This is a genomic window from Aeromonas sp. SCS5 (assembly GCF_001887375.1).
In the GTDB taxonomy this organism is placed as follows: domain Bacteria; phylum Pseudomonadota; class Gammaproteobacteria; order Enterobacterales; family Aeromonadaceae; genus Aeromonas; species Aeromonas jandaei.
This window is the reverse complement of the sequence record NZ_LFCS01000003.1, coordinates 171718-542963: the sequence shown is the minus strand read 5'-3', so window position 1 is coordinate 542963 and position 371246 is coordinate 171718. Positions and strand designations below refer to the sequence as shown.

The window sequence follows — 371246 nt, the reverse complement described above, 5'->3', positions numbered from 1 at the left end:
GCCCCCAGACGCGGGGCTTCTTCTGCCAGCCCGGCTCGCGGGCCGTCATCATCAAAGCTGAATACCGAGCGTTCGCTATCTACTAAGCTGACGGTGGCGCTGTCTGTGACGCTATCTCCATCGCCATCCACCCGAGTTACGCTGTATTGCAAACCCAGAGAGTTCTGGCCGCTCAACAACAGTGAGAGCGACTCATCAAACAGGCCGGTGTTAGCGTGAGACAGTGCCTCAAACTGGGTGGTCTGCAGCTGCGCAACGCCATCCACGGTCACTATCTTGATGCTGAACACCACATCACCGTCACCGTCCACCCCTTGCAACTCGGTCGCGCTCACGGCATTGAGAGTAATCGCACCGCCATCGGTCGCCGACAGGTTGGTCTCGACACCCTCGCTGCCCACGCCCACAAAACTGAAGCTACCTGTCGTACTGCCTGCGCCATCGGCACCATAGCTGCCACTGCTGGTAAAGAGCGACAACAGACCGCCTGCGATCGCTGTGGTAGCCTGTGCCAGAGCCCCGCTCACATCGTCACTGACGTAACCATCATCCACATCGCTACTGTTGTAGGTGTCTCCCTTGCCAACAGTCTCGTCCAGGTTCACCGACAGGCTGCCAAAATCAGCCTCTTCCGCCACGCCCACACTCTGGCTTGGAACATCATCCAGCACTGTAATATCCAGAGTGGCGCTGGTCGTATCTCCATCATCGTCCGTCAGAGTCACTACGAGGTTTTCACCCAACTGAATGTCGTTGGCCGGTTGTTGATGAGCTTCGTTATCAAGAAGGGTATAGCTGTAAGTTACTGTGCCATTACCCGTAACCGGATCGTAGGTGATGGCCGTAATTTGCAATGTGTTACCCAAAGGGGTGTCAACCGACTGCGGCAAGGTCACGACTGCGCCATTACTGATCAGCTGAAGTCCCCCCACACTCAGTAGCTGAACCCCATCAGGAGCATTGAAGGTAAATGTGCCGCTTTGAGTCAATTTAGCGGCATCTGGTGCAGAGCCATCTGCCAGATTGGCATCACTCACCTGCACTTCCCCACCTTCAACAGCCAACCCTTGCAGATTTACCCCTTCATCAACCGGAGTAATAGTAATAACAAGAGTTGACGATACGGTGTCCTGCCCATCGGTTACTTGATAAGTGACAGCAGGTACCGCCCCGTCATAGTTGGTTGCCGGTGTAAATGTGTAACTGCCATCTGCATTGATGATCAGGGTTCCAACACCGGTAATTGTTGCAGCAACACCAGCTGGAACTCCGATATTGCCCCCCCAGTCATAAGAGACGATCGTGGCGGTAGCCGGTCCGTCAGGATTGGTACTGTTATCCAGAAGATTGCCACTGATAGGCGAATCCTCCTGGGTAGTCACTGTTTCATCCAGATCTGCCAGTACATTTACCAACAGCGGGTCTGCAGCCTGAGCTTGATCAAGCACAGGTGTCGTATCGTAGGTTGTATCAAAACCGGCAGCAGCTATTGTGGCATCTCCGACACGGTCGATAGTGACAAAGCCACCATTACCACTCGTTCCAGCGACCCCACCAATCCCACCACCGCCACCACCGGCTGCAGGAGCACCACCTGCGGCTGACGCTTCAAAGTTTTGAGTCGGGTCAACACCTTGCAAGATTGATTTTTGCAAAGCCGCTATATCGGAAGGCGCTCCATCACCATTGGCATTTGTACCACCCTGCGGCTGATCGGGTTGAGCCTCATCGGCACCGGTTGGCTGGTTCTTTGCAGGGGAATCATCGTAGGGCGAAAGGGCCAACTTGGCATCATCGGCGATGACCAATTTGGCACCGGGTTGTAAAATCTCGCCTTTTTGCAGAGGGCGCTGTGTTCCATCAGCCAGCACTATCTCTACATTGCCTTCAACACCCGATACAACGACGGTTTTATCGATGACTTGAGTACGCATATCAATTGCTCCAAGGTGGCGGATCTCGCTGGATACACCTTAGAAGCACTTGCCAACTCTAACCGTTGCAAAAAATATATATATCGGCGGGACAGGGATGTTCAAGAATGAACCAAATCGAACGAAGCTGTTTTTTCCTTTAATATCAAAACACTAGCAAAAGACCTTATTGAGGCCTTATTCACTTTTTCATTCACTAATGACAAATTGATTTTATGAACAATATAAAAAGCGGCCCTGAAGGCCGCTTTGATTCAGAAAACATCGTTTCAGGATAGGGGGAATGCCGGGTGGACAAATCCCTGATATCCATCGATATGAAGTTTGGAGAGTAGCTCCACTTGCTGCTGGTCTTCCACCCGCGTGGCAATGGTCAGAACACCGGCATTGTGGGCTGCACGACAAACAGCGGCAAGGAAGGAGGTATCGGCCCCCGGCTCCATCACCTGGCTGGTATAGCCATGATCCACCTTCACATAAGCAGGGGCCAACTCTTCCAGATAACCGAGAGACTGGAAGTGGCGACCATAATGATCAACACCCCATTCGAAACCAAGCTGACGCAATACCTGAACCAGTGCCGTCACTTGCTCCCGATGTTTCACAATCGCCGCCTCCGGAATTTCAAACAGCAGACGCCCCTGCAGATTTACATGCTCCGAGAGAAATTCTGGCAACCACGCCAGGAAATCATCAGAGCAAAGTGAACCAGCGGTAATATTGATAGCCAGCGTCAACTCGGCATCTTGTTGCAACAAGCCGGTACTGGACTCCAAGATAGCCTGGTCAAATTCACTCCCCAGTTTGAACTGTTCAATAGCAGGCAAGAATTGTCCTGCAAAGTAATCCGTTCCATCGCGCGAAATAGAGGCAAACAGCTCGGCATGCATGCGCGAGCCATTATCAAAGCGGCAGGCGGGTTGTGCCTTGAAGCGCCATAGATGACGGTTAATCGCATCTTGCACCAGATCTCGCCATGCCAGACGCCCCATCATGCCCTGGCTATCCCCACCTTCAATAACAACTGCTCCACGACGCTCATTACGGGCTTTACCCAGTGCATTATCTGCCTTGGTCAACAGCGCTGAGAGATCATCTTTACCATCACGACCCGCAATACCGATAACAGAGAGCGGGTTACCCTCCTCCATCGGATTAACCACCAAGTCAGCAATACGGGAGTTAATAATCTCGGCCAGTTCTTTGAGCTGCTCAAAATCATCAGTCGGGCATAACAATGCATACTCAGTTGCCGAAATTCGTGCAACAGCGGCGCCATCCCATCCCTTAAGCTGTTCCCGCAACACTTGGGCGATGGACTTGACCATATTGTCACGAGCCGCGAAACCTTCATCACGGTAGATATCTTCCAGCATATCCACCGCAACCAGCATAACCCCGCCTTGACCAGCTTCAGCAATCCAGGCATTTACTTGGCCAACAAAATAGGCTCGATTACCCAAACCGGACACCGCATCGACATAGACGCGCTCACGCAGTTTTTCTGCCTCTTCAGCCTGTTCTTTGAACTGCACAGCCAGCTTGCCGGAGAGAATATTGATGGCCTGAACAACTTGCTTCAGCTCATGAGTCCGAGGTTCGGGGATGGTATGACCAAAATGGTGCAACTCAATCTCGACGGCCTGGTCACAAATCTGTTTGAGCGGCTTTAACAGGAAATTCAGCGCTCGCATCAACAAAATAGTAGTAATGAGAAAGCCAATCACGAACCAGGTTGCCAATTCGCTCATGCCCACCCACAGCTCGTGATAAGCCTGGCCCGGATGACCGACCACCTTCAATTTGCCAAGCTGTAGCCAACCAGATGTCAGAATCGACTCGTTGGAGACTTCTGGAAATAATCCCAACTTAATAAACCAGTCCGGTACGCCCTGAATACGGCTGCTGTTCTCCTCTTCAATCACATCTTTCGAGGCAAGCAGATCAAGCCGCACAATACGATAATAACCACCGTCAAATATCGCCTTGATCACCGACTCGGCACCAACTTTGTCTCCGTTTTCCAGATAGGGAGTCAGAGCCAGCCCCAATGACGTCGCGGTGTTAATCACCGTTGTTTCCTGCTGCTGTGCAAGATAGGAGCGTGTCGAATTGAATTGCACCCAATAGGTGGCTGCAAACAACAATCCAAACAACAGCAACATGGTGGCCAATAACTGTCTGTAGAGCGTCATAGGTTAATCATCCAAATTCACCACAGGCCGAGCCAATCGCCCTGATGTCATGCGATTGCGTAAATCATTCCATAGCCCCAAGCGGGATGAATCGCCAGCCAGTTCCCCTTGGCCTCGCGCTTTCATCAACCACAAGTGACTACCGTTAAAACTGAAAACTGGCACAAGGTCATGCCGCTGGGTAGCGGGACGAATTGAGCCTATCAAATTGTCCAATATAACCGGAACTGACGATGGTGTTTCGTAATAGGCTACGACCATATGAAACTGGTTATAGTCGAGTGCCTTGACGTATACCATGCGCATTTTCTCATCCGGAATACCGAGTTCAAGCAAGGTAGAATACTTGGCAATACTGAAATCTTCGCAATCACCACCGGAAGCCCCCAGAAACTCCAATGGTGTCGCCCAATAATCTTTTTTACGCCACAACTTTATATCGTCAATAAAACGCATCTGATTAAAGAACTGATTCACCTTTTCCAGCTTCTGGCGTTCACTTAATCCAGCATCCTTGTTTTGCTGCACCAGTGTGCGCCAGGTAGTGACTCTCTTCCCGGCCCGAATGCCGTAGGTCTGCTCAGCGCGTTTGATCAACTGCATATCTTCCTGAGTCAACGGTTGGCTGGCGGAGAGCAATAAAGAGAGAGGGAGTAGGAATAACCACAGAGAAGCACGCACCATTCGCATCAAGCTGCGACTAGCGCCAAACCGGGCATGAGAAATACCAACAAATGACAACCAGAAAGCCACATCATTTTCCTGCCGCATCGTTGGTGAAACTCTCCTGCACAAATCAACCGGTTTGAGCCAGACAGGATGGCATTATCGGTACCGCCATCCTGCCTGCAGTTACCCTAACCAAGAAAGGGCAACTGAATACCAACTTACTTCTTGGCCTGCCACTCGGTAGGCTGTTTGAAGTTGAACGCATTAAGCAGGCTACCCGTCGCATTCAAAATGCGATAGTCGGCCAGCAATGAGTCGTACTCTGCTGTGATATAGCTGCGGCGCGCTTCAAACAGTTCGTTCTCGGTGTTCAATACGTCCAGCAAGGTTCGCTGTCCCAAACCAAATTGCTTCTTGTATGCCTGAACAGTGTCATAGCTGGCATCTACGTGCTCTTTCAAGAAGGTTTTCTGTTTGGCCAGTGACTCTTTGGCGTTCCACGCAAGACGAGTTCCCTCTTCAACTTGACGGAAAGCATTCATATGAATGTCTTTTGCCTGAGAGTAAAGCGCGGATGTCGCATTGCTTTGCGCCACATCGGAACCACCACGGAACAGGTTGTAGCGCATCCGCACCATGGCAGTCAGATCGTCGTTACGGCCTTTAACAGCATTGATATCCTCGTTCCAGTTCTGATCGACCTCAAAAGTCACATCAGGATAGAAACCGGACTTGGCACCTTCATGCTGGTACTTGGCGGCTTCAATATCTTGCAAAGAGGAGAGCAGAGTGGGGTGAACCTCGGTAGCAGTCTTCAAAGCACTCTCGAGTGACGGCGGAAGCAGCTCTGTATTCGGTGTCGGTTGAACCAGGTCTTTTGGCACCTCATTGACGACACGAATAAATTCACTTTCCGCATCACGATAATTGTTTTCTGCCGCAGCCTGGTTGGAATAGGCCCGAGCCACACGTCCATCGATCTGGGTCTGGTCAGCAGTTGAACCAAGGCCGGAGTCAGTACGCTTGCGGATATCGCTGCGGATCTGCTCGTGGGTCTCGAGGTTTTGCTTGGATAGCTCCAAAATTTCCTGCTGACGTAGCATATTGAGATAAACCTCAGCCACCCGCAGAGCCGTATTTTCAGCTTCGGAGATCATCGCCAGACGCTGGGCATTGGCCTCTGCCTCGGTTCTGGAGACATTGCTACTGACATTGAAACCGTCAAAAAGCATCTGACGCAGACTGATCCCCGCCTCTTTACGAGTCATGGAGTCATCAATCGTTGTCGAGTTGGAGCCAGCAGCTCGAGTTGTCGGGCTATCAACTTTTTCGTAGCCAACGCCACCGCGCAAATCGATGGTGGGATAGTAACCCCCTTTGGCGCCATCATGCTGATAAAGACGAGCCTGATAAAGATCAAACGCCTCTTTGATCTTGGGATGAGTCGCAAGTGCCTGCCCTACCGACTCTTCCAGAGTCTGGGCCTGCACCAATGCTGGCAACATAGTTACGCCACTGACCAGCATGGCAACAATCGTTTTTTTCATGTTATCTCCAGTCATGTCTTGTTTTTAGATTGTTGGCTTATCGTTCTCTCAGTGCCGACTGTTTTGCCCGTAATATCGGCTTAAGCAAATAGTCTAGGACACTTTTTTTACCAGTAATTATATCTGCACTGGCTAACATACCGGGGATGATGGGAAGTGCATTAAGCTCATCGCCCAAGTAACTTTTCTCGGTGCGCACCCGAACCAGATAGAAGGAGTTCCCCTCTTCATCCTGGATCGAGTCCGCACTTATCTGTTCAACCTTACCATGCAAGCCTCCATAGATGGTGAAGTCGTAGGCGGTGATCTTGACTACAGCATCAAGTCCTGGCCGCAAGAACGCTATATCTTTCGGAGATACTTTGGCTTCCACCAGCAGGGTATCTTCCAGCGGAACTATCTCCATCAAATCCATACCGGGTTGAACAACACCGCCCAGAGTGTTGACCTTGAGCTTCTTGATGGTGCCTTTGAGCGGAGCAATCACGCTGGTGCGATCAACCCGATCTCGCAATCCGACCTGCCCTTCCGACAACTGCCCCAGTCTGCCTTGTTTTTCATTCAACTCGGTCTGCGAATCAGCCCTGAACTTAAGTGCAATGTCGTTGCGCTTGGAGATGGTCTCACGCAATACCGCATTCAACTTGGGGATCAGCAGATGGTTACTCTCAAGCTCCCCCTGCATTTCGTTGACCTGCCGCTCCAATTTGATCAGCTCAACCTGTGGCACAATCCCCTCTTTCGCCAACGGACGGCTGATATTGAGCTCTTGTCTTGCAAGCTCAACGCTGCGATTGACAGTGCGGATTTTGGCGTTGAGCTCAATCAGTTCCTGCTCATTCTGCTCAATCTGCTGGCCTAGGATATAGAGCTGGTTCTTCAGGTTATTAAGACGATCCTTCTGGACCGACCGTTCACGGTTGGCATATTCGGCAAAGACAGTTTCATAACCATCCGGAAACTCAATGGGTGCTTCGCCCACTACAACCTGTTCACGCCATCCCAGATTCGGCTCGTTTTTCACCTCGACGCTAGCCATTTCTGCATGTAACCGAGCAATGTCCCCTTTAAGAGTCACCAGCTCCTGCTCACGCTCGCGAAAATCGGAACGAAAACGAGTGTCATCAATACGTAGCAGTGGTTGGCCTTTTTCGACGATGTCGCCTTCTTTGACGAAGATCTCCTTGACGATCCCCCCTTCCAGGTTCTGGATCACCTGCAACTGGCGAGAAGGGATGACTTTGCCTTGTCCTACAGTAACCTCATCCAGTTTTGCCCAGGCAGCCCACACAATCGCGCTCATAAAGAAGAAGAAGCAGCACCAAAGCAGAATGCGCGCCCGGGTCGGTGTCGTCAGCAAAACGGCTGCGGCACCATCATCGACAAAGGCAAGATGCTCGGGGGCTGGCAACACTTCATCGGAAGAGTGCTTTTTTAATCCCTTGAACCAGCCTAACAACCGCTTAGCCATGGGATACCTCCTGCAGCCGTACCTTGCCCTCTTTGAGCTGTTGCAACACCGCCTCTTTCGGGCCATCAGCCACTATTTGCCCCTGCTCGATCACTATCACTCGGGAGGCGACATCAAGCATGGAGGTTTTGTGGGTGATGAGAATCAAGGTCGTTTCCGGACCCAGTCTGGCCAACTCCTGTTTAACCAGCATTTCAGACTGGTTGTCCATATTGGAGGTCGGTTCATCCATCACCAGAATGGGCGGGTCATTAAGCAGAGCTCGTGCCAACAGGATGGCCTGACGCTGGCCACCCGAAAGCTGGCGCCCACCTTCACCTATCTGCCGATCCAGACCATTGGGATCCCGGTTGGTAAAGTTGGTCACACCAGCCCGTTTGGCGGCGCGCAATACCCGCACATCGTCCACCAGCGGATTACCCAGCATGATGTTATCGCGCACCGAACCAAAAAAGAGCACGACATCCTGCGGTACACAGCCAATATTGCGGCGAATCACCGAGGGTGGCAGCTGATCGAGTTCAAAACCATCGATTCTGACCGAGCCATCAGTCGGACGATAGAGGCCCATCAAGAGCTTCTCGAGGGTAGTTTTACCCGCACCTATCCGGCCGATAATTGCCACCTTCTCACCCGGCTGGATGCGCAGATTGATATTGTGCAGGGTACTGGTCTCCATTCCCGGATATTTGAAGGAGACATTCTCGAACTCAATCCGGCCAGAGATAACCGGATGATGGATATATTGTTTTCCCTCCTCCTGCTCACCCGGCGTTACCATGATCTTTTCCAGAATATCCAGCGCAGACTTGGCCTGGTTATAGCGGGTCGAGAGTACAGAGAGCTGCACCATGGGCGCGATAGCCCGGCTGGATAGCATCACGGCCGCGATCATCCCCCCCATGGTCACATTGCCCTCGGAGATCTGGTAAACCCCGACAATCACCAACCCGACAGTCACCACCTGCTGGATGTAGCTCGCCAGTGACGACATGGAGTTGGTGATGCGGCGGGTCTGAACGCCCCAGGTAGAGATATGGGATACCGCCTGCTCCCAGCGATGCTGGAACATGCTTTCGGCACCAAAAATCTTCACAGTCTCAAGGCCCGAAATACTTTCGATCAGGTTGGCATTTTTCTGGGAAGCCAGCCGCGATCCCTCTTCAATCGACTTCTTGAGCGGCTCCTGAATATAGAAGCTGTAAGCGATCAAAATCAGCATGGCAACAATCGGCACCACCACCATGGCACCGGCAAAGATCCAGATAATAAAGAGGAAGAAGATGGCGAAGGGAAGATCAATCAGCGTTGAAACAGTTGCCGAAGTAAAAAACTCCCGTACCGACTCAAACTCCTGCAAATGTTTGGCAAAAGCACCGGTTGAGGCAGGACGAGACTCCATCCGCATGCCCATCACCTTGGCAAAAATCTTCGCAGAGAGCAGTACATCCGACTTTTTGCCGGCGATATCAATGAAGTAACTGCGCAGCTGCCGCATCACATAGTCGAAGGTAAAAACAACCATGGCACCCACAGCCAGCACCCAGAGCGAGTCAAACGCCAGATTGGGTACAATCTTGTCGTAGACGTTCATGGTGAAGAGCGGGCTGGCTATTGCGAACAGGTTTATCAGAATGGATGCGATCAATACATCACGATAAATTCCGCGGGATTCAAACAAGGTACTCCAGAACCAGTGACCGTCACGGGTTTCCAGCACCTTGGGCGAACGTTCATCAAACTTGAACTGTTTCTTCACATAGAAGAGGCGCCCGATATATTCGTCCCCCAGCTGGGCGACCGCAACCCACTGGGTCGCATCCCCGGCCTGCGGAAAAATCACTTTTCCCTGGCTTCGATCTTCATTCCATTCCAGCAAAATACAGGCGCCGCCATTGCGCATCTGTAGCACGCAGGGCAGCAGCAGCGGAGAGATCTCATCAAGCGGCTGAATGACTTCACGGGCAGACAGACCTCCCCGCTCGGCAGCACGACCAAAAAGCGACGTGGTCAGACGCCCCGATACCAAGGGTAAACCGGTCGTCAGGGCATCCTGACTGTTTGGCACGCCGTAAAAGCGGGTCAGAAAGACCAGACACTCCAATAACTCATCAATACGACTTGTTTCTGCTTGCATAGCATCCTGTCACTGCATGAATGAGGTCGAGATAACCCCGCTGCCACCAGAACCTGTTCTTGCCAATCCAGATCAAGAACAACTGCCGCCACTGGCAATACCGCGGAGGGGAACGGCGCATCCGGGGTCGTTAACCCGGTTCGTTCTAAACAGCGGCATGGCTCATTATCGATAAAAGAGCGAGTGAAATACTCTGCTGACGTTTAGCTCATCATTAAATGTGGCTGAACGTAATTGATAGCGATATCTATTATGGTGCATCACTATATCAATCCGTACGCACCAAGACTATAGCTAAATCTATGAAGCTTTTTATATAAGCCTATGTTTTATGGGAAAATAGTAACTCTCCGCTCAACTACAGCTCAGAAAGCATAAAGGGTCTTCCCAGTGCGTACCCTTGTGGCCCCTGGCTTGCGAGGGCCTTGGCAATCTCACTCATGGCCGTCCAGCGATTTTCACACCAGACCGGAGCCAGCAGAGTCGGGCGACGAGCTGAGGCCGAAATGCGGTGATATACCACCTCGGGTGGTGTGTGCTGGATCATGGCGACAGCGGTTTCCACATACTGCTCCAGCGTCAATACCTCAAGCCGACCCGCCTGCCATGCCTTGCCAAGGGTACTGCCCTCGACCACATGAAGCGGATGGAGCTTGATCCCCTCAACTCCGGTTTCCACGATGCGATGCAGGGTATCGAGGCTATCCATCGGCACCTCGCCCGGCAGACCGACGATCAGATGGGCACACACCTTGATACCGCGCTGATGAGCCCGCGTCACTGCATCCACATAGGCAGCATAACCGTGACCCCGGTTGATCCGTTGCAAAGTCTTGTCGTTGGCGCTTTGCAGCCCGAGCTCCAGCCAAACCTCGTAGCCCCGGGCCTGATAGCCCGCCAGCAGATCCAATACGGCATCCGGTACACAATCAGGACGAGTGCCGACACAAAGTCCCACCATATCGCTCACCGACAGCGCCTCTTCATACATCCGCTGCAGATACTCGACCTCGGCATAGGTGCTGGTATAGGCCTGAAAGTAGGCAAGATAACGCTTGGCACGGGTCACCTCATCCCGACGGGCCAGCAGTTGCTGCACCACAGATAGCTGCTGGGCCGATTCATCGGCGAAGGAAGAGACATTGCAGAAGGTGCATCCGCCACGGCCCAGGGTACCGTCCCGGTTTGGGCAGGTGAAGGCGCCGTGAATGGAGAGCTTGTGGATCTTCTGGCCATGACGCTGCTTGAGATCCTGACCGAATGTATTGACGAGTTCGTGTAACTGCATGACACCTCCGCTAAAGGAGCGCCATTGTACGAGCTTGCGCAAATACGGCGCTGAGCTGGATCAAGGGAAGAAAGGGTCAGAATTCATATAAATATTCACCATTTTGCAGATAAATATATGATATCGGCCGATTATTGATGCTTTTGAGACCTTGCCTGCCACGGGGCTGCGCCAGCAACCATATCCGCAATGGGATATAAACTATTGTTGAACAAAGAAAAAATTTAAGAGTACGGCTTGCGGGCAAATGCAAGAGACAGGATTGTGAAATGTGATCACCTTCGTCCTTGGCATCCATGATTTGGTAAAATTACTACAGTTCTCGATACCCATGGAGTAAACCACCAAAACGAGTATATGCAGACTATTAATCCAAAAAAAACATTTTAATCAGAATAAAAATAAAACAAGACGTAATTCATCGCCGCAAATCCATATTTTGTTATGTGAATGTAACATTGCAAAGAGCCCGGAAGTCCAATTGACCTTGCTGAAAAATCCCATTAGTTTGGAGATTCGCCACGTCAGGCAGACGGAACCACAAGAGCCAGTCGCAATTTATGCAGTCAGACGATGACTGTGCGATGCAAGGCCGAGCAAGGGAGATATGCAATGTCACTATATGATCCAAAGCTGGAGAGGGATAACTGTGGCTTCGGCCTGTTGGCCCACATGGAAGGGGAAGCCAGCCACAAGCTTGTCCGTCTCGCGATGTCAGCATTGGCTCGCATGCAGCACCGCGGCGGGATCTCCGCCGATGGCAAGACCGGCGACGGTTGTGGCCTGTTGCTGCAAAAACCGGACAGCTTCTTCAGAGCTGTCGCAGAGGAGAAGGGATGGCACCTTGGCCGCAACTATGCGGTCGGCATGCTGTTTCTCAACCCTGACCCCGTATTGGCCCAGGCAACTCGCGACATCATCGACGAGGAGCTGGAAAAAGAGACCCTGAGTCTGGTCGGCTGGCGCAAGGTGCCCGTCGATACCAACGTACTCGGTACTATCGCCAAAGCCTCCCTGCCCAGTATTGAACAGGTCTTTGTCAACGCCCCGCCCGGCTGGGTCGACAAGGATCTCGAGCGCCGCCTCTATATCGTGCGTCGCCGCATCGAAAAGCGCGTCAACGACGACTACTTCTATGTGGTCAGCCTCTCCAATCTGGTCACCGTCTATAAAGGGCTGTGCATGCCGGTGGACTTGCCGCGCTTCTATCTGGATCTCGCCGACATCCGTATGCAGGCAGCCATCTGCGTCTTCCACCAGCGCTTCTCCACCAACACCAGCCCGCGCTGGCCGCTGGCCCAGCCGTTCCGCTATCTGGCCCACAACGGCGAGATCAACACTATCGCCGGCAACCGCCAGTGGGCCAAAGCGCGCAGCTACAAGTTCGCTACTCCGCTCATTCCCGATCTGCAGGAAGCCGCCCCCTTCGTCAATACCACGGGGTCGGACTCCTCCAGCCTCGACAACATGCTGGATCTCTTCCTCGCCGGTGGCATGGACCTGTTCCGCGCCATGCGTCTGTTGATCCCGCCTGCATGGCAAAAACATCCGAACATGGATGACGACCTGCGAGCCTTCTACGACTTCAACTCCATGCACATGGAGCCGTGGGATGGCCCGGCCGGTATCGTCATGACCGATGGCCGCTACGCCACCTGCGCGCTTGACAGAAACGGCCTGCGTCCGGCCCGCTACGTCATCACCAAGGACAAGTTCATCACGCTGGCCTCCGAAGTTGGCACCTGGGACTACACCCCGGACGAAGTGCTGGAGAAGGGCCGGGTCGGCCCGGGCGAGCTGTTCGTGGTGGATACCAGCAACGGCAAGGTGTGGACCAGCTTCGAGATCGATGACGATCTCAAGAGCCGCCACACCTACAAGCAGTGGATGGACAAACATTGCCGCCGGCTGGTCCCCTTCGAGCAGATGGACGACAGCCAGACCGGTAGCCGCGAGTTCTCCGATGAGCAGCTGAAAACCTATCAGAAGCTGTTTGGCTACTCCTTCGAGGAGCTGGACCAGATCATCCGGGTTCTCGGTGAAAATGGTCAGGAAGCGGTGGGATCCATGGGGGATGACACCCCGATGGCGGTACTCTCTTCCAGCGCACGCACCCTTTATGACTACTTCCGTCAGATGTTTGCGCAGGTGACCAACCCGCCCATCGATCCGCTGCGGGAGAACCACGTGATGTCGCTCGCCACCTGTATCGGTCGCGAGCAGAACGTCTTCAACGAGACCTTTGGCCACGCCCACCGGGTGCTGTTCCAGTCACCGATCCTGCTCTACTCCGATTTCCACCAGCTGCTGGCACTGGAGGGAGAGTACTACCGGCACAAGGTGATCAGCCTCAACTTCAAGCCCGAAGAGGGACTGGAGGCCGCCATCCTGCGCATCTGCGAGGAGGCCAAGGCTGCCGCCAGGAGCGGTACCGTGCTGCTGGTGCTGTCGGATCGCGACATCAGCATCGATACCCTGCCCATCCCGGCCGCCATGGCGGTGGGTGCGGTGCAGCGTACTCTGGTGGACAACAACCTGCGCTGTGACGCCAACATTCTGGTGGAGACCGCGAGCGTGCGCGATCCGCACCACTTCTCGGTGTTGCTGGGCTTTGGCGCAACAGCCATCTACCCCTATCTGGCCTACGAAACCTTGGCCAAACAGGTTGAAGAGGGGGTGCTCGCCATGCCCCTGCGCCAGGCGATGGTCAACTACCGCAACGGCATCAACAAGGGGCTCTACAAGGTGATGTCCAAGATGGGCATCAGCACGGTCGCCAGCTACCGCTGCTCCCAGCTGTTTGAAGCGGTGGGTCTGGCCAAAGCCGTGGTCGAGACCTGTTTCCGTGGCGTGTCGAGCCGTATTCAGGGCGCCGACTTTGCCGACATCCAGCAGGATCAGCTCAAGCTGGCCCGTCAGGCCTGGCTGGCCCGCAAGCCCCTCGCCCACGGCGGCCTGCTCAAGTTCGTTCACGGCGGTGAGTACCACACCTACAACCCGGATGTGGTGCAGACCCTGCAAACCGCGGTGCGCTCCGGCAACTATGCCGATTACAAGGAGTACGCCCGTCTGGTCAACGAACGCCCGGTCTCTACCTTGCGTGACCTGTTGGCCCTGAAGAAGGTCGACAATCCGGTCGCACTGGATCAGGTGGAGCCAGCCGACAAGCTGTTCCCCCGCTTCGACTCCGCCGCCATGTCCATCGGTGCCCTCGGCCCCGAGGCCCACGAGGCGCTGGCTGTTGCCATGAACCGCCTCGGCGGTCAGAGCAACTCCGGCGAAGGGGGCGAAGATCCCAAGCGCTTCGGTACCGAGAAGAACTCCCGCATCAAGCAGGTGGCTTCCGGTCGCTTTGGCGTCACCCCCCACTACCTGATGAACGCCGATGTGGTGCAGATCAAGGTGGCGCAGGGCGCCAAGCCCGGCGAGGGTGGCCAGCTGCCCGGTGACAAGGTGACTGCCCAGATCGCCCAGCTGCGTTATTCCGTGCCCGGCGTGACCCTGATTTCACCGCCGCCGCACCACGACATTTACTCTATCGAGGATCTGGCCCAGCTCATCTTCGACATCAAGCAGATCAACCCAAGCTGTCTGGTGTCGGTGAAACTGGTCTCCGAACCCGGCGTTGGCACCATTGCCTGCGGCGTGGCCAAGGCCTATGCCGACTTCATCACCATCTCCGGTTATGACGGCGGTACCGGTGCCAGCCCCCTCACCTCGGTCAAATATGCCGGCTCCCCGTGGGAGCTGGGTCTGGCCGAGACCCAACAGGCGCTGGTCGCCAACGGTCTGCGCCACAAGGTGCGGCTGCAGGTGGATGGTGGTCTCAAAACTGGTCTCGACATCATCAAGGCGGCCATCCTCGGCGCCGAGAGCTTCGGTTTTGGCACCGGCCCCATGGTTGCGCTCGGTTGCAAATACCTGCGGATCTGCCACCTGAACAACTGTGCCACCGGCGTTGCCACTCAGGATGAGAAGCTGCGTCGCGAGCACTTCACCGGCCTGCCGGAGATGGTGATGAACTACTTCAAGTTCATCGCCGAAGAGACCCGCGAGCTGATGGCCCAGCTCGGCGTCACCCAGCTGACCGACCTGATTGGCCGCACCGATCTGCTGGAGGCCCTGCCCGGCCTCACCGCCCGTCAGGCCAAGCTGGATCTCTCCGGCATTCTGGCCCGTCCGGTGGCACCGGCAGGATCCAGCCTGTTCAGCCAGCAGCACAACCCCACCTTCGACAAGGGGCCGCTCAACCTCAAGATGGTGGAAGACCTGCTGGAAGCGGTCGAGACCGCCAGCGGCGGCGAGTTCCGCTACGACATTCGCAACACCGACCGCTCGGTGGGTGCGCGTCTGTCCGGCGAGATCGTCAAACGTCACGGCAATCAGGGGATGGCGGCCGATCCGGTCAAGGTGCACTTCAACGGCACCGCTGGCCAGAGCTTCGGCGTCTGGAACGCGGGTGGCCTTGAGATGATCCTCACCGGTGACGCCAACGACTATGTGGGCAAGGGGATGACCGGCGGCAAGCTGGTGATCAAGCCCCATGTCGGCGTGGCGTTCAAATCCCATGAAGCGGCCATCATCGGCAACACCTGCCTCTACGGCGCCACCGGCGGCAAACTCTACGCAGCAGGCACTGCCGGCGAGCGTTTCGCGGTGCGCAACTCCGGCGCCCTGGCGGTGGTCGAGGGGATTGGCGACAACGGCTGTGAATACATGACCGGCGGCATCGTCACCGTGCTCGGTCAGACCGGCGTCAACTTTGCGGCGGGCATGACCGGGGGCTTTGCCTACGTGCTCGACGAGTGCGGCAACTTCGCCAAGCGCACCAACCCCGAGCTGGTGGAACTGCTGGACGTGGCGGATCTCGCCATCCATCAGGAGCACCTGCGCGGCATCATCACGGCGCACCTCAATGAGACCGGCAGCTCGCGCGCCGAGGAGATCCTGGCCAACTTCGACTCCTATGTGCCCAAGTTCAGGCTGATCAAACCCAAGTCCAGCGACGTGAAATCGCTGCTGGGTCACACCAGCCGTTCCAGTGCAGAACTCAGAATCCAGGCGCAATAAGGAGGGAACCCTATGAGCCAGAACGTATTTCAGTTTATCGATGTCCAGCGGGTCGACCCGCCCAAGAAGCCGCTCAAGATCCGCAAAATCCAGTTTGTGGAGATCTACGAGTCCTTCAATCAGCCGCAGGTACAGATGCAGGCGGATCGCTGCCTCGAGTGCGGCAACCCCTACTGCGAGTGGAAGTGTCCGGTCCACAACTACATCCCCAACTGGCTGAAACTGGCCAAAGAGGGGCGCATTCTGGAGGCGGTGGAGCTATCCCACCAGACCAACAGCCTGCCGGAAGTGTGCGGTCGGGTCTGCCCGCAGGATCGCCTCTGCGAGGGCTCCTGCACCCTCAACGATCGCTTCGGCGCGGTGACCATCGGCAACATCGAAAAGTACATCACCGACAAGGCGTTCGAGATGGGCTGGAAGCCCGATCTCTCGAACGTGGTCAAGACCGGCAAGCGGGTCGCCGTCATCGGCGCCGGCCCTGCTGGTCTTGCCTGTGCCGATGTGCTGGCACGCAATGGCGTCACCCCGGTGGTGTTTGACAAATATCCGGAGATCGGCGGCCTGCTCACCTTCGGCATCCCCTCCTTCAAGCTGGAAAAAGAGGTGATGCAGCGTCGCCGCGAGATATTCCAGGGGATGGGGGTGGAGTTTCGTCTCGAGACCGAAGTGGGCAAGGACATCACCTTCGCCGATCTGCTCGGCGAGTTCGATGCGGTCTTCCTCGGGGTCGGTACCTACAAGTACATGAAGGGTGGCTTTGCCAACGAAGAGGCGCCGGGCGTCTATGACGCCCTGCCCTACCTCATCGCCAACGCCAACCGCTTGCTGGGGTTCGAGAAGGCACAAGCCGACTACATCGACTTCGCCGGCAAGCAGGTGGTAGTGCTGGGCGGTGGTGATACCGCCATGGACTGCGTGCGTACCGCTATCCGTCAGGGAGCCGCCAAGGTGATCTGTGCCTATCGCCGCGACGAGGAGAACATGCCGGGCTCCAAGCGGGAGGTGAAAAACGCCCGCGAGGAGGGGGTTGAGTTCATGTTCAACCTGCAACCGGTAGCGGTCGAGCTGGATGCCAGCGGTCGCACCGTCGGCATCAAGGTGGTGAGCACCGAGCTGGGTGAACCCGATGCCAATGGCCGCCGCAATCCGGTGGTCATCGAAGGCTCAGAGCAGGTGCTTGCCGCCGATGCGGTGGTGATGGCGTTTGGCTTCCAGCCCAACCCCCAACCCTGGATGGCGGAGTTCGGCATCGAGCTCGATAACCGGGATCGCATCAAGGCCCGCGAGCAGGCGGAATATGCCTTCCAGACCAGCAACCCCAAGGTGTTCGCCGGTGGCGACGCGGTACGCGGATCCGATCTGGTGGTGACCGCCATCTACGAAGGGCGCAAGGCAGCCGAAGGGATCATGGACTATCTGGCGGTCTAACCTGCACTTCCGCAGTCAGCCCAAAACAGAGCCCCGCCAGTGCGGGGCTCTTCTTTTGAGGCTCGGAATTTAAGGCTAGGAGTTCTCGCTGGCAGCTTGCCACTTATCGCTCCACCCACATCGTCCGGGGTGCGGTTAGATGCTCCAGCTCTCCGGCAACCGCTCGGTGAGGGAGGAGATGTACTCGAAGGTACGTGCCCGCTTGGGGGTGGTGAACATCTGGCGTGCGCTGCCTGCTTCCACCACCTCACCCGCCTCCAGAAAGATCACCTGCTGCGCTATCTGGGCGGCCAGCCGCAGATCGTGGGTGGCAATCAGCATGGTGGTTCCCTCGCGGGCCAGCTGGCGCAGCACGGTCACCACCTCCTGGGCAAGCTCGGGATCCAGCGCCGAGGTGGGTTCATCACAGAGCAGTACCTTGGGCGATGGCGCCAGCGCCCTCGCAATGGCAACCCGCTGCTGCTGGCCACCGGAGAGGGTGGCAGGCACCGCCTCGGCCTTGTGCCTGAGCCCCACCTTGTCGAGCAGTTGCAAGCCGCGCACCTCCGCTTTCGCTCTTGGCCACTTCAACACGGTCACCAACCCCTCAATAACGTTTTCCAGCACCGTCATGTGCGGGAACAGCTGGAAATTCTGGAACACCATGCCGGTCTGCTGGCGCAATGCCTGCACGCTCTGGCGAGGCAGATGGTGAGAAAAATCGAGTTCGCTCCCCCCCAGCACCAGGTGCCCCGCATCCGGCCGCTCCAGCACATTGACACAGCGCAACAGGGTGCTCTTGCCACTGCCGGAGGGGCCAATCAGGGCGGTCACACTGCCCGCCACCATGGCCAGATCAATTCCCTTGAGCACCTGCTGTCCGCCAAACTGCTTCTCGATACCACGCAACCGGATCATAGGGCGACCTCCCGGGTCTCTTTGTGGGTCAACTTGCGCTCCAGCCGGTCTTGCAAGGTGGAGAGCACCGAGCTGAACATCAAATAGATGAGGGCTGTCTCGCTGTAGAGAATGAGCGGCTCATAGGTGACAGAGGCGAGCCGCTGGGCCGCCTGAAACAGCTCGGGCACGGTCACTGCCGCCGCCAGCGAGGTGTCCTTGACCAGTGAAATAAAGGTGTTGGAGAGCGGTGGCACCGCAATGCGCGCCGCCTGAGGCAGGATCACCCGCCACATCACCTGGGGCCAGTTCATGCCAATCGAATAGGCCGCCTCCCACTGCCCTTTCGGGATTGCCGCCAGAGTGGCGCGGATGATCTCAGAGCTGTAGGCGCCGATGTTGAGGGTGAAACCGATCACCGCGGCGGTGAAGGCGTCCAGCACAATGCCAGCACTCGGCAAGCCATAAAAAATCAGAAAGAGCTGTACCAGCAGCGGCGTACCACGAATAAGCCAGACATAAAAACGAACCAGTGCCACCAATGGTGTCGGGCCATATAATCTGGCCAGCGCCACCAGCAAACCGAGCAATATTCCCAAGACAAAAGTGATCAGGGTCAGTGGCACGGTAAAAATAAGCCCCGCGCTAAGCAGGGGCCAAAAAGAGTCGATCATTAACTGCAACCAGGCTGGCACGTTAATTTCCTCGCTAGTTATTATTTTCCGGCAATATTATTGCGAGACATCAGTACCAAAATATTTATGAGATATTTTCTGATAGTTGCCATCCTGTTTGGCAGTGCGCAGCGCCTGATTGATGGCGGCCAGCAATTCCGGCTGCCCCTTGGCGAGCAGCACAGCCGATTGATCCCCCTTCGCCTCGGTCGCCGCCACCCTCAATTTGGCATCCGGTTTCTGTTTCTTGAAGTCGAGGAACGAGAGACTGTCGTTGATGGTGGCATCCACTCGCTCGGTCAGTACCAGCGCCAGCGACTGGTTGAAGCCCTCGGTGGCGACCACCTCGGCCCCCGACTTTTTGGCCAGCTGGGCAAAGTTGCTGGTCAGGGACTGGGAGGATTTCTTGCCCTTCAGATCGGCAAAGCTGTTGATGCTGTGGTTGTCGCTGTGCACCACCACCACGGCCTTGGAGGTGATATAGGGATCTGAAAAATCATACTTTTTCTGCCGCTCCGGGGTGATGGCCACCTCGTTGAGCACCAGATCGTAGCGCTTGGCATCCACCCCGGCGATGAGGCCATCCCACTTGCCCTCGACAAACTCCGGCTTCACGCCGAGGCCGCTTGCAATCAGCTCGCCAATCTCCACATCAAAGCCGACCAGCTTGCCGCTCTTGTCGTGATAGGTGAACGGAGGATAAGCCCCTTCGGTACCAATCTTGATCACGCCACTATGCTGAATCGCCGCAAGGGAGGATTGTGCCTCGGCAGAAGTCACCAGGGTCAACGGAAGGGATGCCAGTAAAAAGAGAGTGTGCCACTTGTTCATATTATTTACCTCGTTATATTTTTATTTCCCATGAGTCGCCAACGACAACCGTATTAATGAAACCGTCTCTTGCATGGATGATGCAAATATCTAAAAACTCAGATGTATGCCTTGCAAATATCGAGCTGGCTTAGGCAAAACATATCGCGCCATATCCCATGGCCAAACCATGAAATATGATGATATTTAGCGAAATAATGGATAACGAGGGTGGGATAGCTTGAACATGGCAAACACCGCCAGCCATCAGGGTGACCGGCGGCGCTCTTTTTAGACGAGTTCTGGCGTGCGGGTTAGCTTGCTCACCCAGGGACGGCGCCAGGCGGGGGCCTCATACTGTTCCGGCCAATATTCGGTCTGCTGCACAATGCGATCGCCCTCGACCCGATGAAAGGTGATGGCCCGGGCATGCACGACCCCATCGGTGATCTGCACTTCGCTCACCACCTCGTCTCCTTGTGCCAGCAGGCGGACTATGGTGAAACTCCACGGCCCGGCGGCCGGATAACGGCGATTGATCTCGACAAAGTTGCAGCGCCCGAGGATCCGCTCTCCCGATTGCGGCCAGTCACAGACAAACTCATCCCCCAGCCATCGCGCCGCCCTGGCAAAATCATTGCTCTGCATCGCCTGCCAGTAAGCTTCCACCACTGCCACCGGTTTCATCACTGCCACCTCCCTCTTCATGTTCAGGTTGCTCACACTCTCACCACCAGCCACTCCCCCTTGCCCACCGGCACCAGCGAGGTGACAAAACGGGGATCCTGCGCCACTTCAGCCATCCATTCCGCCAGCTCCTCCCGATGAGAGATGGCATTATCGACCACCAGCAAGCCGCGCGGAGGCAAGAGACGCTGCAACTGCGGCCACCACGCCCGATATTGCCGGCGATCGGAATCAAGAAAGATGAGCGGGAAGCCCGCCGATGGCAGGGTGGGCAACAGCATCCCCGCATCCCCTGCCAGCTGGGTGATCCGCCCGGCAAGACCGGCTTGTTCGAAATTGGCTTGTGCCAGCGCCCGCTTGGCTTCATCCCGTTCGATGGTCGTGACATGACCTTCGAGCCGGGCCACCGCCTCGGCCAACCAGAGGGTGGAGTAGCCGTTGGAGGTGCCTATCTCCAGCACCGCCTGCGCCCCGCGGGTCTGCACCAATACCGCCAGCAACTCGCCGGTATCGCGGGTAATGTTGAGCATCTTGTCGGCGCGATCCGTCTGCGCCAGGTCGTGCTGCTCGCCAAACTGCTCCAGCGCCTGCTTCAGACGCTCAAGGGGGGTATTGGCCCTCGCCGCCTGCTGTGGCAAACCGCTCTCGCATCCGGTCATCACCCTCTCCTTTCATGACTATCAATAGCCACTATCCTTACGGCTGGCATTTTTGGAGTCAAATGGCGGCGACCAAAACCTTGCGCCGGTTAAAAAAACCGATAAAAAACTCTGGCCAATTGAGGCAGAATTTGCTGCGCCTATCTGTTACACTTCGCGCCCGCCATTTTCAGGCTGCGCTGATGCTGTATCAGGGGCGGCCACCAGTGGCAATCCGCGACCGTTCGCCCATGCCGGCTTGTCAAGCCGAACACAATCCAGCTGGATCACAGGAAACCGATATGAGATTTGAAGCATTCGATTTTGCCCCCGAGATTTTGCGCGCCGTCTCGGAGTGCGGTTATCAGGAGATGACCCCTGTGCAGCAGCAGGCGATCCCGGCCATTCGCCGTGGCCGCGACGTGCTGGCCAGCGCCCAGACCGGCACCGGCAAAACCGCCGCATTCGCCCTGCCCATCCTGCAGCGTCTGGTCGATACCCCTGCCGCAGCCGCGCCCTCCAGCACCCGGGTGCTGATCCTCACCCCGACCCGCGAGCTGGCAGCCCAGATTGCCGACAACATCAAGGCGTTTGCCCGCTATCTGGATCTTGGCGTCATCACTCTGGTGGGGGGCGGCAAGCAGGATGTGCAGGCCAAGAAGCTCAAAGCGGGCGCTCACATCATCGTGGCCACTCCGGGCCGTCTGGTGGAGCACCTCACCGCATGCAACCTCAGCCTCTCCACCGTGGAGTGTCTGGTGCTGGATGAAGCGGATCGCATGCTCGACATGGGCTTTAGCGCCGATGTGCAGCAGATCCTGCAAGCCGCCAACAAGGGCCGCCAGAACCTGCTCTTCTCCGCCACCTTCTCCGAAGGGGTGAAGAAGCTCGCCAATGTGATGCTCGACAAGCCGCAAGTGGTGAGCGTCAACAAGCAGAACACCACCGCCGACACAGTGAGCCAGGTGGTCTATCCGGTCGAGCAGAAGCGCAAGCGCGAGCTGCTCTCCGAGCTCATCGGCAAACAGAACTGGCAACAGGTGCTGGTCTTTGCCAGTACCCGCGAGAGCTGCGACGAGCTGGTCGAGGAGCTCAACCTCGACGGCATCAAATCGGCCGTGGTCCATGGTGACAAGGCTCAGGGCAGCCGCCGCCGCGCCCTGCGCGACTTTATGGAGGGCAAGGTTCGGGTGCTGGTCGCCACCGAAGTGGCCGCCCGCGGTCTGGATATCCCCGATCTGGAGTACGTGGTCAACTATGACCTCCCCTTCCTTGCCGAGGATTATGTCCACCGCATCGGCCGTACCGGTCGTGCCGGCAAGCGCGGTCAGGCCATCTCCTTCGTCAGCCGTGAGGAGGAGCGCACCCTGCTCGAGATCGAGAAGCTGATCGGCCAGAAACTGCGCCGCATCATGGTGCCGGGCTACGAGGTGAGCAGCCGCGAAATGCTGATCAAGCAGCTCGAAGAGCGTCGCCGCTTTGGCGGTCGTGCCCGTCGCGACGACAACGCTGCCGCCCAGTCGATGGCCGAAGCCAAGCTGCAGGGGCAACGCCTCAAGCGTCTGGCCGCCGCCAAGAAGCCGCGCCAGCCCAAGTAAGCAGCCACTCGCTGTACCGATAAGATGAAGGCGCCACCGGCGCCTTTCTCTTGCCCTGTGATGACGACTCGCCCCACCGGAGGAGGCACCATGACCCCATCAACCTACAATCAGGCCCTGTTCGAGATGGCCACCCAGAGCCTGGCCGAGCTGGCTCGCACTGGCGAACAAAAGGCTGGCAAGCGCACCCCGGCGCAGGAGAGCCACTTCCTCTGCACCTGGATGGCAGACTCCCTCAAGGAGAAGCGCTTCTCTCGTCTGGTGATGGAAGATTTGAAAGCTTGGGTGCAGCTTGGCCGCACCCTCGGGGCTGGCGCCGATCTCAAGGGGCTGCTGGAGCGCATCGTCAGCCAGTACCAGAGCGCCATGGCAAATCCGCTGCAACTGGGGAGCAAGCTGGCCAACATGCTGACTGAGCTGGAACAGGCGGGCTGGCTGGTACTGACCGAGAGCGAAGTGAACGCCAGGCTGCGCCTGCAATCGGCCGGTCAAGCCAGTCTGGTGGTAAGCCACAGCGAATATGCAGGGCATATCGAGGGCGGCGAGCTTATCAAACCTCTCACCCTCTATGTGCGTGGTGATGAGCAGCTGCTGGCCAGTGCGGCCTGCAAACAGGGGCTGCTGCTGAGTCAGGGCAACAAGAAAACCACCCTCATCAAGCACCACAAGGCCTACCGGCTGATGCCGGGCAACGAACAGCCAGCCCTTGCGCTGCTGAGCGAAGCTCGCCAGAGCGCCTGATCCCGCCTGTTTGTGCCCCAAAAAAACGGCAGACCCTGCTTGGATGCAAGGTCTGCCGTTTTTTATTGTTCAGTTTTTCCAGATGATATTCGATTGCTGTTTAACTTACCTTGATGCCAATCTGGCCCGGGGCACACCACTCGAACATCACCTCCTCGCTCTTGCCGCAGCAGCTGCCGCCACAGACCCGGCTCTCGCGCTTGATGACCCGCCCCTTGCGCATCCAGACGCCGAGCATCGCCTCCACCGCATCCTCCGAGGTGTGGAAGTGGCGAGCCAGCTCGCGCCGGCTCACCTTCTGCTGCGCGGCGAGGTAATCCCCCAGCTCGCGCAGGATCATAATGTCACCACCTTGCGAGCGACGATGTCACCGTGACGGCGACCGGCCCACCAGAGCAGCAGCAGGGAGAGGCCATAGCTCGCTACCCAGAACAGGCTCTGCTCGGGGTGAGCGGCGAAGGTGGCCAGCTGATAGAAGACGGTGGCGCACATAAAGGCCATGTAGTTGCACCAGGCGGCGGTAAAGAGCGCCCACTGGCGGCCAGTCTCGCGCACCAGGGCACCCATGGCGGCGGCGCAGGGCATGTAGAGCAGCACGAACAGGAGGTAGGCAAACGCACCGGCCGCACCGTCGAAGTGGGTCTGCATGTTGCCGTAGGTGGAGACATCCACCTCCTGCTCCTCGGCTGCCGCCTTCTGGTCGTCGAGATTGCCAACCGCAAGGCCCATGGGGTCGGTCGGGTTGATCTCGGCCAGATTGGTCGCCACGGCATCCACCGCTTCGTGGAAGCTGGCGACAAGGGAGAACTCGCCCTTCTCTTCCTCTGCGCCACCACCGGCGTAGAGGCTGTTGAGGGTACCGACTACCGCCTCTTTGGCGAAGATGCCAGTGACGATGCCGACCGTGGCCTGCCAGTTGTCATCGCGCACGCCGATGGGGTGCAGCACAGGGGTCACCGCCTGACTGATTTTGCTCAGTACCGAACTCTCCTGCTCCTGATGGCCGAAGCTGCCATCGGTACCCAGCGAATTGAGCACGCTCAGCACGGCGACCACCAGCACGATGGTTTTACCGGCGCCAAAGACAAAGGATTTGAGCTTCTGCCAGGTCTTGATGCCAACGTTGACCGGGCGCGGCCACTCGTAGTCCGGCATCTCCATCACCATGGAGTCGCTCTTGCCCGGCAGCAGGGTGCTGCGTAGCAGCAGACCGGTGAGCACCGCCACCAGAATGCCGATGAGGTAGAGACCGAACACCAGGTTCTGGCCGGACTCGGGGAAGAAGGCCACCGCAAACAGGGCGTAGACCGGCAGGCGGGCACCGCAGGACATGAAGGGGGCCATGGCCGAGGTCATCAGCCGCTCCCGCTCGGAGTTGAGGGTGCGGGTCGCCATCACCGAGGGCACGGTACAGCCAAAGCCCATCAGCATGGGGACGAACGCCTTGCCGGGCAGGCCGAGACGGCGCATCAGGGCATCCACCACGAAGGCGGCACGGGCCAGATAGCCGGAGCTCTCCAGCACCGCGAGGAACAGATAGAGGCAGCCAATCACCGGGATAAAGGTGGCGACGGTCTGCAAACCGACCCCGAAGCCATCGGCCAGAATGGCGCCCAGCCAGTCTGGCGCATTGACCAGCCCCAGCAGGTGGTGCACGCCTTCGACAAACAGGGCATTGCCCATGATGTCGAAGAAGTCGATAAAGGCGCTGCCCACCTTGATGGCGAACATGAACATCAGGTACATGACGAACAGGAAGAAGGGGATGCCGATCCAGCGGTTGAGCAGCACCCGGTCGAGCTTCTCGCTCTGGGCCACGCTGAGTTTGCCCTGCTGCTGGCACGCCTGACTGGCCCACAGATGGATGTGGCCATAGCGGATGTCCGCCAGCTGCAGATCGATATCCTGCCCCTGATGGGCACGGGTCACCACATTGGTCACGGCAGCCTGCTGACCGGGCAGCAGGGTCTCCTGCATCGCGGCATCCTCCTCCAGCAGACGCAGGGCGCGGCCACGGGTAGTGAGGTGGTGCGGGGCGAGCAGGGTCTCCAGCTCAGCCAGATCTTTTTCAAGATCAGTGCCGTAATCGAGCATCAGTGCCTGCTGGGACTTGCCGATAAAGCCGTGGATCTGGCTCTTGAAGGCGGCAACCTGCTGGCGATTGTGGGCCGAGAGGGCCACCACGGGGCAACCAAGCGCCTGACTAAGCAACCCTTCATTGATGGTGACGCGGCGTTTTTTCAGGATATCCATCTTGTTGAGCACGACGACCATCGGCAGCCCCAGCTCGCGCAGTTGCAGCGTGAGGTAGAGGGAGCGCTCCAGATTGGCGGCGTCGATGACGTTGAGCAGCAGGTCGGGCTGATGGCCCTGCACATAGCGGCTGGCGATCTGCTCATCAAGGCTCGCCTCCTGATTGGCAAGGCTATAGATGCCCGGCAAATCCATCAGCTTGTAATCGTGACCATCGGCAGAAAATTCGCCCATCTTCTTGTCGACGGTGACCCCGCTCCAGTTGCCGACCTGCTGGCGGGCGCCGGTCAGGGCATTGAACAGGGAGGTCTTGCCGCTATTGGGGTTGCCGACCGTAACCAGTGAATAATTCATACCAGCGCTACCTCTATTTTCTTCTGAACCGGGCTCTTGCGGGTGGACAAGCAACTCATACCGGTTCGACCTCAATTTGCTGGGCCAGACTCTTTTGCATGGAGAGACAGATCCCCTGACACTGGATCTGGAGCGGATCCCCCAGCGGGGCAGACCGCAGATAGATGACTTCAGTCTGTGGCAACAAGCCCATCACCATCAGCTTGCGACGCAACGGCCGGGACAACTGATTCATATTCTTGATGCGAGCACTCTGTCCCGGTGACAACTGCGTGAGTACCATGACTGACTCCTGAAGTTAAACAATAATAATTCGCTTTTACTTGGGGCATTATAATCTGTGTCTTCAACTTTTATTTGAGTAAAATCAAACTCCGCTTAGCTAACCCGTAAAGTAACCTCATGAGTCACGACAGCAACAGCCGCCTTGTTTACAGCACAGATGGCGGTCAAATCAAGGAGCAGAACGCTCCGCAATCCTCCTCCCCCTTCCCCACCGACGGCGTGGTGCGCATGCGCCGCGAGACCAAGGGGCGCAAGGGCGCCGGGGTCATCACCATTCACGGCGTCCCCGCCGAACAGCAAAAGGCAATCGCCACCTTGCTCAAGAAAAAGTGCGGCACCGGTGGCGGGCTCAAGGAGGGTGTTATCGAGATCCAGGGGGACAAACGGGAGCTGATCAAGGCCGAGCTGGAGAAGGCCGGCTTCAGCGTCAAGCTGGTGGGTGGCTGATCCCCTTGTCACCCATGCGGTTTTTCCCTAGAATGCCCGCTCCCATCGAGGGGGAGTAGTCTCGCATACCGGATCCGCACCGGTCTGCGACCCTGATCAACATACTTGGTGCCAACTCACCATGGTCAGGGTGATCCAGTTTATCCGTGGATTTGACAAGACCTTTGACGGGCCAGCGCCAATACCGGGGACGGATGGCGTCGGCTTGTCTTTGGTTTATAACAATTCCGTCCCCCGGTCATATCTATGGAAGCCTTGTTAACTTCAACCCTCAGCGTTGCGATTGCCGAGATCGGCGATAAAACCCAACTGCTGGCGCTGTTGCTCATCTGCCGTTTTCGCAAACCCTGGCCCATCATCGCCGGCATGCTGGCCGCGACCCTGCTCAACCATGCGGGCGCCGCCTGGATTGGCGAGTTTATCAGTCGCTGGCTCGACCCCAAGGTGATGACCTATCTGGTCGCTGCCGCCTTTATCGCCATGGCGATCTGGATCCTGGTGCCGGACAAGATGGATGACGAGGAGAGCTCCCTCGACAAGTACGGCCCCTTCATGGCTACTTTCGTGCTCTTCTTTATTGCCGAGATTGGCGACAAGACCCAGATTGCCACCGTGCTGCTGGCCGCCAAATATGACTCCCTCATTCAGGTGGTGACCGGTACCACCCTCGGCATGATGCTGGCCAACGTCCCTGTGGTGCTGATCGGCAAGCTGGGGGCGGACAAGCTGCCGCTCAAGGCGATCCGCATCGCCTGTGCCCTGCTCTTTGTCGGGCTCGGGGTCAGCACCCTTATCTTCGTCTAGCGGCACTCTGGCCACCGGTTCTACACAAGCCCTCTTCGGAGGGCTTTTTGCATTCTGGCTCCCGCCTCCATCACTCCGGCAACCGCCGTGGTCGCAGCCGCAAGCTGCCACTGCACGGGAGTGGGGCGGCCATGTCATAATGGGGCAAACCTCGTGGAGCACCCCATGCACAACGTATCAAGAGAGACGCTACTCGAATGGGTGAAACAGGGACGACTGGCGCCAGAGAAGCTGGCCGCCGCCCTCACCCTCGCCGATCTGCCCCCTGCCCATGCCCGCTGGCAGTGGCTGTTCGATCGCCTGCTGCTCTGGCTCGGCGCCCTCTGCATCGGGGCCGGCCTTATCTTCTTCGTCGCCTTCAACTGGCAGGCGCTGGGGCGGCTACCCCGCCTCGCCCTGCTGGAGGCGCCGCTGCTCGCCATGCTGCTTCTGCTGTGGCGCAAGCCCCTTGGCGATACGCCGCGTCAGGCGCTGCTCTTTGCCGTGGCCCTCAATATCGGCGCCCTGCTGGCGCTGGTCGGCCAGACCTACCAGACCGGCGCCGATCCCTGGCAGCTGTTCACCACCTGGGCGCTGATGCTGGTACCGCTGGCCGTCCTTGGCCAGAGCCCTCTCCTTTGGACTCTGGGCTGGCTGCTCGGTCAGCTGGCGCTGGTGCTCTACTGGCGGCTCGGTCTCTTCAGCTTCTTCTTCGCCTTTGACGAAGAGGGGCTGGGCTGGTGCCTGACCCTGCTCAACGCCGCCCTCTGGGGCTTGTTGCTGCTCGCCCCCGCCCGCTGGCGCCTGATGCCGGGCTGGCTGGCGGGTCTTGCCGCCGGGCTTGGCACCACCCTGCTCGCCCTGCTGGCGCTCTTCGATGCCGCCTCCCCGCTGGTGTGGCCGCTCTGGCTGGGCTGGCTCGCCGCGGCCTATGCCCTGTGGCACCATAAATTTATTGCCGGACTCGCTATGGGGTGCCTCAGCCTGATTGCCGTTATCCTCACCGCCCTTGGCAAGTGGATGAAGCCGGATGTGGACGGTTTCCTGCTGCTCAGCCTCATCGCCATCGGCCTCTCGGTCGCCGCCAGCCGCTGGCTGCAACAACAACGGAGGTCCCATGAGTGATCTGACGCTCTGGCAAACCCTGCAACAGGCCAATCTGGTGGAAGGGGAGATGCCACGCAACAACCAACCGCACTGGTCGAGCCGTTTTCTGCTCGGGCTGGTGGGATGGATCGCAGCCCTGTTCCTGCTCTTCTTTCTCTTTATGACCTTTGAGCAGCTGACCCGCGAGGCCAACAGCGCCCTGCTGCTTGGCGCCGTGCTGCTGGGGGTGGCTTACGCCATCAACCGCAGCCAGAGCGGCGATCTCTGGGATCAGTTCGTGCTGGCGCTCGCGCTGGCAGCCGATGCCTGGCTGCTCTACGGCCTGCTGGACCAGGCTGACAGCCACCAGAGCCTGCTCTGGTTCGGCCTCTGCCTGCTGTCGCTCGCCATCGCGGTGCTGTTCGATCACTGGCTGGTGCGGCTGTTTCACAGCGTGGCGGCGGCTCTGCTGCTGACCCTAGCCCTTGCCTGCCTCGGGTTGCAACTGCTGGCCCTGCCGCTGGTGATGGCAGCCATCACCTTCTGCTGGCTGCGCGCCGATCACGACCCCGCCCGTCACCAGCTCTACCACGCCATCACCCTGGGGCTCGCCCTCTCCCTGCTGGTACTGGGTCGCCTGCACCAACCGCTGTGGGAAGGTGGCAGCAGCGTGCTCGACGAGCTGGGGCTGTCACGCCTGCCACTCTGGCTCAATCCGCTGCTCTGCGCCGCCCTGCTGCTGGCGGTGATGGTGAAACTGAAGCTGCCGCTCTGGTACGGTCTGCCGCTGGTGCTGCTCAGCGCCGTCATTCCGGGGATGGGGGCTGGCGCACTGGTGCTGATCCTCGGCTTCTATGCCGGCAGCCTTGGCCTGATGACCCTCGCCGCCCTGCTGCTGGTGGGTTATGGCGCCCTCTATTACTACGATCTGGGGCTCACCCTGATGACCAAATCCTGGCTGCTGCTGGGCTCGGGGGCCCTGTTACTGGCCGCCCGCCAGCTGCTCAAGACCCTCTCGGCAAGGAGCGACTCATGAGACCCGCGACCCGACAACTCGGCCTGTTGCTCACTGGCCTTGCCATTCTGGCGGGCATCAACCTCACCGTCTGGCGTTTTGAGCGCGCCATGAGCAGTGGCGAGGTGGTGCTGCTGCGGCTCGCCCCGGTCGATCCCCGCTCCCTGATGCAAGGGGATTACATGCGCCTCAACTACGAGATCGCCCGCGAGCTGGCCAGCAGCGATGACCGCGACAAGCAGAGCGATACCCTGGTGATCCGCCTCGATGCCCATCAGGTGGCCAGCCGGGTTGCCGATGGCAAGCCGGATCAGCTGGCCAGCGATGAGCGGCTATTGCAGGTGCACCGCAGCGATCGCCAGTGGCTGATTGGCCCCGACGCCTTCTTTTTCGAAGAGGGGGATGGCGAGGCATTGAGCCGTGCCCGCTATGGCGAGTTTCGCCTGCATCCTGATGGCAAGACGTTGCTGGTGGGGCTGCGCGATGAGGCTTATCAACCGATTGGGAGAAGCCGGTCACGTTGGTAACGGGGCAAAGTGGCTATTTGAGCGGTTCATGGTCACACTCAAAGCACGGTTGACTGCTGAGGATGTTCCCCATGAGGATTTGGCTCACCTGCTTGCTGCTATTGCTCCCCTGGGCCTCGATGGCCCGGGCCGATCTGGGCAAACTCGAATACTTCACCGAAGAGTACCCCCCCTACAACTTCAGCGATGAGCAGGGCCAGCCCACCGGCCTTGCGGTGGAACTGCTGCAGATGGTGTGGAAGAACAGCGGGGTGGCCCCCCAACCGATCCGCATCCTGCCGTGGGCGCGCGGCTACTACCTGCTGACCCAGAAGCCCAACGTGGTGCTCTTCTCCACCGCCCGCACCCAGGCGCGGGAAGATCTCTTCAAGTGGGTCTGCCCCATCGGCTACTCGGAGTACATCCTGCTCGGGCGCAAGGCGCAAAACATCACCCTCACCTCCGTCGACGAGATGAGCAAGTACCGGATAAGCGCGGTACGCTCCGATGCCGCCGAGCAGCTGCTGCTCAACAACGGCATGGATGACAACAACATCATCCCCGCCAACCGCCTCAATCAGGCGGTCAAGATGCTCGCCTCCGGCCGCGCCGACCTGCTCGCCACCAGCAAGCTGGCCGGTTATGACGCCCTGCGCGAGATGAAGCTCAACAGCGACGACTTCAACGTCGCCATGGTGCTGAGCGCCGAGCAGCTCTGCTACGCCTTCAGCCGTCAGGTGGATGACAAGGAGATCAAGCTGTTCCAGAGCGGCCTCACCCGCGCCCTCGCCTCGCAGGAGTTTTTGAAGCTGCAGGCCAAATACCTGCCCATTCGCTGAGGGGCTGCTGAAGCAAGAAACAGACGAGGGATGCCAACGGCATCCCTCGCTATTATTGAAGAACCTGACCGCTCAACCTTGGCGAAACCGGTCGGCTTGGTCACAATTGAGCATAGATATTCCCTTGAGCTGGATGGAAAAAATGAAACCATGGATTGGATTGGCCGCACTGCTTGTTAGCTCCCTCACCCACGCCAGCCCCGAGCTGGCCAAGCTTCACTACCTGACCGAAGATTACAAACCCTATAACTATGCCGACGAAGCGGGCAAACCAACCGGCTTTGCGGTCGAGCTGCTCAAGCTGGTATGGCAGAAGACCAACACCCCGGAGCAGCCCGTCACCATCATGCCATGGGCCCGTGGCTACTACCTGCTGACCCAAAAACCCAATGCGGTGCTCTTCTCCACCGCCCGCACCCAGGCGCGCGACCCCCTGTTCAAGTGGGCCTGCCCCATCGGTTACGCCGAAATCGTGCTGGTCGGGTTGGCCGAGCACAAGATCAACATCACCAAGCTCGACGATGCCAAGGCGTTCAATATCGGGGCGGTGCGGGCCGATGTGGGCGAACAGCTGCTGCTCAACAACGGCTTTGACGAGACCAAAATCATCGCCGCCAACCGCCTCTCCCAGGCGCTCAAGATGCTCACCTCCGGCCGGGTGGATATGGTCTCCACCAACAAGACCACCATGGAGCAGCAAATTCAGGAGCAAAAACTCGACCCCGCCAAGTTCAAGGAGCAGTGGCAGCTGAGCTCGGAACAGTTCTGCTACGCCTTCAGCCATCCGGTGAGCGACGATCTGGTCAAGGAGTTCCAGAACGGCTTGACCCAGGTGCTGGCGGGCAGCGAATACCCGCTGCTGCACAACAAATACTTCCCCGCCCCCGCCACCAAATAGCGCCGCCGCGCCAAACACCAACAACAAGGGGCCCACCGCGGGCCCCTTCTCTTTTGCCGTTTGCTCTCCCCTAGCCGCGCACCAGCGCCGCGGCGGCCACCTTGTGACGGGCAATAAGCTGCTCGATATCCAGCCCCTCGATGGCGCCATCCACCACCCGCCACTTGCCGCCCACCATCACCCGATCGGCCCGCTCGGCACCGCACAAGATCAGGGCCGCGATGGGGTCGTGACTGCCGCTAAAGCGCAGATCGTCGAGCTTGAACAGCGCCAGATCCGCCTGCTTGCCGGGCAGCAGCTCACCGAGATCGCCGCGCCCGAGCAGCCGGGCTGAGCCAGCGGTCGCCCACTCCAGCACCTTGCGCGGGGTAATGCGCTCGGCGCCATAGCGCAGCCGCTGCAGATAGAGGGCCTGACGGGCCTCCTGCATCAGGTTCGAGGCATCGTTGGAGGCCGAACCGTCCACCCCGAGCCCCACCGGCGCACCGGCCGCCTCCAGATCCAGGGTCGGGCAGATACCGGAGGCGAGCCGCATATTGGAGACCGGACAGTGGCACACCCCGGTGCCCGCGGCCCCCAGCCGCGCAATCTCGTCCGGATTGAAGTGGATGCCGTGGGCCAGCCAGGTGCGATCGCCCAGCCAGCCCACCTTCTCCAGATAATCGACGGTGCGCAGGCCAAAGCGCGCAAGGCAGAACGCCTCCTCATCCAGCGTCTCCGCCAGATGGGTGTGCAGCCGCACATCGAGCTCGGCCGCGAGTCTGGCGCTCTCCACCATGATCTCCTCGGTCACCGAGAAGGGGGAGCATGGGGCCAGCGCAATCTGGATCTGCGCCCCGGCGCCGCGCTCGTGATACTGGCGCACCAGCCGCAAGCTGTCATCGAGGATCTGCTGCTGCCCCTGCACCGTGTGGCGCGGCGGCAGGCCCCCCTCATCCTCGCCAAGGCTCATGGAGCCGCGAGTCAGCATGGCGCGCATCCCCAGCTCACGCACCGCCGCCACCTGAATATCGATGGACTCCTCCATCCCGCGCGGGAAGAGGTAGTGGTGATCCGCAGCCGTGGTGCAACCCGAGAGCAGCAGCTCCGCCATCGCCACCTTGCTCGCCAGCGCCAGCGCGTCCGGCGTCAATCTGGCCCACACCGGATAGAGAGTCTTGAGCCAGGGGAAGAGCGGCTGATTGACCACCGGCCCCCAGGCGCGGGTCAGGGTCTGGTAGAAGTGGTGGTGGGTATTGATAAGGCCCGGCAGCACCACATGGTCGCGGGCATCAAACAGCTGATCGCACGGCCGGGCAGGCTGCTGGCCTGCCGCCAGCACTTCGCTTATCAGGCCGTTTTCAATCACCAGCCCGCCGCGGCCATCGACCGTTTCGGGGGTAAAGGTGGCAAGGGGGTTTTTAATCCAGATACGGGTAGCGGACATGGCCGACTCCTCCATCAGTGACACATAGGGGTGAGCCAGCTCAGTTATACCCTGTCTGCTGATCCAGAGGCGGCGGTCAGCGACCGCGGCCAACCCAGTCTAGACAAGCCGCGCGAAAAGTCTGTGATCGCCGTTTTGAATCAAGGTGATAGCGACGGATTGCCCAAGGCGACCAGCCGCACAAGGTTCATCCTGCAATTAATCAATCAGTAATTAACAAAAGCTTGTGCCAGCGCAAAAAAACCTCTGGTTTCTGATAGTTGCGTGATGGCCGCCATAGTTAAGTGCTCAATGAATCCGTAAGATATTTGGCGGCGCCTGTTGGCCCCTTTTCCCAAACCAAGGTCAACGGCGCAATGTGGCAGCGACAGTCAGGGGCGGTAGCGTCTTTCACGGAGACCAGCCGGTCTCCCGCCCCTGCGCCAAGGTGCGAGGGTTGCACCCTCGACTGGCGTTCCCGTCAGCCCCCGGGGCTTTGGCCATACCCCCATGTGGATGAGACGCTTGGGGCAGTTTGTAAGGTCGAATCGGGTCGAGTAGGGTCGATTAGCGAAGCGTAATCGTCCGCGGTAACTCTCTCCTTGCGGGAGAAGCGTAGGGTGCAATAAGCGCAGCGCATTGCACCAAGGTAACCGTCCCCTCTCCCCCTGCGGGAGAGGGCTAGGGTGAGGGGTCGCCAACCCCGTTGGCATGACTTCGCCATGCAGGACACGAGGGCGTTGCCCTCGACGGGGTTTCGCCGCCGCTGCGCGGCTTGGCGAGTGACTTTTCTTTGCGTGGCCAAAGAAAAGTCACCAAAAGAAAGGCCACCCCCCACTTGTTCGCCCTCCTGCGTCGGGTTCCCTCGGTTCAGGCAAAAGGTCTGGCGGAACGACGCAGACGGTACATCCCTGTACCGCCTGCGTCTGCGCCGTCGTCCATGACGGCGCTCCTGACCTTGTGCCCTCACCCCGGCGAACAACAGGGGGCAACAGCCAGCCCGCTGCACCGAGGCCGGTTAACAGGCGTAGGGTGCACCAAGCGCAGCGCATTGCACCGCGGTAACACGCCCCAGCCTATTCGGGGCAAAGATCGGGCGGGTTGTTAGCTCAGAGTCAGCCCCTCGCCCATCCCATGGCGAGAGCAGATTGTTGCATCTATGCAACAAGTGTCATCAACATGGTTTCACAGGTGAAAAAATCATGGCGGGTATAACGGCAAGCGGTGCCCATCCCTATCTGGAAACGGTTTTATATTGAAGGCCCGATAGTGAGTATTTCACCGTAATAACACCTTATTTCTCGAACGTCCGATTACGTTTTTCTAATCGAACCTACGGCCCTTCCATCCATTTACACTTTGTTAATCAAACTTAATTTTTTCATTAAAATCCAATTTAGAGGTAATTTATGAGCATAATAAATCACGAACAACCAGAATATTGGGTTAGGCGAAAAAGGGAAGATGATGAAGGATATCCGTCAAAAAGATTCAACTCTAACAACAGTGACTCTCAATACCAGAGAGATCGAGCCAGAATTATACACTCTGCAGCATTTAGAAGATTACAGGCAAAAACTCAGATCCTAGGTATCGGTGAGAGCGATTTTTACAGAACTAGACTAACGCACTCCCTTGAAGTTGCTCAAATAGGTTCTGGTATTAGTGAGTTTCTTCACGAAAAATACAACTATTGTGATGACATAAGCAAATGGTTACCATCACTTAGCTTAATCGAGACTATTGGATTGAGTCATGATTTAGGGCATCCACCTTTCGGCCATGGTGGGGAGGTGGCATTAAACTATGCGATGATAAATGAAGGCGGTTTTGAGGGGAATGGACAGACGCTAAGAATAATTACAAAACTAGGTGAATACTCACCATCCAACGGGATGGATCTAACAAGAAGAAGCATCTTGGGCATATTAAAATACCCTTGCCCATACAGCAAAACTCATAACTATAAAAAAGTCATATCCAGTACACAGCAGCCACCTATAAACCTAGATAACTATCATCCACCTAAATGTTATCTAGATGATGAAACCCATGATATAGATTGGATTTTTCAATCAATTCCATTGCATGACCGTCTAACCTTCACTGACATTAAAAAAAATGAAGACAAACATCACAAGACAAAATACAAAGCCTTTGACACCAGCATAATGGAATTAGCTGACGATATATCTTACGGCGTTCATGATCTTGAAGATGGTATAGCCATAGGCCTAATAACCAAAGATATGTGGATCAATGAAGTTGCATCAAAAATAGGAATGTACAAAGAAAATAAAGTGGCAATGGATATAGATTTTTATACAGGAAAATTATTTTCAGGCTCAAACAAAGATAGAAAACATGCAATAAGCAAGCTGATTGGTCATTTTATATCATCCATATCTATAAAAAAGAACAAATTATTTGAGACACAACTTCTTGATTTATGTGTGACACTCCCTGATGACAGCAAAATAATTCTAGACTTACTCAAGTCATTGGTTATGACTAGAGTAATAAAAACACCTGAGGTGCAAGTGCTAGAGTACAAAGGACAACAAATTGTTCTTAAACTATTTGAAGTGCTGAAGTCTAATCCAGAGAGACTTCTGCCTAGAAGTACGTTTGACAAATATGTTAATGCAGAGAACAAAGAGCGAGTCATTTGTGATTACATTTCTGGAATGACAGATAACTATGCAACAAAACTCTACCATAAATTATTTACACCGAGTAATGGTTCAATTTTCGATAAGCTTTAAATAGCCTATCAACATCCTATCTAGCTGCTGTTATAAGAGTAGTAGCTCTCCCATAACAGCCGCTTCCTCATATCAATTTCTATATCCCTTATACGTAAATGAAATCACTATAGAAAATAAAACACACAGAAAAATTCATGTTTAAACCATGTCCATGGAAAAAGATATGAACCAAATCCTTAAGATACTTACAGAAAATATTGATTGGGAAATAAAAGAACAATGCGAAAAAAGATATCAAATACTGTTAAGCCAATATAACTACTTGCATGACACAAAAAATGAACACCTAGTATACTCAATTAACAATGGGTGGTTCCATGACAAATACCAAACTTTATTTTCATTGAATGCATTTTTCCAAAGCGTAATCGGTCCATTAACTAGTGCCACCCAAGGTATTTCCAATTCTGGACTTGGAGGTAAAATTTCAATAGCATATGGTAAAACCATAAAATTCAACTCCAATAGAAATGCAATAATCAATGAAATGGCAACTGATTTTTATAAAACCGTAAGTAATTTAGGATTCAATCCGCTCTGGTTAAATCAAAATAAAGCAAGTGATATTGTGTATAGTATTGCACAGGACTTGAGAAATGAAGAACTTAACTAATGATTGGCTAACTACAGCTGAGAAAAGTATTACTGAGTTTTCTAAAAAACACTCTACAACATATAATAAAAAGAAAAGAGAAATTTCTGCATCCTTTGAAATAGGTTGTTTCCATGCGCTTTTACGCTTCTATGAGACACATGGTTTCTCCCTTCATCTAGAAAATTTGATTAACAATGAGTATAGATACCTTACAACTCCAAATGGGAATCCAAGTAATTTTTCTTTCATCTCAATCACAGGTCTAGATGGTGATTACGAAATACGCCAACAAGTAAGAATTAAATCTCACCTAGATAATGACATTGCATTTTCACCTGACATTGTAGTTCTCCATAAAAATGCATCAATATCTAACTTAAAAGATGTAGATTACGCTTCAGGGAAAAGACCTTTTTACTCTGTATTTAGCAAAGATGTTGTGGCAGCTCATGAATGTAAGTCCATGACACCATTCCCTGAACTGCTTGTTTCATTCATTGGTATGTTTATTACTGCCCATCTGTGGGCAAATAATTTGATTGATGAAAAATCACCACTACATAAAGATGGCACCCATTTAGCACCAACAATGTTCGTTGGTGGGGCAGCCAGTGCATTACACTTAAGAATGATCACATCCCTGCAGAAGGTCTATCCAATAAATATAATTGTTGGCTTACACCAAGGAACATGGGATTTAACCGGAAGTCATAAAAAAATAAACAAATTGAAGTTCAATAAAAGCCAGCAAAAAATGGATACACCTACGATAGAAGAAATAATAAATGTAGAGCTGGAAAACATTCCATTTTAGGATGCGCATTATACTTTACATGATAAAAATAAGATAAGAATCAATAAACAGACACTAAAGCTAGCTGCGAGATATCACATTTATCACCCTCAAAAATATAAAAACACCACAAGCTTATAGAATATAGATCAGGAAATACATCGAGGATTTATGACAAAAAAACAAGGCTTGATAGCAAAAATACTATTTATCATTTCCGCATTATGTGGATTGGTTGTTTCCGCTGCTCTTGGATACATTTTCTCTGATAGCTTTAGCGTAAATGGCATTACCATATCATTGATTGGTGCAGCATTAGTTATCGCATTTCACTACTGCGCCTATCTTGGCTTGATTCAACAATCTTTTGGAATGGCAATCATTTTTTGGATTTATATAGTACTAAATCTGTTTAGCATTCCTATTGGGACGATATTTTCTATAACGTTGATATATTTTTGGAATCAACAAAGAAAACCACATTCATCCCCTATCTAAATAAAAACCGCAGCCTTGAGCTGCGGTTTTTATTTCTATTCCCCAAACACTTTTTCTCTCAAGCCAAAACCCTATTTCCCCAACCCCTTGCACTGCTCTCCCCCTGTGGCGGGATAGGCGGTGAGCGTCTCATAGAGAGCGGCGCGCAGGCTGCCGGATTGGCAGAAATCACAGCTGCCGCCGGCGTCGATATCGGTGATGCGGGCGCCTTGCTGCCCGTCAAGTACCAGATAGGTGCTGACAAAACGGTAAGTGCCGCTGGGGGCGTCGAGCGGGGTGCCCGGCTCGCCAAAGGTGAAGCGCACCTTGACCTCGCTGCGATCCCGGCTGCCGGCGATGGCGCGCGAGGAGAGGATCTCCGAGCCCAGCAGGTTATCCCAGGCGTTGGGCAGGAAGGGGTTGCCCTCGACAAAGGGGGGCTTCTCGTCGGGGGCCTCGCGGGTGGCTATTTCGCGCGCCCTGGAGGCGGCATTGAGCAGGCAGAGCAGCTCGGGGGAGACGATAGTGGGCAGCGCGCCGCCGAGATCGCTCTGATAGAGGCCGCTCGGTTTGACTTGGCGCTCCCAGTCGAGAAACTGGGCCACCTTGGCCTTGGCGCGGGCACTGGCGGCCGGATCGAGTTTGCCACTGGTGGTGGTGCCCGCATGGGCCGGGGCGATCAGGGCCGCCGCAGAGAGGGCCAGTGCCAGCACGGGCCAGCTGGATATCTTCATGGTGCCATCTTCCTTATGTTCGCTTGCATGGGCCCTGCCTTGAACCAAGCGCCGGGCCCTGAAAAAAAGAGCGCAGCCCAAGGGCTGCGCTCTGCGTCAGATCGTCAACCGGCGGGCCTTAGGCACGGCGCCAGCTGGTCTTGCCGGCACTGTCTTCCAGCACGATGCCCATCTCGGTGAGACGGTTGCGGGCGGCATCGGCAGCGGCCCAGTTCTTGTCGGCACGGGCCTGATTGCGCTCGGCGATCAGGCGCTCGATCTCGGCAACCTCTTCGTCCGCTTCGTCACCCTTCAAGAAAGCCTCGGGGTCTTGCTGCAGGATGCCGAGCACGGCGCCCAGCTCGCGCAGACGGGCGCCCAGCGCGGCGGCAACGGCCATGTCTTCACCCTTCTGGCGGTTGATCTCGCGCACCAGATCGAACAGGGCGGAGTAGGCTTCCGGGGTGTTGAAGTCATCGTCCATCGCCTCTTTGAAGCGAGCCACCTGCTCGTCACCACCGGCAGCAACGGCAACCGGCAGATCGCGCAGGGCGGTGTACATCCGCTCCAGCGCGGCGCGGGCTTGCTTCAGGTTATCTTCCGAGTAGTTGAGCTGGCTGCGGTAGTGGCCAGACATCAGGAAGTAACGGACGGTTTCGGCGTCGTAGTGGGCCAGGACGTCGCGGATGGTGAAGAAGTTGCCAAGGGATTTGGACATCTTCTCTTTATCCACCATCACCATGCCGCTGTGCATCCAGGTATTGACGTAGTCGCCACCGTGGGCGCAGCAGGACTGGGCGATCTCGTTCTCGTGGTGCGGGAACTGCAGATCGGAGCCACCGCCGTGGATGTCGAAGTGGTTGCCAAGGTGCTTGGAGTTCATGGCGGAGCACTCGATGTGCCAGCCAGGACGGCCCGGGCCCCAGGGGCTTTCCCAGGTCGGTTCACCCGGCTTGGACATCTTCCACAGCACGAAGTCGAGCGGGTTGCGCTTGGCATCGACCACGTCGACGCGGGCACCGGCTTGCAGCTGCTCCAGATCCTGACCGGAGAGCTTGCCGTAGTCGGCGTAGGATTCGACGATAAACATCACATCGCCGTTATCCGCCACGTAGGCGTGCTCTTTTTCCAGCAGGGATTGCACCAGCTCGATGATCTCTTCGATATGCTGGGTGGCGCGCGGTTCGATATCCGGGCGCACCATGCCGAGGGCGTCGAAGTCGGCGTGCATGTCGCCGATCAGCCGCTCGGTCAGCTCGTCGCAGGTCACTTGGGTCTCGGCGGCACGCTTGATGATCTTGTCATCCACGTCGGTGATGTTGCGCACGTAGGTGAGGTCGTAACCGGCGTAACGCAGGTAGCGAGCCACCACATCAAAGGCGACGAAGGTGCGGCCGTGGCCGATATGACAGTGATCGTAGATGGTGACACCACACACATACATGCCCACCTTGCCCGGGTGGATAGGTTTGAATTCTTCTTTTTGACGAGTGAGTGTGTTGTATATCTTCAGCATCTTCTAACCACTGCCTGTGAGTAAAATGGTTGGTCATGATACCCCGTTCAGGGGCAGAAAACGAGGCAGAAAACGTGGCCAATCCCGCCTGCCAGCACGGTTACGGCGCCAGAGAGACTATGCCGCCAGCCCCTGATGGGCTAGAATTGCCACCACTTTATGCCATACACCTGCGGGCACTTCGTCGTCCGCATCAAATGAAAGGACATATCATGGTCACTCTGCACACCAATCACGGCGACATCACCCTCACCCTGAATGCTGAAAAAGCCCCGGAAACCGTGGCCAACTTCCTGCAATACTGCCGTGACGGTCACTACGACAACACCATCTTCCACCGCGTTATCGACGGCTTCATGATCCAGGGCGGCGGCTATGCCCCGGGCTTTGAAGAGAAAGACACCCGCGCCCCCATCAAGAACGAAGCGGCCAACGGCCTCTCCAACAAGATCGGCACCATCGCCATGGCTCGCACCATGGAGCCGCACTCTGCCAGCGCCCAGTTCTTCATCAACGTGAACAACAACGACTTCCTCGACTTCAAATCCGCCACCACTCAGGGCTTCGGCTACTGCGTATTCGGTGAAGTGACCGCCGGCATGGACGTGGTCAACAAGATCAAGGGCGTCAAGACCGGCAACTACGGCCGCATCCATCAGGACGTTCCGACCGAAGACGTGGTGATCACCAAGGTGACCCTTGCTGACTGATCTCTGCCGACTCGGCACTGACAAAACTGCGGCCCCGGCCGCAGTTTTTCCATCTGCCTCCCCCACTGCCTGCCCAAACTGGCGCCGCCTCGACTATCTGGCCCACGGCAACCCGCGCCAGCGCTCGGCCCATGCCCTGCTCACAGCGGGTGTGTGGGATGAGCTGGCAGCGCAGTGCGCCGACATGGCGCTGGTGAGCACGCTGGTCATCGGCCTTGATCGGCCGGGCAGCGATCTCGATATCCTCTGCCAGCATCCAGATCCCGCGGCGTTTGCCGCGACGCTCGAAGCTCAAGGTTGGCAGGCGAGCGCCAAAGACGACAATGTCTGGCTGCTGGAGCGCACCTTTCCCCGCCTCGAGCAGCACATTGCCGATAGCGATAGCGACAAGAGCGAGGCCAACTGGCCGCTGGAGCTTTATGTCACCACCGCCCCCATCGAGACGCTTAATGGCTGGCGCCACCTCACCCTGATGGCAGCCCTGCTCGAGCGCTTTGGCGATGACTTCTACCGCGAAGTGCTGCGCCTGCGCCTTGAAGAGGGACTGAAAGGGGAAGCGGCCATGTGCCGGTTGCTGGGGCTGGCGGGCGATCCTTATGAAGCGCTGCTGACGCTGGAGGGGCAGGATTTGGCCCATCTGGTGTGGCCCGCCGCTATCGCGGCTCCCGAATCGGATGCGACCAGCAGCAACGGCTCAGCCATGCGCACCCTCTTTATCAGCGACATTCACCTGTGCAGCGATCGGCCCGATATGACCGCCGCGCTGGTGCACTTTCTGGCCAAGGAGGCGGTGGGCGCCGATGCCCTCTATGTGCTCGGCGATCTCTTCGAGTTCTGGATTGGCGATGATGACCCCAACCCGCTCCATCAGGAGATGGCCGACGCTTTTCTGGCCCTGAGCCAGCAGAACGTGCCCATCTACTTTATCCACGGCAACCGCGACTTTCTGCTGGGCCAAGAGTTTGCCAAGCGCGCCGGCATCACCCTGCTGGGGGATCCGTGCGTGATCGAACTCTATGGCGAGCGGGTGGTGCTGAGCCACGGCGATCTGCTCTGCACCCTGGATGAGGGGTATCAGAAGTTTCGTCGCATCACCCAGCTCAAGTGGCTGCGCTGGCTGTTCCTGCGCCTGCCGCTCGCCCGCCGTCAGGCCATCGCCCGCAAGATGCGCGGCCAAAGCCAGATGGAGAACGCCCACAAGAGCCAGCGCATCATGGATGTGACGCCAGCTGCGGTTGACGAGATGCTGCGCCAGCACGGCTGCAAGGTGATGATCCACGGCCACACCCACAGACCCGCCATCCACCACTTCCAGCTCGATGGCGCGCCTGCCCGGCGCATCGTACTGGGTGACTGGTTCGAGCAGGGCTCGGTGCTGGTCTGCCTCCCCGGCGAGCAGCAGCTGGAGACAAGGCCGCTGGCAGCCGCACGCTGACAGCAGGTTCACAATGCATCCGTAAAGAGAGGGGCGCGTCAGCAGTGACGCGCCCCTTGTTGTTTTGTTGCGGCAGCTCTACCGGTGCCCCCCGAAGCGCTGCACGCCGAGGCGGTGTTAGCGGCTGAAGTTGGGCTCCAGCGCATAGTGCTTGAAGCAGGCCTCCAGATTGCTGCGAATGGCCGGTGTCACGTTGATGAACTCCAGCCCGTAGACCTCGCCCTCCGCCTCCTGTTTCGACCACATCACTCTGGCGGTCACGGCCAGCGGTGTCTGGTTGCGATAGAGGTCGATGGAGGGTTTGGGGGTGTAGATCTTGAGCTCGACTTGCGCCTTTTTGGGCAATTCGAGGGACTGTACGGTACGCAGGCGCAGACCGGTCACGCTGAAGTCCTCGGTGATCGATTCGTGGAAGCCGCCGCCAGCCTCGACCTTCACCATCATGTGCTGATACATGCGGGGGGCGCCGCGCAGCTCGTGTTCGGCGCGATCGACACTGCTGGCCGCCTCGAAGCGGAACTGCTCCATGATATCGCGCAGCTGGCTCGACTCTTCGTACAGGGTGCGGCTGATGATCCCGGTGGTCTGCACCTTCTCGGTATTCTCGGAGAGGGCGTGCAGCAGATCGTGCAGATGGGTATTGAGAGAGGCGAGCTTGTGCATCTGCTCGTCGCTGGTGGTGCGGATCTGGTCGGCGGCCCCGACGCTGCGCTCAATCTCGCCCATCAAGCCATTGATGGACTGGCTCGCCTCGTGGGCCTTGTCCATGGTGAGGTGGGTGCGGGCAATCACGCTCTTCACCGTGGTTTCGTTCTCGCCGATAAGCTGGCTCAGGGTGGTGACAATTCCGTTGATCTCTTTGGTCGCCTGTCCGGCATGGTTGGCCAGCTTGCGCACCTCGTCAGCCACCACCGCAAAACCGCGACCATGTTCACCGGCACGGGCCGCTTCGATAGCGGCGTTGAGGGCCAGCAGGTTGGTCTGCTCGGTGATGGCAGTGATGGACTGGGTGATCACCTGGATCTTCTGGCTTGCCTCGCTCAGCTGGCGAGTCTTCTGCTCGGCCTGCTGCGCTTCGGTCACGGCGCGGCGCATCTCCTCGATGTTCTCGCTCATCACCCGGGTGCTGTTGTTGGCACTCTGGTAGGCCAGTTCGGCCTGCTGCCCGACCTGAGCGGCCAGACCCGATACCGCCTCGGCCGCACAGGAGAGATCGTTGCTGGCACGGCTCACCTCACCGGAGTGGTGCTGCTCGGTCTGGGCCGCATCCGTGATGGTTCTGGAGATATCGGAGATCTGATAGGAGGATTGGGCCAGCTGGCGGGTACGCAGGTCAATCTGGCGCATATGACCGCTAAGCTGCTCGGCCATCATGCGCATGGTGCCCAGCACGCTGTTGCCACCAAAGCGGGTCTCGATCCTGACGGTCAGGTTGCCGGCTGCGATCTCGGCAGCGACCCGGGCGGCATAGTCCGGCTCGCCCCCCAGAGTGCGCATCAGATGGCGGTACTGGATCAGATAGGCCATTGCCACAAAGAGCAGGGAGACCAGCCCGGCCCCGAGGCTTATCCAGAGTGACAGGGCCTTGGCCTCGTCCCGACTGGCGATGGCGCTGGCTATACGACCGTCAAGCTCATGGGAGATGCGCTCGAGCTTCCCGGCGCCATTCTCGACCATGGCATCAAACCCGTCCGGGCTGGTCATGATGGCGTTGCCGGCCTCCCGCCCCTTCTGGACATAGGCGTTGACCATGACGATCCCTCTCTCCTGCAGCTGCCTGACCACGTCCTGCATTGGCAGGATCTCGTCGGTGAGATCCGGCAGGGTACGAGCCAATGTATCGAGATTTTTCAACGCATCATCACGGTAGGTAGACGCCTCGGCGATCCCCTCTTCGGTATCGCCGGTCACCGAGGCATCGGTCAGAAACTGCTGGATCTGCACCAGATCAAATCGGGTTGCCTGGAAGGTCGATTGAGCACGCTCCAGGAGGTCAACCTTCTCCTGGGCTCGCAGCTGGGTTTGACTACTCCAGATGGAGACCACAGAGGCCACCAGCAGCGGCACCGCCACCAGTATGCCGCCCTTGATCATCATCCACTTGACGGAGCTCCCTCTCACCGGTTTGTGCGAGGCGATAGCAGCCTCTTTCAGCTCGAAGGTGTTGTTGTGCAAGAGTCCTTGTGCAATGGCCATGGCGTCACCTCATGTGGTGGCAAATGGAAGAAGTCTTGTCAGCATGGCCCCCGTAGCAGAGTGCCAAGCTGCTGTTTTCCAACGAGCAAACACCATGCCAGCCATTTGTCGGGCTTGTTTCGGTTATTTATTGTCAAAACGCTAATTAAGCCCCGGCGGTCACTCCCGGGTTCACCATAATGCAATGCAATTTGCAAAAGCGGCGTCAGTGCTTTGCCAATTGAGAGCAAGCTCAGTGACATACCTCCTGCGTCATAACAAGTCCGACAGCTTGTGACCAGCCAAGGGGTTGGAGCCCTTCGCATCGCCAGCCGCATCCCTATAATGTGCCCCTCACATAAACAGAGAGGAGTAACTCATGGGTTTCATCACCTGGATTATTTTGGGATTGCTGGTTGGCATGCTGGCCAAGTGGATCATGCCGGGCCGCGACGGTGGTGGCTTCTTCATGACCGCCCTGCTGGGGATTGTCGGTGCCATGGTCGGCGGCTATGTGGGCACCTTGCTGGGTCTGGGCTCGGTGACCGGCTTCAATATTTCGAGCATCGCCATCGCCACCGTGGGTGCCCTTATCGTCCTGTTTGTCTTCAACAAGATCCGCAGCTGACAACCCAACGCCATCTTATGTGTAGATAAACAGGGCACCACACGGTGCCCTCTCTTTTTGTATCACCTTCACTATTTTGCCAGCGGCAAGATCAGCCTGACCAGCAAGCCACCCAGCTGAGTGGCGGGCAGCAGCACCACCTCGCCGTGATGGTAGTGGGCGATGTCGCGCACCAGCGCCAGACCAAGCCCAGCTCCCGGCTGTTCGCTGCCCTGCTCGAGGCGCTGGAACGGCTGCCAGACCCGCTCTGCCAGCTCGGGGGCAATGCCGGGGCCGCTATCCTCCACCTCCAGCCAGATCTGCCCTTTGCTTCGAACCACCCGCGCCGTCACAGTGCCGTGGGACGGGGTGTATTTGATGGCGTTGTCGAGCAGGTTGGCACACAGCTCCCCGAGCAGCAGCGGCTCCCCTGCCACCATGATGGCGGACTCCTCCCCCTCGTAACCAAGATCGATCCCCTTGCTGCGCGCCTGCGCCAGCCGTGACAGACAGGCCTGCTGCACCAGCGTCGTCAACTCAATGGGCTCCCGCAGGCGCAGCCCGGAGCACTCATCCGATTTGAGCCGGGCCAGCAGCAGGAGCCGCTCGGTCAGGGCGATGGTGTGATCGAGCCGCACGGCCATGGCATCGAGACTTTCGCTCATCAGGGCGGGATCGCCACTGCCGCGCGCTACCTCAACCTGGGTTTTCAGGATGGTAAGCGGGGTGCGCAGCTGATGGGCGGCATCGGCGCTGAAACGTTCCTGCCGGGCCACCAGCTGACGCAATCGGGCCAGCTGGCGGTTGAACGCCTGCACCAGCGGCCGGGTCTCCTGCCAGGGGAGCAGATCCGGCAAGGGGGCAAGCGTGGCGGCATCGCGGCGCAGGATCTCCCGCGACAAACGGCGCATCGGGGTGAGCAGCCGCTTGAGCAACAGATAGGCAAGTAGCAGGGTAAGCACCACCAGCGCCCCCTGGGTCAGCAGGGCCGACCAGAGCAGCTGCTGTGCCAGTTGCTGGCGGCCGAGCAGGGTTTCTGCCACCGTGATGCGGGCCATGCCGTTGACGCCCCCCTCGCCTACCGGTTGCAGCAGTATCACGGCGCGGATTGGCACCTCCTGATAGAGCCCGTCGTAGAAGTAGGCGAGCGCCGGATAGCGGTCGGTCAGGGGCGTGCCAACCGGCATGGGGGGCAGGTCATCAAAGCCGGAGATGACCCCATCGTCGATGCCGCGCACCTGATAGAAGAGGCGATCGCGCATGTTGCGCTCGAAGCTGTCGAGCACCACATAGGGCACATCCACCTTGAGGATGCCATCGCTTGCCGTCAGCCGCTCGGCGACGGTGCGGGCCGAAGCGAGCAGGGTGCGATCATAGGCCGAGGTGGCCGCCGCCAGCGCGCCGTAGTAACTGTACCAGGCCGAGGCAGCCCAGAGGCTCAGCAGGGGGCCACCCAGAAACAGCAGCAGTTGATGGAGCAGGGAGCGACTAATGGGAGGCCTCCGGCGCCGCTTCCAACAGATAGCCCAGCCCGCGCAAAGTGGTGATCACCACCCCGCTGCCCACCAGCTTTTTGCGCAGCCGGTGGATATAGAGATCAATGCTGTCGAGCCCCGCCTCGTCATCGAGATTGAACACCTGCTCGAACAGCTGCCCTTTGGCGACGGGGCGCCCGTGGCGGTACATCAGCGCGGTCAGCAGCGCCTGCTCGCGCGGAGTCAGGGCCAAGCGGGCATTGGCCAGCAGAAAATAGCCGTCGGGGTGCAGGGTCAGGCGTCCCAGTCGCAGCTCGGCGCCGCCACTTTCGCTGCGCCGCAGCAGGGCCCGCAGCCGGGCATCCAGCTCCCCCAGATCGAATGGCTTGGCCAGATAGTCATCGGCACCGGCATTGAGGCCGCAGATCCGCTCCTCCACCGCGCCGCGGGCGGTGAGAAGCAGCACCGGCAACCCCTGCCCTCGGCTGCGCAATCGGCCGAGAACCGCCAGCCCGTCGAGCTTGGGCATCTCGATATCGAGCACCGCCAGCGCGTATTTTTCGTGGCGCAGCAGATGATCGGCCCGGGCGCCATCAGCCACCCAATCCACCGCGAAACCGGCGCTGGTGAGTGCCCTCGACAGCCAGTGGGCCAGTTCGTGATTGTCTTCTGCCAACAGCAAGCGCATCCCTATCCCCTTGTTCTTAACGACGGCGTGCAACCACAGTGCTGCAACTGCATCCATTCACTCTGCCTGAGCGGAACAAGGTGCGATCACGGTCACACTCCCGCCAATTGGTCAGCGATTGAAAGGTGAATGAAAGGTTGTTGTTTTAACAATTTCGCATCACTTCGTCCATCGACGGAGTCACACCGAGAAAAAACAACGACAAGATGGAGCACACAACCATGAAGCAACGCACACATCATGCCCTCGCCCTGCTGACCCTGCTCGGCGCCCTGCCGCTGCAGGCGGCCGAGAGTGCCACCGCCCCGAGCCGTACCGAATGTATCGCACCGGCCAAACCGGGCGGTGGTTTCGATCTTACCTGCAAGCTGCTGCAGGTGAGCCTGCAGGAGACCGGCACCATCGACAAACCGATGCGGGTCACCTATATGCCGGGCGGGGTCGGTGCCGTGGCCTACAACGCCATCGTGGCGCAGCGCCCTGCCGAGGCGGGGACTGTGGTCGCCTTCTCCGGCGGCTCCCTGCTCAACCTCTCCCAGGGGAAATTTGGCCGTTACGGGGTGGATGATGTGCGCTGGCTGGCGGCGGTAGGAACCGATTACGGCATGATCGCGGTGCGCCACGATGCCCCCTATCAGAGCCTCAAGGATCTGGTGAACGCCATGGCAAACGACCCCAACAGTGTGGTCATCGGGGCGGGAGCCTCCATCGGCAGTCAGGACTGGATGAAGACGGCGCTGCTGGCCAAGCAGGCGGGCGTTGATCCGCACAAGATGCGCTACGTCGCCTTTGAAGGGGGCGGCGAGCCGGTCACTGCACTGCTGGGCAACCATGTGCAGGCGGTCTCTGGCGATCTGAGCGAGATGGTGCCCTATATCGGTGGCGACAAGCTGCGGGTGCTGGCGGTGTTCGCCAAAGAGCGGCTGCCCGGCAAGCTGGCCACCATTCCTACCGCGAGGGAGCAGGGTTATGACCTGGAGTGGCCGGTGATCCGCGGCTTCTATGTCGGCCCCAAGGTGAGTGACAGCGAATACCAGTGGTGGAAAGAGACCTTCGATCAGCTGGTGAAGACCGATACCTTCAAGGCGCAGCGGGATCTGCGCGGCCTGTTCGAGTTTGACCTGACCGGAGATGCGCTCGACAGCTACGTCAAGACCCAGGTGGCGCAATATCGCGAGCAGGCCAAGGCCTTCGGTCTGGCCAAATAGGAGTCGCAGCCATGAGCGATCGCATCTTTGCCGCCATCTGGCTGCTGCTCTGTCTGGCGGGGGCCTCCCTCGCCTGGCAGTACCAGAGCGAATACAGCTATGAGCCGCTGGGGCCACGCCCCTTTCCGCTCGGGATCCTCGGCCTGATGGCTCTCTGTGCCCTGTTGCTGCTGCGCCGCCAGCCGGACACCGTCAGCTGGCCGCCGCTGCGTACCCTGCGCCACCTCGCCATCATGGTGGCTGCGCTGGCCGGTTACGGCGCCAGCTTCGAGTGGCTGGGCTTTCCGCTGGCTACCGCCCTGCTCACCTTTGTGCTGGGGCGCCTGTTTGGCGCCTCGGCCAAAGCCGCCCTGCTCTCCGGCATCGTCGGCGGGCTGGTGCTCTATTTCGCCTTTGACAGGCTGCTGGATGTCACCCTGCCCCTCGGCGTCTGGTTCTCTTAAGGAGTCAATATGGATACCTGGATGTACCTCTCCCAGGGCTTTGCGGTGGCACTCACACCGGAGAATCTGGTGATTGCCCTGATCGGCTGCTTTGTCGGCACCGTGGTCGGCCTGCTGCCGGGCCTTGGCCCCATCAACGGCGTCGCCATCCTGTTGCCGCTGGCCTTTGCCCTGAAACTGCCCCCCGAATCGGCGCTCATTCTGCTCGCCACCGTCTATATCGGTTGCGAATATGGCGGGCGGATCTCCTCGATCCTGCTCAACGTACCGGGAGATGCCGCCGCCATCATGACCGCGCTGGATGGCTACCCCATGGCCCAGCAGGGCAAGGCAGGAGTGGCCCTCTCCATCTCGGCGGTCAGCTCCTTTGTCGGCTCCATGCTCGCCATCGGGGGGATCATTCTGTTCGCCCCGGCGCTGGCGCGCTGGTCGCTCGCCTTCGGCCCGGCTGAGTATTTCGCCCTGATGGTGTTCGCCATTGCTTGCCTTGGCAGCATGATGAGCCAGAACCCGCTCAAGTCCTTTATGGCGGCGCTGATCGGGCTCGGGCTCGCCACCGTCGGGGTGGATGCCAATACCGGCATCTATCGCTTCACCTTCGACAGCGTGCACCTCTCGGACGGGGTGCAGTTTATCGTGGTGGTGATCGGCCTCTTCTCGGTGAGCGAGATCCTGCTGATGCTGGAGCACACCAGCGGCGGCGGCAAGCTGGTGCGCACCACCGGGCGGATGCTGTTCAACTTCAAGGAGCTGGTCTATTGCACCGGCACCATGCTGCGCTCCTCCACCATCGGCTTCTTCGTCGGCATTCTGCCAGGGGCTGGCGCCACCATCGCCAGCGCCATCACCTATATGAGCGAGAAGCGGCTGGCCGGCCCGAATGCCAAATTCGGCGAAGGTGACATTCGCGGCGTGGCGGCGCCAGAGGCGGCCAACAATGCCTCCGCCTGTGGCTCCTTTATCCCCATGCTGACCCTGGGGGTGCCGGGGTCGGGCACCACGGCGGTGATGATGGGGGCGCTGACCCTCTACAACATCACCCCGGGCCCCACCATGTTCACCGAACAACCCGATGTGGTGTGGGGATTGATCGCCGCCCTCTTGCTGGCCAACGTCATGCTGCTGGTGATGAACATCCCCATGGTGGGTATTTTCACCCGTATGCTCTCCATCCCGCTCTGGTTTCTGGTGCCCGCCATCGCCAGCGTCTCGGCGGTGGGAGTCTATGCGGTGCACAGCACCACCTTCGATCTGCTGCTGATGGTGGGCCTCGGGGTCTTTGGCTACCTGCTGCGCAAAATGCACTTCCCCATGTCACCGCTCATTCTGGGCTTCGTGCTGGGTGAAATGCTGGAGCAGAACCTGCGCCGCGCCCTCTCCATCAGCAATGGCGACACCGCCATCCTGTGGAGCAGCAGCATCAGCCAGACTCTGTTGGTGCTAGCCATCGTGGTGATCGCCCTACCCCCGCTGGTACGCCTGCTGCGCCGCCGCAACCCAGTCGTGGCCGCCACAGATACCAGCGCAGAGCAAAGCTCCTGACAACCGGGGTGTTCTGCACACACAAGCAAGAAGGGCCCCACATGGTGGGGCCCTTCTTATTTCATCGAACAGCACAAAGTTGTGCCAGAGGTCATGACCAAAGAAAGCTGTCAGATAAAGCCCGTCAACAGGCTGGACGATGCCACGCAAAAGGATGTGCAGATTGCTGATCGCAAAAATAGAGCAGCCGAACCGAAAAGTGCAGTGGACACATTGGCGACATTCGGACAAAACAAAAAGGCCGCTATTTTTAGCGGCCTTTGTAAGTCATTGATTTTAATGGTACCCGAGGCCGGAATCGAACCGGCACGACGCGAACGTCGAGGGATTTTAAATCTGATTCAGCCCCATGAGAAAACAAGTACTTACATAAAAATCAAAGAGTTAGTTAACCAATAACAGCCAAAAATGACCACCCATTTAAAATTTTGTCGCCACTTTGTCGCCACTCTAACGCAATCCGACTGTCGATTTCCGAAGGCTATGGTTGGAGGACCTACAGCGAACAACTATAGGCCCCTCAACTTCCAAACACCACCAAAGTGATCAGCTACCTACCCCATACAATTCACACAACCTCTCAAAGTTAACGCCCATTTGTTGAAGAACGTTCTCTCTCTTATTGAAGAGAATCGACAACAACTGTCTCCTTACACTTGAGTCTCCCAAGTGAATAGCTCTGTGACAGCACGGACACAACGAAACAATGTTACCTAGTTGATCCAGGCTAAATTGGAAAGCTGTTTGCTCTGACATCGGTATCAGGTGATGGGCCTCCATGAAATTTCGTCCCGTTACAGGAGAGAGAAACGTTTGATGTAGTGGTTCTACTTCACAAGTGAAGTTACTCTGCTCGATAGCAGCTTTCGCTATTAGCGGGTCTCGCGTATAAACAGTACGAACCTGCTCAACAGGGACTCCAGCTTGTGAAGACATGATATTTTGCTGATATGAAAGATCCTCATTATCTTGTGCAGCAAGAACCGACATCAATCCCGATACTTGCGATGCTTGGTTTAGACCGTCCCAAAATTGAGCCCAAAATGCAGGCGAGATAAAACCCACGGTTGGGTATTGGTCACGTGGCCTACTGAAAATAATGAAATAATCTCCTGTATTTCCCGCATACCCTCTGGTCGTTTGCATATACAAACGCAACTCATTTCCAGCACTTTTTGGATACACTATTGGTATATCAAGTACAAACGACTCCATCAAATTCTGAGGATTAAGGACAGAAAACCAATGGCGGTCAGACAAGCCATCATCTATCGCTCCACCACGCCGTTTGATACTTGTCAGTGCAAGTTTTTGCGACAAAACAAATCTCTCATCCGAGTCCAAAGTCACACTACGGTCACCATTAGCTTCCCGTTCAGTAACAATTGAATAAGCCCCGAAAGTAGCCCCCAAAAGCTGAAGCTGCTCGTCAGTCATCATCGTCATAAATCATCTCCTATCACATTGGGCAAGAAGCAGGCCCAAGCCTGTTTCACACAGAGCACCAATACCCTGTATTACAGGGAGACAGATTACCCTGTAACACAGGGAAGTCAACACCCTGTAATACAGGGTGAAACAAGGTGCTGATATAAAAGAACTTATTTAAGAGGCGACATCATTTTGAGCTGAGCATAGCCAATGGGTTCAACCTTACAGCATCTTCCAAGTGATCAGGGGCAAAGTGTGCATACCGCATGGTCATAGCGATGGTGGAGTGACCGAGGATCTTCTGCAGCACCAAGATGTTGCCGCCGTTCATCATGAAGTGGCTGGCGAAGGTATGGCGCAGAACGTGGGTATTTTGCCCGGGTGGCAGTTCCAACCCTGCCCGTTCGACCACCATCTCGAAAGCACGATAGCAGTCACTGAACAGGCGGCCACGCTTTCTGGGCAACTGGGCATAGAGCTCGGGGCTGATGGGCACGCTGCGACTCTTCTTACTCTTGGTACGAGTGAAGGTGATGCGGTTGGGGGATACCTGAGACTGGGTCAGCTCTTCCACCTCAGACCAGCGTGCGCCGGTGGCCAAGCAGAGTTTCACGACCAGCAGCAGATCGGGGTTTGGACTCTCGGCGCAGGCAGCCAGCAGGCGCTTGAGTTCGTCAGGGTACAGGAAGGCAAGTTCGGCCTCGGCCACCTTGTAGGCTCGCAGTCCATCGAGGGGGTTTTCCCCCTGCCACTCCCCTAGCCTTTTCAGTTCGTTGAACACTGCACGCAAGTAGGCATGTTCGCGGTTAACCGTGTTGGGAGTGACGCCCTGTTTCTCTTGATTGATGGCGCGTCGATCGGTGATATCGCCCGAGAGTCGAGCTTCACGGTAGGCGGCAAAATCGCGAGCGGTGAAGTTAACCGCCAGCGGGTCACCGAGAGCGTGGCACACCGTCAGCAGCTTGGATTTACGAGCCTCACCATCGCGCAGACTCTGGCCATGGCGACCGAACCAGAGTTCCACCAGATCGGAAAGACGCCGACCATCGGTTGGCTCCCCCTGCCCTTCCAGCCAAGGTTTGCCCTTGTCCGGATCCAGCACAAAACGCTCGAACGCCAGTGCTTCACCCTTCGTGGCGAACTGCTTGCGGATCCGGGGGGAGTTGGGGTTTTCCTTGCTTGGCCGACCTTTCGGATAGATCTCGACCAGCCACTTTCCCGATGTTTGTTTTCTTACTGCCATAGTTCCCTCTCACAGATAACTGTGATTTTATACAGCACATAAGCAACTGTTAGCAGGGTTTGATCGAAGCTGCAATAAACATGAAGGAATGAACATAGGCCAAACTCTGCATTCAATTCGACTGATCTGTCCAGTCCAGCCGCTGCTCGGCAACGCTGCAGAAGACATAGGCATGAAAATGAGGACATTTCCCCTGATACCAGCCCAATTATTGTTGGCCACTAGTACATCCCCTAGAAACTCAGACTCCCACCCAACTGGGGATAGTGCGAGTAATAGAGAAGATAGCAATAATTAATTTATAAAACATTTGAGAGGTATCAGTTATTAACCGATACCATCTCATTTATCAACTGACATAAAATATAGTGTCAATATAAAAACATCTAATACTACTCAGACTTACCAAGCATTGGATTCGAAGAACTACTTGGTAGTTCTTCCGCCCTAGCCTGAGTTTTCCATGCTATTTCAGCAATTTCTTTAATTCTATCTACTATTGGTTTTGCATCAGTACCTAGCTTACCAAGCACAACCCCAGCATCTCCAACCAGTCCCCAGAAACGATCAAGGTCAGATATCCGTTTATGCAGCTCTGATTGTAAATGCTCTAGCCTTTTTAAAAGGCGCTGACGATGCTTTTGCTCTAGGCTGTTACTTTCAGATATATGTGCTCTCAACTCATTTATTAACAGCTGCACTCTTTCCAAGTCACCTTGAGAGAACTCATATGCGAATACTTTCTTAAAAACATCACTATAACGCTGGGTGTATTCACTTATTTTATCTTTCAGTAAGTACTGGTTATATTTACTTTGTACCTCACCGAGGTAAGATTTTAGCTTTACACAATTCTCGTTAATGCTAGATGTAGCTTCAGGGAAAGTAAGCCCTTCATCATCATGCCCTTTCTCTTGCATCACCAAGTTAATAAATGATGCCCCCTCCCATAAGACCTCATGTTCTTCCTCAGTCCAACTTTCAGGGTTATTTATTATTTCAAGATGAATTTCAATTTTCCTACAAGCTTCAGGAATGCCCACATATGGATTATCTAAAACATGCTCAATGAATTTTCCATCAAATAACATACTATCCTCTCAATAATATAAATATTAATCTACTAGCGATCCCCTAATACGTAACCAGTCTTCTTCATTAATGATTTGAATATCACATCCTTTTTCATTTGCCTTGATGGCGGCTTCAATCTTGCGTCCATGGCTGGTGAACATCCAATCACGGCTGGCGAGACTTCCGACGATCAGTACATTAAGATGCGTAGTAACCCCCTTCACTGGGGAAGCGCCAAGCATCTTTGCTTGCTGCTCAAGATTGTGACGGGTATCGGAGAGGAACTTTCCGGTGAAGCAGACTGTTTTACCTTGGAGACTTTTAACATCTCCATCTGCAAAAAACTCGGTCGCCATTCCTGCAGCTAGACCTGATTCAGTGAAGCGCTGGCCAGAGATCTGTTTTACAAGCTCCAACAGGTCTTCTCGTTCTTCTTCAGTGATCATGCCATCGGCCAGAATATCGTTTAGGCGGTTGAACAGCAGACTACCAGGCCATGAGGCCAAGAGGTCACGATGTTTAAGCAACAGTGAACTGAGGGCGAGTACTTCTTGCTCAACAATGTTGCTATCAGCACTAATACCCTGTAGGAAACCAAGCAGCATGTTAACCAACGCATCCATGTTGTCATGCTCAATTTCGTTGTACTGCAATACATCGTTGAGTAGGTTCAGCAAGTCTTCTTTTTCATCTGCAGTGATAACACCGTCTTCGAGAACGTCATGGATGAGGTCTTGAATATCGAGGAAATCGCCATCCCTTTTGAACTCGGAATCCGATTTCAACCAAGTAGCCATGAAGAGAATTTCAGTATCATTGAGACGCTGATCCGCTGTGATTCCGCTCAAAATACCGTGGAGGCTGATCAGGGCTTTTTGCTTATTGCGCTTGTAACCAAATGACATTGGCACATCATTAAACTCCGACATGTTTTCTCCCTAAAACGTCTTGTCAGCCCAAGCATGTCGACCAATGTTCTTGTCATCTTGGTTTGGCTATAAGCTGGCAATGGATGCAAAAACAGGGCGCATTAGCGCCCTGCTTGTCTTTTTCTAAATATTCTGTGTTCTACCATCACGCCGATGATCTGGATGTGCTGCCGATCGGAGTGCATGGTGGGGTAATCATCGTTGAGGGGGACCAGTTCAAACACCTCTTGCCCGTTCTCATCGATGCCGCGGGGCCGGTACTTTTTGAAAGTAGCCTCGTTACTACCGTTCTTGGCCACGACGTAATCCCCGGGTTGCGGCGCTTCGTCGGGGTCAACGATGATCAAATCTCCCTCTTTGAACTGCGGCAACATAGAATCGCCACGCAACCAAAGGCCGAAGCCAAACGGGCCGATCTCGCCGCTTGCAGATACGAACTCAACGTTGCCATCGAAGGTTGTGGCCTGCTCGCACATCTCCCGCCAGTTGCCCGCTTGGACATAACTCAGAATCGGGATCCGCTTGCCCGGCAGCATCACTGCCGGTTCGACGTTGTGATATCCAGGGATCGGCTCACTTGTAAGCAACTCCGAGCCATCACTTCCACCACCCAAAAGCCAGTCAACGGTAACCCCCAGCGCTGCCGCTAAGTCATTGAGATAGCGGCCTTTCGGCTGGTTCAAACCGGACTCCCACTTTCCGACAGAAACGTCACTCACACCAATGGCTTTGGCAAGCGCCGTCTTCGACAGATTAAGAGCCGTTCGTCTACTGAAAATGCGATCACTAATTGTCATCGCTCTAGCTTAACCTCGGCAATCCGAACAAAAGGTTGATCCTTTACCGAAGTTAAGTTAGCCTCACGTTCATCCTAACTTAAGGTCGAAAAGGAAGGTTATGAAAAAAGAGGACGCAATCAGCTACTTCGGAAGCGCAGCAGAGTTAGCCAGATCTTTAAACATCTCAGAGCCGGCTGTATCTCGCTGGGGAGACACCATCCCCAAAGGCCGAGCCTACCAAATAGAGGTGTTGACCGGTGGCAAGTTGAAAGCCGATCAGCACAACACCGCGCAAGATCGCGCGTAACTGAACTCGCAGGAGGCAACCATCCATGATCATAGCCCCTATCCACATAGACACCCCGGTTTGCACGGTCGAGAGCTTCTCCGAGCGTACCGGCCTGACCCAGCGCACGGTGGAGAACTACGTGCGAGCCGGGCGCATTCCCATCATGCCCAAGCAGGGCCGTGCTGAAAAAGTGCTGATCAACCTAGTGCTCTACACCCAGCAGGCCATGAATCAGCCGGGTCTGGAACCCATCTCGAAACCTGTGCGCACACCAAGAGTGTCGCGCAAGCAGCGGGATGAAGACCATGTTTGAACAAACTTGCAGCAAACATCCGCACTGGGTCAGTGCCTGCCAGCGCTTTGCGGCGAACCACAACGTGGCCGAACTCGCCAACCAGGCAGGCATTAACCCGCAGACCCTGCGCAACAAGTTAAACCCCGACCAGCCCCACGAGCTGACCGTAGTCGAGCTGATTGCCATCACCCAGGCAAGTGAGGGTGATGAAACCCTCTTCGATGGCGCCCTGTTCTGCTGTGGCCTGACTGCCATTGCCATCCCCGAATCGGAGAAGAGACCGAGCCTGGCCCATCAGGTGATTGACACCACGGCCAAGGTGGCAGGACTCGGCGCGCAGGCGCTGACAGTGGTGGAGAGCGGCCGCGTCACCAAAGGGCAGCGCAATGCTCTGGTCGGTGCGGCGACAGCGGCCATGGGCAACCTCGCCCTGCTGATCACCGAGATCGAGCACAAATACCAAGCCATTCCCTCTCTGTCTTGTGCGCTGGATATGGCGCGCATGGCGGCCGGGGCTTAGGAGAAGCCATGAGACTGATTTGCCCCCACTGTGGTGCCCGCGCCAGCACTCGCACATCCATTCGGATGAGCCCGCTTTGCGGCATCGCCACTTATCAATGCAGCAATGTGGATTGCGGCCACACCTTCAAGGCGGGGTTCGAAATCATTGCAACCATCAGCCCCAGTGCCATGCCCAATCCGGCCATTGTGCTGCCCATTGTCCCGCGCAGGGTGAAAGAGGTGGCCCAGTGATCCCCTCACTGGCCGCCAGATTCTGCGCCCAGGTGAAGGAGAAACCAACATGCAACACACCCAACACGAACCCCGCAACATCGCCGGTCTGACCGCCGAGGAGCAGGTGCTGATGAATACCGCAGGCATTGCGCTGTTGCGGGAGCACCTCAATCGGGCGGGTTCAAACCTCGACGGTGATTGGCTTAATGCGCCCAAGACCAAGCGCGTCGCCATTTGCACCATCGCCCGCCAGCCGTGGGATTCGCTGATGATGGCGACCCTCTCAGCCCTGCCCTATCAGCAGCGTGAGGCGATCCGCCTTGCGGTGATTGCGCTGGATTATCAGTCGCTGTTTCACAGCGGGTGCGACCCCAAGGTGTGGCACCCGTCGGTGAAGGTGATGCCAGCAGAACTGGCCGAGCGGAAGAAGAGAGAACAGGCCAAGCGCCAGCAACTGGATCATGCAGTGCATGTCGCTGGCCAGATTGGCCAAGCAGGCCCGAGATCCATCGGGCACTAAAAAGCCCGCTTAACGGAGGTGCAACTCCAAGCGGGCCTTTATCAACAACGTATGAGGAAGTCGACATGGCAACTTTAGCGATCCCCTGCGCACTGCGCAACCTTCGCATCCAGCAACGCAAGCTGACGGGCCGATATGGCGCCCGTCTGAGCCAACACCCCGACGGTGTGGCGCTGCTCGAGCGTTCCACCGCACTGGCTTGGGCTTCTCTGTTCAGCCGCATCAACCCCTGCACACCTCAACAAGGAGCCTGACCATGACCGCACAACCGACCCAAATCAATCTGCTCAACCACCATGCCGCCAAGCGCCTGCGCCAGTTGCGGGAGCAGTTGAAGCTGAGCCGCCCGAAGTTTGCCGACCTGCTGGGTATTCCACCCACCACGCTCAAGAACTACGAGCTGGGATACCGCGAGATTGGCGGCGGTTTGTTCCTGCTGATTGCCAACCACCCGGAGCTGAAACGGCACATCGACTGGCTGCTGACCGGCATCGCTACGCCAGAGGTGCAGGCATGAACAAGCTATTCCATCCCGTATCAGAGCAAGAGGCGCTGGCAGAGTTGCCGCTCCTCCAGCAACGGCTGACCGCCAAAGCTCGCCCTGCCTCTTTTACCTATCGGGGGTCAGAGGGCAAATCCCTGTTAGTCCAGGCGCAACAGTCATTGCGCTGGCACCAGTTGTTTCACCACCTCAACCGGAGGGCCCGCCCATGAGTGACGCCATCAAGATTGCCAGCCAGGCGCCCAAGGTGATCGAGGGTCTACTGGCCGAGATGTTTGCCGCACGCGCCGAGGATAACCGCATCGCCTTGGGCGCACTCTACTCGGGGGATGAATACATCCAGGTGCAACTGGTGGTGACCAGCAAGCCTGCGGATCTGCTCGATGACGATTTGGTGATGGGGGACGAGGCATGAGCACCACGCTGTTCACCCTGGCCAGCCTGAAAGAGTGGCTGGCCCAGAACGAATCGAAACTGCTGCCGACAGCCCCGCTCTGCTGTGGTGGTGAACTCGGTATCTCGATCCGCATCGAGGCGGGCCATATCGCCATCGATGAGCCGGACTTTCAGGCAATAGATGAGGCATACGATGAGCAACTTCGAACTGTTTGAGCTGGACGCCCAACAAGAGCAGAGCGAAGCCGGCCCTGCTCATATACAGCCCACCACACCGGTCAGCCAGCTGACCACCCACTGGTTTGCCGCCCGTGCCGAGTTTATCGCTGCGGGCAGCGATGCCAGAGGCAACCGGGATCCGGTGGCCGAGCTGCTGGCGCTCGGCGCAATGCGCACCGTCTACTGGTTGGCCGTTGCCAATGTGGAGTTGGCGCTGGCCCGGGAAATTGCCGAGTGGTGGGCCGAGTGCGCACCACTGCATGGACAGGGGGAGATCATCAAATGAGCCATGGACTGCAATGGGAGCTCACGCTCCTGCAAGATCGCTGGCAAGCCACCTACCGGGAAGACGCGGCTCGGCTGCGCCTTTATCAGCGGGAGCTGGCCCATGCGCGCCGACTACCTGCCCGCCCCCACGCCAGTATCAGGCAGTTGCTGCGCCAGTGTGCGGCCGCTCGCCGATTGAAAGAGCACGCCCAAATGAGCGTTCGCGGCTGCCAATCCCACATTAAACAGCTATCCGGTTATCTCTCTGCATGACCAGCAAGACCAAACGCCTGCCGCTGTCGAAAAGAACGCTGCGGCAGCGCATCGATACCCTTTGCAACTCTCTGCTCGGCGTCAACTTTGACGCCGCTTTTGCTGGTGACCGCGGCCAGTACGATCTGATCTGGGCCATGCAGTTGCTCGATGGGCTCTCCCCCGAGTTGACCAAGAACCTGTTCAAGCAATACATCCGCCGCCGCAAAGAAGGCAGCTTTAGTCATTGCCGCTCTGCCAACATCTGGTTGAGGGAGCGAACCAAGTGGGTGCGGATGCAGCTCCAGGCTATCCCGGTCGATCCGAAACAGATGCGCGATGACACCGGCCGCAAACAGATTGCCCACCAGTTCGCCAACCAGACCGCAGCCATTTACAAGCACATCGAGCAGGGCATCAAAGAGGGCGCCGAGCCGGATCTGCTGCAGACCTGGGAGCTGATGCGCCAGCCTGCAGACCAGTGGGGGTTTATCGGCGAGCTGCCAAAGTTCAAATCCGACGAGGTGCGGGATAACTGGATCCTGAGCGTGATGGTGCGCCTGCTCTCTGCCAAGTGGTGGGAGAAACGCGTCAACCGCTGCTGGGACAGGCTACAAGAGCACATCAATATCCTGCTCGGCAAAGTGCGCAAGGGCGTGTCGGCTTATGTATCGAACGCCACCATGAAGGTGGTGCGCGAACGCAAGCGGGCCATGATGCGCTGGCTGGGCGAGTCGGAAGTGGTGAACGAGCGTTATGGCCTGGTCGTGTCGATGAAGGATTGCTGGGAGGCCAGCGTTTCCAACCCGATCAACCGCCGCAAAGAGATGATGACCAGGATGCGCGGCTTTGAGGACTACGCCGAGGAACAGGGTCATGTGGGGGTGTTCTTTACCTGGACGGCCCCGAGCAGCTTCCATGCCTGGAAGACCGGCCGTAACGGCAAGACCATCGAGAACGACAAGTACCAGGGCGCAACACCGCGCGAAACCTGTTCCTATCTGGCCAAGCTGTGGAGCCTGACCCGCGCCTCACTCAAGCGAAATGATTTACCTGTTTACGGCTTTCGGGTCTGCGAACCGCACCATGACGGAACCCCGCACTGGCACATGCTGCTATTTATGCGCCCGAGCGATCGCAACAAAGTGATCGGCACCTTGCAGCACTACGCACTGACCGACGACAAGAGCGAGCTGGTTCGCTCCACGCCAGAGGCGGCCTCCTTTACCGACATAACCCCCCGCTTTGACTGGAAAATCGTTGACCCTGACAAGGGCGATGCTACCGGTTATCTCGCCGCCTATATCGCCAAGAACATAGATGGCGAACACGTTGATGGGGATGACGAATCGGGTACCCCGGCAGACGTGGGCGCCCAACATGCTTGCGCGTGGGCCAGTTGGTGGGGGATCCGTACCTTCCAGCAGATCGGCGGTGCCCCGGTCGGGGTATGGCGCGAGCTGCGCCGTATCAGCAACGCCAAGAAGAATGGCGATCTTGTGGGACCGCCCAAGCCTGTGTTGCAAGACCCGCGCTTTGAGGCAGCCCGCTTTGCCGCTGATAACGGCATCTTTCGCTGTTACCTGCAAGCCATGGGCGGCGCACTGGCGACCCGTGCCGAACACCCGATCAAGTTGGCCCACCTTATCGAGGAGCAGGCCAACAGCTACGGAGAAGACATCAAGCGACTGATGGGCATTACCTCCGCTCGCCTTGGCATCAAGACCCGCCTGCAAGGGTGGGAAGTGATGCCTGCAGGTACCTATGTTGCCAATAGAACAGACGAGATTGCAGCGAGGGGGGTTGGGGTTAAGACGGGCGACAGCCCGGCACCTTGGAGCTCTGACAATAACTGTACGCGACCAGATCCTGATGCCTTCTCAGACCAGATCATGAGGGAACAATGGGGTTTATCACCCTTCTCTATCGACCGATTGCGGGCTGGAGCCTGTGTCAGCTCGGACGGTTTCACCCTTTGGCAGGAGAACGGCCAGCTGCAGTCGTGCCGATCGTTACCAAGCGAACCAGATTGGCAGCCGGAGGGGCTACAGCCTGCCGAACAGGACCTGCCTGATGAATACGCGGTACCAGAGGGGGATGAGGACTGGCCGATGCTGATTGAGCTATGCGGCAAGGTCTATGAGGCACAAGGCCATACTGGGACACACCGCTGGATCGAGATGCTGCCGCAGCCCTATCAGTCACACATGTGGGCAGAACTGGAGAAGCTGGACATCCCGGAGTGGCTGCAAGAACAGAACGACGACAGCGAGGAGTGGGTATGAACAACAAACATACTGTCAGCCGCAAAGAGTACCGCCGCCTGGATAATCGGGTGACCTGCATTCTCGAACAGCGCTGGCCCTGCCGGCCATCACCGACGAGGTGCCAAACCCGTTTCATACCAGAGCCAACCACCCTACCGTGCCGGTGTACTCAACAGATGGCAGCCCTGTTGGCCGCCGCCATATCGTGGAGGAGCTCACGCCCGTGGACATCGGCGGCACCATCCGCTGCGCCGTCACCGGCCGCACCCTCTGGATAGCGCCGAGTAGCCCAACCGATCGCGCCAACCGGGATGCCACGGCACAGCTAAATCCCATGTACAAGTCAGCACTGCACCACGTAGTAGATAACCACCGTCAAACTGAAGCAGTAGAGTAACCATGAAAAACATCGACAAGGAACAGGCCCGTGTGATTGCTGGTAAGTTGCTTCTCGACTGCCACATTCTGGATACCCAAACCACCAAGCTGGATAGCCAAGCCGAGATAGTGGAGATCAGCATCAAGGGATAGGCCACCTGCAGGTCTACCTAGTCCGCCGCCCTGTGACTGAGCGTGTTTTCAGTCGCAGCCCTCTATTCTCCGTACACTTCACATTTTATTTGTTATAACAAGTTAAGCGCTACATTGCGTGACACCAACGAGAGGCTCTGCCTCTCTTTTTTATTATTCAAATATAAGGAGAATTTTATGGTGAATACTCTAATTCGAGTAATTTTGCAGCCAGGTGTGTATCCGAGAAGCTCGAGTTGCGCACGTTTGGTTTGTTACACTGACAAAGTCGCGTACTTTGTGCTGCGATAATACTTCGAAAGGGGGCGCTATTGTGCCCCCAATCCCTTAAGAACCAGTTGCCGCCCCTCTGGCCTCTGCGACCCCACCAAACTCAGCACCAGCTGGTTCGCAGTCTTGGCTGACGAATTCAGGGTGTGGGCGAACAACAAGATGGCTACATTTTGCATTTATGCACCAGCAAAAATGGATCACTTCACCACTGGCAGCTCGTCGAGCGCAGTGGTATAGCGGGGGCTTAACTGCTCCCGCTTCATCATCCACTCCCGGGTGTCGCGGCCACGAGCCGCGAAGTAGACCTTCCCCAGCCGCCCCTGGTTGATCTTGTCGATGACCTGCATCAGCGCCTCGCTGCGTTGGGATGGATACTGGTCGGCGAACAGGTCACCCTGCTGCATGTTAGCAGGGGTGAAATCGGCCAACATCACTCCCCCTTTCTGGTAGCGCTGCTCATCGCGCCAGATGCGTGGGAGCAGTTCGGGGATCAGGGCCAGCAGCGCCCGGGTGTCATGGGTGGGCATCGCCAACTTGGTACTTACCTGGTTGCCGTAATAGGGCTCCCGGTCGCTGAACGGGCTGGTGCGAATGAACAGGGTGACATGGCGGCAACACATCCCCTCCCCCCGCAACTTCTCGGCGGCCCGCTCCATGTAGCCGGCCAGCGCCTGGTGCATGGGGCCTATCAGGGTGATGCGCTCGCCGAAGGAGCGCGAGCAGATGATCTGCTGCTTGGCCTGTGCCTCTTGTTCCAGCTCGGCGCAGGGGATCCCCCGCAGCTCCTGCACCGTGCGCTCGACCACCACGCCATAGCGGCGACGCAGTGCCTTGGGCTCGGCGGCGACCAGATCGGCCACCGTCTTGATGCCCTGAGCCTCCAGCTTGGCCGACAGCCGCCGACCAATGCCCCATATCTCGTCAACCGGGGTGATCGCCATCAGCCGAGCGCGCCGCGCTTCATCCCGCAGATCCACCACGCCGCCGGTGGCCGGCCACTTCTTGGCGGCGTAGTTGGCAAGCTTGGCGAGCGTCTTGGTGGGGCCGATGCCGACCCCCACGGTCAACCCGGTCCATTGCTGCACCCGCTCGCGGACTTGGCGGCCATAAGCCACCAGGTCGCCCGCCCACGACTCGCTCAGCTCGATAAAGGCCTCGTCGATGCTGTAGACCTCCACCGCCGGGGCCATCCCCTCCAGAATGGTCATCACCCGGTTCGACATGTCGCCATAGAGGGCGTAGTTGCTGGAGAACCAGACCCCGCCCATGGCCTCGAAGAATTGACGGATCTGGAAATAGGGAATCCCCATCTTGATGCCCAGCGCCTTGGCCTCCGCCGAACGGGCCACCACGCAGCCATCGTTGTTGGAGAGCACCACGATGGGCCTCCCCTTGAGGTCGGGCCGAAACAGCCGCTCGCAACTGGCGTAGAAGTTGTTCACGTCGACCAGGGCGACGGCGTTGAGCTTGTTCATGGGGTATCCACCTGGTGCACGATAAAGGAGACCACCCCGAAGATTTCCAGCTCCTGCCCCTCACTGAAATGGATGGGCCGATAGGCAGGGTTGCCAGGGAGCAAGGCCACCGTGGGATCAAGCTGCAGCTCCTTGACCGTGAACTCGCCATCGACCGCGGCAACCACCACGCTACCGTGGCGCGCATTGCGGCTGCGGTCGACGACCAGCAAGTCGCCATCGCGGATCCCGTGGTCGACCATGCTGTCACCGGCCGCCCGCACGAAGTAGGTGGCCGCCGGGTGGGCAACGCATAGCTGATTAAGGTCGATGGTCTGCTCGGTGTAGTCCTGTGCCGGCGACGGAAAGCCGCAGGCCACCGGGGAGAGGAACAGGGGCAGCTCCAACAAGGGAGCATCTGGAGCGGGTTGAGCAAACATGCTGGCAATCTCTGCATTACTGTATGAATACACAGTATAGCAAGCCACCAAAAGCGGATCACCGTTCGGCGTTTGGCTCCGGCTTCACCTAAGGTTCAATCATTGTGAAAGGGATCAATAAGTAGGCTAAATTCAAACGCTATGATTCAAATGCTTATCTGTCACACCTAATAATCAGGAGGATATGTGGAAAATCGAGTAAAGCTGCAGCCAGGCGAGACCCTGAAGAGGGAAAGCTCTCGTACAAAAGGTTCGATGGGAGAAACCGATATTGTGACCTATTCAGTGCTTAACGCAGATGGAGCCGTTGTCGGCAAGGTTGTTCATACTGACGAAGTCACCCTTAACGGCCTCAACAACAGGCAGAGCATTCGCCAAACTGATCTCGCTGGCAACGTAGTGGTTGAAGAATATTGGAGTGAGTGAAGACATCAAGCCTGTAGGGATAGCTCAACACCTATAGGCTTGTCTGCTGTTGTGTATGTTACCTGCCGAAATTAACGTCCCCTTCCTTGTGTAGAACCGTTACCCTGCCGGCGGTGTTGTGCTGCTGGGTGGGGTGGTTGTGGCGTATCCCGTATTATTGTGGGTTGCTTAGTGTCGCGCTGTTGTGCGCTGTCGATGACATAATGGGGCAGTTGCATCTATCCCCTGCTCGAGGTGGCCAAACACCGCGAGGCCAGCACCTACTACTCCATCATCCACAAATACCCGCTGGCCCTAGCCGCCGCCCCCAGCGCATCTTAGTCGACAAGGCCCGCCATGTGCAGCCCTCCACACACAGCAACCGTGACTGGAACAGGTTGATCCCCCACCTGCACCACCTGCCGATGCCAACGAGTTGGTAAATGTGACCGGGCTAGTTCAAACGGGTACCTTAGTTGTGTAAAATATTCGTTGTCACCAATTAATTACTCTTACCAAGAGTAGAAAAGAGCGATGAATGAACCAACTAGTCGAAAATTTTAAAAAAGTAAGTTCGTATATACCTAAAGCATTGTCATACTCATTGCCGCTTAAAATTGCAATTGGTTTTCTGCTGACAGCTCTCGGGAGCTCAAGCGTATTAGGGTTCCTAAGTGAGCTGGCCGTATATAAATATGCTTTGGTTAATGGTTTCAGAGTTCCCGTTGAAGGCATTCCGTACTTACGACCAACAGTAACGATCATCAGCTTGCTTATATTGTTAGTGGCATCATTGACCTTTCTGCTCACCTATTCACTTGCAAAATATTTTTCAGCTTCATTGGCATTTCCTGATCAAGTCATTTCATTGCTATTGTCTTTATTAAAAATTAAAGATTCCACATATCAGATTAAATATATAATGGAAGAGTTAGAATATGTCAGCACTCTCAAAGCTATATTGTTGTCAGCAATAACATCAGTCATTATTTGCATCATCATCACTTTAATCATTAAATACCAAGAATTCGTAGTTTTAAACATAATAAACGAAACATTACGGGTGCATTTAGATTACAAGCCAACCATGGTTATCAATAATATAAAAGCCATCGCTGCTATATTCTTAATGACATTCGCAATAAATTTAACCGTATTTAAACCTACGCTAACAAGAGGTGTTTCGCTGTGTATGGCAGGAGCATCTGTACTAATGATTTCTCTTTTCATGTTTAACAATACTTTATACTCTGGCTTTTTGAAAACAGCCGGTTTTGGTGGCGAGCGCGAAATCACAATATATTCAAACGTAAATCAGCAATCCATCTCAGGAAAGCTACTAATCCAAAGTAATGAACGCTACGTCATATTATTACCCAACAATAACATTGTTGAATTCCCTGCAAATAACGTTAGTCGAATCAAATATTTAAAACATAAATGGAATGAATAATGCTGATATCTAAAGAATACCTAACAGTATTGGGACCCATAGTTGCAGCAATAATTGCAGGCAGTATTTCTTTCATTGCCACCGTTTTGTCTAAAGACCAAAAAACATCCGAATTTAGGCAGGTATGGATAGATTCACTCCGGGATGAAATATCTGACCTATTAGCCATATCAAATACTCTCCTTGCCGTAATATCCAGAAAAGAACACGAAGGTGAGAGCCAAGAAAATATTTTAGAGTATATGTACGAAAGGCAAGATGACATAATGAAAATGAGCGCCCTTATTACAAAAATAGAATTAAGATTGAATCCTAAAGAACACTCTAAGTTTATATACATGCTAAACACACTTAGGGATTTTGCTCATGAGCAATCGATTGAAGAAAATGAGATAGATGCAAAAAAAATAGTAATTGAAAGTCAAAAAATCTTAAAGAAAGAATGGACAAGAGTAAAGTCAGGCGAACTCTCCTTCAGATTAATAAAATGGGGTTCGCTGACTGTATTTTTAATTTCATCTTTTGGTGCTGCATTATATGTCAGCGAACACATAGTTATCACATATGTCCCTTAATGCGCTGACTTAGGGGGTACGGCGCAACTTGTTGATTACGCATATTCTGACAACCTCTGGGTAGGATGAAAGGATCTGAAAGATTGTGAAGGATCGCAACAAGGATCCCGCGCCTCGCACGCGGCCAGTGCTGGTGCGGGGAGCTGCTACCCGCCCCCAGTCGTTCACCTGCATGATTTTCCACACATAAAGCGCGCAGGCGAGGCGGGGTCCCGATTGCGCGCGCTGGGTGTTGAGGGGCCTTTCGAGGCTCCGCTCAATGCTCGCAGGTGCGCGTGAAGGATCTCGGGAGTGTGATGGGCGAAGGGTTGGCCGACGCTGGCCTGTAGCGTGACTGGTGAGCCCTGGCTGGATGGGAGCTCAGCCAAAACAAAGCCCCCTAGATAGGAGGCTTTGAATTAAATCATGGAGGAATTTGGAGGAATTCCAATTTGAAGATAGCCAAGGTTTTCAGCTTTGCACTGTCAGATCTGACAGTCGATAAGAAGTGAATCGGATTATCTCCTCCCCTGCCCATTCGTTGAACTGCGCAAAGTTTGCTTTCATGCTGTCGATCTCGTTGACGTCAAACACCTGGGCCGCCTTGGTCACATCCCCAAACCCGCCCGTGTTGTTCGGAACAACCCCCATTAGTTGTGGCGGTACCCGATGGGCCGCCAGCTGGTCATCCCGGCTCACCCCCTTGATGGACAGGAAATCATCCTTGGCCGCAATCTCGGCCACCGGGATCAGCTTCACCGAATCCGCCTTGCCACCCGGGGTGTATAGCAGCAGGTTGCGGAAGTTGCCGGGTCCCTTGCTGTTTTTCAGCGCCGTCTTGAGCGCGGTGATGTCGCCCTCGTTCTGCAGGGCATCGCTGATGTGCAGGATGAACCCCGCATGGCTGCCGTTCTCGTAGTAGCGACGGCGAAACAGGGTGGCCGACTCGTTGAGCAGTGCCGAGTTCAGGCTGGCCACGTAATCGGGTATGCCATAAATCTCCTGATTCACATCCGCCTCCATCACATGCCCCACATCACCGGCGGGCAACTCCACCTCATCCCCAGGCCTTGGCACCCACCAGTAGCGGTTAAGGTCGAGAGAGCGGCGGGTGTACTTGGCCGGCATCTGGTCATAGCGCAGCGTGCCACCCAGCCGGTTGCGCACCCGCTGCAGGTGAGCATTGCCGAAGATCTCATAATCCATTACCAAGCCGGTAAAGGCGGCCAGGCTCAGTTTGGGATGAGGGATAAAACAGCCGCGCAAGATATTGCGCTTTACCTGGATGGCCGAGGCGTGATGCACCGCCGCCCGATAGACCCGCGCCAACCCGTGCAGGCTCAGGGGATGCTCATACCAGCGGCCGTTATGCATAGACTCCAGGTAATCGAACACCTCCCGCTGGGACAACACCGGGATAGCCTCCCCAAACGTAAACGCCTGCACACCGGCAGGCGAGTTGATCTGCTCACTCATCAGTAAATCTCCATAAAGCCGGAATTGGTGCCGGTCTGCCCCTCAAGGGGCTCGTGTAACAGAGCTTGCATGGTTGCCCAGGCAATATCGGCGTGGCTGGTCTCATCAGATCGGCTGGCCTCGAAGGTGGGCAGCTTGCCGCTTTGGGTCACGGCGCGGCGGATGCTCATAAACGCCTGGGCCAAGTCGGTCCAGCCGCTGTCGAACTCCAGCCGCCCCTTGTTCATCACATCCTGTGCCTTCATCACCATCCGCATCTTCACGTTGGGGTTGTACTGGATGGCGGTCACCGCCGGGTAAAACTGCTTCACCAGCTGATAGACCCCCTCCCCGATCCCGGTGGTATCGATGCCGATATAGGCGACGTTGTAGCGATCGCAGATGGCGCGAATGGATTTGGCCTGGGCGTCAAAGTCCATCCCCTGCCAGCGGTGGCGCTCCAACACCCGAAACTTGCCGCCCGGCACCAGTGGCGGGGCCAGCACCGCGCAGCCGGCGCTGTCACCTTTGCCCCCCTTGGCCGGGTCATAGCCGATCCACACTGCCCGGTTGGCCAGCGGCCGCAAGGTGTGAGGCTTGTAGTCCTCCCACACCAGCCAGCTGTCGACCATGCAGCGCTGCAGCGTTGCCAACGGAAACAGACTCTCGGTGTCATCCATGAATTCGCACATCAGCAGGTTGCGGTATTCATCCTCGGAATACTCACTGCGCAGCTGATCCAGGTCGAACAGGTTGCAACCGCCGCGCACCGCGTCCTCCACCGTGACGATCTGCCGCCATTGCCCATCGGCGCACAACTTGCCGGCAGACAGGTTGGCGTGGCTCAGGTCAATCTCGACCCGGTCGGCCTTGGCCTTGCCGCGGTTAAAGTTGGCGCCAGACCAGAATCCATAAGCGGGATGGGAAAGGCTGGAAGGGGTGGAAATGTAGGTCTGGCGCCACTTCTTGTGCATCGCCATGCCAGACGCCACCTTGCGGAACTCCAGAAAGCCGTGGATCCAGAAATACTCATCCATATAGATGTTGCCGTGGTAGCTCTGGGCGGTGCGGGCGTTGGTACCAAGGAAGTAAAGGTGTGCCCCGTTTGGCAGCACCATGGGGTCACCTTTGAGCTCAACCCCCTCCTCCTTAGCGAACTGGATGATGTACTGCTTGAACATGTGGGCCTGCGCCTTGCTGGCTGACAGGAAAATCTGATTGCGCCCGGTCACCAGGGCATCAATGAACGCCTCGAAGGCAAAGAAGTAAGTCGCCCCGATCTGGCGCGATTTGAGCAGGTCGCGGATCCGGTACTCCTGTCCGGCCTGATACCAGACCCGCTGGTAATCGAACATGGTCGACTCAAACCGCTCGATGAGCCGTTCTTGCTGCTCGGGCTCCACCACGTTGCGCTCGGGCGCCTTCTTCGGCCCCTTGTTGCGGTTGGCCACCTTCGGGTTGAGGTCGGCCTCGTTGCCGCCGTTGCTGTACTTGTTGACCCGGGCGATGCGCTCAAGCTGGCGACCCAGCAGGTCAATCTCCTTGAAGTCACCGCCGCTCTTGGTCTCCTTCATCACCAGCTGGATCATGCGCGCCTCGATGGCGCTATCCACCCGGTCTATCGGTTTGATGTCCTCCCAGCCGTCGCGTTTCTTCCAGGTCGAGACGGTACCCTCCGGCGTTTGCAGCAACTCGGCAATGGCGCGCAGCGGGTACCCCTGAAAGAACAGGTACATGGCCTGCCGTCTGGGGTCGAGATGGGGAAAGATGATGGGTGCTGTTGTCATGGCGCCAGTCTACCCAGCCGCTACTACCCCAAACGCCCCACTGCCAGTGTGTAGCACCACCACACACTGGCCCCGGATTGCACGATCCCGCCGCTCACCCAGACCATAACCGCGACATTACTACCCAATTACCAAAGGGATCCCAGCACATGCCTAAGTCCAAATTCTTCCGTGTTGCGGTTGAGGGGGGCACCACCGACGGTCGCGCCATCACCCGCGAATGGATTGAGCAGATGGCCCAGCGCTACAACCAGGCCACCTATGGCGCACGGGTCAATATGGAGCATATCCGGGGCCTCGACCCCAACGGCTTGTTCAAGATGTACGGCGACATCACTGCCGCCAAGACCGAAGAGGTCACTATCGAAGGGGAACAGCGGCTGGCCCTGTTCGTCCAGATTGACCCGACGCCGGAGCTGATCGCGCTGAACAAGAAGCGCCAGAAGGTCTACACCTCCATCGAGATCCACCCCAACCTGAACGAAAAAGGGGCCTACATGATGGGGCTGGCCGTCACCGACAGCCCGGCAAGCCTTGGCACCGAAATGCTGCAGTTCTGCAGCAAGGCCGCGGTCAACCCGCTGGCCGACCGCAAATACCATCCGGAGTGCCTGTTTACCGAAGCCCTCGAAACCGTCATCGAGTTTGAAGATGAGCAAGAGAAAGGCCCGGGCCTGCTGGAACGGATCAGCGCCATTTTCACCAGTCACAAGCAGCAATCGACCGCCGATTTCAGCGAGGTGCATCAGGCCGTCGAAGCCGTGGCCAAAGAGGTGACCAGCCTCGATACCGACCTGCAAACCAAGTTCAACGAACTGACAGCCCGGCAAACGGAGACCGCCAACGCCCTGGCCGACCTGACCACCCAGCTCGAGCGCCAGGAAGATTTCAGCCACAAGCGCCAGCCTGCCACCGGTGACGATGGCACCAAGCCAACCAACACCGATTTTTAAGGGACCCCGATAATGCGCAACGATACCCGTCAGCAATTCGAGCAGTACACCAGCCAACTGGCGAGCCTGAATGCCGTCAGCTCGGCCATGGTGCAATTCAGTGTCGAGCCCAGCATCCAGCAAAAGCTGGAAACCAAAATGCAGGAGTCCGTCGACTTCCTCGGCATGATCAACATCGTGCCGGTGGATGAACTCAAAGGGGAAAAGGTCGGCATCGGCATCAATGGCACCATCGCCTCTCGCACCGATACCAGTGGCGGCAAGGCCCGCGTCCCGTTCGACCCGACCGGACTGCAAAACACCAAATACGAGTGCGAAAAGACCAACTACGACACCAGCATCGGTTACGCCAAGCTTGATGCCTGGGCCAAGTTCAAAGACTTCCAGATCCGCATTCGCGATGCCATCGTCAAGCGCCAGGGCCTGGACCGCATCATGATCGGCTGGAACGGCAAACTTGCCGCGAAAGACACCGATCGCGTCCAGTTCCCTATGCTGCAAGACGTCAACATCGGCTGGATTGAGCACACCCGCAATGATGCTCCCGCCCAGGTGATGAGCGAAGGGGATGCGGGTACCGGCCATATCTACATCTACCAGCCCAACAGTGAAGCCGACACCAAAGAGGGGGATTACGGCAACCTCGACGCCCTAGTGTTCGATCTGGTCAACAGCAAGATCAAACCCTGGTACCAGGACGATACCGATCTGGTGGTGATCTGCGGTCGCAAGCTGCTGGCCGACAAATACTTCCCCATCCTCAACGAGACCCGGGACAACCAGAACAAGCTGGCCGGTCAGGTACTGGTGAGCCAGAAGCAGATTGGCGGTCTGTTGGCGATCCGCGTCCCCTTCGTCCCGGAAGACACCCTGATCGTCACCCGCCTCGACAACCTCTCCATCTACTGGCAGATCGGCGGCCGCCGTCGCCATCTGGAAGAGCAGCCGAGCCTCGACCGCATCGTCAACTGGGAATCCTCCAACGATGCCTACGTGGTCGAGGATTACGACTGCATCGCCGTCGCAGAAAACATCACGCTGGGCGCCAAACCTGCGCCTGCAGGCGGTTAAGGAGCCACGATGACACCTGCACAACGACACACCGCCCGCATCATGGCCGCCCAGCAAGGGGCGGCCAATCCCGAGCAGGATCGCGCCGCCGCCAACCAGTACGAACTCCAGCTGATGCAGTTGGCCGAGCACCGTCGCACCCTCAAGGGCATTCAGAGCCTCGAGCGCAAGATTGACGCCAAACGCACCATGCTGGCCACCTACACACCGTGGATTGATGGCCTGCTGGCCGCCGATCGCGGCGGTCAGGATGACGTCATGGTGACCGTGATGCTTTGGCACCTCGACACCGGCGATCTGGCAGGTGCCCTGCCGATGGCTGATTACGTGATCCGCCACGGCCTCAATACCCCGGACCAGTACGAACGCACCGCCCCCACCCTCATCGCCGAAGAGGTGGCCGATACCGCCATCAAGCTGCAAGAGGCGGGTAATGGCCCGTCCCTGCCATTGCTCAGCAGCTACATGAGCATGCTGGCTGACTGCGACATCTTCGACCAGGTACGCGCCAAGTTGCACAAGGCGGTGGGTCGTGCCTGTTATGCCGAAGGGCTCAAGGAGCAAGCGGCCGACCACTACCGCCGCGCCATCGAACTGCACGACAAGGTGGGCATCAAGCGAGAGCTGGAAGATCTGCTGCGCGAGATCAAAAAGGATAAAGCCGCCGCCGGCCAGCCCGCCAATGAACCGGCACCGCAGCCAGGCGCTGAGCCCCAATCCGAATCACCGCCACCCGAACAGCCTGACCCCGCCCCCGGCGAGGCCAGCTAACCGAGCGAACCCCGCACCCTGGGCGGCTCGGGCCTGACGAATGCCAGCGGCATACCAGACGGCCCGACCACCGCCCAACATGCGGCGCCACCTCACATCAGGAGCACCATGAGCACCGGATTTTTAGCCACCAACCCGACCCCGGCCGCCACAGAAGAGGGCGACATCACCAGCGCCCCCTTCTGGCCGGCGATCTCGCTTTGCGCGCTGCGCGACACCGTCCGGCTCGATGGCACCGTCACCACCGCCCGCCTCACCCATGCGGTGATTGACGCCATCACCAGCGTCAACCGGGATCTGGCCCAGTGGCGCAGCGCCCGAGAAAGTGAAGGCCACGCCACCCTGGCCGCCGTCCCCGCCGAGCCCATCAATGGCGAATCGATATACCTGCACAGCTACCGGCGCGCCGTCTACGCCATGACCCGCGCCAACCTGCTGGAGCGCTACACCGACTACAGCGCCACCGGTGACGGCATCAAAGGGGCCGATGCCAAAGAGATAAGTTCGGATGACCTCTACCGCGACGCCCGCTTTGCCATCCGCGACATCATCGGCACCACCCACACCACGGTGGAGCTCATCTGATGCAACTGCGCAGCCTGCAGGGCGACACCCTCGATCTCATCCTGTTTCGTCACTACGGCTACACCGCAGGCATCACCGAGCAGGTGCTCAACCTTAACCCTGGGCTGGCCGCGCTCGGCCCCATCCTGCCAACCGGCACCCTCATCAACATGCCAGCGGCCCCCACGCAGGCCGAAGCGCCGCTGATCCAGCTATGGGACTGACTGTCATGCGACAAAAGAGAACACCGACATGAGCCGCCTCGACGACGAACTCGAACGACTGGCCAACATCAGCGAGCAACAACTGGCTGCCCGCATCCATGCCGCCCGCATTGCGGGCACTGGCCCCCACTACTGCATCGACTGCGACGACCCGATCCCGCAAGAGCGCCGAGAGGCGATCCGGGGCTGCGAACGCTGCGCCGACTGCCAGACCATCCACGAATTTCAACTCGCCCGCCACTGCGGCAGCAAACGATAGGAGAGCACGATGCCAGAACCGATTTCCTCCAGCGCCGCAACCAGCACCCTCACCGGTCTGGCCTTGCTGTTCACCCTGCCCGGGGTGGATCCGTCAGTCGTGCTCGGCGCGCTCACCGGCGCGGTGCTGTTTATCTCGGCCGCCGAAGAGCAGGGACGCCTGCGCCGGATTGCCCTGTTTGTCGCCTCGTTTATCAGCGGCCTGCTGCTGGCCGGCTTTACCTGCCAACTGCTGGAGGTACTGCTGCCCGCCAGCGTCCAGGTCAGCAATGCGATCGGCTCGCTGATCGCCTCCGCCATGATGGTGCGCCTGCTGCAACTCATCATGCGCAATCAGGATCGGCTACTTGAAGCCTTGTTTAACAAAAGGGGGCAACCATGATCCCGACCACTCCAACCGGTGTGTTTATCTACACCGCCCTTTACGCCCTGATCTGCGCCGCCATCTTCCTGCGGGTCATGCTGTTTGACCGCAAAGGTGGCGAATATCGCGCCCTGCCCGCCTGGTTGGCGTGGCTGCTCTGCGTGCTGTCAGGCTCCATTCCGCTGCGCTTTCTGTTCGGCGGCATTCCAGTGCCAGATCCGGCCGCCTTCGGGCTCGCCCTCTTCCTGCTGTGCGCCGTGCTCAACACCCGCGGCTCGGTGCACCACCTGCTGCCCCGGGGCAAACCGTCCAGCACCGACCATGCCCGGGATATTTACCGGAGGTACCAACCATGAGCCTGAAAAAAGGCGATACCGGCACCGCTGTGGCCGACCTGCAACGCCGCCTCACCGCCGCCGGTTATCCGGTGGCAGTCGATGGCTGGTTTGGTGAGGCCACCGAGCAGGCGCTGATAGCCTTCCAGCGGGATTACATGATTGCCGCCATCGGTCAGGCGGGCCCGCGAACCCTGGCCGCCCTGCTCGGCAGTGAACGCGGCAACCAGCTGACCATCAACCACATGCAGGCCGGCGCCGATCTTCTGGCGGTGCCGCTGGCCACCATGGCTACCGTTGCCCAGGTCGAGAGCATCGGCGAAGGCTTCACCCAAGCCATGCGCCCGGTGGTGCTGTTCGAGCGGCATGTGTTCTACAAGCAGCTCACCAAACATCAGGGCAAGGCGGCCACCGACCAGTTGGCCGCCCATTACCCCAACCTGGTCAACCCAAAGCGCGGCGGCTATGCGGGCGGCGCAGCCGAGTGGGAGCGTCTGCAACTGGCCATCAGCCTGCATCGGGATGCGGCCATCGAGTCGGCTAGCTGGGGCATGTTCCAGATCATGGGCTACCACTGGCAGCCGCTGGGCTTTGCCTCTGCCAGCGACTGGCAGGCGGCCATGCAGCGCAGCGAGGTCGAACACCTCACCGCCCTGTGCCGCTTTATCCAGCAAGACCCCGCCATGCACAAAGCGCTGCAGGGGCGAAAGTGGGCGGACTTCGCCCGCCGATACAACGGCCCGGCGTTTAAGGAGAACGACTACGACACCAAGCTGGCCAAGTGGTTTGCACACTTTTCCAAGGTCTATCAGCTGCAGGAGGTGGCTAATGTGGCGTGAGCTGCTGGGCTCGCCCCTCAGCTGGTTGCTACTGGCGTTGGCTGTCGCTCTTGGTGGCTGGGGCTGGTCAGCCCGCTCGGCGGCCAAGGCCAAAGGGGACGTCACCACCCTGCAAACCAGTCTCAAGGCAGCCGAAGAGAAAACCAAAGAGGCCGAGCGGCGCGAACAGCTTAAAGAGACCGCCATCGCCACCCTCACCCGAGAACTGACCACCCAGGCACAAGCGGCGCAGCAGTTGCAGGGCCAGCTCGACCAGCTGGCGCAGGCTGCTGCTACCCGCGCCGACACCATCAAAAGGCTCAAACGTGAAAATGCCGAACTCAAGGCTTGGGCTGATCGCCCTCTGCCTGATCCTGTTATCAGGCTGCTCCAGCGCCCCGCCCTCACCGGCGCCGCAGATTATCAGGCTCACCTGTCCAGCCCCGAGCCCCTGCCAGCTGCCGCCGGCGGCGCCACTCAATAACGGCGACTTGCTCGACCAACTGAGCCAGACCGAGGCCGCCTGGGCCAGTTGCGCCGCCAAGGTCGATAGCCTCATCACCTGTCAGACACGACAACAACGGAGTGAAGATGGAAAAGCCAAAACAGATCCGTGAGGTGCTGACCCGCTGCGTGCCGCATCTCAAAATCAACCCGGACAAGCTGCACATCTTTATCGCCCCGGGCAATATCGAAAGCACCGGTGCCCGCTCCCTCTCGTTCGAGTGGCAATACCCCCTCACCATCGGTATTGAAGACTTTGCTGGTCACCCGGATCAGATCATGGTGCCGCTGCTGGCCTGGCTGCGCCAACACCAACCCGAGCTGATGACCAACGACGAGCTGCGCAAGGATGGCATCACTTTCGAGGCCGAATACCTCACCAACGACCTGATGGATCTCATCATCACCGTCAAGCTGACCGAGCGGGTCAAGGTATGGCAGAACGAACAGGGGATAGGCTGGGAACATCTGCCAGAGCCACCGGAAGACCCTTATGACGGCATCACCTGGGAGCTCTTTATCAACGGGGAACCGCAGCCATGGCCACCGACGACCTGAACCGGCTGGTCAGCTGGGCCGATGCTCTGCTGGCCGGCATGACACCGGCCGCCCGCCGGCAACTGATGGGGGAACTGGCCCGAAACCTGCGCGCCAGCCAGAGCAAACGGATCAGGGCCAACATCCAGCCGGATGACAGCCCTATGACCCCGCGCAAGCCGCTCAAGAAGCTGGCGAAAAAGCGCGGTGCCACCCGCCGCAAGATGTTTCAGCATCTGGTCAGCCCCCGCTGGCTCAAGGCAACCAGCACCGAACATCAAGCCATGGTCGAGTTTGTCGGCTCGGCCAACCGCCTTGCTACCATCCACCAATATGGTTTAAAAGATCGAATCAAAGGTTTCGAGATCAATTATCCCACTAGAACACTATTAGGCTTTGGTACCAAGGATATCCAAAAAATTGAAAACATGGTGTTGATATCTTTAGCCAAATAGAAAATAGTCAGATGAAAATCTGAAATGTGAACTTGATCAATGTTCATGTTTTACCTGTAGGGAATACATAGACAAAGTAAATTTTATGCGATATTTATATAACTTTTGAACTGTGGGTAACCTCAGTATCAACAGATAATGGTTCATAGTTTCTACAATAACAGGAGACAATCATGTCTGAAGGAACGCCAATAGACCTAGGAACAATTGGAATGGGCATACCTATTATTTATCGTGATGTTGTATCCAAAATTCTCTCTTATCACATTGCGATAGAATCAGCACTAGAAATGTACATTGAGAAAAATAACATTTCTTCTGAAAAACAATTCTTCGCTCGCTTAAGATCTGTTGAAGAAAATTCCGGCAATAATGACTGGAGCATTGAAGCATGTAAAAAACTAAATAAAATTAGAAACAGTTGCGTGCATATTGACTCTAAAGAATACAAGAACCTTCAAAAACGCATAGACATACCAACGCAAGAATTCATTGATTTTGTAAGCAAATACAATGTCAGGCATTCAGCACATAAAATGTCTAATTTTGATTGGGCTTGTACTTTAACATACCAAAGAATTTATGAGATTTTAAATTTAGAATATGATGACTTAATACTTGGAGAGTTTGCAAGACTACCTAATTCATTAGCTAGAAACTTCCAACCTATATAATATGGGTTAATACTCACAACCATTGTGTAATACAACTACACACTAACCTCCCCTCGCCTTCCCGGCCATTGCCCAAAACAATGGCCCCATGCAACCGACCCCAACCGAACTCAAACGCCTGATCGACAACCTGATCCGCATTGGCACCGTCACCGCCGTGCGCTCTGGGGAGTGTCGCGTCAAAACCGGCGAGATCACCACCAACTGGCGGCCCTACACCACAGAACGGGCCGGGGCTAACCGCACCCGCCACCGCCTGAGCCTGGGCGAGCAGGTGATCCTGCTCTCCGTCAGCGGCGATCTGCGCAATGCCTATATCGTCGGCCGCCTCAATGCTGACCAGTACCCCGAACCGTTGGCCGAAAATGACAACCCAGATCTCGACCGCACCGAATACGCCGATGGCGCAGTCATCGAGTACAACCCAAAAACTGGGGAACTGAACGCCACCGGCATCAAGTCAGCCACTATCTCGGCCTCCGTCACCATCAAGCTGATCGCCCCGCTGGTCGAATGCACCAAGGAGCTCAAGGTTGGCACCACCATCAGCGCAGGCGGCAAGATTACCGCCCCCAGCGCAACCATCGGCGGTATAGAAGTCACGACCCACAAACACAAAGACACCATGCCGGGCAGCGGCACATCAGGGGGCCCAGTATGAACTGGCTCGGCATGAATGCCGCCAATGGTCGCGCCATCAGCGCCACCGACCACATCATTCAGTCGGTGCGCGACATCCTGATCACCCCGGTGGGCTCGCGGGTGATGCGCCGTGACTACGGTAGCGAGCTCTTTTACCTCATCGACATGCCCCAGCATCAGGCCACCCGCCTGCGCCTGATGGCCGCCACCGTGCAAGCCCTTATCAACTGGGAACCGCGCATCACAGTCACCCGTGTCGATGTGCTGGGCGGCGGCATGGATGGCGCCCTCACCATCGAGCTCACCTGGCAGCGCAAGGATGGCGGCACGCCCGACTCCAAAACAGAAAGTGCCTCCATAACCATCCCCACAGGAGCCGCCAGTTGAGCACCATTACCCTCTCCCAACTGCCACAACCCGACGTGATCGAACTACTCGATTACGAGACCATCCTCGCCGAGCGCAAAGCCTATTTAGTCAGCCTCTACCCGGCAGACCAGCAAGCCAGCGTCACCGCCACCTTGGCGCTCGAATCCGAGCCCATCACAAAGCTGCTGCAGGAGAATGCTTATCGGGAGCTGATCTTGCGCCAGCGCATCAACGATGCCGCCGTGGCCAATATGCTGGCGTGGGCCAAGGGGAGCGACCTCGATAATCTGGTGGCCAACTGGAATGTGCAACGCCTCACCATCCGGCAAAGTGACCCGAGTGCCACTCCGCCGGTACCAGAAATCATGGAGGATGATGAAGCGCTGATCCTGCGTGCCCTGATGGCGTGGGATGGTCTCAGCGTAGCCGGCCCGACCGGGGCCTATGAGTATTTCGCCCTCTCGGCTGATGGCAAGGTGGCAGACGCCAAAGGCTCCAGCCCATCGGGCGCCGTGGCCATCGTCACCATCCTCAGCACTGAGGGGGACGGCACCGCCGACGCAGCGCTGATTGCCAAGGTCGACAAAGCCCTGAGCCACGAAGACAAGCGCCCGGTGGGCGACCGCCTTACCGTGCAAAGCGCGGGCATTCTTCACTACACCATCACCGCTCGGTTGCACGTCAGCAGCCAGGGCGCCGAAGCAGAGGTGATCTTGCAGACCGCCCGCGACCGGCTCGCCGCCTTTATCAACCCACGCCGACGCATCGGGGTCGAAGTCCCCCGTTCTGCCATCGATGCAGCCCTACATGTGCAGGGGGTCAGCAAGGTCGACCTGATCGACTGGGCCGATATCACCCCCAGCCCAACCCAGGCCGCCTACTGCACCGCCTTCACCGTGGAGCTGGCCGCATGAATACCCTGTTGCCGCCCAGCACCAGCCGCTCCGAGCGCAATCTGGCCGCCACCGGTGATCAAGCGATGCAGTTACCGATCCCGTTTCGCTCGCTCTGGTCACCATGGACCTGCCCCGCCCACCTGCTGCCCTATCTGGCAGCCAGCTGGAGCGTCGATCGCTGGGATGACAAGTGGCCAGAGTCCACCAAGCGCCAGGTGATCGCCAACAGCTACTTCGTCCACAGCCGCAAGGGCACCATCGGAGCCATCCGCCGGGTGGTGGAACCGCTCGGCTATCTGATCCGGGTGCTGGAGTGGTGGCAAGAGATCCCGTACGCCACCCCGGGCACCTTCAAGCTAGATATCGGAGTGCTCGACACGGGCATCACCGAAGCCATGTATCAGGAGCTTGAACGGCTTATCGCCGACGCCAAACCCATGACCCGCCATCTGACGGGGCTGGCCATCAGCATGGAAACCCGTGGCCCGCTATATCTGGGGGCCGCCTGCTACCTGGGCGACGAGCTGACCATCTACCCCTACAGCCCCGAGGCCATCGAGATCCATGGCCAGCAGTGGCACGGCGGCGCGCTGCACACCCTCGACACCCTGACCATTCACCCGCAACAGACAGGAGGTGCCAGTTAATGAGCGCCATCTATTTCGCCATCCCCACCCATGCGGGACAGGCCAAAATCGCCAACGCCATCGCGCTGGGCGTACCGCTCAAAATCACCCAGATGGCGGTGGGCGACGGCAACGGCCAGCCGGTCACCCCGAACCCGGCACAGACCGCCCTGGTGCGGGAACAACGCCGCGCGCCTCTCAATACCTTGTTTCAAGACCCACTCAACCCGGCTCAGCTGGTAGCAGAGCAGCTCATTCCCGAGAACGTCGGCGGATGGTGGATCCGCGAGGTGGGCCTGTTCGATGACTCTGGCGCTCTGATCGCCATTGCCAACAGCCCGGACACCTACAAGCCCCAACTGTCGGAAGGTTCTGGCCGCACCCAGACCATCCGCATGGTGCTGATCGTCAGCGATACCAGCGCCGTCGAGCTCAAGATTGATCCGTCCGTGGTGCTGGCAACCCGCAAATATGTCGATGACGTGATGAAGGCGCACAAGGAGAGCCGCGATCACCCTGACGCCACCGAACTGGAAAAAGGATTTACCCAGTACGCCAACCTGCAAAAAGCGCTGGCAGGTGAAGACAATCTCGCTGTAACACCAAAAGTGATGAAGGCCGTGCTGGCGGCACTTGGCCTGACCAAATACGGCGCACCGATGATTGGTGTGCCTATCGACTGGCCGCTGGCACAGATGCCACAGGACATCTGGCCAGATTGCGGCATGGTGTTTTTGTCGTGTGCAGGGCAGGGGTTTAATAAAACAACGTACCCGTTCGCGGCTCAGCTTTACCCCAGCGGCGTGATGCCTGAACTTCGCGCCGAGTTTATCCGTGGGTGGGATAACGGAAGAGGTGTGGATCCTGGCCGCCAACTGTTGAGTTACCAGGCGGCAACGCAACTGCCATCCATTTACACTTATGCGGCCAGTGCCACATCTGGTGTTTTAGTTACGCCCCCTATTAACTCCTATCAGGGGGCGTATCCGATAGACAAACAAGCCACTGACTACGAAACCACGACAGTAGGCTCAGGGCAATACTTCACAACCTCTCAGCAATTGACGCCGAATGGCAGTTCTGGACTTGCAACATTCCGCGTCCGCTCTCGCAGCGCGGCGTTTCACAAAATTATGAGGGTCGGGTAATGACTGAGCATAACAACGAGCAGAGAGCCACATGGGGTGATGATGGGTGGGCAGAGACAAGCGGCTATACCATGGCCTATATCGCAGCCCCTGAAACTGCGGAGTATCTTGGGCAGTCTGATGTGTGGGTATCGGAGGGAACTGGCCTGCCAGCAGGCGCCTATCACGATGCACCACCTGCCAGCGCAGAAGGTAAAGCCATTGTGCGGCTGGACACGGGATGGCAGCTCGTAACAGACTTGCGCGGCGTCGTAGTGTATGACAAATCGACAGGTCAACCTGTCACTGTCAACGCAATCGGGGAGCTGCTGGAGCAGTACACGCTGCTAGAACCGTCCTCCCCCTATGACAAGTGGACCAATGATGGCTGGGTCAAAGATGAAACTGCTGAACAGCAAGCCAAGCTGCAAGCAGCCCAGACCGAGCAATCAGCCAGAATAGCCAATGCCAACCAACAAATTGCCATCATCAAGCCAGCTGTCGATGGCGGCTACGCCAAGCCGGAGCACACCCAGCTGCTGGCCGACTGGCAACGCTACCGCTACGAGCTGACGCTGGTGCCAGAACAACCAGGCTGGCCTGAGAAGCCACAATGGCCAACCGAACCGGAAAAGGTCATCTGACCAACCACCACCCCGCCATGTGCGGGGTGTTTCGTTACTGCCGCCCATAACCCCATTGTCACCGCCCATCCAGTGTATCCAAGCCAGATACACTGGCCGCCGCTCGCCTGCGATCCCCTGCCCCTGCATCCTGACCCTGTTCACATCACCTGCATTACCTACGCAAAGAATGCTCCGTCCGGACAACAGGAGAACCTATGGCACTGGACCAATTCCACCACGGCGTGCGCGTCGTCGAAGCGACCGAGGGTACCCGTACCATCCGCACCGTCGCCACGGCGGTGATCGGCATGGTCTGCACCAGCGAAGACGCCGACGCCACCTACTTCCCCCTCGACAAGCCTGTGCTGATCGCCAACCTGCCAGCGGCCATCGCCAAGGCAGGCAGCGAGGGGAACCTGAAACGCTCGCTGCAAACCATCTATGACACCGTCAACACCATCGTTATCGCCGTGCGCGTGGCTAAAGGCGCGGATGCAGCAGCCCTCACCAGCAACATCATCGGCACCATCAAGCCCGATGGTAGCTACACCGGCCTCAAAGCACTGGAGCGGGCCACCCCGGCTACCGGCGTCAAGCCGCGCATCCTCTGCGTGCCGGACAACTGTACCCTGCCGGTGTCCACTGCGCTGGCGGGCATGGCCAAGAAGCTGCGCGCCTTTGCTTATGTACCGACCATCGCCGAGACCGTCGAGGCTGCGCTGGCCTACCGTGAAAATGTCTCCAGCCGTGAGCTGATGCTGGTGCATGCCGACTGGACGGCGTGGGACATTGCCACCAATGCCAGCATCAAGCTCGATGCCTGCCTCAAGGCCGCAGCCATGAGGGCGCTCATCGACAAAGAGATTGGCTGGCACAAGACCCTGTCGAACGTCGGTGTGACCGGGGTCGATGGCATCACCAAAAACCTGTTCTGGGATCTGCAAGACCCCGACACCGAGGTCGGCCTGCTCAACGCCAACGAAGTCACCGCCCTGATCCGCTCTGACGGCTTTCGCTACTGGGGCAACCGCACCTGCTCAGACGATCCCCTGTTCGCCTTCGAGAACTACACCCGCACCGCCCAGATCCTGGCTGACACCATGGCAGAGGCCCACATGTGGGCCAACGACAAGCCGCTGCACCCTTCCCTGGTCAAAGACATCGTCGAAGGGATCAAGGCCAAGGGGCGCGAGCTGGTGAACGGCGGTTATCTGCTCGGGTTTGACTGCTGGTACAACGAGGAGCTCAACGACAAGGACACCCTCAAGGCGGGCAAGCTGCGCATTGATTACAACTACACCCCGGTGCCGCCACTCGAAGACCTCGGTTTCATCCAGCGCATCACCGACCACTACCTGATCGACTTCGGCGCCCGCGTCGCGGCCGCAGCATAAGGAGCCACCATGGCACTGCCACGCAAACTCAAACGCCTGAACGTCTTTCTCAACGGCGAGAACTGGGTGGGTGAAGCGGAAGATTTCACCCCGGCCAAATTGACTCGCAAGTTTGAAGCCTATCGCGGCGGCGGCATGGGCGGCGCCGTCAACATCGATATGGGCCTCGATGACAGCGCCCTCGATGTCTCGTTCACCTTCGGCGGCTATGGCGAGCCCCTGCTGCGCTGCATGGGGGAACCCAAGGCCGACGGCACCATGGTGCGCTTTGCCGGCTCGGTGCAGGGCGACGACACCGCCGAGGTGGTACCCGTCGAGATCATCTGCCGTGGCCGCTTCAAAGAGCTCGACCGCGGCACCCTCAAGGCCGGTGACAACTCCCAGGCCAAGGTCGGCATGGTCAACACCTACTACAAGGAGACCATCAACGGTCAGGTGATCCATGAAATCGACCTCATCAACATGATTGAGATCGGCCCCGATGGCGTCGACCGCATGGCCGAACACCGTAAAGCCCTCGGCCTATAACCCCTTCCCTCATCCAATGGGCGGTCCTTATCCAACCAATAAGTGCCGCCCTCACCACATCACCAGGAACCGACACCATGGAAAACAAAACCGTTACCCTCGACCAAGCCATCCAGCGCGGCGACACTACCCTCACCGAGATCCAGCTGCGCAAGCCCAAGGCGGGCGAAATGCGCGGCCTCAATATGACCGATGTGGTGCAGATGGACGTCAACGCCCTCACCAAACTGCTGCCCCGCATCACCACCCCCATGTTGACCGAAGCCGAGATTGGCAACATGGATCCGGCTGACCTGATGCAACTGGGCAGCGAGGTAAGCGCTTTTTTGGTACCGAAGAGAATGGCCTACCTCATTGCGTAGACGAGGTGATGGCCGATCTGGCCATCATCGCCCACTGGCCGCCGTCCGAGATGGCGGTCATGGAGATCAGCGAGCTGATGGGCTGGCACCAACGCCTCGTTGAGACTCACAACCGCATCAACGGGGCAGAACAACAATGAACCCTCTCAAACTTCAAATCCTGCTTAACGGGATCGACAAGCTCACCGCCCCCCTCAAGGCAGCCAGCGGCCAGAGCCGCATCACCGCCAAAGACCTGGTCGACACGAAAAAGCGCATCAAGGAGCTGGAAGCCCAGAGCGGCCAGATTGATGGCTATCGCACCCTCGGCCAGCAGATTGGCGCAACCCGCGCCCAGCTGACCCAAGCCCAGCGCGACGCCCAGCAGATGGCCCAGCAATTCGCCAAGGTCGAGCAACCGACCAAGGCCATGACCCGGGCTATGGAGCAAGCCAAGCAGAAGGTGCGCAACCTCTCCCAGCAAGAGCGGGAAATGGTCGCCCGTCACGGCAGCCTGAAACGGGCCATGAGCGAGGCAGGCATCAACACCAAACAGCTGGGCCAGCACCAGCGCCAGCTCAAGAGCGATCTCGCCGCCGCCAACAGCCAGCTCGACCAGCAGCGGGCCAAGCTGGGGCAACTGGCCGACCAGCAAAAGCGCATTAACCAGATCAAAGCCAACTACGACAAAACCATGTCAATGCGCGGCACTCTAGCGGGCTATGGCGCTGCGGGCATGGCCACCGGGGCCGCCGCCATCTACAAGGGCACCAATATCGCGAGCAAGGCGATGGGCTTTGATGTCGATATGTCCAAGGTGCAGGCGATCACCCGGCTGAGCAAAGAGAGCAGCGAACTGGCCGCCCTGCGGGCCCAAGCGCGGGAGCTCGGCGCCAATACCGCCTTCACGGCGGGCGAAGCGGCGCAAGGCCAAGGCTTTTTGGCCATGGCCGGTTTCACCCCCAAGGCAATCCGTGACGCCATGCCCGGGGTGCTCGATATCGCCAAGGCGGGCGGCGTCGAGATTGCTGCCGCCGCTGACATCGGGTCCAACATCCTGACCGGCTTCAAGCTGCCGGCCAACCAGATGACCCGCTTGGGGGATGTGATGGTCGGCACCTTCACCCGCGCCAACGTCGACTTGCAGATGCTGGGCGAAACCATGAAATACGTGGGGCCGGTGGCGGCAGGGCTCGGGGTCGACCTTGAAACCGCCTCCGCCATGGCGGGCAAGCTGGGGGATGCAGGTATTCAGGGCAGCATGGGCGGGACTGCCATCCGCGCCATTCTCGGCCGGTTGGCTTCTCCGCCCAAGGCGGCGAACGATGCGTTGGCTGCCCTCAACGTCAAGACCGCCGATGCGGCGGGCAACCTGCGCTCGCTGCCAGATATCCTGGACGAGCTCTACCAGAAAACCAGTAAGATGGGGGACGCCACCCGCTCGGGCTACTTCAAGGCCATCGCCGGCGAAGAGGCATTTGCCGCCCTGACCGTGCTGACCGAGCAGGCCGGTTCCGGCAAGCTGCAGGAGCTGATCGCCACCTTGAAGCAAACCCGGGGGGAAGCGGGCAAGGTCGCCAAGGTGATGGCCGATAACGCCATCGGCGACCTGGACAACCTCACCTCCGCCTGGGATGACGTAGGGATCCAGATGATGGAGACCGAAAACGGCCCACTGCGCGGCATTATCCAGCGCGTCACCGAGATCATTCAGGTCACTGGCGACTGGATGCGGGCCAACCCAGAGCTCACCTCGACCCTGACCCGTATTGCGGCAGTCACCGCCGTAGCGGCTGCCGCTGGCGGGTCGCTGCTGCTGATTGTGGCCGGTCTGCTGGGGCCACTGGCTGCCATCAAGATGGGGATTTCAACCCTGCTGGTTTATGGCGGCCCGCTGCTGACCTTCATCAAGGCGCTGACCATGGGCATGGTCAGGCTCGGGATTGCCATGCTCACCACCCCGATCGGCTGGTTCATCATGGGGATTGTGGCAATCGCGGCCGGGGCCTACCTGCTCTACAAACATTGGGATGGGGTCACCAAGTGGTTCAGCGACCTATGGGCCCAGTGCAAGGCCCCTGCTCTTGCCTTCTGGGAACTCCTGAAAGAGCTCTTCTCATGGAGCCCCATCGGCATGCTGATCATGCACTGGAACGAGATCTGGGCCTTCTTCGATACCCTGCCTGCGGGCGCCGCCAACAAGGGCAAGGCCATCATCGACGGCCTGATTGGCGGCATCAGTGCCAAGTGGGAGAGCTTGAAGAACAAGATCAAAGCCCTCACCGACCTGCTGCCGGACTGGATGAAGGGGGGCGGCTCGGTCACCACCAACGTCAATCCGTCCGGATACCTCACAGGAAACTACAACACCCCTGCCATGGCGGGCGGTTCGGGCTATGGCCCGCGCATTGTCACCCCGGTGCGGCCATTGGCCAGAAGCAACAGCACCACCCAGATCAACGCTCCCATCAGCATCGTGCAACAGCCGGGACAATCAGCCACTGATGTGGCGCAAGAGGTGCGCCGCGAGCTGGACCGACGCGAACGGCAGGCAGCAGCCAGTGGCCGCGCCTCCCTGACCGACCGCAACTAAGGAGCAAGCACCATGATGATGACCCTGGGCTGGTTCGTGTTTATGCGCTCGACCGTGGCCCCCCAATCCCAACAAGACGAAAAATCATGGCGCCACCCGGGCAATAACCGGGTCGGCGCCCGCCCCTCATATCAGTACCTCGGCCCTGATGACGAACTCAGTAACTTAAGCGGGGTGCTCTATCCAGAGCTCACCGGTGGCCCAGTCTCCCTCGATATGCTCAATAGCATGGGCGACAGCGGCCAAGCCTTCCCCCTGATCCAGGGGGATGGCGTGATGCGCGGCTTGTTCGTGATCGAGGGGATCAGCACCACCCGCAGCGAGTTCTTCCAGGATGGCAGCACCCGAAAAATCGAGTTCAGCATCAAGCTCAAGCGGGTCGATGACAACGACAGCTCCCTCGGCAATACCTTGCTCGGACGCACCGCGGGCAACCTGCTCGGTCGATTGGGCGTTGGCAAGCTGCTGAACACCGTGGGCGGCAAACTCGGGGGGCTGCTCTGATGGGGGCATTCGACCAGTTCGGTACCCGCTTGGCTGAAAACCTTGGTATCACCAGCCAGCTGGATGCCATGCGCCAACAGCATCCGGCCCCCGCCTATCAGGTGCAGGTCGATGGCAGCGATGTCTCGGGCACCCTGCGCCCGCGCCTGATGCACATGACCATCACCGATAACCGGGGCTTTTCTGCCGACACCATCGAAATCGCCCTCGATGACAGCGACGGCAAGCTGGCCATGCCGCGCCGTGGGGCCACCCTACAAGCCAGCATAGGCTGGCAAGGCGGCCCCCTGGTCGATAAAGGCACCTTCAAAATTGACGAGGTGGAACACGGTGGCGCGCCGGATGTGCTCACCATCAGGGGTAAGTCGGCTGACCTTCGCGGCGGCATGAACAAACTGCGCGAACGCAGCTGGCACTTCGAGACCATCGGCGCCATCGTGGAGCAGCTGGCCGCCCGCTATGGCTTGACCCCGAGCGTAGGCGACGCCTTCAAGGGGATGGTGATCGACCACATCGACCAGACCAACGAGAGCGATCTGGCCTTTCTCACCCGCTTGGCCACCGAGCAGGATGCCATCGCCACCGTCAAATCAGGCCGTCTGATGTTCATCAAGGCGGGCAACGGCACCACCGCCAGCGGCAAGCCACTCCCTGCCATCACCATCACCCGCCAGGACGGCGATCAGCACCAGTTCTCGGTGGCCGACCGCGACGCCTACACCGGTGTCATCGCCTACTGGCAAGACAACAAAGCTGCCGAGAAGAAGAAAATAGAGGTGAAGCGCAAGCGAAAGACCAAACCGAAGGAGGAACGGCCGCTGCCGCCGGGCGTAGTGGTCAACAAGAAGGAGAACGAGCTGCTGGTTGGCGACAGTGAGAACGTCAAAGAGTTGCGCCACGTTTACGCCAGCCAGAGCAACGCCATGCGTGCCGCTCGGGCTGAATGGGAAAAGCTGCAACGCGGCGTGGCCGAGTTTCAGATCACCCTGGCCAGAGGCCGCCCCGAACTCTACCCAGAACAACCCACCACGGTCAGGGGCTTCAAACCACAAATCGACGAGGCCGACTGGCTACTCACCCAAGTGGTGCACGACCTCACCGATCAGGGCTACACCAACCGCCTGCAACTCGAAGTGAAGCTTGCAGAGCTGCCGGAGTGATGTCTGGATGCGAGAAGTGCCCCACAATGTGGGGCACTTCTCATTCTGCCTGACAACGCACCGAGACATGGCCAGGGAAAGGCGCCGCATGAAGTGCGCCGTCAGGCAGAGCGGCATCATACAAGAAGATCCTGTTGCTCAACATTACAGGAAGGGTGAACCGCTTAAAAAAGCGCTGTCGCCACTTTGTCGCCATTTAGGCAAAAGAAAAAGGCCACTATTTCTAGTGGCCTTTCATAACTCTTTGATTTTAATGGTGCCCGAGGCCGGAATCGAACCGGCACGACGCGAACGTCGAGGGATTTTAAATCCCTTGTGTCTACCGATTTCACCACTCGGGCACCGTAATCGGTATCAAGCTCGCGCCGCGGGCTTGTCAATATGGAGGCACGTTCCGGAGTCGAACCGGACTAAACGGATTTGCAATCCGCTGCATAACCGCTTTGCTAACGCGCCATGCAAAAGAGAGTTGGCTCTCTATTGTCTGAATTTGGAGCGGGAAACGAGACTCGAACTCGCGACCCCGACCTTGGCAAGGTCGTGCTCTACCAACTGAGCTATTCCCGCATTGGTCTGGCTGACTGCCTGACTACGAGGACGCATTCTAGCGATGTTCCCCGCCCAGTCAACCAGAAATATTTAATTAACTGATCGTTCGGGCGTTTTTTGCCCTTTTTGCACACTTTTAGCGCCTTTGGCCGTTTCTTGTCTGAAATTGCGAGAAACGGCCTGTTACTGCCTGATAACTCAGAAGCTGGAGTGATGGGTCAGATCGCTCCAGGCTGCCTTCATGTACTGGAACATCGACCAGAAGGTGAGCACGGTAGCGACATAGAGCAGCACGTAGGCCAGCCACACCATCCAGACGTTGTATTGCCAGATAAGACCGGTCAGCGACACCATCTGGATCATGGTCTTCCACTTGCCAATCCAGCTCACGGCCACCGAAGAGCGCTTGCCGAGCTCAGCCATCCACTCGCGCAGTGCGGAGATGATGATCTCGCGACCAATCATGGTCATGGCGGGAATGGTGACCCAGATGGTGTTGTAGTGTTCGACGATGATGACCAGTGCTGTGGCCACCATGATCTTGTCGGCGACCGGGTCGAGGAAGGCACCGAAGGCGGTGGATTGATTGAGCTTGCGGGCAAGATAGCCATCAAACCAGTCGGTGGCAGCGGCCAGAATAAAGACGATGGCAGCGGCCAGATAGGACCACTGGTAAGGCAGATAGAACAGGATGACGAAGACGGGAATGAGCAAAATCCGGAAAAACGTCAGCATGTTAGGTATGTTTGTCATTATTTTCAGCCACTTCTTGTACGTCGCTACATAGTGCGCCAAAGCCGATTTGCGATGCAACCGCACTGACGCCCGTCTTGGTCTTTTTTAATCCATCAACCCTTTCGCAATACCGCGCCATTATGGCATTTACGGCCCCCCTGCGTCACGGCTCTTGTGCATCAAGGAGTTAGCGAATGTTCCCAGTTAATCATCTCATGAAAAAAACAGTGTCATTCAACACTCAGGCCGAATGCAGACCATCGTGGATGGCTTGGGCCAGCTCCTGACTGATGCCGGGCACCTTGGCCAGTTCATCCACACTCGCCTTTTTCACCTCCTGCAGGCCGCCCAGATATTTGAGCAGTGCCTGACGCCGCTTCGGCCCCACTCCCGGAATATCCTCCAGCGTGCTGCTGGTGCGGGCTTTGGCTCGCCGTGCCCGGTGGCCGGTAATGGCAAAACGGTGGGATTCATCGCGAATATGTTGAATAAGGTGCAAAGCGGGCATATCTGCCGGCAAATGCAACTCTTCGTGGCTCTCCCCCATGATGAGCGTTTCCAACCCCGCCTTACGGGTGACCCCCTTGGCAATGCCCACCAGCAGCGGATATTTGCCACCGAGGAACTCCAGCTGGCGCGCCAGGATCTCTTCGGCGCGGCGCAGCTGGCCGAGGCCGCCGTCGATAAAGAGCACGTCCGGCACCTTGTCCGGCTCCTGCTGCTTGCCAAAGCGCCGCTCCAGCGCCTGCTCCATCGCCGCGTAGTCATCGCCGCCGGTGATGCCGTCGATATTGAAGCGGCGATATTCGGAGCTAAGCGGCCCCTCCCGGTTGAACACCACGCAAGAGGCCACCGTGCGCTCCCCCATGGTGTGAGAGATATCGAAACACTCCATGCGGGCGATGGGGCGCTCCAGCTCCAGCAGCTCTTCCAGCTGGTCGTAACGGGCGGTGATGGTGCTCTTGTGTGCAAGCCGCGAGCGCAGCGCCGTCTCGGCATTGATGGAGGCGAGCTTGATGAAGCGGGCCCGCTCGGCACGGGTACGGCTCACCACCCGCACCTTGTAGCCGGCGGTCTGGCTCAGGGTCTCGGCGATGACGTTCTCATCTTCCAACGCCACGTCGAGCAGCACCTCGCTCGGGATCTGCCGTCCCCCCTGCCCCGACAGATAGAACTGCAGCAGGAAGGATTGCACCACCTCGTCGAGCTGGGTATCGGCCGGCACTTTCGGGAAGTAGCTGCGCGAGCCGAGCACCTTGCCCTGACGGATAAAGAGCACGTGAATGCAAGCCGCCCCCTGTTCGAAGGCGACCCCCACCACATCCAGCTCGTCCAGCACGTTGCCACTCACCGACTGCTGTTCGGTGACCCGGCGCAACGCCAGGATCTGATCCCGATAGCGGGCCGCCTCTTCAAAACGCAGATCGCCGCTGGCGGACTCCATCTTGCCCACCAATTCGCCGATCACCTGCTGGTTCTTGCCCGCCAGAAACAGCTTGGCCAGCTCAACCTGCTGGGCATATTCGGCCTCGCTCACCAGTCCAGGCACGCAAGGGCCAGCGCAGCGCTTGAGCTGATAGAGCAGGCAGGGACGGGTGCGGTTGGCGTAGACTGCATCCTCGCACTGGCGCACCGGAAAGATCTTCTGCATCAGGTGCAGGCTCTCGCGCACTGCGCCACCGGAAGGGTACGGGCCGAAGTACTCCCCCTTGATCTTGCGGGCACCGCGATGGACGCCGATGCGCGGATGCTGATGCGCGGTGATGATGATCCAGGGGTAGGATTTGTCGTCCCGCAGCAACACGTTGTAGCGGGGCTGGTACTGCTTGATCAGGTTGTGCTCGAGGATCAGCGCCTCGGTCTCGGTGTGGGTGACGGTGACCTGGATATCGGCGATCTGGCGCACCAGAGTACGGGTCTTGATGCTGTCGACATTGGCCCGAAAGTAGGAGGCGAGCCGTTTTTTCAGATCCTTGGCCTTGCCCACGTAGATGACGGTGCCGCCGCTGTCATACATGCGGTAGACGCCGCTCTGGTGCGTCACGGCGGCGAGAAAAGCTTTGCTGTCAAAAAGGGGCTCGGGAGAGAGGGTCATCGGCAACTCGACTCAACGGATGAAGGCAAAAAGACGGGGGAGAGCATACTGCGCCCACTCATGAAAATGCAAAAGGGGGCTAAAAAGCAAAAGGCGGCAAATGCCGCCTTGGTGACCACACTCCCCCGCTTACAGGGTGTCGGCATCCAGCATGCCGTAGCGAATGGCCAGATGGGTCAGCTCCACGTCACCGTTGATCCCCAGCTTGCTGAACAGGCGGTAACGGTAGCTGTTGACCGTTTTCGGGCTCAGGTTAAGCTGCTCGGAGATATCGGTCACCTTCTGCCCCTTGGTGATCATCATCATGATCTGCAGCTCCCGCTCGGAGAGGGACTTGAAGGGGTTCTCGTCCGCCGAGGCAAACTGGCTCAGGGCCATCTGCTGGGCGATCTCCGGGGAGATGTAGCGTTGACCGGAGTGCACCAACCGGATCGCCTGAATCATCTCGTCCGGCCCGGCCCCCTTGGTCAGGTAACCGGCGGCGCCAGCCTGCATTACCTTGGTCGGGAAAGGATTTTCTGAGTGGATGGTCAGCACTATGATGCGCACATCGGGGCGGATCCGCAGAATTTTGCGGGTCGCTTCCAGACCACCAATACCCGGCATGTTCATGTCCATCAGGATCACATCCGGATGGTGCTGACGACAGAAAGCAACTGCATTTTCGCCACTCTGTGCTTCGCCTACCACCTTGATCCCGCGAACATCTTCCAGAATGCGTCTTATCCCTGTACGCACCAGCTCATGGTCATCGACCAGGAATACATTTATCACCCAAACACCCCGTTTTTTATCTCGTTTTGGCCGCCCGGTTAGGGTTAACAGGGCGTCTTGCATCATAACCAAACTCGCCGCTTTGGCAAACCATGCACGCCAAAAGTTTGATAAAGCGCATTTATAGTGTTCGTAATCAGATAATTATCGAGATACTCAAAACAAAAAACGGCGTCTTGCGACACCGTTTTTCTTATCTTCAGCCTGCCGGATCAGCCCGCCAGGAAGGCTCGCACCTTCTCCAGATCGGCCTGGGTATCGACACCAACCGGTGGCGCTTCGAGCGCCTGCGCCACGTGGATCTTCTCCCCGTACCAGAGCACCCGCAGCTGTTCCAGCGCCTCGACCTGCTCCAGCACGCTCGGCGCCCAGTCCACATAACGCTGGATAAAGCCGGCGCGATAGGCATAGATGCCGATATGGCGCTGGTAGTGGTCGCCAATCTGCTCGTGGCTGTTGGCAAAGCGATCCCGATCCCACGGGATGGTGGCGCGACTGAAGTAGAGGGCGTAGCCATCCTTGTCAGTCACCACCTTGACCGCATTGGGATTGAACGCCTCTTCGGCATCCCTGATCGGCACCGACAGGGTCGCCATCGGCGCCGTGGCGGCGGCCAGATTGTCCGCCACCTGACGGATGATGGCGGGCGGAATGAGCGGCTCATCCCCCTGCACATTGACGATGATGGTATCGGCAGCAAAACCGTAGTGACGGCACACCTCGGCCAGACGCTCGGTGCCGGACTGGTGATCCGGAGAGGTCATGCACACCTCGACGCCGGTGGTCAGCAGTGCCTGCTGCACCCGCTCGTCATCGGTGGCGACGATCACCCGATCGGCACCGGATTGCAGCGCTTTTTCCACCACGTGCTGCACCATGGGCTTACCATGGATGTCAGCCAGCGGTTTGCCCGGCAGCCGGGTGGAGGCGTAGCGGGCCGGAATGACGACGACGAAACTCATGACGGCAGCTCGTCGCTATTAAGCGGACGGGCGCGGTTCTCCAGCAGCACCGGGATCCCCTCCTCCAGCGGATAGGCCAGCTTGTCAAAGCGGCAGACCAGCTCATGCACGGCCTTGTTGTAGTGCAGCTTACCCTTGCAGACCGGGCAGGCGATGATGTCGAGCAACTTGATGTCCAAAGCCAAAACGATACTCCTTCAACGATGTCGCGCTGGCGGATTCATCACGCCAGCGATGGATGTCGAGCAACCAGCTATTCCATGCGGGGCATATCAACCCCCTGCTCCCCCGCCGAGGCGAGAGAGATTAATCTTGCGCCCTGGCAGCGCCCTTCCCCTTCGTCCCCAGCTTGTGCAGCAGGGTGTCGAGCAGGGAGGCTGGCAACTCGGCGCTGACCGGTAGATACCACCAGTTATCGAGGGCAAACGGGCGGCACTTGACCGCATCCTTCTCGGTCATCAGCAGCGGCTTGCTGGCAAAGCGCCCCACCAGCTCATCCCGATCGAAGGGGTGATGATCGCCGTAGGCGGCCTGCTGCTCCAGCTGATAGCCGAGCCCTTCGAGGGTGGCAAAGAAGCGGGGCGGATGACCAATCCCCGCCAGCGCATCGACCGGCCCCGACAAGGGGACGGCAAGCGGTGCATCGTCGCGCACCCGGCGCGGGGTGTCGGCGACCAGTTGCATGGTGTACTCCCCCTTGCCCGGTTCGCCGCCGTTGCAGATGATGGCGTCCACCCGTTTGAGGCGGGTGACCGGCTCGCGCAGCGGCCCCATCGGCAACAGGCAGGCGTTGCCAAAACGGCGCGCTCCGTCCACCACCACCAGCTCGATGTCGCGGGCCAGCGCATAGTGCTGCAGGCCGTCGTCGGTGATGATGATGTCCACCTCGCCGCTCTGCTCCAGCAGTCGTACCGCATCGGCCCGTTTCGGGGCAACCACCACCGGACAGCCGCAGCGCCGGGCAATCAGTACCGGCTCATCACCGGCCTGCGCCGTGGTGCTGGCGGCATCGAGCCGATAGGGATAATCGGGCGCCTTGCCGCCATAACCACGGCTCACCACCCCGGGGCGATAGCCGCGTGCCTGCAACTGCTCCACCAGCCAGACCACTACCGGGGTCTTGCCGTTGCCGCCCACCGAGATATTGCCCACCACGATCACTGGCAAGGAGGAGCGATACCCCTTTAGCCAGCGGTGGCGATAGGCGTAGCGGCGGGTGCCGCTGATGATGGCAAACAGCAGGGCAAAAGGGGCCAGCAACCAGCGCCAGCCACTTTTGCGATACCAGAGCCGTTCCAGCATCAGGCCTTGTTTCCTGCATTGCCAAACTGAATGGCGCGCAGCTGGGCATAAGTGCCGCGCTGCTCCATCAGTGCTGCGTGGTTGCCACGCTCGACGATATGGCCTTCGTCGATCACCAGGATCTCGTCCGCCTTCTCGATGGTGGAGAGGCGGTGGGCGATCACCAGCGAGGTACGCGCCTTGCAAAGCTCATCGATAGCCGCCTGAATGTGGCGCTCGGACTCGGTATCGAGGGCCGAAGTGGCCTCATCCAGCAGCAGAACCGGCGCATCGCGCAGCAGGGCGCGGGCGATGGCAACACGCTGGCGCTGACCGCCGGAGAGGGATGCACCGTTCTCGCCAACCACAGTGTCGTAACCGTGGCTCATCTTGCTGACGAACTCGTCGGCATGGGCGATACGGGCGGCCTGCTTGATCTCGTCGAGGCTGTATTTCTCTTCCGCGGCGTAAGCGATGTTGTTGGCCACCGAGTCGTTGAACAGGTGAACATGCTGGGAGACCAGCGCGTACTGCTTGCGCAGCTCGCTCAACTTGTATTCGCGGATGTTGACGCCGTCGAGCAGGATCTCCCCCTGATCGATGTCGTAGAAGCGGGTCAACAGGCTGGCAATGGTACTCTTGCCTGAGCCGGAACGGCCCACCAGCGCCACCGATTTACCCGCCTCCACCTTGAAGCTGACGTTGTGCAGCGCCGGGGTGTCCTTGGTCGGGTAGGTGAAAGTGACATTGCGAAACTCAATCTCGCCACGGGCACGCTCCAGAGTGCGGGTACCGGTATCCTGCTCCGGCTCGGTGTCGAGCAGGCCAAACAGGCTGTGGCAGGCGGTGATGGCACGCTGGAACTGGTTGTTGACGTCGGTCAGGCTTTTCAGCGGCTTGAGCAGCATCATCATGGAGGTGATCATGACGGTGAAGGTACCGGCAGTCAGGGTGCTGCGCACGCTGTCGACAGTGGCCACATAGAGGAAAGCGGCCAGCGCGATGGAGGCAACCATCTGCACTACCGGGCTGCCGATGGCATCAGCCGCGACCATCTTCATGGTCTGCTGGCGCATGTTGTTGCTGACCTGGAAGAAGCGTTTCTCTTCTACCTTCTGGCCACCAAACATCAGCACCTCTTTGTGCCCCTTGAGCATCTGCTCGGTGGAGGTGGTGATATCACCTACCGCCTGCTGGATATGGCGGCTGATCTGGCGGAAGCGACGGCTGATAAGGCCGATGATAATGCCCACCAGCGGGCCCACCACCAGGAAGATCACCGACAACTGCCAGGAGTGCCAGAACATCAGGCCGAGCAGGCCGACCACGGTCGCCCCTTCCCGCACCAGGGTCACCAGGGTGGTGCTCGCCGCCGAGGAGACCTGACTCGCGTCATAGGTCACCTTGGAGAGCAGGTGGCCGGTATTCTGGCGGTCGAAGAAGCTCATCGGCATCGCCACCATGTGATTGAACACCTGCTGTTGCAGACGCATCACCACGTGGTTGCCGACCCAGGCCATGCAGTAGTTGGAGAGGAAGTTGGCGACACCGCGCAGGGCCACGATGCCCAGAACGAAGAAGGGCATCCACTTGAGCACGGTCGGATCGTTGCCGTTGATCCCCTGGTCGATCAGCGGCTTGATGGAGTAGACGAAGGTGGTGTCGACAGCGGCATAACCCAGCATGCCGATGATGCCGCCGATCAGGCCAAGCTTGCGGTCACGGACATAACCGAGCAGGCGCTTGAATACTGGCCAGCTACCTTGTGAAGTTTCTTGTTGCATGAATAGCCGTTGGTAATGGAAATGACGGGGTATTCTAGCCAAACAGTAGACATCCACCAAGCGCCACCATACAGATAGCAGGGATTCGGCCCCCAAATCAGGGATGAGATGCCTTCATCACGCCCCGATTATCCCGCATATTCGCCCTTTCATATGACGGCCGGCCGTGCCACGGCGCACGCGGGCTACCCTTGCACCAACCCGGCATCCTCACGGCCTCTGCATCCCGGCGCCATACAGGCCGCGGCCGACCAGCAATATCACTGCGGGGCTATTCGGCCACCCAGTATTGGTCACTCTGGCCCACAAGGCTCGACTTGCCGACCCTTGATTGTTTCACCAGTAAAACTGAATTCCATTTAAACCGTATAAATTTGCAACAATATGGGCGGTGCAAGAGGGCGCCAGCGGGAAAAACGAGTGGCAGAAACACTTCCGCTCAAAGTGATGGGTCTGGCCGATCTCCCCATACTTTCGGCTGCCACCAGTTGCCAGCTTGCCGGTACCAGGGGCCATGATCCCGCTCGGCTTTGACCTGCATACCATCTGCGACCGGCGCAATTACTACCTCCCCGCCCAGACCGGTCACCCACTGGATCGATCCCTGATAACGTGCGACTACCTCGGGACGAGGAAAGCCCCACTGGTTCATGAAGCCGGCGCTGTGCACCACGTAACGAGGCGCCACGGCGGCGACAAAAGGCGGGGTGGAGGAGGTGCGACTGCCGTGGTGCGGGCTCACCAGCAGGGTGCTGGCAAGCCTGCCCCCCTCGAGTGCCACCAGATGCTGCTCCGCCTGCCGCTCGATATCGGCGCTCAGCAGCACGCTGCGCTCGCCATCACTGATGCGTACCACGCAACCATCGTTGTTGTGCCCTGCCCCGGGTTGTTCTGGCCAGAGCACGCGAAACTGCAGCTCTTGCCATGACCACGCCTGACCGCGCTGACAGAGGGTGGTTGACGGGGTGAAAGGGTAGGAGGAGAGCTCGCTGCGCACCGTCAGGGCGCTGAGCAGCCGCTTGCGGTTGCCCGCATGATCCCGATCCTTGTGGCTGATGATGAGGCGATCGATGACCCTGATGCCAAGGTGGCTCAAGGTGGGCAGGATCACCGTATCCGCCATGTTGTAGCCACCGGGATAGCGATCGCCGGTGTCATAGAGGATGGCGCGCTCCCCCTTGCTGATGAGCACGGCCAACCCCTGCCCCACATCGAGCACCCGCACCTGCCAGCGCGGCGGCGCCGGCCAGAGAAAAAGCGTCAGGGCCAGCAGCCCCGGCAGCAAGAGCCAGCGGGCCACCCGCCACTGCCAGCAGAACCAGAGCAACAGCAAGAGCGTGCTCACCGGCAGCCACCAGCCCGGCAGTGGCCACCAGAGCTGGACTCGGGAGGCGAGCATATCGAGCAGGATGAGCACCCACTCCAGACCGAGATTTGCCAGCCAGAACAGGCCGTAGGCGAGCGCGCCAGAGAGCGGTGCCAGCAGCACGCCGATCAGCGCCAGCGGGATAATGACGATACAAAAGAGCGGCACCGCCAGCAGGTTGATCACCATGGCGAGCGGCGCAATCCCCTCGAACAGCGCCAACTGCAGCGGCAGCAAACCGAGCAGCATCCAGAGCTGGATCTGCCAGAGGGTTGGTTTTTCATGGAAGTAACCGACCAGCAGCAAGATAGCGACCGCCAGAAACGAGAGCCAGAAACCGGCCGAGTAGAGGGCAAAGGGATCCCAGAGGGTCAGCACCACAAAAGCCCAGAGCCAGATGCGGTAGGCCGGCCACTCCCGCCGTCGCCAGCGCAGCACACTCCAGACCAGAACCATGATGAGGGCTCGCTCGGTCGCCACAGCAAACCCCGCCAGCCAGCTGTAAGTGGCGGCAAACAGCAGCGACACGCAGATCGCTCCGCGCAGCCCGAACAAACGGCCAAGCCACCAGCCGAGTACCGCCACCAGCGCGATGTGCTGGCCAGAGATGGCGATGATGTGGGTCAGCCCGCTGCCGCGAAACAGGCTCCACTGCTCATCGGTGATACCACTCTGTTCACCGAAGGTGAGCGCCGCCAGCAAGGGGGCCTGCGAAAGAGTTCGCCAGCTCTCGTTGGCCGCCGCCAGCCAGCGCTCGCGTAGTCCGGGCGCCACCGGCGCGATATGGATCACCCGCCGCAGGTTGCCGGTAGCCGTAATGCCCTTGCCGAGCAGCAGGCGACGACCATCCATCCCCGCCTCGTTGGCAAGGCCGTGGGCCGGCTTGAGAGTAGTCACCAGTGTGAGTTCACTCCCCGCCGTCAGGGGGGGCAGCTGCTGATAGGCATTGACCCGGATCAGGGGGGACGGACGGAGCTGCCGACCATCCAGTTCATGGACACTGAGGATCAGCCGGACAAATTTCTCCCCTTCGGACTCTGCACTTTGCAGCTGTGCGGTTATGATATGGCTCGTTTTTTTGTCAAGCAGCTCCAGCCAGGCCAGGTGATACGAGAGAGTGGCCTGCATCCAGAGGATGCCAAGCAGCAGAAACAGCAGCCGCCACGCACGGCAACAGGCAAGGGGAACCAGCAGGGACAGCAACAGGCCCCCCCATGCAAGTGAAGGTAACCATGGCCAGAGCAGTGAGGAGCTTGCCCCGAGGGCAAACGACAACAGACGCAGATCCATGGTGCAAGTATTTAGCAAGGTTTCAATATGCCCAAACGACTCATCAAACGCTGGATGCCCGACCCGCAAACCCTGAAAGAACACAAGCACTTGCGACTCTTTGGTCGCCTGCTGCTCGATGCCAATCTCTGGCATCTCAACCGGCGCTCGGCTGCGGGAGCCTTCGCCGTGGGGCTGTTCATGGCCTGGGTGCCGCTCCCCTGCCAGATGTTGCTGGCCGCCGGGCTCGCCATCGCCTGCCGGGTCAATTTGCCCCTCGCTGTGGCGCTGGTCTGGCTCTCCAATCCACTGACCATTCCCCCCATGTTCTATGGCGCCTATCTGGTCGGTTGCCAGTTGCTGGGGCAAACCTCGCAACATGTCGACATCCAGTTCACCTGGGCCTGGCTGGTATCGGTATTTGAAACCGTCGCGCCGCCGCTCCTGCTGGGCTCGCTGGTGCTGGCCCTGCTGAGCTCGCTCATAGGTTACGCCGTGATCCGCACCTTCTGGCGCATCAGTACGGTGCGTCAGTGGCAAAAACGCAAGGTGGCACGCCCATGCTGAGTCGCTGGTTCTCCCGTTTCAAGATCGATCCCGATACCCTGCGCAAGCAGAAGTGGTTTGCCCTGTTTGGTGAGCGACTGCTCGCGCCCGCCCTCTGGCAAGGGGGCAGCCGCGCCCTGAGCGGCGCCGTGGCGGCCGGCATCTTCGCCTGCTGGTTCCCCATCCCGATGCATTCGCTCATCGCGGTCGGGCTGGCGCTGGCGTTCAGCCTCAACCTGCCGCTGGCGCTGCTGGCGGTCTGGTTCAACAACCCGCTCACCCTCCCCTTCATGTACCTCTATGCCTATCGCACCGGCTGTCTGGTGCTGCACAAGACGCCGGAGCCCTTCCACCTCACCTGGACGCTCCACTGGCTGGAGCAGGAAGCGGCAACTCTTGTTCCCCCCTTCCTGCTCGGCAGCATGTTGCTGGCGGTGCTCACCGCACTGCTGGGTGGCGCCCTCACCTTGCTGGTGCTTCAGCTGCGCCGCTGGTTGCAAGGCGTTCGCTGAACAGCTCACCCGGCTGGATCAAAAAAGCCCGTCACTGGCGTGACGGGCTTTTTCAGTAGTGCGGTTAACGGCTGGCGTTACAGCACCTTGGCGATGGCATCGCAAAGCGGATCTATGTTGGCACGGGTGATACCGGCCACACTGATCCGGCCGGAGCCGACGATATAGATGGCAAACTCGCTCTTGAGACGCTCAACCTGATCCTTGGAGAGACCGGAGAAAGAGAACATGCCGTTCTGCTCGCGGATAAAGCTGAAATCCTGGTTCACGCCGCGCGCAGCCAGTTTCTCCACCAGCAGCTCGCGCATCTCGCGAATGCGCACGCGCATGGCCGCAACCTCTTCCACCCACTCGGCATAGAGGGCCGGATCGCTCACCACGGCGGTGACGACGGCGGCGCCGTGTGACGGCGGGTTGGAGTAGTTGGCACGAATGACGGTCTTGACCTGGGTGAAGGCCACGTCGGCGATCTCTTTGGTCGCACTGACCAGAGTGAAGGCGCCGACCCGCTCGTTGTAGAGACCGAAGTTCTTGGAGAAGGAGCTCGCCACCAGCAGCTCGTCGTGGCACTCGGCGAAGATGCGCAGACCTTCGGCATCCTCTTCGATACCGCGGGCAAAGCCCTGATAGGCGAAGTCAAACAGCGGCAACCAGCTGGCAGCAGCACTCTGCTCGGCCAGTGCACGCCACTGCTCGGCGGTCGGGTCGATACCGGTCGGGTTGTGGCAGCAGCCATGCAGCAGTACCAGATCCCCAGCCTGCACTTCAGCCAGCGAGGCCTGCATGGCAGCAAAGTCGAGCCCCTTGGTAGCGGCGTCGTAGTACTTGTACCACTTGACGGTCAGACCGGCAGCCTGGAACACGCTGACGTGGTTGGCCCAGGTGGGATCGGAGATCCAGATGGTCTTGGCCAGACCATTGCGTACCACAAATTCGGCAGCGATACGCAGGGCACCGGTACCGCCCGGCGCTTGGGCGGTCTTGGCGCGGCCGCTGGCGACCAGCGCGGAGTTCTGCCCGAACAGCAGCTGCTGCACGATGCGGCCATATTCGATATTGCCTTCAATACCGAGGTAATTCTTGGTCTTCTCGTCGGTCAGGAGCTTCTGCTCGGCTTGCTTGACGCAGTGAAGAATGGGGGTGGCACCGGTCTCATCCTTGTAGATCCCGACCCCCAGATTGATTTTGTGGCTGCGAGAGTCGGCGCGGAAGGCTTCGGTCAGGCCCAGGATCGGATCCGCTGGGGCGGCAACAACCTTTTCAAACATGGTATTCCCTGTATTCCGTTGAGTTCATTGGGTGGCAAAGCGGCGTGGTAAACAAAAGCGCTCATCCGCGAGCGCTTCGTCAACTCTTTATATCATCGCGTTCCGTGGGGGAAAACCGCTTTTTGGCCTGCTCTGGCGGGGATTTCAACCAACGGCATGCCACTCGGGTGCAAGGGCGCACACCTCGGCCGATAAGGCACCATTGGACTCAACCAAACCGTTACAAATTGCCAACAATGATTTGGGGATCCGGCTCGGTTCCCAGTGGCGAGCTTCCCCGAGCGGGGTTGCGTAGGTGGTAATAATGGGAACCAGTGTTCTGGGCAGCCACCAGCTCGGCGGACGGCTCAAGCGCTGGGCCAGCGCCACCACCCTGTCGACCCCAGCGGGATCGAGCGAGGTCAGGTGGCTCCACTGCACATTGGGCGGCAGGGCAGCGATCACCTGCTGCAGCGCCAGCTGGGCAGTCGCGGGCGCGCACACCAGCAGAGTACCGGCAGGCAGTTGTAGCTCGGCAAAGGCACCGACGCTGTCGGTGGTGATCACCTGCAACAGCTCCCCCTCCCCCCACAGGATCTTGCCAAGGCTGGCCAGGGTACGCTCGGGGAGCGCTATCTCACCGAGGACCTGCAGCCAGGGAGCGGCATCGAGCAGGGTGCCACCGCTGAAAAAGAGGCTGAACGGCTGGGCTGCGCGCAGGCGCAACAACTGATCGGCGCAGAGCCGGATCCCCTTGTCTTCGAAGTCGATCTGTTCGTTGGGGGTGAAGTTCACCTCGCTCTTGCGATAGAGCGCGGCGAGCACCCGTTCATTGACCAGCTCCCCCAGCTGCCACCCCTGTCCGTGCAGCCACTCCTCCGGCGCAGGCGGCGCCGTGGCGATCTCCGCCAGCATCAGCTCGCGAGTCAGATAGCGGCGCCCGGCCGGGGTCAATTCATAGCTGTGGTTGCCGTGGGCAAGCAGCAGCTGGTTATCCTTGAGCAGACCAATCAGCGGTTGCCATTGCCGGCCCCGGATCACCGCTGGCGAACACTCGAGCAGCTGTTGCGCCAACGCCCGCCATTCGGGGTGACTAAAGTCGATCATGTGCACTTCATCCCTGTAAATCGCATCCCTGTAACTGGCTGACAGACAAAGAGCCTGAAAAGGTACAATTACCGGCAGATGACGCCAACCCTTCTGCGTCAATTACGTGACCTCTCCCCCGCCTTTGCGCCAGAAATAGACAGCCCACCGGGAGGTGGGCTGTAACGGAAGATAAAGCAGAAGCTATTCGGCGGCGAGCCGCAGTTCGGCGTCGTGCCAACCGAGCGGCAGCATCAGCAGCTGATCGATCAGTTCGCGGCGATCTGATTTCTCAAGATAGGCGAGATAGAGCGGACGGCTCAGCGGCTGCCCCCCTTCTACCAGATGCAACGCCCCTTTCTCGAGGAAGGGGCTGACCATGCGCCGCGGCAGATAGGCGGCACCGCCGTTGGCCAGCACGAATTGCAGCGCCATGCTGGCAGAGCTGGAGTGCAGCACCGGGGTCTTTTGCAGGCTCTGCAGCCTGCTCGGCTGCGGCTCGAAGCTGGTGCCCCAGTCGAGATGGATGTGGGGCATCTGCATCAGGTTGTCGGCATTGGCCGCCGGATCCCGGCTCACCAGCTCGAACACCAGCTCCCCGATGGGGTGCAGGGCGATCTCGTCGATCTTGGTCGGCTCGGAGAGCAGGGCCAGATCGAGGGAGCGCTCCAGCAACTGACGGCAGAGGTGCTCGCGGGAAGCCGTTTCCAGCCGCACAGCCAAGCCGGGCGCCAGCGCATAAATGTGGTTGAGCCAGTCATTGAAATCGAGCTCCCAGAAGACGGCGGGAGCACCGATGGCCAGCTGCTGGCTGAAACCTGGCGAGAGCGCCACATCCTGTTTGGCACGACCAAGGGTATGGAGGATGGCGTCTGCATAGGGCAGCAGACGCTCACCGGAGGCTGTCAAACGGATGTTGTTGCGATGACGGGCAAACAGACTGACCCCGAGTTGCTGTTCAAGCTGGCGGATCCTGAAACTCACCGCCGACTGGGTCAGATAGAGATTTTCAGCAGCCCGGCCAAAGTGCCGGGTCTTGCTCACCTCGATAAAGGTCCGAAGCAGCTCGGTATCCATTAATCGATGGACTCGTCACTGCCACCGCCGCTGCCACCGCCGACATCAAAGCTGCCGCCACCGCTGCTCTCTTCGCTGGCGCCGCCAACGACGGTGCAGAGACGGTGAACACGCTTGGGCCCGATCACCTTGAGGTACTTGAACCATACCTTGGCGTGGGGGTTGGCACCGGCAGCACCGGATTTAACCTGCTCGATGAAGGCTGCCTCTACATCGTCACGGGGGGCAAGGGTGCCCTGATAGAGTGACAGCATGGCGGTGCCGTATTTTTCCAGACTATCCGCTTCGGCCACAGTGAATTCGCCACTGCGACGCAGGCCACGGGGAAAATGTTTGAAGTCGTTGAAACGCTTGTCTGATTCGAAGCTCATAATGCTCTTTTTTCTGGTTAGTTTGACCTTTGCGGGCAAGTATCATCAGGCCATCGCCGAGTGCAAAATCAATTTTCTTACTATGTTAATAAATATCTTTCATCGAAGCTGCATTATCCGTCAGACAGGACCAATTTTGCGGGTAAGCACACAAAAATCGTTGATAAATAACAGGCTTATGTAAAATTTCGTAAACATAGCTGGGCTGTTTTCAGATAAATCGGGCAAAAAATAAAGCGCCATACGGCGCTTTATTTGTTTCGTCAGGTGAACCAGCTGAACTTTTGGTGCAAAGATCGTTACTCGATCATGGCCGGCTGTGCCAGGTTGTCGGCACGCCACAAACGGTAGCGTACTTCGTACTCCTGCGGCACATAGATCACGAACGGCAGCTTGGAGTTGTAGTTCACGAAGAAACCCTGACCATAGATCTGGACGAAGGTCTCTTTCTTCTGACCATCCGGGCAAGCCATCAGAGTGCTGATGGGGTCGGAGACCTGACCCAGTTGCAGATAGTTGTAGCCCCAGCCCTTGACGCTGTGCTGTTCCAGGTTGCCCGCAAAACGCGGCACGTTGCAGTCAACCATCATCTTCTTGCCGACCTGCAGCTCGACCATCATGTCGGCTTCGTTCTCGACTTCAGGCAGGCGGATCACCACACGTTCCTGATTCACGTCAGCGGCTGGGAACATGCTGATATCAAATTTTTTCGGCTCGGCGGCGAAGGCATGGCCACCCAGCAACAAGGCGCCCAGCAGGCTAAAACGCAATACGGTTTTCATCTGTACCTCTTGGGGTTGGTTCAACGCCGCTAGACTAACCGCTCTGCCGATTTCATGCCAGCGCTCTGCAACGTAAAAAGTACGTAAAATGATGCAGATCCGGCACGCGATGACGTGATTTGGCTATTTTCTGACACCGCGCACACTCCCTTGCGGCTCCCGCTAAATAAAAAGCGAGGCCATCTGGCCCCGCTCTGAATTCAAATGGCACTTTGCCAACTATTTCCGTGTCCCTTCATGGGCTTGGATAACGGCAACCGCCTTGTCGGGGAAGTCACTGAACACCCCGTCCACATCCGCCTGATAGAGGAAGATGTTGAGCAGATCGGTAAAGTCCTTGGCATAGGCCGGGATCTGTCCATCATCCTGACGGAAGGTGTAAGGATGCACCTTGAGGCCGGCCGCGTGGGCCTCTTTTACCATGCCGGTGAAGGTCGGTTTGCCCAGGGTGCCCGGCTCCGGCACTATCATCGGCTTCCACGGGCCGATCCCCTCGGCGTAGCTGGCGATCTCCTTCATGGCGCCCGGCTTGAACATCCAGTCATAGCTGTAGGGGGTTGCCTTGCCCTTGGCGTCATAGACCATGGTCTCGTTCCAGTCGGTCTCGGCCATCAGCTGCACTAGTTTGAGATCCATGCCCATGGCCGGCATCAGCTCGCTGTTGATGCGCTTGAGCTCGTTGGTATCGAAACACTGCAGATAGACCTTGTCGTTCTTGCTGGTGTAGCCGTACTGCTTCAATACCTTGAGTACCGCCTTGGAGATGTCCTTGCCCTCGTGGCGGAACAGCCAGGGCGCTTTTATCTCCGGGTAGATACCGATGTTCTTGCCGGTGCTCTTGTTGAGCCCCTGGATCATCTCGATCTCTTCCTGGAAGGTGTGGATCTTGAAGCTGGACTTCCACAGCGGGAAGCGCGCCGGATAGACAGGCACCTGCTTGCCATCCACCAGCTGGAACGGCTCGGTCATGCGCAGGGAGCGCACCTCGTCCAGGGTGAAATCCACCACATAGTAGCGCCCATCCGGGCGAGCCCGGCCGGGGAAGCGCTCGGCCACATCGGTGATGCCATCGAGGAAGTGATCGTGCATCACTACCAGCTGGTCATCCTTGGTCATCACCAGATCCTGCTCCAGATAATCGGCACCCATGCCGTAGGCCAATGCCTTGGACTCCAGGGTGTGCTCGGGCAGGTAGCCGGAAGCGCCCCGGTGAGCAATCACTATCTTGCCTTCATCGACGGCCAGAACAGGTAATGAGAGGGATGCCCCAAGGCTTAGCGCAATGAGGGAGACGGTGAGTTTTTTCATATGTGACACTCTTTATTATTGTGTGTAGGTAGTTGTTATATCAGAGGTTTATTGCAGTTATGGGAAGGGCGACGCAGGGCCGCCCTTCAGAGGACTCAGCTTGCTTTGCGCAGGCAGTGGTGATGGTGTGCCAGCCACTCACCCAGTTGCTGTTGCTCGGAATCGGACAGGCGCAGCCCCAGCTTGCTGCGACGCCAGAGGATATCTTCCAGAGTGCAGGCCCACTCCCGCTCGATAAGGTAGCGCACCTCAGATTCGTATAGTCCGGCACCAAAGTGCTGGCCACGGGGCTCCTTGAGCCAGAGCCGGGCATGGGCGCCATAGGCTTCGGCGATACGCAGGGCGCTGCGATCATCGAGCCAGTCAAACTCCAGCGCAAAGGCGCGTGCCAGCTCGCGAACCGAGCAGTCGAACTCGCCACCGGGCAGCCGGCTGCTGGCGGTCCAGTCATCCCCCATCTGGCTGAACCAGGGTTTGAGCTTGTTGCAGGCAGCCTGCGCCAGCTTGCGGTAAGTAGTGAGCTTGCCACCAAATACCGAGAGCAGCGGCGCACCATCGGATTCACCGGAAAGTTCGAGGGTATAGTCGCGGGTCACCGCCTGTGGCGAGTCGGATTCGTCGTCGCACAGCGGGCGCACCCCGGCATAGGTCCAGATCACGTCTTTGGGGGCGATCTGGCGGGTGAAGTGGGCGTTGACCACCTTGCACAGGTAGTTGATCTCGGCGTCGCTGATCTTCGCCTCGCGCGGACTGCCCTTGTGCTCCACATCCGTAGTGCCGATGAGGGAGTAGTCCTGCTGATAAGGGATAACGAAGACGATGCGGTTGTCCTCGTTTTGCAGGATGTAGGCCTCTTCGCGCTCATGGATGCGCGGCACTATCATGTGGCTGCCTTTAATAAGGCGAATGCCGCGCGGGGATTTCTCGTGCAGGCTCTCGTCATAGAAGGTCTTGACCCAGGGGCCGGCCGCATTGACCAGACCGCGGCAGGTGACATTGAACTGCTCGCCCCCTTCCCGCTCCAGAGTCAAGGTCCAGTGCTTTGAGCCGCGCTCCGCCTTGACGCAGCTGGTGCGGGTTTGCACGTCGGCACCCTTGTCGCGCGCCATCATGGCATTGAGCACCACCAGCCGGGCATCGTCGACCCAGGCGTCCGAATACTCGAACCCCTTGTTGATACCGGCGGTGAGGCCATCTTGCGGCAGGAAGCGCACGCCACAGCTGCCCTTGAGCTTGTCGCGCTTGGCCAGATTGTCATAAAGGAAGAGGCCAGCGCGGATCATCCAGGCCGGACGCAGATGCGGGCGGTGCGGCAGACGAAAACGCATCGGGCGGGCGATATGGGGCGCCATGCCGAGCAGCACCTCCCGCTCCGCCAGCGCCTCTTTCACCAACCGGAATTCGTAATGTTCGAGATAGCGCAGACCACCGTGGATCAGCTTGCTGGAGTTGGAAGAGGTGGCTGAGGCGAGATCCTGCGCCTCGAACAGGGCTACTTTCAAACCCCGTCCTGCCGCATCAGCTGCAATGCCTACCCCGTTGATGCCGCCACCAACGACGACCAGATCATAATGTTCGCTCATGTTCACCTACTTTCATTTTTATGATTGCTATAACAGCAATGTTTGATTTCGCTCATTTTAGAACATAAAAAAACATCAAACGAACATTTAGTTGTAAAAGTGTGATCACAATGTGCAGCCAAACAGGCTTGGCGCTTCGCGTTGGGCAATGAAAGGAGGGGTTGCCAATACCATGGCAATGACATTCAAAAAACAAAGGGGAGAAGAGCAGGAAGGCAATACCCCAAAGGGGGGGAATAACGAAAGGGAGGCCGCCCGACAGGGCGACCTGAACTCCACAACACAGGCGCTATATCAGCAGATATGGCAGGCAACCTGATGCTGGGCCATCAACCTTGTCAACTTCTCGGGCGGCTCCTGATCGGTAAAGAGCGCGTGAACCTGATTGATGTTGCCGAGGTTGACCATGGCGTTGCGACCAAACTTGGTGTGGTCAGCGGCCAGAAAGACCTGGCGGGAGTGGGCGATGATGGCCTGGGCAATCTTCACCTCGTGATAGTCGAAATCGAGCAGGGAGCCGTCGTTGTCGATGCCCGAAATGCCGATGACGCCATAGTCCATGCGGAACTGGCCGATAAAGTCGCGGGTTGCCTCCCCCACGATGCCGCCATCCCGGTTGCGGATCTCGCCACCGGCGATGATGACAGTGAAGTCATCCTTGGCAGTCAGAATGCTGGCCACGTTGAGGTTGTTGGTGACAATGCGCAGCTCGCGGTGATCAAGCAGGGCGCGGGCAATGGCTTCGGTAGTGGTGCCAATATCGATAAAGAGGGACGAACCATCGGGAATATTGGCAGCTACCTCGCGAGCGATACGCTCTTTCTCCTTGAGCTGCATCACTTTACGGGCGCTGTAGGCGGTATTGACGGTACTCGAATGCAGGGAGGCACCGCCATGATGGCGCCGGATCTTGTTCTGCTCGGCGAGATCGTTCAGATCCCGGCGAATGGTCTGGGGACTGACATCAAAATGGGTCACCAGATCGTCGGTCGAGACAAATCCCTGCCGCGTCAGGACGTCCAGGATCTCCAGATGTCGTTGGGTTTGCTTCACGCTTGCACTCCGATGATGAGACGAAAAAAGGCCCCGGCAGGTGCGGGGCCTTTTGGCAGTTTACCCGATCCCCTTGGGGATCAATAAGCTGAGGATCACGTTTTATGCCTTATGAACCTCGGCTCTGGCTGCCACGGCGAGGTTCTCGTGCTTGAGGGTCATCGCCAGCAGGATAATGGAGAGCACGCAGGATACGGTCAGCACCATAAAGCCGCCGTCCCAACCGAAGTGGTCAACGGTGTAGCCCAGCATGGCGTTGGCCGCCACGGCGCCACCCAGATAACCAAACAGACCGGTGAAACCAGCCGCAGTACCGGCCGCCTTCTTCGGTGCCAGCTCAAGGGCATAGAGGCCAATCAGCATGACAGGGCCATAGATGAGGAAGCCGATGGCCACCAGTGCCAGCATGTCGACGGTCGGGTTGCCAGCCGGGTTGAGCCAGTAGACCAGCACGAACAGGGTTACCAGCACCATGAACAGGATACCGGCCGGCGCACGGCGGCCCTGGAACATCTTGTCAGAGATCCAGCCGCACAGCAGGGTGCCCGGAATACCAGCCCACTCATAGAGGAAGTAAGCCCAGGAGGATTTGTCGACGCTAAAATCCTTGGCCTCTTTCAGGTAGGTCGGCGCCCAGTCCAGCACACCGTAACGAATGAGGTAAACGAAGGCGTTGGCAATGGCGATGTACCACAGCAGTTTATTGTGCAGCACGTACTTGACGAAGATCTCCTTGGCGGAAAACTCCTGCTCGTGGCTCTCGTTGTAATCCTTGGGAAAATCGTTCTTGTACTCTTCGATAGGAGGCAGGCCGACCGATTGCGGGGTATCGCGCATTACGAAGAAGGCGATCACCGCGATGGCCGCCGCAGCGGCTGCCGGGACATAGAAGGCACTGCGCCAGTCGTTGAACCAGCCCATCCCGAGAATGAACAGCGGACCAATCATGCCGCCACCCACGTTGTGGGCCACGTTCCAGACCGAGACCACTTCGCCCCGCTCTTTCTGTGACCACCAGTGCACCATGGTGCGACCGCAGGGCGGCCAGCCCATGCCTTGTGCCCAGCCGTTCAGGAACAAGAGCACGAACATGATGCCGATGCTGGAGGTGGCCCAGTGCATGGTACCCATCATGAACATCAGCGCAGCTGACAGCAGCAGGCCGGCAGAGAGGAAGTAACGGGCGTTGGAGCGGTCAGAGACGTTCCCCATCAGGAACTTGGAGAGACCATAGGCGATGGACACCCCGGAGAGGGCAAAGCCGAGATCTCCGCGGGAAAAACCCTGCTCGACCAGGTAGGGCATGGCCAGACTGAAGTTTTTCCGCACCAGATAGTAGCCGGCGTAACCGAAGAAGATCCCGAAGAACACTTGCCAACGCATGCGTTTGTAGAAGGGGTCGACCTTGTCGGCCGGGAGCCTGTCGATGTGCGCCGCAGGCCTGAAGAGACTAAGCATGTTCTGCTTCCTTATTGTTGTTATGGGCTGTTGAGGGTGCCCTTGAACAGTCAGACGAATCAGGTGAGTCCATTGATTCGTAAGCGAGCCAATTGTGCTCATATGCGCTCATAAGTTCTGTGATGCATGCTCAAATATTGCAGTTTTATTACAAAAAAAGCTCCAAATGAGAAAACACTCATCAAGCGTCATCCCTTGTACAGCAAGGGTTAGCGACTACCCCATAGGGGGTATTATGGAGATTACATATTGCTTTACGTCACATTTTCTTAGCAATGAGTGGGATCTTGTCCACATTTCCCATGGCGGGGGGATGGTGAAATTTATGGGAAGGTTTATTTTCTCTCACGTCCGAGAACGAGCGAAAACGAACATAACGTTTGCGCAAGAAGAATAAAGAACAAGGAAACGTTTTCGGTCGCAATGGATAGCCACAATAAAGATAAAACGGAACATCAAACCTCTACGGGTGGATACCTAAGGAATACTTATGAGCATACAAAGACCCAATACCCTGCTTGGCGAGTGCATCGCCGAGTTTATCGGAACCGGCCTGCTGATCTTCTTCGGCGTCGGATGTGTCGCCGCACTGGTACTGGCGGGAGCCAACTTCGGGCAGTGGGAAATTTCCATTACCTGGGGTCTGGGCGTTGCCATCGCGATCTATGTGACCGGCGGTATTTCGGGTGCCCACCTCAACCCGGCCGTTACCCTGGCGTTGATGACCTTCGCCGGTTTTGACAAGCGCAAAGTCGTACCCTACATCATCGCCCAGATCGCCGGCGCCTTCTGCTTCGCCGCGCTGGTCTACTTCCTCTATAGCAACCTGTTCACCCAGTGGGAAGTGACCCACAACGTGGTGCGCGGCAGCGTCGAGAGCCTCGGCACCGCCGGGATCTTCTCTACCTATCCCAATGGCGCCATCTCCAACCTGCAAGCCTTCACCGTCGAGCTGGTGATCACCGCTGTCCTGATGCTGGGCATCATGGCGCTGGGTGACAACAACAACGGTGCCCCCAAAGGCTTTGCCGCCGCATTGCTGATCGGTATCCTGATCGCCGTGATCGGTGCCTCCCTCGGCCCGTTAACCGGTTTTGCCATGAACCCGGCTCGTGATTTTGGCCCCAAACTGTTCGCCTTCCTGGCCGGCTGGGGTGATGTGGCCATGACCGGTGGCCGTGACAACCCCTACTTCTGGGTCCCCATCCTTGGCCCCATCGTCGGTGCCCAGATTGGTACTGCCCTCTATGTCAAAGTGCTGGCTCCCTGTGTACCTGGCAACCGTGTTGCCGCCACCGAGCAAGCTGCCCAAACCGCCAAAGAAGAGGCCGCCGCCTAAGAGCGCCCCTCCCCAACGTGTAAAAACGTGGAAAATAAAAACGTGGAGAACATCATGTCTGCTGAAAAGAAATATGTCGTCGCTCTGGACCAGGGTACTACCTCTTCCCGCGCCATCGTCTTTGATCAGGATGCCAATATCGTTGGCACCTCCCAGCGCGAATTCACCCAACACTACCCGAAAGCGGGCTGGGTAGAGCACGACCCGATGGAGATCTGGGCAACCCAATCCTCCGTCTTCACCGAAGTGCTGGCCAAGACTGGCCTTCGCAGCGAAGAGATCGCCGCCATCGGTATCACCAACCAGCGTGAAACCACTGTCGTGTGGGAAAAGGCCACCGGCAAACCCATCTACAACGCCATCGTCTGGCAGTGCCGCCGTACTGCGGCCATCTGTGAAGAGCTGAAAGCGCGCGGTCTGGAAGAGTACGTGCGTGAAAACACCGGTCTGGTGCTGGACGCCTACTTCTCCGGTACCAAGGTGAAGTGGATCCTCGACAACGTCGAAGGTGCCCGTGAAAAGGCGATGAACGGCGAACTGCTGTTCGGCACCATCGACACCTGGCTGGTCTGGAAGATGACCAACGGTGAAGTGCACGTCACCGACCCGACCAACGCCTCCCGTACCATGCTCTACAACATCCGCGACCTGAAGTGGGATCAGCGCATGCTGGACGAGCTGGGCATCCCCATGTCCATGCTGCCGGAAGTGAAACCCTCTTCCGAGGTGTATGGCTACACCACCCGTGGCGGCGGCTCCCGCATCCCTATCGCCGGTATCGCCGGTGACCAGCAGTCTGCCCTGTTCGGCCAGCTCTGCTTCGAAAAAGGGATGGCCAAGAACACCTACGGCACTGGCTGCTTCATGCTGATGAACACAGGTACCGAGCCGGTTCGCTCCAGTAACGGCCTGCTGACCACAGTCGCCATCGGCCCGAAAGGGGAAGTGAACTACGCGCTGGAAGGTGCGGTGTTTATGGGCGGCGCTACCATCCAGTGGCTGCGTGACGAGCTCAAGATCATTCACGATGCCCGCGACACCGACTACTTCGCCTCCAAGGTTGGCGATACCAACGGCGTCTATCTGGTACCGGCCTTCGTCGGTCTGGGCGCTCCCTACTGGGATCCGTATGCACGCGGCACCATGGTCGGTCTGACCCGCGGCGCCAACCGCAACCACATCATCCGTGCCGCGCTGGAATCCATCGCCTATCAGAGCCGCGATGTGCTGGATGCGATGCAGCAGGACTCCGGCATCAAGCTGGCAGCCCTGAAAGTAGACGGCGGCGCTGTGGCCAACGACTTCCTGATGCAGTTCCAGTCCGACATGATGCACACCCCGGTGGTACGCCCGACCCGTATCGAGACCACCGCCATGGGCGCCGCCTTCCTGGCAGGTCTGGCCGTCGGCTTCTGGAAAAGCTCGGACGAGCTGGAAGACAAGTTCAGCGTGGACCGCGAGTTCATCCCGCAGATGGACCGCGACGATCGTGCCAAACGCTACAGCGGTTGGAAGAAAGCGGTCGAGCGTTCACGCCGCTGGGCAGAAGAGGAGTGATCGGGTCACCGACACAGCCTTGAGATGAAAAACGTGAGAGGCCGACAGCAATGTCGGCCTCTCTTTTTACCTCTATCTCCCCTCTCCATCCCCTGTCGATATTCACTTATGCACTCGGCACAACTTAATTGAGTTGTTTATCTATAATTTGCTTCTGGGTCGCATCTGCGACCTGTTTTTTACAGGAGCTAGGGATTATGGACAGAGCGATAAACCGATTTTCACTTAACTTCCTCTGGTCAGGACTCGGGATCAGAACCCGCATCCTCTCCGGTGTCGCCATACTGATGGTCATCGCCATCAGTTGTATCACCCTGATCCTGGAACAGATCTCCCACACTCAGGCGCAGCAGCGGGTCGAGCGCTATGAGCTGCCAAGCAGCGTGGATCGTATCGCCAACCAGCTCACTGCCGAGCTGACCCACCACTTGACCGAAGCACAGGCACTGGCCAGCAACAGCTTCGTCATCGACTGGCTGGCTCAGGGCATGCCGGCAGCAGAGTGGCCCAAGATGGAGCACTACTTTCAGGCACTGCAGCAGCGCATTGGCGGCAATGTCTTTATCGCGCCGCTCCAGACCAATACCCTGATCAACTTCAGCGGCGGCCCCACTGCCCAGAAACAGCTGCATGAGTCAGATCTGAAAGATGACTGGTTCTATGGCTTTCTCAAACGTAAGCACCCCTACGAGCTGAACCTCGATATCTCGGACTTTGACAAGCGTGCCTCGCTCTATATCAACACCGCGGTCACGGCCGAAGGCAAGACGCTGGCGGTGGCGGGCACTTCCATCAATATGAATTCACTGCGCAAGCTCATCAGCAGCTACCGGATCGGCAAGAGCGGTCAGGTCTATCTGGCCGACATGAATGGCTCCATCGAAATCCACCCTGATCAGGAGCAGGAGGGCGCGGCCCACCATCAGGCTGCGTTTCTCGACACCGTAAAACAGCTCATTCCCAACGCCCATGAACAGGTTGCCGTCCAATCCCTTTCGCAGAATGGTGAAACCTACCTTATCGCGGTGCGTTACATACCGGCGCTCAACCGCGTGCTGATCGGCGAGATCAACGGCGCTGAGCTGGAGGAGGGACTGCATGAATCCCGCCAGCTCATCATCATGGTCTCGCTCGCTATCGGCACCCTAGCGATGCTGGCGTCGGCTTGGCTCGCCCACTCCATCAGCCGCCCCATTCGCCAAGCCGCCGATGGCATGCACCACATCACTGCTGACCGGGATCTGGCAACCCGCCTCGATTTCTCGGACGAGTCGGAGCTCGGGTTGATGGCCCAGAGCTTCAACCGGCTGATCCAGAGCCTGAACCAGAGCTTCTACCGCTTCCAGCAATCGGGCAGTGCCCTGTCGGCCCAATCCTCCCAGTCACTGCATCAAGCGCAAGCGCTGGCGGGTGAAGCGTGCCAGCAAGCACAGAGCATTCAGGAGCTGACCAACGTGGTCGCTCTCATCGGGGATAATGCCGAACAGATAGCCAGCCGCTCCATGGGGGTCAACGAGGTGACCCACCATATCGCCGGCCATATGCGCACCATCGAGCAGGATGTCACCCAGAGTGCCAACCGGCTTGAGACGCTGCGCAGCAGCATCAGCACCTCCTCTACCCTGCTCGACGAAGTGGTCAAGGACAGCAACGACATTACCCAGATCATGAACCTCATTCGCGACGTCTCGAACCAGACCAACCTGCTGGCTCTTAACGCCGCCATCGAAGCGGCCCGGGCAGGCGACATGGGGCGTGGTTTTGCCGTGGTGGCCGACGAGGTGCGCCAGCTGGCAGTGCGAACACAGACAGCGACCAAGGATGTACAGGATCTGATCCTGCGCCTGCAGGAGGGTACCCGCCAGGCCAGCAACTCGATGACCGACTCGCGCACCTTGAGCGAAGAGGGATACAACCGGATGAGTCAGGCCAAGGAGGTACTGATCGATGCCACCAGCCAGATCAATCAGGCGGCACTCGAGATCAACGAGATAAGTGCATTGGCCCAATCCCAGCATCAGCAGATGGGGCAGGCCAAGGCCGCCCTCGACGAACTGGCCATGGTGGCTGAGCATCAGCGCGAGCATGCAGAGGAGAGCAATGCCGCCAGTCGCGAGCTGTTCGAGCTGGCAAAAGCGATTGATGAGCAGATCCGTCAATACCGCATTCGTTGACCTGCCAGCCTCTCATCCAAATGAAAACGCCACCGCAAGGTGGCGTTTTCATTTTGCGAATCATTTTGCTAGCGCTCTCATAACAGGAATAACGATAAAAAACACAACCTATTGATTATTAACATTAAAAAAGATGGAACGGCGGTTGCTTAGTGATATCAGGCTCAATAAGAGGAATGAGATCATGAAACCGACCAGCACCCGCACCGCCCAAGAAGAGAATGCACTGACCCCCCGCGAAGGCACCTTTCTGATGATGGTCGCCCAACTGGTGGTCCTGACCACCATCGTTCTGGCCGCTACCCTGGGCGGGCTCTCATGGCAGTGGACCCTGCTGCTGGCCGTTCCCCCCGTCATCGGCGGCGCCCTGCTTAGCCGGGTCTTTGGCAAGCTGCCGCGCTAAACCGCTCCCCCCACCTTCCCGCAAAACGGCCGACCCTATGTCGGCCGTTTGTCTATCCGGCCATAAATGCCATTCATCGGCTAGAGGGTATGGCTGCCAAGCTGCTCTTTCAGAAAATCGAGCCAGACCCGCAGCCGGATATCGCGCTGGGCATCGGAGTAAAATACCGCATTGATGGGACGCGAGGCGCCGCTGTTGCTGCGTGCCAGCACCTCCACCAGCGCCCCGCTCGCCCGATCTGGCCCGGTCATAAAGTCCGACAGACAGACGATCCCTTGCCCCGCCAGCGCCAGCTGACGCAAGGTTTCCCCACTGCTTGCACGCAGGCTGGGAGTGATGGGGAAGCGATCCCCCTGCTCGGCACTCAATAGCGGCCAGTGGTTGAGGTGATCGGGATGCAAAAAGCCGAGCAGCTCGTGGCCGTTCAGCAGATCTGCCGGCTGGCGCGGGGTGCCACGCTCGCTCAAATAGCCGGGAGAGGCCAGCAGCCGCAGCCGAGAGCGGCCCAGGGGCAGCGCGCGCAAAGAGGAGTCGCTCAGCTCGCCGATACGGATGGCCATGTCTACCCGCCGCTCCATCAAATTGATAAAGCCCTCCGAGCTGTGCAGTTGCAGCTCGATGGCCGGATAACGACGACGAAACTCGCCGATAATGGGCACCAGCCGATGCAGAATAAAAGGCGTGGCCGCATCGACCCGCAATATCCCCTCCGGCTGTTCGCGGCGCATCAGCAGCAGCCCCTCCGCCTCGCTCATCTCGGTCAGGATCTTCACTGCCCGCTGATAGAACCAGCTCCCCTCCTCGGTCAGACTGACCCGCCTCGTGGTGCGATTGAGCAAAACGGTGGCAAGCTTCTCCTCCAACCGTTTGATGCCGCGGCTCACCACCGAGTTGTCCATACCGAGGTTCTCAGCCGCCTGGCGAAAACTGCCCGCCTCCACCACCGCCACAAACAGGGTCAGTTCATCAGAATGGGTCTTCATTGCTGTTATCCGGACAAGAGTAATGGGCCTTTATAGGCGTAGCCGCTCTGTATTGGCAAGCGTTGCCTGATGTATTCGGGCTGCCACAACCGAGAGATAACGTGATGGCCAGCTCAAACTCTGCTCGGTGTTTGCCGGTAGAATGGGACCGTATTGATTCGTATGAACCCTAATGAAAACAAGGACGAACACGATGACATTTGAAGAGCGGCTGGCAGCAGCCCATCAGGAGCTGGCAAACAAAGGAGTATGGCATGCCAACTACAATCCCCCTTTGTGCAGGCTGCTGCGCAGATTTGGTTATCCCGTCAAACCACCTCACTATGAGGGCTGGCTGACCAACGTTCTGGTATTCGGGGTCGGCATTGGTCTTGCCTGGGGCATGGCGATGTGGTTTTTCAGCTGGCAACCCATGGCGATGGATCTGCTATTTGCCCTGCGCCACACAACCCTGTTTGCGGGATTCTTCGGCTTTACCATGGCATCTTGGCTCTGGCTACGGCGCAAGCAGCTTAAACTGACCCCGTGGGAGCAACTGGAACAAAAACCACACCAACGGTTACAAGAACAAGCTGAGCGAAAATGAATCCCCATACGGGTCTAGACATGACGAATCCATACCTGTACAACCCACCTTTTACATGAATGGAGTCTTCAATTGCTGGAATCTATCGTCATTTTTACTCTGACTGTTTTCATCCATAGTCTACTGCTCGGCTACCGTATAATTCGCCACCACAACTGCAGTTGGCGAACCTTCCAACGCAGCAAGGATCCGGTCCCACTGATTTTTTTTATTCCCTTCAGCACATCCGCAGCCTTGTTGCTCAAGCCACATATCGTGGCTGCGCTCTCTTGAGAAGCAGACCAGAAAAAACGCAAGAGGTGTCAGTAGGCTGGTGCAGCTATCTCTGCCATCATGCCCAATACATCAGCAGGGAGCATAACTTTATGAAAGCTCATGAAAAACTGAACTATGTGGAGTTTGCTGCGCGAGATCTCGCCGCGACCAAGGCATTCTTTCAGGCCGTATTTAGCTGGAAGTTTGTCGATTACGGCCCCGACTACTGCGCCTTTGCCGATGAGGGGCTGGATGGCGGCTTCTATCGGGCGGATCAGTGTAACCTGACAGCTCAGGGCGGCGCCCTGCTGGTCTTCTACAGCGCAGATATTGAAGCGACCCAAGCCAAGGTGAGCCAACACGGAGGCACCATCAACCGCCCTCTTTTCGATTTTCCCGGTGGCCGTCGTTTCCACTTCGTTGAGCCCAGCGGCAATGAGTTTGCCGTCTGGTCGGAACCCGCCGGCGCCTGATAAGCCAGCACCTGATAATAGGGGGCCACGGCCCCCGATTGCTGTGCCTCTCTCAATTCACTGCTGCGCCATTAACCCTGTTTCCGGCAAGTCACGGCAGGCATACTGACCCTTCGTTTTTGCCAAGGAGGTTCAGATGTCATCACCCGTGATTGTGATTGCCCAGCTTGAAGCCAGACCCGAATATGCCGCCCAGTTTCGTGCCGCCCTTGAGCCGCTGATTGCGGCCACCTTGCAGGAGGCTGGCTGCCAGCGCTACCAGCTGCATCAGGACTTGGACAATCCCCACAGCTGGATGCTCTACGAGGTGTGGGAGAGCGAAGCGGCCCTTACCACCCATCAGGGCCAGCCCCACTTTACCGAGTTTGTCGCCAAGGCCGAGCCCTGGTTTGCCAGCAGCACTATTCGCCGCTATCAGCCGCTGGACGCCTGATCCGCCGCGCCACTGAGCGCCCTTTGCAACCCGTTTGAGGAGTAGCATGATGAAGATGCCCAACCTGGGTCTTGGAACCTTTCGCCTGACCGGCCAACCCCTGCGCGACTCTCTGTTGCTGGGGCTGGAACTTGGCTACCGCCATATCGACACCGCCCAGATCTACGCCAACGAAGCCGAAGTGGGCCAGCTGATGAGCGAGAGCGGCGTGCCCCGCCAGGATATCTATCTGACCACCAAGGTGTGGACCAGCGAATTTGGCCCGGGCAAGGTGATCCCGAGCCTTGAGGTGAGCCTTGAAAAACTGGGCACCGACTATCTGGATCTGGCGCTGATCCACTGGCCCTCCCCCAAGGATGAAGTGCCGATGGCTGTCTATCTGGAGCAGCTGGCCGAGGCTAAAGCCTGGGGCCTGACCCGCGAGATCGGGGTCTCCAACTTCACGGTGGCCCAACTCAAACAGGCCATCGAGATTTTGGGGCCGGGCGCCATCGCTCACCAGCAGGTGGAGATCCACCCCCTGCTGCAAAACCGCAAGGTGGTGGAGTTCTGCAAAGCCCACGGTATCGCCATCACCGCCTATATGCCGCTCGCCTATGGCAAGGTGCTCACCGAGCCGCTGCTGATGGAGATCGGCCAGCGCCACGGCGTCTCGGCGGCCCAAGTGTCGCTGGCCTGGCTGCTGGCGCAGGAGATGACTGTGATCCCGAGCTCCACCAAGCGGGAGAATCTCGCCGCTAACCTTGCAGCCCTCAAGGTTAAGCTCACCGCCGAGGAGATGGCCGCCATCGCTACCCTGGAGCGGGGCGAACGCTGCGCCAACCCGGACTTTGCGCCGGATTGGGATTAAACAGAAAAAGATACATAGGCTCTCTCGCTTCGACGGCGAGTACCGGCAACCCTCACGAGCCTATTGCAACCACGAGCTATCCCCTCACCCTCATCCCCAACCCTTCTCCCGCAAGGGGAGAAGGGAGCCAATAACGCTCAGCGACATTGTTCAGCAAAATCGGGAGGTATCATGCCTCCCGCTTTTCTGCCCTTTAATCTCACTCTACTCACTCCCGCACGCACAGCAGGTTCAGCCAACCCTGTCGCCTTCCATTTCCCCCGTCCTCGTTTCCTCTTTGTACCCTACTCGCTCAGCACGCTTTGTCTCTGCTCTCCAGTCATTTCGCTCTCATATCTCTTCCCCCTCTTTGCGGCAACGTTTGTCTCTCCCATTCCCCTCCGACTCATCGCCATTGCTGCTGATTTGGCAAAAGTAATTTGCTGTCACTATCATTTTTGCCAACAAACCGCCTAGGCATACTGGCGCCATTCTCCCGTCGGGAGTCCCTAACCAAGGAGTTGTTATGCCACTGGCGTTATTTGCCCTTACCTTAAGTGCCTTTGCGATCGGCACCACCGAATTTGTGATTGTGGGGCTTATCCCCACCATAGCCGAGCAGCTCAATGTCTCGCTCCCCTCGGCGGGCCTGTTGGTCAGCCTCTATGCCCTTGGCGTAGCCATCGGCGCCCCCGTGCTCACGGCGCTCACCGGCAAGGTGCCGCGCAAGTGGTTGCTGGTAGGGCTGATGGCACTCTTTACCGCCGGCAACCTGCTCGCCTGGCAGGCCCCGGGTTACGAGAGCCTGATCGTGGCCCGCATCCTCACCGGATTGGCCCACGGGGTCTTCTTCTCGGTGGGCAGCACCATCGCCACAGGTCTTGTAGCCAAAGAGAAGGCTGCGAGCGCCATCGCCATCATGTTCAGCGGCCTGACTGTGGCGCTGGTGACCGGCGTACCGCTCGGCACCTGGATTGGTCAGGTCTTTGGCTGGCGTGAAACTTTTCTGGCGGTAAGCCTGCTCGGCCTCGTCGCCATGGTGGGCAGCCTGCTGCTGATCCCGAACAACCTGCCCAAGGGGGCAGCCTCGACCATCCGCGAGCAACTCTCGGTACTGACCAACAAGCCGCTGCTGCTGGTCTACGCCAAAACCGCCCTCGGTTATGGCGGCGCCTTCACGGCCTTTACTTTCCTCGCCCCGATCCTGCAGCAGGTGAGCGGCTTTAGCGCCGGTTCGGTGAGCCTGATCCTGCTGGTGTACGGGGTATCGGTCGCCGTCGGCAATATCTGGGGCGGCAAGCTGGCCGACAAGATGGGCCCCCTGCCCGCCCTCAAGCTGCTGTTTGCCGGTCTGGCGCTGGTGCTGCTGGCCCTGACCTTCACCGCGCCGCACCCGGTGCTGGCGGTGCTCACCGTGCTGGTGTGGGGCGCCTTTGCCTTCGGCAACGTGCCGGGTCTGCAAGTACTGGTGGTGAAGCAGGCCGAACTGCACACCCCCAAGGCGGTGGATGTGGCATCGGGCCTCAATATCGCCGCCTTCAACGTCGGCATTGCGCTCGGCTCCGTAGTCGGTGGCTTGGTGGTAGAGCACCTCGGCCTGATGCACACCCCCTGGATCGGCGCCCTTATCGTGCTGCTGGCCTACGGGCTAACCCATGTCAGCGAGCGCCGCGAAACCCTCCGGCTCGCCGCCTGTCAGGCATAAGCTGCGCCAGCAGGCGTCACGCAAGGGCGTGGCGCCTGCTGCAATCGGTGCGGCAGGCTTCTATGCTGTGACACAGCGTCAACCCGGCAACTGTTTCAGCAACCAAGCCTGTCACCCTCGCATCATTTGCCACGGAGTCTGTTATGAAGGTGCTTATTGTCTATGCCCATCCCGAACCCAAAAGTTTCAGCGGAGCCCTCTTCTGCCACGCCATCAGGGCGCTGGAGCAGGCGGGCCACACCGTGATGACCAGCGATCTCTATGCTATAGGCTTTGAGCCCGTCTCGGATCGACGCAACTTCACCATCGCCAACGATCCCGACTTTCTCAAGCTGCAGCTTGAAGAGCTGGCTGCCACCGCGCAGGGCAGCTTTGCCCCGCAGCTAGAGCAGGAGATGCAAAAGCTGGAGGCGGCCGATCTGCTGATCTTCCAGTTTCCGCTCTGGTGGTTTGGCCTGCCCGCCATCCTCAAGGGGTGGGTGGATAGAGTCTTTGCCATGGGACGGGTCTACGGTCAGGGCCATATCTACGAGAGCGGCAAGTTTCGCGGCAAGCGGGCACTGCTGAGCCTGACCACCGGCGGCCCTGCCGAGACCTATCTGCCCGATGGCTTCAACGGCGATATCGACGGGGTGCTGCGCCCCATCCAGCGCGGGATCCTGCAATTTGTCGGCTTTGACGTGCTGCGCCCCCATATCTGCTATGCCCCGGTGCGGGTCTCGCAAGAAGAGCGGGAAGCCTGGCTCGCCCAGTGGGCCGAGCGCCTTGGCCAGATTGAGCTGGAGTCCCCCATCGCGGTCGGCCGCTACCAGTAGTAGCTGACGCCCCCCAAAGCACAAAAACAGCGAGCGGCCCCCGGCCGCTCGCTGTTTTTCACGCTCTGTCGTTATGGTTTTTGTTATCCGTGGGCAAGCCTTATGCCGCCTGTTGCACGCCTGCTTTGCCGGTCACCGCCCGCTTGAGCCAGTAGTCGAGGCTGACGTAGCGGCCCCCGCCGTAAACCAGCAGCACCAGCAGCATCACGAAGTAGGTAGCGGCAAACTCCATCCCGTTGTTGAGCATCACAGGATCCCCGAGCTCGGTGATGTAGTTGTAGCGACCGGGGAAATTGGCGGCCAGCCACTCGATAAAGCCGTTGAGGCGCAAGGTGGCCTCCATGCTGCCGGTGGCGATGGCGTCCCAGCCGTGCTTCCAGTGCACCATAGCGCTCGCCACGCTCATCAGGAAGATGGTGGGAATGGCCATGATGCGGGTAAAGAGGCCAAGGGCGATGCAGATGCAGCCCAGCACCTCGGTGCCCGCCGCCAGAAAGGCGAGCAGGGTCGGGAACGGCAAGTTGAGCCCCCCTTCCGAGACCGGTGCGCCAAACCAGGCGACGGTGCCGGCAAAGCCCATCACCTTGGAGTGGGCCCCCACATAGATGACCGGAATGAGATAGAGGCGAATAGCCAGCAGGGCCAGAAAATCGAGCCGCTTGCACTGGGCCACCGCCCGCTCGTACCACTGGATCAGGGTGTTGTTCATGGAAATTCTCCTTGGTGTTTGTTAAATGGGGGCAAGGGCGCGCCGGTCTGGCGCTCGCCAACGGACAAGGTCAGCAGACCCAGCCGGTAAAAATGGCGTGCCCACTTGATCAGATCAAAGTCGCTGCGAACCTGTTGCACCTGTTGCTGGAACGCGGCTTGGGTGATCCCCGGCTGCTGTTGCAGCAGCTGGATCAACGCCACATCCCATTCGCGCAACCGTTGGGTCACCACCTGATGCTCCGGGCTGCGAAACAGGCCATAGAAGTGGTTGCCCTGCTGGGTCGGCACTACGCCGCTGCGACGGATGGCAAAGGGGAGCTCAAGCAGTTGCAGGGTGGGATTGAGCACAAACGAACTCTCCGCCGTTACCTCCTCCCCCGGCAACACTTGCGGCACTACCCCTTCATCAATCTCGACACAGAGGCAGGCCCACTCATACTCCAGCAGCGCCAGCCGCTGCCTGGGCCAGTTGAGAGAGCCCTCGCCGTGGCGATGCTGCACATAGCGGACAAACTCGGTGGCGATATGGTGAAACTCGGGGGCCACGGCGCCGTGCGCGATGACAAACCCCTCCACCAGCTGCCCTCTGTCCACCGGCGCCCAGTGAGCGTGGGTGAGCGGAAAAGCGCTCTCCAGCACCGACTCCACGTTGGCGCGCACGCTGCGGGCATAGTGGCTGGCGATGCCATCCTGCGGCAGCCGCACCCGGCTCGCCAGCCAGGCGGTCTGCTGCTGCATCCGCTGCGGGGCCGTTTTGGGCGATGTAATAAGAGATAACCGTCTATCCATAGCGCACCTCCCGCACCTGATGGTCGATCGCCTCGCAACAGGCGCCATGCACCCGCGCCAGCTCGGCCTCCAGCTCTGCCAGCGGTGGCAGATGGTGATCCCGCTCCAGCAGCAGGGGGCGCAGGCCGTGGGTCTGCACCGTATAACGGGCCAGCGCCACCACCTCCTCACAGACCGGACGACCATGGGTATCCAGCAAGGTGCCGTCCGCCTCTTCCAGATGACCGGCGATATGGAAATAGCGGATCGCACTGCCCGGCAGCCCGGCGATCATCCGCTTGGGGCAGTAACCGTGGTTGCGGCTGTTCACAAAGACGTTGTTGATATCGAGCAGCAGCTCGCAGCCGCTGCGCGCCACCAGCTCGGCGAGAAAATCCTCCTCCGGCATCTCGTGGTCATAGCCGTGGTAGTAGGAGATATTTTCCAGCACCAGCGGGCGGGCCAGCGCCTCCTGCACCTGCGCGATCCGCTCGGCCAGATAGGGGATGTTCTCCCACTGGCGCGGCACCGGCAGCAGTTCGTAGAGATAACCCTGCTGGTCGCGGGAAAAGCTCAAATGCTCGCTGTAGATATCGATGCCGAACTCATCCAGAAAGGTGCGGATCTGGCTGAGCAGGGTTCGGTTGAGGGGCTGACAATCGCCGAGGGAGAGGCTGAGGCCGTGTGCCACCAGCGGGTACCGCTCGGCCAGCTGATGCAACTGCGCCCGCCTGGCGCCGCCGATGGCCATCCAGTTCTCCGGCGCCAGCTCGAGAAAATCGATGCCGGGGCGGATAGGGCCGGAGCAGAGCGCATCCAGATGCTCCTGCCGCAGCCCGATCCCCCGACTGCGGGAGCTTATTGGCCGCATACCCCCTCCGTCATCTTGCTGCCGTTGTTGGAACCGGATCTGTCGTCATCAATCCCCTCGCCCGCCACGCCGCACTTGCCATCGCGGGCGCGTACCAGCCGCCCCTGTGGGTCACTGTCGAGCGCTTGCTTTTCAAAGCGCTTCTCGGTGCCGCACTTGCCCGCCGCACACTTGCCGCCGTGCTGTTCGCTGGGGGCGGCTTTCACCGGCGCATCGCTCGGGGTGGCCGCCAGCGCCAGCCCCGGGGTCAGGGCAATCAGGCTGGTCATGGCGATGGAGAGGGTCAGTTTGTTGGTCTTGTTGCTGCTTGGGTTACTCATGAGTGAACTCCTTGACGGATGAAACGGGGTAGCTGGAGAGATCGCGGGCGGCAATCACCTGACCGCGGAACTGCGACTTGACGATGTCGAGCGCCTCGCTCTTGCGGCTCAGCCCCAACCCCATCCAGTGGTTGAGCACCAGCAACTTGGGGTTCACCTCGGCGGCAATTTTTGCCACCACAGATGGCTTGGCATGAAGCGAGGCGGAGACCGGATCGGCCCCTTCGTGGATGGCGAGCGGCATCACCAGAATGTCGGCGCCCCGGGCAAAATCGAGGAAAGCGGGGTTGGAACCGTTCTGATCCGCCGAGATGACGATGCTCCCTTCGGCGCTCTGGATCCGGTAGGCCAGACAGGGCACGTCCCCGTGGGGGATGCCGAGCGCAGTGATGGTCAGCCCATCCTGCTGATAGACGGTGTGGGGTTTTGGCCCCCGATAGGGGACATCAATCAGGGTGATGGGAAAGAGACCATCGGTGCCATCCTTGAAGCCGCTCAGGTAGGCATAGGCCCCCTTCTCCTTGTTGAAGAGGGCGTCAAAGTAGCCGCTCATGCTGGGGAAGGCCGAACCCGCCTCGGGCCCCGCCAGATCCAGCGGGTCACTGCGCTCGAAGAAGTAGGCCCCCTTGAGCAGGGCGGGCAGGTCGGTCACATGGTCGGTGTGAAAGTGGGTGATGCCGATAAAATCGACCTCTTCGAGCTTGGCCCCCGCCTGACCGAAGCGCAGGTAGACGCCGCCACCGGCATCGATCAGGATGCGGGATTTCCCCTTCCACCAGATCACCTCGCTGGAGGAGGCGCGCTGATCGTCGGAGATGGGGCCGCCGCTACCGAGCACCTGCAGGGTGAAGTTCTTGTCCAGTGGCGTCAGTTGTACGCCCTGGCTGGCGGCACCCGCCGGCGCGGCGGCAAGGGCGCAGCCGATGGCCAGCGCCACCGCTTTCAATGTCTGTTTCATATTGATTACCTGTCGGTTGAGTGACAGTTCGCGACTGTCAGTGAAGTGGCAGGGTGGTCGGGCGGCGCAACTGGCAGCCCGACCGGGCATGCGGGTCAACCCCGCAGATCAGCTCTGGTCGCGGTCAGCCGCTTCCCAGCGCGCTTCCAGCCAGAGCAGATTGCACAAGCCCAGCAACAGGGCAAAGCCGAGCCCCAGTATCCAGGTGAAGTACCACATGGAGTCCTCCTTATGGTCAGTAGAGTTGATGGCCGTCGCGCTTGATGCGGGCCCGGTCGAGCTTGCCGCGCACCACCCGATAGACCCAGCCGGTGTAGCCGAGGTTGACCGGCATCAGCACCAGCACGATGCCGAACATGATGGCCAACGTCTTGTAGCTGGAGGTGCCATCCCACAGGGTCAGGCTGCTCTCGGCATCAAGGGTTGAAGGGAGCACGAAGGGGAAGAGCGAGATGGCCACCGAGCCAAGCATGGCGATGCAGGCGGCGGCGCTTGCCACCAGAGCCAGCCGTCCGCGCTCCAGCCAGGCGGCGATGCCGCTCGCCAGTGGCGCCAGCGCGCCAATCACCGGCACCAGCCAGAGCAGCGGCTGCTCGTGGTAGTTGCGCAGCCAGCCGGCGACATGGGGGGTGACCCCCTTCATCAGCGGGCTTAGCACGGCGTTGCCGTCAAAGGGCTGGCCCGCCAGACCGGTCAGCTGATAGCCCTGCAGATCCACCAGATGCCAGCCGGCAAGCAGGTAGAAAAAGGTCACCAGCGGTGCCAGCAGGATGGCGATGCCCCGTGAGCGCAGCGCGGGCGTCCCCGTTACCTTGGCTTGCAAAAAGCTGGCGCCGTGCAGCAGCAGCAAGGTGATGGCGGTGGCCAGCACCGAGAGCAGCCAGCCCCAGTGGAAGTCGAACGCGCCGTAGTGCAGGCGCAGCGCCGTGTCGAAGCGAAACGGCAAGCCCTGCATCACCAGACCGATGGCGGCGCCGAGGATCAGGGTCGGTATCAGACCGCCGGCCACCAGCGCCCGATCCCACCAGCGGCGCCACAGCGGGTCGGTCAGCTTGCTGCGGTAGTCAAAGCCGACCGGGCGCAGAAAGAGGCCGAGCAGCAGCACCACCATGGGGATATAGAGCACCGAGAAGGCGGCGGCATAGACCAGCGGCCAGGCGGCGAACAGGGCGCCGGCACCGGCGATGAGCCACACCTGATTGCCCTCCCACACCGGCCCCACGCTGTTGATCACCAGCCGCCGGTCGTCGTCATCCTGCGAGACCACCGGAAGCAGCATGGCGATGCCGAGATCGAAGCCATCCATCACGATAAAGCCGACCATCATGAAGAGCAGCAGCGCCCACCAGATGAGTTTCAGGGTTGCATAATCCATCAGGCGATCCTCGCAAGTTCGGGTTGTTCACCGCTGTAGCGGCCGGTGTGGAGAATGGCGGGCCCCTTGCGGATCACCCGGCGCAGCAGGAAGAGCTCCACCACCAGCAACAGGGTGTAGATGGAACAGATGGCGATGAGACTGAACCAGAGCTGGCCCGGGGTAAGCAGGGAGACCGAGGCCGAGACCGGCAGCACGTCGCTGATGGTCCAGGGCTGGCGACCAAACTCGGCCACAAACCAGCCCGCCTCGATGGCAATCCAGGGCAGCGGTATGCTCCAGAGCAGGGTCTTGAGCAGGCGTGGCGAGCTCTGCAGCTGGTTGCGGCAGAGCTGGACAAAGCTCACCACCATCAGCCCCAGCATCGCGACCCCCAGCCCCACCATCAGGCGAAAACCGAAGAAGAGCGGCGCCACCTGCGGGATGGAGTCCTCCACCGCTTTGGCAATCTCCGCCTCCCCCGCCTTGGCAATATTGCTGGCATAGGGGGTGAGCAGCAGACCGTAGCCAAGATCCTTGCCGTGCTTGGCAAACAGCGCCCGGTTTTCGGCCGAGTCGTTTCCAGCGCGGATCTGTTCGAGCGCACCGGACGCCACCATACCGCTGCGAATGCGCGCCTCGTGCTGTACCTTGAGATCCTTGATACCGGTCACCGCCTCATCGAGGGAGCGAGTGGCGATGATCCCCATCAGATACGGGATCTTGATGGCGGCGTGAGTGGTCTCCCCCTGCTGATCCGGAAAGCCGAACAGGGTGAATGACGCTGGCGCCGGCTCGGTATGCCACTCCGCCTCGATGGCGGCGAGCTTCACTTTCTGCACCTCACCGGTGCGATAGCCAGACTCATCCCCGAGCACGATGACCGAGAGGATGGCGGCCAGCCCGAAGCCGGAGGCGATGGCAAAAGAGCGCAGGGCGAACTGCACCTCGGTTTTGCGCAGCAGATACCAGCTGCTCACCCCCATCACAAACATGGAGGCAGCCACATAACCCGCCGCAACGGTGTGAACGAACTTCACCTGCGCCACCGGGTTGAGCAGCACGGCGGCAATATCCACCAGCTCCATGCGCTGGGTCAGCAGGTTGAACTCGGCCCCCACCGGGTTTTGCATCCAGCCATTGCCGATCAGGATCCAGAGCGCCGAGAGGTTGGAGCCGAGCGCCACCAGCATGGTCACCAGCAGGTGCTTGCCGCGGGAGAGCTTGTCCCAGCCGAAGAAGAAGAGCCCCACCAGGGTCGATTCGAGGAAGAAGGCCATCAGCCCCTCGATGGCCAGCGGGGTACCGAAGATGTCCCCCACGTAGTGGGAGTAATAGGCCCAGTTGGTGCCGAACTGAAACTCCATGGTGATCCCCGTGGTGACCCCCATGACGAAGTTGATGCCAAACAGTTTGCCCCAGAAGCGGGTGATGTCCTGATAGATCACCTTGCCGGTCATCACATAGGCCGACTCGGCGATCACCAGGATCCAGGACAGCCCCAGGGTGAGGGGGACAAACAGGAAGTGGAACAGGGCCGTGGCGCCAAATTGCAGGCGCGACAGGCTGACCACGTCATCCGGATTGATCATGCGTCACTCTCTTTTGTTGTATTTGCCTTGCACGTTTCATGCAGGACAAGTACACCACGGGTCATGACACCTATAACAGATGCAGTTATAGTGAATAGCACCTATAACAGTTGATCCAGATCATGTCTCTTTACCAACAACTGGCCGAACGCCTGAGCCGCGAGATCGATGACGGCATCTGGCAACCGGGGGAGCGCATCCCCTCCATCCGCCAGAGCTGCAAGACCCATAACCTGAGCCCGATGACGGTGTTGCAGGCCTATCAACTGCTGGAGAGTCAGGGGCGGATCCTCGCCCGCCCCCAGTCCGGTTACTACGTTAAGGCCGCCTCGCCAAAGGTGGCGCACCACACCCCGAGCCAGACCCACTACAGCGGCTCGGTGGATATCAACGATCTGGTGTTCGAGGTGTTGCAGGCGAGCAAATCGCGGGCACTGGTGCCCCTTGGCATGTCGGTGGCCGCCCCGACCCTGTTCCCCCATCCCCAACTCGGGCGGGCGCTGGCCAGCTGTATGCGCAAGCTCGACCCCTTCAGCACGGTGGCCGACCTGCCCCCCGGCAACGAGGCGCTGCGCCGCGCCATCGCCCAGCGCTACGCCAGCGACGGGGTTGCCATCAACCCGCAGGAGATCATCATCACCACCGGCGCCATGGAAGCGCTCTCCCTCAGTCTGCAGGTGCTGACCGAGCCCGGTGACTGGGTGGTGGTGGAGTCCCCCACCTTCTATGGCGCCCTGCAGGCCATCGAGCGGCTGAAGCTCAAGGCGGTGGAGATCCCGGTGATCCCGGGGGTGGGCATCGATCTGGCGCTATTGGAAGACGCCCTCAACCAGATGCCGATCAAGGCGTGCTGGCTGATGGGCAATGTGCAGCACCCGCTGGGCCACACCATGCCAGATGCGCACAAACGGGGGCTGATGGCACTGCTCAACGCCCACAAGGTGCCGCTGGTGGAGGATGACGTCTATGCCGAGGTCTACTTCGGCCGCGAGCGCCCCAAGCCCATCAAGCACTGGGATCAGCGCGGTGACAGCCTGCTCTGCAGCTCCTTCTCCAAGTGTCTGGCGCCGGGCTTTCGGGTCGGCTGGGTGGTGGCGGGGCCCCATGCCGAGCGGATCCAGCGACTACAGCTGATGTCCACCCTCTCCACCAATGTGCCAAGCCAGCTGGCGCTGGCCGAAATGCTGCGCCAGGGCGGGGTCGATGCCCACTTTCGCCGCCTGCGCCACACTCTGGCCCAGCGCCAGCAGCAGATGCGGGCCGCGCTGCAGCGTCTGTTGCCGGGCGATGTGCGGATCTCCTCCCCCGATGGCGGCTACTTTCTCTGGCTGGAGTTCCCGCCCCGCCTCGACAGCCGCGCCCTCCACGCCATGGCGCTCGACTGCGGCTTCTCCATCGCCCCCGGCGCCCTCTTCTCCAGTCAGGGGCAGCACAACCACTGCCTGCGCCTCAACAGCTCCCATCCCTGGAGCGAACAGCTGGAGCAGGCGCTCCACCAGCTTGCAGGCCTGATAAACCGGCAGTTGGCAACAGAGAGGTGATCACCAAAGCGCAGAAACAACAACGCCCCTTGAGCGGGGCGTTATCGGCAATCCATGGCGGTGAGGGGTATCAGGCGGGGGCGTTAAGCTGGGCCACCTGCCGCTCGATGCTCCCCTTGAGGTTGTCATCGAGCTTGAGGGCGCGTGCCAGCTCGTCGAGATAACCGCGTTCCATAAAGTGATCCACCTCGATGGCAAGCAGGGAGGCAAGATAGACCTCGGTGGCCAGCTCCATATCGGTCACTTCCCGCGCCAGTGCGTGAGGGTCGAGGGGACGGGCCAGCTCGGCGTCAATCCAGCGGGCGGCATCGCTCTGGCCCTGTTCGGTCAGGTACTCCTGAATTTTCTGGCGCTCGGCGCCATCGATATGGCCATCGGCCCGGGCTGCCGCCACCATGGCGCGCACCAAAAGCGCCGAGCGGGCATCCAGCGCATTGCCTTCCAAGGTACTGACAGGATGGGTCGGCTGGGCGGGCGCCGCCTGCTGGGCCTGCCAATCCTGATAGAGCTTGTAGGCCAGCCCGCCGAGGGCCGCGGCGCCGCCCACGGCAGCGGCCTTGCCGCCATATTTGCGCATCTTCTTGTTGCCCAGCAGCAGACCGAGCGCACCACCGGCCAGCGCCCCCTGCATCTGCCCCTTGCGCTTGTCTCCGCCTTCGTTGAGCCAGCCTTTGCCAGCCCCCAGCAACTGTTCCAGCATCTGTTTCATGGTGTCACTCCTGCGGGTCAAAAAAGTGAAATCGGGATGAATAGAGCCAGATAGTGACCCCGCCCCCCTGAATCGGGGATGAACCCTTGACCGGGCAGGCTGATGGGGCAAAGCTCAGGGAAACTCTTCAGGCAATAAGGATGTGACTGTGCCCAATCGCGAACTGACCCTGCAATTTCTGGCCGAACCCTCCGACGTCAATTTCGGCGGCAAGGTGCATGGCGGCATGGTGATGAAGTGGATCGATCAGGCGGGCTATGCCTGCGCCGCCGGCTGGTGCGGCGGCTATGCGGTGACCGTCTATGTGGGGGGGATCCGCTTTTTGCGCCCCATCCAGATTGGCCAGCTGGTCGAGGTGCACGCTCAGGTGATCCACACCGGCACCACCAGCATGCATCTGGCGGTGGATGTCTACAGCCGCCACCCCACCGAGACCGAGCGCCACAAGACCACCCACTGCATCATCATCTTTGTGGCGATGGATGAGCAGGGCAAACCGACCCCGGTACCCCAGTGGCAGCCGCTGAGCGAGAGCGATCTGCAGTTACAGCAGTACGCCAAAAAGCTCATCGCCCTGCGCGAGGAGATCGACAAGGAGATGCGCCAGCACCTGTGACCTTCATGCCTCACAGCCCGACAGAGCGGGCGCTTTCGGCCAACGGCGGCGCCCCTGTATAATCCCCCCTCTTTCCGCAACCGGAACTCTGCCCATGTCACTGGAAACTGCCCCGCCCGAGGTGAAACTCGCGGTGGACCTTATCGAACTGCTGGAAACCAATGAGCTGGCCCCCGAGCTGGTACTGGCGGCGCTGGCCATCGTAACAAATGACTACGAGCGCAAGCTGGCGGAGGGGAAGGATCACTGATCCCTCCCCGCACTTTTTCCGCCTTATCTTTCCGACGTCAGTTTTTCCCCACAGAAGTTTTCCCCACAGAGCCACTCACTGCGGCCCCATCACCTCGTCGCACAGGGCGATCAGGGCCGAACTCAGGCGGCTGAGCGGCTCGCCCCCATCCTTTGCCGCATGGAGTGCCAGCTCCACCGATGCCACCTTGGGCCACTGGGTCAGGGCCAGCTGATCGGCCGGCATCAGCCGCTTGGGCAACAAACTCACGCCAATGCCTGCGCTCACCGCCCCCTGCAAACTGGCGAGACTGGCGCTGACATAGGCGATACGCCAGCGCCGCCCCAGACCATCGAGCGCCTCGGTCATCTGCTGGCGATAGAGGCCTTCACTCGGGAAGGCGACCAGCGGCAGCGGATCACGCCCCTTGGCTGGCCAGTCGCGACTATCGACCCACACCAGCGGCTCACGCCAGCTGGCGAGCGGCGAGCCCTGGCCGCGCACCTGTTTGACCAGCGCCAGATCCAGTTCCCCCGCCGCAAAGCGCTGCCAGATGTGGTGGCTCAGGCCGCTCTCCACCTCCAGCCGCACCTCGGGGTAGTCGCGGGCAAAGGCGGCCAGCACCGGGGTGATGGCACCGGCGGCGAAATCCTCCGGCACTCCGAGGCTGAGAGATATGCTCCCCTCGCTCACCTGCTCCTCGGCCTGCGCCAGCAGCGCCAGAATGCGGCGGGCCAGCCCCAGCAGCTGCTCCCCCTCGGCCGTCGCCACCACCTGCCGACCGGAGCGGTCCAGCAGCGGGCAACCGATCTGCTGTTCGAGCCTGCGCATCTGCTGGCTGATGGTGGATTGGGTCAGATGGACCCGTTCACCGGCCCGGGTGAAGCTGCCGGTGTCGATAATGGCGACAAAACTGCGCAGTAACAGGGGATCCAGCATGGGTTTCTCCATTTATAAAACCACTGAAAATCATTTTATCATTTAATTTCCAAATGGCTTGTTTCGCCGCTAGGCTGGCGTTTTTGCCTCCTTTGACGGTGATCAGCCATGTTCATCTCCGATGAATCTGTGTCCCGAATGCCCCCTGTCTCTCCCAGAACCGGAAACAGCACCCGATGAATCAACAAAATGCGGCTCAACCCGCAGGCCAGACCGCCCTGCTGGTGCTGGTGATCCTGACTGGCCTTAACCTGCGCCCTTTTCTTACCGCCATCGGCCCGCTGAGCGGCGAGATTGGCCGCGCCCTGTCGCTCGGGATGGATACCCTGGCCTGGCTCACCCTGCTGCCGCTGTGGCTGATCGGGGTCGGCGTGCTGCTCACCCCGCGCCTGCGCAGCCTTGCCAGCGCTACCACCCTGCTGGGGCTGGCCCTGCTGCTGCTCGCGGCGGGTAGTGCCCTGCGTTTTGATGCCCAGAGCGGAACCCTGCTGATCACCACAGCCGCGCTCTGCGGCCTGGGTTCGGCGCTGGTGCAGGGGGTGCTGCCCGCCCTTATCAAGCAGCACTTTGCCCGCAAGGTGCCGCAAGTGATGGGGATCTTCTCAGCCTGCATGATGGGGGGCGGCGCGCTCGGCGCCAGCCTCACGCCACGGTTGGCGGCCAGCCTCGACTGGTCGCAGGCGCTGGCACTCTGGAGCCTGCCGCTGCTGCTGGCCCTCGTTTGGCTAGGGTGGAAAGTGCGTCTGCCAAGCACCACGGCAGTCGCGATTCCCCACGGCGAGCAGCGGCTGATCACCCTGCCCCGCAGCTGGTTGCTGATCGTCTGCTTTGGCATCATCAACAGTGGCTACGGCATCGTAGTGGCCTGGCTGGCCCCCGCCTATATGGCGCAGGGGCGGAACGCGGCGCAGGCAGGCGAGCTGGTCGCCTGGCTGGCACTGGCGCAGACCGCCAGCGGCCTCGGCTTGCCGCTGCTGGCGGCGCGCAGTCTGGATCGGCGGCCATGGATGGGGCTTGCCATCGCCATGCAGCTGGCGGGATTTGGCGGCCTCTGGCTGGCGCCAGCCAGTGCCCCCATTCTCTGGTGCATGCTGTGCGGCGCCGGTCTTGGCGGCAGCTTTTCGCTGATCATGGTGATTGCGCTCGATCACCTGCCCGACCCGCGCCGCGCCGGCACCCTGAGCGCCCTGATGCAGGGCTTCGGCTTTATGCTGGCGGCCACCGGCCCCTGGGTGGCGGCTAGCCTCTATCACCTGTTCGGTGACTTCGCCGCCGCCTGGCAGTGGCAACTGGGGGCCTTGCTGCTGATGAGCCTGCTGGTGCTGCGCCTCGACCCGCGCCACTACCCTCGCGTCATGGGGTTACCGACCGCCAGCGAGCCAACCCTTTCGGCGCCCCACCCGGCCAGCGCTGCGGCCCAAAGCAACACACCGGCCTGAGGCCGGTGTGTTGGAGATAACAGTGTTGGGGATAACCGTATTGGGAATGACAAGATAGGCTGACGCCACTCAGGGGGGAACTCAGCGCCCCTTCTTCTGCCGTCCGCTGTTAGCAGTGCGCGGCTTGCCTGCGGCCGGTTTGCCACCCTTGCCGGGTGCCCCTTTGCCTGCACTGCCCTTGCCAGCGCCGCCCTTGTTGGCAGCACCTTTTCCCGCGCCACCCTTGCCCACCGGCAGCTTCTTCTCGAAGGCTTCCGGGCCCGGCACATTGGGACGCCCGCCAATCTCGTGATCGTCATCGCGGCGCGGCTTCTTGCCCTGCCCCGGCTTGGCGGTTTGCACCGCAGGAGCCTTGGCCGCCTTCGGTTTGTCGCCTTTGGCCGGTTTCACCTCGGAGGAGGAGTCCTCAATTAGCTTGAACAGATCGATCAGCTCATCGTCGGTGAGATCGCGCCACTCGCCCACCGGCAGCCCCTTGAGGCTGACGTTCATGATGCGGATACGCTCCAGCTTGGTCACTTCAAAACCGAAGTGCTCGCACATGCGGCGGATCTGGCGATTCAGCCCCTGCACCAGGGTGATGCGAAAGACAAACGGTGCCTCTTTCTTCACCTTGCACTTCTTGGTGACGGTACCGAGGATCGGCACCCCGGCCGCCATGCCGCGCACAAACTCGTCGGTCACCGGCTTGTCGACGGTCACCAGATACTCTTTCTCGTGATCGTTGCCCGCCCGCAGGATCTTGTTGACCAGATCGCCGTGGTTGGTGAGGAAAATCAGCCCCTGCGAATCCTTGTCGAGACGCCCGATGGGGAAGACCCGGGTGCTGTGGTTGACGAAATCGACGATGTTGTCCTTCTCGCCCGCCTCTGTGGTACTGACGATGCCCACCGGCTTGTTGAGGGCGATCAGCACCAGACTGTCCGCCTCGCGCGGCTCGATCACCTGACCGTTCACCTTGACCAGATCGCCAACCTGCACCTGATCGCCAATCCCGGCCCGCTTGCCGTTGATAAAGACGTGGCCCTGCTCGATAAAGCGGTCGGCCTCGCGGCGCGAGCAGATGCCGCTCTCGCTGATGTATTTGTTCAGGCGCATGGATTCGTTAGCCAGCATGAGTCACCTGCCAGAGGGGCTGAACCCCATCCTGTTGTACGGTTGCGTGCGTCGGCCATGCCGGACACATGATCTGCGGCATCACCCTCTCCACTACGTCGATTTTTTGCATACGGCTCCAATTTCAACGAGGCCAATGCCGGCCCATCCGGCAAAAAAGTGCGACACATTACCACATCGCCCGCCACAGCACGCCGGATTATCGCCAACTCCAGCGCACCGGCGACACAATTGCGGGCCAGCTCACAGCGCAAGGCCCCGCATCAGGGGTTATGGGGCAAACGGGGTTTGCCCGATTTCATGGCCAATAAAAGAGCCAGCAGTGGCGAGACAGGGGAGTACCGGAAGAGGCAAACGAGGAAAAGATGCGCCCCGACCAGCGGCCGGGGCCAGCGGTTGATACGCCAACCCAACTCCCCTCTGTCGCGGCGGAGTCAGGGGTAGCGACTTATCTCGATCAGGTTCTGATCCGGGTCGAGGAAGTAGATGGACTCGATGGCCCCGCAAGCCCCGCTTTTGGTCACCGGCCCCTCGACAATCTCCACCCCGTGGCAGGCCAGCTGAGTCATCACCTGTTCCAGTGGCCAGCGGGTGATAAGGCAGACATCCCCCGATCCCACCTGCGCCCGGTTACGTGGCTCCTGCCCGAGCAGTTGCAGATTGATCTTCTGGTTGCCAAACCCCACCGCCCGGCGCCCCGCACCGAAGGTGATGGCCTCCATATTGAGTACCGAGCTGTAAAACGCTACGGCGCGCTCGATATCACTTACCGTCAATACCAGATGGTCGATATGGCTGATCATGATTCCCTCCTGGTGCTGATGCCGGCAACACGGCCGGTGGTGATAAACATGCAGCCAGCCAACCCGGCTGTCCGCCTTGCCAACTGCATCCCCGCTCGTTTGCGATAGACATCACAGATACAGGAACGCCCCGCTAGCCCCTCCATCATACCGGGCCAAACCACCCGCGACTGTGGTATGGCGCGCAAAGATGCTCCGACGACTTGGCGGGCGCGATAAATCTCCATCAGCGCACTGCGGCACATGCCTTGTCCCGCTGGGCCAGCAGGGTTTCATCTTCGCTATCCATCGCTGCCAGAATCGCCTGATTGCAGGCCCGCTCTGCCAGCTTGGCCGGACTCTGTTTGGCATTCCCAATCTCGGCAATCATCGGCCTGTAGCTGACGGCGGCCGAACAATACATGCCGCGATATTTGGGCAGTTGCCAACTGCTGTCATCCTGCCGGGTCAGGTCATCGCACAGCTTGTGAAACAGAGCCGAAGCCTTGACCGTGCACTGGCTAAAGCGACGAACATCCTGCTCGTAGGGGCGACAGATACTCTGCTGCTGGATCTGCCAGAGCTGAAACGAGAAGGGTACTGATTCCCCCTCATACTGCACCGCAACCGTTTTAAGCTCGGTGCCATAGATATCTGAAATCTGCTGCTGAACCAGATTGAGATAAGCCGAAAAAAGATAGGAAACCGGATCCATCACCACCTCCCTGTGGTTGTTACTGCCGCGCTCTCTTACCGAAAACCAGGGCGATTTTCAAACGAGTAACAGGCGACAACAGCTTACTGATTTGGCAACAAAAAATAATTACTTTTCACACGCGGTGGAAGCTGGCCCGAGAGTGCTATCCGGTCAGTTACATGGACGGGAATGATCCATGGCGATCTGCAATTCACGGCCACCGGCAATCTCGCCATGACTGATGCCACTGGTCAGCCACCAGCTGATAACCAGAAGCAGTCGTTCCGGATCATGGCGCAGACGCCCTTTCAGGGCACACTCCCAGATGATCAGACGGCGGATACCCAGTTGGTCCAGCTCGGCCAGATGACGGGCATCTCGCGCACGATTGCTGGCGATCTTGGCTTGCCAGAAGTCGGTTCTGCTCGATGGCAGCTTGAAGAGATGACAATCATGACCATGCCAGAAACAACCATTCACCTCGATCACCGCACGGTAGCGAGCCAGCCAGAGATCCGGCGTGCCCGGCAAGGCGGTATTGTGCAAGCGATAGCGAAACCCGGCATGATGCAACATGGCACGCACCCGCTTCTCGGGACGGGTATCCCGGTTACGAATACCGGCCATCATCTCGCTACGCTTTTGGGGCTTCACGATATCTGTCACAATGTCGCCTCGCTTGTGATGTCGCATTAAATACTGTATAAAAAACCAGTTCAATCACTGACTATTGATGATTATGCCTACAAATGGCTAAGAAATAAGTGAGTTATCTCTGTGAAAACCTTCTTGAAAAAATATGAAGATGCATTAAGCGCCCTGGCACATGAACATACCCCCACAGGAAGTGACCCACGAGCATTAATTCATCAATGGCTGCACGCCATTGCATCTGACACTGAACTGGCATGCCAATCAGCAAAAATCAACAAAGAAATCATCATCTCGGAACTCACCAAGCATGATTTGATTGCGAGCCCGTCCGAGCTGAAAACAACTCTGCATTCTCTTGTGGTAAGTCCACCATCAGATAAAAACGTTTTTACTTTTATAGATTTGTTTGCTGGTATTGGTGGTTTTAGAACAGCCCTGCAAAGCCTGGGGGGAGTTTGTACATTTAGCAGTGAATGGGATAAATCTGCACAGCAAACATATCTCAATAATTATGGCGAACTGCCATTTGGTGATATCACAGCTTTCACAAATGATAATATTAGTGACAAGCATTTGAATACACTAGTCCCTTCACATGATATTCTTGCTGCAGGTTTCCCCTGCCAACCGTTCAGTGGTGCAGGTGTATCAGCTAGAAATGCTGTCGGCAAAGAACATGGTTTCAAATGTGAAACTCAAGGCACTCTTTTCTTTGATGTGATGCGTATTGCATCAGTAAAAAAACCTAAAGTTCTCTTTCTGGAGAATGTTAGAAATATTACCAGACATGATAAAGGTCGAACCTTTGATGTAATCAAAAGGTCCGTAGAGGAAATCGGTTATACATTCAAATATGAACTAATCGATTCATCATCGCTAGTACCACAACGTAGAGTACGTTGCTACATGGTATGCACTCGCAATGATCTGAATATCGACTTCAAATTCCCTGAATTTGACGGTCAACCTCTACCACTCAGGTCTATTCTGGAGCCGACTCCAGACGCAAGATTCACTATTTCTGATGCTCTCTGGCAAGGACATATAAAAAGAACAGAGAGAAACCTTGATAGAGGAACAGGCTTTACAGCCTTTACAGCAAATCTGGATAAGCCATCAAACACACTGGTCGCAAGATATGGTAAAGATGGTAAAGAATGCCTAATTCCTCAGGAAGGTAAAAACCCGAGACTATTGACACCCAGAGAATGTGCAAGATTACAGGGATATCCTGAAAATTTTGTTATTCCTACAGCAAAAACTCCAGCCTACAAGCAATTTGGTAATTCAGTCGCGGTACCCGTTATCAGGAAGATTGCTGAAAATATAGTAGAGGCCATCATATGAGCTTTGAAGATTTTTGCAAAAAATCAATGCGTTATGATAAGCAAAGGGTTCAATGTCAAGAATCCTTTGTCATCAGCTTCAATAATGAGAAAGATGAATGCTTTACCATAAAACCTGAGACGCTGATTGCATTTCTTCAATTCATGTTGGAAAACTACAATCAGATTGAAAATGCTTGGGGCTCTGTCCCAAGCAAAAAAAACAGTTTAAATATATACGAAGAAAAATCATATCGCGCAATTTATGGAAAAGCTTCAGATATCGATGAGTTGAAAAGCATCAGTTCTATAGGTCGCAGCCAAACGAAAGCAATAACAAAAGTAATATCTAAATTCATAGCCTATCTATTAGATGAAGAGTACGTCGGCGTTGAATCAAACACTTTTTTTGTTGACTCATATTTAAAGTCGGCATTAGAAAAAGTCGCATCGGGATTCAAAGAATATGAAAATAAAAAATCGCCCTCTTCTTCTACCCCTCAACTAAAAGTGCTTTTCGAAAACTGGCTTGCGAAACAAAACCTTAGCACTAGCACTATAAAAAAATACTCGGAGCAGAGTATTGTTAAAGCTGATGAAGTAGTGTCATCTATTGATGAATCACTCCCCAGATTTTATTCGGTTTCAGATGTTGGCATTTGTGAAAAACTAATAAACACCTTACTTAAAAGCGATCTTTGGAAAGATTTAAACACTGCGGGAAATGGGATGTACTCCTCGGGAGTGAAAAAATACGAATTATTTCTCAATCAGTACTTCATAAATAAACCCATCTCCTGTCATAAACCATTTTTACTTTTTGCCGGTATTTCTGGCACAGGAAAAACCCGTTTTATTCGTGAGCAGGTCAAGGACTATCCAGGCCAGAAAAATTACTGCCTGGTACCTGTACGACCTGACTGGCACGAACCCTCTGACCTGCTGGGCTATATCTCCAGGATCAGTGGTAAAAAGGAGTATGTATCAACGCCGGTGCTGCATTTTATTACCCAAGCCTGGATTCATATTTACGAGCGTATTGGCAAAGTCAGAGCCGATGGCAAGATTGGTCTGAGCCAGGAACAACTGGACCATATTCCCCCCTTCTGGCTCTGCCTAGACGAGATGAACCTGGCTCCGGTTGAACAATATTTCGCCGACTATCTCTCGGTACTGGAGACCCGCCACTGGTATACCTCACCCGAACTGACTGCATTTAACGACAAAGAAGGGGTGGACTACAGCTATGTCTACCAGTGCGATCCCCTGCTCAAAGCAGATACGCTTAGCCAGCAACTGGATCAGAACGCGCGTACCGAACTTGCGGAAAAACTGGGACTGGACCTCGATGTTTCACTGCATCAGCAGATCTGGGCCAGCTTCTGCCAGCACGGTATCGCTATCCCCTTCAACCTGATGGTGGCCGGTACCGTCAATATGGACGAAACCACCCACGGCTTTTCCCGCAAGGTGATCGACAGGGCCCTCACCTTCGACTTTAACGAGTTCTTCCCCAACGATTTCGATGCCTACTTTGCACCGGCATTGCAGCCAAAACGGCTGGGTTATCCGACCTGGTCAGAGGGGCGCGCCATTACTGAAGTCTCCGCACTGGAAAAATACAGTAAAGAGAGCGTCGCCTTCCTGAAGGCAGTCAACGAGGTGCTGCAACTGAGCCCGTTCGAACTGGCCTATCGCGCCCTGAACGAGCTGATGCTGGCCCTGCTGGCCCATCGCCCCGCCAATACCGCAGAACTGGTCGCCATCTGGGATGACTTTATGATGTGCAAGGTCTTGCCGCGCATTGAGGGGGATAGCGACAAGTTGCGCAGCCATCAGACGGCTGATGGCGACCTGCTGACTGACCTGGAAAAGGTGTTGGCAGAACAATTTACCGAGCACTGGGAGGGGACACGCCCTGACCTGTTTAACTGCAAGGTGGCTGCCGCCGGTGAAGATTCCGCCCCCGCAGAACCGCCGCTCGTCCCCTGCCGCAGCAAGAAGAAACTCGCCTGGATGAAAGAGCGGTTAGCACGGCAGTGCTTTACCAGCTTCTGGCCGTAAGGGGGTTGTGATGGAGTGCCTGTTTACCCTGCTGAGCCGTGACTGGATTTTGCGGATCTATGCCAATGAGAAGACGGTCGGGGATCGTTATCAGCAGTTACAAGCTACCCGCGCCCATCATCAACAGGAGCGCGACAAATCGGGCCTGCCAGCGAGCCCGAGCAGATACGAACCGCCAGTTGTGCGCTTCTCGCAGCCCCTTTCCATCACTCTGGCTGAAGCTGATGGTTGCCCGCTGGAGCTGCCTGATGATCAGGCGCTCTCCGCTCTGGTACTGCCAACCCCCCTGTTGTTTGAGAACTGCTTTTACGAATTCGAATGGGAGTTTCTTCACGGCGTTAGCGAGGGAAGTGATGCGCCGCGGCTGGAGCATCATCTGCAGCGGATCTGCGAGTCGTTTCGCTTCAAAAGCAGGCATGGATCGCAGGAGCTGCTGGGGGGATTCAATACCGGCAACGATGTAGGCACACTTGCACTCCCCTTCTCTTATCAACCGAAATCGGCTGCAGGAAAAGCTGCTCGCATTCAGCTGACGCTCTGGTTCGAGGTCTATCCGGTCAAGCTGGATATCCGCCGGGATGTGCCGCTGATCCATCGGGTGCTGGATGAGCAGTACCCCTACTGGCGTTTTACCCTGAACAGCGCAACCAGTCAGCAAGGGGGCCGCAGCCAGCGCAAGGCCGAACCGTTCCCCCTGCTCTGGCTTGCCCATTTCGAAGCCCTGCACAAGGACCTTGAGCGGGGGATCCGCCAGATAATCAATGCACCCCACAGCAGGCTGCAAAGCAAGACCGAATATCTGCTGGCCGCCAGAATGAAGCGCCCGCCACGCCCGAAGCAGGCCGAACAGATCCGCCAGGATCTGGATAACGGTATCGAGCGCAGATACCGGGTGGAACGTAAACAACTGACCACGGATACCCCGGAAAACCGCTTTATCAAGTTTGTGCTGGAGCGCACCGGAAGGATGCTGCAACAGCTGACCCAACAGGGCGATCGCACCCTGCTGTCCAGAGCCTTTTTTGACCGCCTCAAGGCATGGAGCAAACCGCTGGATCAGGCGCTGGCTCACCCCCTGATGCAGGAGATAGGTCCGGCGGCAGTGTTACAACGCGAGTCTCTGGTACTGCAGCAAAAGAGCGGCTATAGCGCGGTTTACCGGGTCTGGCAGCAACTGCGCCTCTATCTCGATGCGTTGGGAAATGATGCCGTGGCCGGCGTGCGCAGCATGGATCAGCTCTACGAGCTCTGGTGCGTGCTCGAAGTACGCCGGATTATCCTGACGCTGGGATTTACCGAGGTGAAAACACCTGCCTTTAACTTCACCAGGGATGGTTGGGATACCCGGCTGGCCGAGGGGATGAAATACTGCTGGGAGTACCTTCGTGCAGCAGACGGTGTAAGGCTCAAGCTGGCCCATGAACCCAGATTTCACAAGACCAACAAGCCGGTTCACTCCCTGCTGGTTCCCCAGAAGCCGGACATTCTGATCGAAGCCACCACTGGCAGTGGCGACACTTTTATTTGGCTGTTTGATGCCAAGTACCGGGTCGATAATGGCACTCAAGATGATCCGAGAGACAGGGTGCCCGATGATGCCATCAACCAGATGCACCGTTATCGCGATGCCCTGCTCTATCAGCAACAGGATGACCCGATACCAAGCCGACCCACCTTTGGCGCTTTTGCGCTCTATCCGGGCTTTATGAGCCAGCAACCCGGAACGAAAAATCCCTATCAGGAGGAGCTCGACAGGATTGGTATCGGTGCCTTTGCCCTGTTGCCAGCAGAGGATCACAGCGGCTCTTGCTGGCTGCAATCCTTCCTTGAGCAAAAGCTGGGTAAATCGGGGGAAGAGTTTCGCTATCCTGCCATCCGCTCGGGCCACTTCTATCTGGAAGAGCCCAGCCGGATTGCCACCCTGGGGATGCAGCAGGTCCGCCACCATGATCTCACCCTGATCATTCCGACCGCACCGGAAAACAGCCGCTCGCCGAGTTACTTCGATGCATTTCGTGATGGCTCTGCCCGCTGGTATCACACCCCTGCAGAAACTATCGCCACTCGTTACGATGATCAGCTGATGAACGAAATCAGCTATCTGGCCGTAGCTACCCTTGCAGCAGATGGCAAGACACGGGAAGTCACACGGGTCTGGCCTGTGCTGACATGCCGGAAACTGCGAAGGGAACAACTGACCGAAGAGCAGACTGGTACACCGCTGGCCGAGGGGAATGTGAATCCTTACTGGTTGCTGGAGCTGGGGCCCTCTATTTCATTGCTCCACCCTCTGACACAGCTGAATGCGGCAAGTTTCAGAGCGGCCATGAAACTGACCAGACTGGCAGAGCTGCAAGGAGAACTGACCGGGTTTGCGGCACTGCCGGATTATTACGGGGAGTTATTGCGCACGCATCCAGCCTGAACACCTTACGGCTATCCCGGCCTGGCCATTGCTCTGCTGGCCAGACCGGGATTACAGCCTCGCATGACCATGAGTAAAAGTGCCGCGATCTGACCCCAAAACCCCGTCTAAATTATCCAGTTGCATAATAACCATGCGGCCTTGCGGTTGTTTAACGTGTCCTAACATCAGATAATGTTGCGGCCTTCAAACCGGATACCCGACCTTCGATGACTGAATACCTGCTTTTATTGATCGGCACAGTGCTGGTTAACAACTTCGTGCTGGTGAAATTCCTCGGCCTCTGCCCCTTTATGGGGGTCTCGGGCAAGCTGGAAACCGCTATCGGCATGGGGCTCGCCACCACCTTCGTGATGACCCTGGCCAGTGCCTGCTCCTATCTGGTGGAGCACTACATTCTGGTGCCGCTGGAGATCGCCTATCTGCGCACCCTCGCCTTTATTCTGGTGATCGCCGTGGTGGTGCAGTTTACCGAGATGGTGGTGCGCAAGAGCAGCCCGACCCTCTACCGCCTGCTGGGGATCTTCCTGCCCCTCATCACCACCAACTGCGCGGTGCTCGGGGTAGCGCTGCTGAGCATCAACGAGCGTCATGACTTCGTGCAGAGCGTGATCTACGGCTTTGGCGCCGCCACCGGCTTCTCCCTGGTGCTGATCCTGTTTGCCGCCATGCGCGAACGACTGGTCGCCGCCGATGTGCCCGCGCCGTTTCGCGGGGTCTCCATTGCCATGATCACTGCCGGTCTGATGTCTCTGGCCTTTATGGGCTTTACCGGCCTCATCAAGATATAACCATGATCCATATTCTTTTTGCCATTCTGGTGCTGACCCTGCTGGCGCTGGCGTTCGGGATTATCCTGGGCTTTGCCGCCGTCAAGTTTCATGTGGAAGCAGACCCCATCGTCGATCAGCTCGATGCCCTGCTGCCCCAGACCCAGTGTGGCCAGTGCGGCTATCCCGGCTGCAAACCCTACGCCGAGGCGGTTGCGGGCGGCGATCAGATCAACAAGTGCGTACCCGGTGGCGAGGCCACCATGCGCAAGATTGCCGACCTGATGGGGGTCGAACCCCAGCCGCTGGGCGGCAGCGACGAAGCCGCAGCGCCGGTCAAGAAGGTCGCCTTTATCCACGAAGATCAGTGCATCGGCTGCACCAAGTGCATTCAGGCCTGCCCGGTGGACGCCATTGTCGGCGCCACCAAGGCGATGCATACCGTGATTGCCAGCGAGTGCACCGGTTGCGATCTCTGTGTCGATCCCTGCCCGACCGACTGCATCGAGATGATCCCGGTGCCCACCACGGTCGATAACTGGAAGTGGGATCTCAATAACGTGCATGTTCCGGGCAAGATTCCGGTCAAGTTGGTGGAGTAACCATGCAGTCTTTACTTGAACGCATCAAAGCCGGGAATATCTGGGACTTTCACGGTGGTATTCACCCCGCCGACAACAAACTGCAATCGAGCCAGAGCCCGGTCGAGCAGGCTGGTCTGCCGCCGCGCCTGATCATTCCGGTACGCCAGCACGCAGGCGCCGCCGGCGATCTGCTGGTGCAGGTGGGTGACAAGGTCAAGAAGGGTCAACCGCTGACCCGTTACGCCAGAGGGCGGGTGGTGCCGGTGCACGCCTCCACCTCGGGCACCATCACCGAGATTGCCAACCACACGGTCGCCCACCCTTCGGGGCTTGACGATCTCTGCGTCATCCTCACCCCCGATGGCGAGGATGAGTGGGGCGAGCTCGACGGCAAACCCGATTACTGGAATCTGGAGCGGGGCGAACTGCTCGAGCGCATCCAGCAGGCGGGCATTGCCGGTCTTGGCGGCGCCGTCTTCCCCACTCACAGCAAGCTCGATGGCCGCGGCCAGCTCACCGAGATCCTGATCGTCAACGGGCTGGAGTGCGAACCCTATATCACCACCGACGATCGGCTGATGCAGCAGTACGCCGACGAGATCATGGATGGCATCCGGGTGCTCAAGCACCTGCTCAAACCCAAGCTGACCCTGATCGGGGTGGAAGACAACAAGCCCGAGGCGATCACCGAGCTGACCCGTCACGCCACCGACGAAGATGTGCTGGTCAAGACGGTGCCGACCAAGTACCCCTCGGGCGGTGCCAAGCAAACCATTGAGCTGCTGACCGGCCGTCAGGTGCCCAAAGGCGGGCGCGCGGTCGATATCGGCATCATGGTGCTCAACGTCGCCACCGTGTTTGCCATCAAGCGCGCCATTATCGACGGCGAGCCGCTGATCGAGCGGATCGTCACCCTCACCGGCGACAGCTTCAAGAAGCCCGGCAACGCCTGGGTGCGCCTCGGTACGCCGGTGCGCTGGCTGCTGCAGCGTTTCGAGCTGCAACCGGAGGCGGATCAGCGGGTGATCATGGGGGGCCCCATGATGGGCTTTACCCTGCCCCACGCCATGGTGCCGGTGGTCAAGGCGACCAACTGCCTGCTGGCGCCGACGCAAGCCGAGCTGCCCGCCCCCGGCCCGGAACAGGCCTGCATCCGTTGCAGCGCCTGTGCCGATGCCTGCCCGGCCAGCCTGCTGCCGCAAGAGCTCTACTGGTACAGCAAGGCCAAGGAGTACGACAAGGCCGAGAAACTCAACCTGATGGACTGCATCGAGTGCGGTGCCTGCGCCTGGGTCTGTCCGAGCGAGATCCCGCTGGTGCAGTACTACAAGATCGCCAAGGATGACATTCGCGAAGCCCGTGCCGAGGCCGAAAAAGCCGAGCGCGCCAAGCAGCGTTTCGAAGCCAAGCAGGCCCGTTTCGAGCGGGAGAAAGCGGCCCGCGAAGCGCGCCACGCCGAAGCCGCCGCCCAGCGCCGGCAGGCGATGACTGCCGCTGGCGGGGAAGATCCCGTTGCCGCCGCGCTGGCCCGTATCAAGGCCAAGCAGGATGCGCCCATCACCGCTATTGCAGCCACCTCAGAGGGCGTGCCCGACAACAGCGCGGTGATCACTGCCCGCGAAGCGCGCAAACGGGAAGCGGAAGCGCGCCGCGCTGCCAAGCTGGCGGAGAGCGCAAACAGCGAAACAGCTGCTGCGCCGCAATCCGCCGAGGCGGTTGACCCATCCAGCGATCCCAAGAAAGCGGCCATCGCCGCGGCTCTTGCTCGTGCCAAGGCCAAGAAAGCGGCTCAGGCTGGCGATGCTCCTGCTACAGATAGCGCGGCCGAAAGCCAGCCTTCAGCAGAGGCCGATCCGAAAAAGGCAGCGATTGCCGCCGCCATTGCCCGTGCCAAGGCCAAAAAGGCCGAAGCCAGTGGTGAGTCGGTAAGCGCAGATCACAGCGCGACAACCGACGCAGACATCCAAAGCGATGCGCCATCTGCGGCCAGCGAAGCGGTCGATCCCAAGAAGGCCGCGATCGCCGCGGCCATCGCTCGGGCCAAGGCCAAAAAGGCCGCCCAGCAGGGCGACAGCGCTGAGGGCGATCTGACTGCCACCGCAGGCACCCACGAAACGGCTGCAACCCAAAGCGATACGCCATCTGCGGCCAGCGAAGTGGTTGACCCCAAGAAAGCCGCTATCGCCGCGGCCATTGCCCGCGCCAAGGCCAAAAAGGCAGCCCAGCAGAGCGACAGCGCTGAGGACTCTCTGACTGCAACCGCAGGCACCAGCGAAACAGCTGCAACCCAAAGCGATGAGCCATCTGCGGCCAGCGAAGCGGTCGATCCCAAGAAAGCCGCTATCGCCGCAGCCATTGCCCGCGCCAAGGTCAAGAAGGCGGCCCAGCAGGCTGCGGAACCGGGTGAGCCAATGCAGGCAGCAGAAGGGGCTCGCGGTGAGCAAGCACTCGCCGAGCCGGTGAGCGAGGCCGTGGCCGAACCGGCCGTTGCCGAGGCGAGCGTTGACCCGAAGAAGGCAGCCATCGCCGCTGCCGTCGCCCGTGCCAAGGCGAAAAAACTGGCTGCCGACGCGGCCAGGGCCAGTGGGGCCACCCCGGATGAGGGATCATCATCCGACGCCGAGCCGCGCTGATGCTCGCTGGCCCATCGTTAAACAACGAGGTAATGCACTAATCCATGTTCAATATCGCGACTGCGCCGTTTGCCCATAACCGCAAACAGACCCGAACCCTGATGCTGCTGGTGATCCTGGCCTGTGTGCCGGGCTTGCTGGCCCAGACCTGGTTCTTCGGCTGGGGCTCCTTTATCCAGATCCTGATTGCGCTGGTGACCGCGCTGGTGAGTGAGGCGCTGGTGCTCAAGCTGCGGGGCCGCCCCGTCAAACCGGCCCTGATGGATGGCAGCGCCGCCCTCACCGCCGTGCTGATCGGTCTATCCCTGCCGCCGCTGCTGCCGTGGTGGATGATGGTAGTGGGCACTGCCTTCGCCATCATCATCGCCAAACAGCTCTACGGCGGGCTGGGTCAGAACCTGTTCAACCCGGCCATGGTGGCCTACGTGCTGCTGCTGGTCTCCTTCCCGGTGCAGATGACCAGCTGGCTGCCGCCGGAGAGCGTACGCGCCTACAGCCTCGGCTTTGGCGATGCGGCCTCGGTCATCTTCACCGGCTTTAGCCTCGACGGCTACAGCATGGCCCAGCTCAAGCAGGGGGTGGATGGGCTGACCATGGCGACCCCGCTCGATACCCTGAAAACCGGCCTGACTCAGGGGCTCACCACCGGCGAGATCCTGAGCGGCCCGCTGTTCGAGGGTTGGGGCGGCATCGGCTGGAGCTGGGTCAACCTCGGCTATCTGCTGGGCGGCCTCTTCCTGCTACAACAGAAGGTGATCAACTGGCGCATCCCGACCGCCATTCTGGGCTCCCTGCTGGCGGCGGCGACCCTCGGCTACCTGATGAGCCCGGATGCGACCGCTACGCCGATGTTCCACCTCTTTAGCGGCGCCACCATGCTGGGGGCCTTCTTTATCGCCACCGATCCGGTCAGCGCCTGCACCACCCCGCGCGGCCGCCTGGTCTATGGCGTGCTGATCGGGGTGCTGGTCTACATCATTCGCCGCTTTGGCGGCTATCCGGATGCGTTCGCCTTCGCCGTGCTGCTGGCCAACCTTTGCGTACCCTTTATCGACAGCCTGACTCGCCCGAAAGTGTATGGAGCCCGTCGCCAATGATGTTTCTGCCCTCTTTCCCCATCACAGCTGACGGAGCCCGGACATGTTAAAGAGCATGCGCAAGAATGGCCTGATCCTGGCCATGTTCGCGCTGGGCTGCACCGCTCTGGTGGTGCTGACCAACGAGTTGACCAAGGACAAGATCGCCCACCAGCAGCAGCTGGAGAAGTTGCAGACGCTGGAGGCGCTGCTGCCTGCCGGCAGCTATGACAACGATCTGGTGACCAGCTGCAAGCTGGTGACCAGCAGGAAGTATCTGGGCAGCGATCAGCCACAAGCCCTCTATACCGCCAGCAAGAATGGCGTGGTGACCGGCTATGCACTGGAGGCGATCGCGCCGGACGGCTACAGCGGTGCCATCCGTATCGTGGCGGGCTTTGATGCCAAGGGCACCGTCAGCGCGGTGCGAGTGCTCGCTCACAAAGAGACCCCCGGCCTTGGTGACAAGATCGAGCTGAAAAAATCAAACTGGATCAACAGCTTTACCGGAAAATCCCTGACCGCCGACAATGAATCTGAGTGGGCAGTGAAGAAGGATGGCGGCGAGTTCGATGCCTTTACCGGTGCCACCATCACCCCCCGTGCTGTGGTCAAGGCGGTGAAAAACCTGCTGAAACTGCAGCACGAGCACCCGGAACTGCTCAGCAACGCCCCGGCTTGTCCGGCCGCACAATAAACCGGAGTCGACCCCGTCATGACACAGATGGAACAGATTGAAACGGGCACCGCCCCGATCGCCGAGCTGGAAAGCCGCAAGGGCGAGCTCAAGGAGCTGATGGTACAGGGGCTGTGGAAGAACAACCCCTCGCTGGTACAGGTGCTGGGCCTGTGCCCTACCCTCGCCGTCTCCTCCACCTTTACCAATGCGCTGGGGCTCGGCCTTGCCACCATGGCGGTGCTGGTCTGCTCCAACCTCGCCATCTCGCTGGTGCGCAACTGGGTGCCGAAGGATATCCGCATCCCGGTCTACGTAATGATCATCGCCTCGCTGGTGACCAGCGTGCAGCTGCTGATGAACGCCTACACCTATGGCCTCTATCAGGCGCTCGGCATCTTTATCGCCCTCATCGTCACCAACTGCATCATCATCGGCCGCGCCGAGGCCTATGCCTCCAAGAACCCGCCGCTGCTGGCGGCCCTCGACGGCCTGATGATGGGGTTGGGTTTTACTCTGGTGCTGCTGGTGCTTGGCACCATGCGCGAAATCATCGGCATGGGCACCCTGTTTGATGGCGCCGATCTGCTGCTGGGCGAGTGGGCAAAATCCCTGCGCATCGAGCTGTTCCACGCCGATGCCAGCCTGCTGCTGGCCATTCTGCCGCCGGGCGGCTTTATCGGACTGGGGCTGCTGATCGCCGCCAAGAACGCCATCAACGAGTGGCGTGACCGCAAGCAGGCGACCACAGTGGCTCACTGCAATGTGCCCCCCGTCCGTGCCCGGGCGACCCAGCTATGACACCACGCGAGGCTGCATGAACAACCAGAAACGCAGAGAGATACTGGAGCGACTGCGGGAGCACAATCCCCACCCCACCACCGAGCTCAACTTCAATTCGCCGTTCGAGCTCTTGATCGCCGTGCTGCTCTCGGCGCAGGCGACCGATGTCAGCGTCAACAAGGCGACCGACAAGCTCTATCCGGTGGCCAACACCCCGCAGGCAATGCTGGATCTCGGGGTGGAGGGGCTCAAGGAGTACATCAAGACCATTGGCCTCTTCAACACCAAGGCCGAGAACGTCATCAAGACCTGCGCCATCCTGCTGGAGCGCCATGGCGGCGAGGTGCCGGAGAATCGCGAAGCGCTGGAAGCCCTGCCGGGTGTCGGCCGCAAGACCGCCAACGTGGTACTCAACACCGCCTTTGGCTGGCCCACCATCGCCGTCGATACCCATATCTTCCGGGTATCCAACCGCACCGGTTTTGCGGTGGGCAAGAACGTGGATCAGGTGGAGGAGAAGCTGCTTAAAGTGGTGCCCGCCGAGTTCAAGCTGGATGTCCACCACTGGCTCATCCTGCACGGGCGTTACACCTGTCTGGCTCGCAAGCCCCGCTGTGGTTCCTGTATCATCGAGGACTTGTGCGAGTACAAAGAGAAGGTCTATCCCGAGAGCTGATAGCTTCACAACCGAGATTGAAAGCAGTACACATCACCAACCCGGAGAACTGAGCAATGAGAATTCTGCATACCATGCTGCGTGTCGGCGATCTGCAACGCTCCATCGACTTCTACACCCGCGTCCTTGGCATGAAGCTGCTGCGCAAGAGCGAGAACAGCGAGTACAAGTACACCCTGGCCTTCGTCGGCTACGGTGACGAGAAAGATGAAGCGGTGATCGAGCTGACCTACAACTGGGGGGTGAGCGAGTACGAACTGGGCTCCGCCTACGGCCACATCGCGCTGGAAGCGGACGACATCTACGCCACCTGTGAAGCGCTGCGCGCCGCCGGTGCCAAGATCACCCGCGAGCCGGGTCCGGTCAAAGGCGGCACCACCGTCATCGCCTTCGTCGAAGATCCGGACGGTTACAAGATTGAACTGATTGCCAAGAAAGATGCCGGCACCGGCCTTGGCGACAGCTTCTAAGCGGCCCGGGTAAAAACGCCCGATGGCAGGATAAAAAAAGAGCGCGCTGGCGCTCTTTTTTTATACTTGTCTGCTTGGGCTGCCGGGCTAGATCTCGCCGTTGCGCCCCATGCTGATGACCACCCGCCGGTTCTTGGCACGCCCCTGCTCGGTTTCGTTGGAGGCAACGTGCTGCTTCTCGCCATGCCCCTCCACCGAGATCTTGCCGGGATCGAGCCCCAGATCGACGAACACCTTCTTGATGGCATCGGCCCGCTTTTCCGAGAGTTTCTGGTTGGTCCAGCGCCCGCCGTAGCTGTCGCTGTAGGCGTCGATCACCACCACATCGATACTCTTGTCCGCCTTGATATATTCGCCGATCATCGCCAGCCGTCGTTTCGATGAGATGGAGAGCTGATCGCTGTTCTTGTCGTAGGTGAGCACGCTAAAGGCGATATCGTTGAAGCTGTAGGGCAGCAGCCCGCTCTGACAGTCAAGGAACGCCTGATATTTGACCCGGAAGTTGACCGACGAGAGCGACACTCGCACCGGCCGGTTCTGGCGATACCAGTCCCGGTACTGGAAAGTGGGCATGTTGCCCCCCTCCAGCTCGTCGAGCATGGTCCAGGCGGTCTGTCCCTCAACCAGTCCATCAAACTGCTGATAGAAGTGGAGCTGGCTCACTTCCCGCCCCGCAATACCGGGGCGCCAGGCCGGCGGCATGATGCCAAGGCTCACCGTCTCGGTTCTGGCCTGTGGCCGTTTCCCCTTGAGCTCGAAATCGAGATTGATCTTGCGCCCGGCGCGGCTGACAAAGGCCCCCGTTCCCCAGTTCGGGATCGGGTGCTCAAGGCGGCACTCAATCTGGGTATCGGAGGTCAAACGCCAGACGGATTGATCCAGACCGGCACCGAATTCGGTCACCCCAGCCTGTACCTGCATACTCACCGATATGCTGATCAACCCCAACTTCCAAGCGTCCAACGGCTTGTCCTCCACACGATCTCATATGGAGTATCGGCCGCGGACAGGCAACCTTTAGCGGCAAAACTGCAAAGGGCTGCCGCTGGCGGCAACCCCTTGCCTCTGTTGAGAAAAATCGGGATTGCAGTGGCAATCGCAGCATCTGATGCGCGCCAACGGCAGCAGATCTCGCTACAGTAGAGCCAGAGTGACAGGATGTCGCCGTGCAGGAGCAAGACGCATGTTCAGACCCTTCCCGACCTTGTGGCCCCTTATGCTGGCCATGCTCGGCAACGCCGCCCAGAGCGCAACCCAGGATGAAGAGTGGGCGCAGCAGCGCGCCAATGCCGTGCTCTCCCTGATGAGCTTTACCGTGGTGCCGGATATCACCGCCAGCGATCTCTCCCTCGGCAGCGGCAGTGGCCAGTCGGCCGCCCTCAGCATGGCGCAGCTGGGCGGTGGCGCGACGATGAGCGAATCGTTCCCTATCTATCTGGAGGGGGCCCTCGGCTTTAGCCGCTACGATCCCCAGTTCGTGATGAGCAACGGCAGCGAGAGCCGCACCATCCCCACCCGCTGGAACAGCGCCACTGCCTCGGGCGGCGTTGGCTGGGATTTCTCCCTGCACAGGGATAAACAGGGCGGCCACTGGGTACTGCGCCCCATCGCCAATGTCTCGCTGGGCACCATGGCCAGCGATATTCGCATCGGTAACTGGCTGCTCGATCGTACCAAAGGCTACTCCCTCGATTTTCTCGAAAACGGCCAGCTCAACATGTACGGGCTGGGTGGCTCGCTGATGGTCGACTACGAGCTCTTCTCCAAAACTCAGGATATCGATGCCGAGCTGCGTTACTCCTACCAGCACCTGCAGAGCTTCGGCAATACCTCGGAAAGTGTGCGTGGCAGTGCCGAGGCGGAGAACCTCGGCCTCTATCTGCGCCGCCGGGCGCCGGTGTTTGACTGGACCCTGCTCGATCGCCCGCTGCGCTATGTGATGGAGGGCGCCCGTACCGAATACCTCGGCGAGCAGCGTGGGCTGCTCGGCTTCAATGCCCTCAACTCGCTGGGGCTCGGCCTTGAGATCGACAGCAGCAAGTACCACATCATCGTCAGCCGCACCCGGCTGGTCGCCCGCTATATGTTCAGCAACAATACCCGCGGTTATTCGGTCGGGCTGGCCATGAGTTTCTGATCTGAGCGGTAGATGCGCGGGATAAAAGAGAGATCGGGCAGCCTTTTCCGGGCAGGTTCAAAGCCACCAGCAGTGCTGTGACACGATTCTGGAGGCGACAGCAGCCCGGATAGCGCCGAATTAATAAAGTAAAATGTTTATTAATTTCGCGCTATTCAGCCAGCAAGGGAGCGACCCAAAGAGCAAAGCGGCCTTCATCCGCTCGAAAGTGTCGACAAACGGCCCCCCTCCGATCTGATGACAAAGGGTGATCGGGCCACAAAATGCCCCTTTTCACTCTCTCTGTTGCCGCCAATAAAAACGCCAGCCTTGCGGCTGGCGTTCTCATTGGGGTTGAAGCGACTTATTTCAGATCGAAACGGTCGTTGTTCATCACCTTGACCCAGGCCTTGACGAAGTCGCGGACGAACTTCTCCTTGCCGTCTTGCTGGGCATAGACCTCGGCGTAGGCACGCAGTACCGAGTTGGAGCCAAACACCAGATCAACCCGGGTAGCGGTCCACTTCACCGCGCCGCTCTGGCGATCCACGATCTGGTAGCTGTTGCGGCCAGTCGGCTGCCAGCTATAGGCCATGTCGGTAAGGTTGACGAAGAAGTCGTTGCTGAGCACCCCGACCCGGTCGGTAAAGACGCCGTGGGCCGAGCCGCCGTGGTTGGTGCCAAGCACCCGCAACCCGCCGACCAGCACCGTCATCTCGCGGGCGGTGAGCCCCAGCAGCTGGGCACGGTCGAGCAGCATCTCCTCCGGCTGCACCTTGTAGTGCCCCTTCTGCCAGTTGCGGAAACCATCGTGCACTGGCTCGAGGAAGGCGAACGACTCGGCATCGGTCTGCTCGGCGCTGGCATCGCCGCGGCCCGGCGCAAAGGGGACCACGATATCAACGCCGGCCAGCTTGGCCGCCTGCTCCACCGCTGCGCTACCGCCCAGCACAATCAGGTCGGCAATGCTGACCGGCTTGCTCAGGGTGGCCTGCAGGGCGATCAGGGCGTTGAGCACCTTCTCGAGGCGAGCCGGTTCGTTGCCTTCCCACGCTTTCATCGGCGCGAGGCGGATGCGGGCTCCGTTGGCACCGCCGCGATAATCGGAGCCACGGAAGGTACGGGCACTGTCCCACGCGGTTGCAATCAGATCTGACGGCGCCACGCCGCAGGCCAGCAGCTTGGCCTTGAGCTCGCTCACCTCCTTATCGGAGAGCTGGTAATCCACCGCCGGTACCGGATCCTGCCAGACCATGACTTCGCCCGGCACTTCCGGCCCCAGATAGCGGCTGCGCGGCCCCATGTCGCGGTGGGTCAGCTTGAACCAGGCGCGGGCAAAGGCGTCGGAGAAGAGCGCTTGATCCGCAGCGAAGCGCTCGGAGATCTCCCGGTATACGGGATCAAAGCGCAGCGCCATGTCCGCATCGGTCATGATGGGATTGCAGCGGATGGAGGGATCTTCCACATCAACCGGGCGATCTTCCTCCTTGATGGCGACGGGCTCCCACTGCCAGGCACCGGCCGGGCTCTTCTTGAGCCACCAGTCGTGGCCCAGCAGCATCTTGAAGTAGCCGTTGTCCCAGCGGGTCGGGTTGCTGGTCCAGGCCCCTTCAAGGCCACTGGTCACAGTGTCACGGCCGATACCGCGGCTCTCGTGGTTGATCCAGCCCAGCCCCTGCTCGTGCACATCGGCCCCTTCGGGAGCAGGCCCCAGTTTGGCTGCACTGCCGTTGCCGTGGGCCTTGCCGACAGTGTGACCACCGGCGGTGAGCGCCACGGTCTCTTCGTCATTCATCCCCATGCGGGCAAAGGTGACGCGCATATCGTGGGCGGTTTTCAGGGGATCCGGGTTGCCATCCACCCCTTCCGGGTTGACGTAAATCAGCCCCATCATCACCGCCGCCAGCGGGTTCTCCAGATCCCGTTCACCGCTGTAACGGCTCCCTTCACTGCCGCTCGGTGCCAGCCACTCCTTCTCGGAACCCCAGTAGACATCTTTTTCCGGATGCCAGATGTCCTCGCGGCCACCGGCAAAACCGAAGGTCTTGAGCCCCATGGATTCATAGGCAACGTTGCCCGCCAGGATCATCAGGTCAGCCCAGGAGATCTTGTTGCCGTACTTCTGTTTGATCGGCCACAGCAGACGGCGCGCCTTGTCGAGGTTGCCGTTGTCTGGCCAGCTGTTGAGGGGGGCGAAGCGCTGGTTGCCGGTGTTGGCGCCGCCGCGCCCGTCGGTTGCGCGATAGCTGCCGGCGGAGTGCCAGGCCATGCGGATCATCAGGCCGCCGTAGTGGCCCCAGTCGGCCGGCCACCAGGGCTGGCTGTCAGTCATCAGGGCATGCAGATCGGCCTTGAGGGCATCGTAATCGAGGCTGTTGAAGGCGTCGGCATAATCGAAAGTCTCATCCATCGGATTGGTCTTGCGGTCATGCTGATGCAGGATGTCGAGGTTGAGGGCATTGGGCCACCAGACTTGATGCTCCTGGCTGGCAGAGGTATTGGCACCGTGGGCAAAGGGGCACTGACCGGCCCCGCTAGCGTGTTTGTCCATCTTCAGATCCTCATTGTGGTCATAATGACGGCGAAACCCTTCGCTTCGCAGTTGAGACTAGCCTACCCCCCACCACCCACTTAAAAAACCGAATAAAAAAGTTCAATTCAATCTGGTTTTGCGATTGAACTATCTCGTCACTGGGTAACAAACAGAACAATGCAGGCGCGGGCAGAGTAGTCATGGCATAGATCACACAAGCTTGTTGAACCCACTGTTAACACGTGGCCATTGCACATCAGACAACAGCGTTGAAATGGACTTCACACCTGTGAGGCGTCCCGTACCTCATGAGGTGGCCATGCTCAGCAGAGTGGTCCAAAATGCCAATAGATCATCACGCGGCAAGCTGAAGAGCGGTAAACAGCGAAAACAACAAGGGCGGCCAATTGGCCGCCCTTGTTGTGTTTCTTAGCGAATGGTCGCCATCTGCCGCACGCAGCGCTGCTCCCTGTCATCCACCCGCTTGGCAAACCAGGCGGTGGTGAGGTTGCGGGTGATCTTGGGGCTTTTCAGCTGAATGCCCGGCAGGATGGCGCGGGGTAGCCGCTTGCCCGCTTTCTGGTCTGCCAGCGTAAACACGCGATGATAGAGGTCGCTCTGGCCAAATTCGGCGGTATCGCCGAGTTTCAGGCTCTGGTGGATCGCCTGCTGACTCATGTTGATCCGGCTGGCGATGGTATAGACCGCGAGTTCCGTCTTGCCCGGCAGGTCGGAGTCATAGCGGATCAGATCGCCATCCAGAGCCAGCGTGGTACCGCTCAAACGGCTGACAGCGGCCTGAAAGGCGGCGTTGCGACTGGCATACCAGCCGGCGTTGAAGTCGGCGAAGCGGTAGAGGGTATCGGGGTACTCCGCCTCATAGCCGAAGATATGTTTGGTACCAAACCAGATACCGCCGCGGCGGGTAAAGACTTCGTGGCGGATGGACTCCTTGACCGGATAGGGGTAACCGCGGGTATTGGCCTCGGCAAAGGCGATGCTCACCTGCATCGGGCCGCCGGTATGCACCGGGTTCATGTTGCCAAACAGGGTCTTGCCCATCGGCAGCATGCTGATCATGTCCTCGAAAATTTCGCTCATCTCCCGCTCGGTGCGAAGCACATCGATGCGCTCGGCATAGCTCTTGCCGGTCGGCGAGTTGATGGAGAGCGCGGCTCGCACCATAAACTCGGGGATCAGCAGCTTGGCCGCCCGCGAGTTGATCTCCTTCCAAGCGATCTTGCCAAGGCCCGGCACCACGGGGTCGGCCTGATAGGTCGCCTCCTGCTCCGCTACCGCCAGCACGGTACAGACGTTGTGGTCATTGACTGTCACCCCCTGGGTAGTGAGCGCCGTCACCACATCGTTGGCCCACCCCTGCTTGTCGACCACATGGCGGGGCAGAAACCTCACGATGCGGCTCTTCATGTCCGCCGGCTTGCGCGGCTGCATGGCTGGCGGGGTCGCCTTTTTGGCGGGCACTGTCGCGCCCGTTGTGTCGCCAGGCGCCGGGACAGAAGCGGGATCGCTGGCACAACCGGCCAGCAGCAAGGGGATCAGCAGCGCCAGCGTGCGCATGGCGGGGGAAACAGAAAAGAGAGAGAGCGTCATCGGATATCCGGTACTGAGGCTGGAGGCAAACCCGCCAGGCGGCGGGCGCACACATGATGGCTCATTGTAGAGAATTGATCCACAAGGCTAAAGTCCCATCGCCTCGCCCCTCTCCCCGACCAGACAGGGGTTGCCGCAACAGGAACGCCCCCAGATATAACCCGACAACAGGTATGACCCGACAACAGACATGGGCTTTTATCGAGAGTTGTTTACATTTAGAATGCCGCCGCCAGGATGCTCACGGTATGGACCCTATGGATACGCTCGCCCATCTCTTTGCTTACGTGCAGCAGTGGCTGCTCACTCCGATCTGGCACTGCCTGACCGGACTGCTTGATTTCAACGGGCGGCTTGGGCTCCCCTTCCTGCTGATATCCGGCCTCATTGCCTATCTCCTCTACCGTGTGCGTCGGCACCAGCAGGGCCCGGCAGCGGGCAGTTTCGCCCGGTTTCTTGGCGGCCGGGCCATCTGGCTGCATCCCTCAGCCCTGCTCGATTACCAGTATTATCTGGTGCGTGCCCTGCTCCATGTGGCCCTGATCGTGCCGATCCTGACTCTGCTCAACCCCTGGCTTTTGCAGGCAACGGATATTACCTCCGCGCTCACCCGTCTGTGGGGTGAGCGTCCCCGTCTGGCCGAGCCGAGCTGGCTGATGATGCTTTATGGCCTCGGGGTATTTCTGGTCAGCGATTTCGTCCACTACTGGCTGCACCGTCTCTTTCACAGCCGCTGGCTGTGGGAGTTTCACAAGGTGCACCACAGTGCCACCGTGCTGGTGCCGCCGTCAGCCAGCCGCATTCATCTGGTGGAGAAGCTCTCTGAAATCCTGCTCAAGGGGAGCGCGCTCGCCCTCTACTCCGGTGCCTTCTACTGGCTGTGCGGCGGCTCCGTGCGCCCCTACACCCTGTTTGGGGTGGGCTATCTGGTGCTGATCTTCAACTCGCTGGCCGCCAATTTGCGCCATAGCCATATCTGGCTGTCGTTTGGCCCGCGGCTGGAGCATATCTTCAACAGCCCGGCCCAGCACCAGATCCACCACAGCCGGGATCCCCGCCACTTCAACCACAACTTCGGGATCAACCTGTCGCTGTGGGATTGGTGGTTCGGCACTCTTTACGTCACCAACCACCAGCCAGAGCCCCTCACCTTCGGGGTCGGCCCGAAAGACAATGTGCGCTACAGCCGTCTGGGTGCGCTAATCCTGCGCCCCTTTCTGGTCACGGCCCGCAAGCTGTGGCATGCCCTGCCCCGTCCACGCAGCCGCAAGCCGCAGCCTGATTTACGGTAGTTACGCTCTTCGCCCCATAAATCCAGTCCTCGCAGCACCCAACCCGTCGTTATAAAAAAGCCCCCGCCATTGCTGGCGGGGGCTTGTCATCTATGCGGTACGAGTGTGGCTCGCGCGCAGAGCATTAGCGGTTGTTCACTCGCTCATGCAGCTCCTGCACCGAGTTGACGCTGGCAGTGGCATCAACGCTGATGGCCATGCAGGTCGCGAATGCCTCGTTCATGGTGGTGGTATACGCCACCTTGTTCTGCAGGGCGGCGCGGCGCAGCTGCTTGGAGTCCTCGATGGCCACCCGCCCTTCGGCGGTGTTGACGATGTAGGTGTACTCGCCATTCTTGATGCGGTCGAGAATGTGCGGGCGACCCTCGTGCACCTTGTTGACCAGACGCGGGTTGATGCTCGCTTCGCCCAACGCGACGGCGGTGCCGTGGGTGGCATCCAGCTCGTAGCCCAGCTCCAGCAGCTTGGCGGCCAAATCGACCACCTGTGCCTTGTCGCTGTGACGAACAGACAGCAGGGCACGACCCTCTTTCGGTACGGCGTGGTTGGCACCCAGCTGCGCCTTGGCATAGGCCTCGGCAAAGCTGCTGCCTACACCCATCACTTCACCGGTGGAGCGCATCTCCGGCCCCAACAGCGGGTCAACCCCCGGGAACTTGGCGAACGGCAGCACCACCTCTTTCACCGAGTAGTAGGGCGGGATGATCTCTTTGGTAAAGCCCTGCTCTTTCAGGCTCTGACCGGCCATCACGCGGGCGGCAATCTTGGCCAGCGGTGCACCGGTCGCCTTGGAGACGAACGGCACGGTACGGGCGGCACGCGGGTTCACCTCGATGAGGTAGATATCATTGCCCTTGACCGCGAACTGCACGTTCATCAGGCCGATAACGCCGAGCTCCAGCGCCAGCTTGCGCACCTGCTCGCGGATCTCGTCCTGAATCTTCTTGGACAAGGTGTAGGGCGGCAGGGAGCAACCGGAGTCACCGGAGTGGATACCGGCCTGCTCGATGTGCTCCATGATGCCGCCGATAACCACATCGGTACCGTCGCAGATGGCATCCACGTCCAGTTCGGTGGCATCGTCCAGGAAGCGATCCAGCAGTACCGGCGATTCGTTGGAGACGCTCACCGCCTCGGCGAAGTAGCGACGCAGGTCGGTCTCGTCGTAGACGATCTCCATGGCGCGGCCACCCAGCACGTAGGAGGGGCGAACCACCAGCGGGTAGGTGATGCGCTCGGCCACCACGACCGCCTGCTCCAGCGCGGTGACGGTGCCGTTTTCCGGCTGCTTGAGGCCGAGGCGCTCGACGGCAGACTGGAAGCGCTCGCGGTCTTCGGCGCGGTCGATGGCATCCGGGCTGGTACCGATAATCGGCACGCCGTTGGCTTCCAGTGCCCGTGCAAGCTTCAGCGGGGTCTGGCCACCGTACTGGACGATAACGCCCTTGGGTTTCTCGATGCGCACGATTTCCAGCACATCTTCCAGGGTCACCGGCTCGAAGTAGAGGCGATCCGAGGTGTCGTAATCGGTGGAGACGGTCTCCGGGTTGCAGTTGACCATGATGGTCTCGTAACCGTCTTCGCGCAGGGCCAGCGCCGCGTGTACGCAGCAGTAGTCAAACTCGATGCCCTGACCGATGCGGTTCGGGCCGCCACCGATGACCATGATCTTGTCGCGGTCGGTGGGGTTGGCCTCGCACTCTTCGTCATAGCTGGAGTACATGTAGGCGGTGTTGGTGGCGAACTCGGCGGCGCAGGTGTCGACCCGCTTGTAGACCGGGAAGATGTTGTGGCGGGCACGCAGCTTGCGCACTTCCCCTTCGGCCACACCGAGGATCTTGGCCAGACGGGCATCGGCAAAGCCCTTGCGCTTGAGGGCGCGCAGGAAGTCGGCATCGAGACCGGCCATGCCGCGCTCTTTTACCTCTTCTTCCAGCTTCACCAGTTCTTCAATCTGCACCAGGAACCAGGGGTCAATCTTGGTCAGCTTGAAGATGCCGTCCATGGAGAGGCCGGCGCGGAAGGCGTCGGCGATGTAGAAGATACGCTCGGCACCAGCATCCTGCAGCTCGTGACGGATGCGGGTCAGGGAGTCCGGGGCGTTCAGATCCACCATGGGGTCGAAGCCCGCCTTGCCGGTCTCGAGGCCGCGCAGCGCCTTGTGCAGGGACTCCTGGAAGTTGCGGCCGATGGCCATTACTTCACCGACCGACTTCATCTGGGTGGTCAGACGGTCGTTGGCACCGGCGAACTTCTCGAAGTTGAAGCGCGGCACCTTGGTCACCACGTAGTCGATGGCCGGCTCGAAGGAGGCCGGAGTACGACCGCCGGTGATATCGTTCATCAGCTCGTCCAGGGTGTAACCGATGGCGAGCTTGGCGGCAATTTTGGCGATGGGGAAACCGGTCGCCTTGGAGGCCAGCGCGGAGGAGCGCGACACCCGCGGGTTCATCTCGATGATGACCATGCGACCATCTTTCGGGTTGATACCGAACTGGACGTTGGAGCCGCCGGTCTCGACGCCGATTTCGCGCAGCACCGCCATGGAGGCGTTGCGCATCAGCTGGTACTCCTTGTCGGTCAGCGTCTGGGCTGGCGCGACCGTGATGGAGTCACCGGTGTGGATACCCATGGGGTCGAAGTTTTCGATGGCGCAGACGATGATGCAGTTGTCGTTGCGATCCCGCACCACTTCCATCTCGTACTCTTTCCAGCCGATCAGCGACTCGTCGATGAGCAGCTCTTTGGTCGGGGAGAGATCCAGACCGCGCTCGCAGATCTCGACGAACTCTTCCGTGTTGTAGGCGATGCCGCCACCGGAACCACCCATGGTGAAGGAGGGACGGATGATGCAGGGGAAGCCGACCATCTGCTGCACACCCCACGCCTCTTCCATGTTGTGGGCGATGCCGGCGCGCGGGCACTCGAGGCCGATGCTGCGCATCGCCTTGTCAAAACGGGAGCGGTCTTCGGCCTTGTCGATGGCATCGGCGGTGGCACCGATCATCTCGACACCGAACTCGGCCAGCACGCCGTGCTTCTCCAGCGCCAGTGCGCAGTTGAGTGCAGTCTGGCCGCCCATGGTGGGCAGGATGGCGTCCGGGCGCTCTTTCTTGATGATTTCGCGCACCACTTCCCAGGTGATGGGCTCGATGTAGGTGGCGTCCGCCATCTCCGGGTCGGTCATGATGGTGGCCGGATTGGAGTTGACCAGAATGACGCGGTAGCCCTCCTCGCGCAGGGCTTTGCACGCCTGGGCGCCGGAGTAGTCAAATTCGCAGGCCTGGCCGATGACAATGGGGCCGGCGCCGAGGATCAGGATGCTCTGAAGGTCGTTACGTTTTGGCATGAAACTCTTTCCTCTTTTCCTTAGGCGCGATACTGCTTAATCAATTCAATAAAGTGGTCAAAGAGACCGGCACAATCGTGCGGGCCCGGACTCGCCTCGGGGTGACCCTGGAAGCTGAAGGCCGGACGGTCGGTGCGATGGATGCCTTGCAGCGACCCGTCGAACAGGGAGACGTGGGTGGCGCGCAGGCAATCCGGCAGGCTGTTCTCATCTACCGCAAAGCCGTGGTTCTGGGCGGTGATCATCACTGTGTTGTCATCGAGGCTCTTCACAGGGTGGTTGGCACCATGGTGGCCAAACTTCATCTTGATGGTCTTGGCGCCGGAGGCCAGACCCAGCAGCTGGTGACCCAGACAGATGCCGAACACCGGCGTGTTGGTATTAAGGAAGGTCTTGATGGCTTCGATGGCGTAGTCGCACGGCTCGGGGTCGCCGGGGCCGTTGGAGAGGAAGATGCCATCCGGGTTCAGCGCCAGTACCTCGGCAGCCGGAGTCTTGGCCGGTACCACAGTCAGGCGGCAACCACGGTCAACCAGCATCCGCAGGATGTTGCGCTTGACGCCGAAGTCATAGGCCACCACGTGGTATTTAAGCTGGTCGGCAGCCGGGGTGACGTGCCCCTTGCCAAGCTGCCAGCTCCCTTCGGTCCAGTTGTACGCCTCATTAACCGTGACCTCTTTGGCCAGATCCATTCCCTTCAGACCGGGGAAGGCACGGGCCTGTTCGAGGGCATAGGCCTCATCGACTTGCTTGCCGGCCAGAATGCAGCCAGCCTGGGCGCCTTTCTCGCGCAGGATGCGGGTCAGTTTGCGGGTGTCGATGTCGGCGATGCCAACGATATTGTGAGACTTGAGGTATTCGGAGAGGGATTGCTGATTGCGGAAATTGGAGGCAAGTATCGGAAGGTCCCGGATGATCAATCCCTGAGCATGGATTTGACTGGACTCTTCATCTTCGCTGTTGGTGCCGGTGTTGCCTATATGGGGGTAAGTGAGGGTGACTATCTGACGGGAATAAGAGGGATCGGTGAGGATTTCCTGATAGCCCGTCATCGACGTATTGAAAACCACTTCACCAACGGAACATCCCTCGGCGCCTATCGACACGCCTTTGAATACAGTTCCATCTTCCAGCACTAGCAATGCAGTGTGATTCAAGACAACCTCCAGTTATTTAGCTTTAAATTCAGCAATTTACCTGGGTGTTGCGGGCTCGGTTCCGGCCTTGGACTGGACTCGAACCCGGCAGATTTCTGGCAAATTGGGCGCATTCTACTTAAAAAAAGTGGCATTTCAACGTCTTTTCTCAGAAGAAATGCATCTAAATTCAATAAAAAGGCAACATTACCCATTATCTATGCACTCAATTGCTTTTCAAGCCCCTACAGCAAAAGAAAATTTGAAACCAGACCCAAAACCTTCGCAAACCACGACAAAACAGACGAGATGCAATCTTAAGCCCTTTAAAAACAACACATTAAAAAACACCACAAGAAAAACCAAAATGCGTATTCGTACCTTTTGCGTGTAGTTTTGTTGACACAAAAATCAGCAAACGTTTTTCTGTGTTTGAATTTTTAGTCTATTTGAAGTGATGTGAAAAAATGGCTGAGGACGCCGTAAACGCACCAAAGATTGTTACCTTGTGATGACATTTCAAGGCAACAAAAGGAGCGAACAAAATGAAATGACTATTTTTGCCAGACTGAGTCGAAATAAGCGCACTAACCATTGTTTGTGTAACTTTCTGCTCAGCAAACAGCAAAAACCCCGGCAAGCCGGGGTTTGGTCAGACAGGATAATCAGACAGAAGAAAGCGGAAGAATTACTTCAGATTGAGCACATCCTGCATGTCATAAAGACCGGCGCCCTGCTGGCGCAGCCACTTGCCGGCGCGCACTGCACCGTTGGCAAAGGTCAGACGGCTGGAGGCCTTGTGGCTGATCTCCACCCGCTCACCGATATCGGCAAACATGACGGTGTGCTCACCCACCAGATCGCCGGCGCGGATGGTGGCAAAGCCGATGGTGTTGCGGTCCCGCTCGCCGGTGATCCCCTCGCGGCCATAGACGGCGCACTCTTTCAGATCCCGGCCCAGCGTCTTGGCCACCACCTCGCCCATGGAGAGGGCGGTACCGGACGGCGCATCCACCTTGTGGCGATGGTGGCCTTCGATGATCTCGATGTCGGTATAGTCGCCCATCACCTTGGCGGCCTGCTCCAGCAGTTTGAACACCAGATTGACCCCGACCGAGTAGTTGGAGGCGAACACGATACCGATCTGCTTGCCTGCCTCTTTAAGGGCTGCCTTACCTGCCTCGTCAAAACCGGTGGTGCCAATCACCATCTGCTTGTTGTGGGCCAGCGCAAAGGCCAGATTGGCCAGAGTCACCTCGGGACGGGTGAAGTCGATGATGAGGTCGAACTGGTCGCGCACCTTGTCGAGGCTGTCGCTAATCGCCACACCCAGATGACCCAGCCCGTTGAGATCGCCCGCATCCAGACCGATCACCGCCGACCCCGGCCGCTCAAGCGCAGCGCCAACCACCACCCCTTCGGTGTTGGTGACCGCCTCCAGCAGTACCTTGCCCATACGACCATTACAGCCCATCACGGCCACACGGATCGGATTGTCCATCTCCACCCTCTCATCTCTTTTAATTATGGAAAGAGACCGTTTTACCAGCCTGCGTCTGCTTTGAAAAGCCCGCCGTGCGCCAGCTGACCACACCGATAAATAGACAGACTTTTCGTTTAAATCCGAATATTTAACGGATTTAATCAGAACAGCCAAATCGACCGACAAAAAACCTTATCCATCTGGACGTCTATCTTGACCGGGCGGGGTTGACTCACTACTGTGGGCCCCCCGATGCGGCAGGATGCCCGCGCTGTTTTCCCCCTATCCCGATCCGATAAAGGCACAAAGCAGTTCACGACAGGAGGTCATTGTTCAATTTCAGAGGAACACATGATCCAGACCCAACCCAGTGCCAGGGCCTTGCTACCGCTACTGGTCTTTCTCGCACTCTTTATCGGTACCGGTACCTGGCTGACCCTGCAAGGGGTCGAGTTCGCCTTCTATCAACTGCCCGCCCCTGTTGCCGCCCTGCCAGCCGTGATGCTGGCGCTGCTGCTTGGCAAAGAGGGCTTCAACAGCAATCTGGAGACCTTCTTCAAAGGGGTCGGCCACAGCAACATCATGGCGATGTGCCTCATCTATCTGCTGGCGGGCGCCTTTGCCAGCGTGGCCAAGGCCACTGGCGGCGTTGACGCCACCGTGGCGCTCGGTCTGTCGCTTATCCCCGGCTGGGCGCTGCTGCCCGGGCTGTTCCTCATCTCCGCCTTTATCGCTACTGCCATGGGTACCTCTATGGGCACCATAGGTGCCGTGGCACCGGTGGCCCTCGGCGTGGCGCAGGCTGCCGGTATCGATCCTGTGCTGATGGCAGGCACCATCCTCTCCGGCGCCATGTTTGGCGACAACCTCTCCATCATCTCCGACACCACTATCGCGGCCACCCGCAGTCAGGGGTGCGAGATGAAGGACAAGTTCCGCGAGAACTTCAAGATTGCCGCCCCTGCTGCCATTGCGGTGATCCTGCTCTATCTGGCGCTCGGCTCCGTCGGCGCGGCGCCCGCCAAGGCCGGTGCCGTTGACCTGCTCAAGGTGATGCCCTACCTGCTGATCCTCGGTCTGGCGCTCTCTGGCATGAACGTGTTCGTGGTGCTAGGGATCGGCATTGTCGCCGCAGGCGCCGTCGGCATGATCAATGGCTACGCCATCGGCCAGTTCAGCAAGGATATCTATCAGGGCTTTACCGGCATGCAGGAGATCTTCCTGCTCTCTATGCTCATCGGCGGCCTCGGCGCCCTGATGGAGCGTCAGGGTGGTCTGGCCTGGATCAGCGATCGCATCGGTGCCCTGATTGCCCGCTTTACCCGCAGCCACCATGGCGAGCAGAACGAGAAAGCGGCCGAACTCGGCATCGCCGGGGTGGTGAGCCTCACCAACCTCTGCACCGCCAACAATACCGTCGCCATTATCGTTGCGAGTAAGGTCGCCCGCGATCTGGCCGAACATCACGGCGTCACCCCGCGCCGCGCCGCCTCCATGCTGGATATCTTCTCCTGCGTGATCCAGGGACTCATCCCCTGGGGCGCACAGGCGCTGCTGCTGGGCTCCATCTTCGCCCTGTCACCGCTGGCGGTAGTGAGCATGAGCTTCTACCCGATGGCGCTGGCACTGGCCGCGCTGGTCGCCGTCTTTGTCAAACACCAGATGCGCCAGCGTTGATCCTGTGGGTACCGGCCCTCGCCGGTACCCGCTTTTCACCCCGTCCCCACGAGAGAATATGTTAAGGTAAGGGCCATGTACGCCCTGCCGTCCATTGCAGTCAGCCCGGAGGTTCCCCATGCAAGAGTCCCAGCCCGAACGTCAATCTCTTCGCCAACTGGTACGTCAACGCAGAAAGAGCCTTAGTCCGCTCGAACAGCAGCAGGCAGCCCAACAGCTGCTGGCCCAGTTCAAACAGCACCCCGAGATCCTCGCTGCCAAGCGTATTGCCCTCTATCTGGCCAATGACGGGGAGATCAATCCCCTGCCCGCCATCCACTGGCTGTGGGCCCAGCAGAAAGAGGTCTATCTGCCGGTGCTCCACCCCTTTACCCCCGGTCACCTGCTCTTCTTGCGTTACACCGCCACCAGCCCCATGGTGCGCAATCGCTACGGCATCGAAGAGCCCGAGTTGGATATGCAGCAGGTGGTGCCTCATAGCACCCTCGATCTCATCTGCACCCCTCTGGTCGCTTTCGATGGCGACGGCAATCGCCTCGGCATGGGGGGCGGCTACTACGATCGCACCCTCGCCATCTGGCATGAGCACAGGATGGGCCCCAAGCCGCTGGGCATTGCCCACGACTGTCAGCAGGTGGATGCGGTACCGCAGGAGGTGTGGGATGTGCCGCTGCCCCAGATCATAACCCCGAGCCGCTGCTGGCGCTTTGAATAAGCGGTTGCAGGCTACCAACAGGGGGGCTAGCTCCCCTTCTGTGCGCGCAAACGCAGAATAAACAGGCAAACGATTTACTTCCTGCCCCTTTTTGCCCCGGAACGTGAGCAACATGGTCGCGACGGGCTACGGGGTTGGATATAATGCGCCCGCTTTTTTCTTAAGGAACGATCATGACTCAAGATGAAATGAAGAAGGCGGCCGGTTGGGCTGCGCTCAAGTATGTGGTTCCCGGCACCATCGTCGGGGTGGGCACCGGCTCTACCGTCAACCACTTTATCGACGCGCTGGCGACCATGAAGGACGAGATCAAGGGGGCGGTATCCAGCTCCGTGGCCTCTACCGAACGCCTCAAGGGCTTCGGCATCACCGTGTATGATCTCAACGAGATCGATGCCCTCTCCGTCTACGTGGATGGCGCCGACGAGATCAACGGCACCCGCGACATGATCAAGGGCGGCGGCGCAGCCCTGACCCGCGAGAAAATTGTCGCCGCCGTGGCCGACAAGTTCATCTGCATCATCGACAACACCAAAACCGTCGACGTGCTGGGCAAGTTCCCGCTGCCGGTCGAAGTGATCCCCATGGCTCGCGAATACGTGGCCCGCGAGATCAAGAAGCTGGGCGGCAATCCGGTCTGGCGTGAAGGCGTGGTCACCGACAACGGCAACCACATCCTGGATGTGAAGGATATGGCCATTACCGACGCCAAAGGGCTGGAAGTACAGCTCAACGCCATCGTTGGCGTGGTCACCAACGGCCTGTTCGCCCACCGTGGCGCAGACGTGGTAGTGATCGGCACCCCGGATGGCGTGGTTATCCAGTAATCCCCCCGTGGATGCAAGACGGCGCCTCATGGCGCCGTTTTTATTTATTCCTCAACAAGTTGCAAAGCCCTGTTTACAACAATCGTTGATAACTTCAAAGAATTTGACTTTCGTCACAAATATTCCCTCTCCCAAACGTTTTTGCTACTTTACGGTTTTCTTCGCACACCAAATCTGCACTTACGTTTGCACATACAGAGGGATCGTCATGACCGCCAAGTTTTCATTGGACAAGGATAAAATCAAGGTACTGCTGCTGGAGGGGGTTCACCCCAACACCGTAGAGACCTTTCGTGCCGCAGGTTACACCAGTGTGGAGTATCTCAAGACCTCGCTCTCCGAAGAGGAGCTGATCGAGCAGATCCGTGACGTGCATTTCATCGGGCTGCGCTCCCGCACCCAGATCACCGAGAAGGTGCTCGACGCCGCCAGCAAGCTGGTCGCCATCGGCTGCTTCTGCATCGGTACCAATCAAGTCGAGCTGGAAGCGGCCCAGATCCGCGGCATTCCGGTTTTCAACGCCCCCTTCTCCAACACCCGCTCGGTCGCCGAGCTGGTTCTGGGCGAGATCCTGCTGCTGCTGCGCGGCATTCCCGAGAAGAACGCCAAGTGCCATCGCGGGGTGTGGGAAAAGCTGGCCAACCGCTCGGTGGAAGCGCGCGGCAAGAAGCTCGGCATCATCGGCTACGGCCATATCGGCACCCAGCTTGGCATCATCGCCGAGAGCATCGGCATGAAGGTCTACTACTACGACATCGAGAACAAGCTCTCGCTGGGTAACGCCATTCAGGTGCCGAGCATGGTCGAGCTGCTCAATATGTCTGACGTCATCAGCCTGCACGTGCCGGAAACAGCCTCCACCAAGAACATGATCGGTGCCGAGCAGCTGCGGATGATGAAACCGGGCGCCATCTTCATCAACGCCGCCCGCGGTACCGTGGTGGATATCGACGCGCTGGCTGACGTCATCAAGAGCGGCCATATTGCCGGCGCCGCCATCGACGTCTTCCCGGTCGAGCCCAAGTCCAATGACGAGGAGTTCCAAAGCCCGCTGCGTGGCCTGGAGAACGTCATCCTGACCCCGCACATCGGTGGCACCACCCATGAAGCGCAGGAGAACATCGGGCTGGAGGTGGCCAACAAGCTGGTCAAATACTCCGACAACGGCTCCACCCTCTCTGCCGTCAACTTCCCGGAAGTGTCGCTGCCGGGCCACAAAGGCTCCAGCCGCCTGCTGCACATTCACCGCAACCAGCCGGGCGTGATGAACCAGATCAACCAGATCTTCGCCGAAGAGGGGATCAACATCGCCGGTCAGTACCTGCAGACCAGCAGCCATATCGGTTACGTGGTGATCGACGTGGAGACCGAGCACAGCGAGAAGGCGCTCGCCAAGCTCAAGGAGATCAACGGCACTATCCGTGCCCGCATCCTCCACTGATAGACCCTTATCTGCGCAGCAAAAAGCCCGTCGTGATGACGGGCTTTTTTATGTTGCAGAGCCTAAATCGTGTTCGCTCCCTTCTCCCCTCGCGGGAGAAGGGGTCTCCCTCACCCAGCCCTCTCCCAAAGGGAGAGGAGACGATAGGCAATGGGCCTGATTTACCACAATCCCAACAGATTGCGCCCCACCAGCGCCCCCCACACCAGCGCATTGAGAGCCAGCGCGATAAAGACGGCGGCAGAGCCCAAATCCTTGGCGCGGCCGGAGAGCTCGTGATGCTCGGGGCCGATGCGATCGACCACCGCCTCGACGGCGGAGTTGAGCACCTCGACGATCACCACCAGCCAGCTGATGATGATGAGCAGCAGGATCTGGTTGAGGGAGTCGCCAATCCAGAAGGCCAGCGGCATCAACAGCAGGATCAGCATCAGCTCCTGCCGAAACGCTGCCTCGTTGATCCAGGCTGACCTGAGTCCTTTCATGCTGTAACCGGCTGCATTGATGATGCGGGTGACCCCGGTTGCCCCTGGCTTTGCCACGCTATCTACCTCATTTGGAATCGATTTTGGCTTCACATCCTATCAGAGCCCCCCAAGGTTTCAATCGGTGGACTTTTGCTTTATTTTATCCCTTTGCATTTTCGCCCCCTGCGGCTGACACCACCCACTCGAGACTTGAGTTGTATGTCCATTCACACAGATGAATTGCGCACCCGTCGCCTGGAGTCACTGATCACTCCGAGCGAGCTTGCCCACGCGTTTCCGATCACCGACACCGTTGCCCAGAATCTGCTGGATGCCCGTCGCGAAGTGGAGGCCATTCTGGCCGGAGAAGATCAGCGCCTGCTGGTCATTGTCGGCCCCTGCTCCATCCACGATCCTGCGGCCGCCCGCGAATATGCCCAGCGCCTCAACGCCCTGCGCGAGCAGTATAAAGAGAGCCTCTGCATCGTGATGCGCACCTATTTCGAGAAGCCGCGCACCATCGTCGGCTGGAAAGGGCTCATCAACGATCCGCGCCTCGATGGCAGCTTCGATGTCAACGAAGGGCTGAAACTTGCGCGCAAGCTGCTGGTCGATATCAATGAGCTCGGCATGCCCACCGCCACCGAGTTCCTCGACATGGTGACCGGCCAGTACATTGCCGACCTCATCACCTGGGGCGCCATCGGCGCGCGTACCACCGAATCCCAGGTACACCGCGAGATGGCCTCCGCCCTCTCCTGCCCGGTCGGCTTCAAGAACGGCACCGACGGCAACACCCGCATCGCCATCGATGCGGTGCGCGCCGCCCGCCACAGCCACATCTTTTACTCCCCGGACAAGGACGGCAAGATGACCATCTACCGCACCGCCGGCAACCCCTTTGGTCATGTGATCCTGCGTGGCGGCCACCGCCCCAACTACGACACCGCCAGCATCGACGAAGCGTGCGAAGCGCTGGCCGATGTGGGCCTGCCGGAGCGGCTGGTAGTCGACTTCAGCCACGGCAACAGCATGAAGGATCACCGTCGCCAGCTGCTGGTGGCGCAAGACATCTGCGATCAGCTGCGCCGCGGCCGCACCGGCATCGCCGGTATCATGGCCGAGAGTTTCCTGGTGGAAGGGCGGCAGGATGTGGAGAACGGCTGCGCCGCCACCTTTGGCCAGAGCATCACCGATGCCTGCCTGTCATGGAACGACACCGAAACCCTGCTGACCATGCTGGCAGAAGCCGCGCAGGTACGCCTGAGCAAGCTGGCGCGCTAACCCGCGTTACCCGAGATACACAAAGGGCCGGATATCCGTGATATCCGGCCCTTCTTTTTTGCCTTGCCAACCTTATCCGTTCGCACAATCCCTCTGGTCAGATCGGGCAACCCGCTCACAGGGGCCGCCACCGCCTGCAAACGGCCGACTCACTGCCAACACGATGGGTATAAATTTAATTTATGGATTTTCCCTACATGACCAAGTTTTTACTTATACCGAGCCATTGACCACTCAGGCTGCTCCCGATTGGTCGCGGCAACCCGGCAGAGAGCAACTTCCGATCAAGGGGATAAATTGGCAACCGGTACAAGGTGGGAAATCGTGAAGCAGGGAGCGGCGACAGGACAATACAGGCAAACAGAGAGTACATGCAGAGGCGCCCTTGTCGGCGCCTCCGTCACTCACAGCGTCGGCATAAACCAGACCCGCCCCGCCGCTTCGATGCGGTCGGTACGGATCTGGAATACCTGCTCCAGCAGCACCTCATCCACCAGCTCGACGCCCCCCTCGCGCACCACGGTGCCCTGTTGCAGACAGAGAATGCGGTCGGCCCAGTCGATGGCCAGATTGATATCGTGGATGGCGAGCACCACCAGCAAGCCCTGCCCGGCCAGGGTTTTCAGCAACCGCAATAGCGCCAGCTGATGATGCAGGTCGAGCCCTGCCAGCGGCTCGTCCAGCAGCAGCACCTTGCCTGCCGGATTGAGGCTCGGCCACACCTGCAACAGGGTGCGGGCAATCAGCACCCGCTGCTGCTCACCTCCCGACAACCGGCTGAAATCCCTCGCCAGCAAGCCATCCAGCTCCAGCGCCTGACACAAGGCGGTGATCGCCTCGTTCTGCCTGCTGGCCGGGGGGGGCTCGGCGAGCCCCAGACTCAGCACCTGAAACACCGGAATATGAAACAGCTGAGGCTGGCGCTGGGGCAACATGGCGCGCCGCTGCGCCAGCTCCGGCCAGCTCAGCTCCGCGACCGGCTCGCCATCGATCTGCACACTCCCGCCAGCCGGCAAGATGCCGGCCAGGGCGCCAAGCAGGGTCGATTTGCCACTGCCGTTGGGGCCGAGCAAAGCCACCAGCTGGCCGCCCTGCCAGCCGATATCGAGGGGGGCGAGCCGGTCGGCGACGGTGAGCCCCTGCGCGGCCAGCAGGGGAAGGCTTGGCCGCAGTTCATCACGAGGTGGCATGGGCATCTTGTCTCAGCAGCAGATAGATAAAGAGCGGCGCACCGACCGAGGCGGTGATGACGCCGATGGGCAGCTCGCCGGCATTCAAGGCGGAGCGTGCCACCAGATCGGCTGCCAGCAGCAGGGCCCCGCCGCCCAGCGCCGAGGCGGGCAGCAAAAAGCGCTGATCGCTGCCGCCACAGAGCCGCAGCAGATGGGGCACCACCAACCCGACAAAACCGATGACGCCGCACAGGGATACCGCCAGTCCGGTGAGCAGGCAGACCGCCAGCACCAGCCGCACCCGCATCCTGTCCACATCCAGCCCCATCAGGCGGGCCTGGATCTCCCCCAGCAGCAACTGTTGCAGCACCTTGCCCTGGCGGCAGAGCCAGAGCAGGGTGAGCGGCAACAGCAGCCACCACCAGCCAAGCTGCTGGCTGCCATAGGAGAGGCTGCCCATCATCCAGAACATGAACTCGCGCAGCGAGCTGTCGTCAGCGAAATAGAGCAGCCAGGTCATGGCGGCATTGGTGAGAATACCGATGGCGACACCAAACAGCAGCAATCTGGCATGGCCGAGCCGGGCGCGGCGCGCCAACCGAATGAGCAGCATGGTCACCAGCAGGGCGCCACCAAAGGCTGCCAGCGACAGCCCCCAGCCGGGCAGATAGACGCCGAGCGCCCTGGCCACCGCCATCGCCACCATGGCGGCCAGTCCGGCTCCGCTCGAGACGCCAAGCAGACCGGGTTCGGCCACCGGGTTGTGCAGCATCACCTGCAGCACGGCGCCGCCACAGGCGAGCGCCGCCCCTGCCAAGAGAGCCAGCAGGGCGCGCGGCAGGCGCAGCTCCAGTAAAATACGCTGCTCAAGCTCCCCCAGCGGCTGCCAGGGCAGCAGCACGAATTCACCCCACGCGAGGGAAAAGATAAAAAGCAGCAGGGTCAGCAGCAAGAGGCCAAGCAGCCAGCGCTGCTGCCAGCGCTGCTGACGCGCAACAAGTGAGAGATACAAGCAGGTTCCCCGCAACGAAAGAGGGTTTCTCCCCCTGGCTGGCCATCTTGGCCGCAGAGGAGAATCAAGAAGGGGAATGATAACAGCGCCGTGCCACCCGAGGTCAAGGCTGATAGGGTCTGGCGATTTGCTGGATCTCGCCGTTAACCACCAGCGTTTGCAGCGCCTGCGCCAACGGCAACTTGAGATCCTGATAGGGCGAGCGTTTGCTCATCCCGAGATACAGGGTGATGGGACGGGCTGGCCGGTAAGGGGCTTTGGCCAGGGCAAGGGCCGGTTCGCGGCTCAGGGCGTAATCAACCTGACAGTCGGTGCCAATCATCAGCGGCAGGTGGCCGCGCTGCACCATCCGCAGCAGCTGATCCTCGGTAGCGACCCCGTGCTTGTCGAGCCGGATGTCGCAGTCGAACGGTTCAAAGTAGGCGGAGTTGAGCACGAATCCCACCTTGACGCCCAGCAGGTGACTGTATTGATCGAGCCGGGCCACCTGCTCGCGCTTGCCATAGAAGGCGGGCCAGCACTGGTAGTAGGCCGGTTGCAAATAATCGATAAATTGTGCCCGCTCCGGGGTATGAGCTAGCCCAATCATCAGATCGACCTGTCCGGTCTGCATCTGCTTGAGCGCCCGCCCCCAGGGCATCCGTTTCACCTGCAGCCGGATGCCGCTCTCCTGCTCCAGCCGGTGCAGGATCTCGATATCGATCCCCTGCAGCTGACCATCTGGCTGCAAAATGCGAAAGGGGGGCCAGACATCGGTCGCGACCGTCAGCGTCGGCATCGCATTGACCCACCCTGTGGCAAACAACAGTAACAGCACAATCCTGTATAACTTGCCCATTCCGCACCAACCTCGCACGGCTCATCCTGATTGCTTAAAAATACCCTGCCCCGCCGCGTATGAAAACTATCGGTTCAGGGATAAAATGCGCCGAATTTGCGAGGAGAACCCAATGAACCCGATTTTCACCAGTATCGGTCTGCTGCTGTGCAGCAACGTCTTCATGACCTTCGCCTGGTACGCCCACCTCAAGAGCATGAATCACAAACCCTGGATCATCGCCGCCCTGGTGAGCTGGGGTATCGCCCTGTTCGAATACCTGCTGCAGGTGCCCGCCAACCGCATCGGCCATACCGTGCTCTCTGTGGGACAGCTCAAGATCCTGCAGGAGGTGATCACCCTCACCGTGTTTGTCCCCTTCTCCATCTTCTATCTGAAAGAAGACCTGAAATGGGACTACCTGTGGGCTGGGCTCTGTATTCTGGGCGCCGTCTTTTTTGTCTTCCGCGAGAAACTGACCGGCGCCTGACGCTGTACACTCAAGGACATTCGAAGTAATGGCATCTGCTTGATAGACGAGGCAAAACCATGGAATTGCGAGACATGTTACAGACCCTGGCCAAACAGGATGGCTCCGACCTCTATCTGTCGACCGGCGCCCCCCCCTGCGCCAAATTCAACGGGGTACTGCGCCCCCTGAATGAGACACCGCTCAACCCGGGCGATGTGGCGGCCATTGCCGAGGCCATCATGGACAAGGAGCAGAAGGAGCAGTTCGAGCGGGAGCTGGAGATGAACCTCGCCATCTCGCTGCCGCAGATCGGTCGTTTCCGGATCAACATCTTCAAGCAGCGCAACGAAGTGTCGCTGGTAGCGCGCAACATCAAGACCGAGATCCCCCGCTTCGAAGATCTGAAACTGCCCCCCGTGCTGCTCGACACCATCATGGAGAAGCGCGGACTGGTGCTATTCGTTGGCGGTACCGGCTCGGGTAAATCGACCTCGCTGGCCGCCCTCATCGACCATCGCAACCGCAATAGCGGCGGCCACATCATCACCATCGAAGATCCGGTGGAGTTCGTCCATCGCCACCGCAAGAGCATCATCAACCAGCGGGAAGTTGGCGTGGATACCCGCAGCTTCCACGCCGCCCTGAAAAACACCCTGCGTCAGGCGCCGGACGTCATCCTTATCGGGGAAATTCGCGACCGCGAGACCATGGAGCATGCACTGGCCTTCTCCGAAACCGGCCACCTCGCCATCTCCACCCTGCACGCCAACAACGCCAACCAGGCGCTGGACCGCATCATCAACTTCTTCCCGGAAGAGCGCCGCCCCCAGCTGCTCAACGACCTTGGCAACAACCTCAAGGCGTTTGTCTCCCAGCGGCTGGTGAAGACCACCGATGGCGGCCGCCGGGCCGCGGTAGAGATCATGCTGGGCACCCACACCATCCGCGACATGATCAAGCGCGGCGAGTTTGGCGGCCTCAAGGAGGTGATGGAAAAATCCAAGGCCCTCGGCATGGTCACTTTCGACAGCGCCCTGTTCGACTTGGTGGTGGAGGGAGTGATCGACGAGGAGGAGGCGGTGAAGAACGCCGACTCGGCCAACAACCTGCGCCTCAAGATCAAGCTATGGAAGGAGAAGGGCCAGATCGCCAGCAGCAGCGATGCTACCGGCTGGAGCCTCGAACCAACCAAGGACGACAAGGGCGACCATTTCTAACCCCGTTTATCTGCCGGCAACGCTTCCGCTGCGCCGGCAATCCCTCCCCTCAATCTGCTCACCGCCTTAACACCAGCGCCGCACCTGCTGGCAATAGCGAGCATACTCTTCGCCGAACCGGGCACTGAGCAGCCGCTCCTCCGGCATGATCTGGAAACGGGTCAACCAGAGCGCCAGCAGTGCTGGGCCAGCCCAGACCCAGACTCCCCCGAGATAGCAGCCCCAGGCGGCCAGCCAGCAGAACAGCCCCAGATACATGGGATTGCGGCTGATGCGATAAACGCCACCGGTAACCAGATGACGGGTTTCATGCGGCCGGGTGGGACTGACGGTGGTCTTGTGATGCCTGAAGCGAAACAGGGCGCCAAAGCCCATGATGGCCCCCGCAACAAACAAAAGGGCGATGAGGCCCCACATCCCCATTCCGGGGGGTGTCTCTCCCCTGACCCACCACATGGCGGCGGCACAGCAGACAAACACCAGTGGCGGTGGCAGGCGCAACTCCAGATTGACCATTTTTTTCCCCTGAAAAGTGTCGGAACAACCACGCCTGCGGTAGACTCAATCGCTTGTCCAAGTCTGCCGAGAGTGACAAAGATCATAATAATAACAACAAGTTGACGTTGAGCTACAGCCAATGTGGCCAACTCGACCCACACTATCCTCACGCGAACAACAAAAAGGAACCACCATGCACAAGAAAACCCTGCTGGCCACCCTGACCCTCGGCCTGCTGGCCGGGCAAGCGGTTGCTGCCCCCTACCTGCCGCTGGCCAGCGATCACCGCAACGGCGAAGTCCAGACCGCCAGCAATGCCTGGCTGGAAGTCGATCTCGGCGCCTTCGAGCACAATATCCAGACCCTCAAGGATCGCCTCGGTGACAAAGGGCCGAAGATCTGCGCCATCATGAAGGCGGATGCCTATGGCCACGGTATCGATCTGCTGGTTCCCTCGGTGGTGAAAGCGGGTATCCCCTGCATCGGTATCGCCAGCAATGAAGAAGCTCGTGTCGCCCGCGAGAAGGGCTTCACCGGTCGTCTGATGCGGGTGCGTGCTGCCACCCCGGATGAAGTAGAGCAGGCCCTGCCCTACAAGATGGAGGAGCTGATCGGCAGTCTGGTGAGTGCCCAGGGCATCGCCGATATCGCCCAGCGCCACCACACCACCATTCCGGTGCATATCGCCCTCAACTCCGCCGGCATGAGCCGCAACGGCATCGATCTGCGGCTGGCCGACTCCAAGCAGGATGCACTGGCCATGCTCAAGCTCAAGGGGATCACCCCGGTCGGCATCATGACCCACTTCCCGGTGGAGGAGAAAGAGGACGTCAAGATGGGCCTGGCCCAGTTCAAGCTGGACTCCCAGTGGCTGCTGGAAGCAGGCAAGCTGGATCGCAGCAAGATCACCATCCACGCCGCCAACTCTTTCGCAACACTTGAAGTACCGGATGCCTACTTTGACATGGTGCGCCCGGGTGGCCTGCTCTACGGTGACTCCATCCCCTCCTACACCGAGTACAAGCGGGTGATGGCGTTCAAGACCCAGGTCGCCTCCGTCAACCACTACCCAGCCGGCAACACCGTCGGTTATGACCGCACCTTTACCCTCAAGCGCGACTCTTGGCTTGCCAACCTGCCGCTGGGCTACTCCGACGGCTATCGCCGCTCCCTGAGCAACAAGGCCTATGTGCTGATCCAGGGCCAGAAGGTGCCGGTGGTCGGCAAGACCTCCATGAACACCATCATGGTGGATGTGACCGACCTGAAAGGGGTGAAACCCGGTGACGAGGTGGTGCTGTTTGGTCGTCAGGGAAGTGCCGAGGTGAAACAGGCGGAGCTGGAGGAGTATAACGGCGCCCTGCTGGCGGACATGTACACCATCTGGGGCTACACCAACCCCAAGAAGATCAAGCGCTAAGCAGATCTCTGCCATGAAAAAGGGCTCCCACGGGAGCCCTTTTGCTTGTTTGCCAATTATGCCGTTTTCTTGCGGGTCACCCAGAGGCTCAGCCCCATGGAGGCCAGCAGGATCAGCGCGACCACGCCCAGTGCGATGCCGGTCGGGATCTTGAAGATATCCAGCAGTAGCATCTTGACCCCGATAAACATCAGGATCAGCGCCAGGCCGTATTTGAGCAGGGCAAAACGCTCGGCCACTCCCGCCAGCAGGAAGTACATGGCACGCAGACCCATGATGGCGAAGATGTTGGAAGTGAGCACGATAAAGGGATCCGTGGTCACCGCGAAGATGGCCGGAATGCTGTCTACCGCAAAGATAAGGTCGCTCACCTCTACCAGCACCAGGATCAGCAGCAACGGGGTGGCATAGCGCACACCGTCACGCCAGACGAAGAAGTTCTCCCCCTCCAGCGTCTCGGTCACCTTGAAGCGACGACGCATCCAGCCCAGCAGCGGGTTGTTGGCCAGATCCGGCTCCTTGTCGGCTGCCCACAGCATCTTGGCACCGGTTAGCAGCAGGAAGGCGCCGAACAGGTAGAGGATCCAGTGGAACTGCTCGATGAGCCAGCTGCCGGCGAACACCATACCGGCCCGCATCACGATGGCACCCAGTACCCCGTACAGCAGCACCCGCCGCTGCAGCTCGGCCGGAATGGCAAAGTAACCGAACAGCATCAGCCAGACGAAGACGTTGTCCACCGCCAGCGCCTTCTCAATGAGGTAGCCGGTGAGGAACTCCAGCCCCTTCTGGTTGGCAATTTCACGGCCTGCGCTGTGATCCAGCCAGAGCCAGATGGCCAGGTTGAAGAGCAGCGCCACGCTGACCCAGATAAGGGACCAGATGCCTGCCTCTTTGAGCGACACCTTGTGGGATTTACCGCCACCGACAAAGCGTATGTCAATCCATAACAGGACCAGCACTATGCTGAAGAAACCGGTCCACATCCACCATTCACCCATATTCACTTCTCCCAAAAACGACAAAACCCACGACCGAGAGGCGTGGGTTTGCGTTTGGAGCAGATACACCTTGCCTCTCGGCAAGGTCTCACTTACAGCCAATTTTCATCGACTGCCCGGCTGCCGGGTGCACTGCAGGAAATGGGTGCACCGTAATGACGACAAACCGGCGAGAAGTTACTCCCCTTGTTGCGCGGATATTAACAGCGGTAAAAGATAACGCCAAGAGGCATCTTCACCCTTAACGCAAAAAAACGGGGCGCTGTATGAGCGCCCCGTTTTTCCGTTGCGACCGGCGCAATCAGAGCGGATCTACTTTGAGGCAGGAGACGGCGTGATCGAAGTTCCCCTCCAGCACAGGGCGGGTCTTGGCGCACTCGGGGCCCGCCACCGGGCAGCGGGTGCGGAACACGCAGCCTGACGGCGGATTCATCGGCGATGGCAAGTCCCCTTCCAGGATCTGGATCACCTTGTTGCGCTCCAGTTCCGGATCCGGGATCGGCACCGCCGACATCAGCGCCTTGGTGTAGGGGTGCAGCGGATTGGCAAAGATCTCCTTGCGGGTCCCCAGCTCAACGGCGTTGCCCAGATACATCACCAGCACCCGATCGGAGATATGTTTGACCACCGACAGGTCGTGGGCGATGAAGATAAGCGACAGCCCCATCTCCTTTTGCAGCGACTTGAGCAGGTTGACCACCTGCGCCTGGATAGAGACGTCGAGCGCCGACACCGGCTCATCGCAGATGATCATCTTGGGCTCGAGGATCAGCGCCCTGGCGATACCAATCCGCTGGCACTGGCCGCCAGAAAACTCGTGCGGGTAGCGGTTGACCAGGTTGGGCAAGAGCCCCACCTTGCTCATCATGGCGCGCACCTTCTCCTTCACCTCTTCCCGTGGCAGGTTGGGATAGAAGGTGATGAGCGGCTCGGCAATGATGTCGCCGATGGTCATGCGCGGGTTCAGAGAGGCCAGCGGATCCTGGAAAATCATCTGGATCTCTTTGCGCTTCTCACGCAGGGCATTCTGGTCGAGCTTGGTAAGATCATCACCCAGCCACACCACCTTGCCCGCAGTCGTCGGCACCAGACCGATGATGGCGCGGGCGAAGGTGGACTTGCCGCAACCGGACTCACCCACTACCCCGAGGGTTTCCCCTTCGTAGAGTCGCAGAGTAACACCATCGACCGCCTTCAAATCGGATGGCTTGGCCCATGGCCACGCCTTGCCACTCTTGATACTGAAGTGCACCTTGAGGTCAGACACTTCCAACAGCAATTTCTTCTCGGCACCCATTTAGTTGGCCCCCTTGTTCATGGCATCCGATACCCAGTGGCAGGCGCGCTCCCGGCCGTCGTTGAACGGCGTCAGGATTGGCGACTGCTGGCCGCAAATCTCGCTCACCCGGTGGCAACGCTCCTGGAAGGGGCAGCCGGTGGGCAGACGCAGCAGGTTGGGCGGATTGCCCGGGATGGTGGGCAGCACTTCCCCTTCGGTATCGAGACGGGGAATGGCGCGCAGCAAACCTTCGGTATAGGGGTGGCTCGGGCGATAGAAGATATCGTCCACCTTGCCGTACTCCATGGTACGACCGGCATACATCACCAGCACCTTGTTGCAGATACCGGCGACCACGCCAAGGTCATGGGTGATCATGATGATGGCGGTGTTGAACTCGCGCTTGAGCTCGTTCATCAGGGTCATGATTTGGGCCTGCACAGTCACGTCGAGCGCGGTGGTCGGCTCATCGGCGATCAGCAGTTGCGGCCGGCAGAGCAGTGCCATGGCGATCATCACCCGCTGGCGCATACCGCCGGAGAACTCGTGAGGATACATCCCCATCCGCTTGCGCGCTTCGGGGATCTTCACCGCATCCAGCATCCGCACCGACTCCTCGAACGCCGCCGCCTTGTTCATCCCCTTGTGCAACATCAGCACTTCCATCAGCTGATCCTGCACCTTCATGTAGGGGTTAAGCGAGGTCATGGGGTCCTGGAAGATCATAGCGATCTTCTCGGAGCGGATCTTGTTGAGCTTGGACTCGGGGAGGTTGAGGATCTCTTCGCCCTGAAATTTGGCGGAACCGGTGATCACGCCGTTCTTGGCCAGCAAGCCCATGATGGCAAACGCGGTCTGGGATTTGCCGGAGCCGGACTCGCCGACGATCCCCAGAGTTTCACCGGCGGAGAGGGAGAAGTTGAGGTCGTTGACCGCCACCACATTGCCGTCCGGGGTCTTGAACTCGACCCGCAGATCTTTTACATCCAGTAATTTCATAAAAACTCCTTATCGATCTTTCGTGACGTTTTCCTGTCGATCCGATTCGCTGTCAGCGCTGGGTGGCCGCGCTCTTGCGGGCAGCCACTTGCCACCTTGATTAGCGATCCTTCGGATCGAGGGCGTCACGCAGACCATCCCCGAGGAAGTTGAAACAGAACAGGGTCACCACCATGAAACCGGCGGGGAACAGGAGTTGCCAGATGGCCACTTCCATCGACTTGGAGCCTTCATCCAGCAGAGCACCCCAGCTGGTCATGGGCTCTTGTACGCCCAGGCCAAGGAAGCTCAGGAAGGATTCGAACATGATCATCCCGGGCACCAGCAGGGTGGCGTAGACCGCCACAATCCCCAGCACGTTGGGTACGATGTGACGGGTGATGATCTTCCACTTGGAGACACCGCAGACGTGGGCCGCCTCAATGAACTCCTTGCTCTTGAGGCTCAGGGTCTGGCCGCGCACGATCCGCGCCATGTCGAGCCAGCTTACCGCCCCGATGGCGATAAAGATGAGCGCCAGATTGCGGCCAAAGAAGGTGACCAGCATGATGACGAAGAACATGAAGGGGAAGGCGTTGAGGATCTCCAGTACCCGCATCATCAGGCTGTCGACCCGACCGCCGATAAAACCGGAGGCGGCGCCATAGAGGGTGCCGATAATGACCGCCACCATGGCCCCCATGATGCCGACCATCAGGGAGATGCGGCCACCCAAGAGGGTACGCACAAAGAGATCGCGGCCCAGACTGTCGGTACCGAAGTAGTGACCCGCTTCGATGTCCGGCGCACTCTGCATGGCACCCCAGTCGGGATCGTCAAAGGTGTACTGGGAGAGGTGCGGCCCGACAATGACCGCCAGACCGATGATGGTCAGGATGATCAGGCTGGTGAGCGCCGCCTTGTTGCGCAGGAAACGGCGACGGGCATCCTTCCACAGGGAACGCCCCTCCACCACTTCCACTTTCTGCGCGAATGCCTCGACGGCTTCGCGTTTTTCTGTTGAAACAACCATGATGCACTCCCGAATTAGTAACGGATCTTGGGATCGATAAAGGCGTAGAGAATATCGACCACAGCGTTAAAGGTGATGGTGAGGGCGCCGACCAGAATGGTCAGGCCGAGCACCATGGAGTAATCACGGTTAAGGGCACCGTTAACGAACAGCTGACCGATCCCCGGCAGACCGAAGATGGTTTCGATCACTACGGAACCGGTGATGATGCCGACAAAGGCCGGGCCAAGATAGGAGACCACCGGCAGCATGGCCGGGCGCAGCGCGTGCTTCAGGATGATATGGCGCAGCGGCAGTCCCTTGGCTCGGGCGGTACGGATGAAGTTGGAGTTCATGGTCTCAATCATGCTGCCCCGCATGATCCGCGAGATGGCGGAGATGTAGTACATCATCATGCCAAACACCGGCAGCACCATAAACTGTACGCCACCACCCTGCCAGCCACCGGCCGGCAACCAGCCAAGATGGATACTGAAGATAAGCACCAGCAAGGGCGCCAGCACAAAGCCCGGGATCACCACCCCGGCCATGGCCGACGACATCAGCAAATAGTCGATGATCGAGTTCTGTTTCAGCGCCGCTATGGTGCCGAAAGTGACCCCCAGCGTGACGGCAAAAATAAAGGCGAAGGTACCGATCTTGGCGGAAACCGGCAGCGCCTGGCTCACCAGATCGTTGACGGTGAAGTCCTTGTACTTGAAGGAGGGACCGAGGTCACCCTGCACAAGGTTGCCCAGATAGGTGAGATATTGCATCCCGATCGGCTTGTCGAGGCCATATTTGGCTTCGATGTTGGCCATTACTTCGGGGGGGAGCGAGCGCTCGCTGCTAAAGGGGTTACCCGGGGCGAAACGCATCATGAAGAAGGAGACGGTGATCAAGACCAGCAGAGTCGGGATCGCTTCCAGTAGACGTTTAAAAATGAATTTCAACATAGACAATTCCTGTCCTGTACTGCTTCCAAAGGGTCGCGGTTGTAATAAAGGCCCGCCGTCTGGCGGGCCTGCTTGTTATGCGACTTGTAACGAAAATCAGTGAGCGATGATGTACATGTCTTTGCTGTAGAGGTTATCCAGCGGGTTGGCCGGGTAGCCGCCTACATAGGGTTTCACCATACGGGCAGTCACGTACTGGTAGATGGGGGCAATCGGCATGTCCTTGGCCAGGATCTCTTCAGCCTGGACGTAGAGCTTGTTGCGGGCAGCCACATCAACCTGATCGCGAGAGGAGTCCATCAGCTTGTCAAACTCCGGATTGGAGTACTTGCCGTCGTTGTTGCCGTGGGTGGTCTGCATCAGATCCAGCATGGAAGAGGCTTCGTTGTAGTCGGCAATCCAGCCGGCACGACCCACATCAAACTGACCCTGCTTCTTGGTCTCCAGATAGGTTTTCCACTCCTGGTTGACCAGGCTTACCTGCACGCCCAGCTTCTTCCACATAGAGGCAACGGCGACCGCTACTTTCTTGTGGTTGTCGTCGGTGTTGTAGAGCAGCTCGAACTTCAGCGGCTTGCTGGCATCGAAACCGGCCTCTTTCAGCAGCTCTTTCGCCTTGGCATCGCGCTCGGCCTGGGTCATCTTCGACCATTCCGGAGCCACCGGCTTGAAGCCATCCACAAAATCCGGCACCAGGGTGTAACCCGGAGTCTGGCCCTGACCCATCACCTTGTCGGCGATCACGTTACGATCGATGGCATAGGAGAGCGCAGTACGCACGCGTACGTCATCAAACGGCTTCTTCTTGAAGTTGTACTGGTAGTAGTAGGTACCAACGTAGCCAGTCACCTTCAGCTCATCCGGCTTCTCTTTCTTCATCTGCTTGAAGCGCTCGATGGGCATCTGGTAAGTCATGTCCACTTCGCCGGCCAGATAGCGGTTCAGATCGGAGTTGGTGGACTGGATCGGCAGATAGGTCACCTTCTCGATCACAGTCTTGGCGTTGTTCCAGTAGTTGGGGTTACGCACCACATCAACCCGCTCGTTCACGACCCAATCCTTCAGCTGATAGGCACCGTTGGATACCATGTTGCCGGGCTGGGTCCACTTGTCACCAAACTTCTCGATCACCTTCTTGGGTACCGGGTAGGTGGTGGTGTGGGAGAGCATGCTGACAAAATAAGGAATGGCTTTCTCGAGCTGCACCTCGAAGGTGTAGTCGTCCACCGCTTTCACGCCCAGAGTGTCGGCAGGTTTCTTGCCGGCAATAATCTCGGAAGCGTTGATGATGGTCGGGATCTCCAGATACCAGGAGTAAGGAGAGGCGGTTTTCGGATCGACTGCGCGTTTGAAGGCAAATTCGAAGTCGTGGGCAGTGACCGGATCACCGTTGGACCACTTGGCATCTTTACGCAGATGGAAGATGTAGTGTTTGTTGTCCTTGGTTTCCCAGGATTCGGCTACCGCAGGCAGGATCTCGCCTTTGGGACCGGAGGCAACGAGACCTTCAAACAGGTCGCGCAGGATATTGGATTCGACCGTTCCTTCGGTCTTGTGCGGGTCAAGGGTCGCGGGCTCGGAGCCGTTGCCTTTTACCAGCTGCTGAACATCAGCCAGCTTGGTTCCCGCCGGGACATCGGCAGCTTGTGCCATATTGATGCCACCAAACAGTGCAGCCATCAGCAATGTGTTAATAATTGTTTTTTTATGAGTCATTTCCATACTCCAACAAGAACATTCCATGCGTTCATTTAAGTGGCGGGCATTGACCCCGCTCCCAGCATAATTCCCTGCCAATTCCGATATTGCAATAGATATTGTCAGGACAATCATTACTTTCCGGTCAAAAAACCAGCTGCCAGCCTGTTTTTCAGAATGAAAATGCCAACGACATGTTCATTTTTTAAACAAGCGTCCGATTCTAAAAAACGGTGTCCAAAAAGCAACCAATAAAAAGCCGGTCACGAGGACCGGCTTTCATAAAACAGACCTGGCTCACATCAGGCTGGGGAAGACACCCTTGATACCCGCCACCATGATCTCGATACCGAGCGACATCATGATAAGACCCATAATACGGGTCACCACGTTGATACCGGTATTGCCCATGATTTTGAACAGCAGCGGGGCGGCGCGGAAGATTAGCCAGGAGCAGAAGGAGAAGACAACGACAACAACCGACATGCCGAGCAACTGCTGCCAATGGCTCTGGCTGGCATAGACGATGACCGAGGAGATGGCGCCCGGGCCTGCCATCAATGGCAGAGCCAACGGTACCACGGCGATCGATTCACGCACCGCCAGTTCGCCTTTCTCCTGTTTGTTGTGCTTCACCTCGCCCAGCTTGCCCTGCAGCATCGACCAGGCGATCAGGGTAATCAGCGAGCCACCGGCGATACGGAACGATGCCAGCGAGATGCCGAAACCATCGAGGATCAGCTGTCCCATATACATGGAGACCAGCAGGATGATCATCACCGCGATATTGGCGGTGGTGTTGGTCTTCATCCGTTCAGCCTGGGTGTAATGGCTGGTCAGGCTGACAAAAACCGGCAGCAGACCCAGGGGGTTGATGATTGCGAACAAACCGACAAAAAACTTCAGATACAAAGAGACGTCAATTGCTGCCATAGGCGCCTTCCAAACGTGTGCAGGGCCCATCGGGCCAGTCCATTAATTTCGCGCGTAAATTTACATCATCCCCAGAGCGGGCACCAATCAAATAATCTCACCATTTACAGGGTTTTTTAGTTAGTTTCGCTAATGCATGGTCGCAACGTGGCATAAACCGGTGCCAACTTGCGCAAAAGGGCTCGATTGCCACCCAACACTTGTCTATGCGCCCATATCCTGGCTTATCGTCTTTGCTGCGATGGCAAAGATGGCATCGAACGGCCAGCAGCCATGCCCCAAAGATCGCTGTCACAGCCATCAATTGGATTAGTCATGGATTAAAACAACATGCAATTTCGTAACAAATAGGGTTTCAGGAGAGGTTGGATGGTGACTTCGTAACCACAACATTCATGTTTTATAACCTGAAGTGCCTGTTTCACCTCCTGCAAGCTGGCTAAAGATTATTTAACCATTTGATACAAAGCGATTATTACCATCTATTTACAATCTACTTTGCTTCCTTCAGGATGCACATTCCGATAACATCCATCAAACATGGATCATGAAATAAAATTTCTTTTGTTCTTTTGTTACACATGATCCAGATCAAGTTTTTCTGAGTCAGCCCCGCTCTATAATCGACTCAGAAAGCGATTTAGTAAGGCATGTGAAAAAGCTGTTGCAACGATACCGCCTTGACAGGGCGACTATAATTGCCGGGCATTGCCAACGTCTTACTAAACAGTTTTCAAATAATCAGGAGATAAACATGGCAGTAACCAATTTGGCTGAACTGGATGCACTGGTCGCCCGCGTTAAGGAAGCACAGCGTGAATTCGCCAGCTTCTCTCAAGAGCAGGTAGACAAGATCTTCCGTGCCGCCGCCCTGGCCGCCAACAACGCCCGTATCCCCCTGGCCCAGATGGCCGTGGAAGAATCCGGTATGGGTATCATCGAAGACAAGGTTATCAAGAACCACTTCGCCTCCGAATACATCTACAACAAGTACAAAGAAGAGAAGACCTGCGGCATTCTGAGCGAAGACACTCAGATGGGCACCATCACCATCGCCGAGCCGGTAGGTATCATCTGTGGTATCGTTCCGACCACCAACCCGACTTCTACTGCGATCTTCAAATCCATGATCGCGCTCAAGACCCGCAACGCCATCATCTTCTCCCCGCACCCCCGTGCCAAGAACTCCACCAATACCGCAGCCAAGCTGGTACTGGATGCAGCTGTTGCCGCCGGTGCACCGAAAGACATCATCGGCTGGATCGACCAACCGTCCGTTGAGCTCTCCAACGCCCTGATGAAACACGACGACATCAACCTGATCCTGGCCACCGGTGGCCCGGGCATGGTGAAAGCAGCCTACTCTTCCGGTAAGCCTGCTATCGGTGTAGGTGCCGGTAACGTGCCTATCGTTATCGACGAAACCGCCGACGTGAAGCGTGCCGTTGCCTCCATCCTGATGTCCAAGACTTTCGATAACGGCGTGGTCTGTGCTTCCGAGCAGGCGGTCATCGTTGTTGATGCCATCTACGACCAGGTTAAAGAGCGCTTTGCATCTCACAAGGGCCACGTGCTCTCCAAAGAAGATGCTGACAAGGTCCGTAAAGTCATCCTGATCAACGGTGCCCTGAACGCCAACATCGTTGGCCAGCCGGCGACCAAGATTGCCGAGATGGCAGGCGTGACTGTACCGGCTGATACCAAGATCCTGATCGGTGAAGGCGTCAAGCTGTGTGCAGAAGACGAGTTTGCTCACGAGAAATTGTCCCCGCTGCTCGGTATGTTCCGTGCAAGCAGCTTCGAAAACGCCGTTGATATGGCCTGTGACATGGTCAACATCGGTGGTATCGGCCACACCTCAGGTCTGTACACCGACCAGGACCGCAATGCTGACCGCATCAAGTACTTCGGCGACAAGATGAAGACCGCGCGTATCCTGATCAACACTCCGTCTACTCAAGGCGGTATCGGTGACCTGTACAACTTCGCAATGGCACCGTCCCTGACCCTGGGTTGCGGCTCCTGGAGTGGTAACTCCATCTCCGAAAACGTGGGTCCGAAGCACCTGATCAACAAGAAGACAGTCGCAAAACGGGCAGAAAACATGCTGTGGCACAAACTTCCGAAATCCATCTACTTCCGTCGTGGTTCCCTGCCGATCGCTCTGAGCGACCTGGAAGGTAAAAAGCGTGCCATGGTCGTGACCGACCGCTTCCTGTTCAACAACGGCTACGCTGATGAACTGGTCAGCCTGCTGAAAGCACAGAATATGGAAGTGGAAGTGTTCTACGAAGTAGAAGCTGACCCGACTCTGGCTGTGGTTCGCAAGGGTGCCGAGATGGCCAACTCCTTCAAACCGGACGTAATCCTGGCGCTGGGCGGTGGTTCACCGATGGATGCTGCCAAGATCATGTGGGTGATGTACGAGCACCCGAACACTGCGTTCGAAGATCTGGCCATGCGCTTCATGGACATCCGCAAGCGTATCTACAAGTTCCCGAAAATGGGCGTGAAGGCCGAACTGGTCTGTATCACCACCACTTCCGGTACCGGCTCTGAAGTCACTCCGTTTGCGGTAGTAACCGATGAAGTGTCTGGTCAGAAATATCCGCTGGCTGACTACGAGCTGACCCCGAACATGGCCATCGTTGATGCTAACCTGGTCATGGGTATGCCGAAGTCCCTGTGTGCCTTCGGTGGTATCGATGCCGTGACTCACGCCATGGAAGCCTATGTTTCCGTACTGGCCAACGAGTACTCCGACGGTCAGGCGCTGCAAGCCCTGAAAATGCTGAAAGAGTACCTGCCGTCCAGCTACCTGAACGGTGCCAACGACCCGATCGCTCGTGAGAAGGTGCACAATGCTGCCACCATCGCCGGTATCGCGTTCGCCAACGCCTTCCTGGGTGTGTGCCACTCCATGGCTCACAAACTGGGTGCCGAGTTCCACATTCCGCACGGTCTGGCCAACGCCCTGCTGATCAGCAACGTCATCCGCTACAACGCGAACGACAACCCGACCAAGCAGACCGCGTTCTCCCAGTACGACCGTCCGCAGGCTCGTCGTCGTTACGCCGAAGTCGCTGACCACCTGGGTCTGACTGCTGCCGGTGACCGCACCGCTGCCAAGATCGAGAAGCTGCTGACCTGGCTAGACGAGCTGAAGGCTACCCTGGGTATCCCTGCCTCCATCCGCGAAGCTGGCGTTGCCGAGGCTGACTTCCTGGCCAAGGTTGACCAGCTGTCCATCGAAGCCTTCGATGACCAGTGCACCGGCGCCAACCCGCGCTACCCGCTGATCAGCGAGCTGAAGCAGGTTCTGCTGGACTCCTACTACGGCCGTCCCTTCACCGAAGCCGCTCCGGTAGCTGCTGCACCGGTTGAAGCCAAAGCCGAAGGCAAGAAGAAGTCCAAGTAATCTCGCCTGAGTAGAAATAGAAAGCCCGCGCACTGCGCGGGCTTTTTTTATATGTGCTATCCCCCCGCACTCCCCCCACTCTCCTCCCTCCCCGACCTGACAACCCGTTACCCCTCTCATCTAGCAGGTCATCCATACCACAGGCTTCCCTGGTTCGGGATTGGGCTGCCGGCACAAAATGCGCGAACAATCCCTGCTGTTCTTCTCCATCAGGCAAACAACACTGGCCCTGTCGAGGTTATCTGCAAGCCACTGATACAAGAGCTGAATAGAAATAGGAAGAGACAAGGGGGGAAATTCGGAGAGCCTACCGGAGTGTGATAGCCGGACGTGGAGATGAATGCTGGCCACGGGCTGTTTCACTGATGAAACAAACAAGGTAATGTCTGTTTCACCTTTGCGACAATAAAAAATGGCAGCCATCTGGCTGCCATTGGCAAGAAGTGCGGGGAGCGATTACAGGGTCGCTGCCACTTCGTCGGAGATGGAACCGTTGTGGTACACCTCCTGCACGTCGTCCAGATCTTCCAGCATGTCGATGAGGCGCATCAGCTTGGGCGCGGTCTCGGCATCCAGCTCCGCTTCGGTGGAGGGGATCATGGTCACTTCGGCGCTCTGGGCCTTGAAGCCGGCAGCTTCCAGACCATCCAGCACGGTACCGAAGTCGTTCGGGGTGGTGTACACCTCGATGGTGCCATCTTCTTCGGTCACCACGTCATCGGCACCCGCTTCCAGAGCCGCTTCCATCAGGGCATCTTCATCGGCGCCCACGAAGGTCAGTACGCCCTTCTTGGTGAACAGGTAAGCCACGGAGCCGTCGGTACCCAGGTTGCCACCGCACTTGCTGAAGGCGTGACGCACTTCGGCTACGGTACGGTTGCGGTTGTCAGTCAGACACTCAACCATGACGGCCGAGCCAGCCGGGCCGTAACCTTCGTATACGATGGTCTCGAGCTGCTCGCCATCGCCACCACCGGCGCCACGCTGAATAGCACGGTTGATGGTGTCACGGGTCATGTTGTTGGTCAGGGCGGCAGCCACCGCAGCACGCAGACGCGGGTTGTTGGCCGGATCGGCATCACCCAGACGCGCGGAGGTAGTGATTTCGCGGATCAGCTTGGTGAAGATCTTGCCACGCTTGGCATCCTGAGCGGCCTTGCGGTGTTTGATGTTGGCCCATTTACTGTGACCTGCCATAGAGACTCTCCGTTATATTTTTGAAATTTCAGTAACACACGTCATTGCTAACGCAAGGGGAACAGGGAGGCCGCTACGCGACCTCCGGTGCCCGGAAGGGCTTACTCATCACCCTTGACGGTGGTTGCAATCGCCAGCTCGCCCAGTTGGGCTGCGTTGGCAAGGCTGGGGGCGTCGGTCATCAGACAGGCGGCCGCAGTGGTTTTCGGGAAGGCAATGACGTCCCGAATGTTTTCAGTGCCGGTCAGCAGCATGCTGAGACGGTCCAGACCGAAGGCCAGACCAGCGTGCGGCGGGGTACCGTACTTCAGGGCATCCAGCAGGAAGCCGAACTTCAGGCGCTGCTCGGCCGGGGTGATACCCAGGATATCGAACACGGTGGCCTGCATCTCGCTGTTGTGGATACGGACAGAGCCGCCGCCCACTTCGTAACCGTTGATCACCATGTCGTAGGCGTTGGCGTAAGCACCCAGGGGGTTGGCTTTCAGCTGCTCCGGGCTCAGGCCGCTCGGCGCGGTGAAGGGGTGGTGCATGGCAGCCAGACCGCCTTCGCCATCTTCCTCGAACATCGGGAAGTCGATGACCCACAGCGGCTTCCAGCTGTTTTCCAGCAGACCCAGATCACGGCCCACTTTCAGACGCAGGGCACCCATGGCATCGCAAACCACTTTCTTGGAGTCGGCGCCGAAGAAGATGATGTCGCCGTCGGCCGCGCCGGTACGGGTCAGGATCTCGCGCACGATGGCGTCGCTGAGGAACTTGGCAACCGGAGACTGCACGCCTTCGATGCCGTTGGCCGCTTCGTTGACCTTCATCCAGGCCAGGCCCTTGGCACCGTAGATGCCGACAAACTTGGTGTACTCGTCGATCTGCTTGCGAGAGAGCTCGGCGCCGCCCGGCACTTTCAGGGCTGCCACACGGCCTTTCGGATCGTTGGCGGGGCCGGCAAACACGGCGAACTCGACGGCGGTCAGCAGATCGGCCACATCGACCAGCTCCATCGGCAGACGCAGGTCCGGCTTGTCGGAGCCGTAGCGACGCATGGCTTCGTCGAAGGTCATGATCGGGAAGTCGCCCAGATCCACGTTCAGGATGTGCAGCCACAGTTTGCGGATCATCTCTTCCATCACTTCACGCACCTGCGGTGCGGTCATGAAGGAGGTCTCCACGTCGATCTGGGTGAATTCCGGCTGGCGGTCGGCACGCAGGTCTTCGTCACGGAAGCACTTGACGATCTGGTAGTAACGGTCGAAGCCAGACATCATCAGCAGCTGCTTGAACAGCTGGGGAGATTGCGGCAGAGCGTAGAACTTGCCCTTGTGCACGCGGCTCGGTACCAGATAGTCACGGGCACCTTCCGGGGTGGCCTTGGTCAGCATCGGGGTCTCGATATCGAGGAAACCGTGCTCGTCCATGAAGCGGCGCACGAAGGCACTGGCCTTGGCGCGGGTCTTCAGGTACTTGGCCATCTCGGGGCGACGCAGATCCAGGTAGCGATACTTGAGGCTGATCTCTTCGCTGTTGACCTGGTTGAAGTCCAGCGGCAGCGGCTCGGCACGGTTGATGATGTTGAGCTCGTGAGCGAACACTTCGATGGCACCGGTGGCCATGTCGCTGTTGCGCTGGGACTCGGGACGGGTGCGCACTACACCTGTCACCTGGATGCAGAACTCGCCGCGCAGCTCGGAGGCCAGGGCGAACGCTTCCGGTTTGTCCGGATCGAAGAACACCTGCACGATCCCTTCGCGATCGCGCATGTCGATAAAGATCAGACCGCCGAGATCACGACGACGATGGACCCAACCGCACAATGTAATGGTCTGCCCGGCATGGGCCTCATTGACCTGTCCGCAATAGATAGAGCGCATGGACTTCTTCCTTCGAAATTGTAGAGAGACGGTTAACCTTGGGCCGCCGGGCACGACTGGCAAGCACCGTCTGTCTCACAGCTGGCCAGATTCTTTTTCTTACCCGGTTTGAAATCAGTCTCGTACCATCCGGTTCCCTTGAGCCGGAAGCCTGCCGCCGATATCAGCTTGACCAGATTCGGCTTGCTACAGGCCGGACAGTCGGTCAGGGGGGCATCGGAAAGCTTTTGCAGTTTTGCCAATTCATGGCCACAGACGTCGCAACGATATTCGTAGATAGGCATGGGTCACAAGAAATTGAAAAACAAAAGGGCTGGCATTATAGAGGAAAACCCCCTTTTGGGTAAAATGGCCAGCAGCCTCCTTTCACCAGTTTTTTGCTCTGGATGGCAAAAAGTGGCAAAAAAAGGGGCCCGAATTCACCAAGATCAGAGAGAGACGTCGCCATGAGCCTCTATTTGGGCCTGCCGCAGTGGTCCCACCCCGCCTGGCCCGGCCAGCTGCTGGGTCTGGGCGCCAAGCCCGCCGAGCACCTCGCCCACTACGCGACCGTCTTTAACTCGGTGGAGGGCAATACCACTTTCTACGCCCTGCCGACCCCCGATACGGTGCAGCGCTGGGCCGATGCGGTGCCCGATCACTTTCGCTTCAACTTCAAGTTTCCACAAACCATCAGCCACCAGAGCGATCTGGTGAGCGCAGAGAAACAGGTTGCCGACTTTATCCACCTGCTTGCGCCGCTCCACGACAAGCTGGGACTACTCACCCTGCAACTGCCTGCCCGCTTCGGCCCGGAAGGGCTGCCCCGGCTTGCGGCCTTTATCGAACGGCTGCCGCCGGCGTTTCGCTACGCCCTCGAGGTGCGCCACCCCGACTTCTTCGCCAAGGGGGAGGCCGAACGGGCATTGAACCGGCTGCTGATGGAACAAGGGGTGAACCGGGTGATGCTCGACAGCCGCCCGCTCTTCTCGGTACCCGCCACCACTGCGGCCCTGATTGATGCCCAGGGCAAAAAGCCGCGCCTGCCGGTGCATCTGCTGGCCACCGCCAACGCCCCCATGGTGCGCCTGATTGGCCTGCCGGATCCGGCGGCCAACCACCCCTTTTTACCGAGCTGGATACCCCATTGGCGCCAATGGCTGGCCGAGGGGAAGGATCTTTACCTCTACATCCACACCGCCGACAACGCCCAAGCCCCCGAACTGGCCCGTCAGGTAAGCCGTCTGCTGGGGCAAGAGATGGCCCCCTGGCCGGGGGAAAACGATCGCGCGCGGCAGGGAGTGCTGCCCTTTTAACCAGTGGCACAAGCAACCCTCGCAGAGCCCCGAAAACGCAGTAAAAAAAGGGCGATTTTTGTGGTTTGGCGGGGCCCGGCGTCAAGACAAATGGCCGTCAATCCTCTACACTAGCGCCCCATGCAAGGAGCCCTGTCACCGTTACTGTTAATCAGTGGTAACAAATGACTCGGCTCCGGATAAGGGTCCGGAGATGACCCCTACGAACAGGACCGGTCACCAGGAGCTCATGACCGGCCACCCCGTTCGTAAACAGGTGATGAGCCACCCCCAGACGGGTGCCACCCAACGATTCAATTGAACAAAGCAGTCGGCCGATATGCCGGCTGTCAGGTTGCGCCAGCATGCATACCAAAGATCAAATATTTGCCGCCCCCATCGCCCGTTTGGGTGATTTCTGCTTTGACGAACAGGTCGTCGATGTCTTTCCCGACATGATCCAGCGCTCGGTGCCGGGTTATAGCAACATCATCTCTGCCATCGGTATGATGGCCGCCCGCTACGCCCAACCCGAGAGTCGACTTTATGACCTCGGCTGTTCGCTGGGCGCCGCCACTCATGCGATGCGCCGCCATATCAGCCAGCCCGGTTGCCGCATCACGGCGGTGGATCTCTCCCACCCGATGATCGAGCGCGCCCGTGCCCACCTCTCCGGTTTCAAATCCGAGGTGCCGGTGGAGCTGGTGGAGGCGGATATCTGCGACATCGAGATTGAGAACGCCTCGGTGGTGGTGCTCAACTTCACCCTGCAGTTTGTCGAGCCCGAGAAGCGGGCTGCCCTGATCCAGCGCATTCACGACGGTTTGCGCCCGGGCGGGATCCTGATCCTGAGCGAGAAGTTCCGCTTCGAGGACGAGCCGGTCAACGAGCTGCTCATCGACCTGCACCTCGACTTCAAGCGCGCCAACGGTTATAGCGAGCTGGAGATCAGCCAGAAGCGCACCGCCCTTGAGAACGTGATGCGCACCGACAGCTTGCCGGTGCATCAGGCGCGTCTGCGCGACGCCGGTTTCGTCCATCAGGATCTCTGGTTCCAGTGCTTCAACTTCGGCTCCATGATTGCCATCAAATCCAGCGACGCCCAGCCATGATCGACTTTGCCAACTTCTATCAACTGATCGCCAAAAACCGGCTGAGCCACTGGCTGCATACCCTGCCCGCCCAGCTGCACGCTTGGCAACACGATAACCAGCACGGCGATCTGCCGCGCTGGAACCGCGCCCTCAACAAGCTGCCGGCAGTCGCCCCCGACCACGTCGAGCTGAAAAACCGGGTCGAAATCGGCTCGGCCGAGAGCCTGGGCGAAGGGGAGCGCAAGAAGGTCGAGAGCCTGCTGCGCCACTTCATGCCCTGGCGCAAGGGGCCGTTCACCGTGCACGGCATCCACATCGACACCGAGTGGCGCTCCGACTGGAAGTGGGATCGGGTCTTGCCCCATATCAGCCCGCTCGAAGGCCGCTATGTGCTGGATGTGGGCTGCGGCAGCGGCTATCACCTCTGGCGCATGGTGGGTGAAGGGGCCAGGCTCGCGGTCGGCATCGATCCGAGCCCGCTGTTCCTCTGCCAGTTCGAGGCGATTCGCCACTTAGCCGGCAACGACCAGCGCGCCCACCTGCTGCCGCTCGGGATTCAGGAGCTGCCGGAGCTGCGGGCGTTTGACACCGTCTTCTCCATGGGGGTGCTCTATCACCGCAAATCCCCCATCGAGCACATCGAGCAGCTGCGCAACCAGCTCAAGGATGATGGCGAGCTGGTGCTGGAGACGCTGGTGATTGACGGCGGTGTCAATGATGTGCTGATGCCCACCGACCGCTACGGCAAGATGCGCAACGTCTGGTTTATTCCATCCAGCGCCGCCCTCAAGCTATGGGTCGAGCGTTGCGGCTTCACCGACGTGCGAATTGTCGATGAAAATATGACCAGCACGGACGAACAGCGTCGTACCGACTGGATGATTAATGAATCCCTGAGTGATTATCTGGATCCAGACAATCCGGCACTCACGGTAGAAGGACATCCGGCACCAAAACGTGCCGTACTGATTGCCAGAAAGGCCAAAGACTAGCCGATGGCGGCTGTGGAAGTTACACTGACCCAATTCCAGGAAGCACAGTTAAATGAATGACATGAAAAGCAAATTAAAAGGAATGACCCTGCTCTCCCTGCTCAGTCTCGGCGGGTGTGTCAATATGGAAAAAGCGCCCCAGGTTCCTGCACTGACACTGGCCGAGTTGCGTAGCGAGCTGAGCCAGAGCGAGCAGCGCCTGCAAACATCCATGGAGCAGCAACAGAAGCAGTATGTGCAGCAACAGCACCTGCTGGTTCAGCTCAATACAGATGTCACCAATATGAAAGAGTCCGTCAAACAAGTAGATCACAAGATCGCCGCCCTCCCCTCCGAGCCGCCCAAGCCGATGGCGGTACCTGCCGAGAAGTGTCCGGTGCCCAATCAGGGTCACACTATCGATGGCAAGCTGATGGTGGGTGAAGCGGAGTGGATCTGGGTGGATGCCGCCAATGACGCCTTCCAGGCCCGGGTCGATACCGGTGCGACCACCTCCTCCATCAGCGCTCAGGAGATCACCATTTTCGAGCGCAACGGCAAAAACTGGGTTCGCTTCCTGCTGAGCCATCAGGACGCCGACGACAAGATCCAGATCGAAGCCCCGCTGGTACGCCACGTGCGGGTACGTCAGGCCTCTGCCGACGATCTCGACCGCCGTCCCGTGGTACGTCTGACCGTGCGCATCGGCGACATGACCGAGAAGGCCGAATTTACCCTGAAAGATCGTAGCGACATGGCCTTCCCCGTGCTGCTGGGTCGTGAATTCCTGAAAGATATCGCTGTGGTCGATGTGGCCCGCGAATATATCCAACCCAAACCCAAGCTCAAGGATGTGAAATAATCCATGGTTTCCCGTAAGCCGTTCTATTTGCTGGTAGCCCTGCTGTACATTGTCGGCCTGGGGATGACGATCTATCACCACATCGCGTTGGACGTTCCGCTCACGCCCGGTGAAAAGCGCCAGATCTGGTCTATCGAAGCCAAGCTGGAGTTTGAAGCCACCGGTGAGCCGGTGATCGCCTCCCTGGCCATTCCGGGTACCCAGCCCGGCTTTACCCTGATGAACGAAAACGCCGCCAGCCCCGGCTACGGCCTCTCCTTCGTCGAGAAGGATGGCGATGCGCGCGCCGAGTGGTCGATCCGCACCGCCTCCGGCCGTCAGGAGCTCTACTACCGCGTCGACATGATGGCGGATGCCCACGCCAAACCGGCCGCCAATCCGCAGCCGCCCGCTATCGAGAAGCAGATCGAGAGCGAGCCCTACGCCACCGCCATGAAGCAGATCCTGGAGCGCGCCCAGGAGCGCTCTGCCGATGGCTACACCCTGACTCGCGAGATCATCAAGGAGATCGAGAAGCAGGAGCAGAACGCCGAGCTGCTGAAAAAGCACAAGAGCCGCGCCAACCTGATCGCCGAGCTGCTCAACAATGCTGACGTACCGGCCCGCGTCGTCCACGCCCTGAGCCTGGAAGATGGTCGTCGTCGTCAGGAGCTGGTCGATTACCTGCAGGTGTTCAACAGCCCGACTGACTACAAGCTGTTCAACCCGCAGACCGGCGAACAGGGCCGTCCTGGCAACCTGCTGCTGTGGGAGTACAACTCCGGCTCGTTGCTGGATGTGACTGGCGGCCACAACTCCAAGGTAAGCTTCTCGATGATCGAGCAGGAGCAACCGGTGAGCGTGGCGCTGGCCCAGAAGTTTGAAAAGTCAGAGATGATGAACTTCTCCATCCACAGCCTGCCGCTGGAAGAGCAGACCCTGTTCAAGGGCTTGCTGCTGATCCCCATCGGCGTACTGATGGTGGTGTTCCTGCGGGTCATCGTCGGGATCAAGACCTCCGGTACCTTTATGCCGGTGCTGATCGCGGTCGCCTTTATCCAGACCCAGCTGATCACCGGTCTGGTGGGCTTCCTGCTTATCGTCGGCACCGGTCTGGTGATCCGCTCCTACCTGTCGCGGCTCAACCTGCTGCTGGTAGCGCGGATATCAGCCATCATCATCATGGTTATCTCGTTGATCGGGGTCTTCTCGGCGTTCGCCTTCAAGCTGGGGCTGACCGACGGCATGAAGATCACCTTCTTCCCGATGATCATCCTCTCCTGGACCATCGAACGGATGTCCATCCTGTGGGAAGAAGAGGGCCCGAAAGAGGTATTCCGCCAGGGTGGCGGCTCCCTGCTGGTAGCAGTCATCGCCTATCTGGCCATGGATAACGAGCTCATTCGTCACCTCACCTTCAACTTCCTCGGCCTGCAGCTGGTGCTGATGGCGACCGTGCTGTTGATGGGTAACTACACCGGCTACAAGCTGAGCGAACTCAAGCGCTTCAAGCCGCTGGTAGACGAGATGCGTTCCGGTGCCACCCCGGGTAAGGACAAGTAACAGATGTGGTTCTGGGAAAAGTACACCACCCCGTGGAGCCTGTCGCAGGCAGGCATCCTCGGCATGAACAAGCGCAACCACTCCTACATCAGCCGCTACAATCCGCGCAGCCTCTATCCGCTGGTGGATGACAAGCTGCAGACCAAGCGTATCGCGCTGGATGCGGGCGTAACGGTGCCGGAACTGATCGGCACCATCCGCGCCCAGCACGACGTGGGTCGCATCACCGAGCTGGTCAAGGATTGGCCGGGCTTCTGCATCAAGCCGGCGCGCGGCTCCGGCGGCAAGGGGATCCTGGTGATCCTGCGTCAGGAAGATGGCCTCTTCTACAAACCCAACGGCAGTGCCAGCAACGGTCAGGATCTGGAGCGCCATGTCTCCAACATTCTGGCGGGACTCTATTCGCTGGGCGGCAAGCCCGACGTGGCGCTGGTCGAAGGCCTCATCAACTTCGATGACGTGTTCGACGGCTACTCGTTTGAAGGGGTGCCCGATGCCCGGGTGATCATCTTCAAGGGCTTCCCGGTGATGGCGATGATGCGCCTCTCCACCTCGGCCTCCGATGGCAAGGCGAACCTGCACCAGGGTGCTGTGGGCGTGGGTCTCTGCCTGCGTACCGGCCGCGCCCTGCGGGCGGTGCAGTTTGGCAATCCGCTGCGCCACCATCCGGATACCGGCCTCGATCTCTACGAGCTCAAGGTGCCCCACTGGGATACCCTGCTGACGCTGGCGGCCTCCTGCTACGAGATGTCGGGTCTGGGCTATATCGGTACCGACATGGTGCTCGACAAGTTCCGCGGCCCCATGCTGCTGGAGCTTAACGCCCGCCCGGGTCTGGCCATTCAAATCGCCAACGGCCGCGGTCTGGTGCCCAACCTCAAGACCATCGAGAAGCTGGGTCAGGTGAAGATGAACGTGGAGCAGCGGGTCAACTTCGCCAAGGAGCACTTCGGGGTCTTTGACGAATAGCCGCTGATTCCCGCAAAAAAGCGCGCCCATGGCGCGCTTTTTTTATCCTTCGCATTTCTCTGCGGGCAAGCCACTGCGCACCGCCCAACTCTCGCAGCCATGCCGCTTGCCCACGATCCTCTTGCTGATAAGGGGCAACACGGCGCTTCACTATCGCCTATTCCGGCGACGCTTCTGCCCCCTCCTGGACTCATATTGTTGCAAATTAAGATGGGAAATCTTGATATCAGTTTCGTAGGTGAAACAATTTCAGCGCCAGATAGCGGCCCGACGCGCCATGGCCTGCTGGGAACTGCGCCCGCTCTCTTGCCCGACACCATCATCCCGGGCTCCTGCCATGGGTAATGAGCAAGACCCGCATGACCGTGTGCTATGAACATCGGAGCAATGAATTGCAGATATAAAAAAACCGGCGCCAAGGCACCGGTTTTTCAAGCAGAGAGCGAACCCGATTACAGGGAGTCAGCGTTCTCGGACAGGTACTTGGCAACGCCGTCCGGAGAGGCTTGCATACCTTTTTTGCCTTTTTCCCACTGAGCCGGGCACACTTCACCGTGCTCTTCGTGGAACTGCAGGGCGTCGACCATGCGCAGCATTTCGTCGATGTTGCGACCCAGCGGCAGATCGTTGACAACCTGGTGACGAACAACACCGTTCTTGTCGATCAGGAAGGAGCCACGGAAAGCAACACCGGCTTCCGGATGCTCAACGTCGTAGGCTTTGCAGATTTCGTGCTTGACGTCGGCGATCAGCGGGTACTTGACCTGACCGATACCACCATCTTCAACTTTGGTGTTGCGCCATGCGTTGTGGGAGAACTGGGAATCGATGGAAACACCGATCACTTCCACGCCACGCTTCTGGAACTCTTCATAGCGGTGGTCGAAGGCAATCAGCTCGGACGGGCAAACGAAGGTGAAATCGAGCGGATAGAAGAAGACAACGGCAGCTTTGCCTTTGATGTGGGATGACAGGGTGAAAGTGTCAACAATCTCACCATTACCCAGAACAGCTGCAGCGGTAAAATCGGGTGCGGGACGGCCTACCAATACCATATTCAATTCCTCTTTATGTGAAGTGAACAATCCAGTCAGGATTGGGCTACCTAGAGCCAAGTCCGTCTAATTCAAGCGACAAACTATATACCCGGTGGTAGATTAGTAAATCAAATTAAATAGATAGCATTAATCGGGTTTTTCTATGCAACGTTGGCCCAGCCTCAAACAGCTGCAATATCTGGTTGCTCTCGACGAGCACAAAAACTTCAATCGCGCCGCCAAGGCCTGTCATGTCAGTCAATCGACCCTGAGTACCGGGATCCAGACGCTGGAGGACATGATGAACCTGCAACTGGTGGAGCGTGACCACAAGAGCTTCATTATGACCCCGGTCGGCATGGAAATCGTCGAGCGGGCTCGCAATTTGCTCTCCGATGCGCGGGATCTGATGGAACTTGGCCTCAATCAGGGCGGGGTGATGCAAGGCACGGTGCGCCTCGGCTGCATCCCCACTATTGCCCCCTTCCTCCTGAGCAAGCTGCTCAAAGAGTGCAGCAAGGCCTATCCTGACCTCGAATTGTTGCTGCGGGAAGACACCACCAGCAATCTGCTCAAACAACTTGAGCAGGGGCAGCTCGACCTGCTGATCCTCGCCCTGCCCATCGAGATTGGTGGCTTTCACTGCAAGACGGTCGGTCAGGACCCCTTCCACATGGTGATGCCCGCCAGCATGGCGGCCGGTCTGCACACCCCGTTCGACTACAAGGAGCTGCCCAACCAGAGCATCTTCCTGCTGGAGCGGGAGCACTGTCTCACCGAGCATGCGGTGAGCGCCTGCCGGCTGCGGGACAAGAGCAAGATCAACCCGTTCGCCGCCACCAGCCTGCACACTCTGGTACAGATGGTGGAGGCGGGTCTTGGCACCACCTTCCTGCCTCAGATGGCCATCGATGCCGGTATTCTCGACAACTCCGATCTGGTGGCCATCCCGCTGCCCGGCGAACACCCCTATCGCGAGATCGGGCTGGTGTGGCGCCCCAGCACCACCCGGGTGCAAACCTTCTACAAGCTGGCCGAGCTGCTCAAGCCGCTGATCAGCCCCACCTCCTGACCTGTGACGCCAGACCCCAAGCGCCAGCCACCGTGCTGGCGTTTTTTTGCAACAAAACGACCATTTTTGTCACATGTAGCTAGGTATCTGACCAATACCTTGTTTATGATGGAAAAGTTGTCGTGCCGAACGTGTCCTGCCGCACCTGTTTTGCCACGTTTGTTCTGGAGAATGTGCCCCGATGTACCGTCCGTTGCTGCTCATCCTGCTGACCCTGCTGCTGGCCGCCTGTTCCAGTACGCCTGAGCCACCTCCGGCCCCGCGCCAGAGCAGCGCCTTCGACGGCTTCTATCAGCAGTGGCGCGGTGTCCCTTACCGGATGGGCGGCACCAGTCGCGCCGGGCTCGACTGCTCTGCCTTCACCCAGCTCGCCTACAACCAGGTGCTGGGGGTCAACCTGCCAAGAACCACCGAATCCCAGGCCAATATCGGCCAACCCGTCGATCGCTACCGGCTGCAGCACGGTGATCTGGTCTTCTTCAAGACCGGCTGGCAGCAGTATCACGTGGGTGTCTACACCGGTGCCGGGGAGTTTATCCACGCCTCCACCAGCAAGGGGGTTATCCGCTCGCGGCTCGACAATGTCTACTGGAACAGTCGCTACTGGCAGGCACGCCGCCTCACTCAGTAATTTTCCAACCATACAGCCCGCAACAGACAAGATAGGGGCGCAAGCTTTCTGGCCCCTTCTGTCGCTATCAGGCTCAATTTTCGCCCGATTTATAACCCAATTGACCCCAAAACCTGATCTTCACATCTTTTTGTGATAAGGTAGTGGCCAATTTTTGACACCTTCGCTCCTTTCTCGACCGCTATCTGTCTGAATTGACACTTATAACGGCGAAAACAGGGAGATCCGCAGACAAGGCGCAAGGTGCCTGCGACCGGGCCCGTTCAGGGTGTGGAGCCGTCGCAGCCGCAGTATCAATCGTCAAATTGATAAGGAGATCGTGCAATGAAACAGTACCAAAGCTGGCTTGGACAATATCTGATGAGCCGCCGCGATGGCGACCACGCCATGGCATCCGAGCTTGCCAGCTCCATCTGCGAGTTCTGGCAGCAGCAAGGGGATGAGACCGAGCTGGACAAGTGGCAGCAGATTTACCAGCACCATCTGGAAAGAACCACCTGATCCTTCGACTATTCGCCTTGCAGCACCGCGCTGCAAGGCGCTTGTTTATCCCCTCCCCCAATAACCCCTATTTTGTTTTTCCAGCAACCGGCCTCATCAGGCCGATGCGGTCTCTTGCGCCGTTTGCTGCGCCCACTCGATAAACGCCTGGATCTTGGGACACTGGCGATTGGGCAGGGTCGCAATGTAGTAACGCTGCTCGCACTTCACCTCACGACCCGAAAACGGGGTCACCAGTTCGTTGCGCGTCAACCGCTTGCTCACCAGATTCTTGCGTCCCATGGCAATGCCCCCATGGTTCATGGCGGCGATGATGGCGAGATCGGAGCGATCAAAGCCCATATTTAGCCGGCATTCTGCGAGGCTCACTCCGTGGTGGCGTGCCCAGCTCTCCCACTCATCACCATCGGAGTCATACCCCCAGGCCTGCCGATCGTGCAGCAGCCGACAGTGCTGCAAGTTGCCGGGATTCTCCAGCAGGTTGTGTTGCATGGCATATTCGGGGCTGCAAACCGGCACTATGTACTCATCCATCAGATGGTGGATGGCGAGCCGCTCCGGTACCTTCTCGTCGAAGTAGAGGGTCAGATCGATGCCATAACCGTGCAGATTGATGTTCTCGTTGCCGGTCACAATGTTCAGCTCGATCTGGGGATGCAGTCTTGAGAAGTCGGCCAGCCTTGGCACCAGCCAGCACTGGGCGATGGAGGGGCGCGAGTAGATGGTCAGAGTGCCCGAGAGCTCCTGATTCCTGATCTCCAGGATCTCCTGATTGATGAACTCCAGCGATGACTTGAGCGCCCAGAACACCCGCTGCCCTTCCGCCGTCAACACCACCTTGCGATGGAAACGCTCAAAGAGCTGAAAGCCCAGCTCCTCCTCCAGCGCGCTGATCCTGTGGCTCACAGCGCTGGGACTGAGGGATAGCTCGTCAGCAGCCATGGCAAAAGAGCCGTGGCGCGCTGCCGCCTCGAAGGTGTGCAGCTTGGCCAGCTGGTAGCCATTCAGCAGCTTGTTGCGCGATATGTAGTGATCCGCGATATACATTCAAACTCCTCTCACCGGTTCACGTACATCATACCGCGCAGCCCCCTTTCCAGATGCAATGAAAAGACCCAATCAACATCATTTACAGAAAATGTGACCAATAAGGCCATTTTGCATCACTTCAGCTCATCCAAGTGGTCGATTTCATCATTTGTCAGCCCCGCCTCATTTTCATTCAATAGCGCATAAACAATCACACACAACAGATGTCGAGGCGCAGTATGAGTTCAGAGGTATGGGTCATCGCTACCTTGCTAAGTAGCATCGTTCTTATCGTGGTCACCATAGTGAAGGGCAAGATCCACCCCTTTCTTGCCCTGCTGTTGGCCAGCTTCTATGTGGGTACCCTGATGGGGATGGAGCCCCTCAAGATGGTCAGCGCCATGGAAGAGGGAATTGGCGGCACGCTCGGCTTTCTCGCCGCCGTCATCGGCCTTGGCACCATACTCGGCAAGATGATGGAGGTGTCGGGCGCGGCGGAGCGTATCGGCCTCGCCCTGCAGAGATGCCGCTGGCTCTCGCCGGATGTCATCATGGTGCTGGTTGGTCTGGTATGTGGCATCACCCTGTTTGTCGAAGTCGGCGTTGTGCTGCTGATCCCGCTGGCCTTCTCCATCGCCCGCAAGACCAACACCTCGCTGCTCAAGCTGGCCATTCCGCTCTGTACCGCCCTGATGGCCGTGCACTGCATCGTACCGCCGCACCCTGCTGCCCTCTATGTCACCAATCAGCTGGGCGCCGATGTGGGTTCCGTCATCGTCTATGGTCTGGCGGTCGGCCTCTTCGCCTCTCTTATCGGCGGCCCCCTGTTCCTCAAACTGCTGGGTAACCGGCTCCCGTTCAAGGGGGTACCCGATGCCTTTGCCGACATCAAGGCGCGCGATGAGGCCACTCTCCCGACCTTGAGCGCCTCGCTCTTTACCGTGCTGCTGCCCATCCTGCTGATGCTGGCCAAGACGGTGGCCGAGCTCAACATGGATCACGCCAGCCACCTCTACACTGTGCTGGAGTTTATCGGCAACCCCATCACCGCCATGTTTATCGCAGCCTTCACCGCCTACTACGTGCTGGGGATCCGCCAGCAAATGAAGATGGAGGGACTGCTTAACAAGACCGAGGAGTGCTTCTCCTCCATCGCCAACATTCTGCTCATCATCGGTGCGGGTGGCGCTTTCAACGGGGTGCTCAAGGCAAGCGGCCTGGGCGATAGCCTGGCCACCATCCTCTCCCAGCTGGATATGCACCCCATTCTTCTGGCCTGGCTAGTTGCCATCGTGCTGCACGCCGCCGTGGGCTCCGCTACCGTCGCCATGATGGGCGCCACCGCCATCGTCTCCCCCATCATGGTGCACTATCCGAACATCAGCCCGGAGATCATGACCCTGGCCATCGGCTCCGGTGCCATTGGCTGCACCATGGTGACTGACTCTCTGTTCTGGCTGGTCAAGCAGTATTGCGGCGCCACCCTGAACGAAACGCTCAAGTACTACACCACCGCTACCTTTGTCGCCTCCCTGATGGCGCTGGCCGGTACCTTCCTGCTCTCCTTTATCGTGTAACAAGACCGAGAACACTATGAAAAACATCGACGTACAACAGCTCACAGCGCAATTTCCACTGGTGCAATCCCTGATCGCGCTTGAGCCAGTCACCTGGTTCAACCCCAACACCACCACTCTGGCTGCCGGTCTGCCCTATGTGGGGCTCGATAACAACAATGTGGCGGACGCTTCCGCTCGGCTGGCCCGCTTCGCCCCCTACATGTGCGAAGCCTTCCCCGAGACCCGCGCCAGCAACGGTATTCTGGAGTCCGACATCGCCGCCATTCCGGCGATGCAGGCCACGCTCAACCAGCGTTACGGCGTTGAAGTCACCGGTAGACTGCTGCTGAAAAAAGATAGCCACCTGCCCATCTCCGGCTCCATCAAGGCGCGCGGCGGCATCTACGAGGTGCTGGCCCATGCCGAGCAGCTGGCCATCAAAGCCGGTCTGCTGCGAGAAGAGGATGACTACCGCAAGCTCTTTAGCGACGAGTTCCGCCAGTTCTTCAGCCAGTACAGCATCGCGGTAGGCTCCACCGGCAACCTTGGCATGTCCATCGGCATCATGAGCGCCAAGCTGGGCTTTACCGTCACCGTCCACATGTCTGCCGACGCGCGGGAGTGGAAGAAACGCAAACTACGTGAACATGGCGCCATCGTGGTCGAATATGCCGAAGATTACGGGGTTGCGGTGGAACAGGGGCGCAAAGAGGCCGAGCGGGATCCCAACTGCTTCTTTATCGATGACGAGAACTCCCGCACCCTGTTCCTCGGCTACTCGGTGGCGGGCGAGCGGGTGAAAAAGCAGTTCGACCAGATGGGCATCAAGGTGGATGCCGACCACCCGCTGTTTGTCTATTTGCCCTGTGGCGTGGGCGGCGGCCCGGGCGGGGTGGCCTTTGGTCTCAAGCTCGCGTTCGGTGATCATGTCCACTGTCTGTTTGCCGAGCCGACCCACTCCCCCTGCATGCTGCTGGGGGTTCACACCGGACTACACGATGCCATTGCGGTGCAGGATTTGGGTATCGACAACCTCACCGCGGCCGATGGCCTTGCTGTGGGGCGCGCCTCCGGCTTCGTCGGTCGCGCCATGGAGCGGCTGCTCGATGGCTTCTACACCCTGAGCGATCAGGAGATGTATGACCTGCTGGGACTGCTGGCGCGCGATGAGCAGATCAAGCTGGAACCCTCTGCGCTGGCCGGCATGGCTGGCCCTTGGCGTGTAGCGGCCGATCCGGCATGGCAAACCGCGCAGGGACTGGACACGGCAACCATGGCCCGCGCCACCCATCTGGTGTGGGCCACCGGCGGCGGCATGGTCCCGGCCGAGGAGATGGCCAAGTATCTGGTTGCGGCCAACATCTGATCCTCTTCACTCACTCGAGATAAAAAAAACCGGCGCTCAAGGCGCCGGTTTTGTCTTTTCTGGCAAGCAGAAGACATTACATCTGCTCGATCATGTCCTGTGCAAACTGGGAGCAGGAGCGCAGAGTCGCCCCTTCCATCAGACGCTCGAAGTCATAGGTGACGGTCTTGTTGCGGATCGCTGCTTCCATCCCCTTGATGATGAGATCGGCCGCTTCGACCCAGCCCATATGACGCAGCATCATCTCGGCGGAGAGGATGAGGGAACCCGGGTTAACCTTGTCCTGACCAGCATATTTCGGCGCAGTACCGTGGGTCGCTTCGAACAGAGCCACACCGTCACCGATATTGGCACCCGGTGCAATACCGATACCACCCACCTGCGCGGCCAGCGCATCGGAGATGTAATCACCGTTGAGGTTCATACAGGCGATAACGTCGTACTCGGCCGGACGCAGCAGGATCTGCTGCAGGAAGGCGTCGGCGATGACATCCTTGATGACGATGGTCTTGCCGGTTTTCGGGTTCTTGAAGGAGCACCAGGGGCCGCCGTCGATCAGCTGGGCACCGTACTCGTTCTGGGCCAGAGCATAACCCCAATCCTTGAAGGCACCTTCGGTGAACTTCATGATATTGCCCTTGTGCACCAGGGTCACGGAGTCGCGATCGTTGTCGATGGCATACTCGATGGCGGCACGCACCAGACGCTCGGTACCGGCCTTAGACATCGGCTTGATGCCGATCCCGCAGGACTCGGGGAAGCGAATTTTCTTCACGCCCATCTCGTTTTGCAGGAAGGCGATCACCTTGTTCGCTTCGGCGCTGTCGCCCTTCCACTCGATACCGGCGTAGATGTCTTCGGCGTTCTCGCGGAAGATCACCATGTCGGTCAGATCAGGACGCTTGACCGGGCTCGGGGTGCCGTCGTAGTAACGCACCGGGCGCAGGCAGATGTAGAGATCCAGCTCCTGACGCAGAGCCACGTTGAGAGAGCGGATACCGCCACCGACCGGCGTGGTCAGCGGGCCCTTGATGGCCACACAGTATTCGCGAATGAAATCGAGGGTTTCGGCCGGCAGCCAGGCACCTTCGCCATAGACATGAGTTGACTTCTCGCCGGTGTAGATCTCCATCCAGGCGATCTTGCGCTCGCCCTTGTAGGCTTTCTCGACCGCAGCATTCACCACATTCAACATGGCCGGGGTTACGTCAACACCGATGCCATCCCCTTCGATAAACGGAATGATCGGATGGTTGGGAACCTGCAGCTTGCCGCTGGCGTCGACTGTGATTTTCTGGCCCTGGGTCGGGATAACTACTTTGCTTTCCATCGGCATCTCCTAACTTCCGTTTGTTATCAACTTGTTTGTTGCGCGCGGCCATCTTAGCCCATTCATTTTCATAATAAAATGGCGAGCTCGCATGTCAGACCAAAGAGGTAGAGCCTCTTTGACAGTGGCGATAGCCTCCCGACCGCGCCCCTGTTTTGCCCCCGTTTTTATCACGCCAGCTCATGATTCTGGTTCTGGGGCTGGCTCAGGGAGCGATACTGGGTCGGGGTCAATCCCGTCTTCTGCTTGAACACCCGGCAGAAGTAGTTCACGTCGCTGTAGCCGCAACGGCTCGCCACCTCTTCAAGGCGAAAGCGGTACTTTTTCAGCATGAATTTGGCCCGATCGATCCGTACCCAGCTGATGTAATCGGCAAGGCGCATATGGCCCTGCTCGCGAAACAGGTGCGAGAGGTGGCTGGCCGAAACGTTGAAGCGGTGGGCGATGGAGTCGCGGGTGATGGGGCGGTGAAAATTTTCCTGGATATAGATGCAGATCCCGTGGAAGAGATCCGCCCCCCGCGGTCGATCTGTGGCAGAGGCGATCAGCAGTTGCCGAGCACTCGACAACAACGCCTGCAGCAGGTGGTCGTCGGTGGGAGAGCGACCGGGATCCTCGGCCAGCACGTTGAGCGCCGCCAGTATGTGTTCGATGACGTGGCCCGCTCGCGCCATGATGCTGTGCTTTTGCACATCGAAGAAATCGGGGTCTTCCCGTCGCTTGCTCACCAGACTGAAGCCCAGCTGGCGCTTGCCAAAGAGCAGGCTCAACACCGAGCAGTCGGTGGTCCAGAGCGGCTTGTTCCAGCCGTTGGGGGGAATATAGAGCGCCTGTCCCGGCAATACGCTGATCTCCCTGACTCCCTCCTCCCGGTCCCAGATCTGGTTTAGATACTCGCCGCTGAACACCAGTTCGAGGCGGGGAAAGTTGACCTGATAGCTGAAACCCGGGGGTACCCCCTGTTCACTGGCAAACCAGATTCGGTCAAATGGAACCTGTTCGCTCAGGGCTCCGTCGAGCAGTTGGCTGAAGATGAGAGACATGGTGATCCTGATCAAGAGAGAGGCAAGCGGTTGCGGCGCGCGCGACCGCCCATGTTATAGTCCGGTCCACAGCAGCAATGCCACCCTTTTCTGCACCCGATTTTCTTCAAACTAGACGAGGCGTCCCTTATGAGCAGTAGCGATCTGCCCTCCTTTCTGTTGATGCAAAACCCGATTCAAGGCTATGACTGGGGCAGTCATGACTCCCTCACCACCCTGTTTGGCATTGCCAATCCCCAGGGCAAACCCCAGGCCGAGCTCTGGATGGGCGCCCACCCCAACGGTTGTTCCGACGTAGTCGTGGCGGGCCAGCCCCAGAAGCTCTCGACCCTGATCGAGCGCGCCCCCGCCGCCGTGCTGGGTGAGGCCACCTTCGCCCGTTTTGGCAGTCTGCCATTCCTGTTCAAGGTGCTGTGCGCCGAGAAGGCCCTCTCCATTCAGGTGCACCCGAGCAAGGCTCAGGCCGAAGCGGGCTTTGCCAAGGAAGAGGCAGCCGGCATCGATGCCAAGGCAGCCAATCGCAACTACAAGGACCCGAACCACAAACCCGAGCTGGTGTTTGCCCTTACCCCCTATCAGGCGATGAACGGCTTTCGCGCCATCCCGGCCATTCTGGCACTGTTTGAGCGGGTCAATCTGCCGGCCATCGCCGAGCTGACCGCAGCCCTTGCCGCCAGCCAGAATGAAGCTGGCCTGCAGCACTTCTTCCACCAGCTGCTGGTACTGGAAGGGGCGCGCAAGGAGGAGGCGCTGGCGGGGCTGCTGGCCTTTGCCAGCGAGCATCAGGATGAGGAGACCTTTGCCCTCATCACCAGTCTGGCGGCCCAGTATCCGGGCGACGTCGGCCTCTTCTCGCCGCTACTGCTGAACGTGGTGACCCTCAAGCCTGGGCAGGCGATGTTCCTCGATGCCTGCACCCCGCACGCCTATGTACGCGGCACCGGCCTCGAGATCATGGCCAACTCGGACAATGTGCTGCGCGCCGGCCTCACCCCCAAGTACATCGACGTGGCAGAGCTCCTGGACTGTACCCGCTGCCAGGCCAAACCGGACGACCAGATCCTGCTTGCTCCCCATGTTGAAGGATCGGTGCAGCACTTCGAGGTACCGGTACCTGACTTCACCTTCAGCGTCTATCCGGCTGGCGAGCACCAGCTCACCACCGCCAGCGCCGAAATCCTGTTTGCCATCGATGCAACCGTGATCCTCAAGCGCGGCGATGAGACGCTGCGTCTCGAGAAGGGCCAGTCCGCCTTTATCCCGGCCGCCACCGGCAACTACCAGCTGCTGGCCGAAGGGCGGGTCGCCCGCGCCGGCAACCGCAGCTAAGGCGCAAACGCCATTACCGAATAAACGAAGGGGCCATCATCGATGGCCCTTTTTCTTGCGAATCAGTTCATTGCGCAGTTTCCAGCCGAAAAATAGACTCCATTCGGATACGACTTTTACTGCCAAAATTCTTGATGTGCAGCATAAATTCACCACATTCCTCTTTTGCTGCGCCCAGCGTTGACTATGATGCCCGTTTAACCACCACCTTTTTCCGGAGACCGCCATGACCCTTCCTCGTCAACCGGCACAGGTCAGGAGCCAGACCATGAAAGCCGGCACCGCACTCCCGCTGTTGCTGCTGGCACTGCTGGGCAACCCGGTTTATGCCGCTTGCGACGACGGCGTTGCCATCAAGCATGCCAAGGCGTTCTGGGAGCATCACCGGAACTTCTATTACACCGATCCGGCCAGGATCAAAGAGTTGCTGACCCCGGACTTTTTCAGCGTGCTGAGCCGCGAGGCCGAGTGCAATGCCGACGGGGAGGTGTGCGCCATTGATGCCGATCCCTGGACCAACGCGCAGGATGGCGATGTGGTCGAGCCTATCACCTTCAGTGCAACCAGCAGCAGCGACAGCGCGGTGGCAGTGACCATGCACTACCGTCTGGCGATGACAGATACCCGGCAAGAGCCGCAGGAGGTCACCCTCCAGCTGCAAAAATCGGGCGATCAACGCTGCTTTTTGCTCGACGACTTTATTCCCCCGGGCGAAGGCTCTCTGAAAAAGCAGCTGCAGCAGTGGCAGTTGCAAAATGATGGCGGGCAGCAATAAACGACCTTGGAAGGGCTGCGGGGTAAGGCCAGCACTCCCGGCGCTGAATGAAAAGGGGCTGATATTCCCTATCCCTCACACAACTCCCTCACACAACACATATGAATTATTTGGAAAACCGCTCAGTTTTCGGTATGCCTCTCCTCTGCTTACTCTCTTTTGGCGGCTCGGCTCCGCCATCGCTCCTTGAACCTCACACTAAACTCAACCCTGCTGCGCTTCCCACTGGCCGTCAGTGCTTGATTAACTCCTGATTCAGAAAGCTCACTCTGCTGGAGGAAAATATTGGGCGTCCGCTCAAACAGGAATGATATCCGGATCATCTGGATAATATGAGGGGAGAAAAATAATAGTGCACTCCTTATCTCTTTTATTTATCGGTTCCAATGAGAGCCAAAATCACCATGGAGATAGCTCGCCGATGCATTTTTTCATGCCATTTCATAGATGTCATCATATGTCATGACGGTACAACCACGAAGCAAGCCTCAGTGAAATGAAAGAGTTCTCTTTTGATTTACCAAAACCTGCTCGTCGTCATTTCACTTAGCAGATAAATAGTGTCAAATGGACATAACCAGCCAATACCCATCAGCAATCCAAAAACACAAAGCCATTGAATTAAAAAGAAAAACCACAACAAAACTCGATAGCCATGACCACGCTGGATTTAAAAGTACAAAGTGATTCGACAAAAATAATTAGATGATTCTATCAATAATAAAAAATGACTGGTGATGGATCTGATATTTATTTTTGGCATGTCAGCCAAACACGGTTGATGCCAGAAAATGAACATTTCATTTCCCTTGTGATTAATCTCGCTTTTATTTGATTTATTTTTAAGGTATCACATCCCGTAGTCGATATAAAAATTCACATATCGATTTCCTTGAAAAATGATAGATACAAGAGGCTATATGCTGACAAAAATGACAATAGGGCAAAAGCTGATAATGGCGTTTACCACTCTCGCATTGTTGATGCTGGGGTTTGCCTGGTTTGCCACTGCGCAACTATCCAATATTTACCGTGATGCCAGCGAGGTCACTGATAATATTGTTCCCTCCATCCGTGCATCCAGCCAGATGCACGTGGCCTTGCTGGATGCTCGCCGTGCCGAGCTGAACATGGTGATCGATGCACTGGGTAAGGATTCCACCTCCCTCAGCAACAGCACACAGAATTTCGAGGCGGCAAAAAACCAGTTCACTGCCGCCGAACAACGGTATGGATCTATGCCTTTTGTCTCGGAACAAGATCGCAATATCTTCGCCGACCTGCAGGCTGCTGCAGCCAAATACTTCTCCGTCCATGACAACCTGCAAACGGCCATCGTACAGGGCGACATGGTTCGGGTGCAGTCGTTGATCAAAAATGAGTCCCGCACAGCACTTGAACAGGCCGGGCAGGATGGTCTGGAACTACGCAAGGAGAACGATCGGGTCGCCAATCAACTGACCAAACAGAGTGAGGCTTCCTATGAGCGAGCCAAACTGCTGAGCACTACGATCGGTGCGCTAACCCTGTTGTTCGTGATTATTGTGGCCTGGCTGCTGATCCGGCAGATCCGCAATCCGGTGATGACCCTGCTGGAGCAGACCCGCCAGGTGGCGGCAGGCAACCTCACCAGCCAGCTCGATATGCAATGCTTCTCCCATGACGAGCTGGGCAAACTGGCTCAGGGATTCAACGAGATGCAATCCAATCTTCGCATGCTGGTCAACGAGGTCTCTGGCTCGGTGGTGCAGCTGGGAGCGGCCGCCGAAGAGATCAGCGCGGTGGCACTGCAATCGGCCAATAACATGGGGGCTCAGCAGCATGAGCTCAATCAGCTGGCAACCGCCATGAACGAGATGCAGGCCACGGTACAGGAGGTTGCCCGCAACACCAACGACGCCGCCAGCGCAGCAACCTCCGCCAGCGATACTGCTGCACAGGGCAGCGAGACCGTCAATGACTCCATCGGCAGGATCGAGAAAGTGGCTACCGCCATCGAAGAGACGGCTCTGGTAATCCGCCAGCTGGGTGATGACAGCCGAAATATCGGCATGGTGCTTGAAGTGATCCAGGGGATTGCCGAGCAGACCAACCTGCTGGCACTGAATGCAGCAATCGAGGCCGCACGGGCAGGTGAACAGGGTCGTGGTTTCGCCGTGGTCGCCGATGAAGTACGCACTCTGGCCAAACGCACTCAGGACTCCACCTCCCAGATCAATCGCATCATCTCCGAACTGCAGCTGCGCGCCAACGAAGCGGGCGTCACCATGCAGCAGAGTCAGGATATGATGACGGAGACGGTTCATACAGCCCGCGAGGCGGGTGCCGCCATTGGCGAGATCAGCAGCTCGGTCAATAGCATTTCCCATATGAACATCCAGATCGCCACGGCAACCGAAGAGCAGGGAGCTGTCAGCGAGGAGCTCAACCGCAACGTGGTCAATATCAGCAACGCCTCGGAAGAGGTCGCCACCGGCGCCAAGCAAATGGCTCAGGCTTGCAACGACCTCAACCTGCTGGCAAGCCAGCTGCAGGATGTGGTGCGCAAGTTCCGGATCTGACGACCACTCCCCGAGGGCAAGTCAATCTGACGCGTTCCCCAAATAAACAACCCCGCAGCGTACACGCGCTGCGGGGTTGCGTTATTACGCAGAGTTGCCGATAGCAGAACCATACTGTGGCTCTTATCGGCTCACACGATAAATTGAGCTGTTACCCTACCTCTTCTTCCTGATAGTCACCGGAGCGCTCCTGCTGCAGTGCATCGACTCTCGCCTGCCACTTGTTGTGGGCTTGCTGCTGCAGCTGACGCTCCAGCTCCTGGCGCATGGTGTCGACCTCTTGGTCTAGTTTTTCCATCAGAATATCTCCTTGTTTTGGCGAGTCACACATGTTGAACGCGACTCAGGGCTGACGGCACTTGGCCAATGTATCACCTGTTTCGACAACCGGATCCCGCCAACTGCCCAATCAAATAAACGATTGCTTTTAGCTGAACCAATCGAATATTTGGGCTGGTCATCACTCTCTCCTCCTCCCTTCGCCCCTCACTCTCGTCACGACATTGCTCAGCGGGCCCCCCACCCAAATCCTGTTTTTTGCCGCTCTCTTCACACTTTTCATGGCGGTTCCACTCACACAAATCTCCATCTGCAGGATTGCAAGAATGGCGTCACTCAAACAGAGATTAATAATGAGCGGCAAATCAAGTCATTGTTTATAAATGGTTTTACTGATTCATCATGGTTAAACCCAAGGCTGTGTAAATTGCGAGCAGGGTCACAGGGCGGAGGATGTCACACAAAAATCCAGTAAACGGCACATTTGTCCGATTTCGACGAGGGGGCAACGGGAGAACAATATTCCAGTCAACCCAATCCCCACCCAGCGAGCTCAGGAACGGAGCCAGGAGAGTGCAATGTTACCCACAATAACCAACGGCAGACTTATCTGCCTGGAGCTGAAAGCCACCAGCAAGGAGGCCCTGTTCGACGAGATGGCACAGATGCTGGCACGCGATGGCGCCGTCTCTGACCAAGAGCAATTTGTCAAAGATGTCTGGGCCCGCGAGCAACTCGACTGCACCGGGTTCGAGCAGGGTGTAGCCCTGCCCCACGCCAAGAGCAAGGCAGTCAGCCGCCCCGCCATCGCCATCGGGATCAGCAAGCAAGGGATCGAGTACGGTGCCGAAGATGGCAAGCCGACCGAGCTGATCTTCATGATCGCCTCCCCGGATGGCGGTGCCAACCACCACATCGAGGTGCTGGCCGAGCTCTCGACCCGTCTGCTGGAGCCGGGCTTTATCGAGCAGATGAAGGCCGCCACTACCACAGAACAGGTGCTGGCTCTGCTCAAGCAAGGCCCGAGCGTTGCAAAACCGGCCCCAACCGCCAAACCGGCGGCCACTGCCCCGGTTGAACCCACCGAGCGCACCTTCAAGGATCGCCTCAACACCATGAAGCAGCATCTGCTGTTTGGTACCTCCCACATGATCCCCTTTATCGTGGCGGGCGGGGTATTGCTGTCGCTGTCGGTGATGCTGAGCGGGAAAGGCGCGGTGCCGGAAGCGGGCTTCCTCAAGGATATGGCCACCATGGGTATCGCCGGCCTGACCCTGTTTACCGCCGTGCTGGGTGGCTATATAGCCTACTCGCTGGCTGACAAACCGGGTCTGGCGCCTGGCATGATCGGCTCCTGGATTGCCGTTCAGCACTATCAGACCGGTTTTCTCGGCGCCATTCTGGTGGGCTTTATCGCCGGTTTCGTGGTCAATCAGCTCAAACGGATCAAGTTGCCCGACTCCATGAGTTCCCTTGGCTCCATCTTCATCTACCCGCTGATCGGTACCTTCCTGGTGTGTGGCATCGTGATGTGGGGGATCGGTGCCCCGATCGCCGCCATGATGGAGGGGATGAACCACTGGCTCTCCAGCATGGCGGGCTCAGGTAAAGTGATGCTGGGTGCCATTCTGGGTGGTATGACCGCCTTCGATATGGGCGGCCCGGTCAACAAGGTTGCCACCCTGTTTGCCCAGACTCAGGTCAACACCCAGCCCTGGCTGATGGGCGGCGTCGGTATCGCCATCTGCGTGCCGCCGCTCGGTATGGCACTGGCCACCTTCATGTCTCCGAAGCGTTACAAGAAAGAGGAGCGTGAATCCGGCAAAGCGGCCGCCATCATGGGGATGATCGGTATCAGTGAAGGTGCCATTCCGTTCGCTGCCGCTGACCCCGTCCGCGTTATCCCGGCCATCGTGGCAGGCGGCATCGTCGGCAACATCACCGGCTTCATGATGCACAGCATCAACCACGCCCCCTGGGGTGGCTGGATTGTGCTGCCGGTGGTGGAAGGCAAGATGGGCTATATCCTCGGCACCATCCTCGGCGCCCTGACCACAGCCGTCATCGTCAACATTCTGAAAAAACCGGTGAGTGAAGAGGAAGAGGTCACCACCACAGATAGCGACTATCAGGTGATTGAAGCGGAAGGGGAAGCGGACGTACTGGCCATTACCGCCTGCCCGTCCGGTGTGGCCCACACCTTCCTCGCAGCCAAGAGCCTGCAGAAGGCCGCCGCCAAACAGGGGATCAAGATCAAGGTCGAGACCCAGGGCGCCAACGGCATCATCAACCGCATCACCGCCAAGGATGTCGCCAACGCCCGCTACGTCATCTTCGCCCACGACGTGGCGATCAAGAACCGCGAGCGCTTCACCGATATCGAGGTCATCGACGTGAAAACCAAGGAGGCGATCCACAACCCGGAAGCGCTGCTGGCCCGCACGCTGGCAGACAAGGGAGAGCAGGCGGCCTGAGCCGACTGACCCTCGCAATCTTGTACCAAACCAAGGGGCCCACTGTGGGCCCCTTGTTTTTAGCCTCAATCAACTCTCCATCATCTCATGGTGAAAGGCGCTGATTTAAAACATATTAACTATTCACGCGACAGATCTTGGCGAGGCGTCACAAATCCGGAAAGTGTCATCAAGCTGCAATTGAAGCTCCTTCGAGATGTGTATCAAATGATGCTGCCTACTAAACTGGAGCATCACAAAAATGATAAAAATCAATAAATTGGTTCTGGCTATTACCCTCACCCTCAGCACCAGCCCCTTGCTAGCGGCCCATTGGGAGTGCGGCGCTCACGTTCGCTTCGGCCTCCCCTCCGAATCGGATCAAAAGCTCTGCCGCGAAGGCTATGCCGCAGGCTACAACTACGACTACAAGGTCTCCGAGTGGGTTTCCTACCGGATGACGGCTGAAAGTGCACGGGGCCCGATCCCCCGCAAGGATGCCTTCGCCGAAGACAAGGAGATCCCGGTCGCCTATCGCGCCACCCTCTCCGACTACAAGGGCTCGGGCTATGACCGTGGCCACCAGGCTCCGGCCGCCGACATGAAGTCCACCAAGACGACCATGCTGCAGAGCTTCCTGCTGAGCAATATGACCCCGCAATTTGGCAAGCTCAATCAGAAGGCCTGGAATGTGCTGGAGGGACAGGTCAACAAATGGGCGGTCTCCCGCAAGGATGTGCAGGTCATCACCGGCCCCATCTTTACCGGCTCTGAAGAGTCCATCGGTCAGGGTGTGACGATCCCGAGCGCCTACTACAAGATCGTGATGGACCCAGCCAAACTGCAGGCCATCGCCTTTATCATGCCGCAACAGGATATTCCCGTTAGCAAGATCGCCGACTACCGGGTGTCGGTGCGTGAAGTGGAGGAGCAGACTCACCTCAACTTCTTCAGCGATATGCCCGAAGAGCAGCAGGAGACGCTGGAAGCGCGTGTCTCCCCGATGTGGAACTAACTCAAAATTCGATAGATTGAGAATCAACCTATCCAAATAACAGATAGGTTGGGGAGCCAATGCTGCCGATGGCAGGGGGAAAACCGCTCCCCCTGCCCTTTTGGCAGAGCAGCCGGGAACGCGGTTCATCCCCCACGACTCGCCCCGACTCACAGTTTGACGCCCCGATAACTGCTATATTGCCCGCCTGTTTTGGTACTAACCGACTGAATTGACGCGACTTTGCTCGGCGCTGCCAACTGGCGGCGCACAGTGGCAATCAGCCCGACCGAGGAATCTTAGATGAAACAGACCCTTCTCGCCCTGACGCTGAGCGGCCTGCTGGCTCTCTCCCCCCTCGCCCTGCAGGCGGCCGAAAGCTCGATGCAGATAGAGAGCGACCTCAATACCCTGGTGAGCAAGCGCCAGGTGGTGGACATGCTGCTGGCCGAGGCGCAGCAGATCTACAAGTCGCCGGCCAAGATCTCCCACGCCGGCTTTACCGCCAAGATGCCGAGCAACATGGAGCTGGTCACCAACCGGCTGCTGGCGGCCTACAAACTCGAACCCTATCGCACCGACCTGCTCATCTCGGCGGCCAACGCCCAGATCTACAACGGCAATATCGACCGCGCCATCTCGCTGCTGGAGCAGGCGCAGGCGGTCGCCCCCGATGACCTCGACATCAACAGCTACCTCGCCATCTGGCAGCTGGTGAAAGGAAACAAGGAGGCGTCGCGCACCGCCCTGGCCAAGGTAGCGGATCGCAACGGCGGACGCGCCGCCGATCTGGACAAGATCATCGCAAGGGTGCAGCGGGTCACCACCATGGCGCTGCAGACCGAGCTGACCGAGGATCAGCTCAAGGCAAGCAAAGAGGGTAAACGCGCCATCGTCACCCTGGGTTACGCCCTCAACCCCGACGGCACCATGGACCGGATCCTGCTGGGCAGGCTGCAGGCCACCCTCAAGCTCGCCAAGACGGATCCCGATTCGCTCATCATCCTGACCGGCGGGGTGCCGCAAAATCACCAGACCGAAGGCAAGCTGATGGCCGACTGGCTGGCCAATCACGGCATCGACCGCAGCCGCCTCATCGAGGAGAACTACGCCACCAGTACGGTGGAAAATGGTCTCTACAGCGCCTATGCCCTCGCCCGCCACCAGATCAACTATGCGGTGCTGGTGAGCTCCGCCAGCCATGTCCGCCGCGGTCAGGCGGTGCTTGAAACCGCCTGCGACCAGACCGGCCCGGCCGGGCTGCAGGTGGTGAGCGTCAGCTTCCCCGACAAACCACTCGAGGATCTGGCAAGCGTGAGCCAGAGTGAGCTGCTCGGCATCTACCGCGATGTGCTACGTACCTACGGTATGTGGAGCTACCGCTCGGCCCCGCTGATTGAACGCTAACGAACCTGCAATCAGCCCAAGTCACAGAAACAGAGAGGGAGGCATGATGCCTCCCTCTTTCGTTTGTACGTTTCACCACACCTGTCAGCTGGCGATAAAGCCCTGCGAGGGGCCCGCTTTGGGATCATCGCCGAAGCGGTTCGGCCCCTGCTGGCCGTTGCAGACCATAAAGTAGATGAGCACCAGGGTGCCGATAACGGGGATAAGGCCGATCAGCAGCCACCAGCCGCTGCGGTCGGTGTCATGCAGACGGCGCACCGCCACGGCGAGGGACGGGAGCAATACTGCCAGCGAGTAGATGGCGCTCAGGATCTCCTTGTCGCTGCCAATCAAGCGATCCACCATCCCCACCAGCAGCATGAATACGACGTTGCAGAGCACGAACATCCAGTATTCGGTGCGACGGGCCCGCCCGCTGAATACCGCATATTGCTTGAGTACCGAGATATACCAGTTCATTTCGCCTCCAGACTGTTTTCAAAAACAAGTAGTTGCAGATCCGAACCGAGCTTAGCGCGATCAGTGCCAGCCGTCGATGACCAGCAGCTCCAGATCCCGGCGGCTGATGCGCTTGCTGTCCACCTTGACATAGACAGAGCGTTCGGAAGCAGCCAGCAGCACATCGCTCACCCCTTCGCAGGCGCGGATCTTCTGCTCCAGAGCCGTATTGGCCTCCACCCCTTCCGGCAGCACGATGCGCAGACTGCTCACGTAAGGGGGCTCCTGCATGGTGAGACTGACCCCGAGCCAGAGCAACGCCAGCGCGGCGCAGCCGCCAAACACCAGCGAGGCGCCACCCAAACTGTAGAGCAGACCGCCGAGGCTACCACCGATGGCCACCCCGATGAACTGGCTGGTGGAGTAGATCCCCATGGCGGTGCCCTTGTAGCCAGGGGGCGACTCCTTGCTGATAAGAGAGGGCAGCAGCGCCTCCATCACGTTGAAACCGATGAAGAAGATCTGCAGGCCGGCGAGCAGGCCCCACAGCTGCAGCCCGCTTTGCCAGAGCACCAGCTCGGCGACGAGCATCACCAGCACGCAGATCTGGAACACGAGCTTCATCTTTCTGCGCTTCTCGGCATAGATGATGAAGGGCACCACGCTGACGAAGGCGATCAGCATGGTGACCAGATAGGCTTGCCACTGGCTGTCGCGGGGCAAACCGGCGCGCTCCAGCAGCGGCGGCAACGCCACGAAGCTCGACATCAGCAGGGTATGCACGCAGAGGATGCCGAAGTTAAGCTTGAGCAGGTGCGGATTGGTCAGCACGGTGCGCATCCCCCCCTTCACCATGCCGGACTCGCGATTGAGCAGGTGGTCGCTCGGAGTCGGCACCAGCCAGAGGGTGACGGCGATGCCCCCTAGCGCCAACAGGGCGATCAACCAGAACAGGCCGGAGAGCCCCAGCGCATGGGTGATGAGGGGGCCGGTCACCATGGCAATGGCGAAGGTGATGCCAAAACTCACCCCGATAAAAGCCATCGCCTTGGTGCGGTTCTGCTCGCGGGTGAGATCAGACAAGAGCGCCATCACGGCGGCGGAGATGGCGCCGCTCCCCTGCAGGGCGCGGCCGAGGATGACCCCCCAGATGGAGTGGGTCAGCGCCGCGATCACGCTGCCGAGGGCAAACATCAGCAGGCCGCCGACGATGAGGGGCTTGCGGCCCACCTTGTCGGAGAGCAGACCGAACGGGATCTGAAACAGCGCCTGGGTCATGCCGTAGATGCCGATGGCCAGGCCAATCAGCGCCTCGGAGGCCCCCGCGAGAGACATGCCGTAGGTGGTCAGCACCGGCAGCACCATAAACATGCCGAGCATGCGCAACGAGAAGACGGAGCCGAGCGCCCAGGTGGCACGGCGCTCGCCCCTCGTCATGGTGAAATCATTCATGATGGCCTCGATAGGTCAGAGAAAAAGAAGAGTAACGGGGTGGCCGACAGCTGCCATGCCACACCCGATATATGGGAAAAGTGCCCGACGGGGCGGCCCCATAATAACAGAGCCGGGAAAGTTCCCGGCTCTGGATTTCATGCATTTTAGGGGGGCAAGTCACACTATCAGGGCAGCATGCTCACCAGCACGGGAGCTGCTTCCGGTTGGAAATCCACCGACATCATCACGCTGAGACAAGTGATGGTGACGATGGAGAACATGAACAGCTTGCGGGCCCAGAGTGCATCATCCACCAGCTGCTTGTAGCCAGACAGCGCCATCCCCAGCCACCAGACGCTCACCGCGGTGGCCACCACCAGATACTTGTAGCCGGCATAACCGCCGAGGAACAGCATCAGGGTCGGCACCATGAAGGCCAGGATGTAGAGGGTGATGTGGAGCTTGGCCACCGGGATCCCCTTCACCACCGGCAATACCGGGATGTTGGCAGCCTGATAATCCTTGAAGCGGAAGATGGCGATCGCATAGGAGTGCGGCATCTGCCACAGGCTGAAGATCGCCAGCAGGATCAGCGCCCCCGAGTCGAACTGACCGCTCACCGCACAGTAGCCGATGACAGGTGGCGCAGCGCCGGAGAGGCTGCCGACCAGGGTGCCGTAGACCGAGTGACGCTTCATGTAGAGGCTGTAGACCCCCACATAGACAATGAAGCCCAGCACTGCCAGCAAGGCGGCCAACGGATTGGCCGCAAAGTAGAGCAGTGCAATGCCTGCAATGCCGAGCGCGGTGGCGTACCAGAGCGATACGCCGGGGGCGATCAGACCCTTCACCAGAGCACGGTTCTTGGTGCGCTCCATGATGCAGTCGATGTCCCGGTCGATGTAGTTGTTGAACACGCAACCGGAGGCGACCACCAGTGATACACCAGCCATGGTCAGAATGAACAGGGGCAAGTCCATGCTCCCCTTGGAGGCCAGCAGGAATCCCCCGATAACCGAGATGAGGTTACCGAAGATGATGCCCGGCTTGGTCACTTGCAGGTATTGCTTCATCATCATTGCCAGCCTGCTCAGTGGACCATCATGTTGATGTTGAGGTTGTACATGATCCACAGGGAACCCACGATCACGATGGCGATGATGAGCACGGTAAAGACCAGTGCCACCAGATTCCAGCGCTCCTCGGACGAGGTGTTCATGTGCAGGAAGTAGACCAGATGGACGAAGATCTGCACCACCGCCATGCCGACCACAGTAGCCAGCACGGTCCCGTGGGAGGCGGAGCCATCCATCACCATCCAGAACGGGATCGCGGTCAGAATGACTGACAGCACGAAGCCGGTCAGATAGCTCTTGGCGCTGCCGTGGCTGGCGCCGTGATTGTCAACGGAATGACTCATTTACATTGCCCCCATCAGATAGACCACGGTAAAGACGCAGATCCACACCACGTCGAGGAAGTGCCAGAACAGGCTCAGGCACATCAGGCGGGAGCGGTTGCGATCGGTCAGCCCCTTCTTGGCCACCAGCACCATCATCACGATGATCCAGATAAGGCCGCTGGTCACGTGGATACCGTGGGTACCGACCAGAGTGAAGAAGGCGGAGAGGAAAGCGCTGCGATCCGGGCCGTAGCCCTCGGCGATCAGGTGATGGAATTCGTAGATCTCCATCGCGATAAAGCCGGCACCCAGCACGAAGGTCACCAGCAACCAGCCGTTGATGGCGGATAGCTGGTTCTTGTTCATCGCCAGCATGGCAAAACCGAAGGTGATGCTGCTAAAGAGCAGCAACATGGTTTCGCCAAACACGAACGGCAGCTCGAAGATATCCTTGCCGCTCGGGCCGCCGGCGGTGCCGTTGACCAGGACTGCATAGGTTGCAAACAGGCATGCAAACAGGATGCAGTCACTCATCAGGTAGATCCAGAAACCGAATACCTTGTTGGCACCGGCATCGTGGTGCCCATGGTCATGGGCACCGTCGTGAGTGTGATGTAGAACGTCGGTCGCCATTGCTTCACGCCACCTTGTTGATATTTTCAAAATGCTGACGCTCGATCCGCTCGATCTCGTCAACCTGCACGTAGTAATCCACGTCGTCGTTGAAGCTGTGGATGATCCAGCTCGCAATCATGCCGATGAAGCCGGCGATGGCCATCCACCAGATGTGCCAGACCATGGCAAAACCAAACACGGTGGCAAAGCCTGCGATGATGACCCCTGCCCCGGTGTTCTTGGGCATATGGATCGGGTCGTAGTGCTCGGGCTGCTGATAGGCAGAACCGTCCTGCTTGGCATCCCAGAAGGCATCCAGCCCCTTGATCTTCGGCTCGATGGCGAAGTTGTAGAAGGGCGGCGGGGAAGAGGTTGCCCACTCCAGGGTTCGACCACCCCAGGGGTCACCGGTCAGATCGCGGTTCTGCTCGCGGTCGCGGATGCTGACCACCAGCTGGATCACCTGGCACAACACACCCACGGCAATCAGCGCGGCACCACAGGCAGCCACTACCAGCCAGCCATGGAACTGGGGATCCAGATGCTGGCTGACGCGACGGGTCATGCCCATGAAGCCCAGCACGTAGAGCGGCATGAAGGCGACGAAGAAGCCGACAATCCAGAACCAGAAGGCGCGCTTGCCCCACACATCGTTGAGCTTGAAGCCGAACGCTTTCGGGAACCAGTAGGTGATACCGGCGAAGCAGCCGAACACCACACCGCCGATGATGACGTTGTGGAAGTGGGCGATCAGGAACAGGCTGTTGTGCAGCACGAAGTTGGCCGCCGGTACCGAGAGCAGTACCCCGGTCATGCCGCCGATGCTGAAGGTGATGATGAAGCCGACGGTCCACAACATGGGCGAGGTGAACTCGATGCGACCGCGGTACATGGTGAACAGCCAGTTGAAGATCTTCACCCCGGTCGGGATGGAGATGATCATGGTGGTGATGCCGAAGAAGGCATTCACGTTGGCGCCGGAGCCCATGGTGAAGAAGTGGTGCAGCCAGACGATGAAGGAGAGCACGGTAATGGCGACGGTCGCCCACACCAGCGAGGTGTAACCGAACAGCTTCTTCTTGCTGAAGGTGGCCACCACTTCGGAGAAGATCCCGAACACCGGCAGCACCAGAATGTACACCTCGGGGTGACCCCAGGCCCAGATCAGGTTGATGTACATCATCATGTTGCCACCCATGTCATTGGTAAAGAAATGGGTGCCGAGGTAACGGTCGGCGGTGAGCAGGGCCACCGTGACGGTCAGGATCGGGAAGGAGGCGATGATCAGGATGTTGGCGCACAGGGCCGTCCAGGTAAACACCGGCAGGCGCATCATGGTCATGCCTGGGGCGCGCATCTTGATGATGGTGGCGAAGAAGTTGACGCCGGTCAGCAAAGTGCCCAACCCCGAGATCTGCAGGCTCCAGATCCAGTAGTCGACCCCGACCCCCGGGCTGTACTCCAGCCCCGACAGCGGCGGATAGGCCAGCCAGCCGGTCTGGGCAAATTCACCAACCCCGAGGGAGATGTTGATCAGCACCACGGCGGCGGCGGTGAACCAGAAGCTCACGTTGTTGAGGAAGGGGAAGGCCACGTCACGGGCGCCGATCTGCAGCGGCACCACAATGTTCATCAGACCGATCACCAGCGGCATCGCCACAAAGAAGATCATGATGACGCCGTGGGCGGTGAAGATCTGGTCGTAGTGATGCGGTGGCAGAATGCCGTCGCTGCCGGCCGAAGCCATCACCTGCTGGGTCCGCATCATCACCGCATCGGCGAAGCCGCGCAGCAACATGACCATGCCGAGGATGAGATACATGATCCCGAGGCGCTTGTGATCCACCGAGGTGAGCCACTCTTTCCACAGATATTGCCACTTGCCGAAATAGGTGATGAGACCGGCGACAGCCAGCCCCCCCAGAATGATTCCGGCCACCGTCACCATGATGATGGGTTCATGGTATGGAATGGCGTCGAGCGTTAATTTTCCAAACATCGTTATTCCTCGGATCCCGCTTTCACAGAGTTGTCATCCATTGCCATCTTCATATGGCCGGCATGATCCATGTGTTCGTCTTGCGCCATGCCGCCATGGTTCATCTGTGAGTGATCCATCCCCTGATGGGTCATGGTCTCCCCCTGCGCCATGGGCATCTCGTGGGTCATCCCCTGATGCTGGCCGTGCTTCATGTCACCCATGAACTTGTTGATCAGGGTGGCAAACAGTTTCGGGTCGGCACTGGAGAAGTACTCCACCGGATGGAACTCGCTCGGTTTGGCCAGCGCATTGAACTGATCCATGGTGATCAACTGTTTTGGCGACGCCTTTACCTTGGCAACCCAGGCATCAAAACCAGCCTGATCCGGTGTAGCGATGGCATTGAACTTCATGCCCGAGAAACCGGCACCGCTGTAGCTGCTGGAGATGCCGTCATATTGGCCCGGCTCGTTGGCGATAAGGTGCAGCTTGGTCTGCATGCCCGCCATCGCATATATCTGGCCGCCCAGACGCGGAATGAAGAAGGAGTTCATCACGGTATCGGAGGTGACCCGGAAATTGACCGGCGTATTGACCGGGAAAGCCAATTCATTAACCGATGCAATACCCAGTTCTGGATAGACAAACAACCATTTCCAGTCGAGGGAAATAACATCGACCTGAATCGGTTTCACCGTGGAATCCAGCGGTTTGTAAGGATCCAGTTCGTGAGATGTTTTCCAGGTAATAGTGGCAAGAATAACGATAATAATGACGGGAACGGTCCAGACAACCGCTTCAATCTTGTTGGAGTGAGACCAGTCAGGGGTATATTTGGCGTCGGTATTAGAAGCTCTGTATTTACGAGAAAATACCACGGCCATAATAATTACAGGGATCACCACGATTAACATCAGACCAAGGGCCGTCAGTATCAGTGATTTCTGTTCCAGACCAATCTGCCCTTTGGGGCTCATCAGAGCCATGTCACAGCCAGTCAGCATGCCGGCGGCCGCGAGCAACAGCAAAGCACCCAAACCCCTCTTTAATGCAAAAGGTTTCATGCAGCGTCCTTTATATTCGCAAGGCTAAAGTTGTAAAAAAACGCATCATTCTGAACAAAACCTGACTATGTGAACAACATGAAAAATTAATCTCGATGTTGTGCCCAGGTTGGCGTTTGCATGTAACAGTTGTTAACCCGTGACCAATAACCGGCTGCATAAAACACGCTGATCATTAATTCATCGCACCCTGCTTTTATTTCAATCAGCTTGGCGCCAGAGCAAGAGAACCGCACACAATTAACCTTGTATTATTCATGGTCAAATAACGGAATTTGAACTATCTGCATAAAATACATGCACTATTTCCGCACTGTTTTTGTGCCCTCTGGAAATATGAAAAACGAAAAGGAACTCAATCAAAACCATAATTAATCAAAATGAGTTCAAATTAATTCCATGGATTCGGCAAGGTTTTGTCTCATAAATATGCAAAGTAGAGACATCTACCCCTGTTTTGGCCATTACAAGCTTCATCATTTTGTTTAATAAGTTATTATCAAAGCCATGGACTCTACCGGGATATGACGGTAGGTTGCGTCCCCTTGCTGCTTGCCAGCTACCATTTCAGCTCTGTGCTTTTTTTCAACGCTTCAAACAACAGGGATTGCCATGAGCATCACACGCAGAGATTTTCTCAATGGCGTCGCCATCACCATCGCAGCAGGCATCGCCCCCATCAACCTGCTCAAGGCTGCCGAAGGCGGCAGCGCGCTGGCTGACAAGACGCTGGTCTACCCGCCCGCCCTCACCGGCTTGCGCGGCAACCACCCGGGCTCTTTCGAACCGGCTCACAGCATCGCCCGCGATGGCAAACAGTATGACTTTGCCAATGTTCCCCTTGAGGGAGAGTACGATCTGGTGATCGTCGGCGCCGGCATCAGCGGTCTGGCCGCCGCCTGCTTCTATCAGCAACTGCTCGGCGCGGATAAAAAGATCCTCCTGCTCGACAACCACGATGACTTCGGCGGCCACGCCAAGCGCAACGAGTTCACCACCCCCGATGGCCTGCAGCTGGGCTACGGCGGCAGTGAATCCCTGCAATCACCGCGCTCGGTTTACAGCCCGGTGGCGCTCGGTCTGCTCAAGGCGCTGGAGGTCAACATCGACGAGCTGGCCGCCGGTTTCCAGCAGACCTTCTATCCGGATCTGGGGCTCAGCCGCGGCGTCTATTTCGACGAGAAGCACTTTGGCGTCAACAAGATAGTGAACGGCGATCCGGGCCATAACGTGGCGGATGACATCCCGCGCGATCGCCTGAATGGCCGTCCGCTGGCGGAGTTTATCGGTGACTTCCCGCTCGATGATGCCGACAAGGCCGCCCTGCTGGCACTGCACGAGGAGAAGACCGACTACCTGAGCGGCATGACCCGCGAACAGCAGGATGAGTGGATCACCCGCAACAGCTACACCACTTTCCTGCGCGACAAGGTGGGCCTGAGCGAACGTGCCATCACCTACTTCCAGCAACGTACCAACGATTTTCAGGCCGTCGGCATCGACGCCACCGCCTGCGCCGACGCCCGCCTCTGTGCCCTGCCCGGCTTTGGCGGCCTCAACCTGACGCCGCTCGATGCCGAGGAGCAGGCCGAGCTCGACGATCCCTACATCTTCCACTTCCCGGATGGCAACGCCGGTCTCACCCGCCTGATGGTGCGCAAGCTCATCCCACAGGTGGCACCGGGTCACACCATGCAGGATGTGGTGCTGGCCAAATTTGACTACAGCAAGCTCGACCTGCCGGAGCACAAGGTGCAGCTGCGCCTTGGCAGTACCGCCCTGCAGGCGAAAAACGTGCGCCTCGCCGATGGCAAGCTGGCAGTGGACGTCACCTATATCAAAGAAGGGAAACTGCACCGGGTGCGCGCCAAACAGTCGATCATGGCTGGCTACAACATGATGATCCCCTACATGGTGCCCGAGATGCCCGAGCCCCAGAAGGAGGCGCTGCGCCAGAACGTCAAGGCTCCGCTGGTCTACACCAAGGTGGTGATCAAGAACTGGCAAGCCTTCGTCAAGCTCGGGGTGCACGAGGTCTACTCCCCGGCAGCCCCTTACAGCCGGGTCAAGCTCGACTATCCGGTCAGCATGGGTGGCTATGAGCATCCCAAGAGCCCGGATCAGCCGATGTGCCTGCACATGGTCTATGTGCCGACCCTGCCGGGCAGCGGCCTATCAGCCCGCGAACAGTCCCGCAAGGGGCGCGCCATGATCCTTGGCATGCCGTTCGAGCAGCATGAACAGATGATCCGCGAACAGCTGCAGGGGATGCTGGGTAGCGCCGGTTTCAACCATGAGCAGGATATCCTCGCCATCACGGTCAACCGCTGGTCCCACGGCTACTCCTATGTCACCAACACCCTGTTTGATGACGAGGAGCAGTGCGAGAAGTGGATCGAGCTGGGTCGCAAGCCGGTCGGCAACATCACCATCGCCAACTCGGATTCGGGCTGGAGTCCCTACGCCCACGCCGCCATCGACGAGGCATGGCGCGCCGTTAACGAGCTGGTCGCCATGAGCAAGGGAGGTGCCCAATGAGCCGCGCCCTGTCACTGACTGCCAGCGCCCTGCTGCTGGCGCTGCCCGCCCTTGCCGCCCACGCGGCTCCCGCCATGTCGGCCGGTGAGTATGTTGCCAAGCTGGGCGATTGCGCCGCCTGTCACACCAGCGAGGCGAGCAAACCGCTGGCTGGCGGCAAAGGGTTCCCGACCCCCATCGGCACCGTGTTTGCCACCAACATCACCCCCGACAAGAGTCACGGCATCGGCAACTACAGCCTGCCTGAGTTCATCAAGGTGATGCGCGAAGGGGTGGCCCGCGATGGGCATCGCCTCTATCCGGCCATGCCCTACACCGCCTACGCCAAGATGAGCGATGAGGATCTCACCGCCCTCTACCACTACCTGATGCAGGATGTGCAGCCGCTGGCTGTGGCCAACAAAGAGAGCGACATCCCCTGGCCGCTCAACATGCGCTGGCCGCTGATGGGCTGGAACTGGGTCTATCACGACGACAGCCGCTTCACCCCGGTCGCAGGCAAGAGCGAGGAGTGGAACCGCGGCGCCTATCTGGTGCAGGGTGCCGGTCACTGCGGCAGCTGCCACACCCCGCGCGGGCTTGGCATGCAGGAGAAAGCGCTGACCGAGGCGGATCCCGTCTACCTGAGCGGTGCCGCCCTCGACGGCTGGTATGCCCCCGATATTCGCGGCAGCCGCTACGACAAGCAGGCGCTGATCGACCTGCTGAAAACTGGCCGCAGCCAGCATCAGGCGGTCGCAGGCCCGATGGCGGAAGTGATCACTCACAGCAGCCAGTATTTCAGCGACGCCGATCTGGCCAGCATCGCCACCTACCTCACCGACCTGAAAGATGAGCCGGCGGTAGCGAAAGGTGCCCGCGCCTATGCCAGCGCCGGCGGCAAGGCGGACTACGCCATGTACTGTTCCACCTGCCACGGGGTCGATGGCAAGGGCAATGACCACGTCATCCCCTCGCTGGTGAACAATCGCACCGTGCTGGCGGACGATCCGGCGAGCCTGCTCAACGTGCTGCTGCATGGCGCCGAGACGCCCATCACCCGCGGTCATCTCGGCTACCACATGCCGGGCTATGGCTGGACCATGGATGACGAGCGGATCGCCGAGCTGGTCAATACATTGCGCGCCTCCTGGGGCAACGAGGGGCAGGCGATCAAGGCTGCTGCCGTCAAAGCCCAGCGTGAGCTGCACGGCAAGGAGTAAGGGCAAGCCGCTCTCGCTTGGCCAAGCGCCATAAAAAACGGGCCTCCACTGGAGGCCCGTTTGCTATCTGGTGCACTCGGACTGTTTTACCCTTTGCGCGGCTTGGCACCCGGGGCGGCGACGTGACGATAGTCGCCATAGGGGAAGATATTGCGAAAACGCTGGGCCACCGGCTCGGGGATGGAGCGGGAGAAGACCAGCTTGACCCCGTCGCCATCGCGATGTCCCACAATGCGCCCGCGCACTGTTTCGTGGCGCAGGATCTGCTTGGCATGCTCAATAAAGGCGGGCGATACCTTGCCCTGCTTGACCACCACCTTGCCGGGTGCAAGGCGGATCTCGAACAGGGCACCACGCCCCAGCTTCATCAACCACCAGATCAGGGCTATCGCCACTATCAAGGAAATCCAGGCCATCCCAATCCCTCCTAACGTCTTGATATCAGGCAGTATAAGCGCCTGTGCGCCGCGATTGTTTGGCGGGGATCACAGCCGCAACGCAACGCGCGCTACCACGAATCACCGCCAGACCGTCGGGGACGTTTAACGGCGCTTGCCCCAGGCAACCAGCGTCTCGCGATAGAGGGCGAGCAGCGCCTCATCACGCACAGCCACCCCGACCTGCTGCGGACGAAAATCGGCCCAGCCATCGTGGGAGTGGCGCTTGCCATCGAACTTTTGCAGGGTATGACCGATAGCCGGGCCACTGTTGATCACCCGCACCGGCCCCTCACGCAGGGTAAAGAGAGTCGGGTCAATGACATAGGCGATGGCGGACGGGTCGTGGACATGGCAACCGGAGAGTCCCAGTTTCTCCGAGTAAAAACGCAGGTAGAAGCGGCTGACATCCCACAGGAACTGGCCCGGCTCGCCCGCCTCGTCGCGCAGCGCATCGAGATAGTCGCCGCTGAAAAAGCTCTGCTGGGTCACATCCAGCCCGATGATCACCACCGGCCAGTCGGCAGTAAAGACCCGGTCGGCAGCATCGGGATCATCGTGGATATTGGCCTCGGCATAGGGGGTGACGTTGCCGCGATGACCGTTGACGCCAAAAGCGCCCCCCATCACCACCACCTGTTTCACCAGTGAAACAATCTCGGGCGCCAGCTGCAGCGCCAGCGCCAGATTGGTCAGGGGCCCGATGGTAACGAGAGTGATCTCCCCCGGCGCCGCTTTGACCGCCTCGACAATGTACTGCCAGGCGGGACGGGGATCGGGCGCAATATTCACCTCCCCCGCCTCCAGGTCACCAAAGCCGCTCGGGCCGTGAACTATGGTGGTGGGGCCGACCGGATCACGCAGCAGCGGGGCCGCTGCGCCTTTGGCCACATCCGCTTTCATGCCGTACTTCTGTTTGAGCCAGAGGGCGTTGCGGGTGCCATTGGCGATGGTGGCGTTGCCAAAGACAGTGGTGATGGCGAGCAGCTCGATGGCGGGATGGGCCTCGGCAAAGAGGATGGCCATGGCATCGTCGATGCCCGGATCAGTGTCGAGAATAATCTTGTGAGTCTGGATCTTGTCAGTCATATGACCTCCCTGCAACGACAAAAGGGGGAGTCTACCGGGCTCGCCGCCCTTTATCCCGGCAGGGGATCACACCCTGAACCTTTGTTTGCACTTTCCGGCATCGCATCAACGATCCACGCCCCCACAACAAAAAATGGCGCGGCCACTTGGGGCCGCGCCATGACGATTCATTATCTCATTGCCCAGGAACCAGGTTCCCGGCATTGCCGCTCAGCGTTTACGGTGCCAACGCGGCGAGGTGGACTTCTCTCCCCAGGGGGTCACACAGGGGAGCAGAGCCCCTTCAATCACCGCATCGCAGCTGGCCAACGCCTCGGCAATCTTTTGGTGCAGCACCCGCAACACCTTGCCTTCATGCTCGGCCAGCGAGTGGCCGGCGGCAAAGAACTCCGGCTGATACTGCAGCGCCAGCTTCTGGGCAAATTCGTAAGTGTTGAAGCAATCCGGCATCCGCTCAACCACATCTTCAAGCCGGGTCAACAAGCTGTTCAATTCCCTGGTCATAGTGCTCCCTCCGTGCATGTGAATAGCCAAAAACTACCTCTTATTAGATAAGCCACCAACGAGCAAACCACAAAAGTGTGGGGAGGAACACAGTTCTCTCTTGCGTCCAGCCGCCGGTGACAGGGGCAGATGATGCCAGCTTTACACTTGCGCAACAAACGACTAGATTTAGACCGACCAATCAGTCGGTTGTTTTTCAGACGGAGAAGATCATGGGAGTCGCACCGCATCAGCACAGTCCGGAGGATATCCTCGCCATCAAGCTGGCCCTGCCCGAGCAGCTGGAGCGGCTCAAACGGGCGAGCCGGGAACACCCCATGCCGACGCTGGCCGAGCGGCGAACCCAGCTGACCAAACTCAAGCGGGCGCTGCTGGCTCACAAGGAGCTGCTCTGCACGGCGCTGGCGCAGGATTATGGCCAGCGCAGCCACTACGACAGCCAAATCGCCGACATTCTCCCCTGCATCATGCAGATCAACTACACCCAGAAGCGGCTCAAGCGCTGGATGCAGCCCCATCGTCGCCATGCCGGTCTGCTGCTCGCCCCCGCCAAAGTGGAGGTACACTTCCAGCCGCTCGGGGTGGTCGGCATCATAGTGCCGTGGAACTTTCCGGTGATGCTGAGCCTCGGCCCCCTCATCACCGCCATCGCGGCAGGTAACCGGGCGATGCTGAAACTCTCCGAGTTCACTCCCCATACCAACGCCGTGCTGCGAACCCTGCTCACCACCACCTTCAACGAGGACGAGATCGCTGTCATCGAGGGGGATGCCCAGATGGCGGCCGCGTTCAGCTCGCTCCCCTTCGATCACCTGCTGTTCACCGGCTCCACCATGGTTGGCAAGCTGGTGATGGCCGCCGCCGCGCCCCAGCTCACCCCGCTCACCCTTGAGCTGGGTGGCAAGAGCCCTTGCCTCATCGCCCCCGACATGCCGGTTGAGACCGCCATCGAGCGGATGATCTTCGGCAAGAGCCTCAACGCCGGCCAGATCTGCGTTGCCCCCGACTATGTGCTGCTGCCCCGCAGCGAGGTGGAGAACTTTATCGCCGCCTATCGCAACCACTTTGCCAAGCTCTACCCTGCCGGGCTCGCCAGCCCCGACTACGGCGCCATCATCAACGATCGCCAGTATCAGCGGCTGGTCAGCTGGCTCGATGAGGCCAAACAAGCGGGTGCCCAGCTCCACCCCTGCGCCACTCCGGCGCGGGATGATCAGCGCCGCCTTCTGGCCCCGCATCTGCTGACCGGGGTGCCGGGCCACTGTCAGGTGATACAGCAGGAGATCTTCGGCCCGCTGCTGCCGCTTATCCCCTACGACACGCTGGAGGAGGCGCTCGCCTATATCGCCGAACGTCCCCGCCCGCTGGCTCTCTACCTGATGAGCTTCGATCCCGAGCTGCAGGCGCGGGTGACCCGGGAGACCCACTCCGGCGGCATGGCCATCAACGAGAGTCTGTTCCAGGTGGCAGCCGATGATGTGCCGTTTGGCGGCATCGGCGCCTCCGGCATGGGCCACTACCACGGACACGAAGGCTTTCTCACCTTCTCCAAGGCGAAAACCGTGCTGACCCGCGGCAAGTTCACCACCGGCTCCCTGATCCATCCGCCCTACAACAGCTGGATCCAGAAGCTGATGATGGCTTTCTTCCTGCGTTGACGGAGCCCGCCATGACCGACAAGCGCCGCCAAATTCTGGATGCCGCCCTCGCCCTCTGCGCCGAAGATGGTCTGCAGGGGGCAGCCACCGCCCGCATTGCCAAGGCGGCCGGGGTCGCCAACGGCACCCTGTTCCACCACTTCCCGAGCAAAGAGGCACTCATCCTCCAGCTTTATCAGGATGTGAAGACCCGGATGGGCGCTGCCATCTGCGAAGCCGATCCCGATCTGGCACTGCGCGAGCAGATCCACCACTACTGGCAGCAGGCGATGAGCTGGATGCTGGCCCACCCCAACGAGCTCAAATTCGTGCTGGGTTTCTTTCACTCCCCCCTGCTGGCCCGCCCGGCCCGCAGCCAGATCTTGAATGACACTCTGCGTTTTTTGCCCGCTTTGCTGGTCAAGGGGCAAGCCAGCGGCGAGCTGATGCAGGCCCCCGCGCCGCTGCTGCTGGAAGTGTGTCAGGGCCAGTTCCTCGCCTGCGCATCACTCTTTGTCGATCAACCCGAACTTGGGCAGGATGCCCACTGGCAAGCCAGTGCCTTTGCCCTCTTCTGGTCAGCCATCTCAGGAGCCAACCCTTATGACAACTCCGACCGTTGAATCTCTGGCCACACTGGGCCGCCGCCTCTGGATCACCACTCTGCTCTGGGTGGTGGGCCGTACCCTCTGCCGCGCCGCCCGTATCGACGAGGCGGTGCGCCGCGAACTGGCCCCCTTGCCGGATGGCCTGGCCATTCGCCTTGAGGTGGGGGGGCTTGATTACGCTATGAACATGCATAAAGAAGGAGGGCGCTGGTATCCCGGTGAGCCGGCTGCACCCCATGCCACCATCCATCCGCTGCGGGTGCGCTTCAAGCACCCCAATATCGCGTTTCGCGCCCTGAGCTTTCGGCTCGGGGTCAATCAGGCGTTCAGTGAAAACCGGCTGCTGGTGGAGGGGGATCTGACCACCGCCATGCATCTGGTGCGGGGGCTTGAGCAGTTGCAGTCCCTGATCCTGCCTGCCTTTATCGCGCGGCCGCTGCTGCGCCACTATCCGGCCCAGCGCAACAAGCTTGGCCGTGCCTGCAACATTTATCTGGGTCTGGTAACCGGCTGAGCGCAAGGAGCCTTGATATGAGCCGCTATTACGATTTTTTCTGTCCGGTCAAACTGCTGGCCGGTGAACAGGCGCTGGAGCAGCTGGCCAGCGAGCTGGCAAGCCTTGGTGCTCGCCGCCCCCTGCTGCTGACCGACAAGGGGGTCAATGCCACCGGTCTTGCCACCCTGCTGGCCAATGTACTGGCCGAAGGGGAGCTGCCGGTCGCCACCATCTGGGACGAGATCCCGGCCGACTCCTCCACTGCGGTGGTGGAGCGGATCGCCAAGCACTACGCCGAGCTCGACTGTGACAGTCTGGTGGCACTGGGAGGCGGCTCGGTCATCGATACCGCCAAGGCGGTCAATATCCTGGCATCCATGGGCGGTGAACACCTGCTCGACTACTCGGGCGCGGGCTGCCTCACCCGCCCCCTCAAGCCACTGGCGGTAGTGCCCACCACGGCGGGCACAGGTTCCGAGGTAACGCTGGTAGCGGTGATCAAGGATGAGGCGAGCGGGCGCAAGGTGCCCTTCACCTCCCCCTTCCTGCTGCCGCAGCTGGCGGTGCTAGACCCCCGTCTGACTCAGGGACTGCCCCTCAACATCACCGCCGCTACCGCCATGGATGCCATGACCCACGCCATCGAGGCCTTTATCGGCACCGCCAAAAATCCGGTGAGCGATGCGCTGGCCCTGATGGCGGTAGAGAAGATCGCCAATGCCCTGCCTCTCATCCTCAAGGATCCGCAAAACAAGCAGTTGCGGCTGCAATTGGCTGAAGGTTCCACACTGGCGGGCATGGCCTTCTCCAACTCCATGGTGGGGCTGGTGCATGCCCTCGGCCACAGTCTGGGGGCACGCTGCCATCTGCCCCACGGCCTGTGCATGAACCTCTTCCTGCCTACCGTGCTCGATTACAACCGCCCCGAGGTGGATGGCGAGCTGGCCCGCCTGCTATTGCCGCTGGTGGGAGCCGAGCGCTTTGCCGCCACCCCGGCCCACCAGCGGGCCGAGGCGACCATCACCGCCATCCGTACCCTGCGCGATACCCTGTGGCAGGCGGTCAAGCTGCCGCGCACCATGAGCGAGGCGGGGGTGAGCGATCGTTCACTACTCGGGGAGATACGGGATCTGGCCGTCAACGACGGCGCCATGCTGTTCAATCGCAAGGATGCCGACCGTGAGCAGTTGCTCACTCTGCTGGAGCGGGCCTGGGCCTGAACCACGCAGACAAAAGATACCCGGCAGAGCGCCGGGTATCTTTTGAGCAGGATCCCGATATGACGCAGAGAGGGCACATCAGGGGAGGATATTGACCCCATGCTGCCGTTATCTGTTCTATACCTTGGCTAACAGTTATTGTGCAGACAGCCATCTTCATGCCAGAGGTGCCCACCATGAGCGACATCATTCATCAGGCCAACCAGCAGCAATTCATCTGTATGGTGGAGGGGAAGGAGTCGAGATTGCGCTACCGGCGCCTCGATGCCAAGACCATCGATGCCTACAGCACCTTTGTCCCCCCCGAGCTGCGGGTGCAGGGGATTGCCGATCAGCTGGCCCGCGCCCTCTTCAACTGGACTCAGGCAGAGGGGCTCACTATAGTGCCCAGCTGCAGTTACATTGACGTCTGGTTACGCCGAAATGCCAATAGTTGAGCCATTAGATCCCAAGCAAGAACACGCCTTCCAAGCCAAAACCGAAGCGCTGCTGCGGGCCGATCCGCAGCGGATGGCCTGCCTGCAGGCCGCCGCCGAGCTCAATCTGCCCGACTGGGCGCTGGGGGCCGGCTTTATCCGCAACCTCATCTGGGATCATCTCCACCACAAAACCGAGTCAACCCCGCTCAACGATATCGACCTTATCTACCTCGATAGCAGCGACCCGCAAGGGCTGGCCGAAGCAGAGCACGAAGCCTGGCTCGCCAAACGGCTGCCCGGCCAACAGTGGGAAGTGCGCAATCAGGCCCGCATGCACACTCGCCAGCTGGTGGCGCCGTTTGCCAGCAGCCTGGAAGCGCTCAGCCACTGGGTCGAGGTGCCCACCTGCATCGGCGTGCGCCTGACCCAAGATGGCGAGTTCGAGTGGCTTGCCCCCTATGGCTTTGCCATCAACTGGTCGTTGCAAGTGAGTGCCAACCCCAGATGCCGCCAGGACAAACAGATCTTCACCCAGCGCATCAAGGAGAAGCAGTGGCAGACCCTCTGGCCTGACCTTCAGGTAAACTGGCCATAACCTGATTGCAATCTTTCGATAACCTTGGGCACACTAGGGGAAAAGCTGGTTGTAACTCAATGGGTTAAATAATGCGCGACTTCTTCTCTCTCGAACGCTGGCTACCGGGCCTCGCTGCCCTGTTGCAATACCAGCGCGCCTGGTTGATGCCTGACCTTCGCGCTGGACTCTCGGTCGCTGCGGTGGCCCTGCCCGTGGCCATTGCCTATGCCGAGCTCGCCGGGGTCGGCGCCATTGTCGGCCTCTACTCCTGCATTCTGCCCATGCTGGTCTATGCCCTGTTCGGTACCTCCCGCCAGCTGATCGTCGGCCCAGATGCCGCCACCTGCGCGGTCATCGCTGCCGTGGTGACGCCGCTGGCGGCAGGTGACCCGACCCGCCACTGGCAACTGGTAATGACCATGACCGCCATGACCGGTTTCTGGTGTCTGATTGCCAGCCGCTTCAAGCTGGGGGTGCTGGCCGACTTTCTCTCCCGCCCGATCCTGATGGGGCTGCTCAACGGCGTGGCCATCACCATCATGGTGGGCCAGCTCTCCAAGATCTTCGGCTTCACCTTCAGCGAGCGCTATCTCATCGAGCGGATCGTCAACGGCACCACCTACATCACCCAGACCCATCTTCCGACCCTGGCCATGAGTCTGGTGGCACTGGCTACCCTGCTGCTGGCCAAACGCTTCCGGCCAGCCTGGCCCTCCTCCATGGTGGCCATGGTGATCACCGCCGCACTGGTGTGGGCACTCAACCTCGGTCAGTACCATATAGCTACCCTCGGCAAGGTGGGCTCCGGCCTGCCCGCCTTCCAGATGCCGGAATTTCCCCCGGGACTGATGCGGGAGCTGGTGCTGCCGGCTCTCAACCTCGCCATGGTGAGCTTCGTCTCCATGATGCTGACTGCCCGCAGCTTTGCCGCCAAGAACGGCTATGAAATCGATGCGGACAAGGAGTTCCGGGCGCTCGGCATGGCCAACCTCGCCTCGGCCATCTCCCAGGGCTTTGCCATCAGTGGCGCGGATTCGCGCACCGCGGTCAACGACGCCAACGGCGGCAAGAGCCAGCTGGTCTCCATCATCGCCGCCGGGGTGATCGCTCTCATCACCTTCTACCTGACTGCGCCGCTGCAATACATCCCGACCGCAGCCCTCGGGGTGGTGCTGGTGATGGCATCCCTGTCGCTCACCGACTTTCGCGGCCTCTGGGCGCTGCGCCACTCCGACCGCGCCGCCTTCTGGTTGGCACTGGTCACCTTTATCAGCGTGCTCACCATGGGGGTGATCCCGGGGATCACTCTTGCCGTGTTGCTGGGGCTGTTCCAGTTCCTGCGCAATGTGATGCGTCCCACCGACCAGCTGCTCGGCATGGATGACGAAGGGGTGGTGCGCACCCTGGGGGATAACGAGCAGGCCAAGGCGATCCCGGGCATTCTGGTCTATCGCTTCAACTCGCCGCTCACCTACTTCAACGCCCCCTACTTCAAGCGGCGAGTCATGGCCCTGCTGGTGCAGGATCCCCACAATCCCAAGTGTCTGGTAATCGATGCCGTCGCCTGCTTTACCCATCAGGACATCAGCGTGATGAGCATGGTGGGAGAGCTGCACAAGGATCTGAAACGGCGCGGCATCCATATGGTGATGGCGGGGCGCCACGGCCAGATGACCCACTGGCTCAAGCAGGCGGGAGTGCGGGTGGGCGATGAGGGGATCATTCTCTGTCCCGACATGTATCAGGCGCTGCGCATGACCCGCTGCTACCGCGAGCCGGTGTTCAGGGATGACGATGTGGTCGAAAGCACCACGGATGCCATCCTCTCCCGCTGGCCACAGGATGATGCCCTGCCCGACTCGGCACGTCTTACCCTCCCCTGCGAGCAGGAGGCGGGCACCACGCCGGCCTGATCTGCCGACCAGCTCCTCTGGCCGGAGAGTCTCCGGCCAAGGATTGCACCTGCTCCGCGCTTGGTGTTAAATGCCCGACCAGATGGCACCAGATCGTGCCGTCCCAGCTGTTGGACATGTCATGCAAACTCAATCCCACGCAGGCCCGGGCACGCTCTTTGCGCTGACCTGGCCGCTCTTTATCGATCTCGCCCTCCACTTTCTGACCGGCGCTCTCAACACCTTCATGGTGGGACATGTCTCCTATCAGGGGGTCGCGGCACTGGCGGTCGGCAATCAGGTGTTCGATCTGGCCATCACCCTGTTCAGCTTCGTCAGCATCGGTACCAGCGTGGTGATCACCCAGTATCTGGGGGCAGGTGACAGGGAGCGCAGCCGGGTGGTGATCCACACCGCCATCGGCTTCAACCTGTTGATCGGTCTGGTGGCGGCTATCGGCGTGATGGCCGGTGCCAGTACCATGCTGGCGCTGATGAACCTGCCAGCCAACCTGATGAGCGATGGCACCCTCTACCTGCAGATCATCGGCCTCTGCCTGCTGCCGGAAGCGGCGGCGCTCTGTCTGGCGGCGACGCTGCGCGCCCACGGCCATACCCGTCAGGCGATGTATGTGACTCTCATCGTCAACCTCATCACCTTTGTCGGCAACCTGCTGCTGCTCTACGGCTGGTTCGGCCTGCCCCAGATGGGCGTGGCGGGTGTTGCCATCAGCACCGTGGCTGGCCGTCTGGTTGGCGTGGTGATGCTGGTCTGGCTGGTGGCCCGCAAAACCGGCATTCACCTCAAGATCCGCGACATCGTTCACCCCAGCCGGGAGATGCTGGGCAAGGTGCTCCATATCGGCCTGCCTGCCGCCGGCGAGAACCTCTCCTGGATGCTGCAGTTCATGGTGGTGACCGCTTTTGTCGGCCTGCTGGGGGACAAGGCGCTGGCAACCCAGTCCTACTTCTTCCAGATCTGCCTGTTCATCCTGCTGTTTGGCCTCTCCATCGGTCTTGGTAACGAGATCATCATCGGCCATCTGGCGGGCGCCAGACAGTTTGACCGTGCCTATCAACAGCTGCTCAAGAGCCTCAAGCTCGGGCTCGCGGTCACCTGCGTCATCGCCGTGGCGGCGGCGCTTAATGGCCGCACCATCATCAGCCTCTTTACCGATGACCCCGACATCATCACCCAGGTGGCACAGCTCTTTCTCATCAGCCTCATCCTCGAGCCAGGCCGCACCTTCAATCTGGTGGTGATCAACGCCCTGCGCGCGACGGGTGATGCCCGCTTCCCCCTCTACATGGCACTGCTCTCCATGTGGGGAATTGCCGTACCCCTTTCCTATTTCCTTGGTATCATGCAGGGCTATGGACTGGTAGGCATCTGGCTGGCGCTCGCCTGCGACGAGTGGGTTCGCGGTCTGGCCATGTTCTGGCGCTGGCGCAGTCGTCGCTGGCAAAACAAAATCCTAGTTGAAACATAAGCGGAATCAGAATGAAGAAAATCGGACTCTTGCTGACTGCCCTGCTGCTCAGCCCTCTGGCCATGGCGCAAACCGCGCCCGCAGCCCCCAAGACTCAAGCCACCATGACCTGGTATGTGGCCCCCATCGTCATCGATGAGAGCAGCGAGGCCCAGAAGGCGCTGACCAAGGATTTCATGGCCCAGATGATCAAGACCATCAAGATCAACGAGTACCAGACCGGCAAGGCGGTGGGCAACACCAAAAATCCCAAGTGGCTGATCCGCACCAAGCTGATCCCCGCCAGCAGCGAACCGCTGGTCGGCAAGAAGCACCCGCAGGGGCTCACCTACGGCAAGGGCAACCCGACTCAGGAGATCGTCGGTGAGCTGCTGATGAACGGCACTCTGGTAGCTCACATCGGGCAGGGCTGGCGTGAGCCGATTGTTGCCAATACCCCGGTGGCCGAGCGCCTCTCGGTGGCCAACTACCGTTACGCCGTTGGCGATCAGGCCAAGTCGCCTGATCTCGAAGAGCTGGCCGCCCAGATCGGTTTCGAAGCGGGCAAGGTGATCCATCGCGACGGCAAGCCATTGCCGGAAAAGAAAAAGAAGAAAGATCAGACTGACAAGGATAAGGGGTGATTCCCCTCATCACTGAAAAGGGGCCACAAGGCCCCTTTTTGCTATCTGCCGCTCGCCGACCTCATGCCAGTGATGTGATCCGAGCCACGTTTTGGCCCATGCCTTGAATTGAAAACTCATTTATTCCGAATCAATTCAATGCCTTAAAAATAGCCTTTCAAGTATATCCAATCATTGCCCCTAAATTCGATCATGATCACGTTTATCACCGTCGCTAAGGGGTAGCTTGGTCTTACAGGCACAATCAAACGAAACCAAGGAGGCTCCATTACATGTTCCCAGAGTACAGAGAACTCATCTCGAGACTGAAGAGCAGTGATGTCCATTTCCAGAAGAAGTTTGACTTGCACAACGACTTGGATGAGGAGATTAGGAAGCTGGAAAAGCATCACGCCAGTGACTACAGCTCCGAGGTGAAGGATCTGAAAAAACAGAAACTTAAACTGAAAGAGGAGATATACGAGATCCTCAAGCAACATCCACAATAGATGCCTCGACGAATATCAGGATAAGCAACTTATCCTTCAGCCCGGCCAGAGAGCCGGGCTTTTCATTACCCACTCAACCTCACTCCATGCCAAGAAATAGCAATCAAATGGCTCCTCCTGCTGGCGACGGTTTCGCCAACCCCTCTGCACGCTCGCAAAAATGGCGGACAAAACTGGACGGAGCAGAGGTCATGGCTAAGATAGGGGCTCTTGATATCGTGATTTGCTAGGGAGTAGGAAATGGAGTTAGTACTTGGCCCGCTGGAGGCCCGTGTCATCGGGTGCCTGATTGAAAAAGAGATCTGCACCCCGGATCAATATCCCCTCTCCCTCAATGCACTGGTCAATGCCTGCAACCAGAAGAGCAACCGCGAGCCGGTACTGGAGCTTGCCGAGCTCGACATCCGCGCCGTGGTTGACGAGCTGATCCGCCGGCGACTGGTGGTCAATACCGCCGGGTTCAACGCCCGGGTGCCTCGCTATCAACACAGATTCTGCAACACCGAATTTGGCGAACTCAAATTCAGCGCTCAGGAGCTCGGCATCATCTGCGAACTACTGCTGCGTGGCCCGCAAACCCCGGGGGAACTGCGCTCGCGCACCAATCGACTGTGCAGTTTTGATGACGTCACCGAAGTGGATGCGGTGCTGACCCAGCTCATCGAGCGCGGCCCCTATGTGGTCAAGCTGCCGCGTGAACCGGGCAAGCGCGAATCCCGCTACGCCCACCTCTTTAGCGGTGAAGTGGATATTCAGGCGATGATGGAAGCCGCTCCGGCAGCAGCCTACGCCTCTCCTGCGGCGGATCGCCTGAGCGAGCTGGAGCAGGAGGTGAGCGAACTCAAGAGCCGTCTCGCCGCCATGGAAGCCCGGCTGGCGGCGCTGGATGGTCAGGGCTGATACCCTGCTACGCCAGCTGTCTATTTGTCAGGGAGCCGGGGGCAATCCCCCCGGCTCCCTCTGTTTTTTAATGCAGAGGAAGTGCCCGTGATCACCCTGATCAAAGAGTCTGACCACCAGAAGATGCCCTGGAAAAACAAGCAGGGCACCACAGCCCAGATCCTCATCTCCCCCAAGGGCGCGAGCCTCGACAAGCTCGACTTTGACTACCGGCTCAGCTCCGCCCCCATCAAGGAGGCCGGTCGCTTCTCTACTTTCCCGGGTTATCAGCGCATTCTGCTGCCGGTGAGCGGCGCCGGCTTCGTACTCAACGGCCACCCCTATGCCACCTTTGAAGCGGCCCATTTTGGCGGTGATGAGGAGACCCACTGCGAACTGCTGAAAAAAGAGGTGACCGACCTCGGCCTTATCTACCACCCGGACAGGATTGCGGCCAACGTGCGAGTATTGAACCTCCCCTTCCCCCTGACGCTTACCCTCGAGCCAGAGAAAACCTACCTCTGCCATCTGCTGAGCGGCCAGCTCACGGTGCAGGGGCAAGTGGTCGCTATCAACGAAACGCTGGTGGTGAGTGGTGAGGAGAGCATTCACTTCGACTGCCAGAAGAAGAGCACCATTGCCTTCTTTACCCTGCAAGGGAAGTAGCGACGGTACAGCAAAAGAGCATGAAAAAGCCGGGCAATCCCGGCTTTTTCTATTCAGGCTCCCGGCGCGATGCCGGTCATAGCCTTAGTTCACCTTGAAGGCGCCCTTCATCATGGCAAAGTGGCCGGGGAAGGAGCAGAAGAAGGTGAGATCCTTGCCGGCCAGACCGTCGGTCTTGAAGGTCACGCTAGTGCTCTCGCCACCGCCAATCAGCTTGGTGTGAGCCAGTACGCGGGGGTCATCCTTGGGCAAATAGTTGTTCTCGGCACCAGCGCTCATCCCGGCGGTCGCCACGGCCTGATAGTCGGCAGTAGTGGCCAGCACCCAGTTGTGGCCCATGCCGGTAACCGGCAGTTTACCGGTGTGGTTCAGGGTGACGGTTACCTCTTTGCAAGTCGCAGGTACGCTCATCTCCTTGAGGTTGTACTGCATGGCATCATTGCCCTCGATGACCAATGCGCACTCATCGGCCAGTACCGGGGCAGCCAGGGTACTCAGAAACAGCAGGGTAATCGCCTTTTTCATTATCTTCTCCTTTGATTGGCAATGAATGGCAACAGGTTTGCGCAACACTTCTTCAAGAATGGCCGCAAAGATGCTGTCAAAATCGACCTTTATTTTACTCACCTGTATTCAATCGGCTATGAATTTAGCCCGAAGCTGTGGGCCAGCTCACCAGAATAAGCAAAGTCTGTTTAATTTTTTCCGCCATTTTCTCCGGGCAGGGCTCGCCCGTCGCCAACCCCTTGGCTAAGCTAGCGCCCCGACCAGCCCTTCGCCAACAAGAGACCTGCTGATGATGGCCATAACCCCCGCTACCGCCCTGCGCTGCCTGCTGCTGACCCTGCTGCTGGCGCTCACCGGCTGCCAACCAGAGCCCCCGGCCCAAACCCGCATTCAGGGCAAAACCATGGGCACCTACTATGTGGTCACCCTGAGCGATCCCTTCCGCGGTGGCGAACCCGCGCTCAAGAGCGAAGTGGAGAACCTGCTGGCCCGGATGAACAGCGAGATCTCCACCTATGACCCCGACTCGCTCATCTCCCGCTTCAATAAGGGGCCGGCCAACACGCCGTTCGTCATCCCCGCAGCCATGGCCAAAATCGTCCGGCAGGGGATCGATGCAGGTCACCTGACCAATGGCAAGCTTGATGTCACGGTCGGGCCGCTGGTCAATCTGTGGGGCTTTGGCCCGGACAAGCGCCCCGTCAAACGGCCAGATGATGCCGCCATCGCCGCCGCCCGCCACAAGGTGGGCATCGACAAGCTGACCCTGACGCCACAGGGGGATCACTTCCTGCTCGAGAAGTCTATCCCTGACCTCTATCTCGACCTCTCCACCCTCGGTGAAGGGGCAGCCTCGGATGAAATCGCCGCCCTGCTCGAGAGAAAGGGGGTCAACAACTACCTCATCGAGGTGGCGGGTGCGGTGCGCAGCAAAGGCCACAACAGCAAGGGCTCGCCGTGGCGAGTCGCCATCGTCGAGCCCTCCGATCAGCCGGGTGCCTTCTCCGACATCGTCATCCCCAACGGCATGGCTCTCAGCACTGCCGGCAGCTATCGCAACTACTACGAGCTCGATGGCCAGCGCTACTCCCATATCATCGACCCCGCTACCGGCCAGCCCATCACCCACAAGCTGGTCTCGGCAAGTGTCATCACCCCCACGGCGCTGGAGGCCGATGCCTTCGATACCGCCCTGATGGTGATGGGCCCCACTGAGGCGATGGCTTTTGCCAAGGAGCACAAGCTTGCGGTCTATCTCATCGTCAAAACGGACAAGGGATTCGAGGCCCTCCACACGCCCCAATTTGCCCCCTATCTGGCAGAGAAGAAAAAATAAAAAGAGAGGGCCCACAACCGGGCCCTCTCTGTTTCCCGACGTTTCTCCCGCGACGACAGCAGAGCAAGGTATACAAACGACAACTTGGCCAATTGCCTCTTCAGCCGCTTTGGTGGCACACTTTCCCCATCAGCCCGTAGCGCCTCGACCAGACAGATGCAGATACCGGATACCGAGCCCGAAAAGAAAAGCCCAGCCAAGCCCCAGCGCATTCTGATGGTCAACGAGCAACGCTCGTTTCAGGTCATGATGAAGGCGATGCTGATCAATATCGGTATCAGCAACATCACCTTCTCCAACAGCGCCGAGGATGCGCGCCGCCGCTGCCAGAAGGGCAATTTTGACATCTATCTCATCGATTACGATCTCGGGGTCGGCGAGAATGGCCGCCAGCTGCTGGAGAGCCTGCGGGATCAGCACCTGGTTCCTCCCCAAAGCGTGGTGATCATGGTGAGCGGCGACAGCTCCCGCGCCATGGTGCTGAGCGCGCTGGAAGCCGAGCCCGACGAATACCTGATGAAGCCTTTCTCTCAGGAGCAGTTCTCGTTTCGCATCAAACGGGCCCTCGCCCGCCGTCAGGCACTCGCCAGCGTTTTTAGCGCCATGGCGGAGGATGACCTGCCCGCGCTGATTACCGCTTGCGCCGAGCGGGCCGATACGGTTCCACGCTATGCCAACTACTGCCGCTGCCTGCAGGCCGATACCCATCTCAAGCTGGGTCAGGCTCAGGAGGCGCGATCCCTGATGCGCCAGCTGCTGGCCGGGCAGGAGAACAGCTGGGCCCGCCTGACGCTGGGCAAGGCGTGCAACACCCTGGGGCTCCATGAAGAGGCGGTCAGCCACCTGCAGGCGACCCTGAAGAATACTCCCCTGATGGTGGAGGCTTACCGCTGGCTGGCAGAGTCCCAGCTCGCTCTTGGCAACGATGAGGTCGCCCAGCAAGAGCTCAAGCGGGCCGTCGACATCTCGCCCCAGTCAGTCCAGCTGGCTCGCCGATTGGCCGAGGTGTGCCTGCTGCGCCACGATTACGCTCAGGCCAAGGATGTACTGCTCTCTCTCATCGACCTGTCGCGCAACTCGATTCATCGCACCCCCCACTATCTGGGGGCCTATATCCAGACCCTGACCCTATACGCCCTCAACAGCAACGACAGCTACCACATCGCCAACCTGCAAAAGCAGGTCAACTCGGCCCTGTCGCGCATCCGCGATTCGCTGATGATGTCGGAGTTCAACTACCCGGTGTTCGAGCAGATCTGCCAAGCGCGGGTGCAGATTGCGCTGGGAGAGCTGCTCAAGGGCAAGAAGATGCTCTATCGCGCCAACCAGAACTGGCTCGACGAACCGGCCACCATGCCCCCGACCCTGCTCGGGGAGACCATCCTCGCCCTCTATCAACTCGGCGAGTTCGAATATGCCGAGAGTCTGCAAAGCCTGCTGGCCGAGGATGAGGATCACCTGCTCACCACCTGTATTCAGGCGACCCGGGATGACAAGACAGTGCTCGAGCGCCGTCAGCGCTACCAGCAGCTCAACGAACTGGGCATCAAGGCCTATCAGGCGGGCGAGCTGGAACAGGCGCTCGGTCACTTTCGCGAGGCGCTGCGCCGGGCCCCAGCCAACACCGGTGCCGCCCTCAACAAAATTCAGGTGTTGCTGCAACTGATGCAGAAAAACCGCAAGAGCCCGGAGTTTGGTACCGAGTGCAAGGACACTCTGGACATGCTCGACGGCATCCCCCTCAACCCCGCCCAGCAGGATCGTTTTCGCAAGCTGCGTCAGGAGTTCAACCAGTTCAGCTGACCTCGCACTCCCCTTGGGGCGCCTATGCTGAAACCAGACTGGCAGCAGAGGGGGAACAAGGATGGCGATATGTCGTTATCTGGTGGCCGATGGCCGCCACTGCAACGAGGAGGCTGGCGAGCACGATCTCTGCCACTGGCACGACCCGCATACCAATAAACAGGATCCCCACACCGCAGAGGCGCTTGAGCAGTATGTCCGCGCTGGCGGCCTCTGCCACGGCTTGCAGCTGGCCCGCGCCAATCTGGCCGGTCTCAATCTGGTCAACAAGGGGTCCAAACAGGGATTTTTGCTGGAGCAGTGCAACCTCTATCGCGCCAACCTGCGGGGTGGTCACCTCTACGGCCTGCGCATGAAGGGGGGCAGCCTGATGAAGGCCGATCTTAGCGATGCCAACCTGCACTGCGCCATCCTTGATGACGTCAACCTGCTCGGCATTCGCTGGCACAATACCCGACTCGACAACATGCAGACCGGCAAACGGGTGATGCAGGATCGCAAGGGGCGTCGCGAGCGGGATCCCGAGCAGGCTAGGGTCTGGTTCAAGGAGGCCGAAGAGACCTACCGGGATCTGCGCAAAGCCTCGGAGGCGCAGGGGATCTTCACCATGTCCGGCAACTATATCCAGCAGGAGCTCACCATGCGCCGGCTGCAACTGCCGTTCTGGTCGAGCCAGCGTTTCACCTCATGGATAGTCGATCTCTTCTGCGGTTACGGCGAGGCACCGATGCGGGTGGTGCTCTTCTCCCTGCTGCTCATCTTTATCTGCAGCATCTTCTACTTCTTCTTTGGCCTGAGCTTCAACGGCAACCATCTCGCCTATCACCCGGGCGCCCCCTTCGAGCAGAACGCCATCTTTCTGCTGGAGTGCCTCTACTACAGCGTGGTCACCTTCACCACCCTGGGCTACGGCGACTTCACCCCCATCGGCCTCTCGCGCCTCTTTGCCGCCTTCGAGGCCTTCACCGGCAGCTTCACGCTGGCGCTGTTTGTGGTGGTGTTTGTCAAGAAGATGACCCGCTGACGTCTCTCCATGCCAAGCGGGCCGGCCACTGGCGCAAGCCCGCGCCCCGAACTTGCATCCACCGCCGATTCCTAGTCCAATAGCCACTTATAAAAATGACATGAGCATCCCGGACATGAAGATCATCTCTTTCAATATCAACGGCCTGCGCGCGCGCCTGCACCAGCTGCAAGCCATCATCGACAAGCACCAGCCCGATGTGATCGGCCTGCAGGAGATCAAGGTGCACGATGAAGCCTTCCCGCTGGCCGATGTGGAGGCCATGGGTTATCACGTAGAGTTTCACGGCCAGAAGGCCCACTACGGGGTCGCCATCATGAGCAAGCAGAAGCCGGTCAAGGTGGAGAAAGGCTTCCCCACCGACGACGAAGAGGCCCAGCGCCGGATGATCATGGCTACCTTCGAGCGCGAAGATGGCTCCATCATCAAGGTGATGAACGGCTACTTCCCGCAGGGTGAAAGTCAGGATCACGAGACCAAGTTCCCGGCCAAGCAGAAGTTCTACGAGGATCTGCAGCACTACCTCGAGACTAACCACACCCCGGATGACCAGCTGGTGCTGATCGGGGATATGAATATCTCCCCCACCGATCTCGACATCGGCATCGGCGAGGCGAACCGCAAGCGCTGGTTGCGGGATGGCAAGTGCTCCTTCCTGCCCATCGAGCGTGAGTGGATGGAGCGGCTGAAAGGGTTTGGCCTGACCGACACCTTCCGCGCCGCCAATCCCACCGAGTGCGAGCGTTTCTCCTGGTTTGACTACCGCTCCAAGGGCTTTGACGAGAATCGTGGCCTGCGCATCGACCTCATCATGGCCTCCGATGCACTCAAGGACAAGGTGACCGAAACCGGCATCGACTACGAGCTGCGCGGCATCGAGAAACCCTCCGACCACGCCCCCATCTGGGCCTGCTTCGCCTGATGTGGCGCCGGATGCCGCAATGATATCGCCAAACTGTGAAGCGGCTCGCGGTTGCCTGCGATAAAAGGGCGTAAACAGCCTATCCAGACAAGGTGCCTCAGGGCACCTTCTTTTTGCAGCAAGGAGTGCCAGCAGTGACCCCAACTCACCTTCCTCTCTCCCCTGCCCGTTTTCTGGCCCTGCGCCTGTTGCCCGGGGAGGATCTTATCGCCGGATTGCGCGCCCATATGGTCCGGCACGGTCTGCAGGCGGTCTGGATCGCCGGGGCGGTCGGCAGCCTGACCCACGCCAACCTGCGCTATGCCGCCCAGCCCGATGGCACCCTGCTGGAGGGGGCCTTCGAGGTGATCGCCCTTGGCGGCACCCTGGATCCGGAGTGCGAACACCTGCATCTCTCCATCTCTGACGAGCAGGGATTGATGCGCGGCGGCCACGTGCTGCTCGGTTGCCGGGTGCGCACCACCCTCGAGCTGGTAGTCGGAGAGCTGGAGGCGTACCGTTTTGGCCGTGCCCCCTGCCCCCAATCCGGTTATGAAGAGCTGCTCATTACCCCCAGAACCTTGTAAGGATCACTATGTCCGTCAGTAAACTCTCCAGCTACAACCTTGCTTTTATGGTCATCTGCATCGCCATCAACATGGTGGCGGGACAGGCCGTCTCCATGCTCAAGCTGCCCATCTTCCTCGACTCCATCGGGACTGTGCTCTGCGCCATTCTGGCGGGCCCCTGGATGGCGATCGCCACCGGTCTGCTCACCAACCTGCTGTGGGGTCTGCTCACCGGCCCCATCGCCGCGGCCTTTGCCCCGGTCGCCATGATGATTGGCCTCAGTGCCGGTCTGCTGGCTCGGGCCGGTTGGTTCAACAATCTGCCCAAGGTGGTAGTGAGCAGCGTGGTGATCACCCTGGCGCTGACCCTGGTGGCCATTCCCATCCGCTCCTACCTGTTTGGTGGCGCCACCGGCAGCGGTGCTGATTTCGTGGTTGCCTACCTGCACGCCATGGGGAGCGATCTGCAGGAATCGGTCGCCGTCACCGTGCTGGGTACCAACCTGCTGGACAAGCTGCTGACCGTGCTGATCGCCTGGGGGCTGGTACGCCGCCTGCCGCAACGCACCCTGCGCCACTTCCCGCAGATGGCCGCCGTGCGCTGATGCACCCGTTTACCTCCCTCGCACTCTGGCTCTGGTTTTCGGTCACGGCCAGCGTGCTGCCGCCCCCCTGGCTCTGGGGCTGGAGCCTGCTGCCGCTACTTGTTCTGGTGCTGCTGCCGGGTTCCCGCACCCGGCTCAAGCTGGTGCTGGCGGTAATGCTGCCGCTGGGACTGGGGCTCTATCTGGTGCACGGCCCCTGGTTGCGGCTCCTGCTCGGCATGCCAGCGGTTTCAGCCAGCGAAGCGTTTCCCATTCTGCCCCTCTGGTGCCGGCTGCTCGCCTGTCTGGCCAGCGCCCAGCTCTGGCTGTGGGCGGTCTCGACCGAGCGGTTTGTTCATGCGCTCTTTGCCAGCCGGCTGCCCATCGCCCTCTCCTACCTCTGCTGTGGCCCGCTGCTGCTCAAGGAGCAGCTTGGCCACCAGCTGCGCGCTATCAGGGAGGCCCAGCTAGCCCGCGGCGTGCCCTTTGACGGCAATCCGCTGGCCCGGCTCAAGGCCACGCTCCCGCTGCTCTCGCCGCTGGTCGGGCAGGCATTGAGCGAGCTGGCCACCCGCAGCATGGCACTGGATCTGCGCGGCTTTCGCAGCCAACCGACTCGCACCCGCATGACGGAGATCCCGCAGCAACGTTATGAGCCGCTACTGCGCTATCTGCTGCTGTTGCTGGTAGTGCTGGAGATTGTCTGGAGGTGGTGGCCATGATCTCGCTGCAAGGGTTGACCATCGGCCATGCGGCCCACCCTGACCACTTTCAACTGGGCCCACTCGATATCGAGCTGCAAGAGGGCGAATGGCTGGCCATCCTGGGTGGCAACGGGGCAGGAAAATCCCTGCTGGCCCAGCTGCTGGCGGGGGGCTGGTCCCAGCTGCACCTCGACACGCTGGCGGGAGAGGGCGTCATTCTCGGGCAGCCCCATGATAGCGGCCAGCTCAATCACCATGCGGCTGCGCGCCAGTGGGTACAGCAATCCCCTTATCTGCAATTTTCCGGCTGCTGCTTTTCGGTTGTCGATGAGGTGGCGTTTGGCCCGGCCAATCTCGGGTTGCTGCCCGACGAGGTCAACTGGCGGGTATCCGATGCAATGGCGCTCTGTCACTGCGAGGCGCTGGCAACCCGCCATCCCCTCGACCTGTCGGGAGGTGAAGCCCAGCGCGTGGTGCTGGCCTGCGCCCTGGCGATGGCTCCCGAGCTGTTGATCCTCGATCAGGCTTTCAGCCGTCTGACCCCGGCGGCAACCCAGACCATGCTGCGCCAGATCCGCCGCTACAGCGAGGAAAACGGCTGCAGCGTCATCTTGCTGGAGCAGCGGCTTTTTCCGGCCGCTCACTTCTGCGAGCGATTCCTGCTGCTCGACCATGGCCACCAGCTGGCCTGCGGTGAGCTGGGCGAGGTGCTGCCCCATCTGCCCGGGCGGGTGATCCTGCCGGACTCCCTGCGCGAGACGCTACAGGTGCGCGACCCACGCCATCACCCCTACCCCTTGGCCATGTTGCGGGAGTTTTATGCTGAGCTTTGACCACCTCTGCTTCTCATGGGCACCGGACAATCCCTGCCTGCACGACATCACATTGCAGATTGCCAGTGGGGAACAGGTCGCCATCGTCGGGGATAACGGCGCAGGCAAGTCAACCCTGCTGCGACTGGCGGCGGGGCTGCTGGCCCCCACCTCGGGCACGGTGAGCTGGCAACAACAGGCGCTCTGCAAGCAGCGGGCACTGGCCCGTGCCAGTCAGATCGGCTTTCTGTTTCAGGAGTCTGAGCGTCAGCTGTTTCACAGCCGGGTCGAGGATGAAATCGCCTTTGGCCTGCGCCTGCAGAAACTGCCGCGCGAGGAGATCCGGCTGCGGGTCGCCACCGCGTTGGAAGAGTGCGAGCTGACAACGTGGGCGGCCTCCCATCCGCTCGATCTCGATGCCGGTCAGCGGCGCATGGTGGCGGTGGCCTGCCTCCATGCCATGCAGCCCGCCTTGCTGCTGCTCGACGAACCGAGCCGGGATTTCGATCCCCGCTGGCTGGCCATTCTGGAACGCTGGCTGGCCAGCGAGCGGGCGAAGGGCACCACCATAGTGGCCATCAGTCACGACGCCGAATTTGTCAGACGCAACTTCACCACCCTGATCGAGCTGAAAGCAGGGCATCTGATTGGCCACGGCCGCACCAGCGAACGACTTGCAGCCCTCAACGGTTACCGCCCCCACCACAGTAGTGCCATGCTGCTGGCCGCGCTCGACCAGCACAGCTAACTCCCTCTTTTTCCATCAAAACAGCACGAAACCTCGTCACTTGGGGACAAATTGTCCCCTTGAGAAGGTTCGGTTCAAGGTTGCCGGCCTATCATCCCCCTTCCACCCCAAGAGAAGCTGTTTTTTATCATGACGTTAATGATCCAGATGGAGAAAAATACCGGACACCCTCGCCGCTATGGTGCCAGCAAAGAGATTGGCAGGTTTGGTGCAGATGCCCCGCTCAAGCGTGCCCTGCTGACTCTGGCGCTGATCGGCGGACTGAGCGGTTGTGGCGGTGAATCCACCCCGGCGGCCCAGAGTGTTCCGGCCTTCCCTGTCGTGGTCAATGAAGTGACCCTGACCGATGTGCCGCTCACCACCGAGATGGTGGGCGAGACCGCCGGTTTTCGTGAAATTGAAGTGCGTTCGCGGGTGAGCGGCATTCTGCTCAAGCGCACCTATGTCGAGGGCCAGCCGGTTACCGCCGGTCAGCAGCTGTTCCTCATCGACCCCGAGCCCTACAAGGTGGCCCTCGAACAGGCCAAGGGCGCCCTTGCCCAGGAGCAGGCCCGTCTCAACAAGGCGCGCGCCGATCGCGACCGCATCATCCCGCTCTTCAAGCGTCAGGTGGTGAGCCGCAAGGATTATGACGACACCCTTGCCAACTACGAGGCGGCCGTCGCCAGTCTGCAGGCGGTTCAGGCCAAGGTCAAAGAGGCCGAACTCAACCTCAGCTACACCGAGGTGACCGCCCCCATCGACGGCATGGCGAGCAAGAGCTCCCAGTCCGAAGGCAGCCTTATCTCCACCAGTGGCGACAGCAGCCTGCTGACCACCATCACCCAGTTCAACCCGCTCTACGTCAACTTCTCCTACTCGGAGCAGGATCGCCTCAACTTCGAGAACTCGGTGAAAAAAGGGTTGATTGAATCCAAGGATGCCACCAACTGGCGCACCCACATCCGTCTGGCTGACGGCTCCGTCTATCCCGAGGCGGGCAAGCTCAACTTCTCCGACAACCGGGTCGATCCGCAGACCGGCACCATCCGTGCCCGCGCCATCTTCGACAACAAACATGGCGTGCTGATGCCGGGCCAGTTCGTGCGCATGACCATCGATCTGGGCACCCGCAAAAACGCCATCGTGGTGCCGCCGCGCGCCATCGTTCAGTCCCAGGCTGACCGCATGGTGATGGTGGTGGATGCCGACAACAAGGTCGTTCCCCGTCCGGTCAAGCTGGGCGCAGTGGTTGCCGATGGCGTGCTGATCGACAGCGGCCTTGAGCCGGGCGAGCACTACATCGTCGAGGGGCTGATGAAAGCCCGCCCCGGCAGCGTGGTCAAGCCGGTCTCTGCCGAAGAGATGCAGGCCATCAGTGCCAAGCTGGTTCGACAGTCCGCGGCCAAGTAAGGAGTTCGCATGTTTTCCAAGTTCTTTATCGAACGCCCCATCTTCGCCAGCGTGATTTCGATCATTATCGTGCTGGGCGGGCTGGCGGCGATGCGATCGCTGCCCATCGAGCAGTACCCGCAGATCACCCCGCCGGTGGTCTCGGTGACCGCCTTCTATCCGGGCGCTACCCCGGAGGTGATCTCCCAGACCGTTGCCGCGCCGCTTGAGCAGCAGATCAACGGCGTGGAGCAGATGATCTACATGCAGTCGGGTTCTGCCTCCAACGGTCAGATGAACCTCAACGTCTACTTCGAGATCGGCACCGACCCGGATCAGGCCACCATCAACGTCAACAACCGGGTCTCGGCCGCCATGGCCCAGCTGCCGGAAGAGGTGAAAAAGCAGGGGGTTACGGTCAAGAAGAAGTCCACCGCCATCCTGCAGGTGGTGACTTTGCAATCGCCAAACGGCTCATTTGATACCACCTATCTCTCGAACTACGCCCTGCTCAACATCATCGACGAGCTCAAGCGGATTCCCGGCATCGGTGATACCACCTTGTTTGGCGGTACCGACTACGCCATGCGCATCTGGCTGCGGCCGGATCGACTGGCCCAGCTCGAACTCACCCCGAGCGATGTGATCGGCGCCATTCGTGAACAGAATACCCAGTTTGCGGCAGGCAAGATCGGCGCCCAGCCCACCTCGGCTCCTGTCGATTTCACCTACACGGTGCAGACCAAGGGACGGCTGGAGGATGTGAAGGAGTTCGAAAACATCATCGTTCGCTCCACGCCTGACGGCTCCAAGATCCGGGTGAAGGATGTGGCGCGGGTCGAGCTCGGCGGCAAGGATTATGACGTCCTGGCCCGGGCCAACGGCAAACCGGCCATCGGTATCGCCACCTACCTGCAACCGGGCGCCAACGCTGTGGCGGTAGCCGGTGCGGTGCACGACACCATGGAGCGGCTCAAGGCCCGCTTCCCGCAGGATGTGGAGTACCAGATCCCCTACGACACTACCGAGTTCGTGAAGATCTCCATCGAGGAGGTGGTCTACACCCTGTTCGAGGCGATCGTGCTGGTGTTCGTGGTGGTCTATCTGTTCCTGCAGAACTTCCGCGCCACCCTGATCCCCTGCATCGCGGTGCCGGTATCGCTGATCGGTACCTTCGCCGGCATGCTGGTGTTGGGCTTCTCCATCAACCTGCTCACCCTGTTCGGCATGGTACTCGCCATCGGTATCGTGGTGGATGACGCCATCGTGGTGCTGGAGAACGTCGAGCGGATCATGCAGGAGAAGAAGTGTTCGCCCAAAGAGGCGGCCATTCTCGCCATGCAGGAGGTCTCTGGCCCGGTGGTCGCCATCGTACTGGTACTCTGCGCCGTGTTCCTGCCGGTCGCCTTTATGGGCGGCATGACGGGGGTGATGTACAAGCAGTTCGCCATCACGGTTGCCGTATCGGTGGCCATCTCCGGTCTGGTGGCACTGACCCTCTCCCCGGCTCTCTGCGCCGTGTTGCTCAAAGAGGGGCACCACAAACCGGCCCGTTTCTTCGTCTGGTTCAACGACAAGTTTGATCAGCTGACCCGTGGTTATGTGCGTGGCGTGGCCTTCCTCAACCGTCGGGTGGCCGTGGCCTTTGGCATCATCGCTGTCCTGCTGCTCTCCATCTACGGCCTCTTCCTCAAGGTGCCGGGCGAGCTGGTCCCGAACGAAGATCAGGGTTACCTCATCTCCGCAGTGATGCTGCCGGATGCCGCCGCCATGACCCGTACCCAGGCGGTCGCCAACCAGTTCGACAAGATCGCCATGGCCAACCCCAACGTGAAGGATGTCATCACCTTCTCGGGCTTTGACATCCTCTCCAGCGCCATCGTCAGCAACAGCGGACTCACCTTCATTACCCTGAAGGACTGGAGCGAGCGCAAAGAGGCGGGAGCCGACTCCTTCTCGCTGGCCAAGACCCTGCAGGGGATGAGCCTGATGGGGCTGGCGGACGGCTTCGTCGCCTCCTTCAACCCGCCACCCATTCAGGGGATGTCCACCACAGGCGGCCTTGAGGGGTATCTGCAGAATCGCGGCTCGGGCAATGCCCAGGAGTTCTCGGCTGAAGTGCAGCGCTTCCTCGAAGCGGCCAAGGAGCGCCCGGAGTTTGCCAGCGTAACCACCACCTACCGCGCCAACGTGCCGCAGGTCTATCTCGATCTGGATCGGGAGAAGGCCAAGGCGCTGGGGCTGCCCATCAACGCGGTGTTCGACACCATGCAGGCCACCTTTGGTCAGGTCTATGTCAACGACTTCAACCAGTTCGGCCGTACCTACCGGGTACAGTTGCAGTCCGAGGCGGACTACCGCGCCAAGAAGAGCGACATCCGCAACGTCTATGTCCGCTCCAACAAGGGGGAGATGATCCCGCTGAGCAGTCTGGTCACGGTGCGTGACGCCACCGGCCCCGAGCTGGTCGAGCGCTTCAACATCTTCCAGGCGGCCAAGATCATGGCGCAACCGGCGCCGGGCTACAGCTCGGGTCAGGCCATCGCAGCGCTGGAAGAGGTGGCCAACAACACCCTTGGCAACGACGCCAAGCTGGAGTGGACCGGCTCCGCCTATCAGGAGAAGGCGGCGGCCGGCAGTGCAGGCATGGCCTTTGGCTTTGGCATCGTGATGATCTTCCTCATTCTGGCCGCCCAGTATGAGCGCTGGAGCCTGCCGTTTGCGGTGATCACCGCGGTGCCGTTCGCCCTGTTTGGCGCTCTGCTGGCCACCTGGCTGGTGGGTCTGACCAACAACGTCTACTTCCAGATCGGTCTGGTGACGCTCGTCGGGCTGGCGGCCAAGAACGCCATCCTGATCGTGGAGTTCGCAGTGATGAAGCACGAAGAGGGGATGAGCCTCATCGAGTCGGCACTGGAGGCGGCGCGCCTGCGTTTTCGCCCCATAGTCATGACCTCGCTCGCCTTTATCCTCGGCTGTGTGCCGCTGGTCACCTCCAGCGGCGCCGGTGCGGCGAGCCGTCACGCCCTCGGCTGGCCGGTCATCGGCGGCATGCTGGCCGCGACCTTTATCGCCATCTTCTTTATCCCGCTCTTCTTCCGCCTCATCATGCGAGGCTCAGAAAAAGGCGCGAAGCAGTAAGACCGAGCCTGTTCACTGATAACCCCTACCCCCGCACCTGCGGGGGTATTTTTTATATCTTCTTCCCCCTCATGGTGCCTGTGAGCGAACCTTGACCTTATCCCTGTGGCAAGGTTTACAGTCCAACCATCTGATCCAGAAGGATATCCAGTTTGTCACTCATCCAGCTTGCTGCAAGATTGCCCTGCGTTGCTCTGGCCCGGCTGTTGCTGGCGCTGCTGCTCGTGTGCAATCTGACTCTCTGCATCAGCTGGCATGGTTCTCCCCTCTCCTCCGAGACGACCCAAAGCAGCCCCCGGCCAATGGTGATGTTCGATTCATCCACGGCGATGGCGGATGGCGAGATCTCTCATGCGATGGCCGCCATGGAGCACCCGGGCGATGGCATGACCCTCTCCTGCCATCAGGGGGACGATGGGTCAGCCATGGGCGATGAGTGCCAGATGCAAACTGGCGTCAATGCCCTCTCCTTCGGGGCGATGGCTCTGCTGGGTGTATTGGTCGCCCTGCTGATCTTCCCCCTGCTGCTTGGCAGCAACTTCGCAGCGTCACTGCTTGATAACTGGTTGCGGGATCCCTTCCTGCGATCCCGTGGTACCCATCCCCCCTCCTGGCCACGTCGACACCTGATGTTGTCGGTGCTGCGCCACTAGAAAGATCTTCTCTTGCGGCAGCGGCAAGCCTCGGCTTGCCCGTATCCTGCCGCCTTGCCTAACCCTGTGCCCCGACCAAACCGGTCCGCTCACAGGGAGCCGTGCGCGCTGACACAGCTGCGCCCCGTTTGCCGCCAATACCTCGGGTGATGCCTTGTCCATCTCCCGTCCGGCGGCGTGCACAAGAGAAGAGATATGATGTCACTTGTCCCTGTTACCGGCCTTATCGCCGCCAAAAACCTTGCCACCCAGCCACTAAGTGGAGGTGTGCGATGAGCCAGAAACTGCTGGTATCGGCCCTGCTGCTGGCCCTCGGCGCCGGTGGCGGCTACTGGGTCGCCAAACAGACCACCGCTGGCCCCGCGGCCAAGGAGAAGACGCCGCTCTACTGGGTCAACCCCATGGATCCGCGCGACAAGCGCGATGCCCCCGCCAAGGACAACATGGGGATGGACTTTATCCCTGTCTATGAGGAAAAACAGGGCGGCTCACCCGGCACAGTCACCATCAGCCCAGAGATCCAGCAGAACCTGGGGGTACGGCTCGCCAAGGTGGAGAAGCTCCCCATCCACCAGCAGATCGAGACGGTGGGCTACGTCGGCTATGACGAGGACAAGCTGGAAGCCGTCAACGCCCGCATGGCGGGCTGGATCCGCACCCTCGCCATCAAGAGCGAGGGGCAGCAGGTGAGCAAGGGCAGCCTGATCTACGAGCTCTACGCCCCGGATCTGGTCAACGCCCAGCATGAGTATCTGCTGGCTCTCAACACCAGCAATCCGCTACTGCTGCGCGCCGCCGAGGGCAAGCTCAAGTCTCTGCAGGTACCGGCAGATCAGATTGCGGCCCTCAAGCGCACCCGTCAGGTGCAGGAGACGGTGCGTATCTATGCCCCCAGCAGCGGTTATGTCTCCGAGCTGAAGGTGCGCGAAGGCCAGTATGTGGAGCCCGCCGCAGCGCTCTTTAACATCAGCACCCTCAAACAGGTGTGGGTGAGCGCCGAGGTGTTCGAACGTCAGGCCGCCCTGCTGAAGGTGGGCGATCCGGTCACCATGACCCTGGATTACGCCCCCGGCCGCCACTGGCAGGGCCGGGTCGATTACCTCTACCCGACGCTGGATGCCACCACCCGCACCCTCAAGGTGCGGCTGCGCTTTGCCAACCCGGACGAGTTCCTGAAACCCAATATGTTCGCCAAGGTGACCATTCAGGCGGGCAAGGGAGAGCCGCAATTGGTAGTGCCGAGCGAAGCGGTGATCCGCACCGGCAGCCAGGACCGGCTGGTGCTGGCGCTGGGGGATGGCAGCTTCAAATCGGTCGCCGTCACCCTGGGCCCCCAGTTTGGCGACAAGGTGGCCATCAAGGCAGGGGTAGAGGCTGGGGATAACATCGTCAGCTCGGCCCAGTTCCTGCTCGACTCCGAATCGGCCATCGATTCCGACTTTCAGCGCATGACGGCGGTGCGCCCCGCCCAGGTGTGGACCCAGGGTGAGGTTGAAAGCATCGATCTGGCCAACCGCACCCTGATGGTCTCCCACCAGCCCATCCCCGAGTGGCAGTGGCCCGCCATGGAGATGGAGTTCACCGTCGCCGAAGAAGTCGACATCAGCAAGCTGGCCAAGGGGCAGACCCTCCATCTGCAGGTGATGCAGGAGGGGGATGAGTACCGCATCACCACCATCCATCAGGAGAAGGCACCCGCTACTGACGGCGACGCCAAGCCTGCAATGGATGAGATGGAAGGCATGGAGCATAGCCAGCATCAGATGGCGATGCCCGAGATGGAGAAGAAGTCATGATCCCTTCCATCATTCGCTACGTTGCCAACAAACAGGCTCAGCTCTCTGCACAAAATGAGCAAGGAGCAAAACCATGATCCCGTCGATTATTCGCTGGTCCGTGGGCAACCGCTTTCTGGTGCTGCTATTGACCCTCATGCTCACCGCCTGGGGGCTCTGGTCGGTCAAACAGACCCCGGTGGACGCCCTGCCGGATCTCTCCGACGTGCAGGTGATCATCAAGACCTCCTATCCGGGCCAGGCGCCGCAGGTAGTGGAGGATCAGGTGACCTACCCGCTCACCACTGCCATGCTGGCGGTACCGGGGGCGACCACGGTGCGCGGCTACTCCTTCTTCGGCGACTCCTTCGTCTATGTGCTGTTTGACGACAACACCGACCTCTACTGGGCCCGCGCCCGGGTGCTGGAGTATTTGAGCCAGGTTGCGCCCAATCTGCCCGCCTCGGCCCGTCCCCAGCTCGGCCCCGATGCCACCGGGGTGGGCTGGGTCTATCAGTACGCGCTGGTGGACAGAACCGGCAAGCACGACCTCAGCCAGCTCACCTCGCTGCAGAACTGGTTCCTCAAGTACGAGTTGCAGACGGTGGATGGGGTCTCAGAGGTCGCAACCGTCGGCGGCATGGTGCGCCAGTATCAGGTGCGGGTCGACCCGGACAAGCTGCGCGCCTACGGCATCCCGCTCTCCCTTATCGAAACCGCCATCAAGCAGGGCAATCAGGAGACCGGCGCTTCCGTCATCGAGATGGCAGAAGCGGAGTACATGGTGCGTTCCAACGGCTATCTCAAGAGCGTCGAGGATCTGAAGCAGATCCCGCTCGGTACCAATGTGCGCGGCGCCCCGCTGCTGCTGGGCGACGTGGCGGATGTGGTCACCGGGCCCCAGAGCCGGCGCGGCCTTGCCGAGCTCAACGGCGAAGGGGAAGTGGTGGGCGGCATCATCGTCATGCGCTATGGCGAGAATGCCCAGCACACCATAGACGGGGTCAAGGCTCGGCTCGCCCAGCTGAAGAGCAGCCTGCCGGAGGGGGTGGAGGTGGTCACCGTCTATGATCGCTCCGACCTTATCCAGCGCGCCATCGACAACCTCTCCGGCAAGCTGGTAGAGGAGTTCGCTGTAGTGGTGTTGGTCTGCCTCGCCTTCCTGTTCCACCTGCGATCGTCGCTGGTGGTGGTCATCTCCCTCCCTATTGCGATTTTGACCGCCTTTATCGTGATGCACCTGCTGGGGATCAACGCCAACATCATGTCGCTCGGCGGCATCGCCATCGCCATCGGCGCCATGGTGGATGGTGCCATCGTGATGATCGAGAACGTCCACAAACACATGGAGCGGGAGGCGCTCACCGACAAGAACCGCTGGCGCATCATCACCGAGGCAAGCATAGAGGTGGGGCCAGCCATCTTCTTCTCCCTGTTGATCATCACCATCAGCTTCCTGCCGGTGTTCGCACTGGAGGCGCAGGAGGGGCGGATGTTCCACCCGCTCGCCTACACCAAGACCTACGCCATGGCGGCGGCAGCCGGGCTCGCCATCACGCTGGTGCCGGTGATCATGGGCTACTTCATCCGTGGCAAGGTGCTGGCGGAGCAGGCCAATCCGCTCAACCGCTGGCTGAGTCAGGGCTATGTGCCACTGCTCAAGGCCGTGCTGGCGCGCCCGAAAACCACCCTGGCCATCGCCGCCGTGGTGACGGTGGCGGGCTTCTGGCCGCTCAAGTACCTGGGCTCCGAGTTCATACCGCCGCTCGATGAGGGGGACATCATGTATATGCCCACCACAGCGGCCAATATCTCGGTGGGCAAGGCGCGGGAGATTTTGCAGCAGACCGACAAGCTCATTCGCACCGTGCCCGAGGTGCAGAACGTGTTCGGCAAGGCGGGTCGCGCCGAATCAGCCACCGACCCCGCCGATCTGGTGATGATGGAGACCAGCATCCAGCTCAAGCCACGCGATCAGTGGCGCCTAGGCATGACCCCGGAGAAGCTCAAAGAAGAGCTGGATTCCCTCATCCGCTTCCCCGGCCTCACCAACGCCTGGGTCCCCCCCATCAAGACCCGCATCGACATGCTGGCCACCGGCATCAAGACCCCGGTCGGCATCAAGATTGCGGGGCCGGACCTCAAGGTGATCCAGCAGCTCGGCCAGCAGCTTGAGCAGATCGTCGGCAAGGTGGAGGGTGCCTCATCGGTCTACGCCGAGCGGGTGGCCGGTGGCCGCTACGTGAAGGTGGATATCGACCGGCTGAAAGCGGCCCGCTACGGCCTCAACATCGCCGACGTGCAGGCGGTGCTCGCCACTGCGGTGGGCGGCATGGAGGTGGGCCAGACCATCGAGGGGCGCGAGCGTTACCCCATCAACCTGCGCTATCCCCAGAGCTATCGCGATTCGGTGGCGAGCCTCGAGCTACTGCCGCTGGTCACCCCGAGTGGCGCGCGCATCGCGCTGGCGGACGTGGCCCGAGTCTACATCAGCGACGAGGCACCCATGCTGCGCAGTGAAAACGCGCGCCTCAACGGTTGGGTCTACGTCGACATTCGCGGTCGCGATATCGGCTCCTTCGTCGATGAGGCCAAGGCCGAAGTGGGCAAGCAGCTGGTGCTGCCGGCGGGCTACGCCCTCACCTGGTCCGGCCAATACGAGTACATGGAGCGGGCCAAGGCGCGCCTCGCCTACGTGGTGCCGCTCACGGTCGCCATTATCGTGCTGCTGCTCTATCTGGCGTTTCGCCGCTTCCAGGAGGTGCTGCTCATTCTCACTACCTTGCCGCTGGCAGTGGTGGGCGGGATCTGGACCCTCTGGCTGCTCGACTTCAACCTCTCGGTGGCGGTCGGAGTGGGCTTTATCGCTCTGGCCGGGGTGGCGGTCGAGACCGGCGTCCTGATGCTGGTCTACCTCAACCACGCCTGGGATGACCTCGTGGCCTGCGGCAAGCCGGACAAGGCGGGCCTGCACCGGGCGGTGATCCACGGCGCAGCCCTGCGCCTGCGCCCCAAGATGATGACGGTGGTGACCATCATCGCCGGCCTGTTGCCCATCATGTGGAGCCACGGCACCGGATCCGAAGTGATGCAGCGCATCGCCGCCCCCATGATCGGCGGCATGGTGAGCGCACTGGTGCTGACCCTCTTGGTGCTGCCCGCAGCCTACTACCTGTGGCGCAGCCGAAGCCTTGGCAAGCAAGCCGACTAAACAACACATTTGAATCAATCACGAGGAAAGACCATGAACTACAAGACAGTTGCCATCACATTGCTGCTCGGCCTTGCCACCCACACCAGCCTGCAGGCTGCCGAGATGATGAACCATCAGGGCCACGACATGAGCCAGATGGGGCAAATGGCGGGCATGAACGAGATGGGCGACATGATGATGACCAAGGGGGTCATCACTCGCATCGACGCGGCCAACGGCAAGGTCGGCATCAAGCACGAGGCGATCGACAACCTCAAGATGCCCGCCATGACCATGGTCTTTCAGGTGGCTGATCCGGCCCTGCTCAAGGATCTGAAGGTAGGGGATGCGGTGCGCTTTCACGCCGAGAACCCGGCCGGCAAGCTCACCATCACCCAAATCCAGCCGCAGTAAATGCTCGGCTCGCTCCGGGCCGCGCGGATAAGCAAAGAGGGAGGCATCGGCCTCCCTCCTCTCTTGGTCAACTTTTTGGTCAACCCCAGCTGTGCGATGGCTGCTCAGCTGCGGGTTGCCAGCAACTGCTCCACATCTGCAATTACCTGCAATGCCGCCTGCGGGCCACCGCTGGAGGTCCAGAGCGACCCGTCCACAGCGCCAAAGCGCTTGGCCTTGATCACCGGCATCTGCTGGAACGCCGGGGTCTGCTCCGCCTGACGCATGGCATCCACCGCATCGCCGGTAGCGCTCAGGGTACCGATCACCAGCCAGTCGGCATCCAGCAGGTTGAGGGACTCCAGACTCAGCGCCGGTGAGTGGGGTGCGCCACTACCCTGCTGCTTGCTTGGGCGTACCAGCCCCATCGACTCCACCACGCTGCTGGCAAAGGTGCCCTGATACATGAAGCTCGGCCCCTTGGGGTTCCAGCGCACTATGCTGATGCTCTCCCCCTGATGGTCTGCCAGCTTGCTGCGCGCCTCTGCCAGCCGCTCTTCATAACGCTTGAGGAAGGCCTCCCCCTCCTTGTCGCGGTTGAGGGTATGTGCGGTGCGACGGAACATATCCTGCCACGGCTCGCCCCACTTGCCGGTGACCACGGTCGGCGCAATTTCACCAAGCAGGGTCAGCAGCTCGGGACGGGTCTGGCCGGTCAGGATAAGGTCGGGCTCCAGCGCAATCAGCGACTCCAGATTGGGGCTGTCGAGATCGCCAATCACCTTGATGTCGCTGACCCCTTTCTCCAGCAGGTAACGTGGCATGGTGGGCTGGCCGCGACCATTGACGGCACCGATGGGGGTCAGCCCCAGGGTCAGGGCGCTGTCGAGATCGAACTCGCTCAAGGTCACCACTCGCAGTGGCTTGACCGGCACCTGTACCTTCTGGCCAAACGCATCGGTCACTTCACGCATCTCCTGCGCCTGAACCAGCGGCGCGGCCAGCATCAGGATGGCTGCTGCCAGGGCGGCAAAACGCTTCATCATCTCACTCCTGTGTTGTGCTGCTTGCATGCAAGTCAGCGGTGGGAAGGTTCGTGAAACAGGCCGATGCCGGTTTCGCTCAATCTCAACTGGCCGACCGCCATTGGCAGGCGTGCTCATGGCGGCGCGGCACGATAATGGGCGCCCCGTCACCGGGGGCATGGAGAATGTCGACACTGGTCTGGTAGAGCCGGTCGATGAGCCCCTTGGTTACCACCTCCCGGGCCGGGCCCATGGCGGCAATCTCGCCATTGCCGATGGCGATCAGCTCGTCACAGTAGCGGGCCGCCATCGCCAGATCGTGGATAACCAGCAGCACGGTTTTGCCTTCGGCAGTGATGCGGTGGATTGCCTCCATCACCTCGGTCTGGTGGCCGATATCGAGGGCACTGGTGGGCTCGTCGAGCAGCACCATGTCGCTGTCCTGCGCCAGGATCATCGCCAGCCACGCCCGCTGCGCCTGCCCGCCGGAGAGAGACGCGGCGCTCTGCTGCCAGATCGCCTCAAGCTGCATTCGCTCGCAGGCGCTGCGCACCATACGGGCATCCTCCTCGCCCCACTGATTGAACCAGCCCTGATGGGGGTGACGGCCATACTGCACCAGCTGCTCCACCAGAATGCCGGCAGGCAGAGTCGGCCGCTGGGGCAGATAGGCGAGCTCCCGCGCCAGCCCCTTCATGGGGTAGCTGGCGAGCGGCTTGCCCTTGAGCAGGATCTCGCCGCGTTGGGCTTTCATCTGGCCGGAAAGCAGCTTGAGCAGGGTCGATTTGCCGCAGCCGTTGGGGCCGATGATCCCCACCAGCTTGCCCCTCGGCACGCTGAAGGAGATATCCCGCAAAATGGGGGTCTGCTGATAGGCGAAGTGGAGGCGATTTACGGTGAGCGTCATCAGTCAGCCCTCTGGCGATCGTTAACAAGAAGAAACAGCAGCAACAGGCCGCCGAGAATGCGGGTCATGATGCCGGTCGCCACCTCGTGGGGGCTGGCCAGCACCCGAACCAGGGTATCGCTGGCAAGCAGGAGCAGGGCGCCGCTGAGCGCCGCCAGCCAGAGCGGCACCACCCGGTCTTTCACCAGCCAGGAGGCAAGAATGGGGGCCGCCATGGCGATAAAGACCACGGGGCCGCCGATGGCGGTGCCGAGCGCCGCCACCAGAATGGCCTGCGCCAGAATGCCCAGTTGCACCCGATCGCCGTTGACGCCAAGCCCTCTGGCCATCTCGGGGCCAAAGCGCAGCACCGCCAGTGAGCGGGAGAGATAGACGATCCAGGGACAGAGCAGCAGCAACAGGATGGCGATGGGGGTGATGGTGCTGTACCCCACGGCGATAAAGCTGCCCATGTTCCACAGATAGAGGGAGCTCAGGTGCAGCAGGGCCTGGGTGGACATCACAAACTGGCCGAGCGCCTCGAACAGCTCGGAGAGGCCGATGCCGATCACCACGAACAGATAGCCCTGCTCACCCGGTTTGCGGCAAAGTGCATAGAGCACCAGCGCCGCGAAGATGGCGCCGATGGGGGCAGCCCACCAGGGCCAGCTGCCCACGGTCAGGTAGAGGGAGAAGACAATGATGGCAAGGGATGCGCCGTTGTTGACCCCCACCATATCGGGGGTAGCCAGCCGATTGCGAACCAGAGTTTGCACCAGACAGCCCGAGAGCCCCATGGCCGCTCCCGCCACCACGACCCCAAGGATGCGCGGCAGCCGGATCTTGAACAGAGTGAGCTGCTCAAGCCGCGTCCCCTCCCCCAGCAGGGTGTTGACCACCCCGGCAAAACCGAGCTTGCCGCCGCCAACGCTCAGGGCCAGCAGAGCCAGAGCCAGCAACGCCATGGCCAGCAGAGCCAGCCAGCGCCAGCTTGGCTGATGGATCAGCAAAGAGCGGTTGCCGGCCCGCAGGCAGAGCATATCGATAGGTGTACGCATCAGCCCCTCACTTGACGGTCAGCAGGGTACGAAAGCCCCCGCGATGAACGATGGCGATCAGCACAGGCGCACCGATCAGGGCCAGAATGACGCCGTTTGGCAGCTCGAACGGCTGGATCAGCCAGCGCGCCAGAATGTCGGCCAACAGCAGAAACAGCATGCCGAACAGAGCGGAGAAACAGACCTGCACCGACAGCTTTACCGGTTCCACCAGTCGGCCACAGTAGGCAGCCAGAAAGCCGACAAAGCCGATGGGGCCGGCGATGGCGATGGCACTGGCGGTAAACAGGGTGGCGGCCAACAGCACGCCAATTCGCACCCGGTTGGGGCGGATTCCGAGCGCCTGGGCCTGACTGTCCCCCATCTGCATCAGGGTCAGCTGGCGACAGAGCAGCAAGGTGATGACAAACGCCACCAGCACGAAGGGCAGCACGGCTATGATGGCATCGAGATTGGCCGCCGACAGGGAGCCGAGGTTCCAGAAGCGGTACTGCTCCAGCACCATCTTGTTGGAGAGCAGCAGAAAGCTGGAGAAACCGCCGAAGGTAGCGGAGAGCGCCACCCCGACCAGAATGAGCTTGAGGGGGTTGGAGCGGCCAATCATCATGCCAAGCCCCAGCACAATCACGTTACCAAGCAGCGCGCCGAGTCCGGCCCAGAGCAGATAGCCGTAGGCGGACTCCACCCCGAACCAGGTGAGCCCCACCACCAGCGCAAAGACGGCCCCGGCGTTGACCCCGAGCAGACCGGGCTCCGCCAGCGGATTGCGGGTCGCGCTCTGCAACAAGGAGGCAGCCAGAGATAAAGAGGCGCCGACCACCATGGCGCAGAGGGTGCGCGGCAGTCGCAAGGTATTGAGCACCATGGCCAACTTCTCGTCACTGACCCACAGGGGATTGTGCGTCAGATACCCGAACACTTCGCGGACACCATAGACGCCGGCCCCGGTGGCCAGCGAGAGGCAAAACAGCGTGCAGAGAAGGAACAATGCCAGCCAGAACAGAGGGGTCTGGTACTTAACCACCCTTTACGACTCCTTGCGTTGGGGTCTGACAACATGCAGCCAAACCGACGTGAAAACAGGGCACTCTTGTGTCAACGGAAATAAAAACGCCGCCCGGACAAATACCCGAACGGCGCAATACTAAATGCAAATCATTTTTATTTGCAAGTTTTGATGTGTGACAGGCTCTCTTCTGCTCAGCTATCCATCACATCATGGCGGGTCTGATGATAGGCCTCTTCACTCTTGCCTCTGCGCCAATAAGGAACCGCGTAGAGCGACTGGCGCTCCACATCGAGCACGGAACGAAAATGGCGACGCAGCGGCAGCACCAGCGCCTCTTCCCCGCCTAGCCAGAAGAAACCGCCATCCCGAGAGAGAGGCGAGGCCTGCACATGCTCCAGAATGCCACTGGTTGCAGGCTCTCCCACAAACCAGTGGCAGTGTACGCCGACCGGCAGTGTCAGCGGCTGGGCATCCGCCTGATCCGGCAACAGGATGGCAATCTCCCCGCAGGCATCGGCAGGCATCACTTCGCACATCGCCATGATGGCGGGCAAGGCGGTGAGATCGCCCACCAGACAGTAGTGCTCTGCCGGTTGCAGCATGGGGTTGGGGCCACCCGGCCCGGAGAGGATTACCTTATCCCCCGGCTTGGCGTGGGTAGCAAAAGCACTGGCTGGCCCGCTATCGCCATGAAGAACAAAGTCGATATCGAGCTCCAGCTCATCGCGGCGAAATGCACGGATGGTGTAGGTGCGGATGACCGGCTTGTCCGCCGGATTGCTCCAGCGCGGGCCGCCCGCCGTCATGGCTGGCATGACGGGTGCGCTCTGGTGAGGCTGGGCCAGCATCACCTTGATATGGGCACCACCGCAGGTAAAGGGATAATCGGCCAGTTCACGGCCGCCAAACGTGATGCGCCGCAGATGAGGGGTAAGTTGTTGCACTCGCTTGACCGTCACCGGACGGGGGCGATTGGGAGGCAGGCTCTGGGTCACGAATAAACTCCTCTTCGAATCAGCCTGCATGCTACCCTTAAATAGGAATTATTATCAAATAAGATCTGTTCTCGCCTTCACCCTCGACCCGAACCGGATTGGCTTTTTCCCTCATGCGGCTCAACCGGGCGAGGGACACAAGGTGGTGCATTGGGACACCTTGATTCACAACAAAAAGCTCGCACCTAACCTGGATTGGCCAAAGGGTTCCATTTGCTTATTTCGACCATAGTTTTGCGAGATCAAATTTTATTTCTCAATAAGTTTCCTATCCTTAGTTGAGCAGTTAATGTAAGCACAGGATGCCAAACAGGATTGTATGATGGATGACGAAATCCTGATTATTGATGACGACGATCTTGCTCTCACCGATGTGCAGCAAGCGGGCTGGAAAGTGATGATCGTTGACGACGAACCCGAGGTTCATCGCATCACCAAGATCACCCTGAACAAGTTCGAGTTTGACAATCGCCCCATCGACTTTCTGCACGCCTATTCCGCAGCACAAGCCAAGGAGCTGCTGGCGACTACGCCGGATGTCGCCCTGCTGCTGCTGGATGTGGTGATGGAAGTCGACCATGCCGGTCTCGACGTCGTCAAATACGTCCGCGAAGATCTGCAAAACAAGATGGTGCGCATCGTGCTCAGAACCGGCCAGCCCGGTCAGGCACCGGAAGATGACGTGGTCACCAACTACGACATCAACGACTACAAGGACAAGACCGAGCTTACCTCCCAGAAGCTGCGAACCCTGCTGCGTGCCAGTCTGCGTTCATATAGAGATATCCGCACTCTGGAGAGCAACCGGCAGGGGCTCGAAAAAGTTATCGAAGCCTCCAAGGGAATTTTCGAGAAGCGGGCCCTGCGCCAATTTGTTGAGGGAGCACAAGAGCAGCTGAGCGCCCTGCTCCATCTGGGTGAAACCCAGATCTACGACGTAAAACAATACACCTACGAGGTAAAGGATCAGCTGCTTGAACCCCTGCTGCCGGGCCATGCCGCGATGCGACTGACAGATGCTCCCGAGATCCTGCGCCAGGCCATGGCACAAAGCAGCAACGTCTACGGTACCAACCAGATGGTGCTCTACTGCCAGAACCCGCGTCACCACCTGCTGTTCCATATTGAGACAACGCGCCAGCTCAGCCAGATCGATACCAGCCTGCTCACTCTCTTTACCGAAAACATCATAGTGGCGCTGGAAAACATCCGTCTCAATGAGGTGATCGCCGATAACCAGCGCGAGATCATCTACCGCATCGGTGAGCTGGTCGAAACCCGCTCCAAAGAATCGGGACTGCATGTCAAACGGGTCGCGCTCTATACCGAGCAGTTCTGCCATCTGCTCGGGATGAGCGAAGAGCAGAGCGAGCTGATAAAACGCGCCTCACCGCTGCACGACATCGGCAAGGTCGGCATCCCCGATGCCATCTTGCACAAGCCGGGCAAGCTCACTCCGGAAGAGTGGGAAATAATGAAAACCCATGCCCAGCTTGGGCAGGACATGCTCTCCGGCAGCGACTTGGCACTGTTCCAGATCGGCGCCACCATAGCGGGCAATCACCATGAAAAGTGGAATGGCAGCGGCTATCCACGTGGCTTGAAAGGGGCGGATATCCCGCTGGAGGGGCGTATCGTGGCGCTGGCAGATGTGTTCGATGCGCTGGGGTCTGATCGCTGCTACAAGAAGGCATGGCCGCTGGAAAAGGTGCTGGCTCTCATCGAAGAGGAGAAGGGACAGCACTTCGATCCCCAGCTGGTCGAGCTGATGATGGCCAATCTCGACAAGTTCCTCGAGATCCGTGAGCAGAACAAAGATGTCTATATCGGCGAACACTAGCCCTGCTTTCCCAACTGACATTCGAGAATGCACAATAAAAAAACCGCCCAAGGGCGGTTTTTTTATTGTTTGAACTTGCCGTTATTGCTCGGGCAAGTTGAGATCCAGCTTGGCGGCGGGTTGTTCTGCTTGCTGGCTTTCCGCTTGAGCTGCTGCCAGGGCGCGTTTCAACGCCTTGCGTTTTTGCAGGATGATAAACCCGACCCCGCCCAGAATAACCAATAGCCCGCCACCACCGGCCAACGCCCAAATCAACCAGCCCATTCCCCCCTTCTCTTCCGCTTTCCCGGTCGCTTTGGCGCTGGAGGTTGGCTCGGCAGCAGAGACCGGCGGCGGAGGTGGAGGTGCCGGCGGGAAGACATTGAAGGTTTTCACCGGCATAGCGATCTTCACTTCACGGCCAAGGCGGGTGGTGCCGTAGAGCGCAGCCTCCACCTGATATTGTCCAGGCTCCTTGATGACGGAAAAATCGACATCCAGTTTGGGCGCTGTCGCCACCTCGCTAAACGAGTAGTAGCCACCGGTTTTGCTGGTGACTGTGCCCTTGAGCGCCACAGAGGCGGGATCCAGCTCGTCACGGTCGACCAGCAGTGACAACTTGGCACCCAGCTCTTCGGAGGGAGGCGCCAGGTTGTAGGTAAAGGGATAAGGATAAAGCAGCACTTCCTGATAACGCGCCCGGACAAACACCTGATTGCCGGTACTGAACATGGCGCGGTATTTGCCCGCCGGAATATCCTGCAGGATCGCCTCCGCCGTCATGACGCCATCACCCGGCACCTCATCAAGCCCCTTGCCGTCGTCAAGGTAGTGGCCAATCTCCTGATCGAGCACCGTATTCTGCTTGCCAGCATCGCTGAAGGATTGCAGTTTGACCTTCATCCCCAGATCGGAGAGGTAGTACTTGTCCTTGGGGGGCTGGCCATCGATCGAGAGCCACGCCTTGAGTTTGACCACCTCTCCCTGATAGAGCTGCATCGGCAAGGCGGCGATGTCCATCCGGATATCGGAGAGGATCCGCACCCGGTTGTCGGGATCCACCTCGCCAATCGCCTGCCACGGGCCCGGCATGGGATTGCGCAGGGTAATGAGGTCATGCTCCGGCAGCGCCAGCCAGCCCACATCATCCGGTTTGACCTTGCCCACGTAAAGCTTGCTGCCATCTGGGCGCACCAGGATCACCGAGGGGGTACCCGGCTTGCGCTTGATGATGAAGGTGATCTCCTTCACCCCGTAATCGATGCGAAAGCGGTTATCCAGCAGCGGAATATCGGAAGGGGCAAATACCTCGGTCGCCGAAGCACCGAGCGACCCCAACAGTAAAAAAGAGGCCAGCCACTTGCTCATTGCCGCCACAGACAGCTCCCTCCCTTCTTCTGCACCAGATCCAGTCTTGCCTCGTGCAGCGCCTGCACCTCTTCGCCCGCTCTGATCACCTTGAGCGCCGGTCGGTTGCTCTCCAGACGGCGGATGCTGGTGTCCTGACTGCTCTCGTTCTCACTGCTTTCGGTGGCCAGATTGAGTTTGGTCTGGCCGCCGGTCATCAGCAGGTAGACATCCGCCAGGATCTCCGCATCGAGCAAAGCCCCGTGCAGGGTACGGTGCGAGTTGTCGATACCGTAACGATCGCAGAGCACATCCAGGTTGTTGCGCTTGCCCGGGAAGAGATCCCGCGCCATCGCCAAGGTATCTGTGATGGTGCAGATATCGGCCGTCTTGAAGTTGAGTCCGAGCTTGCTGAACTCGTAGTCCATGAAGCTCACGTCGAACGGCGCGTTGTGGGCGATCAGCTCGGCGCCCCGGATAAAGTCGAGGAACTCGTCGGCAATCTGGCTAAAAGAGGGTTTGTCGCGCAGGAACTCGTCGGTAATCCCGTGAACCTGAATGGCTTCCGGGTCCACCAACCGATCCGGCTTGATATAGACGTGGTAGTGGTTACCGGTGAGCTTGCGGTTGATCACCTCCACACAGCCGATTTCGATGATGCGGTGGCCAAGGTAAACAGGGCCGCCACCGGTATTCATACCTGTGGTTTCGGTATCCAGGATGATCTGGCGATTCAGTTGGGGTGTGTTCATGATCCAATCTATGTCAAACTTCGGCTTTACTCGCTAGTTTACCCCAAGCCTCATGTTAAAACAGATTGATTTGTATACGGATGGTTCCTGCCTCGGCAACCCGGGCCCGGGCGGTTACGGCGCCGTCATGGTCTATGGCAAGCACCGCAAGGAGATTGCGGCCGGCTTTCGCCTCACCACCAACAACCGGATGGAGCTGATGGCCGCCATCATGGGCCTGCGCACCCTAAACGAACCCTGCCAGGTGCGCCTCACCACCGACAGCCAGTATGTCCGTCAGGGGATCACCCAGTGGATCATCGGCTGGAAGAAGAAGGGGTGGATGACCGCCAACCGTCAGCCGGTCAAAAACGTCGATCTCTGGAAAGAGCTGGATGCGGAAGTGAGCCGTCACCAGATCGAGTGGCTCTGGGTCAAAGGGCACTCGGGCCATCCGGAGAACGAACGCTGTGACGAACTGGCCCGCGAGGCGGCCTGCGGCAAGGAGCTGGCCGAGGATACCGGCTACCAGCCCTGACGGGCCATACCCGGTGTGGCGAGGGACTTTGGCAGCTGCCAGCGGCGGCGCACCGGGATGAGCGGAAAGCGCCGTTTACGGGCGGCAATCACATAGACAGAAGCAAACGCCCGGCAGTAGTCCCGCCCTACACTCTCCTGCCACCAGCTGTGCCAACTCTGTTTGCCCATAAACGAGTAACCGAAGCGCTCGTCAAACATCACCTCGCACCCCAGCAGATGGAGCCAGTCGGTGACTCGCCCGGGGGTAAACATCCGCGCCGACCAGGGCACTTTGCGCCGCAAAAAAGGGATGCAATGGCCGATGCCCACCAGACTCATAGGGTTGTAGCCACTGATAATCAGCCAGCCATCGTCGGTCAGCACCCTTTCGGCTTCGCGCAACACCTGATGGGGATCGGCCGAGAAATCGAGGCAGTGAGCCAGCAGACAGGCATCGACGCTGCCGGTACGCACCGGCAATGCCAGCGGATCGCCATACATGTCGAGTAGCCGTCCTTCGGAAGCGACGCCTACCTGATGGCGAATGGATGAGCGTTTGCAGGAGAGTTCGGCGCTCAGGGCGCCAATCTTGAGCAAATGATAGCCAAACAGGTTGGGACACCAGCTGTCGAGCCGCTCCTGGATCTCGGCGGCAACCCAGTCCCCCATAGGCAACGCGGACCAGCTGGTCGGGATCTCGATTTGTTGTTCGGTACGTGCCACCTGCATAATAGGGCTCAACTCGCGGTTTCGAACGCCATCCTGTTATATAAGATACCCTCCCTAAAGAGAAGCAGACTCATGTATCCAGTGATCACAGTTCCTGCCTTTAATGACAACTACATCTGGTTGATTAGACACGAAAATCACTGTCTGGTTGTCGACCCGGGCGAAGCGGCCCCCGTGCTGGAGCGGCTCTCGGCGCTGGGGCTGGTGCTCGATGCCATCCTCCTGACCCACCATCATCACGACCATGTAGGCGGGGTTGGCGAACTGCTCGAACAGTTCCCCCATGCCCGGCTATATGGCCCCAAACTTGACCCCATGCCGGCCCACCATGGTCAGTGGCTCGAAGATGGCGATCAGATCAACTGGCACGGTCTTGCCCTCGAGGTGATCCATGTGCCCGGCCATACCCGTGGCCATATCGCCTACCACGGCAACGGCATGCTCTTTTGCGGTGACACCCTCTTCTCGGCCGGTTGTGGTCGCCTCTTTGAAGGGACGCCGGAGCAGATGTATCACTCGCTGCAACGGCTCGCCGCCCTGCCCGATGACACCCTCATCTATTGTGCCCACGAATACACCCTGTCAAATCTGCGCTTCGCCTACGCAGTCGAGCCGGACAACCCGGCGATCCGTGATCAGATCGGGCTGATCAGCAAACTGCGGCAACAGGGGCTGCCAAGCCTGCCCAGCAGACTGGGGGATGAGCGCAGGTTTAATGTTTTTCTGCGCTGCGAGCTCGATTCAGTGAAATTTTCTGCTGAAAAGCAGGGGCTAAAATGCGTGGAAAATCCGGTAGATACCTTCACGATCCTGCGCCAATGGAAGGATGTTTTTTGAACAAACCTTGATCAGGGGGGGATTGCCCCTTATGATGCGAGCTGTTTTTCTTAAAAATGACCGGAACGAGATGAAGGTACGAACGGCCTTATTGGCAGCGCTGTTGCTCAGCGGCTGCCAAAACCTGAGCCATCAGGATGACCGGGCGCTAACGGCAATCGAGCCGATCAAGTCCCCCCAGGTCAACAAAAAAGCGCATAAAAAACACTCTTCACGATTTCTGTTTGGCGATGAACAGCTGGACGAAATGGAAGATACGGACAATCTGTGGGTGCGTATCAGCGATGATATGCAACTGGAAACTCCGGACAATGCGCGCATCCGCCAACAACGTGAGTGGCTGTTGCGCAATGATAAGCATCTGGCGACCATTGCCAGCCGGGCTGAACCCTACCTCTATCTGATGGTAGAGGAGATTGAACGGCGTGAGCTGCCAATGGAGCTTATTACTGTCCCGATGATCGAGAGCATGTTTGATCCTCATGCCCGATCCCGCAGCAATGCCGTCGGTTTGTGGCAGTTTGTGCCCGCCACCGGCAAGAACTTCGGTCTGCGCCACGACAACTGGTATGACGGACGGCGCGATGTGCTGGCCTCCACCAATGCGGCGCTCGATTATCTGGAGTACCTGAACCGCTTCTTTGATGGCGACTGGCTGCAAACGCTGGCCGCCTACAATGCCGGTGAAGGACGGGTTCGCAACGCCATCCAGCGTAACCAGCGTGCCGGCAAGCCGACCGACTACTGGTCGCTCGACCTGCCGCGCGAAACCCAGATGTATGTGCCCAAGATCCTGGCCATGGCTGACATGATCAGCAATGCCGACAAGTACAACGTCCAGCTGCCGGTGCTCGCCAACGAGCCGAAGCTGCGGGTGGTGGAAACCGGCAGCCAGATCGATCTGAACGTGGCGGCCCAGCTCGCCGGTGTGCGCACCTCGCAGCTCAAGGAGGTCAATCCTGCCCTGAGCCGTGGTGTGATGTCGCCGCGCGGCCCCTACCGCCTGCTGGTACCGGTTGAATATGCCGATACCCTGGAGCTGGCACTGGCCGACCTGCCCAAGAGCGAGCGTATCCGTACCCGCTCCTATCAGGTCACCAGTGGCGACACCCTGTCACGCATCGCCCAGAATCACGGCGTCAGCGTGAGCGAGCTGAAACTGGCCAACAATCTGCGTGGCAACAGCCTGCGTCGCGGTCAGCGTCTGGTCATTCCGACCAGCGGCCATGCCGTCAGCAGCAAGACAAGTGCTGCCCCGCAGCAGCTGGCCAGCCGTGGCAGCAGCCAGAAAAGCAAGGTGAGCTACAAGGTGCGGGCAGGTGACAACCTGTGGAGCATCAGCCAGGCGCACGGCGTCTCCCACGAGGAGCTCGCCAAGTGGAACGGCCTGAACGCCAAGTCGGCCCTGAAGCCGGGCATGCAGCTGGTGGTCTACCCCAAGGGTGGCAAGCAGAGCGGCAAGTCGATGGTCTATCAGGTTCGCCGTGGTGACTCCATCTCCTCCATCGCCGCGCGCTTCCAGGTTGCCATCAACGATGTGATGCGCTGGAATCAGCTCGACAAAGGGGATTACCTGAAGCCGGGCCAGGAGATCACCCTGTTTGTGAAGAACAACAGCTGATCTCCCGCCAACGCCATTAAAAAACGGAGCCAGTCAGATGACTGGCTCCGTTTTTTTATTCCCTTCACTCGCCATGACACAGTTCGCGCTCTTCATCCCGATAGGGCCGGACAGTGCGGAATCGCTGCTACACCATATCCATCAGATCGGCCAACTCCTTGAGCAGCCTTGCAGGCACTCTCTGTGGCCTTCGCGGAGAGCTTGCTGGTCACTATAAGCTGGATTTATGGCATTTCCCAAAATGCCCCAACTTTTACTTATACCGCACCTCTCATCCCATGGCATGACCAAATCGGCCGAAAGAGAGCGGAAAAAACCATTCGCCCGCTCGTCTGGATACGATTCACACCCGCCCCTCTCCCCCCGCAACCAGGGGGCTATTGCACGGCTTATTCCCAGAGCCGGGTTGGCACCACCAGCAACACGGTGCGCTGGCCAATCGCCACGTTGGCATTGGGGAAGACCACCGCCTCGCGGGGCTGCTCGACGGTGTAGCGCAGCTCGCCATCCTCGGCCAGCACGAACCCTTGCGGGAATTCGGTGAAGTTGTCGACATCGCTGGCAAACAGAAAGCGAAATTGCTCCGATTTTTTGGTGATCACCCGATCGATGGCAAACAGGGTGAAATCATCCGCCCGCCACGGCTCCAGCGCCACCTCGTCCTGGGTCACCAGCTCCTGCAGCGCCTGGCGGGTTTCGATAAAGCGGGTCATGTCGTTCTCGCCAAATGGGCGCACCTTGCCCAGCTCCACCGTGAAGGCGTGGGCGCCGTGCTGGCGCGAGCTGTAGTAGCTGAAGGTGGTGGTCGGGCTGGCGGAGAGCAGTATGGTGCGCACCCCGCAGGCGCCGAGGAACTGCACCTGCTCGCGGCAGTGGGGCCGCTCGTGGGGGAAGGGGTAGACGGCAAACTTCTCGTGGCGCGAGCCGCGAATGGCGGTGTGCAGGTCGTAGTGGTAGCGGGGACGGGCCGGATCGGCAAAGAAGCGGCTCACATACTGCTCGAGACGCATGGCACGGATCCGCTCCCGGTTGCAGAGTCCCTCCCCCTTGCTGTGGGCGCCGGAGAAGAGGCGGTTCATGTTCTCCTCCACCTCCCGCAGCCCGAGGTTCATCGCCGCCGGATTGCCAAACAGGAACAGCACCCGATGGCGGGCGCTCAGCTCGCCCGAGAGCAGACGGCTCAGCAGCTGGTTGCAGATCTCGATGGGGGCGGTCTCGTTGCCGTGAATACCGCAGGAGAGGACGATATCCTTGCGTCCTCCGGGCTGGCCGCCCGCTCCGCTGACAGGCTCCAGACAGATGACACCGGTATCCCAGACGCTGACTTGCGTGCCATCCAGCAGCGCAAAATCAAAGGGATCGAGCTGCCACTCATGACTGCGGGTCATGGCCAAAAAATCGTGCTGGGGAATCATCCGTCTCACCCTCTTGCGCTGGAATACTATGGCCGGATTATACGCAAGGCGTTGCGGCTTAAAACCGATTTTTAAACAAATTCAAACATTAACGATACAAACAGCGGCAAGGTAAAACAGCAGCAATAGGTGGCACAACAGAGGGATATAAAAGAGGGGATGAGAGAGCAATAGCGGGGCAAACAACAACAGGGTTGACGGGGTGGCCTGATGTCACCCGGCCGTCAGCATACAAGTATCAGCAGATAAACGAGGCATCCATGCCCGGCTGATCAACCACGCCAGAACGGCTTGGTGGTCTCTTGATAACGGTCAGCTTCGTTCAGGCCGATGTCTTTGAGCAGGTACTCGGGCAGCTCGGAGAGCTGGCGACGGCTGCGGCTGCGCTCCAGCCAGGTCAGAACGGTCATTTTAACGCGAGCAACCAGATTCAATTGGCTGGAATGCTGGTAACCGGTTTCGGTATAAGTCATGTTGGCCATGATGTGGCTCCTCTGAATATTTGTTTACGCACTGGGCTTCAATTTGATGCGCAAAGCTTAGTCAGGGAGTCAGACCGACTCAATTGACGAATTTTGATACGTTACATTAGTAAATCTAATGTCTAAAAACGGCAGGATTTAATTTTAACGCTTTGATTTTAAACAACTAATTATTTTAACGGTTGGCCAGCGGAGTCGCACAGCATATTGTGCTGCATGGCACCCATCTATATATGCATTTTACTGCTTTACATATGCAGGGACGAGCAAGGTGTGAACAGCTGGCAACAGCGGAGTTACACGAAATTGTTAATTTAATGATCTTGTAGCGATCTTTATTTAACACCATGAAACATAAATAAAACCATCACCACATCCCCATTCAGAGGCGCACATTGCCCCCTCCCCAAAGTGCCTCTTGGCACTCCAGCCGCATACTGGTATGTTTATTTATACAGTAGTTTTGCTACCCGCAGCGATGTCATACCTGATGTCGTCAACAGCGGGTCAGACCACAGGATCATCGATGGATACCTTTACCCCTACCGCCGCCCTGCGTCAACAGATGGAGGCCATTGAAGCCTCTCTGGATCAGCTGGCCACCCTGCTCGGCCAGCTCGAACTGCAGGAGGCCCACGTCTATCCCCTCCCCCCGGTCGCGCAGGGCGAAGAGCACGATCCCATCAGCCAGATTGAGGTGGGTTACCTGAGCGGCGACGAGGCACTGGCCACCACCCTGTCGGCCTATCGGGATCACAGCGCCCGCCCCGGCTGCTCCACCAAGGCCACCCGTCGTCTGCCGGGCTGGCTGCGCTTTCCCGCCGCCGCCGCCCCGCTGATCCAGCCGCTGGTTGAGGAGATCAATCAGCGCAAGCTCGATTTCAAGGCGCTGGTGCAGCAGGCGGGCGGACGGGACGAGAAGTTCGAGCTGGTACATACCGCCCTGCCCGGGGTGATCACCCTGCAGGTCTACCGCAAGCTGACGTGGCTACATGGAGAGCTCCACTCCCTCGGTTTTACCTGGGCCGACAAGCAGACCATCAATCGCCTCACCCGCGAACAGGTGCTGGAGATGCTGGAGCGCAGTCGCCGCTACATACCGGCTCTCTCCAACAACGAGGAGTGGAGCAAGATGGTGGATCAGGAGGTGTACGACATTCGCCGCCTGCCCGCCGATGCCGAGCTGCGGATCCGCCGCCCGGTCAAGACCCACCCGATGATCAACCTGCTCTGGCAGGATCGCACCCCGCGCAAGCAGCAGATCAAGGCGAGCCTGCCGCTGCTGCTCTGCTCGGACAGCCCGCCCGCGGTCACACATCTGGGCAACTATCCCCCCAAGAGCCGGCAGGCGCGGCGGGATCGCAAGATTGGCGGCGAGCCCATCATCGAGCGGCTGCATCTCTACCTCTATCAGGGCTGACGCGACGAGCCTGCTAAAACCGGCACGCAGAAACGACAGAGGGGAGCACATCGGCAAGATGTGCTCCCCTCTTTCATATGGCATGGCCATGTCGCTGGTGCTACAGCGGATCAGCTCATCAGCAGGGCCCGCAGGCTCTCCACATCCAGCCCGCGCACCTCGGACTGGCCGCTCAGCAGACCATCGGCCAGCGCCCGCTTCTCGTCGTGCAGGGCGACAATCTTCTCCTCCACCGTCTGCTCGCACACCAGCCGATAGACGGTCACCGGCTGGGTCTGGCCCATCCGGTGGGCCCGATCGCTCGCCTGATCTTCCACCGCCGGGTTCCACCAGGGATCGAGGTGCAGCACGGTATCAGCCTGGGTGAGGTTGAGACCGGTGCCCCCCGCCTTGAGGCTGATAAGAAACAGCGGTACCGCCTCGTGGCGAAAACGCAGGATGGAGTCCTGCCGCGCCTTGGCCGAACAGCCGCCATCCAGATAGCAGTAGTCCCAGGACTTCTGCTCGATGCGGGCACGCAGCAGGCTCAGCAGATCGACAAACTGACTGAACACCAGCACCCGATGGCCGCCATCGATCGCCTCCTCCAGCAGCGCCATCGCCTCATCCAGCTTGCTGCTGGTCTGCGACCACTCGGGCATCACCAGCTCCGGCGAACAGCAGAGCCGGCGCAGTCGGGTTAACCCGCTCAATACGTGCATCAGGGCACGGCCATCGGCACTTTGCACCTGCTGCACCACTTCGCGCCGGGTTGCCTCGTAGAGCTGACGCTCCTCGGGGGAGAGGCTGATGTGGTGGATGATCTCGGTCTTGTCCGGCAGCTCGGTCAGCACCTCCTGCTTGAGACGGCGCAGGATAAAGGGGCTGATCACCGCCCGCAGCAAGGCCATGTGCTGGGGATCCTTGACCGCCTTGCCAAAACGGCGCTTGAACTCGCCGAGGCTGCCGAGCAGCCCCGGATTGATAAAGGTGAAGAGGCTCCACAACTCGCCCAGATGGTTCTCGATGGGGGTGCCGGAGAGGGCAAGGCGGAAATCGCCGTCGAGCTGGAACAGCAGCTTGGCGCGCTGGGTACCGGCGTTTTTGATCTGCTGCGCCTCATCGAGCACCATGGAGGACCAGCGCCGCGCCTTGAGCGCCTCCGCCAGACTGCCGAGCATGCCGTAGTTGATGAGGATCACCTGCCCCGCTTTGGCATTGCGAATAATGCGCTCGCGCTCGGCGGGATTGTCAAAGATCACCACCTCCAGCTCGGGGGCGAAACGGGCGACCTCCTCCTGCCAGTTGGTGACCACCGACTTGGGCACCACCACCAGCGCCGGCCCCAGATGCTGGCGCATCCGCAGGACGATCAGGGCCTGCAGCGTCTTGCCAAGCCCCATGTCATCGGCCAGACAGGCGCCAAAGCCGTGATGGGCCAGGGTCGCCATCCAGCGCACCCCCTCCTTCTGGTAATCCCGCAGCGCGGTGAGCAGCTCGGGCGGACAGGCCACCTCCTGCTGCCACTCCTGCTGCAGGGATTGCCACGCCGCGTCCCCCTCGGTGGTAATGACCGAGAGCAGACGGGTGAGCGGGTAAGCCAGCTTGTGGTTGATCCGCTGCTCGTCGTCGAGCATGGCCCCCAGCATGGAGAGCCGCTCCACCAGCTTGTCGCTCAGCATCAGGCTGGTCTTTTCGTCGAGCTGGACGGTGCGCTGGCCCGGGGTCAGCTGGCGCAGGATCAGGCGCAAGTCGAGGATCTGGTGTTCATCAAGGGCGAGCGCCCCCTCTACCTGAAACCAGTCCTGACGCCGCTCGATGCGCAGGCTCAGGGCCGCCTCATCGAGACTCTTGAGGCGCGCGCTGTCCTGATGCCAGTGAATGACCACACCGGCATCCACCAGCTCGGGCAGGGCATTGACCAGCGCCAGTGCCTGCTCGCCTTCGAGGCGCCACTCGCTGCCGGGCAGATCGATGGGAAGCTGGTTGCGCAGCAGTTGGGCCTGCCCCTTCTCGGCGGCAAGATCGCGCTGCCAGTAGTGGTTGCCCTTGATCCCCTGACGGATGATGGTCTCCCCCTTGCCCAGAGGCTGGGGAGGCAGCTCGTCAAAACGGGTCACCAGCTTGACCGCCAGCTGGCCATCCTGCCAATCGAGTTGCACCGAAGGAATGCCCGGCCAGGGGGCCAATTCGGCATTGCCGTGCAATCCCTCAACCTGGCTGTGCCAGGGCAGATCGGCGATCCCGTCAAGGGTGCGCTGCAACTCGCTCATCCCCTCGGCGGGCAGCAGCGGGATGGATTCGAGCGCCGGCAAGCGGTCAAGCAGCGGCTGCGGGGTGAGGATGAGCTGCCACAGATCCTGCGCCAGCGGCATGATGTGAGCACCGCGCGCGGCAGCAGCGGGGATCAGCAGAGCGCTCATCCCCTCTTCGGTCGCCACAATTTGCAGCAGCGGCGCCGTGATGGCGAGCTGCAGCTTCTGCCCCTTGGCGTTGAACAGGCGCGGATGGTCGGCGAGCGGTGCCCAGACATCTCGGGGCAAGCGCCCCATCACCCGCGGCAGGGTGCGTACCACCGCCCAGTCGTGCTCATCGAGCAGGGCCGCATACTGGGTGGAGAGCAGGGTGGGATCGACCCGGCGGCCCGCCGTCCACTCCCCCTTGGTACTGAGCTTCTGGATCTTGCACTCCAGCTCGGGGCCATCGGCATGAAGCAGCCACACCAGCCGCTCCTGCGGCTTGCGGACGCCACTGGCGCGGCCCAACCCCTGCAGCCAGTTGAGCCAGCTGGCGGAGGCGGCCCCCTTCTCCTCGCCGGAATCTTCCTCTTCAGCGTCATCATCGGCATCGCTGCTGCGCAGCTGGCCAAGCGGCGCCCCTGTGGCAGCCTCGCCCAGCAACAGGCGCAGCAGATCCTGACAAAACGCCATCAACCGGTGATGGGGTTCGGCATCGAGCAGGTGGGAGAGATCCCACTTGTGCAGCATGGCCACCTGCGCGCTCTGGGCGCCGTGACGGGCCAGCGCGCAGAGATCGAGCCAGAGATAGCCCCAGTGCAGCTCCTCTACCGGCAGTTGCAGGGTATCGAACAGCCCGACCGCCTGACCGTGCCGCTCCCCGGCCCACTGGCTAAGCAAGTCGGCCAGCAGCGGAAACTGCCCGCCGAGGCTGCGCTGCCACTTCTTGCGCTGCTCGCTGGCGATAACGGGGTCAGCCTGTTGCAGCCAGCCAAGCCAGAGCAGGGCACTGAAGGCTCGGGGCCACAGCCCCTCATGACCCTCGGCCTGCCACTGGCCAAGGGCCGTGAGCAGCCGCTCACCCAGCGGGCCGCTCTCCCCTTGCGAGGCAACCGCCTGCAGGGCAGGCCACAAGAGGCTGGAGTCGGAGCTTTCGCCATCACCGCAGAGCCAGCGCCACTCCGCCTCGAATGCCCGCCCTTGCACCTGTACCTCGGGGGCACAGCGGGCCAGAGCACTCGCCAATGGCCAGCGCTCTTCATATGGGGCATCGAGCAAGAGTTGCAGCGAGAAGTGCTCCAGCAGCAGTTGCTGCCAGGCGGGGCTGGAGCCAGCCAGCAGCTGATGGGCATCGGGGGTATCGAGCAGGGTGAGCAGCTCGCCGGGAGAGAAGAAGGCCGGGATCTCGCCCGCCTTGCCCCGGCACAGTTCGCGCACCACTCCGTGAACCAGATCCTGACCGGTCACCGAGGAGACCCGGCTCCAGTCTGGAGCGGCGCACACACCGGCCCGCACGCCCAGGATCAGCGCCAGCGTCCCCTCGGCAGTCAGGCTCCACTGCTGCTCCCCACGCAATCTGACAAGGCCGGCGTCATGGAGCCGGGTCAGGTGGCTGGCGAGCTCATGGCCCGCCTCCAGCGTCTCTTGTAACAGACGGGTACTGGCGACACGCTGCAGTTGCAAGGTACTGAGCAGGAGATAACTATCCGAAGAGAGGGTGGAGGCAGACATCAAAACTCACGGGCAGATGCAAAAGCGGAATTTTAACGGTAAAGCGCCAGCCACTCGACCCTTTACAGTGAAATAACTCAAAAAAAAACGGCCATCCGTGATGACCGTCGAAAGTAACGAAGGAAATAGCCGGATTTACCAGTTATCTCCCACAGCGGGAAAATCGGGAGCGCTAGCCCCTAATTCGTGGAGCCAATGCTAGAGGTTGGCGCTTCAAAAAGCTTTGAAGCGGATCACAGTTGAAAAGGATTTCTGAAAACGGTTTCAATTTTTGACAGCAAGAAACCATGATTTCGCACCAAATGAACCATGCACCAACCTCCCTTGTTCCCCCTGCACAAGCGGTGGAAAGTCTGTATGGCACTAGCTTGTCGAACGCCACTGTGTAGGCAGCGGTCAGAAGCATAGCTTCGCCATAACCTGCTCCCGCTGGCTATGTTTCAGGGCAACCGGAAATGGCCGAAAGGGGCCAGGAGAGCACGAACCTGCTCCCTCCCAGTCCGGTAGGTTGGCAAACCGCAGTGCCGCCGTGCGCCTCGGCAATGGCCTTGACCACGGCTAGTCCGAGCCCACTACCGCCGCTCTTGCGCGAGCGTGACGGATCCCCCCGGCGAAACGCATCGAAAATGTAGGTCGCCACCTCCTCGCTGATGCCAGGTCCCTCATCTTCCACACTCAGGACGCACACACTCTCCGAGCGATGCAGCCGCACGGTCAGCAGGCCCGGCAGCGCGTGCTTCTGGGCATTTTCCAACAGCGCCATCAGGGCCTGACGGATGCGAAACAGATCGCAGCAGACATGAAGTTCGCTATCCAACTCCCGCTGCAACACAAATCCGCTCGCCGCCAGAGGGCTGGCAAACGCCTCAAGCACCACGGCAAGCTCGTCGGCCAGCCTGACCTCGGCCCGCTGTAACTCCAGATGGCCACTGTCGTTGAGGCTCAATACCCGCAAATCCTCGATCAGGTGATTGAGCCCCTCCACCTGGCGCAGCAATCCCTCGAAGAGTTCGCTGCTGGGAGGAAATACCCCTTCAGCCAACCCCTGCAAGCGGCCGCGCAAAATGGTGACGGGAGTGCGCAACTCGTGGGCGATGGCAGCATTCCAGAACTCCCGCTCGCGGGTCATGCTCTGCAGCCGCTCGGCCATGGCGTTGAAGTCGCGCACCAGTTGCGCCGTCTCCCCGATCGCCTGCTCATCCTCCGGCACGCGGGCATCGAGTTTGCCCTCGGCTACCTCGCGCAGGCTGGTTGCCACCGAGTTGAGCGGAGTCAGGATGCGGCGAGAGAGGCGAACCGCCACGTACAGCGCCATCCCCAATGCAATGAGAATGGTGGAGCCGATCCATAACATCTCGACCCTGGAGGGCATCCAGCTCTCGGAGATGCTGCCAGGCACATAGGTCACGGCAATGGCGTAGAACACATAGGTACCGATCACCGCAAGGGAGATGATGCCGAGCGCCATCAGCCCCAGGGAGCGGATGATTTGCCTGCGCAGGCCTGGCGCCGATCTCATGCATCGCCCCCGAAGCGATAGCCAACCCCCCAGACACTGGCGGGGACTCCCTGAATGCCGTGTGTCTCCAGTTTTTTGCGCAACTTGCTGATGTGGCTATCCACAGTGCGCTCCTGGGTATCCCCCTCGGGCAGGCAGTGAGTCAGCAGTTCGGCGCGACTGAACACCCGTTTCGGCGCCCGCATCAAAGAGGCGAGCAACTTGAACTCGGTCAGGGTCAGCTCCAGCACCTGCTGCTGGTCATCGCGGAAAATGCTGGCCTCGTGGCTCTCCAGATCGATCTGGAACTGGCCGACCCGCAGCACCCGGGCCGTGGTCTGTTTCGCAGCCTGGCTGCGTCTGAGCACCGCCTGTACCCGAGCCACCACTTCGGCCGGGTTGAAGGGTTTGACCACATAGTCATCCGCCCCCATGCGCAGCCCCATCAGCTTGTCGAGGTCCTGATCCAGGGCGGTCAGCATGATCACCGGCGTGTCGCCACGGGCCCGGATCTCGCTGAGCACCTGCCAGCCGTCGAGCTGCGGCATCTGCACATCCAGCAGCAGGAGATCGGGTTTGCATGTCTGGTGCATGGCCAGGGCTTCGCGGCCATCGGCGGCATGCAAAGTGCGCAATCCGTGGCGTTGCAGGTAAGCGGCGAGGATGTCGGCGATCTCTGCTTCATCCTCTGCAATCAGAACCAGTGACTGGGCCGCCGGGTTGGCGGAAGCAGGAAGATACGACATGGTCGGCCTCGAAAATGGTGGGCTTGAACTTTATCACCGCCTCCATGGATTCTCCACAAAGCCTCGAATCATTCGCAATAGCCCCTCTCCATAATGCCCGCTCGATGTGCTCTCGCGGCAACACCATGCCGGGGAGACGGTTTAACGAGGTGAGTATGATGTTTGTCAAACAGCGGTATGCGGGCACCCTGCTCGCCGTCATTGCCGCATTCGGGTTGGCAGGTTGCGATGGGGCGACGCAAGCGCAAGATGCGCCGACCCTTCCTCAGGTGTCGGTGATGACGCTGGCAGGTCAGGACCTGGTCATCAGCGAGGATCTGCCCGCCCGGGTGGCTGCGGTGCGAAGCGCCGAAATTCGGGCCCAGATTAGCGGCATCGTGCAGCGCCGCCTGTTCGAGCAGGGCGCCGAAATCGGCGCAGGCACCGTGCTGTTCCAGATAAATCCAGCCCCCTTCAAGGCGGATGTCGACAGCGCCGCCGCAGCATTGCAGCGCGCGGAGGCCGTGCTGGCCCGCGCCCGTATCCAGATTGACCGTCTGGTGCCGCTGCTGCGCACCGAGGCCATCAGCCGCCAGACCTATGACGATGCTGTCTCCCAGCGGGATCAGGCGGCCGCCGACGTGGCTCAGGCCAGAGCGACCCTGGCCCGGCACCAGCTGAACCTGCAATTTGCCAGCGTGGAAGCCCCCATCACCGGGCGCATCGATCAGGCTCTGGTGAGTGAAGGGGCCCTGGTGTCCCCCACCGACGCCACCCCCATGGCCAGGATCCAGCAGATCGATCAGGTCTACGTCGATGTGCGTCAACCGGCCTCTGTGCTGGACACCCTGCGCCAGCAAGCTGGCTCGACGGCACCGGAACTGGCGGTGGACATCCTCGGCAGCGACGGCAAGCCGCTCGGCATGCAGGGGCACATCCTCTTCTCAGGCATCGAGGTCGATGCCGGGACCGGCGACGTGCTGCTGCGAGTGCTGGTGGATAACCCTGAACGGCGCCTGTTGCCCGGCCTCTATGTGCAGGCGCGCATTCCCCGGGCCCGCTATGCCAACGCCCTGACCGTGCCCCAGCAGGCGGTAGTTCGCACATCGGGTCAGACCAGCGTGTGGGTGGTGGATGGCCAGGGGCAAGCACAGCTGGTTCCGGTCAACACCGCTGAACTGGTGAATAGCCTGTACCGCATCGCGTCCGGGCTCAGTGCCGGGCAACAGGTGGTGATCGAAGGGCTCGACCGTCTGACCCCGGGGATTCAGGTCATTGCCTCCCCCTGGCAACCACCCGCCGTCAGCCAACCGGCTGACGGTGGCATTCGCTGAATCGGAGAGTTATCCATGCCGCAGTTTTTTATCCATCGCCCGGTGTTTGCCTGGGTGATCGCCCTGTTCATCGTGCTGGCAGGGGTCATCGCCATCCCCAAGCTCCCCATCTCCCGCTATCCCTCGGTGGCGCCGGTGTCGGTGACCCTCTATGCCACCTATCCGGGCGCCACGCCGCAGACCCTGAACGATGCGGTGGTGAGCCTTATCGAGCGCGAGCTGTCGGGAGTGAAGAACCTGCTCTACTTCGAGTCGTCGGTGGACGCCTCGGGCAGCGCGCAGATCACCGCCACCTTCAAGCCGGGCACCGATCCGGAGCTGGCCCAGATGGACGTGCAAAACCGCATCAAGGCTGTCGAGCCTCGCTTGCCACAAACGGTGCGGCAAACCGGCCTGCAGGTGGAGTCCGCCACATCCGGCTTTCTGATGATGGTCGGCATGACCTCACCGGATGGCCGCTTCGATGAGGTTGCCCTCAACGACTACATGGCACGCAATATTGTGCAGGAGTTGCGCCGCATCGACGGGGTAGGACGAGTGCAACTGTTTGGCGCCGAGCAGGCCATGCGCATCTGGGTAGATCCGGCCAAACTCGCCGCCTATGGGCTGACCATCAGCGAGGTGGCGCAGGCCATCGAGCAGCAGAACATCCAGATTGCACCGGGGCGCCTCGGTGATGAACCAGCCCTGCCGGGACAGCGCCTGACGGTTCCCCTCACGGTTCAAGGCCAACTGACGACCCCCGAGGCATTCGCCGCCATCGTGCTGCGAGCCGGTGGCGATGGCGCCAAGCTGGTGCTGGGTGATGTCGCCCGGGTCGAGCTGGGGGCGCAATCTTACGCCTTTTCCAACCGGGAGAACGGCGTGGCCGCCACCAGCGCCGCCATCCAGCTCTCCCCCGGCGCCAACGCCGTGCGTACCGCAGATGCGGTGCGCACCCGTCTCGCCCAGCTCGCCCCCACGCTGCCGGCGGGCATGGCCTATTCGATCCCGTTTGACTCGGCCCCCTTCGTCAAGGTCTCCATCGAAAAGGTGATCCACACCTTGCTGGAAGCCATGGTGCTGGTGTTTCTGGTGATGTTTCTCTTCCTGCAGAACCTGCGCTACACCCTGATCCCGGCCATCGTCGCCCCCATCGCTCTGCTTGGCACCTTCGCGGTGATGCTGCTGGCCGGTTTTTCGATCAACTCCCTCACCATGTTCGGCATGGTGCTGGCCATCGGCATCATAGTCGACGACGCCATCGTAGTAGTGGAGAATGTCGAGCGCCTGATGGCCACCCGGGGGCTGTCGCCCCGTGAGGCGACCTCGCAGGCCATGAAGGAGATCACCGGAGCGGTGATCGGCATCACCCTGGTGCTCACGGCGGTGTTCCTCCCCATGGCGTTTGGCAGCGGCTCGGTGGGGGTCATCTACCAGCAGTTCACCCTGTCGATGGCGGTGTCGATCCTCATTTCGGCCTTCCTCGCCCTGACCCTGACGCCTGCGCTCTGCGCCACCTTGCTGCGTCCGGTCAGTCCGAGTCATCATGAGAAGCGCGGCTTCTTCGGTGCCTTCAACCGGGGTTTCGAGCGGTTCACGGCAGGCTACGGTGCGCGGGTAACCCGGCTGGTCGGGCGCAGTGGACGGATGATGGCAACCTTTGCCGCCCTCTGCGCAGTGCTGGCCCTCGCTGCCGCCCAGCTGCCCTCCTCTTTCCTGCCGGACGAGGATCAGGGTTACTTCATGACCTCCATCCAGCTGCCAACCGGCGCCACCAGCGAGCGTACTCTTGAGGTGGTCAAGGCCTTCGAGGCTCACGTCGCCTCTCGCGAGACGCTAGACACCAACCTGGTGGTGCAGGGCTTCAGCTTCTCCGGCGCTGGCCCCAATGCCGCCATGGCCTTCACCATGCTCAAAGATTGGGATCAGCGTCATGGCGCCACGGCAGCCGAAGAGGCAGATCTGGCACAAGCAGCCATGGCAAATATTCCTGAAGGCACGGTAATGAGCCTGCTGCCGCCCGCTATCGACGAGCTGGGCACCGCCTCCGGCTTCACCCTGTTCCTGCAAGACAGAGCCAACCGGGGGGACGCCGCGCTGCTGGCCGCTCAGGCCCAACTGCTGGAACTGGCCGCCAACAGCAAGGTGGTCAGTGATGTGTATCCCGACAACCTGCCTCCCGGCGAGAGCATTCACCTCGAGATCAACCGACAGAAGGCCGAAGCCATGGGACTCTCGTTCGCCAGCGTAAGCAGTACCCTGTCGGCCGCGATGGGATCGCTCTACGTCAACGACTTCCCAAACGGCAGGCACATGCAGCAGGTCATTCTGCAGGCAGACGCGTCGGCGCGCATGCAGCTCGATGACGTGCTCGGCCTGCGGGTGCGCAATGCCAGCGGCGGCATGGTGCCCCTGCGGGAGGTGGTGACACCGGAATGGCGCGAATCGCCGCAACAGATGATGCGCTTCGATGGCTTCCCTGCCGTGCGTATTGCCGGGGGGGCAGCGCCCGGCATCTCCAGCGGAGCGGCGATGGCGGAGATGGAGCGTCTGGTGGCGCAATTGCCGCCAGGCTTCGCATTGTCCTGGACGGGACAGTCGTTGCAAGAGCGCCAGTCGGCCGAGCAGGCACCCCTGCTGATGCTGTTGTCCGCGCTGGTGGTCTTCCTGGTGCTGGCGGCACTCTACGAGAGCTGGTCGATCCCGCTCTCGGTGATGCTGGTGGTGCCGCTGGGCCTGCTCGGTGCCGTCGCGGCCGTGATGCTGCGCGGCATGCCCAACGACGTCTTCTTTAAAGTAGGCATGATCACCATCATCGGTCTGTCGGCCAAGAACGCCATCCTCATCGTGGAGTTTGCGCGCCAGTTGCACGGCGAAGGGCGCTCGCTGCTTGATGCTGCTGTCACTGCTGCCCGCCTGCGCCTGCGCCCCATTCTGATGACGTCGCTAGCCTTCACCCTCGGGGTGGTGCCCTTGATGCTCGCCAGTGGCGCCAGCGCGGAGACCCAGCACGCCATCGGCACCGGCGTGTTTGGCGGCATGATCAGCGGCACCCTGCTGGCCATCTTCTTCGTGCCGGTCTTCTTCGTCTTCGTCATCGGCACCCAGGCGCGCATTCAGGCCTGGCGGGCACGGCGAGCATCCAACCGCATTCATCCGGCTCGATGACCACAGATACACAGGCGGCCGGATAGTCCCTCAGCACATCACCAAAAGAAAAAGCCCAACCTGCGAAACAGGTTGGGCTTGGTATGTGGCGGAGAGACAGGGATTCGAACCCTGGGTGGCATTGCTGCCACAATTGATTTCGAGTCAATCCCGTTCGGCCACTCCGGCATCTCTCCGTGGGATGATTTTTTACCCAAGCAAGGGGAATAATGCAATGAAAATTTCTTACTTATCAATCGAGTGAATGCTTTTTAGCCAGCAATCTCCCCTTACTCTCCATGCAAACCCTGTCGACACCAAACAAGCCAGAGAGGATTGCCAGCCAGAGGACCTCCTGCTCGTGTTGCGAAAAGATTCATCCATCTTGTCCTGTTCGCCATTCGAGTCAGTTTTTCGTGGTTTATCAGCCCCTTGCGACAAAAAAGGTGACAGTCGCCGCTTTTGGCTGGTTTACTGTCGCCTCAACGCGCTTTTGTCGCAAATAGCCTTGCGCAACAAGGCCAAAAAAGAACAGAGATGACTGTCGGGGCATTAGTCGCAATCACCTTGCCCCACGCCAACCGATGGAATACCGATGCCGATAAAACCCCTCCTCTTTCTGCTGCTGGCCCTGATGTCTGCACTGCCCGTACAGGCCAGAAGCTATCCACTTCCACCGACTGGTAGCCGCCTGATTGGTGAGCTGGAGGATTACTTCATCCAGCAGGATGAGTATCTGGAGCTAGTTGGCAAACATACCCAAATTGGCTTTTTGGCATTGCTTGAAGCAAATCCCGGTGTTGATCCCTATTTACCCAAGCCGGGCACCCGCTTGACCCTGCCGACCCAGATGCTGCTGCCCGATGTCCCGCGCGAGGGGATCGTCATCAATCTGCCCGAGCTGCGCCTCTACTACTTCCCGAAAGGGAAGCAGGAAGTGATCGTGCTGCCCATCGGGATCGGCGACATCGGCCGCGAGACACCCGAGATGACCACCACCATCATCGAGAAAAATCCCGATCCGAGTTGGGTTCCCGGCCCCATGGTGCGAAAATCCTGGCTGGAGCAGCAGGGGATCACGCTGCCAGCGGTTGTACCGCCGGGACCTGACAATCCTCTCGGCAAATTCGCCATGCGCCTCGGTTATGGCAAACGGGACTATCTCATTCACGGTACCAACAAGGATTTTGGTGTAGGCCTGCGGGTGAGCGCGGGCTGCATCCGCCTGCGACCTGACGATATCGAGGCCCTCTTCAAGATGGTGCCGATCGGTACGCCGGTACGGGTCATCAATCAACCGGTCAAGGTTGCCATCGAGCCTGACGGTCGTCGCTGGCTTGAGGTGCACTCTCCTCTGTCACGCACGGAGGAGGAGATGGAGCAGGGCGCTCCTCTTGTTCTCACCCCGGAGGTGGAACAATTTATTGCAGCCCCCGAAGTAGAACAGAGTGCAGTCGCTGAGACTCTGGCACTGAAGAATGGCTTGCCCAAGCCCATCAGCGGCTGACACTGCGCGGAGTTGCCCCAAACCATGAGATACCTGCTGCTCTTTTTGCTGTTCTCCTGCCCGCCGCTTTGGGCCAAAGACATCCTATGGATGCAAAATGGTGATCGCCTAACCGGTACCATTGAAGAGATCACCGACCAGTCGGTACGGATTGCCCTGCCCTATAGCGGGTCAGTGACCGTCAAACGTGATGCCATAAAACGCTGGCGACTCGAAAAGCAGGAGAAGCCCAAGGCGACAGCCAAGGGAGGCATAAAACTGTTCGAGGATGGGAGTGATGAGCGCAATGCCTGGCTCTGGAGCGGTAGCGGCGATCTCAACGTCAAGATCAAGGACAACGACAAGAAGACCAACAACGTCAACGTCAAAGGCACGACCGAAGTGGCCAATCTCGACTGGCGTTACACCCTGTCGGGAGAATATAACTACGAGACCTCCAACAACGTCACCGATAGCCATGACTACAAGGTGACGCCCACCCTCGACTATTTCTTCGATCAACACTGGTTTATTCGCAGCTCGGTCAATGCCGAATATGACATGCTTGACGACAACTATCTGAAACTCGATTTTGGTTCGGGCCCCGGTTATCGCTTCTGGAATGACAAAAAACGGCGGCTCGAGCTTATTACCCAGGGTGGCATGCAGCGAGCCTACTATCGCAACAATGAGTGGGTGGCCATATTTTATTCAAGCTCACATACCATCAGCTATCCCATTGGAGAGCTAATCTGGGACTACCGCCAACCGCTATCCTTCTGGCAGCAGCCATTCGAGCTGTTCAGCAAAGGAAGCTATACCAAGTATCTGGCTCAGCCCTCCCCCTATATCACTCTCAACCAGGATATCTCTGGCAGCATTGGCATGCGTTACTACTTCAACGACCATCTGCGCCTCTCATGGAGCACTGAAGTCGAGCGAGAGGAAGGGGAGTTAAACCTGGGCCCGTTCAGCCAGTCTCTCAACAAGACCGATTACAAGCACCTCCTCAGTCTGGGTGCCAGTTTCTAGGCCCCAAAAATAAAAAGGAGGAGCCACATTGGCTCCTCCTTTTTATTAGACCAACAGAGTGGCAACTAGATCAGCCCCCAGGCAGCGATCTGGTAGATCCACAGCATCGCCAGCATTGTGCCCACCATCCCCATAATGACGCCGATCCGCACCATCTGACGGCTCTCCACCAGACCGGTGGCGTGGGCCAGCGCATTGGGCGGCGTACTGATGGGGAGCGACATGCCCAGCGATACCGAGATGGTCACCGCCAGGATCAGGGTATGGCTGCCGCCCCACTCGGCAAGCTCCGGCATGCTGACCGCCAGTGCAGCCACCAGCGGCAGCAACAGGTTGGCGGTTGCGGTATTGGACATAAAGTTGGCCATCACTACCGCCAGCAAACAGGCCCCGACCAGCACGGCGAGTGTGGAGTACTCATGGAACGGTATGTGAGTAATGAGACGCTCTGCCAGCCCTGAGTCTTCCAGTGCCAGACCCAGCGCAATCCCGCCCGACACCAGCCAGAGCACATCGAGGGAGATCTTGTGCAGGTCATCCTTGGTGATGATCCCTGTCGTCAGGAATACGGCGACCGGGATCATGGCGACGACGTAGGAGTTCATGCCGTGCAGATCACCGAGCAGCCAGAGCACTATGGTGGTAATGAAGGTGAGATAGACCACCCAGGCCCGGGGCGTCTGCATGAAGCGCCCCTCGATTTTCAGCTCGATCTGTTTGAGTGGGCTCGGGAAGAAACGCCCCAGCAGAAACCAGCCAAGCAGCAGTAAGAGCGCGACGAAGGGCACCGCAAAACCCATCCACTGACCAAACGAGATGGCATGCTCGCCAGTAAGATACTTGAGAGCCACCGCGTTGGGCGGCGTACCTATGGGGGTACCAATTCCGCCCAGATTGGCCGCCAGCGGAATGGCCAGCACAAATCCCACCTTGGCCGGATCCCGCTCCGGGAATACCGCCAGCACCGGAGCCAGAATGGCCAGCATCATGGCCGTGGTAGCGGTATTGCTCATGAACATGGAGAAGGTGGCGGTAATGAGCATCAGCCCCAGCATCACGACTCTGGGGTTGCGACCGAAGGGGCGCAGCAGCACCCGCGCCAGATTCACATCCAGATGGTATTTGGTTGCAGCGATGGCCAGAAAAAAGCCGCCGAGAAAGAGCATGATGACCGGTGAGGCAAAGGTTGCCATCACCTCGGTCGACTTGAGCAGCGAACCAAACCCGGGCTCGCTCTTGCCTGCCGTCATAAACCAGAGCCCCTTATCGGAGAGCAACAGTAGCTCCAGCACGATGATCAGCACAGAGGTGGCAAAGATGGGGATGGGCTCCAGGATCCAGCAGAGCGCTGCCAGCACGAAAATAGCGACAACCCGCTGCTCGACCACAGTAATTCCCTCGAGCGGGATCCAGTGCGTCGGGATCAGCAGGATAAAGAGACTGAACAACAGTGGCAGAATAATCTTGTGATTGATGGGCACTATCGTCTCCAGAATAGGGATTGAGAAATCGATAGTGGCATAACATGCTGCCGTTTCAGGAAACGGACTTGCCAAAATGAGAGCTGGCTAACCGCATACAACGCGATTTTGTGAGTCATATCAAGCACAAGTAGCGTCTCTGAACGTTCATGCCGCGCCTGACGGCCAAAATGAAAACGGGCTCGCTATTGCGAACCCGTTTGCTCATCTTCAACGACGAGGGATCAGAAGTAGATGCGAGTCACCGACTCAATCACGCAACCCGGGCGCCGGATCCCTTCGATCTCCACCTTGATCTCCTTGAGCAGCTCCAAACCGCCCTTGATGGGGGTAACCCGTGCCAGCTTGGTGCGAGCGCGGATGTTGCTCTCCACCTTGATGGGGTACGGGAAGCGCACCTGATCCAGCCCGAAGTTCACTACCATGCGAGCAGTCGGAAACTCGGGGGTGGACTCATCCACCGAGCCGGTCAGCTGTGGCAGCAGAGCCAGCGTCAGAAAACCGTGGGCAATGGTGGTCTTGAAGGGCGACTCGGCAGCCGCGCGCTCCGGATTGGTGTGGATCCACTGATGATCGCCGGTCACCGCGGCAAACTGATCGATCATCTGCTGGCTGATATGGAGCCACTCGCCGACATGGGTCTCTTCGCCGATCTTGCCCTGCAGCTCGGCATAGAGCGCAGCGGCTTCGCCTTCCAGCTCGATGGCAGGATCCTGCGCCACAGCAGGCTGACCGTTAGCCACCTGAGCCACGGTGTCGGCATTCTGCTGCTGTGCGTTCTGGGCTTCGCTTTGCAGGTCCAGCACCCGTCCCAGCAGAGGGTGAAGATGTGCCTTTTGCTGAAACTCACGCCAGTAGTCGCGGATAGCCGGAGAGAGCCAATCCTTGAGCTCAAAGGGGTGCTGCGCCAGAATTTCGCGCTTGCGCTTCAGAAAATCGACAACTTTCATGTTCCGATCCCTATGTGATTCAATGCCGGTAAAGAGGTCTAACCAGTCCTATTTTATTAAAGTTACAGCTGAAAGTGCAAAAAAATCTCGGCGTACACCTGTACCAAGGCAGAAGTCACTACTCATATCACATCAAAAAGCATTATCTACCAATGAGGAAATCGATTTCCAACAGAGATCTCGCCTTCCCTTCTATCCCTGTGGCGATCAAAAAAGGCCCGCAACGGGCCTTGTTCAATCAGCTCAGCGCGGGGCTGACCACCATTCACGCATGCCGGCATCATCGAAGAAGGTCCAGGCCAATACCCGGCTCACCTTGTTGCCCTGCGCCATCTCAAGCACCCGAACCTGACGTGCCCCGACCCGGGTCAATGCCTTTTTGGCAACCGGCAGATTCTCCTTCTTGGAGACCAGCGAGCTGAACCAGAGGCACTGGCTGGCAAACTCCTTGCTCTGATTGATCATCCTGGTCAGAAACGCCGCCTCGCCCCCGTCACACCAAAGCTCGGCTTTCTGACCGCCAAAATTGAGTACCGGCGCCCCCTTCACCTCTTTGCCCAGATTGCGCAGCTTGCGCTCGCTCCCCTTGCTAGCCTCTGCCAGCGAGGCGTGGAAGGGCGGATTGCAAAGGGTCAGCGCAAAGCGCTCCTTAGGCCCTATGATGCCGCGAAAGACATGTTCGGCATTGCCCTGCAGGCGACACTCGATCTGGTTGCCAAGTCCGTTGCTTTTGGCCAGCAGAGCCGCCGCTTTCACCGATACCGGATCGATATCGGAGCCGACAAAACGCCAGCCATACTCACGGCTACCGAGCAGCGGATAGATGCAGTTAGCTCCAACCCCGATGTCCAGCACCCTCACCCCTTTGCCAGCAGGTACTTTGCCGGCACTCTCGGCCAGCAGATCGGCAACCCGGTGCAGATAATCGACCCGCCCCGGAATGGGTGGACAGAGGTAACCGGCGGGCAGATCCCAGTGAACAATGCCGTAGTGGTGGGCCAGCAACGCCCGGTTCAGGGCCTTGACCGCAGCGGGATCGGCAAAATCGATGGTGAGATTGCCGTAGTCGTTGGTAAAGAGATGGGTGGCCAGCTCCGGAGTCTGCCGGCAGAGCGCCTCAAAATCGTAACCATCGAGATGGCGATTGCGGGGATGGAGTCCGGATTTGCGGTCATTGCGGGATGTCATGCTGGGCCTGCCGAAGAAAAACGGGCCCACACTATAGTGATTTGGCCTGCGAAAGTCTAAATCGCAGCCATAAAAAACCGGGCTTCAGGAGCCCGGTTCAAGTGAGGTTGGAAAAACAGTCCGTACTGCGAGCCGTTTGTCCAGCCTGACTCAGATATCGATCCGGCGCGCTTGCCAGAACTTGCTGCGCCAGTATTGGCTGTCCAGCTTGGAGCGGGTCACACCGGCTCGGGTCGAGGCGTGGATAAACTCGCCATTCCCGACATAGATGCCGACATGATTGAGACGACGATTGATTTTGAAGAAGACCAGATCACCCTCGACCAGATCCTTCTTGGAAACACGAGTCCCTTCATGGACTTGAGAGCGGGTGTCTCGGGGTAACTCGACACCGACGGCATTGCGGAACACTTCACGGGCAAAGGCGGAACAATCGATACCACGCTGGCTACTGCCACCCATCCGGTACGGAACGCCACGCCACTCTTTATAAACTGTCAGGATTTCATTCACATCAGGTGTTTGCGAAGCTTCCGGTTCAATAACGGGTTCCATCATGGAAACTTCGATCTTGCTCGCGACCTCGGTTTGGGGTGCCGAGGCACAACCCACCATTCCGAGCGCGACCAGCAGTAGCATCAGGTGGCGCAATCCTTTATCCCCGCAAAAATAGAAATTTTGTTAAAATACGGCCCCGAAAGGCAATTAATAAGGCAACAGCACCCGACTATATCCAAGAATTCTATCGAGGCAAGTGAAAATCCCTATCGGGCTCACATTTTTGCAAGGAAATGCACGATTTTTCATAATTAATGTGATCATGGCCAAACAATATACAATCGCAAAAGCGGCCATCCAGCTCAGAGATAAGTGGCATTTATCCCTGCTTCACCACCCTTTTTAAGTGAAAAATTATGATCGCCACCGATCTTTTTTTGTTAAATCCGGCCCTGATTGCTCAGGAATTACTCGCTACCCTGCCCGAGCTGTTATCGGCCGATGAACACCATATTTGGCAGCAAATGAGCCACAATTCGCGCCGTCAGGAGTATCTGGTCAGCCGGGCCGTGCTGCGCCAGCTTCTGGCACAGAGACTGGCCACTTCGCCATCCGCGTTGCAATTTAGCAACGGGGAACACGGCAAGCCGCAGCTGCAAGATGGGCGCTGGCATTTCAATCTCAGCCACAGTGGATCCTGGCTGGTACTGGCGCTTTGTCAGCAAGGGCCGCTAGGGGTTGATATCGAGCTGGGTAAAAGACGGCACTCTCCCCTGCCCCTTGCCCGGCGGTTTTATGCACAGAGTGAATATGAGTGGCTCTGCGCCCTGCCGGAGAATGAACAGGAGAGCGCCTTCTACCGGCTCTGGTCACGCAAGGAAGCCGTGCTCAAGGCCCACGGTGGCGGCATCGCCGCCGGGCTTGAGAAAGTACGCTTCATCCCTGACGAGGCGTGGCGCCTCGATAACCAGCTCGATGAACGGCACTATCAGGTTCAGGATTGGCCCTTTGCCAGTGGCTGGCTCAGCCTTGCCGCCGCCACGACAGCGGTCAATGGCTACCGGCTGGATGAGCGCTTGAATTGCCATCCCCTCACCCCCATGTTGTTCCACACCCTTTCGGAAGAGTCCAACTGATGATCGTCGACATTACTCCCCAGAATTTTCACGCAGAACTGATCGATGCCTCCATGAAGAAGCCGGTCGTCATCTATTTCCATGCGCCGCAGATGCCGGAGTGCCAGGGAATGACGCCGTTGATCGAATCGCTGGTTGGGCCAGCCAACGAACAGGTCACGCTGGCCAAAGTGGACATGAACAATCCCCAGCTGCAACCGCTGGCCAGCCAGCTCGGCCTGCGCGCCCTGCCGGCACTGGTGCTGTTCCATCAGGGACGCCCGGATGAACAGGGGATCATTGAGGGGCCGCAGGATGAAGCGACCCTGCGCCAGTTCTTCGCAGCCTTCGCACCAAAAGAGGAAGAGGAGCTGTTTGCCAAGGGGCAACAGGCACTGGCCGATGGCCAGCCCGGCGAGGCTTATGCCCATCTGGGCAAAGCTCATCAGATCGCTCCGGAGCGCCACGACATCAGCCTCTGGCTCATTCAGGCCGCGCTCGATCTTAACCTGCTCGATGAAGCACAGGAGCGGCTCGGCAACATTCCGATGGTGGCACAGGATAGCCATTTCCATGCCCTGACCTCACGGCTGGCACTGGCCCTGCAAGCGGCGGACAGCCCGGAGTTGCGTGCTCTGGAAGCTCGCCATGCCGAAAATCCGGATGACTTTGCGCTGGCGCAGGAGCTGGCGGTGCAATACAACCAGGCAGGTCGTCAGGAAGAGGCGCTGGGACTGCTGCTTGCCATCCTCAAGCGGGATCTCGCTTTTGGCGATGCCAGAAAGACCTATCTCGACATTCTGGCAACCATGGGCAGCACACCGGTGGCACAAAATTACCGTCGCAAGCTCTATAGCCTGCTCTATTGATCGAGTCTTGAAGGGATGAAGAAGGGGCGTGCCGGGAGACCGGCATGACCTCTGAGGTCAAAAGAGAAAACGGGGATGGGGAATTTCAGGCAAAAAAAAATGGCGCATAACTGCGCCATTTTTTTCGCATGGCTTACTTCTTGTACTTAGTAGCCATGTTGTCGATGCGCTGGTTAGCACGCATAGCTTCTTGCTTGGCTTCAGCAACATCAGCAGCGATCTTGGACTGATCAGCACGAACAGCGCTAACATCTTGAGCCAGCTGGTCAACTTTGTTAGACAGATTCTGAACGGAAGTTTCCAGTTCGCTAGTGTTTGCGCAACCACCCAGCAGAGCGGACAGACCAACAACACCTACCAACAACAATTTTTTCATTTTTAAAGCTCCCTTGAACTCGCCAGACGTTTAGCAAGCGGCGTGATTATGGCACAAAAAAATCATACTTTGCATAGTCCCCAGCACAGATAAATGCATTAAAACCCTCATTTTTTTTTGAATGAACAGTTTTTGTTCAGATTCGGCTAAAAAATGAGTGCCGCGTGATGAGGACACGGACAAAGACTAACCAAAATTTTCGCTTATTACAATTTCGTATGAGCCTCAGGCTGTTCGTTCTGACAGCAATTGGCGATATTGCACCAAATCTTCGATGGTGATCACGGGCATCCGGTGCTGACGACCGAAAGAAATCAGGTCTGGCAAGCGGGCCATGGAGCCATCTTCCCTGGTCAATTCACACAACACCCCGAACGGTTTCAGTCCGGCAAGCTGCATCAGATCGACCGTCGCTTCGGTGTGACCACGGCGCACCAGCACGCCTCCGGTACGGGCACGCAACGGGAATACATGGCCAGGCCGGTTGAGATCACCCGGTTTGGCCCCATCGGCAATGGCGGCACGAATGGTTGTGATGCGATCAGCCGCCGAGACACCGGTAGTGACCCCCTGCGCCGCTTCGATGGTGACGGTAAACGCGGTCTGATAGTGGCTGGAGTTGGCTTCCACCATCATCGGCAATTCGAGCTGACGCACCCGCTCATCGGTCAGGCAGAGACAGACTATGCCGGAGCACTCGCGGATCATCAGCGCCATCTGTTCATTGGTCATGGATTCGGCGGCAAAAATGAGGTCGCCCTCGTTCTCCCGATCTTCATCATCGGCCACCAGCACACCCTGACCGGCCCGCAAGGCAGTCAGAGCCGCTTCGACACGGGCAATTGGATCACCAAATTCACTGAGTAGAGACTGATTCATGGTAAAGCTCCCAAACAAGAAAAGGACCAGAATCAGGGCATGGAAAGGCAGACAGAAATGGCCATGCAGCAGCCAGCCCCCAAGGGGGCGGAGAGTGCAATGTCTGTCTTATCCTCTTTCATCCGGACTATGACCGTCGGCTCCGGCATCTCACCGGATCTGCTGACCCCGCCCCGGCAGACCGGGGTCGGGCGCTCGCGGGCTCCCCGAGTCAGATCGGGATACCGCCGGTGGGGAATTTCACCCCGCCCTGAGAATAAGCGCTGACAGCCTAAAGAAAAGCGCTGGCAGATACCAGCCAAAAACCGGCTCAAGCTGAAAAACCTTTGCCAGTCGGATTCGATGTTCTCCCCTTGTCCCATCGCACTCCGCTTGTGGCTGTAACGCTCACCGAATTTCTTTCTGGCCACAATTTGTTTGTGGCATAGTGCCCAAAAACGCGCAGCCTGCGCAGAGACAGGCGCCAACACCACAAACGGAAAATGACAGAGATGGAAAAGAAAATACTGCTAACGGACTGCCCGGACGCCAAGGGCCTCATCGCCAAGATCACCAACATCTGCTACAAGCATCAGCTCAACATCATCAAGAACGATGAGTTCGTGGATCACGAGAATGGCCGCTTCTTCATGCGTACCGAGCTGGAGGGACGTTTCAATGACGAGACCCTGCTGGCCGATCTCGATGATGCCCTGCCCGCTGGCGCCCAACGCCGTCTGGTAAAGGCGGGCAAGAAGCGCATCGTCATTCTGGTGACCAAGGAGACTCACTGCCTCGGCGACATCCTGATGAAGAACTACGCCGGCGCGCTGGATATGGACATAGTCGCGGTGATCGGCAACTACGACACCCTCGCCGAACTGACCGGCAAGTTCGATATTCCGTTCCACACCGTCAGCCACGATGAGCTGAGCCGCACCGAACACGAAGAGCAGGTACGCGCCATCATCGACGGCTATGCGCCGGACTACGTGATCCTGGCCAAGTACATGCGGGTACTGACCCCCAGCTTCGTCGAAGCTTATCCGCGCAAGATCATCAACATCCACCACTCCTTCCTGCCCGCCTTCATCGGAGCCCGCCCCTATCGCCAGGCATTCGATCGCGGGGTCAAACTGATCGGCGCCACCGCCCACTTTGTCACCGACGATCTGGATGAGGGCCCCATCGTCGAGCAGGACGTGATCCACGTTGATCACACCTTCAGCGCTGATGACATGGCCAAGGCGGGTCGCGATGTAGAGAAGTCGGTACTGAGCCGGGCGCTGGAGCTGGTACTGAACGAACGGGTGTTCGTCTATGGCAACAAGACGGTGGTGTTCAAGTAACAACACCCGATAATCCGGAAACAACAAAGGCTCCCGTGGGAGCCTTTGTTGTTAGTGTGAAAACCGGTCAGAGCGGCAGGTCGTTGACCGTCATCACTCCTTTGTCCAGCTTCAGCTCGGCATTGAGCTTTTGCTGATCGGCCTTCAGATAACCCATGGCAGCCAACTGCTCCAGCATGGGGGCAAGCTGCGGCACCACCTTGCCCAGCTTGTCGCTGAGTGAGGCGTGGAGCTGGCCGCTCAGCGCCTGCATTCCCTCTTCGCCGTTGAAGAGCTTGTCGAGCGAGGTAGAGGCAAGTTTTACCTCTCCCTTCATGGCTGCCACTTCGCCATTGAACCTGGCGCTCAGATCCGCCAGCTCCAGAGTCGCGCCGCGCGCCAGCATCTTGTCCAGCGCTTGCTGGATCGCAGTATCCTCCACCCCTTTGCCGCCGGCAGCCTGCAACCCCTGATACCCTTCCAGATCCAGTCCGTTGAGGTGCAGCTCCAGATTACTGTCGGTCACCGCCAGCGAGTCTGCCTCGTTCTCCAGATTGAGCTTGGCCAGCTTCATCCGGTAGCTGCTGGAGAGGGTCTGGGCGTTGTCACCCTTGAGCTGGGTCTCGGTAGTCATCCCCTGCAGGGACACCTTGACGCCCTCAGGCAGTTGCATGGTCAGAGCTGAAAGGCTCATCTCGCTTTGCGGAGAGAGCCAGACCCCGCTGATCTCGGCCAGATCGGCGCTACCCTTCATCTCGGCCAGCACCAGATCCATCTTGCTCTGCTCTTCGTGCACCGTCATTCCCTGCCAGGTCATGGCGACATGGCCAGTCCCCTCCAGATCGCCGTGGAAATCACCGGTGAGCGGCAGGAAGTGGAACTCGTCCAGCCCCTGTTTCACCTTGAACTCGTCAGCCCAGAAACGGCTGCTGTTGCCCCGGGTCCAGAGGCTGCTGACCGACTCCAGGCCAAACTGCCACTGCTCCATGCCGAGCGCAGTGAAGACCGGCGCCAGTGAGCCCTGTTTGGTGTCGAGCAGGAAGTGGCTCTTGATATAGAGCGGCATGATGCGGCTCTTCACGGCAAACTCCAGCTCAAGGGGTTGCCCCCCTTCCAGCTCGCTGTCGAGCGCCGCCAGCTCCTGGGGAGTGACCACGAGCTTCAAAACCCCATCACGGGTAAAGAGGTTGCTGCTGCCGGGTTGCCACTGCAGATCCAGACCGCTCTCGTTTTCGACCTTGGCGATCTGCTCCGCCATGATGCGGTCGAAACTGTTGCCCGTGTACCAGCATGCAGCCAAACCACCACCTACCAGTGCCGCACCCACGGCAAGGACCACTATTTTTTTCATATATCCATGTCTCTCCAGGAGTTGTCGCTGCACTCTACGGGGCAAGCTCGGCACTAGGCAAGTCCGATCAGAGGCTCCGTCTGTAATCTTCTGTAACCGGCCATTACAACAAGGGACTGAAAAGGTAGAAGATATTCTCCATCACCCTCTTGTACCAGGGGCGAGCCTGCCAGCTGGCAAGCGTCATTGGCGTGGCTTCCGCCATGTAACCCTGCACCAGCTGAGTCATCTGGGCAACGAAGTGCGGGTTGTCTACCAGCAGGGTTACCTCGAAGTTGAGCCAGAGGCTGCGCCTGTCCAGATTGACTGTCCCAACCAGAGCAAAATCGTCGTCCACCAGCACGCTCTTGGTGTGGAGCAGACCGGCATCGTAGCGATAGATCTCCACCCCGGCCGCCAGCAGCTCCTCCATAAAGGCGTTGCAGGCATAGTTGGCCATGATGGAGTCGTTGCGAGCCGGCAGCACCAGCTGCACCTGTACTCCGCGCGCGGCCGCCGAGCTGAGAGCGGCTGCCAGCGGATCATCCGGCACGAAATAGGGCGTGGTCAGCACCAGATGGCTGCGCGCCTGATAGATGGCAAGCAGCAGGCTTTGCTGGATGCAGTCGCCACCGACGAAGGGGCCGGACGGAATAAGCTGGGCGCGATAGTTGGTCTGTGGCCACACTTCCGGCTCGTGCTGCAGGCTGTCGAGCAACCGCTCGCCGGTCTCAACTTCCCAGTCCCAGACAAAGATGGACCACATCAGCGGCACTATGGGCCCCTGCACCCGGATCATGATATCGACCCACTGGCCGACCCCGGCATCCTGCTTGAAGAAACGGGGATCCACCATGTTCATCGAACCGGTGTAACCGACCCGGTCATCGATCACCACCAGTTTGCGGTGCATTCGCAGATCCTGGCGCTGGAAGGGGATGCGCCAGGCACCGACCGGCAGTACCTCCACCAGCTTGACCCCAGCCTTGCGCAGCTTTTTCGGCCAGCCCGAGCGGAAGAAGTGCTTGCTCCCCACCGAATCCAGTAGCAAACGACAATCCACGCCGCGTTGGGCCACCTCCATCAGCGCTTCGCACACATCGTCGGCATCGCCGCCGGGGTGCCAGATGTAGAACTCCATATAGCAAGAGAGAGTCGACTTGCGGATGTCCTGGGCAATCTCACGCAATATTTGCTCGGGTCTGCTGAGCAGGGTCATCCGGTTGCCGGAGAGCATCGGCATGGCGAGCCGCCCCTGGATGAGGTCGTGGAGCGGCTGGGCCTTCTCCCCCACTTCGCAGCAGTGCTGGGGGAAGAGACGAGCCAGCTGGCGGATCCATATGGCATAAGGTCGATACATGGCTTGCGCCCGCTCACCACGGCGCCGCCCCAGCTTGATCTCGCCAAACAGGACATAGAAACCGACCCCGGCAAAGGGGATGGCATAGATGAGAGCCAGCCAGGCCAGCGATACGCCGATGGGGCGCCGCTTCATCACCACCCGAATTGAAACACCGGTGACGATGACGGTGTGAAACAGCAGCAGTAACCAGCCGAGAAAACGGGAAAACAGCAGGTGGAGATCGTATTCGAGACCGTCGAGCAACGGGAACTCCTTCTAATCGACAAGGGGCGGTGGGCAGATCCCACACGGCAGGAATGGTATGCTGTAGGGCAAATCCATTCTATCAGGTCGCACGCATGATTCTGCAATCTATGCTGCTCAGCTTGGCCATGCTAGGCCAAGGCTCATATGACATCAATGAGCAACAGATAAACCAGTACCTGCAATCCCAGGTTCAAGTCGACAAACAGCTGGAGCTGCCCGGTATCATCAAGGCCCATGTGAAGCTTGAGCAGAGCGATGTACAACTCGGCCGCCAGCGTCCGGATACTGCCCGGGTCTATGGCAAGGGCAAGCTCAAGATAGCGCTGCCCGACAACACCGAATATGACGCTCGCCTGCAGATGACCTATGAAGCGAGACCCCGTTACGACAAGAGCCAGAGTGCCCTGTTTCTCGACAACATGAAACTGGTGGAGTACAAGCTGGAGCCGGAGGCGGCGGAGAAGAAGTTTGGTCTGATGCTCGGCATGCTGCTGCAAAGCATGGAAAAAAGGCTGGAGAGCCAGCCCGTCTACAAGCTCAATGACAAGGATCCGCAGCAGGCCTGGCTCAAAGAAAATCTGCTGGGGCTAGAGCTGTCACCGGGCAAGATCCATCTGCTTACCAAAGAACGCTGACCCCCACGTTCAATTCGGGAGGGGCTGGGTGGTCTCCCGCACCAGCAGCTCCACCTGATATCCCTGTTGCTGTTGCCGCTCAAAAAGAGAGAAGAGAGAGCCTCGCAATCTGTGCAGTGGCAGATCGGCAAAACCGGCTTTGATGTAGAAGGGTTTCTCGAATGGCAAGGCCTGACACACCACCGGCTTGTCGTCGAGTCCGTCGCAGGCATGCTGCAGCAGGCGTGATCCCAGCCCGAGTGACTGATAGTGGGGCAGCAGACGAAAGCCACACAGATGGTAGAAATCCTCTTCGTCCCGCACCCTGACCGCCCCGACCAGCCAGTGAGCATCGCGCACGACAAAGATCCGCTCGGCCAGATCCGGCACGTAGTGGGAGAAGGTCGTTTCGTAATAGTCCCTGATCAGAGAGAGGTCGGCGTCACAGTACTCTTCAAAGGTGAGTTCCATCGCCAGCGAGCTTGCCACAAACAAATCCTTTTGCAATCAATGAGTAGTGCCATGTGGTTGCTGCTAATCCGACCAGATGACGAGAGCAAGATAGCACGCCTTTCATTAACAAAAAAGTCGATATCCACCAGAGGCCAACGAGAGCAGAAGCAGCTCTGTTGCACACCGTGATCCCGCTCACCTGCCGGCAACGCTCACCCTGTTTTCCCGCTTGTTCTGCCCCCCTCATGATGCTTTACTCAACACACGCATAGAGGAAGGAGTTTGCGGTTTGAAAGCATGGAAGCTGGCAGGCCATCTGTTGTTGATCCCCCTGGCAGGATGGTGCGAAGCGCCGCCTCCTGCCGAGGTGGTTTTTCTGTCGGCAGCCCCCGTTCCGCCTCTGCGCCTGCCGCTTGCAACCCCCGAGCCCGAACCACAGGCACAGGCACAGGCACAGGCACAGGCACAGGCACAACAGGGGAACAAACAGATCCATGTTTACAAGTCGGTGCAGAAGAACGGCGTAATCCGCTACTCGGACATGGTGCCGGAGCAGGGCAACTACGAGTTGCTGCTCTTTAACGACTGCTTCGCCTGCGACCCGAAATCGGACGTCAACTGGCACACCACCGGACTTTTTCTCTATGACTACGCCAGCACTATCAAGGCGGCGGCAGACACCTATCACGTAGAACCAGCCCTCATTCGGGCACTCATCCACGCCGAATCGGCCTTCAATCCGATGGCGATTTCTCGCAAAGGGGCCATGGGTCTGACTCAGCTGATGCCGGAAACGGCGCGGGAGCTGGGGGTTGGCAATGCTCTGCTGGCAGAGCAGAACATCTTCGGCGGGGTAAAATACTTGGCGGGATTGCTCAAGCAGTATGACGGCAACATAGCGCTGGCTACCGCAGCCTATAACGCGGGTGCTGGCGCCGTGCAAAAACATGGCGGCATTCCCCCCTACGCCGAAACTCGCGCCTATGTGGAGCGTGTCCAGCTGCTGCATCAGCGATACAAAGAGATGCTGCAGGCCAAGGGGCTATAGGCCCTCAGGTTTTTCCCACCGCCAGAAAACAAAAAACACGCCCTTGGGCGTGTCGATACCACACTTTGTTTCGCGAACGATTACTTCTGCTCAGCCGCCACCAGGCGATAAGCCAGCGCACCCAGAATGGCACCGACGATCGGGGCAACCCAGAACAGCCACAGCTGGCCGATAGCCCAGTCACCGACAAATAGCGCAACACCGGTACTGCGGGCCGGGTTGACCGAGGTATTGGTCACCGGAATGCTCACCAGATGGATCAGGGTCAGGCACAGGCCGATGGCAACCGGAGCAAGCGCAGCTGGCGCACGGCTGTCGGTAGCGCCCATGATGACGAACAGGAAGAAGCCGGTCATCACAGCTTCGCACACCAGTGCTGCCATCATGCTGTAGCCGCCCGGAGAGTGCTCACCGTAGCCATTGGAGGCAAAGCCGACGGAGAGATCAAAACCGGCCTGACCACTGGCAATCACATAGAGTACGGCAGCGGCGGCAATTGCCCCCAGCACCTGCGCCACTATGTAAGAGAACACGCCGGAAGCCGGAAAACGACCGCCAGCCCACAGACCGATGGTGACTGCCGGGTTGAGATGGCAACCGGAGATATGGCCGATGGCATATGCCATGGTCAGCACGGTCAGGCCGAATGCCAGCGATACGCCCAAGAGGCCGATCCCCACATGGGGGAAGGCTGCAGCCAGCACGGCACTGCCACAACCTCCCAATACCAGCCAGAAGGTTCCCAAAAACTCTGCTGCTACAGGTTTCACACTATGTCTCCCGATAAGATGAGATAAAAAGGCCCACAAAGGGGCCATGCGTTAACACGCGCAGCATTATGGGAGGAGCAATGGCCGATGCGAACCCGGTTACCAGCCGTCACAAAACGTGACCAAGGTCACAATTGGTTGATTGATAGAGATATTTATCAGTAGCAAGCCACAAAGAGGCTGTTGCCAACAAGGAGCCTCATGCGACAACTTGTGACTCCAAAGACCTATTCTGTCTATTTGTTGATCAACAATTCAGGGCCACACCAGCGGATCACTTGATCGGCGAAAATCTGCTAACCACCTGACCCTGATGCTCAATCCACTCCATGAACATGGCGACGGGGCGGGCATAGACGGTGCCATCCTGCTCCGACTGATAGATCACCAGCTGCTCGCCTGTCTCGGTATGGCTGGCCAGGGTCAGCACCTGATAGTAGCCCCCCTTGAAGTGACGATAGCGACCGGGTGTGGGTGCATGCATGGGATACCTCTGCAGATGGAACAGGACGGGAAAGGGGAAATATGCGCTGGCCAGTGCCAGTTGTATCAGCTTTTTCTCGTCGGAAATGACGATGAAGAGGCTTTTTTACACAAGCCAATCGTGCCAGAGAGCGTGAAGATTTCAACACAGTAGAGTAGCTTTGTTAATCACGCCCCCATCTTTCACTGGTGAACCTTGCCAAGCACAAACGATCGTGCTGAATTTAACCTTTTAATAACTCTGTTTTGGGGCCAAAAATCAGGAATTTCTACTAAAAAGAAGATTGTTCTAGCATTCAATTCTGTGAAGAATAGGGGAAAAGATATTTGATACTAAAAACCGCCTTTTTCGCCAACGCGTCCCTATGGGGAAGGAATCACTGTCACCATGTTCACTATCGACAAGTCGCACAAGCTCGACGATGTCTGCTATGACATCCGCGGCCCGGTGCATAAAGAAGCTCGCCGTCTCGAAGACGAAGGCCACCGCATTCTCAAGCTCAACATCGGCAACCCGGCCCCGTTCGGCTTTGATGCGCCGGAAGAGATCATCAAGGATGTGATCCTCAACATGCCCCAGAGCCAGGGCTACTGCGACTCCAAGGGGCTCTTCTCCGCCCGCAAGGCGGTGATGCAGTACTACCAGCAAAAAGGGATGCGCAAGGTCGACATCGACGACATCTACATCGGCAACGGCGCCAGCGAGCTGATCGTGATGGCGATGCAGGCGCTGCTCAACAACGGCGACGAGATGCTGGTGCCCTCCCCTGACTACCCGCTCTGGACCGCCGCCGTCACCCTCTCCGGTGGCCATGCGGTGCACTATCGCTGCGACGAAGGGGCTGACTGGTACCCTGATCTCGACGACATCCGCGCCCGCATCACCCCGCGCACCCGCGGCCTGGTGCTGATCAACCCCAACAACCCGACCGGCGCCGTCTATGGCAGCGAGTTCCTGCTGGAGGTGATCGAGATCGCCCGCCAGCACAACCTCATCATCTTCGCCGACGAGATCTACGACAAGATCCTCTACGACGATATCTCCCACACCAGCGTCTGCACCCTGTGTGACGATGTGATGGTGGTGACCTTCAACGGCCTCTCCAAGGCTTACCGCGCCTGCGGCTTCCGTCAGGGCTGGATGGTCATCACCGGCCCCAAAGGCCGTGCTCGCGGTTACATTGAAGGGCTGGAGATGCTGGCCTCCATGCGGCTGTGTGCCAACGTGCCGATGCAGCACGCCATCCAGACTGCGCTCGGCGGCTACCAGAGCATCAACGAGCTGATCCTGCCGGGCGGCCGCCTGCGCAAACAGCGGGACAAGGCATGGGAGCTCTTGAACGAGATCCCCGGGGTCTCCTGCGTCAAACCCAAGGGGGCGCTCTACATGTTCCCCCGCCTCGACCCCAAGGTGTATGACATCCGCGACGACCAGAAGATGGTGTTCGATCTGTTGCAGCAGGAGAAGCTGCTGTTGGTGCAAGGCACCGGCTTCAACTGGCCGGCGCCGGATCACTTCCGGCTGGTGTTCCTGCCCCGCGAAGAGGAGCTGGAGGATGCCATCGGCCGCCTCGCCCGCTTCCTCAAGGGCTACAAGCAGTAAACAAAGCTCATGAAAAAGGCTCCCGCGGGAGCCTTTTTGTTATCTGTCGTTGTATCCGTGCCATCAGCCGTGCAGCAAGGCACCGACCACCAGCACCGCCATGGTGATGAGAGCCACCCCGATGATAAAGGGCAGCACCCAGCGCACGAAGCGATCGTAGGGGATCTTGGCGAGCGCCAGCCCCGCCACCAGATGGGCAGCTGTGGGGGCAAACAGGTTGATCCAGCCGGAGGCGGACTGATAGGCGGTGATCACCAGATCCCGCGAGATGCCGGAGAAGTCAGCCAGCGGCCCCATCAGCGGCATGGAGACAGTCGCCAGCCCCGAGGTGGAGGGGATGAAGAAGCTCAGGATGATGTGCACCAGATAGGCCATCAGGATGAAGACCGACGAGGATAGTCCGCTCACCAGCCCCTCGGCCCAGTGCAAGATGGTGTCGATGATGACGCCATGCTCCATCACCACATAGATGCCGCGTGCCACCGCTACCACCAACGCCACCCCGATGAGGTCTCGCGCCCCGTTGAGGAAGGTCGCCACATAGTTGGACTCCGGCATCCGGTTGATCAGCGCGATCAGGATGGAGGCGCTGAAGAACAGGGTGGAGAGCTCGTCAAACCACCAGCCAAAGGTGGGCAGCACATCGATCCCCAAATCCGACCAGGGCACCACTGCATAGATCATCAGCAGGAAGGTGCCGAAGAATACCAGCATGGTGAGCTTCTGCTTGCCGGTGAAGGCGAGGTTGCAGCTCTTCATCTGGGAGAACTCGTCGTCATAGACAATATCGGCCAGCACGGAGCGAGACTTGTCCTGCTGCACCTGCTTGGCGTAACGCATCACGAACCAGGAGGCGAAGATCACCAGCAGCAGCCACTGGATGACCCGCAGGCCAATCCCCTCACCGATGGGAATACCGGCAAAACCGGAGGCGATGCCGGTGGCAAACGGGTTGACGGTGGAGGCGAGCACCCCGACCCCGGAGCCAAGCAGGATAATCCCCGCCGCCACCATGCGATCAAAGCCCGCCGCCATCATCACCGGCACGATGAGTGCCCAGAAGGCAACCGTCTCCTCCGCCATGCCAAAGGTGGATCCGCCGAGGGCAAAGAGAGCGATCAGCACCGGGATCAGCAGCCGTTCGCGCCCGGCAAAGCCGCGCACGATGGCTCCCACCCCGGCATCCAGTGCCCCGCTCTGCATGGTCACCGCGAGAAAACCACCGATGATGAGCACGAACAGTGCGACGTCGGCCGCCTTGTGAAAGCCCTGAATGGGGGCCTTGAGCACATCGAATACCCCCTGCGGATGAGAGGGCAACTCGGTGTAGCTGCCGGGCACCGGCAACAGTCGCTCATCGCCGCTGTAGTCAGCCACGGCCGCGGCCGCCACCGGCTGCTGGGTCTTGGCAGTCACATAGTTGTATTTGCCCGCCGGCAGCACCCAGGTGAGTGCCGCCATCAGGGCGATGATGATGAAAAGCAGGGTATAGACAGTGGGGAGTTGGCGCTTTTTGGGCGCTTCATTTGGAGTGGTCATAGCTTCCGTACCTCGGCAATGCCGTCATGTGATCCGATCACCGCCAGACTAGCGGGTTTGATATGGGAAAAAGGTGATCGCTGATAATAAAATTCCGTAACTTAGCGGTATTTTTGCCAAAAAAACAGGGCCCCGCGGGGCCCCGTTTTCACTTGAGTCAGACTCAAAGCTCGACCACGTCGAATTTCACGTCCGGATTCACATCCGCATCGTAATCGACCTCGTCCAGACCGAAGCCGAACAGACGCAGGAACTCCTGCTTGTAGCCGGTGTAATCGGTCAGGTCGGAGAGGTTCTCGCTGGTGATGGATGGCCACAGGTCGCGGCAGGTCTGCTGCACGTCTTCGCGCAGTTCCCAGTCATCCATGCGGATGCGGGCCTGATCGTCCAGCGCCATGTCGGACGCGTAGAGACGGGTGCGCATCATGCGATCCACCTGCTCCATGCACCCCTCGTGAATACCCTTTTCCTTCATGATCTTGAAGGCCATGGAGATATAGAGCGGCATCACCGGAATGGCGGAAGAGGCTTGAGTCACCACGGATTTCAGCACGGCCACGTGTGCGGTGCCGCCCTTGGCAGCCAGATCACTACGGATGGCGGCAGCGGCGCGGTCCAGATCTTCCTTGGCGCGGCCCAGGGTGCCATGCCAGTAGATTGGCCAGGTCAGATCAGTACCGATGTAGGAGTAAGCCACGGACTTGGCGCCATCAGCCAGCACGCCAGCATCGCGCAGGGCTGCCATCCACAACTCCCAATCCTGACCGCCCATGACGGTGATGGTGTTCTGGATCTCTTCCTCATTCGCCGGCTCAACGGTGGCGGTGATGATCTGATCCTTGTTGGTATCAATGGCGGTAGTGGTGTAGACCTCGCCGATCGGTTTCAGAGCGGAGCGCACCACTTCGCCGGTTTCCGGCATCTTGCGCACCGGAGAGGCCAGGGAGTAGACCACCAGATCAATCTGACCCAGATCCTGCTTGATGAGCTCGATCACCTTGGCGCGGCACTCGTTGGAGAAGGCATCGCCATTGACGCTTTTGGCGTAGAGGCCTGCCTCTTTGGCAGCCTTGTCGAAGGCGGCGGAGTTGTACCAGCCAGCGGTACCGGTCTTGGACTCGGTGCCCGCTTTTTCAAAGAAGACGCCGAGGGTGGCGGCGCCGGAGCCAAAGGCGGCAGCAATGCGGGAGGCCAGACCATAACCGGTGGAAGCGCCGATCACCAGCACCTTCTTGGGACCATTCTCGATGGTGCCCTTGGCTTTGGTATAAGCAATCTGGCGACGAACATTGGCTTCACAGCCAACCGGGTGAGTGGTGGTGCAGATAAAGCCGCGAACCTTGGGTTTGATAATCATATGGGGTCTCGGATCCGTTTAATGGATGAAATCGGGGCATAAGATACCTCATCTTGCCGCGATAAGGTGCTCTGATGTGTTGAACGGTGACAAAAATCCACAAGCCCACGACAGAAATGAAAGAGAAATAGCCTCCCAGAGCTTTGGTTGCCCCACGGCACATTCGGGCACTTGCCAGAAGCCGCTTGCCCACCCATGGCTGGCATATACTTGGACAACATCGTGGCGCTGGATGATTGGCCCAACAGGGCGGAGGTAACATGACCAGATGTTGGCAAAGATGCTTGTTGTGGGCGGCTGTGGCACTGTTTGCAGCCAGTGAGGTATCAGCCAAACCGACTGTCGGCATGGTACTGAAATCGGTCCGCAACGAGTTTTTCATCGAGATGGCGAAAGGGGCAGAGACCTATGCAACGGCCCACCCCGACGCCCTGACACTACAGCTAGAAGGCATCCAGCAGGAGGTGGATGTCACAGGTCAGGAGGCGATTATCCGCAAGATGATCGGCCAGAAAGTGGATGCCCTGGTGGTGGTACCGACCGATTCGGTCGCCATGCTGCCCGTTCTGATGGAGGCAATTCGTGCCGGCATTCTGGTCATCAACATGGACAACAAGCTCGATGACAGGGCACTGGTGCTGGAAGGGGTCAATGTCCCCTTCGTCGGCCCCAGCAACTTTGCCGGCGCGCGCAGTGTCGGCGAATATGTTGCCAAAAAGCTCCCGGCGGGCAGTAAAATCGGGCTGATCGAGGGCCCCCCCGGTGCCATCAACAGCCGGGCTCGCAGTGACGGATTCCGGGCCGCCCTGCGCGCAGCAGACATGGTTGTCGCCGGCGTGCGTAGCGGCTATTGGGACACAGCTCAGGGCAAGAGCGCCACTATCGATCTCCTCAAGGCAACCCCGGACGTCAAGGCGCTGCTCTGCGGTAACGACAATATGGCTATCGGTGCGGCTCAAGCTCTGACCGAGCTGGGGCTAAAGGGCAAGGTGCTGATCGGTGGCTATGACAATATTCCGGGGATCCACCCCTATCTCAGCGATGGCTCTGTGGTGGCAACCGCAGACCAGTATCCGGGCAAGCAGGCACAATATGCGCTCGACCTCGCCCTGAAAGCGCTGGCGCAGAAGATAACGCAAGCCGATCTGCCCGGCATAGTGCAAACCCCTGTGGAGCTGGTCACACATCCTTAGGAGGCTAGATGAAGGGGTGGTGGGTATTGCAGCTATTGTGGTGCCAACTTGCATCGGCCGGGCCAGTGCTAAACATCTATGCCGATGCCTACCCCCCTTTCATTCAGGTTACCGGAGAACAGCTGAGCGGCCCTTATGTCGATGTCTTTGCCCGCTTGGCCAAGCAGCAAGGGATAGAAATTAATTTGCAAGCCAAGCCCATGCGGCGCCTGCTCAAGATAGTGGCCACCGAGCCAAACAGCTGCGGGCTTGGCGTGCACTTTTCGGCGGAAAATGCCGAAACCCTGCGCTACGTTGCGCGCATCGCCCCCATCACCCTCGCAGTCTACGCCCGGCAGGAAACTATTCCGCCCCTGAGCAACATAGAGGCGCTGCGCAACTACCGGATTGGTGCCATCGATGTGGCAGAGCTGAGGGAGCTACTTGATAACGCAGCGATCCGCTACGAGCTGCTGCCCAAGGCCAGTCTTGGGATCGCCATGCTGCAAGCCGGGCGCTTCGACCTGTTGATTAGCGACGAGCTTCCCGAGCTGATCACCGCCCCCAGACATAAAAACAGGCTCCAGCGAGTGATGATCCTTGCCCGAGTGGAAAGGTGGCTAGCCTGCCATCCGCAACTCCCGCCCGACACAGTGAAACGCCTGCGCGCATCGCTCTCCCTTGGAGTCTTTGGCGATGCCATGGCCGATATCTGGCAAGGGTATGGTTTGAGCTCGGTATATGAAGGAGTCAGACGGGAGTGGATTGTGATTCCCTGACCACATCCCTATTCAACCTTCTCTCGCGGCCAACTTCAGCAATGTCAGCACAGGTCTTCTCTCCTTCTTTCACCCTCCCCACCTTTCACCTCGAGCTATCAATGGTGCCTCCGCTTGAGGCAGTCAGCAGGCTATCCGGGTGATCTTGCCCGCTTGCAGCTTGTAGAAGGCATCCTGCGGCAACTCCTGAGCCCAGATCGCCGCCTCATTGAGGTCGGCATAGACGCCACGCAGCATGGCGCCGAGCAGACCGTGGGAAATGACGATGGCACGCTCGGCGACCTTCGGGTCCAGCAGCCACTGCTGGGCGCGGCGCTGAATACTGAGGACGCTCTCGGCCCCCGGCGCCTGCAGATACCAATCGCCCCTGCCGGTATCGAGTTCAGGGTGAGACTGGCAGAGCTCGGGGATCCGGCACCCTTCCCACTCCCCCATGCCGAGCTCCATCAGCCGCTCATCCCAGATGATGCGATCGGCGGGCAAACCCAACTGCTCGCACACCAGCAGGGCGGTCTGACGGGCGCGCCCGAGCGGGCTGGCGTAGACGGTCCAGCGGGCGGGATCCGCCAACTCGTCGGCAAGCCGCAATCCCATGGCAATAGCTTGCGCTTCACCCTTCTCGGTCAGATCGGAGTTACAGCGTCCCTGCAGGCGCTGTTCGGCATTGAAAAGGGTCTGGCCATGGCGCAGCAGATAGATGATTCGTGACATGTGATTTCCAGCTGATTCAACGAGATGGGAACAAGGCGACAACCAGAGTGGTGCGGTAACGGCTTTCATTGCCCATGCAGGGTAACGCACAGCCAGCGTTACGGCCTGTGACTCTGGCAGTTGTCGCTTGTGCAGAATTTGGGGAGGCAGGTGTCATGCACCTATCCCTTCTTGATCTCCCGCAGGTAGCGGTAGATGGAGTGAACCGAGATGCCGAGCTGGCGCGCTGCGATCTGGGCACTGTCTTTAAGCTCGAAGATCCCCATGTCGTGCAACTGGTTAACGATAACCCGGGTCTTCTGGGAAGGGGGTACGGCTTCGTTACCGCGCACCTCGGCGCTGACAGTATCTATGGTGCTGTTGAGCGCTTCGTCGATGTTGCGGGCAAACACCTCGGGGGTAGCGTGGTTCTCGCTGGCATGCATGCACTCGGGCATCATGGCACGCAACACGGATTGCAGCGGGGCATCCATATCGGTGTTGATACAGAGCAGTCCGATTGCCTTGTGCTCCCCGTTGCGAATGACGGTGGTGAGCGAACGCAGGGTCTTGCCGGTGGCACACTTGGTCATGTAGGGGTTGGAGATATCCTGCCCGCTCTTGAGCTTGATCATCGCCAGGTTGGTGATGGGGGCGCCGACGCTGCGGCCGGTGATATGACCGTTGGCAATCTTGATGATCGAGGGGTTGCGCACATCCAGACTGTGGAGCAGTACCTCGGTGTGCTGACCATACATGGCGGCGATGCCATCCACGATGATCTCCATCGATTTGAGGATCTGGAAATCGTTCTGACTCAACTCTTGCAGCTTCACATTCGGACCTTCTTGCAAGGGCTGCTGCCGGGCGATGGACGCCGGGCAGCAGCCGACAGGGACACTCAGGCGGACATGATATCAATAATGGTGCTGTCTGTGGCAGACATGCCGTCCTTCACCATCTGACCCACGTTGCGAATGGTCTGATCCACGTTGTCGGAAACGATCCCCTGCCCCGACACCGAGTGGCTGTTGAGCGCCATCAGGAAGCCACGTACCGCCGCGCCGGAGGAGGTGCTCACCTTCATGGCGCAGGAGGCTTTGGCTCCGTCACACACCATGCCGGCACTGTCGCTCAGCACGTTCTGGATAGCGAAGCAGGATTGCTCGAAGCTGCCGCCAGCGAGATAGACCAAGGCCATGGCAGCTGCCGCGCTGGTCACGGTATTGCCGCAGAAGGCCGACAGCGGCGGATAGTGGGACTTGATATAGATGGCGCCCAGATGGCTCATGATGAGGGCGCGAGCCAGCTGCTCTTCACTGGCACCATAGCGCTCGGCAATCACCATCACCGGAATGGTGGCCGCGATGCCCTGGTTACCGCTGCCAAAGTTGCTCATGGCAGGCAAGGTGGCGCCCCCCATACGGGCATCGGAGGCAGCCGCCGTCATCATCACGATGCGGTTCATCACATCCTCGCCGATAAGACCGGCATCGATGTTCTGCTGCATGGTACGACCGATCTCGAGACCATAGGGGTTGTTCATCCCCTCGGCGGAGAGCTTGCCGTTGAGTTCGGAGGCCTTGAGGATGAACCGGATCTGCTCGAACTCCACCTGGGTAGCGAACTCATAGATGGCAGCGATGCTGATATCCACGCCATCGCAGATGGAACCGGTGGCACCGCCCTGGCTCTGATCGGCGGTGAAGGTCACCTCGCCATCGCGACGCTGCTCGACGATGCGGGTATGGCCACCGCACAGGGTCACTTCGGCGCTGTGCTCTTCACCATTTTCATCAGAGCCATAAACAGTCACGCGGCAGAAGATAAACTCGGGGGCAGCAGTGCGGCTGACCAGCACGCCACCTGCATCGATCAGGGCCTGGGCACGGGCCACCTGATCTGCGGTGATGGCGGCCAGCACCTCCAGTCCGCCATCGGCATTGCCACCGAGGGCGCCGGCTGCGGCTGCGATCGCCAGACCAATCTTGCCGGTACCCGGCACATAGACACCCATCGAGTTCTTGTAGAGATTATCCGACACCGCCACCTCGATACGACGCGGTGCGCAGCCCAGTTGCCGGGCGGCAACTGCGGCGGCATAAGCGGCGGCGATAGGCTCGGTACAGCCCAGCGCCGGTTTGACAACCTGTTGAATAATCTGCAGATACTGCTGCCACGCTTGTTTCATTGATTGAACCTTTCTCTATCCGTTACCGAGCGATATGGGCGATCGCTTCCACTTCAACCTTGACGCCCATCGGCAGATCCTTCACCGCGAAGCAGCTGCGCGCCGGACAATCTTTCTGGAAATAGGCTTTGTAAACCTCGTTAAACGCGGCAAAATCGCTGATCTCGGCGAGATAGCAGGTAGTCTTGAGGACTGTCTCCAGCGAGCCGCCGCCCGCCTCCAGCACCGCTTTCAGATTTTCGAGTGCCTGACGACTCTGTGCCTCAATACCGCCGGCAACCACGCCGCCCTGCTGTTTGCACACCGGCAGCTGGCCGGAGGTAAAGATGAGGTCGCCATAGGCAGTGCCATGGCTGTAAGGTCCGATGGCGTCGGGAGCCGAGGCCGCAGTGATGATTTTTTTCATATTACCCACTCCGTAATTGCAATTATTTTTGCATTTATAGCTCTGCTTTCGCTCAACATTATTTGCTTTTTAGTTTATCCATTCAACAAAAAGATAGAAAAATGGCGTAAAAAGGCATCTTTAGGTCTCATAGTAAACCGTGATCACCCTCCCGATTTGAATAAAAGAGAGCGCGGACGCATTGTTTGCAACGCATTCATTCAACTATATTTGTGCCCGCTCTTACCCTTACAACGACAAGAAGGTTCTAATGGACGCGCATAGCACCACACTCAACGGCCCCATGATGGGCACCCTGGAATGGAAAGAGGCGGTTCGCTTCGACAGCACCGACTGGGGCTGGATCATCATGAGCATCGGCATGGCCATCGGCGCCGGGATCGTCTTCCTGCCGGTGCAGGTGGGGCTGATGGGCTTGTGGGTCTTTCTGCTCTCGGCAGTAATAGGCTATCCGGCCATGTATATGTTCCAGCGCCTCTTTATCAATACCCTGGCCACCTCACCCGAATGCAAGGATTACCCCAGCGTCATCACCGGCTACCTTGGCAAGAACTGGGGTGTGCTGCTCGGCGCCCTCTACTTCGTGATGCTGGTGATCTGGGTCTTTGTCTACTCCACCGCCATCACCAACGACAGCGCCTCCTTCCTGCAGAGCTTCGGCGTCACCGACGGCCTGCTCTCGGAAAATCCCCTCTACGGTCTGGTGCTTATTTGCGGTCTGGTGGCGCTGGCCTCGCGCGGCGAAAACCTGCTGTTCAAGATTTCCACCTTTATGGTGCTGACCAAGATCAGCGTGGTGGCCGTGCTCGGCCTGATGATGGTGGACAAATGGGATGCGGCCAACATCACCGCCATGCCTGCCGCCGGTGACTGGATGAAGGATGCCATCATCATGCTCCCCTTCACCCTCACCTCCATCCTCTTTATCCAGAGCCTGAGCCCAATGGTGATCTCCTACCGCTCGCGGGAGAAGTCGCTGGAAGTGGCCCGCTTCAAGGCGATGCGCGCCATGAATATCGCCTTCGGCATCCTGTTTGTGGTGGTGTTCTTCTACGCAGTCTCCTTCACCCTGGCCATGGGTCACGATCAGGCGGTCAAAGCCTCCGAGGAGAACATCTCTGCACTGGCCATGGTGGCGCAGGGGATGCCCGGCCAGACCCTCAAGCTCCTGAGCCTGACCCTCAACATCTTTGCGGTAATGACCGCCTACTTCGGCGTGTACCTCGGTTTCCGTGAAGCCTGTCAGGGGCTGGCAATGAACCTGCTGCGCCGGGTGCTGCCGGAAAACCGCATCAACAAGGGATTGGTGGGCAAAGGGATCATGGTGTTCACCGTCATGCTCTCCTGGGGTGCCATCGTGCTCAACGCCCCGGTGCTGAGCTTCACCTCCATCTGCAGCCCCATCTTCGGCATGGTGGGTTGCCTCATCCCGGCCTATCTGGTCTATCAGGTACCGGCGCTGCACAAGTACAAGGGCACTTCCCTCTACATCATCATCGTCACCGGCCTGCTGCTCTGTGTCTCGCCTTTCCTGGCGTTCAACTGAGTAGCCAGATAACCAGACAGCCAACAGACGGGTCACCTTCGGGTGGCCCGTTTTCATTGCTATTGCGCTGGCAACAGAACAAAAAGCCAAGGGGATCACAACTTCCCCCTCTCCCTGACCGAAGTACTGCAGCGAGGAGTAATATTCAGACATAACCGCATGCACCCGTCCTATCGGGTATCGAGGCCTCATATGAAATGGATTTTCAACCCGGCTATCAGGCTGGGCAACCAGCTCTCCTTCAAATACAAATTTCTGCTCTGGTCCTGTCTGATGCTGCTGCCGCTGGCCTACAGCATGGCCAATCTGCTGGGACGGCTGCAGGATGACAACGAACAGGCCCGCAAGGAGCTGGCCGGCGTCATCAATCTGACCTCGGTGCCCGCCATCGAGCAGGCGCTGCTGACCCACCGCAATCTGGTCACCCAACACGCCTACGAACAGAACCCGGTGGGAGAGGATAAGGTTAAAGCCGCCGCCCAAGCCGTGGACGATAGCCTGCGCGCCTTTGCCGATACCCGTCAGGATAATCCCGCTTTCGACGCCCTCAAACAGGGGTGGGCTGCCCTGCAGAGCGAAGGGAGCAAGCTGGAGGTTGATCAGAGCAATCTGCGCCACGACAAGCTACTGACCGAAGTGCGCCACCTCTACAAGAACATCACCGCCGCCAGCAGCCTGATCCAGGATCCGGCGCTCGGCACCTATTACATGGTGATCCTCACCAGCGAACGGCTGCCACAACTGCGCGACCTGCTGGCTCAGGTGCGGGATCGCGCCGCCACTATTGCCGACTTCGGCCTGTTTCAGGCGGAAGGGTACAGCGGCCTGCGCTTTCGCCTCGACCTCATCAACGCCACCCTGCAGGAGCTGGAAGCCGATCTGACCCTGCTCTACCAGATTGAACCCGCCTATCGCGCCGAGCTGGGTCAGCAGACCGATGCCCTGCTGCAACAGGTGCGTCAGGGGGTCGATACCATGGAAAACAAGATGATGAAGGATCAGCTGGTACAGCTCTCAACCAAGGAGGTGCTAGCGCTGGGAGATGGGCTCGACAACACCATCACCAAGCTGGCAGGCCAGGTGCGCCAGCGGCTGGAAGCCGACCTGCATCAACGCATGGCAGCCAACCAGCGCCACTTCTGGTGGGTCACGGCGCCACTGACCGCCATCCTGCTGCTTTACATCTACCTGATGATCGGCGCCTATCTCTCCCTGCGTGACACGGTGGGCCGGGTACGGGAGATCGCCGCCCGGGTCAACGCCCAGGATCTCAGCCAGCATATCGAGATTGTCGGTCAGGATGAGCTGGCCGCCATCAGCCGGGATTACAACATCACCCTGGAAACCCTGCGCACCCTGATGAGGCGGGTACGGGAAAACGGCGTCACCGTGGTGGAGAGCGCCACCGAGATTGAGGATCGCACCTGCCGCTCGCAGGAGGTGATCGCCGCCCAGCAAGGGGAGACCCATCAGGTGGCCACCGCCATCAAGGAGCTGGCTGCGACTTCACAAGACATGGCAGGCAACGCCCTGCAGGCTGCCCGCATGACTCAGGAAGCCCAGCAGGTGGTGGGTCAGGGCGAGGCCGTGGTCGATCGCACCATCAAGGCGATCGACCATATCAACCGCGAAGTACTGCGCACCGCCGAGAGCATTGGTCAACTGGAGCAGCAGTGCAGCCAGATTGGCGGCGTCATCAGCGTGATCCGCGGTATCGCCGAGCAGACCAACCTGCTGGCACTCAACGCCGCCATCGAGGCAGCCCGAGCGGGTGAACAGGGACGCGGCTTCGCCGTGGTAGCCGATGAAGTGCGCTCGCTGGCCAGTCGCACCCAGGGGGCCACTGTCGAGATCCAGCAGATGATTGAACAGCTGCAATCCGGCGCCCGCGCCTCGGTCAATGCCATGTCTGCCGCCAGCCGCGAAGCGCAGGAGGGGGTCGGTCTGGCCCAGGAGGCCCAGCACGCTTTCGGCGCCATCACCGAGAAGGTGGATCGGATGGTCGATACCAATGCCATCATCGCCAGCGCCATCGAACAGCAGGGCGCTGTGGTCAACGAGATCGAGCGCAATGTGGTGCGCATCTCCGATGGCAGTGACGAGGCGCTGCAGGTCGCCAACGACGCGCGCGATGCCGCTCGCCAGATCCACCAGCTTACCGAGCAGCTGCGCAGCATGGTACAGAGCTTCATCCTCTAAACCAGCCCGTTCGAGTCAGCCATAAGTTAAAACCAGCCCCCGTCGGGCTGGTTTTTTAATGCTCTGCATCTCCCCAGTTAAACCCGAATAATGTGACGAAAAAACCGCCGCCTATGTTGCTTGCGAGAGTGCAGCCAGAGTAAGCTCGGATGCAATAAAAAGAGTCGAACGCTACCTCTTTCCTGCACAAGAACAAGATACCGGCAAGAAAGTGGAAAAGCAGTTCAACCCGCGGAAGGTCACATCACGACAAACCCGTTCAGGCGAGGTATCGCAGATGGCGAAGTACCAGTTTTTCACCATGCCGGACTCCAACCGGCAGCACTACACCTTTATCGACATGGCCTCCCCCACCTTTCTGCCAGAAAAAGAGGCGCTGCTGGCCCAAGGATTTGAAGTCGAGGAGGATTTTATCGATGCCCGTAGTCCGCAAGAGGCGGTGGAGAAGTACCGCTCCAACTTTCTCTACGTGGCCGATGAAATAGGCAAATCAGACAGCAGCTACGCCTTTGCCGTCGCACTGATGGAAATGGGCAAGAGAGTGTTTGGCCGCAACTCGGGCCATTAATCGTTAAAGAAGGAGTGGCCATCGCGGCAACAGACGCGATGGCCACTGGTTTAACAACAGGCCAGCTGGCGGAGCATCTCGATCAGCTCCTCTTCGCTGCTCGGCTCATAAGCAAGCTGCAGACAAGGGGCCGCGCCCCCCATCAACATGTAGACATTGGTGCTGCAGTGGTCGTAGTGATACCACTTACCATTGATGCAGACGTCGGTATAGCATCTCGGATCCCTTTCCAGTTCCATATTCACATCCTTTTGTTACATCTCCACAACATCACTTCTGACCGTAAAGTAACCGCCGCGGATCACACTTGATGCAGATCAAGAGAAGCGGCTGACAACCGCAGATATCTGCCGGATCTGTGGCCTGTACGGCCCGGAGTGGCCCATTGCTATCCGAATGAAGATGGGGAAAGCCCCGCGACAGCATTGCGGGCGTTCCACAACAAAAACGGCGCCCGCAGGCGCCGTTTTTTCATCTCCCCGCCAAAGCGAGGGGCAAGCCAAAAGGCTTATTCGTCTTCCAGATAGGCGTAGCCTTGCAGACCCAGCTCCAGCTCGTCGAGCAGGGCTTTGCGGGTTGCGTCGTCCAGCGCCGGGTGGGAAGCGATCCGCTGATAGTTCTCACGGATAACGGACGGGTCGATGTTGACGTAACGCAGCAGCTGGTCGACGGTATCGCCGCGCACCACGTTGCGAATGTCCATCTTGCCCTCTTCGTCCAGCCACACTTCCGCGCAGTGGGTGTCACCGAACAGGTTGTGCAGGTCGCCCAGGATCTCCTGATAGGCACCCACCAGGAAGAAGCCGACGTGGCACTCTTCGTTCTCGCCGTAAACCGGCATCGGCAGGGTGCTCTCGACCCCCAGACCGTCGACGTAGTGCTCGACCTGACCGTCGGAGTCACAGGTGATATCCATCAGGATGCCGCGACGGCTGAGCGGACGCTCGAGACCGGAGAGCGGCATCACCGGGAATACCTGACCGATACCCCAGGCATCCGGCAGGGACTGGAACAGGGAGAAGTTGGCAAAGCACTTGTCAGCCAGCTTTTCACTCAGTTCGTCAGCCAGCGCACGGTGGTTGCGGTTGACCGGATTGAGCAGCTCTTTGAGCGCCAGACAGGTGTTCTGATGCAGCATCTCGGCCCAGGCACGCTGTTCGAGGTTGAGCAGCCCCATGGTGTACTGGGTGTTGACGTCAGCCAGATCGGCAACCGAGTCGTGGAAGATCTCCAGCAGGGAGGGATCTTCACCGCTCAGATCCTGCCACCCTTTCCACATGTTCTGCAGAATGGTCGGCGCATCTTCGCCCGGCGCGCTGATGTCGTTCATCTCCACCCCTTCGGCACCAATGATGTTGGTGACCAGTACGGCGTGGTGAGCGGTCAGGGCACGGCCAGACTCGCTGATGATGGTCGGGTGCGGCAGGTCGAACTCGCGGCAGACATCGCCGATACCCCATACCACGTTGTTGGCGTACTCGGAGAGGCTGTAGTTGGCGGAGCAGTGGCTCTGGGAACGGGTTCCCTCGTAGTCCACACCCAGGCCGCCACCGACGTCAACGACTTCGATGTTGGCACCGAGGCGACGCAGTTCGGCGTAGAAACGGCCGCACTCGCGGATACCGCCCTGAATGTCGCGGATGTTGGCGATCTGGGAACCCAGATGGAAGTGCAGCAGTTGCAGGCAATCCAGCTTGCCGACACTGCGCAGACGCTCAATCAGCGCCAGGATCTGGGAGGCTGACAGACCGAATTTGGACATGGAGCCGCCGCTCGATTCCCACATGCCGGAGCCGGTGGAGGCGAGCTTGGCGCGCACGCCGATATTGGGCTTGATGTTGAGACGAGCTGACTCGTCCAGCACCATCTCCAGCTCGGAGGGCTTCTCTACCACGATGTAGACCTTGTGGCCCATCAGGTTGCCGAGCAGAGCGTGGCGGATATATTCGCGGTCTTTGTAACCGTTGCAGACGATCACCGAGCCTTGCTCATGGTGATGGGAAAGCACGGCCAGCAGTTCCGGTTTGGAACCAGCTTCCAGGCCAAGCCGGGGCTTGTCGCTGTAGGACTGGCTGATGGTCTCGATGACTCGACGCTGCTGGTTTACCTTGATCGGGTAAACGCAGAGGTAGTCCCCTTCATAGCCTGACTTTTCGATGGCCTGACCGAAGGCATTGAACAGCGCATCGACCCGGCTCTTGAGGATGTCGGGGAAGCGCAGCAGCACGGGGGTGGTCAGCCCGGACTGGCGCAACTGTTCGATGGCGTCAGAAAGCACGATCTGTGCGTCAGGGCGTGACTTGTCGGGAGCAACGGTCACATGACCGGCGTCATTGATATTGAAAAAACCCGCACCCCAGTAGGGAACGTTGTAGACCTTCAAGGAGTCCTTGCTGGACCAGTTAGTCATGGGCTATGCCTCGCAAATGAGCGACGGGAAGTCGCCTTCGTTACCCTCAATCACATCCAGACCATCTTGTGCAAAGCAGTGTTGCGCTTTGCACATCGCGGCAAGCCAGAGGCTGCCTGGTGGATCTTGGGAAGTAACGAGTCTTGATGTGGGGCTGGTGGCTTTACATCAAGCTCAACGGTATGCGGTGCTACTTTACGTTGCGCCGCGGTACTTTGATGACAAACGACATCAGCCACGTCGTCCGTTCATCATTCGGCAGCCATCACGACAGCAGGAGAGGGTTCCAAGGAAGAGAAGCGAAGGCGCCAGCACGCATGCGTGTTGATAGACGACAACAACCACAGCCCAGCTCATATCCAGTGACCGCCCATGACAAGGGAAGATGATGAGCCGTTGGCCCACTCGGTCAAAAGAAAGATGAGTGTCTGTTGTTCTCCCTGATACCGGAGCCTAACCGGTATTAAAGAAACCATTCCCCAGCAGTGTCTGTCGTTTCTGCGTGCCTCGCCCTATAGGCGTATGATCCTTCCGGTTTCTGGCGGCTCTGCCTGCTTCAGGGTTACCTTCGGATCGGCGCGGAGTGTACACACTTACCGCGGGCGGTGACAATAAAAAATAGTGCTCAAAATCCGCTTTTAATAAGCCACTCAAATCTTGCTGGCGGGCAGGCGGGGGCTGGGATAGCGCATGATCGCCCCACCCCGTTATGCGCGATGAAAAGAGTCGCTTTTCCCCCTCCAAAGAGGCAGCCCTTGTGATGCGGGACTTGCAGGCCAAACACCCCGTTGCCGACCATGATTAAAAATCCCCGAAGTGGCGACTTTTATGCGCAATAAACCGGCAGCGGCTGTGCTTCTGCCCGCTGGTAGGACCAAGGCAAAAAATGGGAAAAACCTGCGCTGACGCAATGAGTGGTGGGGCTGGATTGACGCAAAATGAACGTTCACAACCGGAGGCTGATTAATGGATACCCTGCTTGAGCGTTTTTTGCGTTACGTGACTTTTCATACCCGCTCTGACGAGACCAATCCCGCCTGCCCGAGCAGCGAGGGACAACTGATCTTCGCCCGCGCCCTTCAAGAAGAGATGGAAGCGCTGGGGCTGACCCAGGTCACTCTGGATGAGCACGGCTACCTCACCGGCTGCCTGCCGGGCAACCAGCCGGATGCTCCCGCCATCGGCCTTATCGCCCACATGGACACTGCCGATTATGAAGCGGAGCACGTGGTGCCGCAGATCATCGAGAACTATCAGGGCGGCGATATCTGTCTTGGCAAGGGTGACGAGGTGCTCGCCATCCGTGACTACCGCTTCCTGAAAAACTATTTGGGGCAGGACCTTATCACCACCGACGGCACCACCCTGCTGGGCGCCGACGACAAGGCGGGTATCGCCGAAATCCTCAGCGCCATCGACCATCTGCAGGCACACCCCGAAATCCCGCGCGGCGATATCTGGGTCGGCTTTACCCCGGACGAAGAGATTGGCCGTGGCGCCAACCTGTTCCCGCTCGACCGATTCCCCGCCAAGTGGGCCTACACCGTCGATGGTGGTGAGCTGGGCGAGCTGGAGTTCGAGAACTTCAACGCCGCCAGCGCCAACATCCGCTTCGTCGGCAACAACGTCCACCCCGGCACCGCCAAGGGGAGCATGATCAACAGCCAGACCCTGGCCGCCCGCTTCCACGCCGCCATGCCAGCCGACGAGACCCCAGAGTGCACCGAAGGGTATGAGGGCTTCTTCCATCTGGCCCAGATGAGCGGCACCGTGGAGGAGAGCACCCTCCACTACATCATCCGTGACTTCGACGACGAGCACTTCGCCGCACGCAAAGCCTTGATGCAGAACCGGGTGGCCGCCCTGCAGGCCGAGTATCCCAAGGCCCGCATCGAGCTGACCCTGACCGACAGCTATCGCAATATGCGCAGCCAGATCGAGCCGCACATGCATATCATCGAGCTGGCCAAGGCCGCCATGGAGGCCGCCGACGTGGTGCCGAAAATCAAGCCCATTCGCGGCGGTACCGATGGTGCCCGCCTCTCCTTTATGGGCCTGCCCTGCCCCAACCTCTTCACCGGTGGCCACAACTTCCACGGCAAGCACGAGTTCATCCCGCTGCAATCCATGGAGAGATCGGTCGCCACCCTGGTCGAGCTGGTGCGCCTCACCGCAGCCTGGCGCGGCTAAACCGGCCATCGTCACCACAGTGACACCCAAGAGGGGAGCCGCTTAACCGGCTCCCCTCTTTGCCATCAAACTGTCATCCCATCGACATCTGCCGGGAACAGTAACCCGCCATGCTGGGGGCAAAGGATCGCCGGAGCCCCCAGATGTTCACTATCGATACCCTGTTTGCCCAGCACTTCCCGCGCCTCAATGGCCATCCCCGGCTGGCCAGCCTCGGCAAACAAGCCCTTGGCTGGCTGCTCAACGAACCAGCCTTTAACGACTTTGCCAAGCGCCATCCTCACCTGCGCGGCCTCGACTTTGTCGAGCAGGTGCTGGCGGAGCTGGCGGTAGATTGCCGGGTGAACGAGGCACAGCTTGAGCACATTCCCGCCAGTGGCCGGGTCATTATCGTTGCCAATCACCCCATCGGCTCCATCGACGGGCTGGCATTGCTGCGCCTGCTCGGTCGCATCCGGCCGGACGTCAAGATAGTGGCCAATCAGCTGCTGGCGCAACTGACGCCACTGCGCCCCCTGCTGCTGCCGGTGGACAACATGGAGGGCAAGACCGACCGGCAGGCCATTCTGGCCATGGGGGAGCATCTTGCCAGGGAGGGGGCACTGGTGATCTTCCCCGCCGGCGAAGTGTCGCGCCTCGGCCCCGGCGGAATCAAGGATGGCCCCTGGCAGGGCGGTTTTATCAAGCTGGCCAAACGCACCGCCACCCCGCTGGTGCCCATCCACGTGGGAGGGAGCAACAGCGCCGCCTTCTATCTCGCCTCCTGGCTCAACAAACCCGCCTCAGCCCTGCTGCTGGTGCGCCAGCTGTTTCGCCAGCAGGGGCAGACCCTGCCGCTCACCATAGGGGCGCGCATCCCGATCACCGGTTTTCAGGAGCTGCCGGCCAAGAGCGCGGCAAAACTGGTGCGCAGCCACCTCTACCGGATTGGCCGCGGCAAGCCGGGACGGCTGCAGACCGAAGCCCCCATCGCCCTGCCGGAGGAGCGTCGCCAGCTCAAACAGGCCATCGAAAGCTGCGAGCTGCTCGGCACCACCCCGGATGGACAGGGGATCTACCTCTACCGCCGCCACGAGGCGAGCCACTCGGTGATCCTGCGCGAACTGGGTCGGCTGCGGGAGATCGCCTTTCGCGCGGTGGGGGAAGGTTCGGGCAAAAGGCGGGATCTCGACCCCTTCGATGATGACTACCACCACCTCATACTCTGGGATCCTGCCCGGCTCGACATCATCGGCGCCTACCGTTTCGCGCCGGTGGCCGAGTTGCTGGCAAGCAAGGGGCTTGGCGGCCTCTACAGCCACACCCTGTTCGGCTTTGAAGAGAAGCTGCTGCCGCGGCTGGAGCTTGCCATCGAGCTTGGCCGCAGCTTTATCCAACCCGCCTACTGGGGTAAACGGGGGCTCGATTATCTCTGGTTCGGCATCGGTGCCTATCTGGCCCGTTATCCTCGCTACCGCTACCTGTTTGGCCCGGTGTCACTCTCCGGCAGCCTGCCACCACAGGCCAAGGATCTGCTGGTGAGCTTCTACCGCCAGCACTTTGCTCCCGAGCTGGCGCTCGCCCCCTCTCGCCGCCCCTATCCCGCCACGCCAGCGCTGTTTACCGGTCTCGACTACGGCGCCGACCTCAAGGAGCTCAAGGAGCGTCTCGGCAATCTGGGTTGCGCCATCCCAACCCTCTACAAGCAGTACTCCGAGCTGTGCGAACCGGGCGGCGTCCAGTTCATGGACTTTGGCATCGACCCCGACTTCAACCACTGCATCGATGGCCTGGTGTGGGTCGATGTGAGCCGCATCAAGCCCCACAAACAGGCACGCTATATCGGCCCCCTCGCAAGCACTGAAACCGGCGAATAGCCGAGGCTGAGAGGCCACAAAGGAAAAAGAGAGGGAGGCCAGCGCCTCCCTCTCTCATCTTGTCCGGCAATCCGCTCTTACTCGGCAGCAGGTTTGCGATCCGAGTGACCCAGATCCCGCTCGGGTGCAATGACATCGCGCACCCGCTGCTTGATCTCCTTGGCCTCGGGGAAGCCCTCGTCGACCACCCGATCCCACACCAGCACACCGTCCACCAGAATGCGGAACTCCCCCTTGCTGGCGGGCACCAGCGCCACCTCGCCCAGCTCGCTGTCGAAGGTGGAGAGCAGCTCCTGCGCCAGCCATGTGGCGCGCAGCATCCAGCGGCAAAGGGTGCAGTAACGGATCTCGATCCGCGGTTTAACTGGGGAAAGGGTCATGTCGCTCATGCGGTTCTCCATCAAGGGCATCGAAAGGGAGCAGGGTAGCTCACTGCTCGACCCCGTGGAAGTCGGCCAGCCAGTAACGGGCGATGGTGCGCATGCTGGACTCCGGCAGCTCGAACAGGCCGGGCGCCAGCGGGCCGGCGGCCAGCATGCGGATCCCCTCCATGATCTCAGCCAGCACCAGATAGACATACTCGCCGATGACGGCGCCGTGGACGAAATTGACCGCCTCGCCCCGGTTGAGCAGATAGATCTGGGTGCCATCGGGCCTGTTGAGGGCCAGCACATGGGGGCACACCTCCTCCGTCGGCCAGGGGAGCTGGGCCAGCGAGAAGGCGAACTCGTCGTCGGCGGAGGTGACCGAGGCGACCATGGTGCCGGGGCGCAGCAGTTGCAGATCCGCCAGATCGAGTGAACCGTTGCCGGTGGAGCAGATCACCAGTTCGGCGCGGCTCAGGGCCTCCGCCTTGCTGATGAGACGAAAACCGTGGGAGAGCGCCTCCACCTGACGCAAAACGTCGGTCTCCACCAGCCCGAGGTGAAGGTTGCGACAGCGCAGATCGCGTGCGATGCTGCGCCCCACCTTGCCATAGCCAAACAGCGCCGCCTCGCAGACGTTGAAGGTGCGGTTGAGATTGCGGGCCAGCGACTCGGCGGAGTAGACCACGCTCAGACCGATCTGGATATCTTCGGCCTGTTTCAGGGGGCTGCGCGCAACCGAGACCACCGGGGTAGCCAGCACCTCCTGCTCGTAGCGTTGATGGCCGTTTTCGGTCATCTCCACCACCCCGAGCAGACGGGGGCCAAAGTATTCGCTCAGGGTCACCTGAGTCGTGGCAAAGTAGCCACCGATATCGAGGATCAACAGCCTCTCATGGGGGGCCACCAGCGGCGCGATCTGCTCGATGACGCCCTGCGGACAGTTGGTCCACTGGCGATTGAGTGGTACGACCGGATAGTGGCGGGAGACCCACTCCAGGGTCGGGCCGTGTACCGATTTGGGTTTGGGCAGGATGGCGCCGATACGGCCAATCTGGCTGAGAGCCTCGATAAAACGGGGACGATCAGGAAGCAGGTGGGTAACCAGCAGAATGCAGAGACCTTCGATACGGCCCTGCCCGGTGAAATGGCGAAAAAACAGATGCTCAGATCCTTGACTGCGCAACTGTGGCCTCCTTAATTTGCCCCAAAATGTGTGCTGCAAAGCAAGCAAACAGAACCCGGCGCAGCCGGGTTCTGTGTGTGTCCAGATAAGTGAAAATCCTTTTTATCTTAAACACATAGGAGGGCTCAATCTTTATATCTCAAGAGTATGAGCAGGTATGCAAAAATGACCGTAATTGGCTGTTTTTCATGCGAAAATCAGTACAAAGAAGCGGCAGGCCAGACATGCCACTGACTGAGTCCGCTCCCCACCCCGGCCAACAGGATCAGAGCGCCCCAGCGCAGAGGTGCTCCCTTGCCGCGCAATAACCACTCCAGCAGCGGCAGCAACCAGACCGGCAGCAGAACCACCAGCGGAACCTCCACATATTGCCAGGCGAGCATCTGGACGAAGGCGAGCGCCAGCGCCAGACCGGCAGGCGCCACATTGACCCCGGCAAACGTGGCAAGCAGTGCCCGAAAACCGGCGAAGGCGGCCAAGGCACCGGCCAGCTGGGCAATCAACAGGCTGCCATCGATACCGATCACCAGCGCCAGCCAGATGAAACCAAGGGCAAAACCAAGCCCCTCGCGGCTGTCACCACGCAGGCCCACCCAGCCAAACCAGAGGATGGCGGGCAACAGCGCCAGCCAGATCATCGGCTCGCTTGTCAGCACCGAGGCCAGCCCCTGCCACCAGATCAGGGCGCCGACCACGGCAAAGAGCAGCAGCGAACCACGCAGATCGCTCACCTGCACCGCGATGGCCGGCACCAGCAGCGCGAGCGGCAGCCACTGCCACGCCTTGACCGGCAGACCATAGGCTCCGCCCAGCAAGGATCCCACCAGCCAGATCGCCAGCGCGCCCCAGAGATAGCCCAGCCGTGGCCAGCGCCACGACAGCAAAGCGGCTCCCAGAGGAGCCGCCAGGGTTTGCAGCAGAAGTGAAGCGCCCATTACTTGCGCACACCTTCAACAAACAGATTGATGCTCATCTCGTCCGGGATGTTCGGCACCATGTAGTTCACGCCAAAATCGCTGCGCTTGATGGTGGTGGTGGCGTTGAAGCCGCTGCGGTAGCCACCCCAGGGATCCTTGCCTTCACCAACCTTCACCAGATTGAAGGCCACCTCTTTGGAGACGCCGTGCAGGGTCAGGGTGCCTTTCAGTACGCCTTTATCCTTGGTTCCTTCGTAAGCAGAGCTGACGAAAGTCATCTTCGGATACTGCTTCACGTCGAGAAAATCGGGGCTGCGCAGGTGCTTGTCACGGGGCTCATGGTTGGAGTCCACGCTGGCAGCATCCACCTCGAAGCTCGCCTTGGCGGCAGCCGGATTGGCATCATCCATGCTGAAAGTGCCGCTGAAGGTGTTGAAACGACCCACCAGCTCGGAGAAGCCAAGGTGGCCCACCTTGAACTGCACTGTGGTGTGCGCCGGGTCGACATCGTACTCCGCCGCCATCAGGGGGGCAGCCATAAAGAGGCAGGAGGCCAGCAGGGCTTTGCTCATTTTCATCCGTTCGTTCCTTCATCTTGGGGTTCACATCGTTGGCTGACATGCTAACCTCGTCGTCAGAATGAATAATCAGTGATTCATTAAATTCATTATTTACTGAGGATGGAAAATGGATCAGATCGCCGCCATGCGCACCTTCATCAAGGTGGTGGAGTGCCAGAGCTTTACCAAGGCCGCCAACCAGCTTGGCATCTCGGTGGCCATGACCTCCAAACTGATGCAGCAGCTGGAGGAGTCGCTCGCCACCCGGCTGCTGTCGCGCACCACCCGTCAGGTCAACCCCACCGAAGCGGGCCAGTTCTACTACCAGCGCTCCCTCGCCCTGCTGGCGGAACTGGAAGAGACCCACAGCCAGCTGACCCACCACAACCAGCAGCCCAACGGCACCCTCAAGCTCTCGGTGCCGATGGATTTTGGCTACCTCCACCTCTCCCCCGCCCTGCCGCTGTTTCGCGAGCGCTTCCCCGATCTCAAGCTCGATATCGAGTACAGCGACCGGCGGGTTGCGCTGGTGGAAGAGGGGTTTGATCTGGCGCTGCGCATCGGCCACCTCAGCGACTCCTCGCTGGTGGCGCGCCAGCTTGCCACCATTCGGGTCGAGCTTTGCGCCAGCCCCGGCTATCTGGCACGCAAGGGGTGGCCGGAGAAGCCCGAAGATCTCAAGCAACACGACTGTCTGGTCTACACCCTGACCCAGCCGGAGTGGCACTTCAAACGGGAAAGCGAGCAACAGAGCATCCGGCCACAGGGGCCGCTGCGCGCCAACAACGGGGTGGCGCTGACCCGCGCCGCTTGTGATGATCAGGGCATCATATTGCAGCCCACCTTCATCGTCGGAGAAGCCTTGCAGGATGGCAGGCTGGTCAGCCTGCTGCCGGAGTGGGAGAAGGGCGAGGTGGGGCTCTATGCGGTCTATCCGCACCGCCGCTTCGTCTCGGCCAAGGTGCGCTGCTTTATCGAATTCGTGCAGGAGCGCTATCTCGCCCCGCAGCAGTGGGAAGCTTAAGCCTTGGCTGGCGTTACCGGGGACAGGAGTGCCCGCAGTTGCAGCTCATCCGGGATCAGCTGCCAGCGCGGCAGTCGGGTGCGGATGGTGGCAAGCTGTTGTTCGCTCAACGCATAGGGAAGAGCTACCGTCACCTCGGGGCAATCGAACATGGCGGCCAGCTGCAGGATCAGGATGAGGTTGGCCTCATCACTGCGGCGATTGTTGACCCGTTTGGCAATTTCCTGGCGCAGCTGGGTTTGCGGATCCTCGGTCATCGCCTGCCAGCCAAAACCAAACAGGGGCACCAGCGCACTGACAATGCCAAGGGCAGTCAGGGGCCGTTTGGGTGGATGATAGAGCGCGTTGAGATCCAGCAGAAGAGGCTCCTGCATCCGCTCACCACCACCAAATAAAATCGTTTTCGTCATTGGATTACCCATTATATTCCACTAGACTGCGCCGCATATTAAGCCCGCCATGCCAACGAGGTGCTGATGCTAAGCGATATCGAGATCTCCCGCCACTCCCCCCGCCTCCCCATTCATGAACTGGCCAAGCGCCTCGCCATCCCGACCGACCTGCTCAGCCCCCATGGCCACTACAAAGGCAAACTCAGCCTCGACCTGCTCAAGTCACAGCCCGAACAGAGCGGCAAGCTGGTGCTGGTGAGCGCCATCACCCCCACCCCGCTGGGCGAGGGCAAGACGGTGACCACGCTGGGCCTATCCATGGGACTCAACCATATCGGTCAACCCAGTATCGCCACCATCCGCCAGCCAAGCCTCGGCCCGGTGTTCGGGGTCAAGGGGGGCGCTGCCGGTGGCGGCCACGCTCAGGTGGTGCCGATGGAGGAGATGAACCTCCACCTTACCGGCGATTTTCACGCTCTGACGGCGGCCCACAATCTGGCGGCAGCCGCCCTCGATGCCCGCCTGTTCCACGAGCGCAAACTCGGCGACCAGTTCAGCGCCAAAACCGGCCTGCCGCGACTCGATATCGATGCAGACAACATTCTTTGGCCACGCACCCTCGACATGAACGATCGCGCCCTGCGCCACCTCACCATCGGTCAGGGTGGCGCCGCCGACGGGGTGGAGCGCAGCGATCGCTTCGTCATCACCGCCGCCTCCGAGCTGATGGCCATTCTGGCGTTGGCAAGCGATCTGAAAGACCTGCGCCAGCGCATCGGTCGCATCCAGCTGGCCCGCGATATCCACAGCAAGCCCATCACAGCGGAGCAACTGGAAGTGGCGGGCGCCATGACGGTGCTGCTGAAAGACGCGCTGCAGCCGACCCTGATGCAGACTACAGAGCAGACCCCGGTGCTGGTACACGCAGGTCCCTTTGCCAATATCGCCCACGGCAACTCCTCGGTGATCGCCGATCGCATGGCCCTTGGTCTTACCGATTACGTGGTGACCGAAGCGGGTTTTGGCTCCGACATGGGGCTGGAGAAGTTCTTCAACATCAAGAGCCGCCAATCCGGCCTGACCCCCGCCTGCGTAGTGCTTGTGGCCACAGTGCGCGGCCTCAAGGCCAACAGCGGCCTGCTCGACATTCGCCCGGGCCAGCCGCTGCCGGAAAACCTACTGCGTGAGGATCTGCCGACCCTTGAGCAGGGTTGCGCCAACCTCGTCTGGCACATCGCCAATGCCCGTCGTTACGGCGTGCCCGTGGTGGTCGCCATCAACCGCTTCCCCACCGACAGCGAGGCCGAACTGGCGTTGCTGGCCCGTGAGGCGATGCAGGCCGGCGCCTGTGGCAGCGCCATCTCCAACGCCTTCACTCTGGGTGGCTCTGGCGCAAGCGAGCTGGCCCGCGCCGTGGTTGCCGCCTGTGAGCAACCTAGCAAGGCGAAACTGCTCTATCCCGACGAAGCGAGCCTCGACGCCAAGCTGGCTACTCTGGTGGAGTGTGGCTACGGTGGCCGCGGGGTACAGCTGTCGGACAAAGCGCGCCAGCAGCTGGCACAACTCTCTGCCGAGGGGTGGGATCACTTGCCGGTCTGCGTGGCCAAGACGCCGCTTTCCATCAGCCATGATCCCGCCCTCAAGGGGGTACCGACCGACTTCGAAGTGCCCATCGACGAGGTGAAGCTCTGCGCCGGCGCCGGTTTCGTCTATGCACTGGCGGGCCCCATCATGACCATGCCGGGCCTTGGCAGCCTGCCGGCCTATCGTCATATCGATATCGATGAAGATGGCGAGATCATTGGACTTAGCTAAAGGTCGGTGAGGGAGCTGGCGTCGGCCGATTACGCTGCGCTAATCGACCCTACGATCAACAAACCAGCCAGAAACAACAAGGCCCCGTCACTGGACGGGGCCTTTTGCTATCTGCCAAACGCTCTTAGAGGGTAAAGCGCTGGGTCATATGGTGCAGCGAGGTGGCCAGTTTGCTCAGCTCGATGCAGGCCTGAGCGATCTGCTGCGCCCCCTGGGCATTCTCATCAGCCGCGTTATGGATGTTGACGATGCTGCGGTTGAGCTCCTCAGTCACCGCATTCTGCTCCTCGGTAGCGGTAGCAATCAGGGTATTCATGTCGGTGATGTGCACCACGGCACCGTTGATGGTATCGATGCTGTGCCCCGCTTCCCGTGCCAGCCCCACGCTCTCCTGCATCTGCTGACGGCTCAGCTGCATGGCGCTGCCCGCCTCGGCAGTGCGCGCCTGCAGCACCTCGATCATCTTGCTGATCTCGGCAGTGGAGTTCTGGGTTCGCTGGGCCAGCGAACGCACCTCGTCCGCCACCACGGCAAAGCCGCGACCCTGCTCACCGGCGCGGGCGGCCTCGATGGCTGCATTGAGTGCCAGCAGATTGGTCTGCTCGGCAATACCGCGAATAACGTCCAGCACCATGCTGATATTGGTGCTGTCCTGCTCCAGCTGCTGCACTACGGAGCCCGCCTCCTCAATCTTGACCGACACCGCCTCGATGCTGCCGATGGCGCTGCGCACCACCTGATTGCCCTGGGTCGAGGTGCGGGAGGCATCCTTGGCGGCGCTCATGGCATCTGTGGTATTGCGGGCCACCTCGTTCACCGTGGACTGCATCTCGTTCATGGCAGTCGCCACCTGAGAGACTTCGCTCTGCTGACGTGCCATGCCGCTGGCAGATTGATCGGAGATGGCGCTCACCTCCTCCACCGCGCTGCTGAGCTGACTCACCGAGCCGGCGATCTCGCTCACCAGATCAGCAAGGGCGCCCTGCATGCGGTCAATGGCGGTGCCGAGCTGACCCAACTCGTCACGCTTGAAGCGATTGCCACGGATCCACTCTTGCAGCTCCCCCTTGCCAAGCGCCCCGCCTGCGATGCGCTGGGCCTGACGGGCCAGCATCACCAAGGGATCGCGGATCTGGCGGGTCAGCACGGTAGAGAGCACGGCCGCCAACCCCAGTCCCAGCAACAGGGCAATGATGATGCTCAGCTTGGCGCTGTCAAATGCCGCCACCACCTGAGCACGGGAGCCAACAGAGTAGCCATGGTTGATACGGATCAGATCCGCCACCGACTTGGCCAGATTGGTGTAGAGGGTGACCCCCTCGCTCATGAACAGCTGCTGGGCCTCGGCCAGCTGGCCGCCATCCTGCATCACTCTGATACGCTGGTGCAGGGCCACGTACTTGTCCCACTCCTGTTTGACGATGTCGAAGGTGCGGCGCTCTTCCACGTCCTCAGCCCAGATGGTGGCATCGTGCGCCTTTACCTGCCGCGCGACCTCTTGCAGGCTCTGTTCGCCAAGATCGCGATAGTGGGCCTTCTGCTGCGGATCAGCCGCTACCAGAAACACATCCAGTTCATAACGGCGCAGGGTGTTGATGGTCTCGCCCAGCGTGCTGGTGCGCACCACGGCGGGCAGTATGCTGTCGGTAAAACCGATGGCGGCCCGGTTCATATTGCCAAACTGCAGCAGCGAGAAGCCACCGATGAAGGCCATCATCAGGCCGAGCATGGCGAAGCCGGCAGCGAGTTTCTTGCCAATGGTCATGGTATTCATGGCATGTCCTGGATTTGAGTGAACAGATAACGCCCGTCTGAACCGTATGGATACGGTTCGCTGTCACCACCTCCATGGCGGCTCATTCAGCCTTGATCAATCTGTGTCCCTACCTGAACGAAGCGAACGCGTTAACAAGATGCTGCCAGCCTGACCGCCCACGGCAGCAGTAGCGGCAGGCTATTTTGGCCAAAAAGCCAGCGAAAGGAGGCACCTTGCTGGCTTGCTTGCACTCTCCGGGAGAGCCAGACAAGCCATGGCGACTTATATCGACCGGGAGGGGCTATCCCTTGAGGAGATTTATCGATGAAACTGACGGGCTACGAGCAGGAAAAATTGAGAGAAATATCAAGAAGACACGGTGCTGCGACACCATGTCTCCTTGCCTGTCAGCTCTTCAGGCCGGAGAGAAACTCGGCGCGGGTATCGGGCTGGGTCTTGAAGACGCCACCGAGGGAGGTGGTGGTGGTATAGGAGGTTGAGTCCATCACCCCGCGCGCCTTGACGCAGTAGTGGGTCGCCTTGATGCTGATGGCCACATCCTTGGTGCCAAGCAGGGTCTGCAGTGCCAGCAGGATCTGTTGGGTCAGTCGCTCCTGAACCTGCGGTCGGCGAGCAAAGAACTGCACGATACGGTTGATTTTGGAGAGCCCGATCACCTTGCCACGGGGGATGTAGGCCACATGGGCCAGCCCGTCGATGGTGACGAAGTGATGCTCGCAGGTGCTGGTGAGACTGATGTCCCGCACCATGATCATCTCGTCCACCTGCATCTTGTTCTCGATCACCGTCACCTTGGGAAAGGTGGCGTAATCGAGGCCGGAGAAGATCTCGTTGACGTACATCTTGGCAATGCGGTGCGGCGTCTCAGCCAGACTGTCATCGGCCAGATCGAGCCCCAGCGTCTCCATGATGGCACGCATGTGGCCTTCGATCTTTTCGCGCTTCTGCTGGCTGTCCAGCTCGTTGGCAACCAGGGGGGTTTCCAATCCCTGGGCCTCGAGGGCCGCCCTGACCAGCAAGGCTTCCTGACTCAGTGTTGTCATTCTCTTCTCTCCCATGCTCAGGGACGTCGGGGCCGCCACGCAGGCCACCCCAAGCTTGATGATTGTAAGGCGGCATAGTAAACGGCCATTGCCGCCAATATTCAAGTCAACTTGCGTCCGTCATCATACTTTATGACCATAGCCCGACTTTTACCGCCCCATCCGCTGCCCATCCCCGGCAATTTTTGTGATAATCCCGCCCTCAATCATCACAAGAGGTCATGACGATGGGATTTGACACCAGCGGACTACTGCCGTTAAGCGATGCCCTGCAAGGAATGCTGGAGCAACTCGCCTGCTGTTGCGACAGCGAGCAACTGCCCCTGCCACAGGCCCTTGGCCGGATCCTTGCCAGCGACATCGCCTCTCCCCTCGTCGTGCCCCCGTTCGACAACTCCGCCATGGACGGTTACGCCGTGCGGTTGGCCGATCTCGCCGCTGGCATCCCGCTCATCATGGCGGGCAAAGCCTTTGCCGGTCAGCCCTATCAGGGCGAGTGGCCCGCCGGCCACTGCGTGCGGATCATGACCGGCGCCCCGGTTCCCGCAGGGACAGATGCAGTGGTGATGCAGGAAGAAACGCAGGCCGACGGCGATCGGATCACTTTTCTGGCACAGCCCGAACCGGGCCAGAATATCCGCCGCGCCGGCAGCGATATCGGCAAGGGGGCCTGTGTGTTGCAAGCCGGCACCCGCCTTACCCCGCGCGAGATGCCGCTACTGGCCTCCCTCGGCATCGCGACCGTGCCGGTACGCCGACCGCTGAAAGTGGCCATCTTCAGCACCGGCGATGAGCTCAAGCCAGTTGGCACCCCCCTCGCTCACGGCGACATCTACGACTCCAACCGCTACGGCGTGCGGGCCATGCTGGCGCGGCTGGGCTGCGACTGCCTCGACCTTGGCATCATCCCGGATGATCCCGCCCAGCTGCGTGCCGCATTTATCCGCGCTGATGAAGAGGCCGATGTGCTCATCACCACCGGCGGCGTTTCGGTAGGGGAAGCGGACTTCACCAAACAGCTGCTGGACGAGCTCGGCGAGATCGGCTTCTGGAAGCTGGCCATCAAGCCGGGCAAGCCATTTGCCTTCGGCCGCCTGCCCCGCGCCTGGTTCTTCGGCCTGCCGGGCAACCCGGTCTCCGCCATGGTCACCTTCGATCAGCTGGTGCAACCGGCGCTGGCCAAGCTGGCTGGCCAACGCTTCGAGCGCCCGCTTCAGCTGCAGGCCGTCACCACCGAGCAACTCAAGAAGAGTCCGGGCCGACTCGACTTCCAGCGCGGCATCCTCAGTCAGGGACCAAATGGCCTCGAAGTGCGCAGCACCGGCTCGCAAGACTCCGCCGTGTTCAGCTCCCTGTCACGGGCCAACTGCTACATCATTCTTGAGCGCGAGCGGGGCCGCGTCGCTATGGGTGAAACCGTCACCGTCGAACCCTTCGGGGGATTGCTGCTGTGAGCGAGATCCTGAGCGACGCCGAACTGCTGCGCTACAACCGCCAGATCATCCTCAAATCCTTCGATTTCGAGGGGCAGGAGGCGCTCAAACAGGCCCGTGTGCTGGTGATCGGTGCCGGTGGCCTTGGCTGCGCCGCCAGCCAGTATCTGGCGGTGGCCGGGGTTGGCCAGCTCACCCTGGTCGATTTCGACAAGGTGGAGCTCTCCAACCTGCAGCGTCAGGTGCTGCACAACGATGATCGCATCGGTCACTACAAAGTAGACTCTGCCGCCCAGTCGCTGCGCGCCCTTAACCCCTGGATCAATGTCGAGACCCACGCTGCCGTGGCCGACGAGGCGCTGCTCGATAGCCTGCTGCCACGGCATCAGCTGGTACTCGACTGCACCGACAACCTGGCCATTCGCAACCTGCTGAATCAAAAGGCACGCCAGCACAGGGTACCGTTGGTCAGTGGCGCCGCCATCCGGCTGGAGGGGCAGCTATGCAGCTTCACCTGGCAGGAAGATGAACCCTGCTACGCCTGCCTCAGCGCCCTGTTTGGCGAGCAGGCCCTCACCTGCGTCGAGGCGGGAGTGCTCGCCCCCGTGGTGGGATTGGTGGGCAGCCTGCAAGCACTGGAAGCTATCAAGCTCTTGGCAAGCATGGGCAAAAGCTACAGCGGCCGCCTGCTGATGATCGACGGCCTTGGCGGCACCTTCCGCGAGATGAAGCTGCCCAAGCGCCCCGACTGCCCGGTCTGCTCACATCCGTAAGCACGGCAACTCATGCATAGCGAGGAGCTCAGTTGCAGCCAATAAAAAGCCGACCCCACGGGTCGGCTTTTTGCATTGTTTTTTACGTCAAGTGCCGTCAGAAAATACCCTTGGCCTTGACTCGTTTGATGTTGGCGACTTGAGCTGACAGATCTTCCACTATGGGCTCAGCCTCAGCGCCATCACTCCCCTGTCGCACTGGCGCACTGGCCAGCCGCTGGATCAATCTGTGCTGCTCGCGGATCAGACGCGATTGCTCTTCCAGCTGACGGGATAGCAACTGGATGCTGCTCTGCAGCGGCGCCAGATCCTGCTCGCCTGCAGTTGATGGCAACTTGCCCGCAATCGCTTCAGCCAGCTGATCATGATCGAGAGGGGTTGGCAGACCTTGCCTCAGCTCATCCCACAGCTCGGTGGGCTGCTGCTCGCCAAGGCGGCTCACTATCTCCTCCACCAACTGGTCAGAAGAGGGGGCTCCTCCCTGCTGGCCAAGACGACTCACGATCTCGTCAGCCAGCGAACCATTATCTGCCTGCTCCAGCCGCGGAGCCAGTCGCGCCACTATCTCCTCAACCATGGCATCCGTAGCGGGGCGTTCGTTGCCCTCTCCGCCCAGATGGAAGCCACAGCTGGCAAAGGCATGGCGCAGGGTGGTCATGCTCACCTGCTCCGGCCCCAGTGCATTGGCAATCGCCTTGCAGAGGTTGGGCGCCAGCACATACATGAACATGCCCGAGAGATAGATATCCTTGTGGAAACGGCTCTTGGAGAAGTCGAACTCCTCGCTGCCATCCTGGATCTTGCGCGCCCGCTGATACCAGTTCTGCAACACCCCGACCGCATAGCGATCAGACTCCAGCGCCCCCGGATCCATATAGATGGAGAAGGACATGCGCTTGAGTTGACTACTCATCGCCGACCTCGGCCATCACGAGCGCTTCGCGATAGACCTCATCCTCTTCGGTGGTGTAGAGGCAGATTTCGCGGGCCAGTGCGGACTGGGCATCATCCAGCAGCTCGACTCTGTCACCCAGGGTCGGGTAGGCCGCTTTAATGGCATCGTGGATGAGGGAAGCACCACCGCCGACCAGATAGACGCGGTTCGGGTTCTTGGCAAACTTCTTCGCTTCATGGGCAACCTGGGAGCCCAGTTCGTCGATCTTGTTCTGCATCTTCTCGAGGATGCGCGGGATCTGGCTCTCGTCATTGACCACCTCGCGCACGAAACTCATGTCGTGACGACGCTTGATGAACTCGTTGGCCACCAGATAGCTCGAATCGCTGTCTGCTGCCGCCAGCGCCTTGCGGGTGGCGTCGGTCACCATGGAGACGCCGATCTCGTTGTTGCCGTAGACATCGGAGACATCGTCAAACTCGCCAACGATGATCCCCATGTCCAGGGTGGTGCCACCGCAGTCGATCACCAGCGTCTTGGTAAATTCGTTGCAACCAGAACCGACCAGACGGGAGAGCGCTGCTGGCAGGCTCTCCGGCATCACCTCCACGCTGACGATGTTGAACAGCTCACCCTTGTTGAGGGTGATGGCACGCATCAGGTTGCGACGCTTCTTCTCGATCTTCTCTTCGTTACGCTGGCAGTCATCCGGGTGATAGAACTCGGTGATGGGCAGGGTAACAGTAATGGCTACGTCACAAGGAGTTACGCCGGTTTGCAGCAGGGCATGGTGCACGGAGAGCAGGTTGAGATCGTCATACTGGTACTCAACATGAGTGGTCGCCAGCGATTTGTCCGACGTCGCATCATAGGTGTACTTGGTATTGCCTATCTCGTAGTTGTAGATCTTCTTGTCTTTGCGCAATGCGGCGCTCTTCCAGTCCTTGCGAAAAGAGTTGGGAGAGATGATGGTCTTGAGCACCTTGTTCTCAATCCAGCTCACCTTGACGTTGGTCGAGCCATCATCGATGGCCATTTTCATTACTTCAGACATGAGGAAGCACCTGTTGATAGAGCAAAATTGGTCCGATTGCCTTGCCAACTGCCACTGGCAAGGCGATCGGACCACTACATACACGGAGTTGAAAGGCGACAAGTTTAATGAGTTTCTAAAATCCGGTGAAGCAAATGATTGAAACCGGAGGGGTCTTCCGCTGGCCAGGCGTGGTGACCCTCGGGAGTGTGGATGGTGGCGTTGGGCAGGGAGGCGAACTGTTCCACCCGTTTGGCGAGCGGCAGATAGTCGTGACTGGTGGAGATAATGGCCACCGGCTGCCAGATGTTGCCGAGCCGGGCGCGTACCGACCAGCCGGGCAGCGCTTCCAGCAGTGCCTTGTAGGTTTTCTTTTTATTGCGCACAAAACGCAGCCGGAAGGTGTGACGTACCTGAGCCAGCTCGGGGCCGGGAAAGAGCTCGCGGCCGAGCCACCAGGCGAGCGGACGCATGCCAAACCAGCGCAGCCACTTGAGGCGCTGGGCAAGCCGCTCCTGCTCTTTGGGAGTCTCCAGCAGAAATTCGCTAAAGCCGTTGACCAGCACCAGCCCCTGCACCTTGTGCGGCAGTTGCAGCGCCAGCTCCAGCGCCACCATAGCCCCGAGCGACAACCCTACCACCCAGGCGGGGCCGGATTGCTCATCAAGCCAGCGCACTACATCTGCCGCCAGAGTGGCCACGTCGAACGGCCCCTCCTGCATGCTCTGGCCGTGGCCACGCAGGTCGAGCGCCACCACCCGGTAGTGCTCGGAAAAATGCTCTATTTGTGCCTGCCAGTCGAGGCTGGAGGAACCCAGCCCGTGCAGCAGCAACAACAAAGGGCCCTCCCCCGCACTGCGCAGGGCAAGACCGTTGGATTTCATCACCTGATTGCGGCGCATCAGTTCATTGCCTCTCGACTCATCCGCTGAACCATCCTGCTGTTCGTTTTTTATGCTTCAACCAGATATATCCCGCTCAGCCCTCGCTGACCAGACTCACCGCCTTGATGTAGGCGTAGATCTGCTGGTTCGGGGCGAGCGCCAGCCGTCTGGCGGAGCGGCTGGTGATCCGGGCCAGCAGTATCTGCTGACCCAGCGCCAACTGCAACAGGGTCTGGCCAGGGCGTACCTCGCGTTCAGCCAGCAATCGGGTGGTGAGGCAGTTGGAGAGACTGGAGTGCTCGATGGGGGACGTGGCAATCACCACGTCCCGCCCGGCCACCTTGATCTGCAGGGGCCCCCCCTCGTCCGGCACATGAGTCATGGTGACGCGCAACTGTTGCTCACCAAGCTGCAGAGTCGCCATCTGCTCGTCATTATCGTAGTGAGAGAGGGTCGCCGTCAGCATCACCCCTGCATCGTCGCGACTGGCGAGCGAAAGGTCGGTACGGGCGAAGATCTCGCTCGGTCGACCTTGCGCCTCCACCCGGCCATCCGCCAGCAGCACCAGCTGATCGCAGAGCAGGCTCACCTCCTCCATGGCGTGGCTGACGAAGATCATCGGGATGCCGCTCTCCTGCTGCAACCCCTTGAGCACGTGGGCCTGATGGATGCGACTGCGTCTGTCCAGCGCAGAAAAAGGTTCATCCAGTAGCAGCAGATCCGGTTCGGCCAGCAGAGCCCGGGCCAGCGCCACCCGCTGGCGCTGGCCACCGGAGAGGCCGTGAGCAGGCTGGGCCAGCAGTTCGGTAAAGCCGAGCCGAGTCGCCAGCGCCTCGGGCTGCCAGCGTCCTCGCCCCTTGCGGGCCGCCAGTTGCAGATTGCCGAGCACCGTCAGATGGGGGAAGAGGCGCGAATCCTGAAACACCAGACCGATGCGGCGCGCCTCGGGCAGCAGATCGCTCAACCCCCTGCCCTGCCAGTTCAAGGTGTCGCCCGGTGCGCGGTCCAGCCCGGCGATGATGCGCAGCAAGCTGCTCTTGCCGCAGCCGGAGGGGCCGAACAGACCGAGGATGCCCCCAAGCTCCAGCGCCAGCTCGCAATCGAGAGTAAAGGCGCCGAACCCACGTTGCACTTTTAGCAGCAGCGGATGTGTCGTGAGGATTTCACTCATCCGAACAGCCTCCGTTGCCGGCGCTGCAGCACGCCGTACACCAGCACCAGCATCACCAGCGAGAAGCCCATCAGGCCGCCCGCCAGAATATGGGCATTTTGGTAATCCATCGCCTCCACATGATCAAACAGGGCGATGGAGAGTACCTGGGTTTCGCCGGGGATATTGCCGCCAATCATCAGCACCACCCCGAACTCCCCCAGGGTGTGGGCAAAGCCGAGCGCCGCCGCCATCACAAAGCTGGGCAGCGTCATCGGCAAGATGATGTGCAAGAAGCGCTCAACCGGGCCGAACCCCAGAGTGGCGGCGGCCTCCAGCTCCTTGTTGCCCATGTTGACGAAGGCGGAGGTGAGCGGCTGCACCACGAAGGGAAGCGAGTAGAGGATGGAGGCGAGCAGCAGACCGGTAAAACTGAACGCGAGCGGCGCCCCGAAGGTGTCGCGCCACCAGGCTCCCAGCCCATAGGAGGGGGAGAAGGCCAGCAACAGATAGAAACCGAGCACCGTTGGCGGCAGCACCAGCGGCAGGGCCACCAGGGCCTCCACCACGGGTCTGAGCCGGTGCTGGCTACGCGACAGCCACCAGGCCAGCGGCGGCGAGAGCAGCAACAGGATGACAGTGGTGCTGGCTGCCAGCTTCAGGGTGAGCCAGACCGCCAGCAGATCCCCTTCACTCATCGCCTTCCTCCCGGGTAGATGCCGACAACCATGGAGAGTGTGTCTTCATTGCACAGGCGGGCCGACCCGAAGGCCAGCCCGCCGTTAGCAGATCTGCCATGCCATCACTGCGGCAGTGCATAGCCCGCAGCCTTGATCTGTGCCTGACCAGGCCCCTTGAGCCAGGTCACCAGCGCCTCGACCGCGGCCCCTTTCTTCAATACCAGCCCCTGCTGTTCGATGGGGGGATAGAGGTCAGCCGGTACGGCCCAGGCTTCGCCGGTCTTGCCCGCTTCCACCAGGTTGGCCCAGGCGACGAAGCCCAGCTCGGCGTTGCCAGTGTCGACGAACTGCCAGGTCTGGCCGATGTTGGTGCCGGTCAGCAGGCGATACTGCTTGGGATCGATCTTGAGATGGTCGAGGGCCGCCATGGCAGCGGTGCCGTAGGGCGCGGTTTTCGGGTTGGCGATGGCAAGGTTGCCCTTCCAATTGCGCAGAGTTGCCTCGTCAGGTGCAGGCCCTCCCTTCTTCCATAGCCCCAGCTGGCCGATGGCATAGGTGAAACGCTCGCTCCCCTTGCCCTCCTGCTCCAGCTTCTGCGGGGTTTTCACATCGGCGGAGAGGAAGAGATCGAACGGGGCGCCGTGACTGATCTGGGTGTAGAGCACCCCGGTCGCGGCGGAGGAGATGGCCAGGGTGTGGCCGGTTTTGGCGGTAAACTCCTTGCCGATACGCTCTATGGTGCCCTTGAAGTTGGCGGCCACGGCCACCTTGACCTCGTCGGCCTGCACGGCACCGACGTGCTGCGCACTGGCGCAGACCCCGGCGATGACTACGGATAACAGCAGTTTCATTCCTTTACCTCCTGACTGGGGCAACTTTTGTTACTCCCCAAAACAGGGCCACGGCTCCCGATGAACCTGCGCCCCTCAAACAGGTCAAGCTTGCCAGCGGGCGGCGGCAGTGTTGTCGCTCTCCTTGGCCTCGACCCAGCGTTGTACCCCTTCGGCAGTCAGCTCTTTTTTCCAGAACGGCGCCCGGGTTTTCAAGAAATCCATGATGAAGTGGCAGGCCTCGAAGGCCGCTTCGCGGTGAGCGCTGCTCACCACCACCAGCACAATTTGATCACCGAGCAGCAGCTCACCAATACGGTGAATCAGGGTGCACTCCTGCAGTGGCCAGCGCTCGCGCGCCTCCTGCACAATGGCGGCCAGCGCCTTCTCGGTCATGCCGGGGTAGTGCTCTAGGGCCAGCCCCTTCACGTGCTCCCCCTGATTGAAGTCGCGCACCTTGCCGACAAAGCTGACCACGGCGCCGGTGTCCTGCCGGGTGGCAAGGCGGGCATATTCGTCAGCCAGCGAGAAATCCTCCCGCTGTACCAGAATGCGATCCGTCATGGTTGCGTTGCTCATCCTTCACCTCCGGTCGTTACTGGAGGGGCAGGGAAGAAGGCCACCTCATCGCCACCACACAGCTCAGTGGTGCGATCCACGGTCATTATTTCACTCATCATCAACCTCCGGTAACCGGAGGGAAGAAAGCGACCTCATCGCCATCGGTGATGGGCGTCTCGAGGGGCACCAAAGTCTGGTTGACCGCAACCAAGAGCTTGCCTGCTTCCAGCGCCAACGCCCACTTGTCGCCGCGCTCAGACAGGGCTGCACGCAGCTGCTCGGCAGTGGCGTAGTCGCAAGGCAGGCTCAGCTCGTCGCAGGCCACCAGCTCTCTTACTTGCGCAAAAAAGAGTACCTTGATCATGCTTGCTCCCCGCTATTTGACCCCAACTGAAAATGGCCGGACTTGCCGCCTTTTTTCTCTACCAGACGAACCTGTTCGATCACCATGTCTTTTTGCACCGCCTTGCACATGTCGTAGATGGTCAGCGCCGCTACCGACGCAGCGGTCAGCGCCTCCATCTCCACCCCGGTCTTGCCGGAGAGCTTGCAGAGGGTGCGAATATGTACCCGGTTCTGCTCGGCCAGCGGCACTATCTCCACCTCGACCCGGGTCAATGCCAGCGGGTGACAGAGGGGAATGAGATCCGCGGTCTTCTTGGCCGCCATGATGCCGGCGATACGGGCAGTGGCGAACACGTCGCCCTTGTGGTGCTTGCCGCTCAGGATCAGGGCCAGCGTTTCCGGCGCCATGGCGACAAACGCCTCGGCGCGAGCTTCACGCTCGGTCACCTGCTTGTCAGTCACATCCACCATGTGGGCTTCGCCGCTCTGGTTGAGATGAGTCAGGTTGGAATGGTTCTGGTTCATCACTTGCCCTCAAAGATGGGAGACAAAGTTGCACGGCTTGGTGCGGGCATCAAGCTGATCGCGGATAAGCTTCTCCCACCCCAGCTGACAGGCGCCGGTGGAGCCGGGCAGGCAGCAGATCAGGGTGCGATTGGCCAGGCCCGCCAGCGCGCGACTCTGCATGGCGGAACCCTTGATTTCGGCAAAGGAGAGCTGGCGGAACAGTTCGCCAAAACCCTGTACGGTGCGCTCGAACAGCACGCCGACCGCTTCTGGCACCCGGTTCTGCTCGTTGAAGCCGGTACCGCCGTTGACCAGCACCACCTGCACCCCCTCATCGGCGATCCAGTCGCTTACCTGAGCGCGGATACGAAACAGGTTGTCGGGGCAGAGCGCGCGATCGGCCAGCTGATGGCCCGTTTCAGTCAGGGCGGAGACCAGATAGTCCCCCGAGCTGTCATCGGCGGCGGTGCGGCTGTCGGAAACCGTCAGCACGGCGATCTTGAGGGGAATGAATGCGTTGTTTTTCTGTCCCATCGGGCAGCTCCTTGTGGCTATGGGCCGTCAACAAGGCAGGAAGAGAAGAGAGTATGAGAGGCCATCCGCCACCACCAGAACCGGTGTGGACAGAGTGGACTACTTGCTCAAGCGTTTGACGGCGGGCTGATTCTATCAAAGGTTTCACGAGATATGGGATTTAAAAGACTCACAAATCTGATGCTTGTCCCAGATATGCCGAGTTGTTGCGGCACGCCCAAAAACACAGGCCGGGTTGCCCCGGCCTGAACTGCTTGGTTAGAACCCTTTCACCCCGGTCATGTCGGGTAGCTGGTGCGCAATCCCCTTGTGACAGTCGATGCAGGTGGCCTGCCCCTCCTTGCCGAGGTTGGCCGAGTGCATCTTGGCGGCACGCTGCCCCTGCAGGGAGAAGTCCATGTACTCGAAGTTGTGGCAGTTGCGGCACTCGCGCGAATCGGTCTCTTTCATCCGCTGCCACTCCCGCTCCGCCATCTCGCGGCGGTGACTCTCGAACTTCTCGCGGGTGTCCACCTTACCGGTGATCATGCCCCACAGCTCCTTGGAAGCCTGCACCTTGCGGATGATCTTGTAGGTCCACTCATGCGGTACGTGGCAATCAGGGCAGCTGGCGCGCACCCCGGAGCGGTTGGAGTAGTGGATGGTGTCGCGATACTCCTCGAACACGTTGTCCTTCATCTCGTGACAGCTGGTACAGAAGGCTTCGGTGTTGGAAGCCTCCATGGCGGTGTTGAAACCGCCCCAGAAGATAACGCCGCCAAAGAAGCCCATCAGCAACAGCACCCAGAGGGCCGCCTTGGAGGGGGACTTGAAGGTGATCCACAGACGCTGGATAAAGCCGGGTAATTTCATCTATGGATTCCTCAGTTCAGCGCTTCAACCGGTTTGAACGTATTCCCCACCAGCGGCTTGGCATCCGCTTGCGGCACGTGGCACTGCAGGCAGAAGTAGCGACGCGGCGACACTTCGCCCAGGGTCATGCCATCGCGGGTTTCGAAGTGGGTCGGGCTTATTTTGGGGGCCTTCATGGCACTGGCATTCTTGAAGCTGTGACAAGCCAGGCACTTGTTGACCTTGGTATCCACCTCGTAGTTGCGGATATCGTGGGGGATCAGCGGCGGCTGATGCATGTACTGGCGATCATAGGGCTCGCCATCCTTGCGGAAATTCTTCATGGGGGCGGCATTGGCATCGGTCACCAGATCTGTGGCGCCCCGCTCGGACTTGAGCCCACCGGTGCTGTTGGTGATCTCGGGGACAGCCGCCATCAGGGAACCCGCCATCAGACAGGCCAGCATTGCTCCAATCAGCTTTTTCATTATGTGTTCTCCGACGTTTTTTCTGCCTTGATGGCAAAACCTACAGTGATTTCAAAAACTTGTTCCGCGCAAACATCGATGCAGCGGCCACAGTTGGTACACTCCTGAGCCGCAATCAAGGGCCCGTGACCGCGCTTGGCACCGTGAACGGGGCCGCGCAGGATCGGACGCTCCGGGCAAACCGCATAACAATCCATGCAGTTGTTGCACCGCTCGCGCCCCTTGGCAGAAATCTTGATGAATCCGACCCGGTTGAGCAGGGCATAGAAGGCCCCCACCGGACAGAGATGACCACACCAGCCCCGCTCAACCACGAAGAGATCGAACAGGAACAGCACCACCAGCAGAGCCCAGCCCGCCCCCATGCCAAACAGCAGACCGCGCATGGCGAGCGACACCGGGTTGACCAGTTCCCACACCAGCACGCCTGTCACCGCCGGTGCCACCAGCGCCATAGCCAGCAGCCAGTAACGGGTAGCACGGCTGAACTGACCGTTGCCCTTGAGGCCAAGCCGCCCCCTGAGCCAGGCCGCCGCATCCGTGATGAGGTTGACCGGACAGACCCAGGAGCAGAACACCCGCCCCCCGACCAGCCAGTAACCGACCAGCACGATGGCTGCCCCCAGCCAGAGGGTGGAGATGGGCCAATGGCCTGCGACCACCGATTGCAGCAGGGTCAGCGGATCGGTGAGCGGCACCGTCTCCAGCAACAGCGAGCTGGAGAGGTTGCCCTTGAGGATCCAGACACCCGCCAGCGGCCCCAGCAGGAACAATGCGAGCACACCGAACTGACTGAGCCTGCGCAGCAGCAGGAAACGGTGGGAACGCCACCACCCCAGCTTGATGCGCGCCTCGGCCCCCGGATAACGACTCATAGTCCCTCCGGTTTACGGGTTGGCAGAGTGAGCCTGTCGCCAATGAGCGACTTGCCCGCCTTCGCCTTCTCTTCCCAGCCAAGCCGGTAGTGATGACCCAGCTCCCCCTTGGCGAGCTGACGGGGCACCACCTTGATGGCTGCCTCTTCCAGTACGCAGGCATGCTCGCACTTGCCACAGCCGGTACAGATATCGCTGTGCACCGTGGGCAAGAACATAGCGTGCTTGCCAGTGCGCTGGTTGTGCTGCAGCTCCAGGGTGATCGCCTTGTCGATCAACGGGCAGACCCGATAACAGACATCGCAACGCAAACCGAGATAGTTGAGGCAGGTCTCGTGATCGATGAGCACTGCGACCCCCATCCGCGCCTGATCGATATCGGTCATCTGCTGATCCAGCGCCCCGCTCGGGCAGGCCACCACGCAAGGGATGTCATCACACATCTCGCACGGGACGGCGCGCGCCTTGAAATAAGGGGTGCCGGTGGTCACAGGGTCAAACAGCCGGGCGAGCTTGAGGGTGTCGTAGGGGCACGCCTCGACGCAGAGTCCGCAGCGCACGCAGGCGCCGAGGAACTCAGCTTCGTCGAGGGCGGCAGGGGGACGCAGCGCCTGAGCCGGCACTGCATGCACCTGCTGGCGGGCCATGCCGCCGAGCCCCACGCCAAGCAGGCTCACACCGCAAGCCCCCTTGGCCATGTCGGCCAGAAACTGGCGACGACTACGACTCATCTCGACTCCCCGCCTCAGGCCTTCATCACCTTGACGGCGCACTTCTTGTAATCGGTCTCTTTGGAGAGCGGATCGGTGGCGTCCAGGGTCAGCTTGTTGACCAGCTGGCTCGCATCAAAGAAGGGCATGAAGACCAGTCCCTTGGGCGGACGGTTGCGACCACGGGTCTCGACCCGGGTTTTCACCTCGCCACGGCGGGAGGAGACGATCACCTCTTCACCACGACGCACGCCACGGGCCTTGGCATCGTCCGGGTGCATGAAGAGCACCGCATCCGGGAAGGCACGATAGAGCTCGGGCACCCGGCGGGTCATGGTACCGGTGTGCCAGTGTTCCAGCACGCGACCGGTGGAGAGCCACAGATCGTACTCTTTATCCGGCGACTCGGCGGCGGGTTCGAACGGCAGGGCGAAGATGACCGCCTTGCCATCGGGTTTGCCATAGAAGCGCACCCCCTCGCCCGCTTTCACATAGGGGTCAAACCCTTCGCGATAGCGCCACAGGGTCTCTTTGCCATCCACTACCGGCCAGCGCAGACCGCGCGCTTCGTGGTACTGATCGAACGGCGCCAGATCGTGACCGTGGCCACGACCAAAGGTGGCGTACTCCTCAAACAGACCCTTCTGGACGTAGAAACCGAAGTGTTCGGCTTCGTCGTTCAGCATCCCCTTGCTCTGCTCTTTCGGGAACTGGTTGACCTGACCGTTGGCATAGAGCACGTCGAACAGGGTCTTGCCCTTCACTTCCGGCATCTTGGCAATCAGTTCAGCAGGCCACACTTCCTCAACCTTGAAGCGCTTGGAGAACTCCATCAGCTGCCACAAGTCGGACTTGGCCCCTTCCGGTGCCTTCACCTGCTGGTGCCAGAACTGGGTGCGGCGCTCGGCATTGCCGTAGGCGCCCTCTTTCTCCACCCACATGGCGGTGGGCAGGATGAGGTCAGCGGCCTGGGCGGTAACGGTCGGGTACGGGTCGGAGACCACGATAAAGTTACGCGGGTCGCGATAACCAGGCAGACGATCGGTATTCATGTTGGGACCGGCCTGCATATTGTTGTTGCACATCACCCAGTAGGCGTTGAGCTTGCCATCCTTGAGCATGCGATCCTGCAGCACGGCGTGGTAACCCACCTGCTCCGGGATGGTGCCTTCCGGCAGTTTCCAGATCTTCTCGGCAATGGCGCGATGCTTGGGATCGGTCACCACCATGTCGGCTGGCAGACGGTGGGCAAAGGTGCCCACTTCCCGCGCGGTACCGCAGGCTGAAGGCTGGCCAGTCAGGGAGAAGGGGCCAGAGCCCGGCTCGGAGATCTTGCCGGTGAGCAGGTGGATGTTGTAGCAGAGGTTGTTGGCCCAGACACCGCGAGTATGCTGGTTGAAACCCATGGTCCAGTAAGAGACCACTTTCTTGCTCGGATCGGCATAGAGCTTGGCCAGCTTTTCCAGCTTCTCTTTGGAGACGCCGGAGAGCTTGGAGACCGACTCAACATCGTAGTCGGCCACGAACTTGGCAAACTCCTCGAAGGTCATCGGAGTGGCATCGCCGCTGTCCGGGTTCTTCGCTTTCTGCTGCAGCGGGTTGGTCGGACGCAGACCGTAACCGATGTCGGTGACACCTTTCTTGAACACGGTGTGCTTGTTGACGAAGTCCCAGTTCACCTTGTCGTTCTGGATGATGTAGTTGGCGACATAGTTGAGGATCGCCAGATCGGTCTGGGGGGTAAATACAATGCCGTTGTCCGCCAGTTCGAAGCTGCGGTGCTCGAAAGTGGAGAGCACGTGCACCTGCACATCCGGATTGGAGAGACGGCGATCGGACATCCGCGACCAGAGGATGGGGTGCATCTCGGCCATGTTGGAGCCCCACAGCACGAACGCATCGGCCTGCTCGATATCGTCATAGCAGCCCATCGGCTCATCCATACCGAAGGTACGCATAAAGCCGACGACCGCGGAGGCCATGCAGTGGCGGGCGTTGGGGTCGATGTTGTTGGTACGGAAACCGGCCTTCATCAGCTTGGCGGCGGCGTAACCTTCCCAGACGGTCCACTGGCCGGAACCGAACATGCCAACGGCAGTCGGCCCCTTCTCTTTGAGGGTGGCCTTGAACTTCTCGGCCATGATGTCGAAGGCCTGATCCCAGCTGATGGGAGCGAAGTCGCCATCCTTGTCGAACTTGCCGTTCTTCATCCGCAGCATCGGCTGGGTGAGGCGATCCTGACCGTACATGATCTTGGAGAGGAAGTAGCCCTTGATGCAGTTGAGGCCACGGTTGACCGGCGCATCGGGGTCGCCCTGAGTCGCCACGACACGGCCATCCTGGGAACCGACCAGCACGGAGCAGCCGGTACCGCAGAAGCGGCAAGGCGCTTTATCCCAGTGGATGGCAGTCTTGTCGGTACTGGTGATGAGATTGGCCGCCAGGGTGGGGGCACTGACACCGGCCACGGCAGCGGCAGCCGCCACCGCGTTGGCCTTCATAAAGTCGCGTCGACTCAGCTTCATGACATATCCTCGCATTGCTTGTCGCGTAAGTTATCGAGTGTATTTAACTGGCGCTCGCTCAAGGCTACGAACCGCATACCAGTGCCTCGTTTTTATCGCATCAACTAGAAACCACTCAGTCAGATCATGGAGACCCGACTTCACGGCACCTTATTCATTGCTGGGCATCGAGTTCATCGAACTGATGGTAAATCAGGGCGGCAGAGAGCACGCCCGGCATCGCCTGTATCGCATCGATGGCCGCCATGATCGGCCGCTGGCTTGCCCCTTCCAGGGTCACCACCAGCTTGCCTTCGTCGGTGACGGCGTGGATCTCGGCACCGTCGAGGGCCGCAATCTCTTCTGCGAGCTGGTGACGCAAGGTGGGCTGGGTCAGCACCACCAGACTCGAAACATGAAACTCCTGACTCATTGTGACTCCCGGGTCATTCAATGCCTGATTCATTCTGACTCTTCTGTGCACTGGCCGCCGAGCCATCCACCTTGATGCTGCCAACCGGGCAGTCCTGCACACAGGCACCACAGCCGTTGCAGCTATCCAGCTCAATGACCGGGGTGGGTACCCGCCCCAGTGTCGGAATAAAGCGAATGGCCCGCGGTTCACAGCTGTCCTGACAACGCTGGCAATAAACCTGACCATTGGCCAGGCAGTTGGCGGCAATGGACGCCTTGTATTGCCAAGGCGTCTCCGATGCTGGCCGAAACAGCGGCTCCTTGCAGGCGGCAACGCAGTCACCGCAAAAGGTGCACTCGCCGCGCTGAAAGTCGACGGTGGGGAAACCTCCCTCTCCGTTGATCAGGATCTGCTCCGGGCAGGCGGCCAGACAATCACCGCAGCGGGTACATCCGGCCGAGAATTGCGACCAGGCCACCGACCAGGGCAGTTGCACCGGAGGCTCGGCAACCCGCAAGCGGCCCCGAAACAGGCCACGGCGGGCAAGATCGATCTCTTCCGGCATATTGACTCCCGTTTCAGTGATGAAGGGTGCGGCACGAGTCCTTGATTGGCATTTTCGATACCAATTATAAGAGTGGGTGTATATTGCGGCCCTGACAAGTTAAGGGATATACCACCAGGGAGATAAACAGGGGGGATTTTTGCGCCAGATCAAAGCCTTGGCGCAGAACAAAAAGGGAGGTATCGATGAAAATACCTCCATATGAGGATTGCTATTTAATCAATGGCTATTTTTGTGGTCAGCCACCGATTGAAGCAAGGTGAGGGGTTGCTCCGGCATTGCCTTCGTGCAAACGGTGGGTGGCACTCTTGCCGCTCAGGGCAGAACGAATCCGCTGCTGCAGCGCCTCCTGCTGCTCGTCTGCAGTTAGCAGATCCCGCAGCTCGACCCCATTGTCGCCAAACAGACAGAGGTGCAACTTTCCTGCCGAAGAGACTCGCAGCCGGTTGCAACCGGCACAGAAATCCTTGCTGTAGGGCATGATGAGACCCACCCCACCCTGCGACTCCGGATGCATGAATACCTGCGCCGGGCCGTCATCCTTGCCGCGCAGCTGCTGCAGCCAACCACTCTCCAGCAGGCGCTGCTTTATCCCCTCACCGCTGACATGGTGATCGCGAAACAGGGTATCCATCTCGCCGGTCTGCATCAGTTCGATAAAGCGCAGCTCGATGGGCTTGTGCTTGATCCAGCCGAGGAAAGCCTCCAGCTGATAGTCGTTCAGCCCTTTGAGGAGCACCGCATTGATCTTCACCGATTTGAAACCGGCGGCGAGCGCCGCTTCGATCCCCTCCATCACCTCCGCCAGCTTGTTCTCACCGGTGATCTGGTGAAACTGGCGCGGGTCCAGGCTATCGACACTGACATTCAGCGCATTGAGCCCGGCGTCAAACCACTCGCGGGCCCGCTCTTTCAAGCGATAACCGTTGGTGGTCATGGCGATTTTTTCGATGCCCGGCGTGGTCGCGATCACATTGACGATCTCGGTGAAATCACGACGCAAGGAGGGCTCGCCGCCGGTAATTCGCACCTTGCGGGTTCCCATGGCAGCAAAGCCATGCACTACGCGGCGGATCTCATCGAGCGAGAGAAAGGATTTTCGTCCTCCCTTGTGACCTTCTGGAGGGCGATAACCATCCGGCAGACAGTAGGTGCAACGGAAGTTGCACACATCGGTCACCGAGAGACGCAAATAGTAAAAACGACGGGAAAAACCATCTTCAAGAGGCAACATAAACACCTTTCCAAATACGGGAGGCCAGGGCATTTCTTTCCTGACCCTTACAGCTCGAACATCGGCTGACGGCTGGTTCTCCCCTATCCCAAGGACTTAGGCAGAACCGCTCGGAGTTCATCTAGTTTTTCGATGCTAACACAAGTTGGAGTACACTCCCACGCATCTTGACGACGCCTTGTCACAATTCAGAGGTCAATATCAACATGAGCATGGGACACAGATTCAGAGTCCATTCGGTCAGCAGCGCCATCGGGCGCGCCATGGTATTGATCCTCTTCATGGCCAGCCTTATTGCGGTCGTTGCCATGGTCACCCTCTTCTACTCGGTACCCGATGCCAAGGCGATCAACCTCTCCGGTTCGCTGCGGATGCAGGCTTACCGGATGGCTTACGAAATCGAGCGGGGCGAGAGTGTACTGGGCCGTCTCTCCCAGTTTGAAGAGACGCTGCACGCCGCAGAGCTACAGGAGACCCAGCGCTGGATCACTCCTGCCTCCCTGCGCCGCACCTATGGCGAAGTGCTCGATCAGTGGCAGGAGATGCGTCAGCACATCGAAAACAGCACCCCCAGACGCTACACCGACAACACCGAGAAGTTTGTGGCGGCCATCGACAATTTCGTCAATCAGATGCAGTACCACGTCGAGTTCAAGGTACGGATGCTGGCACTGGCTGAGGGGCTCGGTCTGCTCGCCATCATCCTCATCGCCTGGTTTACGGTGCGCTTTACCCGCAAGCAGGTGGTCGCCCCGCTCAATCAGCTGGTCTATTGTGCCCGCCAGATCCAGCGCCAGGATTTCGATCTGCAACTGCCCAGCCACGGTGAAAACGAGTTGGGGGAACTGTCGCGTGCCTTTGTCACCATGGCCGACGAATTGGGCAAGCTCTATCGGGAGCTCGAGAACAAGGTGGAGGAGAAAACCGCCAAGCTGCAACAGGCCAACGACACTCTCTCCTTCCTCTACAGCACGGCCCAGAAGCTGCACGCAGCACCGCTCAGCACCCGCACCCTCATCAAGCTGCTGGACAGGGCGGCAGCCCACCAGCATATCGATTACATCCGGCTGACCCGCTTCGAAAATAACGCCATGCCGGTCTATACCTCCGGGCGAACCGGCTGGCCCGGCGATCTCGATGCGGTAGCCAGTTTCTATCTGCAGATGGATGATCAGGAGTTTGGCCGGCTCGACATCATCAGTCAGCACCCCATTGACGAGCGGCTGATCAGAAACTTCACCATGTTGCTGGCCCAGGTGCTGCACAAGGATCAGACCCTGCTGCAACACCAGCGGCTGCTGCTGATGGAGGAGCGGGCCGTCATCGCCCGCGAGCTGCACGACTCGCTGGCGCAGGCTCTCTCCTACCTCAAGATCCAGTCCACCCTGCTCAAACGCTCCTACGCCAAGGGGCAACAGGATAAGGCACAGGAGGCGATGCAGCAGATCGACGAAGGGCTCAGCAACGCCTACACCCAGCTGCGCGAGCTGCTCGGTACCTTCCGCCTCACCATAGGGGACGCCAATCTCGGTGAAGCGATCCGGGTGATGCTCGATCAGTTACAGCCCCAGACCAACGCCGAGATCCGGTTCCACTACGGTCTGGCTGACTCGGATCTTGAAGCGGGCCAGCACATCCATATTCTGCAGCTGATCCGTGAGGCAGTGCTCAACGCCATCAAACATGCCAATGCGCAAGTGATTGATGTTAGCTGTGAGACCCTCGCCAGTGGTAACATCGAGGTTCAGATTTCAGATGACGGTGTCGGTATTGGACTCGCCAGCTCGGCGATCAACCATTACGGCTTGAGTATCATGAACGAACGCGCCAACAAACTGCACGGCCTGTTGACCATCAACGAACAGCAGCCACAAGGCACCCGTGTGCATCTGACTTTTCCCACCAGTCTAGCGAGAGACGCCTGATGGACGAGATGAAATACAGTGTTTTGGTCGTAGATGACCATCCCCTGATGCGCAAAGGGATTGTGCAGTTACTGGCTCTGGAAGAGAACATGGAGGTGATCGGTGAAGCCTCCAACGGTACTGACGCCGTGGCATTGGCCAAGGAGTCCGAGCCGGACCTGATCCTGCTCGACCTCAATATGAAAGGGCTCTCCGGTCTCGATACCCTCAAGGCACTGCGGGCCGAAGAGGTCACCTCCCGGGTCGTCATCCTGACTGTCTCCGATGCCCGCCAGGATGTAGTAGCCCTGCTCAAGGCCGGTGCCGATGGCTACCTGCTCAAGGACACCGAACCGGATCTGCTGCTGGCCCAACTGGCTGACGTGATGACCGGCAAGCAGATCCTGAGCGAGCCGCTGCGCCCCTACCTCGAGAATATCTACGAGCTGGATCACCTGCAGCAGAAGCTTGAGAGCTTAACGCGTCGCGAAATGCAAATCCTGCGTGAAATTGCAAAAGGCCTCTCCAATAAACAGGTCGCTTCCGTGCTCCATATCTCCGAGGGAACAGTCAAGGTTCACGTGAAGAGCCTGCTGAAGAAACTCGAGGCGCAGAGCCGCGTGGAAGCGGCTGTCATGTATCTTGAGCAGCGTAACTAAACGCCCTCAACCGCCCGAAAAGCCACCTTCCGGTGGCTTTTTTCATTCTCTGGCACAGTCGCTGCATTGACCTATTCAGCAACTACTCAATGGAGGATGGAACATGAAACTGCAACCTTTGGCCCTGTTCCCCTTGCCTTCCCACATACTCCCGGGCGGCAAGCTGCCTCTGCGTTTGTTCGAACCCCGTCATCTGCAGATGCTCAAAGAGTCATTCATCAACGATCAGGGCTTTGGCATCGTGATGGAAGAGTCGACTACCTCGGGACAAGCAGGTCGCATCCTGCCGGTCGGTACCCGGGTCAAGGTGACCGACTTCTACACCCTGAACGATGGGATGCTGGGGATCACCGTACTGGGGCTGGAGCGCTTCTGCATCCACGAGATGGAGACCGACGAGCTGGGACTGCGTCGCGCCAAAGTGGAAACGCTGCCCAACTGGCCCAGCACCCACTCCGATTTCCACGACAAATTGCTGGTGAACCGCCTGCGCGAGGTGTTCGAGCAATATCCGGAACTTGATGAACTCTACCCGGAGAAGCGCTTTGAAGATGCAGCCTGGCTCTGTCAGCGCTGGCTCGAAATCCTGCCGATGCCGATTTATGAAAAGCAGATGCTGATAGCCAAACAGAACAGCGAAGCGGCTCGCAAATTCCTGCATCGCCTGATTTCACAATGACAAAAACAGCTTTGCAAAATGCAATTATTCCAACAATGAAAATCGAAAATTCGCATTTTGCAAATGAGTAGTAACACAACAAGCCATAACAAGAGAGAGCCGCTGCGCTAAACGGCCAAATTGAACATAAAAGAGTCATTTAAAAGTTGGCACAGATTTTTCATATAGATTTGTACAACCCGATTTATCCCGTGCTCTCTTCAGTATTTGCTGAAGATCTGGTCAACCCACAAAGTTGACCATTTTTTTATCCGCGCGTCGGCAAACGCTGACCAAAGTGTCGTTGCAAGCAGTCACGCAGCCGTGACAAGGTGATCGGCTTGGCGAGAAAATCATCCATCCCCTGCGCCAGACAGCAGGCCTTGTCCTCTGCCATCGCATTGGCCGTCAACGCGACGATGGGCATGGTGTAACCCATCTCCCGCAGCCGTCTGGTCGCCTCCAGCCCATCCATCTGCGGCATCCGCATATCCATCAGGATCAGATCCGGCTGCTGTTGCTCCACTTGCGCCAGCGCATCCAGCCCATTGACGGCCAACCGGACATGGCTCACCAGTTTTTGCAGCATCAGTGACACCACCAGCTGATTGACCGGGCTATCCTCCACCACCAGCACATCGAGCGGCTGCAGGGCGGGAGCACTCTCTTCCCGCGCTGGCTGGCAGTGACAGGGCAGCGCCATGTTGCTGAGCTCAAACCAGAAGCAACTCCCCTTGCCAGGCTCACTCTCCAGCCGGATCTCCCCACCCATCAGGGAAACCAGCCGCTTGCTGATGGCAAGGCCCAGGCCGGTCCCCGAGAAGCGACGGGTTGCCGAGTTATCAACCTGCGAGAAGGGTTCAAAAAGCTGGGCCTGATCCTCCGGGGCAATCCCGATCCCGGTATCACTCACCGAAACCCGCAATTTATCCTCATGCCAACTCAGCCGCAGGGTCACCCTCCCCTCATCGGTAAATTTGAGGGCGTTGTCGAGCAAATTGCCAATCACCTGGGAGAGCCGCATCGGATCTCCCTGTAACTCCCCGGGCACCACATCGTCTACTTCACAGCACAACTCGATCCCCTTGGCATCGGCCCTTGCCTGCAGCGGCTCGATAAGCGACTGGCAGAGGCGTTCTGTCTGCATCGTCTCGCAGTGAAATACCAGGGTCTGGGATTCGATTTTCGAGAAGTCGAGCACATCGTCGATGATGGTTTGCAGCAATCTGGCCGAGTGGGTCGCGTGACGCAGCAGGCTCTGCTGATCTGGTGCCAGCTCGGCATGTTGCAACAGATCGAGCATGCCCAGCACCGCATTCATCGGAGAGCGGATCTCGTGGGTCATCATGGCCAGAAACTGGGATTTGGCGCGGTTGGCCGCCTCGGCTTCGTCCCGCGCCCGAGCCAGCTCCTCCTCACGCCGGATCTGGCTGCTGATGTCCCGGGCAGTGCCGCGATAGCCGATAAAGTTGCGCTCTTCATCGAAGCTCGGCTCGGCGCTCACCTCCATCCAGCAAGGTCCTCCCTGCAGAGCGACCTGCATTCGCACTGCGCGAACCGGCTGACGCTGTTCCAGCAATTCGAGGTAGACGTTGGCTTCCCGGCTGCCCTTGTTGCAAACATAGTCATAGAGGGTCGGCCGGGTAGAGAGCGGCGTCTGCTCATCGAGATAGCCGGGCTCGGAGGCGTAGCTGAGTCTGTGCTCGGCATCCGTCTCCCAAAACCAGTCCGATGCCATGGCGGCAAAACTGCGAAAACGGCGCTTGCTGGCCTGCAGCGCCTCGGTCTTGGCCGCAACTTGCTCCTGCAAGCGGGCCCGATAAGTGATGTTGACCAGTGCCTGCGAGATGAGCGGGCGGCAGCGCTGCATCGCCGCCTTGCTGGTGAGATCGAACGTGCCGGCACGGGAGTGTCGACAGATGATGGTGGCACTGAATCCTGGGGCCTGCAGCCCGGTAAGCATCAGGCTCGCCCATCCCGGAACTGCAGCGAGATCCGCCAGCTCCGGCAACTGGGAAGGGTCGTAGATCACCAGCGTCTCTCCCGCAATCGCCCGGCCAAATGCCGGTGTCATGGCCCAGTTACGCCCCTGCTCCACAGGATCGGTAGTGAGATGGGTGACCCCTGCTTTTCCTTCCCAAGCCACCACATCCGCATGCTCAAATCCGATAAAGGGCTTGAGCACCTGGATGAGGCTCTCCAGCACCTGCTCCGGCGTCTGGGCATCGGCCAGTGTCGCTACCCCGCTCAGCAGGGTCTGGGATTCATGCCGGTATTTGGCCTCGCGCTCACGACAACGCATCAGATCGACCAGAGTGGTCTGCAGTTTGTCGCCCAGGGCTTCCAGTTCGCTGTTGCCAATCATCTTGTTGCCTGTTCTCTAACGGGTCAGGAAGATCACGCTCGATACCATCAGGTTGCCGTGAGCCAGCTCACCGTGGGGCAGCCGCCCCTGCTCGCCGAACGTAAAGGGAGTGATAAAAGGGATCTTGCCGAGACGAGCACGGCTCTGTTCGACAAACTCGCACAACATATCACCAAGCGCCAAACGACAACCAGCACAAAAGATGATAAGCGCGCCGATAGGCTGTAATTCAACATCGACACCATAGCCCGGCTCGATCCGGATTGCATTGAGGCTACGTTGCAGCAATCCCTCCTGACTGCTGTACATCAGGAGCAACCGTTCGCCCGGCGCCACGTCGGTAAAGAGGCGCAAGCCTCCCTGCTCGGTAACCGCCTCCGGATGAGAGAGCTTGTAATAGGGAATACCATCGAGGGAGCCCACCTGACGAGCCAGTGGATTGAGCGTGGTTTCGCGCAAGATGGGGCCCACAGGCCAGGGGGACTCGCGCCCGCACCAACGGGCATAGACCTCTGCGGCAGGCTGGTGATCAATAGTCAGCACCTCCCGCCCATGGCAGGCGGTGATCTCGCCGCTGCATTCGGCGGGGACGTAGCCGGAGTGAAACTGAAACGCGAGCTGGCAATCGGGATAGAGCACCGCCAGCACGATGCCATCGCGGGTCATCGACTCATCCCAACAGAGTTGCCAGTTGCCGCTAACGCTGTTGTCGGCCGCAGAGCCGCCGACCACGGGTACGGATGCGCCCAATTCTGCCTCAATGCCGGCCAGCAGACCTTCTTCCTGGCCGGGGCTGGCATGAAAGAGGATAAGCTGGGGCAGCTCGCCGGGTCGGCCACAGTCACTCATGGCGCGACGCAGCAACTGCCGCACATCAACCTGACTACCGCTGGCTCCTGCTATGCCGTAGGCACCCGCCTCATCGTAAAATGCCGCCGCAGCCAGACCATATCCCTGTCGGGCATGATGGCCCACCTCGGTCATCACCCCACCGCAGGAGCTGCACCCCAGAAAACGGGTGGTCGGGAATTGGCGTTTTAGCTCGGAACAGACTATCTCGCCCTCATGGGCCTCGGTAAAATAGATCAGCAACAGGGAGGGAGCCTGCATGGAATGGTGGCGCAGTCGCGCACAGATCTCTTGAGCCGCCAGCGCTGAACTTTCAGCGAGGGAGTGAACGGTCAGAAATTTCAACACCATCTCCTTGTCGTATTAACGGATGCCAACCGCAAGCAAAAATCATACCCTTATCAAACAATTACCTCGATTCACTTGCTAATATAGCGGTCAACTGAGACCAATGACAGGATGCCTTCATGTGGCAGAAAAACATCAATGACTTCGAGCGGGTCGTAGCCATCGGTGGTGGCCACGGTATGGGACGAGTGCTCTCATCCCTCTCGTTCTTGGGTCAACGCCTGACCGGCATAGTCACCACAACAGATGATGGTGGCTCCACCGGACGCCTGCGCAAGAGCCAGGATTGCATCGCCTGGGGCGATCTTCGCAACTGCCTCAATCAGCTGGTGACCGATCCCAGCATCGGCAGCATGCTGTTTGAATACCGCTTCGCCGGCCGGGGCGAACTGGCGGGACATAACCTCGGCAACCTGATGCTGCTGGCACTCGATAACCTCTGTGTCCGTCCTCTTGATGCTATCAAGCTGATCAGCGACATGCTCAAAATCGAGTCACAATTGTTACCCATGTCTGAATTTCCGACCGATCTTTGCGCCAACATGGAGTGTGGCACCCGGATCCTCGGAGAGGTCTCGATTGACCAGCTCGCCTCCCCACCGCTCTCTCTTGGCCTGATGCCCGAAGTGCAGGCCACCAGAGAGGCGGTACAGGCGCTGCAACAGGCGGATATGGTCATCCTCGGGCCGGGCAGTTTTCTCACCTCCATCATGCCCCCCCTGCTGCTGGCCGAGATCGCCCAGGCCATCAACGAGAGCAACGCCATGGTGGTCTTTATCTGCAATCTGGTAGCGGAGAAAGGGCCAGCTGGCCAGCTTGATCTGAAGAGCCAGTGTCGCTGGCTGGAATCAAGAATAGGTCAGGGACGGATTGACGCCATCCTCGCCCCCAGCGAGGCCGGAGGAGCAGGGGAGTGGCAAGGCAAACTGATCGAGGCGGAGTTGGGGGAGAGCGAACTGCCTCACCGCCACGATCGCTTGAAGCTGAAACTTGCGCTGGACAGAGTGATCCAGCATCTGCTCAACGCACGCTGATTAATCTGCATGCGCCGAACCAAACAGCCTCACTGATAGGTTGCGAGGAAAGAGAGAACCTGGGGCAGGGAGTGCTCCAACTCTTGCAATTGACGCCCCGCTTCACCGGCATCGGCCTGCTTGCAGGCCATCTCCAGCGCCATCACCTGCTGGTAGCTGGGCATGGCGCCGTAGCTGCCACAGGATGATTTCATGCTGTGGGCCACTCTGGCCAGTTGTGCCCAATCGCCCCGCTCATAGAGTGGCCTGAGCTGACCCAACTGCTCACCCACCTCTTCGATAAAGACAGAGATCACCACCGGCAACATCTCCTGACCAATGTCATCGGCCAACTGCTGCAATACCTTGCGATCTACCCACTCCATGTGTGCCTCCCCTGAAAGGTATTCAAACAGACCATACTATAGATAATTCCATCAACAAGATCGCCTGCACAGCCGTTATTCCTCTGATGATGAAGTGAGCTCCAAGGTGGAAAACGTGAGAGATCTCTCACTATCGATACAGTGCAAATGGCAAAAGATACAAAAAAGTTGCCGTAAATTAACAACTAGATAACAATTCGTTTTGTCAGAGTGATATTGCTCAGCAACACCTCTCATCCCTTTTTGCCTTTATGGCTGCTGCGAAGAACCAGGGTAGTTTTCTACCCTGGTATTTTTTTTATGGTGTGACGCTGATTTGGTTAGTCGCCACCCGCTCCCCAAGCCGGAACAGATTGAATTCGCCGGGGGCCATCTTGATCCAGTTCTCATTGCCGGTCAGCGGCCGCGTCGTGACCAGCGTCACCACATCGTTGGGTGTGGTCTCGCTCTGGAAATCGATCACCACCTCTTCATCCAGCAAACTCGCCTCGCCAAAAGGTGCGCAGCGAGTCAGCCAGTGCAGGTTGTTGCTGCAGTAGGTCATCACATACTCCCCGTCCGAGAGCAGCATGTTGAACACCCCCAACCCCCTGAGCTCATCACACAAGGTGGCCATATAGCGAAACATGGCGGGAAAGTTGGCGGGACGCTTGGGGTACTTCTGCTCCAACCGGTCGAGCAGCCAGCAGAAAGCGTGTTCGCTGTCGGTGTCTCCAACCGGTCGATGTCGCCCGGTTGGCAACTTCTTGTAGCCGGTGAGCTGGCCATTGTGGGCAAAAGTCCAGTAACGGCCCCACAGCTCGCGGGTAAAGGGGTGGGTATTTTCCAGCGAGACGCAGCCACGGTTGGCCTGGCGGATATGGCTGACGACGGCGCAGCTCTTGATGGGCAGCGCCTGTACCAGTCTGGCGATGGGTGACTGGGCGCTGGGTTCGGGATCTTTGAAGGTGCGAAAGCCCTTCCCTTCGTAAAAGGTAATGCCCCAGCCATCCTTGTGGGGGCCGGTCTTGCCGCCACGCAGCATCAAGCCGGTAAAACTGAAACAGATATCGGTCGGCACATTGGCACTCATGCCGAGCAGTTCGCACATATCCGGATGCCCCCTTCCTTGACTACATAACAACTGGCTTCGCACTCGGGCTGGCCAGCAAAACCCGGATTAGAAGAGCAGAGAGGAGTGTATCACTGGTACTCCTCCCTGCACCTTTATCGACGAGTTGCCGATTACTTGGCCATCTCTTTTTCGACCAGCTGGATCAGGATGTGGATCACCTTGATGTGCACTTCCTGAATGCGATCGGCATAGCCAAAGTGCGGCACCCGGATCTCGATGTCGGCCAGACCGGCCATCTTGCCGCCATCCTTGCCGGTCAGGGCGATCACTTTCATCCCCTTGGCGCGGGCAGCTTCGATGGCCTTGATGATATTGCCGGAGTTGCCGCTGGTGGAGATACCGAGCAGCACGTCGCCACGACGGCCGACCGCTTCCACATAACGGGAGAATACGTAGTCATAGCCAAAATCGTTGGAGACACAGGAGAGGTGGCTCGGATCGGAGATGGCGATACCGGCGTAACCCGGGCGGTTCTCGCGATAGCGGCCGGTCAGCTCTTCGGCAAAATGCATGGCATCGCAGTGGGAGCCGCCATTGCCGCAGGAGAGCACCTTGCCCTCCTCCTTGAAGGAGTCGGCCAGCAGCTTGGCAGCCGCTTCGATGTTTTTCAGGTTCTGCTCGTCAGCCAGGAAAGCCTGCAGCACGCTGGCAGCTTCAGTCAGTTCGTTGCGGATCAATTCTTGGTACATGATGTCTCTTCCACTGTTTTTAGTGTGCGTGTAAGTCACCGCTATTCTCGCACAAGCCAATCCCGGAGTCGCCCCCTCCCCCTGCAACACAACCCTGTTGCCACGAGCGTTACGGGGATCACAGTCGCAAGGTAATGAAGATGTAAACAGCTTGATAACTTTGTGCGTATGAATTACAACAGGGGCCACATCCAACAGGTCTGACCTCTGGATCAGTGACGCCACGTTGGCAATCTTTCACGCAAGGAGCAAGCAATGACGACGACCCTCACTCTGCTCGGGGTGATCCTGGTTATCGGAGCCCTGGCCTACCGCCGGACATCCCTGTTCATCTCCACCCTGGTCACCGGCGCGACGCTGGTGCTTGGTGCTATCTATGGTCATGTGCCCTTGCTGGTCTGGGCGCTGTTTGCGGTGATCGCCATCCCGCTCAACCTGGTGGAATTTCGCCGCACCCAGATAACCAAGCCGCTGTTCAAACTCTACAAATCGATCATGCCGGAGATGTCTCGCACCGAGAAAGAGGCGATTGAAGCGGGTACTACCTGGTGGGAAGCCGATCTGTTCGCGGGCAACCCGAACTGGAAAAAACTGCACGCCATTCCGGTCAGTACCCTCTCTGCCGAAGAGCAGGCCTTCCTCGACGGCCCGGTAGAAACCGTCTGCCGCATGGTCAGCGACTGGGAAGTGACCCACGAGCGCGCGGATCTCTCCCCCGAGGTGTGGCAATACCTGAAGGACAACAAGTTCTTCGCCATGATCATCAAGAAGAAATATGGCGGTCTGGAGTTCTCGGCCTACGCCCAGTCCTGCGTCCTGCAAAAACTGTGCGGCGCCAGCGCCGTGCTCGCCTCCACCGTCGGCGTACCCAACTCGCTGGGCCCGGGCGAACTGCTGCAGCACTACGGCACTGACGAACAGAAGGATTACTACCTGCCCCGCCTGGCGGTAGGTAAAGAGATCCCCTGCTTCGCCCTGACCAGCCCGGAAGCGGGTTCTGATGCCGGCTCCATCCCCGACTTCGGTATCGTCTGCAAAGGCGAGTGGGAAGGCAAAGAGGTGCTCGGCATGCGCCTCACCTGGAACAAGCGCTACATCACCCTCGCCCCCATCGCCACCGTCCTGGGTCTCGCCTTCAAACTGCGTGACCCCGAGCACCTGCTGGGTGACGAGGAAGAGCTCGGCATCACCTGCGCTCTGATCCCTACTCACATCAAGGGTGTCGGCATTGGGCGTCGCCACTTCCCGCTCAACGTGCCGTTCCAGAACGGTCCGACTCAGGGCAAGGATGTGTTCGTCCCGCTCGATTTCATCATCGGCGGCCCGGCCATGGCCGGTCAGGGCTGGCGCATGCTGGTCGAGTGTCTGTCGGTAGGCCGCGGCATCACCCTGCCCTCCAACAGCACCGGTGGTGTCAAGATGCTGGCCCTGGCGAGCGGTGCCTACAGCCGCATCCGTCGCCAGTTCAAGCTGCCCATCGGCAAAATGGAAGGGATTGAAGAGCCGCTGGCCCGCATCGGCGGCAACGCCTATATCATGGGCGCTGCAGCCAACCTGACCGTGACCGGTATCGACCTTGGCGAGAAGCCCTCGGTCATCTCCGCCATCGTCAAATACCACCTCACCGACCGTGCCCAGAAGTGCATCATCGATGCCATGGACATCCACGGCGGCAAGGCCATCTGCATGGGCCCCAACAATTATCTGGCTCGTGGCTATCAGGGTGCCCCCATCGCCGTGACGGTGGAAGGGGCCAACATCCTGACTCGCAGCATGATCATCTACGGTCAGGGCGCCATCCGCTGCCATCCGTACGTGTTGCCGGAGATGCTGGCGGCCAGCCACCCGGATCAGGAGCAGGCCCTCAAGGACTTCGACAAAGCGGTATTCAGCCACGTCGGTTTTGCCATCAGCAACCTGGTACGCAGCTTCTGGCTGGGTGTGACTGGCGCCCGCTTTGCCGCAGCACCTTATGGCGACCAGACCAAAGGCTACTACCAGAAGCTCTCCCGCCTCTCTGCCAACCTGGCCTTCCTGTCAGACATGGCGATGAGCACCCTGGGTGGTGAGCTCAAGCGCAAGGAGCGGGTCTCCGCCCGCCTTGGCGACGTGCTGAGCCAGCTCTATCTGGCCTCCAGCGCCCTCAAGCGCTATCAGGATGAGGGACGCCAGCAGGCCGACCTGCCGCTGCTGCACTGGGCGCTGCAAGATGCTCTGTTCAAGGCACAAGAGGCGATCGACGAGCTGCTGCGCAACTTCCCGAACCGCTGGATTGGCCTCGCCCTGCGCGCCGTGGTGTTGCCGCTGGGTCGCGACATGAAGCGTCCGAGCGACAAGCTGGACAACCAGGTTGCCCGCCTGCTGCAAACTCCGAGTGAGACCCGCAGCCGCCTGGCCAAGGGCCAGTACCTGACCCGCGAAGAGGGTAACCCCTTCGGTCTGCTGGAACAGGCGCTCGATGACGTGCTGGCTGCCGAGCCGCTGTTTGACAAGGTGTGCAAGGCTGACGGCATCAAGCGCCCCTTCCTGGCTCTGGACAAGGTGGCCGACATCGGTCTGGCGGCTGGCGTGCTGAGCCAGAGCGAAGCGGAGCTGCTGCGCCGCGCCGAAGTAAGTCGCCTGCGCACCATCAACGTCGATGACTTTGACCCCATCGATCTGGTAGCCAACAAGAAGCTGTTTGAAGCCTCGGCTTACCATCGCGCCGCCTGATATCAAGGCATTCTGACAACGCCTCCCTTGTGGAGGCGTTTTTTATTTCATGCCTGCAACAGCGTGCACCAGCTCCCCCGACCAGCGCCCTTCCCCGTGTTCTCGCCCGCAAAACAGTGCACAATAGCCGGCAAACCGAATCACAAAGGAAGCCAGGATGACCCTTGAGCACCTGATCCAGTGGCGCCGCGACCTGCACCGCCTGCCGGAAGCGGCCTGGAAAGAGTTTCGTACCACCAGCCTGATTGCCCACCATCTGAATGAACTCGGCTATCACATCGTGCTTGGCGACAAGCTGCTGGCCAGCAATCTGATGATGGGGCGCGATGTCGATGTGGCCGCCGAGAAAGCCCGCGCCCGCCGTCAGGGTGCCCATCCCGACTGGCTGGAGCGCATTGGCGACGTGACCGGGCTGATGGGAGAGCTGGATACCGGCCGCCCTGGCCCGACTCTGGCCTTTCGTTTCGACATCGATGCCGTGGAGGTGGAGGAGTCTGCCGCCGAGCAGCACCTGCCGCAGCAGGAGGGCTTTGCGTCCCACAACAAGGGGTGGATGCACGCCTGTGCCCACGATGGCCATACTGCCATTGGGCTGGGGCTGGCCAGCCGCCTGATGGCGATGAAAGAGGAGCTGTGCGGACGCATCAAGCTCTTCTTCCAACCCGCTGAAGAGGGGTGTCGCGGTGGCAAGGCGCTAGCCGCAGGCGGGGCCCTCGATGATGTGGATGCCCTGCTCTCGCTCCATATCGGCATTCACGCCGGCAGCGGCGAGCTGGTGATCAACCCCACCGAGTTCCTCTGCTCAACCAAGTTCGACGTGCACTTCATGGGCACCGCCGCCCATGCCGGGCTCGAACCCAATGCCGGCAGCAATGCGCTGGCTGCCGCCTGCATGGCCACCACCGCCATGCTCGGCATTCCGCGCCACCGCGACGGCATGACCCGCATCAACATCGGCCAACTCCACGCCGGCAGCGGGCGCAACGTCATTCCCGACCATGCCGAACTGCACGGTGAGACCCGCGGCGCCGACAGCGCCCTCAACGACTACATGTTCAGCCAGGTGCAACGCATCGTCGAAGGCTCCGCCCTTGCCCACGGCGTCACCTACCGCATCATCAAGCAGGGTGAGGCCATCGCGCTTGATAACAGCCCGGCGCTGCAGGCCGAGCTGGCGGCGCTGGCTCGCAAGCAGGGGCTCGCCACCATCCAGACTCGCCGCTTTGGCGCCAGCGAAGATGCCGGTTTTCTGATGGAGCGGGTGCAAAAGCAGGGTGGCGAAGCGGCTTACCTGATCCTTGGCGCCGATCTGGCAGCGCCGCACCACCACAACGCCTTCGATTTCGACGAGCGGGTGATGCAGAGCGGGGTTGATCTGCTGGCGGCGTGGGCCCACGCCAGACTGGGGAATTGCGCTCATATCAAGGAATAAACCCGGTGGCCATCAGCTCGGAAACCTGAGCAAACAGGATCAAAAAAGGCGCCCATTGGCGCCTTTTTATTTGCCAACCGCTTGCTGCGGCGCAATGTCACTCAGCCGGTTGGCCATCACCGCGCTTGCGGTTGGTATTGGGACGACCGCCGGTCACAGCATCGGCACGCCCCTCCTCCTTGGCCTTCTCGGCCCTCTTTTTGCGCATCTCGCGCGGATCGGCGATGAGAGGGCGATAGATCTCGATGCGATCGCCATCCTGCAGCAGATCGCTCCCTTTTACCGGACGGCTATAGATGCCGAACTTGTTGACCGACAAGTCGATCTCGGGGTGCTTCTGCACGATGCCGGACTGCTCGATGGCTGCTTGTACGCAGGTCTCGGGAGATACCCGCAGCGCAATCACCGTCTGGCGCTGCGGCAGGGCATAGACCACTTCGATATTGAGCTGATCAGGCACCGTACACCACCTTGGCCCGGTTGGAGAAGGCGGAGACCATGGAGCTCACCAGATCGCGGAACACCTGGCCAAAGGCCACTTCGATGAGCTTGGAGGTAAATTCGAAATCGAGGTCAAACTCCACCTTGCAGGCATCCACATCGAGAGGAGTAAAGGTCCACCAACCCGCCAGCTTGCTGAAGGGGCCGTCCACCAGCTCCATCCTGATCTGGCGGTTTACATCCAGCTGGTTGCGGGTAGTAAAGGTTTTGGCGATGCCCGCCTTGGCCACATCGACCGACGCCATCATGTAATCGTCACCCGCCTCATGAACACGGCTGCCAACACAGCCGGGTAGAAACTGCGGATAGGCATTCACATCGTTGACCAACTTGAACATCTGTTCGGCACTGAACATCACCAGGGCACTGCGAGTAATACGGGGCATGGCTTTTCCTCATCCAATCGCCGAGATTTTATCACCATGTTGGCGCTTTTGGAGGTAAAACCTCGGCCAAACTGCTCAGAAAGCGGCCACTTGACCCGTCGCGCGTTTTACAGCCGCCCCCGCCTACGTATAATACGAGCCTCCTAGTCATTGCCGGAAATCGCCCGTCATGAGCAAAAAAAACAGTAAAAACAAAGCCGGGTCCAGCACCATTGCACTCAACAGAACCGCGCGCCACGAATACTTCATCGAAGAGAAGATCGAAGCGGGTCTGTCCCTGCAAGGGTGGGAAGTCAAATCCCTGCGGGCGGGCAAGGCCAACATCAGCGAAGCCTATGTCATCTTCCGCGATGGCGAAGCCTACCTGTTCGGCTCCAGCTTCCTGCCACTGCAAGCGGCCTCCAGCCATGTGGTGTGTGACCCGACCCGTACCCGCAAACTGCTGCTGAGCCGTCGTGAACTCGACAAACTCGAAAGCCTGATTGCCCGTCAGGGCTATACCGTCGTACCCCTCGCCCTCTACTGGAAACAGTGCTGGGTCAAGGTCGAGATCGGTCTGGTGAAGGGCAAGAAAGAGCACGATAAGCGCGAAGATACCAAGGCCCGCGAGTGGGATCGGGAAAAAGCGCGCATCATGAAGAACAAGTACCGCGGCTAACCCTCTGATGTCCGGACGATTCCCGTCCGGACACCTCACTTCCGGTTCCCCTCCCCCGGTCACTGCGCACAATAAATCGGCAAACAGACCACCCGCTGGCGGGAATAGCCATCAACGCCTTGCCATACCAGCATTTTTGCGTACAATCGCTCTTAACAACTTGGGGCTGATTCTGGATTCGACAAGATTCACGAAACCCAAGGTGCATGCCGAGGTGCGGTAGGCCTCGTTAATAAACCGCAAAAAAATAGTCGCAAACGACGAAAACTACGCACTCGCAGCTTAATAACCTGCGCTGAGCCCTTCTACCCTAGCTTGCCTGTGTCCTAGGGAATCGGAAGGTCATCCTTCACAGGATCGTGTGGAAGTCCTGCTCGGGGCGGAAGCATTAAAACCAATCGAGCTAGTCAATTCGTGGCGTGTCTCTCCGCAGCGGGTTGGCGAATGTAAAGAGTGACTAAGCATGTAGTGCCAAGGATGTAGTAATTTTGGACGGGGGTTCAAATCCCCCCAGCTCCACCAAACGTTTGGAAAGGGCCACCTCGCAAGAGGTGGTCCTTTTTATTTCTCCGTTTTCGGCAAACACCCAACCCGCACAATATCACCGCTGATCTAGCTATGGCTTACAAAGTGTTGTCGGTTCAGGCATCAGGGTGATGGTCATGACGATGCTCATGGTGTCACCGCGCTGCAGCAGACGCAGGCCGGGGTGACCGGCCATATGGTGGGCATTGGCGGCATGACTCTGGGGCTCAAGACAAACAAAACCGCTCGCTTCATCCGGCTGATAGAGCATCAGGAAGGAGGCGTCGCTGGCCACCTTCAACCGCTGCCGACGAGCGGGATGCTCCAGCTCGGCCTGACCGCGCCAGCCGCCGTAACAGTGGTTGAGCCATCCTTGCGGGCGTTGCCACTGGCGAAAATCGAGGTGGGGCGCCAGCCTGCTCGACCAGTCGATCGGCAGATGATCTGCTCCCTCTTGCCAGACGCCGCTCGCCAGAAAACGGATGCGGGTCTGCTCGTCGCGCCAGAAGAAGGGGTGAAAACCCGCGCCGTAGAGACAGGGGCTCTCCCCGAGATGGGTCAGGCTGATCCGCGCCACCAGGCTCGCCCCCTGCAGCCGATAGTCGATCTCCGCCAGATAGTGAAAGGGACCATTCTGGCTGTTGAGCTGCAAAGTCACCGAGCTGTCGGTCAACGCCACTGGTTGCCATCGCTGTAGCCAGCCATCCCCATGCAAAAAGAAATCGGGATCGAGCTCGCTCGCGGGCAATGCACACGCCTCTCCCCACAACTCAAAACGGTTGCCTGCGACCCGGTTGGCCAGCGGCACCATGGGAAAGAGGGCACTTTCGCCGGGATGCCATTGCCCGGGGTTGCAAGATGCATCGGGATTGGTGTCACGCAGCAACGGTCGCCCCTGCTCATCCTCCAGCCCCAACACACAGGCCCCTTGTGTTGAAACCCGCATCCTAAGATGCGGGTTGCTCAATGTGTAAACCGTCATGCCGAGGCGCTAGCCTTGGTCGGCGTCAGTTCGACCTTGCCCTGCGCCAGTTGGGCTTCCAGTGCCTCCAGCGTCACCCCTTTGGTCTCAGGCACCTTGCGGTAGATGAAGATCAGCCCGGCAAAACAGATGATGCCGTAGAGCAGGAAGCTGCCTGCGGCCCCCAGCCCGGCGTTAAGCAGCGGGAAGGTGTAGGTCAGCACGAAGCAGGCGATCCAGAGCGCCAGCGTACCGGCCGACATCGCCAGCCCGCGTACCCGGTTCGGGAAGATCTCCGAAAGCAGCACCCAGGTCACCGGCGCCAGCGTCAGCGCATAGATGGCGATGGCCGCCAGCACCAGCAGCAACACCGGCAAGCCCAACACGCCACTGGCATAGGCCGCGGCCATCATGCCGTAGATGATGGTGAGACCAGCCGAGCCAATCAGCATCAGCTTGCGACGGCCAATCTTGTCCACCATGGGCAGCGCGATCAGGGTAAACAGCAGGTTGATAAGACCGGTGGCGACGATGGATTTGAGGGTGCTGTTGATGTCAAACCCGGCGGAGGCAAAGATCTCCTGCGCGTAGTTGAAGATGACGTTGATGCCGCACCACTGCTGGAATACCGCCAGCACCATGCCGATGATGAGGATGGGGCGCACCGAGGGCTTGCCCAACTCCGCCAGCGATACCTTGTGCGCTGACTCCCCCACCAGAGTCTGGCGGATCTCGGCCAGCGTCTGCTTGGCATAGGCATCCCCACCAATCTTGCCGAGCATGCGGGCCGCCTGCTCATACTGGCCATCTTTGGCCAGCCAGCGCGGTGACTCCGGCACGAAGAACATCAGCACCAGAAACGCCAGCGCCGGCACCAGTTCAGCACCGAACATCCAGCGCCAGCCGGACTGGCCGTTCCAGGTGGCCAGAATATCGGCCTGAGTGGCATTGCTCGCTACCGGATCGGCGATCATCAGGTTCACCAGCTGAGCAGCCAGCACACCGATGACAATGGTGAGCTGGTTGATGGCGACGAACTTGCCCCGCTTGTCGGCCGGGCTGATCTCGGCGATGTACATGGGCGAGAGCGCAGAAGCCAGACCGATACCGATCCCCCCTACGATGCGATAGACCACGAACAAATCGAAGTTGCTGGCCGCAGCCGTGCCCCATGCCGAGATGGTAAACAGGATGGCGGCCAGGATCAGCGGCTTCTTGCGGCCGAAGCGGTCGGCTGACCAGCCAGAGATAGCTGCCCCCAGCACACAGCCCACCAGCGCCGAGCTCATTGCCCAGCCCGACTGGGCCGGATCGGTGATGGAGAAATAGGCCTCATAGAAGGGCTTGGCCCCACCGATGACCACCCAGTCGTAACCAAACAGCAGACCTCCGCAGGCGGCCACCAGGCAGATCATCCAGACGTAGCCCATGTTGAGCCGGTGCGTATCCGAGCGATGTTGAGTGTGTTCCATGACTCATCCTTATTATCTTGTCGATTGTAGGGTGCAGTGGCGCCCCGTACCGTAGCGGGGCGCCCGTTGTTGTTATGGCTGTGATGGATTGAGTGACAGCTCGCGGCAGATCAGGGCGAACAGCTGCCCCTTGTCGTGGGCCGGGTTGAGGGTCAGCAGCTCGCGCAGGGTCTGGGTACACGCTTCGCGTTGATCCAGCCCCAACTGGCCGAGCGCCCGGACCAGCAGGCAGTGCTGGCGGTGTTTGTGCTGCGGGTCGTCGTCCAGCACGATGAGATCCGGCAGCGAGACGGCGAAAAAGTCCGCCTCGACCGACTCGCCCATTGCCTGCTCGGCCCAGCCGACCATCCCTTCAAACAGACGCTGCGCCTCGGCAACCCGTCCAAGAAGAGCCAGCGCCATACCCTGATAGAAGAGATAATCCACCGGCTGATCGTTGTAGTAGCGGCTGGCCCCGAGCGACCCTTGCCCAAGGCAGGCCTGTTGCAGGCACTGGGCCGCCAGACTCTGGTTGTCACAGGCCAGATGGCAGAGCGCCAGCAGCAAGTGGATGTCATTGTCGGTTTGCCCAACCAGACGCCCCTCCCCCAGATTGAGGGGATAGTTCAACGCCTGTTGCAGCAACGGAATAGCCTGCTCGTGGCGTCCCTGAGTCATCAATGCCAACGCCCGGCGCTGCTGATTGATGAGGTACTGACCGGTCACCTTGCCCTCGCCCCCCTCCCAGGGGTGGAATTCGCGCAGCCGCAAGATCTCGGCCGCCGCATC

General features: G+C 59.3%; 350 protein-coding genes, 4 tRNA genes, 1 other RNA gene, 2 pseudogenes and 2 riboswitches (1 of these 359 running past the window's edge). Of the genes and pseudogenes, 186 read left to right on the top strand and 171 right to left on the bottom strand.

Annotation, left to right across the window (positions count from 1 at the left end):
- The 7 genes from BS300_RS21035 to BS300_RS05595 form a co-directional block, all read right to left on the bottom strand.
- Window positions 1-1934: retention module-containing protein (locus BS300_RS21035; RefSeq protein WP_071911333.1), on the bottom strand; the 1934-nt coding region annotated here is incomplete at its 3' end.
- A 269-nt stretch (window positions 1935-2203) separates the two neighbouring features.
- The gene (locus BS300_RS05620; protein ID WP_071911331.1) at window positions 2204-4129 is read right to left on the bottom strand and encodes an EAL domain-containing protein; all 1926 of its coding nucleotides are present in this window, start codon (window positions 4127-4129) and stop codon (window positions 2204-2206) included.
- A gap of 3 nt (window positions 4130-4132) precedes the next feature.
- Window positions 4133-4819, bottom strand: coding sequence for a transglutaminase-like cysteine peptidase (locus BS300_RS05615; RefSeq protein ID WP_165791334.1), 687 nt, complete (start codon window positions 4817-4819; stop codon window positions 4133-4135).
- A gap of 197 nt (window positions 4820-5016) precedes the next feature.
- Entirely contained in the window at window positions 5017-6345 is a 1329-nt protein-coding gene (locus BS300_RS05610) for a TolC family outer membrane protein (RefSeq protein ID WP_071911329.1), read from the bottom strand.
- Between the two features lie 37 nt (window positions 6346-6382).
- Window positions 6383-7816, bottom strand: a complete 1434-nt coding sequence (locus BS300_RS05605; RefSeq protein ID WP_071911327.1) for an HlyD family type I secretion periplasmic adaptor subunit — start codon at window positions 7814-7816, stop codon at window positions 6383-6385.
- Window positions 7809-9953: a type I secretion system permease/ATPase gene (locus BS300_RS05600; protein ID WP_042033157.1), complete on the bottom strand. Its 2145-nt coding sequence runs from the start codon at window positions 9951-9953 to the stop codon at window positions 7809-7811. Before BS300_RS05600 ends, BS300_RS05605 begins: the two co-directional genes overlap by 8 nt.
- A gap of 358 nt (window positions 9954-10311) precedes the next feature.
- Window positions 10312-11241, bottom strand: coding sequence for a TIGR01212 family radical SAM protein (locus tag BS300_RS05595; RefSeq protein ID WP_071911325.1), 930 nt, complete (start codon window positions 11239-11241; stop codon window positions 10312-10314).
- Window positions 11242-11853: 612 nt separating this feature from the next.
- Between BS300_RS05595 and gltB the strand changes: the two genes are divergently transcribed.
- Window positions 11854-16311, top strand: a complete 4458-nt coding sequence (gene gltB / locus BS300_RS05590) for a glutamate synthase large subunit (RefSeq protein ID WP_071911323.1) — start codon at window positions 11854-11856, stop codon at window positions 16309-16311.
- A gap of 12 nt (window positions 16312-16323) precedes the next feature.
- A complete protein-coding gene (locus BS300_RS05585) occupies window positions 16324-17739 on the top strand; it encodes an FAD-dependent oxidoreductase (protein ID WP_005346752.1) in 1416 nt (471 codons plus the stop codon).
- Window positions 17740-17874: 135 nt separating this feature from the next.
- Here the strand turns inward: BS300_RS05585 and BS300_RS05580 are convergent, their stop codons facing one another.
- From BS300_RS05580 to BS300_RS05560, 5 genes are all read right to left on the bottom strand, one after another.
- A complete protein-coding gene (locus tag BS300_RS05580; RefSeq protein WP_071911321.1) occupies window positions 17875-18636 on the bottom strand; it encodes an amino acid ABC transporter ATP-binding protein in 762 nt (253 codons plus the stop codon).
- Window positions 18633-19289 carry an amino acid ABC transporter permease gene (locus BS300_RS05575; RefSeq protein ID WP_156853465.1) on the bottom strand — a complete coding sequence of 219 codons (657 nt, stop codon included), beginning with the start codon at window positions 19287-19289 and terminating at the stop codon, window positions 18633-18635. Before BS300_RS05575 ends, BS300_RS05580 begins: the two co-directional genes overlap by 4 nt.
- Window positions 19290-19346: 57 nt before the next feature.
- Window positions 19347-20120 carry an amino acid ABC transporter substrate-binding protein gene (locus BS300_RS05570; RefSeq protein ID WP_071911319.1) on the bottom strand — a complete coding sequence of 258 codons (774 nt, stop codon included), beginning with the start codon at window positions 20118-20120 and terminating at the stop codon, window positions 19347-19349.
- A 270-nt stretch (window positions 20121-20390) separates the two neighbouring features.
- Window positions 20391-20786, bottom strand: a complete 396-nt coding sequence (locus tag BS300_RS05565; protein WP_041208475.1) for a nuclear transport factor 2 family protein — start codon at window positions 20784-20786, stop codon at window positions 20391-20393.
- Window positions 20787-20818: 32 nt separating this feature from the next.
- The gene (locus BS300_RS05560) at window positions 20819-21445 is read right to left on the bottom strand and encodes an O-methyltransferase (protein WP_071911317.1); all 627 of its coding nucleotides are present in this window, start codon (window positions 21443-21445) and stop codon (window positions 20819-20821) included.
- A 281-nt stretch (window positions 21446-21726) separates the two neighbouring features.
- Between BS300_RS05560 and BS300_RS05555 the strand changes: the two genes are divergently transcribed.
- Window positions 21727-23022, top strand: a complete 1296-nt coding sequence (locus tag BS300_RS05555) for a DEAD/DEAH box helicase (RefSeq protein WP_041208476.1) — start codon at window positions 21727-21729, stop codon at window positions 23020-23022.
- A gap of 90 nt (window positions 23023-23112) precedes the next feature.
- Window positions 23113-23763, top strand: coding sequence for a DUF2913 family protein (locus BS300_RS05550; RefSeq protein ID WP_071911315.1), 651 nt, complete (start codon window positions 23113-23115; stop codon window positions 23761-23763).
- A 100-nt stretch (window positions 23764-23863) separates the two neighbouring features.
- On the opposite strand, the gene BS300_RS05545 is transcribed toward BS300_RS05550, so the two are convergent.
- From BS300_RS05545 to BS300_RS05535, 3 genes are read right to left on the bottom strand one after another with little or no spacing between them, the layout of a single operon-like run.
- A complete protein-coding gene (locus tag BS300_RS05545; RefSeq protein ID WP_041208478.1) occupies window positions 23864-24103 on the bottom strand; it encodes a FeoC-like transcriptional regulator in 240 nt (79 codons plus the stop codon).
- A complete protein-coding gene (gene feoB, locus BS300_RS05540) occupies window positions 24100-26370 on the bottom strand; it encodes a Fe(2+) transporter permease subunit FeoB (protein ID WP_071911312.1) in 2271 nt (756 codons plus the stop codon). The genes BS300_RS05545 and feoB overlap by 4 nt, the downstream gene beginning before the upstream one ends.
- Window positions 26371-26425: 55 nt before the next feature.
- Window positions 26426-26653 carry a FeoA family protein gene (locus BS300_RS05535; protein WP_033113699.1) on the bottom strand — a complete coding sequence of 76 codons (228 nt, stop codon included), beginning with the start codon at window positions 26651-26653 and terminating at the stop codon, window positions 26426-26428.
- Window positions 26654-26772: 119 nt separating this feature from the next.
- On the opposite strand from BS300_RS05535, the gene BS300_RS05530 reads away from it, so the two are divergent.
- From BS300_RS05530 to BS300_RS05500, 7 genes are all read left to right on the top strand, one after another.
- Entirely contained in the window at window positions 26773-27102 is a 330-nt protein-coding gene (locus BS300_RS05530; RefSeq protein ID WP_041208481.1) for a translation initiation factor, read from the top strand.
- 246 nt (window positions 27103-27348) lie between these two features.
- Window positions 27349-27906 carry a TMEM165/GDT1 family protein gene (locus tag BS300_RS05525; protein WP_033113701.1) on the top strand — a complete coding sequence of 186 codons (558 nt, stop codon included), beginning with the start codon at window positions 27349-27351 and terminating at the stop codon, window positions 27904-27906.
- 165 nt (window positions 27907-28071) lie between these two features.
- A complete protein-coding gene (locus BS300_RS05520) occupies window positions 28072-29010 on the top strand; it encodes a DUF2157 domain-containing protein (RefSeq protein ID WP_071911310.1) in 939 nt (312 codons plus the stop codon).
- Window positions 29003-30007 carry a DUF4401 domain-containing protein gene (locus tag BS300_RS05515; RefSeq protein WP_071911308.1) on the top strand — a complete coding sequence of 335 codons (1005 nt, stop codon included), beginning with the start codon at window positions 29003-29005 and terminating at the stop codon, window positions 30005-30007. The genes BS300_RS05520 and BS300_RS05515 overlap by 8 nt, the downstream gene beginning before the upstream one ends.
- On the top strand, window positions 30004-30513 hold the full coding sequence (locus BS300_RS05510; RefSeq protein WP_071911306.1) for a GDYXXLXY domain-containing protein: 510 nt from the start codon (window positions 30004-30006) through the stop codon (window positions 30511-30513). Before BS300_RS05515 ends, BS300_RS05510 begins: the two co-directional genes overlap by 4 nt.
- Before the next feature lie 71 nt (window positions 30514-30584).
- Window positions 30585-31331 (top strand): transporter substrate-binding domain-containing protein, encoded by a 747-nt coding sequence (locus BS300_RS05505; RefSeq protein ID WP_071911304.1) that lies wholly within the window; start codon window positions 30585-30587, stop codon window positions 31329-31331.
- Window positions 31332-31473: 142 nt separating this feature from the next.
- The gene (locus BS300_RS05500) at window positions 31474-32229 is read left to right on the top strand and encodes a transporter substrate-binding domain-containing protein (RefSeq protein ID WP_071911302.1); all 756 of its coding nucleotides are present in this window, start codon (window positions 31474-31476) and stop codon (window positions 32227-32229) included.
- A 70-nt stretch (window positions 32230-32299) separates the two neighbouring features.
- On the opposite strand, the gene BS300_RS05495 is transcribed toward BS300_RS05500, so the two are convergent.
- A complete protein-coding gene (locus tag BS300_RS05495; protein WP_071911300.1) occupies window positions 32300-33655 on the bottom strand; it encodes an 8-oxoguanine deaminase in 1356 nt (451 codons plus the stop codon).
- Between the two features lie 30 nt (window positions 33656-33685).
- Here BS300_RS05495 and BS300_RS21030 point away from each other — a divergent pair, with 30 nt between their 5' ends.
- From BS300_RS21030 to BS300_RS21015, 5 genes are all read left to right on the top strand, one after another.
- Window positions 33686-33868, top strand: coding sequence for a hypothetical protein (locus tag BS300_RS21030; protein ID WP_143241706.1), 183 nt, complete (start codon window positions 33686-33688; stop codon window positions 33866-33868).
- A 1175-nt stretch (window positions 33869-35043) separates the two neighbouring features.
- Complete coding sequence (locus BS300_RS05490; RefSeq protein ID WP_071911298.1) at window positions 35044-36399, top strand: anti-phage deoxyguanosine triphosphatase; 1356 nt, start codon at window positions 35044-35046, stop codon at window positions 36397-36399.
- A gap of 166 nt (window positions 36400-36565) precedes the next feature.
- A complete protein-coding gene (locus BS300_RS21025) occupies window positions 36566-37015 on the top strand; it encodes a hypothetical protein (protein WP_143241705.1) in 450 nt (149 codons plus the stop codon).
- Window positions 36999-37811 (top strand): hypothetical protein, encoded by an 813-nt coding sequence (locus BS300_RS21020; RefSeq protein WP_143241704.1) that lies wholly within the window; start codon window positions 36999-37001, stop codon window positions 37809-37811. The genes BS300_RS21025 and BS300_RS21020 overlap by 17 nt, the downstream gene beginning before the upstream one ends.
- A 150-nt stretch (window positions 37812-37961) precedes the next feature.
- Window positions 37962-38288 carry a hypothetical protein gene (locus tag BS300_RS21015; protein WP_071911296.1) on the top strand — a complete coding sequence of 109 codons (327 nt, stop codon included), beginning with the start codon at window positions 37962-37964 and terminating at the stop codon, window positions 38286-38288.
- A 71-nt stretch (window positions 38289-38359) separates the two neighbouring features.
- Here BS300_RS21015 and BS300_RS05480 read toward each other — a convergent pair whose 3' ends face one another.
- Entirely contained in the window at window positions 38360-39001 is a 642-nt protein-coding gene (locus BS300_RS05480; protein ID WP_071911294.1) for a hypothetical protein, read from the bottom strand.
- Window positions 39002-39119: 118 nt separating this feature from the next.
- Entirely contained in the window at window positions 39120-40496 is a 1377-nt protein-coding gene (gene cysS, locus BS300_RS05475; protein WP_071911292.1) for a cysteine--tRNA ligase, read from the bottom strand.
- Between the two features lie 212 nt (window positions 40497-40708).
- On the opposite strand from cysS, the gene BS300_RS05470 reads away from it, so the two are divergent.
- The 3 genes and pseudogenes from BS300_RS05470 to lpxH all read left to right on the top strand — a co-directional run bounded on the left by BS300_RS05470 (window position 40709) and on the right by lpxH (window position 42641).
- Window positions 40709-41206: a peptidylprolyl isomerase gene (locus tag BS300_RS05470; protein ID WP_033115878.1), complete on the top strand. Its 498-nt coding sequence runs from the start codon at window positions 40709-40711 to the stop codon at window positions 41204-41206.
- Window positions 41196-41915 (top strand): annotated as a pseudogene (locus BS300_RS21360) (DUF4269 domain-containing protein); the annotation flags it as partial. The gene BS300_RS05470 and the pseudogene BS300_RS21360, both read left to right, overlap by 11 nt.
- Entirely contained in the window at window positions 41907-42641 is a 735-nt protein-coding gene (gene lpxH / locus BS300_RS21355; protein WP_071911372.1) for a UDP-2,3-diacylglucosamine diphosphatase, read from the top strand. The pseudogene BS300_RS21360 and the gene lpxH, both read left to right, overlap by 9 nt.
- Before the next feature lie 117 nt (window positions 42642-42758).
- On the opposite strand, the gene BS300_RS05455 is transcribed toward lpxH, so the two are convergent.
- Window positions 42759-44837, bottom strand: coding sequence for a methyl-accepting chemotaxis protein (locus BS300_RS05455; RefSeq protein WP_143241703.1), 2079 nt, complete (start codon window positions 44835-44837; stop codon window positions 42759-42761).
- 358 nt (window positions 44838-45195) lie between these two features.
- Here BS300_RS05455 and BS300_RS05450 point away from each other — a divergent pair, with 358 nt between their 5' ends.
- Entirely contained in the window at window positions 45196-45444 is a 249-nt protein-coding gene (locus BS300_RS05450) for a GlsB/YeaQ/YmgE family stress response membrane protein (protein ID WP_042031142.1), read from the top strand.
- A 71-nt stretch (window positions 45445-45515) separates the two neighbouring features.
- On the opposite strand, the gene BS300_RS05445 is transcribed toward BS300_RS05450, so the two are convergent.
- Entirely contained in the window at window positions 45516-46865 is a 1350-nt protein-coding gene (locus BS300_RS05445) for a sensor histidine kinase (protein WP_275654995.1), read from the bottom strand.
- A 46-nt stretch (window positions 46866-46911) separates the two neighbouring features.
- Window positions 46912-47586 (bottom strand): transcriptional regulator TctD, encoded by a 675-nt coding sequence (gene tctD, locus BS300_RS05440; protein ID WP_071911288.1) that lies wholly within the window; start codon window positions 47584-47586, stop codon window positions 46912-46914.
- Window positions 47587-47807: 221 nt separating this feature from the next.
- On the opposite strand from tctD, the gene BS300_RS05435 reads away from it, so the two are divergent.
- The 4 genes from BS300_RS05435 to BS300_RS05420 all read left to right on the top strand — a co-directional run bounded on the left by BS300_RS05435 (window position 47808) and on the right by BS300_RS05420 (window position 51178).
- Window positions 47808-48794 carry a tripartite tricarboxylate transporter substrate binding protein gene (locus tag BS300_RS05435; protein ID WP_071911286.1) on the top strand — a complete coding sequence of 329 codons (987 nt, stop codon included), beginning with the start codon at window positions 47808-47810 and terminating at the stop codon, window positions 48792-48794.
- Window positions 48795-48805: 11 nt separating this feature from the next.
- Window positions 48806-49237, top strand: coding sequence for a tripartite tricarboxylate transporter TctB family protein (locus BS300_RS05430; RefSeq protein ID WP_041208499.1), 432 nt, complete (start codon window positions 48806-48808; stop codon window positions 49235-49237).
- A gap of 9 nt (window positions 49238-49246) precedes the next feature.
- The gene (locus BS300_RS05425; RefSeq protein ID WP_043849443.1) at window positions 49247-50779 is read left to right on the top strand and encodes a tripartite tricarboxylate transporter permease; all 1533 of its coding nucleotides are present in this window, start codon (window positions 49247-49249) and stop codon (window positions 50777-50779) included.
- A gap of 93 nt (window positions 50780-50872) precedes the next feature.
- The gene (locus BS300_RS05420; RefSeq protein WP_071911284.1) at window positions 50873-51178 is read left to right on the top strand and encodes a hypothetical protein; all 306 of its coding nucleotides are present in this window, start codon (window positions 50873-50875) and stop codon (window positions 51176-51178) included.
- A gap of 147 nt (window positions 51179-51325) precedes the next feature.
- On the opposite strand, the gene BS300_RS20895 is transcribed toward BS300_RS05420, so the two are convergent.
- The 5 genes from BS300_RS20895 to BS300_RS05395 form a co-directional block, all read right to left on the bottom strand.
- On the bottom strand, window positions 51326-52225 hold the full coding sequence (locus tag BS300_RS20895) for a hypothetical protein (protein ID WP_083593388.1): 900 nt from the start codon (window positions 52223-52225) through the stop codon (window positions 51326-51328).
- A 172-nt stretch (window positions 52226-52397) separates the two neighbouring features.
- Window positions 52398-53453 (bottom strand): site-specific integrase, encoded by a 1056-nt coding sequence (locus BS300_RS05410; protein ID WP_071911282.1) that lies wholly within the window; start codon window positions 53451-53453, stop codon window positions 52398-52400.
- A 392-nt stretch (window positions 53454-53845) separates the two neighbouring features.
- Window positions 53846-54544, bottom strand: a complete 699-nt coding sequence (locus BS300_RS05405; protein ID WP_071911281.1) for a hypothetical protein — start codon at window positions 54542-54544, stop codon at window positions 53846-53848.
- Window positions 54545-54568: 24 nt separating this feature from the next.
- Complete coding sequence (locus BS300_RS05400) at window positions 54569-55456, bottom strand: BRCT domain-containing protein (protein WP_071911279.1); 888 nt, start codon at window positions 55454-55456, stop codon at window positions 54569-54571.
- Between the two features lie 101 nt (window positions 55457-55557).
- Window positions 55558-56253: a S24 family peptidase gene (locus BS300_RS05395; protein ID WP_071911277.1), complete on the bottom strand. Its 696-nt coding sequence runs from the start codon at window positions 56251-56253 to the stop codon at window positions 55558-55560.
- Between the two features lie 100 nt (window positions 56254-56353).
- Here BS300_RS05395 and BS300_RS05390 point away from each other — a divergent pair, with 100 nt between their 5' ends.
- From BS300_RS05390 to BS300_RS21530, 14 genes are all read left to right on the top strand, one after another.
- On the top strand, window positions 56354-56542 hold the full coding sequence (locus BS300_RS05390; RefSeq protein ID WP_071911275.1) for a Cro/CI family transcriptional regulator: 189 nt from the start codon (window positions 56354-56356) through the stop codon (window positions 56540-56542).
- 25 nt (window positions 56543-56567) lie between these two features.
- On the top strand, window positions 56568-56837 hold the full coding sequence (locus BS300_RS05385) for a regulator (RefSeq protein ID WP_071911273.1): 270 nt from the start codon (window positions 56568-56570) through the stop codon (window positions 56835-56837).
- The gene (locus BS300_RS05380; RefSeq protein WP_071911271.1) at window positions 56830-57339 is read left to right on the top strand and encodes a phage regulatory CII family protein; all 510 of its coding nucleotides are present in this window, start codon (window positions 56830-56832) and stop codon (window positions 57337-57339) included. Before BS300_RS05385 ends, BS300_RS05380 begins: the two co-directional genes overlap by 8 nt.
- A gap of 8 nt (window positions 57340-57347) precedes the next feature.
- Window positions 57348-57572 (top strand): ogr/Delta-like zinc finger family protein, encoded by a 225-nt coding sequence (locus BS300_RS05375; protein WP_005351998.1) that lies wholly within the window; start codon window positions 57348-57350, stop codon window positions 57570-57572.
- 49 nt (window positions 57573-57621) lie between these two features.
- Entirely contained in the window at window positions 57622-58074 is a 453-nt protein-coding gene (locus tag BS300_RS05370; RefSeq protein ID WP_071911269.1) for a hypothetical protein, read from the top strand.
- A 65-nt stretch (window positions 58075-58139) separates the two neighbouring features.
- A complete protein-coding gene (locus BS300_RS05365; RefSeq protein ID WP_058056131.1) occupies window positions 58140-58328 on the top strand; it encodes a hypothetical protein in 189 nt (62 codons plus the stop codon).
- Between the two features lie 2 nt (window positions 58329-58330).
- Window positions 58331-58591 carry a helix-turn-helix transcriptional regulator gene (locus BS300_RS05360; RefSeq protein ID WP_071911267.1) on the top strand — a complete coding sequence of 87 codons (261 nt, stop codon included), beginning with the start codon at window positions 58331-58333 and terminating at the stop codon, window positions 58589-58591.
- A 193-nt stretch (window positions 58592-58784) separates the two neighbouring features.
- Complete coding sequence (locus BS300_RS05350) at window positions 58785-58991, top strand: hypothetical protein (protein WP_019445397.1); 207 nt, start codon at window positions 58785-58787, stop codon at window positions 58989-58991.
- Window positions 58988-59188 carry a hypothetical protein gene (locus BS300_RS05345; protein WP_071911263.1) on the top strand — a complete coding sequence of 67 codons (201 nt, stop codon included), beginning with the start codon at window positions 58988-58990 and terminating at the stop codon, window positions 59186-59188. The genes BS300_RS05350 and BS300_RS05345 overlap by 4 nt, the downstream gene beginning before the upstream one ends.
- Window positions 59166-59477 carry a hypothetical protein gene (locus BS300_RS05340; RefSeq protein ID WP_071911261.1) on the top strand — a complete coding sequence of 104 codons (312 nt, stop codon included), beginning with the start codon at window positions 59166-59168 and terminating at the stop codon, window positions 59475-59477. Before BS300_RS05345 ends, BS300_RS05340 begins: the two co-directional genes overlap by 23 nt.
- On the top strand, window positions 59474-59731 hold the full coding sequence (locus BS300_RS05335; RefSeq protein ID WP_071911259.1) for a hypothetical protein: 258 nt from the start codon (window positions 59474-59476) through the stop codon (window positions 59729-59731). The genes BS300_RS05340 and BS300_RS05335 overlap by 4 nt, the downstream gene beginning before the upstream one ends.
- Window positions 59728-61995 (top strand): replication endonuclease, encoded by a 2268-nt coding sequence (locus BS300_RS05330; protein WP_071911257.1) that lies wholly within the window; start codon window positions 59728-59730, stop codon window positions 61993-61995. Before BS300_RS05335 ends, BS300_RS05330 begins: the two co-directional genes overlap by 4 nt.
- Window positions 61996-62200: 205 nt before the next feature.
- On the top strand, window positions 62201-62374 hold the full coding sequence (locus BS300_RS21580) for a hypothetical protein (RefSeq protein WP_345769572.1): 174 nt from the start codon (window positions 62201-62203) through the stop codon (window positions 62372-62374).
- Window positions 62375-62376: 2 nt separating this feature from the next.
- Complete coding sequence (locus BS300_RS21530) at window positions 62377-62508, top strand: hypothetical protein (RefSeq protein WP_275654994.1); 132 nt, start codon at window positions 62377-62379, stop codon at window positions 62506-62508.
- A 308-nt stretch (window positions 62509-62816) separates the two neighbouring features.
- Here the strand turns inward: BS300_RS21530 and BS300_RS21575 are convergent.
- The 3 genes and pseudogenes from BS300_RS21575 to umuD all read right to left on the bottom strand — a co-directional run.
- Window positions 62817-62973 (bottom strand): annotated as a pseudogene (locus BS300_RS21575) (transcriptional regulator); the annotation flags it as partial.
- Between the two features lie 5 nt (window positions 62974-62978).
- Window positions 62979-64256, bottom strand: coding sequence for a translesion error-prone DNA polymerase V subunit UmuC (gene umuC, locus BS300_RS05320; protein ID WP_071911255.1), 1278 nt, complete (start codon window positions 64254-64256; stop codon window positions 62979-62981).
- Complete coding sequence (umuD, locus tag BS300_RS05315; protein ID WP_071911253.1) at window positions 64253-64675, bottom strand: translesion error-prone DNA polymerase V autoproteolytic subunit; 423 nt, start codon at window positions 64673-64675, stop codon at window positions 64253-64255. Before umuD ends, umuC begins: the two co-directional genes overlap by 4 nt.
- A gap of 186 nt (window positions 64676-64861) precedes the next feature.
- Between umuD and BS300_RS05310 the strand changes: the two genes are divergently transcribed.
- The 3 genes from BS300_RS05310 (at window position 64862) to BS300_RS05295 (ending at window position 67108) form a co-directional block, all read left to right on the top strand.
- The gene (locus BS300_RS05310; RefSeq protein ID WP_071911251.1) at window positions 64862-65101 is read left to right on the top strand and encodes a hypothetical protein; all 240 of its coding nucleotides are present in this window, start codon (window positions 64862-64864) and stop codon (window positions 65099-65101) included.
- Between the two features lie 517 nt (window positions 65102-65618).
- Window positions 65619-66533 (top strand): hypothetical protein, encoded by a 915-nt coding sequence (locus tag BS300_RS05300; RefSeq protein WP_071911249.1) that lies wholly within the window; start codon window positions 65619-65621, stop codon window positions 66531-66533.
- Complete coding sequence (locus tag BS300_RS05295) at window positions 66533-67108, top strand: hypothetical protein (protein ID WP_071911247.1); 576 nt, start codon at window positions 66533-66535, stop codon at window positions 67106-67108. Before BS300_RS05300 ends, BS300_RS05295 begins: the two co-directional genes overlap by 1 nt.
- A gap of 450 nt (window positions 67109-67558) precedes the next feature.
- Here the strand turns inward: BS300_RS05295 and BS300_RS05290 are convergent, their stop codons facing one another.
- The gene (locus tag BS300_RS05290) at window positions 67559-68563 is read right to left on the bottom strand and encodes a phage portal protein (RefSeq protein ID WP_071911245.1); all 1005 of its coding nucleotides are present in this window, start codon (window positions 68561-68563) and stop codon (window positions 67559-67561) included.
- A complete protein-coding gene (locus BS300_RS05285; protein ID WP_058056121.1) occupies window positions 68563-70329 on the bottom strand; it encodes a terminase ATPase subunit family protein in 1767 nt (588 codons plus the stop codon). The genes BS300_RS05290 and BS300_RS05285 overlap by 1 nt, the downstream gene beginning before the upstream one ends.
- A 149-nt stretch (window positions 70330-70478) precedes the next feature.
- Here BS300_RS05285 and BS300_RS05280 point away from each other — a divergent pair, with 149 nt between their 5' ends.
- From BS300_RS05280 to BS300_RS05160, 27 genes are all read left to right on the top strand, one after another.
- Window positions 70479-71282 (top strand): GPO family capsid scaffolding protein, encoded by an 804-nt coding sequence (locus BS300_RS05280; RefSeq protein ID WP_071911243.1) that lies wholly within the window; start codon window positions 70479-70481, stop codon window positions 71280-71282.
- A gap of 12 nt (window positions 71283-71294) precedes the next feature.
- Window positions 71295-72353, top strand: a complete 1059-nt coding sequence (locus BS300_RS05275; protein ID WP_071911241.1) for a phage major capsid protein, P2 family — start codon at window positions 71295-71297, stop codon at window positions 72351-72353.
- Window positions 72354-72362: 9 nt separating this feature from the next.
- Entirely contained in the window at window positions 72363-73124 is a 762-nt protein-coding gene (gene gpM, locus BS300_RS05270; RefSeq protein ID WP_071911240.1) for a phage terminase small subunit, read from the top strand.
- A 108-nt stretch (window positions 73125-73232) separates the two neighbouring features.
- Complete coding sequence (locus tag BS300_RS05265) at window positions 73233-73709, top strand: head completion/stabilization protein (RefSeq protein ID WP_071911238.1); 477 nt, start codon at window positions 73233-73235, stop codon at window positions 73707-73709.
- Complete coding sequence (locus BS300_RS05260; RefSeq protein WP_071911236.1) at window positions 73709-73912, top strand: tail protein X; 204 nt, start codon at window positions 73709-73711, stop codon at window positions 73910-73912. Before BS300_RS05265 ends, BS300_RS05260 begins: the two co-directional genes overlap by 1 nt.
- Before the next feature lie 28 nt (window positions 73913-73940).
- The gene (locus tag BS300_RS05255) at window positions 73941-74171 is read left to right on the top strand and encodes a TraR/DksA C4-type zinc finger protein (RefSeq protein WP_019445413.1); all 231 of its coding nucleotides are present in this window, start codon (window positions 73941-73943) and stop codon (window positions 74169-74171) included.
- A 9-nt stretch (window positions 74172-74180) separates the two neighbouring features.
- On the top strand, window positions 74181-74552 hold the full coding sequence (locus BS300_RS05250; protein WP_071911234.1) for a putative holin: 372 nt from the start codon (window positions 74181-74183) through the stop codon (window positions 74550-74552).
- A complete protein-coding gene (locus BS300_RS05245) occupies window positions 74549-74890 on the top strand; it encodes a phage holin family protein (RefSeq protein ID WP_083593387.1) in 342 nt (113 codons plus the stop codon). The genes BS300_RS05250 and BS300_RS05245 overlap by 4 nt, the downstream gene beginning before the upstream one ends.
- A complete protein-coding gene (locus BS300_RS05240; RefSeq protein ID WP_071911232.1) occupies window positions 74887-75708 on the top strand; it encodes an N-acetylmuramidase family protein in 822 nt (273 codons plus the stop codon). Before BS300_RS05245 ends, BS300_RS05240 begins: the two co-directional genes overlap by 4 nt.
- Window positions 75698-76171, top strand: coding sequence for an Rz-like lysis system protein LysB (gene lysB / locus BS300_RS05235; RefSeq protein WP_071911230.1), 474 nt, complete (start codon window positions 75698-75700; stop codon window positions 76169-76171). Before BS300_RS05240 ends, lysB begins: the two co-directional genes overlap by 11 nt.
- Window positions 76056-76304, top strand: coding sequence for an Rz1-like lysis system protein LysC (lysC, locus tag BS300_RS21485; RefSeq protein WP_239693800.1), 249 nt, complete (start codon window positions 76056-76058; stop codon window positions 76302-76304). The genes lysB and lysC overlap by 116 nt, the downstream gene beginning before the upstream one ends.
- Complete coding sequence (locus BS300_RS05230) at window positions 76279-76749, top strand: phage tail protein (RefSeq protein WP_071911228.1); 471 nt, start codon at window positions 76279-76281, stop codon at window positions 76747-76749. The genes lysC and BS300_RS05230 overlap by 26 nt, the downstream gene beginning before the upstream one ends.
- Window positions 76731-77183 (top strand): phage virion morphogenesis protein, encoded by a 453-nt coding sequence (locus tag BS300_RS05225; RefSeq protein WP_071911226.1) that lies wholly within the window; start codon window positions 76731-76733, stop codon window positions 77181-77183. Before BS300_RS05230 ends, BS300_RS05225 begins: the two co-directional genes overlap by 19 nt.
- Before the next feature lie 173 nt (window positions 77184-77356).
- A complete protein-coding gene (locus BS300_RS21005) occupies window positions 77357-77857 on the top strand; it encodes a hypothetical protein (protein WP_143241702.1) in 501 nt (166 codons plus the stop codon).
- Between the two features lie 88 nt (window positions 77858-77945).
- Window positions 77946-78518, top strand: coding sequence for a phage baseplate assembly protein V (locus tag BS300_RS05220; protein ID WP_071911224.1), 573 nt, complete (start codon window positions 77946-77948; stop codon window positions 78516-78518).
- Window positions 78515-78886, top strand: a complete 372-nt coding sequence (locus BS300_RS05215) for a GPW/gp25 family protein (protein WP_071911222.1) — start codon at window positions 78515-78517, stop codon at window positions 78884-78886. The genes BS300_RS05220 and BS300_RS05215 overlap by 4 nt, the downstream gene beginning before the upstream one ends.
- Window positions 78883-79782, top strand: coding sequence for a baseplate J/gp47 family protein (locus tag BS300_RS05210; RefSeq protein WP_071911221.1), 900 nt, complete (start codon window positions 78883-78885; stop codon window positions 79780-79782). Before BS300_RS05215 ends, BS300_RS05210 begins: the two co-directional genes overlap by 4 nt.
- The gene (locus tag BS300_RS05205; protein WP_071911219.1) at window positions 79779-80411 is read left to right on the top strand and encodes a phage tail protein I; all 633 of its coding nucleotides are present in this window, start codon (window positions 79779-79781) and stop codon (window positions 80409-80411) included. Before BS300_RS05210 ends, BS300_RS05205 begins: the two co-directional genes overlap by 4 nt.
- Window positions 80411-81538, top strand: coding sequence for a phage tail protein (locus tag BS300_RS21480; RefSeq protein WP_071911216.1), 1128 nt, complete (start codon window positions 80411-80413; stop codon window positions 81536-81538). Before BS300_RS05205 ends, BS300_RS21480 begins: the two co-directional genes overlap by 1 nt.
- Window positions 81538-82161 (top strand): tail fiber assembly protein, encoded by a 624-nt coding sequence (locus BS300_RS05195; RefSeq protein ID WP_071911215.1) that lies wholly within the window; start codon window positions 81538-81540, stop codon window positions 82159-82161. The genes BS300_RS21480 and BS300_RS05195 overlap by 1 nt, the downstream gene beginning before the upstream one ends.
- A 203-nt stretch (window positions 82162-82364) precedes the next feature.
- Entirely contained in the window at window positions 82365-83537 is a 1173-nt protein-coding gene (locus tag BS300_RS05190) for a phage tail sheath protein (RefSeq protein WP_345769573.1), read from the top strand.
- A gap of 9 nt (window positions 83538-83546) precedes the next feature.
- Window positions 83547-84065: a phage major tail tube protein gene (locus BS300_RS05185; RefSeq protein WP_019445429.1), complete on the top strand. Its 519-nt coding sequence runs from the start codon at window positions 83547-83549 to the stop codon at window positions 84063-84065.
- Between the two features lie 77 nt (window positions 84066-84142).
- A complete protein-coding gene (locus tag BS300_RS05180; RefSeq protein ID WP_019445430.1) occupies window positions 84143-84427 on the top strand; it encodes a phage tail assembly protein in 285 nt (94 codons plus the stop codon).
- A gap of 8 nt (window positions 84428-84435) precedes the next feature.
- A complete protein-coding gene (locus tag BS300_RS05175) occupies window positions 84436-84567 on the top strand; it encodes a GpE family phage tail protein (protein ID WP_041202707.1) in 132 nt (43 codons plus the stop codon).
- Entirely contained in the window at window positions 84564-86999 is a 2436-nt protein-coding gene (locus BS300_RS05170) for a phage tail tape measure protein (RefSeq protein WP_071911211.1), read from the top strand. The genes BS300_RS05175 and BS300_RS05170 overlap by 4 nt, the downstream gene beginning before the upstream one ends.
- Window positions 87000-87011: 12 nt before the next feature.
- Entirely contained in the window at window positions 87012-87503 is a 492-nt protein-coding gene (locus BS300_RS05165; protein ID WP_071911210.1) for a phage tail protein, read from the top strand.
- Complete coding sequence (locus tag BS300_RS05160; RefSeq protein WP_071911208.1) at window positions 87503-88663, top strand: phage late control D family protein; 1161 nt, start codon at window positions 87503-87505, stop codon at window positions 88661-88663. Before BS300_RS05165 ends, BS300_RS05160 begins: the two co-directional genes overlap by 1 nt.
- A 254-nt stretch (window positions 88664-88917) precedes the next feature.
- On the opposite strand, the gene BS300_RS05155 is transcribed toward BS300_RS05160, so the two are convergent.
- The 11 genes from BS300_RS05155 to BS300_RS05105 all read right to left on the bottom strand — a co-directional run bounded on the left by BS300_RS05155 (window position 88918) and on the right by BS300_RS05105 (window position 99499).
- Window positions 88918-89004: transfer RNA gene (locus BS300_RS05155), tRNA-Leu, on the bottom strand.
- Between the two features lie 41 nt (window positions 89005-89045).
- Window positions 89046-89119, bottom strand: a tRNA-Cys gene (locus tag BS300_RS05150).
- A 35-nt stretch (window positions 89120-89154) separates the two neighbouring features.
- Window positions 89155-89230: transfer RNA gene (locus BS300_RS05145), tRNA-Gly, on the bottom strand.
- Window positions 89231-89410: 180 nt separating this feature from the next.
- Window positions 89411-89965 (bottom strand): CDP-diacylglycerol--glycerol-3-phosphate 3-phosphatidyltransferase, encoded by a 555-nt coding sequence (gene pgsA, locus BS300_RS05140; RefSeq protein ID WP_041208501.1) that lies wholly within the window; start codon window positions 89963-89965, stop codon window positions 89411-89413.
- A gap of 223 nt (window positions 89966-90188) precedes the next feature.
- Window positions 90189-92042, bottom strand: coding sequence for an excinuclease ABC subunit UvrC (gene uvrC / locus BS300_RS05135; RefSeq protein WP_041208502.1), 1854 nt, complete (start codon window positions 92040-92042; stop codon window positions 90189-90191).
- Window positions 92043-92171: 129 nt separating this feature from the next.
- Entirely contained in the window at window positions 92172-92816 is a 645-nt protein-coding gene (gene uvrY, locus BS300_RS05130; protein ID WP_033112896.1) for a UvrY/SirA/GacA family response regulator transcription factor, read from the bottom strand.
- 212 nt (window positions 92817-93028) lie between these two features.
- Complete coding sequence (gene kdsB, locus BS300_RS05125) at window positions 93029-93778, bottom strand: 3-deoxy-manno-octulosonate cytidylyltransferase (protein ID WP_071911206.1); 750 nt, start codon at window positions 93776-93778, stop codon at window positions 93029-93031.
- Window positions 93775-93963 (bottom strand): Trm112 family protein, encoded by a 189-nt coding sequence (locus BS300_RS05120; protein ID WP_005347033.1) that lies wholly within the window; start codon window positions 93961-93963, stop codon window positions 93775-93777. The genes kdsB and BS300_RS05120 overlap by 4 nt, the downstream gene beginning before the upstream one ends.
- 121 nt (window positions 93964-94084) lie before the next feature.
- Window positions 94085-95080: a tetraacyldisaccharide 4'-kinase gene (lpxK, locus tag BS300_RS05115; RefSeq protein WP_071911204.1), complete on the bottom strand. Its 996-nt coding sequence runs from the start codon at window positions 95078-95080 to the stop codon at window positions 94085-94087.
- Window positions 95080-96843 (bottom strand): lipid A ABC transporter ATP-binding protein/permease MsbA, encoded by a 1764-nt coding sequence (msbA, locus tag BS300_RS05110; RefSeq protein WP_043849448.1) that lies wholly within the window; start codon window positions 96841-96843, stop codon window positions 95080-95082. Before msbA ends, lpxK begins: the two co-directional genes overlap by 1 nt.
- Window positions 96844-97282: 439 nt before the next feature.
- A complete protein-coding gene (locus tag BS300_RS05105; protein WP_071911202.1) occupies window positions 97283-99499 on the bottom strand; it encodes a DNA internalization-related competence protein ComEC/Rec2 in 2217 nt (738 codons plus the stop codon).
- 27 nt (window positions 99500-99526) lie between these two features.
- Between BS300_RS05105 and BS300_RS05100 the strand changes: the two genes are divergently transcribed.
- Both BS300_RS05100 and BS300_RS05095 read left to right on the top strand, forming a co-directional pair.
- On the top strand, window positions 99527-100045 hold the full coding sequence (locus BS300_RS05100; RefSeq protein WP_042031164.1) for a DUF2062 domain-containing protein: 519 nt from the start codon (window positions 99527-99529) through the stop codon (window positions 100043-100045).
- Window positions 100039-100536, top strand: coding sequence for a DUF2062 domain-containing protein (locus BS300_RS05095; RefSeq protein WP_071911200.1), 498 nt, complete (start codon window positions 100039-100041; stop codon window positions 100534-100536). The genes BS300_RS05100 and BS300_RS05095 overlap by 7 nt, the downstream gene beginning before the upstream one ends.
- Window positions 100537-100613: 77 nt before the next feature.
- Here BS300_RS05095 and BS300_RS05090 read toward each other — a convergent pair whose 3' ends face one another.
- The 9 genes from BS300_RS05090 to glpT form a co-directional block, all read right to left on the bottom strand.
- On the bottom strand, window positions 100614-101804 hold the full coding sequence (locus BS300_RS05090; RefSeq protein ID WP_071911197.1) for an amino acid aminotransferase: 1191 nt from the start codon (window positions 101802-101804) through the stop codon (window positions 100614-100616).
- 144 nt (window positions 101805-101948) lie between these two features.
- Window positions 101949-102890: a hypothetical protein gene (locus BS300_RS05085; RefSeq protein WP_071911194.1), complete on the bottom strand. Its 942-nt coding sequence runs from the start codon at window positions 102888-102890 to the stop codon at window positions 101949-101951.
- Between the two features lie 183 nt (window positions 102891-103073).
- Window positions 103074-103946, bottom strand: a complete 873-nt coding sequence (hdfR, locus tag BS300_RS05080; RefSeq protein ID WP_071911193.1) for an HTH-type transcriptional regulator HdfR — start codon at window positions 103944-103946, stop codon at window positions 103074-103076.
- A complete protein-coding gene (locus BS300_RS05075; protein WP_033112906.1) occupies window positions 103946-104317 on the bottom strand; it encodes a DUF413 domain-containing protein in 372 nt (123 codons plus the stop codon). Before BS300_RS05075 ends, hdfR begins: the two co-directional genes overlap by 1 nt.
- A gap of 299 nt (window positions 104318-104616) precedes the next feature.
- Window positions 104617-105099, bottom strand: a complete 483-nt coding sequence (gene eco / locus BS300_RS05070; protein WP_033112907.1) for a serine protease inhibitor ecotin — start codon at window positions 105097-105099, stop codon at window positions 104617-104619.
- A 219-nt stretch (window positions 105100-105318) separates the two neighbouring features.
- A complete protein-coding gene (glpQ, locus tag BS300_RS05065) occupies window positions 105319-106407 on the bottom strand; it encodes a glycerophosphodiester phosphodiesterase (RefSeq protein ID WP_071911191.1) in 1089 nt (362 codons plus the stop codon).
- A 95-nt stretch (window positions 106408-106502) separates the two neighbouring features.
- Window positions 106503-107990 carry a glycerol-3-phosphate dehydrogenase gene (glpD, locus tag BS300_RS05060; RefSeq protein ID WP_071911190.1) on the bottom strand — a complete coding sequence of 496 codons (1488 nt, stop codon included), beginning with the start codon at window positions 107988-107990 and terminating at the stop codon, window positions 106503-106505.
- A gap of 294 nt (window positions 107991-108284) precedes the next feature.
- Window positions 108285-109043, bottom strand: a complete 759-nt coding sequence (locus BS300_RS05055) for a DeoR/GlpR family transcriptional regulator (RefSeq protein WP_033112910.1) — start codon at window positions 109041-109043, stop codon at window positions 108285-108287.
- A 102-nt stretch (window positions 109044-109145) separates the two neighbouring features.
- The gene (gene glpT, locus BS300_RS05050) at window positions 109146-110501 is read right to left on the bottom strand and encodes a glycerol-3-phosphate transporter (RefSeq protein WP_071911189.1); all 1356 of its coding nucleotides are present in this window, start codon (window positions 110499-110501) and stop codon (window positions 109146-109148) included.
- Between the two features lie 490 nt (window positions 110502-110991).
- Here glpT and BS300_RS05045 point away from each other — a divergent pair, with 490 nt between their 5' ends.
- The 4 genes from BS300_RS05045 (at window position 110992) to BS300_RS05030 (ending at window position 115974) form a co-directional block, all read left to right on the top strand.
- Complete coding sequence (locus BS300_RS05045) at window positions 110992-111840, top strand: MIP/aquaporin family protein (RefSeq protein ID WP_033112912.1); 849 nt, start codon at window positions 110992-110994, stop codon at window positions 111838-111840.
- A gap of 54 nt (window positions 111841-111894) precedes the next feature.
- Window positions 111895-113397 carry a glycerol kinase GlpK gene (gene glpK / locus BS300_RS05040; protein WP_033112913.1) on the top strand — a complete coding sequence of 501 codons (1503 nt, stop codon included), beginning with the start codon at window positions 111895-111897 and terminating at the stop codon, window positions 113395-113397.
- A 197-nt stretch (window positions 113398-113594) separates the two neighbouring features.
- A complete protein-coding gene (locus tag BS300_RS05035) occupies window positions 113595-115571 on the top strand; it encodes a methyl-accepting chemotaxis protein (RefSeq protein ID WP_071911188.1) in 1977 nt (658 codons plus the stop codon).
- Between the two features lie 184 nt (window positions 115572-115755).
- A complete protein-coding gene (locus BS300_RS05030) occupies window positions 115756-115974 on the top strand; it encodes a hypothetical protein (protein WP_043849457.1) in 219 nt (72 codons plus the stop codon).
- A gap of 80 nt (window positions 115975-116054) precedes the next feature.
- On the opposite strand, the gene BS300_RS05025 is transcribed toward BS300_RS05030, so the two are convergent.
- On the bottom strand, window positions 116055-116957 hold the full coding sequence (locus BS300_RS05025) for a LysR substrate-binding domain-containing protein (RefSeq protein WP_041208521.1): 903 nt from the start codon (window positions 116955-116957) through the stop codon (window positions 116055-116057).
- Between the two features lie 193 nt (window positions 116958-117150).
- On the opposite strand from BS300_RS05025, the gene BS300_RS05020 reads away from it, so the two are divergent.
- From BS300_RS05020 to BS300_RS04995, 6 genes are all read left to right on the top strand, one after another.
- Window positions 117151-117543, top strand: a complete 393-nt coding sequence (locus tag BS300_RS05020) for a DUF6404 family protein (protein WP_071911186.1) — start codon at window positions 117151-117153, stop codon at window positions 117541-117543.
- 365 nt (window positions 117544-117908) lie between these two features.
- Window positions 117909-118271, top strand: a complete 363-nt coding sequence (locus tag BS300_RS05015) for a VOC family protein (RefSeq protein WP_071911184.1) — start codon at window positions 117909-117911, stop codon at window positions 118269-118271.
- Window positions 118272-118407: 136 nt separating this feature from the next.
- Window positions 118408-118704: a putative quinol monooxygenase gene (locus BS300_RS05010; protein WP_071911181.1), complete on the top strand. Its 297-nt coding sequence runs from the start codon at window positions 118408-118410 to the stop codon at window positions 118702-118704.
- A 46-nt stretch (window positions 118705-118750) separates the two neighbouring features.
- Complete coding sequence (gene dkgB, locus BS300_RS05005; RefSeq protein ID WP_071911177.1) at window positions 118751-119554, top strand: 2,5-didehydrogluconate reductase DkgB; 804 nt, start codon at window positions 118751-118753, stop codon at window positions 119552-119554.
- A gap of 505 nt (window positions 119555-120059) precedes the next feature.
- Window positions 120060-121238 carry an MFS transporter gene (locus BS300_RS05000; protein ID WP_071911175.1) on the top strand — a complete coding sequence of 393 codons (1179 nt, stop codon included), beginning with the start codon at window positions 120060-120062 and terminating at the stop codon, window positions 121236-121238.
- Between the two features lie 143 nt (window positions 121239-121381).
- Window positions 121382-122053 carry an NAD(P)H-dependent oxidoreductase gene (locus BS300_RS04995; protein WP_071911173.1) on the top strand — a complete coding sequence of 224 codons (672 nt, stop codon included), beginning with the start codon at window positions 121382-121384 and terminating at the stop codon, window positions 122051-122053.
- Window positions 122054-122153: 100 nt separating this feature from the next.
- Here BS300_RS04995 and BS300_RS04990 read toward each other — a convergent pair whose 3' ends face one another.
- The 8 genes from BS300_RS04990 to BS300_RS04955 all read right to left on the bottom strand — a co-directional run bounded on the left by BS300_RS04990 (window position 122154) and on the right by BS300_RS04955 (window position 128627).
- Window positions 122154-122762: a DoxX family protein gene (locus tag BS300_RS04990; RefSeq protein WP_064338242.1), complete on the bottom strand. Its 609-nt coding sequence runs from the start codon at window positions 122760-122762 to the stop codon at window positions 122154-122156.
- Complete coding sequence (locus BS300_RS04985; RefSeq protein WP_071911171.1) at window positions 122759-123553, bottom strand: putative DNA-binding domain-containing protein; 795 nt, start codon at window positions 123551-123553, stop codon at window positions 122759-122761. The genes BS300_RS04990 and BS300_RS04985 overlap by 4 nt, the downstream gene beginning before the upstream one ends.
- On the bottom strand, window positions 123546-124403 hold the full coding sequence (locus BS300_RS04980) for a DUF692 domain-containing protein (protein WP_071911169.1): 858 nt from the start codon (window positions 124401-124403) through the stop codon (window positions 123546-123548). Before BS300_RS04980 ends, BS300_RS04985 begins: the two co-directional genes overlap by 8 nt.
- Entirely contained in the window at window positions 124391-124723 is a 333-nt protein-coding gene (locus BS300_RS04975; protein WP_071911167.1) for a hypothetical protein, read from the bottom strand. The genes BS300_RS04980 and BS300_RS04975 overlap by 13 nt, the downstream gene beginning before the upstream one ends.
- Complete coding sequence (locus BS300_RS04970) at window positions 124716-125681, bottom strand: MBL fold metallo-hydrolase (RefSeq protein WP_071911165.1); 966 nt, start codon at window positions 125679-125681, stop codon at window positions 124716-124718. Before BS300_RS04970 ends, BS300_RS04975 begins: the two co-directional genes overlap by 8 nt.
- A gap of 108 nt (window positions 125682-125789) precedes the next feature.
- Window positions 125790-125900, bottom strand: a complete 111-nt coding sequence (cydX, locus tag BS300_RS04965; RefSeq protein WP_043849476.1) for a cytochrome bd-I oxidase subunit CydX — start codon at window positions 125898-125900, stop codon at window positions 125790-125792.
- Window positions 125901-125916: 16 nt separating this feature from the next.
- Window positions 125917-127056: a cytochrome d ubiquinol oxidase subunit II gene (cydB, locus tag BS300_RS04960; protein ID WP_071911163.1), complete on the bottom strand. Its 1140-nt coding sequence runs from the start codon at window positions 127054-127056 to the stop codon at window positions 125917-125919.
- Complete coding sequence (locus BS300_RS04955) at window positions 127056-128627, bottom strand: cytochrome ubiquinol oxidase subunit I (RefSeq protein WP_071911161.1); 1572 nt, start codon at window positions 128625-128627, stop codon at window positions 127056-127058. Before BS300_RS04955 ends, cydB begins: the two co-directional genes overlap by 1 nt.
- Before the next feature lie 122 nt (window positions 128628-128749).
- On the opposite strand from BS300_RS04955, the gene BS300_RS04950 reads away from it, so the two are divergent.
- The gene (locus tag BS300_RS04950) at window positions 128750-130168 is read left to right on the top strand and encodes a PLP-dependent aminotransferase family protein (RefSeq protein ID WP_071911159.1); all 1419 of its coding nucleotides are present in this window, start codon (window positions 128750-128752) and stop codon (window positions 130166-130168) included.
- Between the two features lie 70 nt (window positions 130169-130238).
- Here BS300_RS04950 and BS300_RS04945 read toward each other — a convergent pair whose 3' ends face one another.
- A complete protein-coding gene (locus BS300_RS04945) occupies window positions 130239-130877 on the bottom strand; it encodes a tellurite resistance TerB family protein (RefSeq protein WP_041208540.1) in 639 nt (212 codons plus the stop codon).
- A gap of 148 nt (window positions 130878-131025) precedes the next feature.
- Here BS300_RS04945 and BS300_RS04940 point away from each other — a divergent pair, with 148 nt between their 5' ends.
- Window positions 131026-131493, top strand: a complete 468-nt coding sequence (locus BS300_RS04940; RefSeq protein WP_041208541.1) for an acyl-CoA thioesterase — start codon at window positions 131026-131028, stop codon at window positions 131491-131493.
- A 94-nt stretch (window positions 131494-131587) separates the two neighbouring features.
- Window positions 131588-131743 carry a pleiotropic regulatory protein RsmS gene (gene rsmS, locus BS300_RS04935; RefSeq protein WP_071911157.1) on the top strand — a complete coding sequence of 52 codons (156 nt, stop codon included), beginning with the start codon at window positions 131588-131590 and terminating at the stop codon, window positions 131741-131743.
- A gap of 75 nt (window positions 131744-131818) precedes the next feature.
- Here rsmS and BS300_RS04930 read toward each other — a convergent pair whose 3' ends face one another.
- Entirely contained in the window at window positions 131819-132661 is an 843-nt protein-coding gene (locus BS300_RS04930) for a LysR substrate-binding domain-containing protein (RefSeq protein ID WP_041208542.1), read from the bottom strand.
- Between the two features lie 176 nt (window positions 132662-132837).
- Here BS300_RS04930 and BS300_RS04925 point away from each other — a divergent pair, with 176 nt between their 5' ends.
- The gene (locus tag BS300_RS04925) at window positions 132838-134100 is read left to right on the top strand and encodes an MFS transporter (protein WP_071911155.1); all 1263 of its coding nucleotides are present in this window, start codon (window positions 132838-132840) and stop codon (window positions 134098-134100) included.
- A gap of 81 nt (window positions 134101-134181) precedes the next feature.
- Here the strand turns inward: BS300_RS04925 and rluF are convergent, their stop codons facing one another.
- The 4 genes from rluF to vsr all read right to left on the bottom strand — a co-directional run bounded on the left by rluF (window position 134182) and on the right by vsr (window position 137361).
- Window positions 134182-135216, bottom strand: a complete 1035-nt coding sequence (rluF, locus tag BS300_RS04920; RefSeq protein WP_071911153.1) for a 23S rRNA pseudouridine(2604) synthase RluF — start codon at window positions 135214-135216, stop codon at window positions 134182-134184.
- 434 nt (window positions 135217-135650) lie between these two features.
- Window positions 135651-136019 (bottom strand): VOC family protein, encoded by a 369-nt coding sequence (locus BS300_RS04915; RefSeq protein ID WP_071911151.1) that lies wholly within the window; start codon window positions 136017-136019, stop codon window positions 135651-135653.
- Between the two features lie 226 nt (window positions 136020-136245).
- On the bottom strand, window positions 136246-136713 hold the full coding sequence (locus BS300_RS04910; RefSeq protein ID WP_071911149.1) for a hypothetical protein: 468 nt from the start codon (window positions 136711-136713) through the stop codon (window positions 136246-136248).
- A 153-nt stretch (window positions 136714-136866) separates the two neighbouring features.
- The gene (gene vsr / locus BS300_RS04905) at window positions 136867-137361 is read right to left on the bottom strand and encodes a DNA mismatch endonuclease Vsr (RefSeq protein WP_071911364.1); all 495 of its coding nucleotides are present in this window, start codon (window positions 137359-137361) and stop codon (window positions 136867-136869) included.
- A gap of 111 nt (window positions 137362-137472) precedes the next feature.
- Between vsr and dcm the strand changes: the two genes are divergently transcribed.
- From dcm to gloA, 11 genes are all read left to right on the top strand, one after another.
- Window positions 137473-138696 carry a DNA (cytosine-5-)-methyltransferase gene (dcm, locus tag BS300_RS04900; protein ID WP_071911147.1) on the top strand — a complete coding sequence of 408 codons (1224 nt, stop codon included), beginning with the start codon at window positions 137473-137475 and terminating at the stop codon, window positions 138694-138696.
- Complete coding sequence (locus BS300_RS21415; protein WP_204378238.1) at window positions 138693-140738, top strand: hypothetical protein; 2046 nt, start codon at window positions 138693-138695, stop codon at window positions 140736-140738. The genes dcm and BS300_RS21415 overlap by 4 nt, the downstream gene beginning before the upstream one ends.
- A gap of 10 nt (window positions 140739-140748) precedes the next feature.
- On the top strand, window positions 140749-143163 hold the full coding sequence (locus tag BS300_RS04890; protein ID WP_071911145.1) for a DUF2357 domain-containing protein: 2415 nt from the start codon (window positions 140749-140751) through the stop codon (window positions 143161-143163).
- A gap of 209 nt (window positions 143164-143372) precedes the next feature.
- Window positions 143373-143954, top strand: coding sequence for an electron transport complex subunit RsxA (gene rsxA, locus BS300_RS04885; protein ID WP_042031202.1), 582 nt, complete (start codon window positions 143373-143375; stop codon window positions 143952-143954).
- Between the two features lie 2 nt (window positions 143955-143956).
- Window positions 143957-144535 (top strand): electron transport complex subunit RsxB, encoded by a 579-nt coding sequence (rsxB, locus tag BS300_RS04880; RefSeq protein ID WP_071911143.1) that lies wholly within the window; start codon window positions 143957-143959, stop codon window positions 144533-144535.
- A 2-nt stretch (window positions 144536-144537) separates the two neighbouring features.
- Entirely contained in the window at window positions 144538-147150 is a 2613-nt protein-coding gene (rsxC, locus tag BS300_RS04875) for an electron transport complex subunit RsxC (protein ID WP_071911141.1), read from the top strand.
- Between the two features lie 44 nt (window positions 147151-147194).
- A complete protein-coding gene (gene rsxD, locus BS300_RS04870; protein ID WP_041208552.1) occupies window positions 147195-148247 on the top strand; it encodes an electron transport complex subunit RsxD in 1053 nt (350 codons plus the stop codon).
- Between the two features lie 43 nt (window positions 148248-148290).
- Window positions 148291-148923, top strand: a complete 633-nt coding sequence (rsxG, locus tag BS300_RS04865) for an electron transport complex subunit RsxG (protein WP_033113576.1) — start codon at window positions 148291-148293, stop codon at window positions 148921-148923.
- 27 nt (window positions 148924-148950) lie between these two features.
- The gene (locus BS300_RS04860) at window positions 148951-149703 is read left to right on the top strand and encodes an electron transport complex subunit E (protein ID WP_033113586.1); all 753 of its coding nucleotides are present in this window, start codon (window positions 148951-148953) and stop codon (window positions 149701-149703) included.
- A gap of 16 nt (window positions 149704-149719) precedes the next feature.
- The gene (gene nth, locus BS300_RS04855; RefSeq protein ID WP_071911139.1) at window positions 149720-150361 is read left to right on the top strand and encodes an endonuclease III; all 642 of its coding nucleotides are present in this window, start codon (window positions 149720-149722) and stop codon (window positions 150359-150361) included.
- A gap of 56 nt (window positions 150362-150417) precedes the next feature.
- Window positions 150418-150831, top strand: coding sequence for a lactoylglutathione lyase (gene gloA, locus BS300_RS04850; protein ID WP_005337610.1), 414 nt, complete (start codon window positions 150418-150420; stop codon window positions 150829-150831).
- Between the two features lie 87 nt (window positions 150832-150918).
- On the opposite strand, the gene BS300_RS04845 is transcribed toward gloA, so the two are convergent.
- Window positions 150919-151794: an OmpA family protein gene (locus tag BS300_RS04845; RefSeq protein WP_192849733.1), complete on the bottom strand. Its 876-nt coding sequence runs from the start codon at window positions 151792-151794 to the stop codon at window positions 150919-150921.
- A 253-nt stretch (window positions 151795-152047) separates the two neighbouring features.
- Here BS300_RS04845 and BS300_RS04840 point away from each other — a divergent pair, with 253 nt between their 5' ends.
- On the top strand, window positions 152048-152968 hold the full coding sequence (locus BS300_RS04840) for a hypothetical protein (RefSeq protein ID WP_239693799.1): 921 nt from the start codon (window positions 152048-152050) through the stop codon (window positions 152966-152968).
- 343 nt (window positions 152969-153311) lie between these two features.
- Here the strand turns inward: BS300_RS04840 and katG are convergent, their stop codons facing one another.
- Window positions 153312-155498, bottom strand: coding sequence for a catalase/peroxidase HPI (katG, locus tag BS300_RS04835; protein ID WP_071911133.1), 2187 nt, complete (start codon window positions 155496-155498; stop codon window positions 153312-153314).
- A 411-nt stretch (window positions 155499-155909) separates the two neighbouring features.
- Window positions 155910-157091 carry a DUF1615 domain-containing protein gene (locus BS300_RS04830; RefSeq protein WP_083593382.1) on the bottom strand — a complete coding sequence of 394 codons (1182 nt, stop codon included), beginning with the start codon at window positions 157089-157091 and terminating at the stop codon, window positions 155910-155912.
- 257 nt (window positions 157092-157348) lie between these two features.
- Between BS300_RS04830 and BS300_RS04825 the strand changes: the two genes are divergently transcribed.
- On the top strand, window positions 157349-158383 hold the full coding sequence (locus tag BS300_RS04825) for a sterol desaturase family protein (RefSeq protein ID WP_071911358.1): 1035 nt from the start codon (window positions 157349-157351) through the stop codon (window positions 158381-158383).
- Window positions 158384-158507: 124 nt separating this feature from the next.
- On the opposite strand, the gene carB is transcribed toward BS300_RS04825, so the two are convergent.
- From carB to dapB, 3 genes are all read right to left on the bottom strand, one after another.
- Window positions 158508-161732: a carbamoyl-phosphate synthase large subunit gene (carB, locus tag BS300_RS04820; RefSeq protein ID WP_033113583.1), complete on the bottom strand. Its 3225-nt coding sequence runs from the start codon at window positions 161730-161732 to the stop codon at window positions 158508-158510.
- 20 nt (window positions 161733-161752) lie between these two features.
- Entirely contained in the window at window positions 161753-162889 is a 1137-nt protein-coding gene (gene carA, locus BS300_RS04815; protein WP_071911131.1) for a glutamine-hydrolyzing carbamoyl-phosphate synthase small subunit, read from the bottom strand.
- Between the two features lie 667 nt (window positions 162890-163556).
- Window positions 163557-164369, bottom strand: a complete 813-nt coding sequence (gene dapB, locus BS300_RS04810; RefSeq protein WP_041208985.1) for a 4-hydroxy-tetrahydrodipicolinate reductase — start codon at window positions 164367-164369, stop codon at window positions 163557-163559.
- A gap of 333 nt (window positions 164370-164702) precedes the next feature.
- Between dapB and BS300_RS04805 the strand changes: the two genes are divergently transcribed.
- The 4 genes from BS300_RS04805 to serA all read left to right on the top strand — a co-directional run bounded on the left by BS300_RS04805 (window position 164703) and on the right by serA (window position 169011).
- Window positions 164703-166028 carry a Na+/H+ antiporter NhaC family protein gene (locus BS300_RS04805; RefSeq protein WP_041208560.1) on the top strand — a complete coding sequence of 442 codons (1326 nt, stop codon included), beginning with the start codon at window positions 164703-164705 and terminating at the stop codon, window positions 166026-166028.
- Window positions 166029-166146: 118 nt separating this feature from the next.
- Window positions 166147-166743 carry a 5-formyltetrahydrofolate cyclo-ligase gene (locus tag BS300_RS04800; protein WP_071911129.1) on the top strand — a complete coding sequence of 199 codons (597 nt, stop codon included), beginning with the start codon at window positions 166147-166149 and terminating at the stop codon, window positions 166741-166743.
- A gap of 173 nt (window positions 166744-166916) precedes the next feature.
- Window positions 166917-167570, top strand: a complete 654-nt coding sequence (gene rpiA / locus BS300_RS04795; protein WP_033114342.1) for a ribose-5-phosphate isomerase RpiA — start codon at window positions 166917-166919, stop codon at window positions 167568-167570.
- A gap of 208 nt (window positions 167571-167778) precedes the next feature.
- The gene (gene serA / locus BS300_RS04790; protein ID WP_033137987.1) at window positions 167779-169011 is read left to right on the top strand and encodes a phosphoglycerate dehydrogenase; all 1233 of its coding nucleotides are present in this window, start codon (window positions 167779-167781) and stop codon (window positions 169009-169011) included.
- A 161-nt stretch (window positions 169012-169172) separates the two neighbouring features.
- On the opposite strand, the gene BS300_RS04785 is transcribed toward serA, so the two are convergent.
- Window positions 169173-169553 carry a diacylglycerol kinase gene (locus BS300_RS04785; RefSeq protein ID WP_033114340.1) on the bottom strand — a complete coding sequence of 127 codons (381 nt, stop codon included), beginning with the start codon at window positions 169551-169553 and terminating at the stop codon, window positions 169173-169175.
- A 144-nt stretch (window positions 169554-169697) separates the two neighbouring features.
- Between BS300_RS04785 and BS300_RS04780 the strand changes: the two genes are divergently transcribed.
- A complete protein-coding gene (locus tag BS300_RS04780; RefSeq protein WP_071911127.1) occupies window positions 169698-170762 on the top strand; it encodes a 3-deoxy-7-phosphoheptulonate synthase in 1065 nt (354 codons plus the stop codon).
- A gap of 404 nt (window positions 170763-171166) precedes the next feature.
- On the opposite strand, the gene BS300_RS04775 is transcribed toward BS300_RS04780, so the two are convergent.
- From BS300_RS04775 to BS300_RS04765, 3 genes are all read right to left on the bottom strand, one after another.
- Complete coding sequence (locus tag BS300_RS04775) at window positions 171167-171952, bottom strand: ATP-binding cassette domain-containing protein (RefSeq protein WP_071911124.1); 786 nt, start codon at window positions 171950-171952, stop codon at window positions 171167-171169.
- The gene (gene btuC / locus BS300_RS04770) at window positions 171939-172946 is read right to left on the bottom strand and encodes a vitamin B12 ABC transporter permease BtuC (RefSeq protein ID WP_071911123.1); all 1008 of its coding nucleotides are present in this window, start codon (window positions 172944-172946) and stop codon (window positions 171939-171941) included. Before btuC ends, BS300_RS04775 begins: the two co-directional genes overlap by 14 nt.
- Before the next feature lie 103 nt (window positions 172947-173049).
- Window positions 173050-173784, bottom strand: coding sequence for a transporter substrate-binding domain-containing protein (locus tag BS300_RS04765; protein ID WP_071911121.1), 735 nt, complete (start codon window positions 173782-173784; stop codon window positions 173050-173052).
- A gap of 112 nt (window positions 173785-173896) precedes the next feature.
- On the opposite strand from BS300_RS04765, the gene BS300_RS04760 reads away from it, so the two are divergent.
- Together BS300_RS04760 and tapW are read left to right on the top strand one after the other, a co-directional pair.
- On the top strand, window positions 173897-174253 hold the full coding sequence (locus BS300_RS04760; RefSeq protein ID WP_005302630.1) for a DMT family protein: 357 nt from the start codon (window positions 173897-173899) through the stop codon (window positions 174251-174253).
- Window positions 174254-174312: 59 nt separating this feature from the next.
- Window positions 174313-175452, top strand: a complete 1140-nt coding sequence (tapW, locus tag BS300_RS04755; RefSeq protein WP_071911119.1) for a type IVa pilus ATPase TapW — start codon at window positions 174313-174315, stop codon at window positions 175450-175452.
- Between the two features lie 66 nt (window positions 175453-175518).
- On the opposite strand, the gene BS300_RS04750 is transcribed toward tapW, so the two are convergent.
- Complete coding sequence (locus BS300_RS04750; protein ID WP_071911117.1) at window positions 175519-175968, bottom strand: isoprenylcysteine carboxylmethyltransferase family protein; 450 nt, start codon at window positions 175966-175968, stop codon at window positions 175519-175521.
- Window positions 175969-176143: 175 nt separating this feature from the next.
- Between BS300_RS04750 and alr the strand changes: the two genes are divergently transcribed.
- Window positions 176144-177370, top strand: coding sequence for an alanine racemase (gene alr, locus BS300_RS04745; RefSeq protein WP_071911115.1), 1227 nt, complete (start codon window positions 176144-176146; stop codon window positions 177368-177370).
- Between the two features lie 56 nt (window positions 177371-177426).
- Here alr and BS300_RS04740 read toward each other — a convergent pair whose 3' ends face one another.
- From BS300_RS04740 to BS300_RS04710, 7 genes are all read right to left on the bottom strand, one after another.
- Entirely contained in the window at window positions 177427-178371 is a 945-nt protein-coding gene (locus BS300_RS04740) for a TerC family protein (protein WP_041208571.1), read from the bottom strand.
- 301 nt (window positions 178372-178672) lie between these two features.
- A complete protein-coding gene (gene oppF, locus BS300_RS04735; protein ID WP_071911113.1) occupies window positions 178673-179668 on the bottom strand; it encodes a murein tripeptide/oligopeptide ABC transporter ATP binding protein OppF in 996 nt (331 codons plus the stop codon).
- On the bottom strand, window positions 179669-180649 hold the full coding sequence (locus BS300_RS04730; RefSeq protein ID WP_041208572.1) for an ABC transporter ATP-binding protein: 981 nt from the start codon (window positions 180647-180649) through the stop codon (window positions 179669-179671).
- 100 nt (window positions 180650-180749) lie between these two features.
- Window positions 180750-181661: an oligopeptide ABC transporter permease OppC gene (gene oppC / locus BS300_RS04725; protein WP_041208573.1), complete on the bottom strand. Its 912-nt coding sequence runs from the start codon at window positions 181659-181661 to the stop codon at window positions 180750-180752.
- Between the two features lie 14 nt (window positions 181662-181675).
- A complete protein-coding gene (gene oppB, locus BS300_RS04720; protein WP_041208574.1) occupies window positions 181676-182596 on the bottom strand; it encodes an oligopeptide ABC transporter permease OppB in 921 nt (306 codons plus the stop codon).
- A 96-nt stretch (window positions 182597-182692) separates the two neighbouring features.
- Window positions 182693-184312, bottom strand: a complete 1620-nt coding sequence (locus BS300_RS04715) for an ABC transporter substrate-binding protein (protein ID WP_042031607.1) — start codon at window positions 184310-184312, stop codon at window positions 182693-182695.
- A gap of 279 nt (window positions 184313-184591) precedes the next feature.
- Entirely contained in the window at window positions 184592-185227 is a 636-nt protein-coding gene (locus tag BS300_RS04710; protein ID WP_033114327.1) for a YchE family NAAT transporter, read from the bottom strand.
- A 754-nt stretch (window positions 185228-185981) separates the two neighbouring features.
- Here BS300_RS04710 and adhE point away from each other — a divergent pair.
- Window positions 185982-188645 carry a bifunctional acetaldehyde-CoA/alcohol dehydrogenase gene (adhE, locus tag BS300_RS04705; RefSeq protein ID WP_071911112.1) on the top strand — a complete coding sequence of 888 codons (2664 nt, stop codon included), beginning with the start codon at window positions 185982-185984 and terminating at the stop codon, window positions 188643-188645.
- Window positions 188646-189101: 456 nt separating this feature from the next.
- Here adhE and BS300_RS04700 read toward each other — a convergent pair whose 3' ends face one another.
- The 3 genes from BS300_RS04700 to BS300_RS04690 form a co-directional block, all read right to left on the bottom strand.
- Entirely contained in the window at window positions 189102-189842 is a 741-nt protein-coding gene (locus BS300_RS04700) for a YebC/PmpR family DNA-binding transcriptional regulator (protein WP_071911110.1), read from the bottom strand.
- A 101-nt stretch (window positions 189843-189943) separates the two neighbouring features.
- On the bottom strand, window positions 189944-191710 hold the full coding sequence (gene aspS / locus BS300_RS04695) for an aspartate--tRNA ligase (RefSeq protein WP_041208579.1): 1767 nt from the start codon (window positions 191708-191710) through the stop codon (window positions 189944-189946).
- Between the two features lie 32 nt (window positions 191711-191742).
- Window positions 191743-191994, bottom strand: coding sequence for a zinc ribbon domain-containing protein (locus BS300_RS04690; protein ID WP_005337686.1), 252 nt, complete (start codon window positions 191992-191994; stop codon window positions 191743-191745).
- A 162-nt stretch (window positions 191995-192156) separates the two neighbouring features.
- Here BS300_RS04690 and BS300_RS04685 point away from each other — a divergent pair, with 162 nt between their 5' ends.
- The 6 genes from BS300_RS04685 (at window position 192157) to BS300_RS04660 (ending at window position 198422) form a co-directional block, all read left to right on the top strand.
- Window positions 192157-193005 carry a DUF72 domain-containing protein gene (locus tag BS300_RS04685; RefSeq protein WP_071911108.1) on the top strand — a complete coding sequence of 283 codons (849 nt, stop codon included), beginning with the start codon at window positions 192157-192159 and terminating at the stop codon, window positions 193003-193005.
- A 344-nt stretch (window positions 193006-193349) separates the two neighbouring features.
- Window positions 193350-194096: a carboxy-S-adenosyl-L-methionine synthase CmoA gene (cmoA, locus tag BS300_RS04680; protein WP_071911106.1), complete on the top strand. Its 747-nt coding sequence runs from the start codon at window positions 193350-193352 to the stop codon at window positions 194094-194096.
- Window positions 194093-195070 (top strand): tRNA 5-methoxyuridine(34)/uridine 5-oxyacetic acid(34) synthase CmoB, encoded by a 978-nt coding sequence (gene cmoB, locus BS300_RS04675; protein WP_071911105.1) that lies wholly within the window; start codon window positions 194093-194095, stop codon window positions 195068-195070. Before cmoA ends, cmoB begins: the two co-directional genes overlap by 4 nt.
- A 52-nt stretch (window positions 195071-195122) precedes the next feature.
- Complete coding sequence (locus BS300_RS04670) at window positions 195123-195911, top strand: ATP-dependent zinc protease (protein WP_033114320.1); 789 nt, start codon at window positions 195123-195125, stop codon at window positions 195909-195911.
- A gap of 3 nt (window positions 195912-195914) precedes the next feature.
- Entirely contained in the window at window positions 195915-197453 is a 1539-nt protein-coding gene (locus BS300_RS04665) for an inactive transglutaminase family protein (protein ID WP_042031232.1), read from the top strand.
- Window positions 197454-197456: 3 nt separating this feature from the next.
- Window positions 197457-198422 (top strand): alpha-L-glutamate ligase-like protein, encoded by a 966-nt coding sequence (locus tag BS300_RS04660; RefSeq protein WP_033114318.1) that lies wholly within the window; start codon window positions 197457-197459, stop codon window positions 198420-198422.
- Window positions 198423-198874: 452 nt separating this feature from the next.
- Here BS300_RS04660 and BS300_RS04655 read toward each other — a convergent pair whose 3' ends face one another.
- Complete coding sequence (locus BS300_RS04655; protein ID WP_033114317.1) at window positions 198875-199477, bottom strand: peroxiredoxin C; 603 nt, start codon at window positions 199475-199477, stop codon at window positions 198875-198877.
- 145 nt (window positions 199478-199622) lie between these two features.
- On the opposite strand from BS300_RS04655, the gene BS300_RS04650 reads away from it, so the two are divergent.
- The 3 genes from BS300_RS04650 to BS300_RS21000 all read left to right on the top strand — a co-directional run bounded on the left by BS300_RS04650 (window position 199623) and on the right by BS300_RS21000 (window position 201663).
- Window positions 199623-200531: a hydrogen peroxide-inducible genes activator gene (locus BS300_RS04650; RefSeq protein ID WP_071911103.1), complete on the top strand. Its 909-nt coding sequence runs from the start codon at window positions 199623-199625 to the stop codon at window positions 200529-200531.
- A gap of 181 nt (window positions 200532-200712) precedes the next feature.
- Window positions 200713-201162 carry an NlpC/P60 family protein gene (locus tag BS300_RS04645; RefSeq protein ID WP_041208586.1) on the top strand — a complete coding sequence of 150 codons (450 nt, stop codon included), beginning with the start codon at window positions 200713-200715 and terminating at the stop codon, window positions 201160-201162.
- Between the two features lie 324 nt (window positions 201163-201486).
- Window positions 201487-201663, top strand: a complete 177-nt coding sequence (locus BS300_RS21000) for a hypothetical protein (RefSeq protein ID WP_104014414.1) — start codon at window positions 201487-201489, stop codon at window positions 201661-201663.
- A gap of 96 nt (window positions 201664-201759) precedes the next feature.
- On the opposite strand, the gene dsdC is transcribed toward BS300_RS21000, so the two are convergent.
- Window positions 201760-202710 carry a DNA-binding transcriptional regulator DsdC gene (dsdC, locus tag BS300_RS04640; RefSeq protein WP_071911102.1) on the bottom strand — a complete coding sequence of 317 codons (951 nt, stop codon included), beginning with the start codon at window positions 202708-202710 and terminating at the stop codon, window positions 201760-201762.
- Window positions 202711-202931: 221 nt separating this feature from the next.
- On the opposite strand from dsdC, the gene dsdX reads away from it, so the two are divergent.
- Both dsdX and BS300_RS04630 read left to right on the top strand, forming a co-directional pair.
- Window positions 202932-204269: a D-serine transporter DsdX gene (gene dsdX / locus BS300_RS04635; RefSeq protein WP_071911100.1), complete on the top strand. Its 1338-nt coding sequence runs from the start codon at window positions 202932-202934 to the stop codon at window positions 204267-204269.
- Window positions 204270-204285: 16 nt separating this feature from the next.
- Window positions 204286-205617, top strand: coding sequence for a D-serine ammonia-lyase (locus BS300_RS04630; RefSeq protein WP_071911098.1), 1332 nt, complete (start codon window positions 204286-204288; stop codon window positions 205615-205617).
- Between the two features lie 76 nt (window positions 205618-205693).
- Here BS300_RS04630 and icd read toward each other — a convergent pair whose 3' ends face one another.
- Both icd and BS300_RS04620 read right to left on the bottom strand, forming a co-directional pair.
- On the bottom strand, window positions 205694-206947 hold the full coding sequence (gene icd, locus BS300_RS04625; RefSeq protein ID WP_071911096.1) for an NADP-dependent isocitrate dehydrogenase: 1254 nt from the start codon (window positions 206945-206947) through the stop codon (window positions 205694-205696).
- A 170-nt stretch (window positions 206948-207117) separates the two neighbouring features.
- Window positions 207118-207990, bottom strand: a complete 873-nt coding sequence (locus tag BS300_RS04620; protein WP_071911094.1) for an AraC family transcriptional regulator — start codon at window positions 207988-207990, stop codon at window positions 207118-207120.
- A 129-nt stretch (window positions 207991-208119) separates the two neighbouring features.
- Here BS300_RS04620 and manA point away from each other — a divergent pair, with 129 nt between their 5' ends.
- From manA to BS300_RS04605, 3 genes are all read left to right on the top strand, one after another.
- Window positions 208120-209319, top strand: a complete 1200-nt coding sequence (manA, locus tag BS300_RS04615) for a mannose-6-phosphate isomerase, class I (protein WP_071911092.1) — start codon at window positions 208120-208122, stop codon at window positions 209317-209319.
- 226 nt (window positions 209320-209545) lie between these two features.
- Window positions 209546-210094 carry a hypothetical protein gene (locus tag BS300_RS04610; protein WP_239693797.1) on the top strand — a complete coding sequence of 183 codons (549 nt, stop codon included), beginning with the start codon at window positions 209546-209548 and terminating at the stop codon, window positions 210092-210094.
- A gap of 920 nt (window positions 210095-211014) precedes the next feature.
- Window positions 211015-212655, top strand: a complete 1641-nt coding sequence (locus tag BS300_RS04605) for a methyl-accepting chemotaxis protein (protein ID WP_071911088.1) — start codon at window positions 211015-211017, stop codon at window positions 212653-212655.
- A 151-nt stretch (window positions 212656-212806) separates the two neighbouring features.
- Here the strand turns inward: BS300_RS04605 and BS300_RS21350 are convergent, their stop codons facing one another.
- On the bottom strand, window positions 212807-212953 hold the full coding sequence (locus tag BS300_RS21350; RefSeq protein WP_165791294.1) for a hypothetical protein: 147 nt from the start codon (window positions 212951-212953) through the stop codon (window positions 212807-212809).
- A gap of 559 nt (window positions 212954-213512) precedes the next feature.
- On the opposite strand from BS300_RS21350, the gene BS300_RS04600 reads away from it, so the two are divergent.
- The 3 genes from BS300_RS04600 (at window position 213513) to BS300_RS04590 (ending at window position 217788) form a co-directional block, all read left to right on the top strand.
- Entirely contained in the window at window positions 213513-215408 is a 1896-nt protein-coding gene (locus tag BS300_RS04600; protein WP_071911086.1) for a PTS fructose transporter subunit EIIC, read from the top strand.
- Between the two features lie 241 nt (window positions 215409-215649).
- A complete protein-coding gene (locus BS300_RS04595; RefSeq protein ID WP_071911084.1) occupies window positions 215650-216402 on the top strand; it encodes a DNA/RNA non-specific endonuclease in 753 nt (250 codons plus the stop codon).
- A gap of 282 nt (window positions 216403-216684) precedes the next feature.
- Window positions 216685-217788, top strand: a complete 1104-nt coding sequence (locus BS300_RS04590) for a YdcF family protein (protein WP_043849514.1) — start codon at window positions 216685-216687, stop codon at window positions 217786-217788.
- A gap of 84 nt (window positions 217789-217872) precedes the next feature.
- Here BS300_RS04590 and BS300_RS04585 read toward each other — a convergent pair whose 3' ends face one another.
- The 7 genes from BS300_RS04585 to cyoA all read right to left on the bottom strand — a co-directional run bounded on the left by BS300_RS04585 (window position 217873) and on the right by cyoA (window position 224722).
- On the bottom strand, window positions 217873-218247 hold the full coding sequence (locus BS300_RS04585; RefSeq protein ID WP_043849515.1) for a DUF805 domain-containing protein: 375 nt from the start codon (window positions 218245-218247) through the stop codon (window positions 217873-217875).
- A 60-nt stretch (window positions 218248-218307) separates the two neighbouring features.
- The gene (locus BS300_RS04580; protein ID WP_071911082.1) at window positions 218308-219678 is read right to left on the bottom strand and encodes an MFS transporter; all 1371 of its coding nucleotides are present in this window, start codon (window positions 219676-219678) and stop codon (window positions 218308-218310) included.
- Window positions 219679-219845: 167 nt separating this feature from the next.
- Window positions 219846-220739: a heme o synthase gene (gene cyoE / locus BS300_RS04575; protein ID WP_005347202.1), complete on the bottom strand. Its 894-nt coding sequence runs from the start codon at window positions 220737-220739 to the stop codon at window positions 219846-219848.
- Window positions 220740-220750: 11 nt separating this feature from the next.
- Complete coding sequence (locus tag BS300_RS04570) at window positions 220751-221080, bottom strand: cytochrome o ubiquinol oxidase subunit IV (protein WP_033137864.1); 330 nt, start codon at window positions 221078-221080, stop codon at window positions 220751-220753.
- Entirely contained in the window at window positions 221081-221695 is a 615-nt protein-coding gene (locus tag BS300_RS04565; protein ID WP_071911080.1) for a cytochrome o ubiquinol oxidase subunit III, read from the bottom strand.
- A gap of 4 nt (window positions 221696-221699) precedes the next feature.
- A complete protein-coding gene (gene cyoB / locus BS300_RS04560) occupies window positions 221700-223676 on the bottom strand; it encodes a cytochrome o ubiquinol oxidase subunit I (RefSeq protein WP_071911078.1) in 1977 nt (658 codons plus the stop codon).
- Window positions 223677-223678: 2 nt separating this feature from the next.
- Entirely contained in the window at window positions 223679-224722 is a 1044-nt protein-coding gene (gene cyoA / locus BS300_RS04555) for a cytochrome o ubiquinol oxidase subunit II (protein ID WP_083593380.1), read from the bottom strand.
- Between the two features lie 612 nt (window positions 224723-225334).
- Between cyoA and BS300_RS04550 the strand changes: the two genes are divergently transcribed.
- Complete coding sequence (locus BS300_RS04550) at window positions 225335-227260, top strand: FAD/NAD(P)-binding protein (RefSeq protein ID WP_071911073.1); 1926 nt, start codon at window positions 225335-225337, stop codon at window positions 227258-227260.
- A complete protein-coding gene (locus tag BS300_RS04545) occupies window positions 227257-228462 on the top strand; it encodes a c-type cytochrome (protein ID WP_071911072.1) in 1206 nt (401 codons plus the stop codon). The genes BS300_RS04550 and BS300_RS04545 overlap by 4 nt, the downstream gene beginning before the upstream one ends.
- Window positions 228463-228548: 86 nt before the next feature.
- Here BS300_RS04545 and BS300_RS04540 read toward each other — a convergent pair whose 3' ends face one another.
- The 3 genes from BS300_RS04540 to BS300_RS04530 form a co-directional block, all read right to left on the bottom strand.
- The gene (locus BS300_RS04540; RefSeq protein WP_033114291.1) at window positions 228549-228878 is read right to left on the bottom strand and encodes a DUF3634 family protein; all 330 of its coding nucleotides are present in this window, start codon (window positions 228876-228878) and stop codon (window positions 228549-228551) included.
- A 126-nt stretch (window positions 228879-229004) separates the two neighbouring features.
- Window positions 229005-229988: a nucleoside hydrolase gene (locus BS300_RS04535; protein WP_071911070.1), complete on the bottom strand. Its 984-nt coding sequence runs from the start codon at window positions 229986-229988 to the stop codon at window positions 229005-229007.
- 210 nt (window positions 229989-230198) lie between these two features.
- Window positions 230199-230492: a hypothetical protein gene (locus tag BS300_RS04530; RefSeq protein WP_019446630.1), complete on the bottom strand. Its 294-nt coding sequence runs from the start codon at window positions 230490-230492 to the stop codon at window positions 230199-230201.
- Between the two features lie 212 nt (window positions 230493-230704).
- Between BS300_RS04530 and BS300_RS04525 the strand changes: the two genes are divergently transcribed.
- The 12 genes from BS300_RS04525 (at window position 230705) to BS300_RS04470 (ending at window position 241486) form a co-directional block, all read left to right on the top strand.
- Complete coding sequence (locus tag BS300_RS04525) at window positions 230705-232150, top strand: coniferyl aldehyde dehydrogenase (protein ID WP_071911068.1); 1446 nt, start codon at window positions 230705-230707, stop codon at window positions 232148-232150.
- Between the two features lie 11 nt (window positions 232151-232161).
- Window positions 232162-232752: a TetR/AcrR family transcriptional regulator gene (locus BS300_RS04520; protein WP_071911066.1), complete on the top strand. Its 591-nt coding sequence runs from the start codon at window positions 232162-232164 to the stop codon at window positions 232750-232752.
- Window positions 232733-233251, top strand: a complete 519-nt coding sequence (locus tag BS300_RS04515) for a hypothetical protein (protein WP_071911064.1) — start codon at window positions 232733-232735, stop codon at window positions 233249-233251. The genes BS300_RS04520 and BS300_RS04515 overlap by 20 nt, the downstream gene beginning before the upstream one ends.
- A 17-nt stretch (window positions 233252-233268) precedes the next feature.
- Window positions 233269-234453, top strand: coding sequence for an iron-containing alcohol dehydrogenase (locus tag BS300_RS04510; RefSeq protein WP_071911062.1), 1185 nt, complete (start codon window positions 233269-233271; stop codon window positions 234451-234453).
- 176 nt (window positions 234454-234629) lie between these two features.
- Window positions 234630-234890 (top strand): GNAT family N-acetyltransferase, encoded by a 261-nt coding sequence (locus BS300_RS04505; protein ID WP_033114285.1) that lies wholly within the window; start codon window positions 234630-234632, stop codon window positions 234888-234890.
- Window positions 234877-235467: a nucleotidyltransferase family protein gene (locus BS300_RS04500; RefSeq protein ID WP_071911059.1), complete on the top strand. Its 591-nt coding sequence runs from the start codon at window positions 234877-234879 to the stop codon at window positions 235465-235467. The genes BS300_RS04505 and BS300_RS04500 overlap by 14 nt, the downstream gene beginning before the upstream one ends.
- A gap of 71 nt (window positions 235468-235538) precedes the next feature.
- Window positions 235539-237362 carry a SulP family inorganic anion transporter gene (locus tag BS300_RS04495; RefSeq protein WP_071911056.1) on the top strand — a complete coding sequence of 608 codons (1824 nt, stop codon included), beginning with the start codon at window positions 235539-235541 and terminating at the stop codon, window positions 237360-237362.
- A gap of 121 nt (window positions 237363-237483) precedes the next feature.
- Window positions 237484-238830, top strand: a complete 1347-nt coding sequence (locus tag BS300_RS04490; protein ID WP_071911357.1) for an MATE family efflux transporter — start codon at window positions 237484-237486, stop codon at window positions 238828-238830.
- Window positions 238831-238841: 11 nt separating this feature from the next.
- Entirely contained in the window at window positions 238842-239453 is a 612-nt protein-coding gene (locus tag BS300_RS04485) for a hypothetical protein (protein ID WP_071911053.1), read from the top strand.
- 272 nt (window positions 239454-239725) lie between these two features.
- The gene (locus BS300_RS04480) at window positions 239726-239941 is read left to right on the top strand and encodes a DUF465 domain-containing protein (RefSeq protein WP_041208625.1); all 216 of its coding nucleotides are present in this window, start codon (window positions 239726-239728) and stop codon (window positions 239939-239941) included.
- 240 nt (window positions 239942-240181) lie between these two features.
- Window positions 240182-240841 carry a DUF480 domain-containing protein gene (locus tag BS300_RS04475; RefSeq protein WP_041208627.1) on the top strand — a complete coding sequence of 220 codons (660 nt, stop codon included), beginning with the start codon at window positions 240182-240184 and terminating at the stop codon, window positions 240839-240841.
- A gap of 87 nt (window positions 240842-240928) precedes the next feature.
- Window positions 240929-241486 (top strand): HutD family protein, encoded by a 558-nt coding sequence (locus BS300_RS04470; RefSeq protein WP_071911052.1) that lies wholly within the window; start codon window positions 240929-240931, stop codon window positions 241484-241486.
- Between the two features lie 84 nt (window positions 241487-241570).
- On the opposite strand, the gene azu is transcribed toward BS300_RS04470, so the two are convergent.
- Window positions 241571-242011: an azurin gene (gene azu / locus BS300_RS04465; protein WP_071911050.1), complete on the bottom strand. Its 441-nt coding sequence runs from the start codon at window positions 242009-242011 to the stop codon at window positions 241571-241573.
- 274 nt (window positions 242012-242285) lie between these two features.
- On the opposite strand from azu, the gene BS300_RS04460 reads away from it, so the two are divergent.
- The 15 genes from BS300_RS04460 (at window position 242286) to BS300_RS04390 (ending at window position 261021) form a co-directional block, all read left to right on the top strand.
- Window positions 242286-243329, top strand: a complete 1044-nt coding sequence (locus tag BS300_RS04460; RefSeq protein WP_071911354.1) for an FAD:protein FMN transferase — start codon at window positions 242286-242288, stop codon at window positions 243327-243329.
- Between the two features lie 156 nt (window positions 243330-243485).
- Complete coding sequence (locus tag BS300_RS04455; protein WP_071911048.1) at window positions 243486-245132, top strand: response regulator; 1647 nt, start codon at window positions 243486-243488, stop codon at window positions 245130-245132.
- A gap of 61 nt (window positions 245133-245193) precedes the next feature.
- Window positions 245194-246156, top strand: a complete 963-nt coding sequence (locus BS300_RS04450) for an ion channel (RefSeq protein ID WP_042031276.1) — start codon at window positions 245194-245196, stop codon at window positions 246154-246156.
- 115 nt (window positions 246157-246271) lie between these two features.
- Entirely contained in the window at window positions 246272-247078 is an 807-nt protein-coding gene (gene xthA / locus BS300_RS04445) for an exodeoxyribonuclease III (RefSeq protein ID WP_071911046.1), read from the top strand.
- Window positions 247079-247212: 134 nt separating this feature from the next.
- Window positions 247213-247644: a DUF296 domain-containing protein gene (locus BS300_RS04440; RefSeq protein WP_071911045.1), complete on the top strand. Its 432-nt coding sequence runs from the start codon at window positions 247213-247215 to the stop codon at window positions 247642-247644.
- Between the two features lie 8 nt (window positions 247645-247652).
- A complete protein-coding gene (locus tag BS300_RS04435) occupies window positions 247653-248231 on the top strand; it encodes an ECF transporter S component (RefSeq protein ID WP_041208635.1) in 579 nt (192 codons plus the stop codon).
- A complete protein-coding gene (locus tag BS300_RS04430; protein WP_071911043.1) occupies window positions 248231-248932 on the top strand; it encodes an energy-coupling factor transporter transmembrane component T in 702 nt (233 codons plus the stop codon). The genes BS300_RS04435 and BS300_RS04430 overlap by 1 nt, the downstream gene beginning before the upstream one ends.
- On the top strand, window positions 248929-249747 hold the full coding sequence (locus tag BS300_RS04425; RefSeq protein WP_071911041.1) for an energy-coupling factor ABC transporter ATP-binding protein: 819 nt from the start codon (window positions 248929-248931) through the stop codon (window positions 249745-249747). The genes BS300_RS04430 and BS300_RS04425 overlap by 4 nt, the downstream gene beginning before the upstream one ends.
- Complete coding sequence (locus tag BS300_RS04420; protein ID WP_071911039.1) at window positions 249734-250474, top strand: ABC transporter ATP-binding protein; 741 nt, start codon at window positions 249734-249736, stop codon at window positions 250472-250474. The genes BS300_RS04425 and BS300_RS04420 overlap by 14 nt, the downstream gene beginning before the upstream one ends.
- A 129-nt stretch (window positions 250475-250603) precedes the next feature.
- On the top strand, window positions 250604-251866 hold the full coding sequence (locus BS300_RS04415; RefSeq protein ID WP_239693796.1) for an efflux RND transporter periplasmic adaptor subunit: 1263 nt from the start codon (window positions 250604-250606) through the stop codon (window positions 251864-251866).
- Between the two features lie 9 nt (window positions 251867-251875).
- Window positions 251876-254986 carry a multidrug efflux RND transporter permease subunit gene (locus BS300_RS04410; RefSeq protein ID WP_071911037.1) on the top strand — a complete coding sequence of 1037 codons (3111 nt, stop codon included), beginning with the start codon at window positions 251876-251878 and terminating at the stop codon, window positions 254984-254986.
- 152 nt (window positions 254987-255138) lie between these two features.
- Entirely contained in the window at window positions 255139-255639 is a 501-nt protein-coding gene (locus BS300_RS04405; protein ID WP_071911035.1) for a hypothetical protein, read from the top strand.
- A 272-nt stretch (window positions 255640-255911) separates the two neighbouring features.
- A complete protein-coding gene (locus BS300_RS04400) occupies window positions 255912-257435 on the top strand; it encodes an efflux RND transporter periplasmic adaptor subunit (protein WP_071911033.1) in 1524 nt (507 codons plus the stop codon).
- Between the two features lie 73 nt (window positions 257436-257508).
- The gene (locus BS300_RS04395; RefSeq protein ID WP_071911031.1) at window positions 257509-260625 is read left to right on the top strand and encodes an efflux RND transporter permease subunit; all 3117 of its coding nucleotides are present in this window, start codon (window positions 257509-257511) and stop codon (window positions 260623-260625) included.
- A gap of 33 nt (window positions 260626-260658) precedes the next feature.
- Window positions 260659-261021 carry a copper-binding protein gene (locus BS300_RS04390; protein WP_071911029.1) on the top strand — a complete coding sequence of 121 codons (363 nt, stop codon included), beginning with the start codon at window positions 260659-260661 and terminating at the stop codon, window positions 261019-261021.
- A 104-nt stretch (window positions 261022-261125) separates the two neighbouring features.
- Here BS300_RS04390 and BS300_RS04385 read toward each other — a convergent pair whose 3' ends face one another.
- The 5 genes from BS300_RS04385 to BS300_RS04365 form a co-directional block, all read right to left on the bottom strand.
- Entirely contained in the window at window positions 261126-262043 is a 918-nt protein-coding gene (locus BS300_RS04385) for an iron-siderophore ABC transporter substrate-binding protein (protein WP_071911027.1), read from the bottom strand.
- Window positions 262044-262128: 85 nt separating this feature from the next.
- Window positions 262129-262932 carry an ABC transporter ATP-binding protein gene (locus BS300_RS04380; protein ID WP_071911026.1) on the bottom strand — a complete coding sequence of 268 codons (804 nt, stop codon included), beginning with the start codon at window positions 262930-262932 and terminating at the stop codon, window positions 262129-262131.
- Window positions 262932-263969 carry an iron ABC transporter permease gene (locus BS300_RS04375; RefSeq protein ID WP_071911024.1) on the bottom strand — a complete coding sequence of 346 codons (1038 nt, stop codon included), beginning with the start codon at window positions 263967-263969 and terminating at the stop codon, window positions 262932-262934. The genes BS300_RS04380 and BS300_RS04375 overlap by 1 nt, the downstream gene beginning before the upstream one ends.
- A gap of 7 nt (window positions 263970-263976) precedes the next feature.
- Window positions 263977-264993: an iron ABC transporter permease gene (locus BS300_RS04370; RefSeq protein ID WP_071911023.1), complete on the bottom strand. Its 1017-nt coding sequence runs from the start codon at window positions 264991-264993 to the stop codon at window positions 263977-263979.
- A 176-nt stretch (window positions 264994-265169) separates the two neighbouring features.
- A complete protein-coding gene (locus BS300_RS04365) occupies window positions 265170-265973 on the bottom strand; it encodes a siderophore-interacting protein (protein ID WP_071911021.1) in 804 nt (267 codons plus the stop codon).
- Window positions 265974-266295: 322 nt separating this feature from the next.
- Here BS300_RS04365 and BS300_RS04360 point away from each other — a divergent pair, with 322 nt between their 5' ends.
- On the top strand, window positions 266296-267813 hold the full coding sequence (locus BS300_RS04360) for an HD domain-containing phosphohydrolase (RefSeq protein ID WP_071911019.1): 1518 nt from the start codon (window positions 266296-266298) through the stop codon (window positions 267811-267813).
- 81 nt (window positions 267814-267894) lie between these two features.
- On the opposite strand, the gene BS300_RS04355 is transcribed toward BS300_RS04360, so the two are convergent.
- On the bottom strand, window positions 267895-269160 hold the full coding sequence (locus tag BS300_RS04355) for a TIGR03503 family protein (RefSeq protein WP_071911017.1): 1266 nt from the start codon (window positions 269158-269160) through the stop codon (window positions 267895-267897).
- Window positions 269157-269891: a DNA polymerase III subunit epsilon gene (gene dnaQ, locus BS300_RS04350; protein ID WP_043849544.1), complete on the bottom strand. Its 735-nt coding sequence runs from the start codon at window positions 269889-269891 to the stop codon at window positions 269157-269159. The genes BS300_RS04355 and dnaQ overlap by 4 nt, the downstream gene beginning before the upstream one ends.
- A 52-nt stretch (window positions 269892-269943) precedes the next feature.
- Between dnaQ and rnhA the strand changes: the two genes are divergently transcribed.
- Entirely contained in the window at window positions 269944-270408 is a 465-nt protein-coding gene (gene rnhA / locus BS300_RS04345) for a ribonuclease HI (protein WP_043849545.1), read from the top strand.
- On the opposite strand, the gene BS300_RS04340 is transcribed toward rnhA, so the two are convergent.
- Complete coding sequence (locus BS300_RS04340; protein WP_041208657.1) at window positions 270396-271118, bottom strand: methyltransferase domain-containing protein; 723 nt, start codon at window positions 271116-271118, stop codon at window positions 270396-270398. The genes rnhA and BS300_RS04340 overlap by 13 nt on opposite strands.
- A gap of 72 nt (window positions 271119-271190) precedes the next feature.
- Between BS300_RS04340 and gloB the strand changes: the two genes are divergently transcribed.
- Window positions 271191-271955, top strand: coding sequence for a hydroxyacylglutathione hydrolase (gloB, locus tag BS300_RS04335; RefSeq protein ID WP_043849546.1), 765 nt, complete (start codon window positions 271191-271193; stop codon window positions 271953-271955).
- 70 nt (window positions 271956-272025) lie between these two features.
- The gene (locus BS300_RS04330) at window positions 272026-273576 is read left to right on the top strand and encodes a LysM peptidoglycan-binding domain-containing protein (protein ID WP_071911015.1); all 1551 of its coding nucleotides are present in this window, start codon (window positions 272026-272028) and stop codon (window positions 273574-273576) included.
- Between the two features lie 389 nt (window positions 273577-273965).
- Here BS300_RS04330 and astE read toward each other — a convergent pair whose 3' ends face one another.
- Both astE and BS300_RS04320 read right to left on the bottom strand, forming a co-directional pair.
- Window positions 273966-274991 carry a succinylglutamate desuccinylase gene (gene astE / locus BS300_RS04325; RefSeq protein ID WP_071911013.1) on the bottom strand — a complete coding sequence of 342 codons (1026 nt, stop codon included), beginning with the start codon at window positions 274989-274991 and terminating at the stop codon, window positions 273966-273968.
- A 272-nt stretch (window positions 274992-275263) separates the two neighbouring features.
- Window positions 275264-275473 (bottom strand): DUF1127 domain-containing protein, encoded by a 210-nt coding sequence (locus BS300_RS04320; protein ID WP_005337823.1) that lies wholly within the window; start codon window positions 275471-275473, stop codon window positions 275264-275266.
- A 526-nt stretch (window positions 275474-275999) separates the two neighbouring features.
- Between BS300_RS04320 and BS300_RS04315 the strand changes: the two genes are divergently transcribed.
- The gene (locus BS300_RS04315) at window positions 276000-276893 is read left to right on the top strand and encodes a DNA replication terminus site-binding protein (protein WP_071911011.1); all 894 of its coding nucleotides are present in this window, start codon (window positions 276000-276002) and stop codon (window positions 276891-276893) included.
- Window positions 276894-277003: 110 nt separating this feature from the next.
- Here the strand turns inward: BS300_RS04315 and BS300_RS04310 are convergent, their stop codons facing one another.
- The 3 genes from BS300_RS04310 to BS300_RS04300 form a co-directional block, all read right to left on the bottom strand.
- Complete coding sequence (locus BS300_RS04310; protein ID WP_071911009.1) at window positions 277004-280840, bottom strand: DEAD/DEAH box helicase; 3837 nt, start codon at window positions 280838-280840, stop codon at window positions 277004-277006.
- 433 nt (window positions 280841-281273) lie between these two features.
- Window positions 281274-282359: an ATP-binding protein gene (locus BS300_RS04305; RefSeq protein WP_071911008.1), complete on the bottom strand. Its 1086-nt coding sequence runs from the start codon at window positions 282357-282359 to the stop codon at window positions 281274-281276.
- Window positions 282356-283084, bottom strand: a complete 729-nt coding sequence (locus tag BS300_RS04300) for a response regulator (RefSeq protein WP_071911006.1) — start codon at window positions 283082-283084, stop codon at window positions 282356-282358. The genes BS300_RS04305 and BS300_RS04300 overlap by 4 nt, the downstream gene beginning before the upstream one ends.
- 155 nt (window positions 283085-283239) lie before the next feature.
- Between BS300_RS04300 and BS300_RS04295 the strand changes: the two genes are divergently transcribed.
- Both BS300_RS04295 and BS300_RS04290 read left to right on the top strand, forming a co-directional pair.
- Window positions 283240-284397 carry an efflux RND transporter periplasmic adaptor subunit gene (locus BS300_RS04295; protein WP_071911004.1) on the top strand — a complete coding sequence of 386 codons (1158 nt, stop codon included), beginning with the start codon at window positions 283240-283242 and terminating at the stop codon, window positions 284395-284397.
- Between the two features lie 15 nt (window positions 284398-284412).
- Window positions 284413-287547 (top strand): multidrug efflux RND transporter permease subunit, encoded by a 3135-nt coding sequence (locus BS300_RS04290; RefSeq protein ID WP_071911002.1) that lies wholly within the window; start codon window positions 284413-284415, stop codon window positions 287545-287547.
- An 86-nt stretch (window positions 287548-287633) separates the two neighbouring features.
- On the opposite strand, the gene BS300_RS04285 is transcribed toward BS300_RS04290, so the two are convergent.
- Window positions 287634-287723 (bottom strand) — tRNA-Ser (locus BS300_RS04285).
- A 398-nt stretch (window positions 287724-288121) separates the two neighbouring features.
- On the opposite strand from BS300_RS04285, the gene BS300_RS04280 reads away from it, so the two are divergent.
- On the top strand, window positions 288122-289033 hold the full coding sequence (locus BS300_RS04280; RefSeq protein WP_071910999.1) for a L,D-transpeptidase family protein: 912 nt from the start codon (window positions 288122-288124) through the stop codon (window positions 289031-289033).
- Window positions 289034-289057: 24 nt separating this feature from the next.
- Window positions 289058-290044, top strand: a complete 987-nt coding sequence (locus tag BS300_RS04275; RefSeq protein ID WP_071910997.1) for a DUF481 domain-containing protein — start codon at window positions 289058-289060, stop codon at window positions 290042-290044.
- Between the two features lie 65 nt (window positions 290045-290109).
- Here the strand turns inward: BS300_RS04275 and BS300_RS04270 are convergent, their stop codons facing one another.
- The 4 genes from BS300_RS04270 to BS300_RS04255 all read right to left on the bottom strand — a co-directional run bounded on the left by BS300_RS04270 (window position 290110) and on the right by BS300_RS04255 (window position 294302).
- Window positions 290110-291525, bottom strand: a complete 1416-nt coding sequence (locus BS300_RS04270) for a DASS family sodium-coupled anion symporter (protein WP_041208667.1) — start codon at window positions 291523-291525, stop codon at window positions 290110-290112.
- A gap of 224 nt (window positions 291526-291749) precedes the next feature.
- Window positions 291750-292475 carry a MaoC family dehydratase gene (locus BS300_RS04265; protein WP_041208669.1) on the bottom strand — a complete coding sequence of 242 codons (726 nt, stop codon included), beginning with the start codon at window positions 292473-292475 and terminating at the stop codon, window positions 291750-291752.
- A gap of 243 nt (window positions 292476-292718) precedes the next feature.
- The gene (gene rlmF / locus BS300_RS04260) at window positions 292719-293663 is read right to left on the bottom strand and encodes a 23S rRNA (adenine(1618)-N(6))-methyltransferase RlmF (RefSeq protein WP_043852161.1); all 945 of its coding nucleotides are present in this window, start codon (window positions 293661-293663) and stop codon (window positions 292719-292721) included.
- A gap of 150 nt (window positions 293664-293813) precedes the next feature.
- Window positions 293814-294302, bottom strand: a complete 489-nt coding sequence (locus tag BS300_RS04255; RefSeq protein WP_033114246.1) for an NlpC/P60 family protein — start codon at window positions 294300-294302, stop codon at window positions 293814-293816.
- Between the two features lie 275 nt (window positions 294303-294577).
- On the opposite strand from BS300_RS04255, the gene BS300_RS04250 reads away from it, so the two are divergent.
- Together BS300_RS04250 and BS300_RS04245 are read left to right on the top strand one after the other, a co-directional pair.
- A complete protein-coding gene (locus tag BS300_RS04250) occupies window positions 294578-295297 on the top strand; it encodes a 4'-phosphopantetheinyl transferase superfamily protein (protein WP_071910995.1) in 720 nt (239 codons plus the stop codon).
- Window positions 295297-296145, top strand: coding sequence for a tetratricopeptide repeat protein (locus BS300_RS04245; RefSeq protein ID WP_071910993.1), 849 nt, complete (start codon window positions 295297-295299; stop codon window positions 296143-296145). Before BS300_RS04250 ends, BS300_RS04245 begins: the two co-directional genes overlap by 1 nt.
- Window positions 296146-296278: 133 nt before the next feature.
- On the opposite strand, the gene BS300_RS04240 is transcribed toward BS300_RS04245, so the two are convergent.
- Together BS300_RS04240 and ribB are read right to left on the bottom strand one after the other, a co-directional pair.
- Window positions 296279-296521, bottom strand: a complete 243-nt coding sequence (locus BS300_RS04240) for an Lpp/OprI family alanine-zipper lipoprotein (RefSeq protein WP_033115038.1) — start codon at window positions 296519-296521, stop codon at window positions 296279-296281.
- A gap of 225 nt (window positions 296522-296746) precedes the next feature.
- A complete protein-coding gene (ribB, locus tag BS300_RS04235) occupies window positions 296747-297400 on the bottom strand; it encodes a 3,4-dihydroxy-2-butanone-4-phosphate synthase (RefSeq protein ID WP_071910991.1) in 654 nt (217 codons plus the stop codon).
- Window positions 297401-297506: 106 nt separating this feature from the next.
- A riboswitch (FMN riboswitch) is annotated at window positions 297507-297662 on the bottom strand.
- 229 nt (window positions 297663-297891) lie between these two features.
- Between ribB and purU the strand changes: the two genes are divergently transcribed.
- On the top strand, window positions 297892-298728 hold the full coding sequence (purU, locus tag BS300_RS04230) for a formyltetrahydrofolate deformylase (protein ID WP_041208675.1): 837 nt from the start codon (window positions 297892-297894) through the stop codon (window positions 298726-298728).
- Window positions 298729-298795: 67 nt separating this feature from the next.
- On the opposite strand, the gene BS300_RS04225 is transcribed toward purU, so the two are convergent.
- Together BS300_RS04225 and cls are read right to left on the bottom strand one after the other, a co-directional pair.
- Window positions 298796-300058, bottom strand: coding sequence for a DUF945 family protein (locus BS300_RS04225; protein WP_071910988.1), 1263 nt, complete (start codon window positions 300056-300058; stop codon window positions 298796-298798).
- Window positions 300059-300161: 103 nt separating this feature from the next.
- Entirely contained in the window at window positions 300162-301643 is a 1482-nt protein-coding gene (gene cls, locus BS300_RS04220) for a cardiolipin synthase (RefSeq protein WP_041208679.1), read from the bottom strand.
- Window positions 301644-301738: 95 nt separating this feature from the next.
- On the opposite strand from cls, the gene BS300_RS04215 reads away from it, so the two are divergent.
- Entirely contained in the window at window positions 301739-302281 is a 543-nt protein-coding gene (locus BS300_RS04215; protein ID WP_033115032.1) for a DUF1439 domain-containing protein, read from the top strand.
- Window positions 302282-302290: 9 nt separating this feature from the next.
- Here BS300_RS04215 and BS300_RS04210 read toward each other — a convergent pair whose 3' ends face one another.
- Window positions 302291-302731, bottom strand: coding sequence for a GNAT family N-acetyltransferase (locus tag BS300_RS04210; protein ID WP_042058211.1), 441 nt, complete (start codon window positions 302729-302731; stop codon window positions 302291-302293).
- A gap of 271 nt (window positions 302732-303002) precedes the next feature.
- On the opposite strand from BS300_RS04210, the gene BS300_RS04205 reads away from it, so the two are divergent.
- Window positions 303003-303761, top strand: a complete 759-nt coding sequence (locus tag BS300_RS04205; protein WP_071910986.1) for a lytic transglycosylase domain-containing protein — start codon at window positions 303003-303005, stop codon at window positions 303759-303761.
- Window positions 303762-303841: 80 nt separating this feature from the next.
- On the opposite strand, the gene aqpZ is transcribed toward BS300_RS04205, so the two are convergent.
- Together aqpZ and BS300_RS04195 are read right to left on the bottom strand one after the other, a co-directional pair.
- Window positions 303842-304531, bottom strand: coding sequence for an aquaporin Z (gene aqpZ, locus BS300_RS04200; RefSeq protein WP_071910984.1), 690 nt, complete (start codon window positions 304529-304531; stop codon window positions 303842-303844).
- A 274-nt stretch (window positions 304532-304805) separates the two neighbouring features.
- The gene (locus tag BS300_RS04195) at window positions 304806-305015 is read right to left on the bottom strand and encodes a DUF1653 domain-containing protein (protein WP_033115029.1); all 210 of its coding nucleotides are present in this window, start codon (window positions 305013-305015) and stop codon (window positions 304806-304808) included.
- A 387-nt stretch (window positions 305016-305402) separates the two neighbouring features.
- On the opposite strand from BS300_RS04195, the gene BS300_RS04190 reads away from it, so the two are divergent.
- Complete coding sequence (locus BS300_RS04190) at window positions 305403-306617, top strand: pyridoxal phosphate-dependent aminotransferase (RefSeq protein WP_043851260.1); 1215 nt, start codon at window positions 305403-305405, stop codon at window positions 306615-306617.
- Between the two features lie 63 nt (window positions 306618-306680).
- Here BS300_RS04190 and BS300_RS04185 read toward each other — a convergent pair whose 3' ends face one another.
- Window positions 306681-308156, bottom strand: a complete 1476-nt coding sequence (locus BS300_RS04185; protein WP_071910982.1) for a YfcC family protein — start codon at window positions 308154-308156, stop codon at window positions 306681-306683.
- Window positions 308157-308319: 163 nt separating this feature from the next.
- Window positions 308320-309513 (bottom strand): enoyl-ACP reductase FabV, encoded by a 1194-nt coding sequence (gene fabV / locus BS300_RS04180; protein WP_071910980.1) that lies wholly within the window; start codon window positions 309511-309513, stop codon window positions 308320-308322.
- A gap of 299 nt (window positions 309514-309812) precedes the next feature.
- On the opposite strand from fabV, the gene BS300_RS04175 reads away from it, so the two are divergent.
- The gene (locus BS300_RS04175) at window positions 309813-310706 is read left to right on the top strand and encodes a sugar ABC transporter substrate-binding protein (RefSeq protein ID WP_239693795.1); all 894 of its coding nucleotides are present in this window, start codon (window positions 309813-309815) and stop codon (window positions 310704-310706) included.
- Between the two features lie 8 nt (window positions 310707-310714).
- Window positions 310715-311464 (top strand): hypothetical protein, encoded by a 750-nt coding sequence (locus tag BS300_RS04170; protein ID WP_071910975.1) that lies wholly within the window; start codon window positions 310715-310717, stop codon window positions 311462-311464.
- 123 nt (window positions 311465-311587) lie between these two features.
- Here BS300_RS04170 and BS300_RS04165 read toward each other — a convergent pair whose 3' ends face one another.
- The 4 genes from BS300_RS04165 to BS300_RS04150 all read right to left on the bottom strand — a co-directional run bounded on the left by BS300_RS04165 (window position 311588) and on the right by BS300_RS04150 (window position 314751).
- Entirely contained in the window at window positions 311588-312175 is a 588-nt protein-coding gene (locus BS300_RS04165; RefSeq protein WP_071910972.1) for a histidine phosphatase family protein, read from the bottom strand.
- A gap of 161 nt (window positions 312176-312336) precedes the next feature.
- The gene (locus BS300_RS04160; protein ID WP_033115023.1) at window positions 312337-312990 is read right to left on the bottom strand and encodes a PAS domain-containing protein; all 654 of its coding nucleotides are present in this window, start codon (window positions 312988-312990) and stop codon (window positions 312337-312339) included.
- Between the two features lie 65 nt (window positions 312991-313055).
- Window positions 313056-314345: an L-serine ammonia-lyase, iron-sulfur-dependent, subunit alpha gene (locus BS300_RS04155; protein ID WP_071910970.1), complete on the bottom strand. Its 1290-nt coding sequence runs from the start codon at window positions 314343-314345 to the stop codon at window positions 313056-313058.
- A gap of 22 nt (window positions 314346-314367) precedes the next feature.
- Window positions 314368-314751 carry a Rid family detoxifying hydrolase gene (locus BS300_RS04150; RefSeq protein WP_033115021.1) on the bottom strand — a complete coding sequence of 128 codons (384 nt, stop codon included), beginning with the start codon at window positions 314749-314751 and terminating at the stop codon, window positions 314368-314370.
- A 250-nt stretch (window positions 314752-315001) separates the two neighbouring features.
- Between BS300_RS04150 and BS300_RS04145 the strand changes: the two genes are divergently transcribed.
- From BS300_RS04145 to BS300_RS04135, 3 genes are all read left to right on the top strand, one after another.
- Window positions 315002-316297 (top strand): amino acid permease, encoded by a 1296-nt coding sequence (locus tag BS300_RS04145; protein ID WP_042031340.1) that lies wholly within the window; start codon window positions 315002-315004, stop codon window positions 316295-316297.
- Window positions 316298-316489: 192 nt separating this feature from the next.
- Window positions 316490-318496, top strand: coding sequence for a methyl-accepting chemotaxis protein (locus BS300_RS04140; RefSeq protein WP_071910967.1), 2007 nt, complete (start codon window positions 316490-316492; stop codon window positions 318494-318496).
- 277 nt (window positions 318497-318773) lie between these two features.
- Window positions 318774-319064, top strand: a complete 291-nt coding sequence (locus BS300_RS04135) for a hypothetical protein (RefSeq protein WP_071910965.1) — start codon at window positions 318774-318776, stop codon at window positions 319062-319064.
- A gap of 50 nt (window positions 319065-319114) precedes the next feature.
- Here BS300_RS04135 and BS300_RS04130 read toward each other — a convergent pair whose 3' ends face one another.
- Both BS300_RS04130 and speA read right to left on the bottom strand, forming a co-directional pair.
- Window positions 319115-319303, bottom strand: coding sequence for a hypothetical protein (locus tag BS300_RS04130; RefSeq protein WP_033115019.1), 189 nt, complete (start codon window positions 319301-319303; stop codon window positions 319115-319117).
- Window positions 319304-319572: 269 nt separating this feature from the next.
- A complete protein-coding gene (gene speA, locus BS300_RS04125) occupies window positions 319573-321474 on the bottom strand; it encodes a biosynthetic arginine decarboxylase (protein ID WP_043851250.1) in 1902 nt (633 codons plus the stop codon).
- A 966-nt stretch (window positions 321475-322440) separates the two neighbouring features.
- Here speA and pepT point away from each other — a divergent pair.
- The gene (gene pepT, locus BS300_RS04115) at window positions 322441-323664 is read left to right on the top strand and encodes a peptidase T (RefSeq protein ID WP_071910963.1); all 1224 of its coding nucleotides are present in this window, start codon (window positions 322441-322443) and stop codon (window positions 323662-323664) included.
- A gap of 143 nt (window positions 323665-323807) precedes the next feature.
- Window positions 323808-325520 carry a GNAT family N-acyltransferase gene (locus BS300_RS04110; protein ID WP_071910961.1) on the top strand — a complete coding sequence of 571 codons (1713 nt, stop codon included), beginning with the start codon at window positions 323808-323810 and terminating at the stop codon, window positions 325518-325520.
- A 77-nt stretch (window positions 325521-325597) separates the two neighbouring features.
- On the opposite strand, the gene BS300_RS04105 is transcribed toward BS300_RS04110, so the two are convergent.
- From BS300_RS04105 to BS300_RS04090, 4 genes are all read right to left on the bottom strand, one after another.
- Window positions 325598-325909, bottom strand: a complete 312-nt coding sequence (locus BS300_RS04105) for a SelT/SelW/SelH family protein (protein WP_071910959.1) — start codon at window positions 325907-325909, stop codon at window positions 325598-325600.
- 40 nt (window positions 325910-325949) lie between these two features.
- Complete coding sequence (locus BS300_RS04100) at window positions 325950-327071, bottom strand: adenosylhomocysteinase (RefSeq protein ID WP_071910957.1); 1122 nt, start codon at window positions 327069-327071, stop codon at window positions 325950-325952.
- A gap of 197 nt (window positions 327072-327268) precedes the next feature.
- Entirely contained in the window at window positions 327269-328006 is a 738-nt protein-coding gene (locus BS300_RS04095; RefSeq protein ID WP_071910955.1) for a hypothetical protein, read from the bottom strand.
- A complete protein-coding gene (locus BS300_RS04090; protein WP_041208710.1) occupies window positions 328006-328566 on the bottom strand; it encodes a YceI family protein in 561 nt (186 codons plus the stop codon). Before BS300_RS04090 ends, BS300_RS04095 begins: the two co-directional genes overlap by 1 nt.
- A 109-nt stretch (window positions 328567-328675) precedes the next feature.
- Between BS300_RS04090 and BS300_RS04085 the strand changes: the two genes are divergently transcribed.
- The gene (locus BS300_RS04085; RefSeq protein WP_071910953.1) at window positions 328676-329572 is read left to right on the top strand and encodes a LysR family transcriptional regulator; all 897 of its coding nucleotides are present in this window, start codon (window positions 328676-328678) and stop codon (window positions 329570-329572) included.
- Here BS300_RS04085 and BS300_RS04080 read toward each other — a convergent pair.
- Complete coding sequence (locus tag BS300_RS04080; RefSeq protein WP_071910951.1) at window positions 329569-329982, bottom strand: hypothetical protein; 414 nt, start codon at window positions 329980-329982, stop codon at window positions 329569-329571. The genes BS300_RS04085 and BS300_RS04080 overlap by 4 nt on opposite strands.
- Window positions 329983-330048: 66 nt before the next feature.
- Here BS300_RS04080 and BS300_RS04075 point away from each other — a divergent pair, with 66 nt between their 5' ends.
- A complete protein-coding gene (locus BS300_RS04075; RefSeq protein ID WP_071910949.1) occupies window positions 330049-331779 on the top strand; it encodes a formate--tetrahydrofolate ligase in 1731 nt (576 codons plus the stop codon).
- Between the two features lie 124 nt (window positions 331780-331903).
- Here BS300_RS04075 and BS300_RS04070 read toward each other — a convergent pair whose 3' ends face one another.
- Window positions 331904-333553 (bottom strand): methyl-accepting chemotaxis protein, encoded by a 1650-nt coding sequence (locus tag BS300_RS04070; protein ID WP_071910947.1) that lies wholly within the window; start codon window positions 333551-333553, stop codon window positions 331904-331906.
- 389 nt (window positions 333554-333942) lie between these two features.
- Window positions 333943-334599 (bottom strand): GTP cyclohydrolase I FolE, encoded by a 657-nt coding sequence (gene folE / locus BS300_RS04065; RefSeq protein ID WP_071910945.1) that lies wholly within the window; start codon window positions 334597-334599, stop codon window positions 333943-333945.
- 227 nt (window positions 334600-334826) lie between these two features.
- Between folE and moeA the strand changes: the two genes are divergently transcribed.
- Both moeA and moeB read left to right on the top strand, forming a co-directional pair.
- Window positions 334827-336053, top strand: coding sequence for a molybdopterin molybdotransferase MoeA (moeA, locus tag BS300_RS04060; protein WP_071910943.1), 1227 nt, complete (start codon window positions 334827-334829; stop codon window positions 336051-336053).
- On the top strand, window positions 336050-336805 hold the full coding sequence (moeB, locus tag BS300_RS04055) for a molybdopterin-synthase adenylyltransferase MoeB (RefSeq protein ID WP_071910941.1): 756 nt from the start codon (window positions 336050-336052) through the stop codon (window positions 336803-336805). Before moeA ends, moeB begins: the two co-directional genes overlap by 4 nt.
- Window positions 336806-336902: 97 nt before the next feature.
- Here moeB and BS300_RS04050 read toward each other — a convergent pair whose 3' ends face one another.
- The 18 genes from BS300_RS04050 to moaA form a co-directional block, all read right to left on the bottom strand.
- The gene (locus BS300_RS04050) at window positions 336903-337718 is read right to left on the bottom strand and encodes a hypothetical protein (protein ID WP_225628366.1); all 816 of its coding nucleotides are present in this window, start codon (window positions 337716-337718) and stop codon (window positions 336903-336905) included.
- Window positions 337711-338754, bottom strand: coding sequence for a plasmid segregation protein ParM domain-containing protein (gene parM / locus BS300_RS04045; RefSeq protein WP_236662285.1), 1044 nt, complete (start codon window positions 338752-338754; stop codon window positions 337711-337713). The genes BS300_RS04050 and parM overlap by 8 nt, the downstream gene beginning before the upstream one ends.
- A 104-nt stretch (window positions 338755-338858) precedes the next feature.
- Window positions 338859-339635, bottom strand: a complete 777-nt coding sequence (locus tag BS300_RS04040; protein WP_043851238.1) for an alpha/beta fold hydrolase — start codon at window positions 339633-339635, stop codon at window positions 338859-338861.
- A gap of 76 nt (window positions 339636-339711) precedes the next feature.
- A complete protein-coding gene (gene modC / locus BS300_RS04035; protein WP_071910939.1) occupies window positions 339712-340788 on the bottom strand; it encodes a molybdenum ABC transporter ATP-binding protein in 1077 nt (358 codons plus the stop codon).
- Window positions 340785-341465 (bottom strand): molybdate ABC transporter permease subunit, encoded by a 681-nt coding sequence (gene modB / locus BS300_RS04030; protein ID WP_071910937.1) that lies wholly within the window; start codon window positions 341463-341465, stop codon window positions 340785-340787. Before modB ends, modC begins: the two co-directional genes overlap by 4 nt.
- A 104-nt stretch (window positions 341466-341569) precedes the next feature.
- Entirely contained in the window at window positions 341570-342298 is a 729-nt protein-coding gene (modA, locus tag BS300_RS04025; protein ID WP_071910935.1) for a molybdate ABC transporter substrate-binding protein, read from the bottom strand.
- 84 nt (window positions 342299-342382) lie between these two features.
- Window positions 342383-342856, bottom strand: a complete 474-nt coding sequence (moaE, locus tag BS300_RS04020) for a molybdopterin synthase catalytic subunit MoaE (RefSeq protein ID WP_071910932.1) — start codon at window positions 342854-342856, stop codon at window positions 342383-342385.
- A 100-nt stretch (window positions 342857-342956) separates the two neighbouring features.
- The gene (moaD, locus tag BS300_RS04015) at window positions 342957-343202 is read right to left on the bottom strand and encodes a molybdopterin synthase sulfur carrier subunit (RefSeq protein WP_071910930.1); all 246 of its coding nucleotides are present in this window, start codon (window positions 343200-343202) and stop codon (window positions 342957-342959) included.
- A complete protein-coding gene (moaC, locus tag BS300_RS04010; protein ID WP_071910928.1) occupies window positions 343199-343708 on the bottom strand; it encodes a cyclic pyranopterin monophosphate synthase MoaC in 510 nt (169 codons plus the stop codon). Before moaC ends, moaD begins: the two co-directional genes overlap by 4 nt.
- Before the next feature lie 9 nt (window positions 343709-343717).
- Window positions 343718-344224: a molybdenum cofactor biosynthesis protein B gene (moaB, locus tag BS300_RS04005; RefSeq protein ID WP_041208733.1), complete on the bottom strand. Its 507-nt coding sequence runs from the start codon at window positions 344222-344224 to the stop codon at window positions 343718-343720.
- Between the two features lie 258 nt (window positions 344225-344482).
- Window positions 344483-345076 (bottom strand): cytochrome c3 family protein, encoded by a 594-nt coding sequence (locus BS300_RS04000; protein ID WP_042031377.1) that lies wholly within the window; start codon window positions 345074-345076, stop codon window positions 344483-344485.
- A gap of 11 nt (window positions 345077-345087) precedes the next feature.
- The gene (locus BS300_RS03995) at window positions 345088-345543 is read right to left on the bottom strand and encodes a nitrate reductase cytochrome c-type subunit (RefSeq protein WP_033114992.1); all 456 of its coding nucleotides are present in this window, start codon (window positions 345541-345543) and stop codon (window positions 345088-345090) included.
- Entirely contained in the window at window positions 345543-346418 is an 876-nt protein-coding gene (gene napH, locus BS300_RS03990; RefSeq protein WP_071910926.1) for a quinol dehydrogenase ferredoxin subunit NapH, read from the bottom strand. The genes BS300_RS03995 and napH overlap by 1 nt, the downstream gene beginning before the upstream one ends.
- Window positions 346415-347149 (bottom strand): ferredoxin-type protein NapG, encoded by a 735-nt coding sequence (gene napG, locus BS300_RS03985; protein WP_071910923.1) that lies wholly within the window; start codon window positions 347147-347149, stop codon window positions 346415-346417. The genes napH and napG overlap by 4 nt, the downstream gene beginning before the upstream one ends.
- Before the next feature lie 14 nt (window positions 347150-347163).
- Window positions 347164-349653, bottom strand: a complete 2490-nt coding sequence (gene napA, locus BS300_RS03980; protein WP_071910921.1) for a nitrate reductase catalytic subunit NapA — start codon at window positions 349651-349653, stop codon at window positions 347164-347166.
- Window positions 349654-349807: 154 nt separating this feature from the next.
- Window positions 349808-350065, bottom strand: coding sequence for a chaperone NapD (locus BS300_RS03975; protein WP_033114988.1), 258 nt, complete (start codon window positions 350063-350065; stop codon window positions 349808-349810).
- 13 nt (window positions 350066-350078) lie between these two features.
- Window positions 350079-350612 carry a ferredoxin-type protein NapF gene (gene napF / locus BS300_RS03970; RefSeq protein ID WP_071910919.1) on the bottom strand — a complete coding sequence of 178 codons (534 nt, stop codon included), beginning with the start codon at window positions 350610-350612 and terminating at the stop codon, window positions 350079-350081.
- Between the two features lie 238 nt (window positions 350613-350850).
- Window positions 350851-351846 carry a GTP 3',8-cyclase MoaA gene (gene moaA, locus BS300_RS03965; RefSeq protein ID WP_071910917.1) on the bottom strand — a complete coding sequence of 332 codons (996 nt, stop codon included), beginning with the start codon at window positions 351844-351846 and terminating at the stop codon, window positions 350851-350853.
- Window positions 351834-351974: riboswitch (molybdenum cofactor riboswitch) on the bottom strand. It overlaps the preceding gene by 13 nt.
- 84 nt (window positions 351975-352058) lie before the next feature.
- Here moaA and narQ point away from each other — a divergent pair.
- The 3 genes from narQ to BS300_RS03950 all read left to right on the top strand — a co-directional run bounded on the left by narQ (window position 352059) and on the right by BS300_RS03950 (window position 355088).
- Window positions 352059-353771, top strand: coding sequence for a nitrate/nitrite two-component system sensor histidine kinase NarQ (narQ, locus tag BS300_RS03960; RefSeq protein WP_041208739.1), 1713 nt, complete (start codon window positions 352059-352061; stop codon window positions 353769-353771).
- On the top strand, window positions 353771-354409 hold the full coding sequence (narL, locus tag BS300_RS03955) for a two-component system response regulator NarL (RefSeq protein ID WP_033114985.1): 639 nt from the start codon (window positions 353771-353773) through the stop codon (window positions 354407-354409). The genes narQ and narL overlap by 1 nt, the downstream gene beginning before the upstream one ends.
- Before the next feature lie 103 nt (window positions 354410-354512).
- Complete coding sequence (locus BS300_RS03950) at window positions 354513-355088, top strand: LON peptidase substrate-binding domain-containing protein (RefSeq protein ID WP_033114984.1); 576 nt, start codon at window positions 354513-354515, stop codon at window positions 355086-355088.
- 247 nt (window positions 355089-355335) lie between these two features.
- Here the strand turns inward: BS300_RS03950 and BS300_RS03945 are convergent, their stop codons facing one another.
- Entirely contained in the window at window positions 355336-357432 is a 2097-nt protein-coding gene (locus tag BS300_RS03945; RefSeq protein ID WP_071910915.1) for a PAS domain-containing hybrid sensor histidine kinase/response regulator, read from the bottom strand.
- 15 nt (window positions 357433-357447) lie between these two features.
- Window positions 357448-358632 carry an FIST N-terminal domain-containing protein gene (locus BS300_RS03940; protein ID WP_041208741.1) on the bottom strand — a complete coding sequence of 395 codons (1185 nt, stop codon included), beginning with the start codon at window positions 358630-358632 and terminating at the stop codon, window positions 357448-357450.
- 116 nt (window positions 358633-358748) lie between these two features.
- On the opposite strand from BS300_RS03940, the gene yvcK reads away from it, so the two are divergent.
- A complete protein-coding gene (gene yvcK, locus BS300_RS03935) occupies window positions 358749-359663 on the top strand; it encodes a uridine diphosphate-N-acetylglucosamine-binding protein YvcK (RefSeq protein ID WP_071910913.1) in 915 nt (304 codons plus the stop codon).
- A gap of 29 nt (window positions 359664-359692) precedes the next feature.
- Here the strand turns inward: yvcK and BS300_RS03930 are convergent, their stop codons facing one another.
- From BS300_RS03930 to lpcA, 3 genes are all read right to left on the bottom strand, one after another.
- Window positions 359693-360028 (bottom strand): Hpt domain-containing protein, encoded by a 336-nt coding sequence (locus BS300_RS03930; RefSeq protein WP_071910911.1) that lies wholly within the window; start codon window positions 360026-360028, stop codon window positions 359693-359695.
- Window positions 360029-360326: 298 nt separating this feature from the next.
- On the bottom strand, window positions 360327-361118 hold the full coding sequence (locus BS300_RS03925; protein ID WP_071910909.1) for a class II glutamine amidotransferase: 792 nt from the start codon (window positions 361116-361118) through the stop codon (window positions 360327-360329).
- A gap of 134 nt (window positions 361119-361252) precedes the next feature.
- The gene (gene lpcA, locus BS300_RS03920; protein ID WP_033114978.1) at window positions 361253-361831 is read right to left on the bottom strand and encodes a D-sedoheptulose 7-phosphate isomerase; all 579 of its coding nucleotides are present in this window, start codon (window positions 361829-361831) and stop codon (window positions 361253-361255) included.
- A 255-nt stretch (window positions 361832-362086) separates the two neighbouring features.
- On the opposite strand from lpcA, the gene fadE reads away from it, so the two are divergent.
- Entirely contained in the window at window positions 362087-364543 is a 2457-nt protein-coding gene (gene fadE, locus BS300_RS03915) for an acyl-CoA dehydrogenase FadE (protein WP_071910907.1), read from the top strand.
- Between the two features lie 157 nt (window positions 364544-364700).
- Window positions 364701-365975, top strand: a complete 1275-nt coding sequence (locus tag BS300_RS03910) for an amidohydrolase (protein WP_071910905.1) — start codon at window positions 364701-364703, stop codon at window positions 365973-365975.
- Window positions 365976-366072: 97 nt separating this feature from the next.
- On the opposite strand, the gene BS300_RS03905 is transcribed toward BS300_RS03910, so the two are convergent.
- Together BS300_RS03905 and BS300_RS03900 are read right to left on the bottom strand one after the other, a co-directional pair.
- Entirely contained in the window at window positions 366073-366435 is a 363-nt protein-coding gene (locus tag BS300_RS03905; protein WP_005344097.1) for an RnfH family protein, read from the bottom strand.
- Window positions 366428-366862 (bottom strand): SRPBCC family protein, encoded by a 435-nt coding sequence (locus tag BS300_RS03900; protein ID WP_005344096.1) that lies wholly within the window; start codon window positions 366860-366862, stop codon window positions 366428-366430. Before BS300_RS03900 ends, BS300_RS03905 begins: the two co-directional genes overlap by 8 nt.
- 169 nt (window positions 366863-367031) lie before the next feature.
- On the opposite strand from BS300_RS03900, the gene smpB reads away from it, so the two are divergent.
- Window positions 367032-367520 carry an SsrA-binding protein SmpB gene (smpB, locus tag BS300_RS03895; protein ID WP_005344095.1) on the top strand — a complete coding sequence of 163 codons (489 nt, stop codon included), beginning with the start codon at window positions 367032-367034 and terminating at the stop codon, window positions 367518-367520.
- A gap of 162 nt (window positions 367521-367682) precedes the next feature.
- Window positions 367683-368042, top strand: a transfer-messenger RNA (tmRNA) gene (gene ssrA, locus BS300_RS03890).
- 94 nt (window positions 368043-368136) lie between these two features.
- Here the strand turns inward: ssrA and BS300_RS03885 are convergent.
- From BS300_RS03885 to BS300_RS03875, 3 genes are all read right to left on the bottom strand, one after another.
- On the bottom strand, window positions 368137-369027 hold the full coding sequence (locus tag BS300_RS03885; RefSeq protein ID WP_071910902.1) for an aldose 1-epimerase: 891 nt from the start codon (window positions 369025-369027) through the stop codon (window positions 368137-368139).
- Entirely contained in the window at window positions 369024-370478 is a 1455-nt protein-coding gene (locus BS300_RS03880) for a sugar porter family MFS transporter (protein WP_071910901.1), read from the bottom strand. Before BS300_RS03880 ends, BS300_RS03885 begins: the two co-directional genes overlap by 4 nt.
- A gap of 72 nt (window positions 370479-370550) precedes the next feature.
- On the bottom strand, window positions 370551-371246 hold the final stretch of the coding sequence (locus BS300_RS03875) for a DUF5107 domain-containing protein (RefSeq protein WP_071910898.1). Its footprint extends 2592 nt past the window's final position; only the last 696 of its 3288 coding nucleotides appear in the window; its start codon lies beyond the right edge, outside the window; its stop codon occupies window positions 370551-370553.

Bases quoted from the DNA above. Each gene is read 5' to 3' on its own strand.
- BS300_RS05620 (WP_071911331.1), bottom strand. From the start codon at position 4,129: ATGACGCTCTACAGACAGTTATTGGCCACCATGTTGCTGTTGTTTGGA.
- BS300_RS05615 (WP_165791334.1), bottom strand. From the start codon at position 4,819: ATGCGAATGGTGCGTGCTTCTCTGTGGTTATTCCTACTCCCTCTCTCT.
- BS300_RS05610 (WP_071911329.1), bottom strand. From the start codon at position 6,345: ATGAAAAAAACGATTGTTGCCATGCTGGTCAGTGGCGTAACTATGTTG.
- BS300_RS05605 (WP_071911327.1), bottom strand. From the start codon at position 7,816: ATGGCTAAGCGGTTGTTAGGCTGGTTCAAGGGATTAAAAAAGCACTCT.
- BS300_RS05600 (WP_042033157.1), bottom strand. From the start codon at position 9,953: ATGCAAGCAGAAACAAGTCGTATTGATGAGTTATTGGAGTGTCTGGTC.
- BS300_RS05595 (WP_071911325.1), bottom strand. From the start codon at position 11,241: ATGCAGTTACACGAACTCGTCAATACATTCGGTCAGGATCTCAAGCAG.
- gltB (WP_071911323.1), top strand. From the start codon at position 11,854: ATGTCACTATATGATCCAAAGCTGGAGAGGGATAACTGTGGCTTCGGC.
- BS300_RS05585 (WP_005346752.1), top strand. From the start codon at position 16,324: ATGAGCCAGAACGTATTTCAGTTTATCGATGTCCAGCGGGTCGACCCG.
- BS300_RS05580 (WP_071911321.1), bottom strand. From the start codon at position 18,636: ATGATCCGGTTGCGTGGTATCGAGAAGCAGTTTGGCGGACAGCAGGTG.
- BS300_RS05575 (WP_156853465.1), bottom strand. From the start codon at position 19,289: ATGATCGACTCTTTTTGGCCCCTGCTTAGCGCGGGGCTTATTTTTACC.
- BS300_RS05570 (WP_071911319.1), bottom strand. From the start codon at position 20,120: ATGAACAAGTGGCACACTCTCTTTTTACTGGCATCCCTTCCGTTGACC.
- BS300_RS05565 (WP_041208475.1), bottom strand. From the start codon at position 20,786: ATGAAACCGGTGGCAGTGGTGGAAGCTTACTGGCAGGCGATGCAGAGC.
- BS300_RS05560 (WP_071911317.1), bottom strand. From the start codon at position 21,445: ATGACCGGATGCGAGAGCGGTTTGCCACAGCAGGCGGCGAGGGCCAAT.
- BS300_RS05555 (WP_041208476.1), top strand. From the start codon at position 21,727: ATGAGATTTGAAGCATTCGATTTTGCCCCCGAGATTTTGCGCGCCGTC.
- BS300_RS05550 (WP_071911315.1), top strand. From the start codon at position 23,113: ATGACCCCATCAACCTACAATCAGGCCCTGTTCGAGATGGCCACCCAG.
- BS300_RS05545 (WP_041208478.1), bottom strand. From the start codon at position 24,103: ATGATCCTGCGCGAGCTGGGGGATTACCTCGCCGCGCAGCAGAAGGTG.
- feoB (WP_071911312.1), bottom strand. From the start codon at position 26,370: ATGAATTATTCACTGGTTACGGTCGGCAACCCCAATAGCGGCAAGACC.
- BS300_RS05535 (WP_033113699.1), bottom strand. From the start codon at position 26,653: ATGGTACTCACGCAGTTGTCACCGGGACAGAGTGCTCGCATCAAGAAT.
- BS300_RS05530 (WP_041208481.1), top strand. From the start codon at position 26,773: ATGAGTCACGACAGCAACAGCCGCCTTGTTTACAGCACAGATGGCGGT.
- BS300_RS05525 (WP_033113701.1), top strand. From the start codon at position 27,349: ATGGAAGCCTTGTTAACTTCAACCCTCAGCGTTGCGATTGCCGAGATC.
- BS300_RS05520 (WP_071911310.1), top strand. From the start codon at position 28,072: ATGCACAACGTATCAAGAGAGACGCTACTCGAATGGGTGAAACAGGGA.
- BS300_RS05515 (WP_071911308.1), top strand. From the start codon at position 29,003: ATGAGTGATCTGACGCTCTGGCAAACCCTGCAACAGGCCAATCTGGTG.
- BS300_RS05510 (WP_071911306.1), top strand. From the start codon at position 30,004: ATGAGACCCGCGACCCGACAACTCGGCCTGTTGCTCACTGGCCTTGCC.
- BS300_RS05505 (WP_071911304.1), top strand. From the start codon at position 30,585: ATGAGGATTTGGCTCACCTGCTTGCTGCTATTGCTCCCCTGGGCCTCG.
- BS300_RS05500 (WP_071911302.1), top strand. From the start codon at position 31,474: ATGAAACCATGGATTGGATTGGCCGCACTGCTTGTTAGCTCCCTCACC.
- BS300_RS05495 (WP_071911300.1), bottom strand. From the start codon at position 33,655: ATGTCCGCTACCCGTATCTGGATTAAAAACCCCCTTGCCACCTTTACC.
- BS300_RS05490 (WP_071911298.1), top strand. From the start codon at position 35,044: ATGAGCATAATAAATCACGAACAACCAGAATATTGGGTTAGGCGAAAA.
- BS300_RS21025 (WP_143241705.1), top strand. From the start codon at position 36,566: ATGAACCAAATCCTTAAGATACTTACAGAAAATATTGATTGGGAAATA.
- BS300_RS21020 (WP_143241704.1), top strand. From the start codon at position 36,999: ATGAAGAACTTAACTAATGATTGGCTAACTACAGCTGAGAAAAGTATT.
- BS300_RS21015 (WP_071911296.1), top strand. From the start codon at position 37,962: ATGACAAAAAAACAAGGCTTGATAGCAAAAATACTATTTATCATTTCC.
- BS300_RS05480 (WP_071911294.1), bottom strand. From the start codon at position 39,001: ATGAAGATATCCAGCTGGCCCGTGCTGGCACTGGCCCTCTCTGCGGCG.
- cysS (WP_071911292.1), bottom strand. From the start codon at position 40,496: ATGCTGAAGATATACAACACACTCACTCGTCAAAAAGAAGAATTCAAA.
- BS300_RS05470 (WP_033115878.1), top strand. From the start codon at position 40,709: ATGGTCACTCTGCACACCAATCACGGCGACATCACCCTCACCCTGAAT.
- lpxH (WP_071911372.1), top strand. From the start codon at position 41,907: ATGCGCACCCTCTTTATCAGCGACATTCACCTGTGCAGCGATCGGCCC.
- BS300_RS05455 (WP_143241703.1), bottom strand. From the start codon at position 44,837: ATGGCCATTGCACAAGGACTCTTGCACAACAACACCTTCGAGCTGAAA.
- BS300_RS05450 (WP_042031142.1), top strand. From the start codon at position 45,196: ATGGGTTTCATCACCTGGATTATTTTGGGATTGCTGGTTGGCATGCTG.
- tctD (WP_071911288.1), bottom strand. From the start codon at position 47,586: ATGCGCTTGCTGTTGGCAGAAGACAATCACGAACTGGCCCACTGGCTG.
- BS300_RS05435 (WP_071911286.1), top strand. From the start codon at position 47,808: ATGAAGCAACGCACACATCATGCCCTCGCCCTGCTGACCCTGCTCGGC.
- BS300_RS05430 (WP_041208499.1), top strand. From the start codon at position 48,806: ATGAGCGATCGCATCTTTGCCGCCATCTGGCTGCTGCTCTGTCTGGCG.
- BS300_RS05425 (WP_043849443.1), top strand. From the start codon at position 49,247: ATGGATACCTGGATGTACCTCTCCCAGGGCTTTGCGGTGGCACTCACA.
- BS300_RS05420 (WP_071911284.1), top strand. From the start codon at position 50,873: ATGACCAAAGAAAGCTGTCAGATAAAGCCCGTCAACAGGCTGGACGAT.
- BS300_RS20895 (WP_083593388.1), bottom strand. From the start codon at position 52,225: ATGACGATGATGACTGACGAGCAGCTTCAGCTTTTGGGGGCTACTTTC.
- BS300_RS05410 (WP_071911282.1), bottom strand. From the start codon at position 53,453: ATGGCAGTAAGAAAACAAACATCGGGAAAGTGGCTGGTCGAGATCTAT.
- BS300_RS05405 (WP_071911281.1), bottom strand. From the start codon at position 54,544: ATGTTATTTGATGGAAAATTCATTGAGCATGTTTTAGATAATCCATAT.
- BS300_RS05400 (WP_071911279.1), bottom strand. From the start codon at position 55,456: ATGTCGGAGTTTAATGATGTGCCAATGTCATTTGGTTACAAGCGCAAT.
- BS300_RS05395 (WP_071911277.1), bottom strand. From the start codon at position 56,253: ATGACAATTAGTGATCGCATTTTCAGTAGACGAACGGCTCTTAATCTG.
- BS300_RS05390 (WP_071911275.1), top strand. From the start codon at position 56,354: ATGAAAAAAGAGGACGCAATCAGCTACTTCGGAAGCGCAGCAGAGTTA.
- BS300_RS05385 (WP_071911273.1), top strand. From the start codon at position 56,568: ATGATCATAGCCCCTATCCACATAGACACCCCGGTTTGCACGGTCGAG.
- BS300_RS05380 (WP_071911271.1), top strand. From the start codon at position 56,830: ATGTTTGAACAAACTTGCAGCAAACATCCGCACTGGGTCAGTGCCTGC.
- BS300_RS05375 (WP_005351998.1), top strand. From the start codon at position 57,348: ATGAGACTGATTTGCCCCCACTGTGGTGCCCGCGCCAGCACTCGCACA.
- BS300_RS05370 (WP_071911269.1), top strand. From the start codon at position 57,622: ATGCAACACACCCAACACGAACCCCGCAACATCGCCGGTCTGACCGCC.
- BS300_RS05365 (WP_058056131.1), top strand. From the start codon at position 58,140: ATGGCAACTTTAGCGATCCCCTGCGCACTGCGCAACCTTCGCATCCAG.
- BS300_RS05360 (WP_071911267.1), top strand. From the start codon at position 58,331: ATGACCGCACAACCGACCCAAATCAATCTGCTCAACCACCATGCCGCC.
- BS300_RS05350 (WP_019445397.1), top strand. From the start codon at position 58,785: ATGAGTGACGCCATCAAGATTGCCAGCCAGGCGCCCAAGGTGATCGAG.
- BS300_RS05345 (WP_071911263.1), top strand. From the start codon at position 58,988: ATGAGCACCACGCTGTTCACCCTGGCCAGCCTGAAAGAGTGGCTGGCC.
- BS300_RS05340 (WP_071911261.1), top strand. From the start codon at position 59,166: ATGAGCAACTTCGAACTGTTTGAGCTGGACGCCCAACAAGAGCAGAGC.
- BS300_RS05335 (WP_071911259.1), top strand. From the start codon at position 59,474: ATGAGCCATGGACTGCAATGGGAGCTCACGCTCCTGCAAGATCGCTGG.
- BS300_RS05330 (WP_071911257.1), top strand. From the start codon at position 59,728: ATGACCAGCAAGACCAAACGCCTGCCGCTGTCGAAAAGAACGCTGCGG.
- BS300_RS21530 (WP_275654994.1), top strand. From the start codon at position 62,377: ATGAAAAACATCGACAAGGAACAGGCCCGTGTGATTGCTGGTAAGTTG.
- umuC (WP_071911255.1), bottom strand. From the start codon at position 64,256: ATGAACAAGCTCAACGCCGTCGCCCTGGTCGACGTGAACAACTTCTAC.
- umuD (WP_071911253.1), bottom strand. From the start codon at position 64,675: ATGTTTGCTCAACCCGCTCCAGATGCTCCCTTGTTGGAGCTGCCCCTG.
- BS300_RS05300 (WP_071911249.1), top strand. From the start codon at position 65,619: ATGAACCAACTAGTCGAAAATTTTAAAAAAGTAAGTTCGTATATACCT.
- BS300_RS05295 (WP_071911247.1), top strand. From the start codon at position 66,533: ATGCTGATATCTAAAGAATACCTAACAGTATTGGGACCCATAGTTGCA.
- BS300_RS05290 (WP_071911245.1), bottom strand. From the start codon at position 68,563: ATGAGTGAGCAGATCAACTCGCCTGCCGGTGTGCAGGCGTTTACGTTT.
- BS300_RS05285 (WP_058056121.1), bottom strand. From the start codon at position 70,329: ATGACAACAGCACCCATCATCTTTCCCCATCTCGACCCCAGACGGCAG.
- BS300_RS05280 (WP_071911243.1), top strand. From the start codon at position 70,479: ATGCCTAAGTCCAAATTCTTCCGTGTTGCGGTTGAGGGGGGCACCACC.
- BS300_RS05275 (WP_071911241.1), top strand. From the start codon at position 71,295: ATGCGCAACGATACCCGTCAGCAATTCGAGCAGTACACCAGCCAACTG.
- gpM (WP_071911240.1), top strand. From the start codon at position 72,363: ATGACACCTGCACAACGACACACCGCCCGCATCATGGCCGCCCAGCAA.
- BS300_RS05265 (WP_071911238.1), top strand. From the start codon at position 73,233: ATGAGCACCGGATTTTTAGCCACCAACCCGACCCCGGCCGCCACAGAA.
- BS300_RS05260 (WP_071911236.1), top strand. From the start codon at position 73,709: ATGCAACTGCGCAGCCTGCAGGGCGACACCCTCGATCTCATCCTGTTT.
- BS300_RS05255 (WP_019445413.1), top strand. From the start codon at position 73,941: ATGAGCCGCCTCGACGACGAACTCGAACGACTGGCCAACATCAGCGAG.
- BS300_RS05250 (WP_071911234.1), top strand. From the start codon at position 74,181: ATGCCAGAACCGATTTCCTCCAGCGCCGCAACCAGCACCCTCACCGGT.
- BS300_RS05245 (WP_083593387.1), top strand. From the start codon at position 74,549: ATGATCCCGACCACTCCAACCGGTGTGTTTATCTACACCGCCCTTTAC.
- BS300_RS05240 (WP_071911232.1), top strand. From the start codon at position 74,887: ATGAGCCTGAAAAAAGGCGATACCGGCACCGCTGTGGCCGACCTGCAA.
- lysB (WP_071911230.1), top strand. From the start codon at position 75,698: ATGTGGCGTGAGCTGCTGGGCTCGCCCCTCAGCTGGTTGCTACTGGCG.
- BS300_RS05230 (WP_071911228.1), top strand. From the start codon at position 76,279: ATGGAAAAGCCAAAACAGATCCGTGAGGTGCTGACCCGCTGCGTGCCG.
- BS300_RS05225 (WP_071911226.1), top strand. From the start codon at position 76,731: ATGGCCACCGACGACCTGAACCGGCTGGTCAGCTGGGCCGATGCTCTG.
- BS300_RS21005 (WP_143241702.1), top strand. From the start codon at position 77,357: ATGTCTGAAGGAACGCCAATAGACCTAGGAACAATTGGAATGGGCATA.
- BS300_RS05220 (WP_071911224.1), top strand. From the start codon at position 77,946: ATGCAACCGACCCCAACCGAACTCAAACGCCTGATCGACAACCTGATC.
- BS300_RS05215 (WP_071911222.1), top strand. From the start codon at position 78,515: ATGAACTGGCTCGGCATGAATGCCGCCAATGGTCGCGCCATCAGCGCC.
- BS300_RS05205 (WP_071911219.1), top strand. From the start codon at position 79,779: ATGAATACCCTGTTGCCGCCCAGCACCAGCCGCTCCGAGCGCAATCTG.
- BS300_RS21480 (WP_071911216.1), top strand. From the start codon at position 80,411: ATGAGCGCCATCTATTTCGCCATCCCCACCCATGCGGGACAGGCCAAA.
- BS300_RS05195 (WP_071911215.1), top strand. From the start codon at position 81,538: ATGACTGAGCATAACAACGAGCAGAGAGCCACATGGGGTGATGATGGG.
- BS300_RS05185 (WP_019445429.1), top strand. From the start codon at position 83,547: ATGGCACTGCCACGCAAACTCAAACGCCTGAACGTCTTTCTCAACGGC.
- BS300_RS05180 (WP_019445430.1), top strand. From the start codon at position 84,143: ATGGAAAACAAAACCGTTACCCTCGACCAAGCCATCCAGCGCGGCGAC.
- BS300_RS05175 (WP_041202707.1), top strand. From the start codon at position 84,436: ATGGCCGATCTGGCCATCATCGCCCACTGGCCGCCGTCCGAGATGGCG.
- BS300_RS05170 (WP_071911211.1), top strand. From the start codon at position 84,564: ATGAACCCTCTCAAACTTCAAATCCTGCTTAACGGGATCGACAAGCTC.
- BS300_RS05165 (WP_071911210.1), top strand. From the start codon at position 87,012: ATGATGATGACCCTGGGCTGGTTCGTGTTTATGCGCTCGACCGTGGCC.
- BS300_RS05160 (WP_071911208.1), top strand. From the start codon at position 87,503: ATGGGGGCATTCGACCAGTTCGGTACCCGCTTGGCTGAAAACCTTGGT.
- pgsA (WP_041208501.1), bottom strand. From the start codon at position 89,965: ATGACAAACATACCTAACATGCTGACGTTTTTCCGGATTTTGCTCATT.
- uvrC (WP_041208502.1), bottom strand. From the start codon at position 92,042: ATGACCCTCTCTCCCGAGCCCCTTTTTGACAGCAAAGCTTTTCTCGCC.
- kdsB (WP_071911206.1), bottom strand. From the start codon at position 93,778: ATGAGTTTCGTCGTCGTCATTCCGGCCCGCTACGCCTCCACCCGGCTG.
- lpxK (WP_071911204.1), bottom strand. From the start codon at position 95,080: ATGCTGGAACGGCTCTGGTATCGCAAAAGTGGCTGGCGCTGGTTGCTG.
- msbA (WP_043849448.1), bottom strand. From the start codon at position 96,843: ATGCAACAAGAAACTTCACAAGGTAGCTGGCCAGTATTCAAGCGCCTG.
- BS300_RS05105 (WP_071911202.1), bottom strand. From the start codon at position 99,499: ATGGATCTGCGTCTGTTGTCGTTTGCCCTCGGGGCAAGCTCCTCACTG.
- BS300_RS05100 (WP_042031164.1), top strand. From the start codon at position 99,527: ATGCCCAAACGACTCATCAAACGCTGGATGCCCGACCCGCAAACCCTG.
- BS300_RS05095 (WP_071911200.1), top strand. From the start codon at position 100,039: ATGCTGAGTCGCTGGTTCTCCCGTTTCAAGATCGATCCCGATACCCTG.
- BS300_RS05090 (WP_071911197.1), bottom strand. From the start codon at position 101,804: ATGTTTGAAAAGGTTGTTGCCGCCCCAGCGGATCCGATCCTGGGCCTG.
- BS300_RS05085 (WP_071911194.1), bottom strand. From the start codon at position 102,890: ATGATCGACTTTAGTCACCCCGAATGGCGGGCGTTGGCGCAACAGCTG.
- hdfR (WP_071911193.1), bottom strand. From the start codon at position 103,946: ATGGATACCGAGCTGCTTCGGACCTTTATCGAGGTGAGCAAGACCCGG.
- BS300_RS05075 (WP_033112906.1), bottom strand. From the start codon at position 104,317: ATGAGCTTCGAATCAGACAAGCGTTTCAACGACTTCAAACATTTTCCC.
- eco (WP_033112907.1), bottom strand. From the start codon at position 105,099: ATGAAAACCGTATTGCGTTTTAGCCTGCTGGGCGCCTTGTTGCTGGGT.
- glpQ (WP_071911191.1), bottom strand. From the start codon at position 106,407: ATGAAAAAACTCACCGTCTCCCTCATTGCGCTAAGCCTTGGGGCATCC.
- glpD (WP_071911190.1), bottom strand. From the start codon at position 107,990: ATGAGCGAACATTATGATCTGGTCGTCGTTGGTGGCGGCATCAACGGG.
- glpT (WP_071911189.1), bottom strand. From the start codon at position 110,501: ATGCTTAGTCTCTTCAGGCCTGCGGCGCACATCGACAGGCTCCCGGCC.
- BS300_RS05045 (WP_033112912.1), top strand. From the start codon at position 110,992: ATGAGCATACAAAGACCCAATACCCTGCTTGGCGAGTGCATCGCCGAG.
- glpK (WP_033112913.1), top strand. From the start codon at position 111,895: ATGTCTGCTGAAAAGAAATATGTCGTCGCTCTGGACCAGGGTACTACC.
- BS300_RS05035 (WP_071911188.1), top strand. From the start codon at position 113,595: ATGGACAGAGCGATAAACCGATTTTCACTTAACTTCCTCTGGTCAGGA.
- BS300_RS05030 (WP_043849457.1), top strand. From the start codon at position 115,756: ATGAAACCGACCAGCACCCGCACCGCCCAAGAAGAGAATGCACTGACC.
- BS300_RS05025 (WP_041208521.1), bottom strand. From the start codon at position 116,957: ATGAAGACCCATTCTGATGAACTGACCCTGTTTGTGGCGGTGGTGGAG.
- BS300_RS05020 (WP_071911186.1), top strand. From the start codon at position 117,151: ATGACATTTGAAGAGCGGCTGGCAGCAGCCCATCAGGAGCTGGCAAAC.
- BS300_RS05015 (WP_071911184.1), top strand. From the start codon at position 117,909: ATGAAAGCTCATGAAAAACTGAACTATGTGGAGTTTGCTGCGCGAGAT.
- BS300_RS05010 (WP_071911181.1), top strand. From the start codon at position 118,408: ATGTCATCACCCGTGATTGTGATTGCCCAGCTTGAAGCCAGACCCGAA.
- dkgB (WP_071911177.1), top strand. From the start codon at position 118,751: ATGATGAAGATGCCCAACCTGGGTCTTGGAACCTTTCGCCTGACCGGC.
- BS300_RS05000 (WP_071911175.1), top strand. From the start codon at position 120,060: ATGCCACTGGCGTTATTTGCCCTTACCTTAAGTGCCTTTGCGATCGGC.
- BS300_RS04995 (WP_071911173.1), top strand. From the start codon at position 121,382: ATGAAGGTGCTTATTGTCTATGCCCATCCCGAACCCAAAAGTTTCAGC.
- BS300_RS04990 (WP_064338242.1), bottom strand. From the start codon at position 122,762: ATGAACAACACCCTGATCCAGTGGTACGAGCGGGCGGTGGCCCAGTGC.
- BS300_RS04985 (WP_071911171.1), bottom strand. From the start codon at position 123,553: ATGGATAGACGGTTATCTCTTATTACATCGCCCAAAACGGCCCCGCAG.
- BS300_RS04980 (WP_071911169.1), bottom strand. From the start codon at position 124,403: ATGCGGCCAATAAGCTCCCGCAGTCGGGGGATCGGGCTGCGGCAGGAG.
- BS300_RS04975 (WP_071911167.1), bottom strand. From the start codon at position 124,723: ATGAGTAACCCAAGCAGCAACAAGACCAACAAACTGACCCTCTCCATC.
- BS300_RS04970 (WP_071911165.1), bottom strand. From the start codon at position 125,681: ATGAAACAGACATTGAAAGCGGTGGCGCTGGCCATCGGCTGCGCCCTT.
- cydX (WP_043849476.1), bottom strand. From the start codon at position 125,900: ATGTGGTACTTCACCTGGATACTGGGGCTCGGCTTTGCCCTGTTGCTG.
- cydB (WP_071911163.1), bottom strand. From the start codon at position 127,056: ATGGATTATGCAACCCTGAAACTCATCTGGTGGGCGCTGCTGCTCTTC.
- BS300_RS04955 (WP_071911161.1), bottom strand. From the start codon at position 128,627: ATGATCAATCCGGATGACGTGGTCAGCCTGTCGCGCCTGCAATTTGGC.
- BS300_RS04950 (WP_071911159.1), top strand. From the start codon at position 128,750: ATGTCTCTTTACCAACAACTGGCCGAACGCCTGAGCCGCGAGATCGAT.
- BS300_RS04945 (WP_041208540.1), bottom strand. From the start codon at position 130,877: ATGAAACAGATGCTGGAACAGTTGCTGGGGGCTGGCAAAGGCTGGCTC.
- rsmS (WP_071911157.1), top strand. From the start codon at position 131,588: ATGTCACTGGAAACTGCCCCGCCCGAGGTGAAACTCGCGGTGGACCTT.
- BS300_RS04930 (WP_041208542.1), bottom strand. From the start codon at position 132,661: ATGCTGGATCCCCTGTTACTGCGCAGTTTTGTCGCCATTATCGACACC.
- BS300_RS04925 (WP_071911155.1), top strand. From the start codon at position 132,838: ATGAATCAACAAAATGCGGCTCAACCCGCAGGCCAGACCGCCCTGCTG.
- rluF (WP_071911153.1), bottom strand. From the start codon at position 135,216: ATGCTGGCTAACGAATCCATGCGCCTGAACAAATACATCAGCGAGAGC.
- BS300_RS04915 (WP_071911151.1), bottom strand. From the start codon at position 136,019: ATGATCAGCCATATCGACCATCTGGTATTGACGGTAAGTGATATCGAG.
- BS300_RS04910 (WP_071911149.1), bottom strand. From the start codon at position 136,713: ATGGATCCGGTTTCCTATCTTTTTTCGGCTTATCTCAATCTGGTTCAG.
- BS300_RS21415 (WP_204378238.1), top strand. From the start codon at position 138,693: ATGAGCTTTGAAGATTTTTGCAAAAAATCAATGCGTTATGATAAGCAA.
- BS300_RS04890 (WP_071911145.1), top strand. From the start codon at position 140,749: ATGGAGTGCCTGTTTACCCTGCTGAGCCGTGACTGGATTTTGCGGATC.
- rsxA (WP_042031202.1), top strand. From the start codon at position 143,373: ATGACTGAATACCTGCTTTTATTGATCGGCACAGTGCTGGTTAACAAC.
- rsxB (WP_071911143.1), top strand. From the start codon at position 143,957: ATGATCCATATTCTTTTTGCCATTCTGGTGCTGACCCTGCTGGCGCTG.
- rsxC (WP_071911141.1), top strand. From the start codon at position 144,538: ATGCAGTCTTTACTTGAACGCATCAAAGCCGGGAATATCTGGGACTTT.
- rsxD (WP_041208552.1), top strand. From the start codon at position 147,195: ATGTTCAATATCGCGACTGCGCCGTTTGCCCATAACCGCAAACAGACC.
- rsxG (WP_033113576.1), top strand. From the start codon at position 148,291: ATGTTAAAGAGCATGCGCAAGAATGGCCTGATCCTGGCCATGTTCGCG.
- BS300_RS04860 (WP_033113586.1), top strand. From the start codon at position 148,951: ATGGAACAGATTGAAACGGGCACCGCCCCGATCGCCGAGCTGGAAAGC.
- nth (WP_071911139.1), top strand. From the start codon at position 149,720: ATGAACAACCAGAAACGCAGAGAGATACTGGAGCGACTGCGGGAGCAC.
- gloA (WP_005337610.1), top strand. From the start codon at position 150,418: ATGAGAATTCTGCATACCATGCTGCGTGTCGGCGATCTGCAACGCTCC.
- BS300_RS04840 (WP_239693799.1), top strand. From the start codon at position 152,048: ATGCTGGCCATGCTCGGCAACGCCGCCCAGAGCGCAACCCAGGATGAA.
- katG (WP_071911133.1), bottom strand. From the start codon at position 155,498: ATGGACAAACACGCTAGCGGGGCCGGTCAGTGCCCCTTTGCCCACGGT.
- BS300_RS04830 (WP_083593382.1), bottom strand. From the start codon at position 157,091: ATGACGCTCTCTCTCTTTTCTGTTTCCCCCGCCATGCGCACGCTGGCG.
- BS300_RS04825 (WP_071911358.1), top strand. From the start codon at position 157,349: ATGGATACGCTCGCCCATCTCTTTGCTTACGTGCAGCAGTGGCTGCTC.
- carB (WP_033113583.1), bottom strand. From the start codon at position 161,732: ATGCCAAAACGTAACGACCTTCAGAGCATCCTGATCCTCGGCGCCGGC.
- dapB (WP_041208985.1), bottom strand. From the start codon at position 164,369: ATGGACAATCCGATCCGTGTGGCCGTGATGGGCTGTAATGGTCGTATG.
- BS300_RS04805 (WP_041208560.1), top strand. From the start codon at position 164,703: ATGATCCAGACCCAACCCAGTGCCAGGGCCTTGCTACCGCTACTGGTC.
- BS300_RS04800 (WP_071911129.1), top strand. From the start codon at position 166,147: ATGCAAGAGTCCCAGCCCGAACGTCAATCTCTTCGCCAACTGGTACGT.
- rpiA (WP_033114342.1), top strand. From the start codon at position 166,917: ATGACTCAAGATGAAATGAAGAAGGCGGCCGGTTGGGCTGCGCTCAAG.
- serA (WP_033137987.1), top strand. From the start codon at position 167,779: ATGACCGCCAAGTTTTCATTGGACAAGGATAAAATCAAGGTACTGCTG.
- BS300_RS04780 (WP_071911127.1), top strand. From the start codon at position 169,698: ATGTCCATTCACACAGATGAATTGCGCACCCGTCGCCTGGAGTCACTG.
- BS300_RS04775 (WP_071911124.1), bottom strand. From the start codon at position 171,952: ATGCCACCTCGTGATGAACTGCGGCCAAGCCTTCCCCTGCTGGCCGCG.
- BS300_RS04765 (WP_071911121.1), bottom strand. From the start codon at position 173,784: ATGGGCAAGTTATACAGGATTGTGCTGTTACTGTTGTTTGCCACAGGG.
- BS300_RS04760 (WP_005302630.1), top strand. From the start codon at position 173,897: ATGAACCCGATTTTCACCAGTATCGGTCTGCTGCTGTGCAGCAACGTC.
- tapW (WP_071911119.1), top strand. From the start codon at position 174,313: ATGGAATTGCGAGACATGTTACAGACCCTGGCCAAACAGGATGGCTCC.
- BS300_RS04750 (WP_071911117.1), bottom strand. From the start codon at position 175,968: ATGGTCAATCTGGAGTTGCGCCTGCCACCGCCACTGGTGTTTGTCTGC.
- alr (WP_071911115.1), top strand. From the start codon at position 176,144: ATGCACAAGAAAACCCTGCTGGCCACCCTGACCCTCGGCCTGCTGGCC.
- BS300_RS04740 (WP_041208571.1), bottom strand. From the start codon at position 178,371: ATGGGTGAATGGTGGATGTGGACCGGTTTCTTCAGCATAGTGCTGGTC.
- oppF (WP_071911113.1), bottom strand. From the start codon at position 179,668: ATGGGTGCCGAGAAGAAATTGCTGTTGGAAGTGTCTGACCTCAAGGTG.
- BS300_RS04730 (WP_041208572.1), bottom strand. From the start codon at position 180,649: ATGAAATTACTGGATGTAAAAGATCTGCGGGTCGAGTTCAAGACCCCG.
- oppC (WP_041208573.1), bottom strand. From the start codon at position 181,661: ATGGTTGTTTCAACAGAAAAACGCGAAGCCGTCGAGGCATTCGCGCAG.
- oppB (WP_041208574.1), bottom strand. From the start codon at position 182,596: ATGTTGAAATTCATTTTTAAACGTCTACTGGAAGCGATCCCGACTCTG.
- BS300_RS04715 (WP_042031607.1), bottom strand. From the start codon at position 184,312: ATGACTCATAAAAAAACAATTATTAACACATTGCTGATGGCTGCACTG.
- BS300_RS04710 (WP_033114327.1), bottom strand. From the start codon at position 185,227: ATGGCAGCAATTGACGTCTCTTTGTATCTGAAGTTTTTTGTCGGTTTG.
- adhE (WP_071911112.1), top strand. From the start codon at position 185,982: ATGGCAGTAACCAATTTGGCTGAACTGGATGCACTGGTCGCCCGCGTT.
- BS300_RS04700 (WP_071911110.1), bottom strand. From the start codon at position 189,842: ATGGCAGGTCACAGTAAATGGGCCAACATCAAACACCGCAAGGCCGCT.
- aspS (WP_041208579.1), bottom strand. From the start codon at position 191,710: ATGCGCTCTATCTATTGCGGACAGGTCAATGAGGCCCATGCCGGGCAG.
- BS300_RS04690 (WP_005337686.1), bottom strand. From the start codon at position 191,994: ATGCCTATCTACGAATATCGTTGCGACGTCTGTGGCCATGAATTGGCA.
- BS300_RS04685 (WP_071911108.1), top strand. From the start codon at position 192,157: ATGAGCCTCTATTTGGGCCTGCCGCAGTGGTCCCACCCCGCCTGGCCC.
- cmoA (WP_071911106.1), top strand. From the start codon at position 193,350: ATGCATACCAAAGATCAAATATTTGCCGCCCCCATCGCCCGTTTGGGT.
- cmoB (WP_071911105.1), top strand. From the start codon at position 194,093: ATGATCGACTTTGCCAACTTCTATCAACTGATCGCCAAAAACCGGCTG.
- BS300_RS04670 (WP_033114320.1), top strand. From the start codon at position 195,123: ATGAATGACATGAAAAGCAAATTAAAAGGAATGACCCTGCTCTCCCTG.
- BS300_RS04665 (WP_042031232.1), top strand. From the start codon at position 195,915: ATGGTTTCCCGTAAGCCGTTCTATTTGCTGGTAGCCCTGCTGTACATT.
- BS300_RS04660 (WP_033114318.1), top strand. From the start codon at position 197,457: ATGTGGTTCTGGGAAAAGTACACCACCCCGTGGAGCCTGTCGCAGGCA.
- BS300_RS04655 (WP_033114317.1), bottom strand. From the start codon at position 199,477: ATGGTATTGGTAGGCCGTCCCGCACCCGATTTTACCGCTGCAGCTGTT.
- BS300_RS04650 (WP_071911103.1), top strand. From the start codon at position 199,623: ATGCAACGTTGGCCCAGCCTCAAACAGCTGCAATATCTGGTTGCTCTC.
- BS300_RS04645 (WP_041208586.1), top strand. From the start codon at position 200,713: ATGTACCGTCCGTTGCTGCTCATCCTGCTGACCCTGCTGCTGGCCGCC.
- BS300_RS21000 (WP_104014414.1), top strand. From the start codon at position 201,487: ATGAAACAGTACCAAAGCTGGCTTGGACAATATCTGATGAGCCGCCGC.
- dsdC (WP_071911102.1), bottom strand. From the start codon at position 202,710: ATGTATATCGCGGATCACTACATATCGCGCAACAAGCTGCTGAATGGC.
- dsdX (WP_071911100.1), top strand. From the start codon at position 202,932: ATGAGTTCAGAGGTATGGGTCATCGCTACCTTGCTAAGTAGCATCGTT.
- BS300_RS04630 (WP_071911098.1), top strand. From the start codon at position 204,286: ATGAAAAACATCGACGTACAACAGCTCACAGCGCAATTTCCACTGGTG.
- icd (WP_071911096.1), bottom strand. From the start codon at position 206,947: ATGGAAAGCAAAGTAGTTATCCCGACCCAGGGCCAGAAAATCACAGTC.
- BS300_RS04620 (WP_071911094.1), bottom strand. From the start codon at position 207,990: ATGTCTCTCATCTTCAGCCAACTGCTCGACGGAGCCCTGAGCGAACAG.
- manA (WP_071911092.1), top strand. From the start codon at position 208,120: ATGAGCAGTAGCGATCTGCCCTCCTTTCTGTTGATGCAAAACCCGATT.
- BS300_RS04610 (WP_239693797.1), top strand. From the start codon at position 209,546: ATGACCCTTCCTCGTCAACCGGCACAGGTCAGGAGCCAGACCATGAAA.
- BS300_RS04605 (WP_071911088.1), top strand. From the start codon at position 211,015: ATGCTGACAAAAATGACAATAGGGCAAAAGCTGATAATGGCGTTTACC.
- BS300_RS21350 (WP_165791294.1), bottom strand. From the start codon at position 212,953: ATGGAAAAACTAGACCAAGAGGTCGACACCATGCGCCAGGAGCTGGAG.
- BS300_RS04600 (WP_071911086.1), top strand. From the start codon at position 213,513: ATGTTACCCACAATAACCAACGGCAGACTTATCTGCCTGGAGCTGAAA.
- BS300_RS04595 (WP_071911084.1), top strand. From the start codon at position 215,650: ATGATAAAAATCAATAAATTGGTTCTGGCTATTACCCTCACCCTCAGC.
- BS300_RS04590 (WP_043849514.1), top strand. From the start codon at position 216,685: ATGAAACAGACCCTTCTCGCCCTGACGCTGAGCGGCCTGCTGGCTCTC.
- BS300_RS04585 (WP_043849515.1), bottom strand. From the start codon at position 218,247: ATGAACTGGTATATCTCGGTACTCAAGCAATATGCGGTATTCAGCGGG.
- BS300_RS04580 (WP_071911082.1), bottom strand. From the start codon at position 219,678: ATGAATGATTTCACCATGACGAGGGGCGAGCGCCGTGCCACCTGGGCG.
- cyoE (WP_005347202.1), bottom strand. From the start codon at position 220,739: ATGATGATGAAGCAATACCTGCAAGTGACCAAGCCGGGCATCATCTTC.
- BS300_RS04570 (WP_033137864.1), bottom strand. From the start codon at position 221,080: ATGAGTCATTCCGTTGACAATCACGGCGCCAGCCACGGCAGCGCCAAG.
- BS300_RS04565 (WP_071911080.1), bottom strand. From the start codon at position 221,695: ATGGCGACCGACGTTCTACATCACACTCACGACGGTGCCCATGACCAT.
- cyoB (WP_071911078.1), bottom strand. From the start codon at position 223,676: ATGTTTGGAAAATTAACGCTCGACGCCATTCCATACCATGAACCCATC.
- cyoA (WP_083593380.1), bottom strand. From the start codon at position 224,722: ATGAAACCTTTTGCATTAAAGAGGGGTTTGGGTGCTTTGCTGTTGCTC.
- BS300_RS04550 (WP_071911073.1), top strand. From the start codon at position 225,335: ATGAGCATCACACGCAGAGATTTTCTCAATGGCGTCGCCATCACCATC.
- BS300_RS04545 (WP_071911072.1), top strand. From the start codon at position 227,257: ATGAGCCGCGCCCTGTCACTGACTGCCAGCGCCCTGCTGCTGGCGCTG.
- BS300_RS04540 (WP_033114291.1), bottom strand. From the start codon at position 228,878: ATGGCCTGGATTTCCTTGATAGTGGCGATAGCCCTGATCTGGTGGTTG.
- BS300_RS04535 (WP_071911070.1), bottom strand. From the start codon at position 229,988: ATGACTGACAAGATCCAGACTCACAAGATTATTCTCGACACTGATCCG.
- BS300_RS04530 (WP_019446630.1), bottom strand. From the start codon at position 230,492: ATGACCAGGGAATTGAACAGCTTGTTGACCCGGCTTGAAGATGTGGTT.
- BS300_RS04525 (WP_071911068.1), top strand. From the start codon at position 230,705: ATGGGAGTCGCACCGCATCAGCACAGTCCGGAGGATATCCTCGCCATC.
- BS300_RS04520 (WP_071911066.1), top strand. From the start codon at position 232,162: ATGACCGACAAGCGCCGCCAAATTCTGGATGCCGCCCTCGCCCTCTGC.
- BS300_RS04515 (WP_071911064.1), top strand. From the start codon at position 232,733: ATGACAACTCCGACCGTTGAATCTCTGGCCACACTGGGCCGCCGCCTC.
- BS300_RS04510 (WP_071911062.1), top strand. From the start codon at position 233,269: ATGAGCCGCTATTACGATTTTTTCTGTCCGGTCAAACTGCTGGCCGGT.
- BS300_RS04505 (WP_033114285.1), top strand. From the start codon at position 234,630: ATGAGCGACATCATTCATCAGGCCAACCAGCAGCAATTCATCTGTATG.
- BS300_RS04500 (WP_071911059.1), top strand. From the start codon at position 234,877: ATGCCAATAGTTGAGCCATTAGATCCCAAGCAAGAACACGCCTTCCAA.
- BS300_RS04495 (WP_071911056.1), top strand. From the start codon at position 235,539: ATGCGCGACTTCTTCTCTCTCGAACGCTGGCTACCGGGCCTCGCTGCC.
- BS300_RS04490 (WP_071911357.1), top strand. From the start codon at position 237,484: ATGCAAACTCAATCCCACGCAGGCCCGGGCACGCTCTTTGCGCTGACC.
- BS300_RS04485 (WP_071911053.1), top strand. From the start codon at position 238,842: ATGAAGAAAATCGGACTCTTGCTGACTGCCCTGCTGCTCAGCCCTCTG.
- BS300_RS04480 (WP_041208625.1), top strand. From the start codon at position 239,726: ATGTTCCCAGAGTACAGAGAACTCATCTCGAGACTGAAGAGCAGTGAT.
- BS300_RS04475 (WP_041208627.1), top strand. From the start codon at position 240,182: ATGGAGTTAGTACTTGGCCCGCTGGAGGCCCGTGTCATCGGGTGCCTG.
- azu (WP_071911050.1), bottom strand. From the start codon at position 242,011: ATGAAAAAGGCGATTACCCTGCTGTTTCTGAGTACCCTGGCTGCCCCG.
- BS300_RS04460 (WP_071911354.1), top strand. From the start codon at position 242,286: ATGGCCATAACCCCCGCTACCGCCCTGCGCTGCCTGCTGCTGACCCTG.
- BS300_RS04455 (WP_071911048.1), top strand. From the start codon at position 243,486: ATGCAGATACCGGATACCGAGCCCGAAAAGAAAAGCCCAGCCAAGCCC.
- BS300_RS04450 (WP_042031276.1), top strand. From the start codon at position 245,194: ATGGCGATATGTCGTTATCTGGTGGCCGATGGCCGCCACTGCAACGAG.
- xthA (WP_071911046.1), top strand. From the start codon at position 246,272: ATGAAGATCATCTCTTTCAATATCAACGGCCTGCGCGCGCGCCTGCAC.
- BS300_RS04435 (WP_041208635.1), top strand. From the start codon at position 247,653: ATGTCCGTCAGTAAACTCTCCAGCTACAACCTTGCTTTTATGGTCATC.
- BS300_RS04430 (WP_071911043.1), top strand. From the start codon at position 248,231: ATGCACCCGTTTACCTCCCTCGCACTCTGGCTCTGGTTTTCGGTCACG.
- BS300_RS04425 (WP_071911041.1), top strand. From the start codon at position 248,929: ATGATCTCGCTGCAAGGGTTGACCATCGGCCATGCGGCCCACCCTGAC.
- BS300_RS04420 (WP_071911039.1), top strand. From the start codon at position 249,734: ATGCTGAGCTTTGACCACCTCTGCTTCTCATGGGCACCGGACAATCCC.
- BS300_RS04415 (WP_239693796.1), top strand. From the start codon at position 250,604: ATGACGTTAATGATCCAGATGGAGAAAAATACCGGACACCCTCGCCGC.
- BS300_RS04410 (WP_071911037.1), top strand. From the start codon at position 251,876: ATGTTTTCCAAGTTCTTTATCGAACGCCCCATCTTCGCCAGCGTGATT.
- BS300_RS04400 (WP_071911033.1), top strand. From the start codon at position 255,912: ATGAGCCAGAAACTGCTGGTATCGGCCCTGCTGCTGGCCCTCGGCGCC.
- BS300_RS04395 (WP_071911031.1), top strand. From the start codon at position 257,509: ATGATCCCGTCGATTATTCGCTGGTCCGTGGGCAACCGCTTTCTGGTG.
- BS300_RS04390 (WP_071911029.1), top strand. From the start codon at position 260,659: ATGAACTACAAGACAGTTGCCATCACATTGCTGCTCGGCCTTGCCACC.
- BS300_RS04385 (WP_071911027.1), bottom strand. From the start codon at position 262,043: ATGAAGCGTTTTGCCGCCCTGGCAGCAGCCATCCTGATGCTGGCCGCG.
- BS300_RS04380 (WP_071911026.1), bottom strand. From the start codon at position 262,932: ATGACGCTCACCGTAAATCGCCTCCACTTCGCCTATCAGCAGACCCCC.
- BS300_RS04375 (WP_071911024.1), bottom strand. From the start codon at position 263,969: ATGCGTACACCTATCGATATGCTCTGCCTGCGGGCCGGCAACCGCTCT.
- BS300_RS04360 (WP_071911019.1), top strand. From the start codon at position 266,296: ATGGATGACGAAATCCTGATTATTGATGACGACGATCTTGCTCTCACC.
- BS300_RS04355 (WP_071911017.1), bottom strand. From the start codon at position 269,160: ATGAGCAAGTGGCTGGCCTCTTTTTTACTGTTGGGGTCGCTCGGTGCT.
- dnaQ (WP_043849544.1), bottom strand. From the start codon at position 269,891: ATGAACACACCCCAACTGAATCGCCAGATCATCCTGGATACCGAAACC.
- rnhA (WP_043849545.1), top strand. From the start codon at position 269,944: ATGTTAAAACAGATTGATTTGTATACGGATGGTTCCTGCCTCGGCAAC.
- BS300_RS04340 (WP_041208657.1), bottom strand. From the start codon at position 271,118: ATGCAGGTGGCACGTACCGAACAACAAATCGAGATCCCGACCAGCTGG.
- gloB (WP_043849546.1), top strand. From the start codon at position 271,191: ATGTATCCAGTGATCACAGTTCCTGCCTTTAATGACAACTACATCTGG.
- BS300_RS04330 (WP_071911015.1), top strand. From the start codon at position 272,026: ATGAAGGTACGAACGGCCTTATTGGCAGCGCTGTTGCTCAGCGGCTGC.
- astE (WP_071911013.1), bottom strand. From the start codon at position 274,991: ATGATTCCCCAGCACGATTTTTTGGCCATGACCCGCAGTCATGAGTGG.
- BS300_RS04320 (WP_005337823.1), bottom strand. From the start codon at position 275,473: ATGGCCAACATGACTTATACCGAAACCGGTTACCAGCATTCCAGCCAA.
- BS300_RS04315 (WP_071911011.1), top strand. From the start codon at position 276,000: ATGGATACCTTTACCCCTACCGCCGCCCTGCGTCAACAGATGGAGGCC.
- BS300_RS04310 (WP_071911009.1), bottom strand. From the start codon at position 280,840: ATGTCTGCCTCCACCCTCTCTTCGGATAGTTATCTCCTGCTCAGTACC.
- BS300_RS04305 (WP_071911008.1), bottom strand. From the start codon at position 282,359: ATGAGATCGGCGCCAGGCCTGCGCAGGCAAATCATCCGCTCCCTGGGG.
- BS300_RS04300 (WP_071911006.1), bottom strand. From the start codon at position 283,084: ATGTCGTATCTTCCTGCTTCCGCCAACCCGGCGGCCCAGTCACTGGTT.
- BS300_RS04295 (WP_071911004.1), top strand. From the start codon at position 283,240: ATGATGTTTGTCAAACAGCGGTATGCGGGCACCCTGCTCGCCGTCATT.
- BS300_RS04290 (WP_071911002.1), top strand. From the start codon at position 284,413: ATGCCGCAGTTTTTTATCCATCGCCCGGTGTTTGCCTGGGTGATCGCC.
- BS300_RS04280 (WP_071910999.1), top strand. From the start codon at position 288,122: ATGCCGATAAAACCCCTCCTCTTTCTGCTGCTGGCCCTGATGTCTGCA.
- BS300_RS04275 (WP_071910997.1), top strand. From the start codon at position 289,058: ATGAGATACCTGCTGCTCTTTTTGCTGTTCTCCTGCCCGCCGCTTTGG.
- BS300_RS04265 (WP_041208669.1), bottom strand. From the start codon at position 292,475: ATGAAAGTTGTCGATTTTCTGAAGCGCAAGCGCGAAATTCTGGCGCAG.
- rlmF (WP_043852161.1), bottom strand. From the start codon at position 293,663: ATGACATCCCGCAATGACCGCAAATCCGGACTCCATCCCCGCAATCGC.
- BS300_RS04255 (WP_033114246.1), bottom strand. From the start codon at position 294,302: ATGCTACTGCTGGTCGCGCTCGGAATGGTGGGTTGTGCCTCGGCACCC.
- BS300_RS04250 (WP_071910995.1), top strand. From the start codon at position 294,578: ATGATCGCCACCGATCTTTTTTTGTTAAATCCGGCCCTGATTGCTCAG.
- BS300_RS04245 (WP_071910993.1), top strand. From the start codon at position 295,297: ATGATCGTCGACATTACTCCCCAGAATTTTCACGCAGAACTGATCGAT.
- BS300_RS04240 (WP_033115038.1), bottom strand. From the start codon at position 296,521: ATGAAAAAATTGTTGTTGGTAGGTGTTGTTGGTCTGTCCGCTCTGCTG.
- ribB (WP_071910991.1), bottom strand. From the start codon at position 297,400: ATGAATCAGTCTCTACTCAGTGAATTTGGTGATCCAATTGCCCGTGTC.
- purU (WP_041208675.1), top strand. From the start codon at position 297,892: ATGGAAAAGAAAATACTGCTAACGGACTGCCCGGACGCCAAGGGCCTC.
- BS300_RS04225 (WP_071910988.1), bottom strand. From the start codon at position 300,058: ATGAAAAAAATAGTGGTCCTTGCCGTGGGTGCGGCACTGGTAGGTGGT.
- BS300_RS04215 (WP_033115032.1), top strand. From the start codon at position 301,739: ATGATTCTGCAATCTATGCTGCTCAGCTTGGCCATGCTAGGCCAAGGC.
- BS300_RS04210 (WP_042058211.1), bottom strand. From the start codon at position 302,731: ATGGAACTCACCTTTGAAGAGTACTGTGACGCCGACCTCTCTCTGATC.
- BS300_RS04195 (WP_033115029.1), bottom strand. From the start codon at position 305,015: ATGCATGCACCCACACCCGGTCGCTATCGTCACTTCAAGGGGGGCTAC.
- BS300_RS04190 (WP_043851260.1), top strand. From the start codon at position 305,403: ATGTTCACTATCGACAAGTCGCACAAGCTCGACGATGTCTGCTATGAC.
- BS300_RS04185 (WP_071910982.1), bottom strand. From the start codon at position 308,156: ATGACCACTCCAAATGAAGCGCCCAAAAAGCGCCAACTCCCCACTGTC.
- fabV (WP_071910980.1), bottom strand. From the start codon at position 309,513: ATGATTATCAAACCCAAGGTTCGCGGCTTTATCTGCACCACCACTCAC.
- BS300_RS04170 (WP_071910975.1), top strand. From the start codon at position 310,715: ATGAAGGGGTGGTGGGTATTGCAGCTATTGTGGTGCCAACTTGCATCG.
- BS300_RS04165 (WP_071910972.1), bottom strand. From the start codon at position 312,175: ATGTCACGAATCATCTATCTGCTGCGCCATGGCCAGACCCTTTTCAAT.
- BS300_RS04155 (WP_071910970.1), bottom strand. From the start codon at position 314,345: ATGAAACAAGCGTGGCAGCAGTATCTGCAGATTATTCAACAGGTTGTC.
- BS300_RS04150 (WP_033115021.1), bottom strand. From the start codon at position 314,751: ATGAAAAAAATCATCACTGCGGCCTCGGCTCCCGACGCCATCGGACCT.
- BS300_RS04145 (WP_042031340.1), top strand. From the start codon at position 315,002: ATGGACGCGCATAGCACCACACTCAACGGCCCCATGATGGGCACCCTG.
- BS300_RS04140 (WP_071910967.1), top strand. From the start codon at position 316,490: ATGAAATGGATTTTCAACCCGGCTATCAGGCTGGGCAACCAGCTCTCC.
- BS300_RS04135 (WP_071910965.1), top strand. From the start codon at position 318,774: ATGGCGAAGTACCAGTTTTTCACCATGCCGGACTCCAACCGGCAGCAC.
- BS300_RS04130 (WP_033115019.1), bottom strand. From the start codon at position 319,303: ATGGAACTGGAAAGGGATCCGAGATGCTATACCGACGTCTGCATCAAT.
- speA (WP_043851250.1), bottom strand. From the start codon at position 321,474: ATGACTAACTGGTCCAGCAAGGACTCCTTGAAGGTCTACAACGTTCCC.
- pepT (WP_071910963.1), top strand. From the start codon at position 322,441: ATGGATACCCTGCTTGAGCGTTTTTTGCGTTACGTGACTTTTCATACC.
- BS300_RS04110 (WP_071910961.1), top strand. From the start codon at position 323,808: ATGTTCACTATCGATACCCTGTTTGCCCAGCACTTCCCGCGCCTCAAT.
- BS300_RS04105 (WP_071910959.1), bottom strand. From the start codon at position 325,909: ATGAGCGACATGACCCTTTCCCCAGTTAAACCGCGGATCGAGATCCGT.
- BS300_RS04095 (WP_071910955.1), bottom strand. From the start codon at position 328,006: ATGGGCGCTTCACTTCTGCTGCAAACCCTGGCGGCTCCTCTGGGAGCC.
- BS300_RS04090 (WP_041208710.1), bottom strand. From the start codon at position 328,566: ATGAAAATGAGCAAAGCCCTGCTGGCCTCCTGCCTCTTTATGGCTGCC.
- BS300_RS04085 (WP_071910953.1), top strand. From the start codon at position 328,676: ATGGATCAGATCGCCGCCATGCGCACCTTCATCAAGGTGGTGGAGTGC.
- BS300_RS04080 (WP_071910951.1), bottom strand. From the start codon at position 329,982: ATGACGAAAACGATTTTATTTGGTGGTGGTGAGCGGATGCAGGAGCCT.
- BS300_RS04075 (WP_071910949.1), top strand. From the start codon at position 330,049: ATGCTAAGCGATATCGAGATCTCCCGCCACTCCCCCCGCCTCCCCATT.
- BS300_RS04070 (WP_071910947.1), bottom strand. From the start codon at position 333,553: ATGAATACCATGACCATTGGCAAGAAACTCGCTGCCGGCTTCGCCATG.
- folE (WP_071910945.1), bottom strand. From the start codon at position 334,599: ATGACAACACTGAGTCAGGAAGCCTTGCTGGTCAGGGCGGCCCTCGAG.
- moeA (WP_071910943.1), top strand. From the start codon at position 334,827: ATGGGATTTGACACCAGCGGACTACTGCCGTTAAGCGATGCCCTGCAA.
- BS300_RS04050 (WP_225628366.1), bottom strand. From the start codon at position 337,718: ATGAGTAGTCAACTCAAGCGCATGTCCTTCTCCATCTATATGGATCCG.
- parM (WP_236662285.1), bottom strand. From the start codon at position 338,754: ATGTCTGAAGTAATGAAAATGGCCATCGATGATGGCTCGACCAACGTC.
- BS300_RS04040 (WP_043851238.1), bottom strand. From the start codon at position 339,635: ATGCGCCGCAATCAGGTGATGAAATCCAACGGTCTTGCCCTGCGCAGT.
- modC (WP_071910939.1), bottom strand. From the start codon at position 340,788: ATGAGTGAAATCCTCACGACACATCCGCTGCTGCTAAAAGTGCAACGT.
- modB (WP_071910937.1), bottom strand. From the start codon at position 341,465: ATGAGTGAAGGGGATCTGCTGGCGGTCTGGCTCACCCTGAAGCTGGCA.
- modA (WP_071910935.1), bottom strand. From the start codon at position 342,298: ATGAAACTGCTGTTATCCGTAGTCATCGCCGGGGTCTGCGCCAGTGCG.
- moaE (WP_071910932.1), bottom strand. From the start codon at position 342,856: ATGAGCAACGCAACCATGACGGATCGCATTCTGGTACAGCGGGAGGAT.
- moaD (WP_071910930.1), bottom strand. From the start codon at position 343,202: ATGATCAAGGTACTCTTTTTTGCGCAAGTAAGAGAGCTGGTGGCCTGC.
- moaC (WP_071910928.1), bottom strand. From the start codon at position 343,708: ATGAACCAGAACCATTCCAACCTGACTCATCTCAACCAGAGCGGCGAA.
- moaB (WP_041208733.1), bottom strand. From the start codon at position 344,224: ATGGGACAGAAAAACAACGCATTCATTCCCCTCAAGATCGCCGTGCTG.
- BS300_RS04000 (WP_042031377.1), bottom strand. From the start codon at position 345,076: ATGAAATTACCCGGCTTTATCCAGCGTCTGTGGATCACCTTCAAGTCC.
- BS300_RS03995 (WP_033114992.1), bottom strand. From the start codon at position 345,543: ATGAAAAAGCTGATTGGAGCAATGCTGGCCTGTCTGATGGCGGGTTCC.
- napH (WP_071910926.1), bottom strand. From the start codon at position 346,418: ATGAGTCGTTATCCGGGGGCCGAGGCGCGCATCAAGCTGGGGTGGTGG.
- napG (WP_071910923.1), bottom strand. From the start codon at position 347,149: ATGAGTCGTAGTCGTCGCCAGTTTCTGGCCGACATGGCCAAGGGGGCT.
- napA (WP_071910921.1), bottom strand. From the start codon at position 349,653: ATGAAGCTGAGTCGACGCGACTTTATGAAGGCCAACGCGGTGGCGGCT.
- BS300_RS03975 (WP_033114988.1), bottom strand. From the start codon at position 350,065: ATGAGTCAGGAGTTTCATGTTTCGAGTCTGGTGGTGCTGACCCAGCCC.
- napF (WP_071910919.1), bottom strand. From the start codon at position 350,612: ATGCCGGAAGAGATCGATCTTGCCCGCCGTGGCCTGTTTCGGGGCCGC.
- moaA (WP_071910917.1), bottom strand. From the start codon at position 351,846: ATGTTGCCTCTTGAAGATGGTTTTTCCCGTCGTTTTTACTATTTGCGT.
- narQ (WP_041208739.1), top strand. From the start codon at position 352,059: ATGGGACACAGATTCAGAGTCCATTCGGTCAGCAGCGCCATCGGGCGC.
- narL (WP_033114985.1), top strand. From the start codon at position 353,771: ATGGACGAGATGAAATACAGTGTTTTGGTCGTAGATGACCATCCCCTG.
- BS300_RS03950 (WP_033114984.1), top strand. From the start codon at position 354,513: ATGAAACTGCAACCTTTGGCCCTGTTCCCCTTGCCTTCCCACATACTC.
- BS300_RS03945 (WP_071910915.1), bottom strand. From the start codon at position 357,432: ATGATTGGCAACAGCGAACTGGAAGCCCTGGGCGACAAACTGCAGACC.
- BS300_RS03940 (WP_041208741.1), bottom strand. From the start codon at position 358,632: ATGGTGTTGAAATTTCTGACCGTTCACTCCCTCGCTGAAAGTTCAGCG.
- yvcK (WP_071910913.1), top strand. From the start codon at position 358,749: ATGTGGCAGAAAAACATCAATGACTTCGAGCGGGTCGTAGCCATCGGT.
- BS300_RS03930 (WP_071910911.1), bottom strand. From the start codon at position 360,028: ATGGAGTGGGTAGATCGCAAGGTATTGCAGCAGTTGGCCGATGACATT.
- BS300_RS03925 (WP_071910909.1), bottom strand. From the start codon at position 361,118: ATGTGCGAACTGCTCGGCATGAGTGCCAATGTGCCGACCGATATCTGT.
- lpcA (WP_033114978.1), bottom strand. From the start codon at position 361,831: ATGTACCAAGAATTGATCCGCAACGAACTGACTGAAGCTGCCAGCGTG.
- fadE (WP_071910907.1), top strand. From the start codon at position 362,087: ATGACGACGACCCTCACTCTGCTCGGGGTGATCCTGGTTATCGGAGCC.
- BS300_RS03910 (WP_071910905.1), top strand. From the start codon at position 364,701: ATGACCCTTGAGCACCTGATCCAGTGGCGCCGCGACCTGCACCGCCTG.
- BS300_RS03900 (WP_005344096.1), bottom strand. From the start codon at position 366,862: ATGCCCCGTATTACTCGCAGTGCCCTGGTGATGTTCAGTGCCGAACAG.
- smpB (WP_005344095.1), top strand. From the start codon at position 367,032: ATGAGCAAAAAAAACAGTAAAAACAAAGCCGGGTCCAGCACCATTGCA.
- BS300_RS03885 (WP_071910902.1), bottom strand. From the start codon at position 369,027: ATGACGGTTTACACATTGAGCAACCCGCATCTTAGGATGCGGGTTTCA.
- BS300_RS03880 (WP_071910901.1), bottom strand. From the start codon at position 370,478: ATGGAACACACTCAACATCGCTCGGATACGCACCGGCTCAACATGGGC.